The organism is Patescibacteria group bacterium (assembly GCA_041650895.1).
Taxonomy (GTDB): Bacteria; Patescibacteriota; Patescibacteriia; order 2-01-FULL-39-33; family 2-01-FULL-39-33; genus CAISTG01.
Window position 1 is genome coordinate 230687 of sequence record JBAZKF010000001.1, and the last position, 461373, is coordinate 692059.

General features: G+C 42.4%; 437 protein-coding genes, 29 tRNA genes, 1 rRNA gene, 1 other RNA gene and 2 pseudogenes (1 of these 470 running past the window's edge). 195 read left to right on the top strand and 275 right to left on the bottom strand.

All coding sequences use genetic code 11. From position 1 onward, the window contains the following. Positions 1–142 precede the first annotated feature (142 nt). The 3 genes from WC473_01160 to WC473_01170 all read right to left on the bottom strand — a co-directional run bounded on the left by WC473_01160 (position 143) and on the right by WC473_01170 (position 5841). Complete coding sequence (locus WC473_01160) at positions 143–3697, bottom strand: hypothetical protein (GenBank protein MFA5124422.1); 3555 nt, start codon at positions 3695–3697, stop codon at positions 143–145. 406 nt (positions 3698–4103) lie between these two features. Next, positions 4104–5288, bottom strand: coding sequence for a DUF5667 domain-containing protein (locus WC473_01165; GenBank protein ID MFA5124423.1), 1185 nt, complete (start codon positions 5286–5288; stop codon positions 4104–4106). A 1-nt stretch (position 5289) separates the two neighbouring features. After that, positions 5290–5841: an RNA polymerase sigma factor gene (locus WC473_01170; GenBank protein MFA5124424.1), complete on the bottom strand. Its 552-nt coding sequence runs from the start codon at positions 5839–5841 to the stop codon at positions 5290–5292. A gap of 500 nt (positions 5842–6341) precedes the next feature. On the opposite strand from WC473_01170, the gene WC473_01175 reads away from it, so the two are divergent. The 10 genes from WC473_01175 to thyX all read left to right on the top strand — a co-directional run bounded on the left by WC473_01175 (position 6342) and on the right by thyX (position 13028). Further along, positions 6342–6665: a helix-turn-helix domain-containing protein gene (locus WC473_01175; protein MFA5124425.1), complete on the top strand. Its 324-nt coding sequence runs from the start codon at positions 6342–6344 to the stop codon at positions 6663–6665. A 51-nt stretch (positions 6666–6716) separates the two neighbouring features. Beyond that, on the top strand, positions 6717–6917 hold the full coding sequence (gene secE / locus WC473_01180) for a preprotein translocase subunit SecE (protein MFA5124426.1): 201 nt from the start codon (positions 6717–6719) through the stop codon (positions 6915–6917). A 125-nt stretch (positions 6918–7042) separates the two neighbouring features. Continuing rightward, positions 7043–7588, top strand: a complete 546-nt coding sequence (gene nusG / locus WC473_01185) for a transcription termination/antitermination protein NusG (GenBank protein ID MFA5124427.1) — start codon at positions 7043–7045, stop codon at positions 7586–7588. A 114-nt stretch (positions 7589–7702) separates the two neighbouring features. Further along, positions 7703–8128 carry a 50S ribosomal protein L11 gene (gene rplK, locus WC473_01190; GenBank protein ID MFA5124428.1) on the top strand — a complete coding sequence of 142 codons (426 nt, stop codon included), beginning with the start codon at positions 7703–7705 and terminating at the stop codon, positions 8126–8128. 80 nt (positions 8129–8208) lie between these two features. After that, complete coding sequence (gene rplA, locus WC473_01195; protein MFA5124429.1) at positions 8209–8907, top strand: 50S ribosomal protein L1; 699 nt, start codon at positions 8209–8211, stop codon at positions 8905–8907. A gap of 167 nt (positions 8908–9074) precedes the next feature. Next, positions 9075–9875, top strand: coding sequence for a hypothetical protein (locus tag WC473_01200; GenBank protein ID MFA5124430.1), 801 nt, complete (start codon positions 9075–9077; stop codon positions 9873–9875). Between the two features lie 144 nt (positions 9876–10019). Continuing rightward, complete coding sequence (locus WC473_01205; GenBank protein ID MFA5124431.1) at positions 10020–10358, top strand: hypothetical protein; 339 nt, start codon at positions 10020–10022, stop codon at positions 10356–10358. Between the two features lie 174 nt (positions 10359–10532). Then, positions 10533–11102: an AAA family ATPase gene (locus WC473_01210; GenBank protein MFA5124432.1), complete on the top strand. Its 570-nt coding sequence runs from the start codon at positions 10533–10535 to the stop codon at positions 11100–11102. Positions 11103–11256: 154 nt separating this feature from the next. Further along, positions 11257–11982: a dTMP kinase gene (gene tmk, locus WC473_01215; GenBank protein MFA5124433.1), complete on the top strand. Its 726-nt coding sequence runs from the start codon at positions 11257–11259 to the stop codon at positions 11980–11982. Positions 11983–11984: 2 nt separating this feature from the next. Continuing rightward, positions 11985–13028 carry an FAD-dependent thymidylate synthase gene (gene thyX / locus WC473_01220; GenBank protein MFA5124434.1) on the top strand — a complete coding sequence of 348 codons (1044 nt, stop codon included), beginning with the start codon at positions 11985–11987 and terminating at the stop codon, positions 13026–13028. Between the two features lie 206 nt (positions 13029–13234). Here thyX and WC473_01225 read toward each other — a convergent pair whose 3' ends face one another. The 4 genes from WC473_01225 to WC473_01240 form a co-directional block, all read right to left on the bottom strand. After that, entirely contained in the window at positions 13235–13396 is a 162-nt protein-coding gene (locus WC473_01225) for a hypothetical protein (GenBank protein ID MFA5124435.1), read from the bottom strand. Between the two features lie 262 nt (positions 13397–13658). Next, on the bottom strand, positions 13659–14321 hold the full coding sequence (locus WC473_01230) for a hypothetical protein (protein ID MFA5124436.1): 663 nt from the start codon (positions 14319–14321) through the stop codon (positions 13659–13661). Between the two features lie 419 nt (positions 14322–14740). Beyond that, complete coding sequence (locus WC473_01235; GenBank protein ID MFA5124437.1) at positions 14741–14968, bottom strand: hypothetical protein; 228 nt, start codon at positions 14966–14968, stop codon at positions 14741–14743. Positions 14969–15366: 398 nt separating this feature from the next. Further along, the gene (locus WC473_01240) at positions 15367–15648 is read right to left on the bottom strand and encodes a hypothetical protein (protein MFA5124438.1); all 282 of its coding nucleotides are present in this window, start codon (positions 15646–15648) and stop codon (positions 15367–15369) included. A 196-nt stretch (positions 15649–15844) separates the two neighbouring features. Here WC473_01240 and xerA point away from each other — a divergent pair, with 196 nt between their 5' ends. The 4 genes from xerA (at position 15845) to WC473_01260 (ending at position 19231) form a co-directional block, all read left to right on the top strand. Then, positions 15845–16681 carry a site-specific tyrosine recombinase/integron integrase gene (xerA, locus tag WC473_01245; GenBank protein MFA5124439.1) on the top strand — a complete coding sequence of 279 codons (837 nt, stop codon included), beginning with the start codon at positions 15845–15847 and terminating at the stop codon, positions 16679–16681. An 86-nt stretch (positions 16682–16767) separates the two neighbouring features. Beyond that, complete coding sequence (gene gatB / locus WC473_01250; protein MFA5124440.1) at positions 16768–18294, top strand: Asp-tRNA(Asn)/Glu-tRNA(Gln) amidotransferase subunit GatB; 1527 nt, start codon at positions 16768–16770, stop codon at positions 18292–18294. Positions 18295–18394: 100 nt separating this feature from the next. Next, the gene (locus tag WC473_01255) at positions 18395–18964 is read left to right on the top strand and encodes a hypothetical protein (GenBank protein MFA5124441.1); all 570 of its coding nucleotides are present in this window, start codon (positions 18395–18397) and stop codon (positions 18962–18964) included. A gap of 12 nt (positions 18965–18976) precedes the next feature. Beyond that, entirely contained in the window at positions 18977–19231 is a 255-nt protein-coding gene (locus WC473_01260; protein ID MFA5124442.1) for a hypothetical protein, read from the top strand. Positions 19232–19283: 52 nt separating this feature from the next. On the opposite strand, the gene miaA is transcribed toward WC473_01260, so the two are convergent. Continuing rightward, entirely contained in the window at positions 19284–20324 is a 1041-nt protein-coding gene (gene miaA, locus WC473_01265) for a tRNA (adenosine(37)-N6)-dimethylallyltransferase MiaA (GenBank protein MFA5124443.1), read from the bottom strand. An 18-nt stretch (positions 20325–20342) separates the two neighbouring features. After that, positions 20343–22517, bottom strand: coding sequence for a hypothetical protein (locus tag WC473_01270; GenBank protein ID MFA5124444.1), 2175 nt, complete (start codon positions 22515–22517; stop codon positions 20343–20345). A 146-nt stretch (positions 22518–22663) separates the two neighbouring features. Here WC473_01270 and WC473_01275 point away from each other — a divergent pair, with 146 nt between their 5' ends. After that, positions 22664–23041: an HIT family protein gene (locus WC473_01275; GenBank protein MFA5124445.1), complete on the top strand. Its 378-nt coding sequence runs from the start codon at positions 22664–22666 to the stop codon at positions 23039–23041. Positions 23042–23087: 46 nt separating this feature from the next. Here WC473_01275 and WC473_01280 read toward each other — a convergent pair whose 3' ends face one another. The 15 genes from WC473_01280 to WC473_01350 all read right to left on the bottom strand — a co-directional run bounded on the left by WC473_01280 (position 23088) and on the right by WC473_01350 (position 40998). Beyond that, positions 23088–23381 carry a hypothetical protein gene (locus WC473_01280; GenBank protein MFA5124446.1) on the bottom strand — a complete coding sequence of 98 codons (294 nt, stop codon included), beginning with the start codon at positions 23379–23381 and terminating at the stop codon, positions 23088–23090. Then, positions 23374–24144 carry a hypothetical protein gene (locus WC473_01285; GenBank protein MFA5124447.1) on the bottom strand — a complete coding sequence of 257 codons (771 nt, stop codon included), beginning with the start codon at positions 24142–24144 and terminating at the stop codon, positions 23374–23376. Before WC473_01285 ends, WC473_01280 begins: the two co-directional genes overlap by 8 nt. A gap of 347 nt (positions 24145–24491) precedes the next feature. After that, the gene (locus tag WC473_01290) at positions 24492–25343 is read right to left on the bottom strand and encodes a BRO family protein (GenBank protein MFA5124448.1); all 852 of its coding nucleotides are present in this window, start codon (positions 25341–25343) and stop codon (positions 24492–24494) included. Between the two features lie 298 nt (positions 25344–25641). Further along, positions 25642–25723, bottom strand: a tRNA-Tyr gene (locus WC473_01295). A gap of 80 nt (positions 25724–25803) precedes the next feature. Continuing rightward, positions 25804–27003: an FtsX-like permease family protein gene (locus WC473_01300; GenBank protein MFA5124449.1), complete on the bottom strand. Its 1200-nt coding sequence runs from the start codon at positions 27001–27003 to the stop codon at positions 25804–25806. Then, positions 27000–28343, bottom strand: a complete 1344-nt coding sequence (locus WC473_01305; GenBank protein ID MFA5124450.1) for an ABC transporter ATP-binding protein — start codon at positions 28341–28343, stop codon at positions 27000–27002. The genes WC473_01300 and WC473_01305 overlap by 4 nt, the downstream gene beginning before the upstream one ends. A 23-nt stretch (positions 28344–28366) precedes the next feature. Further along, positions 28367–34555 carry a fibronectin type III domain-containing protein gene (locus tag WC473_01310; GenBank protein MFA5124451.1) on the bottom strand — a complete coding sequence of 2063 codons (6189 nt, stop codon included), beginning with the start codon at positions 34553–34555 and terminating at the stop codon, positions 28367–28369. A 572-nt stretch (positions 34556–35127) separates the two neighbouring features. Then, positions 35128–36084 carry a tyrosine-type recombinase/integrase gene (locus tag WC473_01315; protein MFA5124452.1) on the bottom strand — a complete coding sequence of 319 codons (957 nt, stop codon included), beginning with the start codon at positions 36082–36084 and terminating at the stop codon, positions 35128–35130. 94 nt (positions 36085–36178) lie between these two features. Next, positions 36179–36883 (bottom strand): hypothetical protein, encoded by a 705-nt coding sequence (locus WC473_01320; GenBank protein MFA5124453.1) that lies wholly within the window; start codon positions 36881–36883, stop codon positions 36179–36181. Further along, positions 36870–37595, bottom strand: a complete 726-nt coding sequence (locus tag WC473_01325) for a hypothetical protein (GenBank protein MFA5124454.1) — start codon at positions 37593–37595, stop codon at positions 36870–36872. The genes WC473_01320 and WC473_01325 overlap by 14 nt, the downstream gene beginning before the upstream one ends. Before the next feature lie 10 nt (positions 37596–37605). Beyond that, entirely contained in the window at positions 37606–38148 is a 543-nt protein-coding gene (locus WC473_01330; protein MFA5124455.1) for a histidine phosphatase family protein, read from the bottom strand. Between the two features lie 30 nt (positions 38149–38178). After that, positions 38179–38874, bottom strand: coding sequence for a dihydrofolate reductase family protein (locus WC473_01335; GenBank protein MFA5124456.1), 696 nt, complete (start codon positions 38872–38874; stop codon positions 38179–38181). A gap of 16 nt (positions 38875–38890) precedes the next feature. After that, the gene (locus WC473_01340; protein ID MFA5124457.1) at positions 38891–39433 is read right to left on the bottom strand and encodes an alpha/beta fold hydrolase; all 543 of its coding nucleotides are present in this window, start codon (positions 39431–39433) and stop codon (positions 38891–38893) included. 1 nt (position 39434) lies between these two features. Continuing rightward, positions 39435–40007 (bottom strand): alpha/beta hydrolase, encoded by a 573-nt coding sequence (locus WC473_01345; protein MFA5124458.1) that lies wholly within the window; start codon positions 40005–40007, stop codon positions 39435–39437. Positions 40008–40062: 55 nt separating this feature from the next. Further along, on the bottom strand, positions 40063–40998 hold the full coding sequence (locus WC473_01350) for a hypothetical protein (protein MFA5124459.1): 936 nt from the start codon (positions 40996–40998) through the stop codon (positions 40063–40065). Positions 40999–41231: 233 nt separating this feature from the next. On the opposite strand from WC473_01350, the gene WC473_01355 reads away from it, so the two are divergent. Then, a complete protein-coding gene (locus WC473_01355; GenBank protein ID MFA5124460.1) occupies positions 41232–41570 on the top strand; it encodes a hypothetical protein in 339 nt (112 codons plus the stop codon). Continuing rightward, positions 41549–43003 (top strand): hypothetical protein, encoded by a 1455-nt coding sequence (locus tag WC473_01360; GenBank protein MFA5124461.1) that lies wholly within the window; start codon positions 41549–41551, stop codon positions 43001–43003. Before WC473_01355 ends, WC473_01360 begins: the two co-directional genes overlap by 22 nt. Positions 43004–43130: 127 nt before the next feature. On the opposite strand, the gene WC473_01365 is transcribed toward WC473_01360, so the two are convergent. Beyond that, positions 43131–43697 carry a DUF4352 domain-containing protein gene (locus tag WC473_01365; GenBank protein MFA5124462.1) on the bottom strand — a complete coding sequence of 189 codons (567 nt, stop codon included), beginning with the start codon at positions 43695–43697 and terminating at the stop codon, positions 43131–43133. A gap of 255 nt (positions 43698–43952) precedes the next feature. Then, positions 43953–44408 carry a hypothetical protein gene (locus tag WC473_01370; protein ID MFA5124463.1) on the bottom strand — a complete coding sequence of 152 codons (456 nt, stop codon included), beginning with the start codon at positions 44406–44408 and terminating at the stop codon, positions 43953–43955. 127 nt (positions 44409–44535) lie between these two features. On the opposite strand from WC473_01370, the gene WC473_01375 reads away from it, so the two are divergent. Continuing rightward, entirely contained in the window at positions 44536–46593 is a 2058-nt protein-coding gene (locus WC473_01375) for a serine/threonine-protein kinase (GenBank protein ID MFA5124464.1), read from the top strand. Here WC473_01375 and WC473_01380 read toward each other — a convergent pair. The 9 genes from WC473_01380 to WC473_01420 form a co-directional block, all read right to left on the bottom strand. Next, positions 46561–47061: a hypothetical protein gene (locus tag WC473_01380; protein MFA5124465.1), complete on the bottom strand. Its 501-nt coding sequence runs from the start codon at positions 47059–47061 to the stop codon at positions 46561–46563. The two genes, WC473_01375 and WC473_01380, sit on opposite strands and share 33 nt — an antisense overlap. Positions 47062–47197: 136 nt before the next feature. Beyond that, positions 47198–48091, bottom strand: coding sequence for a tyrosine-type recombinase/integrase (locus WC473_01385; GenBank protein ID MFA5124466.1), 894 nt, complete (start codon positions 48089–48091; stop codon positions 47198–47200). Positions 48092–48592: 501 nt separating this feature from the next. Further along, on the bottom strand, positions 48593–49459 hold the full coding sequence (locus WC473_01390; protein MFA5124467.1) for a hypothetical protein: 867 nt from the start codon (positions 49457–49459) through the stop codon (positions 48593–48595). 55 nt (positions 49460–49514) lie between these two features. Next, the gene (locus WC473_01395) at positions 49515–50381 is read right to left on the bottom strand and encodes a class II fructose-bisphosphate aldolase (protein MFA5124468.1); all 867 of its coding nucleotides are present in this window, start codon (positions 50379–50381) and stop codon (positions 49515–49517) included. A gap of 6 nt (positions 50382–50387) precedes the next feature. Then, positions 50388–51146: a triose-phosphate isomerase gene (gene tpiA, locus WC473_01400; GenBank protein ID MFA5124469.1), complete on the bottom strand. Its 759-nt coding sequence runs from the start codon at positions 51144–51146 to the stop codon at positions 50388–50390. Between the two features lie 4 nt (positions 51147–51150). Beyond that, the gene (locus WC473_01405; protein MFA5124470.1) at positions 51151–51654 is read right to left on the bottom strand and encodes a small multi-drug export protein; all 504 of its coding nucleotides are present in this window, start codon (positions 51652–51654) and stop codon (positions 51151–51153) included. Position 51655: 1 nt separating this feature from the next. Then, entirely contained in the window at positions 51656–52579 is a 924-nt protein-coding gene (locus WC473_01410; GenBank protein ID MFA5124471.1) for a serine hydrolase, read from the bottom strand. Positions 52580–52617: 38 nt separating this feature from the next. After that, positions 52618–53199: an SMC-Scp complex subunit ScpB gene (scpB, locus tag WC473_01415; protein ID MFA5124472.1), complete on the bottom strand. Its 582-nt coding sequence runs from the start codon at positions 53197–53199 to the stop codon at positions 52618–52620. 11 nt (positions 53200–53210) lie between these two features. Further along, entirely contained in the window at positions 53211–53918 is a 708-nt protein-coding gene (locus tag WC473_01420; protein ID MFA5124473.1) for a segregation/condensation protein A, read from the bottom strand. Between the two features lie 176 nt (positions 53919–54094). Here WC473_01420 and WC473_01425 point away from each other — a divergent pair, with 176 nt between their 5' ends. Next, positions 54095–54679, top strand: a complete 585-nt coding sequence (locus WC473_01425; GenBank protein ID MFA5124474.1) for a hypothetical protein — start codon at positions 54095–54097, stop codon at positions 54677–54679. A gap of 57 nt (positions 54680–54736) precedes the next feature. On the opposite strand, the gene WC473_01430 is transcribed toward WC473_01425, so the two are convergent. The 7 genes from WC473_01430 to WC473_01460 all read right to left on the bottom strand — a co-directional run bounded on the left by WC473_01430 (position 54737) and on the right by WC473_01460 (position 61162). After that, positions 54737–55447, bottom strand: a complete 711-nt coding sequence (locus WC473_01430; protein ID MFA5124475.1) for a YbaK/EbsC family protein — start codon at positions 55445–55447, stop codon at positions 54737–54739. 82 nt (positions 55448–55529) lie between these two features. After that, on the bottom strand, positions 55530–56480 hold the full coding sequence (locus WC473_01435) for a DUF5671 domain-containing protein (protein ID MFA5124476.1): 951 nt from the start codon (positions 56478–56480) through the stop codon (positions 55530–55532). A 15-nt stretch (positions 56481–56495) separates the two neighbouring features. Further along, on the bottom strand, positions 56496–57167 hold the full coding sequence (locus WC473_01440; protein ID MFA5124477.1) for an HD domain-containing protein: 672 nt from the start codon (positions 57165–57167) through the stop codon (positions 56496–56498). A gap of 27 nt (positions 57168–57194) precedes the next feature. Beyond that, a complete protein-coding gene (locus tag WC473_01445) occupies positions 57195–58016 on the bottom strand; it encodes a DUF333 domain-containing protein (GenBank protein MFA5124478.1) in 822 nt (273 codons plus the stop codon). A gap of 51 nt (positions 58017–58067) precedes the next feature. Continuing rightward, positions 58068–58682, bottom strand: a complete 615-nt coding sequence (locus WC473_01450) for a hypothetical protein (GenBank protein ID MFA5124479.1) — start codon at positions 58680–58682, stop codon at positions 58068–58070. 70 nt (positions 58683–58752) lie between these two features. Next, entirely contained in the window at positions 58753–60207 is a 1455-nt protein-coding gene (aspS, locus tag WC473_01455) for an aspartate--tRNA ligase (GenBank protein MFA5124480.1), read from the bottom strand. Positions 60208–60397: 190 nt separating this feature from the next. Then, on the bottom strand, positions 60398–61162 hold the full coding sequence (locus WC473_01460) for a hypothetical protein (GenBank protein ID MFA5124481.1): 765 nt from the start codon (positions 61160–61162) through the stop codon (positions 60398–60400). Between the two features lie 242 nt (positions 61163–61404). Here WC473_01460 and WC473_01465 point away from each other — a divergent pair, with 242 nt between their 5' ends. Then, positions 61405–61800, top strand: a complete 396-nt coding sequence (locus tag WC473_01465) for a hypothetical protein (protein MFA5124482.1) — start codon at positions 61405–61407, stop codon at positions 61798–61800. A gap of 95 nt (positions 61801–61895) precedes the next feature. On the opposite strand, the gene WC473_01470 is transcribed toward WC473_01465, so the two are convergent. Beyond that, entirely contained in the window at positions 61896–62267 is a 372-nt protein-coding gene (locus tag WC473_01470; protein ID MFA5124483.1) for a hypothetical protein, read from the bottom strand. Between the two features lie 215 nt (positions 62268–62482). Between WC473_01470 and gyrB the strand changes: the two genes are divergently transcribed. Next, positions 62483–64555, top strand: a complete 2073-nt coding sequence (gene gyrB / locus WC473_01475) for a DNA topoisomerase (ATP-hydrolyzing) subunit B (GenBank protein ID MFA5124484.1) — start codon at positions 62483–62485, stop codon at positions 64553–64555. 230 nt (positions 64556–64785) lie between these two features. Then, positions 64786–65184 (top strand): hypothetical protein, encoded by a 399-nt coding sequence (locus tag WC473_01480; GenBank protein MFA5124485.1) that lies wholly within the window; start codon positions 64786–64788, stop codon positions 65182–65184. Positions 65185–65375: 191 nt separating this feature from the next. Here the strand turns inward: WC473_01480 and greA are convergent, their stop codons facing one another. The 7 genes from greA to WC473_01515 form a co-directional block, all read right to left on the bottom strand. Then, complete coding sequence (gene greA, locus WC473_01485) at positions 65376–65834, bottom strand: transcription elongation factor GreA (protein MFA5124486.1); 459 nt, start codon at positions 65832–65834, stop codon at positions 65376–65378. Positions 65835–66050: 216 nt separating this feature from the next. Beyond that, positions 66051–67952: a penicillin-binding protein 2 gene (gene mrdA / locus WC473_01490; GenBank protein ID MFA5124487.1), complete on the bottom strand. Its 1902-nt coding sequence runs from the start codon at positions 67950–67952 to the stop codon at positions 66051–66053. Position 67953: 1 nt separating this feature from the next. After that, complete coding sequence (locus tag WC473_01495; GenBank protein ID MFA5124488.1) at positions 67954–68505, bottom strand: hypothetical protein; 552 nt, start codon at positions 68503–68505, stop codon at positions 67954–67956. After that, on the bottom strand, positions 68483–69280 hold the full coding sequence (gene mreC / locus WC473_01500) for a rod shape-determining protein MreC (GenBank protein ID MFA5124489.1): 798 nt from the start codon (positions 69278–69280) through the stop codon (positions 68483–68485). The genes WC473_01495 and mreC overlap by 23 nt, the downstream gene beginning before the upstream one ends. A 68-nt stretch (positions 69281–69348) precedes the next feature. Then, positions 69349–70383 carry a rod shape-determining protein gene (locus tag WC473_01505; GenBank protein MFA5124490.1) on the bottom strand — a complete coding sequence of 345 codons (1035 nt, stop codon included), beginning with the start codon at positions 70381–70383 and terminating at the stop codon, positions 69349–69351. A 56-nt stretch (positions 70384–70439) separates the two neighbouring features. Then, on the bottom strand, positions 70440–71669 hold the full coding sequence (gene proS / locus WC473_01510; protein MFA5124491.1) for a proline--tRNA ligase: 1230 nt from the start codon (positions 71667–71669) through the stop codon (positions 70440–70442). Positions 71670–71709: 40 nt separating this feature from the next. Beyond that, complete coding sequence (locus tag WC473_01515) at positions 71710–72075, bottom strand: hypothetical protein (GenBank protein MFA5124492.1); 366 nt, start codon at positions 72073–72075, stop codon at positions 71710–71712. A 140-nt stretch (positions 72076–72215) separates the two neighbouring features. Between WC473_01515 and WC473_01520 the strand changes: the two genes are divergently transcribed. Next, positions 72216–72536 carry a hypothetical protein gene (locus tag WC473_01520; GenBank protein MFA5124493.1) on the top strand — a complete coding sequence of 107 codons (321 nt, stop codon included), beginning with the start codon at positions 72216–72218 and terminating at the stop codon, positions 72534–72536. Positions 72537–72947: 411 nt separating this feature from the next. Continuing rightward, positions 72948–73217, top strand: a complete 270-nt coding sequence (locus tag WC473_01525; GenBank protein MFA5124494.1) for a hypothetical protein — start codon at positions 72948–72950, stop codon at positions 73215–73217. Positions 73218–73285: 68 nt separating this feature from the next. Here WC473_01525 and WC473_01530 read toward each other — a convergent pair whose 3' ends face one another. From WC473_01530 to WC473_01680, 31 genes are all read right to left on the bottom strand, one after another. Further along, positions 73286–74443: a M50 family metallopeptidase gene (locus tag WC473_01530; GenBank protein MFA5124495.1), complete on the bottom strand. Its 1158-nt coding sequence runs from the start codon at positions 74441–74443 to the stop codon at positions 73286–73288. Positions 74444–74546: 103 nt separating this feature from the next. Beyond that, positions 74547–75098, bottom strand: coding sequence for a ribosome recycling factor (gene frr, locus WC473_01535; GenBank protein MFA5124496.1), 552 nt, complete (start codon positions 75096–75098; stop codon positions 74547–74549). Positions 75099–75203: 105 nt separating this feature from the next. Further along, positions 75204–76268, bottom strand: a complete 1065-nt coding sequence (locus WC473_01540; protein ID MFA5124497.1) for a YCF48-related protein — start codon at positions 76266–76268, stop codon at positions 75204–75206. A gap of 115 nt (positions 76269–76383) precedes the next feature. After that, positions 76384–77418, bottom strand: a complete 1035-nt coding sequence (gene holB, locus WC473_01545; protein MFA5124498.1) for a DNA polymerase III subunit delta' — start codon at positions 77416–77418, stop codon at positions 76384–76386. Positions 77419–77609: 191 nt separating this feature from the next. Beyond that, the gene (gene trpS, locus WC473_01550) at positions 77610–78578 is read right to left on the bottom strand and encodes a tryptophan--tRNA ligase (protein ID MFA5124499.1); all 969 of its coding nucleotides are present in this window, start codon (positions 78576–78578) and stop codon (positions 77610–77612) included. 143 nt (positions 78579–78721) lie between these two features. Then, the gene (locus WC473_01555) at positions 78722–79432 is read right to left on the bottom strand and encodes a hypothetical protein (GenBank protein MFA5124500.1); all 711 of its coding nucleotides are present in this window, start codon (positions 79430–79432) and stop codon (positions 78722–78724) included. 269 nt (positions 79433–79701) lie between these two features. Next, complete coding sequence (locus WC473_01560; protein MFA5124501.1) at positions 79702–80928, bottom strand: glycosyltransferase family 1 protein; 1227 nt, start codon at positions 80926–80928, stop codon at positions 79702–79704. 6 nt (positions 80929–80934) lie between these two features. Further along, positions 80935–81288 carry a hypothetical protein gene (locus WC473_01565; GenBank protein MFA5124502.1) on the bottom strand — a complete coding sequence of 118 codons (354 nt, stop codon included), beginning with the start codon at positions 81286–81288 and terminating at the stop codon, positions 80935–80937. Positions 81289–81292: 4 nt separating this feature from the next. Next, a complete protein-coding gene (locus WC473_01570; protein ID MFA5124503.1) occupies positions 81293–82297 on the bottom strand; it encodes a rod shape-determining protein in 1005 nt (334 codons plus the stop codon). A 20-nt stretch (positions 82298–82317) separates the two neighbouring features. Beyond that, positions 82318–84288, bottom strand: coding sequence for a DUF4012 domain-containing protein (locus WC473_01575; protein ID MFA5124504.1), 1971 nt, complete (start codon positions 84286–84288; stop codon positions 82318–82320). A 34-nt stretch (positions 84289–84322) separates the two neighbouring features. Further along, positions 84323–85102 (bottom strand): glycosyltransferase family 2 protein, encoded by a 780-nt coding sequence (locus WC473_01580; GenBank protein ID MFA5124505.1) that lies wholly within the window; start codon positions 85100–85102, stop codon positions 84323–84325. A gap of 14 nt (positions 85103–85116) precedes the next feature. Continuing rightward, the gene (locus tag WC473_01585) at positions 85117–86154 is read right to left on the bottom strand and encodes a glycosyltransferase family 2 protein (GenBank protein MFA5124506.1); all 1038 of its coding nucleotides are present in this window, start codon (positions 86152–86154) and stop codon (positions 85117–85119) included. A gap of 1 nt (position 86155) precedes the next feature. Further along, complete coding sequence (locus tag WC473_01590; GenBank protein ID MFA5124507.1) at positions 86156–87652, bottom strand: glycosyltransferase family 2 protein; 1497 nt, start codon at positions 87650–87652, stop codon at positions 86156–86158. 166 nt (positions 87653–87818) lie between these two features. Continuing rightward, positions 87819–89816, bottom strand: a complete 1998-nt coding sequence (gene ligA, locus WC473_01595) for an NAD-dependent DNA ligase LigA (GenBank protein MFA5124508.1) — start codon at positions 89814–89816, stop codon at positions 87819–87821. Positions 89817–89818: 2 nt separating this feature from the next. Continuing rightward, positions 89819–90730 carry a hypothetical protein gene (locus WC473_01600; GenBank protein ID MFA5124509.1) on the bottom strand — a complete coding sequence of 304 codons (912 nt, stop codon included), beginning with the start codon at positions 90728–90730 and terminating at the stop codon, positions 89819–89821. A 2-nt stretch (positions 90731–90732) separates the two neighbouring features. Further along, the gene (locus WC473_01605) at positions 90733–91308 is read right to left on the bottom strand and encodes a prepilin-type N-terminal cleavage/methylation domain-containing protein (protein MFA5124510.1); all 576 of its coding nucleotides are present in this window, start codon (positions 91306–91308) and stop codon (positions 90733–90735) included. Positions 91309–91311: 3 nt separating this feature from the next. After that, positions 91312–91923 (bottom strand): prepilin-type N-terminal cleavage/methylation domain-containing protein, encoded by a 612-nt coding sequence (locus WC473_01610; protein ID MFA5124511.1) that lies wholly within the window; start codon positions 91921–91923, stop codon positions 91312–91314. A 3-nt stretch (positions 91924–91926) separates the two neighbouring features. Then, complete coding sequence (locus WC473_01615; protein ID MFA5124512.1) at positions 91927–92439, bottom strand: prepilin-type N-terminal cleavage/methylation domain-containing protein; 513 nt, start codon at positions 92437–92439, stop codon at positions 91927–91929. 3 nt (positions 92440–92442) lie between these two features. After that, positions 92443–93186, bottom strand: a complete 744-nt coding sequence (locus tag WC473_01620; protein MFA5124513.1) for a prepilin peptidase — start codon at positions 93184–93186, stop codon at positions 92443–92445. Then, entirely contained in the window at positions 93183–93566 is a 384-nt protein-coding gene (locus tag WC473_01625; protein ID MFA5124514.1) for a hypothetical protein, read from the bottom strand. Before WC473_01625 ends, WC473_01620 begins: the two co-directional genes overlap by 4 nt. Positions 93567–93649: 83 nt before the next feature. After that, positions 93650–94060: a type II secretion system protein gene (locus WC473_01630; protein ID MFA5124515.1), complete on the bottom strand. Its 411-nt coding sequence runs from the start codon at positions 94058–94060 to the stop codon at positions 93650–93652. Between the two features lie 187 nt (positions 94061–94247). Further along, on the bottom strand, positions 94248–95459 hold the full coding sequence (locus tag WC473_01635) for a type II secretion system F family protein (GenBank protein MFA5124516.1): 1212 nt from the start codon (positions 95457–95459) through the stop codon (positions 94248–94250). A 12-nt stretch (positions 95460–95471) separates the two neighbouring features. Next, positions 95472–96536, bottom strand: a complete 1065-nt coding sequence (locus WC473_01640; GenBank protein MFA5124517.1) for an ATPase, T2SS/T4P/T4SS family — start codon at positions 96534–96536, stop codon at positions 95472–95474. 2 nt (positions 96537–96538) lie between these two features. Then, positions 96539–96916 (bottom strand): response regulator, encoded by a 378-nt coding sequence (locus WC473_01645; GenBank protein ID MFA5124518.1) that lies wholly within the window; start codon positions 96914–96916, stop codon positions 96539–96541. 31 nt (positions 96917–96947) lie between these two features. Then, complete coding sequence (locus tag WC473_01650; GenBank protein ID MFA5124519.1) at positions 96948–98684, bottom strand: GspE/PulE family protein; 1737 nt, start codon at positions 98682–98684, stop codon at positions 96948–96950. Between the two features lie 5 nt (positions 98685–98689). Then, positions 98690–99019, bottom strand: a complete 330-nt coding sequence (locus WC473_01655) for a hypothetical protein (GenBank protein MFA5124520.1) — start codon at positions 99017–99019, stop codon at positions 98690–98692. A 3-nt stretch (positions 99020–99022) separates the two neighbouring features. Further along, a complete protein-coding gene (locus tag WC473_01660; protein MFA5124521.1) occupies positions 99023–99601 on the bottom strand; it encodes a hypothetical protein in 579 nt (192 codons plus the stop codon). 3 nt (positions 99602–99604) lie between these two features. Beyond that, positions 99605–100885, bottom strand: coding sequence for a hypothetical protein (locus WC473_01665; GenBank protein ID MFA5124522.1), 1281 nt, complete (start codon positions 100883–100885; stop codon positions 99605–99607). A 41-nt stretch (positions 100886–100926) separates the two neighbouring features. Next, positions 100927–102033, bottom strand: a complete 1107-nt coding sequence (pilM, locus tag WC473_01670; GenBank protein ID MFA5124523.1) for a type IV pilus assembly protein PilM — start codon at positions 102031–102033, stop codon at positions 100927–100929. A gap of 45 nt (positions 102034–102078) precedes the next feature. Then, positions 102079–103761, bottom strand: a complete 1683-nt coding sequence (locus WC473_01675; protein ID MFA5124524.1) for a hypothetical protein — start codon at positions 103759–103761, stop codon at positions 102079–102081. Further along, entirely contained in the window at positions 103761–106442 is a 2682-nt protein-coding gene (locus tag WC473_01680; protein MFA5124525.1) for a hypothetical protein, read from the bottom strand. Before WC473_01680 ends, WC473_01675 begins: the two co-directional genes overlap by 1 nt. 374 nt (positions 106443–106816) lie before the next feature. Here WC473_01680 and WC473_01685 point away from each other — a divergent pair, with 374 nt between their 5' ends. The 5 genes from WC473_01685 to radA are packed head-to-tail and all read left to right on the top strand — an operon-like array spanning position 106817 to position 111966. Continuing rightward, positions 106817–107509, top strand: coding sequence for a hypothetical protein (locus WC473_01685; protein MFA5124526.1), 693 nt, complete (start codon positions 106817–106819; stop codon positions 107507–107509). Between the two features lie 13 nt (positions 107510–107522). Next, positions 107523–108761 carry a hypothetical protein gene (locus WC473_01690; protein MFA5124527.1) on the top strand — a complete coding sequence of 413 codons (1239 nt, stop codon included), beginning with the start codon at positions 107523–107525 and terminating at the stop codon, positions 108759–108761. Next, positions 108758–109747 (top strand): pilin, encoded by a 990-nt coding sequence (locus WC473_01695; protein MFA5124528.1) that lies wholly within the window; start codon positions 108758–108760, stop codon positions 109745–109747. The genes WC473_01690 and WC473_01695 overlap by 4 nt, the downstream gene beginning before the upstream one ends. Positions 109748–109760: 13 nt before the next feature. Continuing rightward, positions 109761–110627: a pilin gene (locus WC473_01700; protein ID MFA5124529.1), complete on the top strand. Its 867-nt coding sequence runs from the start codon at positions 109761–109763 to the stop codon at positions 110625–110627. Positions 110628–110631: 4 nt separating this feature from the next. After that, positions 110632–111966, top strand: a complete 1335-nt coding sequence (radA, locus tag WC473_01705; GenBank protein MFA5124530.1) for a DNA repair protein RadA — start codon at positions 110632–110634, stop codon at positions 111964–111966. 71 nt (positions 111967–112037) lie between these two features. Here radA and recG read toward each other — a convergent pair whose 3' ends face one another. The 18 genes from recG to WC473_01795 all read right to left on the bottom strand — a co-directional run bounded on the left by recG (position 112038) and on the right by WC473_01795 (position 140927). Beyond that, complete coding sequence (recG, locus tag WC473_01710; GenBank protein ID MFA5124531.1) at positions 112038–114095, bottom strand: ATP-dependent DNA helicase RecG; 2058 nt, start codon at positions 114093–114095, stop codon at positions 112038–112040. 65 nt (positions 114096–114160) lie between these two features. Beyond that, a tRNA-Arg gene (locus tag WC473_01715) sits at positions 114161–114234 on the bottom strand. Positions 114235–114313: 79 nt separating this feature from the next. Next, positions 114314–114814, bottom strand: a complete 501-nt coding sequence (locus tag WC473_01720) for a hypothetical protein (protein MFA5124532.1) — start codon at positions 114812–114814, stop codon at positions 114314–114316. Between the two features lie 34 nt (positions 114815–114848). Continuing rightward, a tRNA-Ser gene (locus WC473_01725) sits at positions 114849–114935 on the bottom strand. Between the two features lie 57 nt (positions 114936–114992). Continuing rightward, positions 114993–115084, bottom strand: a tRNA-Ser gene (locus WC473_01730). A gap of 59 nt (positions 115085–115143) precedes the next feature. Beyond that, complete coding sequence (locus tag WC473_01735) at positions 115144–115803, bottom strand: ComF family protein (GenBank protein ID MFA5124533.1); 660 nt, start codon at positions 115801–115803, stop codon at positions 115144–115146. Then, entirely contained in the window at positions 115794–116363 is a 570-nt protein-coding gene (locus WC473_01740; GenBank protein MFA5124534.1) for a hypothetical protein, read from the bottom strand. Before WC473_01740 ends, WC473_01735 begins: the two co-directional genes overlap by 10 nt. Positions 116364–116443: 80 nt before the next feature. Next, the gene (locus WC473_01745; protein MFA5124535.1) at positions 116444–118351 is read right to left on the bottom strand and encodes an ATP-binding protein; all 1908 of its coding nucleotides are present in this window, start codon (positions 118349–118351) and stop codon (positions 116444–116446) included. Between the two features lie 8 nt (positions 118352–118359). After that, positions 118360–119043: a TraC family protein gene (locus WC473_01750; protein ID MFA5124536.1), complete on the bottom strand. Its 684-nt coding sequence runs from the start codon at positions 119041–119043 to the stop codon at positions 118360–118362. A 51-nt stretch (positions 119044–119094) separates the two neighbouring features. After that, on the bottom strand, positions 119095–119538 hold the full coding sequence (locus WC473_01755) for a PrgI family protein (protein ID MFA5124537.1): 444 nt from the start codon (positions 119536–119538) through the stop codon (positions 119095–119097). 7 nt (positions 119539–119545) lie between these two features. Next, positions 119546–120952, bottom strand: coding sequence for a hypothetical protein (locus tag WC473_01760; protein ID MFA5124538.1), 1407 nt, complete (start codon positions 120950–120952; stop codon positions 119546–119548). 22 nt (positions 120953–120974) lie between these two features. Continuing rightward, positions 120975–122000: a hypothetical protein gene (locus WC473_01765; GenBank protein MFA5124539.1), complete on the bottom strand. Its 1026-nt coding sequence runs from the start codon at positions 121998–122000 to the stop codon at positions 120975–120977. An 8-nt stretch (positions 122001–122008) separates the two neighbouring features. Next, positions 122009–125128 (bottom strand): hypothetical protein, encoded by a 3120-nt coding sequence (locus WC473_01770; protein ID MFA5124540.1) that lies wholly within the window; start codon positions 125126–125128, stop codon positions 122009–122011. A 33-nt stretch (positions 125129–125161) separates the two neighbouring features. Further along, on the bottom strand, positions 125162–136720 hold the full coding sequence (locus WC473_01775; protein ID MFA5124541.1) for a hypothetical protein: 11559 nt from the start codon (positions 136718–136720) through the stop codon (positions 125162–125164). Between the two features lie 36 nt (positions 136721–136756). Continuing rightward, positions 136757–137803: a hypothetical protein gene (locus WC473_01780; GenBank protein MFA5124542.1), complete on the bottom strand. Its 1047-nt coding sequence runs from the start codon at positions 137801–137803 to the stop codon at positions 136757–136759. 156 nt (positions 137804–137959) lie between these two features. Continuing rightward, positions 137960–138760, bottom strand: coding sequence for a 16S rRNA (adenine(1518)-N(6)/adenine(1519)-N(6))-dimethyltransferase RsmA (gene rsmA, locus WC473_01785; GenBank protein MFA5124543.1), 801 nt, complete (start codon positions 138758–138760; stop codon positions 137960–137962). Then, a complete protein-coding gene (locus tag WC473_01790; protein MFA5124544.1) occupies positions 138757–139944 on the bottom strand; it encodes an MFS transporter in 1188 nt (395 codons plus the stop codon). Before WC473_01790 ends, rsmA begins: the two co-directional genes overlap by 4 nt. Beyond that, positions 139941–140927 (bottom strand): peptidoglycan bridge formation glycyltransferase FemA/FemB family protein, encoded by a 987-nt coding sequence (locus WC473_01795; GenBank protein ID MFA5124545.1) that lies wholly within the window; start codon positions 140925–140927, stop codon positions 139941–139943. Before WC473_01795 ends, WC473_01790 begins: the two co-directional genes overlap by 4 nt. 130 nt (positions 140928–141057) lie before the next feature. On the opposite strand from WC473_01795, the gene der reads away from it, so the two are divergent. The 4 genes from der to topA all read left to right on the top strand — a co-directional run bounded on the left by der (position 141058) and on the right by topA (position 146674). After that, on the top strand, positions 141058–142413 hold the full coding sequence (gene der / locus WC473_01800) for a ribosome biogenesis GTPase Der (GenBank protein ID MFA5124546.1): 1356 nt from the start codon (positions 141058–141060) through the stop codon (positions 142411–142413). Between the two features lie 44 nt (positions 142414–142457). After that, complete coding sequence (gene pth / locus WC473_01805) at positions 142458–143024, top strand: aminoacyl-tRNA hydrolase (protein MFA5124547.1); 567 nt, start codon at positions 142458–142460, stop codon at positions 143022–143024. A 237-nt stretch (positions 143025–143261) separates the two neighbouring features. Continuing rightward, positions 143262–144368, top strand: a complete 1107-nt coding sequence (gene dprA / locus WC473_01810) for a DNA-processing protein DprA (protein MFA5124548.1) — start codon at positions 143262–143264, stop codon at positions 144366–144368. A 119-nt stretch (positions 144369–144487) separates the two neighbouring features. After that, positions 144488–146674, top strand: coding sequence for a type I DNA topoisomerase (gene topA, locus WC473_01815; protein MFA5124549.1), 2187 nt, complete (start codon positions 144488–144490; stop codon positions 146672–146674). Positions 146675–146858: 184 nt separating this feature from the next. Here topA and WC473_01820 read toward each other — a convergent pair whose 3' ends face one another. Further along, on the bottom strand, positions 146859–147656 hold the full coding sequence (locus WC473_01820; protein MFA5124550.1) for a hypothetical protein: 798 nt from the start codon (positions 147654–147656) through the stop codon (positions 146859–146861). A gap of 292 nt (positions 147657–147948) precedes the next feature. Here WC473_01820 and WC473_01825 point away from each other — a divergent pair, with 292 nt between their 5' ends. After that, a complete protein-coding gene (locus WC473_01825) occupies positions 147949–149412 on the top strand; it encodes a RelA/SpoT family protein (GenBank protein ID MFA5124551.1) in 1464 nt (487 codons plus the stop codon). A 44-nt stretch (positions 149413–149456) separates the two neighbouring features. Here the strand turns inward: WC473_01825 and WC473_01830 are convergent, their stop codons facing one another. From WC473_01830 to WC473_01850, 5 genes are all read right to left on the bottom strand, one after another. Beyond that, on the bottom strand, positions 149457–150338 hold the full coding sequence (locus tag WC473_01830) for a ParB/RepB/Spo0J family partition protein (GenBank protein MFA5124552.1): 882 nt from the start codon (positions 150336–150338) through the stop codon (positions 149457–149459). A 56-nt stretch (positions 150339–150394) separates the two neighbouring features. Next, positions 150395–151159, bottom strand: coding sequence for a ParA family protein (locus WC473_01835; GenBank protein ID MFA5124553.1), 765 nt, complete (start codon positions 151157–151159; stop codon positions 150395–150397). 83 nt (positions 151160–151242) lie between these two features. Then, positions 151243–151314: transfer RNA gene (locus WC473_01840), tRNA-Met, on the bottom strand. Positions 151315–151402: 88 nt separating this feature from the next. Then, a tRNA-Met gene (locus tag WC473_01845) sits at positions 151403–151476 on the bottom strand. Between the two features lie 45 nt (positions 151477–151521). Continuing rightward, positions 151522–151603: transfer RNA gene (locus WC473_01850), tRNA-Leu, on the bottom strand. 130 nt (positions 151604–151733) lie between these two features. Here WC473_01850 and WC473_01855 point away from each other — a divergent pair. Further along, positions 151734–152219: a hypothetical protein gene (locus tag WC473_01855; protein MFA5124554.1), complete on the top strand. Its 486-nt coding sequence runs from the start codon at positions 151734–151736 to the stop codon at positions 152217–152219. Here WC473_01855 and WC473_01860 read toward each other — a convergent pair. The 4 genes from WC473_01860 to WC473_01875 all read right to left on the bottom strand — a co-directional run bounded on the left by WC473_01860 (position 152199) and on the right by WC473_01875 (position 156257). Then, the gene (locus WC473_01860) at positions 152199–153314 is read right to left on the bottom strand and encodes a glycosyltransferase family 1 protein (GenBank protein ID MFA5124555.1); all 1116 of its coding nucleotides are present in this window, start codon (positions 153312–153314) and stop codon (positions 152199–152201) included. The two genes, WC473_01855 and WC473_01860, sit on opposite strands and share 21 nt — an antisense overlap. 1 nt (position 153315) lies before the next feature. After that, positions 153316–154572, bottom strand: a complete 1257-nt coding sequence (locus tag WC473_01865) for a pitrilysin family protein (GenBank protein ID MFA5124556.1) — start codon at positions 154570–154572, stop codon at positions 153316–153318. Between the two features lie 141 nt (positions 154573–154713). After that, positions 154714–155250, bottom strand: a complete 537-nt coding sequence (locus WC473_01870; GenBank protein MFA5124557.1) for an NYN domain-containing protein — start codon at positions 155248–155250, stop codon at positions 154714–154716. 20 nt (positions 155251–155270) lie between these two features. After that, the gene (locus WC473_01875) at positions 155271–156257 is read right to left on the bottom strand and encodes a reverse transcriptase/maturase family protein (protein MFA5124558.1); all 987 of its coding nucleotides are present in this window, start codon (positions 156255–156257) and stop codon (positions 155271–155273) included. A gap of 124 nt (positions 156258–156381) precedes the next feature. Here WC473_01875 and WC473_01880 point away from each other — a divergent pair, with 124 nt between their 5' ends. Beyond that, positions 156382–156609, top strand: coding sequence for a four helix bundle protein (locus WC473_01880; GenBank protein MFA5124559.1), 228 nt, complete (start codon positions 156382–156384; stop codon positions 156607–156609). 557 nt (positions 156610–157166) lie between these two features. Here the strand turns inward: WC473_01880 and WC473_01885 are convergent. Next, a complete protein-coding gene (locus tag WC473_01885; protein ID MFA5124560.1) occupies positions 157167–157724 on the bottom strand; it encodes a hypothetical protein in 558 nt (185 codons plus the stop codon). A gap of 200 nt (positions 157725–157924) precedes the next feature. On the opposite strand from WC473_01885, the gene WC473_01890 reads away from it, so the two are divergent. After that, a complete protein-coding gene (locus WC473_01890) occupies positions 157925–158170 on the top strand; it encodes a four helix bundle protein (GenBank protein ID MFA5124561.1) in 246 nt (81 codons plus the stop codon). 468 nt (positions 158171–158638) lie between these two features. Here the strand turns inward: WC473_01890 and WC473_01895 are convergent, their stop codons facing one another. The 6 genes from WC473_01895 to WC473_01920 all read right to left on the bottom strand — a co-directional run bounded on the left by WC473_01895 (position 158639) and on the right by WC473_01920 (position 163851). Continuing rightward, entirely contained in the window at positions 158639–159316 is a 678-nt protein-coding gene (locus WC473_01895; GenBank protein ID MFA5124562.1) for a hypothetical protein, read from the bottom strand. A 251-nt stretch (positions 159317–159567) separates the two neighbouring features. Continuing rightward, positions 159568–159891: a hypothetical protein gene (locus WC473_01900; protein MFA5124563.1), complete on the bottom strand. Its 324-nt coding sequence runs from the start codon at positions 159889–159891 to the stop codon at positions 159568–159570. 158 nt (positions 159892–160049) lie between these two features. Beyond that, positions 160050–161429, bottom strand: coding sequence for a glycine--tRNA ligase (locus WC473_01905; protein MFA5124564.1), 1380 nt, complete (start codon positions 161427–161429; stop codon positions 160050–160052). Between the two features lie 51 nt (positions 161430–161480). Continuing rightward, positions 161481–162092 carry a hypothetical protein gene (locus tag WC473_01910; GenBank protein MFA5124565.1) on the bottom strand — a complete coding sequence of 204 codons (612 nt, stop codon included), beginning with the start codon at positions 162090–162092 and terminating at the stop codon, positions 161481–161483. Positions 162093–162165: 73 nt separating this feature from the next. Next, complete coding sequence (locus tag WC473_01915; protein MFA5124566.1) at positions 162166–162711, bottom strand: hypothetical protein; 546 nt, start codon at positions 162709–162711, stop codon at positions 162166–162168. A 102-nt stretch (positions 162712–162813) separates the two neighbouring features. After that, positions 162814–163851 (bottom strand): AI-2E family transporter, encoded by a 1038-nt coding sequence (locus WC473_01920; protein MFA5124567.1) that lies wholly within the window; start codon positions 163849–163851, stop codon positions 162814–162816. Between the two features lie 73 nt (positions 163852–163924). On the opposite strand from WC473_01920, the gene smpB reads away from it, so the two are divergent. The 5 genes from smpB (at position 163925) to rplT (ending at position 166251) form a co-directional block, all read left to right on the top strand. Beyond that, positions 163925–164374 (top strand): SsrA-binding protein SmpB, encoded by a 450-nt coding sequence (smpB, locus tag WC473_01925; protein MFA5124568.1) that lies wholly within the window; start codon positions 163925–163927, stop codon positions 164372–164374. Between the two features lie 102 nt (positions 164375–164476). Next, positions 164477–164864, top strand: a transfer-messenger RNA (tmRNA) gene (ssrA, locus tag WC473_01930). A 94-nt stretch (positions 164865–164958) separates the two neighbouring features. Next, positions 164959–165528, top strand: a complete 570-nt coding sequence (gene infC, locus WC473_01935) for a translation initiation factor IF-3 (GenBank protein ID MFA5124569.1) — start codon at positions 164959–164961, stop codon at positions 165526–165528. A gap of 104 nt (positions 165529–165632) precedes the next feature. Beyond that, positions 165633–165833 carry a 50S ribosomal protein L35 gene (locus WC473_01940; GenBank protein ID MFA5124570.1) on the top strand — a complete coding sequence of 67 codons (201 nt, stop codon included), beginning with the start codon at positions 165633–165635 and terminating at the stop codon, positions 165831–165833. A gap of 73 nt (positions 165834–165906) precedes the next feature. Continuing rightward, positions 165907–166251, top strand: a complete 345-nt coding sequence (gene rplT / locus WC473_01945; GenBank protein ID MFA5124571.1) for a 50S ribosomal protein L20 — start codon at positions 165907–165909, stop codon at positions 166249–166251. Between the two features lie 134 nt (positions 166252–166385). On the opposite strand, the gene WC473_01950 is transcribed toward rplT, so the two are convergent. After that, positions 166386–167312 (bottom strand): hypothetical protein, encoded by a 927-nt coding sequence (locus WC473_01950; protein ID MFA5124572.1) that lies wholly within the window; start codon positions 167310–167312, stop codon positions 166386–166388. Between the two features lie 216 nt (positions 167313–167528). On the opposite strand from WC473_01950, the gene WC473_01955 reads away from it, so the two are divergent. The 5 genes from WC473_01955 to efp all read left to right on the top strand — a co-directional run bounded on the left by WC473_01955 (position 167529) and on the right by efp (position 169955). Further along, complete coding sequence (locus WC473_01955; protein MFA5124573.1) at positions 167529–167780, top strand: hypothetical protein; 252 nt, start codon at positions 167529–167531, stop codon at positions 167778–167780. Positions 167781–167872: 92 nt separating this feature from the next. Next, the gene (gene rpsF, locus WC473_01960) at positions 167873–168346 is read left to right on the top strand and encodes a 30S ribosomal protein S6 (GenBank protein ID MFA5124574.1); all 474 of its coding nucleotides are present in this window, start codon (positions 167873–167875) and stop codon (positions 168344–168346) included. Positions 168347–168460: 114 nt separating this feature from the next. Continuing rightward, entirely contained in the window at positions 168461–168937 is a 477-nt protein-coding gene (locus WC473_01965; protein MFA5124575.1) for a single-stranded DNA-binding protein, read from the top strand. Between the two features lie 93 nt (positions 168938–169030). Beyond that, a complete protein-coding gene (gene rpsR / locus WC473_01970; protein MFA5124576.1) occupies positions 169031–169273 on the top strand; it encodes a 30S ribosomal protein S18 in 243 nt (80 codons plus the stop codon). Positions 169274–169385: 112 nt separating this feature from the next. After that, positions 169386–169955 (top strand): elongation factor P, encoded by a 570-nt coding sequence (gene efp, locus WC473_01975; GenBank protein MFA5124577.1) that lies wholly within the window; start codon positions 169386–169388, stop codon positions 169953–169955. Between the two features lie 55 nt (positions 169956–170010). Here efp and recA read toward each other — a convergent pair whose 3' ends face one another. From recA to WC473_02005, 6 genes are all read right to left on the bottom strand, one after another. After that, positions 170011–171099, bottom strand: coding sequence for a recombinase RecA (gene recA / locus WC473_01980; GenBank protein MFA5124578.1), 1089 nt, complete (start codon positions 171097–171099; stop codon positions 170011–170013). 11 nt (positions 171100–171110) lie between these two features. Beyond that, on the bottom strand, positions 171111–171746 hold the full coding sequence (locus WC473_01985; protein MFA5124579.1) for a helix-turn-helix domain-containing protein: 636 nt from the start codon (positions 171744–171746) through the stop codon (positions 171111–171113). Between the two features lie 107 nt (positions 171747–171853). Then, the gene (locus WC473_01990; GenBank protein MFA5124580.1) at positions 171854–174667 is read right to left on the bottom strand and encodes a DNA translocase FtsK 4TM domain-containing protein; all 2814 of its coding nucleotides are present in this window, start codon (positions 174665–174667) and stop codon (positions 171854–171856) included. A 224-nt stretch (positions 174668–174891) separates the two neighbouring features. Next, the gene (locus WC473_01995; GenBank protein MFA5124581.1) at positions 174892–175137 is read right to left on the bottom strand and encodes a MerR family transcriptional regulator; all 246 of its coding nucleotides are present in this window, start codon (positions 175135–175137) and stop codon (positions 174892–174894) included. A gap of 275 nt (positions 175138–175412) precedes the next feature. Beyond that, the gene (rpoC, locus tag WC473_02000) at positions 175413–179300 is read right to left on the bottom strand and encodes a DNA-directed RNA polymerase subunit beta' (protein ID MFA5124582.1); all 3888 of its coding nucleotides are present in this window, start codon (positions 179298–179300) and stop codon (positions 175413–175415) included. A gap of 28 nt (positions 179301–179328) precedes the next feature. Next, positions 179329–182733, bottom strand: a complete 3405-nt coding sequence (locus WC473_02005) for a DNA-directed RNA polymerase subunit beta (protein MFA5124583.1) — start codon at positions 182731–182733, stop codon at positions 179329–179331. A 489-nt stretch (positions 182734–183222) separates the two neighbouring features. Here WC473_02005 and WC473_02010 point away from each other — a divergent pair, with 489 nt between their 5' ends. Further along, entirely contained in the window at positions 183223–184941 is a 1719-nt protein-coding gene (locus WC473_02010; GenBank protein ID MFA5124584.1) for a hypothetical protein, read from the top strand. A gap of 7 nt (positions 184942–184948) precedes the next feature. Here the strand turns inward: WC473_02010 and WC473_02015 are convergent, their stop codons facing one another. From WC473_02015 to ruvA, 3 genes are read right to left on the bottom strand one after another with little or no spacing between them, the layout of a single operon-like run. Next, positions 184949–185257 (bottom strand): hypothetical protein, encoded by a 309-nt coding sequence (locus WC473_02015; protein MFA5124585.1) that lies wholly within the window; start codon positions 185255–185257, stop codon positions 184949–184951. A gap of 24 nt (positions 185258–185281) precedes the next feature. Then, the gene (locus WC473_02020) at positions 185282–186592 is read right to left on the bottom strand and encodes a UDP-N-acetylmuramoyl-L-alanyl-D-glutamate--2,6-diaminopimelate ligase (protein MFA5124586.1); all 1311 of its coding nucleotides are present in this window, start codon (positions 186590–186592) and stop codon (positions 185282–185284) included. 14 nt (positions 186593–186606) lie between these two features. Next, positions 186607–187188, bottom strand: a complete 582-nt coding sequence (gene ruvA / locus WC473_02025; protein ID MFA5124587.1) for a Holliday junction branch migration protein RuvA — start codon at positions 187186–187188, stop codon at positions 186607–186609. 91 nt (positions 187189–187279) lie between these two features. Here ruvA and WC473_02030 point away from each other — a divergent pair, with 91 nt between their 5' ends. After that, a complete protein-coding gene (locus WC473_02030; protein MFA5124588.1) occupies positions 187280–187483 on the top strand; it encodes a hypothetical protein in 204 nt (67 codons plus the stop codon). Between the two features lie 66 nt (positions 187484–187549). On the opposite strand, the gene WC473_02035 is transcribed toward WC473_02030, so the two are convergent. From WC473_02035 to ftsH, 4 genes are all read right to left on the bottom strand, one after another. Next, positions 187550–188485 (bottom strand): NGG1p interacting factor NIF3, encoded by a 936-nt coding sequence (locus tag WC473_02035; GenBank protein MFA5124589.1) that lies wholly within the window; start codon positions 188483–188485, stop codon positions 187550–187552. Positions 188486–188590: 105 nt separating this feature from the next. After that, positions 188591–189634 (bottom strand): hypothetical protein, encoded by a 1044-nt coding sequence (locus tag WC473_02040; protein ID MFA5124590.1) that lies wholly within the window; start codon positions 189632–189634, stop codon positions 188591–188593. Between the two features lie 238 nt (positions 189635–189872). Continuing rightward, a complete protein-coding gene (locus WC473_02045; GenBank protein ID MFA5124591.1) occupies positions 189873–190610 on the bottom strand; it encodes a hypothetical protein in 738 nt (245 codons plus the stop codon). Positions 190611–190989: 379 nt separating this feature from the next. Further along, complete coding sequence (ftsH, locus tag WC473_02050; protein MFA5124592.1) at positions 190990–192801, bottom strand: ATP-dependent zinc metalloprotease FtsH; 1812 nt, start codon at positions 192799–192801, stop codon at positions 190990–190992. Positions 192802–192853: 52 nt separating this feature from the next. On the opposite strand from ftsH, the gene WC473_02055 reads away from it, so the two are divergent. After that, positions 192854–193462 carry a CDP-alcohol phosphatidyltransferase family protein gene (locus WC473_02055; protein MFA5124593.1) on the top strand — a complete coding sequence of 203 codons (609 nt, stop codon included), beginning with the start codon at positions 192854–192856 and terminating at the stop codon, positions 193460–193462. Positions 193463–193752: 290 nt separating this feature from the next. Here the strand turns inward: WC473_02055 and WC473_02060 are convergent, their stop codons facing one another. The 4 genes from WC473_02060 to secG form a co-directional block, all read right to left on the bottom strand. Then, entirely contained in the window at positions 193753–195867 is a 2115-nt protein-coding gene (locus WC473_02060) for a ribonuclease J (protein ID MFA5124594.1), read from the bottom strand. Positions 195868–195955: 88 nt separating this feature from the next. Beyond that, a tRNA-Leu gene (locus tag WC473_02065) sits at positions 195956–196039 on the bottom strand. 134 nt (positions 196040–196173) lie between these two features. Next, positions 196174–198012, bottom strand: a complete 1839-nt coding sequence (locus WC473_02070) for an ABC transporter substrate-binding protein (protein MFA5124595.1) — start codon at positions 198010–198012, stop codon at positions 196174–196176. A gap of 63 nt (positions 198013–198075) precedes the next feature. Continuing rightward, positions 198076–198285, bottom strand: coding sequence for a preprotein translocase subunit SecG (gene secG, locus WC473_02075; GenBank protein MFA5124596.1), 210 nt, complete (start codon positions 198283–198285; stop codon positions 198076–198078). 195 nt (positions 198286–198480) lie between these two features. On the opposite strand from secG, the gene WC473_02080 reads away from it, so the two are divergent. Genes WC473_02080 through WC473_02090 form a run of 3 tightly spaced genes read left to right on the top strand, consistent with a single transcriptional unit; the run spans position 198481 to position 201804 of the window. Beyond that, on the top strand, positions 198481–200070 hold the full coding sequence (locus WC473_02080) for a hypothetical protein (protein MFA5124597.1): 1590 nt from the start codon (positions 198481–198483) through the stop codon (positions 200068–200070). Between the two features lie 12 nt (positions 200071–200082). Further along, on the top strand, positions 200083–200733 hold the full coding sequence (locus tag WC473_02085; protein MFA5124598.1) for an SdpI family protein: 651 nt from the start codon (positions 200083–200085) through the stop codon (positions 200731–200733). A 3-nt stretch (positions 200734–200736) separates the two neighbouring features. Beyond that, the gene (locus WC473_02090; protein ID MFA5124599.1) at positions 200737–201804 is read left to right on the top strand and encodes a CapA family protein; all 1068 of its coding nucleotides are present in this window, start codon (positions 200737–200739) and stop codon (positions 201802–201804) included. Between the two features lie 125 nt (positions 201805–201929). On the opposite strand, the gene WC473_02095 is transcribed toward WC473_02090, so the two are convergent. The 5 genes from WC473_02095 to WC473_02115 form a co-directional block, all read right to left on the bottom strand. Beyond that, the gene (locus WC473_02095; GenBank protein ID MFA5124600.1) at positions 201930–203003 is read right to left on the bottom strand and encodes a hypothetical protein; all 1074 of its coding nucleotides are present in this window, start codon (positions 203001–203003) and stop codon (positions 201930–201932) included. 476 nt (positions 203004–203479) lie between these two features. Beyond that, entirely contained in the window at positions 203480–204529 is a 1050-nt protein-coding gene (gene ychF, locus WC473_02100; GenBank protein MFA5124601.1) for a redox-regulated ATPase YchF, read from the bottom strand. 262 nt (positions 204530–204791) lie between these two features. After that, positions 204792–205526 carry a hypothetical protein gene (locus tag WC473_02105; GenBank protein MFA5124602.1) on the bottom strand — a complete coding sequence of 245 codons (735 nt, stop codon included), beginning with the start codon at positions 205524–205526 and terminating at the stop codon, positions 204792–204794. An 81-nt stretch (positions 205527–205607) separates the two neighbouring features. Continuing rightward, positions 205608–206363: a hypothetical protein gene (locus tag WC473_02110; GenBank protein ID MFA5124603.1), complete on the bottom strand. Its 756-nt coding sequence runs from the start codon at positions 206361–206363 to the stop codon at positions 205608–205610. A 120-nt stretch (positions 206364–206483) separates the two neighbouring features. Then, entirely contained in the window at positions 206484–208298 is a 1815-nt protein-coding gene (locus WC473_02115) for a hypothetical protein (GenBank protein MFA5124604.1), read from the bottom strand. 298 nt (positions 208299–208596) lie between these two features. Between WC473_02115 and WC473_02120 the strand changes: the two genes are divergently transcribed. The 6 genes from WC473_02120 to deoC all read left to right on the top strand — a co-directional run bounded on the left by WC473_02120 (position 208597) and on the right by deoC (position 213432). Next, positions 208597–209628: an MJ1255/VC2487 family glycosyltransferase gene (locus tag WC473_02120; protein ID MFA5124605.1), complete on the top strand. Its 1032-nt coding sequence runs from the start codon at positions 208597–208599 to the stop codon at positions 209626–209628. A gap of 49 nt (positions 209629–209677) precedes the next feature. Next, positions 209678–209750 (top strand) — tRNA-Lys (locus tag WC473_02125). Positions 209751–210053: 303 nt separating this feature from the next. Next, positions 210054–210125: transfer RNA gene (locus tag WC473_02130), tRNA-Arg, on the top strand. A gap of 910 nt (positions 210126–211035) precedes the next feature. Continuing rightward, positions 211036–211542 carry a hypothetical protein gene (locus WC473_02135; protein ID MFA5124606.1) on the top strand — a complete coding sequence of 169 codons (507 nt, stop codon included), beginning with the start codon at positions 211036–211038 and terminating at the stop codon, positions 211540–211542. Between the two features lie 144 nt (positions 211543–211686). Continuing rightward, positions 211687–212586, top strand: a complete 900-nt coding sequence (locus WC473_02140; GenBank protein ID MFA5124607.1) for an SPFH domain-containing protein — start codon at positions 211687–211689, stop codon at positions 212584–212586. 144 nt (positions 212587–212730) lie between these two features. Continuing rightward, the gene (deoC, locus tag WC473_02145) at positions 212731–213432 is read left to right on the top strand and encodes a deoxyribose-phosphate aldolase (protein ID MFA5124608.1); all 702 of its coding nucleotides are present in this window, start codon (positions 212731–212733) and stop codon (positions 213430–213432) included. Between the two features lie 119 nt (positions 213433–213551). Here deoC and WC473_02150 read toward each other — a convergent pair. The 7 genes from WC473_02150 to WC473_02180 all read right to left on the bottom strand — a co-directional run bounded on the left by WC473_02150 (position 213552) and on the right by WC473_02180 (position 217442). Next, positions 213552–213634, bottom strand: a tRNA-Leu gene (locus WC473_02150). 85 nt (positions 213635–213719) lie between these two features. Beyond that, a tRNA-Gly gene (locus tag WC473_02155) sits at positions 213720–213793 on the bottom strand. Between the two features lie 82 nt (positions 213794–213875). Continuing rightward, complete coding sequence (locus tag WC473_02160; protein MFA5124609.1) at positions 213876–214898, bottom strand: type IV pilus twitching motility protein PilT; 1023 nt, start codon at positions 214896–214898, stop codon at positions 213876–213878. 17 nt (positions 214899–214915) lie between these two features. Then, positions 214916–215611, bottom strand: a complete 696-nt coding sequence (gene rnc, locus WC473_02165) for a ribonuclease III (protein ID MFA5124610.1) — start codon at positions 215609–215611, stop codon at positions 214916–214918. A gap of 103 nt (positions 215612–215714) precedes the next feature. After that, entirely contained in the window at positions 215715–216203 is a 489-nt protein-coding gene (gene nusB, locus WC473_02170; protein ID MFA5124611.1) for a transcription antitermination factor NusB, read from the bottom strand. 35 nt (positions 216204–216238) lie between these two features. Then, complete coding sequence (gene rpmF, locus WC473_02175) at positions 216239–216451, bottom strand: 50S ribosomal protein L32 (protein MFA5124612.1); 213 nt, start codon at positions 216449–216451, stop codon at positions 216239–216241. A gap of 160 nt (positions 216452–216611) precedes the next feature. Further along, positions 216612–217442, bottom strand: a complete 831-nt coding sequence (locus tag WC473_02180) for a hypothetical protein (GenBank protein ID MFA5124613.1) — start codon at positions 217440–217442, stop codon at positions 216612–216614. Between the two features lie 270 nt (positions 217443–217712). Between WC473_02180 and WC473_02185 the strand changes: the two genes are divergently transcribed. Both WC473_02185 and cfa read left to right on the top strand, forming a co-directional pair. Beyond that, complete coding sequence (locus WC473_02185; GenBank protein MFA5124614.1) at positions 217713–218762, top strand: lipocalin family protein; 1050 nt, start codon at positions 217713–217715, stop codon at positions 218760–218762. 10 nt (positions 218763–218772) lie between these two features. Then, positions 218773–219891: a cyclopropane fatty acyl phospholipid synthase gene (gene cfa, locus WC473_02190; protein MFA5124615.1), complete on the top strand. Its 1119-nt coding sequence runs from the start codon at positions 218773–218775 to the stop codon at positions 219889–219891. A gap of 47 nt (positions 219892–219938) precedes the next feature. Here the strand turns inward: cfa and WC473_02195 are convergent, their stop codons facing one another. Next, a complete protein-coding gene (locus WC473_02195) occupies positions 219939–221180 on the bottom strand; it encodes a DEAD/DEAH box helicase (protein MFA5124616.1) in 1242 nt (413 codons plus the stop codon). 586 nt (positions 221181–221766) lie between these two features. Between WC473_02195 and WC473_02200 the strand changes: the two genes are divergently transcribed. The 7 genes from WC473_02200 (at position 221767) to WC473_02230 (ending at position 229375) form a co-directional block, all read left to right on the top strand. Then, positions 221767–222726: a protein phosphatase 2C domain-containing protein gene (locus WC473_02200; GenBank protein MFA5124617.1), complete on the top strand. Its 960-nt coding sequence runs from the start codon at positions 221767–221769 to the stop codon at positions 222724–222726. Further along, positions 222723–224663, top strand: coding sequence for a hypothetical protein (locus WC473_02205; protein ID MFA5124618.1), 1941 nt, complete (start codon positions 222723–222725; stop codon positions 224661–224663). Before WC473_02200 ends, WC473_02205 begins: the two co-directional genes overlap by 4 nt. A gap of 71 nt (positions 224664–224734) precedes the next feature. After that, the gene (locus tag WC473_02210; GenBank protein MFA5124619.1) at positions 224735–226420 is read left to right on the top strand and encodes a hypothetical protein; all 1686 of its coding nucleotides are present in this window, start codon (positions 224735–224737) and stop codon (positions 226418–226420) included. A gap of 93 nt (positions 226421–226513) precedes the next feature. Then, positions 226514–227350, top strand: a complete 837-nt coding sequence (locus WC473_02215; protein ID MFA5124620.1) for a vWA domain-containing protein — start codon at positions 226514–226516, stop codon at positions 227348–227350. A 156-nt stretch (positions 227351–227506) separates the two neighbouring features. Next, positions 227507–228511, top strand: coding sequence for an NAD(+) synthase (nadE, locus tag WC473_02220; protein ID MFA5124621.1), 1005 nt, complete (start codon positions 227507–227509; stop codon positions 228509–228511). 81 nt (positions 228512–228592) lie between these two features. Beyond that, positions 228593–228727 (top strand): hypothetical protein, encoded by a 135-nt coding sequence (locus WC473_02225; GenBank protein ID MFA5124622.1) that lies wholly within the window; start codon positions 228593–228595, stop codon positions 228725–228727. A 57-nt stretch (positions 228728–228784) separates the two neighbouring features. Beyond that, positions 228785–229375 (top strand): hypothetical protein, encoded by a 591-nt coding sequence (locus WC473_02230; protein MFA5124623.1) that lies wholly within the window; start codon positions 228785–228787, stop codon positions 229373–229375. A 179-nt stretch (positions 229376–229554) separates the two neighbouring features. Here the strand turns inward: WC473_02230 and WC473_02235 are convergent, their stop codons facing one another. The 6 genes from WC473_02235 to WC473_02260 form a co-directional block, all read right to left on the bottom strand. Then, positions 229555–230514 carry a hypothetical protein gene (locus WC473_02235; protein ID MFA5124624.1) on the bottom strand — a complete coding sequence of 320 codons (960 nt, stop codon included), beginning with the start codon at positions 230512–230514 and terminating at the stop codon, positions 229555–229557. 10 nt (positions 230515–230524) lie between these two features. Next, complete coding sequence (locus WC473_02240) at positions 230525–231028, bottom strand: hypothetical protein (GenBank protein MFA5124625.1); 504 nt, start codon at positions 231026–231028, stop codon at positions 230525–230527. A 241-nt stretch (positions 231029–231269) separates the two neighbouring features. Further along, complete coding sequence (locus WC473_02245; GenBank protein ID MFA5124626.1) at positions 231270–232337, bottom strand: Fic family protein; 1068 nt, start codon at positions 232335–232337, stop codon at positions 231270–231272. A gap of 252 nt (positions 232338–232589) precedes the next feature. Next, positions 232590–233696, bottom strand: a complete 1107-nt coding sequence (locus WC473_02250) for a YibE/F family protein (protein MFA5124627.1) — start codon at positions 233694–233696, stop codon at positions 232590–232592. 9 nt (positions 233697–233705) lie between these two features. After that, positions 233706–234530, bottom strand: a complete 825-nt coding sequence (locus WC473_02255; GenBank protein MFA5124628.1) for a ZIP family metal transporter — start codon at positions 234528–234530, stop codon at positions 233706–233708. A gap of 61 nt (positions 234531–234591) precedes the next feature. After that, on the bottom strand, positions 234592–234864 hold the full coding sequence (locus WC473_02260) for a DUF4405 domain-containing protein (protein ID MFA5124629.1): 273 nt from the start codon (positions 234862–234864) through the stop codon (positions 234592–234594). 230 nt (positions 234865–235094) lie between these two features. Here WC473_02260 and WC473_02265 point away from each other — a divergent pair, with 230 nt between their 5' ends. The 5 genes from WC473_02265 to WC473_02285 all read left to right on the top strand — a co-directional run bounded on the left by WC473_02265 (position 235095) and on the right by WC473_02285 (position 238464). Next, complete coding sequence (locus tag WC473_02265) at positions 235095–235283, top strand: DUF5320 domain-containing protein (GenBank protein MFA5124630.1); 189 nt, start codon at positions 235095–235097, stop codon at positions 235281–235283. Positions 235284–235367: 84 nt separating this feature from the next. Next, positions 235368–235655, top strand: a complete 288-nt coding sequence (locus WC473_02270) for a DUF134 domain-containing protein (protein MFA5124631.1) — start codon at positions 235368–235370, stop codon at positions 235653–235655. Between the two features lies 1 nt (position 235656). Beyond that, on the top strand, positions 235657–236610 hold the full coding sequence (locus WC473_02275) for a polysaccharide deacetylase family protein (protein MFA5124632.1): 954 nt from the start codon (positions 235657–235659) through the stop codon (positions 236608–236610). Positions 236611–236824: 214 nt separating this feature from the next. Further along, the gene (locus tag WC473_02280) at positions 236825–237766 is read left to right on the top strand and encodes a Fic family protein (protein ID MFA5124633.1); all 942 of its coding nucleotides are present in this window, start codon (positions 236825–236827) and stop codon (positions 237764–237766) included. 23 nt (positions 237767–237789) lie between these two features. Next, positions 237790–238464, top strand: coding sequence for a class I SAM-dependent methyltransferase (locus WC473_02285; protein MFA5124634.1), 675 nt, complete (start codon positions 237790–237792; stop codon positions 238462–238464). A 115-nt stretch (positions 238465–238579) separates the two neighbouring features. On the opposite strand, the gene WC473_02290 is transcribed toward WC473_02285, so the two are convergent. From WC473_02290 to WC473_02345, 12 genes are all read right to left on the bottom strand, one after another. Further along, positions 238580–238653, bottom strand: a tRNA-His gene (locus WC473_02290). A gap of 32 nt (positions 238654–238685) precedes the next feature. Beyond that, positions 238686–238757: transfer RNA gene (locus WC473_02295), tRNA-Arg, on the bottom strand. Between the two features lie 24 nt (positions 238758–238781). Next, positions 238782–238854: transfer RNA gene (locus tag WC473_02300), tRNA-Arg, on the bottom strand. A gap of 75 nt (positions 238855–238929) precedes the next feature. Then, entirely contained in the window at positions 238930–239979 is a 1050-nt protein-coding gene (locus WC473_02305; protein ID MFA5124635.1) for a glycosyltransferase family 4 protein, read from the bottom strand. A gap of 1 nt (position 239980) precedes the next feature. Further along, a complete protein-coding gene (locus WC473_02310) occupies positions 239981–241180 on the bottom strand; it encodes a glycosyltransferase family 4 protein (protein MFA5124636.1) in 1200 nt (399 codons plus the stop codon). A gap of 1 nt (position 241181) precedes the next feature. Next, the gene (locus tag WC473_02315; protein MFA5124637.1) at positions 241182–241706 is read right to left on the bottom strand and encodes an inorganic diphosphatase; all 525 of its coding nucleotides are present in this window, start codon (positions 241704–241706) and stop codon (positions 241182–241184) included. A 106-nt stretch (positions 241707–241812) separates the two neighbouring features. Beyond that, complete coding sequence (locus tag WC473_02320) at positions 241813–242085, bottom strand: hypothetical protein (GenBank protein MFA5124638.1); 273 nt, start codon at positions 242083–242085, stop codon at positions 241813–241815. A gap of 6 nt (positions 242086–242091) precedes the next feature. After that, positions 242092–242538 (bottom strand): hypothetical protein, encoded by a 447-nt coding sequence (locus tag WC473_02325; protein MFA5124639.1) that lies wholly within the window; start codon positions 242536–242538, stop codon positions 242092–242094. A 91-nt stretch (positions 242539–242629) separates the two neighbouring features. After that, positions 242630–242965 carry a 30S ribosome-binding factor RbfA gene (gene rbfA / locus WC473_02330; GenBank protein MFA5124640.1) on the bottom strand — a complete coding sequence of 112 codons (336 nt, stop codon included), beginning with the start codon at positions 242963–242965 and terminating at the stop codon, positions 242630–242632. A 10-nt stretch (positions 242966–242975) separates the two neighbouring features. Continuing rightward, positions 242976–244946, bottom strand: coding sequence for a translation initiation factor IF-2 (gene infB, locus WC473_02335; GenBank protein MFA5124641.1), 1971 nt, complete (start codon positions 244944–244946; stop codon positions 242976–242978). A 364-nt stretch (positions 244947–245310) separates the two neighbouring features. Continuing rightward, positions 245311–245670: a hypothetical protein gene (locus WC473_02340; protein MFA5124642.1), complete on the bottom strand. Its 360-nt coding sequence runs from the start codon at positions 245668–245670 to the stop codon at positions 245311–245313. Positions 245671–245711: 41 nt separating this feature from the next. Next, positions 245712–245933 (bottom strand): hypothetical protein, encoded by a 222-nt coding sequence (locus WC473_02345; GenBank protein ID MFA5124643.1) that lies wholly within the window; start codon positions 245931–245933, stop codon positions 245712–245714. Between the two features lie 96 nt (positions 245934–246029). Here WC473_02345 and WC473_02350 point away from each other — a divergent pair, with 96 nt between their 5' ends. Continuing rightward, positions 246030–246857: a bifunctional 5,10-methylenetetrahydrofolate dehydrogenase/5,10-methenyltetrahydrofolate cyclohydrolase gene (locus tag WC473_02350; GenBank protein ID MFA5124644.1), complete on the top strand. Its 828-nt coding sequence runs from the start codon at positions 246030–246032 to the stop codon at positions 246855–246857. 158 nt (positions 246858–247015) lie between these two features. Here the strand turns inward: WC473_02350 and WC473_02355 are convergent, their stop codons facing one another. Next, positions 247016–247504, bottom strand: coding sequence for a hypothetical protein (locus WC473_02355; GenBank protein ID MFA5124645.1), 489 nt, complete (start codon positions 247502–247504; stop codon positions 247016–247018). A gap of 559 nt (positions 247505–248063) precedes the next feature. On the opposite strand from WC473_02355, the gene WC473_02360 reads away from it, so the two are divergent. The 11 genes from WC473_02360 to WC473_02410 all read left to right on the top strand — a co-directional run bounded on the left by WC473_02360 (position 248064) and on the right by WC473_02410 (position 257415). Further along, on the top strand, positions 248064–248612 hold the full coding sequence (locus tag WC473_02360; protein MFA5124646.1) for a transglycosylase SLT domain-containing protein: 549 nt from the start codon (positions 248064–248066) through the stop codon (positions 248610–248612). A gap of 158 nt (positions 248613–248770) precedes the next feature. After that, positions 248771–248842, top strand: a tRNA-Cys gene (locus WC473_02365). 313 nt (positions 248843–249155) lie between these two features. After that, a complete protein-coding gene (locus WC473_02370; protein MFA5124647.1) occupies positions 249156–250346 on the top strand; it encodes a hypothetical protein in 1191 nt (396 codons plus the stop codon). Between the two features lie 83 nt (positions 250347–250429). Beyond that, entirely contained in the window at positions 250430–251338 is a 909-nt protein-coding gene (locus WC473_02375) for a hypothetical protein (GenBank protein MFA5124648.1), read from the top strand. After that, positions 251331–252659, top strand: coding sequence for an O-antigen ligase family protein (locus WC473_02380; protein ID MFA5124649.1), 1329 nt, complete (start codon positions 251331–251333; stop codon positions 252657–252659). The genes WC473_02375 and WC473_02380 overlap by 8 nt, the downstream gene beginning before the upstream one ends. A 36-nt stretch (positions 252660–252695) precedes the next feature. Continuing rightward, positions 252696–253310, top strand: a complete 615-nt coding sequence (locus WC473_02385; GenBank protein MFA5124650.1) for an ATP-dependent Clp protease proteolytic subunit — start codon at positions 252696–252698, stop codon at positions 253308–253310. Between the two features lie 129 nt (positions 253311–253439). Then, a complete protein-coding gene (locus WC473_02390; protein ID MFA5124651.1) occupies positions 253440–254369 on the top strand; it encodes an HD domain-containing protein in 930 nt (309 codons plus the stop codon). Between the two features lie 141 nt (positions 254370–254510). Further along, positions 254511–255356 carry a deoxyribonuclease IV gene (locus tag WC473_02395; protein ID MFA5124652.1) on the top strand — a complete coding sequence of 282 codons (846 nt, stop codon included), beginning with the start codon at positions 254511–254513 and terminating at the stop codon, positions 255354–255356. A 23-nt stretch (positions 255357–255379) separates the two neighbouring features. After that, the gene (locus tag WC473_02400; GenBank protein ID MFA5124653.1) at positions 255380–255880 is read left to right on the top strand and encodes a YfcE family phosphodiesterase; all 501 of its coding nucleotides are present in this window, start codon (positions 255380–255382) and stop codon (positions 255878–255880) included. A gap of 1 nt (position 255881) precedes the next feature. Continuing rightward, complete coding sequence (locus WC473_02405) at positions 255882–256100, top strand: DUF167 domain-containing protein (protein ID MFA5124654.1); 219 nt, start codon at positions 255882–255884, stop codon at positions 256098–256100. 703 nt (positions 256101–256803) lie between these two features. Then, entirely contained in the window at positions 256804–257415 is a 612-nt protein-coding gene (locus WC473_02410) for a hypothetical protein (protein ID MFA5124655.1), read from the top strand. Between the two features lie 2 nt (positions 257416–257417). On the opposite strand, the gene lgt is transcribed toward WC473_02410, so the two are convergent. Continuing rightward, positions 257418–258203 (bottom strand): prolipoprotein diacylglyceryl transferase, encoded by a 786-nt coding sequence (gene lgt, locus WC473_02415; protein MFA5124656.1) that lies wholly within the window; start codon positions 258201–258203, stop codon positions 257418–257420. A gap of 148 nt (positions 258204–258351) precedes the next feature. Here lgt and WC473_02420 point away from each other — a divergent pair, with 148 nt between their 5' ends. From WC473_02420 to mgtA, 7 genes and pseudogenes are all read left to right on the top strand, one after another. Further along, on the top strand, positions 258352–258498 hold the full coding sequence (locus WC473_02420) for a hypothetical protein (GenBank protein MFA5124657.1): 147 nt from the start codon (positions 258352–258354) through the stop codon (positions 258496–258498). Positions 258499–258539: 41 nt separating this feature from the next. After that, on the top strand, positions 258540–258833 hold the full coding sequence (locus WC473_02425; GenBank protein ID MFA5124658.1) for a hypothetical protein: 294 nt from the start codon (positions 258540–258542) through the stop codon (positions 258831–258833). Positions 258834–258845: 12 nt separating this feature from the next. Next, complete coding sequence (locus tag WC473_02430) at positions 258846–259112, top strand: hypothetical protein (protein MFA5124659.1); 267 nt, start codon at positions 258846–258848, stop codon at positions 259110–259112. A 471-nt stretch (positions 259113–259583) separates the two neighbouring features. Further along, a pseudogene (gene rpsO / locus WC473_02435) lies at positions 259584–259850 on the top strand (30S ribosomal protein S15). Between the two features lie 284 nt (positions 259851–260134). After that, complete coding sequence (locus tag WC473_02440; protein ID MFA5124660.1) at positions 260135–262420, top strand: polyribonucleotide nucleotidyltransferase; 2286 nt, start codon at positions 260135–260137, stop codon at positions 262418–262420. A gap of 28 nt (positions 262421–262448) precedes the next feature. Beyond that, on the top strand, positions 262449–263807 hold the full coding sequence (locus WC473_02445) for a hypothetical protein (GenBank protein MFA5124661.1): 1359 nt from the start codon (positions 262449–262451) through the stop codon (positions 263805–263807). A 739-nt stretch (positions 263808–264546) separates the two neighbouring features. Continuing rightward, the gene (gene mgtA / locus WC473_02450) at positions 264547–267111 is read left to right on the top strand and encodes a magnesium-translocating P-type ATPase (GenBank protein ID MFA5124662.1); all 2565 of its coding nucleotides are present in this window, start codon (positions 264547–264549) and stop codon (positions 267109–267111) included. Between the two features lie 98 nt (positions 267112–267209). On the opposite strand, the gene WC473_02455 is transcribed toward mgtA, so the two are convergent. Then, positions 267210–270308 (bottom strand): AAA family ATPase, encoded by a 3099-nt coding sequence (locus tag WC473_02455; GenBank protein ID MFA5124663.1) that lies wholly within the window; start codon positions 270306–270308, stop codon positions 267210–267212. 142 nt (positions 270309–270450) lie between these two features. Here WC473_02455 and WC473_02460 point away from each other — a divergent pair, with 142 nt between their 5' ends. The 5 genes from WC473_02460 to WC473_02480 all read left to right on the top strand — a co-directional run bounded on the left by WC473_02460 (position 270451) and on the right by WC473_02480 (position 275930). Then, positions 270451–270696 carry a hypothetical protein gene (locus WC473_02460; GenBank protein ID MFA5124664.1) on the top strand — a complete coding sequence of 82 codons (246 nt, stop codon included), beginning with the start codon at positions 270451–270453 and terminating at the stop codon, positions 270694–270696. 102 nt (positions 270697–270798) lie between these two features. Continuing rightward, positions 270799–273711, top strand: a complete 2913-nt coding sequence (gene polA, locus WC473_02465; GenBank protein ID MFA5124665.1) for a DNA polymerase I — start codon at positions 270799–270801, stop codon at positions 273709–273711. A gap of 159 nt (positions 273712–273870) precedes the next feature. Beyond that, on the top strand, positions 273871–274647 hold the full coding sequence (locus WC473_02470; GenBank protein MFA5124666.1) for a helix-turn-helix domain-containing protein: 777 nt from the start codon (positions 273871–273873) through the stop codon (positions 274645–274647). 158 nt (positions 274648–274805) lie between these two features. Beyond that, the gene (locus WC473_02475) at positions 274806–275006 is read left to right on the top strand and encodes a hypothetical protein (GenBank protein ID MFA5124667.1); all 201 of its coding nucleotides are present in this window, start codon (positions 274806–274808) and stop codon (positions 275004–275006) included. Positions 275007–275342: 336 nt separating this feature from the next. Further along, positions 275343–275930, top strand: a complete 588-nt coding sequence (locus WC473_02480; protein ID MFA5124668.1) for a hypothetical protein — start codon at positions 275343–275345, stop codon at positions 275928–275930. A 99-nt stretch (positions 275931–276029) separates the two neighbouring features. Here the strand turns inward: WC473_02480 and WC473_02485 are convergent, their stop codons facing one another. The 5 genes and pseudogenes from WC473_02485 to WC473_02505 form a co-directional block, all read right to left on the bottom strand. Next, a complete protein-coding gene (locus WC473_02485; GenBank protein MFA5124669.1) occupies positions 276030–276371 on the bottom strand; it encodes a hypothetical protein in 342 nt (113 codons plus the stop codon). A 178-nt stretch (positions 276372–276549) separates the two neighbouring features. Continuing rightward, positions 276550–277617, bottom strand: coding sequence for an aminoglycoside phosphotransferase family protein (locus WC473_02490; GenBank protein MFA5124670.1), 1068 nt, complete (start codon positions 277615–277617; stop codon positions 276550–276552). 16 nt (positions 277618–277633) lie between these two features. Next, positions 277634–278131 (bottom strand): annotated as a pseudogene (locus WC473_02495) (histidine phosphatase family protein). A 12-nt stretch (positions 278132–278143) separates the two neighbouring features. Beyond that, complete coding sequence (locus WC473_02500; protein ID MFA5124671.1) at positions 278144–278293, bottom strand: hypothetical protein; 150 nt, start codon at positions 278291–278293, stop codon at positions 278144–278146. A gap of 42 nt (positions 278294–278335) precedes the next feature. Further along, positions 278336–279094, bottom strand: coding sequence for a helix-turn-helix domain-containing protein (locus tag WC473_02505; protein ID MFA5124672.1), 759 nt, complete (start codon positions 279092–279094; stop codon positions 278336–278338). A 680-nt stretch (positions 279095–279774) separates the two neighbouring features. On the opposite strand from WC473_02505, the gene holA reads away from it, so the two are divergent. After that, a complete protein-coding gene (gene holA, locus WC473_02510) occupies positions 279775–280752 on the top strand; it encodes a DNA polymerase III subunit delta (protein ID MFA5124673.1) in 978 nt (325 codons plus the stop codon). Between the two features lie 53 nt (positions 280753–280805). On the opposite strand, the gene rlmN is transcribed toward holA, so the two are convergent. From rlmN to WC473_02525, 3 genes are all read right to left on the bottom strand, one after another. After that, entirely contained in the window at positions 280806–281831 is a 1026-nt protein-coding gene (rlmN, locus tag WC473_02515) for a 23S rRNA (adenine(2503)-C(2))-methyltransferase RlmN (GenBank protein MFA5124674.1), read from the bottom strand. A gap of 37 nt (positions 281832–281868) precedes the next feature. Beyond that, on the bottom strand, positions 281869–282132 hold the full coding sequence (gene rpsT, locus WC473_02520; protein MFA5124675.1) for a 30S ribosomal protein S20: 264 nt from the start codon (positions 282130–282132) through the stop codon (positions 281869–281871). A gap of 107 nt (positions 282133–282239) precedes the next feature. Beyond that, a tRNA-Leu gene (locus tag WC473_02525) sits at positions 282240–282322 on the bottom strand. 231 nt (positions 282323–282553) lie between these two features. On the opposite strand from WC473_02525, the gene WC473_02530 reads away from it, so the two are divergent. The 4 genes from WC473_02530 to WC473_02545 all read left to right on the top strand — a co-directional run bounded on the left by WC473_02530 (position 282554) and on the right by WC473_02545 (position 286369). Continuing rightward, positions 282554–283645: a hypothetical protein gene (locus tag WC473_02530; GenBank protein MFA5124676.1), complete on the top strand. Its 1092-nt coding sequence runs from the start codon at positions 282554–282556 to the stop codon at positions 283643–283645. 108 nt (positions 283646–283753) lie between these two features. Beyond that, a complete protein-coding gene (locus WC473_02535) occupies positions 283754–284848 on the top strand; it encodes a DNA methyltransferase (protein MFA5124677.1) in 1095 nt (364 codons plus the stop codon). Positions 284849–284853: 5 nt separating this feature from the next. Next, on the top strand, positions 284854–285324 hold the full coding sequence (locus WC473_02540) for a hypothetical protein (GenBank protein MFA5124678.1): 471 nt from the start codon (positions 284854–284856) through the stop codon (positions 285322–285324). A 169-nt stretch (positions 285325–285493) separates the two neighbouring features. Then, positions 285494–286369: a hypothetical protein gene (locus WC473_02545; protein ID MFA5124679.1), complete on the top strand. Its 876-nt coding sequence runs from the start codon at positions 285494–285496 to the stop codon at positions 286367–286369. 262 nt (positions 286370–286631) lie between these two features. On the opposite strand, the gene tyrS is transcribed toward WC473_02545, so the two are convergent. The 10 genes from tyrS to WC473_02595 form a co-directional block, all read right to left on the bottom strand. Then, on the bottom strand, positions 286632–287870 hold the full coding sequence (tyrS, locus tag WC473_02550; GenBank protein MFA5124680.1) for a tyrosine--tRNA ligase: 1239 nt from the start codon (positions 287868–287870) through the stop codon (positions 286632–286634). A 1-nt stretch (position 287871) separates the two neighbouring features. Beyond that, positions 287872–288819, bottom strand: a complete 948-nt coding sequence (locus tag WC473_02555; GenBank protein ID MFA5124681.1) for an FAD-dependent oxidoreductase — start codon at positions 288817–288819, stop codon at positions 287872–287874. Further along, a complete protein-coding gene (gene trxA, locus WC473_02560; GenBank protein ID MFA5124682.1) occupies positions 288812–289132 on the bottom strand; it encodes a thioredoxin in 321 nt (106 codons plus the stop codon). The genes WC473_02555 and trxA overlap by 8 nt, the downstream gene beginning before the upstream one ends. Positions 289133–289219: 87 nt before the next feature. Beyond that, positions 289220–296053 carry a tail fiber domain-containing protein gene (locus WC473_02565; GenBank protein ID MFA5124683.1) on the bottom strand — a complete coding sequence of 2278 codons (6834 nt, stop codon included), beginning with the start codon at positions 296051–296053 and terminating at the stop codon, positions 289220–289222. Positions 296054–296287: 234 nt separating this feature from the next. After that, positions 296288–299020, bottom strand: coding sequence for a carboxypeptidase-like regulatory domain-containing protein (locus tag WC473_02570; GenBank protein ID MFA5124684.1), 2733 nt, complete (start codon positions 299018–299020; stop codon positions 296288–296290). A gap of 2 nt (positions 299021–299022) precedes the next feature. Further along, a complete protein-coding gene (locus tag WC473_02575; GenBank protein ID MFA5124685.1) occupies positions 299023–299778 on the bottom strand; it encodes a hypothetical protein in 756 nt (251 codons plus the stop codon). Beyond that, positions 299775–300716: a hypothetical protein gene (locus WC473_02580; GenBank protein MFA5124686.1), complete on the bottom strand. Its 942-nt coding sequence runs from the start codon at positions 300714–300716 to the stop codon at positions 299775–299777. The genes WC473_02575 and WC473_02580 overlap by 4 nt, the downstream gene beginning before the upstream one ends. A 55-nt stretch (positions 300717–300771) precedes the next feature. Further along, the gene (locus WC473_02585; protein ID MFA5124687.1) at positions 300772–301224 is read right to left on the bottom strand and encodes a signal peptidase II; all 453 of its coding nucleotides are present in this window, start codon (positions 301222–301224) and stop codon (positions 300772–300774) included. Between the two features lie 5 nt (positions 301225–301229). Continuing rightward, complete coding sequence (locus WC473_02590) at positions 301230–301637, bottom strand: TraR/DksA C4-type zinc finger protein (protein MFA5124688.1); 408 nt, start codon at positions 301635–301637, stop codon at positions 301230–301232. Positions 301638–301663: 26 nt separating this feature from the next. After that, on the bottom strand, positions 301664–302371 hold the full coding sequence (locus WC473_02595; GenBank protein ID MFA5124689.1) for an RsmE family RNA methyltransferase: 708 nt from the start codon (positions 302369–302371) through the stop codon (positions 301664–301666). Between the two features lie 57 nt (positions 302372–302428). On the opposite strand from WC473_02595, the gene glyA reads away from it, so the two are divergent. After that, the gene (glyA, locus tag WC473_02600; GenBank protein MFA5124690.1) at positions 302429–303658 is read left to right on the top strand and encodes a serine hydroxymethyltransferase; all 1230 of its coding nucleotides are present in this window, start codon (positions 302429–302431) and stop codon (positions 303656–303658) included. Positions 303659–303791: 133 nt separating this feature from the next. Here glyA and WC473_02605 read toward each other — a convergent pair whose 3' ends face one another. The 12 genes from WC473_02605 to ruvB all read right to left on the bottom strand — a co-directional run bounded on the left by WC473_02605 (position 303792) and on the right by ruvB (position 316284). Further along, entirely contained in the window at positions 303792–305882 is a 2091-nt protein-coding gene (locus WC473_02605; GenBank protein MFA5124691.1) for an NAD(+) synthase, read from the bottom strand. Positions 305883–305901: 19 nt separating this feature from the next. Next, positions 305902–306834 (bottom strand): ribose-phosphate pyrophosphokinase-like domain-containing protein, encoded by a 933-nt coding sequence (locus WC473_02610; protein ID MFA5124692.1) that lies wholly within the window; start codon positions 306832–306834, stop codon positions 305902–305904. Between the two features lie 165 nt (positions 306835–306999). Then, the gene (locus tag WC473_02615) at positions 307000–307779 is read right to left on the bottom strand and encodes a nucleoside 2-deoxyribosyltransferase domain-containing protein (GenBank protein MFA5124693.1); all 780 of its coding nucleotides are present in this window, start codon (positions 307777–307779) and stop codon (positions 307000–307002) included. Between the two features lie 3 nt (positions 307780–307782). Next, positions 307783–308343, bottom strand: coding sequence for a histidine phosphatase family protein (locus WC473_02620; GenBank protein ID MFA5124694.1), 561 nt, complete (start codon positions 308341–308343; stop codon positions 307783–307785). 338 nt (positions 308344–308681) lie between these two features. Next, a complete protein-coding gene (gene pncB, locus WC473_02625) occupies positions 308682–310313 on the bottom strand; it encodes a nicotinate phosphoribosyltransferase (GenBank protein MFA5124695.1) in 1632 nt (543 codons plus the stop codon). Then, positions 310313–310936 (bottom strand): NUDIX hydrolase, encoded by a 624-nt coding sequence (locus tag WC473_02630; GenBank protein ID MFA5124696.1) that lies wholly within the window; start codon positions 310934–310936, stop codon positions 310313–310315. The genes pncB and WC473_02630 overlap by 1 nt, the downstream gene beginning before the upstream one ends. A gap of 44 nt (positions 310937–310980) precedes the next feature. Further along, positions 310981–311679 (bottom strand): nicotinate-nicotinamide nucleotide adenylyltransferase, encoded by a 699-nt coding sequence (locus WC473_02635; protein MFA5124697.1) that lies wholly within the window; start codon positions 311677–311679, stop codon positions 310981–310983. 345 nt (positions 311680–312024) lie between these two features. Next, on the bottom strand, positions 312025–313164 hold the full coding sequence (locus WC473_02640) for a hypothetical protein (protein ID MFA5124698.1): 1140 nt from the start codon (positions 313162–313164) through the stop codon (positions 312025–312027). A 147-nt stretch (positions 313165–313311) separates the two neighbouring features. Then, entirely contained in the window at positions 313312–314328 is a 1017-nt protein-coding gene (queA, locus tag WC473_02645) for a tRNA preQ1(34) S-adenosylmethionine ribosyltransferase-isomerase QueA (GenBank protein ID MFA5124699.1), read from the bottom strand. Beyond that, positions 314315–314860: a PH domain-containing protein gene (locus WC473_02650; GenBank protein MFA5124700.1), complete on the bottom strand. Its 546-nt coding sequence runs from the start codon at positions 314858–314860 to the stop codon at positions 314315–314317. The genes queA and WC473_02650 overlap by 14 nt, the downstream gene beginning before the upstream one ends. An 84-nt stretch (positions 314861–314944) precedes the next feature. Further along, complete coding sequence (locus WC473_02655; GenBank protein ID MFA5124701.1) at positions 314945–315235, bottom strand: hypothetical protein; 291 nt, start codon at positions 315233–315235, stop codon at positions 314945–314947. A gap of 17 nt (positions 315236–315252) precedes the next feature. Then, positions 315253–316284 (bottom strand): Holliday junction branch migration DNA helicase RuvB, encoded by a 1032-nt coding sequence (gene ruvB, locus WC473_02660; GenBank protein MFA5124702.1) that lies wholly within the window; start codon positions 316282–316284, stop codon positions 315253–315255. Positions 316285–316381: 97 nt separating this feature from the next. Here ruvB and WC473_02665 point away from each other — a divergent pair, with 97 nt between their 5' ends. From WC473_02665 to WC473_02690, 6 genes are all read left to right on the top strand, one after another. Then, positions 316382–317023 carry a hypothetical protein gene (locus WC473_02665; protein MFA5124703.1) on the top strand — a complete coding sequence of 214 codons (642 nt, stop codon included), beginning with the start codon at positions 316382–316384 and terminating at the stop codon, positions 317021–317023. A 286-nt stretch (positions 317024–317309) separates the two neighbouring features. Further along, the gene (locus WC473_02670; GenBank protein ID MFA5124704.1) at positions 317310–317441 is read left to right on the top strand and encodes a hypothetical protein; all 132 of its coding nucleotides are present in this window, start codon (positions 317310–317312) and stop codon (positions 317439–317441) included. A 14-nt stretch (positions 317442–317455) separates the two neighbouring features. Continuing rightward, a complete protein-coding gene (locus tag WC473_02675) occupies positions 317456–317695 on the top strand; it encodes a hypothetical protein (protein MFA5124705.1) in 240 nt (79 codons plus the stop codon). A gap of 160 nt (positions 317696–317855) precedes the next feature. After that, positions 317856–318548, top strand: coding sequence for a hypothetical protein (locus WC473_02680; protein MFA5124706.1), 693 nt, complete (start codon positions 317856–317858; stop codon positions 318546–318548). Positions 318549–318558: 10 nt separating this feature from the next. After that, positions 318559–319038 carry a nucleotide exchange factor GrpE gene (locus WC473_02685; GenBank protein MFA5124707.1) on the top strand — a complete coding sequence of 160 codons (480 nt, stop codon included), beginning with the start codon at positions 318559–318561 and terminating at the stop codon, positions 319036–319038. 28 nt (positions 319039–319066) lie between these two features. Next, entirely contained in the window at positions 319067–319489 is a 423-nt protein-coding gene (locus WC473_02690) for an Hsp20/alpha crystallin family protein (GenBank protein MFA5124708.1), read from the top strand. 113 nt (positions 319490–319602) lie between these two features. Here WC473_02690 and WC473_02695 read toward each other — a convergent pair whose 3' ends face one another. Continuing rightward, entirely contained in the window at positions 319603–319959 is a 357-nt protein-coding gene (locus WC473_02695) for a hypothetical protein (protein MFA5124709.1), read from the bottom strand. 12 nt (positions 319960–319971) lie between these two features. Beyond that, entirely contained in the window at positions 319972–320178 is a 207-nt protein-coding gene (locus WC473_02700) for a hypothetical protein (protein ID MFA5124710.1), read from the bottom strand. A gap of 151 nt (positions 320179–320329) precedes the next feature. Between WC473_02700 and dnaK the strand changes: the two genes are divergently transcribed. After that, positions 320330–322246 (top strand): molecular chaperone DnaK, encoded by a 1917-nt coding sequence (gene dnaK / locus WC473_02705; GenBank protein ID MFA5124711.1) that lies wholly within the window; start codon positions 320330–320332, stop codon positions 322244–322246. Positions 322247–322346: 100 nt separating this feature from the next. On the opposite strand, the gene WC473_02710 is transcribed toward dnaK, so the two are convergent. Together WC473_02710 and WC473_02715 are read right to left on the bottom strand one after the other, a co-directional pair. Further along, on the bottom strand, positions 322347–322574 hold the full coding sequence (locus tag WC473_02710; protein MFA5124712.1) for a hypothetical protein: 228 nt from the start codon (positions 322572–322574) through the stop codon (positions 322347–322349). Between the two features lie 28 nt (positions 322575–322602). Next, positions 322603–322905, bottom strand: coding sequence for a hypothetical protein (locus WC473_02715; GenBank protein ID MFA5124713.1), 303 nt, complete (start codon positions 322903–322905; stop codon positions 322603–322605). A gap of 100 nt (positions 322906–323005) precedes the next feature. On the opposite strand from WC473_02715, the gene WC473_02720 reads away from it, so the two are divergent. From WC473_02720 to WC473_02750, 7 genes are all read left to right on the top strand, one after another. Further along, positions 323006–324316, top strand: a complete 1311-nt coding sequence (locus tag WC473_02720; GenBank protein MFA5124714.1) for a 4Fe-4S dicluster domain-containing protein — start codon at positions 323006–323008, stop codon at positions 324314–324316. Positions 324317–324392: 76 nt separating this feature from the next. Then, positions 324393–324677 carry a DUF3467 domain-containing protein gene (locus tag WC473_02725; GenBank protein MFA5124715.1) on the top strand — a complete coding sequence of 95 codons (285 nt, stop codon included), beginning with the start codon at positions 324393–324395 and terminating at the stop codon, positions 324675–324677. Between the two features lie 25 nt (positions 324678–324702). Beyond that, the gene (gene dnaJ / locus WC473_02730; protein ID MFA5124716.1) at positions 324703–325797 is read left to right on the top strand and encodes a molecular chaperone DnaJ; all 1095 of its coding nucleotides are present in this window, start codon (positions 324703–324705) and stop codon (positions 325795–325797) included. Between the two features lie 2 nt (positions 325798–325799). Beyond that, on the top strand, positions 325800–326369 hold the full coding sequence (locus tag WC473_02735) for a hypothetical protein (protein ID MFA5124717.1): 570 nt from the start codon (positions 325800–325802) through the stop codon (positions 326367–326369). 93 nt (positions 326370–326462) lie between these two features. After that, positions 326463–327755, top strand: a complete 1293-nt coding sequence (gene tig / locus WC473_02740) for a trigger factor (protein MFA5124718.1) — start codon at positions 326463–326465, stop codon at positions 327753–327755. A gap of 141 nt (positions 327756–327896) precedes the next feature. Then, positions 327897–328400: a nitroreductase family protein gene (locus WC473_02745; protein MFA5124719.1), complete on the top strand. Its 504-nt coding sequence runs from the start codon at positions 327897–327899 to the stop codon at positions 328398–328400. A 193-nt stretch (positions 328401–328593) separates the two neighbouring features. Further along, positions 328594–329157, top strand: coding sequence for a hypothetical protein (locus WC473_02750; GenBank protein MFA5124720.1), 564 nt, complete (start codon positions 328594–328596; stop codon positions 329155–329157). A 60-nt stretch (positions 329158–329217) separates the two neighbouring features. Here WC473_02750 and ppsA read toward each other — a convergent pair whose 3' ends face one another. Then, positions 329218–331605 carry a phosphoenolpyruvate synthase gene (ppsA, locus tag WC473_02755; GenBank protein MFA5124721.1) on the bottom strand — a complete coding sequence of 796 codons (2388 nt, stop codon included), beginning with the start codon at positions 331603–331605 and terminating at the stop codon, positions 329218–329220. Positions 331606–331808: 203 nt separating this feature from the next. Between ppsA and WC473_02760 the strand changes: the two genes are divergently transcribed. Both WC473_02760 and WC473_02765 read left to right on the top strand, forming a co-directional pair. After that, positions 331809–332762: a hypothetical protein gene (locus tag WC473_02760; protein MFA5124722.1), complete on the top strand. Its 954-nt coding sequence runs from the start codon at positions 331809–331811 to the stop codon at positions 332760–332762. Between the two features lie 24 nt (positions 332763–332786). After that, positions 332787–333179, top strand: a complete 393-nt coding sequence (locus WC473_02765; GenBank protein MFA5124723.1) for a hypothetical protein — start codon at positions 332787–332789, stop codon at positions 333177–333179. 60 nt (positions 333180–333239) lie between these two features. Here WC473_02765 and WC473_02770 read toward each other — a convergent pair whose 3' ends face one another. From WC473_02770 to WC473_02785, 4 genes are all read right to left on the bottom strand, one after another. Beyond that, positions 333240–333401, bottom strand: coding sequence for a hypothetical protein (locus tag WC473_02770; GenBank protein MFA5124724.1), 162 nt, complete (start codon positions 333399–333401; stop codon positions 333240–333242). Between the two features lie 125 nt (positions 333402–333526). Then, positions 333527–335029, bottom strand: a complete 1503-nt coding sequence (pyk, locus tag WC473_02775) for a pyruvate kinase (GenBank protein ID MFA5124725.1) — start codon at positions 335027–335029, stop codon at positions 333527–333529. Continuing rightward, entirely contained in the window at positions 335026–335343 is a 318-nt protein-coding gene (locus WC473_02780) for a hypothetical protein (GenBank protein ID MFA5124726.1), read from the bottom strand. Before WC473_02780 ends, pyk begins: the two co-directional genes overlap by 4 nt. 29 nt (positions 335344–335372) lie before the next feature. Further along, complete coding sequence (locus WC473_02785) at positions 335373–335804, bottom strand: hypothetical protein (protein MFA5124727.1); 432 nt, start codon at positions 335802–335804, stop codon at positions 335373–335375. Between the two features lie 207 nt (positions 335805–336011). Between WC473_02785 and WC473_02790 the strand changes: the two genes are divergently transcribed. The 7 genes from WC473_02790 to WC473_02820 all read left to right on the top strand — a co-directional run bounded on the left by WC473_02790 (position 336012) and on the right by WC473_02820 (position 342066). Then, on the top strand, positions 336012–336758 hold the full coding sequence (locus WC473_02790; GenBank protein MFA5124728.1) for a hypothetical protein: 747 nt from the start codon (positions 336012–336014) through the stop codon (positions 336756–336758). 189 nt (positions 336759–336947) lie between these two features. Continuing rightward, positions 336948–337496: a methyltransferase domain-containing protein gene (locus tag WC473_02795; protein MFA5124729.1), complete on the top strand. Its 549-nt coding sequence runs from the start codon at positions 336948–336950 to the stop codon at positions 337494–337496. A 145-nt stretch (positions 337497–337641) separates the two neighbouring features. Next, the gene (locus WC473_02800; protein ID MFA5124730.1) at positions 337642–338052 is read left to right on the top strand and encodes a hypothetical protein; all 411 of its coding nucleotides are present in this window, start codon (positions 337642–337644) and stop codon (positions 338050–338052) included. A 55-nt stretch (positions 338053–338107) separates the two neighbouring features. Continuing rightward, positions 338108–338473: a YraN family protein gene (locus WC473_02805; GenBank protein ID MFA5124731.1), complete on the top strand. Its 366-nt coding sequence runs from the start codon at positions 338108–338110 to the stop codon at positions 338471–338473. Between the two features lie 99 nt (positions 338474–338572). After that, a complete protein-coding gene (locus WC473_02810; GenBank protein ID MFA5124732.1) occupies positions 338573–339319 on the top strand; it encodes a hypothetical protein in 747 nt (248 codons plus the stop codon). A gap of 197 nt (positions 339320–339516) precedes the next feature. Beyond that, positions 339517–341130, top strand: a complete 1614-nt coding sequence (gene nusA, locus WC473_02815; GenBank protein ID MFA5124733.1) for a transcription termination factor NusA — start codon at positions 339517–339519, stop codon at positions 341128–341130. Between the two features lie 135 nt (positions 341131–341265). After that, positions 341266–342066, top strand: a complete 801-nt coding sequence (locus WC473_02820) for a hypothetical protein (protein ID MFA5124734.1) — start codon at positions 341266–341268, stop codon at positions 342064–342066. 44 nt (positions 342067–342110) lie between these two features. On the opposite strand, the gene WC473_02825 is transcribed toward WC473_02820, so the two are convergent. After that, on the bottom strand, positions 342111–344609 hold the full coding sequence (locus WC473_02825) for a lamin tail domain-containing protein (GenBank protein ID MFA5124735.1): 2499 nt from the start codon (positions 344607–344609) through the stop codon (positions 342111–342113). An 88-nt stretch (positions 344610–344697) separates the two neighbouring features. On the opposite strand from WC473_02825, the gene WC473_02830 reads away from it, so the two are divergent. Further along, a complete protein-coding gene (locus WC473_02830; GenBank protein MFA5124736.1) occupies positions 344698–345462 on the top strand; it encodes a glycosyltransferase in 765 nt (254 codons plus the stop codon). A 331-nt stretch (positions 345463–345793) separates the two neighbouring features. Here the strand turns inward: WC473_02830 and WC473_02835 are convergent. The 6 genes from WC473_02835 to WC473_02860 form a co-directional block, all read right to left on the bottom strand. After that, positions 345794–345870: transfer RNA gene (locus tag WC473_02835), tRNA-Ala, on the bottom strand. 5 nt (positions 345871–345875) lie between these two features. Next, entirely contained in the window at positions 345876–346127 is a 252-nt protein-coding gene (locus WC473_02840; GenBank protein ID MFA5124737.1) for a hypothetical protein, read from the bottom strand. 62 nt (positions 346128–346189) lie between these two features. Then, positions 346190–346263: transfer RNA gene (locus WC473_02845), tRNA-Val, on the bottom strand. 19 nt (positions 346264–346282) lie between these two features. Continuing rightward, complete coding sequence (locus WC473_02850) at positions 346283–346858, bottom strand: alpha/beta fold hydrolase (protein ID MFA5124738.1); 576 nt, start codon at positions 346856–346858, stop codon at positions 346283–346285. A 15-nt stretch (positions 346859–346873) separates the two neighbouring features. Further along, positions 346874–346958 (bottom strand) — tRNA-Leu (locus WC473_02855). A gap of 30 nt (positions 346959–346988) precedes the next feature. Beyond that, on the bottom strand, positions 346989–347345 hold the full coding sequence (locus WC473_02860; GenBank protein MFA5124739.1) for a 50S ribosomal protein L19: 357 nt from the start codon (positions 347343–347345) through the stop codon (positions 346989–346991). 157 nt (positions 347346–347502) lie between these two features. Between WC473_02860 and WC473_02865 the strand changes: the two genes are divergently transcribed. After that, positions 347503–348384 carry a magnesium chelatase domain-containing protein gene (locus tag WC473_02865; protein MFA5124740.1) on the top strand — a complete coding sequence of 294 codons (882 nt, stop codon included), beginning with the start codon at positions 347503–347505 and terminating at the stop codon, positions 348382–348384. Here the strand turns inward: WC473_02865 and WC473_02870 are convergent. The 12 genes from WC473_02870 to WC473_02925 form a co-directional block, all read right to left on the bottom strand. Next, positions 348274–349944 (bottom strand): recombinase family protein, encoded by a 1671-nt coding sequence (locus tag WC473_02870; GenBank protein ID MFA5124741.1) that lies wholly within the window; start codon positions 349942–349944, stop codon positions 348274–348276. The genes WC473_02865 and WC473_02870 overlap by 111 nt on opposite strands. Before the next feature lie 37 nt (positions 349945–349981). Beyond that, positions 349982–351523 (bottom strand): hypothetical protein, encoded by a 1542-nt coding sequence (locus WC473_02875; GenBank protein MFA5124742.1) that lies wholly within the window; start codon positions 351521–351523, stop codon positions 349982–349984. Between the two features lie 218 nt (positions 351524–351741). Next, entirely contained in the window at positions 351742–351879 is a 138-nt protein-coding gene (locus WC473_02880; protein ID MFA5124743.1) for a hypothetical protein, read from the bottom strand. A gap of 4 nt (positions 351880–351883) precedes the next feature. Beyond that, on the bottom strand, positions 351884–352273 hold the full coding sequence (locus WC473_02885; protein ID MFA5124744.1) for a hypothetical protein: 390 nt from the start codon (positions 352271–352273) through the stop codon (positions 351884–351886). 42 nt (positions 352274–352315) lie between these two features. Continuing rightward, positions 352316–352681: a DUF3761 domain-containing protein gene (locus tag WC473_02890; protein ID MFA5124745.1), complete on the bottom strand. Its 366-nt coding sequence runs from the start codon at positions 352679–352681 to the stop codon at positions 352316–352318. A gap of 5 nt (positions 352682–352686) precedes the next feature. Continuing rightward, positions 352687–353286: a hypothetical protein gene (locus tag WC473_02895; GenBank protein ID MFA5124746.1), complete on the bottom strand. Its 600-nt coding sequence runs from the start codon at positions 353284–353286 to the stop codon at positions 352687–352689. Positions 353287–353290: 4 nt separating this feature from the next. Beyond that, positions 353291–353461: a helix-turn-helix domain-containing protein gene (locus WC473_02900; protein ID MFA5124747.1), complete on the bottom strand. Its 171-nt coding sequence runs from the start codon at positions 353459–353461 to the stop codon at positions 353291–353293. A gap of 6 nt (positions 353462–353467) precedes the next feature. Further along, entirely contained in the window at positions 353468–353704 is a 237-nt protein-coding gene (locus WC473_02905) for a hypothetical protein (protein MFA5124748.1), read from the bottom strand. 9 nt (positions 353705–353713) lie between these two features. After that, positions 353714–354175 (bottom strand): hypothetical protein, encoded by a 462-nt coding sequence (locus WC473_02910; protein MFA5124749.1) that lies wholly within the window; start codon positions 354173–354175, stop codon positions 353714–353716. A 10-nt stretch (positions 354176–354185) separates the two neighbouring features. Beyond that, positions 354186–354677, bottom strand: coding sequence for a CAP domain-containing protein (locus WC473_02915; protein ID MFA5124750.1), 492 nt, complete (start codon positions 354675–354677; stop codon positions 354186–354188). Continuing rightward, a complete protein-coding gene (locus WC473_02920; protein ID MFA5124751.1) occupies positions 354667–354963 on the bottom strand; it encodes a hypothetical protein in 297 nt (98 codons plus the stop codon). Before WC473_02920 ends, WC473_02915 begins: the two co-directional genes overlap by 11 nt. 236 nt (positions 354964–355199) lie before the next feature. Further along, positions 355200–355535, bottom strand: a complete 336-nt coding sequence (locus tag WC473_02925) for a hypothetical protein (GenBank protein ID MFA5124752.1) — start codon at positions 355533–355535, stop codon at positions 355200–355202. A gap of 75 nt (positions 355536–355610) precedes the next feature. Here WC473_02925 and WC473_02930 point away from each other — a divergent pair, with 75 nt between their 5' ends. Next, positions 355611–355850 (top strand): hypothetical protein, encoded by a 240-nt coding sequence (locus tag WC473_02930; protein ID MFA5124753.1) that lies wholly within the window; start codon positions 355611–355613, stop codon positions 355848–355850. A gap of 30 nt (positions 355851–355880) precedes the next feature. Here the strand turns inward: WC473_02930 and WC473_02935 are convergent, their stop codons facing one another. From WC473_02935 to WC473_02950, 4 genes are all read right to left on the bottom strand, one after another. Beyond that, positions 355881–356516, bottom strand: a complete 636-nt coding sequence (locus tag WC473_02935) for a hypothetical protein (GenBank protein ID MFA5124754.1) — start codon at positions 356514–356516, stop codon at positions 355881–355883. Positions 356517–356520: 4 nt separating this feature from the next. Beyond that, positions 356521–358776 (bottom strand): toprim domain-containing protein, encoded by a 2256-nt coding sequence (locus WC473_02940; GenBank protein ID MFA5124755.1) that lies wholly within the window; start codon positions 358774–358776, stop codon positions 356521–356523. 11 nt (positions 358777–358787) lie between these two features. After that, positions 358788–359033, bottom strand: coding sequence for a DUF5659 domain-containing protein (locus tag WC473_02945; GenBank protein ID MFA5124756.1), 246 nt, complete (start codon positions 359031–359033; stop codon positions 358788–358790). Between the two features lie 204 nt (positions 359034–359237). Beyond that, positions 359238–360002, bottom strand: coding sequence for a hypothetical protein (locus tag WC473_02950; GenBank protein MFA5124757.1), 765 nt, complete (start codon positions 360000–360002; stop codon positions 359238–359240). Between the two features lie 87 nt (positions 360003–360089). On the opposite strand from WC473_02950, the gene WC473_02955 reads away from it, so the two are divergent. Further along, positions 360090–360767 carry an ATP-binding protein gene (locus tag WC473_02955; GenBank protein ID MFA5124758.1) on the top strand — a complete coding sequence of 226 codons (678 nt, stop codon included), beginning with the start codon at positions 360090–360092 and terminating at the stop codon, positions 360765–360767. Positions 360768–360859: 92 nt separating this feature from the next. Here WC473_02955 and WC473_02960 read toward each other — a convergent pair whose 3' ends face one another. Both WC473_02960 and WC473_02965 read right to left on the bottom strand, forming a co-directional pair. Next, a complete protein-coding gene (locus WC473_02960) occupies positions 360860–361249 on the bottom strand; it encodes a hypothetical protein (GenBank protein MFA5124759.1) in 390 nt (129 codons plus the stop codon). 134 nt (positions 361250–361383) lie between these two features. Next, the gene (locus WC473_02965; GenBank protein MFA5124760.1) at positions 361384–362667 is read right to left on the bottom strand and encodes a M23 family metallopeptidase; all 1284 of its coding nucleotides are present in this window, start codon (positions 362665–362667) and stop codon (positions 361384–361386) included. A 266-nt stretch (positions 362668–362933) separates the two neighbouring features. Here WC473_02965 and WC473_02970 point away from each other — a divergent pair, with 266 nt between their 5' ends. Both WC473_02970 and groL read left to right on the top strand, forming a co-directional pair. Then, entirely contained in the window at positions 362934–363206 is a 273-nt protein-coding gene (locus WC473_02970) for a co-chaperone GroES (protein MFA5124761.1), read from the top strand. A gap of 126 nt (positions 363207–363332) precedes the next feature. Further along, a complete protein-coding gene (groL, locus tag WC473_02975; protein MFA5124762.1) occupies positions 363333–364979 on the top strand; it encodes a chaperonin GroEL in 1647 nt (548 codons plus the stop codon). Positions 364980–365233: 254 nt separating this feature from the next. On the opposite strand, the gene WC473_02980 is transcribed toward groL, so the two are convergent. Together WC473_02980 and WC473_02985 are read right to left on the bottom strand one after the other, a co-directional pair. Continuing rightward, positions 365234–366376, bottom strand: coding sequence for a radical SAM protein (locus WC473_02980; protein MFA5124763.1), 1143 nt, complete (start codon positions 366374–366376; stop codon positions 365234–365236). After that, positions 366324–366548 (bottom strand): hypothetical protein, encoded by a 225-nt coding sequence (locus tag WC473_02985; GenBank protein ID MFA5124764.1) that lies wholly within the window; start codon positions 366546–366548, stop codon positions 366324–366326. The genes WC473_02980 and WC473_02985 overlap by 53 nt, the downstream gene beginning before the upstream one ends. Before the next feature lie 184 nt (positions 366549–366732). Between WC473_02985 and WC473_02990 the strand changes: the two genes are divergently transcribed. Further along, positions 366733–367539 carry a winged helix-turn-helix domain-containing protein gene (locus tag WC473_02990; GenBank protein MFA5124765.1) on the top strand — a complete coding sequence of 269 codons (807 nt, stop codon included), beginning with the start codon at positions 366733–366735 and terminating at the stop codon, positions 367537–367539. Positions 367540–367620: 81 nt separating this feature from the next. Here WC473_02990 and WC473_02995 read toward each other — a convergent pair whose 3' ends face one another. Both WC473_02995 and WC473_03000 read right to left on the bottom strand, forming a co-directional pair. Beyond that, positions 367621–368049: a hypothetical protein gene (locus WC473_02995; protein ID MFA5124766.1), complete on the bottom strand. Its 429-nt coding sequence runs from the start codon at positions 368047–368049 to the stop codon at positions 367621–367623. 244 nt (positions 368050–368293) lie between these two features. Continuing rightward, positions 368294–369268 (bottom strand): RluA family pseudouridine synthase, encoded by a 975-nt coding sequence (locus WC473_03000; GenBank protein MFA5124767.1) that lies wholly within the window; start codon positions 369266–369268, stop codon positions 368294–368296. Between the two features lie 37 nt (positions 369269–369305). Here WC473_03000 and WC473_03005 point away from each other — a divergent pair, with 37 nt between their 5' ends. Then, a complete protein-coding gene (locus tag WC473_03005; GenBank protein ID MFA5124768.1) occupies positions 369306–369605 on the top strand; it encodes a hypothetical protein in 300 nt (99 codons plus the stop codon). A gap of 42 nt (positions 369606–369647) precedes the next feature. Here the strand turns inward: WC473_03005 and WC473_03010 are convergent, their stop codons facing one another. After that, positions 369648–371171: a CCA tRNA nucleotidyltransferase gene (locus WC473_03010; protein ID MFA5124769.1), complete on the bottom strand. Its 1524-nt coding sequence runs from the start codon at positions 371169–371171 to the stop codon at positions 369648–369650. 164 nt (positions 371172–371335) lie between these two features. Here WC473_03010 and WC473_03015 point away from each other — a divergent pair. Next, positions 371336–371408: transfer RNA gene (locus WC473_03015), tRNA-Ile, on the top strand. A gap of 236 nt (positions 371409–371644) precedes the next feature. Here the strand turns inward: WC473_03015 and WC473_03020 are convergent. Continuing rightward, positions 371645–371718 (bottom strand) — tRNA-Val (locus WC473_03020). A 100-nt stretch (positions 371719–371818) separates the two neighbouring features. Here WC473_03020 and WC473_03025 point away from each other — a divergent pair. The 3 genes from WC473_03025 (at position 371819) to WC473_03035 (ending at position 373636) form a co-directional block, all read left to right on the top strand. Further along, positions 371819–372754 carry an SDR family oxidoreductase gene (locus WC473_03025; protein MFA5124770.1) on the top strand — a complete coding sequence of 312 codons (936 nt, stop codon included), beginning with the start codon at positions 371819–371821 and terminating at the stop codon, positions 372752–372754. 145 nt (positions 372755–372899) lie between these two features. After that, positions 372900–373517: a hypothetical protein gene (locus WC473_03030; protein ID MFA5124771.1), complete on the top strand. Its 618-nt coding sequence runs from the start codon at positions 372900–372902 to the stop codon at positions 373515–373517. Continuing rightward, complete coding sequence (locus tag WC473_03035) at positions 373514–373636, top strand: hypothetical protein (GenBank protein ID MFA5124772.1); 123 nt, start codon at positions 373514–373516, stop codon at positions 373634–373636. The genes WC473_03030 and WC473_03035 overlap by 4 nt, the downstream gene beginning before the upstream one ends. Before the next feature lie 96 nt (positions 373637–373732). Here WC473_03035 and WC473_03040 read toward each other — a convergent pair whose 3' ends face one another. Beyond that, a complete protein-coding gene (locus WC473_03040) occupies positions 373733–374440 on the bottom strand; it encodes an HAD-IB family hydrolase (GenBank protein ID MFA5124773.1) in 708 nt (235 codons plus the stop codon). A gap of 159 nt (positions 374441–374599) precedes the next feature. Here WC473_03040 and WC473_03045 point away from each other — a divergent pair, with 159 nt between their 5' ends. From WC473_03045 to WC473_03065, 5 genes are all read left to right on the top strand, one after another. After that, on the top strand, positions 374600–375655 hold the full coding sequence (locus WC473_03045; GenBank protein ID MFA5124774.1) for an AAA family ATPase: 1056 nt from the start codon (positions 374600–374602) through the stop codon (positions 375653–375655). A 25-nt stretch (positions 375656–375680) separates the two neighbouring features. Continuing rightward, positions 375681–376334: an AAA family ATPase gene (locus tag WC473_03050; GenBank protein MFA5124775.1), complete on the top strand. Its 654-nt coding sequence runs from the start codon at positions 375681–375683 to the stop codon at positions 376332–376334. A 143-nt stretch (positions 376335–376477) separates the two neighbouring features. Beyond that, complete coding sequence (locus WC473_03055; GenBank protein MFA5124776.1) at positions 376478–376804, top strand: hypothetical protein; 327 nt, start codon at positions 376478–376480, stop codon at positions 376802–376804. Positions 376805–376814: 10 nt separating this feature from the next. Continuing rightward, positions 376815–377159 carry a hypothetical protein gene (locus tag WC473_03060; GenBank protein ID MFA5124777.1) on the top strand — a complete coding sequence of 115 codons (345 nt, stop codon included), beginning with the start codon at positions 376815–376817 and terminating at the stop codon, positions 377157–377159. Positions 377160–377309: 150 nt separating this feature from the next. After that, positions 377310–377837, top strand: a complete 528-nt coding sequence (locus WC473_03065) for a hypothetical protein (protein ID MFA5124778.1) — start codon at positions 377310–377312, stop codon at positions 377835–377837. Between the two features lie 94 nt (positions 377838–377931). On the opposite strand, the gene WC473_03070 is transcribed toward WC473_03065, so the two are convergent. Continuing rightward, positions 377932–378252 carry a hypothetical protein gene (locus WC473_03070; protein ID MFA5124779.1) on the bottom strand — a complete coding sequence of 107 codons (321 nt, stop codon included), beginning with the start codon at positions 378250–378252 and terminating at the stop codon, positions 377932–377934. A gap of 125 nt (positions 378253–378377) precedes the next feature. Here WC473_03070 and WC473_03075 point away from each other — a divergent pair, with 125 nt between their 5' ends. After that, entirely contained in the window at positions 378378–379439 is a 1062-nt protein-coding gene (locus WC473_03075) for a hypothetical protein (protein ID MFA5124780.1), read from the top strand. A 126-nt stretch (positions 379440–379565) separates the two neighbouring features. Here the strand turns inward: WC473_03075 and WC473_03080 are convergent, their stop codons facing one another. From WC473_03080 to WC473_03105, 6 genes are all read right to left on the bottom strand, one after another. Further along, on the bottom strand, positions 379566–380021 hold the full coding sequence (locus WC473_03080; protein MFA5124781.1) for a hypothetical protein: 456 nt from the start codon (positions 380019–380021) through the stop codon (positions 379566–379568). 83 nt (positions 380022–380104) lie between these two features. Further along, complete coding sequence (locus WC473_03085) at positions 380105–384328, bottom strand: hypothetical protein (GenBank protein ID MFA5124782.1); 4224 nt, start codon at positions 384326–384328, stop codon at positions 380105–380107. A gap of 115 nt (positions 384329–384443) precedes the next feature. Then, on the bottom strand, positions 384444–386159 hold the full coding sequence (locus tag WC473_03090; protein MFA5124783.1) for a M2 family metallopeptidase: 1716 nt from the start codon (positions 386157–386159) through the stop codon (positions 384444–384446). 103 nt (positions 386160–386262) lie between these two features. Next, entirely contained in the window at positions 386263–387000 is a 738-nt protein-coding gene (gene arsM / locus WC473_03095; GenBank protein ID MFA5124784.1) for an arsenite methyltransferase, read from the bottom strand. A 261-nt stretch (positions 387001–387261) separates the two neighbouring features. Next, positions 387262–387483 carry a hypothetical protein gene (locus WC473_03100; GenBank protein MFA5124785.1) on the bottom strand — a complete coding sequence of 74 codons (222 nt, stop codon included), beginning with the start codon at positions 387481–387483 and terminating at the stop codon, positions 387262–387264. Between the two features lie 17 nt (positions 387484–387500). Continuing rightward, positions 387501–387872, bottom strand: coding sequence for a hypothetical protein (locus WC473_03105; protein ID MFA5124786.1), 372 nt, complete (start codon positions 387870–387872; stop codon positions 387501–387503). Between the two features lie 240 nt (positions 387873–388112). Here WC473_03105 and WC473_03110 point away from each other — a divergent pair, with 240 nt between their 5' ends. The 7 genes from WC473_03110 (at position 388113) to WC473_03140 (ending at position 394673) form a co-directional block, all read left to right on the top strand. Continuing rightward, the gene (locus tag WC473_03110) at positions 388113–389078 is read left to right on the top strand and encodes a hypothetical protein (GenBank protein MFA5124787.1); all 966 of its coding nucleotides are present in this window, start codon (positions 388113–388115) and stop codon (positions 389076–389078) included. Between the two features lie 269 nt (positions 389079–389347). Beyond that, positions 389348–390013, top strand: a complete 666-nt coding sequence (locus WC473_03115) for a hypothetical protein (protein ID MFA5124788.1) — start codon at positions 389348–389350, stop codon at positions 390011–390013. 302 nt (positions 390014–390315) lie between these two features. After that, positions 390316–390678, top strand: a complete 363-nt coding sequence (locus WC473_03120; protein MFA5124789.1) for a hypothetical protein — start codon at positions 390316–390318, stop codon at positions 390676–390678. Positions 390679–390996: 318 nt separating this feature from the next. Next, positions 390997–391395 carry a hypothetical protein gene (locus WC473_03125; GenBank protein ID MFA5124790.1) on the top strand — a complete coding sequence of 133 codons (399 nt, stop codon included), beginning with the start codon at positions 390997–390999 and terminating at the stop codon, positions 391393–391395. A 331-nt stretch (positions 391396–391726) separates the two neighbouring features. Next, the gene (locus WC473_03130; GenBank protein MFA5124791.1) at positions 391727–392809 is read left to right on the top strand and encodes a radical SAM protein; all 1083 of its coding nucleotides are present in this window, start codon (positions 391727–391729) and stop codon (positions 392807–392809) included. After that, positions 392806–393807: a radical SAM protein gene (locus tag WC473_03135; protein MFA5124792.1), complete on the top strand. Its 1002-nt coding sequence runs from the start codon at positions 392806–392808 to the stop codon at positions 393805–393807. Before WC473_03130 ends, WC473_03135 begins: the two co-directional genes overlap by 4 nt. A 386-nt stretch (positions 393808–394193) precedes the next feature. Further along, positions 394194–394673, top strand: coding sequence for a hypothetical protein (locus WC473_03140; protein MFA5124793.1), 480 nt, complete (start codon positions 394194–394196; stop codon positions 394671–394673). A gap of 225 nt (positions 394674–394898) precedes the next feature. Here the strand turns inward: WC473_03140 and WC473_03145 are convergent, their stop codons facing one another. After that, positions 394899–395672 carry a class I SAM-dependent methyltransferase gene (locus WC473_03145; protein MFA5124794.1) on the bottom strand — a complete coding sequence of 258 codons (774 nt, stop codon included), beginning with the start codon at positions 395670–395672 and terminating at the stop codon, positions 394899–394901. A 363-nt stretch (positions 395673–396035) separates the two neighbouring features. Here WC473_03145 and WC473_03150 point away from each other — a divergent pair, with 363 nt between their 5' ends. The 6 genes from WC473_03150 to WC473_03175 all read left to right on the top strand — a co-directional run bounded on the left by WC473_03150 (position 396036) and on the right by WC473_03175 (position 400559). Further along, on the top strand, positions 396036–396338 hold the full coding sequence (locus WC473_03150) for a hypothetical protein (protein ID MFA5124795.1): 303 nt from the start codon (positions 396036–396038) through the stop codon (positions 396336–396338). Beyond that, the gene (locus WC473_03155; protein MFA5124796.1) at positions 396331–396513 is read left to right on the top strand and encodes a hypothetical protein; all 183 of its coding nucleotides are present in this window, start codon (positions 396331–396333) and stop codon (positions 396511–396513) included. Before WC473_03150 ends, WC473_03155 begins: the two co-directional genes overlap by 8 nt. Positions 396514–396842: 329 nt before the next feature. Beyond that, positions 396843–397181, top strand: coding sequence for a hypothetical protein (locus WC473_03160; protein ID MFA5124797.1), 339 nt, complete (start codon positions 396843–396845; stop codon positions 397179–397181). A gap of 489 nt (positions 397182–397670) precedes the next feature. Further along, complete coding sequence (locus WC473_03165; GenBank protein MFA5124798.1) at positions 397671–398915, top strand: SPFH domain-containing protein; 1245 nt, start codon at positions 397671–397673, stop codon at positions 398913–398915. Between the two features lie 287 nt (positions 398916–399202). After that, complete coding sequence (locus WC473_03170; GenBank protein MFA5124799.1) at positions 399203–399583, top strand: hypothetical protein; 381 nt, start codon at positions 399203–399205, stop codon at positions 399581–399583. A 283-nt stretch (positions 399584–399866) separates the two neighbouring features. Next, positions 399867–400559, top strand: a complete 693-nt coding sequence (locus WC473_03175; GenBank protein MFA5124800.1) for a hypothetical protein — start codon at positions 399867–399869, stop codon at positions 400557–400559. A gap of 235 nt (positions 400560–400794) precedes the next feature. Here WC473_03175 and WC473_03180 read toward each other — a convergent pair whose 3' ends face one another. Beyond that, on the bottom strand, positions 400795–401451 hold the full coding sequence (locus tag WC473_03180; protein ID MFA5124801.1) for an HD domain-containing protein: 657 nt from the start codon (positions 401449–401451) through the stop codon (positions 400795–400797). Between the two features lie 178 nt (positions 401452–401629). Then, positions 401630–402589: a hypothetical protein gene (locus WC473_03185; GenBank protein ID MFA5124802.1), complete on the bottom strand. Its 960-nt coding sequence runs from the start codon at positions 402587–402589 to the stop codon at positions 401630–401632. 323 nt (positions 402590–402912) lie between these two features. Here WC473_03185 and WC473_03190 point away from each other — a divergent pair, with 323 nt between their 5' ends. Together WC473_03190 and WC473_03195 are read left to right on the top strand one after the other, a co-directional pair. Then, positions 402913–404160 (top strand): hypothetical protein, encoded by a 1248-nt coding sequence (locus tag WC473_03190; GenBank protein ID MFA5124803.1) that lies wholly within the window; start codon positions 402913–402915, stop codon positions 404158–404160. A gap of 316 nt (positions 404161–404476) precedes the next feature. Then, the gene (locus WC473_03195; protein MFA5124804.1) at positions 404477–405301 is read left to right on the top strand and encodes a hypothetical protein; all 825 of its coding nucleotides are present in this window, start codon (positions 404477–404479) and stop codon (positions 405299–405301) included. Between the two features lie 271 nt (positions 405302–405572). On the opposite strand, the gene WC473_03200 is transcribed toward WC473_03195, so the two are convergent. The 6 genes from WC473_03200 to WC473_03225 form a co-directional block, all read right to left on the bottom strand. After that, positions 405573–406241: a hypothetical protein gene (locus WC473_03200; GenBank protein ID MFA5124805.1), complete on the bottom strand. Its 669-nt coding sequence runs from the start codon at positions 406239–406241 to the stop codon at positions 405573–405575. 152 nt (positions 406242–406393) lie between these two features. Beyond that, positions 406394–406467 (bottom strand) — tRNA-Asp (locus WC473_03205). Between the two features lie 34 nt (positions 406468–406501). Further along, positions 406502–406990 carry a 30S ribosomal protein S16 gene (gene rpsP / locus WC473_03210; protein MFA5124806.1) on the bottom strand — a complete coding sequence of 163 codons (489 nt, stop codon included), beginning with the start codon at positions 406988–406990 and terminating at the stop codon, positions 406502–406504. Positions 406991–407139: 149 nt separating this feature from the next. Beyond that, a complete protein-coding gene (gene pgsA, locus WC473_03215; GenBank protein ID MFA5124807.1) occupies positions 407140–407733 on the bottom strand; it encodes a CDP-diacylglycerol--glycerol-3-phosphate 3-phosphatidyltransferase in 594 nt (197 codons plus the stop codon). Beyond that, positions 407717–408409, bottom strand: coding sequence for a hypothetical protein (locus WC473_03220; GenBank protein MFA5124808.1), 693 nt, complete (start codon positions 408407–408409; stop codon positions 407717–407719). Before WC473_03220 ends, pgsA begins: the two co-directional genes overlap by 17 nt. Positions 408410–408540: 131 nt before the next feature. Continuing rightward, complete coding sequence (locus WC473_03225; GenBank protein MFA5124809.1) at positions 408541–409674, bottom strand: hypothetical protein; 1134 nt, start codon at positions 409672–409674, stop codon at positions 408541–408543. A gap of 163 nt (positions 409675–409837) precedes the next feature. On the opposite strand from WC473_03225, the gene guaB reads away from it, so the two are divergent. The 4 genes from guaB to WC473_03245 all read left to right on the top strand — a co-directional run bounded on the left by guaB (position 409838) and on the right by WC473_03245 (position 412771). Next, on the top strand, positions 409838–411253 hold the full coding sequence (gene guaB, locus WC473_03230) for an IMP dehydrogenase (GenBank protein MFA5124810.1): 1416 nt from the start codon (positions 409838–409840) through the stop codon (positions 411251–411253). Positions 411254–411345: 92 nt separating this feature from the next. Beyond that, positions 411346–412044, top strand: a complete 699-nt coding sequence (locus WC473_03235) for an ATP-dependent Clp protease proteolytic subunit (GenBank protein MFA5124811.1) — start codon at positions 411346–411348, stop codon at positions 412042–412044. Between the two features lie 202 nt (positions 412045–412246). After that, positions 412247–412317 (top strand) — tRNA-Ala (locus WC473_03240). Between the two features lie 154 nt (positions 412318–412471). Next, positions 412472–412771 (top strand): hypothetical protein, encoded by a 300-nt coding sequence (locus WC473_03245; protein ID MFA5124812.1) that lies wholly within the window; start codon positions 412472–412474, stop codon positions 412769–412771. Positions 412772–412879: 108 nt separating this feature from the next. Here the strand turns inward: WC473_03245 and WC473_03250 are convergent, their stop codons facing one another. Then, positions 412880–413407: a hypothetical protein gene (locus WC473_03250; protein MFA5124813.1), complete on the bottom strand. Its 528-nt coding sequence runs from the start codon at positions 413405–413407 to the stop codon at positions 412880–412882. A gap of 670 nt (positions 413408–414077) precedes the next feature. Continuing rightward, positions 414078–414149, bottom strand: a tRNA-Arg gene (locus WC473_03255). A 161-nt stretch (positions 414150–414310) separates the two neighbouring features. Here WC473_03255 and WC473_03260 point away from each other — a divergent pair. The 3 genes from WC473_03260 to gyrA are packed head-to-tail and all read left to right on the top strand — an operon-like array spanning position 414311 to position 418290. Further along, positions 414311–414949, top strand: coding sequence for an MBL fold metallo-hydrolase (locus WC473_03260; protein ID MFA5124814.1), 639 nt, complete (start codon positions 414311–414313; stop codon positions 414947–414949). 25 nt (positions 414950–414974) lie between these two features. After that, positions 414975–415787 (top strand): hypothetical protein, encoded by an 813-nt coding sequence (locus WC473_03265; protein MFA5124815.1) that lies wholly within the window; start codon positions 414975–414977, stop codon positions 415785–415787. Positions 415788–415812: 25 nt separating this feature from the next. Beyond that, entirely contained in the window at positions 415813–418290 is a 2478-nt protein-coding gene (gyrA, locus tag WC473_03270; GenBank protein MFA5124816.1) for a DNA gyrase subunit A, read from the top strand. 60 nt (positions 418291–418350) lie between these two features. Here the strand turns inward: gyrA and WC473_03275 are convergent, their stop codons facing one another. Then, the gene (locus WC473_03275) at positions 418351–419601 is read right to left on the bottom strand and encodes a hypothetical protein (GenBank protein MFA5124817.1); all 1251 of its coding nucleotides are present in this window, start codon (positions 419599–419601) and stop codon (positions 418351–418353) included. 175 nt (positions 419602–419776) lie between these two features. On the opposite strand from WC473_03275, the gene WC473_03280 reads away from it, so the two are divergent. Genes WC473_03280 through WC473_03290 form a run of 3 tightly spaced genes read left to right on the top strand, consistent with a single transcriptional unit; the run spans position 419777 to position 423930 of the window. Continuing rightward, on the top strand, positions 419777–420505 hold the full coding sequence (locus WC473_03280; GenBank protein MFA5124818.1) for a YebC/PmpR family DNA-binding transcriptional regulator: 729 nt from the start codon (positions 419777–419779) through the stop codon (positions 420503–420505). Continuing rightward, positions 420499–421008: a crossover junction endodeoxyribonuclease RuvC gene (gene ruvC / locus WC473_03285; GenBank protein ID MFA5124819.1), complete on the top strand. Its 510-nt coding sequence runs from the start codon at positions 420499–420501 to the stop codon at positions 421006–421008. The genes WC473_03280 and ruvC overlap by 7 nt, the downstream gene beginning before the upstream one ends. Before the next feature lie 51 nt (positions 421009–421059). Continuing rightward, positions 421060–423930: a PBP1A family penicillin-binding protein gene (locus tag WC473_03290; protein ID MFA5124820.1), complete on the top strand. Its 2871-nt coding sequence runs from the start codon at positions 421060–421062 to the stop codon at positions 423928–423930. Positions 423931–423967: 37 nt separating this feature from the next. Here WC473_03290 and WC473_03295 read toward each other — a convergent pair whose 3' ends face one another. From WC473_03295 to rpmH, 4 genes are read right to left on the bottom strand one after another with little or no spacing between them, the layout of a single operon-like run. After that, positions 423968–424714: a YidC/Oxa1 family membrane protein insertase gene (locus WC473_03295; GenBank protein ID MFA5124821.1), complete on the bottom strand. Its 747-nt coding sequence runs from the start codon at positions 424712–424714 to the stop codon at positions 423968–423970. An 8-nt stretch (positions 424715–424722) separates the two neighbouring features. Further along, entirely contained in the window at positions 424723–424977 is a 255-nt protein-coding gene (gene yidD, locus WC473_03300) for a membrane protein insertion efficiency factor YidD (GenBank protein MFA5124822.1), read from the bottom strand. Beyond that, positions 424974–425312, bottom strand: a complete 339-nt coding sequence (rnpA, locus tag WC473_03305) for a ribonuclease P protein component (GenBank protein MFA5124823.1) — start codon at positions 425310–425312, stop codon at positions 424974–424976. Before rnpA ends, yidD begins: the two co-directional genes overlap by 4 nt. 24 nt (positions 425313–425336) lie before the next feature. Next, complete coding sequence (gene rpmH / locus WC473_03310) at positions 425337–425492, bottom strand: 50S ribosomal protein L34 (protein MFA5124824.1); 156 nt, start codon at positions 425490–425492, stop codon at positions 425337–425339. A 212-nt stretch (positions 425493–425704) separates the two neighbouring features. Here rpmH and dnaA point away from each other — a divergent pair, with 212 nt between their 5' ends. Beyond that, positions 425705–427123 (top strand): chromosomal replication initiator protein DnaA, encoded by a 1419-nt coding sequence (gene dnaA / locus WC473_03315; GenBank protein MFA5124825.1) that lies wholly within the window; start codon positions 425705–425707, stop codon positions 427121–427123. A gap of 330 nt (positions 427124–427453) precedes the next feature. Further along, entirely contained in the window at positions 427454–428593 is a 1140-nt protein-coding gene (gene dnaN, locus WC473_03320; protein MFA5124826.1) for a DNA polymerase III subunit beta, read from the top strand. Positions 428594–428625: 32 nt separating this feature from the next. Here dnaN and WC473_03325 read toward each other — a convergent pair whose 3' ends face one another. Together WC473_03325 and WC473_03330 are read right to left on the bottom strand one after the other, a co-directional pair. Further along, positions 428626–429381, bottom strand: coding sequence for a diacylglycerol kinase family protein (locus tag WC473_03325; GenBank protein ID MFA5124827.1), 756 nt, complete (start codon positions 429379–429381; stop codon positions 428626–428628). 46 nt (positions 429382–429427) lie between these two features. Then, complete coding sequence (locus WC473_03330; GenBank protein MFA5124828.1) at positions 429428–429850, bottom strand: polymer-forming cytoskeletal protein; 423 nt, start codon at positions 429848–429850, stop codon at positions 429428–429430. A gap of 112 nt (positions 429851–429962) precedes the next feature. Between WC473_03330 and WC473_03335 the strand changes: the two genes are divergently transcribed. The 4 genes from WC473_03335 (at position 429963) to WC473_03350 (ending at position 433298) form a co-directional block, all read left to right on the top strand. Next, positions 429963–430400: an Hsp20/alpha crystallin family protein gene (locus tag WC473_03335; GenBank protein MFA5124829.1), complete on the top strand. Its 438-nt coding sequence runs from the start codon at positions 429963–429965 to the stop codon at positions 430398–430400. A 3-nt stretch (positions 430401–430403) separates the two neighbouring features. Beyond that, complete coding sequence (locus tag WC473_03340) at positions 430404–430631, top strand: hypothetical protein (protein MFA5124830.1); 228 nt, start codon at positions 430404–430406, stop codon at positions 430629–430631. Then, positions 430624–432504 (top strand): VanW family protein, encoded by a 1881-nt coding sequence (locus WC473_03345; GenBank protein ID MFA5124831.1) that lies wholly within the window; start codon positions 430624–430626, stop codon positions 432502–432504. The genes WC473_03340 and WC473_03345 overlap by 8 nt, the downstream gene beginning before the upstream one ends. A 419-nt stretch (positions 432505–432923) precedes the next feature. Beyond that, positions 432924–433298 carry a hypothetical protein gene (locus WC473_03350; protein MFA5124832.1) on the top strand — a complete coding sequence of 125 codons (375 nt, stop codon included), beginning with the start codon at positions 432924–432926 and terminating at the stop codon, positions 433296–433298. Positions 433299–433618: 320 nt separating this feature from the next. On the opposite strand, the gene WC473_03355 is transcribed toward WC473_03350, so the two are convergent. Beyond that, a tRNA-Glu gene (locus WC473_03355) sits at positions 433619–433690 on the bottom strand. A 67-nt stretch (positions 433691–433757) separates the two neighbouring features. Then, positions 433758–434897, bottom strand: a complete 1140-nt coding sequence (locus tag WC473_03360) for a putative glycoside hydrolase (protein ID MFA5124833.1) — start codon at positions 434895–434897, stop codon at positions 433758–433760. A 108-nt stretch (positions 434898–435005) separates the two neighbouring features. On the opposite strand from WC473_03360, the gene tsaD reads away from it, so the two are divergent. From tsaD to WC473_03380, 4 genes are read left to right on the top strand one after another with little or no spacing between them, the layout of a single operon-like run. Further along, entirely contained in the window at positions 435006–436037 is a 1032-nt protein-coding gene (gene tsaD / locus WC473_03365) for a tRNA (adenosine(37)-N6)-threonylcarbamoyltransferase complex transferase subunit TsaD (GenBank protein ID MFA5124834.1), read from the top strand. 38 nt (positions 436038–436075) lie between these two features. Continuing rightward, positions 436076–436504: a tRNA (adenosine(37)-N6)-threonylcarbamoyltransferase complex ATPase subunit type 1 TsaE gene (gene tsaE, locus WC473_03370; GenBank protein ID MFA5124835.1), complete on the top strand. Its 429-nt coding sequence runs from the start codon at positions 436076–436078 to the stop codon at positions 436502–436504. A gap of 9 nt (positions 436505–436513) precedes the next feature. Continuing rightward, entirely contained in the window at positions 436514–436849 is a 336-nt protein-coding gene (gene panD / locus WC473_03375; GenBank protein MFA5124836.1) for an aspartate 1-decarboxylase, read from the top strand. 8 nt (positions 436850–436857) lie between these two features. Continuing rightward, positions 436858–437382, top strand: coding sequence for a cysteine peptidase family C39 domain-containing protein (locus WC473_03380; GenBank protein ID MFA5124837.1), 525 nt, complete (start codon positions 436858–436860; stop codon positions 437380–437382). Positions 437383–437422: 40 nt separating this feature from the next. On the opposite strand, the gene WC473_03385 is transcribed toward WC473_03380, so the two are convergent. After that, a complete protein-coding gene (locus WC473_03385; GenBank protein ID MFA5124838.1) occupies positions 437423–440452 on the bottom strand; it encodes a GspE/PulE family protein in 3030 nt (1009 codons plus the stop codon). A 228-nt stretch (positions 440453–440680) separates the two neighbouring features. Between WC473_03385 and WC473_03390 the strand changes: the two genes are divergently transcribed. The 9 genes from WC473_03390 to WC473_03430 all read left to right on the top strand — a co-directional run bounded on the left by WC473_03390 (position 440681) and on the right by WC473_03430 (position 445742). After that, on the top strand, positions 440681–441022 hold the full coding sequence (locus tag WC473_03390) for a KH domain-containing protein (GenBank protein ID MFA5124839.1): 342 nt from the start codon (positions 440681–440683) through the stop codon (positions 441020–441022). Between the two features lie 201 nt (positions 441023–441223). Next, positions 441224–441769 carry a hypothetical protein gene (locus WC473_03395; protein MFA5124840.1) on the top strand — a complete coding sequence of 182 codons (546 nt, stop codon included), beginning with the start codon at positions 441224–441226 and terminating at the stop codon, positions 441767–441769. A gap of 76 nt (positions 441770–441845) precedes the next feature. After that, complete coding sequence (gene trmD / locus WC473_03400; protein ID MFA5124841.1) at positions 441846–442520, top strand: tRNA (guanosine(37)-N1)-methyltransferase TrmD; 675 nt, start codon at positions 441846–441848, stop codon at positions 442518–442520. 75 nt (positions 442521–442595) lie between these two features. Beyond that, positions 442596–442754, top strand: a complete 159-nt coding sequence (locus WC473_03405) for a hypothetical protein (protein MFA5124842.1) — start codon at positions 442596–442598, stop codon at positions 442752–442754. A gap of 647 nt (positions 442755–443401) precedes the next feature. Further along, positions 443402–444876: ribosomal RNA gene (locus WC473_03410) — 16S ribosomal RNA — on the top strand. A gap of 160 nt (positions 444877–445036) precedes the next feature. Beyond that, complete coding sequence (locus WC473_03415; GenBank protein MFA5124843.1) at positions 445037–445315, top strand: hypothetical protein; 279 nt, start codon at positions 445037–445039, stop codon at positions 445313–445315. Between the two features lie 121 nt (positions 445316–445436). After that, positions 445437–445510: transfer RNA gene (locus tag WC473_03420), tRNA-Ile, on the top strand. Positions 445511–445552: 42 nt separating this feature from the next. Continuing rightward, positions 445553–445624: transfer RNA gene (locus tag WC473_03425), tRNA-Phe, on the top strand. Positions 445625–445668: 44 nt separating this feature from the next. After that, positions 445669–445742 (top strand) — tRNA-Pro (locus WC473_03430). A 79-nt stretch (positions 445743–445821) separates the two neighbouring features. Here the strand turns inward: WC473_03430 and WC473_03435 are convergent. Together WC473_03435 and WC473_03440 are read right to left on the bottom strand one after the other, a co-directional pair. Next, entirely contained in the window at positions 445822–446559 is a 738-nt protein-coding gene (locus WC473_03435; protein ID MFA5124844.1) for a hypothetical protein, read from the bottom strand. 20 nt (positions 446560–446579) lie between these two features. Beyond that, positions 446580–447008 (bottom strand): hypothetical protein, encoded by a 429-nt coding sequence (locus tag WC473_03440; protein MFA5124845.1) that lies wholly within the window; start codon positions 447006–447008, stop codon positions 446580–446582. 163 nt (positions 447009–447171) lie between these two features. Between WC473_03440 and WC473_03445 the strand changes: the two genes are divergently transcribed. Together WC473_03445 and WC473_03450 are read left to right on the top strand one after the other, a co-directional pair. Further along, positions 447172–447933: a helix-turn-helix domain-containing protein gene (locus WC473_03445; protein MFA5124846.1), complete on the top strand. Its 762-nt coding sequence runs from the start codon at positions 447172–447174 to the stop codon at positions 447931–447933. 145 nt (positions 447934–448078) lie between these two features. Then, positions 448079–451432 (top strand): DUF5060 domain-containing protein, encoded by a 3354-nt coding sequence (locus WC473_03450; protein ID MFA5124847.1) that lies wholly within the window; start codon positions 448079–448081, stop codon positions 451430–451432. A gap of 773 nt (positions 451433–452205) precedes the next feature. Here the strand turns inward: WC473_03450 and WC473_03455 are convergent. After that, positions 452206–453066, bottom strand: a complete 861-nt coding sequence (locus WC473_03455) for a sugar nucleotide-binding protein (protein ID MFA5124848.1) — start codon at positions 453064–453066, stop codon at positions 452206–452208. A 150-nt stretch (positions 453067–453216) separates the two neighbouring features. Between WC473_03455 and WC473_03460 the strand changes: the two genes are divergently transcribed. The 5 genes from WC473_03460 to WC473_03480 all read left to right on the top strand — a co-directional run bounded on the left by WC473_03460 (position 453217) and on the right by WC473_03480 (position 456885). Beyond that, a complete protein-coding gene (locus WC473_03460) occupies positions 453217–453411 on the top strand; it encodes a hypothetical protein (protein MFA5124849.1) in 195 nt (64 codons plus the stop codon). A 16-nt stretch (positions 453412–453427) separates the two neighbouring features. Next, positions 453428–454408, top strand: a complete 981-nt coding sequence (locus WC473_03465; GenBank protein MFA5124850.1) for a hypothetical protein — start codon at positions 453428–453430, stop codon at positions 454406–454408. A gap of 11 nt (positions 454409–454419) precedes the next feature. Then, entirely contained in the window at positions 454420–454602 is a 183-nt protein-coding gene (locus tag WC473_03470; GenBank protein ID MFA5124851.1) for a hypothetical protein, read from the top strand. Between the two features lie 87 nt (positions 454603–454689). Next, positions 454690–455934: an endonuclease Q family protein gene (locus tag WC473_03475; protein MFA5124852.1), complete on the top strand. Its 1245-nt coding sequence runs from the start codon at positions 454690–454692 to the stop codon at positions 455932–455934. A 378-nt stretch (positions 455935–456312) separates the two neighbouring features. Further along, on the top strand, positions 456313–456885 hold the full coding sequence (locus WC473_03480) for a 3'-5' exonuclease (GenBank protein ID MFA5124853.1): 573 nt from the start codon (positions 456313–456315) through the stop codon (positions 456883–456885). Between the two features lie 106 nt (positions 456886–456991). Here the strand turns inward: WC473_03480 and WC473_03485 are convergent, their stop codons facing one another. From WC473_03485 to WC473_03505, 5 genes are all read right to left on the bottom strand, one after another. After that, on the bottom strand, positions 456992–457189 hold the full coding sequence (locus WC473_03485) for a hypothetical protein (protein MFA5124854.1): 198 nt from the start codon (positions 457187–457189) through the stop codon (positions 456992–456994). An 82-nt stretch (positions 457190–457271) separates the two neighbouring features. Continuing rightward, complete coding sequence (locus WC473_03490) at positions 457272–458894, bottom strand: hypothetical protein (protein MFA5124855.1); 1623 nt, start codon at positions 458892–458894, stop codon at positions 457272–457274. An 11-nt stretch (positions 458895–458905) separates the two neighbouring features. Next, complete coding sequence (locus WC473_03495; GenBank protein MFA5124856.1) at positions 458906–459679, bottom strand: hypothetical protein; 774 nt, start codon at positions 459677–459679, stop codon at positions 458906–458908. Between the two features lie 58 nt (positions 459680–459737). Further along, the gene (locus WC473_03500) at positions 459738–461030 is read right to left on the bottom strand and encodes a DUF6638 family protein (GenBank protein ID MFA5124857.1); all 1293 of its coding nucleotides are present in this window, start codon (positions 461028–461030) and stop codon (positions 459738–459740) included. A gap of 81 nt (positions 461031–461111) precedes the next feature. Further along, positions 461112–461373: the 3' portion of an AAA family ATPase gene (locus tag WC473_03505; GenBank protein ID MFA5124858.1), read on the bottom strand. Its footprint extends 1688 nt past the window's final position; the window shows 262 of its 1950 coding nt (coding positions 1689–1950); its start codon lies beyond the right edge, outside the window; the stop codon is at positions 461112–461114.

Genomic DNA, 461373 nt, shown 5'->3' on the forward strand with positions numbered 1-461373 from the left:
GACAGATGAAAAAAATTGAGACAATATTACGGCTTTATTATAGCAAATAACAACAACAAAAACAATACCGCCTGCCCCGAGGGGCAGGCGGTATTTTATGTCAGATTGCCTGACTGATAACTCTTAACTTAACAGATAGAAACTATCTGGATAAGGTCTGAGAATCAGACGGCAAGGTCTTAACATAGTTGGAATCGCACCAATCATCGGAAGTGGCAGTATGGACGCCATCATCAGACGAACCGGAACGATCGGACCAGCGGAGCATTGTTTCTGCCGCAAAATAATTGCTATAAGCAGTGCTTGTTCCAGCAGTATCCGGGGTGCCAGTAATCTTAGTCGTAACGGAAGTATTAGCGGCAGAACCGGTAATATCAGCCTTTAAGACGTAAGCCTGGGAAGTACCCTTAGAAATGGTTTGCTCTATGTCGGTCACTAAGCTAACAGTCTTACCGGCAACAGGGCTCAAACCAGTGGCATTCAACTTAGTAGAATCGCCATCCTTATACAAGTAAATAGTGCTATCGGTAATATCGATATCAGTACTGGTAGTATAAGAGAAGTAAATTCCTCTCCAAGTAACATCGCCGGCAGCGTCAGCTGCGATGCTGAATCTCGCGAGAGTCACAGTACCATCAGCTAAAACAGTTGAAGGCAAGGAAATTAGAGAAACAGTCGGCTTGGTTCTTCTGACAATCATCTGGTTGCCAGTAACACCGGAAGAACCGGTATAGGCATAAATGACAGAACCAGTTGACTTGCTGACCGCCGAGAAGGTGGTAGCAGTGCCATCAGACGGGTTCAAATTCAAACGGATGATATCGCCAGATTTGGCACCGGTAGCATCAGCCACCATAGCCTTAATGGTAACAGTCGCACCAACACCATTCGGCACCCAGATGCTTAAGTTATTAAACAGTGCCAATCCGGCAGCGCTCAAGTAACCAGAAGCAGTCTTGGTTTCACCAGCCTCATTCTTATATTCCAAAACAACTGCGCCGATAGATCTAACAGCAGTAGTGTTGGTAGAAGAAACGGTCAAGTTAGTAATGGTGTAAGAATCATTAGCGGCCAACATAGTGAAGGCGCTAACAGCAGTGGTGGCACCAGCCACGATAATGACGGAATCCGGTTTGGAACCATTAGTATCCAAAGTCAGAGAGCCGGCACCAATAGTAATCGCTTGCAAGCTATGGCCGACACCGGTGGCAGAAGTGTTGGTGTTCGGCGTAGTACCGTCGGAATCAACACTTAAGGTTAAGGTCTGGGCATTCAAGTTGGAAGCGATATCAGCATAGATATCAACGATTTTGGTCTCGCCTTGCGCTAAATTCAATTTACCATTAACCGAAATGGTAGTGGTAGCATTGCTGGCGGAGAAGGCAGACTTAGAACCGATGATAGTTGAACCAACCTTCAAATTCATGTTAGACATGGCGCCGGAAGTGGCTCCATAAACATAAATGTTATCAATATTGACACCTTCGCTGGCCGAAGCGGCGATAGAGAAGGAACCAATTTTAGCTTGAGAGGTCGGGGATGGCATGGTCTGATTGCCATAAGCGGCATATTTGGCCATGGTAATGGAAGAAACAGCGCCAACAGTCAAAGTGTTACCATCTTGAGAAGCCAAGGTAACGGCGGTCAAAGAGATAACGCCCTGGGCATCAGAGGAAGATGCGGCGACCTTAACGGTACCGGTAGTAATAGCAGTACCATCAGTAGTCTTAACATCAGCATAGATGTCCATTAACTTAGAAGTTCCGGCAGGAACAATAAAGCTAGAGCCGAAAGTGAAGTTAACGGTGGTGGAAGCAGTCAAGTTCTTGGTAGAACCAACCTGCACGCCATCATAATAAATTTTACCATTCTGCAAACCGGCTCCGTTGCCGGTAGCGGTTCCCAAAACATTCATGCTCTTAATTTTGACATCTTCTCCGGTGGCGGTAAGTTTGTAGGTAGCCAACTTAACGTTGGTGGAGTTACCAGCAATAGTACCGGAAGGAGAAGTGGCATCCTTAGCTAAAGTCAGAGTACCAGAATTGATGGTGTAGCAATAAGTGCTAGCCGCGCTGGTAACAGCGCTCCAAGTGGTAACTCCGCTCTTAAAGGATTGGGTATAAACGCCATATCCTTTGTCCTTAACAACGATATCAGAGGCGTATTGAATGGAGAACTTGAAAGTTCTGGTAGAACCCTTGACAATATCAGCTCTGATAGACAAAGTCTTGGAATTGCCTTTGGCAATCTGGAAAGGAGCGGCAGATAAATCAAAATAAACTTCCATATTGTCGTTGAAGCTGGCAGTAGCCAAAGTGGTTCCGCCATAATTCAACTTGATGTTCTGTAAATCGTCCTTACCGATTGAACCGATTTCAGTGAGTCTTAAGCCTTCCAACTGCATATCCTGATCAGTGGCAGTCAAGATGACTTTATAAACCTCAAAATCAGTTTCGTTGGAGTTGACGGTAGAAGCGGCAGTCGGAACATCACCGGAACTAATGACCACATAGCCCATGTCAGTGACAGAGGCAGTGCTCATCAAATTACCGGTCAAAGGAGTGCCGGAAACAGAGGTGGCGTTGGAAGTAACACCGGTCAAATTAAAGCCGATGCTCTTACCAGCTCCGGTAGCAATAGTGGTATCAACTTTCAACCAAATAGTTTTGGTCTGACCGGCCGGAATAGTAACAATTCCACTGGCATAATTGAAAGTCAAGACTTTGGAAGCAATAGAACCGCCCTCAACCAACTTGGTGTTGCCTTCAAAAAGGTAAGAATTTGAGACGTCGGTGTCATTGGAAATTCCGGTGCGAGTGAACTGCATGCCGGTGACCTTGACATCGCCGGCAGATGAAGCAGTCAAATTGACAGCAATCATCGGCACTAAGGATTGGCTGGTATTAACCGTATCAGACACGATAGTGGCTGAAACTGGGTTGTTGGCGGCTAAGGATACGCCCAAGGCGCCCAAAGTCACAATGGGGGCGGAAGCTCCGGAAACAACTGCAGAAACAGCGGCTTCCTTGATGGTCAAAGCGGAACCGGTAGCATAGCCACTGACGTCGCTGACAGTCTTGACCCAGCTGGATTTCATATTGTTGGCAGTAAAGCCATCGGAAGAAACCAAGCGCTTCATTCCACCTTCAATGTAATAAACTGAGGCATCGCCGGAGGTCTTGATTAAAGAACCATCGGGATACTTAGAAGTAGCGGTCAGGTCGCAAGAGGCATCCTTAGTATAGTTGGCCTCAAAAGAGGACTGGATAATGATAGGAGCGGCAGAACCGTATAAAGCGGTCTGGGCGGCGCTATCAACCAACTTGCACAGTTTAGCTCCAGGAGTGACAGCATAAACTAAACCCGAGTTATCGAATTTGATTAAGCTGACGCCAGATCTGGCAGTGACATTGCCACCTAATGGCAAAGCGTCAAACTCAGATTGGGAAACAACCTTTAGACCGGCAAAGTTATTGTTAGCATCGCCAACATCATTAGCCCAAGTCGTATAGGTTACACGGTTGACAAAAAGATACTTTTGGCCACCCGTGACGTAGTACACAGCCGGATAAGTAGCGGTCTTGATCAGATCGCCGTTAGCTGGAGTATAAGCGGCAGCGGCCGGTAAAACGGCGCTGATACCCATAGACCAAGCAATAGTGGCTACGACTACAGAATAAGTTAAAAACTTTTTCATAGTTTGTGTTAATAGTTAGATTAAAACTTCATCAGTTCAAGGCGGAACACTGGGGATTATCCGTTGAGATTGAAAACAGCAACCGATGTAAAGACGCGAGATTGTCGCATCTCCGCTGGCGACAAGCGCCTTAGGAGCCGCCGCAATCGCGGCGTCTCTACAGGCAGCTTTTTCCAGCAACGGATTAAACCGATAATTTTATAAGCTGGGCGGTTGCCTCAACGACCTTTGCCGATAAAATTATGGAATCCCGAAGGCCGAAACCTTTGCGACAGCAAAGTTAGCCCTCAAACCCCTTAAAGTTTTAATTGTAAATTCTCGTACGCTTATTGCGGACAAGGCAGATGTTTCGCTAAAGGCGAAGCGTCTGCTCTGGACGCAACGTTTTAATTTTCTTAATTTTCAATTACCTGACCGCCGAAGTCGTGGTAACAGCCGGGATAGTGGAACTGGTTGTCTCGGTTTTGATCTTATCGCTAATCAGTGGCGCCTTTTCTAAGGCGTCAGCGGCAATATTCTTGCTTTCTACTATCTTTTGCAAAGCGGAAATGACGTCATTCTTATCCAACATCTGCTTGGCCTGTTCAATCACCTCTTGAGCCTGCTTGGGTTTTTCGGTCACATCCTGAACCGCGGCTTTCAGGGTGGTAGTAGTATTGGCTTCGGTACTGGAAACACCACTGATTCTATTAGTGCCATCACTGGATAAAACAACTAAATTAAGAATGGCCGGGGTGCCGGTAGCCATTTTATTAACTTCGCCAGCGGCAACTTCCACCGCAGCTTCGGTATTCCTGATTCTTTCTTGCACGCGAGCGGCGATTTCCTTAGTGGGAACAGCTTGATTATTGTCCTTAACTTGTTTTTCTTCGGATTTGGCCACCATCATTAAAAGCGCCTTAGTGCCGGCTTCTTCGGTGGTAGCTATCGCTTCCTTGACATCTTTAGCTACATCTTTCTTTACCTCCGTGGACAAGACAGTATGCGCATCAACAATATCTTTCTCCACTTTCAGGGTTTTATCATCAACAACCTTAGCAGTGCTGATAACAGAAGTAGCTGAAGAAGAAATGGCTATTTTTTCCACTTTATCTTGAATATCCTTAACATCCTCGGTAATCTGCTTAACTGTTTGGGAAATTTTGGCGGATTTGGCTTTAGCATCTTCCGGCTGACGGGCAATTTGTTGCAATTCATCGCCGCGGCGAGAGACAAAGTCCAGCTGTAACTTGACTTTGGCCTCATTGCCGATAGCCGCAACTAACTGGATTTTTTCACCAAAAACCTTAACGGGGTACAAAGCTTCGCCGGGCAAAGACGCCTTGGCGGCTAAAGTGAAAGCGGAATAAGTAAAAAAAGTGCTAACCACTAATAAAGCGATTAAGGCCGGCCGTAAAAGCTTCTGTTGCAAGGTGGAGGAAAAAAATTCGGCATAATATTTGATTGTAGAATATTCCACAGACTTGCCCTGCGGATTAATCTGATGCATCAAAATCTCACGGCTATCGGAAATCCAAGAAGCCTCGGGCCGTCCTACGGCTTCGAGGTTCTTAATTTTATTCAATTGTTTGATGAGATTTTTGTGGGACACACTATTGTTTAAGCGTTGACTTAATGGCATTGAGCGCCCGATAGAGCAGAACCCGTATTGAACCGGGAGATTTATCTAAAATTTTGGAAATTTCCTTAATGGACAATTCATCTAAGTATCTCAGGACGATAACTTCGCGATATTCATCCTTGAGCTTTTTTAAGGTCGCCAGCACCTCGGCCAGTTCCGCATCTTTGATTTTTTGAATCAAAATGTCGCTTTCATCATCAATAATAGTAATGTGCTCATCAGCGACTTTTTCTTCGTTCTCGTCGCGACGGGCGCGCGCGCGGTAGAAATCCACTACGCAGTTGCGCGCAATCATGTAGGTCAGGGCGTTCAAATTATGAATCGGCTTACCATCCTTGATGTACTGCCAAAGTTTCAGAAAAACTTCAGAAGTCAGGTCTTTAGCATCATCAACTGAACTGACCTTAAAATAAATAAACCGATAAATTCGTTCAACATAAAGGTTGTAAAACCTGCCATAGGCCTCGTGATCCTTGTTCTTCACCCGTAAAAACAATATTTTGTCAGCAATGGGGTTCTTCATCTTATTAGACGTAAAAAATGGCTAAGTGTTACACTTAAATCTGTTAATTTAATATAAATACTAATTTATTTGTTTAATTTTAGCCAAATTTAAATAAATAAACAAAAACTTTACGAAGCAAAACATAAATTTTTACCTCAGTGATAGCCGAACACTAAAAACTCGCGATTTCAATTAAATCGCTTATTTTAGCTATTTTACTATTTTATTTGACTTACCCTGACCGCTAAGTTGAGTAAGAATGCATAAATTATAGCACCATTTAACCTAACCTGGCAAGTAGGTAGAAAGACTTCTAACTATTTTTTATTATAATGTTATCCACAGGTGATCCCGGTAATGACTTAAACTAAACCAAGATTAAGCCAATCATTTGGTTCTTTTGACATTAGTCCCCCGCCATGGTAAGATTTGTCCAGACATGTCCGGACAATAAACCACAAAAAAAGGTCCACAAAAATAAGAATAAACAATAGTAATTTGCTAAATTTACATAATTTATGGCGGAAAAAGCGCCGGTAAGGGTAACGATATCCCAAGCAGCCAATTTATTTGGCGTCAATGAAAAAACCGTTCGCCGCGCCATCGCCAATAGCGAGGTGCTTTATATAGTTGTTCGCGGCGTATATAAGATCAATTTTGAATCCTTGCTAAAATGGTCGCAAAGTCGGCCCAAACTTCAACATAAACTAGAAAACGACGGTATCGGCCAATTTGTCGGACAATGGAGAATAAAAAATAAGCTTTACTCCCCTAACCCGGAAAACTTAGCCAAAAAAAAGAGCGGGGAATCACTTGACAACACCCAGCCCAATACTATATAATACAGCTACAAATAAAGCTCCCCCGAATGGGGGTTTTAAATTACAAAAATTATGTCTTTCACCGAAAATACAGCTAAATATTTGAAAGATTCCTATGCCGAGATGAAAAATGTCACTTGGCCGACCAAAAAAGAAATAAAACAGCACACTATTCTGGTGATTGGGATTTCTCTGGCCGTAGCCCTGTTTTTGGGCCTGGTGGATTTTCTTCTGACAGTAGGACTGGAAAATCTGATTAATTTTGTTAAATAATTCACTAAATAGCACATTAAGTCAGTAAAGTCCGAGTCTGTAAAGCCCTATGAGGTTATTGAGATTACTACGAATCAATACCACTAACTTTGGGCTTTCTGCTTATAACTTTACAAATTAAATTTATGGCCAAACAAACATTGCAACTTGGCAGACGCTGGTATGTCATCCACACCTACTCCGGTCTGGAGGAAGCCGTGGAGCACAACCTCAAACAGCGTATTGAATCCATGGACATGGAAGACAAAATCTTCAATGTCATAATCCCCAAAGAGAAAAAAATCCGCATCAAAAACGGCAAAAGAAAAATCGTGGAAGAAAAAATCTACCCCGGCTACGTGCTGGTGGAGATGATTGTTACCGATGATTCCTGGTATGTGGTGCGCAACACGCCGCACGTTACCGGCTTTGTCGGCTCCGGCAACACCCCGACTCCCGTCTCCGAAGAGGAAGTCAAGTCCCTGCAGAAACGCATGGGTGTTAACGAACCGGAATTCCAAATTGATATCGCCGCCGGCGACCCGGTCAGAATTGTGGACGGACCATTCAAGAATATGGAAGGAAAAGTTGAGGAAATAGACGAGACCAGAGGCAAGATCAAAGTCATGATCAATATGTTCGGACGCGAAACGCCGGTAGAATTGGACTTTTTGCAAATTAAGAAAATTTAATAATTAATATAAATAAACGATACTCTTGCAAGAGGCGACTCTCGTCCGACTCGGGTTGGACAAGCAAAGGGGTCTAGTTCGCGACTTAATCGCGAGCTTTACGAACTTAAATTTATGGCTAAAAAGATCAAGACAATCATCAAACTGCAAATCCCCGGCGGGGCAGCCAATCCAGCGCCTCCGGTCGGCCCGGCTTTGGGCCAGCACGGCCTTAATATCGCCGAATTCTGCCAAAGATTCAACGCGGCCAGCCAAGATCGCCAAGGTGAAATCACTCCGGTAGAAATCACGGTTTATGAAGACCGCTCCTATGATTTCATCCTGAAAATCGCTCCAGCTTCCGCTTTAATCAAAAAAGCCATCGGCCTGGAAAAAGGTTCCGGCAAATCCCTTAAGGAGAAAGTCGGCAAAATCACCAAAAAACAAATCCGCGAAGTGGCCGAAAAGAAACTGCCTGATTTAAATACTACCAGTGTTGAAGCTGCCATGAAAACCATTGAAGGCACCTGCAAACAAATGGGCGTGGAAGTCGTAGATTAAAACCGATAATTTCCAGTCAAAAATAATAACTAAATAAGTGGGAGAGCAATGTTTGCTCGTTAGAACCACAAAATAAAATTATGAAAAAAGTAGATCACAAGCCATCCAAAAGATTTTTGGCGGCTAAGGAACTGGTAGACACCAAAAAGTCCTACCCCATCAGCGAAGCCGTTGAGTTGGCCAAAAAAACCTCAACCGTCAAATTTGACGCGTCAGTGGAAGTCCATGTCAACCTGGGAATCAACCCCAAAAAAACCGAACAGCAGGTCAGAAGTTCAGCCGCTCTGCCTAACGGCACCGGCAAATCAATTAAAGTGGCTGTTATTTCCACTAACGGCGATCAAATCAAAGCTGCCAAAACTTCCGGAGCCGACCTGTCCGGCGATCAAGATCTGGTTAACGAAATCAAAACCGGAAAAATCAACTTTGATGTTCTGGTGGCTACACCTGAAGCCATGAAACTTTTGGCACCGATCGCTAAAATTCTTGGACCCAAGGGCCTGATGCCTAATCCTAAGGATGGCACCGTTACCAATAATGTGGCCGAAGCTGTAATCAACTTGAAAAAGGGCAAGGTTACTTTCAAAAACGACGACAGCGGCAACATTCATGTGGCTATCGGCCGTTCCTCGTTTGAAACCGCTCAGCTGGCAGAAAACTATCAGGCCTTCATAGACGCCCTTAGTAAAGCCAAACCCGCCGCCGCCAAAGGCACTTTTATCAAAAGCGTGACTCTTTCCACAGCTATGGGCCCCGGCATCAAGGTTAATTTACAATAAACAAATTGCGCGACCAAAAACCGATATATAATATAAAAACCGCTTTTTAAAGCGGTTTTTATATTCAACGGCCAAACTATTGACAAATTATAATTAATTTGCTAATATATTAAGTTAGTTAATAGAACGTTAACAATTCAACCAACAACAGACGAAAGGGTAAAAAGTTGAATAGACATTGGCAATCCATACTGGCGGTTATTTCCGGATCTTTCCTGGGCGCGCTTTTGGCGCTGGAAATCAATTCCCGGCTGGCTATCGGCTTTGCGCTTTGGCCACTGGGCATTATTGTCGGCGGACTGCTGTCTTACCTGATCTCCGACTTGCCGGCCTTGGCTGAGGGCTTGCGGTTGGCGCGGAGAAATACCGGAGCTTATTTTTCGACACGCAAAAAACGGACTAAAATCATTTTTCAAATATTGCTTTACATGCTAAGCCTGTCATTCAGCCTGGCTACAATCGCCTTTGTCTTTTTTAATCTTCTCAACTTATGTATTATTCTGCCATTTTCCTATTTCTCAAAAACGATGCCGATACCAGAATCTGAAATATTTTTGTTGTCTATCGTTATAACGGCATTCGTAAATTTAATGTTTTTTTCAGGGCTGAATTTTTTCTTCAGCAAAGAACCTTCGCCTGAAAATGTGCTATTAGGCATTAAAGGCTTTCATAAGAAGGCCAATCTATTGCATCTGGTTAGAAACTTGCCGCGCCTGATCCCCAACATACTGCGCGAGATAGCCTATTCGCTGGTTGTTCTGGCGACTCTGGCGAAAAAAATCATCGTTTTGTCGTTTCTTTACATCCACACCAGAAACCGGGTCCTGTGTCTGGTAGACTCCGCCATTGGCGCCACCGCCGGCTTTGTCCTGGGCAGTCCCGCTATCGGCGCCATGGCCGGCTTGGCGATTTATGAGTTCAATCGCCAGATTGTCGCTCACCGCTGGCTCAGATTGGAAATCCGGTAACGCCTTGCTCTTTTTCTCCTCCTCGAAATGTTCGGGGAGTTTTTTGTTCAAAAAGTAACCCTCTTGACAAACTCAATAACTGGCGCTATAATAAGCCAACAAGTTAACTGGAAATTTAAAACCGAAACGACAAGGAGAGAAACAATGGCGGACGAGGCAAATGAAGAAAAAGAACCTTATGTTCCGTCGTGGAATCATTTCGGCTTCCGATTCTGCGTCAACCCAAATTTTATGCCCAGAGACTACCGAGTGTATTGCGAAAGAATCGCCAGAATCTTGACCGCCGACGGCCAACTATTTGAGAACTTAACGGAAGGAAAATTCCAAATCGGGACCGGCAACGATTATTGGATTAGACGGGGCAAACTGTATAACGAGCTGGTCGTCAGTTGCCGCTATCCCGATCAGAAAAAAATGGAAATCCTTCTGAAGGCGATTCTTCTTTTGTTGAATCTTGAGCCATACAACCAGATTGAAATCTGACAAAGGATACCACCGGCACACTCCCCGATTTTTAATCGGGGGTTTTATTTTTCAAAAAAATCAGGGAGTTGCGGGAAAAGCGATCTTTCTGCTAAAATAACAAATATATCATGGCCATGGCTGACTTGACTATCAATTAATGAATAATAAAACGAATCCGCATAACAATTAACTATGCCAAAACAAAAAACCGCTAAAATCGTGCTGGGACTGATTGGAGAAATCGCCGCCGGCAAAGACACCGTAGCCGACTACTTGAAAAAAAATTACCATTCCCAAACAGTCAGCTTTTCCCAGCCATTGCGCGATATTCTGAATCGGCTATACCTGCCGATAAATCGAAAAAACATGGACGACTTGGGCATAAGCTTACGACAAGCCTTCGGCCAGGATCTGCTTTCGCGCGTTATTTACGCTGAGGTCAAACAAACTAAATCAAAATTGGTGGTTCTGCCCAATATCCGCCTGGAATCAGATATGGTTTATCTCAAAACCCTGCCGGAATTCTATTTGGTCAGCGTTGACTGCGATACCAAAACCCGCTTCGCCCGTTTAAAAAAACGCCGGCAGAACGCCGACGACAGAACCAAAACCTGGCGGCAATTCCTTAGCGACTCGCGGGTTCCGCTTCAACAGCAAATCAGGCGAATCGCCAAACGGGCAAAATTCCAGCTTGACAACAACGGCACCAAGCAAGAACTATTCCGACAGATTGAACAGCTGATGAAAGACATCAAAAAATAAGGAGCATCATCGCCATCACTGATGATTTTGACTTAACCTTATTTATGTGCTAAATTTATCCAACAATTTAGCACTTTAACAACGCGACTTTAACCGCAAAACTAAGGCAAAATCGTCCTGATTAATAACTTGGACGAAACCGGAAAGGAAAAATATGATTATTTCTTTTGAGGGCATTGAGTGCGCCGGCAAGGGCGTACAAATTAAAAAAACCGCCGCTTATTTGCGTGACCTTGGTTTGAATTTGGCAATTATGCGCGAACCGGGTGGCACACTTTACGGCGAGGCTATTCGGAAACTATTGAAGAATCCAAAAGAAACCATCCATGCCATTAACCAGGAATTTGCCGACCATGCCGATTACACTGCAGACACCGCCCCGGCGAAAAACCAAGATTTTTCCCGCACCATGGCTTGCGAACTGTTTTTATTTTTGGCCAGTCGGGCCGAATTTATGGCAAAAGCCGTCAAACCGGCTCTAGTAGAAGGCAAAATAGTCTTATGCGATCGCTTAGGCGATTCCTCTGTCGCCTATCAAGGCGGCGGGCATGCCAATGGCGATCCAGCGACAGTCAAATTCATTTCCGACGCCAACCGCTTTGCCCTGCAAGGCGCTAATCCCGACCTGACATTATTCATTGATATTCCAATTGAAACGATGGAAGAACGACTGGCTAAAGAGCATCCCGACAAACTGGCCTTTTTTGAACGGAAATACGGAAAGGATTTTTTTGAACGAGTCAGGAATATGTACGGACAAATCGCCCGGCAAGAACCCGAACGGATCAAAGTAATTGACGGCACCGGCACCAAAGAAGAAGTGTTTGAACGGATAAAACAACAATTGGCTGCCTTAATCGGCAAAAACCAAGGAGCATAAAAATGAAAAACACGGTTGAACTCTTAGCCGTAAAAACCGCCGGACCGGAAATACTGGATGCGACCGGACAACCGATTGACCAACTGAAGTTGGTAGAACTGGCCGGCCGAACCTGCTACAAATCGCAAGCTAAGATTACCGCCGACTCTGCCCAACGCTTTGTGGGCGCCTTGATCAAAAGCGGCCATGAGGCCATGATAGAATTCTCTTGGCTGACTTTCAAATTCCACCAAAAGAACTTACCCAATCTCCAACGATGGCTGATTGATGTCCTCAAGTCAAATGCTCATGTTATTGTGACGGGAGCAGAAGAATCATTTTTAATCAGCGGTAATTTCCGATCATTCCGTGACATCTTCCGATCCATTCCTTTGAGTTTGGATTATAATGAGAACTCAATTATTTATTTGTTTCTGGCTAAGCACTATCCGAAAATTATTGAGGGCTGGATAGCGGCTGAAGCCAAGGAGCTTTACCCCAGCCAACAGGAACATGATTATTGGTATGAGAGTTGTGCCGAAGACGGCTTCTATAATCTTTCCGGAGTTGCTCTGACTGATGAGGAAAAAATCAAACATTACTGGGCGGCCGCCCGCTTTGTCGGCTCCCGCGCCTTTACCCATCAGCTTGTCCGCCATCGTCGCTCGTCCTTCGCGCAAGAATCGCAACGTTATTGCGATGAGAGAGGCTTTATTGAAAACGAATATTTCATCGTACCGCCATCCATCGAAGAAGCTAAGTTGGCTGAGCTGTATCTGTCGCAATTAAAAGAAAGCAATTCCATGTACCAAAAACTGCTTAATCTAATGGAACAAACCGGATTAACGGGCAAAAAACTCAAAGAAGACGCCCGCTTTATGTTGCCCAACGCCGTAGCTTCGGAAATCTGCATGGCTGGAAATTTGGAGCAATGGTTTCGGGTGTTCAAATTGCGTTTGGACTCCCATGCCCAATGGGAAATCCGTGGCGTGATAGGAGAATTCCAGAAACAATTATTTGCGGCCATACCCGAAGCCCAAAACCTATATGAAAAATTCTTAGGATAATCAGCACTTTAACCAACCGTCGATCGCCATCGACGGTTTTTTAGACACAAAAAAACCCAGCTATTGGGCCTGTTAAAGAATCCTCTTGGGGTTTTTTTAGACGCTATCTTCAACTGTCTTCGATTAATTTCAGGACTTTAGGACCGACAATAACTTTTCTTTTAATCATAATCAATGATTAGTTAAATTTTAAAAAAAATCCGGTTTTATGCCTTTTTAGATAAACTGACAATAATAAATCCTATTCCAGACAAAATAGAAGCAATATCATAAGCTAAAACTGTCCCATCATCAATAATATTTAGCAGTCCATTTAATAACAACAGGATGCCGATAATTATTAATGTAATTTTTATTGTCTTGCTCATAATAATATGTTAAATTATTTTTTAAAGTTAAAGACCGAATTTCGCTGAATGTATCGGCATCATCCGAAGTTGCTTAGTAATTTGGGTGTAACGAAGCGGAACCGGATATGCCGTGTTAGGCGACCCGCAGGGCTTGCGTATTTTTGAAAGATTTATCCTTATTATTAGTTTTTTGGTGGGCTTTTTATTATTGTATTTGATTTTTTTGTTTTGAAAAATGGAAGAGGGGCTGGGAGTGAATTACATCTTTCAAAACTCCTTATCATTCTGGCCATACTAAACCATCTGCCGGTTCATCAGGATAATAATCTTCCTTATCATATGATTCATTCATTTTTATGCTGTCGTATTCACTGAGTAAATCTCTAAAATTTTTCCAAAATTCTTGTAAAACATCAAAAGCTCTTTCGTTTTCCAATAAGGAAACCCGGCATGAAAAAGTACGCACATCTTTAGGTTCAGTATTTTCATCGCCATAAATTGTACCCTCTCGTGAATGTACTTTTTCAAATAAAACTACTTCCTTTTTAAAAAATCCGTTTGTTTTATTGACTGATTTCAACAACACATCTTCTAAGAATTGTACAATTTCATTATTTTCTACTTCGGAAACTTTCTCCCGTGGCGCAGAAAATGTTAGAGATGGATTTTTTGGGCGCTTATTTTCCTTAAATTCCGGGAGAACGGCTTTGTATGCAATTGAACCATCTTGCTTTACGTGTCCAGAACAGGAGTCTATGGTTATTATATCCGTATTTGGAAACTTTGTTTGCATTATTCTGTTAAGTCTCTTGAGTATATTCTGGATGGGCTTATCCGCACCTTGAATTTCTTCCCATATCCCTCTCTCTTCAGGAGTAATTGGCTGAAGAATTTCCTCTGGCGCTTCTTCATTTTTATAAGCAAATTTGTATTCCATGTTCATATAATTTATATTAGTTTTTCTGCTCCCTAAAAATAGAAAAACCCATTATTACCCTCTCTAATTAATTAAAAAAATAAAATTTTCTGTCCCTGTTTATCTCACAAAACTCTAAATTTTCACCAAGATAAAAAATTTATTTCGTTGGATGAATGAGCCGCGCTTATACAATGTGCCCGAGCCGCGCGAGCGAGCGAAGGGCATTTTGTATAAGCGTTGTTCGGCGATGTCGCAAAGCGACGAGACAACAACGCTGTAAGCGCGGCTCATTCAGCGACGAGCGAAGCGATGTCGCTGAAAACATATCGGTTTAGGCGCAGTTGCGTCAACTCATTTTGTAGAACAAGACAGAAGCCGAACAAATCATACGAGCCTAGAAGCAATTGCGCTTAAACCGTGTTAGGTGACGTAATAATAATTTGTTATTCAATTATACCTGCCGCTTTTAATCCTTCTAAAAGTTGTTGGTAGTCTTCTGGGGGCCATTCCCCTTCTTTTTCTCCCTTAGCGCATGCTTCGATGGTGTCTATTATTTTTTGAAAAGTTTCAGCATCTACTATGTGTTTACTTTTTAATTTTCTAAAATGGTCGACTGATTTTCTAATTTTATCATCTAATGGTCTTGTTTCAAGCCCACTTTTGTTTTCCATAGGTATAAAATTACTAATTAATTAGTTATATCACCTAATGAGCCGCGCGAGCGAGCGAAGGGCATTTTGTATAAGCGTTGTTCGGCGATGTCGCAAAGCGACGAGACGACAACGCTGTAAGCGCGGCTCATTCAGCGACGAGCGAAGCGATGTCGCTGAACGCTTGCGTGTATCTGAAGTTTTTATCCCGACTTTAACGGAATAATTTTGATTATCAGGTATACGCTTTTAATACCAACTCCACCCAAACCCTCATCTTGATAAGGGATAAAAATTTGGGCGGAGGAAAATTGGCATTCCTTAAGGATTTAATTAACGCCAATTTTCCGTAACCAGATACACACTGTTATGTGACGTAGCCAGAAAGTTCTTCTTCCTTAATGTATTTTTTTGGCAATTTATTTCTTAGAGTCGTGACTGCTAATCTGACCCCAGGTAGCGTCTTCTGGTAAGCCACGCTCAGAAGCTTGTCTCTTGCGAGCAGCTTCTGAATCTACATCTCTAATCTGATCCCAGGTAGCGTCTTCTGGTAAGCCATGCTCAGAAGCTTGTCTCTTGCGAGCAGCTTCTGAATCTACATCTCTAATCTGATCCCAGGTAGCGTCTTCTGGTAAGCCATGCTCAGAAGCTTGTCTCTTGCGAGCAGCTTCTGAATCTAAACTTGGTCCTTTTTCAATCATAGTAATGTTGGTTAAATATTTAACTGTTTATATTATACATAAGTTATGCCGACCGCCGAAATAAATTACCAAAAAAACTTAAAAAATAATAAAGAAATTTCTGGCTATTTCACATAACAGGTTATAAACCAACTTTTTGATTATTTACTTAAAAAAAGCTAAAATAAATTAATAAACTTTAATCCATAAGAGGGGTATGGAAACAAATCAACACTATCCTAGTCAGGATCCGCTTGTAAAGTTGCGTCAAGAAATGAAATTGCGTAATTTTAGCCATAAAACGATAAAAAGTTATCTCTATTATATCACTGACTTCTTAAATAAGTCAAAAAAACAAATCAGGCAGATAAACAGCTCAGATATAAGGGAATATTTGGAAAACATGTCTGATTCCGGAATTTCAGCCTCAACCATGAATTGTGCTTATAGCGCCTTAAAAATGTATTTTGAAAAAATCATGTTTCGGAAATTTTTTGTTGCCATTCCTCGTGCCAAAAAAGAAAAACATTTGCCAGAGGTTTTAAGCAGGACTGAGATCCTTAAAATGTTAAATTCCCTAAGCAACCCCAAACATCACTGCATCGTCGCCCTACTATACGGTTCCGGCCTAAGGGTGGGAGAAGTAGTCAGAATTAGAATAAAAGATATTGATTTAGAGAGAATGAGCCTGCGGATATACCAAGGCAAGGGCAAGAAGGATCGTTATACGGTTTTACCGGAATCATTAAAAAGCATTTTATCTGCGCAATGCAAAATAAAACTTTCTACTGACTTTTTATTCACTAATGGCCGAGGCAGTCATCTGACTGAAGCCAGCATACAAAAAATAGTAGATCAATCGGCTAAAAAGGCGGGAATAAACAGGAAAATATCGCCACACACTCTAAGGCATTCGTTCGCTACCCATTTACTAGAAAATGGCACCGATATAAGATATATCCAAGAGTTGCTCGGTCATTCCAACATAAAAACCACGCAGATTTATACTCATGTTGCCAGATCAATGATAAGCAACATTAAAAGTCCCCTCTGAGCATGATCAGACTTGATCAGACTTGATTTTTTCGGCTAAAAACCGTATGATACAAGAAATAAAACCATTAACTTCCGTCTTTAATTATGACTAAATACGTACCGGTCATCGGCATGGAAATCCACGCCGAACTCAACACCAAAACCAAGATGTTCTGCACCTGCGCCAATGGCTATAAGTTGCAGGATAGACCCAACGAAAACATTTGCCCCATTTGCCTGGGACATCCGGGTATGTTGCCGGTAGCCAACCATCAAGCCATTGATTGGACGATTTTGGTCGGCCTGGCTTTGAATTGCAAAATCAATAATTTCACCAAGTTTGACCGCAAAAACTATTTTTATCCGGACCTGCCTAAGGGCTACCAAATCTCCCAATACGATCTGCCCCTGACTTATGATGGCCACTTGCAGGTCGGCAATAAAGAAGTTTCTATTGTGCGCATCCACTTAGAGGAAGACACGGGCAAACTCTCCCACACCTCTTCCGGCACCTTGGTTGATTTGTCGCGCGCCGGCACTCCCCTGATTGAACTGGTCACCGGACCGGTCATTGATAGTGCCAAGGAGGCCAAGGAATTCTGCCAACTCTACCAGCAAATCTTGCGTTACTTGGAAATCTCCGAGGCGGAGATGGAAAAAGGCCAAATGCGCTGTGAAGCCAACGTATCACTGCAGGAAGACGGCAAATTTGAAATCATCAATAATGAAGTCAAACCACTGCTGGATTACCAACTGAATCCCAAAGTGGAACTCAAAAATATCAACTCCTTCCGCTCACTGGAACGGGCGATTGAATTTGAAATCCGCCGCCAGACCAAAGCGATTGACGCCGGCGAAAAACTGGTGCAAGAGACCCGCGGTTGGGACGAGGCCAAACAAGAGACTTTCAGCCAGCGAGTCAAGGAAACCGCGGCCGACTACCGCTATTTCCCCGAACCGGATCTGCCGCCGCTACAAATCAGCGAAGACAAAATTTCCCTGTTGCGCGCCACCTTGCCGGAATTGCCTCAAGCCAAACTCAAGCGTTTCGTGGCCGAATACCAATTTGATCCGGAAGTTGCCGGCATTATTATCGCCGACAAAACCTTGGCCGCCTACACCGAAAAAGTCATTTCGGAAATGATTGAATGGCTGGATAGCGTGCCAGAAGTTGAGGGCACAGCTGAAGAAATCAGGGAACGCGAAGGCAAAAAAATCTCCAAGTTAGTGGGCAATTGGCTGGTTACTCACTTGTTCAAACATCTTAATGAACACAAAACCGCCATCAAGGACTGCAAAATTACGCCGGAAAACTTCGCCGAATTCCTGTCCCTGATTTATATTTCTAAAGTCAATAATCTGGCCGCCCAACAAATATTGGAAGAAATGTTCGCTACAGGCAAAGATCCGTCGGATATTATGGAAGAAAAAAACTTAGGCCAAATGGAAGACGCCGGGGAAATTGAAACGATCGTAGAAAAAATTATCGCCGGCAATCCCAAGGCGGTAGAAGATTTTAAAGCGGGCAAAGAAGCCTCTTTCAAATTCTTAGTCGGCCAAGTGATGCGCGAAGCCAAAGGCAAGGCCAACCCGGCGATAATTAACAAATTATTGCTGAATAAGCTGTCCTAAAACCTAAAATCCAGAGGAATCTGAATATAGATTAATTTGAATTAATAATTCGTTCCGCCAGCTGACGGATCTTAACTCGTAATTTAAATCATTTAAATCTGTGCCTTTTCTCCAACAATCCCAAGCGCAAAAATACACACCCAAGGAAATAAAATTTTCCAAGCTTTACCAAACCAACATCAAAAGCCGGCGGGCGGTTGGCGAGTCCGTCTTATGGAAAACCAAGGAAGCCTTAAGGAACACGGGTTACGACGATCCAACCATCGGCAAGATAATCACCCAAGACAAGCCGGTCTCCGTCTCGCAAATGAAAGAAATCGCTGCGGTTCTTAACCGAGCCGGCGTCTACGGCTTTGAGAAAAATCCCTCCTTTGCCGTTAAAGAATATCTCAACAAAGAACGGGTTAAAGCCCAAAGCATCGCCCGCGTCAGGCGAGAACATATTCTGGAGATGTCGGAAGAAGAACTAAGCAAAACCGGTCTAACATCATTGAATCAAAAAGCCATCGGCCCGCACGCCGGAGAAAAGCCTTCGTTATTGCAACGCCAACAAGAAAGAGCCACCAGCCTGACCGGCTCCCGTCGCGTCACATCCTCCCTGTCCGGCAAGGCCGGCGGTGGCGGGTTTGTTTCCTCCGGCAAACCCAATTCGCTTAAACCAAAATTTTAACCTCATAATAATATGCCGGAAACAATGAAAAGAGATTCGGGGCCATATTCTCCCGAGATAGTTGATCATAAAAGCTTGGATCAAGCCGACCAAATCCGCGAATCCCGCCAAGGCGGCGATTTGAGCGATCGCGGAGCGGAACTTGCCGACATTGCCGGCGATATTGAACCGACCGTCAAGGAGCAAGCGGAACGGAAAAAACTGGATAAAGAAGCTCCCTTAAGAGAATGGATCAATAAAACCTTCGGTCACGGCGGCCTGAAATAAAATCCGCCACATGATTAATGCGACGGATTATTATGGATTATTATGATGATGATTATTTTTTAAGGAAACCGGCGATGGCTCGTTCGGCCTCCCGAGGTTTAGTCACCCAAACAATATCCTTATTCCTTTTAAACCAAGTCAATTGCCGTTTGGCAAAATGATGGATTTCATTCTTAAGTTGTCCTAACATTTCCTCATAGCTGATCAGGCCCCGCAAATAACGCGACACATAGCGGTATTCCAATCCGAATTCTTCCAACCGTTTCCAACTCACGCCTTGCCGGCGGAGTTTTTTTATTTCTTTGATCATCCCCTCCTTGATTCGTGTTTCCAGCCGGCTGTCAATACGACGATAAATTTCTTCCAGCGAGAATTTCAAGCCGATAATCAATAAATCATAATCTGAACCGGATTTTTTATCGGTTTCTGACTTGCGCCGGCCGGTCGCCTCATAAATCTCCAACGCGCGCTGAACTCGTCGACGATTCTTTTGGTCAATCTTTTGGTAAGTGATAGGATCAACTTTTTTAAGCCGAGCTAATAATCGAGTTAAACTTAATTTATCTAATTTATTCCTGACCTGTTTTTGTTTTTCGGCGGATATTTCCTGGTTGAACTGATAACCTTTGATTATGGCGTCAATATAAAGCCCGGTACCGCCTACCAAAAAGGGCTGGTAACCCTGACTAACTGCCTCGCCAATAGCCTTTTTAGCTAATTTTTGATACTTGGCAACGTTAAAAGCAGTCATTGGCTCAATTATATCAATTAAGGCATAAGGCACCTTGGATGAATCTTGGTGGCCTCTGATGGCCGTTCCAGAAGCCTTATCTGAGGCCGCTTGAGCCGGTTTTAGGCCTGATTTAACAGAAGCTGGCCGTTTAGAGCTTTTGAGCTTTTGAGCCAGTTCCGAGCTAATATAATAATCAGCCAAATCCTTGCCCGTGCCAATATCCATGCCGCAAAAAACCTGACGGCTGTCGGCGGAGATGATTTTGCCGCCATATTTGAAAGCCAAAGCCGCCGCCAGCTTGGTTTTGCCAGTGGCGGTCGGTCCGAGAATAACGATTAACTTGGGAGCGGGCGCGGTCATTTGAAATTATTTAATAAACTAATTATTTTTTATTTCCAAGACAATCGGGTGAGGCAAAGCTCGATAACCGCCGGAATTATACAAGACAAAATCAGGCAAACTGATCTTGCAGCCATTTTCCGTCATCTCCGACACTATGCCTTTTTGCGGCACATCCCATAGGGTGGTGTTTTTGGGAACAGTGGCGGTCTGACCGGACAATTCATTATGCACAGTCCAACCGGGAGTTTCAAATTTGCCTTCTTTGGTTGTAATCGAAATGATACCGTCTTGCAAAACAGAATCAGCACTCAAATCAAATTCCAAATAGTGATTATAAGCAAAATCCATTCCACTGGCAGTAATCGCCACCACTCTTTGAGGCGGAAATTGCTCCAAATAATCCACCTTAACCTGCCACTTTCCCAAGTAGGGATACTTGGCCGAAGCCGGGACTGAATCCTTAATCAAACTGCCCTCAGCTTGATATTTTAACGTACCGGTATAACCGGGCGTTACGGCGAAGATCGGATTAACGGTCATGGTTTCACCTTGATCAATTTCATAGCAAGACTCCTGGGTTTTGACTTTAATCTCGCTTGATCCGATTTGATTTTTTAATTCCGCGTTGCTGAGGATTAGAACAATCTTATCAAAATTTTCATCGGCCTTATCAAAACAGAAACTGCGGCTTTCTTTTTCGGTCCAGTCTTCAACATAGGGCTGGCCATTGCTTTTGGGATAAATTATGGCCTTAATCGCTCCCCTGTCGCTTTTACCGGTAAAATTTTTCAGGTTTTTGAAAACCGCTTTGCGTACGCCTTGCGATTCGCTGAAAAAAGTTTCAATTACTTGAGATGTAAGGGGTTTTAATTCTTTGATGGCAATGGTATTTTCACCGGGCGCCAAAAAAGCCATGTCTGAGTTCTTGCCGTTTTGCGAAGAGTCGCCGGGAAAAACCTTGCTCTGATCGGCATTTTTGTAATATTCAATCGGTTTTTTATTATAATTCCATAAGGTGAACTCCTTCCAATTCTTCTTAAAACCGCCGTCAATGGCTTGCTCTGCGCTGGCCAAAGGATTGCCAGAGCCGGCGCAGCCCTCAAAAATCTTAGTGACAATCATTCGATCGTAAGTTTTGGATAAATAAAACGGAAAAGTATAAGCGCCATATTCAAAATTATCACCGTTTTTGAATAAGCTTAATTCCGGCTTAGGAATAAAATCGTCAACATAGCCCTGTTCGGAATTTTCCTTGGGATAAATGAAATCTTCCGACCAAGTAGCCGTGCCTTCAATCCACCACCAGTTGGCCTTGACCAGCCAACAATCAAAAGCGCGCTGAAAAGCATGGAATAATTCATGGACGGTAGTGGTTTTCAAATCTTTATCACTCAGATTCTCGCGGATGATGATAAAACTGCTGCGGCCGTTGCCGTTATCGGGCGCATTAACCCCCAAAGAAGAAGAGTTGTCGCTGTTTAACAGTAACGAATAATTGGCCGGACCGACATAAATATCAACTTTATCATCACCACCCAAAGAACCGTCAGAGGGCGGGATTTTTCCCAACAAGCCGACATATTGGGCGTAAGCTCCGTCGGTATTTAAATTAGACACAATTTTTTGAGCCGTATCGTAATAAATTTTTGTGGTCTTCTCTTGCCCATTGATTGTTTCTTTCTTTTCCAAATACCAAACTCGGATCTTGCCGTCGGCGGTCACTAAGCCGTCATCTGACTTATAAGACAAGGGCCGGTCAAAAGCCTGAGCCGTCTTGATTAATCCAAAACCCAAATCTTGATTCTGCGCTTCACTGTTGATCTTTTGGCTGATATAACTGTCCGGATCGTCGGGACGCTTAAAGTAAGGCGCCAACGCTTCTTTGGCGGCCGGAGACAATTTTTCCCAATTCTCGCTAACTTCTGCAAAAACTCCGCCCTCTTCAAACGGGAATTCCTTGGTGGAATACTCCTGAGGCAAAGTCGGATCGCGGAAAACAAATTTTACTTTATAAATCAAGGCGGTCTCCTGATCAATTTTTTCTTCGGCCAAAGCCTGATCAATTAAATTTAGGCCGGTCGGGCCATTGTAATAACGCTGATCAACTTCCGGCTGACTCTTGGGTTGTAGGAACCAAACTGTTAAGAGCACTGCCAGGACCGCCACAATAACGATCGCAGACAAAATCATTTTCTTTTGGGTTGGTTTCATAAGTTTATCTTATTTTATCTGGACCTGCCGGCTCAAGGCTGGTGATTTTTAGCTAATTTGCTATAATTATTGTATCATAACAGATAACGGAATAAAATCAAAATTGGATCAATTCTTTCACCCTCACTACTTAATCTTACTACCCTATGCTACCCGCGCCGCTTAAGAATGCCATCATTTATGAAGATAAAAAGCTTTATGCTTGCTTGGCCAACCACCCGATCGTTGAGGGCCATACGGTTGTCGTCTGGAAAAACAAGGTCGCTGACCTGCACTTGTTAGCTAAAAAAGATTATGAGTACTTGATGTCCAAGGTGAACGAAATTAGGAATGCGATGATAAAAACGCTAAAGACTAAAAAAATTTATCTGGTCTATATGGATGAAGTGAAACAAGTCCATTGGCATCTGATTCCTCGGTATAATAAAAAGGGCTTTGGCAATTTTATGTCAAAGCCGAAAAAAATAAAAGATTTTACGTTAGACGATAAGATAAGAAAAAATTTAATTGCAAAAAAACGTTAAATTTAAAACGGACCACGATGGTCCGTTTTTTGTGCTTACTCTTTTTTTATTCTTTCGATTCTTCCGGCTTTTGTTCCGCCCGTTCCAGATAAAAGCTGTCCGGGCCTCTCATGCCGCTCAAGTATCTCTGCGACAATTTGTTCGCTTCCGGACTGTTCGTCCGTTTCATATCCACAGGCGAAGACTGCTGATCAACTGTCGCTGTCAGCGACTGTTGCTTTGCCCGCTGATTCTCCGCCTGGACATTTAGGATTGCCAGAATCAACATCAGGGGCGCCATAAGCGCCAAACTGATAACCAACGCTAACTTTTTCCGTTGCTGAGCTCTTCGTTTAAGCATTTTCATCTCCTGTTTGTTGGGTTTGTTGAAGTACAGAATCTTGACTGACCTTCTCCACCCCCAGGAGGAAGAAGCCGACACAACCATTGCCATCCTCGCGCCAGCAGTCGCAGCCGACCCCGCCAGTCGAGCTGAAGACGCCAGCGACGAGACGGCCGCCGACGAACAGGGTACCCGACGCCGCGTAGAGCAAGTCCAGCGGCACCCTTTCGCCAGAACGCTTGAAATGCGCCAGAATGATGGCGAACAGGATTTGGATCGAACCGAAATAAGTGGCATGATCGCCAGGAAGCTCATAGCGCTTTTTGAGTTCGGCGCGGTGGGCTTCCATCGTCTTGATGTCTTTGCCAGTGCTTTTCGGAGCCAGGCGAGGCACCCAGAAGATGATCACGTCATCGGTCGGCGCGTCGTTGAAATTCCAGCCCTGCAAATAGTTGAGATTGTTGTTGCAAGGGCCGACGATAGAAGCATGCTTCTTCAGTGTGAAACCCTGCTTGACAAGCCAGCTCACGGGCCCGCTGTAGTTCATCTCGGCCGCCAGCTTACGCCAAGGGGCGAGACGATCGGCGAACTGCGGGAACTGCTTCTGAAGCTCATTGTCCGATAGGGGCACGCAGAAAGTATTCGCGATCTCTTCGGCCACGAGTGCGCCACAGAACTTCTTCAATTTTCCGGAATTATCAGCCAACGCCAGCATCTCCTCATCACTGAGGCCATTCAAAGCAGCCAAGAGGGCTGCCGCACTTGCCTTACGCTCTGCCATAACTTGCCTTTCCGCCTCTGTGAGGCAGTATTCCCAACCACTATGGCCAGGAAAGAAGCTGGGCATTCATATAGTCCCAACTTTCTTTCTATCTAATTTAGCTTAAATTAAACAAAAAGAAAGCCAGGACACCAAACCTATCAACATGTTAATGAACTAATGATATATTATACAGCATATGACAAAATTCGTCAAGACAAAAGATGATAGCTTAACTGCTATGGTATTGGTCAAAAACCAATACAAAAACCCCGCCAAAAACGAGGTTTAAGAAGTGTGGTGCGGAATTCCGTTATTCCGAACTTATTGCTATTTATAAGACCATCAAGACGACAACCCCGCAAAATTTAATTTTTATTTTTTAACTTTTTTCTACCTTTAGATGATTGCAAAAAATTAATTCCATTAATCACTTTCTTACCAGTTTTTTGCTCTAATTCCAATCGCGCATTCTTAGCGATTCGTCCGCCCTTTTTGGCTGGAATTTTGTTTTCTTCCAAACCTTTTGTCGACATGGTTTCCGCAATCTGACGAGTGGATAATTCCGCCAAAGCCGTAAAAACAAGCTCCGCATCACTCATATGATCACGTAAGTTCTGTGTTTTTAATCCTTTTAATTTTTTATGATCTTTAACCGACAAATCACTCCACTCCTCGTGAATAATATTAGTCAAAATAGCGTATTCGTCTTGTTTCTTGACTTCATTATCTTTCCAATAGTCAGTCAGCTTATTCCTGATTTCCTGCCCCATCATCCTTTGTTGGATCCATTGCTTGCTTCGGCCCATCCTCTGCCAATAATCACGACTGCGGTTGAGCGCTTTTTCGGGATCGGAGATTTCCTCTATTCTCTCATAACCGACTTTAGCCAGCCAGAGCTTAATCGGTTCAGCTTTAGGCGACGGCACAGACTGAACTAGACGGAAAATAGTTTCTACATCAGCTGCATCAGTCAGATAAAACTTACCGTCAGAGGCCTCGAATTTCAGTTGGTGACAATTTGTCACCGACTCATTCCCCTCTTTTTTAAGCCTTTCTTTAAGCTTATTCCAATATTTTCTAGCTGTTTGATAATCATTCTGCTGAATTAACGCTTGAATAATATCAATTACAGAGAAATACCATTTTTCTTTTTTTTCATCGTAATGACGACGAATTTTTTGACCTTCAAAAATAGTAATCTGTTTATTATTTTCCATAAGATTATTTATATGGATTTATTATAACATACATAATTATACTGATACAAAAACCCCGCAAAAAGCGAGGTTTAAGATTTTTGGGCCGGGAGGGATTTACGCTCTCAATCGCCGCCAAATGAGGCGATTTCGTTTGTCCGGAGCCAGCGCTGACCTGCCACAGGCAGGTCAGCGACGTTCAACTGCGATTTTTTGCTTCCACAAAAAATCTTGTTTCACTTCTGGCTTGTTCGAATCCCCCCCTGCAACTCCAGTCAAAAAGAAAAGACGGATTTAACCCCGTCTTTTCTTTTTGATATGGGCCGGGAGGGATTCGAACCCCCGAAGGCAGAGCCAAGAGATTTACAGTCTCCCCCAGTTGACCACTTTGGTACCGACCCAAAATTCTATGGAAACATTAACATAATATAAGAAAAAAAGCAAGCCTATTAGGCATAACTGCAATAAAAGGCCCCAAAAGTTACTTGTACCTTAAAGCGTCTAACGGGTTAAGCTTGGAGGCACGGGATGACGGGTAGACGCCGGTCACAAAACCAACGACGGCGGAAAAAATCACTACCACGAAAGTGAACTCCCAAGGCGTATAAAAAAGAGTTACTGTTTTGCCACCCAAGTTTTGAGCCAACAGATTAAATCCAAGATTAACCACGAAACCGGCAAAGTAACCGATTCCGATGCCGCCGATACCGCCCAAAAATCCCATGATAGCCGATTCCATCAAAAAAACTTTCTTAATATCGCGGCCGGAAATTCCGATGGAGCGCATAATGCCGACCTCGTTAGTTTTTTCCAATAAAGATATAGTCATGGTATTAAACATGCCAATCGCCGAAACCAATAAGGCCACCGCGCCGAAAGACAACAAAATGATCTGAATAATGCCGAAAATCTTGTTGGCCTGATCAATAATATCCGATAAAGAAGAAACAATAAAGCCTCGGCTGACTATTTTCTCTCGAGCAATGTCCATGACTGCCTGACTTGTGACCTTAGCCTTCAATTGATCAAAATTAGCGACTTTCACTTCATTCAACGATCCCAGCTCTATAAAAATAAAAGGAGTATTTTCATCTTCCACGACGCCGACTATTTTGTATTTCTGCGGTTGTTTAACGATTTTTACTTCTTCCAAACCAGCGCCGTCAATGATCGGGACATATAAAACCAATTCCACCTCTTTGCCGATAACGTCCTGGCCATTAATATTGAAAAGCTTGGCTCCGGCCGTAGAAATAACCGCCTGAGTCAAGTTGCCGGCCGGAAATACATCGCCCACAACCGGGACTGTGCCGTTAAGCCTGAAAAACGATTGATCAATGGCATAAACCATGCCATTAGCCGTACTGTTATCAATGGCCATTTGAGCGGAAACGGCAGTCATCCTGCTTACTTCTGAAATCTCGCTCATTTTACTGATTTCGTCAATATTACCTTGCGACAATTCTATTAAATTAGACACTCCGGGACTGACGTCTAAACTCAATAAAGAATCAGCGCCGGTGATTCTATTCAGAATAACGCGCTGTAAACCATAACCGAAAGAAACTAAAAACAAAACCGTGCCAATGCCGACACTGACACCCAAGATGGTCAGAAAGGTGCGAAGAGGACGATTTTTAAAAATCCTCAGGGATAAATCCAAGGCGTCTTTAGTTTTCATATTTTTTTATTGCTCAAAATTATGAATTCCAGATGTTTGGCAACTTTATCGGCTAAGCGTTTATCCAAACCCAAACCGCCCTTTGAAAAAGACAGGTCCATCTGCTTTCTTAATTGATCAAAATTAATTTCCCCCTTGATTCTTTCGGCGAGCAACTCCCTAAGGATAGCTGGCTGTTCCGGCTTGCGCAACTTAAAAGAAAAGTATGACAATAAATAATCCTTGACTTCTTCAACTATCTCCGGTCCGACATTCTGCGGGTCGTTCTTAGCCAAAATCTCGTTGAAATGCTTTACTTCAACCGCCAAATTCTTCATTTTTTCCGCCAAACGCCTGGCCGTCCGAGAATTGAGCCCCAGCCCGCCTTCATAGATATCCTTATCCAAATAGTTGAATAATTTGTCGCCGAACTTGCTTTTCGATTCCTTAACGGCAGAATCAATGATCCTTTCCAAACCAAAAAACTCATCCAAGGAATAACCGGTCAAAGACTCGCAAACAATATTCTTGGCTTGCCAATCGCTTAGGGTAGCGGCGGCTTTCAATTCTTCCGGAGCGGTTGAGGCTTGTTTTGATTTATCAGTCCCCAAATCAGCGGCCAAGACATTGTCTGGCAGATTTTCTTTTTTAGCCGATTCACCCAATTTACGATTGACTTTTTCATCAATAATCTTGCCGTCTTTCATATAGAAAACACGATGCGCATATTCCAAACTGCCGGGGCTGTGAGTGACTAAAATAACAGTCTTACCCTGTTTTTCGTTCAATTCTAACAAGGTGTTCATTACGTCAAACGCCGATTTGGAATCAAGATTGCCGGTCGGCTCGTCAGCTAAGATCATTTGCGGATCGTTGATCAGCGCCCGGCAAATCGCCACACGTTGCTGTTGTCCGCCCGAAAGCTCATTAGGATACTTTTCCATTTGCTTGGTAATGCCAAAAAATTCCATCAATTCCTTGGCTTTCTTTTCCCGATCTTTGGTTTTGATATCCAGAGAAAATTGCGGAAGAACGATATTCTTGATTACCGGCAAAGAATTAACCAGATAAAAAGCCTGAAAAATCATCCCGATCATCTTCTGCCGATGAAAATCCAAGTCCTTGTTGTTAAATAGGGCCAAATTCTTATCATTGATTAAAATACTGCCTTCAATATTCCTTTCCAAACCGGCGATGGAATAAAGCAAGGTGGATTTGCCACAGCCGGAAGGCCCGAAAAAAATAATAAACTCGCCGGGATAAATTTCCAAGTTAGCGTTAAGCAGGGCATCAACCTGGTTGGGTTTGCCCTTAAAGTAGATAACATTTAAATCTTTAGTTTTGACTATGGGTTTTGGCATACTGCTTGCTTATTATCTGCTTTCTACCTCCCGATGCCGGTCCAGCCGAAAACGTCCTCAAAATTCTTCATAATAACCTGGAAGACAGATTCCTTTTCTTTGGGAGTAAGAATGGTGTAAACCTTGGAAACGGAGGAATTGCCGTTGGAATCAGCGCTGATGATCTTGAATTGGTAAATGGCGCCCGGTTCAAAATCGGTAATGACAATAATATGCTTGCGAGAGAAACTGGTATCCAAAGGAGTCTTGTTCCACCTGTCTTCCGCTATAACGTCAGCGCCTTTCTGATAGTAAACCTGACCGGTAGCCGGTTCATTGCTTACCCAAGAGACAATGGTCTGGATGCTGGTTTTACGGCCGGGAGAAATGGCTGACTCGGTCTGGACTTGCTCAATAACCGGCGGATAATTATCTCGACCAGTCTGGAAGTCCGGAATCTCTTTAGTGATGATATTACCCTTGGCATCAGTGCTGGAGAGTTCTATTTTGTAGGTAACGCCGGATTCAAACTCATTAATCTGCATTTCATGAATGGTGGTATAGTTTTTATCGCCCGAAACTTTAATCTCATCCAATATCAAAATATTATTACGGTAAGGCGTGTACTTTACTTGAGAATTGGTTTCACCGGTAGTAAGCCATCTAAAAATAGCGGTGCGATCGTCTACGTTCTGTATATTATAACTGGAAATCTCTAATTCCTGAGGCCTGGTCTTGAAAGTAAAATCCTTGGATTTGGATAAAGCGCCGCCCAAAGCCATGGAACGGACTTGGTAATGATAGGTGGTCTCCGGCTGTAAATCATACAAGGACACGACGTGAAGATTGGTTTGTTCTTCGCTATTGCCGATAACTTGCAGATAGGCGTCATCTCCCTGTTTGGAATCATATTTGTCATCGGGAGCCAGAGCAACGAGAGAGTTAGATTCCTTATCGGTTGACCAGGAGACGGTGGCGGAATTGGCGGTAACAATGACTCGCGGTTCACCACCTAACAAGGGCGGAGGGACCATTTCGGAAAGCTGGCGGATAAGGTTGTATTGGGAAGCTATGGCAGCCTCCAGAGAGTTAATGGAAACACGCCCGGACATGGCTGAGATGAAAGAAGCGGCGCGAGACATGGCAGCGGAAAACATTGAGTCATTATCAGTGACAGAAGCGCTGGAATCGGTTAGACTGGCATCGGCCGGCAAGCCCAGAGCGTCAGTGGTGACAAAAGTAGCATCTTCAGAAGTGCCAAGGTTGCCGTTTTCGTCGATAGAATTGACCCGATAATGATAAAGGGTGGAGGGCTGGAGATTGACTAAGGTATTGCTGTGGCTGGTAACCAAATTAGCTCCATAAGAAGCGTTTTTATAAGCAGTATCCAAACCGAATTGCACTATGCTGTTAGCGGTTTTACTCGTCACCCAGCTTACCACGGCGCTATCGCCGGAAATACTGGAAACACCAACCTTAGAAACAATCGGCTTACTGCGATCAATAGATGATCCCCCGCCTCCACCGCCGCAAACTACGCCAGCCGCCCCGGCAGCTTCGCCGGTCGCTTGGGCCTGGAGCTCTCGCAACAGAATAGCTGATTCCTGTGAGAGGGTTTCCAAAGTAGTAAAAGAATATTCCAAGGTGGAGGAAGCCTCATTGCCTGAATTATCAGTAGAAATAACTTTGTAATAATAGGTGGTGGAGGAAGATAAACTGGAGAGGACAATATTGTGGTTAGTGTTAAGATTGGTATCTTCGGAACTGAGCGTGTAATTGTCCGACTCTGTACCGTAGACCACTTGGGAATCGGACATTTCATTGGTGGTCCAATTAATCAAAGCTTGGGTGTCAATGACGATGGTGGAAGTAACATTATCAATAACCGGAGCGACATCATCGTAAGGAGTAGTGAAAGAGTAATAATCGCCGGCATTATTGTCAGTGGCCACACCGGAAGCGACATAGTAATAATAAATAGTGCCGCGACTAAGTCCGGTCAACGCGATTTCATGACTAGTAACCTCTTCTGTGCCGCCCAAGTGCTCAAAGGAGGCAAAATCGTCGGAAGAAGTGTAGTAAACATCGGAATCGGCAACAATATCAGTATTCCAAACAATGGTGGCGTTATTATTAGCCACATTGCTGGCGGTAACGTTGCTAATAACCGGCCCGGAAACAGTAGTGAAGGAATAACCATCGCCCTCATTGGTATTAACACCGGAAACAGATAAAGCATTCTGCGACTCCACAGTAAAATTATAAGTTCGTCCAGGCAACAAATCAGTCAAAATTACACGATGACGTCCGATGTTACTAACATCCTGAACCATAGTAAGAGAGCCAACGGCAGTATCAAAATCCTTACTAGGATCTAATGAATAATGGATATAGGAGTTGGCCAGTTCATTGGTATCCCATTCAATAGTGGCGGTCTGGGTGGTGGTCGCAACAACCTCCACATTAGTCAGGATGGGCGGATTGGGATTGGATCCGCCAACTCCATCAGCAGAATCATTGACAACATTAGTATAAAAAGAAGTATTACCACTAGTGTCCTCCGCATAAACGCGATAGTAATGGGTAGAATCCAAAACGAGATCCTGGTGGAAATAAAAATTAATGGCATTATCATCAATTAGATCAATTTCTTCATAATCTACGCCGTCTGTCGAATGCTCTACATGGTAATACTTGAAAGTAGTAGAAGCCAAAGCCTTCCAGACGATAAATTCTTGATAGGCCGGTACAAGGGTATCGGAAACATCCTTAATTATAATATTGTTAAGCGTATCTGGCGTAATAGCACTAGCAGTTGAAGTATTATTGTAGGCATCCTTGAACATAACATAAACCCGTTGGGGGTTAGTGGTCAGCATAATACTGCTGGTAGTATTGTAATCAATATAACTGCAACCGCTGTAAGAGCTACTTAAAGTTACGCACATCTGCAAACTATCCGAGTCATCAGTGGCGCTAAGCGCGAGGGAAGCCGGATAATTAGAATCATTAATTGTGGCGCCATGGGCGTTAACCAAGATCGGATAAGCGCCAGGAGTCGGATTAGCCACATCCAGAACAAACGAGGCGGTAGTAGTTACTGCGGTATTATTGCCACCCTCCAAATCATCCAAAGTTATCCTGATTTGCGTCTCGGCCGCATATTGACCATTAAGACCATCATTTTTGGCATCCCAAAGAACGGTGTAAGTAGAGGTAACGGTAGCACTGACCGTGGTTGTGCCAAAACCGGCTAAAAGTCCAGTTGTACCAGAGGCATTAGAAAGACGATCGGTCGAGATAGCCGTCCATGATTCTCCCCCATTAATAGATCGTTCAAATGAGGCAATAACGCAATTAGGACAATTAACCCCGGAAGAAGCCGTATCAGGATCAACAATAGAATAAGTTAGTAATACCTTACCATCACTGGAACGTTGACTGGCGGTAACCGAGTCGCCGGTGAATTCAGGCGGGGCATTAACTACATAAGTAACAGTTACATCAGAAACACTAGGAGTAGAGGTCCCGCCGGAAGCCAGTATTATCCGATATTGGAAGTATTGATCATCCCCTCCCGACATTAATGGATGATTAGTATCAGTAATGGTAATGTTATTTTGATTATACTCAAAATAGTTATCACCGGTACAGCCCGCCTCAGTATCGCCGTAACCGCACCAAGGAGCGCTCTCTATTGTTGAGGTAGAAGCGGAACTGCGAATTTGTAACTTAACATTATTCTGTGTAGAGGTGCCTGTAGCCGTCCAAGCGATTTTGGGAATAATATTGCCTGAGGAACCAGAGTCGTAGATGGAGGAAATAAGAGTGTTAGAAATAGTACCGAGAGAAAACTTAGCAACATTGAGCGACCAGTTGCCTTGATTGGCCGTAATATTTAAACGATAATATCGATAGCTAGCCATTGAGCTTAAATTATACGTTCTAGTTTCTGAAGCCGACCAACTAGGCACATTAGTTTGCGTATCCAAGATTGAAAAAGTAGAAAAATCATCATTTGAACCCTGCAATGTCCATGTTTTTGGAGCAAAATTATTCTCGCTAGATTGAGCTGTAACTCTATAAGAAACAACAGGAATAACTTGAGACATATCTATCTGAAGCCAGCCATATGTATTTGTTGGCGCCCACCTTGTTGCCACAGAGCCATCAAAAGCTTTATAAGCGGCGCGAGAAGCGTCATACTCACTATCAGCTGAAACGACGTAAGGTGAATGTGACGTATTTGAGGATAAATCACTTGGCGACACCGTGGTATAAACTATATGATTCCTATCATAGCTACTCCAATTAATCGTTACATCATTTAAGGTCGCAACAGAACTAACATCGTTAGAAGTGAAGGTGGCGCGGTATTGAAAATAGCGTTTACCACTAAGCGAAGCATCAGGAGTGGAACCACTGCTAATAGCCGTCCAAGCCGACCAATTAACATCATCATCACCAGTCGGTGAAGCAGTAGTACCGGTACGAACTTGCATAGTAACTGCTGTAACCCCACCAGTAGTGGAAGCGTTCCAACTGAAAGTTCCAAGATTAACACTAGCGCCAAAATCTTTGACTGCGGAAGTAAATGCTCCCGAATTGGTTCCAAGCTGATCGGCTGGAGTAGTGGTAGAATTCTTAAGGCAACGGACGGGCATACCATTCATTTTAAAATAACCACCATTAGTATAAACATATCGACCGCTACCAGTACCAATAAGACGATTCCATGCAACATTACTACTGTACTGAGTAGCTGACCAAATATAAGTAGAGGCATTACGTCCGTAATACACACCATTACTCCACCGACTGCCGGCAGCAGGAATTAAAAAACCGAGCGTTGTACTTGTCCTTAAAGCAGTGCCTTCAGTAGTACCCAAACCAACATTTACAGTAGTTATATCATAAGGAAAAGTTGAAAGGCAGGTCGCACTATCCTTACCTAATAAACCGCAAACCGATAACTCTAAAGTATTAACTTCATAATGAGTCGGCACATGCCAGCCAGTTGGACATATACCTTGCGGACCAGGAGCTTCGGTTACTGAAGAGGAGGTGGCATTAAGGCCACTTTTCATTATAGTAATCCATTGATACAGATAACCTAACTTGTTGGCGTCAGTGGCCGCGGCACAATCCTCGGCAGTGTTGGCAGTATTTCCAGGGCAAGAATAATAAGCAGTGCTCAAACTGGCCCAAGCGGCAGATGTTGAGGCACTATCACCTTTTACGATAGCGTCTCCATTGGGATAATAAATGGTTTGTAAATTCTGACCCATCCAACATTGGCTAGCGATATTAGTAATGGGGTAAGTAATTGATTCCACGCCTCTAACATCGGTCATCGTAGTACCAGAACCGCAAGGCTGACAGGTCGTACTGCAACTTCCGCTGTTACAATCATTATTCTGAGTACAAGATGCGCCATTTGCTAAACTGCAATACCCGCCAACACAGGAGTTAAGGGCGCATTCAGTGCTTGTTGAGCAAGATGCTTTAGCGGCTTTTAACGCTATGACTGAGCCGCTACTGCTAACATAAACATTAGTAGAAGAACCGGCTGAAAAATCAGCCGTCAAAGTATCTATAGTGGTAGAAGAATAAATTGCCAAAGCTACAGATGAAGAAGCTTCAATGCCATCGTCTTTGCTATAATATTTATTCCAATTGGTCTTATCACCAGGATGGGTGGCGATGGTGGAAGTGGACGCTCCCCCGCTCCAATCGGTCTGCACCCAGGCAAAGGTAGCGGCCATAACCCGAGAGACAAAAAAGAAGCTCAAACAGAGGATTAACACGGTCAAAGCGATTGAACTGACCATCGTGGCCGTAGTCGCCCGTTTTTTCTTAACATGATGAACCCACAAGGCTTCTTTAAGATACTCCTCACGAACAATATTTGCCTTTTGCCTATTATCAAAATTAATACCTAGCGGTTTGGCGCTACTAAAAAGTAAATTAAAGCCAGAATCAATGTCGTGAATCAACAAAATAAAATAATAAAGTAATTTAAAGCGGAAATAAGGGGAATTAAGTTTACTGAAATCCTGCACATTTTTTTGAATATAATGATCGGAAAGTTGGGAAATGCCGGGAATAGAAACGCCATAGCGGTAAGAGAGGTAAATGAATATATTAGCTGATAACAAAACGAGCAGGAATATACTGCTCCATCTTAAAACTATAAGGGAAGCGACCATTAAACCGATGATAATAGTTAACAAAAAAATGTCCCACAATTTTGATTTGGAACTTAAGAAACTTAAGAAATTTTTGTTTGAAAATCGGTTCTTTACTCGGTTCTTTGCCATTAAAATAATATTATCCCTCAATAATACTTCTTCGATACTAAAATACTTCTTCAACACTAAATATTTTTTGATTTATTTGTTCATTGTTATTAGTATATTATACCATAAACAATGATGACGAGCAAAATAACAAACTGGGGATAAGTAAGTTTGCAGACAATTCCCTGGCATCGGTTAATCTGATAAAAAATGATCATAAAAAAATACTGTTTTCGACATTTCGAAAACAGTATTACTGGCTGAGCCGTTGTCCGGGCTTGAACCGGAGACCTCATCCTTACCATTAAATAGCCCTACCCCTAAACCCCGTATTTGCCGTATTATATTGGCAAAAATGAGAGTTTTGTTTATAAAATGCGTACTGTCGTGTGGACCCATTTACCAGCCGGATTACCGGTTGGAAAAACGGCTCAATTTGGCAACACTGCAATAAAGCTATTTAATTGTTAAGGTGGCTCATTGGGATCAGTGTTATTATAAACTATTTAACGAAATTTAGCAAGTTTTAGCGCATCCATTTGCTTGATAATATGATCATCTGATAGCGAACGCAAATAGCTTAATGTCATCTTGAAACTCCTATGTCCGAGCAATCCGTAAAGTCCAACCAAATCATTAGTCTGCATGTAATAATTAACCGCGAACGTGTGCCTGAACCTGTGTACGTGGCAATTAATACCTGTTACCTCATTAAGATGATTAATCGTATGTTTAAGGCCATGCGCAGTATAACGGCAATCTTTGGTACTGGATACCCAAAACGCTTCGGTCGAATAATCTCTGCGGCAGTCCAAATATTCCTCAAGGAAAGGTAATAGTTCAAGCTTCAATGGTATATTACGTGTTCGCTTTGATTTTGATGTCTCGCCGCGCACAGTAACTACCTTCTCTCTCAAATTAACGTCTGACAAATTGAGGCCTAAGAACTCTCCTTTTCTGACTCCTGTTAGATTGAAAAACATAATCATGGCCAGATTTCTTTTTTTAAGCAGTTTATTCTCCCAGACGATATCTCTGCTGATGGCGACGTATATTTTGTCAAATTCTTCTTTAGTGAACGCCCGCTTGTCTGTATAACTGACGTCTGGCCAAGCAATGCCCTTAAACGGGTTTTTAGCCAGATACTTATTTTCAACCAACCACATAAAAAATGAGCTTAATTTACCTCTGATAGTGGCTATGCTTGAATTCTTCAGCGGCCGCACAACCAATTTGTTACCAACCATCCTTTCCCGGGTCTGCGCGAAATCAAAAAAATCTACCATAAGGTCAGAATTCAAATCACTTAGTCTGACATCGGGTTTGAATTTTAGAAGCAACTCGAAACTATCGTGATAATTTCGGATCGTCGCTGTTGCTTTTCCCTCGGAACTTCTGCGTTGTTTAACAAAGGTTTCGAATAGTTCGACCAGACTGGCTTTATTCTTTTCTTTTTGAGTCATATAAAAACTATGATTATACTCCAATCATAGTTCTTATATAAAAAAGGGGTGACTCCTCTTAAATTCGGGCTTAAAGGGAGAATAAATAAACCAATTAGCCCGGCCCTATTTTGCGAATATAGCCGTCGTCTACGTATCCATACCCCAGTTTATCCATAATTTTAGAAATCAACAATTCTTTACTTTGAGAGGTTGTGCCATATTCTTTCTCCAATTCTTTTTTTGTTTTTTTGTACAATTCCTTGATTAAACGGTTGCGCTCTTTGTGAACTGTTTTTCTTACTCTCTTTTGCGGCTTCCAACCCTGCTGCGTTAATATCTTCTCAACTTGATTCCAATTCTGATTAAGATATCCCAAAACCTCGCTTTTTGTACTATCGCCGAATACTAATATTTTTACATACGGTTCTTTATGATCTTTATAAAACTCCTCTAAATCAACGTCATCCGGTTCGAGCGTATGTTTGGGGGGCAATATCTTAGCCGAGGAATAATAATATCCGGGTAGCTGGAATTTTTTATCGCCAGTTGATTTTCCAAAAAATATAAAATCATCTAAATGAAAAACATAATCTAATGGCACCTTATATTTCTCCTGAAGATAAAATAACGCATCAAGAACAAATATGTCTTTAGTAGTATCGGCAAAACACTTCTGACGATCATCCTGATCTTTAACTCCTTCGGATGGTATGCCGAGTATTCTCCTTAATTCTAACACATCCGCCTGAAACTTATCGTTTAATGACAGTTTATATAAATATTCTTCACTTCTGTTTGCTTGTTCACCTTTTGCCATATGCATTAATTTCCGAACTGAATGCCTCGAAGCCGTCGTAATAGTCAGGACTCTCTTTTCTAATACTGGCTAAATAATCGTTTACCTCTTTATTCTGGCTTGCCATTTCAAAATATTCGGCGAACCATTCATACGCTGACGACATATCAATTAATTTTCGATCGTAGGCGCTTTCAATAGAGGTGAGATCGTTTAGGTACTGATCCAAGTCGTCAGTACTAAACTTTCCCCCGTTATCTTTTAATATTGGCTTATTGTGCTCAGTTGCAGAATAGATGGACTGATTAGTGCTATTTAATAATCGATCTTCAAGTCGAAATAGCGTACTAAATTTCCTGTCCTCTTGAACGTTATTCCACTCTTTAATTTGAGATACTGCCTGAAACGTCGCCGCTCCCACTCCAACAATCGTAGCCAATACTAAAATTATGTTTAACCAAAATATTTTTTTAGACAATTTGTCTGAACTTTCACCCAATACTTTTGTGGTTTGTCTAAATTGTTCTATGGAAAATGTAATACTCTGTGCACATTGACCAAGAGACAAAGAAATATTTTGGGCTGACTGGTGAAAAGACGACGCGGCAGCATTGGTACATTTCACCATTAATGTTGTAAGATATTGTTCTCCTTCGAGTGTATTATGGTCGGTTTTTTTTGCAAATTCTTCCATTAACTCCTCTTTACTTTTTTGCTGGACGTCGCTGATCATATAATATTCATTAATTTACTTCATACCCCCAGCCCGGCTGCCACGACTTTGTTTTTCTCCAATCTTCGGCAAAGGCCTGTTCCCACGTTTTACCTCGTAGTAGGATGTCTAAGGCCAACTGTGGCGCCTTATGAGCCACAATTGCGACATTCTGGCCATCGTAGTTTTGTTTCAGAAATTCGATAAAATCGGCGATTCTGGTTTTCACGTCCTCATAACTCTCGCCTCCGGGGAATCGTTCTGTGATACGGTCTTCCTGCATTGGTTCCACAATTGCTGACGCCTTGGCATTATATTCTCCGTAATTGCATTCCCGCAATCTTTGATCCTGAACTATCGGCACGGTTTCTCCAAAAGTCAGTTTAGCCGAATCAATCGCTCTCTGCAAATCAGAGCAAAATACTACGTCAAATTCTTTATCTTTGATTTGATCCTTTAGGTCTATTGACTGTTTTACTCCCAATTCAGATAACCCAACATCAAGCCAACCGGACGAGATATCTTTCTCGTTATCGGTTGTTGTTCCATGGACAAAATAGGTTATTTTTATCATATTTTTTCATTACGCATGATTACAACGCTATTAATTCAAAACTCTGTACTTAAGGTGAAGATATGAATTCTCAAGTTGATTAACTGATTCAAGCTCAAGAGCTCGTAACTTAAATAGTTCGTCTTTCGAATGAAGCGACTCCCCATCCATCAGAGTTGGAGTATTTTCTCCACCAATCATGACTGGCGCCATTACAAGAGAAATATAGTCAACCAGACCCCTTCTTATAAACTCAGCATTCAGCATTCCTCCCGATTGTATCGTAACTCTTTCAGCCCCAAAATCGGCTTTCAATCTTAAAAACATGTCTTCAAAATCAATCTTGTCTTCATATTTTACAATTTTAATATTATCCAATTTATCTTTGAGTTTATAAGCGGGATGATTTTCGTTTGTAGTAACTAAAACAACCATTTTGCATTTTTTGGAAACATATTCTATACCTCTTTCATTTAGATGTGGCTTATTATCAATAATAATAAAAGTAACTGGAATTTTAATAGGCTGATCGGTTTTATCATTAAAACCAATTTTAGAGAAGACGCGGCCCGAATTTAATGAAAAAAAATCAGTTTGCTTTTCCAGCTCATAATATTGTTGCAGCCCTTCCTTAACTCCATTAATCTTAGTAAAATCCGAGTCTACATCCATTGTGTCCGTATCTCCGGTTGATATTTTTCCATCCACAGAGATAAGTAAAAATAATGTTGTTATTGGTCTATCCATATACATTTTGTGGCAATTAAATAATTAGTCGTAATAAAAAAGGAAATTCTTTATAAGGCTGATTGAAGTAACTCGATCCCATATGACCTTCATGTAATATTATCTGGCTACCGCCTAAGTGATTAAACATAATCCGGCCCTGTGTGTCATCGCAAGTCCATGGATCATTATCGGAATTAATAAAAATAAATTCTTCGGCCTTGCCTTTTATCTTCTCCCAATCGTAATCATCGACATTTTTCTCGCTGTCGGCAGTTTTTCTCAGTGCCTTGGCATAACCGGAAACTAAAATAGCTTGTTTGATTGGTGACTCAAATTTTTCTAAAACGCTTAAAATTATCTGTGCACCAGCTGAATGGCCAATAATCACGGTTTCGCTATTAAACTTTCCATTTTCTAAAATAAACGGCACCCATTCCTGCCGATTGGGAAATTTAGGATTTGGCAGGGCGGGCAGCCAAACTTCATATCCCTTCTTTTCTAAGTTGTCTTTGAGCCAAGGAAACCAGAATAAATCTGGTGAATCACCCGTGCCGTGCAGTATAATTGCGTTTTTCATATTATTCAATTACTTTTAGTAATTCTGGAAACTCATCGGTTTTTATATCATCAAGCGTGTAATGTCCACGACCCGGAAGTTCAATCACTTCCCCGCTTAAAGCGGCGTGAAACATAGCCAAACCTTTCTTGCCATCCTCCTCCTCGTCATCGGCAGTAAACATAACGATTTTACCAACTCGATCCTTTATTGTCTCGTCAATCAGAAAATCATAAAAATCATGCCGAGCGACATCATCGCCTTCAGCGATTTTCCAAGGAGCTACCAAAATAAGTTGGCTGATTTTTCTTTTGGTATCACTAAGCCAACGTACCAGAAAAGAACAACCGCAACTATGACCGATTAAAACAGTATTCTCATCGACATGATACTTTTCAAATTCTGCCTTAAACTTATCATAATCTGGACTCCATGGTTCGGGCATTAACGGCGCTTCCGTCATAATGCCACGCTCAATCAGTTTTTGCTTAACCCAAGACTGCCAGTGCTTGTCGTAAGTTCTGGTTTCCGGGTTCATGGCTTTTTCCGCATCCGACGGACAACCATGGATAATAATGCAATTTCTTTTTTCCATAATTAATTGAACTAATTTAACATCTATTATAAATTCAACCAACTTAAGATATTGCTTATTGTCTTCCAATCTCATCCAGAAGGTCTTCTGTAATTGTAAATGGCGGCAAATCATTTTCCGGATAAGCTACCCGGCAGGTGAACTGTTGTCCATTAGTCACGTAAATGGGCAGATGCAATTTCTTGCCGACTAATATCAAAATATCTCTTATCGTGACGTCTTCGCCCAGCACGTTATTTAGCATCAAAACTAAATTTTGGAATTGCGTTAATTCATCCTCACTGCGAAATAGTAATTGACCGTCTTTTTGTAATTTAACATCTTTTGATAAAGCCAGATCAATTTTACTTAAAACTAAATCAGCTAACTTATCACGAACGGAAATGCCTCTAAGTAAATCAGGTTCCAACTGTGTTTTTGCCATATACTCGCCTTTCCACACGCCTCTAAGCGGACCAAATGATGTTTTATAACGCCGATCATCAGGATCAAAATACTCAATGTCGGTTAATTTATCTTCTATGTCCGAAAACGAATACACTAATGCTAATTGATCTTGATGGAATAATCCAGTTAATTCTACGGCAGCTTCGCCGGGTTTAGCTCGATTGGCCGTCAAACTAATTAGATCGTCATTTCTGAATTTTGATACAGCCATATCACCCCAACTTTCAACAAGGGGTATTCTTAACTCGCTCATTCTTTTTCTACTTAAAAGACCATATTTCAAAATATTATAAAATGCAGAAACTCGTGTGCTATGAATACAAACATCTGGATCGCGAAAAATATCAGTTATTCGATCTTTGGCTTCAATTAAACTTTCTGGAGTTTCTTCATGCTCTAATAGCTTAAGGATTTCGGTTCTCATTTCATCCAAAACCAAGGCCTCCCTATGCGCCTCGTCAATTAGCTGATCCTTATCTGTATCAGGCAATTGGTCAAATCTTTGCTGGTCATCTGATTTTCTAAAATCAAATTTTTCTGGCATATTTTAGTTACTTTTAATCTAATTTTATCACTTTTTTTAACGAAAGACAATTACTCCCACTGTTATAAAAACTATCTAAAATAGGCCAAATATAATTAAATGCGCACTGGACTTGACATTTATCAAGATAAATGATATACTAACATGTTATTCCATTGTTGGAATTTCGTCCCTGTCCGGGATGGCTGTCGCCGAAAGGACAAAGCACCCTGACAACAGGAAAGGAACACGTCATGAATGAAGACGATGCAGTTATGATTGTCGGATATCTGACTCGCTCCAAGGCAATCTGGAAAGATCCAGTATTGCTCGCCCTCGTTGAATCGGCGCCAAGCCCCACGAAAGCGTTTGCTTTGGTTTTGCAAAAAACCGGAAGCCAGAAAAAGGCGAAAGCCGGTCGCTGGTACGCCTGCGCAATTAGGGATTTTGGCAAAGATTCACTTGGTGCACTCACCAAAGTTCTCCAGAGTCCGCAAGGTGCGGAAAAGCTGGAGGAGCTGATTCTGACCACGTTCCCCGATTTATCGGAGGAGCAGGAAAGGAGAATGCCATGTACAGCGATCAGGCAGTAGAAATAATCAAGAAGAATGGCAAGAAGATGACGGCCGATCAATTAATGACGATTGGCCGGCAAGTCAACAACACCGGACGAGTGAAATATTTTGCCCGGGAAAAAGATTATCATAGCATGGATGGAAGGAAGTTTGATTACATCCCATATGACGCCTCTAATGGCGAATGCGAGGCATGGCTACCAATTGTTAAAACCGGCAAACTGTCCGCTGACCAACTAATGGAAGCTGGCAAAACAGCCCACGATTCGGATGTTTGGCGGGAAATTGTTAGCCAAGGAAAACTTTTGGCCGAGCAACTTTTGCAAGCAGGGATATCGGCCCATGATTTCGATGTTTGGAGACAAGTCATTGCCTCGGGTAAATTATCAATCGAACAGCTGTTGAATGTTGGTCTTTATGACTCTCTCAAAAATCCGTTTTTTGTTCGCTGTAGCGACAGGCCAAATCCGTGGCGGCTCTGGTATGAGATTATCCAAACTGGCATGCTGTCAGCCGAACAACTGATGGACGTCGGCCGTCAGCTCAAGGACAACTGGGGATGGCGAATCATCGTCAAAACTGGCAAATTGTCTGCCGATCAGCTAATGGCGGCCGGACAGGAAGTCATCAAAACCGGCGACGATGAACGCGAGATGTATGATAATCCCAAAACAAGAGGCCAGAAGCTTCAGAGTTGGCAGGTATGGATGGCTATCATCAAAACCTCTGAATTGTCGGCCGATCAATTGATGATAGCTGGCAAGGAGGCGGCTCACAAGGACGTTTGGATTGAAATTGTCCGCACTGGCCGGCTTTCGCACCAACAACTCAAACAAGTGAGCGAACTGGCCGAAGCGTTCGGAATCTACACGACCAACATCCAGTGGGCAGTTGAAAACCAAATTGACTGGAAGGCCATAACCACAAACGATCAACTCATTGAGGTCGGGTTGGCGGTCGAATGCTGGACGATTTGGTCGCGAGTCGCGGACAAACTTGACTGGTCCGGTCTTTCGGAAGAACAAATTCTGGAGATCGGCTTTAAGGCAGACAACAGCCGCGTCTGGGGCAAAGTCAATGCCAAGATTAATTGGGAGAAAAAATCTGTTAATAAACTCTTGGAACTTGGGCGTCGCGCCAACTATGACTGGACTTGGTTCAGAATTATTGAAACCGGCAAGCTTACTGCCGAACAGTTGATGACTGCTGGCAGCGATGCCAATAGCTGTGAGGTTTGGCGTCATATTGCCGAGACCGAAAAGCTCTCGCGGAAACAATTAGAACAAGCCGCCAAGCAGCTTAAGGATCGCTGGTTTTGGGATTGGCTTATAGTCAACAAGAGGGTGACGTTGACTGGCTTGTCAGTGGATGAATTGTTGGAGCTCGGCTCGCTACTTAACAGCGAGCGTTACTGGCAGATGATTAACGAAGCGATCGGAAAAAAGTCGTAAGCACATTTAGGAAACAAACAACGCCGAGAACAAGGAAGTCCTCGGCGTTTTCATTTTGTTAAAATTCCATAAAACCACCATTGTGAAATAGTGGTTTTGGTAGGATTTGGTAGTTTTTCGTTGTTTTCTATCGATCCAGATTGATTAAAATGTTGCCACCGCCGAACATACTGCCGTTATACTGGAATTGCAGGCCGGTAGCTGTCTTTGGTACTTCGAAGCCAACCCATCCTGTGCGCTTGCTGTTGGCCAGAATTTGGCCGTCTAAGCCGAAGCCGGGGTTCTCCATGGCTTTATTGGTCACTGCCACCTGATAGCTGTTTTTATCACCGTCTCGGATAAACATCTGGCCGAGAGTGCTAACGCCTTGGCCGGTAGAGCCGGTATTCTCGATGGTGATATTCAGATTAAGCCATTCGTTGCCAGCGGTGGGTTTGCTGTATTGGCCGCCTTGGGAGTATTCGACTTTATTGATAGTTACTATTGAGCTGCCCATCTTAACCTGATCTCCTACTTTGAATACTTCGTCTTGTTTGGCCGCCGTATTCTGGCTGCCTGAGTTATTAGTATTGCCCACTTTTTGCGGTTTGTTACCGCTGGAGGCGATGGCGATAAATAGTATAATTACTACGATCAGCCAGAACCACCAGCGCTTATAAAACTTTTTCTTTGTTTTTTGATCTTTGTTTTCCATATTTTGCTATTGTTTATTTATAAGTTGAGTAGCTGGAGGTTTCGACTTTAGGTTTTTCAAATAAAAAACCCACCACCAGTTAGGGTCTTGCGACCCATATACGAGTTTCCCCGTATAACGCAACGAAGCGACCCTGATGATGGGGTCTTTATTTTCGTTGCGATTTTTGACCATGCCACTGGCCGAGGCCGGGGTTTAGGTCTATTAGCTAAATTGTACTATTATCCTATCATTTTTTTCTAATTTTTGGAAGTCCTAAGGTTGGTTTTTAGCCATCAGGTCGGCAAGCGTTATATTTTGGCTTACATTCTGATTATATCCATATGGCTTTCCGCCGCGCATATAGTCCGGGTGGCGATGGCTCAGCCAAAAGCGGATTGACGGGCCGTCACCTTGAAAGGCCTTAACTAATAACAACTCTTCAACAAAATCCAGAATATAGCTTTGTACGCGCTCGATTTTGTTTTTGAATGTCACATCTTCGCGAAGCCATCGATAGTAGGTATCTCGGCTAATGCCGACATGCTGTGAGACGAGAGTGACGCTTGATCCGCCTGAACGCTCAAAAATCGTCAAAAATCGCTCTTTGGCCTGCCGCGTGCTTTCACGTTCGATTCTTGTTGTAACTTCGCTCATAGGGGCAACAGTGGCCCCAAGCGCCTCAATTTTTACCGGAAAACCCAGTAAATTGTCAGATTTGTCGGATTGCATGAAAAATTTTAACCTATTTTATTATATTATCCCAAGGATTTTGACTTTTGACAACTAATACTGTGGGTAGTAGAATTAAGCCAAGAAATACTGAGTAATATTTTTGATTAGGAATAAATCGATTATTATGAAATTAAATGGTACAAAAAAAGTTGAGTTAGAAAATTCAATTGGTCGACATTTTATCGGATACACTCTGAATGCGAATGCTCCTCAAGGACAAAATTGTTTTTCCTGCAATTACGTGCTTGAAAAAGATTATCGAAAATTTTTATTAAAGATACTCTTGAAAAATAAAATCAAAGGTCAGGTTAATAAGGAGCAAGCACTTGCAGAGGTGTCAATTTACAAAACAGTAAGCAGTCCATATGTTTTGTCATTAGTTGATACCAAAGAAGACGAAAATTATATTTTTTTATTATTTCCTCTATTAGAGGGAGGGAATCTCGCCGAATATATTAAATCATCGCCGCTAAGTGAAAATAATATTATTGAAATTGGGGTCAGTATATTGCGAGGGATAGCTGATCTATGGCGGAAAAATATAGTTCATCAGGATCTCAAGCCGGAAAATATATTCATTCAATTAGATGGCTCCGTAAAAATTCTTGATTTTGGATCTGCGCGATTTCAGATAAGTCCATTTCGCGGAGAAGCGCGAAGAAATTTTGCGTATTCATCTCCCGAACAGATTTTAGCGAGCAGGCCGGGTAATGCTGAACTTTTGCGCATGACTATTGATGATCGCATTGATGTATATGCAGTTGGCTTAATATTATATCGCTTGATTGAAGGTCGACATCCTTTTGAGGGCAGTGATTTCCCGGCTGAAGCCATTTTCGCTGGTAATGTGTTGCCGCCACTTAATAATGAGGGTGTATCTGATGGTTTGAAAAAAGTAGTTATGAGAATGTTAGATTCAAATCAACTAAATAGACCAAATGCACAGATCGCAATCAGTTATCTCGAAATGAAAAATGTAGTACCGCCAGAATTACAAAATGGTGGATTTTATTATTGTGCTATTAACGGGACGAATCGATTTATAAAAATGAAAGATCAAATGCCGGGATTGTTTGACGGAGTTGTTGTGGAAGCATCTCAGGTTCCTAAGGACGAGGCAAAAAGAATTAAAATTAGATATGGATTAAAAACGGTTTTAATTGATCCGCAAGCATATTTATTTCAATTTCCGAAGCATCAGTCTAAAAAGTTTAAGGGACTATCTTATTATGAACATAAAAATTTATTTAGTGACATGCCACTACTTCTACAAAAAATTAAGGAAAGGGGCGGCGATATTATAAATTTTTTGAATGAAATAGTCGGACATCAACTTAATGCAGGAGCTACTGCAATTATCCCACCATTTTTATACATTGATGAGTTTAATAACGACGCATGGAGTATAGATCAAGAAATTACGTATCTGGCACTTGATATTCTTTCCAATTATCGGAATGTCAAGCCTTTTGTAAAGGGTGTCGCTATGTCACAAGAAATTTTAACAAGTGACCGCTCACGCAATAAAATTTTAGAATATTTAACCTCGTTAAGTGATAGGGTTGAGGGGTATATTATTTTATTAGATTCATCGCACTCTACCGTTGTGTCTGACGAACCGTGGCTTAAGGGAGCACAGGATTTATTCACAAAACTATTAAGTACTGGAAAATATGTTATTTGGAGCAAGGCTGATTTCTCTGGCATCGCTCTTGCTCCACTCGGGGTTAGTATAGCTACAGGAGAAATGCTAAAACAAAGACGCTTCAATGTTATTGAAGACAAGCAATCTCAAGCGCGTAAAGTACCTTGTTTTTATTTACCAGCAATGTTTGCGAGAGCGACATGGCCAGAAGCATTGAACATTCTTTCTGAGTATGAAAAATTTAATGATTTAGTGTGCCAAGATGCTTGTTGTTCGGCAGTAGATTTTTCTTCGCCGGCATACAGAAAGGAAGGCGATCTTGCGGGACACATGATGTTAGCCGTAGGCAAACAGTACGGCAGATATAAGGGTGGAAGTGGAAAAGTTGTTTTAGTTGAAGATATTAAAAAAGCGAAACAACATTATGAATCGCTAAAAAATCATAGTAATTTACTCGTCAGAGAAGGTTTGAGAAAAAATATTAAGCCATCGTCCAGCTTATTTTTAGATAGCTGGTTGAATACTTTGAATAGATAATGATCTTCGCCAAATTTTTTCTCGCAAATTAACTTCGTAAACTTTATTGCTACTAAAATTATTTGATGTCGGATGGTGTAAAACTTTTATTGTGTTTTCATCAAAAACAATTAAACCTACGTTATGTTTTTTGAATAAACTAATGTCAGCATTTTTCGCATAATCTTTATATAATGCAAGATAACTTTTTTCGGCAAATGAACAGTACCTCCATGCTTGATATAATCCCTGTTTCCAATCAGATATTTTAACTTCAATAGCAATAAATTTAGTTTGTTTTGTATTAAAGTCGTTCTGCACCATTTTTTGTGGAAAAGACGAGATTAAAATATCGGCAATAAATGAATTATTGCCAACCTCACGCCTCATCTCAATGTTTTTTCCCCTTCTCGAACGTATAATTTTTGTAATGCCACCCTCTTGCAGTGTTTTTATTAACTGCGATGTTAGTACGTATTCACGTAACATATATATTGTTTATTTTATTATATCATTTTTTTTGACGCAGGTAAAAAGATGTTTTCCACAATTAAAATTTCCCTTGAATATGGCGAATTTATTGACTATATATACGTTTTCACCTCGTACAGAATGCGGAACTCTTTTACAAATCAATTAGTGGATGCTTGGTTATTTGTGCCCTCAGGTGCTCGATATTGGCCGCCAAGTATATCGTCGTGGTCTTAATGTCGCTATGGCCCATCATCTTTGCCAGTGAATAAATATCACAGCCGCCCTCCAGCATCAGTGTGGCAAACGTATGGCGTAGCTTGTGAATGGTGAAATTAATGCCTGAGGCCTCCTTGATACGGTCGACCAATCTCTTGAGGCCACTGGCCGTAAACCCGCCGTTTATAAACAGCGAGGTGAAAAATTCCGGGCAGGTTTTGTTCAGTTTTCGCCGCTCTGCGAGATACTTGTTTAATGTCTCCGCTAATTTGTAATTGATCGGCACCACCCTGTCCTTACTCCCCTTGCCCTGTCGGATAAATATCGACAAGTTCTCGATATCCACGTCAGTGAACTTCAGGTTTAGCAACTCCTTTTTTCGCAAGCCGGCCATAATAAACGTCGAGAAAATCGCATAATTGCGGTAACGCAGGAATTTTTCCTTGTAAGGATAGTTATCTATCACTTCGAGAATTTTCATTGCTTCTTGCTTGGTCAGCTTCGGTGGCAATCGTTTTTCCAATTTCGGCGTCTCGATGTCATCAATCGGATTGCCGGTCATATACCCCTCTTTGACGCACCAGCGGAAGAACACGGCCAGCGACTTGTGATAGCAGATGAAAGTGTTAGTCGTCCATTTCTGCTGGGTACGGCCGTGATAAAACAAATTACGGACGTTTTCCTGACTGACCTGCTCAATATCCGTAATGTCGGATAATCTGGCGTAATAGTTGATCACCTGCCGGTAGCGCTTGATCGTCGGCTGGGAAAACCCCTTGATGAACTTTGAATAATCAAAGAACTTTTGCGATAAAATTTGTATAGTCATAAAAAACACTGCGGTTTTATTGCAGTGTTTTCCATATTTGAGCCGTTGTGCGGATTCGAACCGCAGACCTACTCCTTCACTTATACCTCCATTTCAAAATTATATTGGAGGGTTAGACTGTATATCAAGCGTGGCAAATTATGCTTTAGCTTCCCTTGTCAGTCGTTCGGGCGATCGCTCGCCACGGTCTTAACCATTTCTGGCCTTTAACCGTAATTCGGGATTCAACGATTAGTTTCCTAATCGAGGGGCAAAACCTGTTCGGTTCACCATGGAGTTGCTCTACCAACTGAGCTACAACGGCATTAAATTTTATAAAACAATTTTATCGGGACGACCCATTTACGGCCGATTGATGACGGCAAAAAATGGATTTACCGCAGTAATTCTGCGGTAAAGGGCAATTCTCTGGCAGCAAACCTCGGCGGATTTGTTACCATGGATGCGCTCTACCAACTGAGCTACAACGGCAAAAACAACAAAACTATTTTAACACACCTCTTACATTTTTTCAAGCGCCTCTTTAAATCTGGCCAATTTGGCATTTTCCGGGTTAATTTCCTTCAACTGGCGATAGGTTTTCTTGGCTAATCCCTTGTCTTTAACTATAATAGCCAAATCAATAACCTTATCAAGATATTTTGGATTATTTGGTTCAATGGCATTAGCTTTCAGATAATTATCCAAGGACTTGTCAATCTTACCCAAAATTTCATACACCTTGCCCAGGTCGTCATAATAACCGGCGATCTCCACATCCACATTAATCGTCTCCAACATAGCCGTTTCCGTATCCTCTAATTTTTCTTTTTGCAACGGTTCGGCCGTATTATTTTTCCGATACTTAAGCGACTTAAGCCTGATCAAATATTTAATCACCTCAGCCGCCTGTTCATAGTTTTTACCGTTCCGATATACCTCGGATAGCAATTCATAGGCGCGGATATTTTTCTTATCGCGAGAAATAACTTCAATCAAATCCCTTTCTGCGGCCGCCAAATCATCCTTAGACAACAACTGCTCCGCTTCCGCGAATAAATCGTTAATGCTTTTAGTTTTGGCTTCTTCCACTTCGCCGCGACGCTGATATTTTTTCTCTAATGTCTGCACCTGTTCCTGTAACCTGTTTTTTAATCCGCCGACGCCGGCCTTAATTGGCGACATTACTTTATCCAAGCGTTGGCGCGTCTTATCGCTTTGACGCAAAAACTTTGACTCCAAAATTTTAGCTTTGGTGTCAACATGTTTTTCCTTGGGAATGGAACTGATATCCAAAATCTTCAACTCCGGCAAATGCCGCCAAATAATGCGAGCCAGCAGGATCAAGGAGATTATTAAAATTATTAGAACTGAAACGTTTAACAACATAAAAATTTATTGGAAATCACTCGAATACCCTCGACGGATAACAGTAGAGCCAACTTCATCGCCCGCTACCGAATAATTTAATTAAGCGTTCCGTTTCGGCGGCAACGGCGTCAATTGACGGTTTTAGAATTTGACGCGGATCATAATGATTTTTTGGCGTGTCTTTGATTGTTCGCCTTAACTCTTGAGTGAAAGCGCGACGCAAATCCGTATCAATATTGACGATCCGGACGCCGAATTTAGCGGCTGAGCGCAAGTCGCCATCAGCCAAACCGGAAGCGCCATGAAGCACTAACGGCGTCTGCGGAATCTCCTGCTGGATTTTCTTCAGCCGAGGAAAATCAATCTTTTCTTTACCCCGGTAATAGCCGTGCATAGTACCGACAGAAACCGCCAAGGTATCCACGCCGGTACGGCGGATAAACTCCTTCACCTTAGCCGGATCGGTCATATAGGTGTTGGGATCCTTGGGCACATTCTTAAGTACCGTACCTTCTTTGCCCAGCATTGCTCCCAACTCAGCCTGCGCCCAAACGCCATGGCTATGGGCAAAAACCGCCGCTTTCTTGGTTAAAGCGACATTCTGCTCAAATGGTAAATCCGAACCGTCAATGTGGACGGAAGAAAATCCCGCTTTAACACAATCGACTACAACTTTAAAACTATGACCATGATCCAAGTGAATAGCAATGGGTATTCTCTTGCCATCGGTGGTAGCAATAATCTTAATCAATTCCGTGATATTGGTCAAGCCGGCATATTTAATGGCGCTTTCCGAAACTTGAACGATCACTGGAGACTTTCGCGCCACCGCGCCGCGGATAATACCCAGTGTTACTTCTAAATTAGAGGTGTTAAAAGCGCCCAAGGCATATTTGCCTTGTTGCGCACCGTTAATAATTTTTTTGATATGAACTATCATAAATTTTTAACAAATTTTTATTATAGAAGAAAACTCCTTTATTTTCAAACTCGCTCCACCAACTAAGAAGCCGGCGAAATGATCCAATGGCACAAAATCTCCGGCGTTGGACGAATCCACTGAACCGCCGTAAATAATGCGGACATTGGACTTGGCGATAGCCATCGGCATATTGTCAATAATCTGCTGCCAAATAATACGAAAAGCCTCTTCAGCCTCGGCCGGTTCAATCGCCTGGCCCAAACCTATAACCCAAACCGGTTCATAAGCAACCACCAGATGCTCGCTAGCCAGAAAATCAACGCCTTGCAAAGCGGACTGAACTTGGCGCAACAAGACATTACCGGTCTGCCCTTCGCGACGCTCCTCATAAGTTTCCCCCACGCACAAAATCGGTGTTAACCCGGCTGAGAGAGCGGCCTTAAGCTTGAGATGGACCATTTCATCAGTCTCACCTAAATTCTGCCGCCTTTCCGAATGGCCGACAATAGCATAACGGCAACCGGCTTCACGCAAAAATCTGGGCGATTCGCAACCCGTAAAAGACCCCCGGTCCTCCCAAAAAATATCCTGGGCGCTCAAAGCTATTTCTTCTTTTTTAACCGTTTCCGCTACTAAAGTCAAAGCGGAGATAGACGGTGCCAAAACCACGTCCCTTTCTTCCAGCACATCATTGTTCAAAGCCTTAGCCAAATCATGAGCCAACTCGGCCGAAGCAATCGGACTTAGATTCATTTTCCAATTGGCAATGATTATTTTACGCATATGTTTAAATTAAAAAATCCAAAAAATTCAGTATGCCGGTGGTAGCCAGAAACACGATAATTCCGGCAATCATGACCCCGGCGACAATCGCCAAAAAAGCGCGCCGGTTATCAATACCGAACAGCCAAGCCGCCAAAGCGCCGGTCCAAGCTCCAGTCATGGGCAAAGGTATGGCCACAAAAATCGCCAAGGCCAGCAGGCCGTACTTTTCATAATTCTTGCCGATCTTATGCCTGGTACGTTTGAATAGCCAAGCAAAAAACTTTTCCATCAGCCGACTATGCTTAGCCAGCCAAGCGGAAACCGGACCGATATACAGCAGAATCAGCATCACCGGCAATAAATTGCCGACGACTGACAGGCAATAAGCCAGTAGAGGGTTAAGCTTATAAACCGTCAAAGCTACCGGCAAGGCGCCGCGCAACTCTACGATCGGAATCATAGAAATCAACAAAACGACCCATGACGGGGGCAAACCGGCGAGAAATTTTATCAACAGATAAACCATATCACCAAGAAAAATTATTAAACACCCAATAAGCCAAAGATTTGGTATCGGTAAAACGGTCGTAAGTGGAAGAACTGCCCAAGACAGCGATTAATAGCCGCCGATCGTTCTGATCTTTGACTTGGCTGGCAAAACAGTAGCCGGCGGACGGCAAAGTGCCGGTTTTGCCCGCTTCCAACTTGTAAGAATCCCCGCGATAGCCGAACTCGGCTTTCAAAATCGTGTCCGTGCTATTGATATGGCGCGACAAATTCTTATTGATAATCGGCACATCATAACTCTTAAAACTCAAGGCCTTGCGGACTTCGGAATGGGAAAAAGCGACTTTAATCAGCTTGATGACGTCTTCGGCGCTGGCCTTATTATCCACAGACAACCCGGTCGTCTCACTGAACTGGCTTGAATCCATGACTAACAGCTTGGCATATAAATTCATTTGCCTGACAAATTCTTCCGGCTTCAATCCGGTGGACCTGGACAGAGCTACCGCCGCTTCGTTGGCTGAAGAAACAAGCATGGTATAAAATAAATCACGAACAGTCAAGGTGTCGCCGACCATTAAAGCCGGTTTGGCTCCTACGCGAAAATCGTCAGCAGTCATCGTGTACTGCTTATCCCAGCCGGGGTTATGCTCCAAGAAAACCAAGGCGGTCATCAATTTAGTCAAGGAGGCAATAGGACGGCAATCCTGGGAATTCTTCTCATACAAAACCGCGCCCGTTTCCGGTTCTACCACGATAAAGCTTTTCGCCGTAACTTTAACACCTAAACTCTCGCTGTCTATGGCTTTTTCCGGCAAACGAGCCTCAATTTTCTGTTGAGTCAGGGGCAAAGAATTGGCTGGCAGAACGGCGTCGGCAGGATTGGTGGCCTGCGCTTGCAGAAATATTGCGGCCAAGAATAAGTTGAGAACGGTTTGAAACATAATATATTAGTTAATAACTGTTAAATTACAAACAAGAATTAAACTGCCAGATCGGCGGGAAGTTCCTGTTCCGCCGCGCCGCCGGTAAGGCCGTACAATAATTTTTCCAGATTATTATTGCGATTAAGCCGTTCGTATTCCGGCAATTCGCTGACCGAACTTAAGCCCAGATGCTTCAAAAAATCAAAAGTTATCTGATAAACGTTTGTGGCTTTGTCCTTATCTTCGCGCGATTCTATCAATCCCCGCATCAGCAAATTGCGCAAGATCAGGGAGCAATTGACTCCGCGTATCAATTCTAGTTCCACCTTGGAAACCGGACCGCGATAAGCGATGATAGTAAGCGTTTCCAGCGATGGCCGGGTCAACTCTCCGGTTACTTCGGTTTTTAGAAACTTAGCCACTATTTCCGACGATTCGCCAGCGGCCGCCATCTGGTATTTATCCTCAATATTGATTATCTCCATGCCACCCTTTTTCTCCCGATACTCCTCCCGCAGTAATTTGAGCTCTTCCTCCACTGCTGTTTTGTCGCTTTCAGCCAATTTGGCCAATTCCGCAACGCTCAGCGGCTTATGGGAGATAAACAACAATGATTCAATAGTGTTTTTTAAATTCATAATTGATAATTTTAGTTGACACTGACTTTTTCCACTTCTATCTCATCAAAAATGCCTTTTTGGTTGACCGCGGCTTCGCCGGACTTGATTAATTCCAATAACGCCATAAAACTGATGACCACTTCATGCTTGGATTTGGCGTTGGCGATAACTTCTTTGAAGCTCATTTTTTGCGCCCGCCCCAAGGCTTCCCTGATACCGCTGACCATTTCCTGCAGGCTGACCACCTTTTCCATTATTCTCCTGGGCAAACCGGTTACGTATTCTATGCGTTTCAGAATCTCCTCAAAAATCGCAGTCAAATCACCGGCAACCAGTGCCGGTGGCGGAGAAAACGCCGGCCTAAAATCAACCGGCAGACGCTCGCGCGTAAAAGAATAATTATTTTCCATTAGTAACGCTTCAAGTTTTTTGCTGGCCTCCAGGTATTCCTTGTACATCTTAAGCTGGGCTTCCAGCTGTTCGGCACTGTCCTCTTCCTCGTCCGCCAGTTGTGGCAACAATAACTTGGATTTGATAACCAAAAGCTTTGTCGCCACCGTCAAAAAATCCGCCAGCTCTCCTGCCGGTAAATCCTTATTAGCGTCCAAATAGGCAAGATATTGATCGGTAACCTTAGCCAAAGAAACTTGGGAAATATCAAGTTCCTCTTGCTCAATCAACTGCAGCAAAAGATCTAATGGCCCGGAAAATTTATCTAAAACTATTTGATAATCCACGATTCTTCAATAATTTTTATTCTAAATTTAAACAAATTATAAAACAATTATACTGATTATGATTATTTAATACTTGACTTTTTATCTATTTATGATATAATCTAACCAGAATTTTAAATAGAAGCATCTGCCAAGGACATTAACAACTATTAACGACACAGAAAGGAATTGCCACCATGATTGAAGGAACTGCTACTGTAGTTGAACTCTCACCGTTTTGCATAAGCCCTGTCGGAAAAAAAGCCAGATCGTTCGCCCTGGTTTACCAAGGAAGAACTCCGGAGCAGGAAAAGATCGAACTGGAAAATTATTCTTCTTGCGGGGATCCCTTTGCCGCTATGTCGCCAGACTCCCTAATGGTTAAAGATCTAATAGATGCAATTCATCAAACCAACGATAAAATGGCTTTCAGCATGTCCGGAATCAGCTTGGGTGATAATCCAATGGAATTGCTATTTGGTATTCGCCGGGGGCAGTTTAAACGCTTGTTCATCATTGCCATGGAGCATGATCCGTTACAGCGCCCGCATTCCAGAGACGGACTTATCACCGGAGCCTGTGTAGCTTTTGACATCATCACCCTGTGTGAAATGAGCGCAGTCAGGGTTCCGCCGATATTTCTCATCGTATCGTCCGGCACCGAAGAGCGGGCTTCACTGACAAAGTCACTGGATGAATTCCGGCCGACTTTTGAAAAACACGGCGTACGGATTATTGATGAGCGCAAACTGATCCATCATCCGCGAAAATACCTGAGGTAAACCCTCGATTTTCCTTTTGAACTTTGCTCGGAGAGCGGCTAACGCAGTCGCTCTTTTTTATTTTTTCTTAATCGATTTTCTCACTGATTTTTTAGGAGCTTTTGGGGTTGATTTCCTAACCGGTTGTTTGGTTGCCGCCTTGACAACCTTGCTGACTGCTTTCTTGACTGACCGTTTCACTGTTTTCTCTAATTTCTTGACCGTCTTCGGCACTTTAATCTTGGTCTTTTTGCCTTTCTTAGCTTTGACTTGTTTTTTTACTTTAACCATTTTTTTCTTCGTCGCCTTAGGAATCTTGTAGCCGCCTTTCATGGCGATATCGGCCAGACGCGCTTCTTCGCTCTGAACAAAATCCTTGACTTTCATCAAGACGCTGTCGGTAAAACTGCCGGTGGAAACCACAGCCTTCTTCACTCCGATCATGGCTTTGTCCACCACTACTTCCATGTCATGAAGACGACCGAAGGATGACAAAGTGCCCGGCTTAATCTTTAACACCTTAATCATCACCTTTTCATCGGGAATACGGACGCTTTTGGCGCCCAAAACTTTCTTAAGCTTGGCCATATCAATTTTCTTATCGGCCGGCAGAACCACTAACACATGGGTTTTGTCCGCTTCAACTAAAATCGTCTTGGCGATTTCTTTGAGCTGTTTTTTCAAGGTCTGCGCCGCATCATAAGCGGTAAAGACAGTCTTGTGGGCCAACTCTTCATAATCAATACCCTTGGCGTCAAGATATTTCTTGACTTTGACTGGGATTGGCATAAATTTAAAAATTACTGATTACGGATTTAAAATAAATAAAATTTAATCAAACTGCCGGCTGACAGGGATAGGCAACCGAATACTACCTCACCGCCGGCGTCTCGCCTTTTATCGCTTCCGGCGCCACATCGGCTTTGGGTAAAAGGACTTTCTTAGTGAAACACTGCCGGCCGACGCCATGATAATACCAATTTTCCCCTTGCCAGCTCTGCGAATTATCCGCAGTCGCATCAGTCAAAAACGTTGCGCAAAATTCAAATTCATTCGCGGTCTGGCGGTTATATTCAATCTGATCGCTTTTTACCGCTTCTACGACATTCTTGTATTTGGCGGCGCTTAAATCAACCGGTACGGCGCCGTCCTGCTGATAATCAATTTCCAACAAATAATTGATTTGTGTCATGTCATTGACCAGCTGACTGTCCAATTGCTTATTCCTGGTGACAGTCGGCGAATCTATAATCATTAATCCGGCGACCAATTCAACTAAAACTACAGCCACCAAAACAATGGCAAAGACCAAAGAGGTTGGGCTGTACTTCTGATAGGCCTTGCGCCGCAAATCATAAAAATAATAGCTGAATATTCCGGCGGCAATCGCGACGACGGTCAGAATCTTCAAAGCGACGCGCCAAGTCTGTTCGCCGTTTAGGAAAATAAAAATCAATCTGACTAAAGCGCCGATAATCGTTAAGGCGGAAACCAGTAACATCAAATAAGTCAGCCAACGATATATGCCGCTGTTATGATTCAGCTTATTCTTCTTATAATTGCGATGCAAAAGATTGACAGCCAGAAAATACACCGGCACCACGATAATTAAGGAGGCAATGGCATATTTGACCACCTCTTGCGAATACATGGTCGGATAATACATTTGGAGCTTTAAGCTCTCAGCCAAATATCTGTTAATCAACTGGAAAGCGATACCACCGATCGCCCAGGACATCCAGCCCAGAGAAATGAAGGATAATAAGTTGAGGAAAGCGTCTAAAGCGCCCTTGCCTCGGTAGGAGCTGTTGTTACTTGGCATACGGTTAAAATTAAATTAAGATAATTTAAAATTATTGATAATTAAGACAAACTTACAGCCCAAAAATTCCGCGGCCAGCCGGCAAAAACTCATGCGTTCGGAAAAAATCTCAAAGTAATCCATAGGTTTGGCCTCCTGCGTATCAATCTGGATTTTAAGGACTATTTGCTTGAGCAAACGATTAACTTTCAGGCTGTTGCCGGTTGCGGCGTAATTGACCCGATCATGGATATCTTCTCCGCGCGCCTGAATTTCGCGACCGATAACGCGGCTGCGATGCACGTCAGACTTATCGGCCAGAACCAGAATCGCCGAAATCTTATCAACTATTTTCAATTCGTCCTTATCGTGGCTGACAATGGCTTGGGTAATGCGGGCGATATCATCCGGATTAACGTTTTGGGGGATGAAAATCTGCGAAAAAAGCATAGCCGCCCAATAATGATGCTGGGTACGGCCCAAATAATTGCCCATGTCATGGCAATAGCCGGCGATAGCGGCCAATTCCTGATCCTTTTTGACCAGTCCCAACTGTTTGGCCAAACCGCGGCAACGCTCCGAGACAATATTAACATGCCGGTAACCGTGATCCGTATAACCCAAAGCGATCAAGTATTTTTCTGTTTGGCGGATAAAGTCATCGACATAAGGATTAGCCTTGACTTCCTCCAGAGTCAAATTTTTCATAATATTTGTCACCTTCAAATTACTAAACTATTTTATGAACTTAATAGTAGAAATAATCTGCCTAAAATTGCCGGCTGACGAAGAAAGTCCGCTGTCTTGCAGTTTTATCATCATAGCAGAACCGAAAATCAAAGCTGAAGCATAATCTTTCATCCCCGCCTCAGTAAAAAATATGACATTATTGCCATTAATCACCTCTTCGGTTATTCCGTTAATCGATCCATCATTTTTTAACGCTTTTAATGTTTCCGCATAATTCTGAACGGAAAATTTGTCAAAATAAAGACCATAACAATCTTCACCTTCGCAAGCACCCCTAGAAACCGGTCCAACATTTATCCGCCAATTCGATCTTACCTGCGGATAACCGCCAGTATAGACGCCGGCTGAAATCTCCGGTTTCGGCCAATTCTTGGGGTACTGAAATTCCAAACCGTATTCTTGGCTTTGATAAACCGACCAATCGGCTATAGTGGTTATTGTCGTCGTAGAAGACGAGGTTATCAACCCGGGACGGCATTCGCCTCGGAAAAACGCCCACTCCTCACACTGTGTATCATCGGGAAACTTGCACAGACCGGATTGATTGCCTTCCAAGTCAGTAATAATTTCCAAGGTACCGCCTTTTTCCTGACAATTCACCGAAGCGGGGTTGGCTAAGCCAGTATTACCGGCATTCTGGCACTGCGCAAACTCGCAATTCGGACCTTCACGGCCGACCGACGAACCATCCGGGCAAATCTTGGCTTCCATCGTGCACGCCGTTGGCGCCGGTTTTTGGCCGGGCAGAGTACAAGCCGATAAGATAACAGCCAGGGAAATAAAAAACAATGGGGCGATATTTTTCATAAAAACAATTGAGCTTTGTTACGTAGCCTGTTACGTAGCATGGCTATTTTGTTACTTTATCAATGCTTTAAATGAATTCTTTATGTCAGTAAACTGATTTCTTTGAACGGTATACCTTTGATCAGAAACATACTGACTTTGATACATTGCAAAAACATAATTATTGTTTTCGCCAATATAAGCGTTAAGATCTCTTTCGCCATTTACAGGATCTTTTTTCATTAATCCCCAAGTTTCTTTCGTATAAATACCAATCGTGAATATATCCGACCAACCAGGCATACCAAAAGAAGCATAGGTTCTACCGGCTCTATCCCCGATTGAAACCGTATATCCCGCCCAATCTTTAGGCAACTGCAATGAAAAACCATAAATCTGATTTGAATAAGCAATACCAACAGCATCTATAACCGAAGTTAATGGGGCTGCGGTACTAGCTGAAGTATTTATGGGAATACCGGTTACTGATGATTGATCATTCAAGCCGGCAGCCTGTTGATAGTTTAATCCCTCGATCTTAGCAGATAATAAGCTAATTTCTGAGATTACTTCTTGTCGTAAACCATTAACTTGATTGACTTGACTGATATATAACACCAAACCGCCTAAAATCATAATAATAGCTACTACTGATAGAGAAACAATCAAAATCTTTTTGTTTTCCATAAATACTATTTAATTATTAATAATGATTATTAGTTATGCGCAAGCCATAAATCTTACACTGTAACGCCATTTAATCCGCGGTTTGCGTTTGTTCGCCGTAAAGATTGACGCCTTCTTTTTCGGCGCGAGCTTCTACGCTGTCGGCAATCCTAATATTAGCTTCGCGCAGAGCCTTCAAACTGGTATAATTGGGCGCGTCCATCATCAAATCGCGGCTGTCGCCGGTTTTGGGGAAGACAATAACCTCGCGGATATTGGGTTCGTTGTGCAATATCGCCAACAATCTGTCAACACCGGGGGCGATACCGCCATGAGGCGGGGCGCCGAATTCAAACGCTTCCAGCATATGGCCGAAACGGGTTTTAATTTCATTCTCACCGACGCCCAAAAGCTCAAAAATTTTCTGCTGGATATCATGCAGATGGATCCTGATGGAGCCGCCGGCGACTTCAAAGCCGTTTAAGACCAAATCATAGCCGTAAGCGCGCCATTTCTTGGGGTCGTCGGGATACTTTTCCATATCTTCGCGGTTAGGCATGGTAAAAGGGTGATGGGAAGCGACTAATTTGTTCTCTGTCTCACTATACTTAAACATAGGCGGATCAATCAGCCACATGAACGCCAAAACATCCGGATCATTCTTGTCGGGACGCAAATCAGGCTTATCCGTGCCGTATTTATCCAGGCATTCGGCATAAGTCAAACGCGGAAACGGCTTGGCTAAAATCTTTTTATTAGGGTAGAGTTTTCCCACTAATTCAATCATCATCGGCTCAATCAAGTTGAAAATATCTTCCTGCTCAATAAAACTCATTTCAATATCCAATTGTGTGAATTCAGCTTGACGATCCCCGCGAGTGTCCTCATCGCGAAAACATCTGGCGATCTGAAAATATTTTTCCGCGCCGGCTACCATCAATAATTGCTTGAACTGCTGGGGCGATTGCGGCAAAACATAAAACTTGCCGGGCCACTGGCGCGACGGCACCAAAAATTCCCGAGCGCCCTCGGGCGTGCCCTTGGTCAAAATCGGCGTTTCTATTTCCAAAAATCCTTGCTGTTCCAGATAATCACGGAAAAACTTATTAACCTTGGAACGCATAATCATGTTTTCGGTCATACGTTGAGAACGTAGGTCCAAATAGCGGTATTTGAGGCGTAATTCTTCATTTATTTCAATCGTATCTTGATTAATTTCAAACGGCGTCGTCTTGGCTTCATTAATGATTTCCAATCCGGTTGCGAGCATTTCTACGCCGCCTGTCGGCAACTTATCGTTGACCATATTGGCCGGCCGCTCATTGATTTGGCCGGTAATAGCCACTACGTATTCGCTACGCAACTTCTGCGCCAACTCATGCGCCTCTTTATTGGATGGAATAAAAACGACTTGCAACAAGCCGCTGCGGTCGCGCACGTCAATAAACACTAACTTGCCATGGTCGCGACGCGTATGCACCCAACCCTTGACCAGCACTTCTTGCCCTGCTTTATTTACCACCTCCTGGATCGGCGTTCTTGTCATATTTTTCTTGCTTGACTGCCGCGCCCTCGCCTCGCGGTGCTAATTAATATTGTGTATATTATAACAAAATCTGATTTTTAATGCAAATAAAGTTGGCCACCGCAAACAATTAAAGCATTGGAAGGCTTCCAATAAAAAACCATGGCGGAAAACCGACATGGTTGTGTGCAAAAAGTAATAAAGAGGAGAATTAGGAAACTACGGAACGGGGACGCAGATTGCCGAGCGGACAGCCGGGGTCGTAGCAATAGACCCGAAACTTGCCGACGCACCAGCGCACGCACGGGACGTAGCCGAAGGCACTGCGAGAACCGTCGCAACGAGTGATCTTCTGCTTGTTGAGATGATCCTTTGTTTCCATGAAATATTTACCTTCTAACAGCAAGGGTTCAAGCAGAGTCGTTCCACTCAAGCCGATGGCTCGTGTTTGATTCGCGGTCATAGCCACTTCATCCGGCTCCACGTCGCCGCGAATCCAGATGGCGTAATGGCGATTCGGCTCGCGGTCGTTGCGTCCTTTGACTGCCGCCGCGTCCAAATCATCAGTCCATTTCCATGACGGAAACATTTCGGCGTTTTTGGCGAAGGCCTGATTGCAGGTCATGCCCTGCGGTACAACGATCAGGCGCTTGGTCCAATCACGACGAAGCGGAATAAATATGCCGGAAAAATCAACCGACATATTAAACTCGTCCCGGTAGTGGCGCTCCCAACTTTCCAGTTGGGCGAGGGTGTCGGCGTCGTGTTGAAGCGCTGGTAGAACCTGCGGTTGTTCGACCGGCGGTATCAAAAGCCGCCGCACTCCGCGGTTGAGGCCGCGACGATTCGCCATCCAATTCTCGTAAACATCGCGCGACATATCCGTGGGAGTTGCGGTGATCATTGCCCCATATAACTCGCGCTGTTGTTCTGCGGTTAAACCGCTTTCTTTGGCATTCCCAGCTTTCTTAGGCATGGGCATTTCCCTTTCTTTATTGAAGTGCATTTGTCCTTGTGGCGTTATACCGCTCCGGACCGAGCGAAATCCCGACTTTCGAGATTATCAGGCTATAATATCATGTCAACGGAATTCTGTCAAACAATCATCCGTACTATACTATTGACAAAATATTCTTTGGATGATATAATGAAATATCAATTTGGCCAGCGATTAAAAAACCGAACATTAAAAAACCAACCAAAATGAAAGGGTTGAACATGAAAATCGGCAAATTGATTCGATCTTTTATTGGTTTTATCAAAAACGCCAGCATCTCAATCTGGCAAATTTCCAGCGGCATTATTTGCACTGCCGCGATAATCGCAGCCGGAGCAATTGCCCTGACAATACCCTTCTACGGCTGGTACTTTAGCCTCATTGCTTCGGTCACTATATCCGCTTTTCAACATCGGATTAACCGATTCTTGCTGGTGGCAATATTATTGTTGTATGGACCGCTTATTATGTTAGCGGGCGTCCTCACAATATGGCAGGATTTTGTGATTATAGCTATAATCCAAGGCGCGATTTGCTGGGTGATTTTCGTGGGATTTTTTTTACTGACCTGGTATTTTGGGAATTTCAAACGGCGGCAAAACCAGGCCCCTCAATAACAAAGCTCATTCCTCCGTCCCGATATTTTATCGGGACGGATTTTATTTTGACAAAATAATACCGCGACGGCAGAGCCGGCGCGGCGCAAAGGACATTAGAAACCCAGGGGTTGGTCACTTTTAACCAGTTCTTCCCAATCAGGCAAATAACGAAATTCAATCGGACGATCAGCTTCTTTGGCTGCTTTAATACCGTATTGCATGCCCTGGCTAAGACCTAAATCCATATAGACAACTGTCTTATCCGCCTTCTTCCCCCAAGCCAATCCGGCATCAATCCCCAACTTACGCTCTCCGGGGATTTCATCCCGCAAGATTCCCGTCTGGGTATAGAATAAATGAGAAGCAAAGGGATATTCACCGCGAATCAAACAATCGTGGATACAGGCCCTGGCATACCTGACATTTTTAGCAATTTCACCGGCAAAAGGACTTTCTACCAAAACCAAGATACCATTGTTGGCCATAGATGCTCCTCCTATCTGTTGGCTGGTTATTAAACTGCTTGGATAATATGCGTTATTTATAGCTTAATTGACGGCTAAAGTCAACGCTTTTGGGTCTTGTCTGAAACATAAAAAAATGCTAAAATTAAGGGTGTGGAAAACATTAATTGCAACTAACTACTGTCCATTTTTTTCAACAGTTGTAAGTATTATTCTTATCTAAATTTAGATAAATTATGGCGAAAGACGAAAAAAAGAAAAATTCCGGCGCCTATGGCGCGGAGCAAATTCAAGTTTTGGAAGGATTGGATCCGGTCAGAAAGCGCCCGGGCATGTATATCGGCAATACGGCTGAAGCCGGCTTGCATCATTTGATTTGGGAAGTTGTGGACAACTCCATTGATGAAGCCATGGCCGGCCACTGCGACACCATCAAAGTCAAACTTCTGCCCGATGGCATGGTTTCAGAAGAAGATAATGGCCGTGGCATCCCGGTAGAAAAACACAAAACAACCAAGAAATCCACCCTGGAAACCGTTATGACTGTGCTTCATGCCGGTGGAAAATTCGGCGACAGCGGTTACAAGGTTTCCGGCGGTTTACACGGCGTCGGCGTTTCCGTTGTCAATGCCTTGTCCATTTATACCAAAGCCGAGGTTAAACGCGACGGCAAACTTTGGATGCAGGAATACAAAATCGGTAAACCCCAAAAAGACGTCAAAGCCGTGGGCACCGCTAAAGGTACTGGCACCAAAATCACCTTCCAGCCCGACCCGTCTATTTTTACCGTTTTGGAATTCAATCTCAAAACCGTTCTGGATCATTTGCGCCAACAAGCCTATTTAACCAAGGGTATCAAATTGATTGTCTGCGATGAGCGCGACAATAATCCGGTCAACCACCTCTGCTATGTCTTTTATTTTGAGGGCGGCATCAAATCCTATGTCAGGCATATCAACTCGCATACTTCTCCCCAGCATCCTGACATTTTTTATATTGAAAAAGAGACTGACAATATCAACGTAGAGATTGCCATCCAATATTCCACCGAATACAACGAAACCGTCCTCCCCTTTGCCAACAATATTTATAATCCCGAGGGCGGCATGCACGTCATAGGGTTTCGCACCGCCTTGACTCGAGTCATCAACTCTTACGCCAGAAAAAATAATTACCTCAAAGAAAAAGACGCTAATTTAAATGCCGAGGACGTCCGCGAAGGATTGACAGCTGTCATCTCCATTAAAATCCCCGAACCGCAATTTGAAGGTCAGACCAAAGCCAAGCTGGGTAACGTAGAAGCGCGCGCGGCCGTAGAAAAAGTCATGGGGGAAGCATTTGAAATGTTTTTGGAAGAAAACCCCAAAGACGCTGAGGCCATTATGGGCAAGTGCATCTTGGCGGCCAAGGCTCGCCTGGCGGCCCGCACTGCTCGCGAATCAGTCCTGCGCAAGGGCGTACTGGATGGTTTTGCCCTGCCCGGTAAACTGGCCGATTGCTCTTCCCGCGACGCCAAAGTATCGGAGATATTCATTGTTGAGGGCGATTCCGCCGGCGGTTCCGCCAAGCAGGGCCGTAACCGCGAATTCCAAGCCATTCTCCCTTTGCGTGGCAAGATTTTAAACGTAGAACGAGCCCGCCTGGACAAGATGCTGGCCAACAATGAGGTCAAATCACTGATTATCGCTCTGGGCACCAATATTGGCGAACAGTTCAATATCGCCGACTTGCGCTACGACAAAGTCGTCATTATGACCGATGCTGACGTTGACGGCTCGCACATCCGCACCCTGCTTCTGACTTTGTTCTATCGCCATTTCCCCGACTTGATTAAAGAGGGTCATATTTATGTGGCCATGCCTCCCCTATACCGAGTGCAAATCGGCAAAGACGTCAGGTATGTTTATAATGATGAGGCACTAGAAAAAACCAAAGCCGAAATGATCGCCACGGCTACGGCCGGCAAATCAGCCAAAACGGAAAGCAAAAAAACAGCCAAACAAACTGAAGCCTCCGAGGGTGGAACTGCCGAAGCGGCCACCGAGGGCGATTCCGAGGTGGGAGAGGTGGAAGAACTGAGCGGCGGCATTAAAGTCAATATCCAACGTTACAAAGGTTTGGGCGAAATGAATCCTGAACAACTCTGGAACACGACTATGGATCCAAGCCAACGCCAAATGAAACGCATTACCGTAAATGATGCGGAACGCGCCGATGAAACCTTTGATATTCTCATGGGCGCCGACGTAGCCCCACGCAAACGTTTTATCCAAACTCACGCCAAAAGCGTCAAGAATCTGGACATCTAAAATATAATTAAAAATACACTCGTCCTTTGGGTGTATTTTTTTGTTTAAATTTGCTTGTAATTAAGCTGTCTAATGGATATTTGTGGATAAGTCTATTGACAAAAAAATAACAGTGTGCTATAATTATATGATTCAGAAACGAATCAAAAAACGAACATTTAAACCAATAATGGACAATAAAATGCTTAAGCATCAACGACTTAAACCGTAACAGTAAAAAGGAGAAGGAAATGCCTAATTTAAAAGATCTTTCAGTATTAGTAGCTGTAATCGCAGTAGTTAGTTTCATTTTCGCCCTAATTTTTATCGCTGGGTCCTTTGCCGGAAGTGACAGAACACTCGGATTTACAAGGGGCACGGAGAATTTGGCAAACGAATTTGAAAACGGAACACTGATAACAATCATCAAGTCTGAGCTACCTGAGCTCAAACCACTGAATGAAAATGACCAGACGAAACCGGGAACTAAGCTTGTGATTGTACGCTTCGAAAACGGGATGGTTAAAGTCTTTGCAACAACACAAAACTACGATCCGGGCACATACGTTATCGCCCAACTCGGCAAAGAGAAAAACATACTAATGCCGTCGGCCAATGTCAGCGAACTTACCGGCGAAAAAAAGGAGTAGCACAAATAACGCCCCGCGAAGATCATGTCTTCGCGGGGTGAATTATTTTTATAATTAATTTGTGTCCGAAATATGATTTATGACCAGCCGCAACTTCTTGCTCAGCCACTTCTAGAAAAAGTTGTAAAAAAACAAGTAACATAATTTAAAAACACGCTCAGTGGGCTGAGCGTGTTTTATATTTTAAGATTTTATTCAATATGATCAATGACGCACTTGATAGCTCCGGCCGGAATTTTAAGTTCAAACTCATGGCCAATACCCTTGCCGATAAAAGCCGAGCCTAACGGCGATTGGTGGCTAATGCGACCATTAGCCGGGTCAGCCTCGGAATGGCCGACGATCTGGTATTTGACTTTCTGGCCGTTATCACAAGTAGCATGAACCGTAGAGCCGATTTGCACCGTATCTGATTTCTTGTTCTTGATAATTACGGCGTTCTTAACCAAAGCCTCCAATTCTTGAATGCGGCCTTCAATAAAACTTTGCTTTTCCCTGGCTTCGTGATACTCGGCGTTTTCCGACAAATCACCCAAATCGCGCGCTTTGGCGATACGGTCAATAACCTCGGGACGATCAATTGATTTAAGTTGTTCCAGTTCTTCCTTGATCTTTTTCAGACCTTCGGAAGAGATATAACTTTCTGACATGTATTTGTATTTTAGACAATTTAAAAACTCCTCCATTAAAGACGATTTGAGAGATTAGAGCGAATTTATAGTAATAATGATATCACAGCCACCAAACCTTGTCAATAGCCAGATACAATAATTAACAAAACTTCAACTAAATAAGGCAAAATCCTCGCTTTTAATGCTGATTGCAGTCGAAATACTGCGATTCAAGCAGCTTTAACATAATACGCCTTATCTGGTAAACCACCACTGCATAACATCCCTGGCAATTGGCACGGAAATGGAGGAGCCCTCTCCGCCTTCTTCCACCAAAACAGTAATGCAAAAATTAGGATTATCGTAAGGAGCAAAGCCGGCGAACCAGGCATGATTGGCCTTAGTTGAACTCCATTGCGCCGTACCGGTTTTTCCGGCCACAGCAACAGGTAGGGAGTTCAAACTGCCGGCAGAACCGGCCGTTACGGTCTGTCGCATACCCTCGCGCACGATAGCCAAATTCTCCGCCGAAACGGGAATTTGCCTAATTACTTCAGGCTGAATATTTTGTCTAGTGCCATCAGCTTTAACAATCGCCACTGCCAAGTGGGGCTTAATCAGCTTGCCGCCGTTTGCCACCACGGCCGTATAATTATTGACTTGCAACGGCGTCACTAGCAGATCGCCCTGGCCGATAGACAAATGATAAGTATCGCCGATATACCAAACCTCGTTCTTGGTATCTTCTTTCCATTTGGCGTCAGGCACAAATCCCTGGTGTTCGCCGGGCAAATCGATTCCAGTCACCTGACCCAAACCGAATAATTTGAAATATTTTACCAACCGCTCCAAACCCAAACCGGAAAAGTCACCGTAACCGCCACCGATATAATAGAAGAAAGAATTGACAGACCAGGCGATGGCCTTGGTAACATTGGTTACGCCATGGCCGCCACTCTGCCAATCGGGAAAAAACCATTGGCCGACTCTGATACCACCGATGGAATTCACTGTAGTATCTTTAGTGATAACCTTTTCTTCTAAAGCGGCGGAAGCTATTACTGGTTTAACCGTTGAACCGGAGGGATACTCGCCAAAAATTGAACGGGTGAATAAAGGGTTATTAGGATCATCCAATAATTTATTGTAATCTTCCGCGCTGATACCGCCGGTAAAAAGATTATTGTCAAAACTGGGATAATCAACCATGGCCAAAATTTCGCCGTTTTGCGGATTAGAAACGATTACCGAAGCCTTCTTACCCGGCACTCTGGCGTTTAAAACCTCGTAGATTTTTTCTTGTAAAGCCGCATCCAGTGATAACACAATATTATCCCCTGGCACCGATTGATTCTGAGAGATAACTTTTTTCTCCCGGCCCAAAGCGTCAACTTCAATCTGCTCCTGGCCGTTAACACCGCGCAAATTGCTTTCATACTGCTTCTCCAAACCGGCCTTGCCGATATTGGCATCCATTAAATAGTCAGCGCTTAATTTTTGATATTCCTCCTGATTAAGCTTGCCAATGTAACCCAGAATATGCGACAAAGACTCGCTAGCCGGATACAAACGCCAAGAATCCACATTAAGTTCGGCACCCGGCAAATCATCGGTTTGGATTTTAATGGTCATAGCCTGCTCGTAAGGCACGCCGACACGCAGAGTTACCGGTTGATAGTAATTCTTATCGGCGCCGACCAGACGCGCCTCAATTTCTTCTTCCGGCATATCAATGATTTCAGACAGCCTAGTGATTTCTTCCGCCCGCTGAACCTTATCCTTGGGCAATTCCGCCGGCAACAAAGATAAAGAAAAACCGAATAAATTGTTGACCAGAGGCTGGCCGTTACGGTCAAAAATAATGCCACGATGCGCTTTGACATACTCAGTCTTGATGCGATTATTTTCCGCTAAAGAAAAATAATGCTCGCCGGAGATTATTTGCAACCAAAAACTTTTAGCCAAGATTACCGTGAATGCCAAAGCGATCAATAAAAAAAACCAACGGATCTTTTTGCCAGATAAGGACAAATTCAAATAGCCGGTTTCCACACCGCTTTCCAGCGAATTGCTTAAATCACAGCTATCCTCCACCCAATTCAAACGACTCTTGCGTTTGATGTCTATTGGTTCAATTGTGGCAAAAGGATTAGCCATACTAACGCGATAAATAATTAGGGCGAAAACTATTGGACCAACGGTCGATAACAAAAAAGACCACTGCTAGTAGCAAAGAGGTAAGAATAAGCTCTTGAGCCGTCTGCAACCAAAAGTTCCAACCGACGGTGGCATCGGTAAGACCGAAAAAAAACAAGCTTTGGGCAAATAAGGCAAAAATTAAACGATAGATAACCAAACCGATCGCCCCCAAACCGACTAAGGAATAAAAAGACCGGTTAGAAAAAATATTAGCAACAAGTATTTCCATAACAGCCGCGGATAATACTAAACTAACCGCCGTCAAACCGAAAGGCAAACCGGAATAAACATCCAAAACAATACCGCTAACGGCGGCAAAAATAAGCGACTCGCTGATACTGCGCAAGTTAACCAAGACAACCAGGGTGGCAAAAATCAGATTGATAAAAGCCAAATATTTAATCACTCCGCCGGCCAACAATAAATTGAAAACTACCGCGCCGATCAAGCAGGCAACGGCGAGTAGCGGACGCCATTTATTATTCAGTTTAAGGTATGATAACCAAGACATATGACAAATTACTCAAGGGTATGATCGGTTGAAGAATGGCGGTTTTAAAAATCTCCGATTCCACGGTTCTAACACTTTCCACTTTGGCAATCAATAAATCTTTGGGTATTTGGCCTTCCAAGCCAGAAGTAACCACCAAATCGCCTTGATGAATATCTTGATTTTGCGGAATATTAGTCATAGAGAAAGACAAACCGTATTGCCCCTCAACCAGACCAACGGTGTGATCGAGATTCTGCACTGTCGCTGCCACGCGAGATTTATTATCTGACAACAACATCACCTTGGAGTAATCATCAAAAACTTCGGAAATTTTACCAACCAAGACGCCTCGATCGGCCGAAACCGCCAATCCCTTGACGATGCCGTCCCTGGCGCCGCGATCAATAATAACAGTCTGCGACAAAGGATCGGATACGCCGGTAATAATACGCGCCGCCACGAACTGTTTCTTATCTTCGTCAATAAAATTCAACTCTTTTTTTAGTAGAGCATTCTCTTCTTCCAAGCTGTTTATCTTGGATTGATCCAAAGACAGATTTTTTATTTCCTCAATCAGCTTTTGATTTTCGGCTATAATATTCCTTTTACGCAACCAATAATCGGAAAAACTTTGAGTCTTTTGCGATAGCTCGTAAGCGCCGCTTTGCAGTGGTTTAAATAATAAGATAAACATGTTCTCCACCGGTCTCAACCAGCCTAAATAATGAAAAAACACGGCAATAAGTATTGCCGCTAAAGAATAAATTAATGATTTTAGCAACCTGTCTAACATCTAAAACAATTACTAATTTAAGAATTACAAGTTATGAATTGAATTTAATAATTCAATTACTAACTAATTTAGGAGTTAGGCACGACAATGTCCTTCAGTAAGGCCTCATCATCTAAAAGCGACCCCAAGCCGCGCACAGCGCAAGTCTGCGGATCCTCGGCTATATGCACCGGTATATTAATGCCTTTAGAAATGTAACTGTCCAATTCTTTCAACTGAGCCGTACCACCAGTCAAATAAATTCCTTTCTGGTAAATGTCAGCCACCAATTCCGGCGGAGTAGTTTCTAAGGTTGCCTTGATAATATTTAATATTTTTTCCAACGATTTGACGATGGCTTCGCGAACTTGCGCATCATTGACTTTTATTTCCCTTGGCAGTCCGGTCATAACATCACGGCCGCGCATGGCCATCTCCAATGGCTCCTTAAGCGGTAAGGCCGAACCGATTTTCTTTTTAATATCTTCCGCCACCATTTCGCCCAAAATCAAAGAGAATTCCTCACGGGCGAAATTAATAATGTCTTTGTCTAAAGCATTACCGGCGACACGAGAAACCTTAAAGTTAACAATGCCGTCTAACGAAATAACCGCAGCCTCGGCTAATCCGCAACCGATATTGACCACCATATTGCCAGTCGGATCCTGAATGGGAATGCGTGCGCCGATAGCTGTAGCCATAACATTCTCCACCAAATAAACTTGCGCCGCTCCGGCGGCCATCACCACGTCGGCCACCGCTTTTTTTTCTACTGCCGTAACATCCAAAGGCACGCCCACCACCACGATAGGCATAGCTGAAAACCCCACGCGTCCGGCGCGGACTTTATTCATAAAAAACTTCAGCATTTTTTCGGTTACTTCAAAATCAGAAATAATGCCATACTCCAACGGGCGAGTGGCGGTAATGTGAGGCGGAGTTTTGCCCAGCATTCTTCGGGCTTCGTCGCCGATCGCCAAAATCTGATCAGTGCGATTGTTAACCGCCACCACTGAAGACTCAGCAATTACAATACCGCGATCCTGCTGATAGACCAAGGTATTACCACTGCCCAAGTCAATACCCAGACCGCGATTGAATTTTCCGAAGAATTTTTTAAACATTTTGACAAGTTATCTGTTTTTTATTGGTATTCGCCGATAAATTTTAAATGGGTCTTTTATTTTTTTAATTTCTTAATGATTTCTTCCACTGCCATCAGTTCCGCCTCAGACCCTTCCCTCTTCTTGATTTCCACCTTCTCCCCTGTTTTTTCACTCACGACTAAACGCCAGGTAATGCCCAGTAAATCGCTATCAGCGAATTTCTGACCGGCAGAAATATCGCGATCGTCATATAGCACTTCAATGCCGGCTTTGATTAATTCATCATAAACCTTCGCGGCTTGATCATCAGCTTTAAGCGACAGCAAATGAACGGAAAACGGCGAGGAGCTTTCCGGCCAAACAATGCCTTTATCATCATGGTACAACTCAACTATCGTCGCTACCAATCGAGAGATTCCAATGCCATAAGAAGCCATTAGAATCGGCAACTTCTTTCCCGACTCGTCGTTGATATAACCATTCATGTCCTTGGCATACTTATCGCCAAAATTAAAAATATTGCCCACCTCTACGCTCTTGCCCTCTTTGACCGGTAAGCCGCACTTAGGGCATTTTTCACCGGCTTTGACTGTCGCAATTTCCGCATTCTGCGCGAAGTCACAACCGTCGCAATAAATAATCTTATCTTCACCAGCGTCGGATACCACCTGAAACTCATGAGAAAAATTCTTGGTAAAAACACCGCCGGAAGCTTCTACGACCTTAACCTGTAAACCCAAACGGCTATACACTCGCTTGTAAGCTTCAATTTGACGCTGATAATACTGATTCAAATCTTCCTCGCTTAAATGAAAGCTATATAAATCCTTCATCATGAATTCGCGACCGCGCATCAACCCGCCTTTCGCTCTGAGTTCGGCACGGAATTTGTTCTGGATCTGATAAACAGCCAAAGGCAATTCTTTATATGAAGAAATAAAACGACGCACCAAATCATAAATAACTTCTTCATGCGTGGCGGCCAGCCCCAATTCCTTGCCGGCCCCATCTTTAAATTGATACATCACCTCTTGCAAGCTGCCGCTCCAGCGACCAGTCTCTTCCCAAATATTTTTGGGTTGCAAAGCAGGCATGAGCAATTCTTGCCCGTCTTCGGCGTTCATTTCTTCCCGCACAATCCGCGCAATCTTTTGAATCACGCGCCAGCCAAGAGGCAAATATGTGTATACTCCGGCTTGGAGCATATCAACATAACCTCCTTGCACTAACAATCTATGGCTGGCCGAAGTCGCATCTTTAGGCGGATTTTTGAGTGTCTTAGGAAATAACTTGGACTGTTTCATAATGGGCTTATTTTACTATTATAAAAGCTTAATGTCAAACTTAGAAAAATCGATGAAAAAAACCCTTCTTCTCCTTTGTTTCCCTAACCGCCGGAGCGGTTTTTTCTGCCACCAATCTCTGCAAACACTCACTGATTTTACCGCCTTCAGCCTCAACCGTTTCACCATCGTATTCGCCGCTGTGCGCTGATGTGCCTTCATAAGACGCCTGCTTTTGATCCAAATGCAGATTAATCACGTAACCCGCGCCAGCCTGATTGATATAAACATGAAAACGCGGATAAAGGCCGACTCCCAGCCGACGCGCAAAGCTTGGCTCGGTAGCGCGACGATCCAAAATCTGGCCATAACCGCAACGACGGACGGCATCTATCGGATTGAGACTATTTGGTATGCTTATTTTCATATTTGTTATATTAAATCCGGTTAATTAAACTATGAAGAATATTTGCAAGGTAAATTTGACAAATTTTATAAGATGTGATAATATAGCCAATCAACAATGAACCTTAAAACCATATTTTGCAACCATAAGGAGATACGGATATGATTGACACTTTGGAAAAAATCATTATCGCCAAAGGATTTCTGAAGAAACTAATTAGTCTTAAATACTGGGATAAGCTTTTTGATAATCATGGGATGCCGGAGATTGAGGGTATCAACGGTAACGGATCAGAGAAAAAACTTTCCATTTTAGCCGAAGCGTGCGTTAATCATCTCAATCATTTTTGCGGATTAACATGTCCAACAGGAGTTCCAACTATTCAGCAGATTACTCTTTTGATCACTGAAAGTCGAAAGATTATAGCGGCGGCAGAATCAGCCATACCAGGAAATCCAACCGAAGAGGAGAAAAAATCGTGATTACCACATTAGATCAGGTCAGATTGATAAAACGGTATATTTTCAGGATACGGAATTTATTTACTACTGGACAATTAATAGAGATAAAGACTACTCAACAATACACAAGCGAAGCTCTTATGATTATTAATCATTTGGAGGACTTGCTTGGTAGGAATAGTGATGGCAGTATAATGTGCGAGGGATGTTTCCTAACCCACAAACCGCCTAACACCGAAAACTTCTCAGCCTGGATTGATTTTATCCAGCCTTTTATTGACAATGCTCTATTTCCTATACTGGAAGAACAAAAGTATCACTGATAGTACTAATTAAAAGCCGCATTAAACCTTCAACCGAAAAGGAAAAAAAATGGTCACCACGATGGATCAGATAACGATTGCTAAGCATCTCCTAAGATCTTTACAAAGAATGGCAAGCATTCAATTAGATTATGAGAAAAGAGATGCTTACCAACCAGATTATGACAAGCTGATAATATCTTCAACCTCCGGCAATGGCAAACGTTTATCAGAAAATGCCTACCTGTGTGTCAAATTGATTGAAAGCATAATCCTGTCAGATCAAAATGGTAAAGCTTTAATAGCTAGACTTAGCGAAAAATCAAATGCTACGAGCATTGATATGGAACATTACAATGAATGGGCCTTGCAAGTGGGTTGGTTGTTATCCGTCATGTAAAAACACCAATAAAACCCAGCAGTACCTTATGGCAATCCGACGACTCACCTTGTCGGATTTTTATTTTCCTATAATCCGATACTGCGCCTAAACACGCTGATAATCTTCGCGCCGTATCTGATAATATCGCGATAAGTAATAATCACGATAAGCAACATCAACAACAGGAAACCGACATTATGCGACAAGTTCTCCCATTTACTATTGACCGCTTTACCGCGAATTTTCTCCACGATCAGAAACATTATTCTACCGCCGTCCAAGGCCGGAAACGGCAAAATATTAATAATGGCCAGATTCAAGGACAATAAGGCAACGAATTGCAATACGTAAATCCAACCCATTTTGGCCGCTTGGCCGGTCATCACTGCAATGCCGACCGGACCGGCGAAATCCAATCCCATGGACGGCCCGCCGAATAACTGCCGAACCAAGCCCACCACCGCCAAAACAATCAAAACCAGCCACTGCCAAGTCATCACGAGACCGTGCCATAAAGCCAAATGCAAAGGATAACGCACCACGCCGACATCCATAATGCCAATGCCGATACCGGTAATACCGTCTTTTTGCACAATCGCGATATCTTTTTCCAATTGCGCATTGTCGCGCTCAATTGTGATTTTAGCGGTTTGACCGACTAACTGGCTAAAATTATCCTTAAGCGCTTGCGAAGAGGTGATTTCTACTCCGTTAACCTTGGCTATGACATCTCCCGGCTTGACATCGCTCCCAACAGCCGGCATATCTGGCAGAATCTCCGTTACTTGCACTTGCGGCGCAGACACGAATTTTCCGCCCTGATTGTCCTCCACCGCCGAAGGCATGCCGATGGCAAATCCCAACGCTAAAGCCAGAACGCACAAAACCAGGTTCATGGTTACGCCGGCGGCCAAGACGATATTCCTTTGCCAGATCGGCTTATGGCCGAAACTGTTAGACTCTCCCGCTTGGTCGCCATTTTCGCCCTTAATTTTGACAAATCCACCAACCGGAATCCAATTAATAGAATAAATCATCGGCTCATCCGGAGTAATCTCCCGATTACCCCAAATCAACCGCCAACGCCCTTGATATTTCTGCCAGCCGACAGCACGTGGCGGCAAGCCCATACCGAATTCTTCGCACTTAATGCCGAATCCCCGCGCCGTCAAAAAATGCCCCAACTCGTGGACAAATACCAATAGGGATAAAATTAGGATAAATATAATAATCGTTAGTAACATAAAATTATAAAATTGGAAGTCGAAAGTTTTTAAGGTTGAGATTGTAATTCAACGGGTTCCTACGACTTTTCCTTTGAGGACTTTATAGACTTTGGACTTATAACTACACCGTCATTATTTCTTCTTCTTTTTTCTCCACCAAACCCTTGACTTCCTCATTATACTTGCCCACCGTCTTATCCAATTCCTCCAATAAGCGGAATCTCTCATCTTCGCCGAATTCTTTATCTTCCTCGGCCGCTTCAATCTTCCCCTTAACTTGATCGCGCTCCAAACGAATAGTAATCTTGGCCTGCTCCGCTTTCTGATGCAACAACTTGACTGTATCACGCCTGGTTTCCTCGGTCATCACCGGCAGAGAAATCCTGATTCTTTCGCCCTCATTTGACGGCGATAAATTAAGATTTGATTCCAAGATAGCCTTTTCAATATCCTTGACAATGCTTTTGTCCCAAGGCTGGATCAAAAGCGATCGGGAATCGCCAATAGTGACGGAAGCGACTTGGTTTAGGGGCATAAGCGTACCGTAATTCTGCACTCTAACCCCGTCTAAAATCGCCGGATTAGCCCGACCGGTTTTAAGCTGTCCCAACTCCGTCTTAAAATGGTCAACGACTTTTATAAACTCATTTTTGTGATCATCGATGATACTCATAAAATATTAGTTAAAAATTTGTAAAGTTATAGAGCTTATAAAATCAAAATCTCAAAATAATTAATTAAACTTTTGACTTTATACGCTTGGTACTTTGACTTATAGTTATTGTTGAGCCAGTTCCGTCGCCAGATAAACCGTGGCCGGCGTTTCCGGATTAATGATAATAGCCGTGGTCAAGCGGCTATACGGCAATTTGCGCGATGACCAAGTCTTACCGCCATCAACTGATTTGACCAAAGCTCCTGACGTCGCATAATAAATCTCATTACTGTTTTTAGGATTAACTGCTACTGTTAGAATCGTAGCGGAACGTTGAGCTGGCAAAAGATCAACGATATTCCAAGTGTTGCCGCCGTCGGAACTCCTAAGCATACCGAATTTAGAGATAAATATCAATCCGTTGGGCGTAGCATTATCAATTATTAACTGTTGATATTGCTGACTGCCAATATACGACTTTAGGCCTTCACCCAAAGACCGCCAAGAATCGCCGCTATTTGTAGTCTTAAAGATACCTTCTTTATCGGTACCGACATAAACTACTCGGGAATCGCGCGGATCAAACAAGATATCCTTGATTACACCGCCGCTAACGCGATAAGATGTTACCCAGGCCTGGCCGGCATTAACACTCTTGAGAATCTCTCCGGCACTGGTGCCCATGAGCATGATATTCGGGCTGACGGGATCGATACTGATATCGGTTAGAACCACGTTAGTTTTCTGATGGTAATAAACATTGACGAAATCACGCCCGCAATTATCGGTTTTAAACACATAAGTGTCCAGCAAGACATAAAAAACGCACTTGCTCTGCGGACTAACGACGACTTTTCTTATCTTGTCAAATTTTAATTTTTTGAACTGTTGCCAGGAAGCGCCACCGTCAAGCGAGTAAACAACACCATTTTTTTCCGTACTCAAATACATAGCGGCGGCTTCAGAAGGATCAAGCGAGACCTTCCTGACATCAACCGAAGCGATAGAGGCGACTTTACCCTTAGTTGTTGAGACATCATTGGTTTGCATCCAAGTTTTGCCGCTATCGGCTGATTTCCAAATACCGCCATCAGCCGCCTTAACGGTGGTACTGACCGGAGCGCCAATGGTGCAACCGCCTAAAAAGACAGCTAGCGCCAGAAAAGGAATAAGTTTTTTGACAAGCATATGTTTAAATTAATTACGAATTTAAAATTACAAATTACGAGTTAAAATTAATCAAAAAATCAATAAAATAAAATGCTTCGTTGTTTTATCGTTTTCTTGATCGTTTATTCCATGGTTACAAATTTATCATTAAATTCTCCAAGATGTTTCTGGAACTGATATTATTATTAAAAAGCTGTTTCAATTCAGTAATCAATCGATCAGCATGCAAAATCCTCTCCCAGCTGATTTTATCCCTAACCTCATACAATAAAGGCAAAGACGACAAATTGGCCGTATAATATTCACTATTCAGTTTAAGCAGTATCAGATCACGAATGGTCATTTGCCAGCTTTCCATTAAACGATGAGCACGATCTGAACTGATGGATTCATCCTTATCTGTTTTAAACACTTCATCCAATAATCTCAGACGCTCAATTAATGGCCGAGGCAAAATTTTCAACAACGAGTCAATTTGTTCTTGCTCTTCACTCAATAATTCCGGATTATTAGCCAGAGTCATGGCCCGGCCCGGCCGGCCTAAAGCCAAACGCGCGCATCTTTCAGCAATTTCTTCTTCCACCTCTTTTGATAAAAGGTAATCCTTAATTTCATTACGGGCAACCGGTAAAAAATTCAAAATCTGGCAACGGGAGGCGATGGTTTTGGGCACGGCGGAAATATCGCTGACAATCAAAATGATAATGGTTTTGGCGGTCGGTTCTTCCAAGACTTTCAGGAAGGCGTTGGCCGAATTTATATTCAACAACTCGGCCTCAGAAATTATCGCCACCTTCCAACCAGATAAAAAACTTCCCTGCGACAATTTATATTTCAACTCGCGGATCTGATCAATAATAATATCACGCTTCCATTTACCGGTTTTATCGTCTTGAATTCGGCCCAAACGGAAAATATCGGGATGAGTCAAATTGTTGATTTGCCGACAAACGGCGCACTCATTGCAGGGCTTGGTCTCCCCGGTGCCATTGCACATCAGAGATTTGATAAACTGATTAGCGATAGTTCCTTTGCCTAAAGCATCCGGACCGGTAAAGATATAGGCATGGCCGACACGATTGTTCTTTATGGCCGACTTCAAAAAATCAACGGCCTTTTCCTGACCGCAAATATCCCAAAAATATTGCATTTTGCTTCTTTCATTCATAAGCCGATTATAACATAATTCACCAACTTTTAGCAAACTTAGACGGCTGATCACAAGTAGATGTTAAACCCGATAAAAAATAAATTTAAATTTACAATTATTTATCTAATTTAAGGCATTTTTAATACTTCACGCTATAGTGTGAAGTATTAAACTTAATATAAACCTTGAAAGTTTAGATGGATCTTGGCCTATCTCACTCCAATTGTTTTCCTAACTTGCTTCATTTTCTCCTCCGCCAAACCCTCAGCTTTCTTAGCTCCATTGGCTAAAACTTTATTTAAATATTTTTCATTTTTAATCAGCTTGAAATATTTATCACGCATCGGCTTAAGATAAGCCATCATATTAGCAAGCAAGATTTCTTTAGATTCCTTATAGCCAATGCCACCATTTTCATATCTCGATCTTAACTCATTAATCATCTGAGTGGAAAATAACTTATGATAAGCAAAAACATTATCGGCCTCCGGATCTTTTTTATCTTCTACGCCTTTAGAATCAGTCTTAATACTCATCACCTTTTTCTTGATGGATTCCTCACTCTCAAACAATTCAATTACATTGCCTTTGCTTTTGCTCATTTTTTCGCCATCAATTCCCCTAACACTCTGACCTTCCCAAATTAAGGCCTTTGGCAACTTAAAAACTTCTTGACTATAGGTATGATTAAACTTTCTAGCTAAATCAACGGCAATTTCTAAATGCTGTTCCTGATCTTTGCCGACCGGCACCAAATCCGAGCCGTAAATCAAAATATCGGCCGCCATGAGCACCGGGTAGCAAAACAATCCCATATTAACATCTTTTTTCTTGGCCGCCGCGTCTTTATAAGCATGAGCGCTTTGCAAATAAGAGGGAGTGATTAAAGAATTAAAGATCCAATTCAACTCGGTCACTTGCGGCACATCCGACTGTCGAAATAAAACTGTTTTTTTAGGATCTAAGCCAACCGCCAAATAAGCGGCGGTTAGCTCCAAAGTCAGCTGTTTTATCTCTTGCGGATTATCCGTCATTTGATTTAAGGCATGATAATCAGCGATAAAATTAAAATTCTGGTATTTATCCTGTAAATCCACGAATTGCTTCATGGCGCCGAAATAATTACCGATATGGACGCGGGCGGTCGGCTTAATGCCGGAAAGTAAAATGGGCTTCATATCTGATTTTGTTATAAATTATAAGTTTATCTTAGCAAATATCGGGTAAAGTGGCAATTATTATAACAAAATTTGTAAAAAATAATACCGCGTGACGTAAATCGCCACGCGGGTTGGGGTCAAGGTTCAAGGGAGACAAGGGGTTAATTTTGGATTGCTTCGCGGACAACCGCGAAACGCCAACGGCCGTGGAAGCCGTGCCCGAGCCTGCGGAGACTGAGAGAGCGCCTCGCATCGCTCCTGTCGAGATAGGCGAAGAGGCGATAGCCACCAGCCTGCCGCCAGATGGAGCCAAATGCGGCGATCGGAAACGACAACTGCAAATCGGGAAATGCCGCGCCCAGGGCTAACAACTCCTGAATGAAGGCGAAGCGGTAGCGATAATTCGCTCCTTGGCTCGCCAACCAAGTATTGACTTCTTGCAGTTTAGCGATAATCAGATCGCCATTTGCGAAATGCTGGTTGAAGTGTAGGAGCTCTACCCTGATCTGGCACTGGCCCAATCCTCTGACCGGGAAATTATCAGCGGTGATATCGATGTTTTTCCAATCATAACCGCCGGCGGCGATCATTTGCTCGAGAGTCTGGCTGAAGTCCAGAATGACGTTGTGGGCAGTGATCAGATACTGCGACACGATTTGTTTAACGACCCTTTCAGCACCTTTGGCCTTCTGCCAGTGCTGCACCAACAGCTCGGCGATGGCCTTGAGGGTTTCTTTGCCCTCGGGCTGAGCCAGACGGTAGATGCATTCGCCGACATCTCCTTTAAGATCGCGAATGTAGGCGACCAGGTCAGTTACAATAGAAAGCAAAGCGCCCATGGCCGAGATTACTGCTGCTACGTTTTTCTTCATGTCCGTTCTCCTTTGGCCAATCCCTCATTCCAGAAATCATCGGAATCCCAGATTAGCCGTTGTCAGGTACGAATTGGCTCCATCAACATGACGGTTTACCAATATATAATTATATCATATCTAGTAAAATTTATCAATAGATTTATCCACAATATTAATATAATTTATCTAAATTTAAATAAAAAAAATGTTTAAAAACTACACCGGCAGATAAGTCTTGGTTATTTTTTTAATTAATTTAAAAAATCCCGATATTATTCGGGGTATTTTTAATCTTTAATTATTTTATAAATCTCTTCTGCGGTTTTTTGCCAAGAAAATTCCTTGGCCTGATTAAGCCCGCGTGTGATCATTTCCTGCCGCAAACTATCATTAGTCAAAAGCTGGGTTATCTTATCGGCAATATCCTCGGCTGAATTGGGCAGGGCGTAAAGCGCGGCCTGACCGCCGACTTCCGTATGCGGCAATTGATTGGAGGTTACCACTGGAGTACCCGAAGCCATGGCTTCTAAAATCGGCAAACCGAATCCTTCATACAAAGTAGGAAAAACAAACACGGCAGCATTGCTGTATAGAGCCGGCATATCTTGATTATCAATGTAACCGGTCAAAATTACTTCGTTCTCCAATTTGGCTTTGCTGATAATGTTTTTTATTTCCTCGTATTGATTGCCCGAAGCGCCAGCCAACACCAGCTTCAAATCTTCCTGTTTCATTTTGGCCAAAACAAAGGCCTTAACAATATTGCCGATATTTTTTTTCTTTTCCAGTCGGCCGACATAAAACAGATAGGGCTTAACGATGCCGTATTTTTTTAAAATGTCATTCTGAACCATCCCCTCCTCATTGTCATTTCGACCGGAGTCGCCTCCAGGCGACGCAGTGGAGAAATCGCTTGCATTTAATGAAAGGGATTCCTCTCCGCCAGTTGGCGGATCGCTCGGAATGACATCAGCCGAATGATACTGCTCGGCGTCAAACCCCAGATAAACCACCTTAATCTTCTCCGGACGGACGCCATAAAGCTCAACGATTTCTTCTTGGGAAAACTGGGAGATGGTGATAATCATATTGGCGCGCGCCTTGATGCGCCACATCGTCAGATCGTGATACCACACCTGAATCGGCTTATATAATTCCGGACTACGTTTAAAACCCACATCATGGACATTAACTACAACTTTAATTGAACGTGGAATAGTCAAAAGCGGAATGGTGTGCGCCGGCACCAGCAAGACATCCGGCGGATTGACTTGCAGTTCCCACCACAAGCGCAATTGCGTCCATAAATACTGGGGCGGCCAAGACAAAACCTTAACCTGCCAATTCTGCGGTAAATCATTCAAATCGCCAGTAAGCTTCTTATTAGCATAGAGGATAACCTTAACATCGGCAGGAACAATTTTTTTTAATTCCTGAATCAAATGCCAGCTATACCATTCAGTGCCGGTTTTATTGTTTCTATTGGCGCGGCTGGCGTCAATGCCGATTGTCATAATTGTTTAAACAGATTGTATTTTACTATAGCCGTTAAAATGGACTGAGCTGTCATTATTAAAAACCTCCTTTATCAAATATTTGCCTTTAGTGAAAACCCTATCGCCGTCTTTAAGATGTGTTGCCTCTAAAATAACAATACTGGCAACGGGCAAAGATAAGTTTTCATCTCCTTCAGTCACTAACAATGGCAACTCTCCGTTCAGCCAATAATTACGCTGACCAACTTTCAAGAAATCATAAGCCTTGCCGACTTCCAGCTTTTCTGGCAAGCACTCTTCTCGCCTTCGCTTACCGGTAATAAATTTATCATGACTTCGTAAAGCCAAATCCGGATTGAATTCAATTGCTATGCCCATAAAATTATTTTGTCGCCAAGATGCTTCTCTTGTAGCTGTCTAAATTCTCCAACGCAATGCCCGTGCCCTTGGCCACGCAATACAAAGCGTCTTCGGCCACATAGGCCTTAATACCGGTTGCTTGGGTGATTAATTTATCAATATTACGCAGTAAACTCGTACCGCCTGACATAGTAATGCCATTAACCGTTACATCAGCCGAAAGCTCCGGCGGAGTCTCGCTTAAGACTGCCTTAATAGCCGCCACAATTCCTTCTAATTCACTCTGGATGGCTTCGGTCGTGTCGTCAGAGGAAATGCGAATGGTTTTAGGCAGGCCGGCGATAATATCTCGACCGCGCACATCCATATACATTTTTTCTTTCAGATATAAAGCCGAACCGATATTGATTTTAATTTCCTCGGCTGTACGTTCACCTATGGCCATGCCGTACTTACGCCTGACATATTCAATGATCGCCGTGTCCAATCGCGTGCCACCGATTCTCACCGAAGTGGAAGTCACTACTCCGCCCAAAGAAATAACTGCTACCTCGGAAGTGCCACCGCCGATATCAATAATCATATGACCGGACGGAGAACCAATCGGAATATTAGCGCCGATAGCGGCGACGATCGGCTCTTTAATAATGTAGGCGGCTTTAGCTCCGGCAGCAATAGCCGCATCAACCACGGCGCGCCGTTCAGTTGAGGTAATACCGGCAGGAACCGCTATCATCACTTCCGGACGAAGCAAACGAATGCCACCCAAAGCTTTGTTAATAAAATACCTAAGCATCGCCTCGGTAGTTTTGTAATCAGCAATCACGCCATCACGCAAAGGCCGTTGAGCGATAATTGTATCCGGCGTACGTCCTAGCATTTCCTTAGCTTCAATACCAACAGCAATAACCTTGCGGTCTAAGGCGGAAATCGCCACCACTGATGGTTCATTTATTACTACTCCTTTCTTGGGTACATAAACCAAAATATTAGTCGTGCCCAAATCAATGCCGATTTTTCTAGCCATAATAATCTATAATAAACCTCCTAAAACTTTATAAAAAAATCACGATCAGTCAATAAATCAGTGTCCCAAAGCAAACTTTGTCCCAGCACCTTTTGAGGCATGATTTTTGAATAATAGGCGGTAATGCGCTGGTCAAATTTTAGATCAATTTTGAGTTTATGTCCAGGCGTGCCCGGTTGCTTCTGAACACTTAATTTGTACAGGCCATCCTGAGCTAATTGCTTAACTTCCGGAGGCAGACGATATTCCAAAACCAAAGTCTTAGCGGTGCCCTGATCCACAGTCAAAAAAATACCGGCGTAACGCTTGCCCAATTCATTTTTAATCTCTACCTCTTTATCCAAAGATAAATCCTGTACGCCTTTACTGTCTTTAAAATATGCCCTGGTAAACCAACTGCCTTCCGGCACATACACCCTGGTGTAACTGCGATAGTTAGTGATCAATGCCGGCACCGATCGGCCGGTATGCTGATAATTAATTTCCACTTTGGCCAGTAAATCGTCATTGGCACCGGGATTGACGCTGTAAGCTATTGTCCGCTTCATTACCTGGTCGGTTTTTAACGCCGCCAAGTTGGCATCAACGATATATAAATAATCCCCCTCGCCTTGTTTCATTTCTCCCGACCAATTCTCTTGCGCCAGATAACCCTGCAACTGCGAATCGGTCATGTAAGCCAAAACCTGTTTCTCGTCAATGTTCTTTTTCATAGCCAGCCACACCTGAAATAATTCTGTGGCATTGGCCTTGGTTACACGGGCAACAATATCTTTAGTCAAATCACCGATGATGTCTTTGCGGTTAGCTAAGTCAATGCCTTGGGACACATAAGCGAATTCAACTTGCTGTTCCAATTGATAAGTGAAATTATCGCTAGTAAAAGTGATGCCATCGGCGGTAATCGGTCCGGTAACCGCTAAAAAATTAGCAATGAACTCCGGCGTAATAGCGATAATACCGTCAAGTTTAGCCGGGACTAAACCGGCGTTGGCTCGCTCCACGTTCCAGAACCACTCAATTTGTCGCGCCGAAGTCGGCCAATCCGGAGACCAGTTGGCGTCACGCAAAAATAAATACTTCTGGGCGTTATAAGTGGTCATAGGCCAAGGCGCCGGCACTTGCAACTTATCCTTGGACCACTTATCAAGATTGTAAATGTCATCCGTATGTATGGCAATAATATCGCCGTCTTTAATGGTTACTAAGCCGTAACTGCCGATAAATCCTCCGGTCGGCCTAAGCTCGGTGTTATTTTCAAACAGAATCAAATAATTCTTTTCTTGGTTGTAGCCGGCTAATTCCGGCAGATATTTAAATAATGGCAGGGCCACTTCGCTTTGCTCCACCACTTCAGACAGCAGACGGTTAGCGGCAATTACTTTACTCTGGAAAATACCGGACAAATCATCGGAGCTAACCGAATTCAAGCTAGCTTTAGCTAAAGCGATTTTATTTTTGGCTTCTTCTAATTTATTTCTATTCTTAACAATGGAGGCCAATAATTGACGCTTGGATTCGTTAGCGGAAAAATCAAACACCACTTTTTGTTCCTGAGTCTGCGAAGACAGATCAGAAAAAACCGACAACATCTCCTGATAACCGGCCAACAAATCACCGGTTGCCAATATCATCTTATCGCCAGTTCGCGCAGTTTTGGCTACTGCCGGCAACCATAAAATCGGCCCCAATTGCTTGGTTTTTACCTGTACTACAGCCAGGTCTTCGCGAATCGCCGTCAGTTGGCTGTCAATAACAATAAAATCACCCCGAGCCGCTGCTGCCATAATCGGTTCAACCCGGTTATTTATCGCCACCAGCCGCACATAGATCTGACTGCCATTTACAGCCAAGGGAATAATGACGGCGGCAACAATTATAAGCAATAATAAAATTGGCGCCAGAAATCTCCACCACCTCCTCTTTGGCTTTTTACTAAAAGGGCTTGTCTGGAGCAATTGCTCCAATTTGTTTTTCTTCTTAAAGAACATATTATAAAAATCTAAAATATAAGATTAAAAACCCTTAATCATGGCGATAGTATTTCAACAAATACTTGATCCAATCGCCGATATGAATCCAGAAAATTTTGGAAAAAATTCCGCTCTCGGCTGATTCCCTCTTATGGTAATGGATTATATCGGCGCCGACAAAATAATACACCGGCAATCCCGCCTGCCAAAATTTTCTGCACCAAGCCACATCGCCAAAATACAAGAATAATCCTTCGTCCATGCCGCCGACTTTCTCAATCGCGCTACGGCGTACTATTTCACAGGCGCCTAAAATCCAATCTACCGGCCGCGTTTCATTATGACTAAAATCTTCCATTAAATAGCGACGTAATTCCTCTTGCGCGAATTTAAACTGATTAAGCACCGTTCGGCGATAAAACGGCGTCAATAAATGCGGAAAACGCAAGCAAGACATTTGAACAGAACCGTCGGGATTCTTCAATCGCGGACCAGCCAAAGCGATTTCCGGCTGACTTTCCATAAACCTATACAGCCCGTCAATAGCACCTGCTGACACGGCAATATCAGTATTCAAAATCAAAACATATTTGCCGGTAGAGCTCTTAATACCCAAGTTATTGCCCTTATGATGACCAAGATTCTTATTGGAAGTGATTAACCTGATTTGAGGAAAATTATCCCGGACCAACTCCACTGAACCGTCTTGGCTGTTATTATCAACCACTACAACCTCAAACTCCACGCTGGGCGGATTGGCGTATATCCCCTTCAAACACTGCTTAAGCAACCCGCGGGTTTTATAATTATTAATAATTATTGATATCTCCATAATTACTTCTTCAGTTAATTTATCCACTTTCTAATATCTTTAGCTGACAGTTTGGCATGCCGGAAAACCTGGCGACGTTTGGATAACGTTTGAGGCAGCATTTTAATCACTTCGATAATCGCTCTTAAATTTTTAATTTCAAAAATTAACAAATAACATAACTTCTTAAGTTCGTACCAAAGAATAAACGGCGAATAAATAATCAAATTAGAAAAAAATTCATTATCCGACAGCACTAAAAAGTGATTGCGATAGGAATAATAACGAGCCAGATCATTTTGCTGGCGGCGATTGGCGATTACCTCGCCAAAACGGTTCTTCTGCGCCGCCGGGAATGTCCGTAGATGATAGGCCACTGCCTCAGGAATGAATATTGATCTAAAGCCCTGTAAACGCAAACGCCAAGCCAAATCCACATCTTCCTTATAAAAGAAAAAATTACTATCCAAAAAATCACCGGTATAATGATACTTATCCTGAATAACGGCTTGCTCCAGCGATTCTTTACGCAATAATACCAAAGCCCCAGAATGGCCGAATACTTCTTGTGCCTGACTATATTCCCTGGCCGATTCACCCGCCCCTAATTCTACAAAACGATGATTTTTGAGGAATTTTAAACCGCAGGAGTCAATTATCTCGGTTTTTTCCATTTCGCCTATCTCCGCATCAACTAATTTCAATTTAAGTAGTTTACCGCCAAAACTGGCACAGTCATGATTTTGTTCTAATTCCGCTATTGCCATGATCTTTTCTAGCCAATCAGATTCCAGAATTATATCCGGGTTGCATAACAAAAAAAACGGCGACTTAATCAGTCTAATGCCTTGATTATTTGCCTTGGCAAAACCGGAATTTTTATTATTGACGAACATTCCGGCTTGCGGGTAGTTAGAGCGGACAAAATCAACCGTACCGTCATGGCTGTCATTATCAATCACTAAAACTTGAAAATCACGGTAAGTTTGGGCGTAAATAGAATCCAGACAAGACGCCATAAAACGTTGACTGTTTCGGGTAACGATAATTATAGTAACTTTAGGACTGGTCATGCTATTTGGTTATTTTTTTTTCCGTCACCCAAAAACCCAGGCGATATTTGCCGCCAAGTAAAAGGCGAGTCTGCGACTCTATGGCTGGAATAGAACCGAAAATAATCATAGTAACGGGAAACAACACCCATTGTAAAACCATTACCAACCAATTAAAAACCGACATGTGCTTAGGCCGTTCCGGCAGAATAAAAGTATACATAACCGCATTTAAAATCAAACCAACCATACCGATAGTCATTAAATTCTCTAAGGTGACCGGCGCATTCTGAACAAAGGCCGTGGCCTTATCCGTACCGGAAACCATAGCCAAAGGCAATCGACCGACAATTAAGATTAATATCGGCGCCGTCGCCCAGGAATACATACCTTCGACTTGTACCCAAAAATATCTCAAACGCACACGCAAAGGAATATTAGTATTTTTGTGAACGCCAAAAAAATGATCCCACATCCAGGGAAAATGCTCTACGCCCCAGGCCCAGCGCCGCATTTGTTTATATTGATTGCCTAACGATTGCCAAAATTTGCCAATATAAACCGTATCCATGGATACGGTGATAAACATAGGCACTACTTCATAGTCGCCATTATAACGATCAATGGCTTGCAGGCAGATGCGTGAATCCTCCGAAACAATTGTTTTTTCATGACCGCCGACATCAACAATCATTTTAAAACTCATAGAGTGACTAGAAAAAGTCAACAGGCGCTCCGGTCGCGACATATCAGTCAATAGCCAGAAAGTCGTGGCCGACGCCACTACACGAATAATCGGGTTAGATTCCCAAATATTATTATTATAAAGCACTAAAGGCTGATAACTGGCATGGGTCGGGTTGGGATGAATCAAATACTGATAAGTCAGATAAGCAAAGTACTGAGGATGGGGCAAGGTTTCGATATCAAAACAAGAAACAATGACATTTTCGTAAGGAATTTTTTCTTCATCAATATACTCTTTGAGGCGCTCTTCTTGATAATGGACATTACTGCCCTTGCCCGGCAATTCATCTGGTCGGCGAGGGTGTACTGTAATCATTAATTTCCTGAATTTATCCGCATATTTAGCTTCTATTTTAGCGGCTATACCCAAAAAATTCTCTTTATCTCCCTCTTCTCCGCCCAAAACAATGATCATCTTTTCTTTGGGATAGTCACACTTAAGCAATGTCTCAAAGGTTCTTTCAATAACTCCGTACGGTTCCTTATAGGTCGGTAAAGTGACGATATGCCAATAGTCAAGGTAATTTTTGGGCAATTTTTTAACTCGCTCCAACCAGTCCTTCTTGATATTTTTCCGGAATTTAATCCAAGAAGAAATCAGCCACCATAACATATAAAATAAACGAACAATCCAATAAACGGAGAAAATCAAAATAAAATAAACCGCCCAAAGCGGCTTAATTAACGATAATGTTATAGCAGCAACAAAAGTCAACCAGACGATGGCAGCAGGAAAAATTTCCGATAAACGCTGTTTAGCGGCTTCTTTCATATATTAAATCATAACATAAAACGACAAAAAAAATCAAGTATGCAAAAACGCCCATTAACAGGCGTCTGGTTTAACATTTAACTTTAAAAGGCGGGGTTATTCGCCTTGTTTTTATGAAATATCAAATGTCATGAGCGATACTTCATTATAACGTCCTTTTATATAATCATTTGATTAAACCCAAGAATTGTCGTTCAGTCATAATCTTCACTCCCAGCTTCTGCGCTTTGCCAAATTTAGATCCGGGGTTTTCTCCGGCCACGACATAATCAGTATTTTTACTGACCGAAGATGAAACATCACCGCCTAAAGAACGCACTTTTTCTTTGGCTTCAGCGCGAGAAAAATTATCCAATTCACCGGTCAAAACAAAAGTTAAACCCTTAAGTCTGCCGGCAAGCCTCTTTTCCGGATTATTTACTTTAACGCCATTATCCAATAAATCATTGATCAATTTGAGATTTATTTTATCTTCAAACCATTCTTTAATACTGAGGGCAACCTTAGGACCAACATCATCAGTCTGCCGTAAATCATCAAGGGTGGCGGTTTTTAACTTGTCAATATTACCGAAAGCTTCAGCCAAAGCAATAGCTGTTTCCTCACCGACATGACGGATACCTAGAGCATAAATGAATTTAGCTAAAGGAACGTCCTTGGCCTTATATATGGCAGTAACCAAATTAGACGCGGATTTCTCCGCAAATCTTTCAAGCGGCGCTAAATCTTCTTCAGTCAATTTGAATAAATCAGCCGGCGTTTTGACTAAATCGGCTTTTTGCAGTTGTTCTAAAATCTTTGGTCCCAAACCGATAATATCAAAAGCGGTGCGGGACACAAAGTGACTCAACTCCTCTATCTGCTGGGCATAGCATTTTTTATTGGTACAATAATAAGCCACTTCACCTTCATTCTTTACAACCGACGAACCGCAAACCGGACATTTGTCGGGCATAACAAATTTCTTCTCCTTGCCACTGCGCATTTTAGGCAATATCTGAATAATGTCAGGAATAATATCCCCGGCTTTCTGCAGAACCACAGTATCGCCTATCCGAACATCCAAACGCCTGACTTCATCCGCATTATGCAATGTAGCGCGTTTAACCACAGTACCAGCTAATGGCACTGGTCGTAGATGAGCCACGGGAGTTAAAACGCCTGTTCGGCCAACCTGGACATCGATATCTTCCACCACAGTTGTAACCTGTTCGGCGGGAAACTTATAAGCGGCGGCCCAGCGCACCAACTTGGCCGTGCGACCTAACCGTTCTTGTAATTTTAAATCATTGACTTTCAAAACAATGCCGTCAATTTCATAAGGCAGCGGTTCCCGATGCTTATGCCAATACTGAAAATATTTAACTGTTTCGCCAATGTTTTTGACTACCTTCCAATGTGGATTAACCTTAAGCCCCAATTTGGCCATCTTTTCCATGATATCACCTTGGGTTTTAAGGCCATATCTCAATGGCTCGTAAATCGTCCACATAAACGTATCCAATTCACGGTCAGCCGCCACTTGCGGATCAAGTTGACGTACCGTGCCGGCCGCAGCATTACGCGGGTTGGCAAACGGCGCTTCACCTTTTTTCCCTTGTTCCTTATTGACCTTAGCTAATGCTTTTTTAGACATATACACCTCGCCGCCGATTTCCATATCAATAGCCTCCTCTAACCTTAGAGGCACACTGCCGATTGTCCTAATGGCGTGCGTCACCACTTCTCCGGTTATGCCGTCACCACGAGTTACGCCCCTGGATAACAGCCCTTGGCTATAAATGAAAGATAAATTCAAACCGTCAATCTTAAGTTCGCAACAATATTCAATATCCTTGTCTTCCGGCCAACCCAAAAATCTTTTAACTTTTAAATCAAATTCCTTGACTTCTTCAAAAGAAAACAAATCGTCAAAAGACCATTTGGGGATCTTATGGCGATATTTTTCAAACTTACCTAAAGCCTTGCCGCCAATACGCTGAGTCGGCGAATCCTTAGTGATCAAATCGGGGTACTGCTTTTCTAACTTCTCTAATTCATCTTTAAGGGAATCGCGCGCCGCGTCAGAAACAATCGGCTTATCCAAAACATAATAAGCATAGTCTATCTCCTTCATTTGCTTCTTGATCTTGTCTACTCTTTTTTTCGCTTCTGCCCTGTTCATAATTATTCTTTCGTTATATCATTTTCTGAAAATAACACAAAACCGAATAAGCCGGAAAGCGGATCTAATGGCGGGATATGAGCGACGATTATCTGTCGATTATTATTGAATATCCCCCGTGATTTCAAAGTCAAATTAGTCACACCGTAAGTTGAGGTGGTTAGACAATCCGCATCGGAATAAGCGATAACAGATAAATGGTCTACGTCATCAGTTTCTATTTCACCCAAAGCCTTAAGTTCTACCACGTAATCAACTGGATTAGGCAGGGTAGCCTCACAATTATTGCTATTAATATCGCAATCACGGAAATTATAGCAAAAAGTGACGGCATCGGATGAATCATCGGTTATAATGGAATTATCCTCGGCATAATACACTAAGGTCTGCAACGTCTGTTCGTTTTGATAAAATTGGGGCATTAATTGGTTTATAGCAACTTGCATCTTGAGATTGGGAGAAGCTGCCAATGATCTGTACCACCTCAAACCAAAACTCTTCGGGTCGCTATTTTGGGCTTGGCGATTGAGAAAATATAGTTTAACGCTTTCACCATTAACTAAACGCTGACGAAAAAAATTCTTTTCAAAGTCAGATGATTCGTTAATATCCCACTCCGCGTTATTAGTTAAAGAAAAAACTCCATCTTCATTAACTGTGGACTGGCTATAAATATTACGCAAAGCCGAAGTTGAAGAAGCGGCTTCTTGTTTTTTAATAATATACAAAGAGCGCTCCACGCCGGCATCAGCCGCGTAATAGGCCACTGTAGAATTATCAATGGCTCGCGCCTTTTTGATATCTAACAAAATAAAATAAAAAAAACTTAGGGCGACGGATAAAAGCACACCTAGAAGTATCAAGGTGAAGACTATAATGACGCCACGTTCATCTTGTCGGCATTGATTAATCATAATTAACGGTAAACCTTGGAAGAAATAGTGGTTTGCAATCGCAGCTCCTTGCGATAGCGATCCGGTACGTTCTTATTATAAATCGTCATAAGTAAAGTGATTTTCGGTTGATAAATATAATCATCGGTCGTAACATTGGCATAGGGATCATAAATCGGGCTAACAATGAACTGCAAATTACTTACGCCGACGTCAGAGGCATTTAAGGAAGCAAAAACAGTGCTGTCAGGGCTAATGGTGGTAATGAAGATCTTAGCCATAAAATCTTCCGGATCATAGGCTAATTGCCAAACCTCTCCGGCTTCATCCTTTTTGAATATCAATCTATCAACCTTACCATCAATAGGCGGCAAAGTTCTTTCATAATCCAACTCCCGACCGCGGACTTCCCGACCTATCTTTTCAATCATATACCGGCCGTCATTTTGCAATTTCTCCATGTTAGCGGTTTGCTGTTGAAGATTATTGACATTAATAAAGATTCCACCAACCAAAACTGAAGTGATAGCAAACAAACCGGCAGTAATTAACATCTCTACCAGGGTAAATCCTTGATTACGAATTAGCTTTGATTTCATAGATTAACGCCAATTAAACAATTGATCTTCTACGGTAAGCTGGCGCGGTTGGCCGGAATAAGTCCAGATAACGCGGGAATTGATATTAATACCAATTTTAAGGGTATTATTAGGGCAACCGCCATCATCTGCTGGGGAGGAATAAGTCGTATCATCGCATTTTAAATCCTCAGGATTATTGTCGTTGCAACAAATGGAAGTCAATGTGATAAGACGAGAAAAGAAAGAAGTATCATCCGATACTTGAGCTGAATAATAACCATCGGCATCATAAAACAGCTTACCGGACTGATTGGCTGTAACCTCAGACAAACCGCCCTTATAATCAACGGTATAAACGCCATCTCCCAGTCCCCTATCCCATAACCATAGATAAGTTTCATCAGGAATATTTCTAGCCATTCTCAACCAGTTACTATCACGAATGTTCTTAGTTATTTCCACTCCCTCACGCGCCAGATTAGCTGCCACGATACGCATTTCCGACTCTTTTACCGCATTAAAATTAACTAGAAATAAAAACCAAACGGAAAATAAACCGATAGTTATAACGGCGATGGAAACAATCAATTCAATCAGGCTTTGTCCTGATTGGTTATCTCTTAATCTCATCATAAACTAAGGGCAATTGCCTTTAATTTCTTCAACTTTACCGGAGATACTATTAACTTGGACACAAAAAGCATTTGAGCTATTGCTGATTTCTATTTTAGCCTCGCTGGGATTGCCATCACCGGATAATGTCATACGCCCCCGAGGTACGGCAAAAGAAATTGACAATTGGTTACTAGCTTCATTTTTAATAGCAACTCTTACCCCCTCTAAATTCTTCTTGACTACTTGTTGATTCGGATCTCGGCCGCTGACTTCATAAAAACAATCAGCTTGGCAATTACTAATAGTGAAAACAAACTGTTGGGAATAAATATTACTCGGACCACTGCCGGCCAAAGAAAAATTACGCGCCTGGTCAATACCGACCAAAACCAAATCCGCCTGCTCTTTCAGTAAGCGAATTTTCTCATCATTAGTAAAACTGACTACCATAAAAGAAGAAAGCATCGTAAAAATAGCGATGGCAATAAGTAACTCAATTAAGGTGAAACCTTTCTGTAATTTATGTCGAGGCATACATTATAATAATAGACCGAGATACCAGTTGATTATTCTTTCGCCCCAAAATAGGGCGACTAAAGTGCCCAAAGCCAGAAAAGTGCCGAAAGCGACGGGCGTTTTGGCTTTGGCTTTGCCTGAAATTAACAATACAACAGAGACTATAGCGCCAACAATATAAGCAACCAGCAGGGCGACTATTAGAAGCGGCCAGCCTAAAACCGCGCCCATTAAAGCACCCAAGCGCAGATCACCGCCGCCGATCCATCGGCCGGAAGAAACCAAGTATTGCAAACCAAAAAAACCAAAACCAACTAGAACAGCAAAAATTAAAAGCCACAAGTTACTGCCTAAAAGCAAACTAAAAATAAACAACAAAATAATAGCGGGAATAGTTACCTGATCAGGAATTAGTTGCCAACGCAAATCATAAACGAAAACGATAATCAGGATTGAAACCAATATTATGTCCCTAAGAAAAACTAACAACTGAGGATGGAGAATATAGGCTAAAACAAAAAGCAATCCGCCAGCTAATTCCACAATAGGGTATTGCCAGGAGATTGGTTGTCGGCAATACCGGCAACGACCGCGCAACAAAATAAAACTTAACAGCGGCACTAAATCTTTTGGCTGTAATCCAGCTTGGCAGTGCGGGCACTTTGACCGGCCAAAAACAATCGGTTCGCCGGAATGCAGACGCCAAACAACGACATTAAGGAAACTGCCGATGACTAACCCGATAATAAAAATAAATAAAATCATTTCACGCCGTTTTTAGTCCAAATATAACCGCCGGCCTTGAGACCGCCGATGCCACGTTCTAAATAAAAATTAATCTCATAATCGTTTTCACCCAAGGCGCCGACCAAATACTTATAATTGCCCCGGTTAACGGGATCAAGCGGAGTGGTTCGATTATTAAAGCACTGGCTGACAACCATGCCGGGATTACAATTGACAACTTGATAAGTATTATACTTAGAAAAGTATTCGGCCATAATATCTTGCCAGACTTTTAAACCTTTAAGACGTTCAAAGTCCCGCGCTTGACCGCTATAAAACCAAACAGCCAAACCGGTAAAAACCAGCCCCAAGATTAGCAACATGGAATAAACAATGATTTTATAAGATAATCGTCGCATAAGTTATATTTACCCTAATATTATACCATAATTAAAGAGACAAAAAAACCCTCCCGTTGAATCGGGAGGGTTTAATTCAAATCTTAATTAGCATTACATTGTCCGGCTGCAGCAGGCACGGCTGAATTCAATCCTCTAAAGCCATTAGTATCAGCGCAGAAATAGGAGTCGCTGGTACATAGTTGAGCATAATAAGCAACAACAGATGCCGTAGTGGAGGGCGAAGCGGTCCAACTGACCTTACCGGCGGCAGTGCAAGGATAAGTGCCCAATTTTGCGATAACAGAATCCCTATAAGTATCAGAGTCAACGCTTTCGCCGTTAGCTCTGGCAATTTCTGTCTGAGTAGAAGCAGTAGCAACATTAGATTGAACCTTAGCGTCATTAGCTTTGTTTCTAGCGTCCTGTAAATAAACAATAGCGACCGAGGACAAGATGCCGATAATGGCAATAACCACTAATAATTCAATTAAAGTAAAACCTTTCTTATTCATAGGTTTATATTTTATATTTAACGTTTTAATTTCACTCGCGAGTGAATAAAATTAAACTGCTTCTAAGCTTTTTCCTCGACCTTTTCCCTTAATAAATGGGTTATCTAGCTTATCCACAGCTATTTTATAACATAATTATAGCACAAAAAATGATAAAAAAACAGGAAATACACGCTATTAGTAAAACCTAGAAGGCCGACGACAATTGCCACATCGGCAACATAACAGCAATAACGAACAGAGCCACGGCGATTCCCAGGACAATCATAATGATCGGCTCAATCAAGTTAGACAAATTCCGAACTGAATTGTCTATCTCTTTAGAATAAAAATCTGAGGCTTTATCCAATACTTCTTCCAACTTTCCCGACTCCTCGCCGATACTGATCATATTAGCCACGATTTGGGGTAGATAAGGGCTAGCGGCCAAACTTTCAGAAATCTGATTACCTTCATTAACGCTCGCAATCGCATCATTAATCATTTCTTCAAACAATTTATTATCAACAACCTCCTTAACCACAGCCAATCCTTGGGCGATAGGAACGCCGCCTTTAATAAGCGTGGCGAAGCTTTGAGTAAAACGCACGATGTAAATATCTTTAAAAATAGCACCAAAAATTGGAATCTTAAGTTTTACCCAATCCAAGAAACGTCTACCCTCCGGCGTCTGCCGGCCAACAAAAAATATGATCAATAAACCGATAGTTAAAAGTACCACCAACCACCAAAAATTCCTTAAAAAATTAGCCAGATTCATCATTAATCTGGTGATTAACGGAATTTGAGCGCCTGACTCCACCAACATTTTAGTAATACTGGGAATAACAAAAGCCACGACAATAAAACCCACCACACCCAGGACCAAGACAATCATAGCTGGATAAATCATCGCACCTCTAACCTTGGATTCCAAATCATAATCTTTCTCTTTTTGGTCAGCCAAATAATTCATTACTTCAGACAATCGTCCCGAAGTTTCACCGGAACGCATGATGTTGGCATAAAATTTAGTAAAAACGTCTGGATAAATTTCCAAAGCTGAGGAAAAGCTTGACCCACCCTCCACTTCGTCTGCCACTTTGTCAATTACGTTACGTAAGTAGTCATTCTTGGTTTGTCGGACCAAAATACGCAAACCCCGAACTAATGGAATGTTGGCTTCCACCATTACCGCCAACTGACGAAAGAATATGACTAAATCTTTACTACTAACTCGTTTAAAAAATAAAAATTTCTGCCAATACCAAACACTTAAAGTGGCTTGAGGACGAATATCAATAATGGCCAACTTTTTATCCAACAAAAAATTGGCTACGGCTTCGGCAGAAACCGCATCCATGGCTGCTTCAACGATATTGCCTCGGCGATCCTTAGTCTTATACTTGTATATCGGCATGATTGATAAAAATTAATTTTTCCCCAAACCTTTAGGATCCGGAGAATGTTCCTGCGCCTCCTCGTAAGTAATCAGATTAGCCCTTAACGCCTCGCCCAAGGCCTGATTAAAAGATATCATACCCTCACGGCGCGAGGTGGCAATAATATTGTCTAATTGGTTAAGATTGCCGCTGGCAATAGTCGCTCTAACTGTGTCATTAACCAAAAGAATTTCGCAAACCGGGACTACTCCACCGCCGATTTTGGGTAAGAGCTTCTGACAAACCACAGCTTTCAAGGCGCCGGACAATAAATCACGGATACGATCCTGATCAAAAGCCGGAAAATAATCAAGAATTGCAGTTAACGACCTGGCGCAAGTATCAGCGGCCATAGTAGTAATCACTAAAGCGCTACCACGAGCTATTTCTAAAACCGGCGGAATAATAGAGGCGCTGTTTAACTGTTCTAAGAACAATACATCGCCGCTTTCTTCTTGAAAATATTTTAGGGCATCAGCATAACTATTAGTATCCTGTCCCACTTGACGTTGCTCAATAACGCTTTTTTTATTGGCAAAAATGTATTCAATCGGATCTTCAATAGTGATAATATACTTCTTGCGACTGACATTTATCTCTTCGATCATAGAGGCTGCGGTAGAAGTACGACCAGAACCAAAGGCGCCGGAAACAATAACCAATCCTCGATTTAACTTAATTAGTTCCTTGACTGCCGCCGGCATACCCAACTGACTTAAAGTAACAATCGTTACTGGCACATAACGAAAAGTAGAAGACAAAAAACCCTTCTGATAGAACAAATTTATCTTAAAACGAAGATTCTTATCAAAGTTATACGTTAATATTATTTCCCTCTCCTTGGCCAGCTTTTCCCGCTGTAGTGGCGTTAGTAATGCCTCAGCCAGTTTAATCATGAATTCTGCCGTAATAACACCCTTATCCTCAAGATAACGCAATTCACCGTTAACTTTTATAATCGGAAAATGGCCGACGGTAAAATGCCAATCGGAAGCGCTAGCTGTTATTCCTTCTGTTAATACCTGCCTTAAAAACAAATCCTGACTGGTATCCATAGTTAAGCAATTAACTTTTTAATCTTCTCCACTACTTCGGACGGCATAAAGTGCGCCTTAATCAAATAATCTTTGGCACCCAACTTTAATCCCTTTTCCACATCAGATTTTTGGCTTAGGTTAGTCAAAAGAATAACCGGGATTTTCTCCAGTTTACTATCAGCTTTAAGCGACTTAAGGATGTCAAATCCGCTCATCTTGGGCAAAACCAAATCCAATAAAATTATGTCCGGCGAACCTTTCTTGGCTGTTTCCCAGCCCCTTTCTCCATCATAAGCCACAGTTACTTTAAATCCTTCCAGGGCAAATTTGGTTTTATACAAATCAGCCAGAAAAACATCGTCCTCCACAATAAGAATGTTTATTTTCTTGTCTTTCATAAAATCAATTTAGTTGATAATTAAATTACATTTATGTTACTTGCATCACTTCTTCGATCGTGGTCAAGCCCATCATTGATTTCATTATACCGTCCTGCATTAAGGTGACAAAATTCTGTTTCTTTAACTCCGCCATAACCACCTCGTTAGAAAAATTCTCTTTGGCGATAATATTTCGCAATTCCGGAGTAATAGAGATAATTTCACTAATCACTGTCCGACCGGCAAAACCGCTCTTACCGCAAAGATCACAGCCAACTGCCCGATAGAACTTGACTTGTGGCACATACTGCTTAAGCAATTCTGGCGGAATCTGTTTAATTTCGCCTTCTACTTGTTTAAGTAATGGCCCAGGCAACGACACTTCTTGACGGCAACTGGGGCAGACTTTCCTGACTAAACGTTGCGCCATGATTAAATTAAGCGTGGAAGACAGCAAAAATGGCTCGGCTTTCATATCAATCATGCGTGGAATAGCGCCCCAAGCATTGTTAGTATGCAAAGTAGAAAAAACCAAGTGCCCGGTCAACCCGGCATGAATGACTAATTCGGCTGTTTCACTGTCACGAATTTCTCCCACCATGATAATATTGGGGTCTTGACGCAAAATCGCCCTCAAACCGGAAGCAAAAGTAAAACCAACATCCGGATTTATTTGAGATTGATTAATGCCGGCGATAGAATATTCTATCGGATCCTCCAAGGTAGTAACATTACTGTTTTCTGTTTTGATTTGGTTCAAAATGGAATATAAGGTTGTCGTTTTGCCTGAACCGGTCGGACCGGTTAAAAGTATCAGACCAAACGGCTTGTTGGCATTCTGGTTTAAAATTTCTATTTCATTATCAAGAAAACCAAGCTGGGCCAAATTAGGAACGCCGGCGGAAGTGTCCAAAACGCGAATTACCACTTTCTCTGAATTAAGCATGGGCAGAACGGAAATACGCAAATCCACTTCCTGACCATCTATTTGCGAACGAATACGCCCATCTTGAGGTAGGCGCGTTTCATCCAGTTTTAAATTAGCCATGACCTTGATACGCGAAACTACGGCATTATGAATATAAGCCGGCAAAGTCAGCGAGGTGTGCAAGATACCATCCACGCGATAACGCACCCGGCTTTCATTACGACCCGGCTCAATATGAATATCTGAAGCGTTGCCCTCAATGCCATGACGAATAATAACGGAGACGATTTTGGCTACGGGGGCGGCTTTTATTTTTTCTTCCAGGGCGGCTCCACCTTCCAATACCACTCCCTCCTCTTTCTCCGCATATTTCTCTTCCGCCGATTGTAAGGCGGTGCCTATTTCCTTAGTAAAACCGCTGTAACTTTTAATAAAACGACGAAAATCTTCTAATAAGATTACAAAGTAACTAACCTGAAAACCGGAAGTCTTAGACCAAAATTCAATCGCTTCATTAGCCATAAAGTCACCTGGATCAACCAAACCGACGCTGACTTTCTTGCCTTCCTGTGCAAATGCAATCGCTTTATAATTTTCTGCCACTTTCTGAGATAGCAAATTAAGAGTTTCCGACTTAATCTGGCTGGTTGCCAGGTCAGCCACCGGTAAATTAAATACCTCGCCTTTTATCTTAAGCAGATCATTACGATTAAAGACATTCCGATCCATTAATTCCTCTTCAATCATCTTTTTACCCCTATTCGCCGCAATCAAAACTTCTTCTAAGATAGACAGATTGACCAGATTATGGCTGGCCAGATAATTCTTCATTTTTTCGTTGTATTGGATATCGGGCATAAATTTTATTCCCCCAATTCGCGACACTGCGCGGTTGAAGTATTAACAATAGCATTAACATCGGCTGTTTTGCGCTCAAACGGATTACCGCGACCGGAGCTTAATTCGACTCCGACGATCGGCCAATCACTGCATTGATTCAACTGTTTAACATCGGGAAAAATGTCGCGATTTATTTTAACGAATTGACTGCCCAAATTAACCACATTCTGTTCTTGCAATAAAGAAAAGGGCCAAAATTTCTGCCAATAAGCCAAGGCGCCATAAAGAATAATGATCAAAATGACCAACAAAACATACAGGCGCGTAGATGATTTTTTTTCTATCTTATCCATAAATTAAGGCCGATAATAAGTCACCAGGGAAATATTATAAGATTTACCGTCATCAGTAACGCTAATGGAATTGATATCGGCAACAATCGCTGATTTTTCTAAAAGACTCAAAAACAGTTTAAAAGAATCATAATTACCGCCGACTAATTGTAACTTGATTAGCATTTTTTGTACGCCGGCCGCCGTAATCGGAGTATTAGGTAAGGCACTAACGCTGTCACTAAAAGACAAGCTGCTAGCCACAAATCCGGCGCGCTTAGCCAAATTGGTAAAATGCACGATCATACTGGGGGTATCCGGCGCCGAGGGCAAAACTAAAGACAGCAAGCGTTTCTCTTCCGTTGTCAATTCAACTATTTGAGAAGCGTTCTTTTGCGACTCATCTAATTGAAAATTAGCAATAGAAATTTTTTCTTGCAAACCGGCTAATATTTGCCGGCTATCATTATAATTCGCCAATTGTTTGTTTAGAACCAATAGATAACCAAAAATAACCACCAAAACAGCGATTGAAAACAGCCAAAAACGCTCATACTTACTCCAAATATCAATAATAGTTTTTTTATAGCTTAAATCGGGCATAAATTATTTAATCAAACGACGGAAAACACCGTCAGCTAGAGTTAGACGTAAAAGAAAATCAACACCAGTAACTCCAGCCTTGGGATCGGTAGAAACCTGCATGCTAGCAGTTCTGGCATCTTTGACAAAGTCATTAGCGCTCTTTAATGCTACAAGTTGCCGAGCTAATGTTTCATAGTTATCAGCTGTAGCAGGCAAAGAAATAAGTCCGGCGATGTCAGCCTTAAATTCCTTAAAATATACTCCGTCCAAAGTATATTTTTCCAATAATACAAAAAACTTACTCCAATAAATACGATTATCTAATATTTTTTTAAGGGTAATAACGCGATTAGCCGTATCATTATTTATTCTAGCTCTTTCGTTATAATCACCGATGCTCTTCTGTAATTGGGTCAGTTCATTACGGTTGGTTGATATTTTCTGACTGATATTGCCCTGTAACCAGCTCATGCCCGAATAACATAAAAAAATCACTACTGCCGGTAAAATCATTGCCATAACTATCCGCAACCAATTAATGCCTCCCGCCTTCCCTTTTAATAACTCTGATGGTATTAGATTAATGTAAGTATGGCGATTATGTGTGATTGGCTCCGTCGTATGGTAACCGCCTGATTTGTCATGTTTATGCTTTTTATCCTTCTTGACTGGTTCAATCTTGCTGTCGGCAACTTTATCCATCCGCTCTTTAATCGGCTGAATCGAGGCGCTTTCTAATTCTGCTTTTTCTTCCTTAGGTTTAACCGATACTAAAGGAGCTGATGCTAAAGGCGCTGTTGTCTCCAATGTTCTAGCCAAATTAATCTTGGGCTCAGATTTATTGGAGCGCGAAAACAAAGAAGCTAATATTCTCCACCAACTATTTTTCTGGGTCTGTAGTAGATTATCTGGTGATGACGCAACGACTCGGGAGACGGACCGGGATTCCGGTTGCCCCTGCTTTTTATAATTAACTGACTCTGTCAATCCCCTTGATGCCTGTCGCTGAAAATTAATTTGGCCGACTTCTCCGCCAACCGGCAAATTAACCGGCGCTGAAGATTTGAAGGTTGGCAAAGCAATTGCCTGATTGCCACTGATCGGCACCTGAGAACGAGATGAAGAAACAATTGGCGAAACCGGCTTACCGAACATCCTCTTTAACCAACCAGACTTTTCCAATTTTGTCTCCTCCGGATTAGTCAGATTAATATCAAAGCTTAGCGTTCGATTGGATCGCCGCCTTTGCTCTTCGTTTTCTTTTTTCCTTAACTCTTCCGGAAGCAAATTAACATCTGACATGTACTAATATTATAACATTTTTTATTACTACACGCTAATGATTATTCTATTTCTCGCATAGCCAAACCGACAGGAACAGCAAAACGTGCGCCGACGCGGTCTAAAATAGGCTTCAAATCAACCGGATAAACTACTCGCGCCCAAGGATCACCAATAACCGTGTTAATATTAAAGGTGTTTGACAAATAACCCGGTAAATGGCCCAAAAGAGCCGTACCGCCAGTCAAAATCAACTTATCAATTTTGGTATTATTGCTATCCTGATATAAATTAACAGTATAGCTGATTTCATTTAAAATTGGAGCAAAAGATTTTTCCACAGTTTGAGGCAAAGAGTTTTCGCTTGTTTCCGAATCTAATGACAAATCCTGCTTAAATTGTTCAGCACGATCTAAATTGACATTTAAAGCCATAGAAATAGCCTTAGTCAAAGCTTGGCCGCCCAATTCCAAAGAACGACTCAGTACTGGCACTCCCTTGGAAACCACGACTAAACTCGAAGTTGCCGCTCCCATATCAATAATCATTACCGTTGATTTATCATCACCCAAAAGCGAACGAACCAAGGCAAAACTCTCAGTCTCCAGACTAAGTAAGGTCAAACCACACTTAGCAAAAATATCAATGTATTTCTTAATCAACTGTTTACTGGCTCCAGTTAGAAGCACTCGAACATTCTTTTTAGGTTTAGAAAATATTTTTTTCAAAGGATTAGTTTCTTGGCTTATTTCGGGCAATTTATCCGTATCACCGCCAACCTCAAATTCCTCTACGATCTTCCAATCCAAAATTATTTCTTCCAGTGGCATAGGAATAATCTTTTTAGCTTCCCAACTTATTGCCGCAGCTAAATCTTTCTTAGATAATGAAGGCAACGTCAGGATAGAAGTAAAGACAGAAAAATTAGGCAAGGCGGCTACGGCCTTGTTAGCTGTTACTTTTGATTTTTTACAAACTTCCTTAAGGATAGCAGCAGTTTCTTCAACATCAGAGATTATTCCCGATTCCGAGATGTTAGTCGGGCTTTTTTCTGTGAAACCGTAAGTAACCAAACGCGGCCGACCTGAATAGTTAGCTAATTCCACGACCTTAATTGAGGAAGATCCCAGATCGACACCGAGATAATTGTTTTTCTTTGATCCAAACATAAAAAATAAAAAATGGTGACTAATAATTGATAATTAAATAACCGTTCAATACTGATAATCACGAATTACAGGCAAATTTTCCGCCAAAGCTTTAAGTCCGGGTGGCGGATTAGCGATTAAACGTCCATCATAAATTATCCGTTCCGATCCTTGAATTAATTTAGAATAAGTACGCCGGAAGTCAAAAGCTTTAGCGATAATCAAACCCAGTACCACCAGCTGATCCTGGCTTTCGTTAGAGAAAAAGACGCCACAACTATTGGCTACATATTTAGGATAATCAACAGATGACCCGCTTTCCGCTTGACATAAGATATTGTCCTTGCCTAAAAGCAAGTAAGCTCCGACAATCTGGGTTACTGCTGGATCAACTATGACATCTCCCTTAACTACCCAAGCCACCGAGCCGAGTTTTTTTAAGTCATCCGGCAAAGAACCATTGCTATAACCAAAATTGCTTTTAATATTCAAATCGCCATTAACCACTATCAAGCCATTGCCTCTTTGGCCATCACCGCCGTTAGTAATAACGAATCCGTTATCAATGGTCAGATTACCATTAATAACATACACGCTATTATTAAAAACTTCGCTTTTTTTCCAAGTCGTTGCATTGTTATAGATATTCAAAACTTGATCATATTTGTTATAGCGAGTATTGCCAATTCTCTTGTATTCCGTGGTCAAGCCGACCAAATCAATCTGTCCCAAAGCATTCCTATAAACACCATTCTGAAACGTCGGGTAAGCAATGGCAACGTCAGAAAAAAACGGCTGTTGGCAATTAGTGGAAGTAAAACTGTAGACATCCTTAGCAAAAATACAGTAAGTGGCGTTACGACCCTTTTCAAACCTTTGCCTGATATAATTAGAACCATAAACTGAACCAAACTGCGTTTGCAACCAAGGATAAACAATCTCGGCCGCGCCATTAAATTCCACCCAGCCGGCGCCAACCAAATTGGTAACATCACCGTTCCAACCCCAACCCAGAATTGTACCGTTAGCTCCATTGACTACCGTACCGTATTTTTTACAGCCGCCGGTGCAACCACTGTTACAAACAATACGACTGGCAGTGCCTAAGGGATTAGTTGAAGTCTGACAGCCGTTGCAATTAAAACAGATTGAGCCGCTACCGGCGCTAGTTGAAGTAATATTGGCGTCAGGAATATTCGCCCCATCAACCCTAACACGGGCAAAACAAGTACGACAATTTAATGCTCCATCTTCATTATTGGTATTGCAATCATAACAGGCTTGACCGACGCCGTTAGCCAAGGAACCACTATCCACAGTACTACCCAAATGCAAATAACCGTCACCGCCTAAAGAAACAACCCCGGCCCAACCGGTAATCTTCTTGGATATTGGATCATAACTGGCATTCCAACCATCATCAAACGATGGAGTACCGCCGATACCGGAACTAGAGCAAGTAAAACCGAAACAAACCCAACCCACATATTCTGACCACCCATAACCGACTAAATTATTATTGCTATCCAACTGGACTTTATACATCTTTGCGTCTCCACTTTCTGGAAACTCCGGATTCTGGTAATTCAATGATATCCAACCGTAATTATCGCTCCAAAGCCAGCCGGCTATGTCGTAGGCCACATCTGTTTCCTGCATAAAAGCCAACCGACAAGCCAACACTCCGGTCAAAATAATAATGGCCGTAAACATGACGAGTGATCCGTATTTAAAAACATGATTAGTCATTATAGATTATCAAGTTGTTTCCAAGAGCAAACGGAGGCTGTCGTTCTAATGCAACCGCAAAAATGACCGGCATTACCAGTGGCGATATACTTAATACTCCCTTCTTGGGTAGAACAAGTACAAGTACCAGAACAAGAGTTGCCACTACTGGTTCTAAAACGAACCATGCCGTTTACATCCAACTTTTGCGTCGGCGCTACAGTGCCTATCCCTACATTGCCTCCGGTTTGCAATATCATTTGATCAGCATTGTTTTCTCTGAAATATATATTTCTGCCGGAAGGACGATTAACATAAAGATTAGTATTATCAGGCGATGACAATAAGTTATAAGTGCCTTGAGAAATTTCAGTTCCTGATAATTGCAAAGCCATCCAGGCGCCGCTTTGCGAGCTGTCCGGCCACGGACCTATAACCGCATATCCCCCTGCCTTTTCATTAATAGAGCGTCCAACCATCAAACCCGTCCCACCCCTAAAAACACCTGCCCAACCATTATTAGTATCAGAGCTACCCGAGATTGCTGTTCCGTTTTCCGTTCGTCCTTGTATTCCAGTCCCTCCTGGACTGTTGCCATATACGCCGATACCTTCACTGCCAGTAGATATGCCCAACACTCCTGCTGTATACCCCTCAGCTATAACGCCAAAAGAAAACTCCAACCCTGATGTGATATGGCTGTTTTTAACATAAAGCGTAGCACCATCGCCCTGAGTGATACCATAAGGTGATTTATTATCGCCTACAACGCTTAAGGTGGATATTGGACTGCTGGTTCCAATACCTATCTTTCCATTGGACAAGAAAGTCACCACGCTATTTGAAGGGGTATTATCACCGGTCGCCAAAACCAAGTTGGCGGAATTAGCCGGACGATACAACCACCATAATTCTTGAGAGCTTGTAACCGTGCCAACAGACCACTTCAAACCGTTAGAATAATTAGTAGTATTAGTGTTAATATCAACAAAAACATCTTTATTGACAATTGCCGGACGTGAAGTAACTATTGAATGGTTAGAAACAACCAGTGATGATAAGGGCGCCCAAGTTCCGATTCCGACGTAAGCATTTTCACTCCTAATTTTCATCGCCGGTATGCTATCGCCCCAGCCATGCACAGTAGAAGGATCGGTTCTACCGACATAGAAATCAAACCCTCTCGCGGCCTCATTTGTTAATGATGCGGTGTACCCTATGGCCCCAGCCTCATCTCTATAATTGCCAGCTCCCATAACACTAAATTCAATACCTGAATCACCACTGGGATTCCAAGCGCCAGCCCCGCTTTCCGTAATGGCCATTGCCGAAGCCGGATAATAGGTCGGCCCAGAACCTATATGTAATCGTTTCTGCGGATCAGTATTATTTATACCCACCATCCCCGCTTGATTAATGGTTGCCCTATCTACTCCACCTCCCCAAATATTCAAACTATCTGCTGTGCCAGGATAACCACTTATTCCAGTATTGCGAGTATATATAGACCAATGCTCGTTACCAATGCCATATTGCAACTGTAACTCCGGGTTATTAACCTTGTCAGTAATGCGCACTCTAGCTGTCTTAGCGCTAACAGGAGCTGCTACTTCTAGCATTTCAGCGGGGACCTCAACACCAATGCCCACCATAGCATTAAAAGCTGTTGTGCCAAAATCAATAACAGACAAAAGCGGTATACTACCACTGGAATCCACTATCTTCATAGCATAACCCAACAAATTAGCCGATTTAATTAAAAAACGATGATTTGCCAACGTAGCCGTACCAACAGCCACCCGGCCATTAGCATTATCAATAATCAAAGCTGAAGTACCGGTAACATTAGTGCCATTAGCGGGATAATAAGCGGCTTGACCGGCCAAACCATAATTGACTCCACCACCAGTACTACCTCCTGTGCCACAAGCTGACGCCGTAGCAGAAATCTGACCGGTAGCGCTGGCCTGCAAACAACGACTCCCACTACCAGATAGACTGCTTGCCGTTATTGCACCGTTGACTTGTAAACCAGTAGAACTGACTACGCCAGCCACATCCAATCTAGTAAGAGGATTATTTATGCCAATACCAATATTACCGTTCTGCTTGATAGCCAGACGATCATTGCCACCGCCCCAAATCCTAAAAGCATCTTCAGTCTGATTATTATAAATACCCCAGTGACCATTAACATCACTAGAATACTGCAATTGAATCTCGGGATTTTTGGTATCATCAAAAACTCGCAACCAGGTGGCAGTAACAACGCTACTAGGTTTTTTTACCACTAAAGTAGCAATAGGAGCTGAGTCATTTATACCGACATTACCGTTATCAAAAATAGAAGAATTACCTAGTGTGTTAGTGCCGGTAAATTTAGATACATAATTAACCGTACCACTAATTCCTCCGGATGATGGTAAAGTAGAAGTACAAACCAGTTTAGTCCCACTCCAACCAACCAAGGAAGCAATACTGCAGTTATCAGGAGTAACTGTTAATGTATTCCATCTGCCAGAAATGACATCGCCGCTAAAAAGTGTTGACTGATTAAGTGGCGCCGCAACATTGCCATTAGGCGGATCATTTGTAGGACCAGTCCAGGCTAAAACTGGGGTAAATAAGACTAAAAATAAAGACAGGCCGCTCACGACTGAAATCGCGACCCCAAAAAACTTAATGGGCTGTTTTAACAGCATATTTTTGTCACCTTTAATTTTGCTTATGGAGAACAAATCCCCTTGTTGTTATAAAGTTCCCCATGGTTCTCAATTATTTATGAATCCCTGATAAACTTGACTTACTCTTAATTACCAGAGCTGGTCGTAAATTTTCAAGAATTGCATAATAATAAAGCTGGCTGTTTTATAACTTATCCACAAGCATTAACTATAATTAATTATACAACATTTTGACCATTTTGATAAATCATGATTATTGATTACAACATAAAACGTCTATTTAATGCAATATCTTCATAACTGATTATTACAAGAAAGATGCCAGTGAATAATATTTTGCGACTATAAACAGGAAATGGTATAATAAAGATGTAATTCTTTATGCCTTTACTATGACGGATCATGAATCAGCTATGGACGAAGCGACAATAGCTAACAAAATAAACAATCAAAAAAACATTAAACGTAACGAATTGGCTCGCGCCAATGTTTTTTCTCCGGTAGACACCGCCCTAAGCCGCCGTTCCATTCCCTCCGACCAATCCCAAGACCAACAGGAAAACACAAAAAATCAATTAGACACAACCCCTTCAATACACCAAGTAATCCCCCAGGATCGCCGGCAATCGGTTGATAACCAGGCCAATTCGCTTAGTGCCCAAAAAGCACAAGCTGCTAATACGGCTTTTGAAGCCACTAAGCAAACTGCCGAAGCGGAAGAAAAAATCCAACAAGCCATGAAAGCCGTTAAAACGATCAAGTATATCTGGATGGCAATAACTTTTATAGCGGGAACATGGTGGCTCTGGGTAATCGCTCTGATCTTAATTGTTACTATTATGATCGGTGGCAGTATGTATTACGCTTATGAGAAATGCGGCTGGTCATTTTATCTTGACGGCGCCATAAGTTATTTAACCAATGACCCGGAAAAATTAATTAGCGGCAGCTTGGAGTGCGTCCAAGAAAGCGAAACTGGTTCTCCGGCGGCCACTCCCGCATCCGCGCCCAGCGCTCAAGACCCCGGTCCGCAACCTTCTAGTGGTGCCACATCTGGCGAAGGCGAAGGAGAAGCCAGTGATTAATAATAAAAACTATATGAACCTTGATTGGAAAAAAATTGGAGTATTTGCTTTGATCATCGGCGCTACCGCTTTACTAATATTCTTTATTTATTGGTTCTTTTGGTTGCCTTTTTTCGCTCCTCCCGCTATTACACCCATTGAACAGCCCGCTACCACCACTATCAGCCAATTTCCCGAGGCTGGCGCCGGTAATCAGCAAATAGCAACACAATCCGGTTCCCTACCTCAGTCACCGGGACAGACACCAGCCTCAGTGCCCACGGTTACTCAAACAGCTCAAGGCGGATTAACGGCCATAAACGCCATAGTCAAGGATCCGGTTTATTTTTCCTCCATGACTTCCGGCGGAACGATTAATTATTACAACACCAAAGACGGCAAATTCTATCGCGTGGACAGTAACGGCAATATCACCGCCCTAAGCGATCAGGTGTTCTATAATGTCTCTAATGCCATTTGGGATAATAAAGGTGGCAAAGCCGTATTGGAATACCCTGATGGCTCCAATATTGTTTTTGATTTTAATACCCAAAAACAAATCACCCTGCCCAAACATTGGGAGAGTTTTGAATTTTCACCCAATGATGAGCAAATACTATTCAAAAACATGGCGCTGGACACAGAAAATCGTTTCTTAGTTGCCGCCAAATACGACGGTTCCAGCCCCAAAATATTAGAAAGCATTGGCGGCATAGAAAACCAGATTCAAACAAATTGGTCTCCCAATAATCAAATGGTAGCAACCTTCAATGAAGGCAAGGATCTTAATCGCTCTGAGGTTTATTTTGTCGGTCTCAACGGTGAAAACTTCAAATCCATGATTGTAGAAGGCCGAGGATTCCAAAGCGAATGGTCGCCTAATGGCGGACGTTTGCTTTACAGCGTACATAATATGACGGATTTTAAACCGCAATTATGGATTTCCGATGCCTACGGTGACAACGTCGGCACCAACCGCCAAGCGCTTTCTCTCAATACTTGGCCTGATAAATGCACCTTTGCCGGCAATGACACGCTTTATTGCGCCGTGCCGCGCAATTTGCCTGATGGCGCTGATATTGATCGTAGCGTGGCCAACACCTTGGCCGATGACATCTACCAGATTGACTTAACGACGGGCCAACAAACCTTAATCGCCACACCGACTCGCCAAGGCAGTATCAGTAATATCATGTATAACATTTCCTCTCCCAAATCGCTCTTCTTCAGTGATGCGAATAATAACAGAATTTACAAAATTGACCTGCCATGAACAAAAAATTATCAATTTTAGGGTTCACCCTCTTAATCGTTTATTTCTTACTTCTCCCCTTAGCCATGGTTCGGGCGAATTATGTTGACGACTGCTTAAAACAACAACAAGATCAACTTGACGATTGCGAATCTAACGACGCGGTTTGTCGGCAACAAGCTGCTGACGATTTTTCTCTTTGCAAAAGCGACTACGAAACAACACAAAATGCGCAACTGGCATCGTCAGACGCAACCGCTAACCGCAAATATGGGGATTTGATCCTTAATATCCCCATTGGCAGTTTTACCGGTGGCAATGTTAATGAAAATCTATTAGGCAATTACATCAAGGCTTGGTATGATTTAATGCTTGGAGTCATTAGCATCGTAGCCACGGTAATGATTATGTGGGCCGGGTTCAAATGGCTTTTAGCGCGCGGCGACAGCGGTAAGATCACTGATGCCAAATCCATGATTTTTTCAGCTCTGGCCGGATTGGCCCTGGCTTTACTATCTTATACTTTAATGTCCATTATTAATCCAGGACTAACAATAATAGACTTAGGGGGACTAAAACCAATTGAAGCACCAATGATAGAACAATATAATGATCCACGCCTCGACACCAGTCCCTATAATATCAATCAAAACGGAGAAAGATCGACGACAGAAAAAAAACTTGACCAAATTGTATGGGAAGAAGTTTTAGCTCTCGATCCTAACAAAACTGAAGATAAATTATTTTTAGATTTTATAGTTCCGCCAACAGAATATTTACCCGGTGGATCATTTACTGAGGAAGTAATGTTTACACAAAATCCAGCCGGAGGATATATAGCCAAATGGGAAGGCATGTCAGAACAGGACAAAGGCATCTTCTTAAATATAATCTTAAATAATATATCTACTGATGAAACCGGCTTAAATTGGGATGTAAAAAATATTTATGATGATAACCGTAAACTAGAGGGAATTCTACTAGTACCTAGAGCATATATCAGATAATAAAAGATACAATATGATTAATGACAAGCATTATAATACACTGCGTAAGATAAACATCTTTAGTATTTTGTTTTTTATTTTTTTTGCTTTTTCTACCGTTTCTGCCTCTAATGCATCTACATCCTTTACTTTTACTCCTAATGTAGCCATCGGCGGTATTTTTACAACCGGAGCAAAAATTCCGGTCGATACCAATCTTTTTCCCAGCTACATTAACGCCTGGTATACACTACTATTAGGAACAGTCGGTATCCTCGCGACAATCATGGTAATGTGGGGCGGGTTTAAGTGGCTTTTGGCGCGCGGCGACAGCGGTCAAATCACCGAAGCCAAGTCCATTATCCTTTCCGCTTTAGCCGGACTGGCCTTAGCCTTGCTATCCTATACCTTAATTAGTATCATTAATCCAAACCTAACCGCCATAACCGGACAAGATCTTGAGCCGATCATCTATTACTCGTCTAATAGCATAACCAACAATAATGATGTAGGCACCATGGAAAAAATCAATAAAGTTCAATCCGGTTCCGTCGCCGTGGCTGGAAACACACAAGGGTTAAAACCGCCGACCGCATTATTGGCCAATAGCATTTCCGGCGCTATTGATGCCCAGCCGACTTCGGCTTATCGGCCACAAGACACTGGTTCCAACCACGCTAATGGAACGGCGTTAGATTACCCCAGAAACAACACCAGCAATGCTTATTTCCGCAATTTAATTAAAAATCAAAAAACAGCATTTTATTACGACGGGCAACCTGGCTATGTCTTGAATAACGTAACTATAAATAATATAACTTATCCCGAAATACGCATTATTGACGAACCAATCAATAATTGTTGGCATATAGATATGGGCAAACCGCCAAAACTACCATAATAAAATGGCAAAAACACAAACAATTTTTTCCTGTTCCAAATGCGGCGCCCAATACCCCAAGTGGCAAGGGCGCTGTCTTGATTGTGGCGCTTGGGGCACCTTAGCGGAAGAACTAAAAAAAACCGAAAGCACAGCGACTAAAAGCCTAGCAGAAAAACCAATTGATTTATCAATTATAACGGGAGGCACAGAAGCCAGGACCCCGACCGGCCTAAGCGAGGTTGATCGCGTTTTGGGCGGCGGCATTGTTAATGGCGCTTTAATGCTCTTAGGCGGGGATCCGGGCATTGGCAAATCCACCCTGGCTTTACAGTTAATTGGCCAGATTAATTCCATTTTATACGTTTCCGGCGAAGAATCGGCGGCACAAATAAAAATGCGCGCCGAACGCTTAACTAATGACTTAAGCAAACTGAAATTCCTGCCACAAACCAACATTGACATTGTCATCGCTACGGCTACTGAACTCAAACCGCGATTGCTGATAGTAGATTCTATTCAAACGGTCTATACGGCCGATTCACCAGGGGCGGCGGGCAATGTAGGCCAAATCACGGCTTGTACCGCCAAGCTGATGTCTTTAGCCAAAACGAATGACATCGCTGTTTTGATTATCGGCCATGTCACCAAGGACGGCCAAGTCGCCGGACCGAAAACTTTGGAACATTTAGTAGACACGGTAATGTACTTAGAAAATGACGCGCAAAATAATTTTAAAATTTTACGCGCCGTCAAAAACCGTTTCGGCGCCGTAGGTGAAATAGGCGTCTTTGAAATGACCGGCAGCGGCCTAAAAGAAGTCAGCGACCCGGCAGGTATTTTTGCCGACAAAGAATTATCTTTAGGTAATCCGGGCATTAGCGCTACCATGATTCTTGAGGGTACCAGGCCGTTTCTGGTGGAAGTGCAATCGCTGGCCGCCAAAACATTTTTCGGTTATCCGCAACGCAAAACCACCGGCTTTGACTTAAATCGCCTGCAAATGCTTCTGGCGGTTATCAGTAAATACAATAAAACCAACTTAAGCAATCAAGATGTCTACCTTAACGTTGCCGGTGGCCTAAAAATAAAAGAACCGTCAGCTGATCTGGCGGTGGCCATGGCGGTTATTTCCGCTTTTATCGAGAAATCAGTACCGACAAAAACCTTGATTTTAGGCGAGGTTGGGCTATCCGGAGAAATCCGTAGCGTGCCGCAACTGTCTCGCCGACTCAAAGAAGCGGAACGGCTTGGTTATGTTCAAGCCATTATTCCCGCTCGGCAGAATATGTCTTCCGGAAAATTAAAATTATTACCCATTAAGCACATCAGCGAGGTAATGCTGTTGTTGAATAAATAATGAGGTTGGCACCGCCGTCAAGTGGTTGGGGTATTCGGAGGCTTCCAACAAACAACAATTAAAACGGAGTGTTATTCCAAGTGTGCCGTCAATCCAAACTGGCTGACCACCTCAGCTAATCGAGGAAAATCTTCCATTCTGAACTCAGCCACAAAATCTTTCGCGGCATCGCGGGCTTTTTTTGCCAAAACCAAATCGCCAGGATCGGCGATTTTTAAGTTATCAATAAAACCGGACTGTTCCTGACCAAACACATTGCCGCCGCCGCGCTGTTTCATATCATACTCGGCTAAGGCAAAGCCGTCTGTTGTCTGTGACAGATAATTCAACCGCGCCAAAGCCCGATCCGAAGGATCTTCGGAAAATAGAAAACAATACGACTGATAATTCCCTCGCCCTACGCGGCCACGAAATTGATGCAACTGGCTCAGGCCGAATCTTTCCGCGCCCTCGATCATCATAACAGTGGCATTAGGAATATCCACGCCGACCTCCACTACTGAAGTAGAAACTAAAATCTTTATTTTATTGTCTTTAAATTTGGCCATTACTTCTTCCTTTTCTTCCGACTTTAACTTGCCATGCAATAAGCCTACCGGCAATTGCGGAAATACTTCCTTATCCAACTTATTGAATTCCTCAGTCACCGACCGTACGCCTAATTTATCCGAAGGATCAATTAGGGGACAAACTACAAACACTTGCCGACCGGCGGCAATCTGCTTACCGATGAACTCATAAGCCAACAAGCGCTTGTCCGGAGGCACTACTTTAGTAACAATAGCTTTCCTGCCCTGGGGTAATTCCTTAATTAAAGACAAGTCCAAGTCGCCATAGACAATCAAAGCCAAAGAACGTGGAATGGGTGTAGCAGTTAAAGACAAAAAATGCGGGATTTTACTATCGGCGCCTTTTTGCTTCAATTCCTGTCTTTGTTTAACTCCGAAACGATGCTGTTCGTCGACAATAACCAATCCCAGTTGTTTAAATACCACTTCTTTCTGGATCAGGGCATGAGTGCCAACGATCAAATCTATTTCCCCTAAAGCCGCTTTAGCCAAAAACTCTTTTTTGCCAAGTTCTTCGCCATTGAACACTTTTTGTGTTCGAGTTAGTAATCCCAAATTAACACCACAACTAATCAATAACTTGCTAATGTTATAATAATGCTGATTGGCAAGAATCTCCGTCGGCGCCATTAAAGCCGCTTGCTGGCCGTTCAAAATGGCGTTATACATGGCAATCAAAGCCACAACAGTCTTACCTGAGCCGACATCGCCTTCTATCAGCCGGTTCATAGGTTCAGTTTTGGCTAAATCCTTGATTACTTCCCAAGCGGCGCGTTTTTGATCTAAGGTTAATTCAAAAGGCAATCGCGCTATAAACTCTTTTATCTTTAATTCCTTAAATTCAATAGACGGGGCCTCCAGTTCTTTTAAATTACTCCGTAATATTTGCGACCAAGTCTGCAACAAAAACAATTCATCAAAAGCCAAACGATGACGGGCAGCAGCCAAAGCGCTATTATTTTCCGGCCAATGCACATTAATCAAGGCGGAAGATAAACTGACGAGATTCTGTCGATTTATAATTTCTTCAGGCAAATAATCATTAACTGTCATTATCAACGGCTTAAGTCCTGATAATAAAAAACGCAGTTGTTTATTGGTTAAACCTGAGGTCAAAGGATAAACCGGCATTATGCCCGGAGCACCACTGCTGACGCGTTCATAACTGGGGGAATTAAAATGCAAACTATACATATCCCCGCTTATCCTGCCATAAACCCTAATAGTTTCTCCGCCGGCCAGAGTTTTACTCACCCAGGGTTGATTAAACCAGACCAACTTAATGGATCCGGTGTCATCGGTTAGAACCGCTTCAGTAACGATTTTCCTCTGCCGATGACTGCGACGACTGGCCACAAGTTCCAAACGTCCGATTACTGCCGCCTCCATGCCCTCGCGCAAATCAGTTATCTGAGACAAGCAACTGTAATCTTCGTAACGGAAAGGATAATAAAAAATGAGATCGCGAACGGTCTCAATGTTTAATTTCTTCAACTTGTTGGCCAGCCGTTTAGCATAGGGACTGATCTGGCTAACCTGGCTATCAAGTGACAAGTTCATAGGTAGGGGTCAGATTAGCATCTAACTTTATGGACTTTCGACTTTACAAACTTTCAACTAACTTATGTACCCGACAGGATTCGAACCTGTGGTCTCCGGCTCCGCAAGCCGACGCTTTATCCAGCTAAGCTACGGGTACATTATATTAACAATCTGTCCCAAAAGCAACTTTTGAAACAGATTCACATCTTATCATTTTCCCTGATATAAATCAAGTCCTACAGTCTGAGCCAGCGCCTTAGTTGTTCGGAGAGGGGCTCGGCTTCCCGCTCCAAATCCTCCGCTATATGCTGTAATAAGAAATCCCTGATAGCGACAGCATTCTGACCATCCAACGGGATAATAAGACGACCGCGCAAGGAATTGCGGAATTCCAGATAAAGATTCTTTACGCCTTGCGCCTGGTAAACGACGTAAAAATGGTCAATATCTTTAAAATAATAAAAATTACCACCTGACTTAACACCGTCTTCAGTTAAAATAAAATCTATTACTTCCGGCTGCCGGCCCTCATAAAATAAAATCAACAAATAAAATAACAATAAAAAAGCGCTAAACAGATAGTTATTATCGTAAATAGTCCAAATCAAAGCCAAGGCCAACACGATAAGCGAGATGACATACCAGCGCTTATCCTTATGATAAATTACAAATTCCGGATGCTGCCAGGAAAAAACCACGCGACTAAGCTGTTCTAAGGTTTTTTCATTTTGAGGCATATAGGATTTATGTTTAACTTAGGTGCTATTAATTCGGAGAGGGCGAGATTCGAACTCGCGATCCTTTTAAGGGGACATCAGTTTTCAAGACTGACGCATTCAACCGCTCTGCCACCTCTCCAAAAGTCTAACTGAAGGGGAAAGACACTCGCGCCCCTACCTGCTAAAAGTTTATCTTCGGAGAGAGAGGGATTCGAACCCTCGGTACGCCCATAATAGACGTACAACGGTTTAGCAAACCGCCGCCTTCAGCCACTCGGCCATCTCTCCTAATAACACGACCTGCTTATTCTATCATAAAAAACTGATTCTTGTAAAGCCCTCGTGAGTTACGCGGCCAAGACAAAACAGCTAATATCAGCAAAACCAGCGGTTTTCAAAGTGCCGGCGCATTCGCTCAAAGTTGAACCGGTAGTTAAGACATCATCAACTAAAATAATCCTTTTACCCCAATTATCGCTCAAACGGTCAAGATTCAACTGAAATGCTCCGATCACATTATGCTCTCTACTTTTTTGCGTTTGTCCGACCTGCGGCTTATGATAGATAACTCGCCGAAGCAAATCCGGGCAAACTGACAAAGCAGGATTAGTGACGGCTAAAGCTTCAGCGATTATTTCCGCTTGGTTAAATCCCCGCCAGAGATACCGACGACGATGCAAGGGCACTGGAACTAAAACAGCCGGCCGATTGTCCGCCTGTGCTGACAACTCTTCTCTATTTATTAATTGATGGATAGTGCGAGATAGATCAAAAGCAAAATTATATTTTAAAGTGGTGATAATTCTGTCAATAAGCGATTGTTCATAATCAAACAAAACTCTAACTTCAACCACGCCGCTACTAACAGGTAAAACCAGTCGCCTTTTTTTATTCGGCAAAGCTGTCAAACATTCGTCACATAACCATTCTCCCTCCTGACGACAACCTAGGCAATAACGCGGGAATAACAGATCAGCGACCTGTTCTTTAAGGCCGTTTATTGCCATCTGGCCTGATTTACTAACCACTCCGTGCCGAATTTAATGAAATTTAACTGCAAATTACGATAATAAACGTTAGGCGTAATGCCGTCACCGCTGGTTTGTGAAACCTGGGTTTTTACCAATACTGCCGCCGAATCTGCTTTGATGTTCTGTAAATCAGCGGAAAGCGCCTTAACTGAGTAACCGGAAAAACCGGAAGCACCAATAACTGGTGATTGAGCCAAGGCTGTTTTATACATCGCCGGTGTCATTAATGATTCCAAATCTTTGATATTCTTTTGCGGTTCGTCAGTGGAATAACTGCCGTAACGCTCAGCAAAAGACATAGCTAACTGTTTCAAGCCGATAGGATATTGATTCTCCTGTTCCAATCGTTCCGGTGGCGCGGCCGGCAAACCGAAGGTAGCGGCATTCCCGCTGGTTTCCACTTGTGGTGTTGACCCAGGTTGCTGATTCTCTGGCGTCTTTTTTGGTCCAAATACCAACCATAAGACTATGGCCAACGCTATTGCTATGGCAATGACTAAAATAATTAATACTAATCGTCGTCGATCTTCAAACATAATAAAGTTAAATCATTTTTATTTCTTATAATTGCCACGAAACTAACAACTATTGGCAAAAACGGTAACTTATAAAGTTTTTACTGATTATTCTGTGGCAACATCGCTTCAGCAAACTCTTTCTTGGCCGCCTCAATTTCCAATAATTGCCTGGGATCAGAAGTAATCAACTGGTCTTCGGAATATGAGGCCACAACTTTAACGGCCACATGCTTAGCACCGGCAAAGAAAATTCCTTCACCCACCGCCCCTTCCAATAATAAATATTTTTCTCCTTCGGTCAATAAAAAAGTTTTTTGCACCAAATCAATGGCTGCCGGTGATTGCTTAAGCAACAATTGAATGGCGGAGTTATTGACAATAGCCTGACCGTAGGGAGAAGTTAAAAAATCATTAACATCTTGAGTGATAGTCGTAACGCCCAAATAATACTTGCGGCAACGCTTGACTAAAGCAAAAATAAATTTAGCCGAATCTTCGCGCTGCATCAGCCACCAAGCCTCGTCCACCACTAAAATTCTTTTTTTCATTTCAGAACGGACGATATTCCAAATATAATTAACAATAGTATAAATCGCCAGCGGCTTAAGCTCATCTTCCAGATCGCGGACGGAAAAAACCACCAATTGGTTGTTTAATTGAACATTGGTTGGATGATTAAGTAAGCCGGAAAAAGTGCCTTCGGTATACTTTTTCAACCGTAAAACGATGTTGTTTCCGCCCTCCATACCTTCTAAAATATCCTGAAAATCCTGCATGATAGGCGGTTCTACTGAACGCAAATCAGCGTCCGGAGTAATATCTTTTTTGGCGTAAGTCTCTAATAATGCTCGATCAATGATGGAGTCCTCTTCCGGCGTAACATCACCGATCATTAGTCGCACCAGCCCCTTAACGGTAATAACGGCATTACGGATAATATCAGCCGGCTTGGCATCCTCGCCGATGGCTCGGGGCAAATCAAAGGGATTGATTTTACCTTCGGAATTAAGCGAAATATCAATATAAGTGCCACCGACGGCTTCACACAAATGATTATACTCCCGTTCCGGGTCAATAATAATAACGTCAGTGCCAAACATCATACTACGCAGGACTTCCAATTTAATCGTATAAGACTTGCCGGCGCCGGAAGTGGCAAACACTACGGAATTGGCGTTCTGCAAAGAAAAACGATCAAACAGAATCAAGCTGTTATTATGGCGGTTGATGCCGTACAAGATACCATGATCGGAAGTTAAATCGGAAGAAACGAAAGGAAAAGAAGAAGCGGCCGGTGAAGAGTTCAGATTGATATAAACCTGAAGCTCGTCGTAGGCCATGGGCAGAGTAGAATTGAATCCCTGTTCAGCCTGATAAAATACCCGACGAGAAAAAATCAAGGTGCCGCCGAAAAAATTCTCAATACGTTCCGAGGTTTTATCCAATTCTTCCAGCGTCTTAGCGTATAAAGTCACATACAAAGAGAATTGGAAGAAATGCTCAATGCCTTGGGTCAAATCATCGCGCAATTTTTCCATATCGCGCAAAGCGGTTTCAGACAAGGGGTCGCGAGGCGCGCCTTTCTCCGCCGCGCCGATAATTGTCGCCTCTAATACGCCGACTTTTTTCTTTAATTGCTTCAGGATAACTGCGGCTTTAACCGGGAAAAAATACATGGCCATATCCGCCTCAATATCCATATTGATAATCGGCGCAAACCAGCCGACAGCAATATAGCGAGGATACTCAAAAACAAAAATCGTCCGAATATAAAGATCGCCCAATCTGATATGATCAGAATTGACTTCCAAGGCAGCCGGAGCAATCAGATCTCGGACGGAAACGACGCCACGCCGATAAATCCTCTCCTCTTCCAATACTTCGCGCGCTGTTTGCAGGTCTTTTATTTCCGTCTGTTTTTTTTGTTGCTGTGTTGGCGCAGGCGGCGGAGCGTAACCGACCGGAGCCGGGGTTGTTTGTTTGTTGATATCTTCTGGAGTAAACATAAAAAAAATTAAACAAAATCTTCGGTTCTTAATTTATTAACGTCAACCAATTTCTCACTACGGGAAACTGTCGGATTATAAGTATTATAAAAAACCTCAATTAACGACTGGGTATCCAGAACCTGGGATCGCAGGCCTATACTAGCCAGCCCGGTTAGAACCTTATCCACAAGAGTTAAGAGTTCCCGCTGTCTTTGCATAAACTGCTTCTGCCCCAAAGACAAAATCTTGGTTGGCGACAGAACATCTCCGCTCCTCTGCCAGAAACTCCTGGTTTTTGATCGGAAAGGTTCGTAAGGAACTACGACCAAAAAACGCTTAGTCATAATATTGCCCAGTTCCACTAATTCGGTTATGTACTGCCGGTATTCGGTCATTTGCATTTTTAACAAGTCATTAGTCTGCTTGGCCTCAGCCTCTTTTAAAAATTCCAAATACGATTCCAAATCCAACTGCCGTGATTGAATAATAATCTGCAACGGCGTATCCAGGGAGTTTAGAAAACTGACGTAGCCGGAGACGATAGCATTCTGCTCATCTTCGGATTTAAGCGCAAAATTAATTGACGACACCAAAATCACCGACCGCAGACTGCCGTCTTTCATAACAATGGTATCATCCCTAATTTCCGCTATCTGCAAATATTTCTGCGTGGAGGGAGTGGCTTTTGTGGCTTGTCGATTCTTAGCCATAAAGTAAAACTTTCTATTTATAATCCATCAACTGACGGACTGATTCTTAATTTAATTGTTTATCCCATTTTCTCCTTGATATACACCTCCAGTATCAATGACTAGGGAGATTTCGGATAAACGGGATTTACTAATGGGTTGACGCACGGCCATTCGGACAGCCGGTTTTTCTTCTTTAGGTTTGGCCAAATCGGCTTTTATTTCATCCAAGGTGAAAAATTTACGCCAAACTTTAAGTTTAGGATTCTTCAAGGTTTGAACAAAGTTAAGCAAAAATAAATGAAAAGGCTGGCCGTTTATCTTGGCGAAAGCGATGATTAGAGTTATAGCCAAAACCATCAGGCCGGAAACAACAAATAAAGAAAAATCAAAGATCTTGTAAAAAACCACAATAATTAATCCGCCGACAATGAGCTCAATGAACTGGCGGACGGAAACCGGCCCGATAATCTTATCTTCAACATCCAGAAATTGTGGCACTACCACTTGTTGCATAAATAGATTAGTAACGCAAAGCGCGATTAAGCTCCATAACGGCATGGAATTCTTCCAATGATAAAGTCGGTTTGCCACTGGTTAGGCGCTCTTTGATTATTGTTTCTATGTCTTTGCCTTCGGCCATGGCCGCCTGGCCCAATAAACGATAAAATTTACTAACCTCATTTTTGTGCCAAGCCGCTATGCCTTCAATCTTCTTGCCAAAATATTCTTTTTCAAGCAAATCGATTTTCTCTTTAACTTTGGCCGTTACAACCGTCGGATCAGGAGACAAACGACGGAAATCAATTAAAGTCATATTCTCCAACTCTTCAATCGGTCCCATTAATTTCTTGCTGAATTTTACATCATCTAAATTCGGCCGACTGGTTGGCCGCGGCACAGCTAAATTTCCAGTAAAAGTTTCTTTCTTTGCAAATGGTTGAGGTTGCGGCAAAGGCAGATCTTTAACTACCTTAAGTTTAACATCTTGCGCGCTTGAGGGCAATTGCGATTCCTTCTTTTCTGTTTTAGGAAGCGGCGTCAAACCGAGTTGCTTCTCTAAAATTTCCGAACCGTCGCGGGGTTTAACCATTAAATCGTCAGGCATCCTAATTACTGGCAGGCCATCTTCCATTTCTATAGTCAAAGCAGAACTCTTAACTGATGATTTACCGGCAAGCGGCATCTCAATTTCCTCATCTGTCGCCGAATCATCAAATAATTCCTCAGAAGCAACTCCGGAATCAACTGGTGGCGATCCTCCGGCGACAACCGATTTGATAATCCTCAATATTCTCTCAGCATCAGCCTCGGAAAAGTCCATTCCCCCGACCTTACGGCCTTTCATTAAATTTTCCTTGGTTTCCATTTCATCCCTAACATCCTTTAGTCGGGCAATAACAATTGAACCCAAACGTTTAACCATCACCTCGTCGCTGGCCGGGTAGCCAAATGATAAAATGACGGAAGTAGCGATATCGGTATAATCTGTAATTCTCGGTGATACCTCAACCGACTCGGTATATTTCTTGATTTCTTCTTCATCCTCGCGAGAAAATGTTATGACCGTGGAATTTTTCGGTTTTTCCAGCACTTCAGGCTGAGACTTTTTTCCTACGCCCACTAAAGGAGTAATAGTTGAAACAGTGCCGACTGGTTGGGCATAATAGCCGACTTCATCCACTATCTCCCTAACGCCATCAGCCACCTGATGCGCCAAAAAATCATTAAAACCGTAATCATTCTTAAGTTTGTCCGCCAAAACTCCGGCTGTCACTTCACCCAAAAGAACACTAATCACCAATGAAGTTGATTTAATGCCGAACTTCTCGTCTAAAGCATCCAGCCTGTTCAACATCTCATCCGTAGACAATTTGTCTTTGACTGTCGGTGGCAATGATTTGAGTTTATTTAAATATTCTTGAGGCATAATAATTTTAATGTCATACTGGCTATTTGCTCTTTAGATACTCTTCCAACTCCTGCCGGCTGACACCTAACTCCTCCAATAACAACCGACGCTCTAATCCGGAAATGGTTGGCCAATCGTATTTAGCCAGCTTTTTTTGCTCTGATACTGACCCCTCTGACGATACTATCTCAATTATTTTTTCCTCCTTTTCTTTACCCATTCCTTTATCAAATTTTCTTTCTATTACTGTCTGTTGTTTATCAAGCTGTCTAGTTTTCTGCTCTAAATCCTCAATCTCATCAGAACCATATGGCAGTATCTGCCACTCGTCAATCGACTTGTTGGCGGTTGACTGTGGGAATAATTGCAAATTGCGATAAAGCTGAATAACCTCACTAAGCAAGGACTTATCTTCTTGCGATAAGCTACGCGCATTAGCCGAATTGGCCAAATAATCGGATAAAGAAACGGTATCAAAAACCTCTCCGCCCTTAATACTGATATAGTCACTCAACCAATTACTGATAGTAGGCGTAACCGATTTACTGGCCACATTAATGTTTTTACCGCCCAACAGTTCATTATTAGCCAAAAGCACCCGGCCCAAATTACGTTTAAAGTTTTCATCGCCCTCTAAAATATTAAAGATTCGCAGATTAACGGCATGCTTGATAATCGCATTATTCTTTAATTCCTGAATAATGGCCTCTTCGAACATTCTAATTAAAAAACTCTTTTCCTGTACTAATGTCATACCCTTCTTATCCGGATCAGCGCTCAAAAATAACAAACGCCGGGCTAAAGGATCTAATACTTGTTCAATAAAATCCTTAGCCATGGCCTTGGCTTTAACCGAATCAAAGCCAAACTCACTCTGGAAATAACTGGGTAACTCATCCGGCATTAATTCGCCAACCACGGAAAAAACTAGCGCCCCATCAAGAGACACGCCATACTCCTCATTTATTTTTTTCAGTACCCCAATAACCTCTTCACTATTGACTGTAAAAACCACTTCCGGCTCCAGTGACTCTAATCGATCTAGGGCTTGTTCTAAAAATATCATAGACTAAATTAATTTTTCGGCTTAAACTTTTCCTCGAATTCTTCCACTGTACTATTTTTATTTGCATCAATTTTATCAAGCTTGGTATTGTTAAGCAGGTTAATTAATGTAGAAAATTGCGACACATCGCCACCATTAGCCTTAAAATCAGCCATACCTTTCTTGAACTCTAAAATAATTTTCTGTTGGCCGGCATTCAAGTCGTCAGGCATATTACTCAAAGTATCAGTCAATTGTTTCATTACCATATCTGATTTACCGAGTAAAGCAAAAAATTTCTTCTGCGCCTCATTCTGACCGCCGCTACCACGAAAACTACCCTGATTGGAATCCCAAAAATTCTCACCATTTTCATAGCCTCTCATTAAACCTTTAGCCTTATTCGTATCCTTACTGGCAGTTTCTACTGCTTTCATGGTCACCCAATTAGGATGGGCGTAGGGCGCGTAATCAGACAAAAATCTATCAGTGATATTCTCTTTATATTTTCGAACCGGCTGTACCGCTTCTACGGCTTTATTACGGGTATCACGAGCTACAGATAAATCACGATCATAAGCCACTTGAGCTGACTTCTTTTGTTCGTTTCTTTCAAAGGGGTTCAAAGTGACATTTCTTTCTATGCTCTCGATGGTTCGATCTAAATTATCTTTAAGATCTTTTTCATCAACTTTCAATTTCAAATTAGCGTTGTACTCACCCTGCCACCTCCGCTTCTCATCCGGATTAGTTATTCTGCTAAGAACCCTGGCCTCGTGATCATTTTCAGCCTGTGTTTTGATCGGCGTCGCGGCGACATCATAAACCTGATTAGCTCTTTCAGTGCTCAATTTATAAGTATCTTCGATAACATTATTCTGTGTTTGATAAGAGCTATAAGATGTTGATTTTTGTCTAATACTTTCTTTAGCTTGATTTAGCATTTTATCTGTGATTGTTTGACCGGAGCTCCAATGGAATAAGCTACTCAACTCTGCCGTCAAATCAGCATGTAAACCCTGCCCTGTTGTTCTATTTTTATTATTTAATTTTGCATTTTCTATCTGTGCCACATATTGACCTGGATTGCTAGCATCTAAACTAGCCAAGTCTTGATTTCTTTGTTGTTCTGCTAATTGTAATGATTGATTTCTTTTTGTTTCCTCACCAATAAGATTTGCCGCCACTTCCTTTTCTCTTTCTACTTCAGATACTTGAACTATCTCATTGGTCTTGGACTTGCGTTCATTAATCTCAGTCTCCTCCGCTTCACGCCTTGCCTTGCGATCCTTGCCCCATTTACCTATACCTATTTCCGCCAAACGTCCGCCACCAGAAGCATAGGTAGCTGCGAGTCCTGCCAAAATAGGCGCTGCTAAGCCACCAGTAACGGCAGTAGCAATAGCTACTGCAGCTGCACCACCCAAAAGAGCCCCGGCTCCGGTTGCTGCTGTTTTTAATCCTTTACCTAAGCCAGTTTCGGCAAATTCACCCCAAGCGGTCTGAGCTTTCTCACCCATACCTAATTTCTTAAACAACTCGCCGCGTTTTTTCGCTTTTGCTTTCTGCCTTGATTCAAGAACATCCTGACGCCAAGCGCCCGCAAAAGTACCCAACTTTTCTACCCCTTTAATTCCCGTAACGCCACCAACACCCCTTGTAACTGCGCCGGCCAAGCCCAAAGTACCTGTACCAACTCGTTGTCCAACTCGCTTAGCAGCTGAGCCAGGTAATTGCTGTAGTTTATTAGCAGCTAAATTAAAACCACTGAAACGCTTGCCTTGCTTGGCTAGAAACCCCATGCCTTTACCAGCCCAAGAACTACCCTTAGTGCCTAGTTTTTGGCCAATAACCAAAGAACCGACAAGGAGACCGATTAATAAACCAAAATTAATGATTTTCTCCACTGTACCCATTTTCGATAGGGAAAGAATGGTGGATTCATTACTGTTACTTAATCCAGCAGCCGTAGTCCCCTCTTGTTGCAAGGCTGCACTGCCACCGGCTCCGGTGGTCTGCAGATCATAAGAGATAGTGTCGTCAAAACGTTGATTATCTCCCAGATCTTTGAGCGTAATCAAAGAAATATAAATAAAAAACATCATGGCCGGACCGACAATCAAATACTTTACCAAATCACCAAGGATTTGACCGGTATATTTGCTAGCGGCCGGAAAAGCCAAGCCCAAAAAATACAAAGGCGACAATACCACCAAAAACAGCATATAAACTATGCGATACATCAAAATGGCGGTAATACAGACAATCACGACCAAAGCAATAAAAGTAAAAATGGCCCCAAAAAGCATAGCTGCAACCAAATTCCAAGTGCTGAATCCGACATTTTGCAATTGATCGGCCGCACTACTTAAAGACATTAAATCAGGCAAGCCCAAAGAGTTCAAAATCACATTATAACCGGTGCTTTGTGCCAGTGGCGCGGCAAAAGTCAACATAAGTATCTGTGAGGCGTCAATCATCAAACCAAAAAACATCTTAGAAAAATTTATCAGCACTGCCGCCACTAAAATCTTAGGCATCATGGTGCGGAAATCATAATTCTTCTGGTGTAAAATAGTGCCGATAGCAGAAACTAAAAGCAAAATAATAAAAAAGTTATTGCACACGTCCCTAATAATAGTCCAACCGACGGTAGTTACCTTATGATTGGTAAAATTATTGAAGGTAGCGACAGCCAGCATGGCCTTAGTAACCAAAATCAAAATCCAACCCAAGCCGTATGTTAAGCCATATAATATCCAGGCCAACATACGAGCTATAACATCAGAAAGAGTGGATTGAGCACCGGGAGTCACTGTCCTAGTTCCTGCTGTTGCCTGTGTTGCAGATTCACCAGATTCAGGATTAACTAAATTACCATTCTCATCAGCAAGCATAGCTGTATCCACGTCTTTGCCGGCTGGATTTACTAAATAATATTCGGGTGGATTACCAAACTGCCATACTTGATATTCTATATTTTCACTATCAGTCAGCCGTATTCTCTTATCCGTTAATTGTCCCCCGCTTTTTATATAACTATTAGTATATGCGTAAGAATAGTTAATAAAAACGCCCAAAATGCCGCCACCCACTAAGATGGTTAACAGTAGACTCAAAATTATTCTTTTGTGTTTTTGGTAAGACATCACAAAAATCTAATAAATAAAATGAATAAAAGATTAATACCCGCAATTGCCATAACGGTTGCAAAGGCGCAGATTCAAAGACGGCGAAACATTCAATTCAGCCGCTCTATAAGGACGACTGGAATCTTCTTCAATATTCAGAAAAACCGGTGACCTATCTTCTCCGCCAACATGCAAAGCCACGTCATACAAACTGGCCGCAATCGGATCGCCAACCTGAGCGGAGTTAGTCACTACTCGCAGAACCACGCGATCGCCAATCCCCACTTTATCGGCCGGGCCGTCGCAACCCTGATTTTGGCAAACCTTGAAATACGCGTCTCCGTCCGCGCCACAAGTATCCAAATAAGCTTTCCAATCGCCCGGATCAGTGCCCCACAACTGTTGCCACCAAGTCGGCTGAGTCCTGTAAATATTCAATTTGATCGGACTGATTATAGGAATCGATCCGGTATTAGCAGGGTTAACTGATGATGATGCCGGACAATTATTTGAACCCGAGCCATAAGTGCTATTTTGGAAACAAGGCACTAAGCGTAAAATATCGCCGTAACGCAACTGCTTGTCACCGTCAGTGTCATTGGGCGAATAAACTAAATCAATGAAATACTGAGTGCTACTGCTGGCGCTAAAACCGGCAAAAAGTTCAGCATCGGCATTAAAGTTAAAGTTGCCTTTGCTTTCGCCTCGCTCATCATTATACTCACCATTGGGAACTCCGCCACAACCGCCACCCACGGCATTTATCGCCATAAAGGCCTTCCAGTCATAACTGTCATTAGCCAAAGTAACCAAACTGCCCTGACCCAAAGGACAATCGATATCGTCATCCAATGATTTGGTTTCCGGACAGACGCCATCGGCGTAATCAATGGGAGCAACATCAGCTACAATATTACCGCAATCATCCGGACTATAATTACTAGCATTAGGATCAGTCGCCTGCTCACCAATATCGCAATAACCGTCGCCTATCTCCCGACATCTGCGCCAACCGCCGGTATAAGTGGCGCAACAAGTTTTCTGGGTAGAATCGGTAGGATTGATACCAAGATTAACCTCATTCTCCGGCAACCAATAACAAGTGGCCGAACAACAAGGATTACCGCTGGAACATTGTTGGCCCAAAGCCGAACTGTAACTAGCCAGTTTGCATTCGGCTATGGCATCCTGCTGTTCCGCATCATAAGTATCCCGCCTCAAAACAATCAAATCTTTAATTATTATTGAATTAACTGAAGCCCAATTATCTCGGACCGTCAGTTTAATCGGCACATGGAAAGCGGAAGGATTAGAGGCTGACCTCAATGGTTCTTGGCAAGCACCCTTAGTCAAATCGTCACTATATTCTTCAACCGTCTCCGTAGTACCGTCGCCTAAAAGCAAGATGCCGACTTTTGTTTCGCAACCCCGTAAATTCTTATTAGCTAAACTGTCATAGTTATAGAAATGATACAAATTAAAGGCATTAGAAGATGTTGGCCTGCTAGCCAAAGATAAGCCAGCATAAGACGACACATTGCCATCGCCCCAATCAACATCATAAGAACGGATGGGCACTTGATCCGGATCAATTTTGGAATTGAAGCTTACCTTGACTGCGCCAATACTGTTGACAATAGTGGGATTAACTTGGGCTAAGGTGAATTCCGGCCTGACTAAACAAAATGATAAATAAGTGTTAGTGGGACGGGAATTATCAGGACAGTAAAGCGTAGGCAAGCTCCAAACAGAATTACTGGATCCGGTCGTGCCGGTGATATCCGTATAGTGGCCTACCAGAGGATCGCTGGATTTATCCGCCTGCCATTGCCATAAACTATAGGAACGGCCGAATAACTGCAATAAATCAGGCTTATTGACAGAGAAATTATCAATGTAGTATACGGATGTGCCTGATTTTTGTCCGGCGCGCGCTTGATAGGGTGGTGTATTACCGCCAGGGAACTCATAAAAAATCGGTTGACTGCCACCAGAATCAGGTCGAGTATCCCATTCATTGGGATATTGGCCATTTTCCGGCGCCACCATAGAACCGAATGGTTTATAATCAGTAGTATAGTTATAACCGACAGCCGCATAAATACGGCGATAAATCAACTTTTTCTCTCTCCAAATACCAGTTGCTCCAAAATCCCTGTCATCAACACAGAAATATTTATAATTGATTCGGCAATCATTCATAGTCATTAAAGAAACATCTTTGGCAAAACTATGAACTTGGAAATAATTATTATCCGACGAGTCGCCTACGGGGCGAGAATTATAAGCTATCTGGCAATTCAAAGCATTAGCTTGATTAAGATAAGCTGTACGTTGTCTTCCTTCCAAAGATACGCCTTCGGCGCAATATAATTTGCGTGTCGGATCATCAGGATCGTTGACCCCCTGGCCATTATCAATGCCGACAAAGTTCTGGCATAAATTCAAAGGATAATAACCCAACAACTCGCCATTAGAATTATAGAGACGGCGGCTTTCCGCCAAACAATAAGCTGAACTATAAAAACAACCATCGGAGAATAACTCGTCGTTGCTTGGCGTAACAATACCCACGCCGGAAGGAATGGCATCTCCGGAAATCGAGCTGTCTTTAACGCAATCTCTACCCAGATAATCCAAATACTGCGAACCAGGAGACAAACGGCTGGCCCAAGCCTTATTCTCATTGCCGGAGTTAACCACTTGAACCAGTTTAGAACAATACTCCACCGCTTGTTTGCCGGCAAAATTACCCACGACTGATATGCCGCCCATTTTATCGCCCATACCGGCCGGCTTATTAAAGTCCAAAAATTTAGCAAATCCCAGAACATCCCCGGTTACCGTGGGGTTAGGATCGGTCAGATTCTTGCCGAACTCCGAATCTTCATCCGTAATAATCCTTAAACCGAAAGTGGAAATTCCCAAGTCCACGCCGGCGGCCTGGATAAGCATGCCTGCCAAGTTGCCCAAAACTCCTCCGGAGGTATCAAATTTCTTAGCGGTATGCCAAGGTAATTCAATATGCAAAACAATATTAACCGGAACAAAACTCAATAGTTGTCCGTAACCGGCGACGGCGACGGCTCCCCAACCACCCCAAGAATCATCGTCAGTTAGATTGAGTGAATTAGGAGCAAAGACTATATCCAATAAATTACCTACGCTAGCGAAAAGAGAGCCAAAAAATTCCTTAATACCAGACCAGATATTAGTCCAAAAACTGGAAGTTTGTCCTCCGCAATCTTCGCCAGCATTCCGGCAACTACCATAAGCATCATTTAAGGATTGACTTTGCTGAGAAATCGTTTGCGCCACTCCGGCGGCTCCGGCTGAAGCGCCGCTGTCAATAAATACCTTGGCACACTTATTGGTTCCGGGATTGGAACAATGAGCGGAATCTTCACAATTCACAGCGCCACTCTCGCAAGAGCATGGCTCGGCGGTGATTTCGCAAAGATAAGTATAGTCCTTGATCGACTGCGCATAATTTTCGGCCAAATCAGCAGTGATACAATTATTATTGGAAGAAAAAGCCGCTATCGTATTACTGCAATTACTGGCGCTTCTACAAGTACTGCTATCAGCTTCATCCGCGCTATCGCATTGGCAAGACTTTAAACCACCGCCATAAGACGAATCATTAAGCGTAGCCAAAACGGAATACTCGCAAACTCTACCATTAGTATTGCCTTGCACCCAAGATTGCACTTCTTCTTGAGCTGGAGTGGTTACGCCTGTACCATCCGAAGTGGTAATCAGTCCATTGCCGGACGGAACGTAACAAATCGGCAAAGGAATAATGCCTAATGGCTTGGCGCAAACCAAGTTCTTCCACATACCGACTGACAAAACTCCGCCGAACAGAGTATGGCTGGCCGTATCGCCGATAGCGATAAAAATGCCGTCAAATTGAAACTTATAAATAAAAGGATAGCGGAAAAGCGGCGACCAGGTCGGACTAATATTGAATGAAGTGGCCTTAGTTTGTTTGGCATTGGTATCAAATTTTAACGATTCCATGCCGGATTCATTTACGCCTTCACCGAATAGGCCAAAATTACCCGTATACTGTGAGACGTCCAAAATCATGGTTTTTTTCTCTAAACAATAATACAAGGGATAACGTTCACTATAATAACTAGAGAAATCACTTAAAGTTTCACCACGGATAGAATCAACCGGCCACCACTGCAAGCACTGTTGATTATTAGCCGGATCAGGCGTCAAACAATAGCCATACTGGCCATAAAAATAATTATTACCGTCATTATATTTGCAGGCCGGCGCATTCATACTGGGATAAACACGGCAAGTTCGATCAATATAACCGCTAGCGCTAGACTTGAGTAATGGTTTAAGATTGACGTTATCCCATAAAGTATAACCGCCGAGTTTAGAATTATCTATGCCTTTGCTTCCGTCGGGATTCATATTAAATAAGGCGAGCTGCACTCCAGAAACATTATCGCCCGTACGGAAATGCACGATCACTTGTTTCCAGGGCAAGCCGGTAGGGGTTTGCATTACCTCGCCCTTAACCCAGTCACCCTCGTAAACACCGCCATCAACAGCGGCCAAATTAGGACGCGGTTGCCCCTTAGAATTTATAAACCGCAAGCGCAATTCCGCGTAAGGCAAACGGCCGGCAACGCCCGGACCTTGCAAATCCTTGGTATGAACCCAGGCAGACAAGAAATAATCTTGATTGGGCAATATATCAACCGATTCAGAAATAACTCCCCAACCCGAGTTAATTTTCAAATATCCCACACCATCCTTGGCTTTTGCGCCATCACGACCAATAGTGGTATAACTAGCTTGCCAATTCTTATAAACAACATCGGGATTGCCGGCGGCGCAATCGGAGTTACTGGCGCAATAATAAACGGCCAAACGCCAGCCCAAAGGTTGAGTGGTAGCGCCGAAAGCCTCTTCAAAATTGCCATTAACCACATTGGACGATTGGCCGACTTGCGTCATAGCATCAAAAGAATAATACCCAACGCGAGAGAAGCCGGATTTATTGGCATCCAATGAAGGAGAATATTGATCGCTACTAACAGCATCATTAGCCAGATAATTATTACAAATGCCATTGTCGCCCAAAGAATTACAGGCGCCAACCTCCAAACAGGAATCCTGATCGCTGAAAAAATACGGGGCTAAGGTGGATGATTGGCCCTCCTCTTTCTTTTCAAAAGTAGAGCAAGTCAGCCAATTGGCGCAAGCACGATTGGGTTGCGATTTTAAAATAATATTAGCGTCTTTAGGTTTGCCTGCTTCAGTCACAGCGGCCGGTGGAACCGAGCGGGATAAGCCATTAATACCTTGCGGATAATTATTATCCCGAGTCAGGCGACTGGAAAAAGACAATGAAGTAGTGGCGCTATTAATCAAATTACTGTAATCAAGCTGACTGCGGTCATTAAATAGAACACAACCCTTATGGTAATCAACTTGGCCGTTACAATCACCGCTGCTAACCTTGGAACTTAAAATATAAGAAACGCTGGCTAATCCAACCTTATCCCTGACCAAATCTATTGATGACCCATCCTGAGTCTTGAAAGTTACACGGCAAGTCAATGACTTGGGATTATCCACAGCTAAATAAAGATAATGGCCAAGATTGTCGGAGAAACTATTGCTTACCCCCTGAACATCGCTACAAATTATATCGCCAACCTTTATATTATCGGACAAAACATACAGAATGTTTTTCTTAATGGACACATCAACACAGGTGTCCTGGCCTTCGCAACGTTGCGGAATAAGATTAGACGCCAAGTTTTCCAACGGATCAATGTATTCGCTACAACCGGATTGCTCAGTTGAGCACGCCCCGACCCAGCCACTATAAGCCGGACTGGACGGTGCTTGCAAAGTCACTGCATTAATCGGGCCCAACGGCTGTAATTTGTCCGTTGCTGATTTATAACTTAAACCCAATGTTTGCTGATAAGTGGTGGGACAAGTCTCAACAGTGCCGGATTTAAACCATTTATCCAGGCCGTTGGAACTATCAGAGGAAGTGAATTGGCAAACTTTACCATGCGGATCCTTAAAGTAAATTAAGGTATTATTACCCGCCCACTCTTCACACCATAAATTCTCCGCCGAACATAAGTCAGTAGAATAACGATCCGGATCGTTTTTAACATAAATATCCCGATAACCAGTAATCTCATCCCACTTATCTATTAAGGGTAAGCCGTAGCGAGTACAGCCCTTATCCCCTTTAGCACAAGAATACTTGTCATAATTAACCAAATAGACCAGGGTATCGGTCGCCACAAAAATATCATCATGGTTAACGCTATTGGCGATGTTAAACGATTGCGCCTGAGGCGCACTGGAATTAAAGGTATCAATCAAAGCCTCGCAACCGGCCGCCTCCGGACGGCATAAAGAAGCAAAAGATCTTAAGTAAGACACTTTATTCTTACGATCCAGGTAACCAGCGCAACCCAGCATCTCTCCAATAGAACAACGCCCAGACTGAGTATCTTGACAAACGCCTTCGGTCTTGGCCTTATTACCATCAGGATCATCTAATTTATTATCGCAAGAAAGCGGAGTAAACCAGGAATTTTCGATGGCGTAAACTTGATTCGTAATTTCTTTAAGAATAATATTATCCAAATAAACAACCTGTCCGTTAGGCATAGAGAACTCCAAGTAATTGCCATCGCCCGGTTCCCAAGTTACAAATAGCGGTCCCAATTCATAACGTTTCCATTCCTCCGTTAATTGCGTCCGCGGATTAATCAAATTCTCCCCGAGTAAACGGCTGGCGGAAAAATAATTATTGCCGTTAGCGGCGGAATTATCATTCCAATTGATACCGCTCTTTTCAACAAATCTAATATTATCAAGATAATAAGAAGCATTGCCTTTGGCCCAGAACGATAAAGTATAAGCTTTGTTCTTCTGAATTGTTATCGGGTAATGAATAGTAGGATTATTAACCTTATTAGACAGAGAATTACCGCCGGGGAAAGTCGATTCGGAAGAAATAAATAAGCCGTTTCTGCCGCCATTTGCGTCCTCCCACAAGTCCAAAGCAGTACTGCTGGCGGTAAAATTAACCACATTAATGGCGTTCTTAATATTATTACCTCGATTGCCGGTATAAGCACGACACCCCTGGGCGTTGGCCGGGCAAATTTTACCTTGTCCGGGGATGGCCATATAAATACATTCATTACTGCCGTTCCACCAACCACTATGGCTTTCGCAATTAGCCTTGGCCTCAGTAAATGAGGTTTCGGTCATGGTGCGGCGATACGGATGGCAATTATTGGAGACAGAAACGGTACGGGACAGTAAGCGATAATGGATATTGCCGTCTACATCGTATAATTCGCGGCAATCCGGATTGCTAACCATGTCATCCTTAGTACAAACGCCGAAATCATAACGACCGGCTTCTGCGCCATGGGTATTTGCGGAATCATTACAAACAGCATTGCCCGAGGCGTTGTAAATCAAATTAGTGCAAGGAGCAGTGCCCTGGCCGACGCCGGCTGTTTCCGGATCACTGGCAACCTGTGATTTTTTCAAACTAAACGCTACCAACTGATAGCCGGTGATATCCGAACCCTCCCAAGTATAATAAGCTCCGTCATCAACTGATGGCTTTTGACAGGCTTGGATTTGGCTATAGTATTCTTTTTGTTCTCCACCCTGTCCGGCAGTATCAAGGTTGGTAAACTCATCGCAACCGGCATAATTAGCGGAACAAGTCTTAAGTTTACTGTCAGCAATAAATTGTCTGAAAGCTTGATTAATGAAACTGGTTTTCTCCTGGTTGTATAATTGATAACCGGCGCACTCCTTTGGGCAAGCATCGAAATCCTGCGCCACGCCCGGTATTGACGGATCGCCATTAACGGGCCGATATAACTCACAGCCAACTTCTTGCGGCGTACAAACTCCGGCATAACGGGCGCAATTGGCATTTTTGTTTTTTAAGACGCTGGTTAACTCCTGTTGATTTTGCGGCCACTGCAAACCGGCAATATCCGGATAAGCGTCGTAACAGCTGAAATAGTCAGGGGCTTTCTTAAGATAAGCCACTTGTTCAACCGACCGAGCTGCCGGATTATAATCACTATAAATACTAGGATAAGTGGCATTGAAGGAAATCGCCTCAGTTTTGACATTATCAATAATCGCTTCTTGACCAGTTGCCCCAGTGGAAAACCACAGCTCCATCCTGGCTGCATTATCCGGTGCCTTAAACTTACAGAAGAAACGACTAGAAGTCGCAAAAGAAGTAGGAGTGAACTTTAAGGCTAACGTCTGCGGGATGTTGCCATCTTTATCCTGAGCCCATTCGCAAGTCGCAGAAGAAGTGGCAACCGGCAAAACGGCCCCGGCTTTGGATTTGAATCTCAAGAAAGTTTCAATTAATGTCGCTTGATCGACAGAAATCTGATAACCATCAATAGCCAAAAAATAATACTGACCGGGAGTAACCTGGATCGTTTTATTGATATTGGCACTATCTAAGCCGCTTAAATAGCTGATTTTAGCTCTAGTGTTATCTGCCAAAATCAAATTGCTCCAATCATATAAAGTGCCGTCAAAACCGCCATTAATGACAACATTTCCGCCTAAATTTGATTTGGTGCGGATAAATTGGCTGCAACCGTCGCTCAAGGATGAGCAAGTCTGGGCATCACGATCAAAATACATCTCTGTCGCACCTTCGCGCGAGGAAACAAGAACCGACACGGCGCCGACGCCGCAAGCAGTACTGATAGGATAGAATTCAAAATCATCAAGATACAAATCAGCATAAACTCCGGCGGGATTACGGACTACCAGAATTATCTGCTCATTGTCGCCGGAATTAAAATTAAGATTAGTTTCGCGCCAACCGGAAGAACCGCTGGTCAATTGCAGATTATTCAATAAGGAAGGCCACAAGGAACTATCTTGATCGAAAGACGTAGCACCTTTACTGCCAGCCCGCACCTCCACATTAACACTGCCATTAATGGACCCTTTGTAATAGAACCTGACATTATAATTAGTGTTCTTCTCTACTGGTATGGCCGGTTCGTAACTGATCAGATCAGCCGGAGCATAAAGCGTCTTAATAAAAAGCGAAGCAACGCCACTGTGTTTCTCGGTGGTGACGCGAAGATGGCGATTATTATTATCAATGAACGCCAAAGTCCAGGAAGCGGCTTTCCACCCTTCCTGACTATTAAGCAATCCTTCCAAACCAAGGTTTGGCTTATTGGCTACTTCGGCGGTATAAACGTCAGGGAATAATTTGGCATCATTACATAAACGCAACTGGCAGGACACGCCATTATCCGGAACATTACAAGAAGGATCGCGAGGAGCATAACTCGTCTGGTCTATAGCTTCTGAATATTGAAAACTGCAATAATTGCCTCCGGTGGTTTGATGAAAAACACAACCTTTGCCGGTAACATCCAATTTGCACATATCCGAAGAACACGGCGAGGCTAAGCGCAAGCGGGAATTGGCGCTGACCTGGTGACCGGCCTGTATCCACCAATCCCTATCGCTTCTACTGAAAGTAATAACCTGATTGACGGCCTCGGGCGGAGTAAGTTGCGTACCACTACCCAGATTAGTCCAGGTCTGGCTGGAAGGATTATAATCTATGGCATACCAACGGCAACCAGCCACCTGCGCATTACAATTTCTAAAATCCAAAGTATTGGTTAAATAAGAGGAGGTACCGCCAGTACGCGAAGTATAGGTCTGACAGGAATTAACTCTGGCCGGACAGGTTTTGCCTAAATCCCAAATGCGGCGCTCTTCATTGCAATAACCGTAAGCCAAGCAGGCGCCGTTTTCATCTTCTTGCAAACATTGTTGCTCGTCAGAGCAGTATTCCAAACGGCCGATGGTTCCGCTTTGATCGTCTTTATTCAGATTTAAAGCGCCATACCCCTGGCGACGACAACTGGTTTCATACGCCTTAAGCGTCCAGTAGGGGTCAACCATGCCCTTAAAACTATTAGTGGTGCAACCGTTTTTGCCTAAACCCTCATAACAATTAATTAATTCACCTAAAGTATATTCGCGATTACTATTAGAATTCCTGATAAGATTAGCGGCCTCTTCCCAACCCACCGGCACGATACGGTATTGACGTAAAACCAAAATAGAACGGTAAGGAATAGCTGTCTGTAAAGAATTTGACTGTTCTGATCGAGGCGAGAAAACACGATTCTTGATCTGATCAGGCAAATCAATCACATAAGTTTTGCTTTTAATCACTTGCGCCAAGGAACCATCAATAATACAATCCATTGGTCCGGGATTGGTCTTAGACGAATCATCGCAAGAAGAAAGTCCGACTATTAAATCAACCTTCCCGCCTTGTTGACCTTGACTGCCGGAGATGGCATTATTGATTCTCTCTTCAGCTCCTTTAGTGCCTTCGGTTATTATCGGACTGGCCGAAGGATTAAACAAGGCAGTCAAAGCGCCGGAAAGTATGTTGGAACCTTGACTAGTCAAGGGATTGGAACTACCGCCGGAAGAACCGCCAGATGATGACTGTGTCAAAGAAAACAAGCCTTCTTTTAACAACCCCAATGATTCAGCCACAACTGTATCCATGAACTCAAATGGCACGGCCATGGCTGTTTCCGTCCAGGTAATAGAATATTGGGAGTTACCCTTCTTCAACATAGCATCGGTCATCATGTCATGAAGCATGGTGCCAGGAGTAAGAATTTTACCGTTGAACGTCACCTTACTCAGCCAACCCTGATTGGTGCTGGCTTCATAGGTCTTAGACTTGACTTGCTGATTGACCGCCAAATCGCGCAAATCCAAAGCCAACAATGAAGCAGTAATGTCATTTTCCCCGGGCCGTAAAGCCAGAGTGTATTCCAAGGGGAAGGTAGGGTTAGTTACGGCCTCTTGCCAATTAGTCATGATCTCAGAAAAAGTACATCTGACGCGAGGAGCTGTTCGGCCCAGTTGAATATTGATCAACAACTGGACTTGCAAATCAGGCTGGCAAATATCCACGCCATAATGCTGACTAAAATTATCAATAAAATCACCGAGAGCCGAGTCGGCGGCGTTAAGTAAATAAGCATTCCATCCCTCGGTAATATAAGCCGGTTTCTGACCCTTAAGCGCAGTAAAAGCAATCTTGGTAGCTTCACGCGTAACACTTCTAAGTAAAGTATCCAACGCTTTAGAAGCGGAATTACTTAAGGCATTTAGAAACTTTTTCCATCTGTCTTGATTTTTTGCCTTTCTTACTTCCGCCTTTAAATCAGCTTCTATTTGTTGCCCCGTACTATTATCAGAAACATATTTATTGCAGACGGTTTGAGCTTCAGCCAAAGCGCTTAATTTTGCGCTACAATCATAAAAGCCACAAGGGATGGCGGTTGCCGCCTTTTTTAACGCTTCACACATAGCCAAAGCCTGTTTAGCGGGAAGTCCAGCTTCAGCCTGACTCAAGGCTGTCTTTGCTTCGCCTAGTTGGGTCTCAAAAGCCGTCGCCGGATCTTGAGCTGAAACGCGTAATGGACAAAAAAAGTAAAAACAACAAAAAATTACCCCCAATAAGATCATTGGGTTATAAAGCTTCATTTGTTTATACTTATTCAAAAACATAATCTACAATATTTAAGTGGAGGTTGCCGTTGAAGAAACCACGCGCTTCTCTAATTCGCTAATAAATATCTGCTTCAGTTCATCATCGCCGGCGGCGTTTAAAATAGTGGAATCGCCGCCGGATTTAATCAGAATTTGTCTAATCTGCGCGCCGGACAACTCCTTAAAATCAGCCATAGTGGTAACACCGAATGATTCTAAATTAACATTAGCCCAACCGCTCGTAGCGGCGTCCGTCGTTTCTCCGATCAAGTCCGTTTGATCAATCAAATCATCTGTAGCACCCAAATCACCGCCAATTGCATAAGAAGAAAAAATAGTCGGGTCAATCAAGCCATATTGCTGTAATTGTTGCGCCATAGTCGGGTTATTCTGCAAATACTGGGCAAAAATCTGCATTAATTCATCGTCAGTGGTATCGGCTAAATCTTGATCACTAATGCCGCTGTCTTTTAACATTTGCCTGATAACGGACGGAGTCAAAGCCGAATAATTACTGGTCTGGCTAACAGTCGCTGTCGGAGTAGTCAAATCGGTGAGCTCAGAAGATAATGATCCGCTGACTGAAGGGCTGGCAGTAGAATCCATAGTGGGCAAACCAGTACATTTCTGGCCTTGCGGACAATTCGGATCGGTGCCTCTATCCACTTCCATTTTATCATCCAAACCGTCAGAATCGCTATCTTTGAGGTAGGGACTGGTATGATAAACGCTTAACTCAAGATTGTCGGCCAAACCGTCAGCATCCGTATCACGGGTCATCATGTCTCTAATCTGCGCCTGTTGCAAAGCCAGCCTTTCCGCGCGGGATTTGTTGCCGGCTTTAACTATATCCTGAAAAGGATTTTGACTGGCTAAAAAAAACTGCCAAAAACCAAAAACAAGGGCCATTAACCCGATTACTGCGATCAAAACTGTATGCATTTTTTCCTTGCCTGTAAGTGACTGGCTGATGCCTGAATCTTTGTTGGAGGCTATACTATTGCCTACTTCCAAATTTTTCAAATAATCAGGTTCTTTATCTTCACTTACCGGCTGGAATTTTTCACTACCTTCCATTTAGAGGTGTGGATAAGTTATGTATTAATTATACCACAAAATCGTTTTCGTAAAAAGATTTATATTAGAACATTTAAATAATGAATAAATCAAGGAAACAAAAAAACAATAATTACCTATTCTGTTACCTTATCGCCTAATTATTGTCTTATTTTATTATTTGATTGTTTCCGCCAATTTCACCCAATCTTCTACGCCCAAGTCTTGCGCGCGGATCTTCTCATCCATTCCTAACCCGATCAAAATCGAACGAACCTGCTTTTCCGGCAGATGCAATCCGCCGGACAAATTATTCTTCATTTGTTTTCTTTTGGCGGCAAAACCGATACGCGCCAAACGGAAAACCTGCTTGGCTCCAGCCGGCGAAGGTTGCTTTAACTTTATCCGGACTACCGCCGAATCCACCGCCGGAGCGGGCCAAAAACATCCGCGACCGACTTCAAACAATATCTGCGGCTCACCAAAAAGCTGGGCCGACAAACTCAACAAAGACATTTCTCCCGGCTTAGCCATCAGCCTTTTGGCCACTTCCTTCTGTAACATCAAAATCATTTCTGTTGGCTTTGGTCCGGTTTCCAAGAATAATTTTAGAAACGCCGCAGTAATGGAATACGGCAAGTTGGCAACAATGCGATAAGAAAAATCCGTAAATCCCTCAGCCGCCAAATTAACCCGCAAAATATCACCGGCAATTAATTTGATCTTAGGAAAATTGGTTTTAATATAAGAGATTATTCTTTCGTCTAATTCCACTGCCACTAAATTGTCAGTGGCCTTAGCCAGCTCTTCGGTCAATACGCCCAATCCCGGTCCGACTTCCAAGATTTTTTCTCCTGGTTCAACGCCGGCGGCGACCATAATTTTTTTGACAATATTGGCATCAATTAAAAAATTCTGCCCCTTGGACTTGGACGGCCTGATATCATACTGCTGGCATAAGGATTTAACATCAATCATAAACGATAAAACAAATAGAATAAAGTAAAAATTGCGCCAACGATGAACATCGTGTTCCAGCCCGGCGCCACCAACTGCAAAGCCAAGAAGCAGACAATCATGGCCGCTATCTTGCCCAAAACCAAAGTCATCTCAAAAAACACAATGGAATTCATCACCGAACTGTCCCTGGCATCCTTATAAACAAAAGCGGTAATCGGCACCGTCAGGGAATCCTTGGAGATGCGGGAAAAAATATCCAAAAGCAGCACCCCCCAAGGCAAACGTGTTACCAATTTAAGCAACCAGCTAAAAAAATAAAAAACAATGCCGTAGCCTAAAATTTGCTGACGAGGGCTCCTATCCGTCCAACGGCCAATAAACAATAGGACGACCAAAGAAATTAAAGTTGATACTGCTGAGAGAATACCAAGATTAAGATAAGTGCCGACCGCCAAAAAAACAAAAATCGGCCAAATGATCAAAATAATCCACTCTTCACCAAAGCCCAGATTAGCCCAGAACCTAAGTCTGTTTTCTTTGGCAAGGATACGCTTAAAAGCCTCGCGATAGCTGAATGGTTTAGGATCAAACTTTTCCTTAGTGATTAACATGGGAATATTAGAAACCAAAATGAGTATGGCAGTAACCACAAATAACACTTTGAAACCGTAAAATTGCACAATCAAACCACCGACTAAAGGAGAAATAACATAAACAATATTTAAAATAACGTACAAATTGCTAATTTGCCTGCCCTGCTCGCCATCAGAGGAAAACTTAGCAAAATTAGAATGGTAAGACGGCCAATAAAGCATCTTAAAAATTACATAGGGTATGGTCGCCAGCCAAACCGCAGGTGCAAAACGATTAGCGGAAAACAACAAAAAATACATTAACACCATAAAAGGCGTAGACAGGGCAATGGAGTTCTCGTAACCGAAGCGGCGGGCAAATTTGGCGCCAAACGGCACTAAGAAAAAATACGGAATATAAACCAACAAATAAAAAAGAATGATTAACTCTAATGTATTTTGCAAATTATTAGTCTGTGAAAAAAAAATATATAAAAATACCGGTTCAAAAATACTAACCATACAGACGGCAAAATCCAAAATAATGGAAGAAGCATAAAGCTCCTTCACCTGACGAGTCAACCGGTGAGCAAAAAATGACGATAAAACATTTAGTGGATTGCGGCTCATGATCTTCTAATTGTTTTATAAATAAAATATAACAAAGGATTAGCGACCAGATCATAAGCCCCGGCATACTTAGTCAGCGGGAGCTGAGGGGCAAAACCGACCTTAAACCTAGTCACGCCCGGCCATTTATCAGGATCGGCGCCAAAAAAGTCATAATGTTTGCAACCGCGGTTCTGTGCTTCCCTAATCATTTCCCATTGCAATAAGTATGGCGCCATTTTTTCCCGTGCCTCGTAAGCCGAAGCGCCATGCAGGTAATAACACCAACTACCATAGAACATCATAATGGCAGTAGCAACAGCTTGGCCATTAACTTGAGCAAAAACTAATTTTATTTCCGGCTGTTCCAGCATTTTCCGATAATATTCTTCGGGATGAACGGCTATATTATCACGCTTAGCTGTTTGTTTCATTAACACCAGGAACTCGCTTAATTCCTTTTGCGGATTAATGCTGGTTATTATTTTTACGCCGTGTTTCTGCGCCACTTTGATATTGTAACGGGTCTTAGGCTTCATCGCTTTCATCAAATCCTCTGCAGATTCGGCCAAGTCCAAAACTAGAGTACTCCGAGGCTGGACTTGCCCGCTGGACTTTAATTCATTGGCTATCAAAATATCGTCCCCCTCCCAGGCCGGATCCATCCTGACAAAAATCGCTTTTTCTTCTTGTGCCAACTTCTTCAATCCTGATAAAACATTTTCAAAAATCTCCTGTCTCTCAATCCTGGGCTCAGATTTGATTATCGGCCCTCGAGGCAGATAAAAATAACCCAGCCTGCCGGGCAGCGGCTGGCGAACAATCAGAGCCACGGCAATAATCTTATTACCATCCAACCAAGCCAGGCGCCAAATCCGTCGGCCATAAGACCGCTGAAACTCCCCCCAATCCCAAGATTGTAATAAACCTCCGTCAGCGGCATTAGCCAAGACGAATTCTTCCCAAGAACGGCGATTAAGATTAAAAACTTTTTCTAATTTCATTACTTATATCATAACATAAAAATTAAAAAGCCGCGAAACGCGGCAAAGTAAAAAACATTTTACCTTGACAAAGCGGCTAAAAATATTATATGATATTGTTTTGTCCCTAAATAACTGATACCATATTAATATGTCTGATAAATTACCACAAGTAGCGATTGTCGGCCGAGCCAATATCGGCAAATCAACCCTATTTAATCGCCTAATCGAGCAGAACAAGGCAATAGTCTCTTCTATTGCCGGCACTACTCGCGACCGCAACATCGGCATAGCCGAGTGGCGCGGTATCAGGTTTACTTTAGTTGACACTGGCGGATTGGACGTAGACCTGATTGAAGGCGCACCCGAAGAAATTGCGCAAGGTATCATTAAACAGGCTCAGCAAGCCATCAAAGCCGCCAAGGTGATTATTTTTGTCGTTGACCTGAAAACCGGCATTTTGTCTTCGGATAGAGAATTAGCCAAGGCCCTGCTTCAGCAAGGGTTAAGTTCAAAAATACTAGTGGTCGGCAACAAAGCGGAGACGGCTCGTTATGAAAAACACTCAGCGGGTGTAGAAAAGCTAGGCTTGGGCGAACCGTTATTTGTTTCTGCCGCTTCCGGCTCCGGTACCGGCGACCTGCTGGATGAAGTCGTTAAAAAGCTTCCACCGCAAAAAATCTCCGAACCGGACGAGCGAAAACCCATCCGCGTCGCATTGTTAGGCAAGCCCAATGTCGGCAAGTCGTCTTTGCTTAATTCCATCCTGGGCGAAGAAAGGGTTATTGTCAGCCCCTTGCCTCATACCACTCGCGAAGCGCACGATACTGAATTTGAATATCATGATCACAAGTTTGTCATCATTGACACGGCCGGCCTGCGCAAAAAAGCCAAAGTGGAAGGCGGACTGGAAAGGAAATCAGTTGATAAATCGCTTAGGGCGCTGGCCGAATGCGATGTGGCTGTCTTGGTTACTGAAGCGGACAAAAAAATTGACGTACAGGACAAAAAAATAACTCAGGCCATTTTAGAATCCGGCAAATCAGTGATCATTGTTGCCAACAAATGGGACTTAATCGGCGATAAGGACACGGCGACGATTGACAAGTTCGTTGACTATTATCACCTGTCTTTTCCTTATTTATGGTGGGCGCCCTTGATCTTCGTTTCCGCCAAAGAAAATTTACGCAGCAAAAAGATCCTGGACGTTATCCTGGAAATAATCGCCTCGCGCACGGTGGAGATTTCCGATTCGCGCTTGGATAAATTCCTAAAGTCCAAAATCAAGCAACACCGGCCGAGTCGAGGCAGAGGATTAAAAAATCCCTACATTTATAATATCCGCCAAGACGGCACCAATCCGCCCCGTTTTCTTATTAATGTTAATGATCCGGAGACTCTGCATTTTTCTTATTTGCGTTTCCTGCAAAACAACTTGCGCGAAACCTTCAAGATCATCGGCACACCCATTCAGATTGAAATGAGAAAATGGCAAGTAAAAAAATAATCAAAGTTAAAAGTTTAATCATTAATTATCAGCAATCAATCCTTATGTATTTAATAATGGGTCTGGGAAATCCCGGCAAAAAATACGAATCCACCTGGCATAACCTGGGCTGGTTAACTGTTGAAAATTTTCGACAGTTGACTGATCTACCACAGTTTAAAAAGTCAGCCAAATTCCAGGCGGAAATCAGCGCCGGTGAAGTTAATGGCGAAAAAATTATCGTAGCTAAGCCGCTGACCTACATGAATAATTCCGGAATCAGCATCGGCGCACTGGCCAAATTCTATAAAATAAAAACCGAAAATATCATCATTGTCCACGACGATAAGGATTTGTCTCTGGGTCGGTTGCGTTTGTCGCAAGACTCTTCGGCCGGCGGACATAACGGGGTCAAATCGATTATTGAACATCTGAATAGCCAAAAATTCTTGCGTGTTCGTTTGGGCGTCAAAACGCCGCTGTTGGATAAAGTTTCTACCGCCGATTATGTTTTGATGAAATGGAACAAAAACGAAATGATGGCAATCAAAGAGCAAACAAAAAAAGCCGCAGAAGCGACTTTAGCTATTATTACCGACGGATTGGCCAAGGCCATGAATCAATATAATTAAAAATGACGAGCATAATACTGTCTGCCAATAAGCGAAAATTATCAGGAGGGGGACAATAATCGCTAGTTAACAGACAGGATTATAACCGTCATTTGCTGTTTTTAATCAAATTATAGCCGATTTGTTTTACGACCCCATCTTAACAAATAACCCCAAACCCGTCAAGGCCTCGGGGTAAAAAATTAATAAATCATTAAAATTAAGATTTTTTCTTGATTTTTATCTTCTTAGTCGGCCATGATTAACGCGCCTTATTTAATAGCCTTGTCACAAATAAGTTTCTTAGGTCCTTCGCGTCTCAGGCGGCTGATTGATTTTTTTTCTGACCCCAAAGACGCTTGGACCGCCAAACTGCCGGAATTTTTGGCTGCAGGATTCAGTGAAAAGGAAGCGACTGATATAATTATAAAACGCCAGGAAATCAATCCGGAAAATGAATTAAAACGATTAGAACAAGCCGGCATTGGATTCATCACTTCTGACGAAGCCGCTTATTCAAAATTGTTGAAAGAAATCTATAACACTCCCCCGCTATTGTATTATCGTGGCAACATCAATTGCCTGAACATGCCTTGCCTGGGCGTCGTCGGCGCTAGAAAACATACGGCCTACGGCCAGCAAGCAACAGAAAAGATTGTCGCCGGCATTGCTCAGGCCGGAATCACAGTAATCTCTGGCTTAGCTTTGGGCATTGACGCTTTAGCGCACAAGATAACTTTGGATCAGGGAGGATTGACGGCGGCCGTGCTGGGGTCAGACTTAAGCTGGGATAATATCGGGCCTAAGACTAATTTCCATTTAGCTGAAAAAATCTTGGAATCAGCCGGCTGTTTGGTTTCGGAGTTCCCCTTAGGCGTCAGTGCTAATCGAGCGACTTTCCCCCAACGCAACCGCCTTATCTCCGGCTTATCTTCCGGCGTATTAGTCATTGAAGCCGGCGAGAGCTCCGGTTCATTGATTACCGCCGATTACGCTTTAGAACAAAATCGCGACGTTTTCGCCGTACCCGGAAGCATCTTTAGCCCCTACTCCGCTGGCACCAATAATCTGATAAAAAAGGGGGCTAAGCCAGTCACCGGATCGGATGAGATTATTGAAGAGTACGGCTGGCAAAAACTGCCAAAAATAACAGTAACTGCTACAGAAAACGAACCGACTGAAACAGAAAAAGAAATTTTGGGGTACCTCTCCGCTGAGCCTCTTCACCTTGACAAAATCGTTCAAGTATGCAATATTAGGATTAATACTCTTTCGTCTTTGTTTATGATAATGTCTATCAAGGGATTAGTAAAAGACATCGGCGGAGGAAATTATATTAGAATCTATAAAAACAAAGACTCATAAAATAAAAAGTTTGATAACGGTTTATCCCATCTTTGCCGGCCCCGACCTTAATAACCTTAGGGAAGTTCGACTCTTTTGTTTCTTAATTTAATCAATACGCAAAAATATTAATTTTTCTTATGCCTCATAAACTTCTCATCGTTGAGTCCCCGGCCAAAGCCAAAACCATCGCCAAATACCTGAATAATGAATATACGGTCAAGGCATCGGTCGGCCACATTCGCGATCTGCCGAAATCAAACAAAAACGCCATTGATATCAAGGGCGGCTTCATACCGCATTACGAGATTGTCCCCGGCAAGGAAAAAATTGTCAGCGAATTGAAAAGTTTGGCGCATAAAGCCGACGAAGTGGTATTGGCCACCGATCCGGACCGTGAAGGAGAGGCGATCGCCTGGCACATCAAAGAAGCTATCGGCTTAAAGCACCCCAAAAGAATCGTCTTTCATGAAATTACCAAAGAGGCCGTGCAAGAAGCCATCAAGCATCCGCGCGAGATTGATGAAAATCTAAAAGAAGCGCAGGAAGCGCGCCGCGTCCTTGATCGCTTGTTCGGTTACGATCTAAGCGCCTTAATCTGGCAGAAAGTCCGCTACGGGCTATCCGCCGGTCGCGTCCAATCCCCGGCTTTGCGTATTCTAACGGAAAAAGAAAAGGAAATCCGCGCTTTCGTGCCGGAAACTTATTTTGTTTTGGAAGCCGATTTTGAAACGCCCCAAAATGATAAAATAAAATTCAAATGCAGTAAACAGCCCAAAACAGCCGAGGACTCGGAAGACATCCTGACCAAAGCCAAAAAAGCCGATTGGCAAGTCAAGGCCGTAGAAGAAAACGAGGCCACGCGTCGCGCCAAAGCGCCGTTTACCACCTCAACCTTACAGCAATCTTCCTCTTCACGCCTGGGTTATTCGCCCAGCCAGACTATGCGTTTGGCGCAAAAACTCTATGAAGCCGGGCACATTACTTACATGCGTACCGATTCCACCACTTTGAGCGGCCAGGCCATGAAAGAAATCAACAGTTTAATTACAGATAAATTCGGCAAAGAATATGCCAAACCGCAAAAATTCTTAACCAAAAGCAAGAACGCGCAAGAGGCGCATGAAGCTGTCCGCCCGACGCATTTCTCTACCGTTGAAGCCGGACATACGCCGCAAGAGAAGCGACTCTACCAATTGATTTGGCAAAGGACTGTCGCCTGCCAAATGGCCGACGCCAAAACCCTGAAAACCAAAGCCATCGCCATCGTTAAAAACGAAACGGAAATGCCGGAATTTGTCGCCGAAGGCAGCCGCATCACTTTTGCCGGCTGGCTCAAGGCCGACCCCAAAGCCCGTGGCGAAGAAGTGGAATTGCCCAAAATGACGGCGGGAGAAAAATTAAAACTGCTGGATATTCTGGCCGAAGAAAAACAGACCGAACCGCCGCACCGCTACACCGAAGCCGGCCTGGTCAAAGAACTGGAAAAACGCGGCATCGGCCGTCCTTCCACTTATGCCTCTATTATTGACACCGTTATTAAGCGCGGTTACGTCACCAAAGAACAAAAATCACTCAAAGTAACAGAGATCGGCGAGTTGGTGGATGACTTTTTGGAAAAAAACTTCGGCGACTACATCTCTGACACCTTTACCGCGGAAATGGAAAACCAACTGGATGAAATCGCCCGAGGCCAAGACACTTATATCAAAACCCTGAAAGATTTTTACAGTCCCTTTACTGAAACGGTCAAAAGCAAAAAATCCATCCCTAAAATCACTGATTTAGGCGATGCGCCGGCTGATATCAAATGCCCGGAGTGCGGAGCAAAAATGAAAATAAAACTGGGACGCGGCGGCAAATTCTACTCTTGCGAACGCTTCCCCGATTGTCAAGGCGCTTTGACCATGGAGGGCAAGGTCTTGGAACCGCCCAAAGACACAGGTGAAATCTGTCCTAAATGCGGCAAGGGCAAACTGATTGAACGCGAAGGCAAATACGGCAAATTCATTGCCTGCTCCAATTATCCCAAATGCAAATTCATCAAAAAAGACGAGGTGGCCGAGGCGGAACGCATGAAGGCCGCCGATACCGGCGTGCAATGCCCGGAATGCAAAAAGGGCACGATGATAGAAAAACGCGGTCGCTTCGGCGTCTTCTACGGTTGCAGTAATTATCCGGAATGCAAAAATATCGTCAAAGCCAAACCCACGGGCAAGCTCTGCCCGCAATGCGGCAAGCTGATGATGGAAGGAACCAAAACTATTCCGGAAAGATGTTCAGACAAAAACTGCCCTAACCATAATCCGCAAAAACTCAAAAAATAATATTTGCTACGTAGCATGTTACGTAACATGCAGATAACAAAATCCCGCCGGCCGGCGGGATTTTTTGAAATTAAAAAAGACGCAAAGATCGACCGAAGCCGCTCTTTGCGCCTTAATAATGAGCGTCGTTCCTGCGAAATCAGGGACCAAAATCCAAAAATCAGATCAATGACCGAGCTCGACATTACCCGATGAGCAGAAGCCCGCTGGAAAAATCGCAAAACGTGTAAGCCAAGTCGTCGATGCGACCGAGGACGAGACAGTCATCGCGGGCCTCGAAGTAGAGCGAATACGCTGGCGACTGTAAAGTATTGGACGCGCAATCATTGCCAGGGACACGATGGTCGCGAGCCATTACATCAGGATAGCCGATAATGGCGTGGCCGTGAATGATGACGTCCGGCAGGACGAACCTCAGGCCTTGCGGTAGCGTCTCCATCTGCCTGCGAGCATCGAGGATGGACCACGACCGCAAAGCATCCGGGAAATACGCCGCCACGACCGGACCGGCGTCCATGGCTTCGAGGAACAATCTGAAGTTGATCTCGGGCACATAGTTGACCTGATGTTTGACCTGTCTAGCTATATTGAACGGCCGTCCTGCGAATTGGCCTTCATAGGCAGACCTGACGCCAGCGAGCACTGTGTTTTCCAGATACGTACCCAAGTCAATCTTGATCGCGCCAGCAGCAAAAACGAGTGGCAAGCACGGACCGTTGAGAATATTACACACGTCCTCACGGCCGCTGACGGTTTCGATGATCGCCATGAAGCGAAAGTAGAAATCATTGAGTTGGGGCAGTTCGGAACCCGCTGGCAAATGCCTCTTGAACTGACTCAGGGCCTGGGCGAAACGCGACTTGCCGAAAAACTGCGGTACAACAAATCGGAAATCCCAATTGGGCGTGTTGGCCTGATTATTGAGGTCATTATAAGGAATACGGACTCCGTTTTCGTCAAACAAACTGGGTTGCTTGGTCATGATCGTTCTCCTATTTACCTCGCCAATTTCTTGACGTAGGCCCGGTGTTAGTTTGGGGCCATTCCCCCTTCTTTTTTGGATTGTTTTATAGGTACTGCCACCACTAAGCCGACTGGGCCAAGCGGATTGCTTCCAATTTATGGAATATATAATTGTAGCATATCTATTACAATTTGTCAATAGTTATAACAAAAAAGTCTAATTTTAGATATTTATTTATAAAAAATAAACAAAAAATATAACACTTAATAGACAGCCGACTGTTTATTGCTTATAATAAGCTTACACCAATATGGCTATCCTTAATCCGCAAAAAGAGTTTGATAAACTGCTCAAAACCGTTCAGGAAAAACAGATCGGCGGTGATTTGGATATGTTAAAGCTAGCTTATGACTTCGCTTCCGAAGCTCATAAAGGGCAAATGCGCGCCTCCGGCAACCCCTACATCGTTCATCCGCTGGCGACCGCCCAAAAATTAGCGGAGATGAATTTGGACTTGACGACGATTATTGCCGGCCTGCTCCATGACATTCCCGAAGATACTGATGTAACACTACAAGAAATAGAAAAAAATTTCGGTCCGGAAGTATCTCAATTAGTTGAGGGTATCACTAAGCTGGGCAAACTCAAATACCGCGGTATGGAACGCTACGCCGAGAATCTGCGCAAGATGTTCGTAGCCATGTCAGATGACATCAGGGTTATCCTAATAAAATTCGCCGATCGCTTGCATAACCTGAAAACTTTGGACGCTCTGCCCGCGGACAAACGCTTCCGCATCGCCAAAGAGACCCTGGAGATCTATGCACCCATCGCTGATCGTCTGGCTATCGGGCAAATCAAAGGCGAGCTGGAAGATCTATCCTTCCCCTATGTTTATCCTGAAGATTACAAATGGATTACTGCGATTATTCCGCACGAATATAAAATCAAAGAAAAATACTTGCAAGAAGTCAAAGACAAAGTTAAGAAAAAATTAGCGGAAGAAGGAATCACGATTGATGAAATTTCCATCCAAGGCCGCACCAAGCATCTTTACTCGCTATACAAAAAACTTTTGCGACCGCATATCAACCGCGATTTGTCCAAAATATACGATCTAATCGCCTTGCGCCTGATTGTGCCGACCCTTACCGATTGTTACAGCGCCTTGGGAGTCCTGCACAGCGTTTACCGGCCCATGCCCGGACGCATTAAGGATTATATCGCTAATCCCAAACCTAACGGCTACCAATCACTGCACACCACTGTCTTCACTGATGATGGGGAAATCGTGGAATTCCAAATCCGCACCAGAAAAATGCACGAACAAGCCGAATACGGAATTGCCGCCCATTGGAGTTACAAAGAAGACGGGGGCAAAACCGGCAACACTAACTTAAAATGGCTGAGCGAACTGGTGAAGTGGCAGAAAAAAGTCAAAGACAACGATCAATTCCTGCAAACCGTCAAGTTGGACGTCTTTCAAAACCGCATTTTCGTTTTCACGCCTCACGGCGATGTCATTGACTTGCCGGAAGGCGCTACACCGGTTGATTTTGCCTATCATGTCCATAGCTCTCTGGGCGATAAGTGCGTCGGCGCCAAGGTTAACGATCAGTTGGTCAGTTTGGGCTATCAGCTTAAATCCGGCGATATCGTAGAAATCATTACGGACAAAAACCGCAAAACTCCCAACGCCGACTGGATGGAAACAGTCAAGACTTCCATGGCCAAAAGTAAAATCAGAGCGGCTATCAATAAGCTAAAAAAATAAAAGACCGCGGAAGCGGCCTTTTATAATTTTTATAATATTTAAAGTTAAGAGATTTTGTTGACTATGCTGCGCAGTTCTTCATTGGAAAAAAACTTAATGGTAATCTGTCCCACCCCGCCATGGCGCCTGATCTCTATCTTGGTGCCCAAGGCCGAAGCTAAATCTTCCTCCATTTGTTTTGTTTCCGGATCAAATGATACTTTGCGCAAATTCCTCTTGACGACAATGACTTTGGCCGCCTTTTCGGCTTCGCGCACGCTCATCTTGTTCTCCAGTATTCGCTGTAAGCCGTCAAACTGCTCATCCTGAGGCAGTCCGGCCAAGGTACGCGCATGCCCTTCAGACAACCGGCCGTCAACAATCGCCTCTTTGACTTCCGGTATCAAATTCAGTAAACGCAAACTGTTAGCTACGGAGGAAGTGCTTTTGCCGACTTTTTTGGCCAACTCCGCTCGACTAAGATTGAATTCATCCTCTAATTTCTTATAAGCCATGGCCACCTCCAGCGAATTCAAATCCTCGCGCTGCAGATTCTCAATCAAAGCCAACTCCATTTTTTTCTGTTCGCTTACCTCGCGGATAATCGCCGGAACTGTCCTAAGGCCGGCCAGCTTGCCGGCCTTAAGGCGGCGTTCGCCGGCAATCAACTCATAGTCTTCGCCGCGCTTAGTAACGATTAACGGCTGAATTATGCCATGTTCCCTAATAGACTCTGCTAATCCTTCCAACGCTTCCGCGTCAAAACTCTGCCGCGGTTGATGCGGATTAGGCAATATCTTCTCAACCGGCAGTTGATTGATTCTTTCGTGGCTTTCAATCACTTCTTTAATTGTCGGATCGATCAAGCCGATGTTGCTGTCGGATTTTTTGCCGGCAGGTATAAGTGAACCCAGGCCGCGGCCCAAGCCAGAAGGACGGGTGGACATAAAATTTAAATTTATATTCTATCTATATCATTCCCGCGTAGGCGGGCAAATCGTAATTATTTTTCAGTCAAATACACAAACTCGCGAGCTAAGCGTTCGTAAGCCTTAGCCCCCTTAGATTTAGGGTCGTACCCCAAAATAGTCTTGCCATGACTGGGTGCTTCTGATAAACGCACACTGCGAGGGATTACTGTGCGGAATATTTGATTGGGAAAATAATTATACAACTCACTTAAAACATCATTAGCCAGCTTGAAACGACTGTCATACATCGTCAGAACCACACCCAAGATATCCAATTCCGGCTTAAGATTTTCGCGGATTAAACCGATGGTATCAACTAACTGGCCCAAGCCCTCCAAGGCAAAATATTCGGCTTGCACTGGAATCATCAATTTATCGGCCGCAGTTAGGCCGTTTAAAGTCAAAAGCCCCAATGATGGCGGACAGTCAATGATAATATAATCATAGTTTTTCTTGACTTCCAATAAATTATCATAAAGCCGGAATTCACGGCGGTCAAGATTGACAAATTCCACGTTGGCGCCGGCCAAAGAAGTAGTGGAGGGGGCCAGATGATAATTTTCATGGCCGGTTTCTACGGCTACATCAGAAAAAGAGTAGGGACCGGTTAAAACCTCATACACGCCACGGTCTAAATTCTTGGCTACGCCCAAATGCGAAGTAGCGTTGGACTGAGGATCAAGATCAACCAAAAGCACGCGTTTACCCAGGCGGCTTAAAAACGCGGCTAAATTAACGGAGGTGGTGGTCTTGCCGACTCCGCCTTTTTGATTAACAACGGAAATTACTTGTCCCATAACGGATTAATTATAACACAAAATTACTGAGCGGGCAAAATAAAAAAAATAAAAGCCAGCGTAATGCTGACATTTCATTCCAGTAGCAGGGGGCGGATTTGAACCGCCGACCAAAGGCTTATGAGTCCTCTGCTCTACCACTGAGCTACCCTGCCCTAACCAATCACTGATTAATAATTACTAATTACGAATATAATTATTTTAATTCGTAATTTGAAATCCGTAATTTGTAATTGACATTTGTTGCGGGGGGCGGATTCGAACCGCCGACCTCTTGGTTATGAGCCAAGCGAGCTGCCGGACTGCTCTACCCCGCGATAATATTTTATTTTCCATCTCTCCCTAAATAGATGAGATTGATGTGCCCGAGGAGAGACTCGAACTCTCACATATTGCTATACACGATTTTGAGTCGTGCGCGTCTACCAGTTCCGCCACTCGGGCAATTTAGACTTTATTTATTTTATACTATTTTTTGAAAATTGTCAAATATTTCAAGGTTTGATATAATTAAGTCATTGCAAATCTGCTTATTCCAAGTATATTGTCAACTAAACAGGCAAACCAAAACCATATGTTTATAACCGTACACGCGGCCGCTTCAGCTGTTATTGGCAAGGAAATCGCCAACCCCTTTATTGCTTTTGTCATCAGCTTCGTCCTGCATTTTATCTTTGACATCATCCCACATGGCGACAAAGATTATTGTACCCGGTTTTTCGGCTTGCAATTCAAGCGCGCCAGCGAGGAAGCAAAATTCAAATCCATGGCCTTATACAGTTTGATTGATACTGTAATCCTGGTTTTTTTCTTACTCTATTTGTTTAAAAACTTCACTTGGGCCAAGGATGACAGTGTTATCTGGGCGATTATCGGCGGCATTATTCCCGACTTCATTGTGGCACTCTATATGCTGACCAAGTCCCGCTGGCTTAAAGGCTTCTTCGTTTTCCACCATGAAAACCATAGTTTGATCAAACGAGATTTTTCTCTTTACGCCGGCATGATTTTCCAAGCCGTAATCCTTCTTGGCTTAATCTCATCTCTTTACCTGCTGTAACCCCTCCAATAATTCCTTTGTCTGTTGCGCGCATTTATCCCAAGTAAACTCTCGGGATTTTTGTTTTCCTTTTTCTGCCAACTGCTGTCGAAAATTTTCGACAGTAATTACTTTTTTAATCGCTAAACATATCTCTTCTTCTTTTAAGGGGTTCACATAGAGCACCGCTTCTCCGCCAATCTCCGGCAAAGAACCGGCGTCGGAAGTTATAACCGGCAAGCCACAAGCCATCGCCTCTGCCACCGGCAAGCCGAATCCCTCATACAAACTCGGAAAAACAAACACCTCAGCGTGGCTTAATAATTCATGTTTTCTTTCTGGCGTAACATAGCCCAGATACTTTATCGCTTCTTCCTGCAATTCAGCGTTAGCTTGTCTTAATCCTCTGAATATCTCTTCATTCTTCCAGCCGTTTTTACCGGCCAGAATTAATTTTAAGTCACGCGCCACCGGCTCTTCCTGCTTAAGTTTTTTAAACGCCCCGATCAATCGCGTCAGGTTTTTCCGCGGTTCAATAGTACCCAGATACAAAATATATTTCTCTTTGCCTTTTTGATAAGTCGCTTCTCTGTCGGCCACGCCCTCATAGATCACCTCAATCTTTTCTGGCGCAATGCCAAATAGCTTAATAATATCTCGTTTAGTACTGTTAGAAACGGCGATAATCTTATCTGCTTGTTTTAAGGATTGCGGTACCAAATAACGCCGATCAAAATTGATCAACCGATCCAGAAATAACTCCGGATAAAGATAAACTGCCAAATCATGAATTGTTACCACGGCTTGGCCGCGATAGCCCAAGGGAATAATATTGGCGGGAAACAGGCAGACATCAAGCTTTTGCCGGTTGATTAACTTACCAACTATCAACTGGGAATAAAAAAACGGCAAATAACGACGATAACGCGACAACGGAAAACGCTTTATTTCATAATCGCCTGCCACTATTTCCGGAGGCAGTTTTTCATCTTCATTCAAAAACAAGACATAATGATTATGCTTGTCCTGAATCAATAGATTTTTAACCAACTGCCTGCCGTACTCGCCGATTCCCGCCGAGGCAACCAGAGTCCGGCAATCAATCCCGATTCTCATATTATTTGATTAAGCGTCGCAGTTTATCGGCATTTAAGCCCGGCCCGATCAAAGCTAGATTGACGCGTTTAAAATCAAAAATATCCTTGGCCACCCGTTGCACTTCTTTGGCCGATACTGCAAAAATCTTTTTTAATTTCTGCTCCGGCGTCATTAACGGCTTATTCATTAATTCCTGATTGACATAAAACTGCGCAATAGACATGGAATCCTCCAAATCCAAAGCGGTCTTTCCGGCAACGAATTCTTTGGCTCGATTCAATTCCTCAGCAGTCACGCCGCCAGCCAGGATACTTTTAATTTCTAAAATAATCGCCTCTAAAGCCAACTCCAACCGCGCCTTGTCCAAGCCTGCCTGAATCACTAATAACCCGGTATCCTCATACAGATTCGGCCAGGAACGGATAAAGTAAGCTAGGCCCTTTTGTTCCCGTATGTTAATGAATAAACGCGAACTCATATTGCCACCGAGAATAATCGCTAGAAGATTCAAGGCGGGAACGCGTTTATCATGAGTGGACCAAGCAGGAAAACCCAAAGCCAACTGTACTTGTTCTGTCGCCTTATCCTTGATTTTTATCCTCGGCTTTTGTTGTTTAATTATTGATCGTTTAATGGCTGACTTTTTTCCGCCGGGCAAAGAGAATTTAGCCGAGATTTCCTTGATCTGCTTATCGCTGAATTTTCCAGCCAAACCGATAACGACATTGGCGCCGTTATAATAATTACGTTTGTAGGCCAAAAGTTTTTTTCTGTCCAGTCCCCTGACTGTTTTCTTACTGCCGGCAATCAGATGACCCAGCTGCCCGCCGTCAAAGACTAATTCCTCCAACATCTCCTCCACATGCATCAAGGGATTATCCTCATACATATTGATCTCTTCCACAATCACACCCTTCTCTTTTTCCAACTCAACGGCATCAAATTTAGAATTAATAACCATGTCCGACAGCATATCAATAGCCAGTGGCAAGTGCCGAGCATCGGATTTGATATAATAACCGGTCATATCCTTGCCGGTAAAAGCGTTGTATTCCGCACCAATGCCGTCCAGCTCCTTGGACAAATCCAAGGTCGTCGGACGCCGATCCGTCCCCTTAAACATCATATGTTCAATAAAATGAGAAACACCTCTAAGCTGTGGCGTTTCCTGGCGGCTACCCACCTTAAACAGCACCAGCAAGCTGGCAGTCTGAGTATCATGAAGCGGCGCCGTAATCAATCTGATGCCGTTTTTCAGGGTTTGCTTTTTATACATAAACTTATTTTTGCTAAATTTACAAAGTATTTTAATATTTTCGCTATTTTCCTATTGACAAATAATATGGATATGCTATAATTACGATAGAATCACGACGAGAGAGGTTCTCTAAGGGTTTCGTCCCGACGAGAGCCTTTTTCATTTGTGTTTATTTTTATACTCCAACTTACCCTTCAAAGCATTTAAAAAAATCAAAATATTATTTGCCGAGGAACTTAAGCGATCCAAAAGACAAGAATAATTATTTTGATTCGGAATTAACACTCTCTTGAGTTTTGAGTTATTAATTAGATATTCTACCAAACAATAAAAATCACCATCACCGGAAACAATAATGGCCTTATCATAATTAGAATATTCAATCATGGCGTGCAATACCAATTCGGCATCTACGTTACCCTTAACTGTGCCATCAGCTAATTCCAGTGTCGGTTTAAATACGCAAATATAGCCATACTCCTGTAATTTTGTATACATCGCTTGATTACCGGGTTTAAAGCCGATGAATAGGAAGGCCTTTTCAATGCCATATTTATCTTTAAGATAAATCCTGAATCTTCTATAATCAAGCTGCCAGCCGGAATAAATCTTCCGGTCTTTTTTATAAATGTCTTTTGACAAGCTTTGATATAAATTATTGCTGTCAATAAAAGCGTAGTTTTTTCCTTGTGGCATATTATTTTATATAGATAATCTTAGCAAGTATAAGCCAAATTAGCAATTTTTCGTTGTAATTTATAGCTCTGGCCGTGACTCAATAAACCCAAATATGAATTCATGGTTTCCGGGTTATGATTTTTCCTCACTCGCCTGAACATCCTTCTTTTACTCGCCGTCCGAAACACCCGATGATCAAAAAAATTCACCCAACCCAGAAAGTCTAAGCCGGGACTTAAAGTTTTGATAAATAGCTTATCGGGATGAAGCGTCAGTTTCATTTTATCTCTCAAATAAGCATCAACCGATGGAATTATTTTTTCCAAATAATTTTTATCATCAGCCATAATCACGAAGTCATCGGCATAGCGGATATAATATTTTACTTTCAGTTTATGCTTAACAAATTGATCAAATCTGTTCATATAAATATTAACCAATAACTGCGAAGTTAAATTCCCCAACGGCAAACCTCCGTTAAAACTGTCAATCGCCTCGTCTAATAAACCCAAAATCTTTTTATCCGGAATATACTCGGCCAGGATATTTTCCAATATCCCATGATCGATATTGGCAAAAAATTTCCTGATGTCACCCTTTAAAATCCAACAAGTGTGGGTGTTATTCTGGCTGGCTTTGTAAGCAAATTTCTTGAATCTGGCCAAGGCCTTATGCGTGCCCTTGCCCAGCCGGCAGGAATAAGAATCGACGATGAAAGTCCGGTCAAAAAACGGATACAAAATCCGATAAATCGCATGATGAACCAACCTATCACTGACCGACGCCTTATGGATTTGCCGCGACTTGGGATCGCAGATCTTAAAGGCCTGGTAGCCGCCATGGCGATAAGCGCCGGTTGCCAAATCCCGATGCAATGCGATAAGATTATCCATAAGGCGCAATTGGAATTCCTGCACGTCTTTTCTATTCCTTTTGCCCCTGACAAACTCCTGCCAAGCCAACAATAAATTATCAAGACAGATAATCTCTTCAAAAGTATGGCTCAACTTGATTTTCCCGTTCATAATGATTCCTTTAATTTACCCCCCCCCCAACGGAAAATTTATCCCGTTGATTCAAAAAACCAAAACGCTATACATAGTATGGCATGGTTACTACCAATCTCTACCCAAAACCCATAAATACTCATTGGGTCAAAAAATCGACATCTTCTTTATTGAGGCGATTGAAGCTATGGCTACCGCCAGTTTCCTGCCACCACAAGCCAAACCGCCTCATATCTGCCTAGCAATTCAAAAAATTGATTTGATAAAAATCATGCTAATGATTCTATGGGAGATAAAGGCGATTGATAATAATAAGTATTTAAATCTATCGCAACCACTAGACGAAATCGGCCGGATGCTAGGCGGCTAGTACAACAAACTGACAAAACAAAACTCCCCGGATAAACTCAGGGAGAAAAATAAAGAGAGTTGCGGAGCGCAGCCGGATTATCGACGTTGAAGTCGTTATCAAGCCAGTTGTAGTTCCAGTTCCATCTGTCGCCATTCCAGTACAGGTAACGCACATACAGGTTGTCGTCCGAGTTGCGATTTTCGCAAAATTCCGCCTAAACCACCATCCGTTGATCCGCCGACTGGCGGAATCTCCAGATTGAATCTTATGCGTGAGCTAAACTCACATAGAACATTGCGCCAAGTATCTTTACTTTAATTAGGCATTAATATATTACGCTACTACTGACATTGATCAGTAATATTCTGAATAATACTAACACCGGCTGAGGTAGCGGATAGCCGTAACCAACCGCGGATTTACCTGTGGCTATTTACATAATAGCAGAATAATTTGAAAAAATAAATCCTGCACAAGTCAGATGACCGATGCAGGATATTTTGTACAAAATTTAGGGCTAAGGACTAAAGTTTAAAATTTCAAGAACTGAAAATCAAAATTCTAAGTCCAAAGGACTACTTGCGGAGCGCAGCCGGATCACCGACGCCGAAGCCGCCATCAAGCCAGCCGTAGCCCCAGTCCCATCCGCCGCCACCCCAGCACAGGTAACGCACAAACAGGCGGTCGTCCGAGTCGCGATAAATAGTCCCCCAAAAGAAAATACATTTGCCTTTCCATTCTTCCGGAATCAACTCGAGATGTGCGAGTAAATAGTCAAGAACATTAGCGTTCAAGACCAGCTTGCCGGCCAACAACTTACGCAAAGCGTGACCTTTGACGATGTTATTCTTCTGGTCATTGGCCAGATAAAGCTCAATCAATGCCGGATTCCACTCCAGTTGACCGCCCTTCTGGTGTTCTTCAACTTTCCAGCCGGACGGAACGAAAGGATGAACGTCGCAGTCAATAATGTACTTGGTCACGATGATTTCCGCCAAGCCATGCAGCACTTTCTTGAATTCCGCCAAACTCTTAAACTGCTGGAGCTTCGTCATCTCCTCCGGCGTATAACCAGCAGCTTCAAAAGCATCCATTACCTTGTTGGCTTGGCCTACCGAGTAAAGCGTGGACATAGTCCATCTCCTTTTTGCGGACACGTTCACTTTGGAACCCGTCCAGTTTGAGGTGCGAATTGGCCTTGCATACAGAGCAATTCCAATATATTAAGTATAGCACGTATTATATATTTTGTCAATAGATTTATCCACTCTACCAACTAACTAATTATTTTTATCTAAATTTAAACAAAAAATCACCACTATCTATTGGGATAATGGAAGCAATTGCCACGGCCAGTTTCCTGGACAAACTGAGTAAGTCGCCGTATGTGGAAACAGCGATCAGAAAAACTGATATTTTAAAAATATTATTATTACTTTTGTGGGAGACAAAATCATTAGATAATAATAAATATTTGGCCTTATCAATTAAGATTGATGAGGTGGGCAAAATGCTTGGCGGCTGGAAAGGACAATTACTAAGTAAAAACTCCCCCGACAATAAAGCGGGAGAGAAATGAAGTGAGTTGCGAGAACCGCAGCCGGATTATCGACGTTGAAGTCGTTATCAAGCCAGTTATAGTTCTCATTCCACTGGCTGTCGTTCCAATACAAGTAACGGACGTAGAGGTTGCCATCAGAGTTGCGGTTGTATGTGGCGCGCCGCCGATATCACTGCCCGTCGAATACTCTCTGGGCTGGATCTTATTTGTGATCTTAAATCACTTAGCGCTCCGCACCAAGTATCTTCATTTTTGAAGTTTCTACAGGCGCCACACTGCCTGAAGCCTTGACCGCAGGCATTCTCGGCGACTGGACACTGGATTCGGTGGCAAGCAGCCATAACCGCTTGCTGATATTCACCTAATACCTTTTTTATTTTAGCATAAAAAATAATCCCGAACCATTGCTGATTCGGGAATATGTTCAAAAAAATTGCATTAAGGTCAAATTTCCCAAGGATCCATATAGATCCAGGAAATCAAGACCTAAGCGCTGATACTTGCGAGAACCGCAGCGGGGCTGCCGCCGACGAAGCCGCTATCAAGCCAGCTATAGCACCCACGCCACTGGCTGCCGCTCCAAAACAAGCAACGGACGTAGAGGCGGCCATCAGAGCGGCGGAAAATTGTGCCCCAGAAAAAGATAAAGATAATATTTCCTTTTTCATTTTTTTCCTTCCACTCTTCGGGGATGTACTCCTGATTGGCCCTAAGAAAGTCCAGAACGCTTGCCGACAACACCGGCCGGCCGTCAAGTTCTTTACGTAGTTCATGGCCGACAATAAATCGACCGTTAACCTGGAGCGTTGAGCGATACAAAACGACTTTCTGTCCGTCAATGTATAAACCGTCAAATCTCTTTTCAATTGAAATCTTGCCCTGGCGGGCATGTTTCTCAACTGTTGCGTCAGTAAATGGCGGTCGCGGATCATTGTCCGTATCAATTACCGCCCGAAGGATCGGCGTTGTCTGGCGCAGAAATTCCTCGCCGATTTCCTTGAGTTTCTCAACAAAAAAACTCTTGCCCGGACCAGTCGCCCAATCAATCACTTCGGCGCCGACCTTGATTTTCTTCAGAGTTGCGGCTATCAGCGAGAATAGATTGGCGAGCGCCGCCACAAACTGCCCGACTTCCTTCCAATTCAAACTCTTTTTCGTCGACATCTTTCACGTCCTTTCTATCTCCCCCATTACTGGCTCCTGGCCAACTCCGGATTGATATATTGAACTTCATGCAACAATTGGCTCTGCCGGAATGACAGCTTGCCAATATACTATTTTGTATCATACATCAATAATTTTGTCAAGGGGTTTATCCACTCCACTGAACTTTTTATCCGTGATTCAATGATTAATAGCCTATAATTACCAAAAAACAATAAAAAAGCCATCCGTCAACGGGTGGCTAAAGAACCTTATTTACTCTGCAGACATGGTAACGCCGAAAGCCATTTATCAAATTTCCTATAAATCCGCCCCAAAAACCTGTTCCATTTTTTCTCACCATAAAAATCTATGTACCTTTGCCTAAATTCAAGAAAAGACACTCTGGGAGCTAACCGTGGAACTCCAATCATCGCCTTGATCCTATTGGGATATTCTTTGATAAATCTCCTGGGGAATCGTTGGTGAATAAAAGCAATCGTATACGGGTCATCATCATGATTGCCCAATAACGGAACCACGAGCCTTTCATAAAGATCTTGACCATGCAACCCAATAAATTCAGACTTACTCATTACGTCCATGACGCCCTCCTTTGTTTTTATTGTTTCTTAGAAAGCATAGACGACTTTAGAAAAAATGTCAATAATTTTGTTACTATTCAAATTTAAACAAAAAATCACCGCTATCTTTTGGGATAATGATGATTTTTAGTCAATCTCTGATTTTATAATTATTTTAATCTCTTTTTCACCCATTCCTTCAATTCTTCCGTCTTAACCTTATCCTGCTTCATAGTGTCGCGATTGCGGACAGTCACCTCGCCTTTTTCCAAGGTGTCAAAATCAACGGTAACGCAAAACGGCGTACCCACCTCATCTTGCCGGCGATAGCGTTTGCCCACATTGCCGTTATCATCAAATTCACATTTAAATTCACTGCGCAGATCGTCAAATATCTCCCGCGCCTTAGCCACTAGTTCCGGCTTGTTTTTCAGTAACGGGAAAACCGCGACCTTAACCGGGGCGATTTTGACTGGGAACTTCAATACCACTCGGGAATCGCCTTCGTCCAAGTCCTCTTCAGTATAAGCGGCTGACAAAGCCACCAGCACCGAACGATCCAAACCAAAAGTTGGCTCTAGGACATGAGGCAGATATTTTTTGCCGGCTTGCTGATCAAAATAACTCAAGTCCGTGCCGGAAAATTTCTGATGCTGACTCAAATCAAAATCCCCGCGATGCGCCAAGCCGAACAATTCGGCAAAACCAAAGGGAAAATTATACTCAATATCCACAGTCTTACGGGAATAATGCGACAATTTTTCTTTCGGATGCTCATAATGCTTCAAGTCTTCTTTTTTAGCTCCCAATTCCAGGGCAAATTCTTCTTGCGCCTTCAGCCAATCCTTAAACAACGATTTCCACTCGGCATCCGGTGAAATAAAATATTCTATCTCCATTTGCTCGAATTCACGCACGCGAAAAATAAAATTACGCGCCACGATCTCATTGCGAAACGCCTTGCCGATCTGCCCGATGCCAAACGGCACCTTCACCCGACAAGAATCAACCACATTCTTAAAATCGGAAAAGATCGCGCCGGCCGTTTCCGGTCGCAAGTAAACCGGCTCATCAATGCCATTCATTTCCGTCTTAAACATCATATTGAAAAACCGGGCCTCAGTCCAATTCTTCTTGCCACAATTAGGGCAACTAATCTTTTCTTGAATAACTTTACTCATTTCATCCAATTTTCCCTCTAAGTCTTCCCCCAAGACCTCACTGATCAAATTATCAGCCCGATAACGCATTTTGCAATTCTTACAGTCAACCATCGCATCATTAAAACCGCTCAAATGACCGGAAGCCTCCCATAACTTAGGATGCAACATGATTGGGCCGTCAATTCCCACCATATCCTCACGCTCGGTAACGAACATCTTCCACCATAAGGCCTTAATGTTATTCTTGAGTTCTACGCCATACGGGCCATAGGAGTAAGCATTGGCAAAGCCACCATAAATCTCACAGGCCGGAAAAACAAAGCCTTTCCGCTTGCATAAAGCCACAATTTTCTCCATCTTGTCATTCTGTTGCTGTTTATTAGCCATAAAAATAAAGTTATTTAACAAGGTAAATCTTAACTAAAATCGCCGGTTTAGTCAAAAACCGGCTTGATCCGTTCCTCCGGCCACTCGACCTCGCCGTTTTATGAGGTTGTATTTAATTAACCGTTCTATTTTGTCTGTTATAACCTCATCATTAATTTTAACCAAAACTTTTTGATTTACTAACTCCACCGGCGCTCGGTAAACCGCTTGAGCGGCCGGAATAAAAGTATAATTCAAAAAATATTTAGAACAATAAACCAACAAATAAGAATTACGCGGTATAAAACTGACAACTAATCCGGCTACGACTAACGCCGTTACGGCCACCAAAGCCGCTTCGCCCGCCAAATGACGCCAAAAAAAACTTTTCTTCCCCGACGATTTAACGCGCTTAGTTTGCACCCAGACCGAAGGACGCGATTGCAGATGGCGTTCCAATTCTTTATCCAGATGCTGATGGAAGCCGGACAAAAATTCAGCCAAACGCTTGGGCTCAGTGTACCATTCTAAACCGACTTTAAAAGCTTTGAGCCTACCCTTAACCGCCAAGCCAACCAAGTATTCCTGGCGCACATTAAACTTTTTGGCAGCATCAGACAAGGCAACCAATTCGGCTTGCAATAAATCCGCCAGTTGTTGTTTTAACTCTTGAGTCATAGCCATATTATAGCACAAATAGACGGCCGGCGGCAAAACAAAAAGACCACCCCGTAAGGGGCGGCCTCGTTATAAAACATTATTTGGTTGCTGTTTTTTGATCGCTGATATATTTGCTGATGGCCTGTACCACGCGAGAATCCTTCTTCAACTTTTCCGTCAAAAGAATCATATCGCGATTAATGACCATGCGATCAGACGGCCCATGGATTTCATTGCCTAATTTGATCAAAGTCAGCTCTTGCTGGGATTGATCGCCGGTAGCGGTAGCGCTCTGTTGGGTTTGCTGCAAAGGCTTAGTAACGACTTGCAAGTAATAGATGTCAGTCAAAGTCAGAGTCTTTCTGCCGACAGCAGTAACTTTACCGAAGTAAACTTGGCCATTGCCTAAGAAAACCGCCTGCCAATCGGCTGATGTAACATGAGCAATAGGATCACCGCCTAAAAGCGAACCGCCCCAGCGCATAACTGCGCCGACGGCCAGAATCGCGATAATCAATACGATAATAATACTGATGATTGATTTCCAAACGCCTCTTTTTCTGCGTCCGGCCATCGGCATTTCTGAAGGCAGACCCGCCTCAGGCATATCATCATCCATAGAACGAAATTTTGCGTAAGCCATGTTATTTTCTCCTCAATGCGGCAAAATAGAAGCCGCGTTAATTTTTAATATTTAGTTTATTGATTGCAATTAGTATAAAATAAAATTTATAATTTCGCCAAATTATTTTGATTTCCGATGCTCCAAATAATCACCTAGGCCCACGCCGATCGCCGTGGCTACCGGTACGGATAGTATAATACCCATCAATCCGCTTAATTTAAAACCGATCATCATGACAATAATGGTAATAACCGGATTAAGACCGATCGCCTTGCGCATGACTTGCGGAGTAATAAAATAATTTTCCGATTGCTGGACAACGATGAACAAAATCAAAACCGCTAGGCCCAACCAAGGCGACTGAGTAGAAGCGATAAATACTGCCGGAATGCCAGCCATAAAAGGCCCGAGATAGGGAATGATTTCGGTTATGCCGGCGATTAATGCCAAGACCCAGGCATACTTAACCCCTAAAACCAGCAAGCCAACCAAAGACATGATAAAAATAATCAAACACAGCAAAAGCTGGCCGCGCAACCATAAGCCGATCTTCTCTTGCATACGATCAATCAGATGGTCAAAGTAATCACGATGATTGGCAGGCAAAAAATTCCGAGCCACTATTTTCATCTGCCGATCATAAACCGCCAAATAAAAAGTCATGACCAATATTACCAATAGAGAGAACACGCCACCAATAAAAGAAACCAAGCCACCGACTAAATTTGTTGCCAGCGAAGTCAAGCCGGCTTGCATGGCTGACAAAGCATCTTCAATATTCTGTTTCAAGCCGTGGCTTTGGGAAAACGCCGCCACATGATTCCAACCGGAGGAAACATTCTGCCAATAAACCGGAAAATCCTCAGACAAGTTTTTGATTTCCGAACTAATAGGATTAATCAAGAGGAAAAAAGCCATAAACACCGCCCATAATCCGATCAAATAAATTATCAAAATCCCCAAAGAGCGCGGGACCTTGTTTTTGGCAAACCAATCCACCCAAGGTTTAATAGCCGAGGCCAAAATCAAAGAAACAAAGACCATTAACAAAATATCGCGGATATAAAACAACAAAAGCAATGCCAAACAGACGACGGCTATCTTCAATAGTGTAGATAAGTTAAAATCAATAGTAAATTTTTTGTTGCTGACTTGCATGGGTGGGTTGTAATATCCCTTAGATATATTATACTATAAAAGTACTGGGAGTGCAAAACTAATTATTTTAATTATGTCGGTGATCACCAAAAACAAAGAAGGCTTGTTCGGTTATGAGATTATTGACACCTGGCGAGCCGGCATTGTTCTGTCCGGTCCGGAAGTTAAGGCGGTTAAGTTGGGACAAATCAGCCTGAAAGGAAGTTTTGTTCAAATTGACAATAAAAACGAAGCTTGGATAGTTAATTGCCATATCAGCCCCTATAAACCGGCTAAAGGCCACCAAAACGGCTATAACCCCGATAAAAGCCGTAAACTCCTCCTAAACAAAAAAGAAATCGCCTCAATTATAGGCAAAAAAGCCCAAAAGGGGTTGACAATTATCCCCATTTCGGTATATACTTATAAAAGACTAATCAAGGTGGAAATCGGACTGGCCCGCAGCCGAACCAAGGTAGACAAGCGAGAGGTCGTCAAAAAACGAGAGCAAGAACGGGAGATAGAAAGAACGTTGAAAAAGTAAACTGGGTCAGAGACCTGCCGGCAGGCAAGTCCGTAAAATCTACGCTTGTAACTTTAGACCTGCTTAATCGGCAAATAAGCTTTCGACCCGCGACTTAATTTTGGGGATGTTTTGCTTTGATAGAGATAATGTTTTCCTATTAGCAAACCGAGCATGGCGGCAAACTCGTTAATCCGTCGCCACAGGCAAAAATGCCAAAAACATCTTAGCTAAAGTCCAATCTGCTTTTAGCAGCCTGGCTTTGGCTCCTGTTCTCGCTTAATATCGAGAACCATCGCCGCGCCCATTCCCGGTAAGCGCTAAGCGGTGTTATATTATCGGGATCGCCACTGACGTCGCCAGAGCGCCCTTGGTCAAACTTTTCTGGATCGCTTAAGGATTTTTTGCCGCTTTTTCAGTCCTTAAGTCAGAATATAAAACGGCTAAGTTTGTATCACTTTAGGGGATAATTTATTTCTAGACAGGGGCTCATTACCCCTCATCTCCACACAAAATTAAAAAGTCATTGAAGTCATAAAGTTAAACATCAACATCATTGCTTTAAATTTTATGGGCTTTAGACTTTAATAGACTAAATTAATACCATGCGTAAATCATTCAGAGGACGCCATCAAAAGCCGGAAGGCCCCAAGGAATTCCGCATCAATGAAAAAATCTTTTCTCCGGAATTGATGATTATTGATGAAAACGGAGCCAATCTCGGGGCCATGAGCCGTGATCAAGCGCTTAGCGAAGCTCGCGAACGGGAGCTTGATTTGGTTGAAGTTTCACCCAAGGCCAATCCGCCCATAGCCAAATTCATGGATTATGGCAGTTTCAAGTATCAGCGCGAAAAACAAGAGCGCAAAGCCAAGGCCAAACAAAAAACCACCGAAACAAAAACAGTCAAAATCTCGCCACGCATCGGCCAGCACGATTTGGAGGTCAGAGCGTCACAAGCCGCCGGATTCTTGGCTGACGGCGACAAAGTCAAAATAGAGCTGCAACTTCGTGGCCGGGAAAACCAACATACTGATTTAGCCAAAGGAAACATCCGCGAACTGGTTGAGGCTATCAAAGTCAGACTGATTGAGAAAAAAGAAGAACAGCCGATCAGGATTGAATCCGACATCACCAAGCAAGGCGGCCGTTTATCCATGACCATCACCTTATAAATAAAAAAATAATAAAAATCTGAATTCCCGAAAAATTCCAGTCCGCTAACGCCCGCTGCAAATTTTAGAGAATAACAAAATAAGGATAAATACTATTTTATAATATGCCTAAAATCAAGAGCAAGCAATCTATTGCTAAAAGATTCAAAATCACCAAAAAGAAGAAGGTTATCAAGCGTTCCACCGGTCAAAACCACTTTAACGCTAGAGAAACCGGCAAGACCAAACGCGCCAAAAGATCAGACGTTTCTTTGCAGGGCAAACAAACAGCGGCCAATATCCGCCGTCTTTTACCGTATAATTAATTAATAACTAACAGTCCATAAAGTCCAAACTTTCAACTTTACAGGCTTTAAAGACTTTCAATTTTATTACCATATGCCTAGAGTAAAACGCGGCGTCATGCATGCCAAAAGACGAAAAAACTTATTAAAAACCACCAAAGGTTTTGAACGAGGCCGCAAAAAGCTAATCAAACTGGCCAAAACCGCCTCCATTAAAGCCGGCGCTAACGCTTTACGCGACAGGCGCGCCAAGAAACGAACAACCCGCACCCTCTGGCAAATCCAGCTTAATGCGGCTGTCCGCGAATACGGCTTGTCCTATTCCAAATTCATCGCCGGCCTCAAAAAAGCCAAAATTGATTTGGATCGCAAAGTGCTGGCTCAACTGGCCCAGAAAGAACCGGCGGTCTTTGCCAAAATTGTGGAAAAAGTTAAATAAAAAAAGTAGGTCGCTCCGATATTGCATCGGGGCGATTTTTTTATAACGCAAATATTATTCTGACAAAAAACCGTGTCAGACAATGCCGACACGGCGTAAAGAACAAAAAAATTCAACAACTCATAAAGAAAGAGTTAAAAATCAAACTTCCGGAAAAGACAGACGCGCAAATCAAAACTCGGTCTGCTGTGTTTGTGATTTTCGACACGGAGGCCGTAAGCATGGAAAAAGCCGACGGAAACGAACCAGTTAAAACTATCAGTCACGCTTGAACAATGTTGCCAATCTTCAGCTAAACGCTCTCCATTGATCATGAAATTAGTCAGAATCGCTTCGCTAAAGATGGCGGGATTGACGCGCTCGTAAAGCGATTCGGGCTTCTGCGATTCCGCTTCCCGTTGGCCCCAATTGTGCCCAACCCATCGACCCTTAAAGTCAATCAGATGGTAGCCACTGGCCGGCTGATGCTTAACCCAATAACCCTCTTTGTCGTGCAACCACCAGGTATAACCACTATGAAAACATGGCTGTTTTTCTTTCTCCCCGCCCTTACCGCGGATTTCGTACTGCTGGCGCAGGGATTTGCCGCTGACAAACACCAGGCGCCAATCAGTCCGGCCGGAGTAATTTTCAGCGGCCGCCTGTTTCAGTGTTGCTTTGGTGTAACGGATAGGTCCGTTAACAATCGGCTGACGCCAAACTCTAGCTGTGGCACGAGCCATGATCACCTTATTGGCACCAAGGATTCTAATCGCCTGTCGTACTGACAGATTAATCTGCACCGTTGCTTCATTTTGTGCTTGTGTTTGTATTGGATTAATCTGCACCGTTACTTCATTCCGCAATATGGCAGCGATCATAGCCGCCTGACCATCTCTTGGCACATCAGCCAAAACACGATTCAATACGGCTTCAAGCTGGCCGAGGTCAATATCGCCATATTTAATCGGTTTCCCGGCCTTGGCAGCTAAAAGCCGCGCCGCAGGCACGCCCAAGTGCTCAAGCAGAGCATAAACTTCATGTAATGTAAAAGTTCTGCAATCTTTCTTTTCATCTTCCATCTCATTCTCCTTTCAGGCGATTGGCCCGATTGATGGAATTTTTCCCCTACCCGAGGATCAGGGTAACTCGACAATCACAATGCCAAGCCAACGAGTCATTATATCAAAAACAATATAATTTGTCAATAGTGTAAAGTAATAACAAAAAATTAGTAATAAAATATCTAATTTTAGACAAAATTAACCATCTTGACTTTACCCAAACAATACGATATAATGATAACACAACTTAACCCTTTCCCATTCCCTTTTCAGGGGCTCTTAAGCGCCAAACGACTTAAGAAAAGGCAAACAACCACGATTCCTACGAGAATTCCAGGCTTGCCTTGGGATTTTTTTAATGTCTCGCTTGTCATTCCGACTAAGCGAGCAAGGCGAACGCGTGGAGGAATCGCTTGTTCTTCTTTGTCATTCCGACTAAGCGAGCAAGGCGAACGCGTGGAGGAATCGCTTGTATTAAATAATTAAGGAATTCCTCGACTCCACTCCCGCTTCGCTTACGTTGCGCTCGGAATAACAATGAGGAAAAACGCTGAATATTAATATAATTAACTCATACTATGAACAATTACGAATTACTCTACATCATCTCCAATCAGTACACTGATGATGAAGCCGCCAAAATCAAAGCTAAAATCGACGGCATGCTTAAGGGCTTTGGCGCCGTTATCGGACTAGAAGAAAACTTAGGCAAAAAAAAATTAGCCTACCCCATCAATCGTATCGCCCACGGTTATTATTTACTCAATGAATTTGAATTGGAAGACGGCAATCAACTCAAACAAATCAACGAGTTCTTACGCTTAGACAAAGAGATCCTGCGCGCGCAAATCGTTATCAAAAAGAAACTGTCTCCCGAAGAAATCGAAAAACAGAAAAAGCGCGAACAAGCCGCTGAGTTGCGCCGAGCCGCCGGAGAAAAAACCGAGGAAAAAGCCAAGCCGGCCGAAGCCAAAAAAGAAAGCAAGAAGGTAGACATTAAGGACTTAGACGAAAAATTGGAGGAGATTTTAAAAACCGACGATTTAGTGTAAACTGTAATAGTCCAAAGCTCATAAAGCCACAAGCCAAAACATCAAAAGGGGCTTCAACTTTATAAATTTTCGGACTTTATAAACCCAATAAATAATTACTCTAAATAAAATCGTATGAACCTAAACAAAGCCATTATCATTGGCAATCTCACCGCCAATCCCGAGGTCAAAAAAACCGCTTCAGGTCAAACCATTGCCAATTTCTCCATCGCCACCAACCGCGTCTGGACCAACCAGCAGGGTGTTAAGCAGGAACAAGCCGAGTTTCATGCCATCGTCGCCTTCGGCCGCCTGGCCGAGATCGTCGGCCAATACCTGGCCAAGGGTCGCCTCTGTATGGTGGAAGGCCGTATCCAAACCCGCAACTGGATGGATACCAGTAATGTTAAACATTGGAAGACAGAAATCGTCGCTGAAAATATCCAATTAGGACCGCGTAGCACCACTTCCGCTAATGGCGGTTACGGCCAAGAGAGACCGAGTAACGGCGGCTATGATGCCGCTCCGGCTTATGAAGTTGAACAGGTAGCTGCCGCTCCTGTAGCCAACGATAATGAAGAAGAAATAAAAGTTGAAGATATTCCATTTTAAACCATCATTAAGTCAAAAGTCCATAAAGCCCGTGGAGTTAATTAATTTTGATTTTAACTTTGCGGACTTTGACTTTAAAAGACCACCAATATTATGATCCAAAATAAAAAAAACACCAGTGCCGCAACACCGCAAAAACGCTATTGCCATTTTTGCGTCCACAATGTCAGCGACATTGATTACAAAAACGTTAATTTATTGCGCCGTTTCATCTCTTCTTATTCCAAAATCGTACCGCGCAAAAGAAGCGGTGTCTGCGCCTTCCATCAACGCAAACTCTCTAACGCCATTAAGCGCGCCAGAATCATGGCCCTGTTGCCGTTTGTTACAAAATAAACAGTTATAAGCCTGAAAAATCATAAGTCATAAATCATAAAACCAAACATTTTATGAACTTGCAGATTTTTAATTTTAAGGGCTTTATAAACTTTTCACCAGAACTACTCCTATGTCAATTTCCACCTTAAATGATATCAAAAAAGGCGTGAGTGTTATTTATAATGGCGAACCCTATGCCGTTGTTGAAGCCAACTTTGTCAGAATGCAACAGCGCAAACCGGTCATGCAAACCAAACTGCGCAATCTATTAAACGGCAAAATAGCCGAATACAGCTTTCATCAAGGCGAGAGAGTCGACGAAGCCGACATGACCAGAAAAAAAGTCGACTACCTGTATAACGACGGCACCAGCTATTATTTCATGTCGCAAGATGATTTTGAACAATTTGCTTTGTCCGGCGAAAGCTTAAGCGACAAAGTCGGCTATCTGAAAGAAGGCGACAAGGTTGACGCTCTCTACTGGAACAATAATCCTGTTTCCGTTTCCCTACCGCCGAAAGTAGAGTTTAAAGTAATATCAGCTCCGGAAGGCGTTAAAGGCAACTCCGCCCAAGGCCGTGTCACCAAAACCGCTGAAATAGAAACCGGCCTCTCCGTACAGGTCCCCCTGTTCGTCAAGGAAGGCGACACTATTAGAATCAATACCGACACCGGCGAATACGTGGAGCGAGTCAACTAACCCCGAGATATATAAAACAGCTCCGAGATAATCGGGGCTGTTTTTATATATAATTTTATTCTTTCATTGCCGGTTCATCTTCATAACCATCATTGTTGGCTGGTGGCGGAGCAACGCCCGCTTGTTCAGCCTCTCTAAGCTTTTTTACCTCTTCCAGAATCTGTTTCCTAATTATAGTCATCAGCTTGGGATTAGCCTTAAGATAAGCCTTGGCATTTTCACGGCCTGTGCCTAGCTTTTCTTCGCTGAAAGTATAAGTATTGCCGGCTTTGCTGATAACGCCTTTCTCTAAACCGACATCCAGTAAATCGCCGGAAACAGAAATGCCTTCATTATACATGATATCAAATTCGCAAGTCTGAAAAGGCGCGGCCACTTTATTCTTAACCACTTTAACCTTAACCCGATTGCCGATATTTTTATCGCCCTGTTTTATTTGCGCGGCGCGACGGACTTCAATGCGGACTGAAGAATAAAACTTCAAAGCGGTGCCGCCGGTAGTGGTCTCCGGATTACCGAAAAACACGCCAATCTTCATGCGGGTCTGGTTAATGAAAATCAATACGGTTTTAGATTTGGAAATGGCGCCGGTCAGTTTCCTCAATGCTTGACTCATCAGACGCGCCTGCAGGCCCATGTGGGAATCACCCATATCACCTTCAATTTCCGCTTTAGGCACCAAAGCCGCCACCGAATCTACTACTACGACATCAACGGCATTGGAGCGAATCAGGGTTTCTACTATCTCTAAAGCCTGTTCGCCGGTATCGGGCTGAGAAATAAACAACTCATCAACCTTCACGCCGATTTTTCTGGCATAATCGGGATCCAACGCATGCTCTGCGTCAACGAAAGCGGCCACGCCACCCAATTTCTGCACCTCAGCCACAATATGCTGAGCCAGAGTGGTTTTGCCTGATGCCTCCGGTCCGAAAACCTCCACAATCCTGCCTCGAGGCACTCCACCCACGCCTAAGGCGATATCCAATGACAGAGCGCCTGTGGACACGGCATCAACTTCCATAGCCCGAGCCTCACCGAACTTCATAATGGCTCCATCGCCAAAACGCTCTTTAATCTGGCTGATAGCCGATTCTACGGCCTTGAACTTCTCATTTCCCTCCTCGCTGGTCTTTTTAGGCATAAATATAAAAATTACTGATTAATCTCGTTAAATAGCACACGGATGATCGCTTCGGACTGGCGACTGTAACGCTTCTTCGCAGTTATTTTAATCAAATTCAAGCCCTTTTGCAAGTCAACAGTAGTGGAAAAATTACCGCCGGTATCCACAAACACCGCTCGGTTATTAATGACAATTTCCGCCTCGCGCGAAGACGTACCAGTCACTTCCAACTGGCGATTAACTGTTATCAATCCGTCAGTCGGGTGTAACACCGTCAACTGCGGCGGCCGAAAAATTTCATTGACCCGCCAAATCAAAAAAGCCAGAAGCGCAATAATACCGATAATAACCACTGCCTGGGAAATAAAATTAGACCAGACAAACAAATTTTTGTTCTTCAACGATTTATAAGACAAGGAATGCAGTTTATCGGCGGCCTCTTGGCAAACAGGATGGTCCAAACCCAAGTAGTCACAGTAAGTCTTGAGAAATTTAGGCAGATAGTCTTTACCCGGCAAGAGCCAAGGTTGATTCTGCTCCAAGGCCTCCAGATATTTAGTGGCGATTTTGGTTTCTCCTGATGCCTTAAGTAAGCTCACGCCCTTTTTGAGGCGCGCCTCTTTTAAATTATCCCCCAAATTTTCAATAAAACCTTTTTCTAACATAAAATAATTGATTTATAAAGTCAAAAGTCCATAAAGTCCATAAAGTCAAGACTTCCAATATTTAATGACTTTAGACCTTATGGACTTTCAACTTTTAACTTAAAAAGCTAAGCCCATTCGTCATCGTCAAAGTAATTCTTTGACGATCCTTTTGTTGATTTTTTAATTTTAACTTCCTCTTCTTCTGGCTCCTCCGGCTGGTTATCGGCGGTAAACGGTTTTTCCTCCTCTTCTTCCTTTATTATTTCTTCTTTTGATTCTTCCCGCATTTCCTCCGTCTTCTCCGGCTCTTGCGGGGTTTTCTCAAACGCCGGCTTTATTCTTTCCTTCTTTTCTTTCTTCTCAACTTTGTTCGGCTTATCTTTGTACGATACTTGTTCAAATTCTTCCACTTCCGCAAACTGAGCCATAGGCAATTCTTCCTCTTTTTCGCCTTTTTCTTCCTGGATCAACGAAACGTCTTCCGGCTCATTCAATTCCTTCTCCAAAAAATCCGGCGATTCTTCATCTGACTCTGCTAATTCCTCGCTGGATCCAAACAGATCGTCACTATCATCCTCCGGTGGACGGAAGGCGGTAAAACTCGGCTCTTCTTCGGCTTCATCGGAATCAGCCTCCACAAAAGGATTATCATCCAATGGCCTTAGCTCTCCGGTTAAGCCGTGTTCGCGGGCAGCAAACTCTACCGGGTCAGCTCCGCCTAATTTATCCAAAAATATCTCTCGGGGTTTGGCGCCGTCAGCCGGACCAATCACGCCTCGTTCTTCCAATAAATCAAGAATTCTGGCCGCCCGAGCATAACCCAATTTCAAACGGCGTTGCAACAACGAAGCCGAGGCTTTGCCATTCTGTTTGATTACCTCAACCGCCTCGCCCAGAAGCGGCTCGTCATCGCTATCAAAACTGCCATTACCGCCACCGCCGAAACTGCCACCGGTCGTGGCCAAATCATCAATATAGTCGGCTTGGCCTTGTTTCTTAATATAGCTAACCACGTCATTAATCTCATGGTCAGACAAGAATACCCCTTGAATGCGTTTGGACTTGGCGAATTCCGCTCCCAAATACAGCATATCGCCGCGGCCCACTAACTTCTCTGCGCCAGTACCGTCAAGAATAGTGCGCGAATCAATGGAAGAAGCAACAGCAAAAGAAATACGCGTAGGAATATTTGCCTTAATCAACCCGGTGATAACCTCGGTGGAGGGGCGTTGAGTAGCCAAAACCAAATGAATGCCCACGGCGCGAGCCATTTGCGCCAATCGCACAATACCCGCTTCCATATCATTAGGATTGGAAGCCATCAAGTCGGCCAGCTCGTCAATAATCACGACAATGTAAGGCATCTTCTCGGCATGGGTTTGGTTATAAGACGCGATATTGCGATTACCGAATTTAGCCAGAAGTTCAAAACGCCTTTCCATTTCTGTAATCAGCCATTTCAAAGCGCCAACAGTCTTTTTGACATCAGTAACAACCGGAGTAAGCAGATAAGGAATATTATTATACACCGGCATTTCTACGCGCTTGGGATCAATTAAAATGAATTTCAACTCGTCCGGACTGTTCTGGTACATTAAAGAAACAATAATGGAATTAACACAGACGGATTTGCCGCTGCCCGTCTGGCCGGCGATAAGTAAATGAGGCATACGGCCCAAATCAGCAAAAATCGGCTTACCGGACACATCTTTGCCCAAGGCCAAAAATAAATTATTGCCCCGCTCTTTGAATTCCTTGCTGGCCAGCACTTCTCCCATAGTCACCTTGGCCGCGGTTTGATTGGGAATCTCTATGCCCACCAAGGCCTTGCCAGGGATAGGCGCTTCAATACGAATCGGATGAGCGGCTAAAGCCAAGGCCAAATCAGCATTAAGCGTAGTCAAACGCGCCAACTTTATTCCGGCAGCCGGACGCATGGTGTATTGAGTGACAGTCGGACCGACATTGACTTCGCCCATTTCCACATCCACACCAAAATTAGCCAACGTACGCCTAATGATTTCTTGATTGGCCTTAATATCTCCGGAAGTAGGTTTGCCTGATTTGGCAGACAGTAAACTCAAAGGCAAATCTAGTCGGCCGAACTTGCGACGCTTGGCTTCAGGCGTAAATTCATCCCTAATGCCGGAATCAGTCAGCGGTTTGTTGGTAAAATTCGGGCTATCGTCGTCAGTCGGCATAACCGATCCATCCTCTTCGGTACCTTCCTCTTCGGCCGATTCACCTACCGCCTCTTCCTCATAATCTTCTTCGGCCGCCAGATTGGCCAGTTTGCGCTCGTTGCGCTTAAGCCGATAATAAAAATACCAATCCTTCAGTTTTCCAAAAACAAATTTAAATAATTTTATCGGCCACATCAAACCGTAAAAAGAAGTTTCTAAAGCCAACAGAATGCCGACCAAAAGCAAAGCGATCAAAACTACCAGGGCACCCCAAAAACTCATCAGCCGTACTAAGGGCAAAGCGACAAGCGCTCCGAGATAACCGCCGCCTTGGCCGATCTTAGCCATCTCTAACGCCTGCCAGGAATCGTATTGCAAATGGAATAAGCCACACAAGCTGACGACCAAAAATAAGGCGCCTAAATAATTAATAAAACTGATGGGATATTTTTCCTCGTAAAGCAAGAAAAAAATCAAAGCAGCCAAAAGAACCGGAATCAGCCATTTAACACTGCCGAAGACTATGGCCAGGACATAAGCCGCCACCTGCCCTATTTGGCCGGACAAATCAAACAAGCCCAAAATAGTCAGGGCGGCAAAGACAAACAGGAAAATAATAAATATCCCCTTTTTGGTCTCCGGCGACAAACCGCGCCAATAATCAAAAAAATTAAAACGCGGTGCCGTGTAATGGCCGCGATTGGATTTTCCCCGGCCCCAGAAGGCGCGGTTGGTTTTACGATAATGACGAGGCATGAAAAATAGAGACGTTTCTTTTGCCTTATTATACCACAAAAAGCAAAAAAGCGCCAAAAGATTTTGACGCTTTTTACAGCCGGTAAGGCGCTTTAATAATTGCAGAGATCAAAGCGCCCAAACCGCCAATATCAGAAGGGGCACGACAAGCCAAATTAAATCGATCAGGGCCTTTCTCGGATCCTTGCGTTTCTGGTAAGTTTCGATGTTTAGGAAGGTCATAATCAGCGGCGAAAATACTTTTTTATTTCCCTGATAGTCAAACGACGAGCGGTTTGCAATCGCTGTATTTCCTTGAGCCGTTTCAAGGCCCAAGACCGGTCATACAGGCGATAACCGCCTGGTGATTGATCGGCGAATTTAAGCAACCCTTCCCGCGTATAGTAATGGATGGTGGAGGGCAAAACTCTGGCCGCTTGGGCCAATTCCCCGATTTTTAACAACTCAGCCAACCGGCCGCTCTTGTCCATAATTATAGCTTCCCGGTATTGCCGTCTCAGCTGTATTCAAATACAACGATCCGGCATAACGGTAAGGGGTGACACTAACCATAAAGTATGAAGTACGAAGTACGAAGTACGAAGTAATAAGGCATACTTTATAGTTAGTATATTACAGCAATTTTTTCTTTCTGACAAGAGACGGTTATCCACAGGGGAAAACTCATTGTTCAGAACAAATTAAAACAATAAAAAAAACCGCTCCCCCGAAGGAGAGCGGTTTTTATAGTAAACTTAATTTAGTTTTAGAGCTTGCCGTAAACAAAGCCGGTACCGGCCGGAATCTTGCGACCGATGATAATGTTTTCTTTCGGTCCGGTCAAATCGTCTGTTTTGCCGGTAATAGCGGCGTTAATTAACACTTTAGCCGTCTCTTGAAATGAGGCGGAAGCCAGCCAGGAACGAGTAGACAAAGAAACCTTGGTAATGCCCATAAGCAACTGCTCATATTGGGCCAAAGTCTTTTTATGCTTCTTTAATTCGTTATTGGCATTGGCGACATCCACATATTCCACCACTTCACCCGGCATGAAATCGGAATCACCGGAATCCAGCACATACACCTTGGAAAACATCTGACGCACGATCACTTCAACGTGTTTGTCATTGATCTTCTGGCCCTGACTGGAATAAATATGCTGAATTTCCTTCATGATATACTTCTTGGTGAAATCAGCTTCTTTTAATTTATGCAATTGATGCAAATCAAGAGGGCCTTCAGTCAACTGGTCGCCGGCCTCAACTTTGGAATTATCCTTAACCATAATTGATTTAACCGAGGCTACCAAATATTCTTTAACGCCCAACTCATTACCCAACAAAGTCAGGGAGTGTCCATCAATTTTGACCGTGCCGGCAAACGGTGAAAAATATTTATTTTCGCCGTTCTCATACAAGACCTGGCCGTCTTTGACTTCATCGCCGTCTTTGACCTGCAGGACAACCTTCTTGCCTTTAGGTATATTGATTTTCTTTTCTTTATCCTGATCAAAGGAAATCTCCAAAATCCTCTCTTTGCCCGAGGTCTTGATTATGGGCTGGCCATCCTCGCTGATGATTTCTCGCTGGCGCGGTTCCTTGATATGCACAATACCGGAAACATCGGCAATAATCGCCTTGTTCTTCGGCGTGCGCGCCTCAAAAATTTCCTCCACGCGCGGCAAACCTTGCGTAATATCGCTTTCAGAAGCCACACCGCCGGTATGGAAAGTTCTCATGGTCAGCTGAGTACCGGGTTCGCCCACGGATTCAGCGGCGATAACGCCCACGGCCACGCCCAATTCCACTGGTTTATTATAAGCCAAGTCATAACCATAGCATTTGGAACAAACACCGCGAATATTCTTGCAAGTCATGACTGAGCGATAGGTCGCTTCTTCAATCTCCGCCGAACCGATCTTAGCCGCTACTTCTTCCGTCACCATCTCTCCGGCCTTGGCCACCACCTTCTTGCCGGCGATCAAATCCTTAACCAGATAACGTCCCAGCAAGCGGTTAGCCAACTTATCGCCCATGACTTCTGATTCGGCCTTAGTAACAGTCAAACCGGAAGTATCATGGCAATCCTCATTATTAATAACTATGTCTTGCGCCACATCCACCAAACGGCGAGTCAAGTAACCGGCAGAAGAAGTACGCAAAGCCGTATCGGATAAGCCCTTTCTGGCACCATGGCTGGAAATAAAGAATTCCAAAACATTAAAGCCGCGCTTGAAATTGTTTTTGACCGGTAATTCAATAACTTCGTAATTAGGATTGACCACCGGGCCCTTCATGCCGATCATCTGCGACAACTGTCCCCAGGAACCGCGGGCGCCCGAATCAATCATGGACAAAATGGAATTGCCTTCGGTCATGCAATGTTTGACCTTATCTAAAATCTGAGTATTGATGCGCAACCAATTTTCCACAATCTTCTCATGGCGTTCGTCTTCGGTCAGAAGACCCATCATATACTGACTGTCAATAACATCAACCTCCTTGTCCCCTTTCGCCACCAATTCATCACGACCTTCTACATTGACTAAATCGGCAATACCGAAAGATTGAGCGGATAAGGTCAAATATTTAAAACCGGTATCTTTCATGGCGTCCAAAGTCTTAACGGTCGCTTCGGGACCGAATTGATAAAGCACGTCAGCCAAAATTTTAGACAAATCTTTCTTACTCACGCGTTTATTGACAAAGTCAAACTCCGCCGGCAGAACCGCATTGAAAATAATACGTCCGACGGAAGTCTCCAATAATTCTTTCTTGGAACGTTTATCGGTTTTTCTGGCGTATAAAACCTTAATCTTTGATTGCAAAGAAATAATATGCTTATCAACGGCCAAAATCGCCTCATCCAAAGAAGAAAATGCCCGGACCGGCTGGCTTTCATCCAGAGTAGTCAAATAGTAACAGCCCCAGACGATATCTTGGTTAGGCGTAACAATTGGTTGTCCGCTGGCCGGTTTCAATAGATTTTTAGAAGCCAGCATTCTCTCGGCCGCCTCTTTATTGGCGTCCTCAGATAACGGTACATGGACGGCCATCTGGTCGCCGTCAAAGTCAGCGTTGAAAGCGGCGCAAACCAAAGGATGGATTTGAATAGCCAAACCCTCAATCAAAATCGGTTTAAACGCCTGGATACCCAAACGATGTAAAGTCGGAGCACGATTCAATAAAACATGAGCGCCTTTGACCACTTCCTCCAAAATGTCCCAGACTTCGTCATGCTTGGCGTCGATATAACGATTGGCGCTTCTGATATTATGCACAATACCGCGCTCGATTAATTTGGAAATAATAAACGGTTTAAATAACTCCAAAGCCATAATCTTAGGAATACCGCATTGATCCAAACGCAATTTTGGGCCGACTACGATAACTGAACGGCCGGAATAATCGATGCGTTTGCCCAACAAGTTCTGACGAAAACGGCCCTGTTTGCCCTTAAGAATATCGGCTAAGGATTTAAGCATGCGCTTCTGCCCGGTCGAGGCCACTACAGTCTTGCCATGGCGCGCATTATTATCGATTAGAGAATCTACCGCTTCCTGCAACATGCGTTTCTCGTTTCTAGTGATAACTTCGGGCGCATTAAGCTCCTGCAACTGTTTTAAACGATTGTTGCGGTTAATAACGCGACGATACAAGTCATTCAAATCGGAAGTGGCGAAACGTCCGCCATCAAGCGGTACCATAGGACGCAAATCCGGCGGGATTACCGGAACGGCGGTCAAAACCATCCATTCGGGACGGAGGCCGTTCTTGATCAAGTTGTTAAAAAATTTGACACGGCGGATCAGCTTATCTTTCTTGGCGCCGACTGTAACGATGATTTGCTTATCAAGCTCTTCCACGGTCTTAGTCAAATCAATACGCGACATCAACTCGCGAATCGCTTCCGCGCCGATGCCCGCTTCAAAAATATGACCGTATTTCAATGACAACTCATGAAAGGTATGCTCGGAAATAATCTTTAAGGGGCGGATTTCTTTGAGTTCGCTTTCCGCCATCAAGACAGTCTCTTCCAATTCCTTCAATTTTTCATCGCGCAACTTGGCAAAATTCTCCAAGGCTTCGGACTTTTCCGCCTCAGGATTGCCGGAAGCGCTCAGCTGTTTGACTTTATTATCATAATCAGCTTCAATCTGCTTGCGGTATTGCTTATACTCCCCTCGCAACTGTTCAAATGTCTGACTCTTTAAATCTTCATTGACATTGGTAATGATAAAATCAGCAAAATAAATAACTTTTTCCAAATTCTGGACAGACATGTCCAACGCCAAGCCGATCTTGGACGGAATACCGCGCAAGAACCAAATATGCGAAACCGGGGACGCCAAATCAATATGACCCATGCGTTCGCGGCGTACCACGGCGCGAGTCACTTCTACGCCACATTTGTCGCAGATAATGCCCTTATACCGAATTTTCTTGTATTTGCCGCAATAGCATTCCCAATCTTTAATCGGACCAAAAATACGTTCGCAGAATAAGCCGTCTTTTTCCGGCTTCTGCGTACGGTAATTAATGGTTTCGGGACGCGTCACCTCGCCGTGCGACCAGGTATGGATATCCTCGGGCGATGCCATTTTTAACCGAATAGAGTCAAAATGGATGTTGGGCACTTGTTCTTGGTTGAACATATTATGTTAGTAATTAGGAATAAAGAAATTAAGCGTCTATTTCCTCATCGTCTTTTATCATGCCGGACTCGATCTTATCATCAGCGTTCCTGATCGGCTTATTATTTTCCAACAATTCCACATTAAGCGCCAATCCCTTAAGTTCACGAATCAAAACGTTAAACGATTCCGGAATATATAAGTTAGTAATAGGTTCACCCTTGATGATGTTTTCGTAAGTCTTGCTGCGGCCGACCACATCATCGGATTTGATGGTTAAAATCTCCTGCAAGGTCGCGGCGGCGCCATAGGCTTCCAGCGCCCACACTTCCATTTCGCCGAATCTTTGTCCGCCGAATTGCGCTTTACCGCCCAAAGGCTGTTGAGTAATCAAGGAATAAGGGCCGATAGAACGAGCATGAATCTTATCTTCCACCAAATGATTCAACTTCAACATATACACCATGCCGACAGTTGATTTCTTGGCAAAGGATTCACCGGTACGGCCATCATACAATTGAATACGCCCATCTTCCGGATAACCAGCGGCTTTAAGCTGTTCACGGATATTATCTTCGGTCGCGCCATTAAAGACGTTGGTCGCCACTTTATAACCCAAAGCTTTGGCGGCCAGACCCAAATGAGTCTCCAAAATCTGTCCCAGGTTCATACGGGAAACAACGCCTAAGGGAGACAGGATAATATCAACCGGTGTGCCATCAGCCAAATGCGGCATATCTTCTACGGGCACAACCTTGGAAATAACACCCTTATTGCCGTGACGGCCGGCCATTTTATCGCCGACTTGCACCTTGCGCAAAGAAGCGACAGTCACCTGAACCATCTTAATCATGCCGGCTGACATCTTATCGCCGTTCTCGCGGGAGAAAATCTTGATATCAATCACCTTGCCGGAAGAACCATGCTCCAAGTATAAAGAAGAATCGCGGACGTCTCGAGCTTTTTCACCAAAAATGGCGCGCAACAATTTCTCTTCGGCCGACAGTTCGGTTTCGCCCTTTGGCGTAATCTTACCGCACAGAATATCGCCGGACTTGACGGTGGCGCCGATGCGCACAATTCCTTCCTCATCCAAATCTTTTAACTTTTCTTCACTAATATTAGGAATATCGGAAGTAACGATTTCCGGACCCAGTTTAGTCTCACGCACTTCGCAAGTATAATTTTCAATATGAATCGAAGAATAACGATCCTTCTGCACTAATTTTTCCGACAGGATAATCGCGTCTTCATAGTTATATCCCTGCCACGGCATGAAAGCGACCAAAACATTCTGACCCAAAGACAGTTCTCCCTGATCGGTGCCGGGCCCGTCAGCCAAAACATCACCCTTCTTAATTTCCTGATCAATACTGACAATCGGCTTCTGGTTAATGCAGGTGGAAGCATTAGAGCGGGTATATTTGGTCAAACGGTAAGTATCTATTTTATTATTTTTATTCAAAATTTCAATCTTGTCGCCATGCAAACCGATGACTTTGCCGTCTTCTTTGGCTAAAGCCACATGGCCGGAATCGCGAGCGGCGATGCGCTCCAGTCCGGTGCCGATCAGAGGCGCTTGCGGCCTGACCACGCAAACAGCTTGGCGTTGCATGTTCGTACCCATCAACGCGCGGACAGCGTCATCATGTTCCAAAAACGGAATACAAGAAGTGGCAATAGAAACAATCTGGTTGGACGACACGTCCATATAATCAACTTGATTGGTGGGAGCGACAGTCGGATTCAATTTAACGCGAGCCTCCACTTTATCAGATTTAAAATATCCCCCTTCATCCAATTCCGTATTATACGGAGTGGTAGTGGAACGAGATTCCTCAAAAGCATCAATATATTTAATTTCATCGGTCACGCGCGGCTTAACGCTGATCTTTTTCAATTCGGCGTTTTCTGCCAAAACCTTGGCGATTTCTTTAGAAATTTTCTCTCCGGCCTTGACTGCGACCGAACCGCTTCCGTCTTTCAGATCAACTTGGGCGATTTCGCCGACAGCGGCCTTGCCATCATTAACCAAAGTATGGGCCACTTTATAATAAGGGGCTTCAATAAAACCATATTCGTTAATACGGCAATAACCGGCCAAATGGCCGACCAAACCGATATTGGGACCTTCCGGAGTGGCAATCGGGCAGATTCTGCCATAATGAGTCGGGTGTACGTCGCGCACTTCAAAACCGGCGCGTTCGCGGGATAAGCCGCCCGGACCAAGCGCCGAGATTCTGCGTTTATGCTCCAGCTCGGCCAAAGGATTGACCTGATCCATAAACTGCGACAGCTGGGAAGACATGAAAAATTCCTTGACCACCGACATTAATGGTCGCGCGTTGATTAATTTTGACGGGTTTAAGGTGGTAACATCCAAAGTGGACATGCGATCTTTAATGATCCTCTCCATTCTAGCTAAACCGATGCGGAACTTAGCCTGGACTAATTCGCCTACGGCCTTAACCCGGCGATTTCCCAGATGATCAATATCATCAGCTTGCTCCTGAGTCAAAGTCAGGCGCATGATTTCTTTCAAAATATTAATAATATCTTCTTTCAGCAAGACTCTGCTCTCTTTATTGATTTCGCGATCGCTTTCAAAACGCTGATTCATCTTATAGCGACCCACTGAACCGAAATCGTAACGCGAAAAATTAAAAAACATGTTATCAATCAACTGTTTGGCATTATCGGGCGCAGCCAGATCTCCCGGACGAATACGCTTATAGACTTCAATCAAGCCTTCGGCTTCATTTTCTGAGACGTCTTTCTTGATGGTCGCCTCAATAAACTCTTCGGCGCCTTCAAAATCAGTGAATTGGCCAAGTATTTCTTCATTGCTGGAAAAACCGAAAGCGCGCAACAAAGCGGTTGCGGCTACTTTTCTTTTGCGGTCAATCTTAACCCAAAGCACTTTATTCAAATCAGTTTCAAACTCCAGCCAAGAACCGCGATTAGGAATGACTTTAGCACCGTATAATTTGCGATCAACTGCCGGAGTGGAAGTAAAGAAAACACCGGCCGATCGGACTAATTGAGAAACAACGACACGCTCAATACCATTAACGATAAACGTACCGCGATCGGTCATCAAAGGATAATCGCCCAAATAAATCTCCTGTTCCATGCTTTGGCCGGTCTTTTTATTAACCAACTTAACATTAACGCGTAATGGCGCTTCATAAGTAATATTCTTCTCCTTGGAGGCCACTTCATCAAATTTGGGTTCATCCATGTAATAATTCATGAAATACACCTCTAAATCTCGGCCGATAAAGTCGGTAATCGGTGAAAATTCATCCAAAAGCTCGCGCAAACCAACTTTCCAGAACCAGTCATAAGACCATTTCTGCAATTCAATCAAATCAGGCGCCTGAAACAAATTTTTTGTTAGAGGCGCAAAATTAACTCGACCGTTAACCACGTTCAAATTATTTTTATTAGACATAAAAAAGCCCTCATTTCCCTTATTTTAGCCAAATACTTGGCCATGAGCGTTAGAAATGAGTTCGATTATTTATTTATTGAGTTGTATTTTTAGAATAAGACACTAATTTTTACGGCTTATTAGTGTTCACAAGCACTCTAAATGACTTCTCCGCCCGTTAGCGGATAAAGATTTAATATAATTATATTAACAGAAACGATAAAAGAAGTCAACACTTTTTTTGACCACTTGAGCAAGATTTTATTATTTGTCAAATAATAATTAATTATTATCTAAATTTAGCCAATAATAGGTATAAAATATCTAAAAAATTAAAATTATAAATTAAAAAATATTTGAGTTATCCACAGGTAGATTACTAATCTAATCAGTAGTCAAACTGCAATAGTTGATTTTTATGCTTCTTAGGATTATACTTACCAATACATTTTAGCAAAAAATGAGGCACTTTACAAAATCATTGCACAAAACGCAAAGGAGTAAAAAACGATGATAGTCCCACGAGTTAAGCTTTTACGCCTGATTATCCCCGCCTATCCCCCATTTAATCCTTATAATCAGTTTTATAGCCGTACGACCGCCCTGGGAGCGATCCTGACTGCCTCGGCGGCTAACAAAATACCGGATTGGGAAGTTGAGGTAATTGACGAAAATAACTGCCCCAATACTCCTGCCTGGCTGAAATTGACACCCGATGGCCGGATTGACCATCAAACCTTGCAAAAAGAACGGCCGGCAGATATTGTCGCTTTATGCGCCTCACTCAGTTCAACCATGCCCCGCGTCTTTGAATTGGCCGAGACTTACCAATCATGCGGAATACTAACGGTGGCTGGCGGTTATCACGTTACCGCTTTACCCGAGGAAGCGCTTGATCATTATCTGGATATCGTGATTACGGATGACGAAGAAAAAACAATCATGCAAGTCATGAAAGTTTACGATTCTTTATGTCAGGATATTAATTATGACTTATACCTGGCAAACAGAGCGATAGAAACCTATAAAAATAATCGCTCGTCTCATTTTTATGAGCTGGAAGAAAATATAAAGAACTATTGGCTTAAAGTGGACGGCATTGCCTTTCGGCATATTAATGAAACCATAATCAACCCGCTTGCCAACCGACCATACAACTGCCGACCGGCATCATTGCCTGATTTTAGTTTGTTGCGTTACGCCAAATTGGAAGTCTATCCTATTAATTGGCACCGTGGCTGTCCGCTTAGATGCGAGTTCTGCGCCGTCAGAGAAAAACCCAGCAAGGAGTCGGCTCTTGATCTGTTTAAAGTTGTCCGACATTATCATGAAAAATTCGGGGCTGATAACTTTTTTATCGTTGACGATCGTTTTGGCGGCAATCTAAACAACAAAACAGAACGCGATGAACTGATCTCGGCCTTGAAACTGCTCATCACTTACCAAAAAAAAGTCAGGCGGAACTTTAGCTTCAGCGCCCAATTGGAACTTAATGCTTCAGATGATACCAAACTTCTTTTATTACTATATCAAGCAGGAATAAACACCGTACGCTTAAGCTATGATTCGTCCATTATTGAGGCTCCGGAGATTAATGATGGAACCCACCATCAAGCGACCAAAGGCCACACTATAAAATGGCGCACTATGGTTTATTATACTCGGCAATGGCATCAGGCGGGATTTCTCGTCCATGGCATGTTTATTTTCAATTATCCCCAAAAGGCGGAAACGATTGCCGATTGGGCTAATGAATTAAAACAACACGGGGAGTTGAGCGCCGAAACAGAAAAGATTATTAATCTTGTGGCCGAAGCCGAACAAACCTGCGGCCTCAACGAGTTGCCGACAATAAAAGATCGAGTCCGCGCCGTAAAAGAATTCATCAAATGGGCGAGAATAGATACAATACAAGTAACTCTGGCTGTGCCTTCGCCGGGAACCGCATTGCGCTCCCGATTGGAAAAATCAGGACAACTCTTCTCTCCGACAGAAGTCGGCTGGGAATACTATGACGGGCAATTCCCGCTATACCAGCCAAGCAACTGCGAAGCGGAAGAAATGTGGCAAGGAGCTCAAGACATTATGTCCGGCTTCTATGGCTTGAAGAATCTCTTCCGTCAACTTTCCGTAAGCGGTTGGGCGATCAAGAGAAACCGGATGAATGAATCGGTACGCCATAATTTTTTGGGCAAACTAAAAAGAGCCAAAACAGCTCTTAACAAGTAATCGTACTTTATACCGTTCGCTTCGACGAACGGTTTTTCTTTTGCCAAAATTCTTCAATCTGCTTGGCGATTATTCCCGGTTTAGCGGTGTAAACAAATAAAAATTGCCTGGCGTTAATTCCGCGAACCATCAGTTTCAACCCCGCCTCAATCGCTGTTATCTTTATCCGGCGCGGACCATGCTCAATGGACTTTATTTCACCGGTGACAATTTTCGTTACTAACGACTGGCGATATAGAAATTTCACCAACTTATCCGCTTCATCAATAACAGTAGAATGGCCCGAAGCGACTTTTTTTCCGGCAATATGCGGCATAAATAAATCAGCTAAAAAAACTAATTAAAGTTGTTTAAGCAATTCCCTGACCACTCCCCGTTCATCCCATTTCAACTTACGGCCGTTAGCAACACAAATCGCCTGCTCCGAACCCTTGCCGGTCAAAAGAACCAAATCGCCAGCCTGGGCCAGATCCAAGGCGAACTTGATAGCCTCGCGCCGATCCAAAATCCTAAACAAATTTTCGCCCTCAAGCTTGCCGGACTTACTGGCGCCCTCGGCCACCTGATCAATAATCATCTGCGGATCATCATCGTAAGGATCCTCATTAGTTATCACGCAAACGTCGGAATTCTTTGCCGACAATTCTCCCAAAATCGGACGACGACTAATATCCCGGCCCCCGCCACAAGAACCAAAAACATGGATTATTTTGTTGTCAGTACCGACTAATTGATGGTCTTTGACGGTGGCGAACAATTGCCGCATCGATTCCGGTTCCGGCGCATAATCAACCAAAACCTTAAACGGCTGGCCAACAGCGATAAACTCCATTCGGCCGGGCACGCCAGCAACTTGCTCCAGAGATCCCCGGCATTGCGCGAGAGCCACTCCCTGCGACTGCGCCACGGCAATCGCCGCCAAAGAATTATAAATATTGAATCTGCCGAACAGCTTAAGATCGAATTTTTCATCTCCGACAGTAAAACCGACACCATTGGGCTGATAAGAAACATTTTCCGCTTTGATTTGGTTGCTGTCAGCTAAACCAAAAATAGTTTTTTTATCAACTTGAAAATTCAAAAATTCTTTGGCATAACCGTCATCGCCGTTAGCGATTATGGCTTTAGTTATTTTTCGTCCGGCGATTATTTTAACCGGAGAATCCTCCAAATGCTGGAACAGCTTTAATTTGGCGTTTTTGTAATTTTCAAATCCGCCATGCGCTTCAATATGCTCCGGTGTCAAATTGGTAAAAACGCAAACGTCATAGTGAATCCCTAAATGGCGATACTGCTCAATACCCTGGGAGGAGGTTTCAATCACGGCATACTGACAACCGGCGGAAACCATCTGAGAAAGCAGTCTTTGCAAGGCCAACCGCCCCAACATAGTCATTTTTTTATCATTCAGCTTCTCCTTATCAGCAATTTTAAACAAGGTCGTAGAAGCGGCACCGACTTTATAACCGGCGCCTTCAAGAATTTCAGCGATCAGACTGACTGTGCTGGATTTGCCATTAGTGCCGGTTACCCCGATAACGATCATTTTTTCCGACGGCCGGCCATAAATAATATTGGCCAAAAGCGCCAAACACTTATGGTAAGTATTCAGCCAGGATACAGGAATGACTTTTTTTATTTTAGCTAACATAGAATTTTAACGGGTTATCTTCCCAAAATCTTCAACGCTTCCTTAATCTTATCACCGGCGTCCAACGATTGGCACTGGCTAAGCGCCTCGCGCGCCTGGCCGGCCGAATAACCCAAGGACACCAGCGCTTCCAGGGCGTCGCCAAAGCTATCATTCCAAGAGGCGGCGGCGCCAGTCATTGTTCCGCCCAATTTATCCTTAAGTCCTGTTACGATTTTTTCCGCGGTCTTAGGACCGATGCCGGAAACTTTAGCCAGAATCTCGTGATTACCGCTTTGCACGGCGGTAATAATATCATCGATCTTAGCTTTACGCAGAATATCCAAAGCGCTTCTGGGGCCGATGCCGGATAAGGATAGCAGTAACTCAAAAAATTCCAATTCCTCGTGAGTGGCAAAGCCGTACAAATCCAACACGCCTTCGGCCACTTGCGTATAAATAAAAGCTTCTGCCGTCTGGCCGATAGCTAAATCATTCAATAATCTGTCCAAAACATAAACTTTATAGCCGACCCCGCTAACATCAATCACCGCGAAGTTTTCCCTCTTCAGCTGATTGGATTTTAAGCGGACTTGGCCTTTAAGATAAGCAATCATAAACGCTTGACAAATGTTATTTACCTCATTATAATACAGCAAAACAGAACATTTTACAACCTCAAAAAATCAAACCTTAAAGGAGGTAACTATGCCCGACAATTGCCGACATATCCCGAAATTCGTAACAAAAGATGAGAGGGTTTGCCGATTATGCGGAAAAAAATTCGGAAGACATGAAGTGCTTACGCCGGAAGAAATAGCCGCATTGCTCGGGGCCGAACCGCCGACAAAAAAAAGATTCGTCGTGACCGGCGGACTCGGAGCATTTTTCTTATCTTGGCTTAAAAGGTAATTTTAATCGAACATTTAACTACTAGAATAAAAGCTGTCGAAAATTTTCGACAGCTTTTTATTTTTCTTATCTTTTGACTCTGATTAACCCGGAAAACGGCGAAACTTCCACGCTGTGCTTCTCCAGCTCATCCAAGAACAGATTAACGCCCAGGGAATCGGAAGACATGTGTCCGGCGATTACTACATTGACATGGTATTTTTGCGCTTCTTTCTTATGCTCCTCGCTCATATGCATGCCGACAATCGTGCCGATGCCGGCTTGCGCCATCTTCTCATAAATATCTTTGGAGTTGGAAGTACCACCGGTGATTTCCGTCAAGACAACCCGGCCGCAATAGTTATCCTCACTGCCGGCAAAAATTTTCGGACCGGTTTTCTGCTTGGCCGCCAACTGATATTCAGTAATCTCTTTCAATAGTTTCATTAGTTCGCCAACCGTCTCCAACTCTCCGGCTTCCACCTTGCCCTTCAAAAATCTCGCCGCCAAGTTGTCGCAGGGAGTATGAAGGCAAACCAGATTAATATCTAATAGTTTCGCCGCGTCCACCGAACGCTGATGGTTGGCCGGCGAAACCCCGCGCGCCACCTCGGAAATCCGCTCTTTGGTAATGGCTTGCGCCACATTAATCGGCACGCCATATTGCGCCAGCACTTCCGCCTGCAAATGCATAACATCGCCCAAGTCAGCCAAAGCCTCGCCTTCCGGGTGATGAGCGATAACCGTGTCATAACCCAATTGCTTGGCCAAAATCAACTCCGGCGTTTCAATGTCAATGCCGCACATAACTTTCTTCACCTCTCGGCCGTTGTCGTACAAAATCCTGGAGTCGGCATAAGGGTTGATGAGTTTCTCCGTATCAAAATCATTCTTCTGTTCCTCGCTCAGTTTATCAAATTTCTCTTTAGCTTTGGCCAGGTTTTTCCTCACCCGCTCCTCGCCTCGCAGATCCGCTTCAATGCCCATTTTAATCGCCAGGGCGTAAATGTCTTTAAGCAACATAAAGTTAAAATTAAAATTATTAGTTAATCTAACCATTAATTAGAAAAAAAGTCAAAAAAAACATCCCGAGACCACAGTGGCTCGGGATGATGGTAAGATAAGGGTTTATATTTCCTTGCCCATAATTACCTGAGGCAACTCGCGAAAATCCTGCACCACCCTTTCCAGTTTGCTGGTTTCTTCATTGCCCGCCAACCGGTCAAACAACACTGTCCAACCCGCCCACTGAAAAGTTGTAATCAATCCAGTGACGACAAAAATTATCAGCAGAATGGCGATCAGACAAATCAAAGAGATAATCATTTTGATCCAAAAAACCAAGAAAGGAAAATACAGGGGAATGACTACGACTGAAACGGCAATAAAAACCAAAACCAAAAAAGTTACAACGAAAGCGGCAATCATATAAGCCAAAAACATAAACAAAGCCATCTCCAAAGAAATCAGCCAATTAGCCTTAAACAACTCCCAAGCGGAGATCAAAGCGGTTCCCATTTTTTGCTTTTTAAGCAGGATGAAAAAAATTTGATATTTAATGACGAAAGACACGACCAAAGCCAAAATAACAAAAATCAGAAAAGATAGAATATAAATCGCCACGCCCCACATACCCAAGCCGGAAATCAACCCTGCCTGCCAACCCAATAAAGAGAATAAAACAAATAAAACCAATTTTAACAGGACAACTGCGCCAAAAACCGGCCAAAAATTAGCCCAAGCAAACTGCCAGGCCTCCTTGAGGATCGGTTTCTTGTTGCGATTATACAAAGCGATATTGCGAATAAGCCCCGACTGACATAAAACAGCAACAGCAATAACCGCAAAAATTATAGCCAAGGAAACCAAAAGTATTAATAGGGCTACGCCCAAAAGAATAGCGCTGGACGGCCAAGCAGATTGAAAAGCCGACCAACTCAAGGTAGCGCCACTGGCCACAGCCGTAGCTGCACCCTCTTGAAAACCGCTGATAACCGAGCTGACGATATTAGTGGATGAATTATTAAGGAAAGCGCGGGAAATAATTTCGTATTCTCCGCCCGAGGAAATCAAAACGGCGACAAGTCCCAGCCACCAAAGTTTTTTGTAGCGCCAGGTGATTCCCCAGGCCCGTTTTAAAACGGGACGATAAAGATAATTGGTTGTTTGCATATACTTGGTTAAATTGCTTACTTATATATTATAGCATAAAAAACAACAAGGTAAAAAGACGGCGGAGTAACAAATAATAGATAGAAGATAAAAAAACATAATTAAAAAAATAAAAAGAAGGGGCTATCCACGATATTACTGCGGACAACCCCTTGGGATGTAGCGACCGCCTACGGCGGAAAGTGCAAGGATCAAATGACAAGGAGTCAAAAAATCCAATGGTTCAAGCGTTCAAAGCTCAAATTACTGCGAGAGAAGCCCGGAAGCCGAACCGTAGAGGTCGTGGGCAAGGACCCAGAGCGTGTCGAACCAGACCCCGGCCGCCGTCGAACCCGAAGCAGAAGCACGGAGACTCCGAGAAGTCGCCATCGGCAACGAGAGCATATTCGTCGCCGGGGCAATCAATGTGGAGTTGTTCGCATTGAACGAGCCGTTCGGGATGAGCGATGAGCATACAGCCCACGATGAATGACCCGAGGCCGAACTCGCCGGGGGCATACACGACTCGCACGCGCCGAACCGAACGTCCGCGGTGGCTGAAACCGAATTGCGCCGGGATGAGTAGGAAATCGCCCTTCTGCTTTTCGCCGAGCATCTGGAGAGCGACCGCCGTCCGTTCCGTAAGCCGCAAATACTTCTCGTCGAGCTTGCCCTTGCGGAAGTTGTAAAGCGTCCGCGTTTTGCCGATGATGTCTATCACTCGTTCAACGGCGTCGTTGTAGTCCTTGCCGACCTTCTCAAACTTCGGTACGGCGAACCATCTCTCTGCTCCTGATGGCAGGATCGGCAATTCCTTGGAACTGTTCAATGCCGAGCTAGCATCAAGGTTGGGGAGATGCCTGGATAACGCCACGAGCTGTTCGGCTATCGGCTTCACGGCATATCCTTGCGGATAACCGTAATTGGATTGCACTTCCTCGTTGGCGTAAAACGGGCAGGCAGCGGCCATGGCCGGTGCTGCAACGTGAGTCGTCATGATGACAACATCCTTCTTCTTTTGGATCTGCCAGAGTCGCTCTGGCTGACGTCTTGCCTCTATCTATATGAGGCGAGCATATTAGACACGAATAATTCATGTCCGATACGCTTGCCTCATAATCCTATAAGCCTAAATTTAATGCTTTTAAGGAACAATAACTATCATATTAGTATAGCAAATATGGTAAATTTTGTCAAGCATTTTAGGTATGGTCTACGGACATATCCGACACTTTCGTGGTAATATTTAGCCAAAACAAGCTAAATGGTTATCCACAGAAATTTCCAAGCAACAGCAATCCATAAGAATCTATTAAATAAAAAGGCCCGACTAAGAATTAATCAGGCCTCATTAAAAATTCAATCGTGATACTAAACTAAACAAACAACTGTTTGAATTCTTCAGATTCTATGGTTTCTTTTTCTATCAAAGTATTGGCAATCTTATCCAGATATTCCCGCTTTTCGGTGATGACTTTTAAAGCCAGTTTGGCGGCCTCATCCAGCAAGCGACTGATTTCTTTATCAATCTCTTCGGCTGTCCGATCGGAATAATCGCGTTCCTCATGAAGTTCTCGGCCCAAGAAAATCAACTCTTCCCGTTCGCCGAAAGTTCTTAGTCCCATCTTCTCGCTCATGCCGAAATCGGAAATCAAGCGACGCGCCAGCTTAGTGGCTTGACGCAAATCATTCTGGTCGCCGGTAGTCACTTCATTAAACACCTCTTCTTCGGCGATACGGCCGGCCAGCATTACTGCCAAATCCTCCAAAAATTCGCTCTTGGTATGAAGCTTCTTGTCTTCTAACGGCAGTTTCAAAGTATAACCGGCAGCCGAACCGCGGGCGATAATAGAAACTTTCCTGACCGGATCAGTATGAGGCAACTCATGAGCGAGCAGGGCATGGCCGGCTTCATGATAAGCCGTAATCTTTTTTTCCTGGTTGTTCAAGATGTGGCTCTTGCGTTCCGGCCCAAGCAAAACTTTATCAATGCAGGATAAAATATCATTTTGAATCACTGATTTCTGATTGGTTAAGGCGGCTTTAATCGCCGCTTCATTCAGCAAGTTCATCAAATCAGCGCCGGAAAATCCCGGCGTGCGCTCCGCTATTTGGCGCAAATCAACATCCTTGGCCAAGGGTTTTTTCTTGGCATGGACTTTCATGATGGCTTCGCGATCATTAATGTCAGGCAAATCCAAAGTCACTCGGCGATCAAAACGTCCCGGCCGCAATAAAGCGGCATCAAGGACATCGGGCCGATTAGTGGCGGCCATAACAATGACATTATCTGACGGTTCAAAGCCGTCCATTTCGGTTAAAATCTGATTCAAAGTCTGCTCGCGTTCATCATGCGATCCGCCCAGTCCGGCTCCGCGCTGTCGGCCGACAGCATCAATCTCATCAATAAAAATAATGCACGGAGAATGCTTCTTGGCTTTCTTGAACAAGTCGCGCACGCGGGACGCGCCCACGCCCACAAACATTTCCACGAATTCCGAGCCAGAGATAGAAAAAAAAGGCACACTCGCTTCGCCGGCGACCGCTTTGGCCAGCAAAGTTTTGCCGGTGCCGGGAGAACCCAAAAGCAAAACGCCTTTGGGAATAGTCGCGCCCATAGCCAAAAACTTTTTCGGGCTTTTCAAAAAATCAACCACCTCCAATAATTCCTGTTTAGCTTCCTTAACGCCGGCCACATCCTTGAAAGTGACCTTATTATCCTTATCCGGATTAAACTGTCGCGCGCCACTCTGGCCGAAAGACATAGCTTTGTTGTTGGCGCCCGAAGCCGACTTCAGCATGAACCAAAAAAAAGCTAAGATTATGACAGCGGGGATAACGATGGGTAAAAGCGTAACCAGCCAAAACTTCCAACCGGTATCGTTCTTGATGTTGATAGCCACTTGACGGATCTTTTCCGGCGCCACATTATAATTTTTAAGCATAGTGCTTAGTGAATCCTCCACTTCTTTCTGTACGGTCAATTTCTTGCCGTCAGTTAAGGTAACGCTTAAGGTATTGGACTCCACATCAATTGATTTGACGCTATCGCTTTCAATGGCACTGACCAAAGTGGTGAAATCCGCCTCTTTAGGCTGGTTTTGCTGAATCTGCAAAAAAGAAAAGATTACCAGAATGACGACGAAAATTCCGATGTAAATCAGAGTATTTTTGGAAATATTTTTCATAAATTAAAAGTAATTTGCTATAATTAGCTTAGACGAATCATAACATATAACTATGGCTAAGTCAAACATCAACAATAGTCGGATAGATCAGCCGCTGGACAGCTTCTGGCGCGCCACCTTGATTAAAATTCTGCCTGGCTGGATCACCCCTGACGGCTTATCCTTGTTAAGGTTAATCCTAATACCGGCTGTATTGCTGGCTTTCGCTTTCAGTAATTTTTTGTTGGCGGTCATCTTATTCGCCTTGGCCGCCCTTTTAGACTCTCTTGATGGCGCACTATCCAGACAAAGAAACATCCACACCTCTTGGGGCCTTATCATTGATCCTCTGGCTGATAAGTTGCTGATCATGATGACGGTTTTATATCTGGCGTTAGTCTTTCCCGTTCCCGGACTGATCCTAAGTGTTTTCGGCTTGGAAATGCTGCAGCTTCTGGGAACGGCCATAGTCTTAGGTGTGAGCAATAAGCCGATTTTAAAAGCCAGTACTTTCGGCAAGTCCAAAATGCTTCTGATTTCCGTAACTGTTGTGTTGATCTTTATCTGGCTGATACTCGCTTGGCCTTGGCTTCTGACCTTAACCATCATCTGCCTCTTTTTGACGCTGATTCTGCAAGTCGTTACCTGTCTACATTATCTTTATCGACTGGCCAAAAAATAACTAAATTATTATTTTTTTTAGTGTTGTTTAGGCCTTTTACCGGATTCAATATTGTTATCATTCCGGCCCTGCCTGCCTGCCGACAGGCAGGGTCTCAAGGCGAGTGGAGGAATCCCTTAATCAATTGCGAATTAAAACTATTATTTCAAATAAATTAAAGGGATTACTCCACTGCGTCCGGATTACCGGACTTCGGTCGGAATGACAACAAGAAGTAAAAACCACAGACAGTAATCAGAATACTTACGCTAGATAAAAATATCTCCGCCGAAACGGAGATATTTTTATTTTTAGACTTCTATAATGACTGGCAAGATCATCGGCCGTTTCTCTGTTTTTTGGAACAGGAACTTACCGATTTCATTGCGCAACTTTTCTTTCAAATACTGGTCGTCAGGCGCAGTTACCGGATTATTATCCTTAAGGATTTTCTTGATCTTGATCCGGGTCATCTCAATCAAACGTTTGTTCTCTTTCAGATAGACAAACCCGCGGGAAATAATATCGGGACTTTGGATCAAGTCGCCGGTTTTAGCGTCCACGGTGGCGATAATCACCAACATCCCGTCTTCCGCCAACTGCTGGCGGTCGCGCAAAACGATATTATTCATATCAGTAATGCCCAAACCATCCACAAAAACATAAGAAGCCGGGACTTTTTTGCTTAGGATGCCGGCGCTGTTGCCGTCAAATTCAATGACACTGCCGTTATCCGGTACAAAAATCCTGTTCGGCCTGAAACCGATATCCTTCGCCAGCTTAGCCGCTTCCTTCAACATGTAATGGTTGGCATAGGAAGGAATAAAATAATCCGGCTGAATGGATTTAAGCATATAGGAAATGTCTTCACGATTGCCGTGGCCGGACACATGAATGTCCATGATATTGCCATGAATGACATTATCGCATTGGCGATACAGATTGTCCTTCAAACGCTGGATAGTGCGTTCATTACCCGGAATAACCGAGGAGGAGAGGATGACGGTATCGTTTTTACGCAACTTGACTGATTTGTCATTGCCGTCAATAATACGCGACAAAGCGGCATTGCCTTCGCCTTGCGAACCGGTACACAGGATAACAATTTTATTTTCCGGATACTGGTCAACACTTTCTACTTTAACAACTGAGTTCTTTTGGTATTTGATATAACCCAATTTCTTAGCAATTTCTACGTTGTTTTTCATGCTATAGCCCATCAAAGCCACTTTTTTGTTGAGTTTTTCGCAAGTGGCGATGATCCAACTAATTCTTTCAATCTGTGAAGAAAAAGTGCCGATGATCATGCGACCGGGAGCGTCCGTAATCAACTTAGTAATATTTTTTTGCATTTCTTCAGTAGTGGCCGATTCCCTGATATCAATAGCGCCTAACGATTCCAACATTAAGATTGTCGGGCGCGGCAACTTGGCCAAGTAATCATACTTCAAAAGAGGTTTGCCATTTTTATCTTTCTCCAATGTCCAATCACCGGGATGTATGACTGTGGCAACCGGCGTTTTAATAATCACGCCGACCGCATCCATAATGGAGTGGTCGATAGGGAAGAAAGAAATATCAAAAGCACCCAGCTTCAAACGGTCGCTGACCTTCTCCACCATAATGACTTTTAACCTCTTAGCGCCGTCTTTCTTGTAATCCTCAACACGATGTTTGACTAAAGCGATGGTCAAGGGCCGACCGATAATAGTCGGATTACCCAGTTTCTCCAGCAAGATCGGGGCGGCACCGATGTGATCCAAGTGACCGTGAGAAAAAATCACGCCTTTAACGTTTTTTTCTTTGCCTCTTAAATACTCAATATTGGGGATGATATAATCAATGCCCGGCATATCTTCTTCCGGGAATTGTATACCCATATCCAAAATCACGATATCGTTTTTGTACTCAAATATCGTCATATTGCGGCCGACTTCTTCATAACCGCCAATCGGAATGATACGCAGTTTGTCGCTGCCTTTAACTCCGGTCGCAGTTGCTGTGGTTGTTTGGCTGGTACGCAAAGCACTGGAGCGCAAATCGCGCACTAAAGGTTGGCGGAATTGCTCGCGCGCTGTTTTGGCCGCAGTCTGCTGTTTTTGGCGCGCATCGCCTGCCTGATAATTGCCGGCTTTATTGCGTTTCGACCAGAAACCTTCGGGTTTCTGCTGTTTGGGCGAAACGGCTGACTTAGGTTGGATCGGACGACTGTTCGGCACATCCATGCCTTTCAACCAATGATCCAAACTCAGATTTTTTTTGTCCGCTTTTTCTTCTCCCGGCTTGCCGGAAGATATCGCCGCGGGACCGCGGAAAGCGCCGACGGGCTTTCTTTGCGGTTTATGCGATTTTTTCATGGCGGAAAATGCCGGTCCCTTGAATTCCTTCTTGGGCGCATTCCGCCTGTAGTTTGTACTACTGTTCATAAATTCTTAAATTACACTTTGTTAAAGTGCCAAAAAGCAAAACTGCCTTTACGGCAAGCGACTTGAGTCGCTGAGAGTAAATTAATTGTGCCGACGGAGAGACTTGAACTCTCATGGCCTTGCGGCCACACGGCTCTGAACCGTGCGTGTCTACCAATTTCACCACATCGGCGAAAAATAAAAATTAAATTAAGGGATTAAGAGATAAAAGTTTATCATTTAACCCTTGTTTTGCCTCTAATCTTTATTTTTTTGAGGTTTTATAGATTATTACAGTATACAGCAAAAAAGAAAAAATGTCAAGGGCTAACGGCGCCAAGCATACTTCACTTTGACATACCATTCACTGACATTAGCCAAACGATCGCTGTAGCTGGCGATCGAGGTAACATCAAAGCCCTTCAAACTGCTATTCTGAGGATAGGTATAAGCGGGGCTGTAAAGAAAAATCGCCGGCAATTGCTGAGAAATTATTTTTTGGAATTCCCAGTATTTTTCCTGCCTTTGGCTATGATCCAGAATACGCCGAGCCGCCTCTAGCAAAGCATCGACTTTGCTGTCGGAAAAAACCGCCAGATTGGATCCGGGATATTCATTCTGCGAAGAATGCCAGAAAGCGAAAGGATCGGGATCGGAGGACATGTTCTCAGAAAACAACAAGATTTCATATCGGCGGTTATTGATGTTTTCTTGAATAATCTTATTCTTATCCACCGCTTCAATCGTAGTGATAATACCCAGTTGATCCCAAGACTCCTTAATGATCCGGGCAATGGCCAAATATTGCGGCTGATCGGGAACGGTCAAGACAAAGCGCAACTCATAGCTCTTTTTCTGCAACACCTGTTCAATCATATCATCGCCGGTAGAAGTGGCCACCAGCTGCCAACCATTAGTCTGCAACAAAGCGGCGGCGGCTTCCAAATCATAAGAATATTTCTTGATATCGGGACTATTGTCAATGCCGGGAAGGATCGGCGCGTCAATAATCTTGGCTTGGCCACCAAACACTTCCTTAACCATTCGTTCCTTATCCACGGCCAAGGCTAAAGCCTGGCGAATATAGTCCGCCTGAAGCAAGGCATTCTTTTTTTGATTGAAAAAAATGGCAGCATACTGGGGCTGTTCCAGCTCATGCATGATAATATTCTTATGGCGTTTCAGATCGGCTTGATTCTCTCGCGGCAAATAAGCCAAACCATCCACGCTTTTGTTCTTTAAAGCGTCCAAAGCCGAATTAACGTCTCCGTAGAATTTAAACACTAATTGTTTTAAGTAAGGTTTGGCGCCGTAATAGTCGGCATTGGCCGACAGGGTATACGATTTAATCACACCGCTTTTATCTTTTTTAAAGCTCTCCACTTCCCAAGGTCCGGTGCCGACGGGTTTTTTGTTCAATTCATTCAGATCGGCATTGGCCGGCGGAATATTGTACCACAAATGCTCAGGCAAAATACCGAAAGTCAACATACTGGAAAAAGGCGCAAACGACTCCTTGAGCGTAAATTTTACAGTATAATCGTCAATTTTTTCTGCCACCACTCCGCGAAAACTCTTGGCTAAAGGGCTCTTGAATTCCGTATCTTGCAAGGAGGAAACAGTAAAAATAACATCATCGGCCTTGAACGACTCGCCGTCATGCCATTTGACGTTCTGACGCAAATAAAAAGTATAAATTAAACCGTCTTCAGAAACCTCATAACGCTCGGCCAAATCCGGAGTCAACTGATGGTTCTTGTCGTAAGTCAGCAAAGAAGAAAATATCAGCCGGCTTAAATCGCCGTCCACGCTATTAGTCTGAGATAGAATCGGATTAATAAAACGCGGAGAACCTATCAGGCCTTCGGAATATTCTCCGCCGACTTGGGGCAAGGGCACGGAGAAAATAACAAAAACCTTAAATAGCAAAAAGAAAAAACAAACAACGGCGACTGCGCCGAAAAAACGCAACTGCCTATTTTCTGACGCTGACAGGAATTTGGGCAGATACTTGAAATGCTTCAATCGCAAACGCTTGTTTTTATTTAGGCCGAATAGAATTTTTCGGTCGTAATGATGCTGGCGCTTGAAACGTCGCAATTCCGAGTTTTGCCGATCAAAAAACCTCTCGACTTTCCTTCTAAGATTTTTAAATAAAAAATCCACGGTTAAAATTACGAATTATATCTAGTTATGCGTCTGTGGCTGTCAGCCGTAGACAAAGTGCTACTAGTAAAGCACATTAAGCAGGGAAATTCCCAAAAAGATTATCGCGATAACGATAGTGGCATTGAACAACACTTGCTCCAAGCCGCGCTTGGTTCTGTAAACGTTGCCTTCACCGCCGAAAGCCGCACCCAATCCGGTGCCGCGATTCTGCAGTAAAATCACTGCCACCAAGGTGACGGCTGAAATAAGCTGAATAACATCTAAAATCATATTGGATATGCTTAAAATATATGGTTTTGACCTAATCTCATACTATCATAAGTGAGAGGTAAAGTCAAACCCAAAAAACAAACTCAGCGAGTTTTTTTTCTTTCATTAGCTGGATTTATTCTTGATTATTATGGTATAATAAAAACAAAGAAAAAAAACTTCCTAATCTCTATTTGCCTTATAAATCAAATTTCTATGCCCCAAACCACAGGCGAAGCCGAATGGCTTTTACAAGCGCTAAAAAAGAATTACAACCGCTCCGCGTCCAAGGATTCATCTAAAATAAAACTTAACCAATTAATATCCAAGTTAGGATTCTTTTACGAAAAAGTCAGAAATGCCATTGACTATAATGACGAACATCTGATTCGCCGTAATTCCTTGCGCCGTCTGATCACCAGGCAGATGAAATTCCTGGCTGAGCGCGATCCGGTTAAAATCGCAGAGACCGTAGTCTTTGAGTTCATCCGCGCCAAATATCTGCCCAACGACGCCCTGCCGGAAAGCGACATTGAACAAACCGCGGCCATCATCGCCAAATACCTGACTCTGTTCAATTACTTGCAAGGCCACCCGGTGGCGGAAGCCAAAAAAGTTAATGACTGGCTGTTGGATCTTTTGACCTGCGAGATTGACGAATACCTCTTCCCCAACGGCCGAGATATGGCCATAGTTAATTTCATGTACGGCGAAATGGTCAAAAGCATTTCGTTCGTCAAGAGCTCCATTGACGAAAAAGAACGCAATCTGCAAATTTACATCGCCGTCTTAAAAAACCTGATCAAAGCCGATTTGCCGCTCATCCGCTATTGGCTCATCAAACTGTATAACCCGCAATGGAATTCCTTCACTCCGGACGATATCAAAAAATTCGCTCCCAATCTGACCGATACCAAAAACCGCATTGAATTGCACCTTAGCCACTATTCCGGCTATCAGGTAACGCAAATGATCAAGAAGCAAGCGGTTTTCTTTCAAATTCTTAGAGAAATTATTGAGCAGAGCGACGACAATATCCGAGAGACGATTAACGACGAAAAAAAGCTGGAAGAAAAAATCAGCGAGGTTTGCAATAAGAATTACAAGCGCATCCGTGGCAAGCTGGTCGGTTCAATCGTCCGCGTTATCATTTATATTCTGTTTACCAAAACCATCTTAGCCTTCATCTTGGAATTGCCTTACGATCAATTCATTGTCGGCCAGGTCAATTGGCAGGCGCTTTTGATCAATATCATCTTTCATCCGCTTTTGATGTTTGTCATTGCTATGTCCATCAAGGTTCCGGGGCAAAAAAACACCAAGATCATTATTGAAGAAGTCAAAAAGATCCTTTATGGCGGTGAGCGCAAGCTGATTTATAAACCGCGCAAACTCTTGCGCCGCGGTTCTTTTACCTTCATTTTTTTCAACACCATCTACTTGATTATGTTCGGCATCTCCTTCGGCGCCGTAGTCGCAGTCTTGCATCGTTTGAACTTTAATTTGTTTTCCGGCGCTCTATTTATTTTCTTCTTGACCCTGGTTTCTTTTTTTGGCTTCCGTCTGCGCAATTTTGCCAATCAATTCCTGGTCGTGCCCCGCAAAGAGAACCTGTGGAATTTCCTTTTAGATTTTTTCTCCCTGCCGATTATCCGCGCCGGCAAATTCTTCTCCTCCAACTTCTCCAAAATCAATGTTTTCTTATATATCTTAGACTTTATTATTGAAACGCCTTTTAAAATGTTAGTGGAACTGCTGGAAAAAGCGCTGTCATTCATCGGTGAGAAACGAGAAGAAATATCTTAAAATATTAAACATATGAAACTAAATTTTAAATCAGAAGTTATTCCTTGGCTGTTAATCTTAGCCAGCGTCATTGCCGCCGTTTACTTTTACTTTAATTTCCCGGCCGTCGTGGCCACGCATTGGAATTTTACCGGCCAAGCCGACGGGTTTTCCGGCCGCGGCTTCGGCGCTTTCTTTTTGCCGATCTTGGTTATCATTTTCTATCTCTTCATGACGTTATTGCCTTACTTGGATCCCAAGAAAGAACGCTACCAGGAATTCTTCGGCGCTTACCTGGGATTCCGAACGGTTCTTATTTTACTTTTCATACTTTTGCAGTTCATCACCGGTTTTTACAACCTCGGCTATGAATTAAATATCGGAATTGCCGTGGCCTGGCTGATCGGTCTTTTAATGCTATACATCGGCTGGTTGATGCCAAAAATAAAAAGCAACTGGTTTATCGGCATTCGCACCCCCTGGACATTAAGTTCAGAAAATGTCTGGAATAAAACCCATGCCTTAAGCCGCTGGCTGTTTGTAATTTTCGGCCTGGATCTCATTCTGGTGCCCTATCTGCCGGAAACCTGGGCGGTTACGGCCTTCATCTTGGGACTTATCATTTTGCTGGCGGGCAGTTTCGGCTACTCCTATTGGCTCTATTACCAAGAAAAAAAAGCTTAGTTTATGTACCGCTATCTTGCTGTCAGCTTAATAACAATCACCTGCTTGCTTGTCATTGGAATCGGCGTCGCTTGGGCGCCGATTTTTCCTCTGGCCAAACAACTGACTGCTACGCCGCCGACTGATTCACTGCCAAAAACACCGGCCATAACCACCACCACGCTCATCTTCGGCGGCGACGTCATGCTCTCGCGCAATGTCGGACAGAAAATGACCAAATACCAAGATTGGTCCTGGCCGTTTACAAACATCGCCGGATTGCTGGCCGACGCCGACTTAGCCATTATCAACTTAGAATCGCCATTTACCATCGGCGGTTCGCATTTGGTCAAAACCGGATCATTTTCTTTTAATGCCGACCCGCAAGCGCTGGCCGGGTTGATTCAAGCCGGCATTGACGTAGTTGCTCTGGCCAATAATCATGTTTTAAACCAAGGCAAAAAAGGCATAATTGATACGCGAAAACTTTTAGCGGACAACAATATTTCTTATACAGGTGCCGGTCTGAATGAGGCCGAAGCCGGACGTCCGGCAATCAAAGAAATAAACGGGACTAAATTCGGTTTTTTGTCTTACGCCTATCCGAACGATTATTCCGTAGCCGGAACTTCCACTCTCGGACTGGCCGGCATGGATATAAACAAAATGACAACGGCTGTTACGGAACTGAAAACAGAAGTTGATCTGGTGGCAATACTGATACATGCCGGGGCCGAATACACCAACAAGCCCAACAAACAGCAAATCGCCTTTGCCCATGCGGCCATTGACGCCGGAGCCGACTTAGTGATCGGCCATCACCCGCACTGGGTACAGATTACGGAAATTTATAATGGCCGGCCGATTCTGTATTCTTTGGGAAATCTAATCTTTGATCAGATGTGGTCGCTGGAAACCCAACAAGGCGCCTTAGCCGAAATAACAGTGACTGATAAACAGCTAGATTCAATCAGAATCATTCCGATTAAGATTATTGATTACGGCCAAGCGACCCTGGCTACCGGCACGGAAAAAGAATTGATTTTAAACAGGCTGGGATTGGATAATGAGATTATTAACATTAATAATTAAATCAATCAAGAACCAACTTAGTTAATTTTCTATATTAAGTTTTCATATTAAGCAATTTTAAAAGCGGAGCATGTCATCACGACATTCTCCGCTTAATTTGTGCTATTTAGGCAGTTGATTGCGCCTTAGCTGCGCTGCCGTTGAGACAACCGCGCCGCTGCCCGCGCCGCTTCCAACATGGAATCGTCGCCGAGGCTGGTTCCGAAATTGCGCGACTGCTCACGGCGAGGTGCCGTGGCTCCAGCCTCCTTCGCCGCTTCAAAGGAAGCGCTGAGGATCTGACCGAGGCGACCGATCAAACCCGGACGTCTACGTAGGAGTTCCTTTTTCTTCGGATCGCCGTCCGCCAGTTTATCCGGGTTTTGACCCAGCAAATACACGGCCGCCTGCTCCTTGATGCCCTGGCCGGAGAAGATTACCGCCTCCCCGTCCGGGAATTCAAGATAGTTGGGCCCGATAAAAACTTGGCGGCCAGTCGGATTACCGTCGGAGTCCACTTCTTCTTCGCGCCGATAACCGACACGGTGCTTCCACCGTTCCAGATTGATCGCGACGCTTCGCAGATCTTTCATTTCGTGGATGACGGTCACCTTTACAAACTCCGGCAAAAACCCGTCACGCAGAAGGGTTGTGTAAGAAAATTCGCCGCGTTGCTCGTCTACTCCCTTCTTGTGAATAGCCGGCGTCAGAGGTTTGAAACGCTTGCCCAACGCGGCCTTGCTCATGTTGCGGATACCCCGAACGCCGATCAGGATGGACTCGCCCATTTCCGGCATATCGGCCGGCGCCACGATCATTGTGGTGTAATTACCCGTATGGATCACCACCTCGCCCTTGCCGCCCGCGGCCGCCTTGATGCCGTCCAGAGCTTTGCTCAACAAGTCATTGCTGACTTCCACCGCCACTTGGACGATGGTCGTCTCATTGCTGTTGACGGTGCCGTCTTCATTGAAGGTGTTGCACACGACCGGAATACCTCCGGAGTGGAACATCTCCATTCCCACCTGTTCTTCGCCGTTTCCGGCTTCAAGCACCTTGAACGCCGCCGGATCTTCCGGCGCTGTTTCGTCGAGAACGGCCACGGCCTGCTCCTGCATCCGTTGTTCCCGCTCCTGCATGGCTGCCAACTCGGCCGCCACCTGGGCTTCTTCACTACCATTACCACTGCGATGATTCTGTTTAGTCTTCTTGCTTCCCATGGTTGACTCCTGCCGCTAGTTGCGGCTTTTAAGGAATTGTCTAGGTACTTGCCACGCCCACCAGGACGTAACAATTAATTATAGCACACTGTTATTTTTTTGTCAATAGATTTATCCACAGGAACAACAAAAAACATACTAAATATATTAAAAAATATCTAAATTTAAACAAAAAAATAAATAGCTAAATACTATTTATTGACTGATTATTCAAGGTAAATTATCGCCGTATAGCCATTATCTGATAGAAACAGAAAACAGCCCGGTTAAATATGATAAAATTGGGGTCAAGATAATAATACCCAAACTCCATAAGGGTTTAATAAAATTTTCCCAAACGCCAATAACAGCCAGAGTATACAGAACCACCATTACCCAGAAAATTGTCTTTAAATATGTATCATCCACAAAGTTAGCTTACAGCTTATAATTTAGTAATTTACAATTATAAACCAAGGGACAATAATTGTCAATATTTAATTGCTGAACCGGAAGTGGCAGACATCGCCATCGGCCATCACATAATCCTTGCCCTCCAACCGAAGCAACCCCTTTTCCCGCGCTCGCGCTTCACCGCCCGCCGCCACCAAATCCTGCCACTTGATTACTTCGGCGCGAATAAATCCTTTTTCAAAATCCGTATGGATAACTCCGGCCGCTTGCGGCGCCTTAGTGCCGCGCTTAATAGTCCAGGCCTTGGTTTCCATTTCGCCGGAAGTAAAATAAGTGATTAAGTCCAAAGCGTTGTAGGCTTTAACAATCAACCGATCAAGCCCGGACGCTTCCAGTTGTAATTCTTTCAAATACGCCTTGGCATCTTCTGCCGGCAACTCGGCTAACTCCGCTTCAATCTTAGCAGAGATAGTCAGATAATCTGTTTCCTGATAAACCTTATCCTCATCCACATTCAAAACATAAATCATCGGTTTCATAGTCAGTAGGCACAAATCCTTAACCAATATTTTTTCTTCCTCGTCACCGATAATCTCGCTGGCTAACTCGCCCGCCTCCAATCCCGTTTTTAATCTTTCCAGTATCGGCTGGAGTTCCACGGCTTCCTTTTTTCCGGCGCGCACTTCTTTGCTATTAGTATCATATCTTTTTTCTATTGTCTGTATGTCAGCCAGGACAAGCTCCAGATTAATCACCTCACGATCTGACTGCGGATTGACTTTGCCGGACACATGAATGACATTCTCATCAGAAAACTGGCGCACCACCTGCACAATAGCGTCCACCTCGCGGATATTGGCTAAAAATTTATTGCCCAAACCCTCACCCTTGCTGGCACCCTTAACAATGCCGGCGATATCAATAAACTCAATTGTAGTCGGCACGATTTTGGCGGAATTAGAAACGCGCGCCAGTTGCTCCAGACGCTCATCCGGCACAGGCACCACGCCGACATTGGGATCAATGGTGCAGAAAGGATAATTAGCGGCGTCAACTTGCTTTTTGGTCAGGGCTTTAAACAGCGTGGATTTCCCCACATTAGGCAAACCGACAATACCAATAGAGAAAGACATGTTAAAACAATTACGAATTAAGAATTACGAATTACAAAAAACTCGTCACAAGGTCATAAAGTTACAAGATTCACCCTATTAAATAATTTGCTCGAGCGAATTACGGTGAAGCCATATTTAACAAAGTGAACTATAACAGAATACAGAGTAAAAATCAATACCCATAAAATTGAAAACGGTGTAGCAATAAAATTAATCAACTAAAAAGAGGCAGTAATCGCTTACTGCCCCGCAAATAAAGTGCTTTTTCGATTCAGCTTTTTCAGCTGACCTTGGGAGCCGCCGCCTGGAACTCGGCCAACAAGCCGGCGTCAATGTCCCCGGCGTCCATCTGGGCCAACGCCGCATCCACATTGAAACCGGAGGAGGCGTCAAGATCGCGATCAATGTCGCCATCCGAACGAAGCTCCGCCTGAACACCAGTCAACTCGCCCTGCAGTTCGTCCAAAAACGAGGTGTCAACCTTATTACCGCCCTGAGCCCTTGCCCGGTCGCGCATTGCCACGGCCTGCCTATGGGCTTCAATCGCCTTGAGCATGGCTGGACCGTTCTGGCGAATCGTATTCAAACCAGTCAACGCTTCGTTGTAGTTGGTCCGAGCGAGCTCGTAACTCTCCTTGAGAGTGTCGTAAGTCGCCTGTTGGCTGGTGATTTGGTCATCCAGCGCCTTAATCTCCTGGGATATCTGTCCCAATTGAGACGCTTTGTCCGGCTGGCCGACCAGGCTACCACCCAAAGCAACGAGTTTGGCTCGACGGCTTCGCAGAGCCTCCAACGGTTCCAACTCTTTGGTTTCCGGGTCGGCGATTGTACGCATCTGAGCGCCGATTTGTCGCGCCAACACCCGCTTTCCCTGGACCTGATTCTCCAATTCCGCGATGATCTGCTCCAACTTCTCTTCCGGCGACAGAGTCGAAGCCAAAAGGCCCTGCAATCGACCGCCCATCGCCTTGAAAAACATACTGATATTAACTTTCTTGTCCATCGCTTGCGACATTGCTTTGTCTCCTTCTTTTGTTGTTGCTTTTAACTTAACATTTAAAATTCAATACGAACAACGATTTACAATTAAACAGAATTAGAGCAGATCACTCACATCAACCGACGGTTCAAACCTTTCTCCCAAAAACAAACCGCCCGAACCTCTGGCTTCCTTCTTTCTGGCATCCAAAAATATCAACCATCTTTCACCGTCTTGTTCGCGCGAAGTGACAAAATACAGCAGATCGCCGGCCATAGCGTTATCGCATTCACCATCGATTTCTACGTTAAACGCACCGATATCAACAACTTTCCAAGTGACACCGGGAGTCAAACTGTTTGGCAATTCATAAGGCACGGGCTCGGACTGACCATTGTTCTTGAAAATTCGCGCCGGCCCCGGTTTACCGTCTCCGCCCTTATAAAAATTCATCAAAGACATTGAATCCAACTCGGTTGCCTTGAGCCAAATCGGCTTACCGCCTTCTTGGCTAGGCACCTTAAAAATCCAAACATTACCAGCCAAGGCCAAAGCCTTAAAAACTGTTCCCGTTTTAAGCCAAGACGAATCACCGAGTGTATTTTCGCTGGATGTCTTTTGACACATTTCCCATAAACTAACAGAGGCTTTAACTGCCCGTTCCGGTTCCCCCAATAAAGTAACCGTTTGCTGAGAAGATGCCCGCTCCAATTGCTTGGGCACGCTAACAGGCGCGCCGAACGTAACAAGATTGTGGGGTTGTTTAGCCACTTTGTTTCCAACAACCGACGCTTTTTTGTTTTTAACCAGATAACCGATACCTACGCCGGAAGCCAAGATGATAAGAAACCCTAACAGTGACAGAAAGTCCATATCTTTTCTCCTTCTCAGTTTTTAAAACCACTATCTTATAATCTACTAATCACCGCTATCATCGCCAAACCAACTGCCAGAGTAATGAGTAGGCCTACTAGTAGAAACCTCTGTCTTAATTTAATAACCGCCACCATCACTGTAGCTGGAACTGGAACCGCTGTAACCGCCACCATCACTGTAGCTGGAACTGGAACCGCTGTAACCGCCACCATCACTGTAGCTGGAACTGGAACTGGAGCTGCTGGAACTGCTACCGCCCCAGTCGCTCCAACCGCTGCTGGAACCACTACTGGAACTACCGGAGTCAAAAGAAAACGATGACGTACTCTGGCTGTCCTGATAATCGTCGTAGGCCTTTTTGGCCGTCCGACCGGTGTCATCAGCCAACTGATATGCTTGATCGGCATTAAAAATAGCCGATTCATAGCACCTGTTAGAGGCGTCACGACGAGCTTGGGCCAAACGGCTTTTAGCGGAATCAAAATCCGACTGAGCCGACGAAGAATGACTGCCATAGTTTTCAATATCATCTTCGTTGTCATCAATCATTCGTTCAGCTCGACGTTCTTGATCCGGCCAAGCCAAGCGATAGGACTCCAAATCATCGACTAACCTCGTAAACTCCCGCAATAAACGATTGGCTTGAGACAAGCCATTGTCGCCACTGGTTATTTCCGAATCAGCCAACCTGTAATCTTGATCCTCAGTCGCGATTCTTTGAGCTTCAGCCAAGTGTTCTTTGGCCCGCAAAAGATTATCGCCGGCCAATGTCAGATTGTCAGCCACTTGCGACCAAACGGTCTTCGCATGAAGATTAAGTTTGGCGCGAAGCTGTCGTGCCTGATTAAGGCCGTTTTGAGAAGCCATAATATTAGAAGCCAAAATCGCGCCACTATTCCTAACCTTCTCCGCCAGTATTAGTTGCCGATCAGCGCCTTTAATCGCTTCATTAGCCAAATCATACGCCTTAAGCGCACTACTGAAGACCAAAAGGAGATCGTACTTGCCTTCTTCAACGATCACTAGTGAAGCCTCGGTGGCGACTGCAAACAACTGCTCCGCCTGACGCAAGTCGGCGTATGACTGCTTAAGCGCCTTATCCGCTGTCAGCGGACCTTTGGCAACTAAGTTATCAAGATAGTTGTTAGCCGACGAAATACTGTTTTGAGCCGACGCCAACTGTTCTCCCGCGCCAGTCTGCGCCTTCTTGTAGGAATCAAGATTATTCATCACCTTAAAGATGGAAGCATCAACAGAGCCGACAACCAAAAAACTGGCGCTCAATAGTTCACGCGCCTGCCTAGGGTCGCCTAACCCGGAGCCTTCAACCGGCAATAGACCGGAAATTATTTCCAGGTTGCCGGAGACCTTGTCAAGACTGATTTTTGCCGCCGATAACTCTTCATTATTCAAAGCGACATACTTGGACAAATAGTCGCCGCCCTCGCTGGACAGCCTTTCCATGGCCAAAATATAATCGCGATTTTTTTCTGCCAAATCATTTTGTAGCTGGCTTAATTCCTGGCGAGCATCCTCGGCCAATTTTTCAATCGCCGACAGCTGCTCGTTGGCATTCTCTATCGCCCGTTGCGATGCCTCAATAAGTTTTTCGGCTTCAACCGCCTGCGCCTTCTTTTGCTTGGCCTTGCCGGTCGCGTCAGCCTGCTTGATATCTTCCTCGGCCTGGCTGAGATTGATTCGCCCCGATTCAATTAAGTCGGAAATCGGGACTGAATATTCCGGTTTATACCAACTGGAAACAGCACCGAATTCAGACTGGAATCGCTCAATAGCCAAAGACTGTCCTATCGCCTCCGCCTTGACGTTGGCCAAACACTTGTCGGCCAAACGCTTAGGCGCGGACATGACCAGCCATAGGCCGGACGTCATCGCAATAACCAGCAGAATAATCAACACTTTTGACTTGTTCATGGCACTCGGTTCTCCTTTTGTTGTCAGTTAATTGGTCACCTAAATTAAAAACACATTAAAGACTATTAAATTTTAATGTTCGCAACCTAAAGAAACCAAAATCATAGCTACTTTAGAATTTTGCATTCTATCATATCTGAGCTAACTTGTCAAATAAAGCCATAATAACCCAGAAACCCAGGTAGAAACAAGCCCGGGCATACTTAATTATACTGACCAGTATGGTTTTCTCATCGCTTTTTCAATTGAAAAAATGCCAGCTTCTTGGTAGAATAAAAGAGTTAATCTAATATCGCTTATGCGCATAATTTACGGCTTAGCCGGACAGGGCTTCGGCCACAGCGCCCGTTCGCGGGAAATCCTCAAACACTTGGCGGCGGCCGGCCACGATATTAAAGTCTTCACTTACGGCCAAGGGGCGTTTTTTTTGCACCATGATTTTGACGTCTTTGAAATTCCCGGACTAACCCTGAGCTATAAAAATAATAAAGTCAGATATTTCAAAACGTTGCTGGATAATACCAAGAAAGTCTACGGCCAAACACGGCAATGGAACAAAATTAAAAAAGTTTTTAAGGACTTCGCTCCGGAACTGGTCATTACTGATTTTGAACCGCTAACAGCCTTGCTGGCCAAAAAATTCCGCTTGCCTCTTATTTCCATTGACAACCAACATCAATTAACCAACACTGAGATCCAAATCAACAAAAAGCATCTCAAGGATCTGATGGCTGACAAAGCTATCATTAAGCTAGTCATCTGGAGCGCCAAATATTACCTGGTAACTTCCTTTTTCAAAACCAAGATAAAGAAAAAAAATACTTATTTATTCGCGCCGATCATTCGGCAGGAAGTGTTGGACATGCAACCGGCCAAAGACGACTACTTTTTGGTTTATGAGGGCGCTGATATGGGCCGACTGACTGAGCTGTTCAAAAGGCTGCCGTATAAATTTGTCGTTTTTGGACCGCAACGGCAGGGTCATGAGGGCAATATTGTTTTCAAGCATTTTGACACGCACGAATGGCTGATGTACCTTAACCGCTGCCGCGCCGTTATCGGCACTGCCGGACTAAGCCTGCTGAGCGAAGCGATCTACCTTAAAAAACCCTACCTGGCTCTGCCGATCAAACACCAGGTTGAGCAGTTAATCAACGCGCAGTATCTGCAACGACTGGGCTACGGCCAATTCAGTTATGATTTAACAAGTGAGGAGTTTGAGGATTTTGTCGCCCACTTACCCCAATATGAGGAAAGACTGGCCTTCGCCGAGGCTTGTGGCAATAAGGAATTATTTGAAAAACTGGACGAAATCATCGCTAATTCGTAAATTGATCTTGATTTTTTTAGATAACAGTGATAAAATATTGAAAGATTTCGGGTCGTTAGCTCAGCTGGTAGAGCAGTTGCCTCTTAAGCAAACGGTCGCAGGTTCGAATCCTGCACGACCCACTTGGAAGAATATTAAGAGGCGCACCAGGAGTGCGTCTCTAATTGTGTAAATTATGTAAGCAATGCATCAGCACCCATGGTGAAATGGATATCACGACTGGCTTCGGACCAGTTATTGGGGGTCGCGAAGCGACAGGATAGCAATGAACCGCGAGTTATGTCGGAAGACATAACGAGCGAGTGAATGCCGCCGAGGCGCCGGTGGCGCGTCGGCGCTATCCCTGGACAACGAATTGTTTCGTTTTCCGACGAAACAATGAGGCGGAAAGAACCGCCAATGACAGTATATAAATCAAAACTTAAGCACCCATGGTGAAATGGATATCACGACTGGCTTCGGACCAGTTATTGGGGGTTCGAATCCCTCTGGGTGCATAATAAACAAAAAAACAGAAATCATAACGATTTCTGTTTTTTTTTGTTATAGTTTAATCTATTTTAGATGCTATATAATCGGAGGTTGACAATTTGACTAGGCTTTGCTATAATACAGTATTCCCAATGCGAGGGATGTTCTTTGTAAGTTAAGCATGACATAGGCAGTCACAAAACTCCAAAAAAGAAAGGAGGATAGAATAATGACCATCTTTTGTGTTCACTTAGTTTCTTTTCTTGTCGTCTGGGTTCTCTTCATTATTGTCTCGGGACACGGTTTCCGCATGACAATGGAAACGACATGGCAGCAACGTGTCTTGCCTGCTCTATTTTTTACGGGAGTGCTCTATGTTGCGGCACTTCTTGGGACTGGGGTCATTTCTTGGCCACCCTACTAATCGTAACAAAATAGAAAGGAGAAAAGCGATGTTAAGGATCATATTAAGGATCGTTCGCAAGGTCATTGGTGTAATTTCTATGTCTGAGTGCAACGGCCGTCATGGTTTTTTCGTTACTCTTGGATTATGGTAAACTACCTGGTGGATTATTCGCACTTTTTGGAATAATCGTAGCTGTTATTGTGCTTGGTTTATTTGGTTGGTATCTGTTTGATGACTAATCAAATTCTGTACCTTCAGTCGCTCGACATCCGCCAGGGCGACTTTTTAATTTCATTCAATTTTCAAAGAGCTAAAATAATTTGTCGAAAAAAAGTCGAAAAAAATATCGGGTCGAACCGCATTTTGGTAAAAGAAAATTTTTATGTTTATTCAACTGCAGAAATCATAATGATTTCTGTTTTTTGTTGTAGTTGACTTTTTTCAAAGACAAGAGTATGATTAACTATCAAGTTTAAGCAGCCTTAATTCGAAACGCACATTTCAAACCAAACAAAAAGGAGACGATAAAGATGTGGCACATCGGTGTTCATAGGTATGTCTGCATAATCGGGCCCGTTGTTATAAAAATACCAAGAGTAAAACTTATTCAGTTCTTCGCCCTCATTCTTAAAGATATTAGAGACTTAAGGTGGTGGGTGTTTAAAATTATAGTTCTCGGTGGAATTATAGAAAACATCAATGAAGCAACTTGTTATTTTCACACAAGGCACAAATTGCTCGCCCGCCTTTATCTCCCTCTTGTTTTTATTAATGTCTATCGTCGGGAAAGCGGGGTAGGCAATTTCACTTTTGGTGGCGATGAATTAACCAACAAGGTTTACAAAACGGGTGATCGTGAGTATCTAAAAGCACTGTTACCGTGTTCACACACTTTTGACCGTACGGAGAATTTTTCTTACGACGGTGTTTGTTTAAAAATTCTCGACTATGGTGAGAAAGGATTCGAGCATCTTCTTCTCAATTATGGGGAGCAAATTAAGAAACTGCTCTTATCGGTTGCCAACCAGCCAACATAACAATATGGCCATTTATCCGTATAACGGGTGGATGGCCTAATTTTTTATAATTTACTGCCAAACCGACTAACTTTTAAAAACCCTGCCCTTGAAAAATTCACTTCAATAGGTTACTATTAACTCATTAAAAATTAAAACAAAATTATGGCTACTTTTTGGATTATTCTTGTCATTTTTGTCTTGATCGTCCTGGCTCTGGCTTCAGTATTCACTGTCCAACAGCAGAGCGTGGCCGTCATCCAAAGATTCGGCAAGTTCAAAAAAATGTCCTCTTCCGGACTTAACTTCCGCATCCCCCTGATTGACCACATCGCCGGACACATCGGCCTGCGTATCAATCAGCTGGACGTTAAAATCGAGACCAAAACTGAAGACAATGTTTTTGTCCACGTCACTGTTTCCGTCCAATATCAGGTCTTGCTGGAAAAACTGTATGACGCTTTTTATAAATTAATAAACCCCAAAGAACAAATATCTTCTTACGTCTTTGATATTGTTCGCGCTCAGGTTCCAAAACTGAAATTAGACAATGTTTTTGAAAATAAAGACGAGATCGCCAATGCCGTTAACACCGAGTTATCGCAAGCCATGTCCGACTTCGGTTACCAAATCATTAAATCTTTGGTTACCGATATTGAGCCGGACGCCCAGGTCAAAGCGGCCATGAACGAAATTAACGCCGCTCAGCGCCTGCGCGTTGCCGCCCAAGAAAAAGGCGAAGCAGAAAAAATTTTAATGGTAAAAAAAGCGGAAGCCGAATCGGAAAGCAAAAAACTGCAAGGTGAAGGCATCGCCAATCAGCGTCGTGCTATCATTAACGGCCTTAAAGAATCAGTTGACGACTTTCAAAAATCAATCAAGGGTTCAACCGCTCATGACGTTATGAACTTGGTTATGGTTACCCAATATTTTGACACTCTCAAAGACATCGGCGCTTCTTCCAAAGCCAGCGCCGTGTTTATACCCCATTCTCCGGGAGCGGTCGCCGACTTGACAGCTCAAATCCGCGATGCCCTGTTGCAAGCTGATGGAGCCAAGCAATAAACTTAATAGTGTTCCAACCAATAAAACAGCCCGCCATTAAAGCGGGCTGTTTTATTGACAAAAAAATCATTTATGATAAGCTGACTGAGGCTTAAAACTTATTGATTTAATGAACTGCAAAAACTCAACCAGAGAGGATTAGCCATGATAAATATCGCTCATTACATTGACCACACCTTACTTAAGCCCAATGCCACCATCAAACAGATCAAGCAACTTTGCCAGGAAGCCATAAACCATGGATTTTATTCTGTTTGCGTCAATCCTTGCCATGTCTATCAATGCTTGCTAGCCCTGCACAACACTAACGTTAAAGTTTGCTCGGTAGTCGGATTTCCCTTGGGCGCCAACGATTCTGAAATTAAATCAGCTGAGGCCAAAGTCGCCATTGCTAAGGGAGCTAATGAATTAGATATGGTAATGAACGTTGGATTTTTATTAAGTGAAGAATTTGATCTTATTATTGAAGAAATAGAGGTTATCGCCGCCACTGCTCATTCCAATGACGTTTTACTTAAAGTTATAATTGAAGCCGGCTTGCTGACTGACGAACAAAAAGTGAAAGCTTGCAAGTTGGCGGCTTACGCTGGAGCTGACTTTGTCAAAACCTGCACCGGCTTTAGCGGCGGCCAAGCTACGGTGGAAGATGTCAGATTAATGAAGGCTGCAGTCGGCCAGAGAGTGGAAGTAAAGGCCTCTGGCGGAATCAAGGATTATGCTACGGCGCTCGCCATGATTGAGGCTGGCGCCAGTCGTATCGGCACCTCCAGCGGAGTCAAAATTGCAATGGAGGAATTGGAAACGCTGGCTAGCCGATTCAATGGCCGGCTAGAAGCTAAAGAATAGAACTTTAAAAACGACTTGCGTCTGCAAGTCGTTTTTTATTTTTTTTAAAATTGTTTAAAATTTTTGTTCCCGTATTTATGTAATTTTAAAAGAGGCATTTATGCCTCTTTTAAAACTTGTGCCCAAGGTGAGACTCGAACTCACACGGCCTTGCGACCAACAGATTTTAAGTCTGTCGTGTATACCATTTCACCACTTGGGCTGACAAAAAAAGAAATTAAGAAAAAAGAAATAAACAGTATCGGTCCTTAATTTCTAATTTCTCAATTTCTAATTTCTTTCATCTAAGCGGCGAAAGGGATTCGAACCCTCGACCTCTTCCTTGGCAAGGAAGCGTTCTAGCCAACTGAACTACCGCCGCACAAATACCAACCGAATACGACTAAAACGAACATCAGTATTTTAGCAAAAAATACCGCCTAAGTCAAGAACTCTTTTACAGCCTATAAATACAGGTTGCTTTCCATCACTTCTTTAGTGATTACCCCCTGCTTATAAAGGCTGTTAAGCGAGTTGTCCATGGTTACCATGCCTTCCTTGGCGCTAGTCTGGATAACCGTCTTTAATTGGGAAATTTTATTCTCACGAATCAAATTGCTGACTGCCGGCGTATTAATCAGGATCTCTCTCGCCGCTACGCGCCCGCCGCCGGACGCCGGGATCAACCGCTGGGAAATAATGCCTTTCAAAGTAATGGAGATCTGCATGCGGACCTGATTCTGCTGATGGGGCGGAAAAATATCAATAATGCGATCAATGGTCTGAGCGGCGTTATAGGTGTGCAAAGTGGCAAAAACCAAATGGCCGGTTTCCGCCAAGGTAATGGTGGTGGCGATGGTTTCCAAATTGCGCATTTCTCCCACCATGACCACATTGGGGTCCTGGCGTAAAACATGCACTAAGCCGTCCTGAAATGACAACATATCAGTGCCCAACTGTCGCTGGCGAATAATGCTCTTATCGTGCTGGAAAATAAATTCCATCGGATCTTCCAAAGTGATAATATTCTCGTTACGATTTTTGTTGATATATTCAACCATTGAAGCAAGCGAGGTGGACTTGCCGCAACCGGTCGGACCGGTAACCAAAATCAATCCCCTGTCCAAATTGCACAAATCATAAACCACCTTAGGCATACTGATATCTTCCATACTGGGAATAACATTCGGAATGGTTCTGGCAGATAAGGAAATAGTATCCTTCTCAAACTGCAGATTGACTCTAAAACGGAAACCGTCGCCGTCGTCATAAGCAAAATCAAGATTTTTTTCAATCAAAAACTTTTTGAAACGGCTTTCTTCCACCATGTTACTGACCATGGTTTCGATTTCTTTAGCGCTAAGCGGTTTGCCATCCAGAGGCTTTAGCTCGCCGTCTATGCGCAAATAAGGCGGTAATCCTGCGACCAAATGCAAATCTGAAGCATTAGCCTCAACAACTTGCTTAAACACGCTCTCTAAAGTCATAAAGATATGTTATATATTTACTTTTCCCATTTTTTGATAACCAAGGCCGCTTTGGCCGCGGCAATCTGCGCTTCCTGTTTACTGGATCCCTCGCCGGAAGCGACCAAATCTTTCTCCAAGTAAACGCCGACCCTAAAAATCTTGGCGTGATCAGGACCGAAGGAAGAAATAACCTTATAAGACGGGGTAACGCCCAGCTTTTCTTGTGCTTTCTCCTGAAAGTGGCTTTTAGGATCAATATAAAGTTTCTTCTCCAAAATATCTTTCAATTTGGAAACAATATTCTTAACGACAAATTTGCTAGCCACCTTAAAGCCATGTTCTAAATAAATTGCGCCGATGACCGCCTCCATAGCATTGGCCAAAATATACTGGCGCGCCTTGGAATTCTTATCCCTGCTCTCGCCCTTTGACATCAGTAAATATTCCTCCAAACCCAACTCCGCCGCCACTTCGGCCAATGAATCGCCATTGACCAGTGAGGCGCGCCAATTAGTCAGCTCGCCCTCGGGATTAGAAAAATTTTCATACAGATACTCGGTCACCGCCAACTCTAAAACCGCATCGCCTAAAAACTCCAAACGCTCATTATGATCAAGCTTGAAGTCGGGATGCTCATTAATATAAGAGCGGTGAACCAAGGCGGAAATCAACAAATCATGGTCTTTGAATTTCACACCCAGAATTTTTTCCAGTTTAGTTATTTCGGACATGTCACCTTCTAAAGACAGATACCAAATATTGAATAGTGAATATTACTGCGATTATTGAAACAAGAATATTCAATATCTAATAGCCGATATTTGCTATTAATAATTATTGTTGCGGCGCAATGCTGGCAGCCTGTTCCTTTTCTTTAGCTCTCTTTTCTGCCGAGCGCTTATCAATTTCTTTTTCGCCCATATCTTTGTAAACAGCGCCCAGGACGCCATTAACAAACTTTCCGGAGGACTCGCCACCGAACGCTTTAGCCAATTCTATAGACTCATTAATCGCCACTTTGGCCGGAACATTTTCATCATAACGCAATTCATAAGTGCCTAAACGCAAAACATTACGATCCACGATAGTAATCTGATCTAATGGCCACTCCGGAGCGAACTTAGTGATTAAAACATCAATCTCTCCAACATGATCCATTACGCCCTGTACTAATTGTTTCATAAATCCCCCATCAGAAAAATCCGGGGCAAAAGCCTCTTTGTTTTGTTCTAAAATTTCTAGCGGATTATCCTGGCGATCGTTGAAATCCCACTGATAAAGAGTTTGGACCGCGATGGTGCGCGATAAATGGCGATTAGACATACGATTAAAGTGCTTAAAAGTGCTTTAAAATAAAATTACTTTTTCTTTTTGGCTTTGGTGGCGGATGATTTGACCTTAATCTTAATTGCTGTCCGTCCCTTATAATTACCGCAAGAGCCACAGGCATGATGAGGCATCACCGGTTTGCCACACTGGCTGCATTTGGTTAAGGCTTTGGGCTTGAGCGCAAAATGCGATGCCCGCTCCTTCTTGGATGTTTTTGTCCTTCGTTTGCTAGGTAAACCCATAAATTTGATTTAGGTGTTATTCCAAACCCACTTATCATCATAGACAGACTGGGTCGGGAATCCAAAAGTTATTTGTTAGTTTTCTTACTTTTACAATAACATTGTAACAGAAAAAAAGCAAATATAAAAACCACCTACGCCAATAGGTGGTTAAAAGTGCTTAAGAAAAAACACCATGTTCCAGCCGCAACTCTTCCAGATTCTTGACTTTAAACGGCTCCTGGTCGAAATTGAATTCCAACTGATTAAAAACAAAGCGGGTACCGAAATTGCCGGTAAGCCGGGATAATTCATTTACGCCTTCAATAATAAAAGCATTGGCCAATCCTGAGACAATCAAAGTTTTAATATCGCTGGCCGCTATTACCCGGGCTATTTGCATCTTAGTCAGCATACCGTTGGAGCCGTGGCCGGTAAAACTGCCTCCTTGGGCCGTCTCAGCCAGTTGCAAAAAATTGCCTTCGTTTATAACTGGCATGCGACATGATTCATCGTCCAGAACGCCATCCTGATCAAAACCGATAATTGCCATTTGCGGTTTAAGCGCCAGGCACAAATTCATAAATAAAATATCATTATCGGCGCAAATCTCCAGCTGTTTCAATTCTGTCCAGTCCACCGTATCATTGGCATTGATTATCGGCACAACCATATTTTCCATGGCTTTCTCCAATAAGCCGATCAAACTGCCGCGACAACGCTGATGCAAGTCGTTGTCGGTAAAAAGCATTTGCGCGGCCTCAATGCCAAAGACATCAAAATACTCAATATAGCGACCAATCAGCCGACCCATACCGATTGCCGCCCGCAAATTTTTGGGGCGACTTTTTTGGGGGTCACTGATAACTGCACCGGAAGTCACCAGAAACACCTGATGTCTATTTCTAATTAATGCCGCTATCTGCTGACAAATATTCAAAATTCTTTCCGAACTCAAGCCGTCATTATAATCCGCCAAAAGCGACGAACCAATCTTGATGCCAATACGCATAGCAAACCCTCCACATTGTTTTTGTTTCAATTTAAAAGTTCAATATGATTCATACCATTATAGTAAAATGAATCCTGTTTGTCAATAACCGAAATCTTGCGCCTCAAGCGGTGTAAAATTTAACTTCTTTGAGTGGTATAAAATCTAATAACCCCATTATAAATATTTAGGCTATTAAAGCCGACCACACGGCTACGATAAAAGTATAGCCAAAAAACTTCGATTTGTGTTAAAATTCCTTTAGTTGCTAACATTTAACCAAGACCGGACATGCTGGGCCATAAACCAATCAAATTACCCCAAGACGAACTGCCTCACGATAATATTATTGAGTGGTGGTATTTCAACGGTCAATTGCAAGACAAGGCCGGCCGACGCTATCCCTTCATGGATTGCCTGTTTAAGGCTAATCCTCGCCGAGTTAAAATTCCTTTTCTGCCACGCCTGCCTTTCGACGATCTGTACTTTTCCCATCACCTGTTGACCGACTTGGCGAAAAAAAAATTTTATAGTGCCATTGAACCGTTGGTCTTCTTGGCCCCTGACAGCTTCAAGAAAAAAAACTTCTACGCTCGTTACAGCCCGCCCAATATTACCAAGCAAAGACAAAACTTAATGGAAAAAACCTCGGCTAACAGTTGGCATTTAAAAACCGACTTGTTTGACCTGACTTTAACCAGTCGTAAACCGCCGCTGTTGGTCGGTGGCAAAGGTTATCTCACCTTAGCCAATACTGCCACTTATTATTATTCTTTGACTGATTTAGAAACTCGAGGTAAGATTTTCCTTGACGGTAAAAGCATTGAAGTCAGAGGACGATCCTGGATGGACCACCAATGGGCTGACGCCACTTACACTAAACCCCGCTGGGATTGGTTTTCCTTGCAATTGGACAATCGCCACGAACTGCTATGCTTTAATTTCAACTATCGTCGACAAACCATTGGTCTGGCTTCGATTATCCTACCCGATGGCAGCCAAAAGCACTGCCGAGGCGTAGAAATTACATCGCTCTCCGGCGACTGGCGCAGTCCGGACACGGGAGCGGCCTATCCTCTGGCTTGGCAGATAAAAATCCCGTCAGAAAAAATCAATCTGCGGACAGCGCCATTAATGGAACAATCAGAGATGATTTTCGGTTCCATTAACTATTGGGAAGGCGGGCTTTCGGTTAAAGGCGATTGGCAAGGCAAAAAAGTCTCGGGTCAGGGTTTTATGGAGTTAGTCGGCTATCCCGGACGACTTAGCCGCATTAATTATTATCAAAATAAAATTAAACGGCAACTACAGGGAGAAATAAAGAAAATTTTCAAACACTAACTATAAATCTATGTCTGAAAACACCAAAACCTGGGCCAATCGCTTGCTTGAGCCCACCGGTATTGTTTTAGACGGTCCCAACCCCTGGGATCCACAAATTAAAAACCCCAAACTCTATGATCGCGTTAAAGCGCAAGGATCGCTGGGCTTGGGAGAATCCTACATGGATGGCTGGTGGGAATGCGATAAGTTAGACGAGTTTTTTTATCGCCTGCTCTCCAGTGACATTTACAGCCGCCTCAATTTGTCTTTGCCTGTCATTTTGAGCTTCCTTAAGGCCAAGTTAATTAACCTTCAAGCAGTCAGTCGCGCTTTCCAAATCGGCGAAAAACATTACGACACAGGCAATGATCTGTTTGTGGCTATGCTTGGGACAAGCATGACTTACAGCTGCGGCTATTTCAAAGATACGGATAGCTTAGACCAGGCCGAGGAAGCCAAACTTGACCTAATCTGCCGGAAAATCAATCTCCAACCCGGGCAACGCGTTTTAGACATTGGTTGCGGCTGGGGCAGTTTTGCCCGCCATGCCGCCAAAAACTACGGCGCTAAAGTCGTAGGCATTACCGTTTCCAAAGAACAAAAAAAATTAGCTGAGGAATTATGTGTCGGATTGGATGTGGAATTTCGATTGCAAGATTATCGGAAGGTGAACGAAAAGTTCGATCATTTGATTTCTATCGGCATGATTGAACATGTTGGAGCCAAAAACTACCGCACCTATATGGAGGTGGCCAAACGCTGTCTAAAAAATGACGGCTTATTCCTGTTGCACACCATCGGCAGCCTGAAATCCAGCAGCAATACCGACCCTTGGATTGAAAAATATATATTCCCCAACGGTTCCCTGCCATCACTTAAACAGTTGACCACCGCCGTTGAGGGGCTATTCGTAATAGAGGATGTCCATAACTTCGGCGCTTATTACGACAAAACCCTGATGGCCTGGCACGCCAACTTTGAAAACGCTTGGTCGGAATTAAAGAACAATTACGATGAAAGATTCTACCGTATGTGGCGCTATTACCTCTTATGTTGCGCCGGAGTCTTCCGCGCCCGAGCGATTCAATTATGGCAAATCGCCTTGTCCCCGAAAGGCGTCAAAAACGGTTACCAATCAATCAGATAAATTATCATCAAAAAAACATCCCGATTAAAATCGGGATGTTTTTTATTTTAGCTAATGAATGTCAAAGCCTTGCCCATTTGATCGGCACGTCCGGTACGGCCGATGCGATGGACATAATCCTCATAAGTCGCCGGAATATCATAATTAATGACGTGGCTGACATTGGGGATATCCAGGCCTCGAGCCGCCACATCAGTGGCCACCAGGATCTGAGTTCTATTCTCCTTGAATAATTTCAAAGCTAATTGGCGCTTGTTCTGATTCTTGTTACCGTGAATGGCATCGGCCTTAAAACCGCTGTGGGTCAAAGCAATGGATAATTTCTCGACGCCGAATTTGGTACGGCCGAAAATCAATACCTTGGAAAACTCCGGCTTGGCTAATATTTCTTGCAGCACCGACAGTTTTTCTCCATCATGCCTGACCCTGATAACATCTTGCTCAATATTTTTGGAAGTATTGCCGGTCTTGACTGAAATAGTCACGGGATTGGTCAAAAACTCGCCGATTAACTTATCAATCTCCCTATTAACCGTAGCGGAGAAAAACAAAGTCTGTCTTTCCTGAGGCATAAGGCCCATAATGAATCTCATGTCATTAACGAAGCCCATATCCAACATGCGATCCGCTTCATCCAAAACAATCGTAGCGAATCTGGCCGGCTTGATCAAGCCGCGTTCAATCAAATCCTTTAACCTGCCTGGCGTACCGATAATAAAATTATGCTGGCGATGCAAATCGGAAATCTGGCGACCGATAGAGGTTCCGCCGACACAGCAAACGGAAAAAATTCTTAGCCGGGCACGAAAATCAATCAACTCCTGGTTAATCTGGCCAGCCAATTCGCGAGTTGGCACGATAATCAAAATATTTTCTTTGGGATTTACAATAACTTTGTGAAGCAAGGGCAAAAGAAAAGCAGCGGTTTTTCCGGTACCGGTATTAGCAACGCCAACCACGTCTAAACCTTCCAAAACAGCAGGAATCGCTTCATCCTGAATAGGTGTCGGTGTAATATACCCCTTCGCCTTAATATTATTTTTTAAATTTTCATCAATAGCGAAATCGGCAAAAGCATTTTTTGATTGATACGGCTTAGCCTTAACGATCGGTTCAGCCCTTGAGACGAACAGAGCGGGATTGATATTCTGGTCACGGAAACGACTGTTACTGCGACCGGAAACGGATCTGCCACCGGCAGATCGGGAACTTGAGCCACTAGGCGCTCGGCGCTTGTGACTTGAGGGTTTGCCAAAGCGGGAGCTTCGGCCGAAACTTCTTGTAGACATAACTTAGGTTTAATTTTTAGCTTTAAAGCAGATAAACTCGCCCCTAGGCAAGCCCTCCCGCCGATAGGCAGGTATTCATAAATTTCCATCAAAGCTAATAATTAAGCCCTAGAGTTAGAAAATGCCAGATTGGCATCTTCTAAAATGGAATTAGATGAGGCAAGACGTTAGCCGTCTCGATATACTTTAAGTCATAAGTATATCACAAAAAAAATATATTGTCAACTAAACAAACATAAAAGTAGTAAATTTGGACAAAATATCTCTAAATCTTGACTTTGCAACTACCTATAATAACGCTTATTTTTGTTTAAATTTAAACAATTTAGCGGTACAGTACTAAAATAATATTAAAAATGTTTGACAAATTACTATTATTTTGATAATGTTTTCTATTCCCCAGTTCAACTGAAATTACGACAATTCACCTAATTACCGCTTGCTAAATTAGCAAGTATCCGACTTTTTTTCTCAGTAATAAAAAGTAATCAACCACTTTGGCTGACTATGGCAAGAGTTAATTTTTATTACCGAGGCAAAAAGTCTCAACTTTCCGAAAATATTGCAAATTCAGAGAGGAAAGTTCATGAACCTTACAATTTGGTTTTGGAAGTATATAAAATATATAACTGAGAAGCTGACAACTCAAAGGAAGAATAGTTTACCGCTGACAACTCAAGGAACAATTATCTCAGAAACCGTAACTGCTACTAACAACATAAGGAGAAAAAATGAAATGAGCGAGGCCAGAACCTTTAAAATATTCCAAGGCTCCGTTATTGGTCGGGAGCATACCCGTCTCTGGAGAAACAATCAAGACGGGTTGCGGACCGGATCAACGAAAATTGCCGGCAAGCTTTATCATTTCGGTATCGTTTGCGATGGTTGCAGCGGAGGAGAAAACAACGAAGTCGGAGCAAAATTAGTTTCGGCCTATCTCTGCAGCGAGATTCCAATGATGCTAATGGCAGGTTCGTCCATCGGCGATATCCCTGATGCATTATTCAATCGTTGCGTCGGCTATCTGCGTTCCATCGCTTCATTGACAATTATTGGTGATCCTCGACAATCAATCCAGTTTATTAAGGACCATCTGCTTTGTACGATTCTGGGATTCATTATGGATGATGAAATAGTGGTCATTTTCTCAGCCGGTGACGGCACCATCATTGTTGATGATGCAATCACCCGCATCGATCAAGACAATCGTCCCTCCTATCCAGCCTACTCTTTGATTGATCGCCAATTCATAAACCTGCAAGGCGGCGAATTGCCGACATCATTTGAAACTACGTTTATTTATTTGGACGACATAAAAAAATTCGCTATTTGTTCGGATGGCGTCACCGATGCCGCCGTTCCGTATCTGTGGGGGCACAACAACCCCTTGGGTTTGCAACGTAAATTGAAGAACATAGCACGCGGCAGTGAATCCTTTGGCGATGACTGTACGGTTATCGCCGTCGAACTTATCCCGAATGAACCGGTAACCGGCGTCATCGCCGAAACAATAGAGGCTGCTGAAGGAGTAGGAGAAATATCATGAGATATTTATTAGGAAAAAATAAAACACCAATTGATTTAGAGCAGGATGATGTCATAGGTTCCGGCGGAGAAGCGATTGTTTTCGCTCATCCGACGCAACCGGACAAGGCCTTCAAAGTCTATCATGATCCGACGCTTAGCCGTTCACATAAACTGGAATCTTTTTTTCAGCAAAATTTGCAACTTCCCGCTAATATAATCGTTCCGGAAGAACCGCTTTTTGCCGCTAACGGCCGAACAGTTGTCGGTTTCATGATGCGACGATTGCCGGGAAATTTCATTCCTTTGGCTCTACTGATGCGCGCCGATTTTTGCAATCAGAATGCTATCAGCACGAAAATCAAAATAAATATCTGCATCAGCCTGCTTAAGGGCTTGCTGGCCATACATCGGTATCCCGGAATCTGCGTCGGCGACCTTAACGACCAGAATGAAATCATTATTGATCCGAGAACCGGCGAGGTCTATTGGATTGATGTCGACTCCTGGCATTTGAGCGACAAGTTCCCTTGCGTTGTCGGAACGGAAGATTATCTTAGTCCCGACCTTTACGGAAAAGACTTATCACGCCAAGCTTATTTTAAACCGAAGCATGACTATTATTCTTTCTCGACCTTGCTATTCAGAATCCTAATGATGACTCACCCCTTCGGTGGCGGTGTCCATAAACAATTCCTTTCCTTGTTTGATCGAGCTACGCACGGCCTGACCGTTTTGGACCCGGCCGTTCGTTACCCCAAAAAAGCCAAACCCCGGGAAGTCCTGACTGACGAATTGTCCGAGATTATCCAAAGATATTTAAAACGGCAATGCGACGATCCCTTTCCACTGGCGGAATTGGAAAAATACGCCGGCCTATTGATTGAATGCTCTCATTGCCACCTTGACTACCCGGCTACCCGAGACAATTGTCCCGGTTGCGCGGCTAAGACGGTGGCTAAGGCAAAACTGACAGCCAAAATCTCCGGCTGTATCTGCGATATCATCCTGGAAACTCCGGGGCGGATTATCTGGCATCAGCTGTCGGGAAAAGACTTATGTGTTTTAACCGATGAAGACGACTTGACGGTTTTTTATCGCAAGTCGCCTAACGGTCAATTGGAACGCAAAGAGCTATTCAAAACTCTGACCGGCGCCCGTTACGCATTTTTTGATAATGTACTAACGGTCTGTGTTGATCCGTCTGCCGAAAATCCGGAACTGCTGCTGATTGACATCAGCGGCAATCGACCGCAAGGCATCAGCAAGTCATCCACTAATTGTTATAGCGGCGGTACGGCCGTTTTTGCCAGTTCCGGACGGCGCTTATACCGCTTGTCCGGCAACAGCTTAATGTCCGGAGAACTCTTCGGGAAAAGTCTATCCGACCGTCAAGTAATGGAAACCATTGGCAGACAAACAAAAATCTTTGTGGCTGATAACCACGAACTGACTGACAATCATGAGGTTGTTCTGGTTGTCCAACGAATCTTGGGCGACTTGCATTGGTTTATGGCTGTTGGCGACACTGAAGGTAAAAACTTTAAACGTTTACAGCTTTCTATCGCCGAGCTTGATGATCAAGAATCAATTATTGACGCTTCAGTCCGCTTTGGCGGCAAGACAATACTAATTCTACGCCATACCCGCGAACACGGCGTCAATTTCGTTAGACTTGACCAAATAAATATTTTTGACGGCAAGGTTTCGCAATCCAAAAAGATCAAAGTTTCGGAAGCAAAACAATTTGAGGAGATCCATGGCAAAGGGTTCACTGATGAAGCTATACTGCATGCGACTGATGACGGCGTTAAACTGCAAAATTTAGCCGATAACAATTTGCTCACCCTACCGGGAACTGATAATTACATCTCCGGCGGAGAACGGTTGTTACGTTACGGCAACGGCATTATCGCCATTTCTGGCGACAAAATAATTTCCTTGAGACCGGAAAAGTGATGGGATTTGGTAGTCCCAGCACCAGTAAAAAGTAAAACCGCAAACCGAACAGAACAAGGAGACAGAAAATCATGAATCAGGTAGAACAGTATGCGGAAGCTTTTCGACGGGGTTATTTGGGCGACGTTGAAGCCAATGGCGTACTGGGCCGTATTATTCGCGGCAAAAGCCCCAAGGACTTTGAAACGCTCACCGACGATCCGACCCGAAAGTTGATTCTATTGACCGACCCGCTGGCCCTCAAAGCCATGGTCGGCGTGCCGGCCTTCGACCTTTTGCTGCGTGTCGGTTGGGACTTCCCTTACGCCGTAGGAAAAATCAAAGACGGTTTCCATGTCAAGCTGGTCGTTTTCCACGAAGGTGGCAATGCCCTGCTCTGCACCTGGGACAATATGATCACCTTGGTCGGCAAGGCCTATCCGGAAATCGCTCAAAAAATCCGGCGCTGGCTGCCCGAACTCAAGAAACTCGATTTCCGCAAATTCAATGAGATTGAACAGGCCTATGGCTGCGACATGTCGCAAGTCGATCATGATGGATCAACCAACCAGCAATATATGACCGTTGAACGCTACAAAACGGCGGACGATACGCTGGTCAATGCCCGAGCATTCCTGTACTTCACCGTTCACCTGCGCGAATTATTCGCCGGCGACGGCAGTACGCGCGATTCGCTCGGCAATATCGGCGTCAAAGAATACATGGCGCTAAACTGTCCGATCAGCGAATTACAAGACGCGGTCCTGATTGACCTGAAACCGGAACTGCCGCCCGCGGCGCGCCTCGTTTTTAAGAAACGTTCGCCCGGTCCGCGTACCGGCTTCCCCAGTTACTATAATCCCGATGACGTCGGCAAGCGCTACGAGCCGCGCCTGGATTGGGTGACGGAAGACGCCAAAATGGCCAACCTGAAACCGGCCGCCCAAGCCACGGTCAAACGGCTCTTAGTCGGCATTGATTTACAAGATGATTTTATTATGCCGGAAATCAAAAATCCGGACGGTACAGCCATTCAAAAGGCGGGATCACTGCTGGTTAGCGGCGCCGTGGATGACACTCGGCGTTTAGTTGAATTAATCTACAACGAACCGGAATATTTCACCGGCATGCTGTTCTCCCAGGATCAACATATTCCTTTCCAAATCTTTTTCCCGACTTGGTGGCGCAAACGCGACCGATCCATGGTTGATCCCTTTACCTTCCTCACTCAGGAGGCGGTACAAAAAGGCGACTTCTATCCGGCTGTTGAGAAACAATGGTCGCTGGATTACATTAAGCAACTTAAAGAGATGATGATCTGGCCGTTCCATTGCATGATCGGCACTCCCGGATCTTCTTTGATGCCGGCGCTTGCCGAAGCCGTTCATTGGCTGTCAATCGCCAGAGGTATTCAACCCGAATACCTCTTCAAGGGTACCGTACCGAAAACCGAACATTATGGACCGTTTTGTCCGTGCGTGGAAGTGCCAACTCACCCGCAAGGCACACTCCACACCGTTCTGCTTGATCGAGTTGCCGCTCATGACGGCGGGACTGTTTTCTGCGGCGAAGCGGAAGATTACTGCGTCAAGACTGGTATGCAACAAGTCGTGGAATATTTCGGAAAAAAACACCAATCGGCGCTTAGCCAGATCAGATTCCTGCGTGATTGCACCAGTATGGTTTTCCCGCAAAATCGACTGGAAGCGGACAACTTCCTACAAAATATGGAAGACAGGGGAGTGATCATAACCACCTGCGACAAGTTGACTGCTTAATCAATATTTTTAACCGACCGGGGGTGGCCGAAAAATTCGGCCACCCCCATAATCAATAAACATAATCGCAACCGACAAAAAGGAGATCACCAAATGAGTACAGCTTCAAAAGCCAGTATTACTGGTTTGTTCCAGTGCGACGACGCGAAAGTCCTCGGCATTACAAGTGATGCTTCGGACGTCATAATCGCCAACTTGAATGCCAACAACCTACCCATGTGCGTTGGTGCGCCCATTGACCAGCTTGCCTCCGATGACGTAATAGTCATTGAATTTATTCTTGACGCCTCCCCCTCAATGGAAGAAGTTGCCGACCTGCTGATTGAAACCTTCAACGAGGTAATGATCGAGGGATTGCGCGGTTCTTCCAAAAAAACCGCCAATGCCATCGTCATCGGCGGCATTGCCTTCAGTCGGGACATCAGGAGTTTGTTCGGCGGCGGCTTCGTACGTTTGGAGGAATTGCCCAAGCTGACCAAACGCGAATACAACCCCAGCAACGGTTCTTCCACCAATCTGTACCAAGCCCTGTTGGACGGCATCACTGCGGCTAGCGCCTACGGTCTTCAAGTCTTACAAGAAAACAGCACACCGCCCAAAATTATCGTCATCTGTTTGACGGACGGGGGGGACAACTGCCACCAAGCAGACCCGGCCGATGTGAAAACCTTGACTGAAACTATGAGCCGCGAACTCTGCAAATTCCCTCTGGCCGTTTTTGAAACTTACGAACGGGTTGATTGCCAGCAGATTGCTGGAGCCACCGGTTTTGAAGCTCATAACTTCAAAAAACAGCCGGGCGAAACCAAAGAAGATCTTCAGCGGCGTTTCCGCCACATGATGGGCACGATGTCCAGCTCAATTATTTCGGCCAGCCAAGCAAAAATCGGCACGGATTCGAAATCGGCTTTCTGGACGCCGGGACAATAACATCCGGCCGTTAGCACTTTAAGTAGTTTTATCCAAAGCCAAATCGGGGGGAGGCTGCCAAAACGGCAGCCCCCTCCGAAATTTTTAAAGACTTGCCATTAAAATATTTTTGATGATAATTCTTTAATCTCAAGAATTAGCTTGAGATTATGAACCTTGACCAACAACCAAGAAGGGAAACAAAACAGCATGTACGCGTTGGACAGAGAAAGTTGCGGTGCGGTAGTCAATAGGGCCGCCAAGTGGGGTCTTTCCTATTGCCAAAGAAACGGCATTCATTACCTGATTACTCCGAGTTCCGGCGGCCGTGACAGCGCCATCACCCTGGGTATCAACCAGCGGGTCTGCCAATTGGCGACTCGAGAAAAATACCCATTGACTTCAGTCGGCGTGACACTGCCCTGCCATACTCCGGAAAAAATTACCCGGCTGGGGCAATTGGCCATCAGAACCTTCGGAGCCGAGGAGTTAGGACCGCTTGATTTAAGTGTGGACTTTGACGAGCTGATGGAATTGCTATTTGGAGAAAACTTTTATGGCGATAAATTAGACCAGGAAATCAAGGCGATTATGTGCAAGAAAAATGACCAAGCCGGGCTGGCTCATTGGAAAGGCAACCTCCAAGTCGCCCGGGGCAATATCAAAGCCCGCCTGCGTATGATCGCCGCTTACCACATTGCCAAAATGTTCGGCAGCGGAGTAGTGGTCGGCACCGACAACCTATCGGAATTCTGGATGGGCTTCTGGACGCTTCACGGCGACGTCGGCGACATCGGTTATATCCAGAATCTGCTTAAGGGACTGGAACTGGAATCAATCGCCAGATACCTCGGCGTACCCAAAAAAATCATGGCCGAAGAACCGTCGGACGGCTTGGGTGTTAAAAAGGGCGGTGATGCCGCCCAACTCGGAGCGGACTACCCGACTTTGGACGTCATGATGCTTGATTTGATTCAACAGGGCTTTAACTTGGACGGACACAAAAAACAATTGGATAACTTGCCTCAACCTCGGATTCAGTCAGCCGACCCCGAACTGATTCTCTCCTTAGCAGCTAGGGCAGTGGGAAATTCGTTCAAGCGACGCGGACCAACCTACCCCTCGCGCAAACAACTGGGCCTGCTACCCCTTGAGGTCATCAAGATCTGCCCCTTCCCTTGAGATCATCAAGCTCGGTATAGCACTTTAATCAATACAGCACCTTAACCAAACCAACCCGCAATTTTTGCGGGTTTTATAATTATGAAAAATAAACAATGGCAGTATCTCATCTCGCTGGTTATTACTTATTTATCCAATTTTAAACAAAAAAACTTTAATCAAGAGGTGATTAAATATTGCCAGTTGACTTTTTTTCATATCTATGATACAATTTAATGTTCAACATGAACAACAAGGAAAAATACCTAACTGAACCTTACAAGGAGACGCGCAATGGGTTATAGCTTTTATGCTTATTCTAAAGCAAGATTCCTGGAAACTGACGGCCCGGGAAAACACCACCCCAATGAAGTATTGCATATTCTGCTTGAATATGAAGAAGATAGATTCCTGCTTGACGGCCAACTCGAGGGCGTCTATCAAGTCACGGGGGAAGAGAAAGATTTTAACATGTGTTTCGGCAATTACAATACCTGGCGAACCATCATGTTCAAAATCTTGGATAAAATATCATTGGCCAATTCCCAAACCGCCTGGGATGATGCCGGAGAGGACGGGATATTCCATGCCATGATTCACCTTTGCACCTACGGAGTAATTATTGGTCCAGTCACTTCTAAAAAATTGGCTGGGGATTTCAAAAACTACCGATCAACCATCGAAGAATTGGTTAATAATGATCAGGAAGTCCGAGAGGTTATTGAGGGTGAGATCGCTGAAGAACGCGAGGAGTACCCTCAACAGCCAGAGATGGCAATGGACCAAGCTGTCGAAGAAAAAAGACAGTATTTTATGGAATATTATGACTATTTCTGCGAACTATTCACGCTATCCAGCAATGATGGATTTATGCGCATGTCATGACTCTTCTCTGAGCACAATGCCGTCACCCGCGAGGTGACGGCTTTTAAATTACAAAAAATACCCCTTAACCGGGGTATTTCATAATCGCAACCGTGATTTGTTATACAAATTCTATTAGATTATAAAAAGGCTACTGACCAGAAGGGTTGAAAGAATCAAGCCAAATTTTAGTTGAAAACTCAACGTATCGCCCCGGCATCCGCCTGTGTTTCTCTTTTCATTTCTTCTATCTGCCTCTTAATATCCTCACTGGTTGGCGGTTGGTTTCCTATTGACTGATTTAGCTCACCATCAACAGGCCCATTAGCACCTTCAGAACGCCCGGAAGCAGAAGCGTCATCTAAGGTAGCACTCGAATCAGAAGAATTGAATGATTCTTTATCGGGGTTTTGTAACGCCATTTCGGCTTTATTAATTTCTAACAAATCCATAGCGTTTTTATAATCAATCATACTGCAACTGAAAGAAAAATCACCGTCATAGATAGCTCCCATCGCGGTTTCATTACATTTCCTATCAATAATTATATGATCTCCGTCCGCTAACAAATCATGGCCCGGGGAATTGTCCAATTGATAGACTCCGGAACAGCCATGATGAGGCAAACCCGGACTCGCCTCTTCATCAATAATAACGCTGACCCACTGCTTATTTTCCGTATCAGGGTCAGTGACAATATACTTTCCGTTATAATCAATTCTTAGCGGTAATTCATTGCGGCTATAAACCTCCGTTAAGGATCCGTATTCTTTAACCGGAACGTCAATTTTTATGCCGCCCAATGATTGGCCCAAAATGCCATCATATTTATATTTCAATTGCCGAGACATGATAAATAACTTGTTTGACTCTTTATTATAAAGTATTAATTCCTTGGAAGAATAATCAACTATGCCGTTAGCGGCAAAAGCCTTATCCGAATGAACGCTGTTTATCTTCATCTCTCCCAAGCAAAAAGAATACTTGGATGTATCTTTTAATTCGTCATACCACAGTTGCTCGATTTTCCGTTGATCTTCTTGGGCGCTATCGGCCGATTCGTTTAACCCGAAGGGATTTGATTTGGCAACGTAGATTCCGCCAATAATAATCGCGGCCGAAGCAGTAGCTAATCCTCCGATGAGTAATTCTTTTTTCATAGAATTGAAGTTATAAACCGCAGACCTCACTCATAGACGGACAATCATTGGTGGCAATCATGCAGTCTATTTTTTTCTTATCCCATTTAGCGCATTCGCCCAAGCAGTAATTATAGCCGTCATTGAATACTGTTTCGCTGACATTAGGTACCAAAGTCAAACAATTCATAACATATTTATTGCACGCCGCTTCACAATCATTTTTAGCTACCGGCAAATTAGGTTCATTGATCTCCGGGATCAATTCAGTCATCCTATCTTTGGGTTTGGCTAGCATCCCCGAACAATCGGAGGCGGTCTTAATTTTGTCTTTAGTCGCCTGATCCCAATTGACGCATTGGCTCCGGCATTCCTCCCCTGATGCAAACTCAGCGCATTTGCTGTTGGCTTGAGCGCAGAGACTGGCACAATCATTGCTGACCTCCGAGCCAGTTATTTTGTTTGAATTATCAGTACAACCAGAAACTACAAAAACGGCTGATAATAGAACACAAAGATACAGATATTTAGTCATGGTTTTGCTTATTATTTATAATATAATCCTACCATTATTACAAAATATATTCAATATTTTTATAAAAAAATACTCCGGCTTATGGGAGTATTTTTAATTTCTGGGTCACGACCGTGATTTGATCATAGAAATACTGAGCGATCCAGAGGAAATAAGGTTAATTAAAAAGAAGTTGGAGAGAATTAATGAATTGGTTCCTTTTTTATAATATGGCATAGCTCAACTTGATGACTATACCATATTAGATAATTTTGTATCTTACACTCCGCCCAGCGCCTAATCGTTCCACTTTTTTCATCTCCAGTAGTTTATTTAGAGCTTGAACGACTGTCGGTGCTGGTATTTTTAACTTCTCTCGCAACTCTTTCGGCGTTACCATTTTATGATCTTTTAAATAACTCCAGATTTCCGACTGCCTAACCGATAATTGATTCTCAATATTTTCCTTGTCTAATAATCCTAAAGCTAATTTAGTTTGCTTTAAAATAATTTCTAGAAAATATACCAGCCAAGGCGTGATATCCTCTATTGATTTGCCACGTTTTCTTTGTGACTTATTTAGTGCCAAATAATAATTCTCTTTATTATCCTCGATTAGTTTTTCATGCGATACATAGGGCAGATACTCGTAGCCAGCCTTTAAAAGCAGTAGATTAGTCAAAACCCGCGAAGTCCTGCCATTACCGTCCTGAAAAGGGTGAATTGAGAGGAATTCAAAAACAAAATTAGCGATAATTAATAACGAGTTGATTTGTTTGTTTTCTAATTCCTCTTTAGTCCAATCGACTAATTCTCCCATTTCTTTAACAACTAAATGCGGCTTAGTTGTTTCAAACAATACTCCAACTAATTTACCGCTAGCATTATGTGCTTCGACGCGATTATCGCCGAATTTATATTGACCCTTATGCCGAACATCTTTTTCTGAATATTTTAAAAGTTCGGCATAAAAATGCTTAATTAAATTTTCTGATAAGTGAAGATTTTTATAAGATTCAAAAATATTAGCTAATAATTCAGCATAACCGGCGACTTCTTGTTCATCTCTGGTTACCAGTTTAGTGATTTTTAAGCCTTTCAGTAATTTTTCTACCTGCTCATCTGTTAATTTAGCTCCCTCAATACGCGTGGAAGCTCCAGAGGAGGTTACAATAACTGATTTCTTTAATCGACTTAAAGATTGGGGCGATAAGTTAGCGCCCATTTTCCATTGACCCTTCAATTCGTCAATCTGGCTGATTAAACCGTAAATCTTATTGACCATTGTCGGCTCCAATTCTAATCTCTTACTTAGTTTATTTTTATTCATATATTTTGACTATATTGCTTATATATTCAATTATATACGATTATATTTGATTTATCAATAGATAACAAAAAAGATGCAATAAATGCATCTTTTTTAAATCTGGGTCACGACCGTGATTTGCTCATAGAAATCCTATCGAATCCGGAGGAGATTGGCTTAATTAAGCGGAAGTTGGAGAGAATTAAAGAATAAGTACCGATTTAAAGTCTCAACAAAACGGGTAAAGCATGAAATTTATTCTCGAGATATTTATTATTTTAATAATTTACTAGCTAAACAGGTTGCGATCGGCATAGACAGCATTAATCCAATACTGCCGACTAATGTCCTAACGATTTCCGTAGCTATCGCATCGTTATTGATGACTTGAAAAAAATCAACAGGATCGGTAGGACTAAGATAAAATAACATTAAAAGAGGCAGGGAAACGCCGACATAAGTCAAAAACAACGTATTAACAATAGCCCCCAAGTGAGTTTGCCCGACCTTGAGACCCATCTTAAAAACTTGATTTGATGGCAAGGATGAGTTTGCCAATTTAATCTGCGCCACTGCTTCAATCTGTCCCAAAATAATATCATCCAATACGCCAACAGTTCCTATCAAAATTCCAGCTAATAATAATCCTTGAAAATTTATACTTCCAATACTGGTTCCAATTAAAAGTGTTGCTTCTTCTGTAGAGAAGCCAGATAATCTAGTCAACCAAGTAAATAAATATGCTAATAATAATGTTAAAATTAATGAAATAAAAACTGTTAATACCGCTAAATGTGCTTTTCTATTAAAGCCATCCGTCAAATAAATAATTATAACCATAATTAATAAAGATCCTAGAACAGCGACAATTAGAGGATTAGCGTCAGCAAGTAATTGAGGAATAATCAGAAATATAATGACTACGAAACTTAAAATTAAGCTCAACAATGATTTTATTCCCTTGCGCCCGCTAACTAGAATGGTTAATAAAACAAATATAACTGCTAACAGATAAAGCCAGCCAGTACGGATATAGTCAGTGACAAAATACTGCTCATCGCCATTTTCTCTGCTTATAACATCAACATAAACTTTATCCCCAGCGTTATAAGCGCCGACCGAAACAACATCAAAATCTCCAATTCCAAAAGAAGTCACTTCCTTATTCTTTAGAGGTCCGCTTAACGCTTTTAATAATAAATTTTGTTGGATTGCTACTGATCCATCTTCACGATTAAACTTTTTTTCTTCCAACACCTTAATGACTTTTGCCTTAAAAGTGTTATTTTGGTTTTTGGTTTGAGCATTAACAAAAAATGGAGTGAACACTAAAAAAGCTAAAATAAATACTATTGATAAATTTACATAGCTATTGTTCATAAACAACTATTAAATTAGATTCATTAAATAAATTACCAAGAACATAAAACCTAAACCCAAAATAGTCCCCAAAATACTTAAATGCCCATGTCCCAATCTTTTGGCGGCAGGAATTAATTCATCAATGGCAACATAGAACATAATACCAGCAACAGCGGCTAATAAAGAACCCATCAATAAGGGATTCGGGAAATTAATAAATAGAAGAAGGGCTAATATTGCGCCGATTGGCTCTGCAATGCCAGCAATAAATGAATAAAAAATACCGCGCCAACGACTCCCAGTCGAACAATAAATAGGTAATGCAACACAAAATCCCTCCGGTATATTATGTATAGCAATTGCTAAAGCCATTATTAACCCTAAATATGGATTATACACAGCTGAAGTAAAGGTTATAACACCCTCTGGCAAATTATGCAATCCAATTGCAATTGCAACAAATACACCAGTAGCCATCAATTTTTTATTTCCGATTTTATCACATTTTATTGAATTATTTGATTTTTTTTCGATCAAACAAATATTATCATCATGTTTGCTACCACGATCTAAAAAATAATGTGTCAGCATATCAAGAAAATAAGCAATCAGCGCGCCCAAAGCAAAATAAAAAATTACAATCTGTTTATCATGTAAAATATTTAATGATTCTGGTAATAATTCAAAAAAAGATAAGTAAACCATAATACCAGCCGAAAAACCCAACCCCAAGGCGACGCGTTTTAATGGTAAACCCTTAAAGGCAAAAACAAAAAAGGCACCCAATAAGGACGCCATTCCCGCAAAAAAGGAAACGGTTAGAGCAAATTGAATATTAGACAAATTTAACATAAATAATTTTGTTTATTACGTTTTTTTTCCACTGCACCGACATTAATACTAATTAATCAATCTATATTTCACTTTTAAACAAATTTTTAATACTACAAACAATCCACTGCCAATGTAAAATTAAGTGGATAACAACTAAAACAATTAAAATAATTCCCGTCCAATCATGAATTGATGAATATACTGACTTAGTTATCCCGAAAAATTCTTGATAACGGCCCTGTCTAACGCCCTCCGGTAAAAAGAAAAATATGATTAATCCCGTTTTAGCAACCACTAAAAAGCTAATAAAAGCTAATAAATCGACTAAAAAATTAAGTTTGTTTTTTTTCATATAATTTATTCTAGATTAATAATTATTTATTGATATTTATACATAAATTATAGCATAAATACTAAATATAATTCTAATTTAATATGTAATATAACTTTATTGCCCCTCTATCAATTAACTAATAAAACTTGACAAATTTTAGTTTTGGGTATATACTCATAATAGGTAACCTTAAGAAAGGTCGGATTATCGAGTATAATTAACTTAAATTACACAAAAATATGCCAAATATGAATGGAACTGGCCCACGTGGAGAAGGCCCTAAAACTGGCCGAGGATTAGGTAAATGCTCTGGCACTAATGGTGCCCAATCTACAGCCAACGACAACGAAAACCGCGGCTTAGGACGTGGCAGAAATAACTGCCCCAGCAGAGGCTTAGGCTTAGGACGTGGCTGCCGCAATAGAGTTTCTAATTAATCCATCAATTCTATATGGAAGCGGATTTGAAGGAGCTAAAACTCTTGGCTCCTTAAACCCGTTTAACAAATCACCAATAAACTTATGTGCCCCAGACCACACAACTGTCGAAAAGTATCCTTCAACCCCAACATTACTTACTTTAAACCTCAAGGAATGCCCATGAGGCGACTTGAAGTTGTAGAACTTACAACCGAAGAACTTGAAGCCTATCGCTTAAGACACATCAAAGATCTTGATCAGCAAGAAGCGGCGGAGAAAATGAACACTTCTGCCAGCACCTACCAAAGAATTTATTACTCCGCTGCAGCCAAAATCGCTGATGCTTTAATTAACGGCAAGGCGATTAAAATTATTAATAATTGCCAATAATATGAAAAAAAATAAAAGAATCATCTTTTCAATTCTAGCAATTATCGTGATCTTTATAGTCGCTATATTTACCACGATTAATCTTAACCAAAGATTACAAAAAGACAATAAAAAACCCATTAATGCCATGCTAATGCTGATTGAATTTGAAAAAATTAATGGCATTCTTCGGTGGGAAAAAGAGTTGGATAATCGCAAATTGACGGCTCTTGTTAAAGTTCAAGATAATGTTCTTAAAGAATATCCGGAAGTATTCAAGCGCCTAGCTAATAAAGGATATGAAATCGCTGGCGGTTACGATGAGGCTTCTTTTTGGGACATGCCATACGATCAACAATATGAACACATCAAGGAATCAAAAGAGTTGGTAGAGAAAATTACCGGTAAAACTATGCGAGTTTTCGGCAGTCGTTATTTCGCTTATGATGAGAATACCTTAAAGGCTGCTAACGCCTTAGGTATTGAATATATTTTAGGACGAGGAGTGAATGATGTTGAAGCGGTTATCTATCAGCCGATTGAGTATAAAACTAAAATAATTTCAGTCACCAACGTTGATGTCGGAGAAATGGGACGCGGATCATTGTGTGATTATAGTTTATGGGCAAGGGGCTCTAATGCTAAAGACTTTGGTACCATATTAACTGAAAGCATCGCTAAAAATCCAATGAATATGATTCTTGTTTCTCATGCTTATCTTGGCGGCACTAGGCTGGAATGGTGGCAGGAATATGAGAAAGCGCTTAAATCTGACCGAATTAAATGGGCCAGCTTTAATAATTGGCTAGAAAATCAAAAAGTAGTCACAATGGCCAACGCTAAAATTCCTTTAAATAAAGAGGTAAAATACGTATCGCCGAAACCAGCTAAAGAAATACAAGATTATGAACCGATTCCTGGGGTTGAAACTATTCGCAATACAACTACTTCTGAAGATTTAATGATTTGCCAATAAGATATAAATTTATAAAAACATCCTAAGTAACTAGGATGTTTTTAATTCTAACAAATTCCCATCTTGGGTCACGACTATGATTTGCTCATACAAATACTTAACGATCCGAAAGAGACAGGGCTGATTAAGCAAAAACTCAGGAATATTAAGGATTTGCACAAAATTCCTTAATATGGTATAGTGTCATTAGTTAAACCATACCATATTAAGCTATATGACCTATTTAAACCAACAATTAGAAAAACGGATTAATGAGAAGTTTGAGCAACTGCAAAGGTTGCGCCCCCTGCCACCTACGGCTGTCGCTAAATTGCGAGAGCAGTTTTCGATTGAAATGACCTATAATTCCAATGCTATTGAGGGTAATCGCCTGTCACTCAAAGAAACTTATTTGGTAATTGCCGAGGGCATTACTATTAAGGGCAAGTCATTCAAAGATCATTTGGAAGCCAAAGACCATTATGAGGCATTAAACTACCTTTACGATCTAATAGAACACGGTAAAAGGCATACCGTCTCAGAGTCACTAATCAGAAACCTTCAGCAATTAATCGTTAAGGATACTGACCCACAAGACGCTGGCGTTTATCGCACTGGTAATGTTGCCATAACCGGCTCTAGTCATAAACCGCCAGAATCTTTTGAGGTGCCTGAATTAATGCGTCAATTAGTTGATTGGGTGAGAAATAACAAGAATAAACTGCATCCGATTGAATTGGCGGCGATCGCCCACCACAAATTAGTTAATATCCACCCATTCAACGATGGTAATGGTCGTACGGCTAGATTATTCATGAATTTACTTCTAATGCAAGACGGCTACCCATTAGTCATGATTCTAAAAAATGATCGTAAAAAGTATTACCTAACATTAGAAAAAGCCGATAAAGGTAACTTAGCGCCATTTGTGGCTTTTATCGCTCAGGCGATTGAGCGCTCACTTAATATTTACTTAAAAACTCTAGCGCCGACTAAATCAAAATCAGAAAAGTATATGCCACTGTCAGAAATTAGCCAACAAACAACCTTTTCAGACAAATATCTAAATCTCTTGGCAAGACAGGGAAAAATTGAGGCTCATAAAGAAGGCAGGATTTGGGTGACAAACATGGACGCTATTAATAATTATCTTAAAAATCGACAAAGACAAAAATAGTTAATCGGCTTAATATTTTCTATATGTCGAAAATTAAAACTATAACTTCTATATGGGAGAAGATTTATGACAAAGAAGGCGAGTCGTATAAATACTATGATATTTTAGAGACGCCTCACCCAGATTTGGAGCAGGTTATAAAAGAATTTAAAAAGAGTAAGGCTAAAAAAGTATTGGACCTTGGCTGTGGTGCCGGTCGTAATGCATTATATTTGGCACAGAATGGATTTACTGTTTATGGTATAGATAATGCTCCCACTGGTTTAAAAATATTAAGAAAAAAATTAAAAGAACGTGGACTGGTCGCTGATTTAAAATTAGAAGATGTTTATAAACCATTACCATATAAGGATGATTTTTTTGATGCTCTAATTAGTATCCAAGTTATCCAGCATGCTAAAGAAGCTACAATTTTGAAAGCGATTAAAGAAATCACTCGCATTGTTAAGCCGGGCGGAATAATTTTTATTACTGTATGTGGGCGCTATTCTAAGGGCAAAGTAAGATTATTTTTAGTTAAAACTGCCAAAAAAATTGCTCAAAATACTTATTTACCTACGCAAGGTAATGAGACTGGATTGATACATTTTATTTATAATAAGGATTTGATTAAAAAACATTTTAGTAATTTTAAAATATTAAAACTTTGGCGAGACAATAAAGACTATTTTGCCTTTATTGCTAGCAATAATAAATAGTTAGTTGTTCAATTCCCTTTCTCCTTAACAAAAAAATACTCAATTTATGAGTATTTTTTTGTAGTTGTATTCATCTTTACTATCAAATTTGATAGTTATGAATAGTACCGAAATGGGTGGATGACCGGATTTGAACCGGCAGCCGCTCGGACCACAACCGAGTGCTCTAACCAATTGAGCTACACCCACCATTAATTTTAAGCAAGAACATCCTCTTCCAATGCCCTCGACAGGATTCGAACCTGTATTAAAGGATCCGGAATCCTTCGTTCTATCCATTGAACTACGAGGACCAAAAAAATAATTCAACTTTGCAGTGTCCGCGGCAAGAATCGAACTTGCGACCAATAGCTTAGAAGGCTACTGCTCTATCCACTGAGCTACGCGGACATACTTAAAAAAAACCGATTTCAGTAAGTCAAAGTATAGCACAAAAAATGACAGAAGTCAAGATTGATGCTACATTTATTTTTTATTTTTAAACTTATATTCTTCAATCACCCGCTTATAAACCTTCTGATAACCGGAGACCATCTTTTTAACGCTGAAAAAATTCTCAGCTCTTTTACGAACTTCTTCCCGGCTGATCTTATTGATATTTTTTATCGCCTTAGTCATTCCACTCACATCATCAACTACATAACCGGTTTTCTTATCAGAAACTATCTCTGGAATCGCTCCGCGCCTAAAACCAATTACCGGCGTACCGCAGGCCATGGCCTCAATCATGACCATACCAAAAGGTTCTTCCCACTGCACCGGCATCAACAATGCTTTGGCATTTCTAAGGTACTCAATCTTAGCATCAAAATCAGCCTCTCCAACATAACGGACTTTTTTTCCATCAACATGCTTTTCAATCTCATCATGCCAATAACCTTCATTAGGATAACTTTTACCGGCGATAATAATTTGAATGCCCGCCTTCTTGGCCGCCTCAATCGCCAAATGCACCCCTTTATCCTTGGTAATCCTTCCCAAAAATAACACATAATCTTTGGGCTTATCATTAAAAGTAAAAACATTAGTATCCACTCCATGATAAATATTCCCCACCCAATTGAGCTCTGGAAGAAACTTTCTTTGAGCTAACGAAAAAGAAATAAAATTGGCATTCTTAAATTGAAGTATTATAGGCTTAAGTTCGTCCTTAATTGGGCTATGAATAGAATTAACCACTGGGGTTGAAGTAACTAAATTGGAATAAAACAAACTTAAAATATTAAAATGGCTATGGACAATATCGTATTTAGAAGCATTGGCAAAACACTTAGAAATCAACAAATGCAAGTAATACTTTTTTTCATCTTCAGAGAAAACTCCGTTAGACATGTGTTGGGGATGAACGGAGACCAAATCACAATTAACTTCCGAATTACCGGCCGCATAAAGTTCCACGCTATTGCCGGAGGAACGAGATAATTCATTACTCAGCATAGCCACATGAGAATAAATAGCATTATAAGCTCTAAGCTTAACAGGATAAATATTAGAAACTAATTGTGCAATATTCATATTATTTTTTGATTATATTTTTAAAAAGTTTTATATAGTTCTTAAAAACTTTATCGCTTTGATGATTAGAAAAAAGAAAGTTTTTAAGTTTGTCAGGCATCGGCTTATTAGCAATAGCTATTATTTCTTTAATGGCGGAGCTGGGATTATTAAAATCAATCACCCAATCTTGAGCACCATACTTTTTAAAAGCATCTACAAAACCAACATTTTCTGAAATGGCAATCGGAGTTCCTGAAGCAACTGATTCCAATACTACAAACCCAGCAGTCTCAAATTGTGATGGTAAAATAATTAAATCCATTTTTTTGCAAAAATTTCTAATTCCAACCTGATTAGTTTGTGGAATTATTTTTATATTTTTACGATATAGCTTTTTGATTTCTTTATTTTTAGATGTTCTAGGAATTTTTGTGATTGAATAAAATTTCCATGGCAAACCGTTTTTTCTAGCTTGTTCGGCTAAATGAGCTATTAATTCATGATTTTTTATTCTATCCCATCTAGAAATAATTCCAATATTAAAAGTATCTTTTGATATTTTTTTGTTTTTTTTATCTGCCTTTTGATAAAAAGCAAAGTCTATGGGCAGGGGGATGATGTAAGTTTTATTTTTAGCAGTCTTAGCGACATGAGCATTAAAGTATCTTCGACTCCAATCATTTAAAAATATATCTGCGGCTGCGATTTTCGGTATCTCTTTTTCCATTCCTTCCATTATCTTGCGGCCAGCCAAACTAAAAAAATCTTTATAAACTCGTAATTCCTTAGTCCATATGCCAGCATGCTGAATTGCTACTGGGATCTTTTCTTTTTGTGCTGCTTTTAAAATCAGCCAATTAGAAATCGCGTAGCCGTTTAAAAAAATAATATCCGGCTGAGTTTCTTTTATTAATCCGGCAATCAAATCAATGGCCGGCCCAAAAAGCTTTTCGGCATTTATTTTATTCGGCGTACGCCCAATTTTTTTTGCTAGCGATCCAGGAACTTTTAATCTATAATATTGTAAGCTTTTAGTTTTGTTAATGAATTTCAGCTCTGGAGACTCAATCGAATTAAATTCAACGATTAAACCAAGCCAAACATGTCCTTCAATTTTTAAAAAACTTTTAAACCGTTTGGCAAAGTTAGCCGGCCCGCCCTTGGCGTGATGTTTGGAATTAGGTAAGTTATTGGAATAATCGTTAGATAAAATTAACATGCTACTTTTGAAATTTATTAATTGATTCTTTAATAGCGTTAATCGCCTCATCCTTATCGCCGAACTCATAAACCTTGCTCCATCTTTCCCTCTCCGATTCCTTGTAATGCTTAAAAAATAAACTGACCTTTTCTTTCAGTGACAAATCCAAGTCTGCCAAATCCTTAATTCTGGTGTAGCTTTCATTCATTTCATTTATTGGCACAACTAAAATCTTACTGTCCTGCCCCTGTTCATCTTCCATCTTCAGTATCGCCACCGGCCGGCAAACAATCACTCGGCCCTTCTGCAATACTTGATCGGAAAGAATCATCGCATCCAAAGTATCGCCGTCATCAGCCAGTGTTTCCGGAATAAGACCATAACTGAAAGGAAACGGCAAAGTCGTCGCCAACACCCGATCCACTTCCAACGAACCTGTCTGTGGATTGAGCTCAAATTTTTTTATTTCGCCTAAAGGCACTTCTACTAAGATATTGACTTCCTCCGGCGCCTTGTCGCCGATTTTTAGTTTGTTAATGCCCATAATGATAATCGACGTTAATATAAAAATATTAACATTTACCGCGATTTTAAGCAAGAAAAAAGCCGCTTACAAAAGCGGCGCTGACAAACGTACTGCTTATCGCAGATCAGAACAGATCAAACTCTCTGCGGACTCGTTCCAACCTGACCTGTAAAACCTTAGCCTTAATCGCCTCCACTTCTTCCTTGCTGATTTCTTTACCAAGGATAACACACTGACAATAAGAGTGATAAATCCTACAATCTTCAGCACACACCAATAGATCGCACGAAGCATGAGGACTATGACTATCACTTATTTCCTTAACCTTGTAAATATAAAAACGGCCGAAAAGCTTGCTCTGATAATATTTACCAACTTCAATCGCCGGAGTGCTCATAAGTTTTTACCCCTCCCCCTGTTTGTCGGAAGGTTGTACGAATCCCGCTACCATTCCGATTGCTTCCAACCGGCTCTGCGCCTGGTTAACGTCAGTGATGACTTTGCATATTAACGTTGTGGCCACGCGCAAGGCATCGTCTAAATCGCCTCTCAAAAGGAGAAAATCACGACTGGTCGGATCTTTCGCAAACTGATGAAGTTGGAGGCTGGTGAAGCGACTGCCCCATTCCCGATATAACCGATCAATAACCGCTCCGCAACATTCCATCACTACGTTCATTCTCAAAAACTTAAAATGATGACAGTCCTCTCCTTCCTTCCAATAAGTGCCGCATAAATCGCAAGTTTCATCGCCTTCACTGCCGTACATCACGCCGACTTCTTGCCAGGGCAATTTTGACGGACCTTGGGGTACGTCAAACCAATAATTCCCGCTCTTTTTTTCCGACATGGTTGTTATCCTTTCAGTTGTTTAAGGTGCCCATTAAACTTATTATCAGCATTCTCTGCCTTGTTTCCTTTGAAATTTTATTTTTTTCAAATTATTCTATCTTCAGGCTATCTAATAATTGATCTATCTCACTAGCGTGCTGACCACTATCGTCATGACGGAACTCCAAACGCGGAATACTGCGTAACACGATTTTCTTATTCAACTCACCTTGCAGACGCCGAGCCAGTAAATTTAACTTATAAACGGCGCGCTCCGCTTCAGCATCAGGCATAACACTGATATAAACAGTGGAATACTTCAAGTCGGCCGAAGTAGTCACGCGGGTAATCGTCACAAAGATATTAGGCAACTCCACCTCGCGGTTGATGATCTCGCCCAGTTGCTGAAGAATCAGTTCATTGATTTTTACCATCCGGTCTGACATAGGAATAATACTAATCGTAAAATTCAATCACATCCTTATCCTGAATCAAAGGCTTGCCCTCAAAAGTCACACCGCACTCTTGACCCTCATTAACATGCTCTACGACTTTGCGAAAACATTCCAGGCGAGTAACCTTGCCTACGGTAATGGCTTCGCCGGCGCGCACTACGATCGCCGTGTCAGTCGCCTTGATTTCTCCTTCAAGCACCCGGCCGCCGATAATCATATTGCCCGCCTCTTTGCGGAACACCCTGATTACTTCCAGTCTGCCCAAAAGCTTCTGTCGCTTTTCTTGCGATTGCAATATCTTAATCTGCTCTTCAATATATTCAATCAAATGATAAATGACTTCATAAAGCTTCACGTCAACTTTTTTGTCGCGCGCCAAGTTGGCCACAGTCTGAGCTGGTTTGACCTTAAAACCGATAATCTCCGCGTCTGACGCTTCGGCCTTAAGGACATCGGCCTCGGTAATGATGCCCAAACCCTTGCCGATAATTTTGACTTTGACTTCAGGCGTCTCCTTTTTGGCCAATGACTCAATAATCGCCTCTAACGATCCCAGTACATCAGCTTTGATAATCAAATTAATGGTCTTAACCTTATCATTCTCTTCTTCGGTTTGGGGCAGGCCCATGACCGAAAAATCTTTTTGTTGGCCAATGCGGATCTTTCTCAAATCGCGGTTAAAATTCTTGGCATCGCCGCAATCCTCCATAATAGAGCCGACTTCCGGCGCAAATTTCAAACCGATGATCTTGACCGGGGTGCCCGGCGTCGCTTCTTTGGCCTCGTCGCCCTTATAATCCTTAAGCGACCTGACCTTGCCGCATAAATCATGGCCGATGCATAGATTTTCACCGACACGCAAAGTGCCGGCCTGAACCAAAATGGTCGCGACAGCGCCTTCGCCTTTGCTCATATGAGATTCAATGATCGTGCCGATAGCCGGACGGTTAGGATCAGACATGATGGACTCGCTGTTTAAGTCGGCCAGAAGAATCAAAGTTTCCAATAAGTCATCAATGCCCGTTCCTTCCTTAGCTGAAACCGGACGGCAAATCACATTACCGCCCCAATCCTCAGGCAGAAGACCGATGGTGGACAAATCTTTTTTGACTCGCTCAATATCCGCTTCGGGCCTATCTATTTTATTAATCGCCACCACAAACGGCAGTTTGGCGTCTTGGATGATTTTAATCGCCTCCTTGGTCTGCGGCTGAATACTATCATCAGCGGCAATAACCAGAATAGCAATATCGGCTACGCGCGCCCCGCGGCTGCGCATGGCGGTAAAGGCCTCATGGCCGGGAGTATCAATAAAGGTCAGGGCTCGATCATTGCGGCGAACCTGGTAGGCCCCGATATGCTGAGTAATGCCGCCGCTCTCAGTGGATACCACGTCGGTTTTCCTGATGGCGTCCAAAATCTTAGTCTTGCCGTGATCCACATGACCCATGACTACAATAACCGGCGGTCGGCTGATCTTATTGATATCATCTCCGGTCAGAATTTCCTTAAGTTTATCCTGCGCATCGGTCGTGGCCGCATCCTCAGCCGTACCTTCTTCCGGCAAAACCTTAAAACCCAACTCTTCGCCGATAATGGAGGCGGTATCAAAATCAATGCGCTCATTCATGGATGCCAAAACGCCGTTGCGCATCAGGGCAGTCAAAACCTTAGTGATGGGCAAGTTCATTAAAGCGGAAAACTCGCGTACGGTAATAACCGGCGGAACTTTAATTTCTCCGCCCAATAATTCGCCGGCGGCGGCGCTGACCCCTTGCTGGCGAATTTCCGACAACCAGGCCTGTTCGCGTTCTCGGCGCTCCTTAGCCTTCCACGCTTCCACGATCTTCAAGGCCAAACGATCATCAACTTTAATGGCGCGCCGGCCGATATCAAAACCCATGCTGGGCAGTTTATCAAAAAGCTCATTAGAAGTTGTTCTTAGTCGTCTGGCTAATTCTGATACGTTCATTATGTTAAGTTAAAAATTTATAAAATCTGTAGTAATTAAAAGGTAATTGCAAATTGATAGCGTAAAACTGCCTTAACTATAACAAAATAAGCTAAAAAAATCAAGCCTACAGGCAAATTGACAAAATTGAAATTTATTGTCAAATAGTCTATAGTAAAATAAAGACCCAGCCGACAAAGCCGACTGGGCATAAAATGTTCAAAAACAACGCCAAAAATTAAGGCAATGGGACAGCTCCTATTGCTTTTACTGCCGAGATAGCTCAAATAAAAAACACCCTTACCTTTTGAATTATCGCGTATAAAGCGACTAAACGCGTCCATAGTATTATCGGCAAGATCTTCTGTGATGATTTTGATATTTGTCAGAGATAGCTGAAGACCAAAGTATTCCAACCGTCTTCAGGAATCTCCCCGGCCCAAAGGAAAAATATGGCTCTTCCTCCGCCAGTCGCGCTACAAGCATAGTTAAAAAATCCATCCGCAAAATCACTGACGGCCTTATCGCTCGCTCCAACCTCCAAGGAAAATCCTACGTCAAAACCCCAACGTTTCTTAATGGCGTTGCCACCAATCATCAACGCGCGCGTATCTTTGGTATACCCAAGAGAAATCTCGTCGCCGTGACGCATAACCGCGGCTAACCCTTCAAACTCATCCTGTTCTTCGGGATTGCTGGCAATCAGCGTTAATTGTTTCTCTTCCGGATCATAAGTCGCTTTCATAACATTTCCTCCTCGATTCTTGGTTGCGGACAAATTAAAAATCAATAAAAAGAATGAAGCGAAACTTCTTCTTCCCAACAATCAACAAAATTAAATTCTTCCTCTGCCAGCTTGTCGTCATCATCAAAAAAATGAAGGCGCACTTTTCTTCTTACCCGGTCAATACGGAAGATCCTTGCCCGATGGCCATTACGTTCATGATAAGGATTATCATTAGAAAAAAACCAAATTTCGCATCCGGACATCAAACGCGGAAGCTTCATAATGATTATTCCTTTCGGCTTTTGCTTCAGCTTGCTTTATTTAATTGAAACGAACGATAAATCATTATATCTTAAATAATTAACTTTGTCAACAGTGTGTCTACATCACAATCAGCCGTCATTCTGGACGGCAAAAAAATCGCCGATGAAATCCTTTTGGATATCAGTAAACAAATCATTGAGAGCGGATTGCAACCGGGTCTCGCCGCTATTTTAGTCGGCAATGATCCGGCTTCGGAAATGTATGTCCGCTTAAAAGAAAAAGCTTGTTTTAATGTGGGTATTAATTTTCACAAATACCTGGGCGGCAACGAGATCCTGCAAGATTTTGACGAGTCGGAACTAACTGAACTTATCGGATTTCTTAATCGCGATAAACAAGTTGATGGTATACTTTTACAATTGCCCTTGCCCGAAGAATTCAATCAAGACAAGATGGTTAAACTGATTGCGCCGGAAAAAGACGCGGATGGCTTTAATGGCGGACCTATAGTGCCACCGACTATTGCCGCGATTATTGAACTGCTAAAAGCGACGGGAGAAAATTTAACTGCTAAAAAAGCTTTGGTTATCGGCAAAAGCGATGTTTTTACCGGGGGAATAGAAAAATACCTCAAACAAGAATTAGGAATTAAGAAGACCGTCGCCTCGCATTCTATACCAAGTGATTCAACTGATTTTGATATTATCATCATTGCCTTGGGCCAGGCATACGCTTTAAAGAGCTCCCAAATCAAAACCGGCGCCATCGTCATTGATGTGGGTATAAATAAAAAAGACGGGCAAATCGTCGGTGACGTTGACCCGTCTGTAAGAAGAGTGGCTGGCTGGCTTTCGCCCGTACCCGGCGGCGTCGGTCCGCTGACCGTCGCCTGTTTGCTAAGGAATGTTCTTGAACTGGCGAAAAAAAATAAAGAAAAATAATTTTCTTTTTGTTTTGCCGTCTCCGCATAAGGCCGTGCGGAATCTTATTGGGCCGATATTTATCAAACACATCAAACACGATAAATAAATAAAAAAATAAAAATAAATCGCCGCCCCAACTTGTTACAGTTAGGGCGGCTTTTGTGTGCTACTCCGCGCTACTTTTTGCCGAAGCCGAGGCGATGTGCCAAGCGCTTGTACCAGGGGAGCTTCTCGGCCGCGAGCTCGGCGTTGACCGCGTCTTGCTTCGCCTCGAATTCCCGGCGTTCGGCCGAAACGGCATCGTCCAGGACACGCTCCATCGCTTCCGGGCCGGCCAACGTCAACGCCGTAAGAAGGAGGGCGGTGTTGTCGGGTGCCGACTTCTTCGACGCCAACGCGCGGTGGGGATCGGGCCGAGGCCGCCATCCCGCCGGTTTGGTGGGGACAGAATCTTTGATCGACGACGCCATAGGCTTCGCCTCCATCGCCTTACGGAGTGACCGAAGCGACATGGGACTCGCCGGCGCCCCGTTGACCGAGGCCATAATGAAAGGCGAACACCACTCCGGCACCGACAGGCCGTTCCGTTGAAAAAAACGCCGAGCTGTCCGCCGTTGCTGAGCATTTCCTCCTCGATTCTTGGGAGACTGGTCTTTCTTCAACATGGTTCTTCTCCTACCGATCGGCTTAGCCGTCGGCTTTCTACTCCTTGTTCAGGAGTTCCTATTCCCCTTAATCAGGGGGATGCGAATCGGCGGGAATTACAGATTCCAGCCGAATTGTGAATGATCTTATGTTTCCATTACCTCTTATCGCTAATATACCATTATAGCATACCAATAAAATTTTGTCAAGGGGTTTGTCCACAAGGATAACTCTATTATATCTTATATTAGCTAAATTTAAACAAGATAAAATGCATCATATCTAAAATAAGCCAAAATTCAAAAATAACACCTATAAATCGCTTGACTGATTTTTTAATCAAAAAAAATTCAAAATCAAGAAGTTAAAATAAAAAAAGAAAAATCATAATTCATGTTTCAAAAACCTGAATTTCCTGATTTTATCCCCAATTAATTTACTGTAAATTTAAACAAAAAACAGCTATTTTGAACACATCAGCTATTGACAAAATAATCTTGATGTGATACAATGGTTAATCCTGAACACGAGGTCACCCAATATGATAGGGTGATTTTTTGTTGGGGCTAACCATTATTTATGAACAAAAAAACAATCCAAAAAAATACGCTTGTCTTGGGAGGATTAGTCTTTTTATTGCAGATCTCCCTAGTGCCCATGGCGCAGGCCGCCGGCCTGTTTGATCAGGGAGAAATCGCCTATGCGACTGCCGCCACTTCGGCCGAACCAGTCATTTATAACCATGACCGAGAAGATAATGTAATCATCAGAGTAACCAAAACCGTTGAGGACACTATCGCCTTGAACAAGGTTATTGACGAACCCGAACCGACTATGGAACAGGTCAAAGAGTATGTTTTAAACGAGGCCAAAAAAGCCGGTTTAAACACCCGCGAAGTCGCGGCGATCGTTAACTGCGAATCCCGCTGGGATTATAAGGTGGTTTCTAAGCCCAATTATAACGGTACCAAAGATATGGGTTTGTGGCAGATTAATTCTATCCATAAGAATATTTCTGACACTGACAAGTTGGATTTCAAAGCCGCCACCAAATGGGCTATCGCCAAACGTTTGGACGATGGCAGTTGGTCGGCTTGGTCTTGTGCCAGAATCCTGGCTATCAGATAACCTAACTCCGCCAATCGGCGAATAGAGATAAAACACCTCCAAGCGGGGGTGTTTTATCGTAGCGACACGAGTTGAAATCCAGTCGATAATTTGTTATGCTACTTATACAATAATTTATTCAAACTAATGGATTCCTGCCTAAGCAGGAACAACCAGATGGTCTGGTAGCCAAGTGGTAAGGCGACGGTCTGCAAAACCGTTATTCGGGGGTTCGATCCCCCCCCAGACCTTTTTTAAATTTTTGGGGGATCGAACTGGTTGGCAGTAAGGCCAGCGCGAGAGCGCGTAGCCGAAGGCCGATAGGCGCGACCATGGGAGCGCCTAGCGCCAACCCTGGACAAGCATCGCGAGAGCGATGCGCGAAAATCCCCCCCCAGACCTTTTTTAAATTTTTAGACTTTTTAGACCGCCCGTTTGCCAGACGGTCTTTTATTGACAAAATTTAACGGTTATGATAGAATGACTTGTTAAGTTCTTTAACAATCAAATCACTGATAATCATTGGCGACAATAAACAACTGGGCTTAGCCCAAGGAGAAAACAATGTTACTGCACCAATTAAAAAGCGAGGGAGACGGCAAATCCGCTACGATGGGCATCAGATGGTGCCTGTCGCCGGAACAGATTGAACGCTTGAAAGCGGAGGAGGGGGAAGTAAAAATCCTCCTTTCCGTCCTTCATATCAGGCAATTCAGTCAATGTGGGATTAAAAATTATGGCTATGAAGAAGAAAGCCGAAAGGTTTTACCTATAACCGAGGGAAGCACCTTCATCAGTTTCCGCAATCCCGGCCGGCATATTATTTGCGCCGGCATCATTGATGCCTCGAGTTGGTCATCGGAAAATTACTTGCAAATACAACAACGCTGTGCCGGCTTTAATTATTATAATTGTTTAATAATTAACGCTGCCAAAGCTTTTAGGGACAATGGAACGACTGAAGGCATTGGCATGTACGATCGTCAACTTCTAACATCGAAGGACTTCGCCTTGCTTGAAGTTGATGTGGACGAAAAGTCCTTTGCTCCGGAACCCCGAGATTACCGGCTGGTGAATTATTGGTTTGACACCAAGCCGATTGATCAATGCCACCACCGGAAACGCCGCTTCCTGGCATATTTTCTTACTATTGCCATATTGCCGATAATGCAGATTCTAAAAGTGTGGGCTTTCGCGATTGGTAACGTCTTTGTCGGCGTAACGCTGATAAACTGGCGCAGTATTTTTAAACCGTTAACCTATGGCGCTTTTTGTGACATATATTACTCCAAAATATTAAACTACATTGGTAAAAACGGAGAAATAAAAACAAAGAAATGGTGGAAGGTCTTGTTGAACTGGCGCTTCATTATCGGTTACGCCTGTCTCCTTCCTTTTATTGCCACCCTTATTGCCACCAATTGGTTGCTGCTGTTTGCAATCCTTTGCTGTTTGGGATTTGTCGGCGGTTCAGCGGCGGTTATTGGCCGCCTGATCGACAAATACCAATCGGAATCAAAGTTTGACCGGCAACAAAGAATGATTAAAAAACGCATAGAAAAAGAAAGACTACTGGAACAAAAACAAATCAAGGAAGAAGAGTTACGGAAACAAAAACAAGCAAGGGAATTGGAGAGAATGGCTTGTTCCCTGTTGCCTGAAGAAATCAGCTATGCCACCTTGCCCAAGAAACCCATTCATTTGCGTCTTCAACATCTGAAATCCATGGTCTGCCGTCCCTTCGCCGGCAACTGATCAATATCATTTTCGCACCTTTACCCCCGCATCTTGCAATGCGGGGTTTTTTGTTTATCCGGGTTATGCTATATTAATGGCATATGTCGCTAACCGCCCTGGAACAAGCCATTTTAGAAACTTTGATTTATTTCTCAGTCATTGATTATCCTTTGACGCTTTTGGAAATCAGGAAATTCTTGCCCCTGCCGGCCGAATTGTCGAAGGTGCTTTCGGCCTTAAACGGCACCGGACTGCGGTCGCTTGTCAATCATAATCGCGGTTTATATCATTTGTCTACCGATCAGCGCCTGCCGGCCTTGCGGCTCAAACGCTACCGCTTGGCTATCGCTAAAATGAAACGAGCTAAATTCTGGACGCGCCTGATCGCTCGGTTGCCTTATGTCAAAGCCGTAGCCGTCTACAGCTCGCTGGCCCTAAAAAATTCCAGCTCCGAAAGCGATATTGATCTGTTTATCATTACCGCCAGCGGACGTTTGTGGACCGCCAGATTCTTCGTCAATTCCTTCTTAAAATTTTTCCGTTTACGGGCGCAAGAAAAGAACACCAAAGACAAATTCTGCGCCAGCTACTTTGTCAGCGAAGAAAACCTGTCTTTAGCCAAGGTCAACCAGCCGGGGTGCTTCTTGCCCTACTACGAAGGCGCGACATTTCTGTTCGTTGCCGATGACAAAATCATCATAGAACAGTTTTTTTGCGCCAATAATTGGCTCAAAATCAAATTGCCCAATTGGCAACCGTCGCAAGTCCTAATCCGGCAAAGAACCGGCCGATTGTTCAAGGGCTTGAGAGAATTTACGGCGGGACTAATTTCTGAAAGACACTACAAAAACTGGCAATGGCGGATTCTGCCCCAAAAATATTTTGACGCTTGCGACGGTCGCAACGTCATATTGGATCCGGCCATAATTAAACTGCATCTGCGGGACAAACGACAAAACCATTGCCAATCGTTTCAAGAAAAATTAAATTCGCTCATCAGCCATGCTTAAAAAAATATTAAACTTCTTAATCGTCTCATATCTTTTCCTGTTGCCCTGGCAGGCCGTTTATATTTTTGCTGAAAATTTCATCAACGGGGCTAAGTGGCAATACGGCACCGGACAGGTTTATCTGACTGAACCTCTTTTGTGGCTGATAGTGTTGGTCTTCGTGATTGACCAGATCAATAGCAAGGGCTTTAAATCGCTCCTGCCTGACTTTAAACCCTCAAAGACGATTGATAAAAAAAGAATAGCGGTAACCGGGGCTATTTGGCTGTTTGTCCTGTGGTCAGGACTATCCATTATTTGGTCGCCGGATCAATCGGCAACTTATTACCTGTGGTTGCATCTGCTGGAGGGCGCGACTCTGATGCTTATAATCCTCAACTCTCATCTGCGTCTAAAAAACATCCTTTGGCCTTTGGTTGCCTCGTCTTGGCCGGTCGCTCTTCTGGCCATCTGGCAGTTTCTGACTCAAAGCAATTTTTCCAGCGTCATCCTGGGGCTCTCGCCGCATTCGGCCGCGGTTTTGGGCGACACAGTTATTGAAACAGGCACAGGTCGCTGGCTCAGGGCTTACGGACCATTTTCCCACCCCAATATCTTGGGCGGTTATCTGGCCTTACTGTTTGGCGCGAGTTTAATCTTATGGCAACAAATTACTTGGCCGACTTTCCCCTCATTTAAACGGGAAAGCCAACGAATTTTCCTGCTGGTCAGCGTCTGCCTGATTTTTGCCGGTTTATTCTTCTCCTTTTCTCGTTCCGCCTGGCTGGCGGCTTTAGTTACTTTGATCCTCTGCCTCGGCTATTGGCTGAAAACCAAAAACCCTTGGCCGCAATATATCACCGTGATGCTGGCTCCATTTTTAATCTTCGCCGCTTGTTTTGTTATTTTTAATCCGCTGATTATCGCCCGGGCTGATTTGTCCAACCGTTTAGAAAGCAATTCTTTGATGCAACGTGAATCGCAGATTTCCCAAGCGCTTGATTTGATCGCGAGTCGGCCACTGATTGGCGCGGGATTAAACAATTACACTTACTTGTTGCATCAGCAATCGCCATTGTTACCGGCTTACCTTTTACAACCGGTCCATAATCTTTATCTTCTTGTCTTGGCTGAATTAGGGATTATCGGACTGATTATTATTCTCGGCTTGTTTTATGTAATTATCAAAAACGGCGAAAAATCCCCGGCTTTGTTGCCGCTAATTGCCTTATTAGTTATCAGCTTGTTCGATCATTACTTTCTCACCCAATACATCGGCCTAATAATCTTTTGGCTGGCCTTGACATTGCCGATAATTGATGATAAAGTGAAAAATCAATAGAACATTACCAACTGAAATCTACAGGAAGGAGGGGTTATGATTGGATTCTCTTTGCCATCGCCAGTATTGGAAAGCCTATTAAAAAAACGAATACTGGAAATCTCCGGAGACATAGACGCGGAAATGGGCGATTATATCCGAACCGCTTTCTCTTGGTTAATCACTGAAGGCGCGCCTGATATTATGATTCTTTTTACTTCCACCGGCGGCAGCGTGGAACGCGGCCTAGAAATTTATGACATGCTTAAAGCCTATCCCGGAAAGAAAACCGGCGTGGTAATTGCTTTTGCCCAGTCCATGGCTGCAATAATTCTGCAAGCCTGCGATCGTCGATTAGTTTTGCCTCATTCAACCATTTTGGTCCATAATCCTAATCCCGCCCCCGATACCAGAATAAAGTTCCACATGTTCGAAGACGGCACCTTAATGGAAAAAATTTATCCCCATCTGAAAGGATCCAGGCAAAAATTCATTGATATTATCGCCGGCCGAATCCGGGGCAAATCCACGGAAGAAATAGAAGCCTTGCTGGATGCGGGGAATGATCTGACAGCCGATGAAGCTATCGTTCTCGGATTGGCCGACGGCATACTGGAAAACTTAAATGAGTTGTCCGATCAACGGCCGGTCCGACCGAATCTTCCCGATTGAACCTTGGATTAAACCTTAAACGACCCGGATTGCCTTTGCAGTAATCCGGTTTTTGTTTGACTTAATCGCGCCGGTCTGATAGAATCGGCACATCAGCAAGAACCTTAAAATTAACAGAGGAGACAATAAATGCTTAGAAAACCGCAATTGGCCAGATTTTATATTGACTGGAACGACTTTAACGAGCACAATCTGATGCATCGCATTCTAATCGGCTTGGAAAACATCACTACCATTGAAAAATACAAATTGCAGTTCATTGATATTCTACCGACAACGGTCAATGGCTTTTGGCATAACAATCACCATGGTATCAAGCACTCTCTTCTTGTCTATAATCGCGCCTTGGAGTTACTAAAGCAATTCCCCTTGTTAAAACGGCATTGTCTGCACATGACTTTTGATGAAACTCCGGAGGGGGGCGAAGAAAAAATTAAAGCGCTATTAACCTGGGCGGCGGCATTGCATGATTTTGGCAGATGTTTGGGATTTTCTTTTGAAGAACATCAGGAATTCGGCGCTAACTTGGCGAGATGCTGTTTCATGGACGATGAAGATGAAGAAGTGGCGATGATGTCTCAGCGATTGTACAACCTGATTGCCAATCACGATTATCTTAAGCCGAAAATAGACGGCGTGAAATTTCCGGAAATATTCTTCATTGAACCGCTGGCTGAAATATTTCGCTTAGCCGACACAACCTCAATCGCTCCGGCCGAGGAAATGCATCGTTACTATCAATCCGGCCGACAATACAAAACTGTTTTTTACGATCCCGACATAACTGATGATGTCCGATTTGATTTTTCCCGCCACAACGGCAAGCGCGATATGGTTTGTTACGCCTTTAATTTATTCCTGCTCCAACCGCAAGATTTCTTTTATCGGGAAACGGCTGAGGCTTACGCTCAATGGGCCAAAGGAAAGTTTGACGCTTTCCAGGAATTGATCCGACAAGCACGCGATGAGGAAAACTTAAGCGCCGGACAAATCTTGGAAATCCATGGAATCATCAAACGCGGCCACGAGCATCTGGGCATTCCTTTCTATTTTGACTGACCGATCCTTAGCACTTTAAAAACTCCGACCTTTGTCGGAGTTTTTTATTTCTAAACGTAACTTTCTCTAGTGGGATGTCAAAAAGGGATTGCTTTAATCCCTGAAAAACATTAAAATTAACTTAGCAATCAAGCCAATTCTATGCCTGCATATCCGCAAATCGGCGCGCATATCTCCGCCGCCATCGACATCGCCCATACTCCCTTGCGCGCCCAAAAAGCCGGCTGCGAATGTTTTCAATTCTTTTCCCGTTCGCCCCAAGGCGGTCCGACCAAAGATCTGACGAAACAAACGATTACCGATTTTAAAGCTAACTGCCGGAAATACAGGTTGGAAAGTTATATCCATAGCCCTTATTACATTAATCTGGCTTCGGCCAAAAACAATGTTTATTACGGTTCTGTCAGCGCCCTGCGCGAAGAATTGGAACGCGGTTCGCTTTTGGGCGTCAAATATATGATGGCGCACCTGGGCAGCGCCAAGGAGTTGGGGGGGGGAGCGGGAATGAAAAAAGTAATTGAAGGATTGGAAAAAATCTTAACCGGCTATAAGGGCCCGACACGACTCTTGATTGAAATGTCAGCCGGAGCAGGAGCGGTTATCGGCGACACTTTTGAGGAGATCGCCAAGATTATTGATTCGCCACGGCTCAAAAAATACGACATCGGCGTCTGTTTTGACACTTGCCACGCCTTCTCTTCCGGCTATGATTTGCGGACGGAAAAGGCGGTTAAAGAAACTTTCAAGAAACTTGATAAAATCCTGGGACTAAAACGGCTCAAACTCATTCATGCCAATGATTCCAAAACCGAATTAGGCAGTCACAAAGACCGGCACGAACATATCGGCCGAGGCCTCATCGGACTGGAAGGATTTAGAGCCATCGTCCAATTCGCCAAACAGCAAAAAATTAATTTGATTCTGGAGACGCCTCACGATGAACAACTAGCTGAGGACCTAAAAATTTTAAAAAAAATGAGAAAATAAAAATCCCGCCAACATCAAAAATTATGAAAATCGCCATTATCTCCGACACCCATGACAACGTCGTCAACACGGAAAAATTCCTGTCTTGGGCGAAAGAAAACAAAATAGAAAAAATCATCCATTGCGGGGACATCGCCGCGCCATCCCTGATTGCGGAATTATTCGGCCCGGCGGGAATTGATTTCCATTGCGTCTTCGGCAATGTGGCCGACCGCGAGCTGTTGCCGCAAGTCTGCGGAAAATTTGCTAACACCAAATGCTACGGCGACCAGGGAGAAATCAGTATTGATAACATCAATATGGCTTTCTGTCATCGGCCGGACGAGGCTAAAGCCTTGGCGACTACCGAGAAATATCAAATGGTTTTTTACGGTCACAATCATAAACCCTGGATGGAGACGCTGGAAAACGGCTGTCAGCTGGCCAACCCCGGAACTTTGGGCGGATTATTCCAGAAAGCCACTTTCGCGGTACTTGATACGTCGACAAAAAACATTGAATTAAAAGTCCTGGAACTGCTTTGATATGCAAATACTCGTTGAAGTCAAACCTAATAGCAAATGCGAGTCGGTAGAAAAAATAACCGACTCGATTTATAAAATACGCGTCCGCGCTCCGGCGCAGGAAGGCCAAGCCAACAAAGCGGTAATAAAGGTTTTGGCCGAATATTTCAAGGTGGCCAAAAGTCTAATCCAAATAAAAACCGGCAAGACCGCTCGAACCAAGGTTATAACTGTCGGCTAGGCCTCACTATAGCCCCTATTTGCCCTCAGGAGTGGTTTGGGGGTATAATATTAATAAGCACCACAAAATTCAGTGGCATTAAACAAAGATTAGCTAATTTTAGCTATTTTTTGTTTTAATAAAAAACTTTTTGAACCGAGCTATTGACTTTGGGCAAAAAATTTGATACAATAGTCTATTGCGCATGTTGAATTTAATGCTGGAATTTCTGCAGGCACGACAAGCATAGGAATTATGCAGAGGATCTTCTCGGCTTTTGGCTCGGAATTTACCTTTGGATATTTTCTTTGTCTGCAGTAACTCCGGCAGTAAATGCGGTTCTGCGGGCCAGCCAAGCTTCGCTTGGTGTAAGAACATCTTCAAAATTTGTCACCTTCCATTAAACAAAACTTTGAGAAAGTTTTTATTTCGCCGCAACTCTTCTGGAGTCGCGGTTTGCCAGGCGGGCTGTTCCGGCTAGGCACGACAAGCATGGGAATTCCTTATCAGTTTCGTTTGGGTTTCGACTCGAACAATGCTAATAAGAATTTTCTTGCCTAGCCCAATCAGCCCGAGTGGCGCAACTTTTTGGCCCGCGGAACCATGTTTATTGCCAGTCAAGTCCCTCACTTAAGGGGCTTGCTTTTTTTTGTGGTTATGTTAAACTTATCCATCAAGAACATTAAGTACCTTAAAACCAACGTCAAACACGGAGGCAAAAAAAATGAAACTTAAACAGAGACGCTTCTTAAAACAAGGGTACACCAGATTCGTTGTTCTGATTCCTTGCTTGGGTATCGCCATAAAAATCGCCAAGATTAATCTTTTTAAAGGATTAGATCGCCTCTTCATTGAACCTTGGGAGATTAAGGGATATGTCTGGTATTGGTTTAAGTATCAGCTAACCATAGACTCCCAACACGGGGATTCCTTTCGCCATCATTTATTTAGAGGGATTAATGCCAACTGGCAAGAATTCCGGTTTTACTTAAAGACTAAGCACCCTCTGCTGCAGCCGACTTATTTTTCTTTTTTTGGTTTATTCAATATCCAAAAAATAGCTTCAGCGCCGCTAACTACTAAAAGCGTTCCTTACTTTCAGTTTAAGGCACTATCACCAAGAGCAAAGGGGGAACATAATTTTGATAGTCCGGAAAACTTCTGTTTGGAAAATAACCGCCTGAGAATCCTTGACTATGGCGATATTGACGTGCGAGAAGCTGTTCTGGCGGATGGAGACAGGCTCTCTGACTTTGATCCTGATTGGGACTATGAGGAATACAAAAAAAGACGGCAGAAACAGCCGCCGGCAGATCAACAAGCACAAGACGCGTAAACTTACGCGTCTTTTTTCTTTCTCCAAAATATGGCTAAGCCGATTATGATCAGGGCGAGACTGAACACCTGCGGCCAACGAAAACCAAAAATCATGGCCGTGGCATCAAACCGCAAAAACTCCATCACAAACCTAATCAAGCCGTAGCCGGCTAGATACAATGCCAAATACTGGCCAGGTTGGAACAGCTTTTTTTTGAAAGAAAAAAACAATAACGAAAATAAACCCAAACTCAACAGCGATTCGTACAAAAATAAAGGCTGAAAATACTGGCTAGACAGATACTGCTCCGGCCGTAAGCTCTCCGGTATGGGAATACCCCAAGGCAAATTTGTAGGCCGGCCGAATAATTCCTGATTAAACCAATTGCCGAAGCGACCCAACGCCTGACCCAATGGCAGGACTACGGCGCTCAAGTCCAACCACGGCCAAACCGCCTGCTTTTTTCGCCAGCACCAGAGCGCCAAAACCAGGACCCCACCGATGATAGCGCCATGAATTGCCATTCCTCCCTGCCAGACAGCGATAATCTCCTGCGGCTGCCGAGAAAAATAAACCCAATCAACAACCAGCACATCATATAAACGCGCCCCGATAACCGCCCCGATAACCGTCCAAAAAGTCAACTCATAAATATCTTCGGATTTATCACCCCGCTGACGCAATAGATAAATCGCTGTAGCCAGGCAAAGCAAGATGGCTAAAGCGATAATCAGGCCGTACCAATAGATATTAATAGGGCCAAGAGAGAAAATAATCCTGCTGGGTGTAAAATAGTGGATAAACATATCTTCATTATACTATCCACACCCCCCTATTGACAAAAAAATTAAAGTGTGCTATGATGATATATTGATGATTCTAGGAGAAGTTCCTTAAATCACTATAATTAATGATGCCACGGATACTGACTCAACAAACCAAGGAGAATACCCAATGCCAAAAGAAACGTGCCGGGTTTGCCACGACAATGCCGATAACATTAACGGTGATTTCTGCCCGGAATGCGGGCAACCGTCTACGGTATATAAAAAATTTATTGAGGGAGAGATGGAACTAAACGGCGAACTTGATCCGTACTGACAACTGAACGGGAACTGAAGAAAATGCCAAGAAAAAAGCAGTTGCGTCTTACCAGGCGGCCCGGAAAATCAGCCTTTTGGATTTACTGGAAAGACTGGGAAGCCAGGCAAGGCCGGAGGATTCACCACAAGGGCGAACCACTGGTCATCCAAGCTTACAGTGAGAAACAGGCGGTCAGTTTTTATGTGCGGACTTTTCTGCATCAGCACGGGAAGAAAGCCGTGGCTACCGCCGAGAATTACTTCGCCCGTCTCGTGAGGGGCGGAGCCATTGGGTCGCAAACCGAGTTACAACACAAGACACAAGCAAACAGTCGTAAAACAACAACAGAATAGGAGGATGGGGTAATGGCAAAAAGATGCTCATCTTGCAACCAACCAGCTGCAGGCTCGCCTAACTTTTGTAGTAATTGTGGCGGAAAAATGATTCCACTGCCAAGATGCGTCTGCGGGAGAGAATTGTGGCGGAGTGACAATAATTGTGACAGATGTGGCCGTCCCAAAGAGATAGGCCTGCAATTGCGTAAAGATTTGCAGAACGCCCGCGCCAATAAATTCATCTGGCAATGGATCATCTACCCCCTGATCGGCTGGCCCAGCAATCTGACGATCTGAAAATGAACAAGTTCTTTCTTAATCCTCCGCGAACGCGTTTCGCGGGGGATTTTACTTTTCTTCATATTTCATTATATTGGATTCAATTAAATGCGAGCATAACAAAATCTTGTGCGACTTTATGCGAGAACGACTAGAAAATTTCTGCAAGCAGGGCGTCAGGAAATTTTCAGAAGTGAAGCATAAAGTTTAGCCATGATTTATGCTTCGCTCGCGACTCTTTGGAAATACCTTTCTCATAGAGAAAGGTATAGTGAAAGGAATTTGAAACTATTTGTTTTATTCAGAATGACGAGATAGCCTGAATTCCTGCCTCCGCGGTGATGGCAGTGGATATTGACATTTCTCTTTAAATCATATATAATGAAAACACTAATTATTAAGGCGAATTTCCGGTGCCGGAGGGCCGGCAACCCCGGTTTCTGCCATTTAGCAGAGCACACAAGTACTGGGAATTACGCGACATAAGTCATCACTATGATCGACAAAAAAAAGAAACAGCAGATTATAAAAAAATTCGCTGTTCATGAGAACGACACCGGCTCCTCGGAAGTGCAAATTGCGCTCTTGACCGAAGAGATTAAAAGCTTGACTGAACATTTGAAAGCCCACAAAAAGGACTTTTCCTCCCGCCGCGGCTTATTGCGCAAGGTGGCCGAGAGACGCAGACTATTGCGTTACCTGGAGAGGGAGAATCCCGCTGGCTTTGATGAATTGGTCAAACGGCTGAAACTGAAGATCGCCAAACGCAAAGAGCTGACTTCCAAACTTCTGGAAGATGAGGTCAAAGAAGAGTTGGGCGAGGAGACTAAGACCGAAACGGAAACTGTTGAAGAATAATTATGATGCGCGGGACGCCGGTTTTTCGGCGCCCCGCGTTTTGTACCAAGTTTGTTTTTTAAAAATTAACTTAACGAGCCGAGACAAGGAGATTATTTATTTGAAAGAAAAACTGACTCAGTTAGCCGGCTTTTCCTTCAAATAAATCTCTCTCGGTTCCTAACAAGAAAGGACCGAAACTTATGCTTCCCAACAAAAAATTCCAGACCGAATTCGGCGGCAGGACTCTGACTGTAGAACTCGGCAAATTGGCTCACCAATGTAATGGCGCGGCCTTGGTTTCCTATGGTGAAACCGTTATCCTGGCCACCGCCGTCATGGGCAAAGAGCCGAGAATGGGCATTGACTTCTTTCCGTTACAAGTTGAAATGGTGGAAAAAATGTATGCGGCTGGCAAGATCAAGGGCTCCAAGTTCGTCAAACGCGACGGGCGCCCGACCGACAACGCCATTTTGGACGGTCGCATGATTGATCGCGGCATTCGCCCGTTATTCAATCAGGAAATGCGCCATGAAGTGCAGGTCGCCACTACCGTCTTGTCTTATGATGAAGAAAATTCCGTTGATGTCCTAGCGATTACTGCCGGTTCCCTGGCGCTGCATATTTCCGACATCCCCTGGCACGGCCCCCTGGTCGGCGTCTGCGTCGGAAGCATTAATAACGAATTAATTCTTAATCCAACTGAAGCCCAGTTGAAAGAGTCTGATTTCAAACTGGTTTTCTCCGCCGGCTATGACAAAGTATTAATGATTGATGCTGAAGGCAAAGAAATCACCGAGAGCGACATGGCCAAAGCCATTGATTTCGGACTTAAAGGAATCAAACCGTTATTGGATTTCATCGAAAGTATCAGAAAAGAAATCGGGCTGGAGAAGAAGGACGAGGCCAAGCTGGTGGAAGCCGCTTGGGCTAATATGGAAGTGACTTTGGCTGAAAAAAAATCCGCCTTTGAAGAAGCCAAAAAATTCTTCGCTCCGCAACTTGACAAATACCTCTTCAATCAACCCAAGGGCACCAAACGCGAGCGCAAAGCCGTGGCCGAAAAGCTGTTGGATTTGTTTATTGAACAATTGAAGGCTAAGGAGACGCACGAAGAAGTCATCGCTTATGTTAAAGACAACTTTGATTTATACTTGGAAGATGAAGTGACTAAAGCCATCTTGGACAAGGGCCTAAGAATCGATGGCCGCGGTATTACTGATATCAGACCCTTATCCTCTAGTGTCGGCATCTTACCTCGCACTCATGGCACTGGTTTATTCCAACGCGGTGAAACCCAGATCTTGTCTGTCGTTACTTTGGGCGCGCCCGGCGATGCCCAAATCTTGGATGAAATGACCCAGGATGACACTAAAAAAACCTACATCCACCATTATAGCTCCGCCCCGTTCGCTTACGGTGAACCGGGTCGCTTCGGTTCGCCCGGACGCCGTGAAATCGGCCATGGCGCTTTGGCCGAAAAAGCCTTGATCCCGGTCTTACCGGACAAGGAAAGCTTCCCTTATACCATTCTAGTCGTCTCCGAAGTTATGGGTTCTAACGGCTCCTCTTCCATGGCCTCCACTTGCGGTTCTACCTTGGCTCTAATGGATGCCGGCGTACCCATCAAAAAGCCGGTGGCCGGAATCGCCATGGGCCTAGCCTCCGATGGCAAACGCAATAAAGTAATCACTGATCTGCAGGATTTTGAAGATGGCCCCGGCGGCATGGATTTTAAAGTTACCGGCACCAGAGACGGCATTACCGCCATTCAAATGGATACCAAAACCACCGGGCTTTCCCTGGATTTATGCGTTGAATCCCTGGCTCGCGCCAAGGAAGCGCGCTTGAAAATATTGGACGTAATCACTTCGGCCATACCTGAACCGCGTTCCGGCCTGTCGCCTTATGCGCCTCGCATTATCTGCCTGCGCATTGATCCGGAAAAGATCGGCGCAGTTATTGGTGGCGGCGGTAAAACTATTAATAAAATCATTGAGGAATGCGACGTCCAGATTGATATTGATGATGACGGCATTGTCGCTATCACCGGCGTCGGCCAAGAAGGCATCGACAAGGCCGTGGCCTGGATTGAAGGCCTGGTCAAAGAAGTGGAACCGGGCGAGATCTATAAAGGCAAAGTCGTCCGCCTTATGGACTTCGGCGCTTTCGTGGAAATTCTGCCTGGCCAAGACGGCTTAGTGCATATTTCCGAATTTTCCAACAACCGCGTGGACAAAATAACCGATGTTGCCAATATCGGCGACGAATTAACCGTCAAGGTTACCGAGATTGATGACAAGGGAAGAATCAACCTGTCAGTCAAACAAGCTGATCCGAATTATAATCCGACCGAAGACACACGCCGACCGCGCAGCGGTGGTGGCGATCGTCCCGGCGGACGAGGCGGTTTCAGTCGCGATCGCGGACGAGGCGGCTTTGGTGGACGGGAACGACGCGACAATGACCGCGGCGGTTTCAGACGCTAATATTATAGCTGATTAAATACACTCCCGAATGATTGCTTTGCTTATTGTCAAGCTAAAACAGCTCTCTTACCGATCCCGGCTTCTGGCCGGGATTTCGGTAAGTTTTATTTTGTTATTTATTCTAATAAACCTGCTAAACAGCTTAGACAGCAATGACAAGTTGGCTAAATTTGTCCGGCCCAACGCCACTTTTTACTTGTCTCTCAATCTTAGCTCGGCGGAAAAATCATTTTCCGGCTTAAAAATAATTGACCGGCTCTTAGCCGACTATCAGCTAACCGATTTCAATCGCCACTGGCTCAAATCTAACTTGGGCCAAGTTTGTTTAGTAGACAATAATAATCAATTTTGCTTTCTATTATTTGACGCCAAAAAGATCTCGGAAGTTCAGGATCATCTAGCGCAAAAAAATGTCCCTTATCGGCGTTTCGGCAAAATTTTCGCGATTGCCGACAATCAAGAAAAATTAAAATCGCTTAAAACAAATTCATTGCTATCCCCGCTAAAACTCCACGATAAACTTAATCGTCCGCGGGATATCACGGTTTATCTGCGACCGCAAACCGGCAATAGCCCTAAAATGCTAAAAATAATCTCTTTGGCCGTAACCAATCAGGGTGGCTTATCTTGGCACGGCAAGCTTTCCGGCTCCGCCATTGACTTAGTCGGGGATCAATATTCCTTTCCCTTGTTATCCTGGCCCATAACTTCGTCCAAGCAACTGCCTAAGGATGAAAACAACGCCGACTTGATTATGGTTTTGTCTGAACCGACCAAATTTTGGCAAGAGTGGTACAAAACCGTTTCTTCCTCTTTGCCCAAAGACTATCAGTTCCAAGAAAAAATTACCGCTCAACTTAAAAAATCATACGGTTTTGATCTGACTGATCCCCTCTGGAGCCAACTAACCGACGAACCGCTAATGGTAATGGCCAAATCACGACCAGCTTCCGGCGAAGACCTGCTAAACGATTATGACTGGGCTTTATTTTTATCCGCCGAGTCAACCCTATCTGCCACCGACACTGAAAAAATCGGGTCTATAATGAAAAAGCTTGTTTCTCGCCGCCAACCCCAAGCCAAAACAATCTATCTAAGCGATGGTACGCCGGTTATGGAACTTTTAAGCGGTGGCGAACCGCGAGAATCAAGTACCGAAGACGGCAAACATTTCTTTACCAACTCCGACCAGTCGTTTGTTTTGTTTTATTCGGCTAAAAATGACGGCCTGGAAGCGGGAAACAACCTTTCCTGGCAAACATCTTGGATGTTGGACGACAAAGACTATCTAAAAATAAATCTGCAAGCCTTTAAAATCTATGTCGGCCCTATTTTGACCGATTTCAACTGGCTGGAAGCCAAGGGTAACAGAGTAATAATCTACTAAAAAACTATAAAACGATAACGGCTGTTGATAAGTTGTGTATAACTTTATGAAAAATTACTATTTATAATAATAAAATATTTAATTCTTTTAGCGTCACATTATTTTTTAGCTAAATTAAAACACTTTATTTATACTTGCCAAAGTTTTGACCACGTTGTCAAAAACTGATATAATATCAACAGGAGGCAAAGAGAACGCTTCCAACGCACATTAGGGTCATAATAATGACCACAGATATAGAAACCTGGCAATAAAGATAAGTCAGCTCAAATAAGCCAAATATAAACCTCTCTTGGCTTTCACAGCTAAATATCTCCATAGATTCATATCTTAAAACCAGCTTTCTGCTTTTTATCTGTTAGGCGCATGATGAAGGGACATAAGTCTCACCTTCGCGTCCGCGAACTTTACAACGTAGCAACCCGCTCCCCTTTCCTTATTTATCATGACAGTTCGCACTTTCCAGGCGTCCAACAATTCCACAAAGAGCAATTGTGCTCGCCGCTTCGCGGGTAAAAAGCATAGCCATTTGACTTACGGCTAAAACTCCGATATTCGGATTATTTATTCTCGCCTACTCATCAAGCAGGCGGAAATGAGTACTGAGCACCGGATCTCAGTGGGCGCAAGCCAACCATAAGTAATAATTTAAGGTTGCGAATCTTGCGCCCCTTTTTTTATTCAAAAAATTTAGGGTAAAAAACCTTTTTTATGATAAAATATAATCATAGCCAACACTATGGCGGGAAAAATATTTAACAATAAAAAATTAAACGAATTAGATTCCCTATCGACGAAAAAAATCGCCGCCGAATTAGATTGTTCCCTCTCCGGCTTGACTCGCCTGGAAGCATCTAAGCGTCGCCTAATCTACGGCTTAAACACTGTCGCCAGCGAGGGGAAGGGCAAGTTGATTTGGGAGTTGGGTAAGAAAATATTAAGTCCATTAGTAATCACGCTCTTGATAGTGGCCGCCTTTTCTTATTTCTTAGGTGAAAAAATCTCCGCTATCATTATTATAACAATGGCGCTTATAGGCATAGTCCTGTCATTTATTCAGGAATACAGGGCGAAAAAGAATGCCGCTAAGCTCAAGGCCATGGTCCGGTTGCATATTGAGGTTATTCGCAATAAAAAAACAGTTAAAATTCCATTGAAAGATCTAGTGCCCGGGGATGTAGTCAACCTTTACGCCGGCAATATGATACCGGCCGATCTTAAAATCATCTCAACTAACAGCCTATTTCTTAACCAATCAACCTTAAACGGCGAGTCTTTCCCTATGGAAAAGTGGGATGCTCCGCCCAAACCGGCCAAGCCCAACACCCCGATTTATGATCTGCCGACTATCGCCTTAATGGGCGCCAGCGTAGCTTCAGGCACGGGCAGCGGCTTGGTGATTGCTACCGGTGCCAACACTGAATTTGGTAAGTTGGCTATTGACGTAGTCGCCAATGAACCGGAGACCGCCTTTGATAGGGGTATTAGGGACTTCACTTGGCTGATGATCAAATTAATCTTCGTCTTGATGACTTTTATTTTTGTCGTTAACACCTTATTTAAAGGTAACTTTGTTGATTCATTATTATTCTCACTGGCTGTCGCCGTCGGCCTGACCCCGGAAATGTTACCGATGATAGTTACCGTCAATCTCTCGCGAGGCGCCATGGCTATGGCCAAAAAAATGGTCATCATCAAACGCCTGGACTCCATCCAAAATTTCGGCGCCATGGATGTCTTGTGCACCGATAAAACCGGCACCTTAACCATGGACGAAATCATCCTGATCAAACACTCGGATATTGAGGGCAAAGAAAGAGAAGAGATTTTACACGACGCCTGGATTAACAGCACTTTTCAATCCGGCCTGAACAATCTCTTGGATCGGGCGATCATTAAACACCATAAATTCAAAAAATCCGGCCTGAAAAAAATCGACGAGGTGCCGTTTGACTTTGAGCGTCGCATCGTTTCAATAATTATTGGGGACGGCAAAACCAACAGATTAGTCGCCAAAGGAGCGCCGGAAGAAATAATCAAGCGTTGCGACAGTTATGACCTGAACGGACGCAAATATATTTTAGGAAAAGAAAAAATCAAACAACTGAGGAAACAATACGATAAGTTAAGCCAAGACGGCTTCCGCGTTCTGGCCGTAGCCTACAAGGAAACCGATCAACGGCAGAAGAAATTCAGTCAGCAAGATGAAACCGATCTTATTTTTCACGGCTTTGCTTCGTTCCTGGATCCGCCCAAAGCCAGCACTAAGGAAGCGATCAATAAAATGGAGGGGTTGGGAGTTAAATTAAAGATTCTATCCGGCGACAACGAATATGTGACAAAAAAAATTTGCGAAGAGGTGGGATTAGACGGCACTGGTGTCATTACCGGCGGAGAAATAGAACGTTTAAACAAAGATGATCTGCAGAAAATAGTGGAAGAAAAAGCCATCTTTGCCCGCCTCTTACCGCTTCAAAAAGAACGAGTCATCCAGGCTCTGCAAGAAAATGGCCACGTAGTGGGATTTCTCGGCGACGGCATTAATGACGCTCCGGCCTTAAGGGCCGCTGACGTAGGAATCTCCGTAAATAATGCCGCAGACATTGCCAAAGAAACGGCGGATATGATTCTTCTGCGCAAAAGCTTGCTGGTTTTGGCTGACGGAATCAAAGAAGGACGAAGGACTTTTGCCAATACCATGAAATATATCAAGATGGGCGCTTCTTCCAACTTCGGCAATATGCTTTCTATAACCGGCGCCTCGATGATTCTGCCCTTCCTACCGATGTTGCCACCGCAAATCCTGTTAAACAACCTCATGTATGACTTGTCGCAAATCGCTTTGCCGACGGATAATGTGGATGAAGATTATCTACTTAAGCCACGCCCCTGGCATATCGGCTTCATCAAAAAATTCATTCTAATTATCGGGCCGATTTCCTCCTTGTTTGATTTTATGACTTACGGCTTAATGTGGTTTGTCTTTAACGGCGCGGCTAATCCGGCCTTATTCCGCACTGGTTGGTTTGTAGAGTCGCTCTTTACCCAAACTTTGATTATCTATGTCATTCGCACCAACAAAATTCCCTTCCTGCAAAGCCGTCCCAGCCGCGCCATAGTTTTTGCCACCCTGGGCGTTGTTGGCTTAGGTTGCATCCTGCCCTTCACTTCAGTCGGCAAATTATTCCAATTCCAATCCTTACCCGGACTGTACTTCATTCTGCTTTTTGGCATGGGCCTCCTCTACCTGTCTTTGACTCAATTAGTTAAAATGCTCTTTATCAGAAAATACGGATACGAATAATCAATCGACAACCATTAGCTAACACTGAAGTTTATAAAACATCCGCCACATTGGACGGATGTTTTTGTATTCATAATAATTATTAATCCTTAGAGAAGCTATCCCTTACCTAAATGTTCGGCCTCGGATAATTTCAGTGATAATAGACGACTGACGCCGTCGCCCTGCATGGTCACGCCGTATAGGACATCAGACTCGGACATAATGGCCCGATTATGGGTGATAATGACGAATTGCGTCTTATGAGCCAACTCCTTAACGATACCGGAAAACTTGGCGGAATTGCTTTCATCCAAAGCCGCGTCCACTTCATCAAATAAGATAAACGGCGACGGATTATTATTAATAATGGCGCAAATCAAAGCCAAGGCCGTCATGGTTTTTTCTCCGCCTGAAAGCATATTGATCGCTTTGATCTTCTTGCCGGGCGGGCAGGCCTCAATCTCAATACCCATATTAGCCAAAAACGACTTGTCTTCCGGATAAACCTGTTTTTGAGCTTCTTGAGCTGTTTCTTCTAATATCTCTGGCACACCTTCTTCGGTCAAAGACCCTGCCATCGCCGGCGCCTGTGCCAACTGCTCTCGAATCTTTTCCGCTTCGGTCTTTTCTTCTTCTTTTTGCACCAGGGTTAATTTGGCGCTGCCACCTTCGAACAACTGTTTAAAGTAACGGGAAAAGTCCTTATTAATCCTGTCAAATTCTTCTTCAAACTGGACTTTTATCAATTTATCAAGTTCTTCCACCACTTTAACCAAATCCGTAATGGCCCGGTCCAAGTCCAATGACTGCTCAGACAGGAATTCAAAACGTGTCTTTACTTCCTCATATTCTTTTTCCACTTCCGGATCAATGCCGCCGATAAGTTCCAACTGGCGTTTCAAACGATCAATCCTGTCTTTATCTTCAATCAAATTTATTTCCGCATAGTCTCCTTTGCTCTTGAATTGCCAATCTGCCCCCAAATTCTCCCGAATGGCCGCTAAGGTATCCTCTCGTCGCGTCTCTACTTTAGCCAACTCCACCTTAACCAAAGACAGTCTTTCGTTAATGTCATTCAAATCGGTTTGCAAAGCGTAAGATTCCTGCTGTAAGGAGAAAATCTCTTGTTTCTTGCGTTCTTCCTGCAAATTAAAACCGTCAATTTTCTCGCGTAATCCGGCAATCACTTCTTCCGCCGCCTTCAACTCTCTTTCTTTGGTTTCTCGACCGATTAAGACTTCTGACTGGAACTGTTCGCGCTCCTGAGGGGTTAATTGCGCTTCCTCAATATCAGCTTTAATCTTAACCAATTCCTTCTCCTGCTCATCGATCTCCGCGGTTAGTGATCTGACCTTATCCGAATCAACCTGGGTTTGCACTTTCAAATCGCCGATCTGCAAAAATAAATTCTCCCGTTCGCGACGTTGATCCTCTATTTTGGCTTTTAAGCTGGCAATCTCTTTTATTTTTGTTTCCGATGAATACTTCTCATCCGGCGCGCGCCATTGCAAGCTATCCGTTTTTTTGAAACCGCCGCGCATCATGCCGGATTTCTCCAACACATCGCCGTCTAAAGTCACCATGCGCTCACGATTGACGCCGACCGCCTTGGCGCTCTCTAGGTCGCTGACCACCACAGTACTGCCGAACACCTGTTCAAAGACCTGTTGATATTTGCGATCATATGACAGCAAATCAGAAGCCAAACCGATTACTCCTTTTTCCATCAAAACATCGGTCGTATCTTGAGACAAATAAAATTCTTTTAGACGATTTAAAGGGAAGAAAGTCACTGGCGGCAAACGATTGCCTTTCAGCCAGTTAATGCATTCAATGGCGTCGGACTCACTTTCCACTACTACTGCCGACAATCGATTTCCTGCCGCGGCCACCAAAGCGGCTTCATGCTTATTGTTTTTTACTCTACCTAAATCACTGACCGTGCCGCAAATCCCTATAATCCTATCTTTTAACCCTAAAACCGCCCTAACCGCTTCTTGATTATGACTGACGCGTCCGCCAGAACGAGTACGATAAAACTCATCCTGAATGATATCCAAATTATTCTGCCAAACCATTAATTCGTCGGACAGCACTTTAATTTGATTTTCTTTTTCGCCTAACTTGCCGGCACTGCCCTCTTGCCTAAGTTTGGCGCTTCTGATCTCCGATTGCAGATTTTTTACCCGGCTCTCCAGCTCAGTGCGACGATTCTCCAGCCAAGACAAATTCTGTTTGCCGGCTTTGGCGTATTCCACTTCCAATTTGCCACGCAAAACCGCCAGCTCGCGCATGATTTCATTCTGTTTGGTCAAAGCCAAGTTATATTCTTCCTGTAACTTATCATATTCCTCGGCGCGGCTACCTTGTTTGGATAATTCTTCCAACTTATTACGCAACTCGTCTAATTTGCTGTCCAAACGCAACCGTTGCTTATCTAAGGTATTGTATTGCAAAGCCAACTCGTCATATTGTTTCATCAAATCCTGCCATAACCGGCCATAATACCTGCTCTGTAATGATTTCAATTCCAGTTCTAATTCCTGCCGTTGGCGTAATTTATTAACTTGACGAGTCAAGGATTTAAGATGCGGTTCCAACTCCACTATCAACACTTTGGCCTGCTCTAAATTATCCCGCGACCGCTTAAGCTTGGACACTGATCGCTCACGCTTGATTTGGTACTGCTTCACTCCGGTAGCTTCATCAAAAAAATCCTTGCGCTCTTCGTTGCTGTAATTGACAATCTTGTCCACCATGCCTTGCCCGATAATGGAATAGGTGTTATGGCCAAAATTAGCTTTGGCTAATAGCATGACAATATCGAATAAACGCACCTCGGTCTTGTTGAGCAAATACTCAGAGGTGCCGTCACGATACAATTTCCTGGTAATCGCTACTTCAGCGTAGTCAATCGGCGCCGAGCCGTCTTCGTTGTTCAAATACAAAGAAACCTCAGCCAAAGACAATTGAGCTTTTTTGGCTGAGCCGGAAAAAATCACGTCTGTGGATTTCTTGCCTCGCAATAGCTTGAGCGATTGTTCGCCCAGCACCCAACGGACCGCATCCACGACATTAGACTTGCCCGAGCCATTAGGGCCGACAATGGCCGTAATGCCACAGGTGTTGTCATGCTTGTCGGGGCTGGGAAATTCTAAGATTGTCTTAGAAGCAAAAGATTTAAAACCGTGCAATTCAATGCGCTGTAAATACATAGAAGAAATTACGAATATTTTGAGCACTAATTATATACATTTTACCAAAAAAACAAGGAATCGGCAAAATTAAAACCCGATTCATAAGAAATCGGGTAAAGTGCGTTTAGAATGCCAGTGGTGGCAGAGGATCAATCGGCACATGGCCGAAAGTGATCTCATGCCGTGGCAGGCAGACGGTAGCGAAATTCCGGTCATGATTGATGTCGCATGTCCACAAGCCCGACCGGTTGGCGGCCACGGCGCCATGCTATGTCGTCTCAATGGAAAGGAGTGTAGATTTTCTTTCGATTATCCCCATGTCCTATCTGTTAGGGACAGTTGGCGGCCGCCGGAAGAAATCACTCCCATACTGGAAGTGGCCAAAAAAACCTTCGGCGTTGCATAAAGCACTTTTAACGGCCCCGGTCGCTTACCCAAGCGACCGGGTTTTTTAATTGAATTAAAGCCGAAAAAATACTATAATTAACTCAACTTTCAACCCTAATTTATGGCAGCTAAAAAACAAAAACTCTTGGTTATTGACTCTAACGCCTTGATACACCGCGCTTTCCATGCCCTGCCTCCGACCTTAACCGATGATAAGGGCCGACCGACCAATGCCGTCTACGGTTTCACCTCTATTTTCCTTAAAGCCATCAAAGACATCAAACCTGATTATATCGCCGCCACCTTTGATCGCAAAGAAAAGACTTTCCGCCACAAACAATATGAGGCGTACAAGGCCACTCGCGTCAAAGCGCCGGATGAATTGTACGGACAGATTCCCTTAGTCAAACAAGTATTAGAGGCGTTTAGCGTGCCAATTTTTGAGCTGGCCGGCTATGAAGCCGACGACCTGATCGGCACTATCGCCAATCTAAAAACCATTGACCGACCGGATATTGAAACGATTATTTTAACCGGCGATCAGGACTGCCTGCAACTGGTGGACTACAACACCAAAGTCTTCTCGCCTCACAAAGGATTGTCAGAAACAATCGTTTACGGCGAAACCGAGGTCAAGGAAAAATTCAGCGGTTTAATGCCCAATCAACTTATTGATTACAAAGGCCTGCGTGGCGATACTTCCGATAATATCCCCGGCGTCAGAGGCATCGGTGAAAAAGGCGCAATTGATTTATTGAATAATTTCAAAACCCTTGAAGGAATTTACAAGCATCTTGACTCCGATCTGATAAAAAACCGCACGCGGGAACTATTGGAAGAACAAAAAGAACAAGCGCTAATGTCGCGAGAATTGGCGACGATTAAAAAAGATGCGCCCATAGAATTCAAATTGGCCGATTGCCGCTTTGCCGGCTTTGACCAAAATAAAGTCGTAGATCTGTTCCAAGAGCTGGGATTCAAACGATTGATGAGCCAAGTGGCGACGTTAGCCAAAGGTGGCATGATCGTGCCGACCGGCCAAGGCAGTTTATTTTCTACTGCCTTAACCAACCAAGAAACAGCTGAATCGGCCGCCTCATCTTCTGTCATTACCGCCAAAGCGGGGATGCAAGTCGTTAATCATCCTGCCAATAATAGATTGGGAAAACAGGATTACCGACTAATAAGAACTGATGGCCTAAAAAGGTTCTTAGCCGAACTTAAAAAACAAGAAGAATTCTGTTTTGACACGGAAACGACCGGGCTTAATCCCTTCTCTGACAGTTTAATCGGCATCGCTTTCTGTTGGACTGAAGGCGAAGCTTGGTATTTGCCGGTTGATTTGGCCGACAGAATCAAACCGGAACTGTCTGAAATTTTCGACAGTAAAAAAACCAGAAAAATCGGACACAATCTGAAATTTGATATTCAAGTCTTAAACACTTATTTTAATGATGTCATCCCGAGCGAAGTCGACAAATCCCCTGGAAACTCAAGTGATTCTTCCACACGTTCGCTGTTTGGTAAGAATGACAATCATGTTAATGGTGTTTATTTTGACACCATGATCGCCTCCTACGTCCTTAATCCCGGACATCGCCAGCATAGCCTGGATACTCTGGCGTTCATTGAATTCGGCTATCAAATGCAGCCGATCAATGATTTAATCGGCAGTGGCAAAAGCCAAGTTTCCCTGGCCGACATCCCACTGGAAAAAGTCAGCTGGTATTCGGGAGAAGATGCGGATCTGACTTTTCGCCTCTATCAGAAACTCCGGCCGGAATTGGAAAAATCCGCCTTATTGCCGTTATTTGAAAAGTTAGAAATGCCTTTAGTTGAGGTGTTGGTATCCATGGAAACCAACGGCATCAAAATAAACAGTAAAGCATTGAAAAATCTCAGCGCCGTTTTTGCCAAAAGAATAAAGGAGATAGAAAAGAAAACATGGAAAATGGCGGGGGAAGAATTCAACCTGGCCAGCCCCAAACAACTCAAAGAAATCCTGTTTGATAAAATGAAAATCTCCACGGCCGGCATCGGCAAAACCAAAACCGGCTTGTCCACAGCCGCCGGTGAATTAGAAAAGCTCCAGGGCCAACACAAGATAATTGATTTGATTATAGAATTCCGCGAATTATCTAAATTAAAAAGCACCTATCTGGATGCCTTGCCCGCCTTAGCTGACAAGGCTGGCCGCGTACACACCAGTTACAATCAAACCGTAACCGCCACCGGACGATTATCTTCTTCTGAACCGAATTTACAGAACATCCCTATTCGCACCGAAACCGGCGGTCCCATCCGCCGGGCCTTCATCACTGACAAGGGACTCAAGATACTTAAAGCCGACTACTCGCAGATTGAATTGCGCATTATCGCCTCTCTGGCCAATGACAAGCAAATGCTGAAGATTTTCCAATCCGGCGGTGATATCCATACCATGACCGCAGCCATCATTCACGGCATTAAGCCGGAAGAAGTGACTAAGGCCTTGCGCCGCACAGCCAAAGAGATTAATTTCGGCGTTATTTACGGCATGGGCGCTTGGGGACTGTCCTCTCGCACCGGTCTGTCCAATACGGAAGCGCAAAAATTCATTTACAAATATTTTGAAACATTTTCCGGCGTCAAGAGATGGCTGGAAGAAACCGTGGAAATCGCCCGCGACAAGGGCTACGTGGAAACATTCTACGGCCGCAAACGCTATTTGCCGGAAATCACTTCCAGCATTTCCCAAGTCCGCGGCTCCGCCGAACGCATGGCCGTCAATATGCCGATTCAAGGCACAGCCGCCGACCTGATCAAATTAGCTATGATTGAAGTCCACGCCGGCTTGCCCAAGGTCTCCCCGCGCTCACGCCTATTGTTGCAAGTCCATGACGAATTAGTGCTGGAAGTGCCGGAACATGAACTCCATAAAGTCGGCAAATACATCCATGACACCATGTGCTCGGTGATGAAGTTGCGCGCGCTCATTGACGCCGAGGTTTCCGCCGGCAACAATTGGGGAGAGACGGAAAGAATCAAGACCTAATTATTCTTGTCATTCCGATCTAAATCGTTGCAATTCATAACTGGCAAAACTGTTAGAAAAAATAAATGTAACAACAAAAGAATACTCATTATTTGAGTATTCTTTTGTTAGAGAAAAAAGAAATTGAACTACTTTAATTAAAGTGTTATTATTGTGTATATGATAACCGCATTAAATAAAGAACAATTAGAGATATTATCGCGGCTTGGTTTGAGTAAAATTCAAGCGACTTTGTATTTGACCTCTTTAAAACATGGGGTATTATCTGTTTTAGAACTATCTAAGCTGACCAAAATTAATCGTCAACAGATTTATTCAGAAGCGGAAGAATTAATTGAATTAGGAATCTATGAATTAACCCGTAAACAAGGTAGAAAGTATATTCCTGCCAATCCAGATAAATTAATAAAAATTGGAAAGAAAAAAATTAATGAAACGGAAAGGATTTTAACGGAGTTATCCGCAATCTTACCCAATCTTGAAGCCTTATCGACTCAAAAAAAGAACAAGATCATTATTAGATATTTTGAAGGCATACCAAAAATTAAAGAAGCTTATGAGGAAGAATTGAAAGTATCAAAAAATACCGAGGTTTTATCCCTGGCTGGTTTAATTGATGATATTTTTGAATTTTTACCGGAGTCATACTGGGATGAATGGAATAAAAAATTTGTGAAGCACGATTCAAGAAGCCGTATGCTTGTCCATAATTCCGAGGCGGCTCGCAGAACGATTGAAAATGACAAACAATATAAACGAGAGACCAGATGGATTGAAAAATTTCCTCTAAAAGTTAATATTGATATTTTTAATAACACCGTTCTGATTGTTTCTTTCCATGACGAGATTGCCATTTGGATTGAGAGCCATATACTGGCTCAATCATATCGTATAATATTTAATACTCTCTGGGAGCTTTCTAAACCATTTAAGTAAAAAATGTTGTAAAAATATTTACAACAAAAAAGTTAGTAATTTACCTTATTATTTGTGCTTTTTGACGCCATAACGGCGTTTTTTATTTTGTTTATTACGTGAATTGATTAATTATGGAATAATTCCATTAGATAAAATAAGTAATAAATAAAAACCATATGCCCCCAAGCGGATTCAGTCAAAAGGCTGTAAAAGGTTCTCTTATCTTCATTCAAAGCTGTTATGAGGACCTATTGGAAGAAGTGCGTTCCGGAAAGCATAAAAGTTATGAAGAAGGAATCAAGTATGAGCTTTCTCAAATAGAAAAAGCTCTTACGAAAATCCATATTGACCCCAGCGGTAACATTGTTGATCGATAAGCTTTATTTTAAGTTTTTGAGATTAATTTAATCTTTATCATCTTTTCCTTAACCAACCGCATTTCCTCTGGATTACTAAGTTATCTGTATGAGCAAATCACGGTCGGAGCCAAAGCGAAACATGATGAATTAATCGCTTTCTCTTGGTGTTATTCTGACTGAAATAAAGGAATCACTTAAACTTTTCAAAACCGCCTCAAGCAACCTGGCGGTTTTTATTATTATATATAATCCGGGGCGTACAGATATTGACAAAACATAATTAGTATGCTAATCTGTAGGAGAACTATTGCTCATTTAAAAGTCAGGGTCAGAGAACCAGAAGGAGACACACCAATGGCAAATATATTGAAAAAAGAACCGCAAACTGAAATGGAATACTGGGAGATGATTGATGGTATTGGGGGGATTATTTGGCACACAAATCATGATATTAGTCATGGACGATATGAAAGCTCTCCGGAAATTGAACAACAACTGGCTGATGCTCAGGAGACCATTGAACGTTTAGCCAGTGAATTATTTGATAAATTCGGAGTAATCCACCCCAAGGATTGCCCCAAAGCAGCGCCAGGGGAGGAAATGCCACCGGCACCGGAAGGGAAAATTTATTACTGGGATTGGTATGAGGCGAAAAGAGCAGAAGCCAAAAAACAGTTCTATGATGGCATCATCTGCTCTGCCTGTCCTTATAGCAAGGGATTGGAGAGTATGACGGGGTTTAATATACCGTGCAGTCTTTGGAGCGGGGTCCTCTACCGACTTACTTTTCCCCATATGTGCGCAATGTTGGGAGATTTCGGTGAAGAAAAATTTTACCAAATGATTCAAAAGAAGGGTGGTAGTCACGTACTTAAAGCCTTTAAGGAAAAAATAGCAGCCCTGAAAGAACTGGGATTGAAAAAGGCATCTGCCGAAAAATAAATGCTCATTTTCACCACTCAAGCATCTGTTGCGAGTGGTGTTTTATTTAAATCAAAAACCGCCGAGGCTAAGCCGAGGCGGTTTTATAAATGTGCAAAATTAATAACGATATCCTCGCAGAGGACGAAACGCCATAGTTAATCCTCGCCACATCCTATACAACGCCAAAATAAATCTTTTACTCTTTCCAGTTCGATCATACTTCTTAACCATCTTTAATGTTTCTTGTAGATCAACGCCGGAAACCCCCAAATATTGAACGAGGGGGTATAAATATTCCGGATCAACTCCCTCTAATATTCCTGCAGCATCCTTTTTTGATTCGTAATATACATTAGATAACCAAGTATCGGGATCACGCCAGCCAAACATCAAATCAACTACGGCTCGTCGAATACCCTCATCACTGATTCTTCTTGTCTCAGTTATTTCTTTAGTCATAATAACCTCCTTTCTATTGGTTATAATTTAAAGAACAGACATCATTAATAGAACCAATATTATAGCAATATACTAAAATTGTCAACCAATTTAAAACGAAGCAAAAACCGTCCGACTTCAATTAATAATATATATAATATATAAAAATTGAGGTGGACGGTTTTAAAAAGGTGCAATTTCAGGCGCAATAGACGGCTATGGCCTTATCTACCGCTACCCTGAACTGGTCAGCATGATGGCTCATAATCTTGTAACGTAACAAGGACTTACGAGCGCGGAGCAAACTGGCGCCGTTAGAATAGCAGAAGACCGCATCGCCGCTAAGATAATCGGTCAGATATCTAATGCCCAGCTCCAACGAAATAATCCGCCCAGCCAAGGCAAAATTCTCAACCTCTTCCGGCAGTAATAATTGCCCCGTACCGGCCAAATAACCGCTAAGCAAAGCGCTGAAACATTCAATCGGTCCAGGACGCTCGTCAAACTCCACGCCCAAAGCTGAACGGAACATATCGCCGAAATCCCACAGGCTATAGCCTGGCATAGTCGTATCCAAATCAATCACCGCCACGGCCGCACCTGTGCTTTTATCCAGCAAGACATTGTCTATTCCCGTATCGTTATGCGTCAACCTGGACGGGATCTTGCCACTGTCAACCAGGGCGGAAAATTCCGCAATCTCTTCCAATCGGCTTTTAATGAACTCAATCTCCTTGGCGCAATCAGCAACCCGGCTAAACCGATCCTGCTGTCGCGCCAAAATCAACTGCTGATAACGCCAAAGAGTGTTATGGAAATCGGGCACGACCACGTTAAGCGCCTCAAGCGGCAATTTGGACAGAAGCGCCAAGTATTGGCCGTAGGCCTTGGCGATTTCATACGCTTGATAGATATTTTCAATGCTCTGACAACTGTAAGAGTGATCAAAAAAATCATATAAGCGCCAATACGCTCCGCTTTCATCACGATACCATAGAACGTTGCCGTTTTTGAGTCCGATAGCGGACAAACCTAGCGCCTGACCGCGACAAGAAGCGATGGCAGAAAAATTCTCCAGCAACTTCAGCGGTTCAGGAAAATACTGGTCGTTAACTCGCTGTAATAGATACGATTTATTCCCGACAACAACCCGAAAACTATCATTGATTGCGCCTTTGCCATAGCGCTCCGCACTTTCTGGCCATAGTCCTAAAAATTTAGCGGCGATCTCCGCTAAATATTCAAAACTGAATTGTTGTTTGGGCATAATTGCCTCCTTTAATTTATTGGGTTGGTATTTCCCTGATAGAACCATCAAAAATCGTAATGGAACAATTGCCAAAAGGATTATTTTTCAGTCGCTCGGCCGCTTCCTCAATACTTGCTTCAGTCATCAATCGCCAGAATAGTATGGCCCACTTGCCATGGCCGACAATAAAAATTGTCCGAAAATAACTGTAGCAGCCATACAAAAAATCATTTAAAAAAGATCGGATTTGCAATTCCACATCAGGTCCGGATTGACCGCCTGGGGCGCGGTAGTGATACCAACCTTCGCGTTTTTGGATTTGCTCCTCCAATGGATACAATCGGGAGATATCCGCCTTATTCATCGTATGCCAGACGCCGCGCCACCATTCATCTAAACGCGGATCCATAATTGGCTGGCGGGCGCAGGGATGATATATCTCTTTGATTCCTCGCAGAGTTTCTGCCGGTCTTAAGTAACTGGAAATAAATTCTTGATCCCAGGCGATTCCTAATGATTTCAGTACCTCGCCGCAGTGCCGCGCTTATTCCCAGCCGTCAGGGTCAGTCAAAGGAAATTGATGGTTGGGCATAACCGTTAATGAATTATCATCCAATCCTCTGGCATTACCGATGGATTCGCCATGGCGGACAAAAATAATCTTTTTGAAATGACTCTTGAGTTGACCTAACATGTTTCTTTCTCCTCTTGGTTGTCAAAGTGCAATTTATCAAAATTATTTTTTAATCGCTTGCCAATTAAATTCAAAAACCTGCTTTTGCATTTGATAGATTGACTCATTCTCCACTACCACGCCAAGGGAATTGCCAGAATCATCCAAACCGATATGAGCGATCTTACCGCCGTAAATCAATTCGTGCGTCATTTTCAGATTATCGCCAGCCGCGGGGATTTGCCGTCTTTCATCCAACCCGAATATTCCGCCGACTTCACCCAACGAAATTACACGCACGATAACTTTCTTAGCGGTTCGTTTTTTATTGAAATCAGGCATGGCCGCATAAAGATGTTTGCGGTCTTCGGCGGTGCCGGAAGAATAAACAAAATAAGTCTTATCTTCGCGGTTTCTCATAGTTTCCAACACGTCCTGCAAAATCTGCTTCATACCTTGATCGCCTTCATAAAATTTAACCGCCGGCCGATTGCCGCTACGCTCAAAAATCGCTTGCAGACGAGGCAGATTTTCTTTGATGTCTTTTTTAACCAAAGCCAATTTCTCTTCACGGTCCTCCAATGCGCCCAGAAGCTTTTCCGGCGGTTCCGCCACAAAAAACTGCTTAGTCTGCTTGTGGTAATAAGTGACTAATCCGGCAGTAATCAAAGCTTTCAAGATATCGTAAGTTGTCCCCCGATTAATGCCGGCCTTATCAGCCACCACGCGGACGGAAGATGGCCCTAACTCAATTAAAGCGAGATAAACCGAGGTTTCTTTATCGCTCAGACCGAAATTCCTTAGTAATGTTTGTATTTCCATATATTTATCTTAAAGTACTGTTATCTTAACTCGTTGATTTTTATTTGTCAATACTTTTTCTACATTATTTATTATTTTATTATATTTTGTTTAAATTTACAATATTTTATATACTTATTTTATTAACTTTTTTTCTACATTTTTATAGTTATCCACAGGACAAAAACGTACAACGAACTGATAATAACATCAGTTAACAATGCGTAGTTAATAAAAAAACCGCCGAGGCTAAGCCGAAGCGGTTTCATCAATGAACGTAATAATCAGGGCCCCCAGCCATCGGGAACAGCTGATGGTGCTAGAGGGTCATTGGCCATTTCCTCTTGCGACTTTCTTAATTGTTCAGCGTACCCTTTGTCACTCATATATTGTTTCTGACCGCACATGCAAGGATTATAATCACAAACTCTGCAATTTGGAGTTACAACGTCTTCTTCAGGATCATAAGGTCCGCCGCACATAGCCATTACTCCTTTTTCTTTTTTGGTTGGTCAATATCAAAGAACATATAACACTGAACTATTTCTATCACTAATAATCAAAAAAGTCAAGGGTTGTTCTTTGGACATAAATAAGCTAAAATTATCTCGTATCAATTGCAAACCATCTGTAATGGAGTTGGCCCTGTCGGCCAAGCGGATGGGGTATTAGAGGGATTTATAATAAACTACCCGCCAACCATGATATTTTTCGTTTACGGCACGGAAGCGCACTTATGCCGCCAAAAAATCTCTGAACTGCAAGCTGGTTTTATCCAAAAAAGGGATAAAAGCAGTCTTAATGTCGTCCGCTTAAAAGATGATGAACTGGACTTTGATCGCTTATCCCAGGAAGCCCTCACTACGCCCTTTCTGGGAGAACGCAAGTTGATCATCATTGAACAACTGATAGCCGACATGTCGGCCGGCAAGAAAAAGTTGCGCGATCAAATCTTGGATTTCCTTAAAGCCAAGGAATCGGTAATTGACAATAATCTGATGTTTGTTGATTTGTTTGAAGAAGAAAAAAAAATACCGGAGAAAGATGCGCTCTTCAACTTCTTAGCCAAACAGAAATTCGCCTACAGGTTATTCCGTCTCAAAGACCGCGAGCTAAGCGGTTGGATCAAAAAATACTGCGAAAGCAAAAAAATAAAAATAGCTCCGGCAGCCGTCAGTGAGTTATTGCTTTTGGTCGGCAATGATCTGACCCAACTTACCAATGAACTGGACAAGCTCGGGTCGTACAAAGCCGGAGAAATAATCGCCACTGCCGATGTTAAGCTTTTAGTCAAAGCCAAAATTGACGACGACGTTTTCGTTCTAACCGACGCGCTGGGCGACAAAAATCGCGAACGCGCTCTGGAACTCCTAAGCCGGCAGTTCCTCTCCGGTGCCGAACCGCTGGCACTGCTGGGGTCAATTAATTGGCAATTCAAACTGATTTTAAAAGCCAAAACGCTATTGGAAAATAATCCCCGCTTGACGCCGGAGGGAGCGGCCAAAGAAATCGGCGTCCACGCCTACCCCGCCCGCAAAAGCCTGGGTTTCGCCAAAAGCTTCAGCCTGAAACAGCTGATTAATATTCAGAATGATTTATTGAAACTGGAACGCCAACTCAAATCCGGCGCCAAAAACCCAGAATTGCTGTTTGACCTGTTTGTAATAAAACATTGCTAAAAATAAAGACCGCTCGCAAAGTTCGCGAGCGGTCTTTATTTTTTTCTCTTTGATTATTTTTTTCTTCCCGCCAATTGCCCGCAGGCGCCGGCAATATCGCCGCCGAGCGATTTGCGGATAGTCGTTTCAATGCCGGAACGGTTTAAAATCATCTTAAAACGCTTGAGCTGCTCCATGGGTGAAGCCTTAAATCGGCGACTAATCGCCCCGGAACGGGAAATAATCGGGTTATAGGGAATCAAGTTGACCATTACTAGTTTTTTGGGCAATTGCTCCAAAAGCCTGATCAACTCGTTTGCTTGTTCCGCATCATCATTAACGCCGTCGATCATAACGTACTCAAACATTAACTTGCGACCCCTCTCCTTCAAATAAGATTTAAGCTGTTGAAACAACTCTGACAGCTTGTAGCTGGAAGAAATCGGCATCAGTTCCCGCCGCAATTCATCGTTGGGCGCATGCAAAGAAATCGCCAAATTGATCTGTAACGGATAACGAGTAACGTTTTTGAGGCCCTCAATCAGACCGCAAGTAGAAATTGATATGGAACGAGCCGCTAAACCAAAACCATCCTTATCGTTAATCAGGTTAATCGCCTCAGCGACATTCGGCCAATTCAAAAGCGGCTCTCCCATGCCCATAAAAACGACATTGTCTATTTTTTTACCCTCGGTCTTGAGTTGACGGGCAAAATAAATAACCTGTTCCGCGATCTCTCCGGCTGTCAGGTTGCGTTCAAAACCGTTTTGACCGGTAGCGCAGAACAAACAGCCCAAAGGGCAACCGACCTGGGAAGAAACGCAAACCGTATAACGGCCATCGGCATTTTCCAACAGCACCGCTTCAATTACGGCACTGTCAGCCAATTTAATCAGTGCTTTGCGGCTTGAATCACTAGCTGTCTCTGTAGCATTAACTTCCAAAGGACAACCGGCTTTGAGTTTCCGCTTTAAATCGGCAGGCAGAGTGGTGACTTCATCCCAATCACTGATTAATTTCAAATATATCGCCTGTTTGACTTGTTTCAGACGATAAGCGGGCTGACCGGCTAATATTTTATTTAAAGCTGATAAATCCATAGCGATGCAAAAAGTCCCGCGCAAGGCGGGAGCTTTTTTATTTCATTAAAGAATTTAACTTTTTCATCAGTCTTGATTTTTTTCGAGCGGCGGCATTTTTTGCGATAATTTTTTTGCCGGCGGCCTTGTCAATCACCTTAATGGCTGCCCTGACTTTTTCTGCGGCCTGTTTTTCTTTAGCGGCTATCATCTTTTGCGAATCCTTAACCAAGTCCTTGATGGCATGTTTGACTTTATAATTCCTTAAGGCGCGTTTGGCACTTTGGCGCAGGGCCTTGGCGGCGCTTTTTTTATTAGGCATAAATTTAAATTCGTAATTCCGCCAATCGGCGGATAGCTTATGATTTGTAGTTAATGTGTGAGAGCTTGTTAGAATAATAACAAATACTTTGACCTTTGTCAATCAAATGCCGAAGGGGAGACTCGAACTCCCACGGGACAAGCCCACATGCTCCTAAGGCATGCGTGTATACCAATTTCACCACTTCGGCGGAAATTGATTACATTATAGCATTTAAATCAGTAAAAATCAAGTCTCCAATTGAACGACTTGACAAAAAACGCTAAAAAGGTAAAATAATAAATTAATTTGCAGTAATCATTATTAAACTTTGGAAATAGCCGATAAAACAATCTATATAATATTGACTCAGATACTGCTTTCAGTTAAACTTCAATTATTCTTAGTTTTAGTTAAAACCTGACATAAAACACCTAAAAATATGAAAAAAATCATCCTCGCAATCATCTGTAGCGCCGGCTTACTCGCTATCTCCCAGCCAGCCCTGGCCTACACTGCCGTCGAAGGCAACCTAATTAAAACCAGCAGCAACTCGGCCGTCTATTACATTGACGGTTCAGGTTATCGGCACCTTTTTCCCAATCAAGAAGTTTTCTTCAGTTGGTATAAAGGTTCATGGAACGATCAAATCATCACTACCGTGGCTGATTATGAACTATTGCAAATTCCAACGGGAAAGAACGTTACCGTCAAACCGGGCTACGCTTTGATTCATTTTGACAACAGTTTGAGGATGTATGCCGTTCTGCCGGGTGGCAAGCTTTGCCGCGCTCCGGCTCATTACAATAATTACCAGTACAACCGCGCTTTGATTATCCCGGCGAGTTTTGAGAGCGACTATTACAATGATGGCGTTTGTGACATTACCGAGAATCAAAAATTGCCCGATGGCACGCTCCTGAGATATGCCGGATCCAATGACATCTACTATATTCAAAATAGCCAAAAAAGACATATAACCGAAGCCGGATTCAATGCCAATAATTTCCGCTGGGACTCAGTAATTGAAAATATTGATTCTTCCATGTACTATCCTGACGGCGGGGATATTGTCGCCCGCGAAGACAACCTCTACAGCATCAGCTACAGTTTTGGCAACAGTTACTACAGCGGTTATAACTACACTTGCGCTGAAAACTGGACCTGCTATTCCTGGAGCGCTTGCGCTAACGGCTCCCAATACCGCACTTGCCGAGATAGCAATGGTTGCGGTACCTCCTACAACAAGCCAATCACCGCTCAGGCCTGTTACAGTTGCAGTGAAAGCTGGGCTTGCAGTTCTTGGTCCGCCTGCTCCTACGGCAAACAATACCGCACTTGCTGGGATAACAACAGTTGCGGCACGACTGCCAGCAAACCTATTACTTCTCAAGCGTGTTACAATTGCAATGAGAATTGGAGTTGTACTTCTTGGAGCATCTGTTCTAGTGGAGTGAAATACAGGGAATGCCTGGACACCAACCGTTGCGGCACCACTATCGGCAAACCGGCCGGATCCCAAACCTGCAATTAATTTAATGCTTTCAATAATCCATAAAAGACCAGACCAGAAAAGAAAAGCCCGGCGACCCGCCGGGACTTTTTCTTTTGGCGGTTTTAATGTTAAAATGAAGTCACTGATATGAAATATATATTTATTTTAGGCAATAACCCGGAACTATCAACGGCCGAAATCTCGACTGTACTGCCCCAAGCCAAAATCATCAAAAAAAGCCAGTCCTTCTTGGTAGTTGATAGCTCTGAAATCGACTGCCAACAATTAATGAAACGCCTGGGCGGAGTAATTAAAATCGGTTTAGTATTGGGTGAACGTCCGGAAGCCCAACCGATTATCGCTTCAGCCATATCCAAGAAAGACGGTCGCTTTAATTTCGGTTTGAGTTTTTATGAACAAAAAACCAGCAACTGGGGGTTGAACATCAAAAAGCAATTAAAAGAACAAGGTATCGCTTCCCGCTTGGTAACTAGCCGCGAGTCGGCCTTGTCTTCAGTTATTATCACCAAAGAAAAATGCCAGGACTACATTATAGCTCCGGGCTTTTTTGCCCAGACCTGCGCCGTACAGGATTTTAAGGAATTTGGCAGGCGGGACTTCGGCCGACCGGCCGCCGACGCTTACTCCGGCATGTTACCGCCCAAAGCCGCCAAAATGATGATCAACTTAAGCGGCGCTAAGCTAACCGATACCATCCTTGACCCATTCTGTGGCTCCGGCACAATCATTTCCGAAGCGCTGGCCATGGGCTACACCAATTTAATCGGCACCGATCTGTCGGCCAAAGCTGTGGCCGATAGCCAAAAAAATCTGGAATGGCTGGCGAAAGAACTATCAATTACCGATTACCGGCTGTCAATCGATCAGATTGATGTCAAGGAGTTAGCCGACAAGATTAAATCCGCTTCAATCGACGCTATTATCACCGAACCATATCTGGGTAAACCGATAAGGGGCCAGGAAAGCTCGGAACAAATTAAAAAAACTATTGCAGAATTATCGGACTTATACCTAATCGCATTCCAGCAATTCAAGAAAGTCCTGGCCAAGAACGGCCGGATTGTCATGGTTTTTCCCGAGTGGCATCTGCATGATAAGATTTATCGCCTCAATATTAACCAACCCATCGGCCGATTAGGTTTCAAGCACCTGGACAATGGCAACCTATACTATAAGCGCGAAGACCAAAAAGTTTGGCGCAACATTACTGTCTGGCAATGATAAAAATGTTCAACAAATTAAATTACCTGCGTAGCAACAGAATCACGCAAGTAAAACTGCCCATCTCCGCCGCGGCTCAAGAATTGTCCGCGGCGCTTTTGGTCGCCACTGATTATAGACAACGGCAAGAACTGGGCGAATCATTGTTGGATGAACTTTGCGATGGGGCCAATATGGATATTGTACATTTAACAGTCAACGACGCCAACCAAAAGCATCGCCGACGCAACGGCCGAATTGTTATGAAACGCTACGGCTTATATAAAATCCGCGACCGCGCCATTCATATAGAAAACCGTACGGCCGCTCGGGGACAAATCATTTCTGCCAAAAGCTTTTTGGATACTTTGCTTCACGAGTGGCTGCACCACTACGATACCCTGAAACTCAAACTTAACTCCATACATTCCAAGGGTTTCTACGACCGCTTTAATGATTTGAAAGAGAAGCTCCGCATACCGAAAAAAAACCGGTAACGGTTATTTTTTGTTCAATCTTAATATTATACATTTATTCACATTTATTCATAATTAAACGCTTGACGAAACCATTTATATCTGCTATAATTACTTATTGATTTAAAATGGTTTTAAATCATAACGGACCTTACAAAAACATTAACACCAAAACAAGGAAGGGTAAATCATGGAAAACATCAGGGTGATTTTGGGATTTTCGGCAGGAATGCTGTTTATCATCGGACTTATTCCTTATGGCATCGCCATTATCGGCTACAACACCGTAACAAATTTCCTAACCTCAGCCAAAAAGAAAATTCAACCGTTTAAGCTATTATGGCTGATAGAACGATTTATCAATCTTCTTATTTGGATTTTAAATTTCAAAAAAAACAAGAAGCGGATTAAACCGTCAAAGGTTTCCTGGGTCATCTGGTTTTCCATCGATCTGCTGACTTTTAGCGGCATGGTAGCTGCCGGCACCCTTAACGGACAGATGACCGGGGTTATTTTCGGTGCTGGGATTATCTTACTGTTGGCCCTGATTTACGGTGAGAGTACTTGGACTAAACTGGATAAGTTGTGCCTATTGGGCGCGGCTGCGGGGCTGTCTCTATGGCTGTTATTTGACAACCCGCTTATGGCGATTATCGCCAGCGCCAGTGTTGGTTTTATCGGTTCCATCCCCACCCTCATTTCCGCCTGGCGCGATCCAGACAGAGAAGACAAATTGGCTTGGACAATCTTCTGGTTATCCTGCGCTTGCGCCGTACTGGCCATACCGCGTTTAACCGCCGCCGATGCCATTCAACCACTTGATTTTTTCTTGATTGAGTCAATAATGATGCTTATCTTGTACTTCAACCCCACCGCTACAGGAGAATTAACTGCCATGAAATTATTCAACATCATAACGATTCTAGCCATTGCCGTTTTAAGCAGTGCCTTATTCCTTGCTTTTGGGTTGTCATATATTCCGTCGTTGGGGATTGCTATCTTGATAATGATAGCTGGATTTGGTATGCTTCACTACCTGAACCGAAAATCTCCAAGGCGGAGATAGATAAATTCAGCGGGGAAGATTTCTGGTTTAATTTATTGCGAAACGAATCAGGGAGCAATCCCCCGATTAAGCAAAACAACGATGGCACCTTCTCATTCACCCACCAATTTATTGTCGCCTGCTTTCTGGCGTCGCCGGCCGATAATCAGGTGATTTAATTAATGCACAAACACGCCCCCGCGAGGTTTTTCCTTGCGGGGGCGATTTATTTTACAAAATAATAAATATAAAATAAAAAAAACCGGCCTTACGCCGGAATTTTTTATTTGCTTTTTACCCTCACAAACTGCCTTCGACCTCGCTGTAACAATAACCCGTCAATCGGTATGACTGTCTCCAACTCATGATGCGCTACTATTTGATCATCAATTTTCAACGCCTTCTCCTTAATCAGCCGTCTAGCCTCACTGGATGAAGCCACTAGTCCGGCTTGCAAGAACAAATCAGTTACGCCGATCTTATCACTTACTGCCACTATCACTTCTGACACTTCGGTCGGCTTTTCTTTTTCTTGTACTACCCGCTTAAAGTATTCCCGCCCCTGATCGGCCGCCTGCTTACCCAAATAAATCTCTACCACATCATAGGCCAAATCCATTTTGGCATCACGGGGATTAAGCGCGCCCGACTTCAATTTATTCGCCACTTCCGTAACTAATTCCATGGGCACATCGGTTAGAATCTCCAAGGCCGGCACGATCATTTCGTCGGTCCAACTCATCACCTTGCCAAACATATCTTCAGGACTATCGGTCAGGGCAATCATATTGCCCTCGGTCTTGCCCATCTTCTTGCCTGTCGGATCAGCCAACAGCTTTAACGTCAAAACGCATTTCTCTTTATTCTTCATCTTTTTCATCAGCGTGCGCCCGGCCAACATATTGAACATCTGATCATTGCCGCCGATTTCCAAATCCACGTCCATAGCCACCGAATCGTACGCCTGCATCAGGGGATACATAAACTCATTCAAATACAAATCTTTGCCCTCGGCTATTCTCTTTTGGAACATGTCGCGCGCCAGCATTTGTTGAGCGGTAAAATAAGAAGTCAACTTAAGGATATGAGAGAAATTAAGCCGTGACAGCCAGGAATGATTGTTTTTAAACAAAGTTTTTCTAGCATCAATCAAGTTAACGATCTGCTTCCTCCACCCCTTCATATTGTTCCGAACCTGCGCCGCTGTCAGTGTTTTGCGCGCCTGAGCTTTATCCGTCGGATCGCCAATCATAGCCGTAAAACCGCCGAACAAAAAAATCACTTCATGACCCAGACGCTGAAATTGCGCCAGTTTGCGAACGGTCATGCCATGACCTAAATGCAAAGAGGTGGCGGTAGGATCAAAACCGCAATACAAACGGATTTTTTTTCCGGATAAAAGCAATTTCCGCAAGGTTTCCTTATCAGGAAAAACCTGCTCTACACCACGTGTCAAAACATCATCAATTATCTTTTTATCGGTGATGACTTTATGATTTTTAATCTTAGTTAAATGTCTCATATTACTTTTTTTCTCCCCAATCAGGCCGAGCCGTTTGACCCTTATTAGCGGCTAAATATTTGTAAGCTGAGAGAGCGGCCTTAGCGCCTTCGCCGGCGGCAATTACTATTTGTTTGAACCCGACGTCGGTGCAATCGCCAGCGGCAAAAATCCCCTTAACACTGGTCAACCCTGCCTTATCAGCCTGAACCTCCCCCCGCTCATTCAAATCAACCACACCCTTAAGCCAGGCGGTCTTCGGACTATAGCCGATTTCTATAAAAACACCGTCCAGTGATAACTTCTTATTTTCGTTATTCTTTAAATCCGTATATTTAATACTGGCAACTTGGCCCTCGCCCTCAATCGAAACAACCTTCAGACCGCAAGTAACGCTAATATTTTTAATTGCTTTGACCTTATCCACTAATGTGGCTTCGGCTGCAGCATCACAAGTATCAGAGAGTAAAAAAACTTGCTTAGCCAATCGAGAGAGATACTCGGCCGCTTCCGAAGCGGCATTGCCGCCGCCAACCACTGCTACGCTTTTATTCTTGAACAAGGGTCCGTCGCAAGTGGCGCAATAAGACACGCCTCGTCCGGTAAACTCCTTTTCTCCGGGCACGCCCAAATCACGCGGCGTCAAACCAAAAGCCAAGATTACCGCTTCAGTCTGATATTCTCCTTGTGTAGTTTTAACCAAAATTTTCTCACCTTCAGCAACAGCCAAAACCTCATCAGAGATAAACTCGGCACCCCACTTATCGGCCTGCGCTTTCATTTGTTGCGTTAGTTCAAAGCCACTGATAGATTCCGTACCGGGCCAATTCTGAACTTCATGCGCCAGAGCGGCTTGGCCGCCTACGGCTTTGGCGATTACTAACGTTTTGAGTTCGCGACGACGGCAATAAACAGCCGCCGTCAGACCGGCTGGGCCTCCGCCGATTATAATAACATCGTAATTAGACATATTTTTCTATTTCCGCCTTTAGTTGTTCCTTGCCCTGTAAACCCATCATGGTATTCTTCACTTCACCATTCTTAAAAACAATCAAAGTCGGTATGGACATTACATTATATTTTCCGGCGGTCGCGGGGTTAACATCAACGTCCATAGCACCCACCTTGGCCTTATCGCCTATTTCCTTAGCTAACTCCTCAATAATCGGCCCCTGCATCTTGCATGGGCCGCACCAAGTGGCAAAAAAATCAACCAATACGACTTTATCGCTTTTCAATACCTCGGCCTCAAAGTTAGCGTCGGTAAAAATTATTTCTGACATAAAATTATAATTAATAATAAGTAGATCCTATCAAATAACCATATTTAAGAAGCATCTAGCCCAATAGCTTTAACAGGCTGAATCTTATCATTCTTCGTTTCCTAGGTCAATCTGAGGAGCGGCGGCAACCGTTACTGTTGTTGATCCATTGCCTATTTGACCCGATCCCGTAGCAGTCAATTCACCGATCACCGACATTATCTCCGGATTAGACGGTTCTCCGGCCATGGGATTTGCTGGTTGGATTGTTCCCATACCTTTAGAACCAGCCGTTCCATTTGCTCCCAAAACGACCGGTGGACCGATAACCCCAGTAACCGACAACGGGGTAGAACTAACAAAAAACGGATCGCTACCGGAAGAGTCAGCTGTTGTTGAGGAGTTATTTTGTAAAAAAATCGGCGAACTACTGCTTAAAACAATATTCATTTCATCATTAACAACTATATCACCCAAGTCGTCGGTATTATTATCTGAAGTCTCATCATCGCTTTTAACCGCCAGAGCATGCCAATTAAATCTCATCTCCTCTGTAAACGGCAGATCGACTGCAACAATAAAGCCGGTGGAGCTTTGCGCTTCTATCCAATAATCATGCCCGGAAACATTAAGTAAGGGGGTCAGCGTGATTATCGGATCAACATCATAGGGCTTAGCAAAATGAACAGCGGTAGAGGTTGCACCGGCAGACAACTTAACTGTGCCAGCCGCATCCTTATCCAAATAAATATGATCCTTAAACACCACCTTTGATTCAAATCCTGCTTCGCCGATAACTGTGATGGTACCGTAAAAAGTGGCTGAAGAATTTACCGCTAATGAATCCAATACTTCTAAATCATCAAGCGGAGAGTCGTCAACAACTAAGGCCGACTCAGTGCTGGAAGCGATAATTCCGGATAATTGAGCGGACAGAACCCCAAGTTCTTGCTCCTGACGCTGAGCAACCTGCAATAAATAAAATGGCAGATGGTCGGCGCGATAGCCCTTGGTTCGGCCGTCATCAAGATATAATTCCGGCAAAGCATCTCTGATTTCTTCGGCGATCAAACCAAAGTCAGTCTGCCCGGTCTGTTTCCAGATAAACGATTTGACTTGCAATCCCAATAAAGCGTCGATATTCAAGCTAGTATCAATGATATCATCTTTATACTCTCGAGATGACGGATTAACATTAGTCAAAGTTCCGTTATTGGAATAAACAGCGCCATTGGTATCTAAGGTGGAAATATTTACGGTTTTAGCTTCAGCATCAAAGGTAACAAAAGGCAGACCGTCATTATAATCAAGCCATTGATAACTTTTAGCGCTATCAAAAGACAATAACTCAGTTGAGGTAGTAAAATAAATATCCGCAGCCGACGAAAAATCTGAGGCAAAAAAGCTAACATGAGCATCACGATTAGTTGAGAAAACTGCGAGATGATCTTTTATACCCACTAAATCCATATCGGATCCAAAAACAGCAGAAGTAGAAGCATGACCGGAAATCATTGGAACATCCATGAGGCCTTTATTTATATAGAACTTGAGCCCATAATTGCCATCATTTGTGAGTTGGAGCCAATCATTAGGCGATGTAACGGTTAATTTATGAGTTGGGGTAGTGGTGACAACACCAATGGTCGTAGTAGAATTTAGATTCGTCTCACCGGCAACCTTAAGCCCGCCACTGCCGATTATCACTCCGAAAAACTTGCCCAAACCGACGGTTATCAAATCCCTTAACACCTGTAAACCGCCAGACACTAACGAGCCAACCCTGGCGGTCGGCGTATCCAATCCCGGAAGCTTTATAATCACTAACCTATTGGGGCTTACAGACAATGGCAAATAAGCCCTGTTCCCGGAGACTTCCACTCCCCAAGGATTGCCCAAGGTGCTGATTGAATCAACAAAATACGGATTATACGGGTCAGAAATGTTAATAATTTTCAAAGCTGCACCCTTATTATCAACAACATAAGCATAATCACCTTGAACCGATAAGCCGGTAGATCCTGAAAAATCATTTATATCCTTGTAAAATTCCAACTGAGACCCTCCAACAATTACCGGATTAGTGGAAGAAGAAATGTCAATAATCCTAAATACCTCGGTAGAAGTGACCCCAATGTCTATAGGCGGTCCAAAGCAGTCATGAGTGGTATAAGCATAACTACCCTTAACAACCACATCCCGGCCTAACGGCGGCATATCCAATAAATCACCGCCAACAACAATCGGATTAACCGGATCAGAAATATCAACGATCCTGAATACATTAGTTGAAGTAGCAACATAACTGACGGTGTAGGCGTATTTTCCCTGAACATCAATGCCCCGAGTCTCACCGGGGAAATTAGTAACGGGATTACTGATTCTCCTTGGCTTGGAAGGATTAGACACATTGATGATTTGCAAACCATCTTCACCGGTTAAGAGACTGGAGTAATAAGCGGTATAAAGCAAACCGTCTATGACTTTTAATTTTCTTAAAGCATAATTAGCGATATAATCTTCTCCAACCTTTTCCACTGGATTAGTCGGATCGGAAATATCCAAAATAGATAAAGTATTAGTGCTTTGATAAGAGTACTCCTCAAATCCGATATAAGCGTATTTCCCATCAATATCAATGCATCTGGCTCCCAAACCGGCACCCGGCCTCAAAGCAAAACTATCATTTACTATAATCGGATTATCAGGATTGGAAATATCAAAAATTCTTAACTTGTTAGTAGAGGTCGGAGATTGTAATACTACATAGAGATAATCGCCATAAACCATGGAGTTAGATGCCCCGCCATGAACTTCTGGCAAAGAAGTAGTAACATAACTTGGAGCTGAATAAAGCAAAGTGGAAGTAGCAATTTTTAGGTTAGAAAGATAAGGCGAAGAAGTCACACCGACCAAGCCATTAGTTGCCTGTAAAACTCCGTTTAAACTGCCAATGGTAAGGTCGCCAGAAAGATAAGGCGAAGAAGTCACACCGACCAAGCCATTAGTAGCTTGCAGGATGCCGTTTAGACTGCCAACGACTAAATTAGTAGTAGTAGTGATTCCCGCTACCTGCAAATCTCCACCAAAGTAATTCTTGCCATTTGTAGAGTAAATGGCATAGTTATTGGTTGCTCCCATTGAATCAACGTCGTCAATTCTTAAAGCTGAGTAATCACCTGTAATTGTTCCGCCGTCATTAGTGCTGATAATATGCACATTGTCTAATATGCCAGTGAATATTCCGTCATTCTCCAATTCAAAGTTGGCGTTATCAACATAGCCGTTAGTGGATATATTTGAATCAACATCAAAAACAGTTCTAAATCTATTAGAATCAGCTACAAGAAACCCAGAATTATTGGCGTAAGTCGTTTCCCAGTTATTACCGTAATAAACTGAAGCATCATTAGTTGAAGAAGAGTTAACAGTAACCGAGGAATAAATACTTCCAAGACCAAGACTTAATCCACCGCCAATATCAGCCCAATTATTTTCTTCTACTGTTCTTACAAAAGCATTTAGACCTCCAAAGATAGAAGCTAATACATTATAAAAAGGAAAGGCACTAATGACTGAACCTGCTCCGACTAACGTCTGGTCGCCTACTAATAACTGATTGATAGTGGTAGTGGCCAGAGTGGAAGTTTCCGAAGCTCGGAAACTCTTGGCATAGATACTGGCTGAACTGCTGGCATTGCCATTAATTGTTAAGAGAGTGGTGGAAACCGTGCCATAAACATCCAAAGCCGTTTCGGGCAATGATTTACCGATACCCACCTTGCCAGCAAAATAATTTTGAGTGTTGGAACCTCCCGACCAGATATTGTAATTAAGATTTGATGCTGAAGTGATGCCTTCGGTATAAAAACCATACGCATTCTCTGCTCCATCATTTCCAACATTCCTTATATTAATACCCTTATAATTTATAGGATGAAAATTTACATCGCTAATAATATCCAAATCAAGTCCGATGGCGTCGGTTACGGTTATTGTCGTATTTGAGGCATTAATAACATCAAAAAAGTTATTTCTGCCATGAAAGGCAGAAAATTCACTAATCGTCAAAGTCTGGCCACCGTTTGATACCCCCGCCTCTCCATAACTGCCCCAGATTTGGTCGACAATTCCAGCTCCGTTGTCATAAACATAATTTCTACTACCAATCAGGCGATTATCGGTTGTTGTTCCGTCATTAATTACTCCAATTTCAGCTCCGTGAACTCGGTATAAATCACCGTTGAAATCACTGGGTATTCTTGTTGTCATACCCATGGTAGCGACAATTATTGAATCAGTCGGTGTATTAAGGTAAGATTCAAATTCAATTTGATGAGAACCGTACTGGTAATAATCCTGGTTGGTAACAACTCTTAAAACCTGATTGCTCCCTTTAAGGGTAGTGGTTCCATTGACATTCAACCCCCGATCAAAGTTATAATTGGTTGCTCCGGTGATACCAAGTGCCCCAGCATTCGAATTTCCCCAGGGGTCGGTTGAAGTTTCTTGTATAGTCGCTATGTCATCTAAAATTGAAATCCTATCAGCATACAAATCAGATGTCGTAACTACCCCCACCACCCGTAAATCTCCGCCAAAATAGTTCTTGCCATTTGTAGAGTAAATGGCATAGTTATTGGTGGCACCCATTAACAGAACATCGTCAATTCTTAATGCCGAGTAATCACCTGTAATTGTTCCGCCGTCATTAGTATTAATAATATGCACATTGTCTAATCTGCCAGTGAATATTCCGTCATTCTCTAACTCAAAATTGACGTTATCAATATAACCGTTAGTAGATATATTGGAGCCTGCATCAAAGAGTGTTTTGAATCTGTTAGAGTCGGCAACCGTAAACCCAGAATTATTGGCGTAAGTCGTTTCCCAGTTATTACCGTAATAAATTGAACTATCGTTAGTTGAAGAAGAATTGACATTGACTGAAGAGTAAACACTGCCAAGACCGATGCTAGTACCACCCCCATAATCAAGCCAGCTGCTTTCTTCTATGTTGTTTAATAAACCGGTTATACCGCCAAAAAGCGAAGAAAATAAATTATATAATGCTGAAACACTAAATGCCGAACCTGCTCCGACTAACGTCTGGTCGCCTGATAACAATCGATTGATGGTAGTAGTAGCCAGAGTAGAAGTGCCGGAAACGGATAATTCCCCGGTCAAGTCCAAACCGGCAAAAGTCGGGGTATTGGTTGTATCCAGCCATTGGTCAAAAGGGTTCTTGGCTGTAGCCACTAAATAAGAAGCGTCAAAATTGCTTTGGAACCCCGCCCACGTCGTCGTAGTGTTCCAAAAATACTGTTCGGAAGTGGTAGACCATCTAATTTGCTGAGTCTCCCAATAATCAGCAGATGTAGTGGAAAAAAAGTTGGTTATTGACTTCCAATAGTCACTGGAACTGGTAGACCAATTGCCGGCTAAAGTGGAAATATCCGACCAATCATTGATATAAACTCCATTCAAACCGGCGACGGTCCCCAAGTAAGAAGAGTTAGTGGTCGTGGCTGATCCGGTCACCGAAAGATTGCCATTAATGGTAGTAGCGGCTAATTGGGTATTGCCCAAAACACCTAGATTACCGGTAGTAGTAACGTGATTATCAAAGTAATAGCCGCCGGAGGCGTTTTCAAAAATCAATCTATCAGTGGAAGAATTCAAGTAAATATCAGAAGTAGTGACACTATTGGCACTAAAAGTCAGTTTAGGATTCTGGGATATAGAAACATTAATTAGGTTACCACTAGCTAAAGAAATTTTTTCAAAGTCCTTGGCCGCGCCGACACTGTTATTAGAAACAAAAATCAAATGTTGAGTGGTGGTCTGGTAGCCTATTGTGGCTATACTATCATTATCATAAGAGCCAAATAATATCATGGGACTTTGATCGGGCTGAGTATTCCAAATATAGGACGAGTCTTTAAAGCCAAAAACGTCAGTCAGAATAACGTTGGTGCCACTAGCAAAAGCCCCTGACGGGATGGTATAACCGTAGATTTTGCCTTGAACAGTATCATTAAAAAAGGAAAAGGTGGTTGTTGCCAGGGTAGTAATACCCTGAGAAGCAAAACTTTCAGTAGAAGTTGCCCGAGTTGCGGTCAAATCTGTGATACTGGCAATGGTGGCGACCAAATTAGTGAATAAACCGGAGATAGCATTAAAGACGGAAGTGTAAAAATCAGTCGTGGTGGCTTGAGTTATAGAAGCGTAAGTAGAAAACAAATTAGTGGAAGTAGCATTTATCGCCAAGGTGGAGGAGGCGCTTAAATTCTTGATATTGGCAGTTGAAGTAACCGATAAATCGGTAACAGCCAAAGTACCGCCTGTCGCATCACCAAAAACCAAAGTAGAAATATTGGCTATAGTAGCCGTTAAACTACTGATAATGGAAGATATGGCGCTAAGAGCCGCGGCGAAAAAATTAGTGCTGGTGGCATTAGTAATTGAGGCGTTGCTGGCAAAAAAATTGGTGGAAGTCAAATTAGTTATGGTGGCGCGATCATTAGCCATGTCCGCCCTTAAAAAAGAGGTGGTAGCCAAGCCGTCAAATTCCAAGGTGTTAAGGGCGTTCGGCACAGCGCCCAGACGTTTTCTGGGGGTAAGGGTTTCCCCGTCAACGGCTACTTCTAAATATATGTCTTGATTAAAATCCACCGAAGACAAAGAAGTAACCGACCCTAACATAACTGAAAACAAACCATTGGCAACCGCCACTTGATCAGCGCCGGTTCGCGTTTCCGTCCAAAGCACCGAAGAACAAGATGAATCGGCACATAATCTAAACACCATATCGTAATCACCATCAGCCACTGGACTATCGCTATGGTCAGTTAGCTTGCCTTGATAATTTATTTGCTGATTAAATGAAGCATTGGCTTGGGAGACAACAAAAAACAGGGAAAACACAGCAAAACAAGCCATGATAACCCTAATCATCAGGTACTTAAAAGAATTTTGGTGTGTTTTTGTCACCATGCCAAAATGTTTACGCATTAAACCTAATAGAAAAAGTAATAAAATTACTCTTACTTTTGGTAATGCCTTTATAAATTATAACACAAAACGAGTCAGAAAACGAAATTGTTATCCACAGATTTATAAAAAAATGCTCCGTAAACTGCGGAACATCTTTTTAGTTAATATTTTAGTTGGGTTTTAGCCGAATAATCCTTCTTTATCTTCTGGTTCTTTTGACTGCGTCGGCTGATTATCAGCGATCGGCGGAACATTGGTAAATTGACTCTCATTAACCGGCCTTGTTTCTTCTGAGACTTCTTTAATAAGCGTATTTTCTGAGGGCACGGCCGATTGATCGGTTTCTTGAGTCTCAACTGCTTCCATTATTTGTTCCTTTCCCTGTTTTAAACCGATATTCTGTTTAACCACGGCTTCGGCCGCGGTCTGGCCGGTTAAATCGATTATTGGGGTCTTAGCTTGGGCATAGCCGTCCTTGCTGGCAGTCAAATAATACTTATTATTTTCCGCCAAAAACCCATATTCACCGCGATTATTAGTCACATAGAACTCCAACATACGGCCGTATTCGGGAGAGAAAATCCTAATCACCGCTTTGGCCAAAGATTTCTTATTGGTCAAGTCATAAACCCTGCCCCAACTGCGTTTTCCTTTGGGTTTATCGGCTAGACGCTTAAAAATCAAAAGTAGCGATAGATGTAAAGCTAAAATCAAAGCGGAAAAAATAGAAGGATAAATAAAAGCATAGATAAAGGCCAAAATGGGACCGATTAAACTAAGACTGGCCGCCCAATACCCCTTGCGAAACTTCGCTATAGCCTGTTTATCTGTTATCGCCAAATTCTTATCCGAATCCAACGGAATATTCGGAGCTATCGTACCCATTGAACCGGCGGGAATATTGATGGTTTCACCAAAATACAAGTCCAGATACTGGCCATCTGACTTTTTGCCGGCTAAAATCTCCGAGGGATAAATAAAACCAGACTTTTCAACCCTAATGACGTACTGGCCTTCCGGAGCAAAGAAAATAAATCTTCCGAATTTATCAGTTACCCGAGAAGTCACTAAGCGGTCAGTCGCCTTGTTGTATAAGCGGACCAGCGCCAAATCAACTGGTTTCTTGGTGATAGAATTGAACACTACACCCCAATCCTTACGACGTCGCCGAAACAAGAAAAGCCAAGGTTGGGTAAATAAGAATTGCAAAATAGAGAAACTCCAAAAAGGCACAACTAAACTGACATTAATCAAGGCTAAGCCCACGGTTACCTGAGCGATTATTTTGCCCATCGGCGACTGGGCGATATCTCTGATCGGCGTTAAAAATTCCGCCATTGCCCTTAGTAAAGCGACGCCTGGCAGTTGTTCTATGATTTCTAACGGCCTAACCAAAGCGACTGACACTAACCAACCAGATACTTCCGCCAACTGAGCTCCAATGGAATCTTGCGCGGAAAATCTTAAATCATAACGGCCGGCCGGTATGGGAGAAAATTGAGCGGCATAAGTATTACTGACGGCATCATAGGTTAAAAAATAAACATAATTATTGACGGCCGAGGATAAATCCATCTTGATCCTATCCGTACCCCCGGGAACTTTATCGGCGGCGATATAAACAGTGATCATCCCACCGTCAGCAGAAACAGTGACCGTACCATCGGCGGAAAAAACACTAATTGACTCATCTTGGCTAAAAATAAAATCGCCTAAATTGATCTGTGGCGGAATGATTGGCGGAGTCGTCGTCGGTGTGGTGGTCGGAATAATCGGCGGAGTAGTGGTCACAGTGAAGGGCACGCCATTGATGCCGACACCACTGGAATAAAAACCAAAAGAATTAAAAGAAAAAATCGAATAGTAATATCTGGTACCGTTAACCAAGCCGGGATTAGCCAGACTGACTCGCCCGTCCGGAACTGACTCGCCCAAACCGCTGTATATGGCTATACCGGAAGTTAACGAGGGGTAACCCAAGGTAGAGCGACGGATGTACGCGCCGGTAAAATCCGGCTCCGCTGGGTTGCGCCAAAATAAAGTCAAGATACTGTCACCCTCAACTATGCTCAAATCAGTCACATTGGATGGTGTGGTTGTCGGAGTGGTAGTAGGAGAGCTTATGGGCACACCGCTAATACTGGCGCCGGAAGCAAAATTACCGATAGAATCATAAGCAAAAGCAGTATAATAGTATCTCGTGCCATTAATCAAGCCGGTGTTTAAAAAGCTGATTTCCGGACTGACGGCCGGCTCGCCCCAGCCGTCATAAACCAATACGCCCGAAGCTAAAGCGGGATAATCAACGGTGGAACGCCTAATAGTGACGCCGGCAAAGTCAGTACTGGTGGGGTTCTGCCAGAATAGGGTTAATCGGCTATCCCCGGCTACCAAACGCAAGCCGTCAACGTTGGCAATCAAAGCCGGCGTCGAAGCGCTCTTAGTGGTAAAATCATAATCACCCGTCTGAGCCGATCCGCCGGTTGTATTCTGGCAAGCAAGATAGAAATGATATAGGGTTGCTTGACTAAGAGAGGTTATGGATGATGAATGGGCTGTTACGGGTGATACCTCAGCGGCTTGACCAGTCAAATAATCGGTGGTGGTACCCCAATGCAACTGACAATAAGCGGAACTATTAGTCTGCCAAGTAATCGTGGCTCCGCTAATCGTAGTCGTGGCCACTCTAACATCAGAAATTACAAAACCACCGCCGCAATCAGTGCAGGGAGGCGGGCAATCACTGGGACAATTATCATTAGTTTCTCCGGTTTCGCAAACGCCGTTATTATTACAGACGGAGGCAACGACCGACACGTCAACGCTAAAACTGTCACTGGAGGTTACAGCCGAAACCGTCAGCGGTAAAAGAGCAAGAAAAAGGATAAAAGCTATTTTTTTAACCGCTGGCATAATTAATTGGTATAGGCGGTAAGAGTAACAGTGGCGCTGTAACTGCCTGCCGATTGATTGACGTCAGCGCCAGCCTCGGCACGCAATTTAATGGTTGTGGCAGTACCGACAACATCAGCCGCCGCTGATTGAGCAATGGTTTTATCGCTGGTTGTCAATTCATCCCAACAGGCATTGGGATTATCCGCTACTCCGCCGATATTGCACGTCGCTCCGTCATCCCGATAGGTGGAAGTAATATCTGATCCTTCGGGAGTAAAACCAAAACCCGAAGCGGCAGATGTTACCGACCAGGTATAATCAGGATCAGCGCCGGCCTTAACGTAGTCAGCAAAGCTGTTTATCCCAGAAACCAAGGCGGGGGCTGACCCGGCTTTAATCTGCAAAGTATAACCAAGCGCGCCGCTGGTCCTAACCGTCGCTATAGTGGAGCCATTGGCTATACCGCCTAAAGTTGAATTAATTGAAGGCGAAAGCGAAACGCTGGAATCAGCAACAGTTAAAGCGACATAAGTTGTTTCATCCAACTGCTGGAAGCCGGCGTTAGTTTGGTAAGTGGTGCTGGTGGAAAGACCGGTACCGATTTCACCGCCGGTTTGCTCTAAATCATAAGTGGTGGAGGTACTTAATCCGCCGATAAAATTAAGAGAATCACGTTGCAACTCATAATTGGTTGACGACATAACATAAGCCCAAACCGGCGAAGCGAAAGTAATTAAAAAAACAGCGATAATTAAAAAAAATATTTTATTTTTCATATCGTTTTACTCTTACTCCGGCGTCGTTTCAGCCAAAAGATAGCGCTGATTACCGCAATAACCGCGACAACAATTAGAATCGTAAAAATCCAAGACGGTAAAACCCAGAAACCAGCATAACTCTCGGTATAACTCTGGCCATAACCGGGATTCAATAATAATTTGACGCGATACCAGCCGAATTTCGGCTGAGTGAACTCTAATGTCTGCGTTCGTGTCGTTTCCGGCATGACAAAGTAAGCGGGAATCTTTATTTTCTCTTTAGTCTGTCCTAAAAAATTCAATAAGGATATTTCTCCGGAGGGGTTTAAATAAATATTTCCGGTATTCTTAAAAGAAAAACCGACTTTAACCGGGGCGGAGCTATTAAGGTTTTTCTCTGCTTTAAGGCCGGTTAATTCTCCTGATTCCTCAACCGCACCGCTGACTCGGACAAAATAGAGCGAGGCTAAGCGCGAAACCGGCTTGACCCGTCCGGCGCTATCTTCCGAATCCGCCACAGTAGGGGCGACTACACTGATTAGGACTGCGCCATAAAGCCCGCCAGGCGGGGCATCAATAGGCACCTTCACTTCTACTGGCAGTTCCATTCGTTCGCCATGCAGCAAGGAAAAGCTCATTACCTCTGGGTGTAAAAAATCCTTTAGGGAATATTGCCCTTTCTGCGCGCCCAGGAATTCCAAATCAACACCACTTTGAGCGGTAAAATCCTCCACAGCCACAGAAAAATTCAAGGGTTGGCCAGAACGATTGATGACCGCCACTAAGGTTTTCTCGTTTTGTCCCGGGTTCAGACGTAATTCTTTTTTTCCACCTTCCAGAACAAAATCATTAAAATTTCCTACGTTGGTTAGCGGAGTGACTGTATAAGCGGTAGAGCAAAGCGGAGCCAAAACCAGCAAACAAAAAGTTGCCAGCCAAATTGTTCGTTTAGGCATAGATATTATTTAACTTTCAATTATATTATAACACAGAAGCCGTGAGATGAGAAAATTATTCAGCTTCTTGTCGATATGCTGACCAAACCAAGAAAATCAAACCGCCGACAATAGCGCAGTCAGCTAAATTGAAAATAGAAAAATATCGCACATCGATATAATCAATCACGCGGGCGTAATACAAACGATCAAGAAAATTAGACCAAGCGCCGACCCAAACCAAAAGCAAAGACAACAATTGCCCACTGTTTTTACGACAAAAAAGTATTAGTCCGTAATAAGACAGTGCCCCAAAAGCCAACAGATATAAAATGATTATCAGCCAATAGTTAACCGGTAAGCCGAAAGCTACGCCAGAGTTAAAGGCCAAACGTAAACTTAACCATTGGCCAAGAGGAAAAATGACCTCGGACCAAGAGTGAATAAACAGCCATTTAAGGCCGCGATCAAATATAAAAACCGCAATCGGCGCCAAAAGGGTAATTGCGGTTTTGAGATCTTTCATCATAAATCTTAACTTTGGCCTTTGAGCGATTTCTTGCAGGAAACGCAAGAAGTGGATTCGGGACGGATGGCTAGACGCCCGGCCTCAATTTCTTTGCCGCAATGCTTGCACTTGCCGTAAGTGCCTTCGACAATCTTCTTTAAGGCCTTCTCTACATCATGAAGATTATCCTCCAATTCATGTTCCAATGAAAGATTAGTGGCGTAATCAGAAACCTCAGAAGCGTTATCTTCAATTGACTGGCTATTGCCATAATCAGGAAAATCAGCGTTAAAATTGACTTCATCGCCTTCAGCGCGAGTGCCAATAGCATCCAAATGCTTGATGATCTCCGCTTTTTTGGCCTCGAGTTGTAATTTGAATTGTTGCAGTTGCTGATCATTCATAACATTATAAATAATACTTAAAGATAGCATAATTATATTATGCCTGGAGAATTATGTCAATCTTGGATTAAACGCACCAAGGCGGCAAGCGCTGCCGTTTCGGCGCGCAAAATTCTGCGTCCCAAAGTGACAGTCAGACAGCCAGCTTCCTGAGCCAACATAATCTCTTCCGTTGACCAACCACCCTCCGGACCGACGAACAGGTTAATTTTTTCTTCCAAATGATCTTCCAAAAGACGATTTTCTTCACCCTCGTAAGCGATTAGGCGAATACCACCCTCACGACCCAATCCTTGCAGGGCCTGGCTAAAAGTCAAAGCCGGCGCCACTTCGGTTAATACGACGGCTCCGCACTGTTCCGAAGCTTCTCGTACTATTTCCCTAAAACGCTGTAATTTAGGCAGGCGCACTTCACGAACAATAGAGCGCTCGCTAATAATCGGCACGATTTTGGCTGCGCCTATTTCCGTGGCTTTCTGCAACACCCATTCAAATTTATCAGTCTTAAGTAATGATTGGTACAATGTTATCCGCCGTTCCGGTTCGCGTAAGCCCGGTTTCTGGTCAATCAACAAAAACCTGGCCTCATTCTTGGTCAACTTAATCAACTGACCCAGATATTCCCAGCCGGAATTATTAAACAGTAAAAACTTATCGCCTTCTTTGGCGCGCAACACATTGGCTAATTGCCTGATCAAGATTTCATTGTCGCTAATCGCGTAATTGTCGCGAAAATCTTGTAGCGGTATATAAAAACGCTGCATAGGCGAATAACAATTGAATAAAAATACTTAATTTGCTATGGTTAATTATAGCAAAATATGACAAAATCTAAAATCCCCCAACTAATCAAACAAGAAATAGAACGCCAGAAGAACGGACTGGTAATGATTGCTTCGGAAAATTACTGCCCGCAAAACATTCTAGATGCCATGGGTACGCCCTTATCCAATAAATACGCCGAGGGCTATCCGGGCAAGCGTTATTATTCCGGAAATAAATACATTGATGGAATAGAAACAGAAACGCAAAGATTGTGTCTGAAAATATTCAATCTCAAACCGGAAAACTGGTACGCCAATGTCCAGCCTCATTCAGGATCATCAGCTAATCTGGCATGTTATTTGGGTTTGCTTCAGCCGGGCGATAAAATCATGGCTATGGATCTCTCTGCCGGCGGGCATCTAACGCACGGCTCACCGGTCAATTTCTCCGGTCAACTGTTTAAATTCATCCATTACGGCGTAAATAAAAAAACAGAGCGATTAGATTATAACACTATCGCCGAATTGGCCAAAAAAGAACGGCCCAAAATGATTGTCTGCGGGGCCACCGCTTACCCGCGTTTAATTGATTTCAAAAAATTCCGCCGAATCGCCGATGCCTGCGGGGCGTTGCTCTTAGCTGATATCGCTCATATTGCCGGATTAATTGTCGCCGGAGAACATCCTTCACCCTTTCCTTATGCCGATATTGTCACCTCCACCACCCACAAAACTTTAGGCGGACCGCGCAGCGCCTTTATTGTTTGTCGCGCCGATTTGGCCAAGGCGATTGACAAGGCTGTCTTCCCTGGCTTGCAAGGCGGACCGCTGGAGAATATCATAGCGGCTAAAGCTCTATGCTTTGAGCGGGCGTTGTCAAAAAATTTCAGCAAGATACAAAAGCAAACCATAACTAATGCTCGGATGTTGGCAGAAACCCTAAAGGATTCCGGCTTGCGCCTCGTTTCCGGAGGCAGTGATAACCATTTGCTTCTGGCAGATATGCGCTCGACCGGCCTGACCGGAAAAACCACTGCCGACGCCTTGGAACGCGCTGAGATTTATGCCAATGCCAATATGATTCCTTATGATCCGGCCAAACCGCTTAATCCTTCCGGTTTACGTCTGGGTACAGCCGCTCTTACGACGCGCGGAATGAAAGAAAAGGAGATGAGGCTGATCGGACTTTGGATCGCCGAAATCATCAAACGGCCGAATGATGAAAAACTGACAGCGAGAATAAAAAAAGAAGTCCGTCAACTGACGAAAAAATTTCCGATTTATTAAAAAATTGTAACAAATAAAAACGAGCCGTAACTCACGCGAGTTACGGCTCTTTATTAATGTGCTATTTTAATCTTAGGCCTCTATTCTCTTCAATCGCCGAAAAATTATCTTCCGGCGCGGCAACTATCTGTTCTTACGCTTTTTCTGCAGCTAACGCTTTAGCCATATCATCAAGAAATTTACGCCAGCTGCTGGGGAAAGCCATATCCGAGGGCAAACGCAAATCAGCCCGGGGACTGGCGGATAATGTTCCCACTTTGGGTCCGTTAGGACTGGCATCGCGTTTGAACTGATTTTTCAACAACTGATGTAAAAAAGTTTCCAACCACTTAAGTAAATCTTCTGGTTCATAAACACCCTTAAAAGCTTCACAAACCAACTGAAATAAACGTCTCGGCGAATTGCCGGCGCGAATAAAATGATACATATCAAAATCAAGCGCCGGATATTGACCGATTATTTCTTCCGTAATTTGAGAGATATGTATTCCATCTGACTTAACCAACTCAGCCGAGGCTTCTTTGTCTAAGATATGATAGATGATTGACGAAACTTCGGGGCCGAATAACTGCTTATCGGCAATCCATTTCAACAACTTATTAACCAAAGTTTTGGGGATGCCGCAATTGGGGTTGTACATGCTCATCTGATCACCGTTATAGGTGCAATAACCCAAAATGCTTTCCGACAAATTGCCGGTACCGATAGTAAAGCCCAAATCCATGACAGTCTGCGTTCGTTCGCGCGCCTGAGCATTCTCGCATTGCAGACAATTCCAGCAGGGCTCATGGCCAATAGCGCGCAAATGAGCGGTAACTTGTTCTTCAATCCCGACTTCCTTAAAGGTCGCGCCTAAGGCGTTAATCAAGTCAACGGCATCCTGGTAGGTTCCAGTAGGTCCGAAGGTCGTCCCTGGTCCAGGCATGGTTACGGCTGTGATTTTTTTCATATCCCAACCGCCGTAACGGCAAGCCAAAGCCAAATTAAGAAAAGCTAAGGTTGAATCGCGACCGCCGGAAATGGCAATCGCCGCCTTAAGCTTCTCCGGGTCAGGGAAGACTCGCCGCAACCGCTCAAACAAACCGATTGACGCGATTATGAGAATGCGTTCGCAACGTTTATCCAGAGTATCGGGATCACCGGGCACAAACGGATAGGAATCGATTTTCCTCAGCCAATTCTTATCACCGCAAATACTCAATAAATCAATGGGCACCGTCCGCGCCTTATGCTTCCAACCCCTTAGCGTATTAGAATTACTCTTATTGCGCAAACGCTCGTTATTTAAACGATGAATATCCACATCTGCTACCAATAATTCAGCTTCTTCTGCCTTATATTGTCCGCCAAACAGCGGATTGCTGTTGCCGGAATTAAACGGTTGGCGTTCCGCCAGAATACTGCCGTTCTCGGCAATCAGGCAGTGCCCGCCAAAAACCGTTTCAGCGGTGGACTCGCCTTGGCCGGCCGAGCAATAAATATAAGCGCAGACCGAATTGCCGGAAATCGCCTTAGCCAAAATATCACACCGATAATCCTCCTTGCCCACCAATTCATTAGAGGCCGACAAATTAAAAATAATATTAGCTCCGTTATCGGCATGAAACAGCGAGGGTCGCAAATTAGCCCAGCTATCCTCACAAATTTCCCCGGCTAACACGCCCAAACAACCCCCCCCGGACGTAAGCAAAGGAAAAATCAAATCGTTGCCTATAGGCACAAGGGCAGTTTTATCACCCCAAGCTGTAGGCATGGAGATTTCCGTGTCATCACCCAACAAGGAAGCTGAATTAAACCAACGATTTTCGTAAAATTCACCGTAATTCGGTAAGAACGTTTTGGCAATCACCCCTATAACTCGCCCATAATGGCAAACCGCCGCCACATTAAACAGCTTATCTTGAAAATACACAGGCAAACCGATAAGACTGATCAAATTAAATTCGGATGTTGCTGTCAGATAAATCTGTAATGCCTTCAGGGCATCGCTAAGCAGTCCGGCATTAAGGAAACCGTCACCCAAAGAATATCCTGTCAAATTCAATTCCGGAAAACACAGCACATCAACGTGTCGCGCGATCGCCTGATGAGCGTAAGAAACGGCGATTTGGGAATTCTTTATCGCATCGCCGATAAACACCCTGGGTACAGCCGTAGCGACGCGCAAAAACCCCATTTGCCGATGATCCAATTTCAAACTAAGAGGCAAGTTTCTTACTGGCATTCTTTTATTCTCCTTCCACTCAAAATTCTTCTTTCAAGATTATTTCTACTATCGGATTGCATAACGATTTGATAAAAACGAAATCCGACCCGATCAGCAGTTTAATGGCCGCGGGACAGGAGTCTGTGGTGTAAAGACGGTTAATCAATCCTTGTTCGTGAGCTTCAACCAGCCTGCTAACGGCTTGGGCATTAACAGCGGCGTGAGGCACGACCAGATTGATCGTTGCCGCTCCCTGGGATTCCAAAATCTTGGCACATTCAATCAAAGTGCCTCCAGTCCGAGTCAAATCATCAACAATCAATATATTCCGCCCTTGCACTTCGCCCTCTTTTATGGTGACGATGCGCTTATCGTCTTGCCTAATCTTCTGGCAAGTGATTTGCCGAAAATTACCCAATGTCTTGCCGAAACGCTTTTGCGCCCCCTCGTCGGGAAATGCCACTGACCAATCATAAAAGTTTTTTGATAGATAGGGAATGGCTGATTGCAAGAAAATCAAAACATTATCGGAAAAATAAAATTCCTCGCGCAAATCATGAATGTCAAAAATAAAAATCCGGGGTGTTCCGGCATTGCCCGGTATAGCGTCAAACATTCGAGCCAAACTCTTGGCCGTAACAATGTCGCCGGGGCTCATTTTCCGTTCCATGGTGCCGGTGGGGTAAAAAGGTAAAACCACGTTGAGTGACCTGGCGCCATAGCGCGGCAAAGCCCATAAAACGGAAAACTGGCGGAAAATTTCCAGCGGATTTTCCAAGGAAGCAAAAAACCAAACGTGTTTGTTTTTCACCGCTTCAGCGTCTATGGACGTATCGGGGAAACCATCGGGAAACTCACCCCACCTGATGGGAGAATACCCAACCGGATAATGCTCAAGGGCTTTTGCTACAGCACAAGCGAACCCTTCCATGATCGGACAACTCAAAATAACAATATTTTTAGTAGGCATGGTTTCTATTCCTTTCTGGTTGCGTTGTTACTGCTCACATTAAGTTGTAATGTTCTCAGACTTTCTAAGAACAATCAATTTTTAATTGCTCTAGTGAAAGGCAGAGGCGAAGCAAATCGCCTCTGCGTAAAATTAACTCAATCTAACTAATAGCGCCTATTGCCTTTAGAATAAAACCTCGGGGAAAATGGTATCGTCGTCTTCTGGCAGATAATACAAATTCGAACAAGCGCTGGATCGTCCTGCAACTAACTCCGCGCCCTTGATCTGATTTTCCTCTGGCACATACACTTGCGGGCGAATCAGCCAAATCGGCTTATGTTTGGCAAAAAAATTATTATAAAGCACCCGGCAACCGCGCAACTCATTACCCGCCCTTTTTCGCAAATGATACCAATACTGAAAAGCTTTGGTCTGCCAAATATGCAACGGCACCTGGCATTCGCCGCCAGTTCTTAAAGCGCCTCGGCCCAACATGCCCAAAGCCAACTCAATGGTCTTTTTCAAAGTATTCGCCGTAGGAATTTTATATTTTACCGCTTTCTCTAACAAATACTTCATGCGGGCGGCATTTTCAGGCGCGCCCAAAACAACTTTGCCCGATTTCATCCACTCGCCAAATTCCACGTTGGTGGTCAAGGCCGGCATATGTTTAAGCTCTCGCGGTATCCAGAACAGGATTACATCGGCGCGATTGAGCCCCTCGTCTTCCCAATCGATTTGAGCCTGACGATTGACGTCTTTGCGGAAACCGCCGCCTTTCTTTTCCGGATCGTAAACCGTGCCGGAAAAACCTAATGACTCCAGAATGGCGAAAGCGCCGAATTTCCAAGACAACCCCTTCTCGTCTCGCGGGATTGGTCCGGCCAAAAACACCGACTTAATCACCTGCTCAGGAAACGATTCTTGGCCGTGCACGATAGTAAAACCGTATTTTTCAGACATCAATTATTTCTCCTCTTCGGTCGATGGCGAAAACTGCTGATACTGATTAGCCAGAGCCAGCAAATCACTGTCGGAATAGATTGTTCTAATGATTTTCTCCCACTCATTACGCGATTTGGGCAGACACCAAGGGCAGACAGAACGCCGCCAAACATAATAAGGAGTAATCTGCCCCGTAAACGGATCTTGGCGCGTGTAATGAATAACCTGGCAATTATGGATACGATCAAGCGGATCTCTGGAACCGTCCAATTCAACATATTGAAAAGGAGTAAGCCGTTCTAGACGAACTATAAAACACCACATCACTTCACCATGATTAACCACGACTACGTTACTCTCCGAACATTCGCGATGGAACGTCCCCAAAACCCGATCAGCTCGCATACAGGCATTAGCCATGGATTCTCCGCCAAGAGGCGACCAATAAAAACCATTGCCATTGCGATTAAGTAGAATCGGACCATACTTCTCACGCCGTTCATCATCAGGCAAAACACTTAATTCTCCCCATTCACGCTCGCGCAGATTATAGTCTATTTTCCAATGGCCGTTTAAACCCAATAAAGCAGCGGACTCGCCGGCGCCAAACTGGGAGCAGTCGGAGCCGAATACCTTAGCGGGAAAAAAGGTTGGGGAGAAAAAATTAACACTGAAAAATATATTATTGATCAGGAGGCAGAGGCTAATGATATTTTTGAAAGATTCAAAGAGTTAGAATCAGAAAAAACAAATTCATCGGCATAGGCATGATCTATTCCTCCTTATTGTTAGATTGATTTTAAAGTGCTGCTTCCTTCAAACCAAGACGCCTACTAAGTAAGCGGCTCAGGCAAAGGGCGGAACTGTCAAAATTTTTGACAGTTCCGCCGGTTAAAATTAAAAAGTGCTTTTACGACGACCTACGACAATACCGGGATTGGCGCTTCCGAAGCCATCAGTAAGTGCATCTGCTGATAAACCCTTTCAGTCACCGCCACCTTGAAAGGCGTTGGATTTTCCGGCCGCAGATGGTCTTCGCGCATTTCCATTTCAAACTGCTGCCTGATATACGCTTGAACGGCCAAAACGCCTGGGGCAAGAGAATCAAAACGTCGGCCATTAAAAAACACGAGCTGATGCAATTCCTTACAAGTGGCCGGCTTAACTTTGCAACGAACCGTCTCATTGATCGGATCGCGGCAAAGAATCTCATTAGACGCGCGGATCGACTGGAGCACTTCATCATATTCTTCATCAGCCACCAAAAGATCTAAAATGGCTTTCCCGTCCGCGCCATACAAACGAATCGCTCGTTTGGCGCCGGGAATCGTCATCTTGTCGATATTCATTGACAGTTTAATGACCGGGCGATTGCCGATCTGCACCAGCTTATACACGCCGCCCAGAGCAGGACAATTTGCCAAGCGGGTACCGATGCCAAAATGGGTGATGTGATGCTTCTGTCTGCGAAAACTCCATAAAATGGCTTCGTCAATATCATTAGACACTACAATCGCCTGTTTGGTGAAGTCACAATGTGCGGCTGGCCGATATTTCTTAATAAGCTCATAACCGCCGTAAACAATATTGGACAGATATGCCAAGTCGCCGGAATCCAGACGAACACCCAACGGGGTGTAACCGCATTCAGCCAAAGCCAGGGCGACCGCCAGATAATTGGGCAAACCCGAAGTCTCCACGTTATACGTGTCAATTAAAGCCAAAAACCTATCGGGATTAGCCCAGGCGTAATCAATGAATGCCGCCAATTCTCCCTGATTGGTTTCGCTGGGAAAATAACCCTTTAAGCAATCCTGGCGATCTAGGGCAAGGACGGTAAAGTTATAAGTACGCTTTCCGTCCTTAGTGGTTAATATTCTTTGGCATTTCAAGTCTTCCGCTGAATAGCTGGTAACAAAGGAATGAGCGTGCGTTCCGCCGACCGGCAAATGATGAAGCAAACCAGCCAAAACATTGGAGGTGGAATCAAATCCGCCCATCACCGCATAATGCGAAGCGGAAATGGCGCCGTCCGGACCGGGGGCCCGGCGCAGAGCGAATTCCATCAATGTCGCCTCCCAACCGGCCGCATAACGCATGCGCGCCGCGTTCGTAATAATTTGTGTCGGATAATTCGTCGAGTTCAGAAGGGTCGTTTCAATCAATTGAGCCACGCAGACCGGTCCCGCCACACTCACTAACGGCTCTCGTGGAAACACCAAAGTCCCTTCTTCCGGCGCCCACACTTTGATTTTCATCTTCAATGAATTGAACCAGTCAAAAAATTCCGGTTCATAGTGACTGCAAACGGGCAAACTCTTCAGATAACTGATTTCTTCCGGCGTCAAATAAAACTCGGACAAATAATCAAGAATGCGGCCCAAACCGGCAAATACGGCGTATTGGCCGCCAAATGGAGCGGTGCGGTAAAACAGATCAAACACCGCATACCGTTCTTCCCGGCTGGTTTTCCAATACGTGTAGAGCATGGAAATCTGATAAAAATCGGTCAAAAGCGGGGAAATTCTTAATGGCGATCCTTGTTCATTCATTACTCATTCTCCTTTTCTGCTGTTAATTGCGGATAGATTTTCAGCATAAACCATTGCACCAAAGTAAAAGTTTTCAAGTCGGGATAAGGCATACAACTCAATTCCTTAATGGAGATCCAACGAACTTCCGTACTTTCCCCTTCCGCGTCTAAACCAAAACTCGTCCGGCTGTGATCAAATTCATCATCATTGAACTTACCATAACCCAAATGAAGGCGCTCGGTAATAATTCCCGGCGAGGTGAAAAGAGGAGTGCCGAAATTAATCAACTCAAAACGCCCGGCGACTGTCTCCAAGTCAACCAATAAGCCCAACTCTTCCCGAGCTTCACGAGCCATTGCCCAGACCACCGTTTCGCCTTGATCAATGTGGCCGGCTGGAACCTCCAGTATGGGCGCAATATGATTCGTGGCAAATATTGTTGCCGGACGATCTTGCATAACCATAGCTACGGCGCGCCGATCGCGATTGTAAACCAGAAACGCCACGGCGTCTTTCTTTTCCACAACCTCCTGCTTTCTCCCGGTACCACGCCAGACCCTGATCCAACCATTATAAACCAAATCATAGGCCTCACTCAAAACGCTCTTCACTCCGCTTTGATCGCTGTTGCCATTGTCCATAATTTGTTCTCCTTCTTTTGTTCGGTTAATGTTTCTATTGCTAATCAAATTTGATAACCGTAAAGTCCGTTAATCTTGATATACTTGGCGATGTTGGGAGGAACTGACTTCTCCCAATCACAACAATTCCCGGCAATTGAAGCGCGAATTTGCGACGAAGAAATATCTATTCCCGTATTCAATGAAGCTATTTTAAATTGCCAAGGCAGTGGCAAGTCGCCTAATTCATAACCGGGCCGGGGATAAACCAGCCAATGCCATCTCTGGCAGGCAAACAGCCATTCGCCTCGCTTCCAACGCGCTTGAATCTCATTCAAACCGCCGAACTCCGGACGCGGTATTACCGAGTCTGAGCCGGTCAGCCAAGTCAGCTTAGCTTGCGGATATTTTCTTACCAAAAGTTCCAGCCAATCTATAGTCGCCGTATTACGGCCGAAGATATCATCATACCAGACTTGAAAATTAATCGGACTGCTTGACATTTGACGAAAATCATTAACCATCATCTCGGTCATGGCAATCCTGTGATTAATACAATCGGAACAGAACCCTGCCGAGCTGTCGGCGCACTTTGTGCAAACCGCCAAATGCTTATCCGGCCGTTCACCGCAAGGAATCCAAATCATCAAGTCATAATCAGCTTTTCTTTCACCTCGCAAGACATCAGCCAAAATAGCCTGATGCCCGTAGTGGGGCGGATTAGCAGAACTGCCACCGATAATTATGCTTTTGGGATTTAGCATCGCTATCTCCTTCTTTAGCCCGTCAAGACCTTACGTAGACGGGTTGTTTCTAAGATTTAAAGTGCCAGTCTCCGACTATTACGAGTCAGAAACGAAAAACAGCGTTCATCTTAATCATCTTAATCAACGCTAATTTTCAAATTTATCTAATTTTAGACAAAAAACTAATCATAAAGGCAATCACGAACATTACGGTTAATATCATCAATAGATAACTGCCTAATTTATCACAAATTAAGCCAAAAGTCAAGTTTTAAGCAAAAACTAAAAAGGCCCAAAATTGGGGCCTCAATGAGTCTGAAAAACTACGATATTTACTAGCCGGACTACCTCCCGCATCAATGACTAAACCAGCTGTTTTTTAACTTCCTCTATTACACTTCTTTCCGCTTCGGCCAGGGTTGTGCCGGTTAAAACGAACTTAGCCACATCCTTATTGCCGGACGGGTTGAATTTACGCGCCAGAAAGATCGCATCATGATTTTTGATCGCATACACCAACGCTTGCACCACCGGGACTTCACCTCGCTTATCCTCATACATCAACACTACGGCCTCGGTACGCGGCATAGAAACAATTAATTCGTCAATCACGTCAGACAACTCTTCGGGATTAGTGGCGGTCTCCAAAAAATCCTGCGTAGACAAAACCGACCAAACAATCCGATCATCCAAATCATTATTCAATCGCGACAAGACGCGCCCCCACAACTTTAAAGTGGACAAAAATCTGCTTTGATATAAATTCTGCACAATCTGATCGCGACGCGCGCCCTTGGCAATAAGCTCACCGGCCAAAGTCAAGGTCTTAGGCGTTACCTCCGCCGTCTTAAAATTCTTAGTCGCCATAATAATGCCGGAAAGAATGTAAGTCGCCAAATTATCATCAATCAGCGTCGCATCATAACCATTAACCAAATCATAAATTATTTCTGAGCTGGAAGCGGCGGCAATATTGACTAAATTAATGTTGCCGTAATATTCATTGCTGGTGGCATGATCAATATTGATCTTGGGCACGGAATAAAAAAAATCGGTATTCTTCAAGTACAACTCACCCAGCGACTCCAAATCCGGCGTATTAATCAAAAAAATCAAGTCATATTTATAACCGGAAACCGAAGAAGCGATGTTTTCCGGAGTCAGTTGGCCTTCCTGCGGCGTAATATAAAAATTCAACCGGCCTTCTTTATGATCGTACTGAAACTCCGCCAGACCGGTAGAAGTCAAGTCCACTGAGACGATAAACTTTTGCAGATTACTCAAACTCTTCTTGACCTCGCCGGCCGGCAAGTGCGCCAAGTTAGCCGATTGCTTGAAATCATGGCAGACAATATCCGCTTTCTGACCCAGCTTGCGTAAAAAATCAGCCAAAGCCAAAGCGCCGGACAAAGCGTCTCCGGTCCAATCCTTCCTGAATACGATTAGTGTCTGCCGAGACTTTTTGACAAGCTCAAAAACCTGCTGTTGTTCATTTAGGGCCATTTTCTGCTGTCTAACGTTTAAGTCGCATTAATCTCGTGTCAATTGCACAATACTTCATTGTAGACAAATTACCGGCCATTGTCAATAGACGCATATTAAAAAATAAAACCCTTGATTCGGTCAAGGGTGGTTATTTTTAGTTATCGCTTATTCAATCATCATCCCGTCGCCGAAAGAAAAAAATTTATACTTCTTTCTAATCGCTTCATGATAGGCGGACAGAATCTTCTCTCGGCCGGCAAAGGCGGAAACTAAAACCAATAAGGTTGATTTGGGCAAATGAAAATTGGTAATCATGGCGTCTGTAAACTTGAACTTGTAACCGGGATAAATAAAAATATCAGTTAGGCGGTTGCCGGCACGCAACTGGCCGGAGGAATTAACCGAGGATTCCAGAGTCCTAACCGCGGTCGTACCTACGGCAATGATTCTGCGACCATCGGCCTTAGCCCGATTTAATCGTTTGGCCGTAATGGCGTCAATCTCCGCCCACTCCGTATGCATTTTATGTTCCAATAGATTATCAACCTTGACTGGTGCAAAAGTCCCAAGCCCCACGTGCAAAGTCACATACTCGATTCCCACGCCGCGCTTTTTCAATTGCCCTAGAAGCTTTTTAGTAAAATGCAGACCGGCGGTCGGCGCAGCCACCGACCCCGCTTCTTTAGCATAGACCGTCTGATAATCCTCTAACTTAGCAACTGTCTTGATATAAGGTGGCAAGGGCGTTTCACCCAAAGCGAACAGTTGCTGGTCATTGGCATTGAATTCCATCAGCCAAGTCTGATCGCTATCCTTCTTTGTTGCCAAAGCTGAAATATCTTCAGTCAGGACAATTTTCTGCCCCGGTTTAACTTTACCTCCCACCAAACACTGCCAAATATTTTTTTGTTTGTTAACTCCTCTTATTCTTTTCAATAAGAATATCTCCACCCGACCACCCGTATCTTTTGTACCACGCAGACGCGCCGGAATAACCTTGGAATCATTAAAAACCAAAACATCATCGGGCCGAAGCAAACTGGGCAAATCAAAAAAGTGCCGATGCTTGATCTGGCCCGTGATTTTATCCAAAATCAAAAGCCGCGCGGCATCACGCGGTTTTATGGGTTTCTGGCCGATTAATTGCCGAGGTAAACGGAAATCAAATTTATTCAGTGGTATTGTGGCTGTTTTTGGCGGTTTCATCTAAACGTTGAATTAAACGGGAAATTTTGATCGGGTTGTTAATGCTCACCAAAACAAAACCGGGATCCTCGCCGGCCGTTTCCACTTTAACATCGCCGTAATTAAAGATGGTCTTAAGCAACCCTTTTTGATTAACGGAAACGTTCTGGATGCGGTAAAGCTCAATGTCCGAAACAGTGCGATTAAACAAACCTTTTTGCGTCCGCAAAATCAACCGTTCGTTAGTCAGGGTATCCACGTCCAAATAGTTATCCATCCACACTGTCAGCATGAATACCATGATTAAAAGGTAATAAGCGAACATTAAAGCCAAAAGCACAGGCATGATTACCAAGTTATCAAAAACTCCTGGAGTAACAAAATTAATGAAAGCATAAATTACCGGCGGGATGACGAACAGTATTAAATAGGACAAAAGTATACCGATAAAAACAATCGGATGTGGCCAGAGATGAGCCAACACCAATTCATTTTGACGTTTATTGGGAACAGCGTTTAAATTTATCATACTTTCTTTATTGTAGTTTTATTGTGATGTTCCAAGCGATCCGTCGCTTTTGATTAATAAGCGACCAAAACAGCAGGGAGTCAGTTATTTGACTTTAATGGAGCCGAAAATATCAGTCAGGCCGGCAAGCCAACTGGCATCAAACAGGGAACGGCTCCAATCCAGAGTGGCTAAAGTGGTCAACGAGAACCAAACCAGCCAAACAGCAACCACGGCATAAACAACCATAACAACGATGTTAAGGGAAGAAAAAAATCCGAATCTGATCAAGTGGTAATAGTTAATCAGGGTGTATAAGATAAAAATCGCCACTACGATCAAGTAGAGCCAATAAAAAACTCCGATGGTTAAAGAAAAATCTAATTGTGAAAACATAAAATCTTTATTTCTTTTTATATAAATTTCTCCTGAAGATTAACCGGCGGGGTAGCGCCCAAATGCCGATAAGCCTCTTCAGCTAAAACACGTCCGCGGGAAGTGCGGTTAATGAACCCCAATTGCAACAAAAACGGTTCAATCACATCTTCAATCGTATCCATATCCTCGGACAAGGCCGCGGAAATAGTGTTCAAACCGACCGGACCGCCATTAAACTTTTCTAATAACAATTTCAAATACAAATGATCGACATGATCCAATCCTAATTCATCAACCTCTAAAAGCTTCAAGGCCTCATTGGCCGTCTCTTCATTAATTTTACCATCTTTCTTGACTTGGGCAAAATCACGAACGCGCTTGAGCAACCGATTGGCGATACGCGGAGTCTGACGAGCGCGGCCGGCAATAATCCCTCTGGCTGTTTCATCCATTTCAATTGACAATATCTTGGCGGCCCGGGAAATGATTTCGCCGATTTCTTGTTTGTTATAAAAATTCAAACGGAAAACATTACCGAAGCGATCGCGCAAAGGCGAAGACAGACCACTGATCTTGGTGGTTGCTCCGACCAAAGTGAATTTAGGCAGATTAAGCCGCAAAGTCCGAGCCGACGGTCCTTTGCCGATGACAATATCCAAGGCGTAATCCTCCATAGCCGGATACAACACTTCTTCAATGGACTTGTTTAGACGATGAATTTCATCCACAAACAGAATATCACCTTCATTAAGATTGGTCAGAATCGCCGCCAAATCACCGGTACGCTCAATCGCCGGACCGGAAGTTATTTTGATGTTGGCGTCCATCTCATTGGCGATAATATGCGCCAAAGTCGTCTTGCCCAACCCCGGAGGACCAAAAATCAAAACATGCTCCAGGGGTTCCTCCCTGGTTTTGGCCGCCTCCATAAAAATCTGTAAATTATCTTTGACCGCCTGCTGGCCGACATATTCGCCCAACGATTTAGGGCGCAAAGTCAAGTCCAAAACAGTGTCATTGCCGTCGTCTTGAGCGGCAATTACGCGGTCCTCCGCTATTTCTGCCATATGGCATTATCTTAACACAAATAACCTAAAAGCCAAAACTTCATATTAGTCTCTTGACAGAAGAATTAAAGTATGATAAGATGATGAATCATCAATTATGATGAGTCGCACATTGATTTATCGGCAGTTGGCCAAAACCAAAACCGCCCCAAGGGGCAAGAAAGGAAAAACGATGACCATTAAAGACCTGAAGAATAAAGCTCTACTGCAAGAACTACTGAACAATCCGGAGCTTTTGGATAATTTAATAACCGATTTGTCACGGTTAATCAGACGCGAGATCTTGAACCTGACCCCGATAATGGAAAAAGTTGGTTCTTTGGTTGGAGAAGCATCTGATGATATTGTTCCGCCTATTACGGACATACTGAATGAACTATTGCCAGCAATTTGCGGTATCGGTGGCACAGCCATAGTAAAAATGAATCCCAGCATCATCGCCTTGATTGAGTTCTTCCTGAACGAAATGGTTGATGTCAGCGAGGGCATTGAAGAAGCGCAAGGACGACTCTTCAATGCGCGGGCGCGCCTGAGGAAAGCACAACTTTACGCATACCTGCATACCGGCGACTTCAATCGTTCCGAAGCTATGGCGCTGGTTCTGGCGGATATGGGCTCAGGCAGTATCATGCCTTCCGCCAACGAATTCATGCAGGGAGCCAAACAGGGAGCCGAAGCGATCAAAGGCATAGGCGGCAAGGTTAGAGCCGCACACCGTGGCCTATCCCAAAAAGAGTAAAAAAGTAACTATAAATCAAACGCACCATACGGAAGCCGCTGGCTTCCGTTTTTATTTTTCAAGCTTTTTACTCCAAATTGCACCAAGTACTTGACAAAAAGTCAAAAATAACATACCATACGGAAGCCGCTGGCTTCCGTTTTTATTTTTCAAGCTTTTTACTCCAAATTGCACCAAGTACTTGACAAAAAGTCAAAAATAACATATGATTAACTGATTTAGAACTTTAAAAATTTAAAGGAAACTAAAGGAACACAAAAATCCAAAAGGTAAGGAGCGCGGAATAATGGATAAAAAGGGAAGAAAAGGAGAAGGAAGAAAGAGAGAATGGATTTCGGCTAAACGGAAAAATAAAAGACCCAAACCAAAGCACCCGGCGGCGGCCATGAAAAAAGCCAAACGCTACCAACCAAGATAGGGAGAATAACAACTATGCCGAAAGACCAGTCGCCCCAAGAGACCGACCCGATCAGGCAGATCATGGCCGATATGAATAAAGAAAGATGCCCGGCTTGCGGTGGCACCGGCAGAAAACGCAACTTGGAAGACCCTTATAACCGCAATCAGGCCGACAGCGTATGCCCGACCTGCGGCGGTAGTGGCAGTAAAGCCACAATCAAAGCCAAACTGGTCAGACCGGTGGCGACGAGACCCCACAAAACACCGGGCTGAAATCCGGCCGAATAGTACTTTATACCCCAACCGACGAGTTGGGGTTTTATTTTTGTTACAAAAAAAACAGCCTTGACAGCTTTTTATCATTACGCTATATTTAAATTAGCACTCTCGCTATTAGAGTGCTAATAGCGAAAATACCTAATTTTAGCCACTTATGGAGGCCAGACAGGAACAATTACTCAAAGCCATAGTTGATGAATACGTCAAAACCGCCCAGCCGGTCGGCTCTTCTCATTTGGTAGAAAAATATTTCCCTGATTTAAGCCCGGCCACCATTCGCAATGAATTGGCAGAACTGGAGAGCCAGGGCCTGATTTATCAGCCCCACACCTCCGCCGGCCGAATCCCCACTATTCTGGGTTACCAGTACTATATCAATTATTTCGTCATTGACAGCCATATTTCCGCCAAGGACCGGCAAGAGTTAAGCGGCCTTAATCTAACCAAAAACCATGAAAGCATCAAAACCTTGGCTAAACAGCTTGCAGGCTTATCCGAACAGACTATTATAATCGCCTTCTCAGCTAATGATCTGTACTACACCGGCTTATCGCACTTGTTCCGTCAGCCGGAGTTCACCAACCTGTCCCTGGTTTGCACTATGTCCGACATTATTGATAACCTGGATCGGGTGATCAATTGGTACTTTCCGCAGGCCGACGAAATGCCGCAAATATTAATCGGCGATACCTGTCCTTTCGGCCGCGACGCTTCAGCTATTATCGCTTTGGCCGAATTATCAGGACAACCCTTAGTCATCAGTGTTCTAGGGCCCCTGCGCATGGATTATAAAAGAAACCTGGGACTGATAAAACACGCGCAAGAATTAATCAATAAAATTAATTAGCACCTAACCTATGTCCGAAGAACAATCCATTGAGCAGTTGCAAGAAGAACTGCTGAAAGAAAAGGAAAAAAACGGCGAACTCCTGGCTGGCTGGCAAAGAGCCAAAGCCGATTACTTGAATCTGAAAAAAGATGAAGAAAAAAAGGCCAAAGAAACTTACGAGTGGGCCAACGCCGCGTTTATGTCCGAGGTTCTGCCTGTTTATTCCCATTTCAAGCTGGCCTTGCAACATATTCCTGAAGATCAGAAAAAGGTACCTTGGGTGGAAGGCGTGATTTTTATCCAAAAAACTTTCCAGGATTTTTTTAAAAAATATCAAATAGAAGAAATCAAAACTAACGGCGAAAAATTCGATCCGAATCTGCATGAAGCCCTGACGCATGAAAAAAAAGACGGCTATGAACCGGATATGATTTTTGAGGAAGTGGCGCCGGGCTATCTCTTAGACGGCAAAGTGCTTCTGCCGGCCAAAGTTAAAGTAGCCAAATAAAATTATCAATAAATTAACCATTAAACATATGTCAATCATCAAATGGACACCTTTTCCCTTCGTCGATTCCTTTGACGAAGCGGAAAAACTAATGGGCGATTGGCCCATCACGGCCGGCTCTTTTACCCCGGCCATAGACGTTTACGAAGACAAAGACAACGTCGTAGTGGAAGCGCCACTGGCCGGCATTGACCCGGACAAAGTGGAAATCGCCATTGAAAACAACATCTTAACCATTAAAGGAGAAAACGAAAAGAAAACCGAAGTGGAAGACAAGAATTACTACCGCAAAGAAGTGCGTACCGGATCTTTCTACCGTTCGGTGGCTCTGCCCTCCAAAGTGGAAAGCGATAAAGCCGAAGCCTCTTATGACAAGGGTATCTTAAAAATCACTTTGCCCAAATTACCGGAAGCCAAACCCAAAACCATTAAGGTAAATATCGCCAAATAATTTTTTCTGCTTGAGGCGGGAAATTGTTCCCGCTTCGCTGGAGGAAAAATTAAAAATAAAAAAAGCCGGAACCAAGGTTCCGGCAATAAAGAGCTTCAAGAGCAATAACCCGATCAGGAAAAGCTGGCGAGCAATATGAGCAATAATCGGCCGAGCAACAAGCCGATTAAAAGCGGCGGCAGAATGTAAAGACATTTCCGAGTCAGTATTTCTTTCGGATACTCAAATCCGGTAAGACCCGAGAATATTCCTTCTGCAAAAAACCAGCCGAAGGCGATGATTATTACAGCCAGCAGACCATTAAAGAACATACAGAGAAATCCCGCGATCATCGCAGGAATGCCGTACAAGCTTTGCCAGGTCCCAAATTTAGGTTGTTGGAACCCGATGTTCTCTAATAAGAAATACTTCCCGAAAACATAAACGATGGCTATCGTAACGACGATTTGCAATATCTGCAAGATCTGCATAAAACAGTCCTCCTAAAAGATCTTCTTGTAAGACTCATCGCCAATATCAAAGATGAATGAAAAGCCGATTGCAAAGATGAAGAAAATAATCGTAAAAAATCCATTAAAACAGGTCATGTTCGTCGTTACCACCGCCAGCAGTATCGTTCCGACGGTGCGAGGGAAAAAGGACCCAATAAACATTACTGCCAAAACTCCCATAAACGTAAACAGCGGCATAATTTTCTCCTTCTTGCGGGTTTAACCCTTTTAGAAAATCGTTTTAAGGAACACTTGATAATTCTCGGCCACATAACCGATATGCCATTATAGCAAAAATAATTGAAAAAGTCAAGAATAAATAAAAAAATAAGTAAAATTAAGCAAAAATATGTCAAAAATCCTAGGAATTGATTTGGGCACGACCAACTCGTGCATGGCTGTAATCGAAGGGGGACAGCCGAAAGTATTAGAAAACAAAGAGGGCGCGCGCACTACGCCATCCATTATCGCGCAAACTAAAGCCGGCGAACGCCTGGTAGGCATCGCCGCCAAGCGCCAAGCAGTTACCAACCCAACCAGCACTCTTTTCTCCATTAAGCGCTTGATTGGACGAGCTTTCACCGACAGCGAGGTGCAACGCGATATCACCCTGATGCCTTTTAAGATCGTTAAAGCCGGCAACGGCGTCAAGATTGAAATGGGCGATAAGGAATACAGCCCGCAAGAAATCTCGGCTATGACTTTAACCAAACTCAAAGAAGACGCTGAAGCCAAACTGGGAGAAAAAATCACCGAAGCGGTCATTACCGTACCGGCTTATTTTGACGACGCCCAGCGCCAAGCCACCAAGGACGCCGGTGAAATCGCGGGCTTAAAAGTCTTGCGCATCATCAATGAACCGACCGCGGCGGCTTTGGCTTACGGTTTTGAAAAGAAAAAGGGCCAGCAGATCGCCGTTTACGATTTGGGCGGCGGCACTTTTGATATTTCCATCCTTGATGTCTCCGCCGACACCGTAGAAGTCAAATCCACTAACGGCGACACTCATTTAGGCGGTGATGATTTTGATTTGAAAATCATGAATTGGATTATTGATGAATTCAAAAAACAAGAAGGCATTGATTTATCCAAGGATGTTACGGCTTTGCAACGCGTCAAGGAAGCGGCCGAAAAAGCCAAGATTGAACTTTCCACGCAAATGGAAACGGAAATCAATCAGCCCTTCATCACTATGGGCGCTGACAGCTCTCCCAAACACTTGAACATCCGCGTCAGCCGTTCCCAATTGGAATCCCTGGTCGGCGGTTTAGTTGAACAGACCTTTGAACCGGTCAAAAAAGCTTTAGCCGACGCCAATATGTCCGCTAAGGATATAGAAGAAATCGTCATGGTCGGCGGCATGACCCGCATGCCCTTAGTTCAGAAAAAGGTTGAGGAATTCTTCGGCAAAAAACCCAATATCTCCGTCAATCCTGATGAGGTTGTGGCCTTGGGCGCGGCCGTACAAGCCGGCGTATTGCAAGGTGATGTCAAAGACGTCTTACTGCTTGATGTTACTCCTTTGACTCTGGGACTGGAAACTTTAGGCGGCGTTATGACGCCGTTAATTGATAGAAATACTACCATCCCGACTTCCAAAAGCCAGATATTCTCCACTGCGGCCGATAATCAGCCGGGCGTGGAAATCCATGTCTTGCAAGGCGAGCGCCCTATGGCTACTGATAACAAGACTTTGGGCAGATTCATGTTGGATGGTATTCCGCCGGCGCCTCGCGGCGTGCCACAGATTGAAGTAACTTTTGATATTGACGCCAATGGTATCTTGAATGTCAAAGCGCAGGACAAGGCCACCAGCCGCGAACAAAAGATCACCATTACCGCCTCTTCCGCCCTATCTAAAGAGGATATTGAGAAGATGAAAAAAGATGCGGAACTCAACGCTGAAGCTGATAAACAGAAACGCGAATTGATTGATTTGAAAAACCAAGCCGAATCCTTGGTCTTCACCTGCGAAAAAACCCTGAGAGACGCGGGTGATAAAGTATCGGCCGATGACAGGAAGAATGTAATGGATAAAGTTGAAGACTTAAAGAAGGCCAAAGACGGAACAGATAAGGATTTGATCAAAAAAAACTATGACGCCTTATCCGAGACTATCCAAAAAATCGGCGCGGCCATGTACCAGCAACAAGCCGGGCCGTCCAACGGTACCAGAGCCACCGAGGCAGAATCGCCCCAAGGCGCTGCCGAAGCCGGAACTGCGGGTGAACCGGTAGAAGCGCAATATGAGGAAGTCAAGAAATAACAGATAGTTTTATAACGTTAAGCTGTCGAAAATTTTCGACAGCTTTCGTGATGAAAGTATTAAAAAACCCCGAACGAGTCGGGGGTACGAGTAATTTTATTTAGCCGGTATCATTACTTTTCTTCTGCTGATTGATCTGACTGAAAAACTGTCCGACGGCGTTTTCGCTATAATCAAGAGCGAAAGCGGGAATCAGCAGAATAATGAACAACGCCGGCAACCATCCTGGGGTGATGAAAGCCAGGCAAAGGCAAGCAATTGTCCGAGGCAACAGCGCCCCCAAGCCAAGCAACAGCAACAACCCTAAGACTTGCAGTAAGTACAACATAACTCCCTCCTTTCCTGAGTCAGCCGTTTTAATTCTTCACTGCCGACAAACTCTGCTTGTGATCCCTGGAGCCATTTTTATAACCCAACAGAAACTGAGGATTCCTCAGCTTTACTCTTAGGTAAAATCTGTCTATTCCCTTATAGCCGAATACCCAACCTTGACTGTAATCATCTATTTTCTTTCCTCTGTCTTTCGCCCAAAATAGGGTCTTGCCTCCTCCATCTGGATCAATATACTCGGGACAATCCTGGTGGTGTCCATTTTTATCCGCTGTACCGCAAAAATAACACTTAACAACAGCCCCTGCTTCGACATTCTGTTCCGGCATCGTTTTCCTCCTTTTTATTATTGCCTATGGTAATCTTTAATGTGCTTGGTATAATACCAAACATTATACTAAAAAAATAAAAAAGTCAAAATAATAATCTATGGGTCATATTACCGCCAAAGAATATCTGGATTTGCAAAAACGCCTGGATGAAAGCGTGCAAGGCGCACCGCCGTCAGATGCCTTGTATCGCATTTTAGAATTGATTTTTACCAAACAGGAAGCCGAGCTGGCTTCAGTTTTGCCATTACAGCTGTTCACTTCAAAAGAAGCGGCCAAGCGTTGGCAGATGACTGCCGAAGAAGCCGAGAAAATCCTCGGGCAACTGGCGGAAAAGGGCGTGATTTTTGATTCTCAAAAAGGCGATAAAACCCTTTACTGCCTAGCGCCGACCATGGCTGGCTTTTTTGAATTCTCCCTTATGCGCAATGACGGTAAATTCGATCGCGAAGCGCTCTCCAAAGCTTTCTATGAATACATTAATGTCAAAGACGATTTCGTCAAGCAGGTTTTGGGCATTAGCCCGGCCATCGCCCGGGTCTTTGTCCATGAAACAGCCCTGCCTCCGGAGAGTCACAAAGAAATTTTGGATTATGAGCGGGCCTCGGCTGTCATTAAAACCGCCAGCTGTATCACTGTCGGCACCTGCTATTGCCGGCATAAAATGGAACACGTCGGCAAGGCCTGTGATATGCCTCAGGACGTCTGCCTGACTTTTAATTCTTGCGCGGAGAATTTGTCCAAACGCGGCATCGCCAAAAAAATCTCTACCGAGGAAGGTTTAGCCATATTGGATAAATGTATTGGCTTGGGCTTAGTGCAAATAGGCGATAACATCCAGGCCGGAGTCAGTTTTATTTGCAATTGTTGCGGCTGTTGCTGTGAGGCCATTCTGGCCGCCAAACGCTTGGGCAATTATGACGACTTCAGAAGCAACTACTTGGCCGTTAATGAACATGAAAACTGCAACGGTTGCGGTGTTTGCGTCAAGCACTGCCCCTTTGAAGCGATAACACTGGTAGAGAAAAACGGCAAAAAAGTGGCTGAAGTTGATCCGACCAAATGCGTCGGTTGCGGCGTTTGCACCAGATTTTGCGGTAAGAAAAGCTTATCGCTCAAACGACGTGAAGATTTGAAGTATGTGCCGTTTAATACCGTGGAACGGGTAGTGGTAGCGGCTATAGAGGAGGGCAAACTGCAAAACTATATTTTTGACAACGCCACTCTTTGGACTCATCGCTCCTTAAGAAAATTCCTCGGCATAATCTTTGCCTTGCCACCGGCCAAGCGCGCCTTGGCCAACCGCCAATTGCAATCAAAATTCTTCAGAGCGATCAACAAAAAAGCAATGAGAGAGAGCTACAAAAAACTATACCGAGAAGGCGAGCAATCCGCCGCTTCAAAAAAATAATTGACATAACTGTTATTCTCGGCTTAATTAAGAATTCAAAACACAATTATTTTCATGATTAATTTAACCAACCAATATGTCCGAACAAAACCAGCCATTAGAAATCAAAATAGCTGACAACTCAGCCGGCGGAGAATATGCTAACGCCATGCAAGTGGTGCATAGCAAAGACGAATTCATCCTGACTTTCTTAAACATCGTCCCGCCCAGCGGCCGCGTCTGCGCCAAAATCATCTCCAGTCCCGGCCATTGCAAACGCATGATCGCCGCCTTGAATGACAACCTAAAAAAGTACGAGGAAAAATTCGGTGCCATCACTGAAGCGGAAAGTCCCAAAGAAGAAATCGGCTTTAAGGCTTAAGTTCTAAATAGATAATTCTAAAAACATGGCTCAAGACTATTATAAAACTCTCGGCATAGACAAATCCGCCTCGGCGGATGAGATTAAGCGCGCCTTCCGCAAGCTGGCTCATGAGTATCATCCCGATAAAAAAACCGGCAACGCAGAAAAGTTTAAAGAGATCAATGAAGCCTACCAGACGCTTAGCAATGAAGGCAAACGCCGGCAATACGATCAATTCGGCCAAGCCTTCACCGGCGCCGGCCCCCGGCCTGGTAGCGGGCATTATGGCGGTAATCCTTTCGGCCAGGGTTTTAACGGCTTCAATCAAGGCAATGTCAATTTTGATTTCGGCGATGTCGGCGATTTAGGCGACATCTTTGGCAGTTTTTTCGGTGGCGCGACTGGCGGTCGCCAAACTCCCCGACGCGGCGCCGATTTGCAAACTGAACTGATCATTGATTTCAAAGAAGCCGTTTTCGGCGCAGAAAAAACCATTGAACTCAATAAACAAGTTGTCTGCGATACTTGCAACGGCACCGGCGCTGAACCGGACAGCAAAGTCAATGCTTGTAAAACCTGTAACGGCCACGGCCGCGTCATCCGGGCGCAACAGACTTTCCTGGGAACAATCCAAACAGAAGCGACTTGTCCTGATTGCCAAGGTGCCGGCCAAGTGCCGGAAAAAAAATGCCATAAATGCCATGGCAACGGGCATATTAGGGGCAATGAAAAAATAAAAATAACTATTCCGGCAGGCATTGATGATGGCCAATCCTTACGCCTCTCGGGCCAAGGCGAGGCCGGAGAAAAAGGCCAGTCCGGCGACTTGCTGGTTCGCATTCGCGTCCGGCCTCATCCTAAATTCCACCGCGACGGCTTTAATATTTATTCCTCCCATCACCTCTCAATCAAGCAAGCTGTTTTGGGCGATAAAGTAGAGATAGAAACCATTGACGGCTTAATCAATTTAAGAATACCCGAGGGAACCCAAGGTCAAACCAAATTCAAACTGCCGGGCAAAGGCGTGACACATCTCAATTCCCGCGGACGCGGCGATCAGATAGTTGAAGTCATAGTGGACATCCCCAAAAACCTCGGACGTCAGCAGAAAAAAATACTAGAACAATTAGACATATAATTATGCTTATCTATTTACTACTTTTCGTTTACCTTATTTTTCTCGCGGCTTGCGCCGTTTTCGGTATCTCCATCCTGATCGGCCTAGTTATGACCAAGGGCGTGCCATTTGTTTCCACTCCATGCTACGACCTAGAAAAAATCTGCGAGGTCGCAGAGCTTAAGCCGGGAGAAAAGATTTTTGACTTGGGTTGTGGCAAAGCCAACCTGTTGACGATCGCCGCCAAAAAATTCGGCGCCCAAGGCACGGGTTACGAATTATCGCTCTGGCCTTACTTTTGGGGTTGGTGGCGCATCAAGATTATCCGCGCCGATGTCACTTTAAAGATGCAAGATTTTCTCAAAGCCGACTTATCCCAAGCCGATGTAATCTTCTGCTATCTCTTCCCTGAAGTGATGGACAAATTGGAAGAAAAATTCAAAACCGGATTAAAACCGGGAGCACGCGTCGTCTCCTACACCTTCAAACTGCCCAATATCCAACCGGCTAAAACGGTTATGGGGCAAGAAAGAAATAATTGGTTTGATCGTCATTTGAGAACCAGCGGAAAAATTTATCTTTATCAATTTTAATCCAGAAAATGTAAGCGATTAAAAAACTAATTAATGATTGACAAAAGGCAAAATATTTATTAAACTGATTTAACTTAAATTAAATTAAAACACATGATAGTCAACATCGCTAAACAGCCGAAATCACAAGTAGAAATCTCCGTTGAACTGACACCGGCGGAACTTTTGCCATACCTGAAAAAAGCGGCGGAAAAAATCTCTGCAGACAAGCCAGTTGAAGGCTTCCGCCCCGGTAAAGCCCCCTACGAAGTCATTATCAAAAAGTATGGCGAGATGGCCGTCCTGTCTGAAGCTGTTGACGATATAATCTCCAAAACCTATTATCAGGCGATTAAAGACAACAATCTGACAACTATCGGCCAACCTCAAATTGATTTGGAAAAAATGGCGCCGGAAAATCCTTTCAGTTATAAAGCTACGGTAGCGATCCTGCCGCAAGTGAAAATCGGCGACCTGACAAAAATCAAACTAAAAAAAGAACCGATCGTTATCACCGATGAACAGGTGCAAAAAATCATTGAAGAAATCCGCAAAATGCGCGGGCAAGAAGAAAAAACCGCTAAAGTGGCCGAGAAGGGCGATTTGGTAAAACTTGATTTTGATGTTTTCCGCGACGGCGTACCCATTAACCAGGGGAGCGCCAAAAATTACCCGCTGACATTAGGTGAGGATAAATTCATTCCCGGCTTTGAAGCTAACGTCATCGGTCTGAAGGCCGGCGAGAAGAAAGAATTCACTCTAAATTTTCCGGAAAAGTATTTTGAAAAGTCCTTAGCCGGAAAACCGGCGGAATTTAAAATTAAAATCAACGAGGTGGCAAAAATTATCCTGCCCGAAGCCAATGACGAACTGGCCAAAATGGTCTCCGGCGGAAAATTCGGCACTTTGGAAGAATTGAAAAAAAATATCAAAGAGAATCTACAACTGGAAGAACAAGCCAAGCAGGATCGCCGATTGGAGATCGAACTGTTGGAAGAAGCGGTCAAGTTGAGTGAGTTTGATGAACTGCCGGAAATCCTGGTTCACGAAGAAATCCATCGGATGTTGCATGAGTTGGAAGATAGCCTGAGTCGCCAAGGCTTGGATCTTAACAATTACTTGCAGTCCCTGAAAAAAACCGAGGAAGAAATGGAAAGAGAAATGGAACCGCAGGCAGTCATTAGAGTCAAGACGGCCGTCTTATCCCGCGAAATTTACCAACAACATAAATTTGAGGTTACGCCCGATGAAGTGGACAAGGAAATTGAAGAACTGCTTAAGAATTACCCGCCCAATCCCGACGTAAAAAAGCAATTGACAAGCGAGACCTACCGCGATTATCTCAAGAATTCCTTAGGCAACCGCAAAGTGATGGAATACTTAAAAAAAATAGTTATTAAAGATTAAATTCACCCCGTTAAATAATCATAAATTTTAAAATTTATGATTAAGATTTGATCTCGATTGAATCTTCAGGGGCAAACGATGAAATAAATAATATAATAAGATTAGTGATTAACCATTCAAATCTTATTTAACAGGGTAAATATGATCAATGCCATCAAAAAACGCCGGGCCGTCCGCGACTATCTTAATAAATCAGTCGGCGACGACAAGATTCAGGAGTTATTGAACGCCGCCGCTTGCGCGCCCTCGGCCAACGCCCTCTACCCCTGGGAACTGGTTATTGTTGAGGATCACGCCGTTAAGGAAATGTTATCCAAAACCACGCCCTGGGCTACTTTTGCCAAAGAGGCGGCGGTGATTATTGCGGTTGTCGGGCACAAAAACGAAAGCCCGGAATGGATTGAGGATTGTTCTATTGTCGCCGAACACTTATGGCTGGAAGCGACGGAGCAGGGTCTGGGCGCCTGTTGGATCCAAATCCGCAATCAAGGCAAGGCTGATGATAACGTCAAATCAATCCTAAATATTCCCGGCCAACATAGCGTCTTATGCTTAATGGCTATCGGCGTGCCGGCCAAGACTTTAACCGCTCACGACACATCAGCCGTGGACAAAGACAAATTTAAATTTGAAAAATATAAATGAAAATAAAAATACTCCCGATTAACAAGTTGGGAGTATTTTTATGTAAAATTAAATAAAAAAATTTTGGTATAATAAAGCAGTTATCCTGTGGACAAAGGTATTGACAAAATATTAATCATGTGCTATAATGACATATTGGATTAGAAATGTCTCTAAACCATAAAAGCACTTAACATAAACGGAGGATAGAGAAATGGCTTATTTTCTACTGCTATTGCTCGTACTGTTGATGGCGTTTGCAATGGTTATGGTATTATTGGGAGTAATTTGCGGCGTCGCCTTGTTTTTAACAGGAGTAACAATATTATTCACTTGCGGAAAAAGTTACATAGGCAGTTTCTTATGGTACACGAAAAATTCAGCGATATCATTGGCTATTGCCTTAGCGGGATTAATGATAATTCAGACGAGCGGCTGGATAATAAATAAACATCAAGAACGCCTACAAAGAACGCCGGAATACCAAGCGGCGGTAAAAAGCAACGCAGAAGCATTAGATCGTTTTCTTTCCTGCGAACCAATGAAAAAGGAGGAAATGTGGTGGGTTGAGCAATACAACACCTACCCTAACCGTGACTCGACTATGGCTTGCCTTAGGACATACCGGGAAACGCTTGAGAAGCACTTCGGCCCCTGCCCTGATACCAACCAGGATTGGGAAAAATATTTTGACGAGAGGGTGTGGCCGGTGTTGTACAATGACGTCAAAATGGTGTATTGTCCGCAATCGCCTCCGGTCGCCGAAGCAGTCCCGTAATCCCGTTTACTTCGTACAAAAACGCCCCGCCAGGATCATCCTCGCGGGGCGCATTATTTTCTATGTTTTTTTCCGTCTTTTTTTCTTTTTCTCCTCCTTCAATATTGCCATGGTGGTCTTCACTACCGTATCGGGGTTTAAGGAAATACTGTCAATACCCAACCCGACCAAAAATCTGGCAAAATCCGGATAATCTGATGGCGCTTGGCCACAGATACCGATTTTCCGTCCCGAGGCCTTGGCTACTTTGATTACAATAGCTAATAATCGTTTGACTGCTTCATTATTCTCATCATAAACATCAGCCACTAATTGTGAATCGCGATCCACGCCCAAAGTCAACTGAGTCAGATCATTGGAACCGATGGAAAAGCCATCAAAAATCTCAGCGAACTCCTCAGCCAGAATCACGTTAGAAGGAATTTCACACATCACATAAATTTCCAATCCGTTATGGCCTTGCTTAAGGCCGTTTTTTTCCATTATTTTAATCACCTTTTTCCCTTCTTCCACGGTACGACAGAAAGGCACCATTATCTTAATGTTTTTCAACCCGAACTCTTCGCGCGCTTTCTTAAATGCCAGACACTCCAACACAAAGGCCTTCTCATACTGCGGAGCATAATACCGGGAAGCTCCGCGCCAGCCGATCATCGGGTTGCTTTCTTCTGGCTCAAATTGCTTGCCGCCGATCAGGGTGGCATATTCGTTTGATTTAAAATCAGACAAGCGGATAATCACATCTTTAGGATAAAAAGCGGCGGCGATCATACCGATACCTTCGGCCAGCTTGTCAACAAAAAATTGCGGCTTCTTCGGATAATTGACGGTTATTTCGGCGATCTCGGCTTTGGCCTTCTGGTCTTTGATTTTGGAATAATTTAGAAGTGCCAAAGGATGGACCTTGATGTAATTGGCGATGATAAATTCTTCGCGCGCCAGGCCTACGCCGTCATTGGGTAAGAAAGAAAATGACAAAGCGGCGTAAGGATTGCCGACATTCATCATGATTTTCGTCTTGGGGCGAGACAAGTGTTTCAAATTGGTGCGCCTAACCTTAAACGGCACCAAACCGGCATACACTTTGCCGATTTCTCCCTCGGCGCAAGACACGGTTACGGCTTGGCCGGTTTTTATTTTCTTGGTCGCTACGCTGGCGCCCACTACGCACGGCACGCCCAGTTCCCGCGAAACAATCGCGGCATGGCAAGTCCTACCGCCTTCGTTAGTAACAATAGCGGCGGCGCTTTTCATAAATGGTTCCCAATCCGGATCGGTCATATCGGCCACCAACACCTCACCGGCCTTAAAATCATTCAACTCCGACACCTTTTTGATTACGCGCGCCTGGCCACTGCCGATCTTCACCCCGACGCTGGAACCGGTAAATAATAACTTGCCATTGCCGGCCATTACATATTCTTCCAATAAATTCGGATTCTTATTGCTGGCAATAGTCTCGGGCCGAGCCTGAACGATATATAATTTGCCGGTACGTCCGTCTAAAGCCCATTCAATGTCCATGGGTCGCTTGTAATGCTTTTCTATTACCACTGCCCATTTAGCCAATTGCAGGATTTCCTCATCTGTCAAAACGTATTTCTCCTGTTGAAGCAAAGGCACAGCCACCGAGCGTGTCGGCCGGATGGGATTATCGGAATAAACCAATTTTTTGTTCTTATCGCCGACCTGCTTGGAAACAATCGGCTTGAAACCCTGAGCCAAAGTATTCTTGAATATATAGTATTCGTCCGGATTGACTGTTCCCTTAACTACAAATTCACCTAAACCATAGGCGGCATTGATCAAAATAACATTAGGATTGCCGCTTTCCGTATCAATGGTAAACATTACGCCGGCGGAGCCCAAATCGGAACGCACCATCTTCTGCACTCCGACTGAAAGCAAAACCGCCTCGTGTTTGAATTTATAGTCAAGACGATAAGAAATGGCGCGTTCAGAAAACAGCGAAGCGAAACAGCGTTTGATCGCCAAATATAATTCTTGCTCACCCCTGATATTCAAATATGATTCTTGTTGGCCGGCAAAAGAAGCATTGGGCATATCCTCGGCTGTGGCCGAAGAACGCACTGCTACGTCAGTATTGGCAACACCATACTGCTTGGATAATTTTTTGTATGCTTGAGAAATTTCCGTTTTTAATTCTTGAGGCAAATCAGCAGTCAAAATCATTTTCTTGACTGTAGCTGATTTCTTGGCCAAATTCCTATCAGTCGCCCCCTTAAGCTCGGCATAAATCGCCCGCTTGATTTTGGCGCCGGCTAAAAACTTATTATAAGCCTGGGCCGTAACGGCAAAACCATTCGGTATGGTAACACCACGGCCAGACAAATTACGATACATTTCGCCTAAGCTGGCGTTCTTACCACCGACTTTGCCGACGTCTTTCATCGTCAGCTCCTTAAACCAAAGGATGTTTTTTTGCATTTTCATACCTCCTAATTTTTGATTTGATACTTTAATTATACTCCCAAAAAAATAATTACGCATTATCTCTGGCAATATTCTAATCTTAACGTCTTGACTACTACGATTTTTTATGATATGATCAATTATCAAAGTTCTTTGACAAAAGATAATATGCAGAATCATACGCATCGCCGAATAATCGGCAAAAGGAGAAAAATGCCATGTTTATTGAGTACTGCTTGGCTTATCTGGTCCCATTAATCGCCCTATCCAGCTATCTGCTTATCGGTTGTGCCAGCCACTTCAGCGTCTTCATGCCGGCGGGAACGGCGCTTAATGATAACTATCATTCATTGACGCGTTGGGAAAGGATTATTTACACTCTGGCTTGGCCAGTCTATTTTTCCATCGACCGTGTCGGCCAAAGATTATCATTTATGGCTCGAGCCGTCTCCTGCATCATTATTATGGTAATTATCCTTGATCTGACTCAGTGGAAGATAGCGTCCTTGGATCCAAGCCAAATCGAGCAGACTTCCTTAGCAACCGATCCGCAATTGAATGAAGTGCAAAAAATCATTAACGACCTGTCAATCATTTATACTGATTGGGATAAAATTGCCATGGCTTCCTTAGGAAAAAATCAGGAGGCCTCCGTGATCATGCCGGAACACATACTGGCTCCATCGGCCGAACAGATCGCCGCCACTGTCCATCATCCTCTGCAAGCGCGTACTATTGTTTTCTGCTACCAACTGCAAAACGGCTTGATAGCCGACAATTCACCGCCCAGTTTCAGCCAAATTCATTATTCCCGACGGCCGTTAGATGATTACGGTGCCGCAGTTGTTGCCGCTTATGTTCTAAAACACTGCGGTTATGAACCGTATATCCTATGCCTTAAAACCTCTTGGAAAACTTTCTTATTCCGACCGCTGAAAAGCTCCATCACTAAAGTCTACCTATACAAACAAGATGGAAAGTTCGGCTACATCTCCTTGCTGGGCATCAGCGAACCGAAGTTCTCCACCATTAAAGAACTGGCTCGCGAGTTGTCAAAAAAAATGCAGGTGAACTACACTCAATACTTTTTGTTTGATCTTAATGTCGCTTGTCCGGGATGGGAAAGACATAATCCGGGCATCCGAGGCTGTGAAATTTGGCGAAATTTGTAAACCTTAACCAAAAGGAGAAAAACTATGTCGGAAGATGCGCATCCAACCCCTGATCTGACCCCTTATGAACCGTTACCGGAACCACTAAAAAAAGCCGAGGAAGAGGAAAAAGAAATAATAGTGGTATTTGAATATACTGAAAAAGTTTCTCCCGCCGCTTATTGCGGGACGCGTTTTATGAGAAGTTTTAGCTCAGAAGGGCAATTGAAAGAATTTGAACGGACCATGGAGGCCGATGGTAATTCGCAAGAAAAAATCTACAAGGCGGGCGTGACGCAGCAAGAAGGCGAACGTTTGTGCGACGAGGCGTTAACGGACGATAAAATAATAGAGATTGCGTTAGCAAACTCTAATGGAAATCGGTTTATTTATGAAATGGAAGTGCAGAAAATGCTACTTGCGAAGACATTTCTTTAATAAATAACAGCACACAAAAGCCGCGAGCACTTGTTCGCGGCTTTTAAAATTGTTATTTTTTTATTCTAATTTGTTTTTGTATTTTGAATCAAAAAATGCGAGCATAACAAAATCTTGTGCGACTTTATGCGAGAACGACCAGAAAAGTTTTGCAAGCGGAGCGTCAGAAACTTTTCGGGAGCCTGCCTGCCGGCAGGCAGGTGGAGCATAAAGTTTAGCCATGATTTATGCTTCGCTCGCGACTCTTTGGTGATACTTTTCTCTAGAGAAAAGTATCGTGAAAATTGATTTGAATTTAATTCAGGGTTTCCGGATAATTTGCTTGCAGATTTTCAGAATGACAAAAACTATATCACCTCCACCTTAATTAAATTGCTCTGCCCCTTGTAACCGAAAGGATGGCCAGCCACCACTACTACTGTATCTCCGCGTTTAGCCAAACGTTTAGTGAGCAGCAACCTTTTAATATCGGCCAAGAGCTTATTAAAAGAATCAGTAAAGTGCGCTATCTGCGCATCTACGCCCCAACTCAGGGCTAATTGCCGTTGCGTCAATGCCGACGGCGTAACCGCTATAATCTGCACAGCCGGCCGAAAACGGCAGATATTACGCGCCGTAAAGCCGGAAGTAGTGGCGCAAACAATCAACCTGGCTGATGCGCTGTCCTCAGCCAAATCCTGAGCCATAAAAGAAATCACCTGGGTGATGGATTGATTATTCTTAAAATTGTTCTCCCGCGCTTCTTCGCGGACAATCTCTTCCTGCTCCATGTGATTGGCGATGCGCGTCATGTATTGCACAGCCTTAAGCGGATATTTGCCGGTAGCGCTTTCGCCTGAAAGCATGATGGCGTCGGTACCATCCAAAACGGCATTAGCTACATCGGACACTTCTGCGCGAGTGGGAATGGGATTCTTAATCATTGACTCCAACATTTGAGTGGCCACAATCACCGGCTTGCCGGCTTGCCGGCATTTTTCAATCATGGATTTTTGCAACATGGGCAAATCTTCGATCGGCGTTTCAATACCCAAATCGCCACGCGCCACCATAATACCATCAGCCGCTTCCAAAATCCGATCAAAGTTGTTAATAGCTTCGCGCCGTTCAATCTTGGCGATAATCCTGATATGCTCACCGGAAATCTTACCCCTCATTTCCGGTTTGTCCATTCTCTTGGCGTTGCCGATGTTCAACTTCAAATATTTATTCTCCAGAGCAAAAACCTTCTTACGTAGGTTAAAAATATCTTTCTCATCCTTAACGAAAGACAAAGCGATCCAATCCACCCCGCTTTTGACACCAAACTCCACATCAGCCACGTCCTTTTTGGTTACAGCCGGACAATTAATGGATGATTTGGGAAAATTCATGCCCTTATGCGTCTTGATAATGCCATTATTTAGAGCCAGACAGCGAATGGCTCGCTGATCAACTTCCTTAACCCTCAATTCAATCGTCGCATCATCAATCAAGACCGAATCGCCCTTTTTTAAGTCGCGATATAATCCAGGATATTGTATGGGAATAAGCAAATGAGCGGTTTTTTTGTCAATTGAGGAATATCTCTCCGGCACCAGATACAATTCCTGCCCCGCTTTTATTTCCACGCCACCGCCCACTTCGCCGATTCTGATGCGCGGTCCTTGCAAATCCTGCAAGATGGCAATATTAGTATTGATTGCTTTGGCCGCGGAACGCAAATTACGAATCAATTTGGCATGATGGCTATGAGTATTATGGGAAAAATTAAGCCGGGCCACATTCAGGCCGGACTTAATCATTTTTTTCATCATTATTTTGGTTTCCGAAGCTGGTCCGATAGTCGCAACAATCTTGGTTCGTTTCATAAGTTTAATGTTTTCTCCAGCCAAGCACCAAACTGTTTGGCCGGTCCGGCTAATAACGGCAATTGCCATTTCTCACCTTCGTAAGCTTTGATTATGGCAATAATCGCCACAATAGCAATGATTAAATTAATCAGCCAGCCCAAAACAGGAATAAAACCGACAAAAGAAATTACAAACAACAACACGCCCTGATTGGCATGGAAACGCACATAACTGTCGTTTTTTTTGACGGCTAAGGCCACCAAACTCAAAACCCAAAGGTAAGAAATAGCTCCCCAAATTTTTTGATCTGATGTTAATGTTTTATCCGACATAGATTTATTTTTAAATTAATAATTTATTTTTAAATTTTTAATCTTTTTGGTAAATTGTCCCATAATAATACCATCAGATAAACCAGCAAGCAACCGGCCAAAGCGGTCAAAACGCTTTCTGTCGCCAAATTAAAAACCTTCCAAATTCTAAAGCCGCCCGAAAAACGGGAAACAGCAATAATTAGCCCAATCACTAATCCGGCAATCGCTCCGGAAAGAGCGCCGATAGCGTTAATCTGGCCATAAGATTTGACTACTTGCCGACCGATCCAAATAAAAGCCGCTAAACGCACCAACCACATCAATAAATCAATCATACCGACAGACAGGTCCGGCCAAAGCCAAATCAATAACCAGCGCAAAAAAATTTCCGCCGCTCCGGCGATGATTACCGGGATCAATACGAACTGGAAATAAAAGACAAAATTAATCGACTCCCATTCTTTCTTTGCTTTGTTCATACAGGATTAATTATAACAAAATTTACCCAAAAGAAAAAATTATCCTGAATTTCTAAAAATTTGAATAAATAACAATAACAGCCAAAGAGGCGATTGACACAGACATCTGTATGTGCTATATTAATACGATAGCTAAAAACTACCGGGAAAAGGCTATTTGAACATTCCAAACAAACTGGCAAAATCAACCGTCAAAGGAGGAATTAGATGAAGTTAGCGCCCTGGCATTTGGATAGCCTGATTGAGCTTCTGCAAGGATTGAACCATAGTATGCAATATTTCCTGTTCTCTTACTTCTTTACTATGACCGGGGCGGCTCTGGTCGCTATATTGATTTGCCTGGGCGTCTGGCAGATGTATAAACATCAAAAGCGCTGGCGTCGGGGTTTGGGTTTGGCTGTAATCTTCGTGGGATTGGGCATTGCTGCTTCCAGCTATGTTGCTGCTAAAAACATCACCCAAGAACGACTCCGAGCGCTTGATTCGGCTAATTACGAAGTCAAAAAAACAGCGGTTAAAATGTTTATTATTGACAGATTGCCCTTGCCGATAGATCAGGCCTGGTGGTTATTCCATAATGCAGAATTTGAATTCGCTCTGCAATGCAAACAAACCTCCAAATCATTATGGGTGGCGGGCGATGACATCTTCAATATTCTGATTCGGGAGCGACTGGAAGAATTATGTTCCCGCATCGCTAAAGACCTAAAAGTTGACCCTGAATGGTTGATTGATCAACTGACTGACACCAAACACCAAGTGCTTCTGCCATCTGGCAGTCAGATCAGAATAATTGAAGTTAAATACGTCAATCAAGATGATGAGATATTCCCGCTAGAGCATCACTTACCAGAGCACTACCCGCCATTGGTCAATTTTGATACCCCCAAGTTGCTAACCCCCGACCCGGCAGTACAAAGCATTATCCCGTTTTCGATGATTGCGCCCGAATAACCGAACCTTAATCCGCTTGAAACACTCAAGTGGATTTTATTTTTAGATTATGGCGAGGCGCCTCGGGAAATGGCTTTAACAATATTTTTTGTCAATAATTAGAAAAATATTGTATAATACTAGTATAGTGATTACCGGGTTATTGCGATTTTTAATTATAAAACCGGTAATTTGTAATCTTTTACACGTATGGCTAACCTACAAAACGGCAATGAACTAATAAAAGTCGACGTCTTTAAGAAAATCGGCATAGAAGAGAATATGCATATCGGCGATTTAGGTTGCGGCAATCTGGCCTTTTATGCTTTAAGTTCAGCTAAGTTGGTAGGTAAAAACGGCCAAGTTTATGCGGTTGATATCCTCAAGTCCGCCTTAAACGCCGTGGACACCAGAATTAAACAAGAAGGATTAAAAAACATTAAAACCGTTTGGTCTAATCTGGAGCTGATCGGGGCAACCAATATTCCAACAGGCAGTCTAGATATCGCCTTCATCCATAATGTTTTATTCCAGGCTGGTAAACATGACAGTTTTCTCAAAGAAACCGCCCGCCTACTCAAAGCGGGAGGCAAACTGATGGTTATTGACTGGAAAAAAATCGCCTCGCCCTTCGGCCCGCCGGTCAAGGATCGCCCCGAACCGGAATTAATCAAGAATATGGCCGCCAAAGCGGGTTTAAAACTGCTTGAAGAATTTGAAGCCGGCCCCTACCATTTCGGACTGATCTTCACCCGCTAATCGACCTTTACATTTTTTTCGATTATCGCTAAGATACTACCAAACTATTAATAAATCCCTCTCTGCTGGCTGGCAAATCACCCTACTGACCAGTCTATCCAAAAACTAAGTCAAAGCGAAGAAGGAAGATTGAATTCAAACTATTATGTTTAACATCATTAAATTTTTCACCCCCAGCTATTTTTTAGAATTGCGCCCCTACACTTACCCCTCAACTATCAAAATCATGATCGTTATTGGTGTAATTCTACTTATTGTCGCTGTGGTATTTAAGGTTTATGCTATCAAAAAAAAGATGCCAGGCTACCAACTCAGACTGTTTAATCAGATCGCCGTTTGGTTTGCCACTTTCGGCGGTTTGGAGTTATTCTGGACTTGGTTGAAATACGAACGGGTATCTTACCTCTCTGCTCGCTTCTGGAGTGTTATCTTGCTTTTTATAGCTCTCTGGTGGGCTTACCGGATTTTCCTCTACTGGCAAAAGGTTGTACCGCAAGCGCAAAAGCAAGCTCAAACACATCAGCAATATTTGAAATATTTGCCCAAGAAAAAATAATCCTATTAAACCTGATCCGGCCAAATCAAATTAATGAATTTTAACGGGATAAACTATGTCTGATTACCGAGTGCGTCTGGGCAAATACGGCGAGAACCTGGCGGCGCAATTTCTAATCCAGCGCGGTTACCAAGTAATTGAAAAAAATTATTATACCCAATTTGGAGAAATAGATCTCATCGTCCAGCTCGACGATGAGATTTTATTTGTGGAGGTAAAAACCCGTACAACCGACAGAACCGGCTGGCCCGAAACAGCGGTTGATTACCATAAATTACGCCATCTGCAAAAAGCCGCCAGAATATTTCTTAATAACCGTAACTGGAACTGCTTTTGGCATCTAGACATAATCAGCGTGGAACTCAACCGAAGCGCCGGCATAGCCAAAATAAAATGGTTCAATAATATTTCTCTCTCTTGACAATTATCTATATTTGCTTTATAATAACCAAAAATACAGCACTTTAAATTAAGGCAAAATCACCGTGCTAAAAGCGCAATAAAAAAGGAGGGTAAAATAATGTTGTGGTGGAAAAAAGATGGTGATAAAAAAAAGGATATCAAAGCTAACCCCAGCACATCAATCCATCCGGCTGACCGGCAAAGAAATCGTCCGCCAAAACCAATTGAAGCAGAAAAAGAAAAAAAACCACCTAAACCAGCCAAACCAGCAGTCGAGCCAGTCAAGTCAAAAACAATAGAAGAAATAGTCAAGGAAAAACTGACGGCTAAGGATTTGGAAAAATTCTCTCAACTGGGTGTACCCTTCTTTGAACTTGTACTCTTTTACAGAACGATGAATCAGGTGCCAAAACCGGAAAATCTGGAAACCGACGCTAGGGTACTGACTGAATCCTGCCACGATCAGGGCTATGAATTTGAAGATATCACGCCACGAGAGCTCCTGGGAATATTTGTAGACTGGTTTAGACATAATCGAACTCAAGCGCAAATCGGTAAGCCGTTAGCTTCATTGCCCTTTATCGTAGCTATGCGCCATGCTGACAGAGCCGTGAGGCGAGAATTGGGCCTACCGCCTGATATCTTCCCTAAAAATCAACCGGATTTCGGTCGTCGTTTGCAGGAAAAGCTGAATATCATAGAAGTAATGGCTAAATACAACAAAGCCAAAGAACTGGGACTAACCTTGGAACAATTACTGACTCGAGAAGCCGCACGGCCGGATGCTGACAAGGATGGTTTGAAAAAAATCTACGCTTTAGCCCAAGAACTGGCTAAGACGGGATTGCTAAAATCCGATAAGTAACAGTAAAATGTCAGAACATTTAATCGCCGCAGAAATACTACTGCGGCGTTTTATTTTATCCGGCTCTTGACAAATAAAACCGGCCATGCTATACTACTTACAGATGATTGATGACAGCCCTAGCCGGCTGTCATTTTTTACAAGCTGAGCAGTTTAGTTTCATAACCTGCCGGCTACTATAGCTAATAAAATAACTTATGTCACAATCACCAATTCAGGCAGCCATACAACAAATCTGCCAAGAAAAAAACTTGGACGAAGCGGTCGTGCTTCGCGCCATTGAAGCGGCTCTTGCCGCCGCCTATCGTAAGGATTTCGGCAACAAATTGCAGAATATTATCACCGAATTCGATCCCAAAACGGGCGAAGTCAAGGCTTTTGACGTTAAAACCGTAGTAGAAGACGAACCGGAAGAAGGTGCGGAAGGAGAGATAACTGAAACAGAAGATACAGATACTAAAGAAGCTAAAGCGGAGAAAAAGAAAAAAACCAAAGAAGAAGCCGGAGCGTCGTTTGCCGCCGCTTTTGCCGCCGCCTTAAAAGAAAAACAAGAACGCGAAGAACAAGAAACCGCTATTCCAGAGAAAGAGCAAAAAGAAAAAGCGGTGATGAAATCATTTTTGGCTGAAGAAGTGGAGTTAACCGATGAAGAAAAGGAAAAAAAGTTCAACCCCAAAACAGAAATTCAACTTAAAGATGCCTTACTAGAAAAACCTGACGCCAAACTCGGCGAAGAAATTGTCACGCCCCTGGAAGTACCCGGGGAATTCGGCCGTATGGCTGCCCAGACAGCTAAGCAGGTCATTATCCAAAAATTACGCGAGGAAGAACGCCTAAAAGTCTTTGAAGAGTTTAAGAACTTGGAACATACTATTATTACCGGCACCATTCAGCGCCGCGAAGGCCAGAATGTTTTTGTGGATTTAGGTCATACTGCCGCCATTATGCCGCCGGAAGAACAGGTTGAACGCGAACGCTATAATATCGGCAATCGCCTGAAATTTTATTTAAAGACAGTTGACCAAGGATTAAGAGGATCAATGATGATTGTCTCCCGCGCCGACGTGGCTGTAGTCAAAGGAATTTTTGAAGAGGAAATACCGGAAATCGCTACCGGCGCAGTAGAAATAAAATCCCTAGCCCGCGAAGCCGGCAGTCGCACTAAGGTGGCTATTGCTTCCACTGAAGAGAATATTGACCCGATTGGCGCTTGCGTCGGACAACGCGGATCCAGAATTCAGACGATTATTAGCGAACTGTCCGGTGAGAAAGTTGATATTATCCTGTACGACGCTGATCCGGCTAAATTTATCACCAACTCCTTATCACCGGCTAAAGTCAATGATGTTACCGTAGATGAAGCCAGTCGCGTAGCCAAAGTCAAAGTCAGAGAAGACCAATTATCTCTGGCCATAGGCCGTGGCGGCCAGAACGTCCGCTTAGCTTCAAAATTAACCGGCTGGAAGATAGATATCATCTCTGACGGCGGAGAAAAATATGACCCGGAAAAAGCAGTTGAAACAGTTGATGGCGTAGCAACCAATGAGGCAACAGTAGAAACTCCGAAAGAAGAGACTGTTGCTGTGACAGAAGAAAAAACTGCAAAAGAAGAAGCTCCGACTGAAAAGAAAAAGAAAACCAGAAAAAAGAAAGATACTGAAGACGATAAAAGAGAAGATACGGCGGAGATAAAACCGGAGGAGACGCCGTTATTAGAGGAAGCGCCTGTAACTGAGGAACTGACTGAAGTCCAACCAAATGAAGAAATTAGCGAAGAAGCAAGCACGACTGAAGAAAATACAGCAGAATAAATATAAAACCGACCCAGATATACAACTTGGTCGGTTTTATATTTAATGGCTTATTGACAAAACTAATTACTTTTGTTAGACTTAATTATTCAGTTGATTACGATAGAACCTTAACAAACTAGGAGGGGAAATAAAATGCCAGTCCCTTATATTAGCATTACCGATTTTACCGACTGTCGGCAAACCAAGGCCATGCTAACAGCAATGAGTCAGGTTTACGCAGAAAAACCACTGTCGCATCGCTTGGGCATAGGGGTTATGATGAGTCATAAAACCCTACGCGATCTGCCGACTCGCTATGGCAAAGTCTTTCCGACCAAGGATAAGATTACCGACATTTTTATGTCTCATCCCTTAGCTCTCAACACCTTGCACTTCGCCGATTACGAATCTCACTCTTGGCATAAGACAGCCATGGATTTTGAGGAAACCGTATTTTGGGGCGAACCGCATATGCAAGCTTTGCAACTTGACATGATTTGGCCTGACCATGAAGTGGTTAGAGATTTTAAAAGAATTTATCCTCACATAAGCGTTATCTTGCAAATTAACACCCGCGCTTTTGAGGAAGTAGAGGAACAGCCCGAAAAATTACTGAAAAAATTAAAATTATACGGCTCAGCTCTTGACTACGTCTTATTAGACAAAAGTATGGGCCAAGGAAAACCGCTCTCTCTACCATTCCTGCAACCATTTTTAGATAAGTTATCCGAGCAACGCCCGGATCTGGGGTTAGTGGTGGCCGGCGGTTTGGGACCGGAAACAATAGAGACAATCATCCCCTTGATAAAAAAATATCCTCAATTAAGCATTGACGCTCAGGGACGATTACGCCCCTCTGGCAGTATAATGGACCCGATTGATTGGCAAATGGCCCAAAAATATCTGGAAAGAGCCATACGTCTATTTCAACTGTTTCAACTAACAAGCACTTAAGCAACCAGGCCTGTCGAAAAACTTCGACAGGCCTTTAAAATTTATTATTTATATTTCAATTTATACCCCAGCCAACCGATTACAGTCGCTAAAAAAACTATCGCGGCAATAGCATAACTCAAAGGTGAACCGACAAACGACGACTGACCTCCGACTTCATAAGCGCTCTCAACTTGGCCACTAACCACGGTAATGTCTTTAACGGTGCGTGGCAATAGTCGAACGCCGGAAGCCGTCAAAGAGGCAATGCCGACAACCGCAACTTGATTACCCGTATGCCAATTGATCTCTTTAGTGTCAATTTGGGTTTTAAGATAAACTTTCGCTTCGCCGCTGCCATCATCAATATAAGCGTTGCGGCCCTTTATTTCTAACAAGTCCCCGGATACCCTTACTAATGATCCAATATTATCTTCTAACTCAACTATGCTGATTCCATGCGGTTCGGGCTCAGCCTCGCTAGATAGATACTTAATGTCATCGCGTGTTTTTATTTTTATCCTTCTTTCACCGGACACTTCCGATATTTCTCCGGTAACTTCCACCTGATCGCCGATTTTCAACTCAGGAAAATCTTTTTTATTGCAATACACTTGTATGCCGGAACCGGCCAAATAAAATATCTGCGTGCCCAAGACACCCGGTTCCACCGACACAACCCCGATCACCCTAACCTTGTCACCGACAGCCAGATCCCTTAACTCTTCCAAAGTAACCGCATGAATTACACCGGAACTATTAGTGGCCTTTTTAACTGCCGCCGCTTTAATCGTATTTAAAACTTCAACTGTCTGCTCTTGGCTTAAACCGCTATCAGGAAAAATATTCTCCGCTCCCGGCGTCGGTTGAGCGGTCCAAAGCCATTCGCCCTTATCGGTTCTGGCATAAGCTAAACCCTCGCTTTGCTTAGCAGTATAACTTACTCTATCTAACAATTCCCCCAATGGTGAAAATAAGTTGGCTGTTTCAAAACCCGTATCATTCAAAGCGATGGACGTAGATGCGCGCTTAATGGCAATAAATCCTTGAGGCAGAATCAGTAAGGCGGGAGGAGCGGCACGCAAATAATGTTTCTTATTGGTGTTATCAGTCAAGTAAAAACCGTTCAGGTCAACCGTAGTGGTGGAAATATTTTTTAATTCAATAAATTCATCATTGGCTCCCGTGGACGGATGAGGAAACAATTCATTAATAATCACCTTGCCGTAATAGCTTTCTAAGGCAATTCCGGCGGTTGAGGTAGCCGAGCTGGTGGCCGCAGTATCATTCGACTGATAACTAATGTCAGATGATCCGCCACCGGATGAAGTGTTGGTGATCGGCTTGGGTGTTATAATATTTGCCACTCCCTTAGTCGGTGTAATAGTTTCTTCAAAAACACCATTGCCATTGCGCGCCCAGGCCTCGCCTTTCTTATTGGAATAATCACCGTAGACCGTCTGATCTAAAATCTGACCGGCCAAATGCAACGCAATCGTATCACCATCGTTATTCAAATTACCGGCAACATCATCAATCACTAAATATTGTCCGGGAGAAATACTGCCGCTTAAAGTGGTAGTAACAAATTTTCCGCCATCAATGTTAAGTAATATTAAGCCGGATAAATCCCAAGTAGAAGTAGTGGGATTGAATAATTCTATCCATTCCTCCTCGCCCGTATTAGGAGCGGGATAAACCTCATTAATGACAAGATCGCCGATTTGCGGCCCTAGCGCGGGGGTAGTAGTTGGCGTAGAAGTGGGTGTAGAAGTGCTGACAGAGTCAGTAATGGATAAATTTAAAACCGCAGGGGAAGAAGTGGTGCCCTCACTATCCACCACATAATAATTGACTGCGTAAGTACCGGACGCTGAAAAACTTTGACTGACATTAACACCATGTTTGATTAATTGCTGGCCAAAATCCCACAGCCAATCAACCAGGGCGTCGCCATCCGGATCAGATGAACCGTCATCGGAAAATTCTATTTCCTCTCCTGTCTCAGCTATAATTTTGGTGGAAGTGGCCAGGGCTGTCGGCGGATTATTGCCGGCTGTTTCAGTAACAACTATCTCATCTAAACCAACACCTTTATTGCCGGTGGCTCCGGGCGTACTAAACATCAATTTAATTTGAGAACCGCAGTAGGGGCTCAAATCAATAGTCGGCTGTACCGCTAAGGCGTTAGTCGCCGGTTCATTCAAGCTGGTTTCCTGCCAGGAACCGGAACTAAAAACAGAAATAGCAATAACAGCACTGCTGGAGACCACACCGCCGTAAGTCCGCGCTTGATAAACCAATTGCGCCGCCTGACAACCGTTTAAATCAATTAACGGAGAAGACAAGGTTGACGACGCTTGTTTTAAAATTAAATATTCCGCAGAACTCTGTTCGACTCCCGTATAAATCCAATCGCTGTTTGAAGCTATCACGCCATTGTTCTGGATGACGATCTGACTATTAGCCGCCCAAGACGCGGCACCGAAAGAAAGAATAAAAAATCCGGCGCTTACGACTATCGCCAAGATTAAAAAAGACGCGGCAAATAAACCCCTCCTCATTTTTCTAAAAATTAATTTTAATATTTTATATTATAACACGGTTATTGACTGGCCGACAATAATCAACTATACTTAATAGGTAGAAAATATGCCCAAAATTTCCATCATCATCCCAGCATTAAACGAAGAAAAAACTCTGCCCGATTTATTGGAGTCAATCAAGGATCAGGAGTTTACTGATTATGAAATCATTATCTCCGACGCCGGCTCAACCGATAAAACAATAGAAATCGCCCAAGACTACGGCTGTCGCATCGTCAAGGGTGGTATGCCGGCGGCTGGACGCAACCATGGCGCTGCAATCGCCGCCGGAGAATGGCTGCTGTTTTTGGACGCTGATGTTTTTTTGTCCGGAAAATTCCTAAAATTCCTGATTGAGGAAGCGGAAGAAAAAAAAGTTGATGTTGCTTCCTGTGCTGTCATTCCCTTGAGCGACAAAGTTATTGACGCTATTCTGCATGACATGGCTAACGCTTATATTCAGTTAACCCGGTATTTTTATCCTCATGCACCGGGGTTCTGCATCTTGATTAAGAAGGCGTTGCATGACCGTGTCGGCGGTTTTGACGAATCACTCAAATTAGCGGAGGATCATGAATACATCAAGCGCGTCAAAAAGCACGGCGTCTACAAGATACTCAAACGTCCCAAAATTTATGTCTCGGTCCGTCGATTGGAGACAGACGGCAGATTCAATGTCGCGGCCAAGTATGTAGCCTGCGAAGTCTACCGAGCGCTGCTGGGAGAAATCAGGACTGATATCTTCAAATATAAATTCGGCCACCACTATGCGCAACTGCCCAAGGGTAAAAAAATAAGGGAAAAAATTCTGGAATTCATCAATAAGCTGTAACCAAAATCCCCGCCAAACAGCGGGGATTTTTAATTCTTGCGGCTATGGAGCAAGTAAAAAAACAGAGCAAAAGACCCGTCTCGTAACTCAAATTATTTTTAATTTCATCCAGGCCGGACAATGCTTTGATTTCATAAAAATTACTTAAGGTAAAACATATAGACAACTAAAGTATCCAAAAGCGCTCCGGCAATCCCCATTAATAGAAGAATAAAAAATGCCCATCTTGGAATACGCTTGCCGAATAAACCAAACAAAGCAAGGATGAGGATGTAAATAAATCCTATCGCCCCAAAAATGTCAAAAAAATGCGGTTCTAATAAAAACATATTGGTGGACCCGAGCGGAGTCGAACCGCTGACCTCCGCATTGCAAATGCGGCATTCTAACCAACTGAACTACGGGCCCCTATACTATTTTAAACCTTTAACCACCGGCGAAAAAAACCAAGTGAGTAAACTGTAAATCAAATCCGTAGCGATTAAGGCGCCGACAAAAATCACCAGCACGCCGATAACCTTGTAAGCTAGCTCGTCTTCATGAATGCCAAAAATCTTTTCCGCCCACATTTGATGGCCCATGAAATCATAAAAAAATCTTGGCTTCCAAACCATGAAAAATCCTACGGCAATGACGATTAAACCGATTAAAATTCTAACCAGCATAAAAATTTGATTAATTTGGACGGACGATCTATTGACTCCAATAAACAACTGAATTTATTCAATGCACGCCAAGGGACTCGAACCCCTAACCCTCTCGACGTAAACGAGATGCTCTAACCAATTGAGCTAGGCGTGCTGATTTTAATTAACGGCGATCAATTATTCTCAATTAATTCTTTTACGGCCACTAGCGCCGACGGCAAGTCCGTAACGCCGGCATCATCGCTAAAATGCCCCTTTTCATGTTCCACGATCGTTTTGGCGTTTAAATTTTTCTCAAACAATTCCTTATCCCCTAAATCAACATCAGGATCATTATCGGAAAAAATAGCGATGATCTTTCCTGCCCGCTGTTTGATTCTATCAAAATCCATCAAAGTTTCCAGCCAAGGATGCGCAATCTCTTTTTCTTCATCAGTGCTAAGGTAGGGCAATCTGAACCAGCCAGCCACACAGACGATGCCGCCGATCGGCTTTGGCAATTGCTCAACGTAACGCAATATTGCCTGACAACCAATACTATGTCCGACAAAATACGTATCTTTATCCGGGTCAACGACAGCGTCAGCAAGCTGATTAACCCAATCGGCTATCGTAGGATTCTCGGGATGAGGCATGGATAGACTCTGAACAATAATCCCTTCTTCTTCCAGTTTGCTTTTTAGCCAGGGAAGCCAGCAATCTTGCGGTGAACCATCCCAACCATGGACGATAAAGACTTTAGGAGCCATAAATTTATTAATTAATGCGGACGAGAGGACTTGAACCTCCAAGGCCTTGCGACCACAGCCACCTCAAGGCTGCGCGTATACCAAATTCCGCCACGTCCGCACAAAAGCCCGATTGCTCGGGCTTAATGGTTTATTTGACCTGCTTTTCTGATAATTTCTTCTTATAACCTTTGATATAAGACAGCTTGGCGCGACGCACCTCGGCGATCTTAGTCGCCTCAATCTTAGAAATAGCCGGCGACCAGATAGGAAAAATTCTTTCCACGCCAATACCGCCAGAAGCGATTTTACGCACTGTAATAGTGGCACTTTTACCCTTGCCGCCGTGGCGACCCAAAATAATGCCTTCAAAAATCTGGATGCGTTGTTTTTCTTCGCCCTTAGTATTTTTCTCTTTGATGATCTGATGGACTTTGACGGTTACGCCCGCCTTAAGAAGCGGTAAAACCTTCTCATGCCAATCCTGCTTAACATTTAATTTTGCCATAGTTTTAAATATATGCTTGATAATTTACTCTAAAATCATAACTCATTTTCCATAAAAAGTCAAGATAACCGATAAAAACAAACAAAAAGACTCAGTCTTTGAGCTCAACTGGAATAAATGATATAATTAGTTAAGATTTTTCTTAATCAATTAAGCTATGCCATCAAAAGTCCTATCGGCCGCGATTGTCGGATTGGAGTGCGAGCCGGTGGAAGTGGAAGCGGATAACAGCCCCTACGGTAACCCGGGGGTTTTTATTGTTGGCCTGCCCGACAAGGCCGTGGATGAAAGCAAAAGCCGTGTCCGTAGCGCCATTAAAAATTCCGGCTTTGAATTCCCGCGTGGCAATGTCACTTTCAATTTGGCGCCGGCCGATCTGCGCAAAGGCGGCACACATTATGATTTGCCACTGGCTGTAGCCGCCATGCTTCTAAACGAACAAACCAAATTAACCGACTTTGCTTCCTCGCTTTTTGCCGGCGAGCTGGCTCTAAGCGGTGAAGTGCGTCCGGTATCCGGAATATTATCAATTGCCTTATTCGCCAAACAAGCCGGCATTAGCAGCCTGTTCGTACCGACAGCCAATGCCAAGGAAGCGTCGCTGATTAACGACTTAAACATTTATCCGGTCAAAAATCTGGCACAACTGGCCCAGCATTTAGCCGGAAAAGAATTAATTGAGCCCTGCGCCGAATGGCAACAAGAGATTGAGGAAATAAATTTTCCGGTAGACCTGCAACATATCCGCGGCCAGAATTCGGCTAAGCGCGCGCTGGAAATCGCCGCGGCCGGCAGTCATAATATTCTCATGTCCGGTCCTCCTGGTTCCGGCAAAACCATGCTGGCCAAAGCTTTACCCTCCATTTTACCACAAATGACTCAGGAAGAAAGTTTGGAAGTGACCAAGATTTATTCCGCCGCCGGACTCTTACCGGCTGATCAGCCACTGATTACCCTGCGACCATTTCGCGCGCCCCATCATACCGCCTCTGGCGTGGCTAGTACAATACTGAGGCAATTGGCCACTGTCTCCTGCTGAAACTGGCAAAAACCCCCTTATTATAAGCTTTTTTTCAACTTCATTTTTAATAATAGATACCTCTTCTATGAAGTTATTAATGAAGCCAATTTTGCCAACTTTGTCTGATTTATCAATTTTCTTATAATTTCTGCGAGCCATTTTACAAAAATCACCAATACCAATACGAATATCTTTTATTTTTCCTAATAATGCTATTTTCTTGTTTATCTCCTGTTTATCAAGTATAAGATCACTGCATTTAGCATCTATCTCATTAATCTTAGCAATATAGTCCTCCTTACTCACATGGCTTTCAGAATATAAGTCTAAAATTCTCTTTTTCTTTTCTTCCAAACTTACTATCTGCTTGCCAATGCCAACTAACTCACTATTAAGTCCCCTTAGATTCTCCCCCTTTGAATTATTTAGAATATCAATATACCTTTTGATGATTTTAGGTTGCAATACCTTCTCCAATACAACATTAGATACTACCTCATCTACTACTTCACTTTTTATTGATTGATTCTTGCATTTTACTAAATCCTCGGTATTATTGTGTTGGTATAACTTTTCCCTATGGTTGCATCTGTAATATTGAACGCCCTTGCTCATACACCCCGAATAAGTATGATTACAAACCCCGCACTTAACCAAACCGCCTAATAGATAGCGATAACTCGTATTTCTCAATAACTTGCCATTTCTTTTTAGCTTGTTCTGCACTATATCAAACAGCTCCTGAGAGATAATTGGAGGGATAGGCACCAAAATCCATTCCGACTGGTCTTTAAACCGAGTAGAAGTCTTGACTGATTTAGCGTATTTGATTACTCCATTCTTAGATTCAAACTTCTCTGTTTGATTAAAATAATGATTCCCGAAATAGCTAGTATTAGTTAATATCCTTCTAATGACACTGCTCTTCCAATAAGTCTTACCAGTGGCCGTCTTAATCTTTTTATCTTCTAATATTTTAATTAATCCCGTAATACTTACGCTCGTATTAGCATAAGTTCCATAAATTAATTTGATTACTTTGGCATGCTCTTCATTAATAGTGTAATAGCCTCTCTTATTATCAGTCTTCTTATGATGATCATAGCCAAACAATGTTCCAGAATCTACTATGTGCCCTTGTCTTGCTTGTTCTCTCCTACCTCTAGTAAATCTCTCAGTTATCCTTGCTTTTTCATACTCATTAACAGCACCCATTACATTTAAATTAAACTTATTCTCTGGATTGTTAATGTAGTTCTTGCCCTTGATAATTATCTCCTTTTGATATTTCAGAAGCTCCGCAATGATAATATTCTGATAAGAAATATCCCTAGCAATCCGATCTGAATCTAAAAAATAGACCACATCAAATTGGTCTGTTTTTAAATCTCCCCTTAATTCATCAAGTGCGGGACGATCTAATCTTCCGCCACTCCAGCCATTATCGATATACTCCTTAACAAGGATATTGCCATCTTTTTTGATTTGTCTTATCAGCTCGTTTTTTTGACTTTCAATAGTACCTTCATTCTCTTGAAGGCTGGTACTAACTCGAGCGTAATAAACTGCTTTTTTCATATACATTTTTTACTCCAGTATTAAAATACCGTGGCAATTATTGATTTCTTAATATAGCATTAATATTTGATGGCATTATTTTAGAATTAATCATAATATTTGAAACACCAATATAAAGATCCCAATAAGAATACGGGTAACTAGTGGAAAAATCAGAATAAATATTGATAGTCTTACTGCCATTAGGTAAAATATCAATATTTAAATTATCAAATAATAGATTACAATCTCTTTGTTCACATTTTTCATATGGGGTTATATACGTGCCCTCATCTTTTAAAGCAAAGTTTAGATTAGTGTAATCTGTTAAACCATTACCAAGAAGCCCCCTCATCGAAATACTATTAACAACTATTTTATCTACTATTGATGAATCAGCAGAAATACGGAGGTCGCCAACCTTACTTGTGCCCACTGTTACTTGGTAGGGAGAACGTGTATATTGATAACTTCCATCATAAGAAAAATAAACATTAATAAATTTAGTAGTTGAAGTTGTATTATTTTGACAGTTTAAACTAAGGGTTGAATAAGTCTTTAATGTGTCTGCTATGTCGTCAGCTGTATTTACAACAAACGAATAAGTACCAGATGTTTCCTTGGCTCCATACCACCCAGCCTTTCCAGAGCCAGTACAGCTACTAGCATTAGACGTGCTCCAAGTTAATGTCACTGTATCGCCTAATTTTACATATTGTTTATTAACTGCGAGATTAATAGTCACTGGACTCACGCAATTTTGTTCCAAGATCGGTTGCTGTATCAATAATGAATTACCAGCTATGCAATTACTAGGGTATGATTGTAAAATTGTTCTGGTCTGTTTTCCATCTAATGAGCAAGTTGACCAATCAGAATAAGTCCAAGATGTACAAACGGGTGCGTTAAAATTACAAGATTGGCTAATACTGGGAGAAGGAGTGTTTACACTTGGGCAATCTTGGGACATATAGCATGTCCTTGTTTGTGAATTATTTGATTGACATAAACCCCAATTGCCACAAACCCAAGTGTCGCTATAACAAATGGCTTCATTGGTAGTGGTAGGCGTAAATATGTTATTCGTAATATTATTTACGACATTAAATATATTAGTAATGCCAATGTAATTAATAATTGAAATGGCGGGTAAATCAATTTTAGGTTTAGTTTTATCACAAGAGTCATCTCTCTTGTAATCATTTTCAAATGAGCTTTGGATGATAACAACGTCTTCATCTGGAACATCAACTGTTAATGGGCAGATTTTCTTATCCTGATCAACTCGATATTTGATATTACTATTATCAAATTTAATATATTTGGCTCCAGGCTTTGTAGTTATATTGTCACCGTAAGACAAACTATCAAATTCTTCTTGGCTTAATATCTTTAATGCCTGATCTGCCCAGCTTCCAGTAAACCAAGTCCAAAAGGTTACTCCATTAACAAACAAATGCCTATTTAAGTCTTGACCGATAAAATAAACGGCTGGACTTGATGTGGTTTTTATTAAATCGCCAGGACTAGGGGAATAAGCGTTAGTAATTGTGGGTAAGAGAAACACAACGCCCATAATAATCATTAATAATCTTTTCATATACATATAAATTATTTTAAAATTATTTAGAAGATTTATCACCACAAATACCTACGCAAGCCAATGGATTTTCACTTAAGACAGTATGCATACATTTACTATAACAGGCGTCAAACTCAGTTTGAGGAATTAATATTGTAGATAAGGTCATCACCGCAATACTCACCGTTATAATAGTAATCCCTATAATTATCACATTCCTTAATATATCGTCCATATTATTTTTCTTTATTTTTTAAACGCTCATTAATGTTATATAAAACCTCAAAAAATCCCACTAAATTATTTTTTGCTTCAGCGACTTCCTCTTCTTTTAGATCAAAACTTTCGGCAAATTTTTTATCTTTATCATCCATATAATTAATCTATGTATTTTTTTATATCAGAAAAAGATTGTTCAATTATAGCTATCATTTTTTTTCTCTCATAAGCTGTCGCCTCTAAATCAACCCCATCATTTTCTTCATTTGTAAAAATATTAGTAAATTTAATAGCTCCAGCATTTATTAGATTATTAATTTTATAGTCGAGATCTAATACTTTATCTATAACCTCACTAGCTAATATAATCTTACTAACAAGCTCTCCTCTTAATTTTTTGTTTCCATTTGTGTGAGATAAGATCCTAACTCCCATTTCTTCTGGGTTAAAATCCAACCACTTTTTATAAAGCTCTAAATCAGCAAAAGATGCTTGATTCTGAATTATTTTTCGCAATCTTGTTGTGGTATTATTAAGTTTTTTATCCATTTTTCTGATGGCCCAATTTTGAAAAAACATATTATTATATATTTAGTATAACCATTGGGCCACACCTCCATGCCCCGAACAAGTCCCTTGTCTATGTTGGCTATAACTATAACTCCCATCTCTGCATTTAGCAGATGCTCCAGAAGGATTAGAACTAGGAACGTGAACACAATTACCATCTATATTCTTGTAATAACCAGAGCCACAAGCAACTGGTGCTGGAGTACTAACAGCTTCATTAACTACTGGACTTACCTCGACTGCAGTTGCCCGCTCAACTTCTTGTACTACTGGAGCTATTTGTCTTACTCCGTTGCTACTATTTAAACTTGTATCGTAATCAGCAACACAACCCGATAGAGTGATTACAAATAAAATTAATGTTAATGCTTTAAATAATGTTTTCATATTATTTAATTACCATATTTTTTATAACAGTCATCTTTATCATTTTTATAATATTCGTTTACGCTGTCTGCACGGCCAGAATAAAGAGAGCAATCATTACTAGGATCAACAATCCACATAGACCTACAAAAACTTTCACCAAGCACTCCATTAGCTAGGCAATCATTAAGGTTTAAACTAATTTGATTGGCCTGGTTCTTACATGCATTGGCCCAATTTTGAGAATAATTGTAACTAGCCACAGATAAACATAAACTTAACTTATTCTCCCTTTCTTGTTCAGCCTGTTGTTGAACAGCTGCCGCTGCCCTTGCTTCTGAAGCTGCTTTTGCTTTAGCCACTTCTGCTTCTGAAACTGCTTTTGCTTTAGCCACTTCTGCTTCTGAAACTGCTTTTGCTTTTAATGCTTCAGCCTCATTATTTTTTACTTCAAGTTCCACATCTTTTTGCTGAGTCTCAACAGCAGCCCTTGCGTCTTCTCTTTTTTGTGTTTCAGCCGCTGCATTAAGCTTACTTACTTCCGTCATATAATAAAATCCACCCAGAATTGTACATGCTGATACAATACTAACCGGTAAAATTAATTTATGTAGATCTATTTTCATATTATCATTTAATTAATTTATCCAAATCTTCTTTTTTAATTCTCCATTCACGGCCAAGTATCTTGGAGGCCTTGATCTTGCCACTTTTTATATATCTAAAAATTGTCCTTTGATGAACCTTTAAAATATCGGCTACTTCTTGAGTTGTATATAATATATGTTCTTGTTTTTTCATAGTATATTATTTTTCAATGCCGTTGTCTCTTAAGCATTTTTTATAATTATTATCATAATCTTGCTCTAGTTGTTTAAATTCTTCGAAAGCCTGATCTAGACCACCATTAGTATTAATTTGCATAACCTTAACACTGCAATCTTTCCTAATTTGAGTAGGTCTCCACTGGAACCAATAAAATAATCCTCCACCTACAATAACCATTAATAAAATTATTATCCAATACTGTTTTAATTTTTGCATATATTATTCTTATTCATATTGTGAAACTAAATCGGTATAAAAATCATCTTTAAAACTCAACCAATTATATTCTGAAGGGGTTACACTGGCTAATTCTAAAGATTCTCCAGTTAAATAATCAATTAACTCAAAAGATTTATAGAACTGAGAGTGATCATCTTTAAACGCTTCAAAAGAATACACATATAGACATGAGTTTCTACTAGAGCTATAAAAAATTTTATCAAGTTTATATTCTGCATAAACACCAGAAGACATAGCTATATCTTCCGCTCTTACTTTATCTTCTTTGTCCTGAAGTTTTTTTTCTATTTCATTAATATATTTTTGACACTCTTGTTTTTGTAAGAGTAAATAATTTTTCTTTTGATAATCTGCGTTATTAATTGATGTTAAATAATAATATCCAACACCCAAGATAATACACCCCAATACAATACTAACCAGCAAAATCAATTTGTGTTTATCCATATAATTTAAATTATTTCTTGATATAATAACTACTAACTAATAAATCACCACCATCCTGCTTACAAATCCCTACTCCCACTTCTTTAAAATCTCCCAGCATAATCTCCTTATGACTTTCACTCTCCATCCATCTATTAACTATTTCTTTTGGCTCATTAATATCTCTGGCTATATTTTCTCCTACCCCACCACTGATTCCTAGCTCACTTACAAAATCCACCATATTCCTACCTTCTCTGTCGTGGTCAAAATAATCGTATTTAATCATGTCCTCGCAGTGATCTTGCCCTGCTCTCGATAGTAATCGGTTGTACTTTAATATCGGCAATCCTTGTTCTTTTCTTACTTGGTTTATTTGATTAAATATCTCAACTCCTATTACCTTAGTATCACTACTACGCTTCATCCTCTGGTAATCGTGCAAAGCCAACGTGCCTATAACGATTACAAATAAAGCAGTCCAGATTATTAAGAATATTTTAAATGATTTATTAGACTTCATTAATATTTCTATTTGTTTTTTTATTCTTAACCCCATTAATCAACTTGTTTAAATCTTTTTTTGGTATTATTGGGCAAGACTCCCCCCATCTCCAAGTTCCCTTTGTCTTACCAATTTGACCAATTATATAATAGCCGATCCTGTATTCAATATCTCCTTCTTTCCAAGAATGGGGATATGCCAACTTACCTTCAAAAAATACTTTTCTAAATTTTTCAACAACAAATACTTTTTCTGGTAAATTTGTTTGTTGTAAAAAAGACCAACCATCTCTAATAAAAAACATTTTTCCCTTTCGACCGATATCGTCAATTACAAAATATAGATAATTTGGAATTCGCTTTCCCGCTTTTATTTTTTCTACATAATCTATCCTGTTCTTCCTTGAATTGAGCTTCTTTTCTATATATAAACTGCCGAGCCGTCTCCATATTTATGTTATTTAATGTATATATCAATTGTATCATATTGTCATACTATGTCAAATAGAGTTTTCCCCTGTTTTTCCAAGGTTTTCCAAGATTAAAATCTACCACTTTCCACCATTCCCTTATATCTTCTACACCTATATTCTAAGTTTAAGCACGTCCTACAGCCTAGAATCTGGCTTACAGGGTGCTTATAAAGCTTTCCTGCCCTATATCCGCATAATGGGCATTTGAACCAGAATCTAAGCCCTTTGTAGTTAGTTTGACTGGTTATTAGCCCGATCTGTAGGCCATCCGCCTCAATCTCCGAGCTGATCGCCATTTCCTTTAGCTGTTCTTTAACTCCTTTGAGATACTTGGATATATCAATACTTTGGCATTGTTCGACTAAATATTTTTTTCCTAAATTATTTGGGGTTGATTGTTTCATGGTGTTGACAAATTATTGGTTATGTGATAAATATAAGATATCGTTCATTAGCCAAAACGTAGGAGGAGATAAGACATGCGTAGTGACATGGTTGTTGTGGTTTTTTCTAACAGTGAAGAATTTGAAGAGATTAGAACCGTTGGTCCATTTGATAATGTTCCACACTACGATCCCAAATCTGCTGATAGTTTTTTACAATCAAAGGGATTTAGAAAAGATGGAAAGCATTATTTTCGTTATGAATCTACTACCTGTGATTATAAATATGCAATAATGTCTGCAGTTAGAGCTCCCAATCTTGATCAAATCATATAACCCCCCACCGACTGGGGGTTTTATTTTTGTCTATTTCTTATTAAACTCTTGATTCTGGCTAATAAAAGCATTCTTAGTCTTTACGTTGATATTCATGCTCGGTTGCTTCAATTGCCTTAATGTTTCTAGGGCGGTTAAAAAATGCCTATTAGCCCGATCAATCTCCTTACTTGCTATTCCCATCATGCCATTTCCCTCAGAAGATATATACTCCGAATCCTTAAGACAAAGAAGCTTCTTGGAATATGTTAGATTACGAGCATACGCCCCTATTATCATATCAACTAGGGCTTTTTCACTATAAGTACTACAATTATATTCTTTAATCAAACCTCGTCTTAAATTCATTACTAACCCTCTATATCTTGCTTCTACTGCCTCAACCATCGATAAATCATTATCTAAGCCACAATCAATATTGAGCCGAGATATTAACTCTAATTCTTCCTCGCTAAGATCACTAATGTTTTTCCCCTCTATATGGATCTTTGGTATTATGCTTTTACTCGCCCTGTCTAGAGTATACCTTGGATCACAGTCATAAGTTCCATTTTTTAATATAAGATCTTTGGTTATTTTACGTGCCTCGCCACTCTTTACCTTGACTGCCCATTCTTCCAACTCTTTTTGCTGGCTAACAGTTAAAGCTTTAGTTGTTTTCTTCATAAATTTAGTTAAAATAAGCTAACGTATCTTGAATTACATTGGACTGATTATCTACTGCATTATTCACCCCCGGGTCGTCTCCACTATAGTTTTGATCGGTAATCTCCTCAATTATAATGGCATTATCAGCTGATTCTGTTTGATTTGAAACTATAGTGTAGTTGGCCGTAGGGTAAATAAGCGACTTCCGTTTATCTTTGGGGTCATTGTGCTCTTGGACTATAAGCCCAGCCGATTCAAGGGCGGGCAAAACCTGTAATCTTAGGTTATTGTTATCAATATTTCTCCCATAAACATCTAAATGCTTTCGGCATAACTCCTGCCTACTTAACCCTAAAGCACCATCTACGGCCTCTTGATAGCTAATATCGCCATTTAACTCCTGCCAAAGCTTTAAAATCACATCATTATAGAAGTCATAAATATAGGGGGGCAAATTCAACTCCTGAACAACTGATACTTTCTCCCAAACATCAAAGGCCACATCAATATCCTCGCTATTGGCTATAATCATTGATCCTTCCTTTTTCCGCCACCACAGGTTAAGAAGAGCATGGGCTTTTATAAGAGAAATAAGTTTTTTAATATCTCTCTGATGTCGGGGCTTAAGAACCTTATTTTTGTCAAAAAAACGCTTTTTTATTGTGCCATCATCCTCAATCTTAATATCTACAATATATTCGCTTCGAATAGCTAAAATCCTCTCTTTTAACAGCTTCCTTTCGGGGTCATTATCAAGCCATTTTCTGAACTCATCCTTGTTGGTTTCTTTAATGATAGTTTGACTAATACCCTCCCTGATTTTGTCTTGATTAATCTCTGGACTTAATAGGAAAAACCTTGAGGCCTCTTGCTCGTCAATCTTAAGTCCTGTCGTGCAAAAGATAACCGATGGATAACCAATTAGCTTAATGTTCTTAACCTTTAATCCACCCTTCTGACTCTTATCTGTAATCTTTAATTCAATAACCTTTTTATCGTGGGAGAGAAACGGCCTTAACTTGCTCAACAGATCATTATGTGGCTGATCCAAGAAGGTGATAATCTTTCTGGAAAAATCTACTGTAATACAATTAGTTTCCTTATCATATTCGCCTGATTCGTGGAAAAAGGCGGTGGGTGAGCAATATGCTAATTCCCTGACATCCTCTTTGGGAAATAACTTGGCGATCTCCATTGGAATATAACTTTTGCCAGTTGAAGATGGGGCATTAAAACTGATATTGAATTGCGAATCTTCGGTATAAGCCGATAATAAACAAAGAAAAGTAATAATTTTATTGGTTTGGTCATATTTGATAGTTAAATTCAAAGTCTCCGCTAAATCCTTAACATTCAACGGCTTAAATTTATCCGTATTGATTCCCTCCTTAACTATGCTCGCGTATTTGTCGAACAAGTCATCAATGCCATTGGTATATTTGATAAAGTAATCAGTAATATCTCCCTTGTCTCCCAAATCTGCTGGGAGATTGATTTGATAGACTTCTGTTTTAGTCAAAATCTCCGTCATTTCAATCACCCTTTGAGCACCACTCTTACCAGCTACATCATTATCAAAACAGACATATATTTTCTTAAACTTTCTCAATTTCTCAATCCATTCTGACTTAAATGTGCCCGCCCCGTGGGTTGATGTGATAGCAGGCACCCCCTTGGATAATAATACCAATCTATCCAACTCCCCCTCGCAAATCACTATTAAATCATCATCCTTTTGGAGCGAATCCCAATCATAGATCTGGGCTTTGCCATTTGGATATGTCATTTTATCACTTCCATCCTTTGGATCTTGTCTTAACTTAAAAAAAGCGTAATCACCTAACTCATCTTTGATGGGTATGGTGATCCAATTTTTGCTATAAAAAGTACCATAACCAAGTTTGAAATTGTTTATGGTAAAATTATCAATACCTCGCTTATTAAGGTATTCTCTAATATTATCTGGTAATGCCAGATGGCATCTCTCAACTAATCCGGGGTTGAATTTTCTATTCTGAGTTGATTTGTTTTGACTAAAAACAGGTTTATCTAAGTCATCATTGAAGTGCTTGAATAAAGTAATTAAGTTGCCTTTTTCAAGGCATTTTTTACATTCGTATTGGCCAGTTTCCTTATTAAAGTATAAGTGTAATTCATTGGGCTGGCTATCTTTGTCGCAATCATTAAACAGGCACTTAGTAATTAGTTCGTTGCCCCTTTCAGTATAATTAACGCCTTTTTGGTTTAAGTATTCTTTAATAGTAATATCTTTATTCATACATTTTAATTTTATTTTTTTAACATACCTTTAATTGTTCGCAAAGCATCTTCCAGATTCTTACTATTAATCCTTAATTCTCCATTAATGTGTTGGTTAATAATTCGTTTACACCTCTCCTCATCTTCAAAAATCCAGTGTAATACTCCTCTGTCATCCCATTCAGTATTTTCTAATTTTTGGCCCCTTCCATACAATAACGAGGCATAAAAAAAATCCTTTTCTTCATAATAAGGCACATACTTAATCTTGTTCATAGTTTTGTTTATTAATTTTTAAATTTTGATATAAATCTTCAGGGGATACTAAAAAACTAAGAGCTCTATAGATTTTCCTATCTAATTCTTCTGGTGAAATTTCGATTTGTTCGTAACTAATTTCAATATTTCTGTACATAAAAAAAGCCACAATATATCTCAATTGTAGCTTCTATAACTATTTCAGTATAAGAAATTAAGTGATTACACTTCTTTTTTTCTTTTATTGATTAAAGATATAATACTTGATATATCTTGATAGCCAAGATCTCTTTTAAATTTATCATTAACTAGTTTTGCAATCTCCTTCCTTGGTTTTTCTTGGATACTACTTATATAATCGTACATTTTAACAGTATTAGCGTCTTTATCTCTAAATTTACCAATTTTTATATTACTTCTCCTATGCCTTTTTTGTAGTTCCTTAATCTTCTCGTCATTTTTTTTAATAAAATCAACGATCTCATTTTGACTAGCATAGGGGCTAATTCCAATAGATATTGGATATTCTAAGTCTTGTAGGTATTCTAACGCATCATTTTCTTCATATTCTTCTTTAGTAATTCTTTCTTTTATTCGTTCTTTATCCTTACATCTTCTCAGCCACATTTTATCTAATAGTATACATAGATCCCAACTCCTTATTGTGATTGGTTTGTTATAAACAATAAAAAAGTATACCTCGGCATAAAGAGATGATCTACCCAATCCCTTTTTTATACAAAAATCTTGGACATTAACTAAAATAGTTTTATTGTCATTTTCACTACCTATTCCTTTCAACCTCCACTCAACTGGCAAACTAAAGGGGGAATTATAATTATTAGGCGTAGTAAGGCCTGTTTGTGGTATTTGATATTTTTCTCTCAACTGCAATACCATTTGATTAAACTCGTCCGATTTTAACAATTCTATAGTGTAGTTATTAATATTCTTTATTCCTTTTGTAATTTTGTTGTCTTTTTCCATATACATTTACATATTATTGCCCTAATTCTACCCCAATCTCTCAATTATCTCAAATCTGACTACCTCACCATTGTACACGCCATTGGCGTGTCGCTGGTAGGCGGCGGTGCCTGGCCGCGTCCGGGGGAAATCTCCCTGGCGCATCGTGGTGTATTGTTTCTGGATGAATTCCTGGAGTTCCCTAAGACTGTTCTGGAGAATCTGCGCCAACCGCTGGAAGACGGATTAATCAATGTTTCCCGCGCCGCCGGCACCTTGCGCTTTCCCGCTAAATTTATCCTGACCGCTGCGCTTAATCCTTGTCCCTGCGGTTATCTGACTGACCCGGAAAAAGAATGCACTTGTTCGGCCGCAGAAATATTACGCTATACCAAACGCGCTTCCGGACCACTTATGGACAGAATTGACATGCATCTGGAAGTGCCGCGAATAAAATTTGAAGAACTCTCCGGCAATAGCAACAGCGAACCGTCAGCGACGGTGCGTGGACGAGTCCAAAACGCTCGTGATATTCAATTAATCAGATTTAAAACGGAAAGAATATTCGCCAACAGTGAAATGTCTTCCGAACAAGTTAATATTTATTGTAAAATTGACGAACCAGCTAAGCAACTTATCCGCCAAGCCGTAGAAAAATTGCGTTTATCTCCGCGCGTTTATTTCCGTATTCTCAAACTTACCCGCACTATTGCCGACTTGGAAGTTAGTGAAGAGATAAAGTGCGAACATATAGCCGAAGCCTTGCAATACCGGCCAAAAGAATAACAAGATATAAAAAATACAAAAGCCGCCCTAACTTAGAGCGGCTTGTTTGTTTAAAAGAATCTTCACCGGTCATTATGAATTAACCATGCCCACTAAGATGCTTTCTCTTCTTGACTCTCTGAATCATCCGGTGACGCACCAGTAGCAGAAGATGCCTTTCCTTTTTTCCCTGCCGTGACAGGTAATGGTGAGGATAACGGGTACTCCTGCTGAGACTTGCCCAACTCCGGTACCGCAGCGGAAGTAAATCGACCGGCAAAACTAAGCTCGCCGACATGCCTCCGCGTGATTCCGTCATGTTCCCGGTCATTCGGCTTGGGCACATAAAGCTCAGCGGAGTTATTCCGTTGGCAATGCGGACAAATAATTTCCAGCTTGACTGTTTCCATGTGCTTAGCGTCAGCAACGAAGGTCTGAAAGGCATTAGCCGGAGTCATTACAAACAACTTATTACAATCACCGCACAGAATCTGAATCGCCATGGTTTTCTCCTTCTTTTTTTCGGTTGAGTTGACTGTACTTTAAGGTTCTATATTGAATATCCAATTTTAGCAGATTAACTTTAAACTGTCAAGGGACTGCCTGTCATAACCTACAGCGCATAATAAACAATAAACTAACGAATATAACCCAAGGGATTGACTTGCGTGCCGTTAATACGCACTTCAAAATGTAAATGAGGTCCGGTAGAACGACCAGTGGAACCTTCAGCTCCGATTACCTCGCCCTTTTCCACACTTTGTCCAACAACCACGTCAATTCGACTCATATGGCCGTAAAGAGTGCTAATTCCGCCACCATGATTAATGATCACATTATAACCATAACCAGTTCTGCCGTATTGGACGCGAGTAACTGTGCCTGAATCAGCGGCCCGAAGCGGTGTACCCCACGGACAGGCAATATCCAATCCGGTATGAAGCCAGCCCTTGTAATATTGAGAGATGCGATAACAACCGTTTGGCCAGCTCATACTGCCAGTACCCTGAACTACCACCTCATTATCGGCAGCGGTGCGAGCCGGTACGGCGGCAGTAGTGGCCACGACGCGCGGCTTGGCTGTTTCAATAATCTTGGCACCGGGCACGATCACCAGTTTGCCAATAGTCAAATTGTCCTCACTTAAAGCGTTAGCTTCAACAATCTTAGCTTCGGGTATGCCATACTTCTTGGCAATTTTAGAAATTGTATCACCTTTGACCACCTTATAGACTACGCCACTCATTGACGGCACAATCAACTTTTGCCCCGGTTTAACATAAGAGGAAAAAGACAGATTATTCGCCCATAAAATAGTATTAACTGAAACACCGAATCTGGCCGCAATCTTACCGATAGAATCTCCTTGCACCACCTCATACTCCTGAATAACTCCGACTGTATTTTTGGCTTCATCAGTAGAAACCACCGGCTTGATCAAAGCTAAATCACCTTGCACCGCCATTGACTGATCCGTATAAATATTATCTTGATCAACACCCTGGCTATCAGAATAAAAATTACCTTGCACATACAATCCCTGATCCTGATAATTATAAATTTTAGTATCATCAAAGATATTATTGGAGTCCTCAATAATCTCAATATCGCTTAAACCGGCTAATTTATAAACTAAAGCATTTTGTCCGTAATCTTCCTTATTCTCATAGGCTAATAAATTGGAAGTAACCACGCCGATACCTAACAACACTAAGAGAATATGATACAAATAGCGACTGGTTAAAAGCAATAAAAATTTATCAGTCCGCTGTGAAGATTTCTTGGTTAATTGTGACTTAAACCAAAGATACCTGCCGTATAATGGCAAGGTGACTGATTTAAAAAATAACTGCCCGAGCGGCCGGAAGGCTACCACTGAACGACTTCCTGACCAGACTAAAACTTCACCTGACTTAAGCAAGCCTCTTAACAAAAAAGCTAATAACCGCGTTATTAGTTTGTCCCATTGTCTCTTAATATGCTTAACAATTATTGTTATTTTACCTGTTTGATTATACCAAAAAACCAGCCTGAACGCAACTTAAAAACCTCTTGACAACAGAGGGCTTATCTCCTACAATACCTTCAGTTAAGCGATTAGCACTCTTGCGTTATGAGTGCTAACTGATAAAAATCGGAAGTAAATTTCAGGCAATATTCAATAAAAATTATTAATAAAAAAACCATATGAACATTAAACCGCTGGGCGACCGCGTGCTGGTTGCCACCATTAAGGAAGAAGAAATGACTAAATCGGGCATCATCCTGCCGGATACCGCAAAAGAAAAAAAAGCGGAGGGCGAAGTTGTTGCCGTCGGCGAGGGCGAAAAAGTATCCAAACTGAGACTTAAACCGGGTGATAAGATTATCTGCAGTAAGTATGCCGGGGACGAAATAAAAATTGACGATAAAGAATACAAAATATTGTCATCGGAAGACGTATTGGCGGTAATTGAATAAGCTAATCGTTAGTTAATTAATTATTGGTCAGCAATTGAATTAAACTGCCAACTAACAATTACAAACTAACAATTGAATAATAACCGCAATCCAACAACTAAAAACTAATAACTAATAACCAACTTTATGGCCAAACAAATATTATTCAACGAAGACGCTCGCATTAAACTGAAATCCGGCGTAGACCAGCTGGCCAACGCCGTTAAAACCACCTTGGGGCCCAAAGGCCGCAATGTGGTTTTGGATAAAGGCTATGGCGCGCCGCAAATCGTCAACGACGGCGTAACTATTGCCAAAGAAATTGAACTGGAAGACAAGTTTGAGAATATGGGCGCGGAATTAATCAAGGAAGTCGCATCCAAAACCAATGACGTAGCCGGTGATGGCACTACCACCGCCACAGTCTTGGCGCAGGCGATTGTCGGCGAAGGATTAAAAAATGTTGCAGCCGGAGCCAACCCGATCATCTTGCGCCATGGCATTGAAAAGGGCGTAATCGCTTTAGTCAATGAATTGAGAAGGATCAGTAAGCCGATTTCTTCGGCCGAAGAAAAACGCCAAGTCGCTTCAATTTCCGCCAACGACGAAGCCATTGGGCAAATCATTGCCGATGTTTTGGGCGAGGTGGGCAATGAAGGCGTGGTTACGGTAGAGGAAGGCCAATCTTTCGGCGTAGAAAAAGAAATCGTCAAAGGCATGCAATTTGATAAGGGCTACGTTTCCCATTATATGATCACTAATGCTGAACGCATGGAAGCGGAATACGCCGACGTGCCGGTACTCATCACCGACAAGAAAATTTCTTCTTTGCAAAGCATCCTGCCGCTGATGGAAAAACTGGCGCAGACCGGACGCAAGGATCTGGTGATTATTGCTGATGATGTTGATGGTGAAGCTTTGGCCACTTTCGTGGTCAATAAATTGCGTGGTGCCTTCAATGTCTTGGCAATCAAGGCCCCGGGCTTCGGCGATCGCCGCAAGGAGATACTAAACGATATTGCTGTCGTAACCGGCGGACGCGTTATTAGCGAAGAAGTCGGCTTGAAATTGGAAAACACCGATCCGGAATCTTTGGGCCATGCCGCCAAGATAATCGCCACCAAAGACAATACCACAATCGTAGGTGGCAAAGGCGCTAAGGAAGAAATTGAAAAACGCGTCAGCCAAATCAACAAGGAAATTGAATTGTCTGATTCGGACTTTGACAAAGAAAAACTGCGCGAACGCTTAGCTAAACTATCCGGCGGTGTAGCTGTTATTAAAGTCGGCGCCGCGACCGAAACAGAAATGAAAGAAAAAAAATTAAGAATTGAAGACGCTCTGGCCGCCACCAAAGCCGCGATTGAAGAAGGTATTGTAGTCGGAGGCGGCACAGCCCTAATACGCGTCGCTAAAGCGCTCAATGACCTAGAAGTCAAAGGGGACGAAAAAATCGGCATCGAAATACTGGCTAAGGCCATTGAAGAGCCACTAAAACAGATTGCCAATAACTCCGGGGACAAAGGCGACGTAATTGTAGAAGAGGTCAAGAAGTTGGATAATAATATGGGCTATAACGCTTTAACCGGCAAATGTGAAGATTTAATCATCGCCGGCATTGTTGATCCGACCAAAGTTGTCCGCTCGGCGCTACAAAACGCGGCTTCAGCCGCGGCTATGATCCTAACTACCGAATGTGCTGTGACCGATTTGCCGACCAAAGATAATTGTTCTTGCAACACCCCGGCTACCGGTATGGGAGGAAGCATGGGCGGTTATGGCGGAATGATGTAGAAACATGGCAGATGGCAAATAGTTAAAATTAATAAAGAAAGACCTCGGATAATTCCGGGGTCTTTTTGTACTTTTATAATCTTTATGAATAGGACTTGCAGGCCGCCCTGCACGAACACTTACCGCTGCCACCGCAATGCGGACATTTATACGTATGCTCTGGCCATTTTATAGTGCCACTTCCTCCGCAGTATTGATATGTAGCCATACGGATATCTCCTTTTGTTGTTTTTTACAAACTACCCAAAAAATAATTAAATCTCCCGCATGATTCTTTCTTTTATCTCTGAAAAAATTCTCTGATATTGCCGACAATTATAATCCGGCTTATTTAATCCTCCATTCAAAATTCCCTGTAACGGACAACCGCCATTGCAAATCTTTTGATACTCGCATGATTGACATGTCTTGAGGTGCTTTCCTCTTGCCAATAGTGCTAATCTTGATGGATGATTTATAACCTGCTTCCATGAATCATTAACAAGATTGCCATATTTAAAACTACCGCTACCGCAGAAACGTCCGCAAGGATAGACATCGCCATTACAATCAACACCGATAAATGATAACTGGCAATTTTCAAAAAAAATACATTCGATCGGCCTTCCTGTCAAAATGGGGACGATATATTTCCAAAGGGCAGCGCGATCGGTAAAGTGACCCTGATCAAGCCAATATCTAAATAACAGTATTTGGGAATCAGAATAATTATTCCCTTCAGTCATAATTAAATCATAGGCCTCGGCCGCGCGCCCGATCGGCGATACGGATACCAATTTATATCTTTTTTTCTCTTCGTGCATGAATTCAATAATCTGTTCTATCCATTGAACGTTCAACCGACTAATAACCACCAAATAACCGTGTTGTACCTCATGTCGGGTAAGTATTTCCGAACCGCGTTTAATTGCTTCAAATGCCCCTTGGGAATTGGGGAATACTCGTGTTTTGTTAGTAATATCTCGAGGACCGTCAATACTTAAACCAACGCCGAAACCATGGTCTTTAAAAAACTTTGCCCATTCATCGCTAATCAAGGTGCCATTGGATTGCACCACATTGGCTATGTGATAACCGCCAGCTAATAATGGTTTTTGTATTTCCACCACTTGACGATAAAAATTCAATCCGGCCAAAAGCGGTTCTCCGCCATGCCAAATGAATTTCGTGTAACTGTCAATCTGCCTTCCGACTATCTTCTCAATTATTGTCCCAACTTCGGTAATGGTTAATGTCCTGGCTTTCGGATCTCCAGCTGAACAATAAACACATCTTAAGTTGCAGTTTCTGGTGGGTTTAATAACCACTGTCAGATCTTTCATTGCTGTTTCCATTTTTTTTCTCCTAATCGCAATAATCGCCGTGACTAGGACCGCCAGAATCGTTATGGGCCTCATAATCGGTATGATCACTATGATGGTGCCACTTATCCTGAAACAATTGGGCGGTTCCGGGTGTGGCTATTAATGGATCAACTTCTAAAGCACCCATCTGTTTTAGATGTTTGATTAATTCTTTCAAATATGGATTTCTAACTCTTTCTTCTTTAATTTTATCAAGCAGCGGCATACTATAACCTCCTATTAGTTGCTTTGTTTTTGGATTGTAAAAGAACTCCCGTACACTTTAATATTATAAACAACCGGCTACCGATAATCCAATAAAAATTGATTAACTAACACTTTGCTCTAATTTTAAATAAAATACCTTATTATTTTTGACAATATTCTTGTCATTTTATATGATGAAAGATATGAAACACAAAAATACCCCGTCTTTTCTGGAACTCCAGCCGGAAGAAACAAAAATCATTCAGGCGTTTAACGACGAGAAGAGTTTGACGCCGACTGCCCTGTCCCGCCAAGCCGGCGTCAAAAGAACGACGGTTAACTTCCTATTGAACAAATTATTAGAGCGGGGGATAATCAAAAAAACAAAAATCGGCGGGCACTTTGAATGGCGGCTGGCCGATGAAAACCATTTGGCGGAAAAAATAAATTCGCTGTACGGCTTTTTTAATCTGACTTTATCCAAGGCCTTAATCAATCTGCCGGATATCGGCGTGGAAGTTTTTAAAAGCCAGGCGGCGATTCTGGACGCTTACCGCCAGTCGCTGAAAACCAACAAAAACAGCCGCGTCTATGCCATCCAGGGCAACAAATCAATCAAAGCGCAAAAATCCCTAAGCTCTGATTATTTAAACGACATTCAAAACCAATTCAAACAGAAAAAAATTATTATTGAAGGCATCGCCGGAGAAAGTTCGCTGGAATACTTCAACGACCTGCCGCTTTATTTGTTGAAAACTTATGAAAACCGTCTGACCGTAATGTATTTGATCAGCGACGAACTGATTGACTTTGACCTGGATATTTTAATCCTGGATAAAGAAGTGATTTTAATAAACTTTGAGAAAAAAATCGTGGTTAAGATAAAAAACGACAGCATCAGATTGGCGCTTAAGGCGCTGTATGAAACCATGAAATTTTCCGCCCAAAAAATTGACTTGAATAATTACCTGAAAAACCTAATCAAACAAAAAACGCCGCTAACCCAATGATTCCTGGCGTAGCGGCGTAGTTGGTTTTAGAATAAAACGAGGCGCCGACTGGATAGTCAGCGCCCCTAAAGGGACTAAAAATTACAATGCTTCGATGGCTTGCCGCACAAAGAAACGGTCCTTCTCCTTCTCCGCCTCGCTCAACTCATCGTAGGGAACCTTCTGACTGTCCGGAGCCCAGGCGCCGTTCCGTTCCAGCCACTTCTTGTGCTGGATAGCGGACACGGCTTCAATGAAGTCATCATCCAAAGCGACGTCCTGGTCAATCGCGGCCAGGACGCTGTCCACCGCGACTTCGGCGGCCGCCTTGTTTTCGGCCTGCCAGTCAGTCGGCAGTTCTTCGTAAAGCAACGAGGCGATGTCCACCTCCGCGATACCGCGTGCCAAGAAAGCCGGATCCTTGGTCTTCTTCATCCGCGGTTCGTTGCCCTTGGCGGCCCGATACTGTTTTCGCCAATCCTCATGCCTCGCGCTGGCCACTGCCAAAACCATCCGTTCAAACTTATCCATAACCATCTTTCTGACTCCGATCCCAAAGGATCTGCCGGGTTGGTAGAGTCATTTTACCGGCAAATGACAGTATAAAAAAACTGCTCCCAACTGACGTTAAACTGAATCAATAATAAACGCCACACCCTCTGTTGTCAATAGCCAAAAAAATACTTTTGAAAAATTTACCTTAAATTAGATAAATGAACAAAAATACCGCCTTAATCATGGCGGTATTCTACCGAGGGTCGGTCATTACCTAAAATTATTCCAATTTTTTCAATATCTCTGCCAGTCCTTCCGGCAGATCGGATTGGTAAATCTTCTCTTCGTCTTGTTGATTTTTAAAACCCAGGCAGTAAGCATGCAAAAACACCCGGCCCGGCCTGAGTTTTTCTTTCAGGCGGTTATTACGGTAAAGATTATCACCGACAATAGGATGACCTAAAGCCAAAAGGTGCACGCGAATCTGGTGGGTGCGGCCGGTTAAGATTTCCAACTCCAATAAAGTATAATTCTTGAATCTTTTTTTGACAGTAAACAAGGTTTTGGCTTCTTTGCCGGCTTCGGCGGCGACGGGGAAGGCGGCAAATTTGCCCTCTCCCGATTTGCCGCGGCCAATACGGAAATTAATCTCACCTACATCTTGGCCGACTCGGCCATAAACCAAAGCCAAATATTTCTTGGTCAATTGTCTGGTCTTGAATAATCTTTTAAAATAATCAAAAGCGTCTTGGGTCTTCGGTATTACCATTAACCCCGATACTTCGCGATCCAAACGATGCACGATGCCGGCGCGAGCCGGATCTTCGCCAATCTTTTTGATTTGCGAGTACTTGGCAATCGCCCAATCCATTAAAGTATGGGTTTCATTCTGATCAGTCGGATGCACCAAAAGTCCCGCCGGTTTTTCTATAATCAAATAATCATCATTATCATCAATGACCTTGATACTCGGCCAAAGCTGTTTATCATTCCAACCAAACCCAGATGAAACAAAAGAGCCCTTTTTGCCTTTCGTTGGCTTCTCTATTTGTTTGACGGGTTCCGCTGAAATAACAACGGAATCGTTTTCTTTTAAAAACCGATGCACGGTGGGCTTATCATTATTTACTAAAACCGCTCCTGATTTGATCAGTTTCTGAATCTGCGACCGCGTTCGTCCCAGTTGTTCGACCAAAAACAAATCCAGACGTCGGCCTTGACTTTCTTTGCTAATTGTAATAATATTATTTGACATAAAGATTGTTCTGTTAAAAACAGAGGAGGAATTAATTGTGCCTAAACAAACACTGAATCCCGACATCAAAATCGGTTGTTACTATTTCCAAATCACCTCTAACGCCAGAACCGGCAATATCCTTTGGGTCACTGCCATTGATCAGCTTAGAGGACTCTATATCTGCGATATTCTTAATGTGCACGACTACAAAGTCTACGCTGATAAGATGGTTCCCTTAGAAAACATTGACCCCACCTGTACCGTACCAAAAGAGACCAAGCAAATAATCGAAGAAAAAATCCGGCAGTCTCTGGAGCGGCGTCTCGCCGACATAAAAAAATTCTTCAAGCGATAAACAGCACTTTCATAACTCGGTTCCGGCCGAGTTTTTTAATCTCTAAGCATCATCACCGGGACTGACGCGGTGTAAATTTCTTTTTCTTTCTTCGTCATAAAACTTCACATCCGGATTAAGTTGCTTTAATTCTTCATCAGACAATCCCTGCAGTTTCTTGGCCCGTTTAATCAAATACTCATGATCATTGTTCTTGGGTTCTTCCAATACTTCTCCTAACAAAGCATTCAAGATTAAGCCGACGCGCGGTCCAGGATCAATACCCAAAGTTTCCATTAACTCATCGCCCTTAAGTTTTAACATTTTAGGCGTAATCGGATCCAACTGCACTTCTTTAAACCGGCGCTCCAATTGAATCAGTTTCCAGGGTTTGGCCTTGGGTCGGCCCATGCCCAGGCGGTCGCAAATACGCACGGCGATAAAATCATCAATATGTTCTTTGCCCAGCCGTGCCAATAATCGACGTACACCGGCATCAGAGACAGTATCCAAAGCATAATAAAACATATGATAACGAACCAGATGAGTGGCATAATCCACAATCTCATTAGAATAATTCAGACGGCGCAGAATTTTTTTAGCAATTTTAGAGCCGACAATGTCGTGATTGTAAAAAGTTGCTTTAGGGCCATCACCTTCCTTGGTTTGCGGTTTACCGATGTCATGAAAAAGCGCGGCCAAGCGGACTTCCAGTTTGAAACCGCGGTCAGCTCCGGCCTGAACTGCTCGGACGCTATGTTCAAAAACATCATAGATATGATGCAAATTTTGCGTCACGCCATAGGCGGCGGATAATTCCGGAATCAAAACCTGGAGTAAGCCGATATCTTGCATCATCCTGATACCTTTTTCCGGACTGTCGGACATGACAATCTTAGTGAATTCTTCATTAATTCGCTCCGGCGCGATGGTTTTGATTTTTTGCGCTTTAGCTTTTATAGTTTCATAAGTAGCTGACTCCAAGACAAGATCAAGCTGGCAAACAAAACGGATACCGCGCAACATGCGGGTATAATCCTCCTGAAATCTTTGCGCCGGATCACCAATGGCTCGAAGTATTTTGTTTTTTAAATCCTGCAAGCCGCCGAACTCGTCAATTATCTTACCGAGCGTCAAATCCCAAGCCAAAGCATTGACGGTAAAATCGCGACGTGATAAGTCAGCCTCGATCGGCAGACTCGGATCACTCTGCACTGTGAAATCCTTATAGCCGCCACTCATGCCCGCCACCTCAGTACGTGGCAAAGCAATATCAATTGCTTCGAAATTATTCTCGCCGACATGGAATCCTTCTGGTACGAATTTGAATACGCCGAAACTTTTACCCACCAAATCAACTTCACCTAACGAGCTGAAAAATTCTTCTACTATCTTAGCGGACGCGCCGGCAATGACGAAATCATAGTCCTTAGTAATACGCTCCAACAAAATATCGCGCACCGCGCCACCCACCAAGTAAATCCTTGCCTCCGGATACTGCTTAATAAATTTTTTAATGAATGCAAACTCAGGCAAGCTCAGAGCCGCCTTCTGCCAATTCTTCAATTTTGTCATCGCTTTATCCATAACTACATTATACAATACATTAGATAGAAGATAAATTTTAGCTTAATTTTGACAAAAAGTCAACCTTGGTACTTGAATAATAAACCTTTTTTTGTTAGTATTCCTTTTAGTTGCATTTGTCTTGACTTTTGACTTTGCGGACTTTCAGCTTTATAAACTGTTTCGGGCCTGTAGCTCAGGGGTTAGAGCGCTACCCTTATAAGGTAGATGTCGATGGTTCAAATCCATCCAGGCCTACTAAGAGAACCTTTTCAAACCACAGACAGAAAAAGAAAGGTTAATCTTATTTGCTTGTCTATATATTACTCTGATTGTTGCCAGCCACCGAGGGAGTTTTTAGAGTAACCAACCGTCCTTCTTGAAGAGAGTTAATGAATTAGTAGATTATATAGAAAACGAGGTAAAAATAAGTGGATCATAAAAATTTTTTGAGATAAAAAAACGAAGTTCAAAAACTCCGTTTTTATTTTATGTGGGCAATAGTGGATTCGAACCACTGACCTTCTCGACGTCAACGAGACGCTCTAACCAACTGAGCTAATTGCCCTCAAAAACAATAGTATACTATCATATTAATCAAAATCTGTAAAGCATTGACAAGGAATCGCAAATTAACTAAAATATAATCAAAATAACAACAATAATCTATGAAATGCTTAGTAACTGGCGGCGCCGGATTTATTGGTTCCAACCTGGTTGATGAATTAATCAGCCAAGGACACGAAGTGACCATCTTGGACAATCTTTCTACTGGACTGAAAGAAAACATCAACCCGGCCGCCAGATTGATTGAAGCGGATATTAGAGATCTGGAGGCCATCCGTTCCGCCTTCATCGGCCAGGACTGGGTGTTTCATTTGGCCGCTCTGCCCCGCGTTCAGTTGTCTATCGAAAATCCGATCACTGCGCATGATATCAACATTAATGGTACGCTTAATGTTTTGGTGGCGGCGCGCGATGCCAAGGTCAAAAAATTAATCTATTCCGCTTCCTCTTCGGCTTACGGCAATCAAGACACTATGCCCTTGCAAGAGACCATGTTGCCCTCGCCCATCAGCCCCTATGCTGTCCAAAAATACGTCGGTGAACATTACGCCAGAAATTTTTCTTTGCTTTACGGCTTGCCCACCGTCTCTTTAAGATATTTCAATGCCTACGGTCCGCGCCTGGCCATGTCCGGAGGTTATGTGACCGTTATTGCCGTCTTCTTACAGCAGAAACGCGACGGCAAAACTATGACCATCACCGGTGATGGCACGCAGACACGCGATTTCACTTATGTCGGTGATATTGTCCGCGCCAATGTCCTGGCGGCACAAAGCGACAAAGTCGGCCAAGGCGAGGTAATCAATATCGGCGGTGGCCAAAACTATTCCGTCAACGCTATCGCGCAAAAAATCGGCGGGATCGCTGACTACCTGCCACCGCGCATTGAACCGCATGACACTTTGGCGGATATTTCCCGCGCCAGAGAATTGATCAGCTGGGAACCGCAAATCGGCATTGACGACGGCCTAAAAAATACGATTGTCTGGTTCGTAGATGACGCCAGAAAAAAGTTAGCAGAGAGATTCGGCTTATGAAAATACAATAACTACTAAAAACATCCGCTCAGGCGGATGTTTTCTATTGACAAAAAAGAAATAACATGATAAGCTGTCTTTTCAAGCTCTTTATATTACGACTGAATCATAAAATCAACCTCCCAACTGAAAAAAGGAGATAGTCATGACAAAAACGCAAAAATTCCTTGCAGTGTTCGGCATGATTTCGCTGATTCTGCTGGCAATGACCTCCTTATGTTTTAATAATTACTATCGGCGACAATTTCTTAACTTTCAAAAGCAAATCAACGCCAGTAGCCCCAGTCAGTTTAACGGCGGGAATGATTGTTATAACTTCAGTCCCGCTTTCGGGGCAGAAATGCGACGGTTACGGGGTAATTTTAACCGAACTGACGGCCCAGCAAGAGACCAGATTGCCGATCAGGCTATCCATACGGCTTTCGGTTATCACTGCCAAAAAGAACGCCTACCCCAATACCACCAATATCTCTGCGATGCCATGGCTAGTGATCTGATCCAATGGCCGGCGCTCTGTCGAGTTGATCCGGCAACGGCTCAGGCGGTGAAAGAGAGAATGCTTGATCTCCATCAACAGACTATCAAAAAATTCAACCAAGAACCGCCTATTGACCCGCGAGCCGGCTGCGCCATTCTTGAACAAGTCATAACTCTGCAGGCCAAGGGAGTTTTCACTTGGGAAGAACTGGGAACGAATCAAGACAAATTACGACAATTAATGCAACTCAAGCGCCGAGGAACCGACAATAGGATGAAGAAATGAAAAAACGCCGGCATCACAATAACGATGGTCGACGGCAGATAAAACGAGGCCGAACAGAAAAACAAGTTAAATGCATGGCGCGCCGGCTGAAAATACCCTATGGCACGCCAAAGAAATAGTACAAAAAAACTCGATTCCGTGCCGGTCTCGAGTTTTATATTTATTTGTTTCTTCAGTATTCTGCCAAAATTAATCCAACACCCCGCTTAATGGTTTTAGATCTTATAAACCACATCTTTTCTCTCTACCACGATTTCCCAGCCCCGGCGTCTGGCCTCCTGATATAATTTACTATTAGGATTAAAGGCAATCGGCCTATCCACTGATCGAAGCAACGTAATGTCTCCCTCGGAATCACCCACACCGACTGAACCGCGCAAAGCCAGGCCTTCCTTGGCCACGGCCCGTTTAAGAATCTTAGCTTTATCAGAAATCAACTCTTCATGTTCCACCCGACCCGTAAACTTGCCGTGTCCGTCCGATAAAAGAACTCGGCCGTACACCTTGTCAAACCCCAATCCTTGAGCGAACAGTTCTACCAACTCTCGCGGCGAATGGGAGATGGCTAAAAGAAAATATCCGCGTTTTTGCAAATCTTTCACTAAATCACGCGTAAAACGATAAACCCGATTCTGATGGAAAGCGATAACCTTTCTGCCTACGCGCATATAATCGCTTCGTCGGACCTGCTTGATATTTTTTTCAAACGCCTTAATAACATCATAAATATACTTATCGTAAGAATCTTGGCGATTAAGCCAGGCAGTGAATGACTTGGCGTAAACCTTTTTGGCTGAAGCCGGAAACAAACCCTCGGAAATCAACGCCTCAGTTACCTCAATCAATAAGCTGGAACGGAAAATGGTTCCGTCAATATCAAATACGGCGACTTTTTTATTTTTCACTGACTTAATCTTTTTCATAAATTAGCATTAAAAAGTAACCTTATCTTACCATAAAAAAACCGAGTTGAATATGGCAACATAAACCGTTGACATACTATGCATAATATGATAAAAAGAGATGTGTAAGTGTTTTTTATTTGAACATTAAAATAGAACAACAAAGGAAGGAAAACTACCATGTCAAAAAGCAAAAAAATCATGGTCACCGGAATTCCCGGCAGTGGCAGTACTGAATTTTGCAAAAAATATATTGAGGCCGACCCTAGCCGCTTAGAAGTTAATAGTTATCACTTGGGCGATAGACTGCTGGCGCTAGCTCAAGAAACCCCCCAAAAGCCTCCGGTAACCGCCAAAAATCTGCTTAATCTCAACCCGGAATTATTGAGCGCCTTGGGTGGTAGGGCTTTTGATTCAGTATTGGCTCTAACCACTCACGATCAAGAAAAATATGACCGGCTGATCATTGACCTGCACGCTCAATTTTTCTGGAATGACATTTTTACCAATGCCCATGATTGGCATCACTTGTCTCAGCTTATGCCTGATTTATTTATAACATTGATCGAAAAACCATCTACGATCCAACAACGGCAAATGGCTACGCCACAAGGCCGGACACAAAGTCACGGCCTGCGCGATATTTTGCTTTGGCAAAATATAGAAGTCAATACGGTTGCGGGTTTAGCTGCCAACCTCGGCAAACCGCATTATATTCTACCCGGTAGGCAAGACCCCTTAACCATTGAGAGCCTATTAGCCAGCGCTTTTCTGATTTATTTTCAAATGCCCATGACTGATGCCAGCTCGCAAGCCGATCAAATGATCACGGCATTCAAAGAGAAACTCCTTACTCTGGGGCGCCGCCTAACCGGCCTGCCGACACCGCTAATTGATCCCAGAACGATTGACATGGAATCGGGGGCCGGGCTTTCTGCCCAAGAAGAGCTGATTATTCGCCGACACACAGTCCATCGGGATTTGAACTGGTATATTCCTGAAGCATCAGACCAAGTCGCCTATTATCCCCCGGGAACAACTTTATCCAAGGGTGTCGCCGATGAATGTACCAGAGGCTTTGAGACCGGCAAAAACGTCTTTGTGATCTGGCCCAACCAACACACTAGTCCGTTTATGGATATCGCCACTAAAGTCTTTACCTCTGAAGAAGCTTTCTTTGAATTTTTCTCCGACTATCTACCGGAAAGAATTAAAGAATTAAAACGTGCCAATTAAAATTGGCTGAAAGGAAGATAAAGAAATGGGCCGGAACAGCAAGGAAACTATTAAGAAATTACAAGTCGTCAGCTTTCACTCCAGAAGCGGAGGAGTCGGCAAAAGCACTGAGGCCTTACGATTGGCTAAAAGGCTAAGTGCTCAAGGCAAGCGGGTTTGTGTTATTGACCTGGATGTCATAGGCGCCGGCTTAATGCCTTTGCTGGCAAACAATGCCATGAAAAAATATCTGAGACAAAACACCGTAGCGTTTTTGGAACAATATCTACTGGCCACCGATACCAATGATTTTGATATCGGTAAATTGATTATCCCTTGCCAGGCTTTTGGTGTTATTCTGCAACTCCGCGGTATTGATTTAGAAAGAATACAAATCAATATTTGGCGAGATCACCGTAGTGATGAAAAATCACTAACCAAGTTAGCTAAAATCCTTGATGACAACGTTGACATGCTATTCAGGAATGAGTTACATTTCAAAGAGATAGCAATTAGACTTAACATTCTGTTTAAAAAGTTAATTGAAAAAGGCTTTGACTCGGTGATACTTGATTGCCATACCGGTGTCAAATTTGTCGCGGAAAGTCTGATAGAGATGGCCACTAAAAAACGATATGACTGGAAACTGGTTTGGATCAGTCCAAAACCACCACAAAATACCCGCCGAAACGTAGTCTGAATCACATTATTTATTTTGTTCATTCATTATCCGTTGCCTCAGACAACGGATTTTTTAATACGATTGACACAATAACCAATCAATGCTAATCTGCCTTAAAGTTCTTTTCAATTGAATGAAGGACGATTTATAAGGAGGCTTATATGTTCCCTATCGCCATAACCTACCTGATTTGGATACCTGTGGAAATCGCTTTTTATGCTGTCATCGCCTACTTTTCCAAAAAGAATAATGAGGTCAAAAGCAAAAAATTATTAGCAATAATGATCGGCTTAAACTTGATACCGCTTTGGGCGTTTATTGCTCCCGATTCCACTAGTTTAGCTTTTGATATGTTGCTTTACGATACGCTGATGACTATGACATTGACCTTGGCCTTGGTAACGCTAGGCGTTGCCATAGAGTTCAAACGTCACAATTGGTTAGGAGTAATGATTGTAATTATTGGTTTTATCCTAATGAAACTCTAAGGAGGAAGACATGGTTGTCTATTGGTTGCTAATACCGCTAACCATACTTGACGGCATGGCCATGAGCTACTTTTCCTGGCAAAGCAGTTTGACGCAGAATTGGTGGTCGTTTATCTGTTTAATATTGATTAATATCGCACCGCTCTGGCCTTTCATCAGTAAGTATTCAAAAAATCTTATCTTTGACGGATTGCTTTTCGTCGTTTCTTTGACTGCCGCCGAACTGATCACTGTTTCTTTTCTGGATAGAACCCAAAGTCCTTTGCTAATAAACTGGCTGGGTCTCTTTATCGCTTTTATCGGTTTTGTCCTGATAAAACTGCCCTGGCCATTAAAAAAATCAACAACTTTGTAAGACATCTTATCTGATGATCGACAGAAACCCTTGACTTTGCGTGATTACTATGGTATACTGGATTATTAACAGTTCTTTAGGTTGGCAAGCTTGTAATCAGTGTCTTGTGATGCTGATAGGAAGTAAGCCAAAAAAAGAAAGGAAAACGAGATGAGTAAGAGTGATTTAATTAACGCCTGCGGTCTTGGGTCGGAAATATTAAGAATAATGACCGACCTGATTCATCAAGTGAAAAATGCAGGGGGCGACGAAAGAGACATCCGACTGCTAAAAGATGAAAGAATTTTAAAACGCGTCGCGACCATCCTGGCAAGGGCCGGAAGATTACATAAGCCTTTCCGGGTAAACAGTCGCTCTTATCCCGATGGCCATGTTGATGTTTTCTTCGTCGGGTTAAAAGTCAAGTACCTTTCTGATATAAGCTCCGCTCTACCGGAACATTGCCGCTTAGCCACTTGCCAAGAATTACGTGACCTCTGGTTAGAATACAGCAAAGAATTAAGTGGCGAGAGTGATCTCAAAATCATCGGTGATTATTGTTCTGAAAATGGAAAACAGGAATACGGGATGCTCGAATTAGATAGCCCCGATTTCAGTTATCATCATCTGTTACGCGTTTTCAACGAGGATATCAGCAAGAATATCAGCGACTGCTTATTCGCCGTAGTCATTAACTAAAACGATCTAAGAACATTATCAAAACCGCCCAGTCATCTGACTGGGCGGTTCTTATTTTTTCTAACTTAATTTGTAGGTGATTTGATATGGCTCGTTATTTTTTACGAAAAAGATAATAGAAAATAAAAAACCCGACTAGTCCGATAATCAAATCCCAAATCCTGTCCACTGCTGTCTCTGCAACAAATAAAATACCGGTCAAAAGAATCTCAATAATCTCATAAATAATCAAAATAACGAGAGTAAATAACCAAGAATACTTCTTAGGATAATAAATGGCAAATAACAACCCCAAGATCGCGCCGGAACAAAAATGAAGCGCTGACCAATAATCAATATAAACATAGGGTCGACTGATAATGATCCGCCCCAAAAATTCTTGTATGGGATTGTTGTTTATGAATGACTTGTCCATTACCTTAATAATACCAAAAAAGCTTGTTTTGAGCCATTACTTGTTAGATATTGACAAAATAACTATAATCTGATAAGATATCTAATTGATAAGGCAGAACCTTAACAAAACACAAGGAGAGACAAATGGATCAATCATTAATGACGGTTGAAACGACTGGCATTATACCAGGCAAAGAGTATGCTATTGACGAAAGTAATCCAATAAGAATGATGGCTAGAGAAATTTTAGCTGGCAGGACAGAGCCATTTTCAGAAGAGGAAGTGACTGAGTTGATTGACCGACGCTATTTCTCTTTTGAGTCAATCGTTCCCATAACCGATAACGAGGAAGAATTATTAAAAACAACGTTATTGGAGGATTTAATGTACTATCTCAATAACGGCCCGACCAGAAAATTCCTATTGGCAGAATGTTTTCTGGTTGGAAATGCGGGCAGACGGAACGACCAAGAAATAGTCTCGGTCAATTCTCGTACTCCGATTCCCAAGAGCCTCAACCCGATGACTCCGGAAGAAAAAATAATTTTTTTAAGCGACCCTAAAAATTTAAAGGTTTTCTGGGAATACGAGTATGGCTCTTCAACATTAGCATTGATGGGTTACCGCCCGATCAGCGATTATGGTATGTTCGGCTCCACTGAGAGGTTCACTCAAACCATAAGAAGAATCCAAAAAGCCACAGGAAAAAGTCAATTAAACATTCTGGATCTCGGCGGAGGGGTCGGACTGGCTCTATATGATGCAAAAAGGCTTCATCCGGAATTAGTTACTTACAACACCACCAGAGATGAAGAATACGGATCATACGGAGTTGATTTTCAAATAGTATGTTTTCTAGAGAGAATGCCTCGGCAATTGCGGGGAAAAATCGATTACATTTTCTCCAATATGGCCACCAGGTATATTGCTTTCTGCGATTTAACTCTTCAAGGATGTATTGAGGCTCTCGCTATCGGCGGAACCATGGAAGTGCTTTTTTCCTCGGAAAAATCATGCAACCGTAACTTAGAAGACGTGAAAAATAGAACAAAGACCGCTTACGAATATCTTAAGGATTTGGAAACGGCGAAACTCATTCAACTTCAAATTAATGGTAGAATTGGCAATAATATCAGTAGAAGTACCTTCATGGCTAATGAGCGTAGTCTTTATCCCGCTTCAAAGGTCATTGTTACAAGATTATAATCAAGCAAAAAGACCCGCATCCAACTATTTGGATGCGGTTTTAATTTTACCTATGCTTATCGATTAACAAAACAAAATAACCGGCCACCGGGCCGGTTATTTTATTAAAATCACAACAAAAACAAACTAAAACCTTATTAAACTGGAAAATATTAGCACTATGCCGGCACCCAACAGGCAACCGGCCATTTTGCCGACGGCCGACTTAAGGACCGTTCTTTCTTCATTCACTTTTTTGGTTCGTAAATTCTCAGCCGAATATCCCTCAAACACGCCGGCGATGGCATCGGTGATGGAATTGCCGACAACCCCGCCGATTATAGCGCCCGCCACACCGGCAAAGTAGCCGCCGACTATTGCCATGATTGCCAGGATACCGTTGTCAATAACACCGAATATAATATCGGGCTGGATAGATTTTACACTAATACTGAATGGAATAAGAGAAACAATACAGAGAATAGACAACCCAATCAAGACAAAGCCTATCAACTGCGAGTTGTTAATAAAAAAGATGCTGACAGTAAAAACAATAACGCATAAAATGGCAATATTAAGTAGAGAAAGGATCTTTAATTTCATAAGTGATTTATTATTTATATATATTATAACAAAAAATTACTATTTTTGCAGACTCAACTTTTCCAATACCACCTTCCAAGCCCTTAATCACCGATTAATCTGGCGCTCCTGATGGTAAAGCGTCCGTTAGGCAGCTTACCTCCGCCAGCATCACTATAGACATATGTGCTACGGCTATTATTATTATGCAAATCGGCGGTGACCAATTCTTGATTAAAATCAACAGGAACAACGTCTACATATAAATCGACACCCATCCTTTTTGCTTTAAGCTTAGCAAAATTAACAATAGCTTCATTGATTTTGGGATGCGGATTGACTGAATAAACTCTCTCAATAAATAATTGCGGTTTGTTGTTATCGTCTTCAACTAAACGCATGACACTACGCGCAACAATATCTCCGCTCTCATTATACATTTGGATAATCTTAATATTGGGATCAGACAAATAAGACATTAAACCGGCATTCATACCACTTCTACTGTCATAGCTTTGACAAGAAGCAACCGGTCTTTCTCCAATAAAAGCGTAAACCTCCAGATCAATCTTGTCAGTCAGATAAAGTTTTTCCTTTGAAACTTTTTTACCGCCATACATTTGCTCAAAACCGCCGGCGAGCAATTGACGAATGCGATTGATATCCCCTATGAAATCAGGGAATTCTTCTCCAAAGTGTCTTTCTATCAGACTAAGCGCTTTTTTCAACGGCAACTGGTTTTTATTGCCAAGAGTAAGTACTTGACTCTCTAATTCATGAGCGGTTAAATTTTTCAAGCTATTTAAATATTTAAGAGCTAAAATATAGGTCATTTCATCATTATGCTCCCGGCGGTAATCGGCTATTTGGCGCGCCAATTCCTTATACTCCGCTTGCTGTTCTTCGGTCAATCCCACTGTTTTTGATAATTCACGTAACTCCTTCTGGCGGGTGGTAAAAATATTTAATGGTTCAATTAGAACATCATACTTTTCTTCAATATTAGACAAATCTATAGACTCCTCGGTAATATGGCCGTCAGCCACGGCATCGCCGATTATATCCCTGATGCCGGCTTTCATGTCAGAGATACGGTAACTAAGAGTTTCTTCAAAATCATTTTTTTCTCCATTAAGCCATTCCTGATATTGCTCCAGAGATAAGCTTTTAGGTATTAATTTTTCCTCTTGTAATTTATTGAGCTGCAAAAGCTTATCTTTCGGTTCAGTACTACTACCCCAATTGCGCCAGAAATCATATGTGCCGCGCAAAACATGAGTAATGAATTCCTTAAAAACCAGCTCTTGGCGATAGTTTTTTTTGCAAGACCCGTAATAATAAGTCATCAATGCGCGAGATAGATCAACTGATAAACCTTCAAAGGACAGCCCCGACAACTCCTCCAGACCAAAAACATACAAGAGGAACCCCTCAACACCCTCTTGCAAATCTTTTTTTATTTCAGCGAAATCTTCCGATCGCAATATCTGACCCAAGAAACCTAAGTTATTAAGAAGCGAAAACTCCAACAAGCCTACAAGTTCCGTTCGTTGATTCTCCGGCAGAGACATTAGCCAGACGGCATGTTCCCTAATCGCCGAATGGCTATTAAGCAAAAAAATTGTTCTTACCATCCGTTCAAAACCTTCGTCAGGATTGAAAGATCCAGCGATGATCACTGACTCGCCCTCTTCCTTCTTGTTGTTAATTATTTTCTCCAATTCTTTTTGATATAATCCAACAAATGGCGTTTGTTTTACTTGACTTAAAATTGCGGAATAATGATCTATTTCCTTCTGGCTTTGGCCAAACGAATCAATTAAAGGATTCATTTCCTTGATCTGTTCTAATATTTCTGGTTGGACATCATCATTATCAAAAACAAACCCGCCATATTTACTTTTCCTGAAAGCCAAAAGTCGCGCATTCTCTCGCATGAGCAAATAATACTCTTTACCACCCAAAATATTCTCGCATAATGTTGGTGATTCGCCCTTATCTGGACGGTTATCCATTTTAAATAGTATTTCGGGATAGATAGCTATATACCCGGACAAATCTCTAGTGATATATTTGGCAGTATCCAACCCCTTAGTCCTTAAAATATTTTCATCAAAAACCAGGAATCTGTTTAACTCACAGGCCCGGTCCAAAATTTCTATGATTCTCTTTGCTAATAACTCTAAATTACGATTATTTGCTTCATACCCATTGTCAATCAGTTCCGTTAACTCTTGATTGAGCTGTCTCTTCTTCTCCTGCCTCTTCGGCGAATGTTCTAATTGTTGGAAAGATTGCAATTCCTTTTGCAGTCTCTGATCTTCTTTGCCGTACAGGTTGATTTCCCTATTCAACTGAGCCAGCGCTGAGAAATTACTTAACTTCGTTAAACGGTCCACCAAAGCCGCCGCCCTGGCCGGCTTCTTTCCTAACTCGGCTACCAAATAAAAATCATCAAATAATGATGAAAAATCTATATATTCTGCGTGGCGGATCACCAAATCAATCAAATCTTTTGTTTCAATGAGTTCTTTAGCTTCTTTCCATTGATAAGAATACTCCGTTACAGCGGCGAATAGATGACCATTCTCAACTAAAAGCTTTTTGCAAGTGTCCGCATGTTGGCCAATATATTTAGATGACAGCAGGGCTGAAAAAAAATTAGAATTAACATTGCCAGTCAGCTGTTCCGCAATGAATTGTTGCTGTTCCGCCCGGGAATAAATGTTCTCCACTATCTTGACGGATTCCTTTCCGAGAAATAGACTAGGATTGGCGGAGAAAAGCAATTTGGCTTTATCGGCTAATGATTCTACTGAGGTTTCTAACGGCTTGCCCTCTCGCCGTAATTGATGCAAGTGATACAATAACTTATTGTAATTTTTAATGAAGCTTTGACTATCAGTAGAACAAGTCCTGACTAATTCATCAAAGGCCATAACCTGATGTTTAAGGACATAACTTATATTATTAAGCCAGATATCGGGAGCGAGTTTAGTTACAGCCTCCTGAATTTTCTGTCGATCATCAGCGTTAAAGGCTAAAAAGAATCCTTCGGAGTTTAAATTTGTTATTCGTCCTACAAAGCCATAACCGCTATTCTCTTGCAAATCTTGAATCAAATAGCGGACTAATAATTGCTCCAAATCAATTCCAGAGCCAGACTCTTGTTGACGATTAAATTCTACGAATTTCTTAAGGTCGCTTAAATCAGTCAATAAACCGAAGGGGGAAGAACCCTCTTCAACACAACGACTAAATAGAGTCGCAATCTCCTTTTTTGACAAGCCCAGATTATTAATCTGAGCAAATATCGGGATACCATTGTCTTCAACCAATTTGAATAAATAATCCAACTTATCCTGACCTAACTCGTTTTGACGGCACTCCCGAAACGTACTCAATAACGTCTGAGCTCCTCTCAAAAGAGTACGGTTATTTATTCTAGCCAGTTTCATGCCTAATTTTAGCGGAGTAACATCTGTCGGATGATAATAATTCAAATTTGCTCTCTCATCTTCATTGGGATAATACGCCCCTAATTCTTTCATCAGTGTCCTTTTTTCCTCAATGTCTTTAGTTGTCAGAAAAATGCCAACCGGCAAGAACCTTTCCGGGGCTACAGCGATTCTTTTTATTTGTTGCTGGCTTAAAATATTCAGGGCCCTTATCCGATCCAAATAGGGGATCAACAAAATCGGATTTATATTGGACAAATTATCCTCGACCGCAGCGCTATTTTCATCCGGATGGCTTTCCATATATCGCAACAATCCTTCTATTAATTCAGAATTCTTATCATAAGTGGAAAATTTGTCACGTTGTAAACTATCGGTGGCAGCAACTTCACCAAACTGAGTATATTTACCGTTTTGAGACCAACGGTTTAGTTTCACGAAAGGAACGATCATCAATAAAAGATCGGGATGTTCTCTGATAATAGACAGGACCATCTCACTTCTTTTACCATAGTCAATAGCCGACCAACAAGCCTGGAAAGTTTGAGTGAACTTTAATCCGTCAAGCACACGATAAATAAAAATACCAATCTCAGCTCTTGAGCCAAAATCGATTCTATTAGCAAACTCCAGACTTTCCTTATCATCAAACTCTTTCACTGACATTAATTGCTCTAAAAACTCTACCCTATCATTATTACTTAAAGACTCAAAATCACTCCTATACCAACGCGCCACTTGCGCCAGTTGGTCAGGAGATAAAGAACGCAAATCCACATGGCCGGATTCCTTGACTGTCTCAATCAGTCCGGCAATGTCTGCTTCGGGAGTGGTTTCAGTAATTTGTTCGTATCGCTGTTTTTCTCTCATAATGACCTAATTTTACCATAAAACATAACCGATTAAAAATTAAATGCAAAAGAGGACGGCCGGCAACAACTGTCCTCTTTTAAAAATTGAATATATTATCTTAATTGTTAATTACTTACTTTTTCACTTCATTGGCAAAATAGATGGGATTGAGTTTCTCGCCGGTTGACCTCTTAATAAAATCATTCCAAATATAACGCGATCCCGGAGCAAAAACTTTCTTAACCAAATATTCTCCGACCTCTTTCATTCCGGTGTAACTTGGGAATTTCTCAATGGTTTTGATTACTTTTGTGTTAATATAATGCCTCAGCTGAGCCGCATAAAGATAACCGAGCATATAATTATGGTAATAAATCGGAGTCTGAATGATATGAATTTTCGAGGCCCAATCAGCGGAATTTCTGCCTGCCGGCTTTTTAATCAACTGGTACTTTTCCACTAAATCCCACCATAACTGATTCAAATCCTGATCAGGATTTTCATACATTGATTTTTCAAAGCGATACATAACCTGCGTCCAACGACTAAAAATCAAAGCATTCAATCGATTGTATTCCAACGCATTCGAACTTACGGCGGCCACATTAATATCACTCATATTTAAATCTTGGCGCATCCACTCTGGCGAATATACCATGTCCTGGAATAGAACCGCGACTGCTTCCGTGGTAAAGGTATGCGCTGGAAGACGCAACTCCCAAGGAAGCTCCGGATCAATCTTTTGAAAATACAATGCATGCCCAAATTCATGGAGCATAGTATTCATCCAATAATTGTCATTTTGGATATTAGTAATCACTCGGATATCCTGCCCTCGATCCATATCAAAAGCGACTGCGTGCTGATATTTTCCCGGTTTGGTGTAAAGATCGCTATTTTTGACCAGGTCGTCTATCGGAAGCCCCAATTTCTCATAGTAATCTTTGGTAAGGACTAAGACGTCTTTATTAACATACAGACTATCCAAATTAACATCAAAAATTCCCGGTACTTCCTGAAAATACCTGTTTTGATAATGCCAAGGTTGAAGCTCGGAGACCTTTATGCCGTACTGTTTGGCCAGGGCAGAGTCAATTTCACCCTTGGCGTCACGATAAATGTCTTTAGTGGCCACATCCAAATCATCAAAAATCTTTTCGATTTCCGCAGGATCATACTCGTCTAAGGTCAAAGCCATTTGCTGATAATTACTGAATCCCAAATCGCGTGCATATTCATTTCGGAGTTTTACTAATTGTAAAACGTCACTACTCATCAAATTACCAATTTTCTTGCTTCCTTCCCAGACTGCCTTAAGTTCGACTGAGTTTTTTGAGGTTCTTAGAATATTCTCCACTTCATTATCGGTAATGCTTTTACCCTTGTAAGTGACTCTGTAAGTATTAAATTTCTCTTCAGATTGATTTTGTAATGCTGTGATTTCATCCACTTTTGCTTTATCCGACATGCTGGTCATAAACTTGATATATTGCAATTCCAACTGACGCTTATAAAGCGGATTTTGAATATAGCCGGAGTCCTTGAAAGCTTTAATTTTTTCAAAAGTTGCTTTATCCAAATAAATATTATTAAGTTTAATGTTCAGCTCAGTTGATTTTTCATAAGCTTCGTTACGACCAGAAATATAGGCGTCAAAATACGCCTGGCTGACTTCTTTTGAGAGCGACACCACCTGGCTTTCATAACTCGTCAAGAACTTCTTATATTCGGCCTCAGTTTGCATAATTTTTACCTGCCTATATCCCAAGACCATAATAGTAACTGCTACCGCGACCAGCAGCAAGTATGTGACCGCCGTATTTGAAAATTTCTTTTTGTTTTTTTTCATACGATTTTTATTTTATTACAGTTTTACTCATTTAAGTATAACAAAAAATCGCCATTTGGGCGACTCTTTGAAAAAATAACTACTGCTATATAACAAATTTGAATTATAGCTTAACAGCCTCAATCGCTAAGCTTTCCAAAGGCAATCCCTGGTACTGTTGCTTGCTAATATTTTTATTTTCGCCCAAAATATTAACTTCGAGCCCTGACTCTTTTATAATTGCGATATAATCATCTTTCAATAAAGCTCCACCGACGCAACCAGCAATTAGTGTTTCGTCGTTTTTTTGTTCTTCCGTTAAATTATCTAATAGCACTATGTCAGAAATATACATTCTACCGCCAGTTTTCAAAACTCTGTAAGCTTCCTTAAACACTTTTAGCTTATTGGGAGCTAAATTTATAACACAATTACTGATAATAATATCGATAGAATTATCATCGATCGGTAAAGCTTCAATATCTCCCAACCTAAACTCCACATTTACGTAATTATATTTATCGGCACTTTCCTTGGCCTTAGTGATCATTTCTTCAGTCATATCAACGCCAATAACCTTGCCGCTATCGCCCACCCGTTTAGTCGCAAGAAAAGCATCAAAACCAGCGCCACTGCCCAAATCCAAAACAATATCACCCTCTTTAATTTTCCCCAAAGCAATGGGGTTGCCACATCCTAACCCTAAATTAGCTTCTGGAACGGCGTCCATATCTTCATCGGAATAACCGATACTTTTTGATATGGCCTGAGCCGACTTACAACCGCAACCACACCCTGATTGGGCTGTGGCTATATTAGCGTAACTTTTCTTAACAATATCCTTAACCTTATTCTGTTCCATATAATTATTGTTAGTTAATCAGTCATAAAATTCTATCACTATTATAAGTTAATAACAATCATTGATTCCATTGCCCCGTCCTCCATATAAAAAAACACCCCGTCCGCGTCATCCTCCGCCAATTAACGGAGGCGGATGGCCGGAATGAGGCGCTTTTCGTAAGTGAGACCAACACCATACCCAATGCAGTTGCCCTGATACCTCAACCGCTTGGCGACGAAATCAACTCTATTTAGGGGTTAGTTTTTTTGTCTTACTAGTTTATGATGATGTTATTTTTATTTGTTTGATTCCTGCGCGCAAAAGAATAGATAAAACAATAATTAGGGCAATAGTGATTATGATTAAGGGAGTGATCATTAGAAATGATCCACCGGAACTGATACCAAGAATAGAAAATATAACAGCATACCCAATTACTATGATCATGAGAATGCTGGCCGAAGAAATCATTAAAATTCCTGACATTTTTGATTTTTGCATAAATACAATTTATTTGATTACTTTAGGCAAGACTGGGCTTGATATAAATCTATTGCGGTAATAATACTACCCTGCTTAATTTCATTAGTTCTTGTTGCTCCTAGTTTTGCAGTGAGACAAGCCTCCATTGTTGAACTGATCGACGTCGGTATTTTTGAAGTATCAATGCCAAGTTTCTTTAATCCTGCAATCTGCTCTTGAGTAAGCAATGGATTACTGCTGGGAGTTTTGTTCACGGCGTTATCCGCCGTGATTTGAGAAGGAAATATCAATGGTTTGATATTAAGTGGGTCTGCAATCCAGAAATATATTCCGGCCAACAATAAAATAAAGAAGATAACCCCCAAAACGGTAAAGAAAACATTAATGATTTTAAGCAGTATTTTCATAGTATGATATTATATTCTTTATTATAACAAAAAATCTCCATTTAAGCGACTTTTTTATAATCAGTTCCATTCTACGAGGATTACGAGTCGATTTTGGAAAAATTGATTGGGTGGGGTTGAGTGGTTTAATAGATGTTTCTATGTGCAATTTTAGATACTTGACAAAATAATACCTACATGATATACAATCATAAATTGTAAAGGTTAAATTGTTCTTTAAAAAACGGAGGAAAAATTCAGATGAGTCTACGCTTAAGTAAAATTTTACCAATTGGCTGTGGCCAAACATATTTGGTTAAAACTCATGATGGTCATTATCTTGAGATGGGTGATGTGTTTATGGCTCGCGAGCTAAGTTTGGGAAGCAGGCCATATGCCTACGCTGATTTTGTTGACCCATCGGACACCAACAAGCGAGTGATGACTATCTGTACAATGGCGGGCTGTTCGATGCATTGTCGATTTTGCTCCATGCACGATAGTTTCAAGAGAAATTTATCGGCAGAGGAAATAGTTGAACAGGTTGGGTTCATGGCTGAACAGGGTATTGCGCTAGGTCGAAATCCCGACCTAAACGCAGCTAAAGAGTTTCGAGTACTGTATACCCGTATGGGTGAACCAATGGTTAACATTAATGCCGTTATCGACTCAATCCAAAGACTCATTGAACTGTATCCGCATGTGATTATCGGCATGAGTACGTCTGGGGTTATATCTGGATTAGAAAAACTTTTAGAATGCCCCGATATCCTACCTCACATCGATATGCAAATCAGCCTACACTCAACTGATGCGGATGAACGGCGCGAATTATTCGGTCGCAATGCCATGCCACTTGAACTAATTGCTGAATATGCAAAACGGTGGCACCACATTACAGGAAAACAATTATCATTAAATGTGATCCTGTTTGAGGGATACAGTTATGACTTCAAATCAATGGTGGAAAATTTTGAGTTTGATCCCAAAAGTATTTGGTTTAGACTTTCCCCCTGGAATGTTGTTGCCGGAGCAGACTTTGACAGCCTACTCAAGGTCCAGGATATCATTGCGAAGCAGCCACTTTCCGGTGATGTCATAGCTATGATTATCCACGATATTAAAGATCTCGGCATTGCCTTTGCTTATGCACCGGCAATCGACAAGGAGATAGAGAATCAAGTGGCTTGCGGCCAAGCACTTGAGGCCTTCAAGAATATGATTTAGCTCATTAACTACGCACTTACCCCGCGCAATTTCTTTCGGAGCTTCCGAAGAATCGCGTGGGGTTTTTCTTTTTCTCAAAATCACCTTCATCCTACCTGCCTGCCAGTAGGCAGACCCACCCTAGTAGCAAACCAACATAAAAAGACCTACAATTATAGGCCCTTTTATATCGTTCCATAAAGCGGGAGAAAGTGGACGAAGTTATAACTTTTTTTATTAAAAATGAGGCGTTTGTGGTATAATGTATGTGTTATAAATAATAAATAAATATGAATAAAAAAATAATAGCGATTGTAATTATTTTGGTTATGGTTGTTGGTGTATTGTTTTTGACTTTTCAAGATAATATAAAAGATATATTATTTAAATCAAATATATCATTGGATAATGTAAGTATTGAAATAATTCAACCTCATGCTAACCACAAATTGTCTCCAACACAGTTGGCTAAAGCAAAAGAACTTTTTGGCAAGAATAATATTAGTGAAGATTTTAATGAAGATTTATGGATTTATAATTTAATAGAAGGAAATAATGGTGATTATATAATTAAAGCTCTCCAGTTATATAATGGACTCACCATTTTTTCTAGTGATTTGTATTATCATTTTAGAGAAAACGGCAATATTAGGTATTTGGTTGGAGATGTAGCTCATGTCGATATAAACTCTCTTGAACCAAAAATTTCACCAGAAGAAGCTATTTTAAAAATTAAACGTAAACATAAATTAAAGTTGAATGATTTTAATATTGAATTAGGTCTTAGGGATAGGTATATTTCTATGGGTGAAAACAAACAAGAATACCTTTTAGTTTGGAAAATTACTAGGAATAATAAGGATAATAGTATTGGATTATCTGGCATGTTTAGTGAAGCAATAGTTGATGCAGTCACTGGAGACATTCTATATTATTTTGATGGCGTGTTTAATTAAAAAGTTTAGATCCCGCCCAGCCTCATAAAAAAGTATCAAAAAAACACCTAATATAATAGGTGTTTTTTTATCCAGATTTTGCGGGGCTTACGGGGTGATTTTGGAAAAATTGATTGGGTGGAGGTGGCGGGTAGTTTACCTAATTATCTAAAATTAGACAAACATTTTGGTTGAGGATAAATTGATATTGACATAATTATGACCATATGATATAATTATATATTATCAAATGGTATAATTCAGCCATGGGATTAATCGTGGAAACGGCACTTAACATAAAGGAGACAAAAATGAGGATTGGAATGTTTAATAAAAATAGCAATGGCTGTACACCATTGCTTCACCATCTTGCTTCTACTCTTGACATCAAAATTCAGTATGTAGATAAACTCTCTTATCTGACCGGCGAGGACTGTGAATTCAAACTTGATGTTTTGTTGGTGCACCCCAATCTGAGCCCGATTATGTGGGCTGCTCTGCGAGAATGTGTGCAAAAAAATCCGCACATCAAATTCGTAATTTTACTGGACTCCGAAAGCGTTAGTTGCTTTAATGCTAGCGGACTATCCGGCACCGCCAATATTGAAACGATCCATTGGACCAATGAGAGAGAGTTTCAAAAAATTATCCAACTCATGGAGAATGCGAGGCACTCTGCGGATTGAGATTATTCTATTACATTTTAGTTCATTACGCCGGGAACAAGGAAGTTCTCGGCATTTTCATTTTCCTAAAATCCACTCCATCCCATCCGCCCTAGCCACAAATCAACAAAAAAAGACCTACAAAAATAAGCCTTTTTAATCGTCTTATTATGCGAAGAGTAATAGACGATGTTAGAACCTATATTAGGCTTCACGATGGTGGTTTTGATATGCCAATAATAAGATTGATATTAAGCTTGACAACATAATATTTATATGATATGTATAGTGTATTGAACATTAACAGAAAACAATAGGCAACTCAAAGGAGATACTATTATGGCAACACAAGAGTATATGTTAGTAACTTATTGGTGTTGGGATCATTTTCATAATGAATATTCAACAATTGCTATTGAAATGGATAGTGAAACAGATGAGAGTATTGAATCTGTTTTTGACTCTAATGCACCACATTACCTAAAAAACTATCTTATTGGGATATTAAAGAGTATATTTGATACCCGAGAACGCAGCTCAAATATTTCAATGGGAAAAGGTAAAATGATTCGTCTTTTCAAAATTGTTGGTTCTAATGGATGTCCATTTGGTATTTCTCCGATTCCAAATCATGATTGCAAGGAATGGAAAATAGGCTTTACTTTGAAGCCAATATGCGACTTTGATAGGGATGGAAATCCAATTCCCCTAGGCTCTTTATATGAATTAAAGCGATAAGTAAATAAAAAACTTCCACCTCGGACCGTCATCCTTGGGATGGGAGTTTTCTTTTTTTATTCTAATTTTGCGGGGCTTACGGGGTGATTTTGGAAAAATCGATTGGGTGGATATTTCAGTAAAATTTAGTCAAAATTGTCTAAATTTAGGTAATTTAACATAATTATTTAATTTTAAATAAGACATAGATGAATAAAATACTTTACAAAAATGTATTTTTTGCTATAATACATTGTTAATTCCTAATGGAATTTTCAGTCGATCCGGACTGGTATAATACTAAAGGATAAAAATTGATCATTAAAAAACAACAAAAAGGAGAGACAGCACCATGAATAAGAGCTTGAGTTACGCCGTTAGGGCGACGGATCGTTGCAATCTGAATTGCCGTTATTGCTATGCCAAGACCGAGAAACCACAGGATATGTCATTGGCGACATTAGTCAGAATTCTTGAGCAAATGGCTGATTATAATGCGGGGGAAACAGTAATTAGTTGGACTGGTGGCGAACCATTGTTGATGGGTCGCGCTTTCTTTGAGCTCGTCTTGGCAACACAACGCCGACTCGGCAAAAAGTTTACTAATATTCTCCAAACCAACGCCATCCTACTGGATAAAAATTGGATTGAGTTTCTGTTGGCTAATAACTTTCAGGTACGCACTAGCCTGGACTTTCCGCCCGAGTTGCATGATGAAATGCGACAAGCCGGCAACTTTTCCGCTACTTTAGAAAAAATCAAATTAATGGTTGCCACCGGTTTGCCGGTTAACGTCAATACGGTCATCACCAATCGCAATATCGACAAGGTCGAAGAGATTTACGCTTTCCTTAAACAATTGGCGATTAGCAGTTTTTCTGTTTCTCGCATGGTGCTACAAGGCAATGCGTTGATCAATCACGATCTGGCGATCCGCGAGAACAGTGAATTCGGATTATTCCTAGTCAAGCTCTTTGACTTGTGGATCAATGACCGAAACGAACCGCGGATTGCCCGGATTACTCCGCTCGACAAACTACTCAATGCTTGCCAAAGCTATCTGCGGCATGACGACAAGGATCCTTGCTTCCATTGCCAAGATCAGCTTCTGGCCATCGGGCCGGGCGGGGAAGTTTATCCTTCCTGCAATAAATTCTTCGGCGTGCCAGAATCCTGCCTGGGCAATATTACTGACCGCAACTTAGCGGAAGTGCTAAAGTCTCCGGAACGAGGTAAGTTTCTCAGCGAAGTCAGCGCAGTAACCGAGCGACTCTGCAGCGAATGCGAATTCATGCCGATCTGCGAAGGCGGTTGTTTCTATATCGCCTATAATATTCGCCACGAAGCCGAGCAAATTACCGGCCGCGAGCAATTCTGCAAAGGTTATTATCTTATCTTAGCCCGAATCATGGATTACCTGAGGGAGGGCAAATGATGATCCAGATACCGACACTACACCAACTCAAATTCGCTGTCGGTTATGATTGTAATCGACGTTGCGGCTTTTGCCTGCAACAGAATAGTGACCACCAGCCGATTCTTGACTTTGCCATCGTCGAGAAGATTTTTCAAGAGGAAATGGTGGCGCGAGATGTTAATCTTGTTACCTTAACTGGCGGTGAGCCGACCTTCGGCCGTTATTTACCCTTGACTCTACGCATCATCAGTCATATATCTCAGCTTGGCAAGCAATCTTGCATTTTCACTAACGGTGATTTTCTTGATGAGAATGCGCTCAGTGTCTTCCGCCAGGCTGGTGCAACGCGTTTTCGAGTCAGTTTGTATGACCCGATTGATTGGGATAGTACCGGTCGATTGATTAAGACTCTTAAGTCTTTCGGTTATCCGGCGATGTTCAAATATACGGTAACCAAAGAGAGTTATGATAATTTACTACAAATCTTGATACGTTTTGGCGAGTCGGAAATCGAATGGTTCCAAATCAAGCCTTATAACAGGACTGAAATCCCAGCTCAAGACAAGCTTTATGAGATGTCACCTTATCAGGTTCTATCCATGGCTCGAATGCTGCTAGACTTTCGCAAACAATACCCGCGTATTAAAGTTGATCTACTACCTCTATGTTACGAATTTTTAGTTGATGAAACTCTGGATATTGGCGATCTCAGTCTGTGTCATTGTGGCAAGGGTTCACGCGGCTATCTGGTAATTGGCCCGACTGGCGACATACGCATCTGCGGCGCTTATCCCGATCCGATCGGTAATGCCCAAACCGATTCGATTACTGAGCTATGGCAGAATCACCCTTTGCTACAGCAAGTACGCGGTTTGGCGAGCCGTCCCAAACCCCAGGAATGCGCGGGGTGCGCGCACTGGAAAAAATGCGCGGCTACTGATTGTCATAGTGCAACTTTCGCTAGATACGGTAATTTCGCACATGGCAACCCGCAATGTCCGCTACTGGCTCAATAATCTGCTCATTACTACACGCCGAGAACAAGGAAGTTCTCGGCGTTTTCTTTTTGTAAAAATCTGCAATCGATTCCATCGTCCCGTTCTTAGTATAAAAAACACCCCAATTATGGGGCGTTTTTCGTAGGCGGGCTCGAGTGGGACTGATTATAACTTATTTTAAGGAGCATAAAGGGGTTTATTATGTACCGAATTTAGCTAAAATTAGATGAAATTGAGAATATGTGGATAAATCGCTATTGACAAAATAATTGCTATATGCTATAATTGAATATTAAAACTGATTCCTATTTTTGCGAGATAATAACTCAGAAAACATCGATTTTCTTGGCTGTAGTGTCTCAAAAATCACGAAACTAAAAACTTAGGCAAAAAAGGAGTTTACCATGAATCAGTCCGCACTTTCCCAATATGAACAAGGTTCCGCTGAACGAGTTATCGCTCATGCCGCTTGGAAACATTCGCGGGGTCGCCAACCCTCGATGACTTTCATACTGGAGCACAATCCCCGCAAAGCTCTGGCGCTCGCAAAGTCTGTTATCCGTTGCAATCAACAAACCAAGCTGCTCGATCGAATCGGGGCAAAGATTGTCGAGTCCAAAACATACGACAACATGACCGACGCCGAGATCAAAATCGCAGTAAGAAGTATCATCTCCTCATCATCATCTGAAGAAGAAGTGAAACAGAGGGTCCGCGATGAACTCGGCTGTCCCTACGGTATCTGTCTTAGCACCGATGTTCCTACCGACGTAGTCGGGAGAGAAGCAAGAGAACTGGTGCGTGGCCTCGGTGGTCTTGTAATGAAGAACGGCGCCATGGCGATGGCTACGATACACGGCCATAATGGAGTCATTTTGATTTGACCACCAAATAACGAAGCACATTCCCCCGCACGATTTTGGGAAGCCCCAAACATTGTGCGGGGCTTTTCATTTTGTTAAAATTTCACTAAGTTATAATGTCCCATTACCCCTATCAAAAAACACCCCGATTATGGGGCGTTTTTCGTAGGCGGAGGGTAATAAACGATGTTAGAACCCGTCTTAAGGAAAACGACAAATTTAGTTTACCCAGTTCGGCAATTATAACTAGAATGATTTAGATAAAAAAATTGGAAACTCAAATTTAAGACGATAGCCATTCTTTGTCACTGAAGCAGCCTTCCTGTCCTTAGATAAAATGGTTTGCATTCGCTTTATATCGCTATTATCTAGCTTATATCTATCAATATGGTCCTTATCTGAAAGCAACATTTGTTTTCCTCTACCTATTAATTGTGGAGCCGTAAAACCGGCTCTTTTATAAATATCAACCATATCTAATGATTGAAAAAAACGGTTGCCAATTTTATTAGATGAATTATAGGCGAGACTTAAAGTGTCGCGGTCATCTAAGTTAGGAATGTAGGCTGGCTGATTTACAAAGAGTCCATCTTTTTTTAGATGCTTTTTAATAATTTTAAGAACCTTTATTTGCAATTTTTTAGAAGGAAAATAATCAAGGGAACTCCTCATTATTACAAGGTCGAATTTTTTGTGAAGATTCATTTTAAGCAAATCAACGCACACCTTAGTTGTTTTGGGATTTTTGTTTTCGCTCAAGTGTTTTGACGAAGCGTCAACAATAGTTAATCGTCCTCGTCCTAAGCTATTTATAAGTTTCTCTCCCAAAAGTCCGGAAGCCGAAGCAACATATAAGATATCTAAATTCCTCTTTGGTAAATAAGGTTTTACTGCTTTAATAAAGAGCTTGAAATTTTGTTCATCAGAAAAATAACCGCCATAGGTTAATAGCCAATCTTTTCCCAGAACATTTTTATCTTTATCTAAATTATACTTAACTATTTTGGAAGGAGTGGTCACAAGATTAAAAAAATAATTATTTATTTACTAAATTTTATCATTTTTGGGCACCAAAAACAATCAAAAGTTCTATCGTCCCGTTCTTAGTACAAAAAACACCCCGATTATGGGGCGTTTTTCGTAGGCGGGGCTTACGGGGTGATTTTGGAAAAATTGATTGGGTGGATTTTTCATCAAAATTTAGTCAAAACTGTTTAAATTTAGGTAATTTATGATAATTATTTAGCTAATTTTAGAGAAAATACAGTGAATATGTGGATAAAATACTTGACAAAATTTAATTCATATGATAAAATAATATAATGACAATTTTATCAGAGGGTAATTTAGTACAATAACAACAACCAACAGGAGACAAAAGACATGGGAGACTCGGTGAACATTCACGGGTTGGACAAGGCTGCGGTTTTGGCGGCGTTATATAACGCTTCGAGGCCGCAAGGGCTTGGCATTTTACAATTCGATGCGAAGCCAATGACGCGCGATGAGGCGGCCAAAATCCTCGAGCAGCAAACCCACTTCGACTATCTCAAAGGCCGGGTCATGAAAATCGACCTGTCCAAGGACGAAGTTGGTATTTGGGGTTACGACCGTGACAACGGTGCCGGTGCCGCCGCAAAGGCGATTGAAGCGCTGCATATCAGTGGCAACGCCAACAATGAATGATACCATCCAAGCCACTCACGCACAAGGCGCGCACGATGCCGCGAAGGCTGCCCGTGAGATGATGGGACAGGAAACGGCCTTCCGTCAGGAAAACGGGATAGCCGTCATGAATCTTGGCCTCGCCGATATGTGCGATGTTCTCGATCCAGCTATCGACCGCGGCCTCAAGCAGTAGCACAACGCCCCGCACGATTTTGGGAAGCCCCAAACATTGTGCGGGGCTTTTCATTTTCCTAAAATCCACTCCGTCCCGTCCGCCCTACCCATTAAATCAACAAAAAAAGACCTACAAAAATAAGCTTTTTTAATCGTCTTATTATGCGAAGAGTAATAGACGATGTTAGAACTTATCTAAGTGGATGCAAGAAGTGTTTTGAAATAACTAGAATCAACCAGAATTGATGCTTGACAAAATTATTCTTATATGATACAATCATATGTTAATAGTTCATTAGCTTGATAGGATTATTATTACCCAAACAAACACAAAGGAGGTCACTAATAATGACGACTCAAAACTATCTCCAAATCGCAAGGGACAATGAAGCGATATTCAGAAATGTGCTGAGAGACCTAAGGGATAATAGAACAATCAGACCTATGGGACTCTATGTTCCTGAAGACCTGGAAACGGAAGCGGAGCTTGAAAAGATTTTTGAAGAATACTCTTCTGGAAATAGATACGGAATATTCACGATTACCGATTTCACGGTCGGCGAAGGGTTTGCAACTATTGCGTTTCAAGACATTGCTTGCTTATCCGGAGGCGGGGCAAGATTAAAGTATTCTGTCAGTGACGACGACGTGCAATACCTTGAGCCAGAATTCACAATGATGAGTTAAATACCGCCAGCCACAAACAAAGTACAACTACGCAATTAACGCCGAGGACAAGGAAATCCCCGGCGTTTTCTTTTTTCCTAAAATCCCCTCCGTCCCGTCCGCCCTAGCCATAAATCAACAAAAAAAGACCTACAAAAGTAGGCCTTTTTATATCGTTCCATAAAGCGGGGCTTACGGGGCGATTTTGGAAAAATCGATTGGGTGGGATTAGTATTATATTTGCCAAATTATCTAAATTTAAACAATTATTTAGGTTAATTCATTAATTTTGTTAAACATCAATTGACAAATTACCAAACTTGTATTAAGATACTCTATTGTACTCCTCATTTATTTCAAGTGGGGGTAAATAGTACAATGCACATTAACAGGAAAAAAGGAGAAGACTTCATGAACCTAACTATAATCGTAACACTGGGCGCTATTGGATTAGTGGTACTAATCGGATTGGCATCCGCACTGTTATTTCGACATGTGGTGAGCACCAATATGGTGCACATTGTACAAAGTCGAGCAAAAACAACTCCATATGGCACTGGGCAAAAATCCGGTAACGTCTACTACAAATGGCCATCTTGGATTCCAATTTTAGGCGTGACAGTAATTGAATTGCCGGTAAGCAACTTTGATTTGTCGCTGAACGGCTATGAAGCCTATGATAAAGACAGGGTACCCTTTATGATTGATGTTACTGCCTTCTTTCGCATCAATAATACGGCTGAAGCCGCTCAACGCGTCGCCAGTATTCAAGAGATGCGTGAACAATTGGAACTCATTGTAAAGGGTGCTGTAAGAAAAGTCTTGGCATCAGACGTTATTGATGCTATTATGGTAGAACGCTCAAAATTTGGAGACCAGTTCACCCATGAAGTTAAAGATCAGCTGATCCAATGGGGCGTCGAATCTGTCAAAGCTATGGAATTGATGGATATTCGCGACACCAAGGGGTTCGAGGTTATTGCCAATATAATGGCGAAAAAGACATCTTTTATCGCCATGGAAAGCCGCTTAGAGGTGGCAAGCAATCATCGGAAAGCTGAGAATGCGGAAATTGAGGCGGAACAAGCCATCAGCGTTCGCCAACAAGAATCCCAACAGGTGGTTGGTGAACGGACTGCTCAAAAAGATAAGTTGGTGGGAATCGCCCAACAACAGGCACAACAAGAAGTTCTCGAACAAGAAAAAGAAACCCGCGAACGACAAATGGCTGTGCAACGGGTTCAGCAGGTTCGCGCGGCGGAAATCAGTAAGGACGAAAAAGTCGTTGCTGCTGAGCAAGACAAGGCTACTCGCGTCATTATGGCCGATGGCTCTCTGTTAGCCCAAATTAAGGAAGCTGAGGGTATCGAAAAACTCGGTGAAGCCAGAGCCGCAGCCGAAAAAGCGATGCAATTGGCACCGGTTCAAGCCAATATTACGTTGGCGAAAGAAATCGGACAAAATGCTGGCTATCAACAATACCTGGCGATGATTGAAGCCATCAAGGCATACATTACTGTTGGAGGTGAACAAGCAAAGGCTCTGCAAAAAGCTGATGTTAAGGTAATTGCCAATGCTGGACAGCCGACAGAAGGCGTCAAAAATGTCATGGATATGTTCACTTCCAAAGGTGGAACGAACATGGCGGCAATGATTGAAGCACTCGCTCAGACGCCAATGGGTGCCAAACTTTTGGCAACATTCATCGGCAATAATAGCGATAATGCCGAGGCTACTATCGATACTGAGGCATAAGTATAATTTTTTTTCAACAACGCTGAAGACATTCGTCTTCAGCTTTTTTATTTTTCTAAAATCATCGTTACCCCATCCGCCCTAGCCACGAATCAACAAAAAAAGACCTACAAAAATAGGCCTTTTTATATCGTTCCATCTAGCGGAGAGTAATAGACGATGTTAGAACTTATATAGGTGGATGCGAGAGGAATTATGAGATACCAAGAATATGAGCTTGACAAAATTAACTGTAATTGCTAAGGTCTAATATCGAACATTCGACTACAACCAAGGGGAGATACATAATGACTAAACGAGAATACATACCAAAAGCAAGTGTAAAGAAAAGTGATATAAAAAGAGAAATTTTAGTGGCAATGATTGATTGCGCAGAAAATATACGTGGTTATTATGAAGCTGCTGCTGGTTTAATATTTGAGGATGGTTATATACCTCCAGAAGAATTTAGACCCGGGGTAGCTGACAGATTTTTGTTTTCAAAAATTATTGACGATGATTGGGAAAGAGTGTTAGATATCTACTGTTGCGCACCACTACACCCCAGAATGATTGGGTTTGGACTAATGATAGAAAAATACTATCCCCAGTATGGCACTTTCAGAAAAATGAGCGAGGAAGAAAAAAGAGAGAGAATGAAGCTTAAAAAAACTTGTAGACGAGGATGAAATCAGCCAATAAAAAACTCCCAAATTGGGAGTTTATTTTTATTTGGAAAATGCGGGGCTTACGGGGTGATTTTGGAAAAATTGATTGGTTGGAATTAATATCTGGTTTACCTAGTTATCTAAAATTAGATAAATACTTAATCTATTAATAATCCTAGTATTGACAAAAAAATACTACTATGATATACTAATTTGATATTCCATTATTGGAATCTCATCCCAGTCCGGGATGGCAGTCGCCAAAAGGACAAAGAACCTTACAGTTAGAAAGGAAAAACCGACCATGGATGACATGCTTGGTGATGCTCTGAAGACCATCTTCGGACCATTGAAAAACCTCATGGAGCAATTACAGGGAAACAAACGTGAACTGTGGTTGCAAGTATTACAGCAATTATCGAGAATGAAACCGGAAACGGTTTTACTTAAACTCAGCCGACCACTTTCTCCTCCCCTTTGGATTAAAATCGAGGTTGGCGGACTTAAACTCAAACCGTTGCAAATTATTGAAAAATTTACTGCGGCAGGAGTCGGTCCAAACCATAAATTCCCATTGATGTTTAGTTTGATTGAGTATCAGCGAGGAATCAACGCTGAAACTAAAGATGTTGAGTTCGTTAAGGGCAATCTTTATGAACTATTTGGAATCACAAAAGAGAAGATTTCCGTCGACTATTTTCTAAACAATGAATTTCTGGCGCAATATGGACTAGAGCTATGTGAACCTGCCGATGCAATCTCTATTCGTCTCGCTTGGAAAGATCAAAGAAAGGGCGAAAGGGCTTTTGTGGGGACAAAGCCTTACTACTATACAAGAAAAGAACAGCCAGATGGATACCTCTACCCAACAGTTCCTTCGCTGATGGGAGCGGCTGGAAAGGTATGGTTTGGAGAGGATTGGGCCACGGCCGACATGGGACCTTGTAGTTACACTCGTAATGTTTGGATATTCAGACGTAAGTGCATCCAATCGTAAGCACATTCGATAAATTTCAACACCGAGGACAAGAAAGTTCTCGGTGTTTTCATTTTCCTAAAATCCACTCCGTCCCGTCCGCCCTAACCACAAATCAACTAAAAAAGACCTACAAAAGTAGGCCTTTTTATATCGTTTCATCTAGCGGGAGAAAGTGGACGAAGTTATAACCTTTTTTAATACATACGAAGGTTATTATTACATACCAAACTTAAGTTCAATAAAATAACTACTTTTATTTCACTCCTTTCCATTCATTAAAAAATTCTTGCAAAAACCCCTCCATATACCTATGCCTTTTGTTAGCCATCTTTTTGCCAGTAGCCGTGTTCATATTATCTTTTAATTTCAATAACTTACTATAAAAGTGGTGAACCGTGGAAACGTCTTCTTTATTTTCATTAAAATATTTGCGTTTAAATGCTTTTTCTGGAACCCACATATTTAAAGAGTGGGCGCCTCCATATGCAAAAGTTCGACCAATTCCAATAGCTCCAATAGCGTCCAAATTATCAGCATCTTGGATAATTAGAGTTTCAATATCTGAAACGGTTTTGCCTTTCTTGGAAAAGTTGTATTCTTCGTGATATTCAATGCAATGCAATATCTTCTTTTTTTGTTCTGAAGTTAATTTTGTTTTATCAATAATCTCTTTAATTTTAGGCAATGAATCTTTTGGTGAACAAAATTTGTTTGTTTCTTTTCCAATGATTCTATGCATATCGTGCAAAAATGCTCCAACAGCAATAACCACTCTGTCCCCACCTTCTTTTTTTTGTAAATAATTAGCAATATTTAAAACTCTCTTTAAATGATAAATATCGTGGCCGCTGCCTTCGTTAGAGAATAATGATTTAATTTCTTTTTCGATTTTGCCAATAATCTTTTCCATAGTTTTTAATTGTTTTCATTTATACGTTTAGTATACTAAAAAATCGCCATTTAGGCGACTTTTTATAATCTGTTCCGTTTGCGGACTGGTGAGGTCAAGTACCAAAATATAGAGGTCTTTCAAAGCTTTTTTGGACTATTTATTTTAGAAAATTTGAGGTGTTAGGGTCATGATATATTTAAAATGGCTTATTTTTTTCAAGCCAATTTAACGAATAAAAATCACCAAGATGCATTTCTAAAGATAAAAATTGATCCTCTAGGAAAAAAGCATACTGTTTTAAGTCCTCTTCAGATCCATAATTTTTATATACCTCATTTATCAAATGAGTTACTCTTTTTCCTAGTCTTTTACCGTCTATTGGGTCTAATCGTTTGCCATCATGGACAATATCATTTCTAATCTTGTATGCTTCCCAAATTACATTTGCAGCATTTTCACCATTCATAGGACACACGATATTCATATGAGTCTGTAATGTGTTTTTAAAATCAATCTTTCCATTTGATTTATAAACTTGGATTCCATGATACTTGATAAATGTTTCAATTGATGTTATGGATTTTCTAATACAATCTTCATAATTGCCGCTAAAATATGCATGCATTGAATCAACCAAATCTCGTATATATGTCCGATTAAATTTTGATTGCAAATCAACTAATGGAGGAAATGAACCAATGGCCATGGGCCACATCACTAAAATCCTTTCACACGTTTCGCTTATAATAATACAGAGATCAGAGATATCCATTACTGAATACGTCCGTATCAAAAAATGTCCCTTTAAATATCTTTGATTGAGAATCTCATGATTCACATACGGCATTATTTCAGCAATATATGCAACTATAAAATTATCGCCTCTATGCTTTTGCTGAATGTCTTCAATCAATTTTTTAGAAAGTTTCTCTCTAATAGTAATACTAATAATAGAGCCTCGCTGATTTAGCCAAACCGTTTTTTCATCAAAATTTATGACGGCATCACTAATCTCTCCTGGAGAAAATAGCTGGGCATGAATTTCTACTGGAATTTTTACATTGTCCTCTACATATTCTTGCCCTATGTAATATCTTAAATGTTTTGGTTTATATGCTGTATTTTTCAATTTTTTAAATATTTTCGAAAAACTCATAAAAATGTAATTAAAAAAAATCGAGCACAAAGCTCGATCTTTTTATGCACATTTGAAGTGCTCGGGTCGCTCGATAAAACGAGCTTAGTGGCGGGGCTTACGGGGCAATTTTGGAAAAATTGATTGGATGGAGGTGGTGATAGATTGGCCAAATTGTCTAAAATTTAACAAGCGCTTTATTTGTTGATAATTTTCTCCTTGACGGGGCAATAATAATATGGTAATATTAGCTATTACTCAATGTGCGAGTAATGTAGTTGGAATTGGGCGGAAGGCCTAATTTCAAGGTTCCTTACAACGGCGGAATGCCGAAGGAGAACATAATGGGAACGAAACATAAACAAAAAAGACAGCCGCAGGACAAATTGGGATACTGGCTACGAAAACTCCCAATTTGTCGAGAAATTGTGGTCTCGCAAATGCAAGAGTGTCCGCCGATAGTCCCCGAGTTAGATGTCAAATATCAAATCGCGGATACGGCAACAATGCATTTACAGGCAAACAACATTCATCTTTATAGTGGTCGGTATCTCATCGGCGACAATAATGAGCGTGGCACACGTTTTGAATATGCCTTGGCCGTGGATGCTAAGGGAAAAGTCATTAGCCGATTAGAATGGCGACGAGGTACTCTCGGACCAAATAATACCGAACTCTATCTTAAATATATTTTTGGTTTTGGTAAAAAACCTGAGGTTATCACACAAATCAAGGAAATCTATTGGGTGACTATCTATCATTGGTATACCGCTCCGACACCCACTGATACTAATCCAGTAGAACCGAACTTCGGTAATACCATGAAGAAGATTGAAACTCACATCATCGTCTTCCGTAAGCCAAGAAATAAATCGTTTGCTGAGCTGATTGAACAAGCAGAACGCGAGAAGGAGGAATGCGAAACCGCATACCTGAGATTCCCAAAAAAGATGCCAAAATATCACGGCATTGAGGCGGCCTTACGCGCCGGATGCAAAATGCACGCCTTTTCTTCCGGTGGTGGCCTGCGAGTGGTACGTCTGGAAAGAGCTGCAAAAGACGGAAAGCGAAACATCAATTATCCAAAATTAATGGGCTATGGCGAACATCCACATATTGAGGAAGCTCTCAAACAACTTAATGAAGATTATTTAGCCGGCGGACGACCTTATAAAAAGGTTTACGGCAAACTCTATCCCCACTATCTTACTGGCGACACAGTTTCTACCAGCAACATTGATTGGTGGATTCGTAAAGGCAGTACCTTTGATTGCTGGTTTGAAAATGGTGAGGTAATATTCCAATTGGCCGGTCTAATTCAAACAGAGACGCCACCATTAGTACTGGCTGCAGTCGAAACTGAAGGAAAAACAGTTCGTTGTAGTAATCGAGGATACACCTATGAGGCCTCGCCATATCTTTTTGCTAATGGAGAAATAGGCAGCTCATCGACTGTAATTGAAGGACCGGCTGACCAACCCAATAGCGATGCATGGATGTATCACATCAATAAAACTGGACACGGCCAGAGTTTCTGGGAGGCAATGAAAGCCGCTTTTGAAGCGCCAGAAATTGAGGTCACGAGTAACTAAGCACACCAACACCGAGGACAAGAAAGTTCTCGGTGTTTTCTTTTTTCTAAAATCACCTCTGTCCCGTCCGCCCTAACCGCAAATCAACAAAAAAAGATCTACTTTTATAGGCCTTTTTATGTTGTTCCATTAAGCGGAGGGTAATAGACGATGTTAGAACTTATCTTGATGGGTGTAAGGAGAGTTTTGAGATGCCTAAAATTGGCGTTTGACATAATAATAAGATTATGATAAGTTATTACATTAGTTGTAATAATTTTGGTCTTTAACAAAACAGGCTATCCTAATCGGGAGGCCATAACAAGGAGAATATCAGATGCACAAGAAAGAGCTGATTGGCCGATTAGAGCAGTTTGTTGTCACTTTTGAACAACGTAGGCCGGCGTGGAAGGGTCAGCGGTCATTCGCCAACTTCCTAATTTACTATCTCGGCAAGCTCAATATACCCAACGACGAAAAGTATGACTTCTGGGATATTGACCACTACCTGCCAGAACTGATGGTGGATGCTTTTGAGCAGCTGCGAACCGGCACCGATGAGGAGACCGCTCGTTTTCGTAGCGAGTATGAAAAGGATGCAGAACACGAAGTGCCTAATATCACTGACCTTGGCGTGACTGATACTTTACATCAATGTTTTGCCGTTCAGACCACGCTAGGATTTCTGCTCAAAGATGTTATGGAAAATGATTGGATTGAACACCACATTGAGACCTACTGCAATGCCCAATTACACGTTCTTCAACAGACCTTTGATAAATTCACCCGACTTGTCTATCGACGAGGATTGGGTGAAATTATTGAAAAATGTCCCAAAAGCGGGATGAGCGGTAAGTTTGGTGATGTTGAACTCCGTACCTTCATAACAGCCGGTCGCATTATGTTCACTTTTGCCAAACCAATAGACAAGAGTAAGAAAAGCTACTATAAGGACGGTGATAAAACGTATTGCAACGAATGGAGTGTTTCATTTATTGGCGAAGATGGCGACCCGCTCTTATTGAGTGCCGGCATGCAATCAATTGGAGCAGACTTCCGCACCGCTCTTAATTTGATTGAAGAGGTTATTAAGAACTGGCCATCAGCCCCGAAACAACAAAAGAGGATTTACAAAGCAAGCCCCAATGTCAGTTTAGTATAACGATTAACAATGTTAGATGCTCATTGCGTCCCGTGGTATTTTTTACACGGGGCGCTTTTTATTTCCCGAATGCCGTCGGTTCCATCGTCCCGTTCTCAGTATAAAAAAACACCCCGATTATGGGGCGTTTTTCGTAGGCGGAGGGTAATAGACGATGTTAGAACCTATATTGGTGGGTGTGGAAGGAGCTTTGAGATACCCCAAATAATCCCCTGACAAAAAAACGCTCCAGGTTATACCTGAAGCGGATGATGATATGCGACTTTAATCATTAGCCCTTAAGTGATGCGGAAATTCGTTTGCAAGAATCTTCAAGTAGGTCATGGTTCCACGACCAACGTGCTGGACAATCCCTACAAAGACAAATTACGCTTCTGCGGCCATTCGGATTTTTCATAATATCACCAAAGAAGTAAACGCATTCTACTCCCTTACTGTCATATAATTTCTCCAACACACAATCTTTGCCGTAAGCTATGTAGTTCCGCCAAAGAATGAGAAAGGCCTTGACCCCAAGTTGGATATTACCACTCTCTTCGGCGCGTCTCAATTTTTCCTCGCCGGTGATTTTTAACTCACCCTTATTGAGATGCGTCTCAAAAAGCACATTCTCCCAATTGATAAACACTAATCTTTCAGCGCGTAAGTCACGCTTGTCCCAATCATAAATTTCAAGACACTCACCAAAAAAATCCCGTATACTGCATCTATCGAAAGATTGGACATTGATTGTCACACAAGACAGCCCCAGTAAATCCAGAAATCTATGGAATTTTCGCTTAAGGAATTGAGTAGCCACTGTCGGGTTTTGAAGTTTATAACCACTGGGAATTTTACTTGTAACGGGCAATGATGAATCAAGAGCCGAAAGCATAAAGCCACCAGGAACATCCTGGTCATTCAATACGGCTGATTCATTGACTTTTTGAACTCTTGCCATTGTTCATTTTCTCCTCTCGAGTTTGTTTTTATGAAAGAACACTCCATATTCGGATAAGTTATAATATCAAAACAATCAATACTTGTCAATCGGTTCCATCGTCCCGTTCTCGGTATAAAAAAACACCCCAATTATGGGGCGTTTTTTGTAGGCGGACCGGACGGGACTCGAACCCGCGACCTCTGCCGTGACAGGGCAGCGCTCTAACCAACTGAGCTACCGATCCAAAACTCTCTCTAATATTATAGAGAGAGAATAAGTTATTCAGTTTTTGCTTCTTCGGCTGGGGTCGCGTTAATAGTTTCTACAACCTCTTCAGCCGGCTTTTCTTCAGTTACGGCCTCAGTTACAACTTCTTCAACTGGAGTCTCAATAGTTGCTTTAGCTGCTTCCTCAACGGCTTTAGCATCGGTCTCAGCCTTTGCCTTAGCTTCTTCGGCGGCCTTCTTATCGGATTCTATCTGCGCCGTACGCTTTTTGCCTGGTTGAGTCTTACCAGCTCTAACTTTATCAGCTTTAATTAAACCCAAGTTAACTAATAAGTTATGGACAGTCGGGGTTGGTTGAGCTCCCTTGCTAATCCAAAAAGTCACGCGATCAGCTTTGATTTCCGACGCTTTGGTATGGGGGTTATAAGTTCCCAATTTCTCCACATTATCGCCCCATGGATCTTTAGACTTTTCCACGACGATTAGGGAGTATAAAGGATGTTTTTTCTTGCCTGTTCGAGATAATCTAATTGATAACATAAATAATATAATAATTAAAAATGGGCTTTGGGGCCCCTTTACGAGCACTCTGACTAATCAATAATTTAGCATATAGAACGATAAAAGTCAAGATGAGACAAAAAAGAATAAAAATAAACCGGCCATAAAGACCGGTTAAAGTACAAGACCTAAGCCTCTTTTATGAAATAACCAACATAATCCCAAAAGGAAATAATGGTTACTATCAGAGCTGATAGTGAGAAAAGTACGGACAAAGCCACTAAACCAGCGTCAACCGCCAGAGGTACGCCCCAAAAGTGAGCCCCTAAGGCAGTAATGACAGTAATCAGCATGGCAGTCTGGGTATTGGCCTTGCGCTTGCCCCAAGGTCGAGCTGCCAAATCTGCACCGGAGGTGGCGCAATAGGCGCGCAAAAACCATACTGTCAATTCACGAAATAGAAACACAGCCATAATCCATAAAGGCAAAATGTTTAATGCTGTTAAACAAAGAAACATCATTAAATGAAAAGTCACGTCGCAATAAGGATCATACAGTTTTCCAAAGTCAGACACCTTATCCCAACGCCGAGCCAAAAAGCCGTCTAAAAAATCTGTTGCTTCTATAACCACAACAACCAATAAGCACCAGGCCAAAGATACGGCCGAAAAATACATGAGCAACGTCATGGCCAATGGTGTTAAGAGTAAACGAATAGAGGTTAAAGCGTTGGGAATGTTATCCCTAGTCAGAATGTTAATTACCCTATGCTTTATCATCATCTATCTTCTCCTTCCTGTTGACGCCACCTTCTTCCCTGACATCACCAGGATTCATTTGTCTTTCCAACCAACGACGCATCTCGTTTTGCTTTGCTGAAGCCGCGAGGTCAGTTACTGTTCTAAAATCATCCGCCTCAGCATCTGTCTCGGGACAAAAACCTATTTGTTCTCCGATCTCCCCACCACCTCCCTCATCTTCATCTGTGTCTTGGTCGCAGTATTCCGTCAGGACAGCTCCCGCTAAGTCTGGCAAGAGAGAGGGGAGAGACTTGGTCAAATCAATGACATCAACCTCTACCGGTTCTAACTGGTCGTTAATTTTCATTAGTGATGGCAAGCCAAAATGTTGACTAAAAATATATTCCATAATTGACATCGCATCGTCTTGCCAATCATATTCCAAATAAACGGCGTCGCACTGGGAAACGCAATGAGACAAAAGCGACAGCGTCTGTATAAACCAGCGCCTGGACTCTTCGTCATATTTTTCAATTAACTTTTTGTCTATGGCGGTACTCTTTTCCGCCAACTGCAACTGTACTTCTTGGCTTTCCAAAAAAGTTATCGGATTAACAACACTTAATCCTAGTTGCTCAAGCCAGCTTTCAATTCGGTCAAACTTTTTGGCATCCTTTTCCAAATCACCGCTTTTAGCACTACAAATGTATATCACCATAGCTAATCCTCCTTTCCCTGGTAAAACTAAGTTAAATTGTCAAAGTCCGATTAGCCGTATCTTAACCAAAACAACGTTGAAAGTCAAAAAAACCGCCCTGACGAAAGTCGGGGCGGAACTGAAAGAACTGATTATCGACCTCCGCGTTTACGCTGGACTCTTTCCAAAAATATCGGGCCATTAATGGTTTTACCTCGATCCCGATCCATCAAAAAGAAAGCTTGTCTTGGCTTTTCAAAGTCTGCCTTAATAGACAAAGCATACGCATTATAACCAATCATTGATCCGTTACAAACATAATTTCCGCCGTCGCGTAATTGGTGCCAATGGCCGATAACGTCTAAATTAGCATGTTTGGCTTTATTCCATTGAGCAATGGCTTTATTGAGTGGGATAGTAATTCCGCCGACTCCACCGTGATATTTAATACCATCACCATGATGAAATCGCAACACTTGATCATAAACCTGGACATAAGCCAGATAACTCTCGGGAATAATGAACTTCACGCGCTTCTCGTTTAGCGCTTGATAGTGAAGAGCCAACATATTATAAAGAAGGAACTCCAAAGAAGTACCTGTTTGATTGGCATGACGTTTGAGTTTAGTGAATCGACCATGGTTGCCACAACAGCACGGAATGATTAAATTACAATTAGTCTGCTTAAGGAACATGTCTATACCGGACACCAAAGCATTTCGTACTAACAGCAAAGCTTTAGTGGGAGGCAAAACATTAATTTCTTGTAATTCCTCATGCAGGTAATTAGAAATAAAATCTCCGAGTAGCGCAATAATGATTGTATCAATGCAGACTTCTTGCTGATTCATTTCTATTAGACGCAGAGAATTCTGAAAACAATACTTATAGCGCGCATCAAAGGTAGCCAGGTCATAAGAATTAAGTCCATTAACTGTTTCCGGATCAACCTTCTCTTCTGCATGCCAGTCACCGTAGACTACCACAGCGACAGCCTCAGAAGTGTTAGTGCCTTTCTTGGGTAAAATCTCCGTTACTTCTGGATCTTGCTCTAGCGACTTTACCGCTTCAACAACCTTTTCCAAATCACGGTAACGGTTAATCAACTCACGATACTTTCTTTCTACGCCTTTTATCTCTTCTTTGTGCTGTCCTGCAATCAAATCTAAATCAACACTCCCTGAAATACTAGGGTTGGCTTCTTTAAAAATAGCTAAGCAATTTGGACAATCACTGCGCGGCACTCGCTTGCCTTGATAGGTTGGGTGTTGTTTGCATTTACTCATGGGACTTCCTCCTTCCCTTGTTGTTTACTTAATTGTTGCCTTGTTTAAGTTTTAATGTGCTTTAAATCACCCTCCAGAAATTATTTTATAACCTCATCTTATCCCCAGCAGAATAAGTTGTCAATAGTGGGAAAACTATGTAAGATATCTAAGGTTCAAATCTATGCTTAACATCCCTTTAGCCCTGACTTATGACGACGTCTTACTTCTACCTAAGAAGTCGGAAATCGTTTCTCGCCGTGACGTGGATACTGCCACCCGGCTGACGCGGAACATCTCACTCAAGATTCCGTTGGTTTCGGCTAACATGGATACAGTCACAGAAAGCCAGATGGCCATAGCTATGGCGCTTAAGGGCGGTATTGGCATTATTCATCGCTTTCTGGATTTAGAGACACAAGTAAAAGAAGTGACCAAAGTCAAACGCAAGCAACATATAGTAATTGACCACCCTTTCACTATTTCCCCTTGGGCGACTTTAGGCGAACTAAAAAATAAAATCTCCGAATTGGGTTGCAATGGTTTCTTGGTAACGGATAAGGATAATAATCTGGTCGGCATTGTCAGCCGGCGCGATACTGACTTTATCACTGATGACGATGTGCTGATTGAATCAATTATGACGCCAAAAACCAAGCTAATTGTCGCCAGTCCAGACATCACGCCGGAACAAGCGCGCCAAATATTCCGTTTGAATAAAGTAGAAAAATTACCATTGGTGGACGCGGATTTTAAGGTTAGGGGATTGATAACGCAAAAGGACATCTTAATCTACGGCAATAGTGAAACAGCCAAGGACTCTAAGGGACGTTTACTGGTAGGAGCGGCCATAGGAGCGGGAGACGACTTCTTGGAACGCGCCCAAGCGCTGATAGAAGCAGAAACAGATGTAATCGTGATTGATATCGCCCATGGACATTCACTTAATGAACTTCAGGCGATTTATAAGATAAAAGAAAAATTCCCGCAAGTGGAACTTGTTGGCGGCAATATTGCTACGGCGCAAGGCGCGCTGGATCTGATTAATGCCGGCATAGATGCGGTCAAAGTCGGTATCGGCCCCGGTTCTATCTGTACCACCCGCATCACCACTGGTTTCGGTGTGCCCCAATTATCGGCAATCTTCAATATCGCCTCGGTCTGCCAACGTCATCAAGTGCCGTTAATCGCCGACGGCGGTATCAAACAGCCGGCTGACGTAGTAAAGGCTTTGGCCGCCGGCGCCGACACGGTGATGATCGGCGGACAATTCGCCGGCACTGCCGAGGCACCCGGTCCAGTTATCACCTACCAGGGCCGGCAATATAAAATTTCCCGCGGTATGGCATCACTGACTGCCGCCCTATCACGACCCAACGCCAAGGAATCAATCCAACAGATCACGCCAGAAGGCATTGAAGCGCGCGTCCCCTATCGCGGTTCAGTGACTAATATCATTGACCAATATGTCGGCGGTTTGCGTTCCGGCATGAGTTATGGCAACGCCAAAAAAATTGACGACCTACGCGATTGCCAATTCATTCGCATTACCGAAGCCAGTCGCGTGGAATCAGGCAGTCATGATAACGAGATTTTATAATCTTTATTGACTTTAGAATATTGAGCGGGTAATATCATAATTAGAACTTTAAAACAATAAATGCCTCATGACAAAAGAAAGGGAGGGTAATCATGAAAGACGCACAAAGGCGCAAAAGATTCGGTATCTCTACTGGTGACGCTTGTGCCATTGATGTCCTGCATAATTTCGGAATTGATTTGCAAAATAGGCAACTTTGGATTAGCGGAACCAACATTGACTTGTTAACGGCTGATGACGCAGGTCCGGAGCCAGGCGTTGAATACATGATGTCTAACAGAGTAATCAGAAACTTGCATCTTCTGAGATTGCGTTCTGAAACTGCTCCGGCTTTAGTCCATTTGCACACCTGTGGCGGAGATTATCATGAAGGTATGGCTATTTACAACGCCTTACGTTCCATGCCCTTCCCCATAACCATTATTTCTTATACCCATGCCAGAAGCATGTCTTCAATCATTATACAGGCGGCCGAGAAGCGCGTTCTGATGCCTGACTCTTACTTTATGATCCATTATGGGCAATTGTATGCCGGTGGTGAAGCTAAAACAGTCAAGAGCAACGTTGAATTCGATAAAATCGGCACAGACAGAATGTTAGATATTTATGTTGAGAAGGCCAAAAAAGGAAAGAAATTCATAAAATGGAGTGAGACTCGCATTCGCAACTTTCTAAAAAGAAAAATGGATGAAAAAGGCGATTTCTTCTTGATGCCGGAAGAAGCTGTGGAATTCGGTTTTGCTGATGAGGTCTTTGACTTTGACTGGCAAAGACTGACTGAGTTTAGCTAATTGACTTTCCAATTTAGCTATCTAGAACCTCGTTCTTTACTAACCCCGTAATCTTCGGGGTTTTAAATTTGGCTAATTTTAGATAAAATTATCTTATATTTATTTAATTATTTGTGAACTACTTTCCCACTTGAAACTTTCCAGAAAATGCTTTATAATATATTACATCGTTTTGATCAATAAACTAGCGTTTAACAATTAAGGGCCTATAGTATAGCGGTAGAACGGTTCCATGGCATGGAACAGGTCAGGGTTCGACTCCCTGTAGGTCCACAAATAAAATAAATTGGCTAAAATTAGCCAATTTATTTTATTTTAAAAAATTATTCAGTTGACAAAAAATTATTACTGCGATATGATTATAAATCAAATTAATGCAGTTTAAAACCCACAAGTTAACCGCCCAAAACAGGCAAGGAGAATCACCGTGGGCCATAAGAGGAAAGAAACTAAGACAAGTAAAGCCCCGCAACACCCGATGGTAGGTCAAATGATTTACGTTGGCCCCGGACCGGAATGCACGGGCGGACAAGCATTGATTACTGAAACAGAAATACGATTCAAAGGCAAAAAGAAATCACTCTTTGTCAAACTGAATGCCCATCCCAGAGGGTTCCTGAACTGGACCAACGGTCTAAGGCCAAAACAAAAGGCTCTTGAAAAAAAATACGGCGATACCAAGGCCAAGTACGATCCGGATGATCGTAGTTGGGGTATGCCAGAATAGAACATAAACCCCCGAATCATGTATTCCGGGGGTTTTTCGTTGCCTAATTATAATTCAATAATAATAAAAACCCGAATACAATCCGGGTTACGCAAAAGTGCAATATAATTAATAAACAATCGTCCAGCGATAAAAGTTGTGCCTGCTTACCTTGACCATTCCACTATCATCTATAATCTCATCTTTAATGAAGTCACCTCTTAGTACCATACCGGGACAAAGATCCAATGCTTCATTTAGTGACAAGAATAACACCTCTCTCGGCCCGTCAATAGAAAAAAATCTTTTGTAGAGTTTGGTCATTACCCTTTTTCTGTGGTTAAATTCTTTTCTCCATTTTAGCAATTCGCTATAATTCCCTGAACTTATAGCGCTTCGCTTTTCAGACATCATTGAGAGATGATCCATTAGTTTTTCATGGATCTCCGCTTTTTTTATGGCGTCAGACCTACTCAATCTACTAACGGAAACCTGCAAGCAACCTGACATTGACGGCCTCGGTTTAACAGATTCCACGTAAAAGTAAGCTTTGGCGTTCTTAATATCGGTTGCACTATCTCTTTTAGTCACGCAACCGACGAACAAAAAAGAAAATACAAAAACTGATAGCAAAAACAAAAAACTGATACTTCTCACTGTTTTCCTCCTTTTAGTTAGACACCTACGACCGTATTAACTATTACCAATTATCAATGTTCTAAACTTAACCAAAACAAAGATTCCTAGTGCTCCTGATAACCAATCATAGCACTTTCTAAACTATTTTTCAATACCAAGTTAATTAATATTATTTTCACGTTAAACCGCTAAATTTATTCTATTTTATATAACATAAATTAGCTAAATTTAGCCAATTTGTTTAAATTTAGCCAAATAATTATCAACCTTGGTCTCAATGTCTAGACATGTCTAGACATTTATCCCACATAGCAACAGGTTATCCACAGATTTCCACAATGTCGTTAATTTCTTTTTTTACTAAATTTAGATAAAAATGGCTGTTTTAGCAAAATCTATAAACATAACTAACTCAATAACAGTGGAATAAAAAAGTAATGTCTAGACATGTCTGGACATTACTTAAATTTGTTAAAAAACTTTATTATTTAAATTTAGCCAAAATTATTTTTCATTGTCTAGACATGTCTGGACATTACGCAAACAAAAAATTATAACAAAAAAGTTATAATCTTAAAGGCACCATTTTTCTACCCCTATGCGGAATATTAAGATACCAAATGACATTACCGGTAAAATAACCACTTGTTATATTACCGCGCAAGACTTTACTAAAAAATACTTCTTTTGCTCTCATCAGGAATCGAACCTGAATCTAGGGCTTAGGAGTCCCTTGTTCTATCCGTTGAACTATGAGGGCGTAACTTGGCAAAACGAGACAGGAGTAGCCAATATTAACCACCTATTGAATAATGAAGTTTAAACTGTCTAGTTACTTGATTGACGAAGTAAAATTCTGTATAATTAAGACAGATTTATTAATGAGATGACACATCTCAAATCAATTTTACAGTAAAAATTATGATAATTCAATGGTTAGGCTTATCGGCCGTAAAAGTCCAGACTAAGGGCCAAGGAGAAGAGTTAGTAATTGCTCTGGATCCGTTTGCCGATAATGGCTCCCTAAAAATGCCGCGTTTCCAAGCCGACATCGTAATGGCATCCAGTAATCATGAAGAACACGCCAATTTTGAGGCCATCCGCGGAGAGCCCTTTGCTATCGTCCATCCCGGCGAATACGAAACTAAAGGCATTTTTATTTACGGCATACCCGGTGTAAACTCTTCTGATAAAGAAAAGCTTCAAAACACGATTTATAAAATTATTGCTGAGGAAATCTCCATTGTTCATTTAGGCAGATTAAATAAGACTCTAACCGATGAACAAGTTGACCAACTGGGTAATGTTGACATCCTATTCCTGCCAATCGGTGGCAAGGATGTTCTGGATGACAAGAAAGCGATTGAAGTCGCTTCACAATTGGAGCCAAGAATAATTATTCCGATACACTACAAAATTAATGGACAAAAAACTGACTTGGCTGATGCTGGCGATTATCTCAAACATTGCGGTTTAAAGTCAGAGACTCAGGAGAAGTTACGGGCAAATAAAAAAGATCTGCTTGCTGAAGATACCAGAGTAATCATTCTAACGGTTTAATTAAAAATCATTTGAACCTTTTCCCATGCGTCAAAAAAAATCTTCCACCCCGCGGCGGAAACAATCAGGAGGCCCGAAAAAAAGCACCTCAAAATCAATAAATAAACCAGCAGAACCGCGCTATATCAACATCAACACTCCGCCCTTAGAAAAAAGGGCCGTATTGGTCTGGCTGATTATTACCGTCTTAATGGCGGTAGTTGTGATTTGTTGGTTCTTATCTTTATCCAGCAATATCGCCAGTGAAACTAAGAATCTTAATTTGGAACAAATAAAAAAAGAGATTGATTCAACTTTAGGCAAGTTTGATTTATCCGGTAATATCGCTTCTACTACTCCTTTGATATCACCGGAAGATTTAACGACAATAAAAGAGAATGTACTTAAGGAAATAAGACAGAACGAACCGGAATTATGGCCGGAAAAAACTTCTCTCGTTCTTGGTCTGACATTCCGTCTGCCACCGAACTGGCAAATGGATGAAAGCCAAAATACTCTGCGTTTAACCGATTATGCTTTAAACGGCGACATACCTGAGGCTTTTACGTTAATAACCATCACAGCTCAAGCTGACAGCCGCAAACAATCGCTCTTTTCCTGGTTCTCTCGCAATAAGATCGATTTAAAAAGCTATTCTCTTGATGAAACCTCTCTCAACTCCACCAGCACCGATGTCTTATATTATACCCGCACTGTTCCGGTGGCAGGAGAAATTGATCGACGTGTTTATTTAAAAACAGTAGACAAAGTTTACGAAATACAAATACTGGGACGAGGAGAAGACACCATTTCCAATCAAATAGTGAATTTAATCATAGGCAGTATTAGATTAATTTAAATTTGCCAGTCATTAATTTTTGTTTATGCCCAAAAAAGAAGATCGCAGCCAGCAATATCTTGATTTTAACGCTAATCCTAATGCTATTACTGATCGCCTGATTAGTGAAGAAGTTCAACAAAGCTACTTGGACTATGCTATGTCGGTAATCGTCTCCCGTGCCTTGCCTGATGTTCGTGACGGCTTAAAACCGGTGCACCGCCGCGTCTTGTACGCCATGTGGGATATCGGACTACGCGCTAACGCCAAATTCCGCAAATCAGCTAATGTGGTAGGTGAAGTCATGGCCAAATACCACCCACATGGCGATTCGGCCATTTATGAAACCATGGTGCGTATGGCCCAAGACTTTTCTTTGCGCCATCCTTTGGTTAAAGGTCAAGGAAACTTCGGCTCTATGGACGGTGATAGCGCCGCGGCCATGCGTTACACCGAAGCTAAACTCTCTCCCATTGCCGAAGAAATGCTGTTTGATATTGATAAGAATACGGTTAACTTCATACCTAATTACGATGGCGCCCATAAAGAGCCTCGCGTTCTGCCGGCCAAGTTGCCTAACTTATTGATTAATGGCACCCAAGGCATTGCCGTTGGCATGGCAACCAATATTCCGCCGCACAACTTAGGAGAGATTGTTGACGGTGTAGTGCATTTGATTGATAACCCTGATTGCGAAGTTGAGGATTTGGTCAAATTCATTAAAGGCCCGGATTTTCCTACGGGTGGAATTATTTACAATCTTAACGATATCAAGCAAGCCTATTTGACCGGCAAAGGTGGCGTAGTCTGTCGCGCCAAAACTGATATAGAAGAAACCAAAACCGGACTCTACCGCATTATTATTACCGAAGTCAACTACCAAACCAATAAAGCCACTTTACTGGAAAAAATTGCCGAATTAGTCAAAGACAAAAAAATCGAGGGAATTAAAGATTTACGCGATGAATCCAATAAAGACGGTGTACGCGTCGTGATTGAAATCAAAAAAGACGCCTACCCTCAAAAGATCCTTAACCAATTATTCAAATTCACACAACTACAAGATACTTTTCATTTCAATGTCTTAGCTTTAGTGGATGGCATCCAACCCAAAGTACTGAATCTAAAAATGGTTTTAGAAGAATACCTCAAACATCGGCAGGAAGTAATTACCCGCCGTACCCAGTTTGAATTAGACAAAGCCAAAGATCGAGCTCATATTTTAGAAGGTTTGGTTATGGCTTTGGCTCATATTGATGAGATTATCGCCGCCATTAAAAAATCCAAAGACAAAGACGATGCCAAATCTAATTTAATCAAAAAATTCAAGCTAAGCGAACGGCAAGCCGTAGCCATTTTGGAGATGAAACTGCAACAGCTGGCTAACTTGGAGAAGATTAAGATTGAGACTGAGTTGAAAGAAAAAATGAAACTGATCAAGGAGCTGGAATCATTACTAAAATCTCCAACTAGAATCTTAGCTTTAATCAAAACGGAAATTTTGGAATTGAAAGAGAAATTCGGCGAGCCCAGACGCACTCAAATAGTCGCTCATGGCGTGGACAGCTTCAAAGCCGAGGATTTGATTCCTGATGAAGAAATGATCGTTATGGTCACTAATGACGGCTATATCAAACGCTTACCGCCCGACACCTTTAAAACTCAAGGACGAGGCGGCAAAGGAGTTATCGGATTAACCACGAAAGAAGAAGATTCAGTGGAACATTTCTTCCTGACTTCTACGCACGCCGACCTGATGTTTTTTACTAATCGCGGGCGTGTCTTCCAACTCAAAGGCTATGACGTGCCTCAGTCCTCACGTACGGCCAAGGGCCAGGCTTTGGTTAACTTCTTGCAACTAGCGCCCAATGAGAAAGTCTCAGCCATTTTACCTTCCACAGAGGTAGAAAATGATAAGTTTTTGGTTATGGTAACAAATCGCGGAACAATCAAGAAGTCTAAAATTGAAGATTTCAAGAATGTCCGCCGATCAGGATTAATCGCCATTAAACTGAGAGATGACGATGATTTGCAATGGGTTCAACCGTCCAAGGGCGCAGAAAATATTATTCTGGTTACTAAACTAGGCCAGGCCATCAGATTTAAAGAGTCAGATGTCCGCTCTATGGGACGCACCTCCTCAGGAGTCAGAGGCGTCCGCCTAAAGAGCAAAGATGCGGTTGTGGGTATGGCTGTTTTTGACCCTAAAGATGAGAAGGTGGCCAAATTAATGATTATCATGGCCAATGGTTTCGGCAAACAAACAGAGCTTAAATATTATAAGGTCCAAGGAAGAGGCGGCTCGGGCATTAAAACAGCTAAAATTACCTCTAAAACAGGGGAAATAATCACCGGCAAATTGATTTATGATGATTCCGCCGATATGATTATAATTTCCAATCATGGCCAGGTTATCCGCCTACCCATCAAAACAGTCAGTATTCTTGGTCGTGACACGCAAGGTGTCAGGGTAATGAGGTTTAAGGAAGAAAAAGACACTGTAGCCAATGTAACGCTGTTATAAAATAAAAAAAGCGTCCCTGCCAAGCGGGGACGCTTTTGTTTGTGCTTAAATAAAGAACCGTTATGGTAATTGGCCAAAAAGCTGCCGGTTAGCCAACTCTTCCATTTTGTCTTTCAATAGCTTGCGCCAGATAACAATAACTTCCGGGCCCCAAACAATATTGTTTCCTTCTTCAAAATCTTGAGCCGCCGCTTCAACCATCCGAGAAATCAGTATAATATTACAACCCGCTTCAAGTAAGGAGGTTAAAATCTTTGATGTCTCCCAGCCCGCGCTGATTAAACTGGTAGCAATTATATGAAAAGTAAATTCATAATCCACTAAAAGCTGGACTATCTCTTGATCAGTTTTGCCTTGATCACTGACAACAGCCATAAATTCAGGGGATACCCTTTTAGCATCAATCGAGACTTCCTGAGATTGTTTCCCCTTGTCTTCCATGCAACTCCTAGGCATAACCTTAGGCGCATAAATATCAGCAATCTTACCTAAAGATAAGCCAAACATCTGCAAGTAGGTTATTATTTCTTTATCCTCCACAGACAGAGAGCGCAGGAAAGCGACGAGACCATCAGGACCCAAAGCCTGATAAAACAAAGAGGCTTTCTGTTCATCGGAAATCTTTAATTCATCCCAAAAATACCAAATCTTGCGCTTAGTCCACTGCATAACCATCTTTTTGGGATCATTTTTACTAGGGACAAGGATGGTTTGAATGACTCTAAAAGTATCTTTATTAAGCTTACCACCCTTACCTATTAATTCTATCACAACATCAATACTGCCGTAAAAATTGCTCAAAAATCTAATAGTGCTGGAGGTAATGATATTGTTATTAACCATAGCTGCCATTTGCCGTGATTGATCCCAGCCACTGGCTAAAATATAATTAATAATATCCTCGTCGCTCAAGCCGTCAAAGTCAGTGCCGTTCCAAGACATGGACATAATAAGAGAATTGGCTATCTCATCATCTTTTGAACCGGCCTCTCCAAACCAACTGAATATTTCTTGGCTGGGAAACTTGGCTGATAGATACCAAGAGAATATGACTTCCTGCTTATAAATAAATCTTTCCATACGGCTACCGTCTTCTTCGTTTTTCAAAGACAACAACTGACGGATTAATTCCACATGACTGCCACAAATAACGGCCAACCCGTTAAGCAAGGAACTATAAATTATATGCACTGGTAGCTTCCCTTCTTTGAGCGCCTCTTCCATCCTGATTATAGCGACCTTTATTTTATCCCACAGATCGCTTTCGTGATTGCCTTTAACTCCCGGGCTATTAGACTCATCTTGAGACATGAACACCTCCTTTTGGTTTTTATTGTTTTGTTTTAAAGTACTCATTATCATAATATAATAGCACGAATTTTAAAATTGTCAACTAAAAGTTAACTAAGCCTTAAGGCTTGATTTTTAACTGTTTTATTATTATAATATAAAAAGAAAATACTAAAGATTATTGTTTAAAAGACTTATGTCAGGACATAGCAAATGGGCGAAAACTCATCGCCAAAAATCAGTGACTGATGCCAAAAAAGGAGCTACCTTCACAAAGATAGCCAACCTAATAACCATCGCGGCGCGGGAAAGTGGCGGTGATCCGGAAACAAACTTCAAATTGCGATTAGCGATTGATAAGGCCAGGGAAGCTAATATGCCTAAAGATAATATTGAACGGGCGATTACTAAAGGAACTGGTGCAAATAAAGATGGCGTTAATTTTGAGGAAATCATTTACGAGGTGGTCGGTCCGGCAGGGGTGGGATTTATTATAGAAGCCATAACCGACAACAAAAACCGCACAGTTGCCGATTTAAAATCAGTTTTGAATAAAAATGGCGGGCAACTGGGATCCTCCGGCAGTGTTTCATGGAACTTTAAAAGATTGGGTTCTTTACTTATAGCTTCCACTGATTTAAGCGAGGAACAGGAATTAGAATTGATCGAAGCCGGAGCGGAAGATATCAAAAGAATGCCGGCAACTGCCGAAGCAGAAATAACCACCTCAGTGGAATCACTGTCTCAAGTGACGAATAAAGCCAAAGGATTAGGATTAGCCATCAAAGAAACTTCTATTGTCTATCAACCAAAAGATGAAATAAACATTACTAATGAAACAGATCGCGAAAAAATAGAACGCCTCTACAATACCATTGATGACCTGGATGACATTACAAATGTTTATACCAATGCTTCATGGTAAAAACAAAACCGCATATAATTTTGGGCATTGACCCGGGTATCGCTGATACCGGTTTCGGCGTAATTGAAGAAAATTGCGGCCGGTTTAAATTGTTTGATTACGGCTCTATTAAAACCGACAAACGAGAGAGTTTATCTTCAAGATTGTTGGACTTACATGAACAATTAACAATAATAATCAAAAAATATCGGCCGGAAGTAGCGGCGGTAGAACAATTGTTTTTTTGCACTAATACTAAAACCGCTCTGACTGTCGGCCAAGCCCGAGGAGTTATTTTGTTAACCTTGGCACAAAACCAAACTAAATTGATTGAATTGACGCCACTGCAAGTCAAGCAAGGATTAACCGGTTACGGCCAAGCTGATAAAAAACAAATTCAACAAATGGTAAAAATCATCCTTAATCTCAAAACCAATCCCAAGCCTGATGACGCCGCTGATGCTTTGGCTATGGCCATTTGCGGCGCTGGCATTAATAAACTTAATTCCCGGATTAATTCATAAGCTATCGGACTATTGAAAAGAATTAGAACAATAAATCAAAAAATATAATATATGTCTAATATAAACTGGCGCGATCCGCAAAAACTCGTACCCACTCACCAACATGAACCCAAAGGAGGAAAAATATCTTTTTCCTCCAATCAAGTTAAACCTCAACGGAAACATCGACGCCATATTTGGCGGAGATTATTTAAAGTATTAGTGCCTATAATCATAATAGTAATTCTATTCTTGGCTTTAATGGCGGCGGCTGCTTTATTTTGGATTTCCAAAGATTTACCGTCAGCTGATGGTGTGCTCAAACGGAATATTACAGTTTCAACTAAAATTTATGATCGTACCGGCCAAACAGTACTTTATGATATCCATGGCGACATTAAACGTACTGTCATCCCTTTATCTGAGGTCCCTGACTATATGAAACAGGCGGTGATTACTGCTGAAGATAGGGATTTCTACCAGCATCATGGTTTTTCTTTTACCGGTATTATCCGCTCAATTTTAATTAATATCACAACTGGCAGTAAAGTTAGCGGTTCAACCTTAACCCAACAATTTGTCAAAAACGCCATCTTAACTAATGAAAAAACTTATACCAGAAAAATAAAGGAATTATTAATTTCTTATCAAATAGAAAGTAAATTCACTAAAGATCAAATCTTAGGCATGTATTTGAATGAAATACCTTATGGCTCAGTAATTTATGGCGTGGAAGCGGCGGCTCAATCTTATTTCGGCAAACCAACGAAAGATTTGACTTTAGCTGAGTCTGCTATTTTAGCAGCCATACCCAACGCGCCGACCTATTATTCGCCTTACGGCAACCATAAAGACAAATTATTGCAACGCCAGAGATACATTCTTGACTCTATGGCGGAATTAGGTTATGTCACCAAAGAACAAGCGGAGGAAGCTAAGAATGAAAAACTGACTTTTAAGCCTCTAAGAGAATCTATCATCGCGCCACATTTCGTTATGTATATCAAAGAAATACTATCGGAAAAATACGGCGAAAATTTCATTAATCAAGAGGGTTTGAAAGTTTATACTACGCTTGATTTGGAAAAACAAAAAATTGCTGAAGAGGCGGTTAAAAAAGGAGTTGAAACTAATGGTAAAAAATACGGTTTTACCAACGCCTCATTGGTTTCTTTGGATCCGAAAACCGGCCAGATATTAGCCATGGTCGGATCGGCCGACTATTTTGATGAAGCTATTGATGGACAAGTTAACGTCTCCTTGCGGTCACGCCAACCAGGTTCATCTTTCAAACCAATTGTTTATACGACATCATTTATTAAAGGTTATACTCCCAATACGATTATTTACGACACAGTGACAAATTTTGATACTACCGGTGAAAAGGCTTATGAGCCTCATAATTACCATAACGACGAAAGCGGACCAGTAACCCTGCGCAAGGCTTTAGCTGGATCATTAAACATTCCAGCGGTTAAGCTGACTTATTTAACAGGTATGGATAATATCTTTAATCTAGCGGAAAAATTAGGTTACACAACTTTTAATGACCGTAGCCGTTTTGGGTTGTCGATTGTTTTAGGTGGAGCGGAAGTAAAATTATTGGAACATACCGCGGCTTATGCCACTTTAGCCACTGATGGTATTAAACATGAAGTTAACCCTATTTTAAAAATTGAAGATAAAAATAATAAGATAATTGAGGAATTCAAAGATAAAAATGAAGAGATTATAGATGCGGAAGTTGCCAGACAAACCAACGACATTTTATCCGATGACTCAGCTCGCGCTTATATCTTTGGTAGTGGCAGTCGTTTAGTTCTGCCTGGACGACCGGCGGCAGTCAAAACTGGTACAACTAATGACTTCCATGACGCTTGGACTTTAGGTTATACCCCGTCGTTGGCTTGCGGTGTTTGGGTAGGGAATAATGACAATGCGGCTATGAAGGCGGGCGCTGACGGTTCAGTGATTGCGGCTCCTATTTGGAATAATTACATGTCTGAAGCGCTCAAAGGACAAGCAGCGGAAGAATTTACTAAGCCTCAGCCGGTTACCACTGGTAAGGCAGTCTTAGATGGCATAGCCAATTCCGGCACAATGATAAAAATTGACACAATTTCTGGGAAATTAGCTACTCAATATACTCCTTTAAGCACAATTAAAGAAATAGCTACGGGCGAAGTTCATGATATTTTGTATTATGTGGATAAAGATGCCCCACGCGGCCCACTCCCCTCTCATCCGGAAAATGACCCGCAATATTACAATTGGGAAGCCGGAGTGAAATCTTGGGCAGAAAAAAATAATATTATTACCAATGGCCAACCCATACCAACATCTTACGATGATATCCATTTGGCTTCTGATCAGCCACAACTCAATATTATCAGCCCTAACGACAAACAAACTATAAAGGACAGTTATATTATTGTTAACTTGCAGGGTTCGGCAGCTCGCGGTATCCAAAAAACAGAATATCTAATTGATAACCAACTAATTGATACTACTAGTGGATTAACTACTGACAAAACCTTGGATCTATCTGAATTAGCAAGCGGTTACCATACTTTGACTATTATAATTAAGGATGATCTACAAAACACCGCTTCAAAATCAATTGACTTTAATTTGATCGCTGTTAATCCTTTGCCCCGTCTTGATTGGACATCTCCGATTGATGGCGCTACTATTAATAATTTCCCTTTAGCTTTAAAGGCTGACTTAACTAATTTTGATCGGATAAAACAAATTGACCTTTATTATTTATCAGCTACCAGTACTAAAGAAAACTTCATTACTACGATTAGGCCACAAAGTGATAATTTTAACTTTAGTTGGAAAAAGAGTCCCGATTCCGGCGATTACACTATTTATGCTAATATTTTTAACTTAAATAACAAAAAATACGAATCGCCTAAATTAAAAATAAAAATACAATAATTAAAAAACCCGGAAACTTCCGGGTTTTTTAATTATCTTAATTTATAACTTCTGCTTTAGCAGGAATCATTTTCTTTTTTGTGATTAATTGTTGCAAAGAAGTGAATACTGTCAATAATAACCAATAGAACACTAAACCACTGGGCAGGCTCCAACCAATTACTATGGTCATTAGAGGCATCATAACTGTCATTTGACGACTCATAATAGCTGACATATCCTCATCCTTACTGTCTTTATTCTTAATTACCGGACGTTTAGCAATCATCATGGACGCTTGCCAATACTGCGCGGCACCAGCCAAAACAGCTAAAATCCATTGGGGTTTAGCCATATCTAAAAATCCAAAAGCTAAAGAGTTAATGTGCCCGGGATTAGTAATAAAAGGATAAAGTAAAGACAAACTACCATTTCTTAAGCCAGTATTGAACACTTGATAAATAGCAATTAAAAAAGGCAACTGAATAAGTAATGGTAGACAAGAGGAAAGTGGATTAATTTTATGTTCTTTATATAAATTCATCATCTCTTTGGCTTGTCGTTCTTTATCGTCTTTATATTTTTCTTTCATTTCATCAATCTTCGGTTGCAGTTCCTGCAGTGATTGTTGCGCCTTAATCGTACTGCGTGACGGTAAATATAAAGCTAATTTTATTAATAAAGTTAAAATGATTATTACTAAGCCAATATCGTGTCCAGGGATAGTATTGTAAACAAAAACCAATAAATTAAGTAATGGCTGGTAACAAATTAAATTAAAAATATTTACAATTGAACTAATCATAATTTTAATTATTTTATTGGATCAAAACCGCCTTTGGAAAAAGGATTACATCTGAGAATGCGAATAAACGCCATGAATCCGCCTTTTATTATCCCATATTTATCTATAGCTTGATAACCATATTCTGAACAGGTCGGATAAAAACGACAATAGCCGTGGGGAAAAAAGTATTTGGGCATACCATGATCAAAAGATAGTGTCCTTTGATAAAATATAATCAACTTTAAGACTAAAATTTTAGTAAAATTAGACAAAAAATTCATATAATCTTATCTTTTGCTAATAACTTGACTAAATCATTATTAAAACTAGAAAAATCTAATTTTTTACTGGGAACTAATGCTATAATTAATAAATCAATATTTTTAGTAAAATTAGACAAATTATTGCCTATAATAGCCTTAGCCCTACGTCTAATCTTATTTCTTTCTACAGCTTTTCCACTTATTTTATTACTGACAATAACAGAAAAACGGCAATGTTCTAAGTCATTATTTATAAATCTAATAATAAAGTTCTGACTTGAATCTTTTTTGCCGTTTTTGAATATCCTTTCAAATTCTTGTTTTTTAGAAATACGGTATTTATTGGCCAACATAGTGTAAATTTAGCCAAATTATAATTATTTAGATCTAGTAGAAATGACTAATTTCTTCCTTCCTTTAGCTCTTCTTCTCTTTAAAACCAATTTACCAGTATGAGTCCTACTTTTAGCCCTAAAACCATGTTTTTTGACTCTTTTAACTTTATGAGGTTGATAAGTTCTTTTAGTTGCCATAAAATACTAAAGATAATTATTAATAACTAAAGTAAAAATAACACTTTTTTTATAATAAGTCAATAAAAATTGTTATCCACAAGTTATTAACAGTTTTGATTATCTTTAGTTTTTTGATCAGTTTCCAATTGTGGATAATTATGATAAAATGTTATTAACTTAAATTGAAACACTCTTTAATAACAGCTGATTATCTAATTAATACTTTCAGTATGACACCACAAGAACTCTGGCAGGCCACTTTAGGAGAGTTAGAAACTTTATTATCTAAAGCTAACTTTACTACTTGGTTTAGACATACTAATATAGTTAGTTATGATGATAATAAGGTGGTTATTAATGTGCCTAATATTTTTACTAAAGAATATTTAGCTAAAAAATATCATAGTGCCATATTAAAAGCGATTAGAAATATTACTAATAACCCTAATTTAAAAGAAATTGAATATAAAATAGAATCATCAATTCAAAATAAAAGCGCCTTTACCAGACCAACAGAAACTATAATTAACAATGAAGAAATAATTCCCGCCAAAGAAGTATTTAAAACTTCTAACCAAATAACTAATGAAAAACCTCTTAATAATAATAAAAATAATTTAAATTATAAATACACCCTTAATACTTTTATTGTAGGAAAAAATAATGATTTAGCTCATGCCGCATCTTTAGCGGTAATAAAATCACCTGGTACGGCTTATAACCCTTTGTTTATTTATGGTGGTGTTGGATTAGGTAAAACCCATTTAATGCATGCTATTGGTAATAAAATATTGGAAAATAGCCAAGAAATGAAGGTTTTTTATACAACTTGTGAAAATTTTACCAATGATTATCTAACAGCTGTACGTAATCTTTCTGGCAACGGCCAACGCTCAATGGAAGATTTTAATAATAAATATAGGACTTTAGATGTACTTTTAGTTGATGATATCCAATTTTTATCTAATAAAGAAAGAACAGAAGAAGTTTTTTTTAATATTTTTAATGAATTACATCAAAGCAATAAACAAATTATTATTTCCTCTGACCGGCCACCTAAAGCCATACCAGATATTGAACAACGTTTAATTTCCCGTTTTGAATGGGGAATGATTGTTGATATTTCTATTCCTGATTTAGAGACAAAAATCGCGATTATTCAAGAAAAATTAAAAGAAAAAAATACAATTTTAGAAAATGATATTATTGAATATTTAGCTGGATCAATTAGAAATAATATCCGTGAATTAGAAGGTGTTTTAAATCGAGTAATTGCTTTAACTCAGCTACAAAATCGCTCTATTTCCTTAGAGGAAGTCAAACAAATTACTGCAGCTACAATTAGTAATAATCAAAAAAATAATTTAACTCCTAAAAACATAATTAAATTGGTTTCTGAATATTATGATATAACTATTGATAATATTATCAGTCCTTGCCGTAAAAAGAATTTAACTGAACCGCGCCAAATTACTATGTATTTAATGCGGGAAGAACTTAAATTATCTTATCCGGTAATCGGCCAAGAATTAGGTGGGCGCGATCATACTACTGTTATTCATGCTTGTGATAAAATCATTAATCTTATTAAGATTAATGAAAAAATCAGACAAGATATAAATATAATTAAACAAAAGTTATTTGTTTAATTATAAATTAGAGGATAAACTGGTGATAAGTAATTATAACAGTTGAAAAGTTTTATCCTCAATTTTTCCCCTATAGGATAACTTGGTGATATTATCAATAATATAGTGATTTAAAAGTGTTGAAAAAGTGGTTTAATTGATTTATTAAGTGGAAAAATAATTTAATTAAAATTTTACCTGACTTATAAAAAATTAAAACTGATTTAGATACTTTTTATCAACAAGTAAAATTTTAATAAACATTAAGTAATTATAGGATATATAATAGTTTTACCCATTAAGCAGTCCATTATTACTATTATTAATATATATACTATTATAAATAATAATATGAAATTATCTTGTACTCAGGAAAATCTTAATCAAGCAATAAATGTTGTTTCCCATATAGCGGGTAAAAATTCTAATTTACCTATTTTAGCTAATATTTTAATTAAAGCAGAAAATAAGAATTTAACCCTATCAGCAACTAATTTAGAAGTTGGAGTAACAATTAATATTAGAAGTAAAGTGGAAAATGATGGAGAATTTTCAATTGATGCTAAATTACTTAATAATTATATTTCTTTACTGCCAAAAGACAGAGTTGATTTGGAATTAATTAATGAAGAATTAAAAATTCAATGCCAAAAACAGAAAACTAAAATAAAAGGCCAAAATACCTCTGATTTTCCTTTAATACCTAAAATTGAAAAAGAAAATCCTTATATTATTTCAGCTAAAAAATTACGAGATGCTATTTATAGTGTATTTTTTTCAGCTGCTAATTCTGAATTAAGACCTGAATTATCAGGCGTTTTAATGGATTTTTCAGCTGATAAATTGATTTTAGCCGCTACTGATAGTTACCGTTTAGCTGAAATAAAAATTGATTATATTGAGAATAATAAAAGTCCTAAACTTAATAATAATGAAAAAGTTATTATTCCCGCTAAATCATTACAGGAAATATCTCGTATTTTAAGTGTATTTAAAGATGATAATAATTTGGAAATAATTGAAAACATAGAAATTTATACTAATGAAAACCAAATTATGTTTGTTTATAATGGTGTAGAATTTATTTCTCGCCTAATTGATGGCCAATATCCTGATTATAATCAAATTATACCTGCAGAATGCCCAAATAAAATAAAAGTTAATATTAATGAATTAATTAAAGCAGTAAAAGCTGCTAGTTTATTTGTAAAAAATGGAGTATTTGATATTAAATTAGATTATAATAAATCTCCTAATGAATTAATAATTATATCTTCATCTTCCCAAACAGGAGAAAATGAATCAATAGTAGAAATGGAAAAAATCGGTCTAGGAAATGAAATAATTTTAAATTATAAGTACTTATTAGATGGATTACAGGTATTAAATTCAGAAAAAGTAGAATTTTCTATTAGTGATCCTAATAATCCTTGTATTATTAGGGGTAAAAATAATGATTATCTTTATTTAATTATGCCTATTAGGCAATAATAATTAAAAAATCCTCCTAAAAGGAGGATTTTTTAATTATAGTTTCTATTCTTACCTACAATTAAATTTATTTTTTCTATTGCTAAATTTATTTTTATCGGATTTTTAATAATTCTTTTTTCATCTATTAAAAGTATAGGAATTGATTTATCACTATCAATTTTTATTTTTTTTGCCTTAAAATAACTAAAAGATTCTTTTTGTTGAGAAAATATTTTTTTATTAACATTTTTTATTACTAAATTAAGCCAATTTTTATTATTAATTAAAGGTATTTTATTAATATAATCCCCATAGTAAATATTACTAACTATTATAATACTATCTTTTTTATCAACACTAATATAATAATCATCATCACAATTAATATAAATATTATCACCAGACATCTCTAAATAAGAAATAAAATAATAATGATCATTTATTATTCCAAGATTTATTTTTTCTATAATTCTTTGTGATATAATATTACAAGCCTCCTCACCTTCTGGAATACCAAAAATATTACATAAATTATTATTTGGTCCAATCGGTATAAAACCCAAGGTTAATGATAAATCAGGTAAAAGATTTATTATTTGATTTAGGGTTTTATCATTACCTACTACCACTACTGTTTTTACACCTTGATTTAAATCTTCACGTAAAGTCAGTTTAAGATTTTTTAAAGGTGAAATCCTGGTTATTTTTCCATTAATACCAAAATCAGCCAGTCGTGACTCTATTTTAGAAAGAGTATTACTGTATTTAGCTTCATTTAGATAGTTATCGTAAATATAATAATACATAATTAATTAAAATATACCCGCGTTTTGACCGCGGGTATAGGATAATTTATTGTTTATCAATTATTGGCGGCTTTAATTCCATTTTCTTTTGTTTCGTAGATTCCGGTTTAGGACTGCGATCCTTATTATCATTCATAGTACATTTACCATTAATTAAAGCACCGCCGGCAATTGATAATATCCCTGTTTTTATATCACCGTAAATTCTGGCAGTTGATGTTAACTCTAATTTATTTTTTATACTAATATTTCCTTGTATTTCCCCGGCGATTAAAGCATTTTCTGCTCCAATATTAGCGAATATTTTTGAATCTGGGCCTACTTTAAGATTTTTACTTGTTTTAATGGTGCCGCAAATCATACCCTCAACAATAATATTGCCTTCAGTAATAAAATCACCTTCGACTTTTACTGATGGACCGATAATAGTATCTGTCTCATTTATTAATGGTTGGTTTTCTTTAAACATAATAATTTATTAATATAGTTATATTATATAACAATTATCCCTGGATTAAAATATGGAAAAGTCAAGTATTAATAATTCATTTATTTTTAATATTCTGTTATAATATAGTTATATGACTAATTCTTTCCTAAAAACAAAATTAAACTCAGAAAACGAAAAAACCCAAGAAAATAATGATTTTATCGGGTATTTTGGTAATAATCCTCAATGGTTTGATGGGGAAGCACAATTATCTTGCGATGTTTATGAGACAAAAAATGATATTATTGTCAGGACTACGGTTGCCGGAGTCAAACCTGAAAATTTGGATATTTCCATTTCTAATGATTTATTAACTATCCGAGGATCGCGTCAACAAGAAGAAGAAGTTAATAAAGAAGATTATTATTCTCAAGAGTGTTATTGGGGAGCCTTTTCCCGCTCAATTGTTTTACCAAGAGAAGTTGATCAAAAGAAAATAGATGCTAATCTTAAAAATGGCGTATTAACAATAAAACTTCCTAAAAAATATAAGACGTCAGGGATAAAAATAAGGCAAATAAATGAGTAGTTTATGAATAATCAGGAAAAAGGAGTTATTATAAATCAAGAAGGTGATTCATTTATAATAAAATTTAATGATGGACGAGAATTGCCTTGGCCTAAGAAAAATATTAATTGGGTAATTAAAGAAGGTGAAATAGTAAAAGTTACTGTTTCCCCACAAGTACTGGAGAATGATTTTCAGGAAGATCAGGCTAAAAATCTATTAAAAACAATTTTTCAAACAAATAATGCTTGAAGATTTACTGAAGAAAATTCAGTTAAATAAGATTAATAATAAAATAAGCGGCCACTGGTTAATAATATTTTCTCTAGCCGTTGTTTTTTTAATTTTATTTATTTTTATTATTTCTTTTGAATTGGTTTATGCCGCTAAATTTTTACCCCATAGCCGTATCGGCTCAATTGATTTATCAAATTTAAGTATTGGTCAGGCATTGGATAAAGTTGAAAATAAAGCCAATGAAATAAATCAAAATGGCTTTAGTTTCATTTATCAAAATGATAATCAAGATAAGATTTCACCTTTGGAAATACCGGAAGATCCTGATGTTTCAGGGGTTGATTTATTATTTTATGATATTCATCAAACAGTTTATAGTAACTTTCAATTAGGGCATAATAATAATTTTATTTTAAGTGTAGCTCAGCAATTAGGTATTCTCTCTGGTCATAAAAAGCTATCCGCCTCTTACAAATTAAATGAAGAGCTTTTAATTAAACTGTTAAAACAGCAATTTAAATTATTAGAACAACCAGCAATGAATGCCCGACCAAATATTCAATGCGAAAGAGAAGATTGCCAAATAACTATTTTACCGGAAAAACAAGGATGGGTTATTGATTATAATAGTATTATTAAAGAAATAAAAAATAATCTTGATCAATTAGAAAATAGACCGATAAAAATCAACCCAATTATTTCTCAACCAGAAATAAAACAATCAGATATAGGCGATAAAAAAAATAAAATACAAACTATTTTAATTTCTTCCAGTACAGAATTTATTTATCAAGATAAAAAATGGGTTTTGAGTAAAAAAAGCCTAAGTCAGTTTTTAGATTTTCAAAAAGTGAATAATCAAATAGTTATCGGTATTAATCAAGACAAATTTTTTGACTGGTTTAAATTGAATATTAGTTCAGAATTGGATAAGCCGGCTAAAAATGCTTCTTTAGAAATAAAGAATGGCAAAGTAAATAAATTATCAACTCATCAGAACGGACTGGAAGCGGATAAAGAAAAAGCTTATAATGATTTTAATCAAAAAATGATTAATAGTGATTATTCAGTTAATCAAATAATTATAACTACCAGAGAGATTTATCCTGAAGTGACGACCGACCAAGTTAATGATCTTGGTATTAAGGAAATTATCGGTACCGGACAATCATCATTTGCCGGCAGTCCGACTAACCGCCGGAAAAATATTAAAAATGGCGCCGCCAAACTTCATGGCTTATTAATCAAGCCGGAAGAAGAATTTTCTTTAATTAAAGCTTTACTGCCGATAGATGCGGCCAATGGTTATTTTCCTGAATTAGTGATTAAAGGCAATAAAACTACAGCTGAATACGGCGGAGGATTATGCCAAATCGGTACTACTGTTTTTCGTTCCGCCTTAGCTTCCGGCCTACCTATCTTAGAACGGCAAAACCATTCTTATAATGTGACTTATTATTTAGAAAGTGGCTTACCAGGAGTTGATGCTACAATTTATGATCCGAAACCTGATTTAAGATTTAGAAATGATACTGGCAATTATATTTTAATTCAAGCCAGAATAGAAGGTGATAAGCTATATTTTGATTTTTGGGGAATTAACGATGGGCGCACTACTACTAGGACAAAACCTAAAACATGGGGTGTTAAGGTTCCATTACCAACAAAAATTATTGAGACTACTGATTTAGATCCTGGAGTGAAAAAATGTACTGAGAGTTCACATAATGGCATTAGCGCGTCTTTTGACTATATAGTGGTATATGGTGATGGAAAAACAGTTACTAGCACTTTTACCTCAGTTTACAAACCTTGGCAAGCGGTATGCCTGGTTGGAGTGGCTACTGAACAAGCATCTAGTACAGAAGTAATAGAAACTAGTAATTAAATAAGTATTATAAATGATTAATAATAAAAATAATACCCAAGTTTTGGTGTTATTTTTATTGGATGTAGATTATTATATTGAGAATTTAAACCCCTTATTTTAAGATATTAAGTGGTGGTATTGGGTTATTTGTGAACTGGGATTGACAAAACAATGTTAATTTGCTATGATTATAACTCAAGAAAGTTGAACTTTAACAAAGAGGAGAAATAAAGTGAAATACTTAATAAGAATTAAATGGATACCATATCTTGTTATGGTTATATTTGTGGGCATTATTGCGATATTTTGTGTTTTAGTGGGTTGGATGTAGGAAGGAAGCTGATTATGCCGTTTTGTTCACATGGATATAATTAAGATAGAGGATGTTGGATATGTAATAAATAAGTTGAACTTTAACAAAGAGGAGAGACAAGTTTATGCCTATGAAAATGATATGGCGATGTAATAGTTGTGGTGAACATGGTTATACTGGAGAAAAAATTCCTAAAAAATGTCCTGCCTGTAGGAGTATATTTATATGGAATTGTAATGATAAGGTTATGAGAGTAGTATATTTTAAAAATCTTAGGACTAGAAAATATTTTCTTGAGTTTGATGGAGGAACACGAGTAGAGATTTGCGAAAAAACATTACCATTTCGTCGTTATCGTGGTGGTTTCACTGGAAATTACCTTGCAAATAAAGAAGTAGTAGAACAGGTTTTTAGAAATATTGATTTTATGATAAAGAATCTTCTTAAAACACTTGGTTATGGTGATATAGAAATTGTCGAAGTGCCCAAGTTTAGGTAAACCACTGTTTATTGAGACTCTGAAATGTGAGTCTCTTTTTTTTATTCTCAAAAATAAGGTTTAATTTTATCCTTGGGTGTAATACAAAAAACACCCTTAATAAAATAAGGATGTTTTTGTTAGTATTATCACTGGGAATTCCGCACGCCGCTTTCGCGGCGCTTGTCTTGGGTTGGCGTCAAATACTCTTAATGGTCGTATTTGCCGATGCTCACTGCGCGGCTCTCGCCGCTAGTTTGTTTCCAACCTGTTCGGTTTACTTAATAATAATTATTATGCTTAAAACAGCATCCATTTATGGATGCTGTTTTAATTATCTGTACCGCCACGGGGAGTCGAACCCCGCTTAACGGATTGAAAACCCGCTGTCCTAACCGATAGACGATGGCGGCAAATTTTTGCCTGAAAATTTAAGATACTTTTCCAGTATAATCTATTTTTCTTTTTTTGTCAAGAAGTTTATTCCTTTCCCAAGGCGCCGGAAGTGTATTTATTACCAGCATTCCATAATAACCAACCGGAGGTGTTATTTTCGTCAGCTGCTTTGATTTGAGCTTTTATCATACTGGCTGTATAAACGGCTCCCATATTAAAATCTTGTAACCAAGGCCGGCTTTGCGCCGTAGAGGAAGCGGCGGCAATCATAATATTGCCGTCTCGCATAGCTTTATTGACTATTTCATACGGGTGAGCCGCAGGATTATCAAACCCCATAATGCCGGAATAATAATGAGAAGGATAAACCATAGGCGAAATGTAATCGAAGTATTTAGCTGCATCAGTCAGTCTTTGCCCGATACCTAAGTCATAGTTAGGATCGCTCCTTTGCCAATAAGTCAAGCCGAATAGATCAATAGACAAAGGAATATCTATATTGCGTAACTCAGTTTTTAAGTAAGAAAAAAAATCGTTTAATATTTCAAAACGTTTTTTTTCCGGCGGAAAATTACTGTAACTGATTGTTTTAATATTGCCGTCAGATGGAAAACGAATATAATCAAATTGAATTTCATCAAAACCGATTTCTTTAGCCTCTTTGGCTTGTCTGACCACTAAATCCCAGGAAGTAGGATTAGTCATGTCCAACCAAGAAATTCCGCGATTATCCAGCCAAATGCCACCGCCAGCATTCCTTAAGGCTAAATTTTTAAATGTTGCTACAGCCGTTGGATCTTGAAAGGTAGTGATTCTGGCAATAGTATAAATATTTTTATCCTGCAAGTCGGTAATGATTTTTTTATAATCCGTATAAGCTAATGATGCCTTGGAAATCGGCCAGTTCCTTAATACTTCATCCTGCGGCTCAAACATTAATTTGCCTGCAGGATCTTTGAAATCAATTACTAAAGTATTAAGTTCGGTATTTTCCACTAAATCAATCAATCGCTGGCGAAAACTCAAGCTACTAAAGGCATAACCGGTCATATAAATTCCTTTGACTTTTTCCGGCGTAGGCAATGATTTAATTGTAATAATTTCATTCTCTTTTGTAATTTGTTGCGACTCAGCCGCGTGACGCGGTGAAAAATAAAAGATAGTTATCAATATAGCAACTATGATTATACTGACAGCTATGATTACTTTATGATTTTTAGTCATAGAATAGCAATTAGCATTATCAATCAAACCCAAAGTCTTTGTCTTTTCTTGAATTATACCTCAAATATTGCCAAAAGACTAATTTTCGGGTAAATTTAATGTAAGATTATGAAAATTTTAGCCTTAGAAACATCTTGTGACGAAACTTCCGCCGCTATCATCAAAGCTGATCGCGGTCAGTTGGAAATAATGTCCAATATTATTTCTTCACAAATAGACATCCATAAAAAATACGGTGGAGTAGTGCCGGAAATAGCCGCGCGTCATCATATTAAAAATGTTTTACCGGTAGTAATGGAAACTTTGACTAAAGCCAATATTAAACCCCAAAATATTGATTTATTAGCTGTGGTTTCCGGACCGGGATTAGTAACCTCACTGGTGGTGGGATTAGAAACGGCTAAAGGTCTGTCTTTAGCCTGGCACAAACCCCTTTTGGCTGTTAATCATATGTACGCGCACATTGCCGCTAATTTTTTAGATGCTAATTTGTCCTTCCCCGCGGTCTGTTTAGTGGTATCCGGCGGTCATACGGAAATAGTGGTATTGGATAGTTATTATAAATATACAAAAATCGGCCAGACAGTCGATGACGCTGTGGGTGAAGCGTTTGATAAAGTAGCCAAGTTATTAGATCTGGGTTATCCAGGCGGTCCGGCGATTTCTCATTTAGCCGAGGAATATGCCAACAGTAATAAAATGTATAAGAAGATTAATTTGCCCCGACCCATGCTAAAATCAAATGATTTCAATTTTAGTTTTTCCGGACTTAAAACAGCAGTCTTATATACCGCTCAAAAAGTTCGTCATATTGATAATGGTTTTCGTTCGGCTATGGCTTATGAATTTCAAGAAGCAGTAGTGGAAGTCTTGGTAAGTAAGACAATTAAGGCCGCCAAAAAGTATCAAGTAAAAACAATTATTATGGCTGGAGGTGTTGCCGCCAATAAGCGCCTAAGGGCAGAATTAAAGTTACAAGCAGAGAAATTAGGATTAAAATTTACTGTACCGGAATTCAAGCTTTGTACTGATAATGCCGCCATGGCGGGTATAGCCGCTTATTATCTCTCAACCAAAAAAAAAGTTCCGATGGATAATTACAAAAGAGCTACGGCCAATCCAAATTGGGAATTAATTTAGTTTGTAAGATTACAAACCAGTAGTAAAATCAGGATTTTATGAAATTTGTCTCTTATTCTGAAAAAGAAACATTCAACTTTGCTAAAAAATTCGCCCGGCAATTATTAGGCGGAGAAGTTTTGTGTTTGATTGGTGATTTGGGCGCCGGCAAAACCGCTTTCACTAAGGGTTTGGCGGCAGGATTAGGAATTAAAAGCATTATTACCAGTCCAACTTTTGTATTAATGAAGAATTATCAGCTCAGTGGTGGACATAAAACAATTAAGCACTTAGCACATATTGACGCCTATCGTTTGACTGACGGGGAACAGCTTGCGGCTATCGGCGCGCTTGATTATTTATCCGATTCAGATTGTATAACAGTAATTGAGTGGGCTGATCGCGTTCGCAATGTTTGGCCGAAGAAGATGATTAAAATAGAGTTTAAAATATTGAAAGGCGATAAGAGAGAGATTAAAGTTAGCTAATTCAAAAATATGAAATGTTTTTTGCATGCTAAAATTCATAAAGCAACCGTTACAAAAGCGGATGTTTCTTATATAGGCAGTATTACTATTGATAAAAACTTGCTAAAGAAAGTCGGAATTATGCCGGGTGAAAAAGTATTAGTAACCAGCAATACTACCGGAGCCCGTTTAGAAACTTATGTGATTAAAGGTGGGGCGGGAGAAGTCTGTATGAATGGAGCGGCAGCTCATTTGATTAAGGCGGGAGAAGAAGTTATTATTATGGCTTTTGAGTGGTCGAAAAAAATAATCAAATCAAAAATTATTTTAGTTGATAAAAATAATGAATTTGTTAAAAATCTTTAATTTTATTTATGAAGCAATTAGATTTTCCAAAATTTATGCAAACTTATGAATATGATTGTGGCACTAAAGCTTTGCAAGCCGTGTTGATTTATTATGGTATAGAGATACGTGAGGAACTACTAATTAAATATGCTAAAACTAATAAAAAAGAAGGAACATTAATAAAAGGAATTTTGCGTACTTTAAAAAAATATAAATTAAAATTTAATGACGGCCAACTGTCAATTAAGGACTTAAAAGATAATATTGATAAAAAGATTCCGACTATTTTGCTTTTGCAAGCCTGGAATCCGAAAAAGATTGATTATACTAATAGCTATCGCGATGGCCATTGGGTAGTTGCTGTCGGTTATACTAAAGATAAAATAATTTTTGAAGACCCTTATTTTTCTATTTGTACTTTTTTAACTAATAAGGAACTTGAAAAACGCTGGCATGGCCAAGAAAAAGTAAAACAAATAAAAAATTACGGTATAGTTGTTTATGGAAAAAATCCAACTTATGATTCTAAAAAAATAATCCATATGGATTAAAAAACCCCGAGATAATTCGGAGTTTTTTAATGTTATAAGTCTATTTGGCGACACGGAAAACTTCTTCTACTGTTGTTTCTCCGGCCATGGCTTTTAAAATGCCATCCTGAAGCATTAAGACTGCGCCCTCCTTAACGGCCAGTTCTTCTATTTCTGAATTAGTAACCGCCGGTCCTTGCACCACTTTTTGCATTTCAGCGGTGTTTGGTATGACCTCATAAATACCTAAGCGTCCTTTATAACCTAAACCGCCGCATTTTTCGCAACCAATCGCCTTAAAGTAAGTCGGGTTTTTTGGTATTTTGACTCCAGATTTAGGATTAATACCCTTAATAATATTGGCCACTTCTTTGGCCGTCTCAGCATTAAGTTCATCCGGTTGCTTGCAATACTGACAAATCTTTCTGACTAGGCGCTGGCCGATAGTACATTCCAAGGAGTTAGCTAAAATATGCGGTTCAATGCCTAAACCCAAGAAACGGGGGAAAGCTCCGGCCGCGGAATTGGTATGGATGGTGGATAAGACTAAATGACCCGTTAAGGCCGCTTCAATCGCTGTCTTGGCGGTTTCACTGTCACGGATTTCTCCGATCATCATGATATTAGGATTTTGACGTAATAAAGAGCGCATGGCTGCGGCGAAAGTGTAGCCTTGAGCTTCATCAATCTGTGTTTGCATTACGCCGGCCAAGTGGTATTCAATCGGGTCTTCTATGGTAATAATTTTAATATCCGGCTTATTGAGTTGGTTAAGTAAGGCGTATAAAGTAGTAGTCTTGCCTGAGCCGGTTGGTCCGGTAGTAACAATAATACCCTTGGTCTTTTCCATTGATTCTTGTAAGGGCTTTAGAGCATACTCACGCATACCTAAATCTTCAATTTTTAGGCTGGCGGCTTGCGCCGATAAGATACGGATGACAATTGTCTCACCGTAACCCCCGGAAATAATGGAAATGCGACAATCTTGTTTGACTTGTGGCGTGAAAATGCCGAAACGTCCATCCCAAGCCGCTTTTTTGATATTAGTCGGCATGCCGGCCAAAATTTTCATATTAGATAAGACCGGCAAATATTGGCCCTTATCCAAAGTAGCCATATCATACAGAATGCCATCAATCCTGAAACGCACCTTAACGCCAGTATCAGTCGGCTCAATATGAATATCGCCGGCGTCCGCTTTAAGCGCCACCGCCATTAATAAAGCCGTCAGCTCTTTAGCTGGAAGATTTTCCAGTTCTCCTTGGATTTGTTTTAAATCTTTGGATAGTTCTTCGCCCTTAGTTAGCTCTTTGGCGGTCAGATTAATGCCACGGCCGATAGTTTGGGTAATGACTATGTCGTACAATTCTTCCACATAATCCAATTTACCAATAACGCGGAAAACCTCTTGTACGTCGGTAACGCCGTTCAGAGATTTAATAATGCCATCCTGCAACATTGTAATCATGCCGTTTTCAATCGCTTGTTTGAGAATTTCAAAGGCCGCTGCGCCATTCATAGTCAACTCTTTGATGTTATCGGTCATGGTAAAAATTTCATAGATACCGATACGGCCCTTGTAGCCGATGCCGCCGCAAGCTTCGCAACCCGGTCCGGGTTCATACATCTGAGGTAAGTTTGCCGGTATGTCAATACCCGACTTAGGGGAAACGGTTGCTAATATTTTTTCTACCGTAATTTTTTCCTCTTCTGTAATTTGATGCGGTTGTTTGCATTTTTCGCATAATTTGCGTACCAAGCGTTGGCCGATAACCGCATTAATGGAGGGAACAATAAAGAAGGGTTTGATGCCCATATCCATTAAACGTGGGATAACTCCAGCCGCGTCATTAGTATGGACGGTAGAAAGCACCAGGTGGCCTGTTAAGGCCGCTTGAGTAGCAATATCAGCTGTCTCATTATCGCGAATTTCACCTACCATTACAATATCCGGATCTTGGCGTAAAATAGAGCGCAAGCCCTTGGCAAAGGTGTAGTCTTTTTTAGGATCAACTTGCGATTGATTAATGCCCTTGAGGCGGTATTCAATCGGGTCTTCCAGGGTGATGATTTTTACATCCGGATGATTAAGCTTATTAAGGACCGCGTATAAGGTCGTAGTCTTACCGGAACCGGTCGGACCGGCAGTTAGAATTAAGCCGTTTGGTTTTTTTATTTCCGCTTCCAATGTTTTAAAGGCTGCCGGCAATAATCCTAATTGTTCAAAAGATAAGGCGATTGATTGGGAATGCAATAAACGCATGACTACGCTTTCGCCGAAATTAGTCGGCAGGAAAGACGTTCTGACATCTATTGCGTCATTTTCCAGGAAGATGGTAAAACGGCCATCTTGAGGCTTGTCATCAATGTTGATTTTTGCTCGCGCTAAAATTTTAAGGCGGGCAATTATTTTTTTCCATTTATCTTTTTCAATCATGGCCGAATCATGCAAGACACCGTCTACGCGCAAACGCACCACGATGCCTTTTTCTTCAGCTTCAATATGAACATCTGAAGCCTCAGCTTTGAGTCCAGTCGCCAGAATAATCGCCACTACATCAGTAATATTGACCTTATTGATCTTTTCATTTAAATCCTTAAAAGTCGTTATTTCTTTTTCAAAACGTTCAATATCCTCTTTTTTTATTTCCACTCCACCCACTAAACGAGAGATTTTGGGTAAAGAATCATATAATTTGGCGGAACGTTCAAAACTATGCCGGGAGATAAGATAAGGCAAAGCGTTGGCGTGAAACCTTTCCTGTAAAGCAGTTAATATTTTTTTGGCTTCATTATTATAATTTACACAGCCCACGCGCAGTTCCGAGCCGTTATTGAAGAAACAGATTGTTTGAGTATCTTTGGCTGTTGACTCGTCAATAGAACTTAGGGCATCGGGAGAAATAGGGAAGCCAACCAGATTAATATAAGGCAAACCTAAAGCATCGGCGTTTTTGGCTACCTCGTCCTCTTTTTCTTTAATTTTTATTTGCGTTAATTTTTGTTGGAGCTGACCGCCTGTTGATTCTTTTTCGGCCGTCTCTCCTTCAGTTGTAAGATCCTCCAGTGATGGGCCTAAATTATCAGTCATATATATTTGCTTATAATGAAAGGAATGAGGTTTAAAACATGATTTCTTTCTTTCTTATTGTTATTATACTTGATTTTTTATCCTCTTGACAAGTTTGTTTTGATTTGCTATAATTATACACAGGTGAAGGGTAGAAAAACCCCACGAACCTTGATAACTTATTTTCGCAGCTATTCCGCTTAATCGGGATATGTGGAAATGTTATCGGTTTATTATTAAGCAAAGAATATGGCTGAGAAAGACCAAATGTTTGTAGAAACCATCGTCAAGGCGATTGTTGCCAACCCCGATGATGTCAGAGTCGACAGAACTGTCGACGAAAGAGGCGTCTTATTGACCCTCCACGTTGCCCCCACCGATATCGGTTACGTTATCGGCCGCCAGGGACAGACCGCCAAAGCGATTAGAACTTTGGCCAAAATCATCGGCGCTAAGAATAACGCCAGAGTTAACTTAAAGATCGACGAACCGGAAGGTTCCAGAGGTCCTCGCGCTTCTCGTCCTATGGACGCTGAAAGAACGGACACTGAGAGAGTTGATACTGATATGGTTGATGACTTGAGCATCTAATAAAGCCATCAGAAACATAAAAACACCGCCTCACTCGGGGCGGTGTTTTGTTTGTCTAAGCCAGTCTTGACAATACTTTGTTTTTACAGTATATTCTAGAAGGTAAAAAGCCCTTTAAATTTTAGGATCAAACAGTCCGGATTAATGTAAGACTTGCTGTGTTTGGATATTAATAATCAACAACTAAAGGAGGAATCAGTTATGAGCAATGAAGATGCGGCCCCAAAAGCGATTGAGATAGATAGGGCGGCAGAAAAGCTGGAAGATCTGGTATTCTCTGCGGAAATAGAAGATACTAGAATGGTTCCAGTTACCAAAGCATTGGCTAAAGGAATGTTTTCTTTAGTTTTTAATTTTAAGGAAGGATTTGATCTGATAAAAGAAGAAGATATTATCGGGTCGGTAAGTAAAAGCGGCGTGGCTATTAGCATTAGTTTTATAAACAGAACCGTTTTAGTCGTTATTCTATCGGATATTGAGAGTACGGGACGGGTTGAAGTCGGCGTTTTTGATTCAGTTAGCAAACAATGGACTCCCAGTGATTATTCCCCTGGTCAGCCTTTACCGATCTATGTTAATGCAACATTAACTGAAGCGATTTTTGTTGATGAATATTTTTTTGTTTTTACTAATGAGACAATAAGGCAAACGGCGTTGGAAATTTTGCAAACCATGCAGGCCTTGCCGACGAAGGAAAAAATTCCCCAAGTCGAAATTCCGGCAAAAGCGGAGAATCCGGCAGAATAATTGCCAAGCACACTTTACCGGTCATTTTGGCCGGTTTTAAATTATCTGTTATAATTGAACTGTCTGAAGCAATTATATGAAACGATTTGATATTATCACAATTTTTCCCGAAATTTTGGAGTCATATTTTAATGAGTCTTTATTTAAGCGCGCGCAAAAAAATAAGTTACTTACTGTTAAGGCGCATAATTTGCGTCACTGGACGACTGATCGGCATCAAACGGTTGATGATAAGCCCTACGGCGGAGGAGTCGGATTGTTATTTAAGATTGAACCGATTTATAAGGCTCTTAAGGCAGTCAAAAGCCAAAAGTCAAAAATTCATAAAGTCAAAACAAGAATAATTTTGACCGCGGCAAATGGCAAAAGATTTACCCAGAAAGACGCAGTGCGTTTGGCTAAATATGATCAGTTGATTTTTGTCTGCCCGCGTTATGAAGGCGTAGATGCGCGAGTGGGAAAGTTGGTGGATGAAAAGATTTCCATCGGCGATTATGTTTTGGCCGGAGGTGAATTGCCGGCAGCGGTAATTATTGAGGCTGTATCTCGCCACCTGCCCGGCTTTGTGGGCAAGCAAGAATCCGTAGAATATGAATCGCATGCAACCATTGGCTATCTGGAGCATCCGCATTACACTCGGCCGGAAATTTTTGTGGCGAATGGCAAGAAACTAAGAGTGCCCAAAGTGCTATTGTCCGGCCATCATGGCGAGGTGGAAGAATGGCGTCGAAAAAAAAGCAAAAAACAATAAATTATTTTTTTTGATTGACAGAATATTTTTTACAGCTTAAGATTATATTAGCAACTAATTAATAAAAATAAACACATGTCATTCCAATTTTTAGGAGACGACGATAACGCCGTTGTTGCCCCGACTGAAGAAGTCGCAGCTACTGAACCGGTTACTGAACCGGCTACTGAAGAAGCCACCGAAGAGGTCGCTCCGGAAGCCGTTGAGGCCCCGGCTGATGAAGTCGCTGAATAATGTAGATGAGTTTGTGCAAATGCTGTGTATAAATGAATTTACTCAAAAATCGCCGGCTTCGGTCGGCGGTTTTTTGTTTGTACAATTTTGGCTAAATTAAGCTAATATGTAATGGTTTTTGGTCATCAGTATTATTACTTATTAATTATTCTTGACATTCTCTCTAAAATAAGATAAAATTAGAGGGTAAAAACTTAACACCAAACTCTTTCCCAAAAGATAATCAAAATTAAGTTGTTTTATCCGCCAATACTAATATTGTAGCGGTATAAAAAAGGGAAAACAGTGGTATCTGAAATGAATTTTGTCCAGGACAAAGTTCGCCAAATCGGATCCCTCTGTTTTTTCTTAACTTGAAAAATGACTGTTAGGAAAAGTATTTTGACAACTGAATAGTGGTAAAAAGCACCAAACCAAAGAATTTAAATTTGAGTTTTTATGAATTCGTTTCCGCCCCCGCGGAGTAAATCGAATTCAATACAATACTTTCAATCCAACTTTATGACAGCCGGTTCTCCGGTGCGCCCTTAGCGCAAGTCATAAAGCGAAAAAAACGGTTGGCAACTGATCGTAATCTAGTTGCAAAGCCAGTTGAATGAATTTTTTTTATCTCACTTCGGTGTTGATAAGGAACCCTTTCATTCTTCTTTTATAAGAGTTTGATCCTGGCTCAGGATGAACGCTGGCGGCGTGTCTAAGGCATGCAAGTCGAAAGGGTTTAGACCCTTGGCAAACGGGAGCGTAACGCATTGGTAACCTGCCTCTAAGTTCGGGATAACCCAGCGAAAGCTGGGATAATACCGGATGCGCCTGTCGGATCTATGTCCGACAAGCAAAGATTTATCGCTTAGAGAGGGGCCTATGATCTATCAGCTAGTTGGCAGTATAAAAGACTACCAAGGCTATGACGGATAGCGGGTGTGAGAGCACGACCCGCCTCACTGGGACTGAGACACTGCCCAGACACCTACGGGTGGCTGCAGTCAAGAATATTCCCCAATGGGCGAAAGCCTGAGGGAGCGACGCCGCGTGACTGATGAAGTCCTTCGGGATGTAAAGGTCTTTTCTCCGGGACGAAATCTGACGGTACCGGAGGAATAAGAGGTTGCTAACTCTGTGCCAGCAGCAGCGGTAATACAGAGACCTCGAGCGTTATCCGGATTGATTGGGCGTAAAGAGTACGTAGGCGGCTTCTTAAGCCGACGGTTAAATCCCACAGCTCAACTGTGGAACTGCCGTCGGAACTGGGAAGATAGAGTGTGGTAGAGGTTAGCGGAATTGCCGGTGTAACGGTAAAATGTGTTAATATCGGCAAGAACACCAGAGGCGAAAGCGGCTAACTAGAACACAACTGACGCTGTTGTACGAAAGCGTGGGGAGCGAAAGGGATTAGATACCCCTGTAGTCCACGCCCTAAACGATGGATATTAGTCATTGGCAGTATCGACCCTGTCAGTGACGTCTAAAATAGCTAACGCATTAAATATCCCGCCTGGGAAGTACGATCGCAAGATTAAAACTCAAAGGAATTGACGGGGGCCCGCACAAGCGGTGGAGCATGCGGTTTAATTCGACGGTAACCGGAAAACCTCACCAGGGTTTGAAATATAGCTGCAAATCCAGGGAAACCTGGACTTCTTCGAGAGTGCTATACAGGTGCTGCATGGTTGTCGTCAGCTCGTGTCGTGAGATGTCGGGTTAAGTCCTTTAACGAGCGCAACCCTCATCTTGTGTTAAATATTCACAAGAGACTGCCCCGCTCAACGGGGAGGAAGGTGGGGATGACGTCAAATCAGCATGGCCCTTACATCCTGGGCTACACGCATGCTACAATGGTTGGTACAGAGGGTCGCTAAGCCGTAAGGTGGAGCTAATCCCCAAAACCAATCTCAGTTCGGATTGAGGTCTGAAATTCGACCTCATGAAGCTGGAATCGCTAGTAACCGTGAATCAGCATGTCACGGTGAATACGTTCTCGGGCCTTGTACACACCGCCCGTCACACCAAGGGAGTTGGTAATACCCGAAGGCTGCCCTAGCGGCGGACGAAGGTAGGATCAATGACAGGGGTGAAGTCGTAACAAGGCATCCGTAGCGGAAGCTGTGGATGGATCACCTCCTTTCTAAGGAGAAATTGAGACAGCTCTCACGAGTTTGTCTCATGGTCGCTCTTATGCTGAATAAGCATAAGAATGGGTTTGGTTAAACTTTTTACCGCTATTTAGTTGTCAAATTTAATTTCGTTCATTGAAATATTGATTCAACAGACAGGAGGAATGACAAATGCGAGTCAGGGAAGCTTTTTTAGTTGACACCCCAATGGGTGGATCAAATTTGGGTATTCCCGCCGGAAGCTTTGGCATCAGAGTCAGAGTTAAGTGCGAAATGGAAGATAAAGATGGATGCACCGATGATGAAGGCAGGCAAATTTTGGATGCTATGAGTGAGCAGTTAGAACATAGAGAAGTAAGCGTCGTCAGTATGCAGAATAATCTGATAGGGGAAGGAAGATTTTTTGATGTTGCATTAATCTTTAAGTTTCCCAAAGAGAATGAAAGCTAAAAAGATTAGTATTTTATATCCCGCACCGCGGAAGAGCGGGAGTCGGGATTTTTTAATGAAAGATTGCTAAGAAAATACAATTTTGTTATAGTAATATTATTGAAAATTGTAAATTAATTATGCGCATATAGCTCAGTTGGTTAGAGCGCGTCACTGATAATGACGAGGTCCCAAGTTCGAATCTTGGTATGCGCACAGGAAGTTGAAATATAAAACTTAAAACTTAAAATTCAGAATGCCGAGGTAGCTCAGTGGTAGAGCAGAAGACTGAAAATCTTTGTGTCGCGAGTTCAATTCTCGCCCTCGGCACAGAATTAATTCAGCCCCGCCGATTGCGGGGCTGAATTCAAAATCGGGGTGTAGCTCAGTTGGCTAGAGCGCTTGCTTTGGGAGCAAGAAGTCGCAGGTTCAAGTCCTGTCACCCCGACATGATAGAACTTTCTAAAAATTTCGTCTAAGAAAAAGGCCGGGCATTTCTGCTCGGCTTTTTTGTACGATTTTTTAAACTAACGACAAACAAGTATTAATGTCTCCGGTTCCATATTTTTGAAACCTAAAATAAAGTATCCTCGTCTAGTCAATTCAATCATGCGTTTTGAATAATTGGCTTTTTTAGTATTTCCCAGACGGAGAAAAACCAGATAATCGAAAATAAATTTTTTTATCCAGTCTCCAATACAATCGGTAACTAACCAATCGGAAGTTCCAAAACTTTTAGCAATACACCTTTCGTAGCCCGTGACTAAATCTTCAATAACGCTATCAATATAATCATAATTAAGGTAAGTATTATAAGATAGTTTAATAAAGCTTTGAGTAATACCCGGTCCGCATTTTTTCCTGAGCTCCTTCATTAAATCCTTATGGTTTTTTTCTTGGTTTTTGTAGTATTCAGAATAGTAATCAATACTTTCTAGTAATATTTTGGATATAAAATCCATGGAACGGGAGTCAACAGAATATTCATGGTCTTTAGTAAGTTTTCTTCTCATGTGTCCATAAATTCCATCAGACATCCACTCAGGTTGAGGAAGCAATCGTTCTAAGGATAGGAATGATACTTTATGAACCGGCCGATCAGTAGCCAGTGACATTGCTTTTTTTATAGTTGGTTGGCTGATTTCCTCCCGAGAAAGAGTAGGGAATGCGCGCATAGTCGATAATCTTTGTAGCGGAACCATTATTCTGGGAGTATCTTTGTACTTCCAACCGTTTTCTCTGAGATATTTACTGAAGTCTTTCATGACCACTTTCCTTTGTTTTTTTACCACTCAACGACTATTCTGATAAATATATCATGTTCATAACTACCGTAAAACTTGTATGCTTCAGTGTCAATCTCAAAACAACATTTGAATCCCTGCTCCCTAAAAAAGGAGAGAACCTTCTTTCCGACTGCGGAATTATTGATTATTTTTTCCCAATTGGCGCAAAAATATTTATTCATTCTCGGATTACCAAATTCAATAAGGGTTTTCTGAATTTTTCTTTTTTCGGGAAAGCGTTTGATTTCTTCTATCATGTCCGCAAGCATATCATCAAGGGGAGGAGTACCGCAGCCACGCTTTTTGATCTCGCCTCGTCTTTCCAGCGCAGAATATAACATAGAAGCGGTTATTTCCCTTTCTTTTTCTTCTTTCATTTGTTTCTCAATTATTCCGTCTCTTAGTGTTTCAGCCAAAGTCTTTTCCATGTCTTGTCTCCTTGTTGTTTGGTTGTCAAAGTGCCGCTGTTAGTCCGTTGCTAACTACCCAGGATATCATATTGTATTAATGGTGGTCAATACCACCATATTTTTACTTTTTTAAAAAAATAGGTTATAATGCTGTCAGCCATCAAAAATCATTAAAAAACATATGTATATTGAAGTGCTAAATAATATTGGCCTGTCAACCAACGAAGCCAGGATTTATAATGCGCTTTTGGAGATAAAAACCGGTACAGTCAGCGCCATTTCCAAGCACGCCGGCATTGACCGGCGCAATGTTTATGACACCATTCATCGTTTAATCAAACAAGGATTGGTTTATCAGATTATGCCCAGGAAAACCTTGACTTACGCCCCAGTCAGCCCGGAAAAATTGCGCGAGTTCGTTGAGGAGAAGGTAAAAGAATTAGAAACCGCGCTTCCGGGTATGCTTAAAAAGTTTGATTTGGTGAGCCCGACCCAGCAAATCTCTATTTTTAAAGGTGTCAGGGGATTAAAGAGTTATATTAATTTAATCCTAAAAACCGGCCGAAACGTTTACGGTTTAGGCAGTAAGGGATCGTGGTTTGATCCGCGCGTCAAGAATTTCAGCATCCGGGCTTGCCAGGAATGGAAAAAGAAGAAAATCAAAGGAAAATATATTTATGACGCAGAAATAAGAAACCATCCGGAGGTGATTAAATGGATCGGTGGGGCGTATAAATTTTTACCCGCCAAATATTCCTCTAACTCATCATTGGAAATTTTTGGCGATTACGTGGTTATTTATTCCGGCATGAGCCCCAAGGAATTGGATGATGATATTAGTTTTTTTGTTTTGCGCGATAAGACACTGGCGCATGATTACAGAAAATGGTTTGATTTGATTTGGGATTTATTGCCGGCGGCAGGCAAAAGCGGTAAAAAATAATTGGACTTTAATTTGAAGTTTTTATGAATAGAGCATGAGGGAGTATGACTAAGCCGAGGTATTGAAAGGAAGCCGTCCAATATGTTAAAATAAATCAAGAGAATTACTCAATTCTTCTATAATTAAACCAAAGAATAAAGTAAATATGACTTTATTTTTACAAAAAACAAAAAAAGCAGTCAGTCGAATCGGGACAGCTATCCTTAAAAACTTAGGATCAGCTGTTTTTTTATCAATTATTTTTATTTTGATTTTTCTTGGTTATAACTCAGTAAAAAAGATTAATGTAGCCCAAGCGCTGACAGGCGATAGTTTGGTCAGTTCACAATCCCAAAACTCAAACAGTATCGGTCAATATGAAAAATTTGAACTGACGTTCATTTTGGAAGGAAATTATTCTGATCCTTCGAACACCGCGACTTATAAAAATCCCTTTGATGCGGACCAAATAAAAGTTGATGTAATTTTTACACAGCCTGACGGTACACAAAAAATCATTCCTGCTTTCTACTATATGGAATATGATATTACTTCTACTAATCCCGAACGTTATGGCAACGGCCGAGACCCTTCTTGGAAAGCGCGTTTTACTCCTACGCAAATTGGTACGCATAATTACGTAATTAGAGTAATTGATAATAGTGGCACTCAGACTATTTCGGGGTCGAATACATTTCAATGTATTCCTTCATCTAAAAAAGGCTTTGTTCGCATTGATTCTCGCGATCCATATTTATTGCGTCGGACGACTGGCGAGCAGTTTGTTCCTATTGGTTATAATCAAAATTGCGCTGGAGCCGATACTGGAATAGCTTGGTGGACTACGCATTTTCAGAAGATGGTCGATAATGGCGTTACTTGGGAACGAGTTTGGATGACTAGTTATAATACTGGAGAGAACATAGAATGGACACCGAATAATATATATAATCCGCCACCTTATTATCATGGTGTGGGTCAATATGGCATGGAAATTGCTTGGAGGTTGGATCATGTATTAGAGCTTGCTGAACAGAATAATATTGCCATCCAGCTTACTCTGCAGTATTTTCAGCAGTTTTTAAGTTATGATGAGTGGCGTAATAATCCTTATAACATCGCCAATGCGGCTTACGGCGGTTGGCTGACCGATCCGCAACAGTTTTTTACTAATACGGAAGCGCGACGTTTGACCAAAAATAAATATCGTTATATTGTGGCTCGTTGGGGTTATTCTACCGCTATTCATAGTTGGGAATTATTCAATGAAGTCGGATATTCAAGTGGAGCAAGCAGTAATGCCGCGGCGATTGTTGCGTGGCATACGGAAATGGCGCAATTCTTAAAAGATATCGATTCTTTTGATCATCTTATTACAACTAGTCTTGAAGCTGGTTATAATGAGTCCTTTGAGGATCCTTTTTGGCTACTCCCGAGCATAGACTTAGTGCAGGTCCACTCTTATTCAACGGATATTTTTTCTTATACGCAAACAGTAACGGAAAAGCTTCGTAAGTATGGGAAACCGATTTTTACGGCGGAGTTTGGCTTAAGTGCTGATAATAATTCTCCTGAACGCACTTATAATTCTTTTTCTGAACCGTACCGTTCGCAGCTTCTAGAAGGTTTGCATATGCATAACGCTATCTGGCAGGCGCTCCATCTAAAATCAGGCGCACATATTTGGGAGGCTCCCTATGTTAATAATCTACAACTTTATAAACTTTATAAACCTTTATTTTTATATATTAACAGTGAGAGTTTAGGAGACAAGGCATTAGTAAGTACTGTGGCTAATTTAACTACGCAGAAGCAGTCTAATGAACCATTAGTTCAGGCAAATATTCCTGGGTTATCATTGTTTTACGATGTTCCACAACAAACAACATTTACCGTAGATCAGTATGGGCAAATAGAGGGGCTTTCAAAGATGACCGGTCATTTGCACGGAAGTTGGCATGAAAATTTGCGTTCTGATCCGATTTTACTGACAAATTTTGATGCGCCGGCGGTTTTGCAGGTTAATATTCCGCAAGTTGCGGCTAATGCTAATAATGGCATGAGTATTACTTTAGACGGAGTGATTGTGAAAACAGTGGCTCCACCGAGTGGCGCTACTAATTTGCAATATGAAGTGAATATTCCCGCCGGGTCGCATACTGTTCAGGTAAAAAACACTGGATTTGATTGGATTCGTATAACCAACTATGCTTTTAGCAGTCCGACTTCAGCCGTTTTTAATTCGCATATATTGCGTAGTATCGGTTTGGTGGGAAACAATACTGCTTATTTATGGGTTTACGATATCGGTAGCCAATATGGGTTGACAAATAATGGAGTGATTAATAGTGCGACATTTTCGCTACCCGGTTTCAGTAATGGCATTTATAATATTCAGTATTATAATACCTGGGGTACAGGAGGAATAATTAGTGAGACACAAGCTCAAGTAACGAACGGTATTTTGACGGGAACAATACCCAGCTTTTCAAAAGATATCGCTATCAAAGTAAAATTAGGATCAGTAGGGTCTTGTATTGAAAATTGGTCCTGCGGTGCTTGGTCATCCTGCTCTAATAGTAGTCAAACTAGAACTTGTGTTGATTCCAATATTTGCGGTACCACTAGGAATAAACCAATAGTTTATCAGTCCTGCTCTTTACCGTCTTCCGGTTGTACAGAAAATTGGTCTTGTGGCACTTGGTCGGCTTGCACCAGCTATAGTCAGAGTAGAGTCTGTACTGATACTAATAGCTGTGGCACTATTACCAGTAGGCCGGCGATGTCTCAAACCTGCAGTATAACTTGCTCGCCAAAGTGGAATTGCACGGCCTGGTCGGGATGTTCTAATGGTAAACAAATTCGGACTTGTACTGATAGTCACGGTTGTAAATTAGAAAGCACTAGACCGGCGGAAAGCCAGACTTGCGGCAGTTCTAATTCTTCTGGCCCAGCTGCCAACTCAACAATAATTAATTATGCGAATAAGGCCGGCTATTTCACTGGCCGAATGGTAAAGACAGCTGATAATCCAGCTATTTATCATGTAACTGAGAATGGTGATAGGCATCTATATGTTAATGAAGCGACTTATTGGACTTGGCATACCGGTACCTGGAAAGAACAGCAGTTGGAAATAGTCACTCAGGCGTCTTTTGATGCTTTGCCGGAAGGCGAGCATGTCAATGTCAATCCTGGATCTAGGCTGATTAAATTTGATAACAGTCTCAGAACTTATATTATTTTTGGCGATAATAGTCTAAAGTATATAAACGAAGAGGCTGTAATAAAGTGGTTTGGATCAGGATGGGAAAGCAAGATAGTTATCATTCAGTCCGGTTTTGAAAATGATTATATTAAAAATGACACCGCCTTCATTGACACTGATGATGATGGCTTATCTGATAGTGATGAGACCGACATTTATAATACTCAGCCGACTAACGCTGATAGCGACGGCGATGGCTATAAAGACGGGCGAGAAGTTTTACTCGGTTATGATCCTAATTCAAAGGATTAAGACGGTTGCATTGAAGCCGGCTAAAACTTCTTTCAAATGAAAATCCAAAGATTTCTTATTTGAAATAGTTGGCGGAGGATGAAAGTGGCAAAATATAATTTTTTGTTTTGTAAGCTGGATTACTTGCTTTATTTGGTTAGAATTGGTTAACAGTAAACAAAAACCGGCTATATTAAATAGCTGGTTTTTGTTTGGGATAACTTAAGTTTGAATAAAGCCTTATGAACGTTCTCTCATGTCGGGGTGCGGGGAATTGAACCCCGTCTACACCCACCCCATGGGCGCGTACTACCGACATACTCCACCCCGATTTTATTTTTGGTATTTAGATAAATCTCGCTTCACTCTCGTTCAGCTCGTCCAGGGTTAGCGAAAATATGCCACTGGCATATTTTCGATCGTTCAATTTCGCGCTCTCGCGCTTATTTCACTTCTAACCTTTTAAAATCCTGGGCGGATTTTAAACCACCCCATGGGCGCGTACTACCGACATACTCCACCCCGATTTTATTTTTGGTATTTAGATAAATCTCGCTTCACTCTCGTTCAGCTCGTCCAGGGTTAGCGAAAATATGCCACTGGCATATTTTCGATCGTTCAATTTCGCGCTCTCGCGCTTATTTCACTTCTAACCTTTTAAAATCCTGGGCGGATTTTAAACCACCCCATGGGCGCGTACTACCGACATACTCCACCCCGTTGCCTATCAGGATCTTTATCTTTACTTAAAAGCTTGATTTACTATTGCAGTTTACTGAATTTTTAATAAAAAGTCAAGAATCCGAGCGTTTATTTTTAGCATAGTCAATCAGGGTTTGTCTCAAAGCTTCTTTAATTGGTCTCATGGTGATACCTAAATCAGCCAAGTTTTTTGACTGCAGAATATTACTAGAACGTTTCTTTACCGCAAGTCCCAGGTCGACCAGGTCAGCTTCATTAATCCAGCTATTTTCATGTTGTGGATCAATCAACTCTCGATATAAATCAAGAATCTCCTTGTGCCTGATACTTCCGGGGTTAGTGACATGAAAAATTCCTCCAGCCCTTTTTGTTAATAACTGATAAAAAACTTTTATCATGTCTCCAATTATCGTTACGCTATTTTCCACGTCAACGACTTGTTTATAAGCAGTTAACTTATCAATTAAGTTGCCACGATAAGGTAAATTATCGATGGGCATCCTGATTCTGGCAATGCCGACGTTAGGCAGATTCATTAAGGCCAGGTCGGCTGCATATTTTGATTTTGTATAAACTACTTCCGGATTAGCGAAATCAGTTTCTTTCCAACCCTTTGGTTCGGGAGATTGGCCATAAAAAATACAGCCGCTGCCAATGTGCAGTAAATAAACATCTTTTTTTGCGCAGGCCGATGCAATCATAAGAGGCAATAGGGTATTGCCTTTGATTGTTTCCAATTGATTAGTCTCGCACCAGTCAACATTCGGCTTACCGACAATTCCCGCCGCGTTTAAAACTACATCCGGGCAAAACTCTTCTAAAATATCAGTAACATCTTCAATTGAATTGATGATTTTATCTGATAGGATAGCCTCGTTTCTCCATTCTTGGGCACAACGGCTGCCAATATAGCCACTGCCGATAATCAGGATTTTAATATTTATTTTTTTGATTTATTTAATAACTGCATTTTAGCAACTAAATTGCCGAATAGGAAATCGCTCCTATTATCTATAAACTAATTGTTGGCAATCACTATTGACAATTTTTTAGTGTTATGATACAATTTGGTATTAATTGAACCTTAACAATGGAGATAAAATATGGGTAAATTGCCGTTTATTGAGCCGGAAAGATGCGGTCAGTGCGGCCGTTTAACCAGAATTTACGATTCTAAAAATCAAGTCTGTTTTAATTGTTATCATAATTTAAGTCCTTTTGCGAAAAAGAAGCAGGGAAGTGACGGGCAACCCGTAGTTGTTCCGCCGACAAGCAATGTTCTTAATGTAAGGATTTAACCGGAAGGAGATACAGATGAAAAGTTCAGCCGTGGTTTTATGTTTAATCCTGGCGTCCGCTTTGATTTTATCGTCGGGTTGCGCCACTAATCGAAGAGTTGAAACGGTCGTTACCACCACATCGGAAAACGGCATAACGACTGTTACTGAAGAAACGGTTATTACGGAAGAAGTTGTCTATCCCGATCCTGATCATTATTATTACGTTGTCGGCAGTGTTACGCATCGCGTCTACTTCGGCGTGGATACGGTTTGGGTCCGTCCGGTGCCGGTTGATTATGTGGTATTAAATTATTATTGGCGTCCGACGTCTTATTACCGCAGTCATTTTCATCGGTCGCCCGGTCATCATCACGGTTATGTTGACGTGAATGTGGGTATTTATGGTGTTTCAATGACTCATCATCGGCCAAGATCTTATTCTTCGCCATCGCGGCATGAACCGCCGCGATTGCGACCTGAGTCCAGGCATGGGCAACCGCAACACATGTCACCGCCACGACAGCAGACGCAACATGGCAGTCCCAGCATGAATCGCTCGGTAACGCCGTCGCGGCCGTCTTATGCGTCACCGTCTCGGCCACAAACACCGCAGACGCCGGCGAGATCAGTAGCCCCAGCTCGACCGATGCGTAGTGCGCCCCAAACTGTCCGGCCGACTTCGCCCGGACAGCAACACAATTCCAATGTAAACCATTCGCCGGTACCTTCGCGTCAAGCACCGTCGCGGCCGTCTCATGCGTCACCGTCTCGGCCACAAACACCGCAGACGCCGGCGAGATCAGTAGCCCCAGCTCGACCGACAACGCGAAGTATGTCGCCGGTTCGTTTACCACAACGCAGTGCGCCGGCAAGATCGGTGGCACCCGCCCGGTCGTCTCGGCCAACTCATAGCGTGTCGCCCGCTCGTTCGCCACAACGCAGTGCGCCCGTCAATCGATCCCGGTCCGCTCGTCCTACAAATAGTGGCGGACGTGGTAATGGTCGTAACAAATAAGGAGGAAAGCCATGATTACATTTATCCTGACAATATTGCTTTATGGTTTAGGAATTATTCTTTTATTGGCTTCCCTGATGGTTTTTGACTCAACAAAGATGGAAGAAAAAGATTTTAGGCAACTTATCATTGCAATTGCTCTGGCCGCCGTCTGCTTTCTTGCTTCTCTAACCTGTCACGTGATTATGACATAAAGATAAACGTACTTTTTTGGCCGGAGAGCTTGTCTCTCCGGTTTTAATATTGCCTAAAGAGTTCAATCTTGTTACCATACTATTAATATGAAAATTATCGCCGATCTCCATATCCATTCCAAATATTCCCGCAGTTGCAGTCAAGATCTGACTTTACCCAATATCGCCAAATGGTGTGAGCGTAAGGGTATAGGACTGGTTACTACCGGTGATTTCACTCATCCGGCCTGGTTTAAATCAATTAAAGAAGAATTAATTCAAGCGGAACAGGGATTTTTTCGGCTTAAAGACGACCCCTCCACGGTTAGGTTTGTTTTAGGCGGAGAAATCAGTTGTATTTATACTCAAGGAGGGAAATGTCGTCGTGTACATATTTGTTTGCTTTTGCCGTCAATTGAAGCGGCGGAGGAATTAATTCAAGAGTTAATTAATCGCGGCTGCAATCTCAAATCCGACGGTCGTCCGATTATCGGCTTGTCGGCCAAGGAGCTGGCGCGTTTGGCTTTTGAGATTGATGAAAATATTATCGTCTTTCCCGCGCATGTGTGGACGCCATGGTTTGCCGTGTTCGGTTCCAAGTCGGGATTTGATTCGCTTCAGGAATGCTTTGAAGAATTGACACCGAAAATTTTTTCAGTGGAGACGGGGCTATCCTCCGATCCATTAATGAACTGGAGTTTGTCATGTTTGGATGAAATAACTCTGCTCTCTAATTCTGACGCGCACTCGCCAGCCAATCTCGGACGCGAAGCTAATGTATTTGATTTTAAGGAAAACGAATTCACTTATCAAGAACTGAGAAGAATAATAAAAGAAAAAGATCGAAAAAAATTTCTGATGACCTTGGAGTTTTTTCCCGAAGAAGGCAAGTATCATATTGACGGCCATGCCGCTTGCGGTTTTTTTTGCGTGCCGGAAAAAAGCAAACAGTTGGATAACAAATGTCCTAAGTGCGGCAAGTCGCTTGTTCTAGGCGTACTCAATCGGGTTAGCTTATTAGCCGATCGGAGCGAGATCAAGGCGGATGAGTTCATTCCCTATAAGAATCTGATTCCTTTGCAGGAAATAATCGCCGACGTTTTGGAAGTCGGCAAAAGTTCCAAGAAAGTCCAGAGAGAGTACTTAAGTTTAGTCCGCCATGCCAATGAGTTTTCCGTGTTATTGGATTCATCCTTGGCGGAATTGAGGGAAATCACTTTACCGGAAGTCGCCGAAGCCATAATCGCCATGCGTCAAGGCCAGGTGGAGATTTCCGCCGGTTATGACGGAGTTTTTGGAAAGATAAAAATAAAAAATGCCCGACTTAGGGTCGAACAGAAAAAAAAATTTTGAAATTAAAACAAAATTTTTACCAAAGAAAAAATCCCCTTCTGCAGAGAGGGGATTTTTCCCTTGAGAAAATTCTTATTTCTTCTTTTTTTTAGCAGCTTTCTTTTTCTTTGCTGGTTTCTTTTTTGCAACTTTTTTCACAGCTTTCTTCGCTTTTTTCTTTTTTGCCATAGATAGCTCACCCCCTTTCTTTTATAAGTGTAAGCTGAAACGATTTTCTCTGCAAAAACTATTTCAACTAAATATATTATAGCATACTTTTTTTTTGACAACAATAGTTATCCACAACTGTCAATAATATTTTTTAAAATTATTTTTCATTATTGTCGGAAAATTAATTAAGTTGAATTATTTTTTTTATTCCGTTAATATATTCATATTATGACAAACAACATGACAGCGGAACAATTGAAAGAAAAATACCAGAGCTTCCTTAAGACGGAGTTTACGGTTTTTGATCTGGAAACATCCGGTTTGGATCCACTGCGGGATGAAATTCTGGAAATCGCCGGCATTCGGTTGCGCGGCGATGAAGAATTGGCTCGTTTTGAAGCTTTAATCCGCCCCACTCGTCCGATTCCGCCGGAGGTGGAGAAGATTAATGGTTTAAATGAGATATACTTATTGGTCAATGGCCGACCCAGCAGTCAGGTGTTGGTTGAGTTTTTGTCTTTTATTGACGGCTCTATCATTGTCGGCCACAATATTAAAGAGTTTGATTGGCTATTTGTTTTGTCGCATATTAAACGCCACGTTTTGAATGCACCGCAACATAAAATGATTGATACTCTGGAGTTATCCCGTAAGTTGTTGTCTTTACCGCAATATAATTTAACAGCGGTGGCTCGCCATTTTGGACACGAAAATCGTAATGCTCATCGCGCTATGCCTGATGTGGAAGTCAACGCTAAAGTATTTGTTAATCTTATGGAGCAAATGCTTAAAGTTCAATAATTTGTAAATAGCATGTAATAAAATTTTAATCCCGGCCGTAAGCCGGGATTTTTAAGTAAAAATAAAACCGTTCCGACAGAAGCGTCGGAGCGGTATGGGAAAGTGCTTATTGTTGCCGGGTTACAGGGATGTTGAAAAGTTTGGCCACTGCCGGCAGAATTTTCGTTGTGATAAACGGCTTGACCTTGCCCATAAGGAAGGGCTTTACTGTACTGCGCCAGAAGGGCACCAGGTATTTTTCCGCTACCTTAAACTTGTATTCAACGAAGAGGCCGATAACCAGAATTGTAATGGCGACGAACATGATAGTTCTCCTTTGGTGACGAGTCGCTCTTAGCGGCTTCGTCTGTTTTTCACTAAAATTGTTTAAATGAACGATTAACCAGCTATTCCGCAGAAGTCGACGGAGCGGTCGTCGGCTCTACTCTTTCCGCTTGAGGCAGGCCCCCCATAACCGGCTTAAAGCTGACATTAGCTTCCAATTGATTCTTCCAAGCGCCAGAGTCGGCTGATTCCATCCAATAAACGCATTGGTTGGCTGCATCAGTCAATATCACATCAGGACGGTTGCCGGCGATATAGTGTTTAGGGTCATTACTGTCCAAGGTAACGACAGTGGTCAGCCAATAGAAGCGGATCTTATCGTTTACCCTGGTGATATAGGGCCGTTGCTCGACCGGTCGATTGATTGTCCAGTCAAAGAATTTATGATCGCCGATAACTTTATTGGTTACGGCGGTTACTCCCAGCATTGGTTCTTTCTGATGATGAGAAAAAATGAATATTTTACTCAAGCCGTCAGCCGGCACGAACAAAGAGACGGATAATCCTTGCGATTTTTCCGAGTAAGGCTGAAGCGAGAAGTAGTGATAAAGAGCGTCTTTGCCGCCGAGTTGCCCCAGACGGAAAAAGATAGTGAAGGGCTGATCGTTCATATCCTCGGGCATATTGGCGATTCTGACATCGCCGTTATGTATCCAAGGTAGAGGAGCGGATAGTCCTTTATGGAACTTGAAGCTTTCAGCAATGTAACGGGATACTTTATAAGACAAGACATTCTGTCCATCCAGGAATGGGTGGTTTTTCATTTTGGCCGGCGGCACATAATAGCCGCAACCGAACATGACTCGCCTGATGCTTTGCCAGACGTTGTCTGGCGATTGTTCAATTATCTGTACTCCGCCAAAAATCGGCCGTGGAAACAGTAATCCTTTCCAACGGATCAGTGGTACTACTTGCACCATCTTTCCAGAATCGTCTTTAAGGTAGATAACTCCGTCCGGTTCATAATTGAAGTAACGCCATAACCCGAAAGCGCGGCTGACGGCGGTGTAAGTATTTCTGCTCCATTTAAGGTTTTCTCCAGTTTCGAATTTGACGTTAATTAGGTTTTGCAACCCCCAATCCGGAGCCGGAGATGTGCCATCAACATTATAAACTTGGCGAATTCCAGAGAAGATACGGGGTAAAAGAGGAGTAGGCTCAATGCCCATAGTAAAACGGTATTGACTGCCGATCCGCACAAAATGCGGTTCAGCCGGTTGGACGTTGTCTTGCACTAATTCCCGCGCTTGCGAGAAAACAGAGTTAAGCGGTAAGATCCGCTCGTAAGCCGTTTCCGGTAATTGCTCCAATTCTACGAAATCATTGACTTTGTAGCAGTAATACTGCGCCAGATAGTGATGAATCGGCTTGCCGACCTCATAAATACCGAAGCCAATAAGCAGATAGAGTACTACTAACAGTAGTTTACCGCGCCATCGATATTTGCGGTACAGCCAACGGAAAATGCCTATGGCCGCAATAATCGCCAAGAAAGAACCAAAGAACTTTCTGACAGTAATGACGGATCCGTATACATACCCGCGAGCTATAAATAGCTCTAAGCCGGTTGCTATCAGGAGAATAGTAAAAATCAACCAGTGACGTTTAGCGAAATTCATTGACCAGACGGCGCTGTGTTTGAAAAGCCAGAAAAGCCGACCGTGTTTATCTTGTTTTTCACTCATGGTGCTATCTCCTATTCCCTTTCTTGGTCGGAGTTATTCACTACTCCTTCAGGGCTGCCAGGACTGCTTTCACCTCGGGCAAAAGCTTTTAGATTAGCTCTCGCCGCCCTTAAGCGTTCATCATTCAACGGAGTGGCTTTGGCCTTGTCGCCTACAAGATTAATGCTGGTTTGCACAGTTGCAAGTTCTTGTTGCAGGGCGGATAGCTCGGAAGTCGCCGTTGTTGCCGGCAGTTCTTCTGTTTCTGCAGGAGTCGCGGTAATAACCACTGGTTGTTCCGGCTGATTAGCCGTTCTAACTGCGTCTTTAAGGGCGCTTCGCCAATTGGCTAAACCGCCGGTTAAGTTATTCCACCAGTTTCTGGCTTTCTTTTTGGCTTCATTGCCGACTTGGATTTCTCCGGTTTCAATCCTGTCGATTACGTCTAGATGCTTCAGTAATCTTTCACGCTTGCCCAAGAGTCGCATAACCATGGGACCGCAATAGAAGCCGACCATCGTAAAAACGACAGCCATTAACAACAAGAAGGAATTGACTGCGGGGCCATGCACCATCATATAGAGGCATAATCGCCAATTAATGAAACCCAGAAGCAAGGCCGAGTAAAAGCGTCCTCGCGCTTTACGACCTAAGATGAAACCGGAGACTTGATCGGCCGGTAGGCGCTTACTGTGGGTCAGATTGTAAACGAAAGAGAATACAACTACCCCAAAGTATTTATCAAGACCGAACCAGACGATACCGAGAGCAGTGAACAACAGGGCATACGACAAAAAAATTAGCATGGTGATTCTCCTTGGTTCGCGGTTGGCAACCGCATTAGTTGAAAGTTATTCCTTTACGTTAATCAGTTAGTTCTTCCTTAGACGCTCTTTCTCTTAAGATGTTCATTTTTGGTCGGTAATGTTTCTTGAGCGTGGCGATGGCCCAGAGCTGTTTTGCTTTAGGCCAACCGTCATAGCGCTTATAGAACAGATTCTTATCGCAGATAAAAGTGATAAGCAGCCGCCAGGGCTGTAGTCGCGCAATCAGCATGCCGACCAATTCCCATATTTCTTCTTCCAGGTCCGGACGGGGTTGCAAGAGCAAAAGTTTAAGTTCATCTGACAATTCATCAAAACTTTCAACTTCGTTTTGTTCTAAGCGTTTGATCAGCCGTTCCAGATCTTTGTAGATTTTGGGAATTTTGGTGCCAAGGCTTCTCAGACGCGCCTTTTTTTGCGGTTCCGTCAAATGAAGATAATCAATTTCGGGATCGGCGGCGGAAAGGATATCAATCAGCAGGCAATCGCGTTTTTCTTCTAGGATTTCGGGGTGCTCCCGATACCAGGAAAGATTAACAGTGATCAGTCCGGCTTCTTCCAATCGATCGATTAAATGCTTGTTGGTCAATGGGAAAATGTCAATTTGTGTTGCTCGATTTTTTTTGGCCAGCTTGCCATCCTCAACAACCATGAAGTCTCCCCCCGGCAGATTACGGAAGACAAAAACGCCGTTAAGCGCCCGACTGTAAAAACAGCCTAATTTTTCGTAGCGCCAGTCCGGTATTTCTACCGTACGGTATCGCAAGTTGCCATACTTTTGAGCGCTAGCGATAAGCTGGCGGGTTAATTCCCTGTTAGCCCAGTTATTGCCGGGGGCAAGAAATTCTTCCGTCAGTTTTCTTTGATGTTGAGCCGCTTGAATCAAGTCATCGCAATAACTTATAACCGTGATATCTTCTACTAAAAGCAGATCCAGGATTGTTTCATAAGATGTCAGTTCCTGATCAATATCCAGGGCTATGCCGGAAGTCGTAGTGATATCCGCAATAACCTGGCGGAACTTTTTGAAGAACTCCGCCATCAGCGAACGATCAAACGAACTGAAGGGAAAGTAAATCGGTTTATGCTCTTGATCGGGGGAAAGAATTATTGCTAGTTGATTAGCCACGCCATGTGACAGATACAGCGGATTGCCGGTTTCTTGGGCGATTTCCGGCGACCAACCGATGCCATCAATGGAAAATGAGGTTAGTTGAGTCGGGGGAAGTCCCAATCGTTTAAGGCAATCGTTATATCTTTCAATAAGTTGCGGCGTGTCCACCAGAGTCAATCCTTGGCCGAATAATCCGGCATCAGCAAGTAATTTATCCATTTTATTCCTTTCAGTTCAACCCCGCCAATATTTTGGAGGGGGTTAGGTTTTTTACCATAACCCCCTCCGTTAGGAGAGGTCTTACTTGTGCGATTCCAGCCAGTTTTGGACTGCCTGGTTGGCTTCCAGTTGAATCATCATTTGTTCGCTTGCCCGTTCCACTTCGCGACGATGACCCAAGTCAACAATTGCTACCATATTGTCCAGGTAGCGCATCGCCTCTTGGAACCTGATTTCTGCGAACGATTTGCCTCGCATATTCTGTTGCATTAATCCTAATACCATAATCTTTTGTTGGTCGTAGGGTTGACGGAAAAATATTTCCGGATCGGACATCCATTCT

What these genes read in the sequence shown, in the direction of transcription:
- WC473_01160 (MFA5124422.1), bottom strand. Translation starts at nt 3,697, where the DNA reads ATGAAAAAGTTTTTAACTTATTCTGTAGTCGTAGCCACTATTGCTTGG.
- WC473_01170 (MFA5124424.1), bottom strand. Translation starts at nt 5,841, where the DNA reads ATGAAGAACCCCATTGCTGACAAAATATTGTTTTTACGGGTGAAGAAC.
- WC473_01175 (MFA5124425.1), top strand. Translation starts at nt 6,342, where the DNA reads ATGGCGGAAAAAGCGCCGGTAAGGGTAACGATATCCCAAGCAGCCAAT.
- secE (MFA5124426.1), top strand. Translation starts at nt 6,717, where the DNA reads ATGTCTTTCACCGAAAATACAGCTAAATATTTGAAAGATTCCTATGCC.
- nusG (MFA5124427.1), top strand. Translation starts at nt 7,043, where the DNA reads ATGGCCAAACAAACATTGCAACTTGGCAGACGCTGGTATGTCATCCAC.
- rplK (MFA5124428.1), top strand. Translation starts at nt 7,703, where the DNA reads ATGGCTAAAAAGATCAAGACAATCATCAAACTGCAAATCCCCGGCGGG.
- rplA (MFA5124429.1), top strand. Translation starts at nt 8,209, where the DNA reads ATGAAAAAAGTAGATCACAAGCCATCCAAAAGATTTTTGGCGGCTAAG.
- WC473_01205 (MFA5124431.1), top strand. Translation starts at nt 10,020, where the DNA reads ATGGCGGACGAGGCAAATGAAGAAAAAGAACCTTATGTTCCGTCGTGG.
- WC473_01210 (MFA5124432.1), top strand. Translation starts at nt 10,533, where the DNA reads ATGCCAAAACAAAAAACCGCTAAAATCGTGCTGGGACTGATTGGAGAA.
- tmk (MFA5124433.1), top strand. Translation starts at nt 11,257, where the DNA reads ATGATTATTTCTTTTGAGGGCATTGAGTGCGCCGGCAAGGGCGTACAA.
- thyX (MFA5124434.1), top strand. Translation starts at nt 11,985, where the DNA reads ATGAAAAACACGGTTGAACTCTTAGCCGTAAAAACCGCCGGACCGGAA.
- WC473_01225 (MFA5124435.1), bottom strand. Translation starts at nt 13,396, where the DNA reads ATGAGCAAGACAATAAAAATTACATTAATAATTATCGGCATCCTGTTG.
- WC473_01230 (MFA5124436.1), bottom strand. Translation starts at nt 14,321, where the DNA reads ATGAACATGGAATACAAATTTGCTTATAAAAATGAAGAAGCGCCAGAG.
- WC473_01235 (MFA5124437.1), bottom strand. Translation starts at nt 14,968, where the DNA reads ATGGAAAACAAAAGTGGGCTTGAAACAAGACCATTAGATGATAAAATT.
- WC473_01240 (MFA5124438.1), bottom strand. Translation starts at nt 15,648, where the DNA reads ATGATTGAAAAAGGACCAAGTTTAGATTCAGAAGCTGCTCGCAAGAGA.
- xerA (MFA5124439.1), top strand. Translation starts at nt 15,845, where the DNA reads ATGGAAACAAATCAACACTATCCTAGTCAGGATCCGCTTGTAAAGTTG.
- gatB (MFA5124440.1), top strand. Translation starts at nt 16,768, where the DNA reads ATGACTAAATACGTACCGGTCATCGGCATGGAAATCCACGCCGAACTC.
- WC473_01260 (MFA5124442.1), top strand. Translation starts at nt 18,977, where the DNA reads ATGCCGGAAACAATGAAAAGAGATTCGGGGCCATATTCTCCCGAGATA.
- miaA (MFA5124443.1), bottom strand. Translation starts at nt 20,324, where the DNA reads ATGACCGCGCCCGCTCCCAAGTTAATCGTTATTCTCGGACCGACCGCC.
- WC473_01270 (MFA5124444.1), bottom strand. Translation starts at nt 22,517, where the DNA reads ATGAAACCAACCCAAAAGAAAATGATTTTGTCTGCGATCGTTATTGTG.
- WC473_01275 (MFA5124445.1), top strand. Translation starts at nt 22,664, where the DNA reads ATGCTACCCGCGCCGCTTAAGAATGCCATCATTTATGAAGATAAAAAG.
- WC473_01280 (MFA5124446.1), bottom strand. Translation starts at nt 23,381, where the DNA reads ATGCTTAAACGAAGAGCTCAGCAACGGAAAAAGTTAGCGTTGGTTATC.
- WC473_01285 (MFA5124447.1), bottom strand. Translation starts at nt 24,144, where the DNA reads ATGGCAGAGCGTAAGGCAAGTGCGGCAGCCCTCTTGGCTGCTTTGAAT.
- WC473_01290 (MFA5124448.1), bottom strand. Translation starts at nt 25,343, where the DNA reads ATGGAAAATAATAAACAGATTACTATTTTTGAAGGTCAAAAAATTCGT.
- WC473_01300 (MFA5124449.1), bottom strand. Translation starts at nt 27,003, where the DNA reads ATGAAAACTAAAGACGCCTTGGATTTATCCCTGAGGATTTTTAAAAAT.
- WC473_01305 (MFA5124450.1), bottom strand. Translation starts at nt 28,343, where the DNA reads ATGCCAAAACCCATAGTCAAAACTAAAGATTTAAATGTTATCTACTTT.
- WC473_01315 (MFA5124452.1), bottom strand. Translation starts at nt 36,084, where the DNA reads ATGACTCAAAAAGAAAAGAATAAAGCCAGTCTGGTCGAACTATTCGAA.
- WC473_01320 (MFA5124453.1), bottom strand. Translation starts at nt 36,883, where the DNA reads ATGGCAAAAGGTGAACAAGCAAACAGAAGTGAAGAATATTTATATAAA.
- WC473_01325 (MFA5124454.1), bottom strand. Translation starts at nt 37,595, where the DNA reads ATGATCAGCGACGTCCAGCAAAAAAGTAAAGAGGAGTTAATGGAAGAA.
- WC473_01330 (MFA5124455.1), bottom strand. Translation starts at nt 38,148, where the DNA reads ATGATAAAAATAACCTATTTTGTCCATGGAACAACAACCGATAACGAG.
- WC473_01335 (MFA5124456.1), bottom strand. Translation starts at nt 38,874, where the DNA reads ATGGATAGACCAATAACAACATTATTTTTACTTATCTCTGTGGATGGA.
- WC473_01340 (MFA5124457.1), bottom strand. Translation starts at nt 39,433, where the DNA reads ATGAAAAACGCAATTATACTGCACGGCACGGGTGATTCACCAGATTTA.
- WC473_01345 (MFA5124458.1), bottom strand. Translation starts at nt 40,007, where the DNA reads ATGGAAAAAAGAAATTGCATTATTATCCATGGTTGTCCGTCGGATGCG.
- WC473_01350 (MFA5124459.1), bottom strand. Translation starts at nt 40,998, where the DNA reads ATGCCAGAAAAATTTGATTTTAGAAAATCAGATGACCAGCAAAGATTT.
- WC473_01355 (MFA5124460.1), top strand. Translation starts at nt 41,232, where the DNA reads ATGAATGAAGACGATGCAGTTATGATTGTCGGATATCTGACTCGCTCC.
- WC473_01360 (MFA5124461.1), top strand. Translation starts at nt 41,549, where the DNA reads ATGTACAGCGATCAGGCAGTAGAAATAATCAAGAAGAATGGCAAGAAG.
- WC473_01365 (MFA5124462.1), bottom strand. Translation starts at nt 43,697, where the DNA reads ATGGAAAACAAAGATCAAAAAACAAAGAAAAAGTTTTATAAGCGCTGG.
- WC473_01370 (MFA5124463.1), bottom strand. Translation starts at nt 44,408, where the DNA reads ATGCAATCCGACAAATCTGACAATTTACTGGGTTTTCCGGTAAAAATT.
- WC473_01375 (MFA5124464.1), top strand. Translation starts at nt 44,536, where the DNA reads ATGAAATTAAATGGTACAAAAAAAGTTGAGTTAGAAAATTCAATTGGT.
- WC473_01380 (MFA5124465.1), bottom strand. Translation starts at nt 47,061, where the DNA reads ATGTTACGTGAATACGTACTAACATCGCAGTTAATAAAAACACTGCAA.
- WC473_01385 (MFA5124466.1), bottom strand. Translation starts at nt 48,091, where the DNA reads ATGACTATACAAATTTTATCGCAAAAGTTCTTTGATTATTCAAAGTTC.
- WC473_01390 (MFA5124467.1), bottom strand. Translation starts at nt 49,459, where the DNA reads ATGTTGTTAAACGTTTCAGTTCTAATAATTTTAATAATCTCCTTGATC.
- WC473_01395 (MFA5124468.1), bottom strand. Translation starts at nt 50,381, where the DNA reads ATGATAGTTCATATCAAAAAAATTATTAACGGTGCGCAACAAGGCAAA.
- tpiA (MFA5124469.1), bottom strand. Translation starts at nt 51,146, where the DNA reads ATGCGTAAAATAATCATTGCCAATTGGAAAATGAATCTAAGTCCGATT.
- WC473_01405 (MFA5124470.1), bottom strand. Translation starts at nt 51,654, where the DNA reads ATGGTTTATCTGTTGATAAAATTTCTCGCCGGTTTGCCCCCGTCATGG.
- WC473_01410 (MFA5124471.1), bottom strand. Translation starts at nt 52,579, where the DNA reads ATGTTTCAAACCGTTCTCAACTTATTCTTGGCCGCAATATTTCTGCAA.
- scpB (MFA5124472.1), bottom strand. Translation starts at nt 53,199, where the DNA reads ATGAATTTAAAAAACACTATTGAATCATTGTTGTTTATCTCCCATAAG.
- WC473_01425 (MFA5124474.1), top strand. Translation starts at nt 54,095, where the DNA reads ATGATTGAAGGAACTGCTACTGTAGTTGAACTCTCACCGTTTTGCATA.
- WC473_01430 (MFA5124475.1), bottom strand. Translation starts at nt 55,447, where the DNA reads ATGCCAATCCCAGTCAAAGTCAAGAAATATCTTGACGCCAAGGGTATT.
- WC473_01435 (MFA5124476.1), bottom strand. Translation starts at nt 56,480, where the DNA reads ATGCCAAGTAACAACAGCTCCTACCGAGGCAAGGGCGCTTTAGACGCT.
- WC473_01440 (MFA5124477.1), bottom strand. Translation starts at nt 57,167, where the DNA reads ATGAAAAATTTGACTCTGGAGGAAGTCAAGGCTAATCCTTATGTCGAT.
- WC473_01445 (MFA5124478.1), bottom strand. Translation starts at nt 58,016, where the DNA reads ATGAAAAATATCGCCCCATTGTTTTTTATTTCCCTGGCTGTTATCTTA.
- WC473_01450 (MFA5124479.1), bottom strand. Translation starts at nt 58,682, where the DNA reads ATGGAAAACAAAAAGATTTTGATTGTTTCTCTATCAGTAGTAGCTATT.
- aspS (MFA5124480.1), bottom strand. Translation starts at nt 60,207, where the DNA reads ATGACAAGAACGCCGATCCAGGAGGTGGTAAATAAAGCAGGGCAAGAA.
- WC473_01460 (MFA5124481.1), bottom strand. Translation starts at nt 61,162, where the DNA reads ATGCCTAAGAAAGCTGGGAATGCCAAAGAAAGCGGTTTAACCGCAGAA.
- WC473_01465 (MFA5124482.1), top strand. Translation starts at nt 61,405, where the DNA reads ATGAAAATCGGCAAATTGATTCGATCTTTTATTGGTTTTATCAAAAAC.
- WC473_01470 (MFA5124483.1), bottom strand. Translation starts at nt 62,267, where the DNA reads ATGGCCAACAATGGTATCTTGGTTTTGGTAGAAAGTCCTTTTGCCGGT.
- gyrB (MFA5124484.1), top strand. Translation starts at nt 62,483, where the DNA reads ATGGCGAAAGACGAAAAAAAGAAAAATTCCGGCGCCTATGGCGCGGAG.
- WC473_01480 (MFA5124485.1), top strand. Translation starts at nt 64,786, where the DNA reads ATGCCTAATTTAAAAGATCTTTCAGTATTAGTAGCTGTAATCGCAGTA.
- greA (MFA5124486.1), bottom strand. Translation starts at nt 65,834, where the DNA reads ATGTCAGAAAGTTATATCTCTTCCGAAGGTCTGAAAAAGATCAAGGAA.
- mrdA (MFA5124487.1), bottom strand. Translation starts at nt 67,952, where the DNA reads ATGGCTAATCCTTTTGCCACAATTGAACCAATAGACATCAAACGCAAG.
- WC473_01495 (MFA5124488.1), bottom strand. Translation starts at nt 68,505, where the DNA reads ATGTCTTGGTTATCATACCTTAAACTGAATAATAAATGGCGTCCGCTA.
- mreC (MFA5124489.1), bottom strand. Translation starts at nt 69,280, where the DNA reads ATGTTAGACAGGTTGCTAAAATCATTAATTTATTCTTTAGCGGCAATA.
- WC473_01505 (MFA5124490.1), bottom strand. Translation starts at nt 70,383, where the DNA reads ATGTTTAAAAAATTCTTCGGAAAATTCAATCGCGGTCTGGGTATTGAC.
- proS (MFA5124491.1), bottom strand. Translation starts at nt 71,669, where the DNA reads ATGAAACAGTCCAAGTTATTTCCTAAGACACTCAAAAATCCGCCTAAA.
- WC473_01515 (MFA5124492.1), bottom strand. Translation starts at nt 72,075, where the DNA reads ATGAAAATAAGCATACCAAATAGTCTCAATCCGATAGATGCCGTCCGT.
- WC473_01520 (MFA5124493.1), top strand. Translation starts at nt 72,216, where the DNA reads ATGATTGACACTTTGGAAAAAATCATTATCGCCAAAGGATTTCTGAAG.
- WC473_01525 (MFA5124494.1), top strand. Translation starts at nt 72,948, where the DNA reads ATGGCAAGCATTCAATTAGATTATGAGAAAAGAGATGCTTACCAACCA.
- WC473_01530 (MFA5124495.1), bottom strand. Translation starts at nt 74,443, where the DNA reads ATGTTACTAACGATTATTATATTTATCCTAATTTTATCCCTATTGGTA.
- frr (MFA5124496.1), bottom strand. Translation starts at nt 75,098, where the DNA reads ATGAGTATCATCGATGATCACAAAAATGAGTTTATAAAAGTCGTTGAC.
- WC473_01540 (MFA5124497.1), bottom strand. Translation starts at nt 76,268, where the DNA reads ATGCTTGTCAAAAAACTTATTCCTTTTCTGGCGCTAGCTGTCTTTTTA.
- holB (MFA5124498.1), bottom strand. Translation starts at nt 77,418, where the DNA reads ATGAATGAAAGAAGCAAAATGCAATATTTTTGGGATATTTGCGGTCAG.
- trpS (MFA5124499.1), bottom strand. Translation starts at nt 78,578, where the DNA reads ATGAAGCCCATTTTACTTTCCGGCATTAAGCCGACCGCCCGCGTCCAT.
- WC473_01555 (MFA5124500.1), bottom strand. Translation starts at nt 79,432, where the DNA reads ATGAAGAAAAACGTAGCAGCAGTAATCTCGGCCATGGGCGCTTTGCTT.
- WC473_01560 (MFA5124501.1), bottom strand. Translation starts at nt 80,928, where the DNA reads ATGACAATCGGCATTGACGCCAGCCGCGCCAATAGAAACAATAAAACC.
- WC473_01565 (MFA5124502.1), bottom strand. Translation starts at nt 81,288, where the DNA reads ATGGGCATAGCAATTGAATTCAATCCGGATTTGGCTTTACGAAGTCAT.
- WC473_01570 (MFA5124503.1), bottom strand. Translation starts at nt 82,297, where the DNA reads ATGGCTAGAAAAATCGGCATTGATTTGGGCACGACTAATATTTTGGTT.
- WC473_01575 (MFA5124504.1), bottom strand. Translation starts at nt 84,288, where the DNA reads ATGTTCTTTAAGAAGAAAAACAAATTGGAGCAATTGCTCCAGACAAGC.
- WC473_01580 (MFA5124505.1), bottom strand. Translation starts at nt 85,102, where the DNA reads ATGGAGATATCAATAATTATTAATAATTATAAAACCCGCGGGTTGCTT.
- WC473_01585 (MFA5124506.1), bottom strand. Translation starts at nt 86,154, where the DNA reads ATGACCAGTCCTAAAGTTACTATAATTATCGTTACCCGAAACAGTCAA.
- WC473_01590 (MFA5124507.1), bottom strand. Translation starts at nt 87,652, where the DNA reads ATGAAAGAAGCCGCTAAACAGCGTTTATCGGAAATTTTTCCTGCTGCC.
- ligA (MFA5124508.1), bottom strand. Translation starts at nt 89,816, where the DNA reads ATGAACAGGGCAGAAGCGAAAAAAAGAGTAGACAAGATCAAGAAGCAA.
- WC473_01600 (MFA5124509.1), bottom strand. Translation starts at nt 90,730, where the DNA reads ATGATTAATCAATGCCGACAAGATGAACGTGGCGTCATTATAGTCTTC.
- WC473_01605 (MFA5124510.1), bottom strand. Translation starts at nt 91,308, where the DNA reads ATGAAATCAAAGCTAATTCGTAATCAAGGATTTACCCTGGTAGAGATG.
- WC473_01610 (MFA5124511.1), bottom strand. Translation starts at nt 91,923, where the DNA reads ATGATGAGATTAAGAGATAACCAATCAGGACAAAGCCTGATTGAATTG.
- WC473_01615 (MFA5124512.1), bottom strand. Translation starts at nt 92,439, where the DNA reads ATGCCTCGACATAAATTACAGAAAGGTTTCACCTTAATTGAGTTACTT.
- WC473_01620 (MFA5124513.1), bottom strand. Translation starts at nt 93,186, where the DNA reads ATGATTTTATTTATTTTTATTATCGGGTTAGTCATCGGCAGTTTCCTT.
- WC473_01625 (MFA5124514.1), bottom strand. Translation starts at nt 93,566, where the DNA reads ATGCGACGATTATCTTATAAAATCATTGTTTATTCCATGTTGCTAATC.
- WC473_01630 (MFA5124515.1), bottom strand. Translation starts at nt 94,060, where the DNA reads ATGAATAAGAAAGGTTTTACTTTAATTGAATTATTAGTGGTTATTGCC.
- WC473_01635 (MFA5124516.1), bottom strand. Translation starts at nt 95,459, where the DNA reads ATGCCGATATACAAGTATAAGACTAAGGATCGCCGAGGCAATATCGTT.
- WC473_01640 (MFA5124517.1), bottom strand. Translation starts at nt 96,536, where the DNA reads ATGGATACCAGTCAGGATTTGTTTTTAAGGCAGGTATTAACAGAAGGA.
- WC473_01645 (MFA5124518.1), bottom strand. Translation starts at nt 96,916, where the DNA reads ATGAAAGACAAGAAAATAAACATTCTTATTGTGGAGGACGATGTTTTT.
- WC473_01650 (MFA5124519.1), bottom strand. Translation starts at nt 98,684, where the DNA reads ATGCCCGATATCCAATACAACGAAAAAATGAAGAATTATCTGGCCAGC.
- WC473_01655 (MFA5124520.1), bottom strand. Translation starts at nt 99,019, where the DNA reads ATGGATAAGATAGAAAAAAAATCATCTACGCGCCTGTATGTTTTGTTG.
- WC473_01660 (MFA5124521.1), bottom strand. Translation starts at nt 99,601, where the DNA reads ATGCCCGATTTAAGCTATAAAAAAACTATTATTGATATTTGGAGTAAG.
- WC473_01665 (MFA5124522.1), bottom strand. Translation starts at nt 100,885, where the DNA reads ATGTCAGATGTTAATTTGCTTCCGGAAGAGTTAAGGAAAAAAGAAAAC.
- pilM (MFA5124523.1), bottom strand. Translation starts at nt 102,033, where the DNA reads ATGTTTGGATCAAAGAAAAACAATTATCTCGGTGTCGATCTGGGATCT.
- WC473_01675 (MFA5124524.1), bottom strand. Translation starts at nt 103,761, where the DNA reads ATGACTAATCATGTTTTTAAATACGGATCACTCGTCATGTTTACGGCC.
- WC473_01680 (MFA5124525.1), bottom strand. Translation starts at nt 106,442, where the DNA reads ATGCTGTTAAAACAGCCCATTAAGTTTTTTGGGGTCGCGATTTCAGTC.
- WC473_01685 (MFA5124526.1), top strand. Translation starts at nt 106,817, where the DNA reads ATGACGGATCATGAATCAGCTATGGACGAAGCGACAATAGCTAACAAA.
- WC473_01690 (MFA5124527.1), top strand. Translation starts at nt 107,523, where the DNA reads ATGAACCTTGATTGGAAAAAAATTGGAGTATTTGCTTTGATCATCGGC.
- WC473_01695 (MFA5124528.1), top strand. Translation starts at nt 108,758, where the DNA reads ATGAACAAAAAATTATCAATTTTAGGGTTCACCCTCTTAATCGTTTAT.
- WC473_01700 (MFA5124529.1), top strand. Translation starts at nt 109,761, where the DNA reads ATGATTAATGACAAGCATTATAATACACTGCGTAAGATAAACATCTTT.
- radA (MFA5124530.1), top strand. Translation starts at nt 110,632, where the DNA reads ATGGCAAAAACACAAACAATTTTTTCCTGTTCCAAATGCGGCGCCCAA.
- recG (MFA5124531.1), bottom strand. Translation starts at nt 114,095, where the DNA reads ATGAACTTGTCACTTGATAGCCAGGTTAGCCAGATCAGTCCCTATGCT.
- WC473_01720 (MFA5124532.1), bottom strand. Translation starts at nt 114,814, where the DNA reads ATGCCTCAAAATGAAAAAACCTTAGAACAGCTTAGTCGCGTGGTTTTT.
- WC473_01735 (MFA5124533.1), bottom strand. Translation starts at nt 115,803, where the DNA reads ATGGCAATAAACGGCCTTAAAGAACAGGTCGCTGATCTGTTATTCCCG.
- WC473_01740 (MFA5124534.1), bottom strand. Translation starts at nt 116,363, where the DNA reads ATGTTTGAAGATCGACGACGATTAGTATTAATTATTTTAGTCATTGCC.
- WC473_01745 (MFA5124535.1), bottom strand. Translation starts at nt 118,351, where the DNA reads ATGTTTACTCCAGAAGATATCAACAAACAAACAACCCCGGCTCCGGTC.
- WC473_01750 (MFA5124536.1), bottom strand. Translation starts at nt 119,043, where the DNA reads ATGGCTAAGAATCGACAAGCCACAAAAGCCACTCCCTCCACGCAGAAA.
- WC473_01755 (MFA5124537.1), bottom strand. Translation starts at nt 119,538, where the DNA reads ATGCAACAAGTGGTAGTGCCACAATTTCTGGATGTTGAAGATAAGATT.
- WC473_01760 (MFA5124538.1), bottom strand. Translation starts at nt 120,952, where the DNA reads ATGCCTCAAGAATATTTAAATAAACTCAAATCATTGCCACCGACAGTC.
- WC473_01765 (MFA5124539.1), bottom strand. Translation starts at nt 122,000, where the DNA reads ATGATATTTTTAGAACAAGCCCTAGATCGATTAGAGTCACTGGAGCCG.
- WC473_01770 (MFA5124540.1), bottom strand. Translation starts at nt 125,128, where the DNA reads ATGTCTTACCAAAAACACAAAAGAATAATTTTGAGTCTACTGTTAACC.
- WC473_01775 (MFA5124541.1), bottom strand. Translation starts at nt 136,720, where the DNA reads ATGAAGCTTTATAACCCAATGATCTTATTGGGGGTAATTTTTTGTTGT.
- WC473_01780 (MFA5124542.1), bottom strand. Translation starts at nt 137,803, where the DNA reads ATGGAAGGTAGTGAAAAATTCCAGCCGGTAAGTGAAGATAAAGAACCT.
- rsmA (MFA5124543.1), bottom strand. Translation starts at nt 138,760, where the DNA reads ATGATTGATGTTAAATCCTTATGCCAGCAGTATGATATCAGGCCGTCC.
- WC473_01790 (MFA5124544.1), bottom strand. Translation starts at nt 139,944, where the DNA reads ATGAGCCGCAATCCACTAAATGTTTTATCGTCATTTTTTGCTCACCGG.
- WC473_01795 (MFA5124545.1), bottom strand. Translation starts at nt 140,927, where the DNA reads ATGAAATTAGAAAAAGTTTTTAATCTTAATCGCCGTTCTTGGGAAGAA.
- der (MFA5124546.1), top strand. Translation starts at nt 141,058, where the DNA reads ATGTCTGATAAATTACCACAAGTAGCGATTGTCGGCCGAGCCAATATC.
- pth (MFA5124547.1), top strand. Translation starts at nt 142,458, where the DNA reads ATGTATTTAATAATGGGTCTGGGAAATCCCGGCAAAAAATACGAATCC.
- dprA (MFA5124548.1), top strand. Translation starts at nt 143,262, where the DNA reads ATGATTAACGCGCCTTATTTAATAGCCTTGTCACAAATAAGTTTCTTA.
- topA (MFA5124549.1), top strand. Translation starts at nt 144,488, where the DNA reads ATGCCTCATAAACTTCTCATCGTTGAGTCCCCGGCCAAAGCCAAAACC.
- WC473_01820 (MFA5124550.1), bottom strand. Translation starts at nt 147,656, where the DNA reads ATGACCAAGCAACCCAGTTTGTTTGACGAAAACGGAGTCCGTATTCCT.
- WC473_01825 (MFA5124551.1), top strand. Translation starts at nt 147,949, where the DNA reads ATGGCTATCCTTAATCCGCAAAAAGAGTTTGATAAACTGCTCAAAACC.
- WC473_01830 (MFA5124552.1), bottom strand. Translation starts at nt 150,338, where the DNA reads ATGTCCACCCGTCCTTCTGGCTTGGGCCGCGGCCTGGGTTCACTTATA.
- WC473_01835 (MFA5124553.1), bottom strand. Translation starts at nt 151,159, where the DNA reads ATGGGACAAGTAATTTCCGTTGTTAATCAAAAAGGCGGAGTCGGCAAG.
- WC473_01855 (MFA5124554.1), top strand. Translation starts at nt 151,734, where the DNA reads ATGTTTATAACCGTACACGCGGCCGCTTCAGCTGTTATTGGCAAGGAA.
- WC473_01860 (MFA5124555.1), bottom strand. Translation starts at nt 153,314, where the DNA reads ATGAGAATCGGGATTGATTGCCGGACTCTGGTTGCCTCGGCGGGAATC.
- WC473_01865 (MFA5124556.1), bottom strand. Translation starts at nt 154,572, where the DNA reads ATGTATAAAAAGCAAACCCTGAAAAACGGCATCAGATTGATTACGGCG.
- WC473_01870 (MFA5124557.1), bottom strand. Translation starts at nt 155,250, where the DNA reads ATGCCACAAGGAAAAAACTACGCTTTTATTGACAGCAATAATTTATAT.
- WC473_01875 (MFA5124558.1), bottom strand. Translation starts at nt 156,257, where the DNA reads ATGAACGGGAAAATCAAGTTGAGCCATACTTTTGAAGAGATTATCTGT.
- WC473_01885 (MFA5124560.1), bottom strand. Translation starts at nt 157,724, where the DNA reads ATGTCCACGCTTTACTCGGTAGGCCAAGCCAACAAGGTAATGGATGCT.
- WC473_01890 (MFA5124561.1), top strand. Translation starts at nt 157,925, where the DNA reads ATGGAAGCAATTGCCACGGCCAGTTTCCTGGACAAACTGAGTAAGTCG.
- WC473_01895 (MFA5124562.1), bottom strand. Translation starts at nt 159,316, where the DNA reads ATGTCGACGAAAAAGAGTTTGAATTGGAAGGAAGTCGGGCAGTTTGTG.
- WC473_01900 (MFA5124563.1), bottom strand. Translation starts at nt 159,891, where the DNA reads ATGAGTAAGTCTGAATTTATTGGGTTGCATGGTCAAGATCTTTATGAA.
- WC473_01905 (MFA5124564.1), bottom strand. Translation starts at nt 161,429, where the DNA reads ATGGCTAATAAACAGCAACAGAATGACAAGATGGAGAAAATTGTGGCT.
- WC473_01910 (MFA5124565.1), bottom strand. Translation starts at nt 162,092, where the DNA reads ATGGCTATGACTCAAGAGTTAAAACAACAACTGGCGGATTTATTGCAA.
- WC473_01915 (MFA5124566.1), bottom strand. Translation starts at nt 162,711, where the DNA reads ATGGCTTACGCAAAATTTCGTTCTATGGATGATGATATGCCTGAGGCG.
- WC473_01920 (MFA5124567.1), bottom strand. Translation starts at nt 163,851, where the DNA reads ATGCAAGTCAGCAACAAAAAATTTACTATTGATTTTAACTTATCTACA.
- smpB (MFA5124568.1), top strand. Translation starts at nt 163,925, where the DNA reads ATGTCGGTGATCACCAAAAACAAAGAAGGCTTGTTCGGTTATGAGATT.
- infC (MFA5124569.1), top strand. Translation starts at nt 164,959, where the DNA reads ATGCGTAAATCATTCAGAGGACGCCATCAAAAGCCGGAAGGCCCCAAG.
- WC473_01940 (MFA5124570.1), top strand. Translation starts at nt 165,633, where the DNA reads ATGCCTAAAATCAAGAGCAAGCAATCTATTGCTAAAAGATTCAAAATC.
- rplT (MFA5124571.1), top strand. Translation starts at nt 165,907, where the DNA reads ATGCCTAGAGTAAAACGCGGCGTCATGCATGCCAAAAGACGAAAAAAC.
- WC473_01950 (MFA5124572.1), bottom strand. Translation starts at nt 167,312, where the DNA reads ATGGAAGATGAAAAGAAAGATTGCAGAACTTTTACATTACATGAAGTT.
- WC473_01955 (MFA5124573.1), top strand. Translation starts at nt 167,529, where the DNA reads ATGATAACACAACTTAACCCTTTCCCATTCCCTTTTCAGGGGCTCTTA.
- rpsF (MFA5124574.1), top strand. Translation starts at nt 167,873, where the DNA reads ATGAACAATTACGAATTACTCTACATCATCTCCAATCAGTACACTGAT.
- WC473_01965 (MFA5124575.1), top strand. Translation starts at nt 168,461, where the DNA reads ATGAACCTAAACAAAGCCATTATCATTGGCAATCTCACCGCCAATCCC.
- rpsR (MFA5124576.1), top strand. Translation starts at nt 169,031, where the DNA reads ATGATCCAAAATAAAAAAAACACCAGTGCCGCAACACCGCAAAAACGC.
- efp (MFA5124577.1), top strand. Translation starts at nt 169,386, where the DNA reads ATGTCAATTTCCACCTTAAATGATATCAAAAAAGGCGTGAGTGTTATT.
- recA (MFA5124578.1), bottom strand. Translation starts at nt 171,099, where the DNA reads ATGCCTAAAAAGACCAGCGAGGAGGGAAATGAGAAGTTCAAGGCCGTA.
- WC473_01985 (MFA5124579.1), bottom strand. Translation starts at nt 171,746, where the DNA reads ATGTTAGAAAAAGGTTTTATTGAAAATTTGGGGGATAATTTAAAAGAG.
- WC473_01990 (MFA5124580.1), bottom strand. Translation starts at nt 174,667, where the DNA reads ATGCCTCGTCATTATCGTAAAACCAACCGCGCCTTCTGGGGCCGGGGA.
- WC473_01995 (MFA5124581.1), bottom strand. Translation starts at nt 175,137, where the DNA reads ATGGACAAGAGCGGCCGGTTGGCTGAGTTGTTAAAAATCGGGGAATTG.
- rpoC (MFA5124582.1), bottom strand. Translation starts at nt 179,300, where the DNA reads ATGTTCAACCAAGAACAAGTGCCCAACATCCATTTTGACTCTATTCGG.
- WC473_02005 (MFA5124583.1), bottom strand. Translation starts at nt 182,733, where the DNA reads ATGTCTAATAAAAATAATTTGAACGTGGTTAACGGTCGAGTTAATTTT.
- WC473_02010 (MFA5124584.1), top strand. Translation starts at nt 183,223, where the DNA reads ATGATAGTCCCACGAGTTAAGCTTTTACGCCTGATTATCCCCGCCTAT.
- WC473_02015 (MFA5124585.1), bottom strand. Translation starts at nt 185,257, where the DNA reads ATGCCGCATATTGCCGGAAAAAAAGTCGCTTCGGGCCATTCTACTGTT.
- WC473_02020 (MFA5124586.1), bottom strand. Translation starts at nt 186,592, where the DNA reads ATGTTAGCTAAAATAAAAAAAGTCATTCCTGTATCCTGGCTGAATACT.
- ruvA (MFA5124587.1), bottom strand. Translation starts at nt 187,188, where the DNA reads ATGATTGCTTATCTTAAAGGCCAAGTCCGCTTAAAATCCAATCAGCTG.
- WC473_02030 (MFA5124588.1), top strand. Translation starts at nt 187,280, where the DNA reads ATGCCCGACAATTGCCGACATATCCCGAAATTCGTAACAAAAGATGAG.
- WC473_02035 (MFA5124589.1), bottom strand. Translation starts at nt 188,485, where the DNA reads ATGTTGCTTAAAGACATTTACGCCCTGGCGATTAAAATGGGCATTGAA.
- WC473_02040 (MFA5124590.1), bottom strand. Translation starts at nt 189,634, where the DNA reads ATGCAAACAACCAATTATCTTTATCGTCCCGTTTTAAAACGGGCCTGG.
- WC473_02045 (MFA5124591.1), bottom strand. Translation starts at nt 190,610, where the DNA reads ATGACGACTCACGTTGCAGCACCGGCCATGGCCGCTGCCTGCCCGTTT.
- ftsH (MFA5124592.1), bottom strand. Translation starts at nt 192,801, where the DNA reads ATGAAAAATATTTCCAAAAATACTCTGATTTACATCGGAATTTTCGTC.
- WC473_02055 (MFA5124593.1), top strand. Translation starts at nt 192,854, where the DNA reads ATGGCTAAGTCAAACATCAACAATAGTCGGATAGATCAGCCGCTGGAC.
- WC473_02060 (MFA5124594.1), bottom strand. Translation starts at nt 195,867, where the DNA reads ATGAACAGTAGTACAAACTACAGGCGGAATGCGCCCAAGAAGGAATTC.
- secG (MFA5124596.1), bottom strand. Translation starts at nt 198,285, where the DNA reads ATGATTTTAGATGTTATTCAGCTTATTTCAGCCGTCACCTTGGTGGCA.
- WC473_02080 (MFA5124597.1), top strand. Translation starts at nt 198,481, where the DNA reads ATGCCCCAAACCACAGGCGAAGCCGAATGGCTTTTACAAGCGCTAAAA.
- WC473_02085 (MFA5124598.1), top strand. Translation starts at nt 200,083, where the DNA reads ATGAAACTAAATTTTAAATCAGAAGTTATTCCTTGGCTGTTAATCTTA.
- WC473_02090 (MFA5124599.1), top strand. Translation starts at nt 200,737, where the DNA reads ATGTACCGCTATCTTGCTGTCAGCTTAATAACAATCACCTGCTTGCTT.
- WC473_02095 (MFA5124600.1), bottom strand. Translation starts at nt 203,003, where the DNA reads ATGGGAAGCAAGAAGACTAAACAGAATCATCGCAGTGGTAATGGTAGT.
- ychF (MFA5124601.1), bottom strand. Translation starts at nt 204,529, where the DNA reads ATGTCTTTCTCTATTGGTATTGTCGGTTTGCCTAATGTGGGGAAATCC.
- WC473_02105 (MFA5124602.1), bottom strand. Translation starts at nt 205,526, where the DNA reads ATGTCGCAAGCGATGGACAAGAAAGTTAATATCAGTATGTTTTTCAAG.
- WC473_02110 (MFA5124603.1), bottom strand. Translation starts at nt 206,363, where the DNA reads ATGGACTTTCTGTCACTGTTAGGGTTTCTTATCATCTTGGCTTCCGGC.
- WC473_02115 (MFA5124604.1), bottom strand. Translation starts at nt 208,298, where the DNA reads ATGAACAAGTCAAAAGTGTTGATTATTCTGCTGGTTATTGCGATGACG.
- WC473_02120 (MFA5124605.1), top strand. Translation starts at nt 208,597, where the DNA reads ATGCGCATAATTTACGGCTTAGCCGGACAGGGCTTCGGCCACAGCGCC.
- WC473_02135 (MFA5124606.1), top strand. Translation starts at nt 211,036, where the DNA reads ATGTGGCACATCGGTGTTCATAGGTATGTCTGCATAATCGGGCCCGTT.
- WC473_02140 (MFA5124607.1), top strand. Translation starts at nt 211,687, where the DNA reads ATGGCTACTTTTTGGATTATTCTTGTCATTTTTGTCTTGATCGTCCTG.
- deoC (MFA5124608.1), top strand. Translation starts at nt 212,731, where the DNA reads ATGATAAATATCGCTCATTACATTGACCACACCTTACTTAAGCCCAAT.
- WC473_02160 (MFA5124609.1), bottom strand. Translation starts at nt 214,898, where the DNA reads ATGACTTTAGAGAGCGTGTTTAAGCAAGTTGTTGAGGCTAATGCTTCA.
- rnc (MFA5124610.1), bottom strand. Translation starts at nt 215,611, where the DNA reads ATGTCCGAAATAACTAAACTGGAAAAAATTCTGGGTGTGAAATTCAAA.
- nusB (MFA5124611.1), bottom strand. Translation starts at nt 216,203, where the DNA reads ATGTCTAATCGCCATTTATCGCGCACCATCGCGGTCCAAACTCTTTAT.
- rpmF (MFA5124612.1), bottom strand. Translation starts at nt 216,451, where the DNA reads ATGGGTTTACCTAGCAAACGAAGGACAAAAACATCCAAGAAGGAGCGG.
- WC473_02180 (MFA5124613.1), bottom strand. Translation starts at nt 217,442, where the DNA reads ATGCGTATTGGCATCAAGATTGGTTCGTCGCTTTTGGCGGATTATAAT.
- WC473_02185 (MFA5124614.1), top strand. Translation starts at nt 217,713, where the DNA reads ATGCTGGGCCATAAACCAATCAAATTACCCCAAGACGAACTGCCTCAC.
- cfa (MFA5124615.1), top strand. Translation starts at nt 218,773, where the DNA reads ATGTCTGAAAACACCAAAACCTGGGCCAATCGCTTGCTTGAGCCCACC.
- WC473_02195 (MFA5124616.1), bottom strand. Translation starts at nt 221,180, where the DNA reads ATGTCTACAAGAAGTTTCGGCCGAAGCTCCCGCTTTGGCAAACCCTCA.
- WC473_02200 (MFA5124617.1), top strand. Translation starts at nt 221,767, where the DNA reads ATGAACCTTACAATTTGGTTTTGGAAGTATATAAAATATATAACTGAG.
- WC473_02205 (MFA5124618.1), top strand. Translation starts at nt 222,723, where the DNA reads ATGAGATATTTATTAGGAAAAAATAAAACACCAATTGATTTAGAGCAG.
- WC473_02210 (MFA5124619.1), top strand. Translation starts at nt 224,735, where the DNA reads ATGAATCAGGTAGAACAGTATGCGGAAGCTTTTCGACGGGGTTATTTG.
- WC473_02215 (MFA5124620.1), top strand. Translation starts at nt 226,514, where the DNA reads ATGAGTACAGCTTCAAAAGCCAGTATTACTGGTTTGTTCCAGTGCGAC.
- WC473_02225 (MFA5124622.1), top strand. Translation starts at nt 228,593, where the DNA reads ATGAAAAATAAACAATGGCAGTATCTCATCTCGCTGGTTATTACTTAT.
- WC473_02230 (MFA5124623.1), top strand. Translation starts at nt 228,785, where the DNA reads ATGGGTTATAGCTTTTATGCTTATTCTAAAGCAAGATTCCTGGAAACT.
- WC473_02235 (MFA5124624.1), bottom strand. Translation starts at nt 230,514, where the DNA reads ATGAAAAAAGAATTACTCATCGGAGGATTAGCTACTGCTTCGGCCGCG.
- WC473_02240 (MFA5124625.1), bottom strand. Translation starts at nt 231,028, where the DNA reads ATGACTAAATATCTGTATCTTTGTGTTCTATTATCAGCCGTTTTTGTA.
- WC473_02245 (MFA5124626.1), bottom strand. Translation starts at nt 232,337, where the DNA reads ATGAATAAAAATAAACTAAGTAAGAGATTAGAATTGGAGCCGACAATG.
- WC473_02250 (MFA5124627.1), bottom strand. Translation starts at nt 233,696, where the DNA reads ATGAACAATAGCTATGTAAATTTATCAATAGTATTTATTTTAGCTTTT.
- WC473_02255 (MFA5124628.1), bottom strand. Translation starts at nt 234,530, where the DNA reads ATGTTAAATTTGTCTAATATTCAATTTGCTCTAACCGTTTCCTTTTTT.
- WC473_02260 (MFA5124629.1), bottom strand. Translation starts at nt 234,864, where the DNA reads ATGAAAAAAAACAAACTTAATTTTTTAGTCGATTTATTAGCTTTTATT.
- WC473_02265 (MFA5124630.1), top strand. Translation starts at nt 235,095, where the DNA reads ATGAATGGAACTGGCCCACGTGGAGAAGGCCCTAAAACTGGCCGAGGA.
- WC473_02270 (MFA5124631.1), top strand. Translation starts at nt 235,368, where the DNA reads ATGTGCCCCAGACCACACAACTGTCGAAAAGTATCCTTCAACCCCAAC.
- WC473_02275 (MFA5124632.1), top strand. Translation starts at nt 235,657, where the DNA reads ATGAAAAAAAATAAAAGAATCATCTTTTCAATTCTAGCAATTATCGTG.
- WC473_02280 (MFA5124633.1), top strand. Translation starts at nt 236,825, where the DNA reads ATGACCTATTTAAACCAACAATTAGAAAAACGGATTAATGAGAAGTTT.
- WC473_02285 (MFA5124634.1), top strand. Translation starts at nt 237,790, where the DNA reads ATGTCGAAAATTAAAACTATAACTTCTATATGGGAGAAGATTTATGAC.
- WC473_02305 (MFA5124635.1), bottom strand. Translation starts at nt 239,979, where the DNA reads ATGAATATTGCACAATTAGTTTCTAATATTTATCCTGTTAAGCTTAGA.
- WC473_02310 (MFA5124636.1), bottom strand. Translation starts at nt 241,180, where the DNA reads ATGTTAATTTTATCTAACGATTATTCCAATAACTTACCTAATTCCAAA.
- WC473_02315 (MFA5124637.1), bottom strand. Translation starts at nt 241,706, where the DNA reads ATGGGCATTAACAAACTAAAAATCGGCGACAAGGCGCCGGAGGAAGTC.
- WC473_02320 (MFA5124638.1), bottom strand. Translation starts at nt 242,085, where the DNA reads ATGAGCACTCCGGCGATTGAAGTTGGTAAATATTATCAGAGCAAGCTT.
- WC473_02325 (MFA5124639.1), bottom strand. Translation starts at nt 242,538, where the DNA reads ATGTCGGAAAAAAAGAGCGGGAATTATTGGTTTGACGTACCCCAAGGT.
- rbfA (MFA5124640.1), bottom strand. Translation starts at nt 242,965, where the DNA reads ATGTCAGACCGGATGGTAAAAATCAATGAACTGATTCTTCAGCAACTG.
- infB (MFA5124641.1), bottom strand. Translation starts at nt 244,946, where the DNA reads ATGAACGTATCAGAATTAGCCAGACGACTAAGAACAACTTCTAATGAG.
- WC473_02340 (MFA5124642.1), bottom strand. Translation starts at nt 245,670, where the DNA reads ATGAAAGCGACTTATGATCCGGAAGAGAAACAATTAACGCTGATTGCC.
- WC473_02345 (MFA5124643.1), bottom strand. Translation starts at nt 245,933, where the DNA reads ATGAAGCTTCCGCGTTTGATGTCCGGATGCGAAATTTGGTTTTTTTCT.
- WC473_02355 (MFA5124645.1), bottom strand. Translation starts at nt 247,504, where the DNA reads ATGTTGAAGAAAGACCAGTCTCCCAAGAATCGAGGAGGAAATGCTCAG.
- WC473_02360 (MFA5124646.1), top strand. Translation starts at nt 248,064, where the DNA reads ATGAACAAAAAAACAATCCAAAAAAATACGCTTGTCTTGGGAGGATTA.
- WC473_02370 (MFA5124647.1), top strand. Translation starts at nt 249,156, where the DNA reads ATGTTACTGCACCAATTAAAAAGCGAGGGAGACGGCAAATCCGCTACG.
- WC473_02375 (MFA5124648.1), top strand. Translation starts at nt 250,430, where the DNA reads ATGTCGCTAACCGCCCTGGAACAAGCCATTTTAGAAACTTTGATTTAT.
- WC473_02380 (MFA5124649.1), top strand. Translation starts at nt 251,331, where the DNA reads ATGCTTAAAAAAATATTAAACTTCTTAATCGTCTCATATCTTTTCCTG.
- WC473_02385 (MFA5124650.1), top strand. Translation starts at nt 252,696, where the DNA reads ATGATTGGATTCTCTTTGCCATCGCCAGTATTGGAAAGCCTATTAAAA.
- WC473_02390 (MFA5124651.1), top strand. Translation starts at nt 253,440, where the DNA reads ATGCTTAGAAAACCGCAATTGGCCAGATTTTATATTGACTGGAACGAC.
- WC473_02395 (MFA5124652.1), top strand. Translation starts at nt 254,511, where the DNA reads ATGCCTGCATATCCGCAAATCGGCGCGCATATCTCCGCCGCCATCGAC.
- WC473_02400 (MFA5124653.1), top strand. Translation starts at nt 255,380, where the DNA reads ATGAAAATCGCCATTATCTCCGACACCCATGACAACGTCGTCAACACG.
- WC473_02405 (MFA5124654.1), top strand. Translation starts at nt 255,882, where the DNA reads ATGCAAATACTCGTTGAAGTCAAACCTAATAGCAAATGCGAGTCGGTA.
- WC473_02410 (MFA5124655.1), top strand. Translation starts at nt 256,804, where the DNA reads ATGAAACTTAAACAGAGACGCTTCTTAAAACAAGGGTACACCAGATTC.
- lgt (MFA5124656.1), bottom strand. Translation starts at nt 258,203, where the DNA reads ATGTTTATCCACTATTTTACACCCAGCAGGATTATTTTCTCTCTTGGC.
- WC473_02420 (MFA5124657.1), top strand. Translation starts at nt 258,352, where the DNA reads ATGCCAAAAGAAACGTGCCGGGTTTGCCACGACAATGCCGATAACATT.
- WC473_02430 (MFA5124659.1), top strand. Translation starts at nt 258,846, where the DNA reads ATGGCAAAAAGATGCTCATCTTGCAACCAACCAGCTGCAGGCTCGCCT.
- WC473_02440 (MFA5124660.1), top strand. Translation starts at nt 260,135, where the DNA reads ATGCTTCCCAACAAAAAATTCCAGACCGAATTCGGCGGCAGGACTCTG.
- WC473_02445 (MFA5124661.1), top strand. Translation starts at nt 262,449, where the DNA reads ATGATTGCTTTGCTTATTGTCAAGCTAAAACAGCTCTCTTACCGATCC.
- mgtA (MFA5124662.1), top strand. Translation starts at nt 264,547, where the DNA reads ATGGCGGGAAAAATATTTAACAATAAAAAATTAAACGAATTAGATTCC.
- WC473_02455 (MFA5124663.1), bottom strand. Translation starts at nt 270,308, where the DNA reads ATGTATTTACAGCGCATTGAATTGCACGGTTTTAAATCTTTTGCTTCT.
- WC473_02460 (MFA5124664.1), top strand. Translation starts at nt 270,451, where the DNA reads ATGGCCGAAAGTGATCTCATGCCGTGGCAGGCAGACGGTAGCGAAATT.
- polA (MFA5124665.1), top strand. Translation starts at nt 270,799, where the DNA reads ATGGCAGCTAAAAAACAAAAACTCTTGGTTATTGACTCTAACGCCTTG.
- WC473_02470 (MFA5124666.1), top strand. Translation starts at nt 273,871, where the DNA reads ATGATAACCGCATTAAATAAAGAACAATTAGAGATATTATCGCGGCTT.
- WC473_02475 (MFA5124667.1), top strand. Translation starts at nt 274,806, where the DNA reads ATGCCCCCAAGCGGATTCAGTCAAAAGGCTGTAAAAGGTTCTCTTATC.
- WC473_02480 (MFA5124668.1), top strand. Translation starts at nt 275,343, where the DNA reads ATGGCAAATATATTGAAAAAAGAACCGCAAACTGAAATGGAATACTGG.
- WC473_02485 (MFA5124669.1), bottom strand. Translation starts at nt 276,371, where the DNA reads ATGACTAAAGAAATAACTGAGACAAGAAGAATCAGTGATGAGGGTATT.
- WC473_02490 (MFA5124670.1), bottom strand. Translation starts at nt 277,617, where the DNA reads ATGCCCAAACAACAATTCAGTTTTGAATATTTAGCGGAGATCGCCGCT.
- WC473_02500 (MFA5124671.1), bottom strand. Translation starts at nt 278,293, where the DNA reads ATGTTAGGTCAACTCAAGAGTCATTTCAAAAAGATTATTTTTGTCCGC.
- WC473_02505 (MFA5124672.1), bottom strand. Translation starts at nt 279,094, where the DNA reads ATGGAAATACAAACATTACTAAGGAATTTCGGTCTGAGCGATAAAGAA.
- holA (MFA5124673.1), top strand. Translation starts at nt 279,775, where the DNA reads ATGATATTTTTCGTTTACGGCACGGAAGCGCACTTATGCCGCCAAAAA.
- rlmN (MFA5124674.1), bottom strand. Translation starts at nt 281,831, where the DNA reads ATGGATTTATCAGCTTTAAATAAAATATTAGCCGGTCAGCCCGCTTAT.
- rpsT (MFA5124675.1), bottom strand. Translation starts at nt 282,132, where the DNA reads ATGCCTAATAAAAAAAGCGCCGCCAAGGCCCTGCGCCAAAGTGCCAAA.
- WC473_02530 (MFA5124676.1), top strand. Translation starts at nt 282,554, where the DNA reads ATGAAAAAAATCATCCTCGCAATCATCTGTAGCGCCGGCTTACTCGCT.
- WC473_02535 (MFA5124677.1), top strand. Translation starts at nt 283,754, where the DNA reads ATGAAATATATATTTATTTTAGGCAATAACCCGGAACTATCAACGGCC.
- WC473_02540 (MFA5124678.1), top strand. Translation starts at nt 284,854, where the DNA reads ATGTTCAACAAATTAAATTACCTGCGTAGCAACAGAATCACGCAAGTA.
- WC473_02545 (MFA5124679.1), top strand. Translation starts at nt 285,494, where the DNA reads ATGGAAAACATCAGGGTGATTTTGGGATTTTCGGCAGGAATGCTGTTT.
- tyrS (MFA5124680.1), bottom strand. Translation starts at nt 287,870, where the DNA reads ATGAGACATTTAACTAAGATTAAAAATCATAAAGTCATCACCGATAAA.
- WC473_02555 (MFA5124681.1), bottom strand. Translation starts at nt 288,819, where the DNA reads ATGTCTAATTACGATGTTATTATAATCGGCGGAGGCCCAGCCGGTCTG.
- trxA (MFA5124682.1), bottom strand. Translation starts at nt 289,132, where the DNA reads ATGTCAGAAATAATTTTTACCGACGCTAACTTTGAGGCCGAGGTATTG.
- WC473_02565 (MFA5124683.1), bottom strand. Translation starts at nt 296,053, where the DNA reads ATGGCTTGTTTTGCTGTGTTTTCCCTGTTTTTTGTTGTCTCCCAAGCC.
- WC473_02570 (MFA5124684.1), bottom strand. Translation starts at nt 299,020, where the DNA reads ATGCCAGCGGTTAAAAAAATAGCTTTTATCCTTTTTCTTGCTCTTTTA.
- WC473_02575 (MFA5124685.1), bottom strand. Translation starts at nt 299,778, where the DNA reads ATGAAAAATAAAATATTTTTTTTAATTATCGCTGTTTTTTTAATTACT.
- WC473_02580 (MFA5124686.1), bottom strand. Translation starts at nt 300,716, where the DNA reads ATGCCTAAACGAACAATTTGGCTGGCAACTTTTTGTTTGCTGGTTTTG.
- WC473_02585 (MFA5124687.1), bottom strand. Translation starts at nt 301,224, where the DNA reads ATGATGAAAGATCTCAAAACCGCAATTACCCTTTTGGCGCCGATTGCG.
- WC473_02590 (MFA5124688.1), bottom strand. Translation starts at nt 301,637, where the DNA reads ATGCTATCTTTAAGTATTATTTATAATGTTATGAATGATCAGCAACTG.
- WC473_02595 (MFA5124689.1), bottom strand. Translation starts at nt 302,371, where the DNA reads ATGCAGCGTTTTTATATACCGCTACAAGATTTTCGCGACAATTACGCG.
- glyA (MFA5124690.1), top strand. Translation starts at nt 302,429, where the DNA reads ATGACAAAATCTAAAATCCCCCAACTAATCAAACAAGAAATAGAACGC.
- WC473_02605 (MFA5124691.1), bottom strand. Translation starts at nt 305,882, where the DNA reads ATGCCAGTAAGAAACTTGCCTCTTAGTTTGAAATTGGATCATCGGCAA.
- WC473_02610 (MFA5124692.1), bottom strand. Translation starts at nt 306,834, where the DNA reads ATGCCTACTAAAAATATTGTTATTTTGAGTTGTCCGATCATGGAAGGG.
- WC473_02615 (MFA5124693.1), bottom strand. Translation starts at nt 307,779, where the DNA reads ATGTCTGAAAAATACGGTTTTACTATCGTGCACGGCCAAGAATCGTTT.
- pncB (MFA5124695.1), bottom strand. Translation starts at nt 310,313, where the DNA reads ATGAATGAACAAGGATCGCCATTAAGAATTTCCCCGCTTTTGACCGAT.
- WC473_02630 (MFA5124696.1), bottom strand. Translation starts at nt 310,936, where the DNA reads ATGGACAATGGCAACAGCGATCAAAGCGGAGTGAAGAGCGTTTTGAGT.
- WC473_02635 (MFA5124697.1), bottom strand. Translation starts at nt 311,679, where the DNA reads ATGCTAAATCCCAAAAGCATAATTATCGGTGGCAGTTCTGCTAATCCG.
- WC473_02640 (MFA5124698.1), bottom strand. Translation starts at nt 313,164, where the DNA reads ATGGCCCTAAATGAACAACAGCAGGTTTTTGAGCTTGTCAAAAAGTCT.
- WC473_02650 (MFA5124700.1), bottom strand. Translation starts at nt 314,860, where the DNA reads ATGATAAATTTAAACGCTGTTCCCAATAAACGTCAAAATGAATTGGTG.
- WC473_02655 (MFA5124701.1), bottom strand. Translation starts at nt 315,235, where the DNA reads ATGTTTTCACAATTAGATTTTTCTTTAACCATCGGAGTTTTTTATTGG.
- ruvB (MFA5124702.1), bottom strand. Translation starts at nt 316,284, where the DNA reads ATGGCAGAAATAGCGGAGGACCGCGTAATTGCCGCTCAAGACGACGGC.
- WC473_02665 (MFA5124703.1), top strand. Translation starts at nt 316,382, where the DNA reads ATGATGAGTCGCACATTGATTTATCGGCAGTTGGCCAAAACCAAAACC.
- WC473_02670 (MFA5124704.1), top strand. Translation starts at nt 317,310, where the DNA reads ATGGATAAAAAGGGAAGAAAAGGAGAAGGAAGAAAGAGAGAATGGATT.
- WC473_02675 (MFA5124705.1), top strand. Translation starts at nt 317,456, where the DNA reads ATGCCGAAAGACCAGTCGCCCCAAGAGACCGACCCGATCAGGCAGATC.
- WC473_02680 (MFA5124706.1), top strand. Translation starts at nt 317,856, where the DNA reads ATGGAGGCCAGACAGGAACAATTACTCAAAGCCATAGTTGATGAATAC.
- WC473_02685 (MFA5124707.1), top strand. Translation starts at nt 318,559, where the DNA reads ATGTCCGAAGAACAATCCATTGAGCAGTTGCAAGAAGAACTGCTGAAA.
- WC473_02690 (MFA5124708.1), top strand. Translation starts at nt 319,067, where the DNA reads ATGTCAATCATCAAATGGACACCTTTTCCCTTCGTCGATTCCTTTGAC.
- WC473_02695 (MFA5124709.1), bottom strand. Translation starts at nt 319,959, where the DNA reads ATGCAGATCTTGCAGATATTGCAAATCGTCGTTACGATAGCCATCGTT.
- WC473_02700 (MFA5124710.1), bottom strand. Translation starts at nt 320,178, where the DNA reads ATGCCGCTGTTTACGTTTATGGGAGTTTTGGCAGTAATGTTTATTGGG.
- dnaK (MFA5124711.1), top strand. Translation starts at nt 320,330, where the DNA reads ATGTCAAAAATCCTAGGAATTGATTTGGGCACGACCAACTCGTGCATG.
- WC473_02710 (MFA5124712.1), bottom strand. Translation starts at nt 322,574, where the DNA reads ATGTTGTACTTACTGCAAGTCTTAGGGTTGTTGCTGTTGCTTGGCTTG.
- WC473_02715 (MFA5124713.1), bottom strand. Translation starts at nt 322,905, where the DNA reads ATGCCGGAACAGAATGTCGAAGCAGGGGCTGTTGTTAAGTGTTATTTT.
- WC473_02720 (MFA5124714.1), top strand. Translation starts at nt 323,006, where the DNA reads ATGGGTCATATTACCGCCAAAGAATATCTGGATTTGCAAAAACGCCTG.
- WC473_02725 (MFA5124715.1), top strand. Translation starts at nt 324,393, where the DNA reads ATGTCCGAACAAAACCAGCCATTAGAAATCAAAATAGCTGACAACTCA.
- dnaJ (MFA5124716.1), top strand. Translation starts at nt 324,703, where the DNA reads ATGGCTCAAGACTATTATAAAACTCTCGGCATAGACAAATCCGCCTCG.
- WC473_02735 (MFA5124717.1), top strand. Translation starts at nt 325,800, where the DNA reads ATGCTTATCTATTTACTACTTTTCGTTTACCTTATTTTTCTCGCGGCT.
- tig (MFA5124718.1), top strand. Translation starts at nt 326,463, where the DNA reads ATGATAGTCAACATCGCTAAACAGCCGAAATCACAAGTAGAAATCTCC.
- WC473_02745 (MFA5124719.1), top strand. Translation starts at nt 327,897, where the DNA reads ATGATCAATGCCATCAAAAAACGCCGGGCCGTCCGCGACTATCTTAAT.
- WC473_02750 (MFA5124720.1), top strand. Translation starts at nt 328,594, where the DNA reads ATGGCTTATTTTCTACTGCTATTGCTCGTACTGTTGATGGCGTTTGCA.
- ppsA (MFA5124721.1), bottom strand. Translation starts at nt 331,605, where the DNA reads ATGCAAAAAAACATCCTTTGGTTTAAGGAGCTGACGATGAAAGACGTC.
- WC473_02760 (MFA5124722.1), top strand. Translation starts at nt 331,809, where the DNA reads ATGTTTATTGAGTACTGCTTGGCTTATCTGGTCCCATTAATCGCCCTA.
- WC473_02765 (MFA5124723.1), top strand. Translation starts at nt 332,787, where the DNA reads ATGTCGGAAGATGCGCATCCAACCCCTGATCTGACCCCTTATGAACCG.
- WC473_02770 (MFA5124724.1), bottom strand. Translation starts at nt 333,401, where the DNA reads ATGGCTAAACTTTATGCTCCACCTGCCTGCCGGCAGGCAGGCTCCCGA.
- pyk (MFA5124725.1), bottom strand. Translation starts at nt 335,029, where the DNA reads ATGAAACGAACCAAGATTGTTGCGACTATCGGACCAGCTTCGGAAACC.
- WC473_02780 (MFA5124726.1), bottom strand. Translation starts at nt 335,343, where the DNA reads ATGTCGGATAAAACATTAACATCAGATCAAAAAATTTGGGGAGCTATT.
- WC473_02785 (MFA5124727.1), bottom strand. Translation starts at nt 335,804, where the DNA reads ATGAACAAAGCAAAGAAAGAATGGGAGTCGATTAATTTTGTCTTTTAT.
- WC473_02790 (MFA5124728.1), top strand. Translation starts at nt 336,012, where the DNA reads ATGAAGTTAGCGCCCTGGCATTTGGATAGCCTGATTGAGCTTCTGCAA.
- WC473_02795 (MFA5124729.1), top strand. Translation starts at nt 336,948, where the DNA reads ATGGCTAACCTACAAAACGGCAATGAACTAATAAAAGTCGACGTCTTT.
- WC473_02800 (MFA5124730.1), top strand. Translation starts at nt 337,642, where the DNA reads ATGTTTAACATCATTAAATTTTTCACCCCCAGCTATTTTTTAGAATTG.
- WC473_02805 (MFA5124731.1), top strand. Translation starts at nt 338,108, where the DNA reads ATGTCTGATTACCGAGTGCGTCTGGGCAAATACGGCGAGAACCTGGCG.
- WC473_02810 (MFA5124732.1), top strand. Translation starts at nt 338,573, where the DNA reads ATGTTGTGGTGGAAAAAAGATGGTGATAAAAAAAAGGATATCAAAGCT.
- nusA (MFA5124733.1), top strand. Translation starts at nt 339,517, where the DNA reads ATGTCACAATCACCAATTCAGGCAGCCATACAACAAATCTGCCAAGAA.
- WC473_02820 (MFA5124734.1), top strand. Translation starts at nt 341,266, where the DNA reads ATGCCAGTCCCTTATATTAGCATTACCGATTTTACCGACTGTCGGCAA.
- WC473_02825 (MFA5124735.1), bottom strand. Translation starts at nt 344,609, where the DNA reads ATGAGGAGGGGTTTATTTGCCGCGTCTTTTTTAATCTTGGCGATAGTC.
- WC473_02830 (MFA5124736.1), top strand. Translation starts at nt 344,698, where the DNA reads ATGCCCAAAATTTCCATCATCATCCCAGCATTAAACGAAGAAAAAACT.
- WC473_02840 (MFA5124737.1), bottom strand. Translation starts at nt 346,127, where the DNA reads ATGCTGGTTAGAATTTTAATCGGTTTAATCGTCATTGCCGTAGGATTT.
- WC473_02850 (MFA5124738.1), bottom strand. Translation starts at nt 346,858, where the DNA reads ATGGCTCCTAAAGTCTTTATCGTCCATGGTTGGGATGGTTCACCGCAA.
- WC473_02860 (MFA5124739.1), bottom strand. Translation starts at nt 347,345, where the DNA reads ATGGCAAAATTAAATGTTAAGCAGGATTGGCATGAGAAGGTTTTACCG.
- WC473_02865 (MFA5124740.1), top strand. Translation starts at nt 347,503, where the DNA reads ATGCCATCAAAAGTCCTATCGGCCGCGATTGTCGGATTGGAGTGCGAG.
- WC473_02870 (MFA5124741.1), bottom strand. Translation starts at nt 349,944, where the DNA reads ATGAAAAAAGCAGTTTATTACGCTCGAGTTAGTACCAGCCTTCAAGAG.
- WC473_02875 (MFA5124742.1), bottom strand. Translation starts at nt 351,523, where the DNA reads ATGAAAAGATTATTAATGATTATTATGGGCGTTGTGTTTCTCTTACCC.
- WC473_02880 (MFA5124743.1), bottom strand. Translation starts at nt 351,879, where the DNA reads ATGGATGATAAAGATAAAAAATTTGCCGAAAGTTTTGATCTAAAAGAA.
- WC473_02885 (MFA5124744.1), bottom strand. Translation starts at nt 352,273, where the DNA reads ATGGATAAAAAACTTAATAATACCACAACAAGATTGCGAAAAATAATT.
- WC473_02890 (MFA5124745.1), bottom strand. Translation starts at nt 352,681, where the DNA reads ATGAAAACATTATTTAAAGCATTAACATTAATTTTATTTGTAATCACT.
- WC473_02895 (MFA5124746.1), bottom strand. Translation starts at nt 353,286, where the DNA reads ATGAAAATAGATCTACATAAATTAATTTTACCGGTTAGTATTGTATCA.
- WC473_02900 (MFA5124747.1), bottom strand. Translation starts at nt 353,461, where the DNA reads ATGAAAAAACAAGAACATATATTATATACAACTCAAGAAGTAGCCGAT.
- WC473_02905 (MFA5124748.1), bottom strand. Translation starts at nt 353,704, where the DNA reads ATGCAAAAATTAAAACAGTATTGGATAATAATTTTATTAATGGTTATT.
- WC473_02910 (MFA5124749.1), bottom strand. Translation starts at nt 354,175, where the DNA reads ATGGATAAACACAAATTGATTTTGCTGGTTAGTATTGTATTGGGGTGT.
- WC473_02915 (MFA5124750.1), bottom strand. Translation starts at nt 354,677, where the DNA reads ATGAAGTCTAATAAATCATTTAAAATATTCTTAATAATCTGGACTGCT.
- WC473_02920 (MFA5124751.1), bottom strand. Translation starts at nt 354,963, where the DNA reads ATGTTTTTTATTAGAGATGGTTGGTCTTTTTTACAACAAACAAATTTA.
- WC473_02925 (MFA5124752.1), bottom strand. Translation starts at nt 355,535, where the DNA reads ATGAAACAATCAACCCCAAATAATTTAGGAAAAAAATATTTAGTCGAA.
- WC473_02930 (MFA5124753.1), top strand. Translation starts at nt 355,611, where the DNA reads ATGCGTAGTGACATGGTTGTTGTGGTTTTTTCTAACAGTGAAGAATTT.
- WC473_02935 (MFA5124754.1), bottom strand. Translation starts at nt 356,516, where the DNA reads ATGAAGAAAACAACTAAAGCTTTAACTGTTAGCCAGCAAAAAGAGTTG.
- WC473_02940 (MFA5124755.1), bottom strand. Translation starts at nt 358,776, where the DNA reads ATGAATAAAGATATTACTATTAAAGAATACTTAAACCAAAAAGGCGTT.
- WC473_02945 (MFA5124756.1), bottom strand. Translation starts at nt 359,033, where the DNA reads ATGAACAAGATTAAGTATGTGCCTTATTATGAAGAAAAGGATTTTTTT.
- WC473_02950 (MFA5124757.1), bottom strand. Translation starts at nt 360,002, where the DNA reads ATGGAAAAAGACAACAAAATTACAAAAGGAATAAAGAATATTAATAAC.
- WC473_02960 (MFA5124759.1), bottom strand. Translation starts at nt 361,249, where the DNA reads ATGGCGATTCAGATTCTGTGCGGTGATTGTAATAAGTTGTTTGTAATG.
- WC473_02970 (MFA5124761.1), top strand. Translation starts at nt 362,934, where the DNA reads ATGAACATTAAACCGCTGGGCGACCGCGTGCTGGTTGCCACCATTAAG.
- groL (MFA5124762.1), top strand. Translation starts at nt 363,333, where the DNA reads ATGGCCAAACAAATATTATTCAACGAAGACGCTCGCATTAAACTGAAA.
- WC473_02980 (MFA5124763.1), bottom strand. Translation starts at nt 366,376, where the DNA reads ATGAGGCCCATAACGATTCTGGCGGTCCTAGTCACGGCGATTATTGCG.
- WC473_02985 (MFA5124764.1), bottom strand. Translation starts at nt 366,548, where the DNA reads ATGCCGCTGCTTGATAAAATTAAAGAAGAAAGAGTTAGAAATCCATAT.
- WC473_02990 (MFA5124765.1), top strand. Translation starts at nt 366,733, where the DNA reads ATGAAACACAAAAATACCCCGTCTTTTCTGGAACTCCAGCCGGAAGAA.
- WC473_02995 (MFA5124766.1), bottom strand. Translation starts at nt 368,049, where the DNA reads ATGGATAAGTTTGAACGGATGGTTTTGGCAGTGGCCAGCGCGAGGCAT.
- WC473_03000 (MFA5124767.1), bottom strand. Translation starts at nt 369,268, where the DNA reads ATGTCAAATAATATTATTACAATTAGCAAAGAAAGTCAAGGCCGACGT.
- WC473_03010 (MFA5124769.1), bottom strand. Translation starts at nt 371,171, where the DNA reads ATGGATAAAGCGATGACAAAATTGAAGAATTGGCAGAAGGCGGCTCTG.
- WC473_03025 (MFA5124770.1), top strand. Translation starts at nt 371,819, where the DNA reads ATGAAATGCTTAGTAACTGGCGGCGCCGGATTTATTGGTTCCAACCTG.
- WC473_03030 (MFA5124771.1), top strand. Translation starts at nt 372,900, where the DNA reads ATGACAAAAACGCAAAAATTCCTTGCAGTGTTCGGCATGATTTCGCTG.
- WC473_03035 (MFA5124772.1), top strand. Translation starts at nt 373,514, where the DNA reads ATGAAAAAACGCCGGCATCACAATAACGATGGTCGACGGCAGATAAAA.
- WC473_03040 (MFA5124773.1), bottom strand. Translation starts at nt 374,440, where the DNA reads ATGAAAAAGATTAAGTCAGTGAAAAATAAAAAAGTCGCCGTATTTGAT.
- WC473_03045 (MFA5124774.1), top strand. Translation starts at nt 374,600, where the DNA reads ATGTCAAAAAGCAAAAAAATCATGGTCACCGGAATTCCCGGCAGTGGC.
- WC473_03050 (MFA5124775.1), top strand. Translation starts at nt 375,681, where the DNA reads ATGGGCCGGAACAGCAAGGAAACTATTAAGAAATTACAAGTCGTCAGC.
- WC473_03055 (MFA5124776.1), top strand. Translation starts at nt 376,478, where the DNA reads ATGTTCCCTATCGCCATAACCTACCTGATTTGGATACCTGTGGAAATC.
- WC473_03060 (MFA5124777.1), top strand. Translation starts at nt 376,815, where the DNA reads ATGGTTGTCTATTGGTTGCTAATACCGCTAACCATACTTGACGGCATG.
- WC473_03065 (MFA5124778.1), top strand. Translation starts at nt 377,310, where the DNA reads ATGAGTAAGAGTGATTTAATTAACGCCTGCGGTCTTGGGTCGGAAATA.
- WC473_03070 (MFA5124779.1), bottom strand. Translation starts at nt 378,252, where the DNA reads ATGGACAAGTCATTCATAAACAACAATCCCATACAAGAATTTTTGGGG.
- WC473_03075 (MFA5124780.1), top strand. Translation starts at nt 378,378, where the DNA reads ATGGATCAATCATTAATGACGGTTGAAACGACTGGCATTATACCAGGC.
- WC473_03080 (MFA5124781.1), bottom strand. Translation starts at nt 380,021, where the DNA reads ATGAAATTAAAGATCCTTTCTCTACTTAATATTGCCATTTTATGCGTT.
- WC473_03085 (MFA5124782.1), bottom strand. Translation starts at nt 384,328, where the DNA reads ATGAGAGAAAAACAGCGATACGAACAAATTACTGAAACCACTCCCGAA.
- WC473_03090 (MFA5124783.1), bottom strand. Translation starts at nt 386,159, where the DNA reads ATGAAAAAAAACAAAAAGAAATTTTCAAATACGGCGGTCACATACTTG.
- arsM (MFA5124784.1), bottom strand. Translation starts at nt 387,000, where the DNA reads ATGGAACAGAATAAGGTTAAGGATATTGTTAAGAAAAGTTACGCTAAT.
- WC473_03100 (MFA5124785.1), bottom strand. Translation starts at nt 387,483, where the DNA reads ATGCAAAAATCAAAAATGTCAGGAATTTTAATGATTTCTTCGGCCAGC.
- WC473_03105 (MFA5124786.1), bottom strand. Translation starts at nt 387,872, where the DNA reads ATGAAAATACTGCTTAAAATCATTAATGTTTTCTTTACCGTTTTGGGG.
- WC473_03110 (MFA5124787.1), top strand. Translation starts at nt 388,113, where the DNA reads ATGAGTCTACGCTTAAGTAAAATTTTACCAATTGGCTGTGGCCAAACA.
- WC473_03115 (MFA5124788.1), top strand. Translation starts at nt 389,348, where the DNA reads ATGAATAAAAAAATAATAGCGATTGTAATTATTTTGGTTATGGTTGTT.
- WC473_03120 (MFA5124789.1), top strand. Translation starts at nt 390,316, where the DNA reads ATGTTTAATAAAAATAGCAATGGCTGTACACCATTGCTTCACCATCTT.
- WC473_03125 (MFA5124790.1), top strand. Translation starts at nt 390,997, where the DNA reads ATGGCAACACAAGAGTATATGTTAGTAACTTATTGGTGTTGGGATCAT.
- WC473_03130 (MFA5124791.1), top strand. Translation starts at nt 391,727, where the DNA reads ATGAATAAGAGCTTGAGTTACGCCGTTAGGGCGACGGATCGTTGCAAT.
- WC473_03135 (MFA5124792.1), top strand. Translation starts at nt 392,806, where the DNA reads ATGATGATCCAGATACCGACACTACACCAACTCAAATTCGCTGTCGGT.
- WC473_03140 (MFA5124793.1), top strand. Translation starts at nt 394,194, where the DNA reads ATGAATCAGTCCGCACTTTCCCAATATGAACAAGGTTCCGCTGAACGA.
- WC473_03150 (MFA5124795.1), top strand. Translation starts at nt 396,036, where the DNA reads ATGGGAGACTCGGTGAACATTCACGGGTTGGACAAGGCTGCGGTTTTG.
- WC473_03155 (MFA5124796.1), top strand. Translation starts at nt 396,331, where the DNA reads ATGAATGATACCATCCAAGCCACTCACGCACAAGGCGCGCACGATGCC.
- WC473_03160 (MFA5124797.1), top strand. Translation starts at nt 396,843, where the DNA reads ATGACGACTCAAAACTATCTCCAAATCGCAAGGGACAATGAAGCGATA.
- WC473_03165 (MFA5124798.1), top strand. Translation starts at nt 397,671, where the DNA reads ATGGTGCACATTGTACAAAGTCGAGCAAAAACAACTCCATATGGCACT.
- WC473_03170 (MFA5124799.1), top strand. Translation starts at nt 399,203, where the DNA reads ATGACTAAACGAGAATACATACCAAAAGCAAGTGTAAAGAAAAGTGAT.
- WC473_03175 (MFA5124800.1), top strand. Translation starts at nt 399,867, where the DNA reads ATGGATGACATGCTTGGTGATGCTCTGAAGACCATCTTCGGACCATTG.
- WC473_03180 (MFA5124801.1), bottom strand. Translation starts at nt 401,451, where the DNA reads ATGGAAAAGATTATTGGCAAAATCGAAAAAGAAATTAAATCATTATTC.
- WC473_03185 (MFA5124802.1), bottom strand. Translation starts at nt 402,589, where the DNA reads ATGAGTTTTTCGAAAATATTTAAAAAATTGAAAAATACAGCATATAAA.
- WC473_03190 (MFA5124803.1), top strand. Translation starts at nt 402,913, where the DNA reads ATGGGAACGAAACATAAACAAAAAAGACAGCCGCAGGACAAATTGGGA.
- WC473_03195 (MFA5124804.1), top strand. Translation starts at nt 404,477, where the DNA reads ATGCACAAGAAAGAGCTGATTGGCCGATTAGAGCAGTTTGTTGTCACT.
- WC473_03200 (MFA5124805.1), bottom strand. Translation starts at nt 406,241, where the DNA reads ATGGCAAGAGTTCAAAAAGTCAATGAATCAGCCGTATTGAATGACCAG.
- rpsP (MFA5124806.1), bottom strand. Translation starts at nt 406,990, where the DNA reads ATGTTATCAATTAGATTATCTCGAACAGGCAAGAAAAAACATCCTTTA.
- pgsA (MFA5124807.1), bottom strand. Translation starts at nt 407,733, where the DNA reads ATGATGATAAAGCATAGGGTAATTAACATTCTGACTAGGGATAACATT.
- WC473_03220 (MFA5124808.1), bottom strand. Translation starts at nt 408,409, where the DNA reads ATGGTGATATACATTTGTAGTGCTAAAAGCGGTGATTTGGAAAAGGAT.
- WC473_03225 (MFA5124809.1), bottom strand. Translation starts at nt 409,674, where the DNA reads ATGAGTAAATGCAAACAACACCCAACCTATCAAGGCAAGCGAGTGCCG.
- guaB (MFA5124810.1), top strand. Translation starts at nt 409,838, where the DNA reads ATGCTTAACATCCCTTTAGCCCTGACTTATGACGACGTCTTACTTCTA.
- WC473_03235 (MFA5124811.1), top strand. Translation starts at nt 411,346, where the DNA reads ATGAAAGACGCACAAAGGCGCAAAAGATTCGGTATCTCTACTGGTGAC.
- WC473_03260 (MFA5124814.1), top strand. Translation starts at nt 414,311, where the DNA reads ATGATAATTCAATGGTTAGGCTTATCGGCCGTAAAAGTCCAGACTAAG.
- WC473_03265 (MFA5124815.1), top strand. Translation starts at nt 414,975, where the DNA reads ATGCGTCAAAAAAAATCTTCCACCCCGCGGCGGAAACAATCAGGAGGC.
- gyrA (MFA5124816.1), top strand. Translation starts at nt 415,813, where the DNA reads ATGCCCAAAAAAGAAGATCGCAGCCAGCAATATCTTGATTTTAACGCT.
- WC473_03275 (MFA5124817.1), bottom strand. Translation starts at nt 419,601, where the DNA reads ATGTCTCAAGATGAGTCTAATAGCCCGGGAGTTAAAGGCAATCACGAA.
- WC473_03280 (MFA5124818.1), top strand. Translation starts at nt 419,777, where the DNA reads ATGTCAGGACATAGCAAATGGGCGAAAACTCATCGCCAAAAATCAGTG.
- ruvC (MFA5124819.1), top strand. Translation starts at nt 420,499, where the DNA reads ATGGTAAAAACAAAACCGCATATAATTTTGGGCATTGACCCGGGTATC.
- WC473_03290 (MFA5124820.1), top strand. Translation starts at nt 421,060, where the DNA reads ATGTCTAATATAAACTGGCGCGATCCGCAAAAACTCGTACCCACTCAC.
- WC473_03295 (MFA5124821.1), bottom strand. Translation starts at nt 424,714, where the DNA reads ATGATTAGTTCAATTGTAAATATTTTTAATTTAATTTGTTACCAGCCA.
- yidD (MFA5124822.1), bottom strand. Translation starts at nt 424,977, where the DNA reads ATGAATTTTTTGTCTAATTTTACTAAAATTTTAGTCTTAAAGTTGATT.
- rnpA (MFA5124823.1), bottom strand. Translation starts at nt 425,312, where the DNA reads ATGTTGGCCAATAAATACCGTATTTCTAAAAAACAAGAATTTGAAAGG.
- rpmH (MFA5124824.1), bottom strand. Translation starts at nt 425,492, where the DNA reads ATGGCAACTAAAAGAACTTATCAACCTCATAAAGTTAAAAGAGTCAAA.
- dnaA (MFA5124825.1), top strand. Translation starts at nt 425,705, where the DNA reads ATGACACCACAAGAACTCTGGCAGGCCACTTTAGGAGAGTTAGAAACT.
- dnaN (MFA5124826.1), top strand. Translation starts at nt 427,454, where the DNA reads ATGAAATTATCTTGTACTCAGGAAAATCTTAATCAAGCAATAAATGTT.
- WC473_03325 (MFA5124827.1), bottom strand. Translation starts at nt 429,381, where the DNA reads ATGTATTATTATATTTACGATAACTATCTAAATGAAGCTAAATACAGT.
- WC473_03330 (MFA5124828.1), bottom strand. Translation starts at nt 429,850, where the DNA reads ATGTTTAAAGAAAACCAACCATTAATAAATGAGACAGATACTATTATC.
- WC473_03335 (MFA5124829.1), top strand. Translation starts at nt 429,963, where the DNA reads ATGACTAATTCTTTCCTAAAAACAAAATTAAACTCAGAAAACGAAAAA.
- WC473_03340 (MFA5124830.1), top strand. Translation starts at nt 430,404, where the DNA reads ATGAATAATCAGGAAAAAGGAGTTATTATAAATCAAGAAGGTGATTCA.
- WC473_03345 (MFA5124831.1), top strand. Translation starts at nt 430,624, where the DNA reads ATGCTTGAAGATTTACTGAAGAAAATTCAGTTAAATAAGATTAATAAT.
- WC473_03350 (MFA5124832.1), top strand. Translation starts at nt 432,924, where the DNA reads ATGCCTATGAAAATGATATGGCGATGTAATAGTTGTGGTGAACATGGT.
- WC473_03360 (MFA5124833.1), bottom strand. Translation starts at nt 434,897, where the DNA reads ATGACTAAAAATCATAAAGTAATCATAGCTGTCAGTATAATCATAGTT.
- tsaD (MFA5124834.1), top strand. Translation starts at nt 435,006, where the DNA reads ATGAAAATTTTAGCCTTAGAAACATCTTGTGACGAAACTTCCGCCGCT.
- tsaE (MFA5124835.1), top strand. Translation starts at nt 436,076, where the DNA reads ATGAAATTTGTCTCTTATTCTGAAAAAGAAACATTCAACTTTGCTAAA.
- panD (MFA5124836.1), top strand. Translation starts at nt 436,514, where the DNA reads ATGAAATGTTTTTTGCATGCTAAAATTCATAAAGCAACCGTTACAAAA.
- WC473_03380 (MFA5124837.1), top strand. Translation starts at nt 436,858, where the DNA reads ATGAAGCAATTAGATTTTCCAAAATTTATGCAAACTTATGAATATGAT.
- WC473_03385 (MFA5124838.1), bottom strand. Translation starts at nt 440,452, where the DNA reads ATGACTGATAATTTAGGCCCATCACTGGAGGATCTTACAACTGAAGGA.
- WC473_03390 (MFA5124839.1), top strand. Translation starts at nt 440,681, where the DNA reads ATGGCTGAGAAAGACCAAATGTTTGTAGAAACCATCGTCAAGGCGATT.
- WC473_03395 (MFA5124840.1), top strand. Translation starts at nt 441,224, where the DNA reads ATGAGCAATGAAGATGCGGCCCCAAAAGCGATTGAGATAGATAGGGCG.
- trmD (MFA5124841.1), top strand. Translation starts at nt 441,846, where the DNA reads ATGAAACGATTTGATATTATCACAATTTTTCCCGAAATTTTGGAGTCA.
- WC473_03405 (MFA5124842.1), top strand. Translation starts at nt 442,596, where the DNA reads ATGTCATTCCAATTTTTAGGAGACGACGATAACGCCGTTGTTGCCCCG.
- WC473_03415 (MFA5124843.1), top strand. Translation starts at nt 445,037, where the DNA reads ATGCGAGTCAGGGAAGCTTTTTTAGTTGACACCCCAATGGGTGGATCA.
- WC473_03435 (MFA5124844.1), bottom strand. Translation starts at nt 446,559, where the DNA reads ATGAAAGACTTCAGTAAATATCTCAGAGAAAACGGTTGGAAGTACAAA.
- WC473_03440 (MFA5124845.1), bottom strand. Translation starts at nt 447,008, where the DNA reads ATGGAAAAGACTTTGGCTGAAACACTAAGAGACGGAATAATTGAGAAA.
- WC473_03445 (MFA5124846.1), top strand. Translation starts at nt 447,172, where the DNA reads ATGTATATTGAAGTGCTAAATAATATTGGCCTGTCAACCAACGAAGCC.
- WC473_03450 (MFA5124847.1), top strand. Translation starts at nt 448,079, where the DNA reads ATGACTTTATTTTTACAAAAAACAAAAAAAGCAGTCAGTCGAATCGGG.
- WC473_03460 (MFA5124849.1), top strand. Translation starts at nt 453,217, where the DNA reads ATGGGTAAATTGCCGTTTATTGAGCCGGAAAGATGCGGTCAGTGCGGC.
- WC473_03465 (MFA5124850.1), top strand. Translation starts at nt 453,428, where the DNA reads ATGAAAAGTTCAGCCGTGGTTTTATGTTTAATCCTGGCGTCCGCTTTG.
- WC473_03470 (MFA5124851.1), top strand. Translation starts at nt 454,420, where the DNA reads ATGATTACATTTATCCTGACAATATTGCTTTATGGTTTAGGAATTATT.
- WC473_03475 (MFA5124852.1), top strand. Translation starts at nt 454,690, where the DNA reads ATGAAAATTATCGCCGATCTCCATATCCATTCCAAATATTCCCGCAGT.
- WC473_03480 (MFA5124853.1), top strand. Translation starts at nt 456,313, where the DNA reads ATGACAAACAACATGACAGCGGAACAATTGAAAGAAAAATACCAGAGC.
- WC473_03485 (MFA5124854.1), bottom strand. Translation starts at nt 457,189, where the DNA reads ATGTTCGTCGCCATTACAATTCTGGTTATCGGCCTCTTCGTTGAATAC.
- WC473_03490 (MFA5124855.1), bottom strand. Translation starts at nt 458,894, where the DNA reads ATGAGTGAAAAACAAGATAAACACGGTCGGCTTTTCTGGCTTTTCAAA.
- WC473_03495 (MFA5124856.1), bottom strand. Translation starts at nt 459,679, where the DNA reads ATGCTAATTTTTTTGTCGTATGCCCTGTTGTTCACTGCTCTCGGTATC.
- WC473_03500 (MFA5124857.1), bottom strand. Translation starts at nt 461,030, where the DNA reads ATGGATAAATTACTTGCTGATGCCGGATTATTCGGCCAAGGATTGACT.